We start from the raw sequence: 376497 nt of genomic DNA, 5'->3' as shown, positions 1-376497 counted from the left end.
GCGGATAGATGCCTTTGCTCCTACCGGCCTTCGAGGCCTGACTGTAATCGGCATACCGCGAGCTCAACCAATGTTGGCCAGAAGCCGAAGACGGCTTCCTCGAATAGGCCTGATACATAGATGCAAGCCGGGCAGCAGTGTTTGAAAGTGGGTTGACTGAGGAGGCGAGTCCATACATAGGAGCAGGGTTTACCCGCGATGGGTTCACTGCGGTATGCCTGATGCCCGGCGGTGCCGCCTTCGCGAGCAAGCTCAGCTCCTACATGAGTCAGCGCCGGCTGCTGGCAGCCTTACCCTCAGCAACCTTCAGTACTTCATATCCCTCCTGCATCAACACACTGGCTGCACGCATCAGATGGGCGACATCGGACTCGTCCACGTTCTGCATGGAAAGGCAATCCAGCGTATCGATCAGCCCTTTGGCCGCACGCAGGCGTTCGCTCGCGCAGGCGTGCAAGTCCGCAATCGAGGCATCAGGATTGATAAACAAGACAGGGTTTTCGGTAGCGGTGAGGCTGAGTGGAATATGAGGCATAGCAAAACTCCTGGAGAACGAAGATAGCTACCCCGTCTGCGACCAAGCAGAATTGGAGGCAACTGTACGCAGGTTGGTCGACCGGTCTCCAGAGGCCCGGCACACCCGAAGGTGTCCCGCGCACAGCTGCCACGAACCGAATTGAAGACGCGATAAAACGCCGTCAATACGGATGCTTCTGCTGACGCAATGGAGGAACAGGCGACCAAGCCCGACCGCTGATTTGGCAACGGCGGGCGAATCATAGACGTGAGCCGCGGGGCAGGCAATCACCAACCTGTGAACAAGGTTGTAAAAGTCGGCTTTATCGGTCTGTTCGACACCGTCGCCTCGGTCGGTGGCCTGGCCAATTTCGGTTATGTCCGCAGTCCCAGCGCACCTGGGGTCAAACTGCACCTGCCGGCCAGCCTGTTCCCGAATGTGGTGCACCTGGTCGCCGGTGAAGAGATACGCGCGAACTTCGCGCTGAATCGAACCGGTCCCGATCATCCGGAAATCTTCTTGCCTGGTGTGCATTCGAATGTGGGCGGTGGCTACCGCCCGATCACGCAAGAGCAAGTGTTGATTTCCCCGATGCTGACACTGACGGTGCCTCATGACACACCTTTAGAAATCACCTCCATTTACAAATATACCCGTGAGGCCTATGAGCACTATCTCGCCATGGGTTGGCCTGCCGAGATGCTTGAAATCGTCGCGCCCACACCGAAGCTGTTACCGCTTGAACCGCGAGACCGAATGGGCATTCGTGAAAAACAGCTCTTTGTCGGGCTTGAACTCAAGCGTCAGGTGCGTGGTGAATTGTCACGGGTCTATTTGCGGGTGATGCATGCATTGGCGAAGCAGAAAGGCGTGCCTTTCAAGGAAATATCCGAAGACCCGAATCTCAGCATTCCCGAAGAGCTTAAACCTTTATGTGATCGCTTCGTTCAAGGCGACTTCCGCATGACGGCGCAGGAAAAGCGCTTGCTCAAACTGTGCTATATCCACACCTCTGCGCACTGGAATCCACCCACAGGCTTACAAGGAAAAGATCCCCACACGGGGCGGCTGCTGTATGTCAATGCCCCGGTGCGTGAAGGCGTGCGGGTACTTCATCCTCATGTGCCTGAGCGAGGGCGTGGATGATGCGAGCTTTATTCATACTCCTGATTCTGCCGTTGATTTCCGCTTGCAGCCTGAGGGATCCGTTGTCGGGCAGCCAGGACCCTCACTCGCCATGGTGGAACCTGGGCTTTACAGCGCCGTATTACATGTTGGCACAGGTAGAACACAGCGGAGTCATTGATACCTCAAACGTGTTGTTCCATCTTCCGGGAGGTCGCTTGGCTGGCGAGGAGCCTGAATGGAACGGCGTGTCGGCGAAGGAGTGGGCAGGGCGAGGAGGCATCGGTTACTCGGTAACTGGGGCAGTACTTCCTCGACGAATCTATGTCCGGTGGCAGTCTATTGCCGAGCCGCAAACTAATGAGGTCTGGAGTGATAAGTCATGGATTCAGGCAAGACCCAATGCTGGTAGGAGTCCGCCCCGCCTCTTTGAGGCTGCGCTGTCGCGCAGAGAACATGCCGATAAATCGGCAAAAAATTTATCTTTAAAAATCAATGAGATAAATTTTGTTCTATGAGAGCAAGGCTTGCCCGCGATGCAGCCACCGCGGTTCAGCAGATTCACATCGGGGTAATTTCGAAGTAGCAATTGATGGTCTGGCTGCGGGCCTCCCAGACATAACGGATGTGCTTGCCCTGCACCGGGATCGAGACGGCAGGGGGCCGGAACGCCGCAATGCATTCGTGGCCCTGGGCGCGCACGCTGTTGTAGAGAAGGCCCCAGGACTGGTCGCTGCGCAGGGATTTGGCGAACGCCTGGGCCGGGCCGTAACAGGCCGGGTCCGGGGCATGCAGGTGGGCGAAACCACTGCGGATATCGTGCATCGGCTTGACCACCTTGTTGACGTAGGTGCGCAGGGTCAGTTCGACATCCGGCTCCTGGGTCGCCATCAAGAATCGCGCCTGATGGAAGCTGGTTTCGGCAATCGCGGCTTCCTGGCTACTGGCGGCGTAATAGATGCCATAGGTGCCATCGGTGAACCGGCTGGCCTTGCCGATATGTGTGAAGGCGGCCATGACCGGCGTCGATCCCGGGCCTGACACCCGATCTTCGACGGCGACCCGGCTGAGCACACCGGCCTGTTCGGCCAGTCGATCGTTGGTCAGCGATTCCAGGGCGTAAGCCATGGCCAGCTCAGCAGGGTCGAGCAAGTCTTCGAACAGGGTAATCGGCGGAAACGAGCTACTGATCATCCGGTACGCGCTGTTCCATGCGGGCGTTTCCAGTCGTAGCTCCATCAACCGCGCACCCCGTCCAGGTAACGGCGCACATCGGCGATATCCACCACTCTGCCAGCGAGCATGTAGTCGAGCGCTGAGCGGCCATTGAAGGGCGGGGCGCTGTTGGGACTGTTGACCCAGCCATAGGCCCGTTCGCGATGGTTGCTGAAAATGATGCTCAACGCCTTGTGGATGCCCATCAGGTAAGAAATCCGTTCCAGCGTGTCATGGGGCAGCCGGACGTTGGGCAGCCGTTTGTATTTGTAGAAAGTGGTCGCGCTGATAGACCCCAGCAATAGCCGTTGCTGATCCACCGAGCAGCCCCAGTGTTCCATCAGGCCGAAGAAAAACTTCAGTGCCACCCGGCCGGCTTCGGGGGTGTCGATGTCTTGGGTAGTGCCTGGCGCCTTGCTGGTTGCGACCATGAAGTGGGCTCCTGCGGAGTGAGCGATGGGTTTAGTCTACTCCGCATGTGTAGTAAATCAATAATTCTGTTCGCAAGTGTAATCCTTTGCAGGAGCGGCGTTCCCGTCAGCATTCGATTGTTACCCACCCACGCTTCACGTAAAATCCGCCCATTGACCCCGTACTGCATACCTAATAATGACTCCCTCACTGCACGTACCACCCAGGCCCATCGGCCATGGGGGGATGACGGCTGTGCGAGAGTTTTGTGCCTGGAGCGTTGCTTGCCTTTATGAATACACCCACGGATGACCGGCCCGGCAGCTGGCTGAGCGTGATCGCTCTGGCCTTGGCCGCCTTTATTTTCAATACGACGGAGTTCGTGCCGGTCGGATTGTTGACCGATATCGGCAACAGTTTCGACATGCATTCGGCGCAGGTCGGCCTGATGCTGACCATCTATGCCTGGGTCGTGTCGTTGACGTCCTTGCCAATGATGCTGATGACCCGCAATTTCGAGCGACGCAAGCTGCTGATCTTTGTCTTTGCGCTGTTTATTGGCAGCCACCTGCTCTCGGGCATCGCCAGCAGTTTCGGTATGTTGATAGTCAGCCGGATCGGCATTGCCCTGGCCCACGCGGTGTTCTGGTCGATCACGGCATCGCTGGCGGTGCGTGTGGCGCCAGCGGGTCAACAGGCCAAGGCGCTGGGGTTGCTGGCAACCGGTACCACCCTGGCGATGGTGCTGGGCATTCCGATTGGACGTGTGGTGGGGGAGGCTCTGGGGTGGCGCACCACGTTTCTGGTCATCGCCGGCCTTGCCTTTGCGACCTTGCTGGTGCTGATCAAGGTGCTGCCATTGCTGCCAAGCCAGAACTCAGGCTCGTTGCGCAGCCTGCCGATTCTGCTCAAGCGCCCGGCGTTGGTGTCGGTGTATGTATTGATCGTGGTCGGCATTACCGCGCAGTTTACGGCCTACAGCTACATCGAGCCTTTCACCCAGACTGTCGCGGCCATGAGCGGCGACATGACCACCGCGCTGCTGCTGGTGTTCGGCGGTGCCGGGATCTTCGGTTCGATCCTGTTCAGCCGCTACAGCGAGCGCTTCGCGCACGGGTTCGTGATTGCGGCGATCAGCGCCCTGGGGCTGTGCCTGGCGCTATTGCTGCCGCTGTCGTTCAACCCGATCTACCTGTGCGCGCTCAGCGTGTTGTGGGGCATCTCGATCATGAGCTTCGGCCTGGCCCTGCAATCGAAGGTGCTGAAGCTGGCTTCGGACGCCACCGACGTGGCGATGGCGCTGTTCTCCGGGCTCTATAACCTCGGGATCGGTGCCGGTGCCTTGCTCGGCAGCGTGGTCAGCCTGCATGTCGGGCTGCCTTACATCGGCGTGGTGGGGGCGTCGCTGGCCGCGGCGGGTGTGTTGCTCTGCTGCCTGACCACGTTCCGCTTCGCCACCACGCCCGGCGTGGCGACAAGCAAGGACGCCTAACGGCGCAAGGGGATCAGGGTGCAGCGTTCATCACCGTGAGTGACCGCTGCACCCAGGCTGGCGAGGCGAGCACCCAACTCGCTGTCGGCCAGCTGGAAGTGCCACTCTTGTTCTCCCGGCGCTGTGTGCGCCTCCAGGCAGGCTTGGGTGAACGCCGCCATGTCTGGCAGGTAAGCCGCAAAACCATCGCCCTTCAAAGCCGTGACCCTGAACCCCAGTCGCGCGCAAATCGCTGCCTTGGCGGCGATATCGTCCCGGTCAGCCTGGCGGGACTGCTCGATCAGCCCGGCCAGTTCCTTGTCCGCCACCTGACCGCCCACGATCAGCGCCGGGCCCTGCTGCCAGGACTCGCTGGGGCAGTCCTTGAGCTCGGTGCGCAAGGGAATATGGGGATTGATTTCCATCGGATAGATGCGGCAGACCAGCGGGCGCCGCGTGTAGATGCGACAGCGGTTGTCGGCATCCAGATGGCGGCAGGGGCCGGCGTTGAACGCGGCAAAGGTAATCGCCACCCAGGCGTCGGCTTGCCCGCTGCGTACGCGAATCGAACGGCGGCGCGCGTGCTCCAGTTGAGAGGGGTCGACGCCCAGGCCGTTGCCCATGAATGCCTCGACCAGCACGATGATCGCACCGCCGTCGGCGGCCCATTGCCGGGACTCGCCCAAGGTCAGGGGGACGTGATGGTCATTGCAGCATTTGCCGCAGCCGACGCAGGTAAATCGGGTGCTGCCCAAGGTTGTTCCTCTTCAAGCGTTCTTGTAAGCGGTGTTGGCACCGCTAGTGGCCGGTCAACAGGTCGGTGACGGCTTGTAGAGGATTAAGTATCGCTTTTGTTACAGGGGATTGAAATCGAGTGGAGCAAACCCTCTGGTTGGGGGAGAGGCTCCCCATTGCGGATCAGGAAGCGTTATTGCGCCCACCCTGGTCGAGCAGAGCGCGTGCCTGTGGCGTGAGGCTGTAACGTTTGTCGGGGCTCATGTGGATAACCCCTTCACTGGTCAGGCGGCGGATGACCTCGCGCATGTTCAGGCACGAAAGTTCCGCACCGACATGGGCGTGAATATCGTTGACGTACAGACTGAGATTGCTTCTGTCAGCGAGCAGCAAGGCGTCGATCACCTTGAGGCGAAACAGCGTGGCCCGCAGGCCGTAGTGATGCAGTAACTTGCGGATCGCCTCGTTCTTGCCACGCTCGCCGTCGACAGTCTGTTCTACCGGTTCTGCGGCCCGGTGTGAAGCTGACACCTGCCGGGCCGATGCGGTCATTCGCGCGTTCAACACTCCAATACTCCTTTTCGGGGTTGTTCTGGACGGCGAAGCAGCCAGCTGTCCGCCTTGCCGTCGTTGCACTCTTACTATGCGACCTGAAATGTCGAAAATTTGTCGTGGGCTTAGCCTTTGCTCATGCCAGGCGCGCCAGCATGTCCTTGAGGATTCCAAATCGAATCAGTCGCAGCTGGCGTGCTTCGCCGGCGGTGAGCTCGTTTATGGACGAGGAGTACATTTGTTCTCCTGCGGCTTCAACCCTTTTCATCAGCTGATTCAACAGCACTGTGCCCAGTTTTCGCGGGACCTGAATGTGCTCGCCCATCATCAGCACAACCTCTCGGGTGATGTCGCCGTGAGTGCGCGCCACGCCCTCCAGCGGCCAGGCGAGATCCATCGACAACCAGTCATTGTTGGGGGCATAAACGACGGTGCTCAGCAGATCATAATGCGGCGTCAGTTCGATGCCGTTTGGCCGCACATGGAAGGACAGGTTTTTCAAGTGCGCATCGTTGTTGCCTACCAGGATATTGAACACCAGCCAGCGAAACAGTGCCTGGCGAGTCTGTGCTTTCAACCGGCACAGCTCGATGATCTTGCGAAGATTGGCGAAGGTGGCCTGTTGGTATTTGAAGGTTCGGTCCAGCCCCAGCAATTGGCAGCCGTCGAGCACATGCAGTCGTTGCAGTTCTCCATCGCGCCACTGACGGTCAAAACGTTTGACCAGGTAGATGGGTTCCGGGATGTGGCGAATTTCAACCTCAGCGACGGGAAGCCCAAGTGCTGCGGCGAGCCTCATCACAAACCATTCATTGGCGACACTGTGCGGGTAGGCGTCGACATTGGGGTGGTCCGGTTTGAGGATGTGGCTCGAGGCACGACTGCCTTCAGGTTCGAACAGCTCCCTGTCTTGTACCAGGACGGCCAGCTTGTGCTGAGCACCTGCCAAAGACATGCGCTTGGGAGCTTCTGCCGAGAGTGATACCCGGGGCAAGTTGCGGATTCTGGCGCTGAGTCTGTCGTCGGGAAGCGGCAAGGCGCCGCCTTCAGGGTTTTCTACCCCTTCGGGCAGTAGCGTCAGGGCGCCGGCCGATTCGGCGCCAAACCAGGTGAGCAACCCAAACGCGTCGGCGACCTCGACCTTGGCGTCCTGTGCCAACAGTGCGCGGGCGTCTTCCTCAGGGAGCAAGTTGTCGAAAAACCACTGCACAGGGCGTGTTGACGAGCCATCGGCGATGACCCCCGTCGCGCACGGTAGCGACGGCGAAAGGTCAAATGCATCGGGGTTTTCCAGCCATTGCGGGGCGTAGCGGAACTGCCAGGCATTGGATTCTTCCGAGAGCGTGCCAACCCACAGGCGGTTGATCGTGACGTGCAGGCTTCTCATGATGCGGGTGTATCCAGAAACACCCGAATACCCAATTCATCCAGTAATTGAAGGACGCTGCCCAGGTTGACCGTTGGCTTCCCCTTTTCGATATTGCGCAAAAGGACATGGCTGCTACCAATCATCATGGCCATGTCTTCCTGGCGAATGCCCTGGCTCTTGCGCGCCTTGACGACAATGTCGCCCAACTGTTCCGCGGTCCGTATCTGCACGAGTGACATGGCTGCCTCTAAATCGAAACTATAGCTTCGATTATAGGGGTGTTTTTCAATCTATCAATGAAAACGAAATTATAGTTTCGAATTTGTCTGAATTTGAACGCCTGGCGCTAAAATCGAAACTTCAGTTTATATTTTCGCGATTCCTTCTGTAGACAGCGCGCCAACAGCTCCCAGTGCATGAAAGCAATCGGCGGGTGTGTGAGTGTTTGAACCGTACTTGGAGAGAAGTACTTTCAACGTTCCACCAACACTTGGATAAGGAAGTCACACATGAATGATGATCATCAGCCATCGCCCTCGCCAGCACCCGTCGTGCAGAGGGAAACCAGGGCAATAAAACCGTTGGATGGATTTCTTCATACCCATCCCAATGTTCAGGGGACACGGGTGATTTTTCGAGTAGGCAATATTCATTACTACCCGCAATACCGTGTCAGGATCAACGGTGTGGAGTACTCGGGTATCAATGTCGCCCCTCACGAAACCTCGGTCACGATCACGGCGCAGCGACTTGGCGACGATGCCAATGTGCTGTTGATTGGCGTGTTGAGCTCCGGCGTAAGTGAGCCTGTGTTCAGCCAGGGTGAAATTCGAATCAAACCCGCCAACACCAGGCTCCATGTCGTTCAGAATGTGTCGGGGTCCCGGATCACGTTCAACCCAGGCTCGGCGCGCTTCTACAAAGGGTACAGGGCGGTCATCAATGGCAACGCTCAACCCGATATATCAGGCTTTGAAGGCGCTAATTTCATTACCCTGACCAACGACCGATTAACAGACCAGGACCGCATCGACGTGTTCGCAGAGCGTTGGTCGGGTGGCGAAGAACGGGTGTTCCCGGTACCGGACACTCCCATCACCAGGCCGAGCGGTGGCTTGCTTCATTGTCAGCAAACGGCGGCTGGGGCACATTCGAAAGTGACTTTTATCGAAGGCGATACGCGATTCTTCCAGAGATACCGGGCTCTCATTAACGGTACCTGGCACGACAACCGAATCGCTGCCATGAACACTGTGGATATCGTGTATGGAGCTCTTGCCAGCGGCGATGTCATCAAGCTCTACGGGATCGATGCGAACGAACGGCTTGAACTGATCTTTGTGCAAGAGCAGGTAGATACGTCATTCGCCGCGGCGATTCCGACACTGCGCAGTTCGTCTACGTTGAATAGCTTCAGAATCAGCTTTCCGAGTGCCCACCGCACTGACCTGAAGGCTTACCGTGTCACTGTGTATCCGACCTATATTTCCAGCAGCGACGCAATTGTCCCTGGACCCAGTTTGCCGTCAGTGTTCATTCCACCGGGAACAGGGACGACGGGGGCGATAACCTATCAAGCCGTCCTTCCACCGTTGGCAGGGCATCGCCCCTACAGGTCTATCTTGAGGGTCGTGGGTGTGAGTTTCAGTGAAGTGGAGAGTCGGCCGGCGAGTGAGACGTGGGCCGGGCCCGCGATGTGACGCATAAACGCAGTCTTCGCCACACACTTTTATCGTTGTGCGCATAGTGCTGGACGCTGCTCCTCTCCTGCATCCCGCCCCTCAAAATGATTGGCCGGTCAGCATGAGGAGCAGCCTTGACCGCTGGTCCGCCTCAGGACCACACAAATGGATTTTCCATTCCCTCCCCAAGCGCTTACGGCCAGCCAAACCAACAATTGAACAGCGGGTGCTCCGTTATCGCTCTCCTATAAGCGTTGGTTGTAGTTATTCATCACCGCGGCTGTTTGCTCCAAAACCCCGCTGGGCCTACGTTAGCGCCTAGCCAAGCTTCGCACTTGGCATAAAAGAATTACAAAAAAGAGAGGCGAAATATGCCTGTTACAACCATCGGCATGGTGGGAATCGGTCAACTTGGCCTTCCCATCGCAACCAGCCTGCTAGCCGCCGGGTTTCGAGTGGTTGGTTACCGACGTCGAGACCGTGAAGCCTTCGTAGAACAGGGCGGCATCGCGCTTGAAAGCCCGGCCGCCGTGGCGGCCGAATCGGACTTCATCCTCACCTGCCTGCCCAGTGAGGTGGCTCACATGGACATCATGGAGGGAGCCGAGGGCCTTCTTCAGTCCATAGGGCCACAGCACACGCTGATTGAAATCGGCACGTACCGCAAAGACTTCAAGCAAAGCATGGCTCGGCGGATCGAGGCTCGCAGCGCCCGGGTGCTGGAGGCTGAAGTCAGCGGTACACCGTCCATGGTGCTGCAACGCAAGGCCTCTCTGTTCCTGGGGGGCGACGCCGACCTGGTGGAGCACTGCAAGCCCGTACTCGATGCGATTGCCGATATCCAATTCCACATCGGTGAATTTGGCAGCGCCGTGGCCATGAAGTTGATCGCCAACTACCTATTGACCATCCACACGCTGGCGGCCGCCGAGGCCTTGAATCTGGGCGTTAACGCCGGCTTCAGCGCACAGCACGTGGTGGAGGTGATCCGCCAAAGCGCGGGCGGCTCGGCCATGTTCAGCGCACGCGCACCACTGATGGCAAGCCGCCGTTTCCAGCCGGCGCCAGGCCCCTTCGCCACGCTCGACAAATACCTCGATATGGCCGGTGAACTCTCGCAAGAACTGGGATGTGCGGCGCCTTTATTCAACGCAGCAAAACCGTATTTCCTCAGGGCCATTGCCGAAGGTATCGGTGAAGAAGACATCTCGGCCGTGATCAAACTCATTGAAGCCGACTCCCTGGCACATAATAAAGAGACAACCCCATGCTGATTGAACAACGCATTTATCAAATCAAACCCGGAACCTTGCATGAGTTCATTCGTGTGTATGAGGAGGAGGGCCTGCCCATTCAGGGAGAAGCACTGGGCAACCTGATCGGCTATTTCAAACCTGAAACGGGCGACATCAACCGGGTTATCCAGTTGTGGGGATACACCAGTTATGAGGACCGCACCCATCGTCGCGCCGCCCTGTCGAGCGATCCAAGATGGCGCGCGTTCCTTGGCAAAGCCGGCCATTTGGTAGTAGCCCAGCAGGTCGAGCTGCTGAGCGCCGCACCCTTTTCCCCTATCCGTTAAAAGGAGCGTCCACGATGATTCGTTCACTTCAACACGTAGGCATGACGGTGCCAGACCTGGAAGTCGGTCGTGCCTTTTACGAAGCGGTCGGGCTCCAAGCCCGCATGGCCGGTGAGCATCTGGTCATGCGCTGCAAGGGGCGCGCCCAGGATCAGGTGCGACTGATACCAGGCGCAGAAAAACAACTCAGCTATGTCGCCTTTGGCACCGATGCTCAGGGGATGCATGCCATTCGCGAAAGCCTGAGCTATCACGGTGTGGTCTTGCATCCGGCACCTTTTGAGATTGGCAGCGAAGGGCTGTGGTTTCGCGACCCTTCTGGCGATTGGGTACACGTCAGTGAGAGCGAGTCCATGCCAGCCGGACACCTGCCCACCCCGGAGCTGAATACGCCGGGTCGGTATCGCCGAATCGGAGAACGTGGCTGCACGCCGACTTCTAGATTGCGTCGGGTCACACCGCTGCGCCTGGGTCATTTGATCAAGTTCACTTCAGACATCAATCGCTCCATCGCTTTCTACACCCAGGTGCTGGGGATGAAAGTGTCCGACCGCGCGGGTGATGCCGTGGCTTTCCTGCGCTGTGGCTGCGGCGGCGACCACCATGTACTGGGTCTGGCAAAGAGCACTCACAGTGGCCTGCATCATCTGAGCTTCGAGGTCATGGACATCGATGAGATCCAGTTGGGCGCTCAGCACCTGATGAGCCTGGGTTACGAAAGCGCGTTTGGCTTGGGGCGGCATGTCGCCGGGTCCAACTATTTCCACTACATCCGTGATCCGTGGAACAGCTTGATTGAGTATTTCTGGGATATCGACGTGATCCCTGAGGATTGCGAGTGGGAGGCCATCGACGGCACTCCCCAGGATGTGACGGCCGTCTGGGCCGCGAGCCCACCGCCTGAGACCTTTATCAAGAACTTTGAGGTCGCGCGTGATGACTGACAGCACGGCGACCAAGGCACTGCTGGCCGGCATGCTGAACAAGCCGTTGTTCGTGGTTATGCGTACGCCGCGGGATCTTTCCCGAGTTCCAGAGCTGCTGGACGCCCACTTGCAGTGGGCGATTCTGGCCGAACGGCGCGGTGAGCTGTTCGCCTCCGGGCCGTTTGTCTCGGAGCAGAGTTTCCCGGGCGAGCTGGGCGGCATGAGCATTCTGCGTGCTGCGGACGAGGCTCAAGCGCAGCGCATTGTTCAGTCAGACCCTTTTATCGCCCACGGGGTTTATGACGTGGATGTACGCAAGTGGCTGCTGATGGAAGGTGGCCTGACGGTACATGTCAGTTTTTCCAACCAACGCTTTTCGCTCCTGTGAGGGTGGTTTCATGAAGTATCAGCTTTTCACTTATCGGACGGATTCCCGTCCAAGCGTTACTGGCCTGTTGGTGGGTGAATATGCCTATGACCTTGATCAACTCGCGGCTGATGCAGGGCTTGGTCTGCCAGCGACGTCTATCGATGCCTTGCTCGAAGACTGGGAAACGACCCATGCCAGGCTTCATGACCTTGCGGTGTCAGTCTTTAAAGCACCGCCGCAGAATGAGTCGGCCAGGCTTGATCTAGAGTCTTTGCAGTTCGCGCCGTTCCTGCAACGCCCCGGCACCATCTATGCCGCCGGAGCAAACTACCGTGATCATGTTGAAGCCATGGCCCGTGCGTTCAACATGAAACTGTCGCTGGACCCGCGCAGCGAGGGCATTGCGCCCTGGCATTTCATCAAGCCCGGCCGCGGCAGCCTGGTGGCACACAAGCAAGCGGTAGACATTCCCGAAGGTGTCCGCATGCTCGATTGGGAGGCGGAACTTGCGGTGGTGATCGGCAAGCGAGCCTCACGGGTTTCCATTGAAGATGCACTCAACTACGTGGCGGGTTATACCTGCGCCAACGATCTGTCCGCGCGTGATCGGCTGCGCCGTGAACAGGTCGACCCCAGCTCGCCCTTTCGCTTCGACTGGATCGGACACAAATGCTTCACGGGTTCTTGCCCACTGGGCCCTTACCTGACGCCGGCGCAATTTGTCGAAGACCCCGAGAATCTGAATATCAAGCTGTCGAGAAATGGTGAGTGGGTACAGGACTCCAATACCCGCAACCATATGTACGGCGTCGCAGAGCAGATTGCCTATCTGAGTCAGACCATCGACCTGTTTCCCGGTGATGTTCTGCTGACGGGAACCCCGGCGGGCGTGGGCATGGAAAGCCACACATTCCTGGACCGCGGTGATGTTCTGAAAGTCTGGATCGACGGACTTGGCGAACTGGAAACCACCATCCGCTAATACCGTTCGAGGCCGGGCAATCAGTGCTCGGCCCTTGAATCATTCAACGGTTTGCAACGTGCTGATAAACGGCGGTGCATCGCTGTGCCTGAAACAGGCCCGCCGCCTGATAACGCCAGGTTTCAAATAAAACTCTACTCCGTAATACAACAATAAAAATGGGACTTGAGATGAGCACTCTAAAATTGCACGCCCCGTGCGCGTCATATACCCGGATCAGTGCTCTGTGCATTGGCCTTCTTAGCGCTCCGCTTGCGCAGGCAACCGAGGGCGGCGGCAGTTCATACCCACTGGGTGTGAATACCGTCGGCGCGGGAAAGATGCCACCGCCCGGCTTTACCGAGTTCTTCTACTTGTCTGACTACAGTGCGAACAAAACCCTGGACGGCGAGGGCGATAAAAAACAAGGTGTTCACAACTTTGACCTTAATGTCCAGGCACTGTCGGTGCGAGTGGATTATGTCTATCAGGACTTCTCGATACTGGGTGCCAAGCTGGCCAGTCGCCTTGCCTTGCCCTTGATCAAGGGTGACATCAGTTTTGATGTCGATACGCCGGCGGGTCGCGTTCATCGCAGCGACCATCAAGAAGGCGTCGGCGATCTCACGGTGGTTCCATTTGTCTTGGGGTGGAGTTCTCCAAGGTACCACCAGTTACTCGGTCTGGATGTGTTCGTACCCGTCGGCTCCTATGACAAGGACCGTCTTTTCAATCCGGGTCGAAACACCTGGGCGTATGGGCCCTGGTATTCATTTACCGCCTATCCGCTGGAGAATCTGGAAGTCAGCGCCAAGCTTATCTACATGGTCAATGGCGAGAATTCCGATACTCACTATCGCTCCGGCCGGGAGTTCAACGCCGATTACAACATCGGCTACAACATTACGCGCGAATGGCAAGTGGGCGTGAACGGCTACTTGTACAAGCAGCTCAGTGATGATGAGAAGAATAGCCAGACCTACCTGGAGGGTAACCGTGGTCAGGTCGCCGCTATCGGCCCCGCGATTAAATACCAGACCCCTGCAATTGGCTTTGTCATGAAATGGCAGCACGAGACGCTGGTCGAGAACCGTGCCGAAGGTGATCGCATCTGGCTGCAGGCGGTTTACCGATTCTGAAGATCGCTTCCTGAATGAACATCACTGTCCAATAATCAAAATCAGGTGAAACCATGACCGGAATATCCAAGTGGCACGTACTGATGGGTGGCTTTATCGCCTACCTGTTCGACGCAATGGAAATCATCCTGTTGACGCTTGCGCTACCCGTAATCCGCCAGGATCTGGGGTTAAGTCTCAATGAGGCCGGCGCACTCGCCAGTGCGACCTTGCTGGGCATCGGCGTCAGTGGCGTCACCACAGGTTGGTACTGCGACAACTTCGGCCGACGCAATGCCTTGATTGCCTCCCTGGCGATCTTCGGAGCACTGACGTGCGTTTTTGCATTCGTGCATGATCTCTACCTCCTGATCATATTGAGATTCTTGTCGGGTCTTGGGCTGGGGGGTGTATGGACCATCCTCGCGGCTTACATCAGCGAAACCTGGCCACCCCAGCAGCGCGCAAGGGCCATTTCGTTTGTGATCAGTGCCTTTCCCATGGGTGCAATCGCGGCGGCGCTGACCGCCAAGTTCATGCTGCCGGAATGGCGTGTGCTGTTTTTTGTGTCAGGCGCCAGCGTGATCCTGCCGATTGCCTATGTGTACTTTCTGATTCCCGAGTCCCCCGCCTGGAAGGCGCAGCGCGCGGCGCCGGAAAATGCGGCAAAGCGGATATCCGTCAGCGAAATATTCTCCCCGGAGTTGATTCGGTACACGATGCTGGGGTCACTTGCAGCCAGCTTCGCCTTGCTGGGTTCCTGGGGCGTCAGTACCTGGTTGCCGACCTACCTGGTACAGGATCGCGGGTTGAATCTGGCTTCAATGACCACCTTCATGGCCATCCTCCATCTCGGGAATTTTGTCGGCCTTAACTTCTTCGGCTTTATCGCCGACCGCATTGGCAAGCGACTGACGATCGTCTTGTCGCTGTTGCTGACCTCAATGATGGCACTGGTCTATGTCTACACCCCCCAGACCGAATCGCTGTTCTGGGTCGGTGCGGGTTACGCCTTTTTCATGGTATTCGCCGGTTTGTTTGGCTCTTACTTCAGCGAGATGTATCCCATCCGCGTGCGAACGCTCGGGGCGGGCTTCTGCTTCAATATGGGGCGAGGGCTGGCGGCGTTCGCGCCCGTGCTGCTCAGTGGCATTGCCAGTTTTTATAGTCTGGCGGCAGGGCTATTGGTCTGTGCCGGCTTCTACGTCATATCTGCCTTGTTCGTGGTCGCCATGCCAAGGAATAAAACAACGGGTGAACTGAGTGCGATGGCCGGCACTTCTACGCTGGCGAAGGATGCAATCGGTTGACTGACTGATTGGTAACAAGGCCCCGTATCGACTGATGCGGGGTTTTTTTTGGCCCTTGAAAAATGGCTGTCCATGACCAAGTCCGTATAAGGATTTCAGATAGTGTGAATAACCAATATTTGCTTCTTTTATTTATTGAGCAACGGGAAGATGAAGCCCAGACAACAATAAATAAGGGGGCATGCCTCATGATCAACCTGCATGACATTCGATATATACGGCTGGGTACCGCAAATCTTGATGAAGCGCGTCGCTATGCCACTCAGGTCCTCGGGCTGCAAGTCGCCCGGGAAGCCAACGGTGCGGTGTACTTCCGATCGGATGATCGCGATCACACCCTCTGCTATTACGAGGGCGATCCACACGAAAGCACGACAGCGTTCGAAGTCAGGACCGCGCAGGATCTGGAAGACGCGGCGGTGTTATTGGAGCGTAACGGGTTCAAGGTTCAGCACGGCTCGCGTGCTGATGCTGAAGTGCGTTATGTCGACGACTTCATTCGCTTCAAGGACCCCAGTGGCAACACCATCGAACTGGTCTTGCGCCCTCATGCCAGCGGGCGCCGCTATTTCCCCAGTCGCGACGCCGGCATCACCGGTTTCAGTCACATTGGCCTGCGCACCCTGAATGCCCGGCGCGACGAGCTGTTCTGGACACAGCTTGCAAACGCCAGGGTCAGTGACCGAATTGGCGAAGCACCGCTCCTGCGTATCGACGAGGTCCACCACAAGATTGCGCTGTTTCCTTCGACTCACGCCGGTGTGCAGCACATCAACCATCAAGTGGAATCGGTTGATGACTTGATGCGGGCTTACTACTTCCTGGTGGAGCGGGGTATTCGCATCCTCTTCGGTCCCGGTCGCCACCCCACCTCCGGCGCGATGTTCCTGTATTTCGAGGGGCCTGATGGCATGACCTACGAATACTCGACCGGGGTCAGCCTGATCGCTCCCGAGCATGATGCCAGCCACCAACCCCGCCAGTTTCCAGCGAAATTCGAGTCCTTCTGCGCCTGGGGCTCGAAGCCTGACATTCCGGAGTTCAAGTCGTGAGCCGCGTGCCAATGCCCACCCGCGAGGAGCACGTGCAAGTGCGCATGGCTGCCCGGGCCCTGGCTCGCGCAGGTCTGGTGCATGCCTACGGGCACTGCAGCCTGCGTCTGGATGAGGAGCATTTTCTGGTCTGCGCGGCGCAACCGATGGGTTTGATCCAGCCCGGTGAGCCAGGAATCGTGGTGCCGATCAACGGTGAGTTGCCTGAGGGTGTGCTGGGTGAAGTCCGCATCCATCAGCAAATTTACCGCCGCCGTGCCGATGTGCGCGCAGTGATCCGAAGCATGCCTGCCCAGGTCATGACCCTGTCGTGCGCCAGGCTTGCACCCAGTCCTCGGCATGGAATGGGCAGCTATTTCCAGACGCCCATCCCGCTGTGGGACGACCCGCAGTTGCTTCGCAGTGACGGGCAGGCCAGCGCCTTGGCCGAGCAATTAGGGCAGGGCAATGCGCTGATCATGCGTGGCAACGGCGCCATTGTGGTCGGTGCTTCGCTGATCGAGGCGCTGACGCTGACCTGGTACCTGGAAGACGCCGCGCGCATCGAATTGCAATTGCACAGCGCCGGGTTGGCCAACGATGGACCGGTTCTTGACGCGCAGGCCTGTGCGCGACGCGCAGTCACCACCGGCCGCATTTACGAACGCATGTGGGAATACCTGACAGCAGGTGACCCCGAAGCAAGCGCTCCAACACTCTAAAAAAAGAAGGAACACCGTATGCCTGCGAAAGAGTTCCGCCATTTCATCAATGGCGAATGGGTGAGTAGCGCCCGTACCTTCGAGAACCGCAACCCGGCCGACAACCGTGTGATTGGCCTGGTCCATGAAGCCAGCAAAGACGACGTCGACGCCGCCGTGCAAGCAGCCTGCAAGGCATTGAAAGGCCCCTGGGGCAGCATGACTGTCGCCCAGCGCACCGCCCTGTTGCACAAGGTGGCGGACGGTATCGAACGTCGCCATGACGAGTTCGTGGCCGCCGAAGTCGCCGACACCGGCAAGCCCCGTGCGCTCGCCGGGCACCTGGACATTCCCCGTGGTGCGGCCAACTTCAAGGTGTTTGCCGACCTGTTCAAGAATGTGCCAACCGAAAGTTTCGTGATGGATACGCCTGACGGCGGCAAGGCCGTGAACTACAGCGTACGTGCGCCGCGCGGGGTGATCGCCGTTGTTTGCCCCTGGAACTTGCCGCTGCTGTTGATGACCTGGAAAGTGGGGCCGGCACTGGCCTGTGGCAACACGGTGGTGGTCAAGCCTTCCGAAGAAACGCCGGCTACTGCCACGCTGCTCGCCGAAGTGATGAAAGAAGCCGGTGTACCTGCTGGCGTCTACAACGTCGTGCACGGTTTCGGCGGCGATTCGGCGGGCGCCTTTCTCACGGCCCACCCAGACGTTGATGGCGTGACCTTCACCGGTGAAACCGGCACCGGCGAGATCATCATGAAGGCAGCAGCCAAAGGAATACGCCCGGTGTCGCTGGAACTCGGCGGCAAGAACGCCGGCATCGTCTTTGCCGATGCGGACCTGGAAAAGGCCGTCAAAGGATTGGGGCGCGCAGTGTTCGAGAACAGCGGCCAGGTCTGCCTGGGGACCGAGCGCATCTATGTTCAGCGTCCGCTGTTCGAGCGTTTTGTCGCAGCCTTCAAAGCCTACGCCGAAGGCATCAAGGTGGGTGATCCGAACCAGCACGACAGCACCATGGGGCCGGTTATCTCGCTGGGCCACCGCGAGAAAATTCTTTCCTACTGCCGTCAGGCCGTCGCCGATGGCGCCACCGTGGTTCACGGCGGTGGCATTCCACAGGTGCCGGAACACTTGGCCGAAGGGGCCTGGTTCGAGCCGACCATCTGGACCGGCCTTGCGGAAAACTCGGCCGTGGTGCGCGAGGAAATCTTCGGCCCCGTTTGCCACATCGCACCCTTCGACACCGAAGAGGAGGTCGTGCGCCTGGCCAACGACACACCCTATGGCCTGGCCGCCAGTGTGTGGACCCGTGACCTGCAGGTCGCCCATCGCCTGGGCAGTGCGCTGGATGTCGGCATCTGCTGGATCAACTCGTGGTTCCTGCGTGACCTGCGCACGGCCTTCGGCGGTGCCAAGCAGTCGGGTATCGGCCGTGAGGGGGGCGTGCATTCGCTCGAGTTCTACACCGAACTGCGCAATGTCTGCGTGCGGCTGTAAGGAGCCTTTCATGAATCAACACGATATCCAGATCATCGGCCAGCAACTGCACAAGGCTCTCTGCGCACGTGAGGCGCTGGCGCCGCTGACCGACACTCATCCCGACATGACCCTGGAGCAGGCGTATCAGATCCAACTGGCAATGATCCAGCAGCGTCTGGACAACGGCGAAAGCGTCATTGGCAAAAAGATCGGCGTCACCAGCAAAGTGGTGATGGACATGCTTGGCGTCGACCAACCGGACTTCGGCCATCTGCTGTCGGACATGCTGTATGCCGACGGTGCAGCCATCGCCATCGACGGGCTGATTGCACCCAAGGCCGAGGGCGAGATTGCCTTTGTGCTCAAGGATGATCTGCGCGGCCCGGGCGTGACCGTGGCCGACGTGTTGCGGGCCACCGACTACGTGATGCCGTGTTTCGAGATCGTCGATTCGCGTATCCGTGACTGGAAGATCCGCATCCAGGACACGGTGGCTGACAACGCCTCGGCCGGGGCGTTCGTCCTCGGGGGGCAGGGGGTTGCGCCGCGTGACGTGGACCTGGCGTGCGTCGGCATGACCCTGGAAAAGAATGGCGAAGTGGTCGCCACCGGTGCCGGTGCCGCAGCACTTGGCCATCCGGCCAATGCGGTGGCATGGCTGGCCAACAAACTCGGCGAGCTCGGCATCGGCCTGAACAAGGGCGAAGTCATCCTCTCCGGTTCACTGGCGGCCATGGTACCGGTCAAGCCCGGCGACCAATTGCGCATCAGCCTCGGCGGCATCGGCTCGGCCGCCGTCCGTTTCGTTTGAAGGAAAATCCCATGAATCTTTCTGCAGCAACCATCGCCCAACTGGCAGAACACCTGGAAAACGCTGAGCTGAACCGCGAGGCGGTGACCAAGATCACCGACACCCATCCGGACATGGACTGGGAAGACGCCTATGCCATTCAGGACGCCATCCGTCAGCGCAAGGAATCCCGTGGCGTACGAATTACGGGCTTGAAGATGGGCCTGACTTCTTTCGCCAAGATGAAGCAGATGGGCGTCACTGATCCGATCCACGGCTTTATCACTGACTACGGTTCATGCCTGGACGGCGCGGCAATCGACGTCGACCGTTTGATCCATCCAAAGGTCGAGGCCGAGATTGCCTTCGTCCTCAAGCATCCACTCAAGGGACCGGGCGTCCACATCGGTGACGTTCTGGCGGCGACTGACTTCATCCTGCCAGCCGTTGAAGTGATCGACTCTCGCTATGAGAACTTTCGCTTCGACCTCAAGAGCGTCATCGCCGACAACACCTCTTCGGCTCGCTTTGTCACCGGCGGACAGATGTGCGGCGTGCAGGGTATCGATCTCAAATGCCTGGGCGTGGTGCTGGAGAAAAATGGCGAAGTGGTCGCCACCGGTGCCGGCGCCGCGGTACTCGGTCACCCGGCCCAGAGCGTAGCGATGCTCGCCAATATGCTGGGCGCCAAAGGCCGTGAGCTGCCGGCCGGCTGCTTCATTATGACCGGCGGTATCACCGAGGCCATTGCCGTCGCCGCGGGCGACAACATCACCGTGCGCTACCAGCATCTGGGCAGCGTATCCATGCGCTTTACCTCGTCCAGCCAGCGTTGATCAGGAGATTGCCAGCATGCCCATCGCCATGATCCACATCGCCGAAGGCCGCAGCGAAGAGAAGAAACACGCGCTACTGGTCAATGTCACCCGGGCTATCGCTGAAAGCCTCGACGCGCCGCTCGAAAGCGTCCGTGTGCTGATCCAGGAGATCCCCGAACGCCAGTGGGCCGCGGGCGGCAAGACCCTTGCCGAGCGCCGGCACAGCAACGCCTGACCCAGGCTGCGTACAACGACAGGACAATAACAATGAGTAACCGAATCAGCGTCGCCATTATCGGCTCGGGCAACATCGGCACCGACCTGATGATCAAGATTCTGCGCAATGGCAAACACCTGAAAATGGGCGCCATGGTCGGTATCGACCCCGCGTCCGACGGCCTGGCTCGTGCCGAGCGCATGGGCGTCGCGACCACCGCGGGTGGCATCGAAGGGCTGATGGCACTGCCGAATTTCAAGGACATCCGTATCGTCTTCGATGCCACCAGTGCTGGCGCCCATGAACGTCACAACGCACTGCTGCAGGCGCATGGCATCAAGGTGATCGACCTGACGCCGGCGGCCATCGGCCCTTACACGATTCCAGCCATCAACCTCGACGCCGAACTGGATGCGCCGAATATCAATATGGTCACCTGCGGGGGCCAGGCCACCATCCCGATCGTCGCCGCCGTGTCGCGCGTGGCCAAGGTGCACTACGGCGAGATCATTGCCTCGATCAGCAGCAAATCGGCGGGCCCGGGAACTCGCGCCAACATCGACGAGTTCACCGAAACCACCTCCAGGGCGATCGAGAAACTCGGCGGCGCCACCCGGGGCAAGGCGATCATTGTGCTCAACCCCGCCGAGCCACCCCTGATCATGCGCGACACCGTGTTTGTGCTGTCCGAGTCTGCCAGCCAGGACGAGATCGAGCGTTCCATCGAGGATATGGTGGCCAGTGTGCAGAGCTATACACCGGGGTATCGACTGAAGCAGAAGGTTCAGTTCGAAGAGATTCCCGCGGATGCACCGGTCAACGTGCCTGGCCTGGGCAAGCTCAGCGGGCTTAAAACTTCGGTATTCCTCGAAGTCGAAGGGGCTGCCCACTACCTGCCTGCCTACGCCGGAAATCTCGACATCATGACCTCGGCGGCCATGGCCTGCGCCGAGCGTATTGCAAGCACACGCCTGGGCTGCGAGGGATAAGTTCATGACACCGAAAAAGATCTACATCTCTGATGTGACCCTGCGTGACGGCAGCCATGCGGTGCGCCACCAGTACAGCCTCGAGAACGCCAGGCAGATTGCCAAGGCCCTGGATGACGCCAAGGTCGATTCCATCGAGGTCGCTCATGGCGACGGTTTGCAAGGTTCCAGTTTCAACTACGGCTTCGGCGCCCATAGCGACCTGGAGTGGATCGAGGCTGTGGCGAGCGTCACCCGGCACGCCATGATCACCACGCTGCTGTTGCCCGGTATCGGCACTATCCACGACCTCAAGGATGCGCATTCGGCCGGCGCCCGCGGTGCTCGAATCGCGACGCACTGCACCGAGGCGGACGTGTCGCGCCAGCACATTGAATCCGCGCGCAAGCTGGACATGGACGTGGTGGGCTTTTTGATGATGAGCCATATGCAGACCCCGCAGGGCCTGGCCCAGCAGGGCAAGCTGATGGAAAGCTACGGCGCCAACTGTATTTACGTGGTCGATTCTGGCGGTGCTCTGAACATGAGCGACGTACGCGATCGATTCCGCGCCTTGAAAGACGTGCTCGATCCACAGACGCAAACCGGCATTCATGCCCACCACAACCTGAGCCTGGGCGTTGCCAACTCCATCGTCGCGGTGCAAGAGGGCTGCGATCGCGTTGATGCCAGCCTTGCGGGCATGGGTGCCGGTGCCGGCAACGCGCCACTGGAAGTCTTCATTGCTGCTGCCCAGCGGCTGGGCTGGAACCACGGCACCGATCTTTACACGCTGATGGATGCCGCCGATGACATCGTTCGTCCGCTTCAGGATCGCCCTGTGCGCGTGGACCGGGAGACCCTGGCGTTGGGTTATGCAGGTGTCTATTCCAGCTTCCTGCGTCATGCCGAGGCCGCTGCGAAGCGCTACGGCCTGAGCACCGTGGACATTCTGGTGGAGTTGGGGCGACGCAAGATGGTCGGCGGCCAGGAGGACATGATTGTCGATGTGGCGCTGGACCTGACACGCCGCTGAGATTGGTGCAGTGGCGCAACAGGCTTTGGTGTTTTTGCTGTATTGCCCTCTAGAGGGTCTGTCAATAAAGTCAGACTCGAAAAACAACAACAAGAATCAAAGGTGCTCCATGAACCCTGAATTGAAAGGTATGTTCGAAAGCGTCGATAACAAGTCCGTCGAGGGCTTTCTGAGCTATCTGGCGGACGACGTCGTGTTTCGGTTTGGCAACGCGCCTGAAATAGCGGGCAAGGAGGATGTGCGGGCCGGGATCGAACGCTTCTTCTCCCAGATCGTCTCCCTCGAACACGTTCTCAAAGGGGTGTGGAATGAGGGTGAAACGACCATATTGCAGTTTGATACGTACTACACCAAACAGGATGGCGTCATCGTCGGTGTACCGTGCTGTGTGGTGGTGCGATTCAATGCCGAGCGGTTGATCAATGATTATCGTATCCATATTGATCTCTCTCCTCTGTACACCAGTACGCCCGACCGTTATCTGATCCGGGCTTCTGCACCGTCGTCCATGCACCTGTAACAGTGGTTCCGCGCTTGCTGGCCGTCGCCTCTGGATACGGCTGGCAGGTGTTTCGTTTTTTCCGTGAATCGTGGTCAACGCTGTGATGAAGGATTTGAATCTGCTTTACACCTTTGAAGCGCTTTGGCGAGATCATTCGGCTTCGATTGCCGCGCAGAACCTGGGCGTGACCCAGGCAGCCGTCAGTGGGGCGCTCAAGCGTCTGCGACAGAACTATGGCGACCGGCTGTTCACACTGGTCGGCAGACGGATGGAGCCTACCCCGTTCTGTATCCATATCGCGCCGCAACTGTTGGAGTCGCTTAGCCTGGTCAGGGCAGCGGGAAGCCTGATGGTCAGGTTTGATCCAAAGCTGTGTCAAAAGTCCTTCACCCTCAGAATGCGCGACGTAGGCGAGGTCGTATGCCTGCCCCCGATCATTCAGGAACTGGCCAGTCTCGCACCGCAGGCGCGCATGCACACCGTCGGCGGCGGGATGGATGAAACCCTCAATGGTCTGGCAACCGGCAGAATAGACCTGGCGCTTGGCTTTATGCCGACACTTCAGACCGACATTCATCGCGTAGCGGTTTTTTCCCAACACTACGTCTGCGCGATGCGCCGCAATCACCCCTTGGCCGACCGCGGGTTGAGCCTGGAAGCCTTTAGCGCATGTGAGCATTTGATCGTGGAGGCGGGCGGTAGCGGCCATCTGGCCCTTGAGCGAGCGCTGATCGATGCGGGTGGCAGAGATTGCATCAAGATGCGCGTGCCCCAGTATTTGTCCGGCCCGCATCTGCTGCTCGAAACCGACATGGTGTGGACGTTACCCTGTGCGCTGGGGAAGATCCTGGCACGCTACTACCCCCTTGTCATTCAACCGCTGCCGCTGCAGGTTCCCTCCTTCGAGATCGATTTGTATTGGCACGATCGATTTCACCGCGACCCGCAAAACAAATGGCTCAGAGAGATGGTGAGTCGGGTGCTGCGCAGTCAGCAATCGGCATGGCAGTAGTTCAAACCGACGTGTCGATGGTGATGCTTCGTTCCTGAATGCTTTGGGGCAAATGCTCGCTCAGGTAATCGATCAGGCTGCGAACTGACGGCAACATGCCTTTGGGCTTTGGATAGAGCAGATGAATAAGGTGAGTGGGACCTGCCCAGGAGGGCATGACGATCTCGAGAACCTTGGCGCGAACCGAAGCCGCCGCTATCGGTTCTGGCAGCAGGGCGACGCCCAGGCCATTGACGGCTGCCTCCAACTGCATTCGCAGATCGTCCGAGATCAAGCAGGGCTTATGGTTGAGCAGGATGTCCTCATCGGTTGAGCCATGCAGGAGCCAGCGGCCGATACCATCGTGTAGATCACCCGGCCGGCAGAGTGTCTGCAGTTCTGATAACGCCTTGAGCGTGGCCGGTCGACCCACGCGATCAAGGAACCTGGGGCTTGCCACAAGGATTCGCTTGGCGCTGCCCAGGCGCTTTGCAACCAGCCCCGCCGTTTCTTCAATCTGGGGGCGAGCGCGCAAGGCAACGTCGAACCGCTCTTCAAACAGGTCAACTTGCCGGTCTACCGCATTGAGTTCCAGGCGTACCTTCGGATACTTTTCCATGTACGCGGGCAGCAGCGGAGACAAGTAGCTCTGCGCCATGACCTGCGGGCAACTCAAGCGCACGATGCCAACGGGTTCGCGTCGAAGATGTTCGACACTTTCATAGGCCGCCTCAGCGCCATCGACGACGGCCAGACTCTGGGTATAAAAGTGCTGACCGGCTTCCGTCAGCGAAACCTGGCGCGTAGTGCGGTGTAACAAGCGGGCGCCCACTCGCTTTTCCAGAAAGGCAATATGCCGGCTGAGCAGGGTTTTTTCGATGCCTGTGGCTCTTGCTGCCGCGGAAAAGCCTCCATGCTTGACCACAAGAACGAAGTAATAGAGGTCATTCAGGTCTTTCATGCAGCGTGTGCTCTCTTGCAATTAGGGTGGGCGTTCAATCGGGGTTGACTGGCCGGGCCTGTGACAGCTTGCGGCCAGTCATGCCCTGGACTGTTCAGCCTTGCAGCGCCTTCATCAGCACTTGTACCAGCTGACCGCCCTCGGGTGTGGCCCAGCTTCCCGCCAGCTCCGCGATGACCTGGTTGGTCGTGGTCAGCGTGACGCCGCCTTTTTCCATTCGGCGCAAGGCGATGTCATCGGCCATGGCGGTGGGCGAGCCGCCACCATCGGCGACGACCTGAACTTCATAACCGTCGCGGACCAGACTCAGAGCCGGGTACACCGTGCACACATCGTTGGTGACCCCGGCGATGATCAGTTTTTTACGACCGGTCGCCTTGACGGCTGCCGCGAAGTTTTCGTCGTCCATGGCATTGACGATGCCCAGTCGTTTGATGCGCGAAGCAAACTCGGCCGGCAGAATCTGCTCCAGCTCCTTGAGCAGCGGGCCTTGCGCATGTTCCTCCATGCTCGAGGTGAGGACCACGGGGAGTTTCAAGATGCTGCCGGCCTCGGCAAGCATCAGCGCGTTGCGTTTAAGCTCCTCGAAAGGAATGGATTTCACCCAGCCCATGGTGCCGACCTGATGGTCGATCAGCAGCAGGGCAGCGTTGTCAGCACTGAATTTTTCGTAAGACATGATGCTTTCTCCTGGCAGGTAGGGTGGGGCGCTCAGGCCCCGGTTCAACGGCTGTGAAAGTCCATCAGCGCGGTTGCAGCGTTCCGAATTCGCCATGGCGATAGGCGTCGACCGCCTTCGACAGAGCGGTTGAAGAAGCAAGAGCCAACGGCCCTTGCCAGTGGACTGGTTGACCGAGCGGCAAGCCGTGAAACAACACGGCTTTCAGGTTGCCGTCTCTGGCGGACAAAGTGACGATGCGATCCTCGGTGTGAGGCAGATTCACGGGGACCTTGGGTTCGTCCATGTTGTAAGGGAGATCGTCGACCCAGACCTCGCCACTAATTGGCAGGACAAAGGCCGTTTGCCCTTCGGGGATCGGAACCTTGACCGACGTCCCGGCCTGCAGCGAGATATCCAGCATAGTCACCTCAGTGGGCAGCTCCAGTGGCGAGCTGAGCGAGGCGTAGCTGCCCAGCGGGACTCTCACCTTGACGCCCGGGGTGCGAATGACAGGAACATCCTGAGGCGCGATGCTCAAGACAAACGGCGGTTCATCCTGGCGCTGAACGGGGAGGTTGATGAATATCTGCAGCATATGCACCGTTTTGCCGGGCTCTGCAGGCACTTCCTCATGCACCACTCCACGGCCAGAAGCGGTCCAGTGCAAGCCACCTGGCTGAATCAGGTTGCGGTTATCCAGCGAGTCACGGTTGTCGATGCCTGTCTCTGAGTCGAGGAACAAATACGACACCGCCGAGAAGCCCGCATGCGGGTGCGGTGGAAAGGTTGGCCCGCTCATCCAGGCATGGTCGACCGCCAGAAAGGGGTCGAGGGTCCCGGCCGAATGTTCGCCACGAAGGGAGAACGCGCGAAATTGGCCGCCGTGATTCATGCGTTGCATACGTGCAGTCGTCATCATGGCTGCGGTACTCCTCGGTGAGTTGATGGGAGTATCTTTCATCAATCCGCAGACGAGATAAACTGGCTAAAATTGAATTGACTGATCCACTGATGGAGCAATCGACGTGGAGCTTTTGAATGACATGGCCCTGTTCGTAGAAGTCGTCAAAGCACGCAGCTTCCGCGGGGCGGCTGAGGCGATGGGGATGCCCAACTCGACCGTGTCACGGCGGATCAGCGGCCTGGAAAAGGCTATCGGCCTGAGGCTGTTACATCGTACTACCCGCAAGATCGAACTGACCGAGGCCGGGCAGCTGTATTTCGACCGCTGCAAGCGCATCGTCGACGAAGCCAGGCTTGCCCATGAACAGTTGGGCGAGATGCTCGCGCACCCCAGCGGGCTGTTGCGAGCGTCGCTGCCCGTGGACTTTGCCACCGTCTATCTGGCTCCCCACATCGCCGAGTTTGCCCGGCGCTACCCCGGGATCAGCTTTGAGTTTGACCTGACACCGCGCCAGGTCGACCTGGTGAGTGAGCCGGTCGATGTGGTGATCCGCATGGGCGAACCTGCCGATTCACATCTGATCGCACGCAAGCTGGCGAGCCTTCCTCGTCGCTTATATGCCTCGCCGGGTTACCTGCAGCGATACGGCGAACCGGAACATCCTGCTGATCTGGTGCATCACGAATGCCTGCGTCTACGCACGCTCAAGACCGGCAGTTGGCAGTTATCCAACCACGGTAAAACGATCGAGGTTGAGGTCGGCGGGCGCTTTCAGCTCAACAGCGTGGGGATGATTCGCCGCCTGGCGACCCTCGATCTGGGGATCGCGATTTTGCCTGAAGCCATTGCCGCAGATGACCTGCAAAGTGGCGCGCTGCGCAGCATCCTTGGGCAATGGCAGCCTAATCCCATTGCGGTCTACGCCCTGACGGAAACACGTTTACTGCCAGCCAAGACTCAGCGCTTCATTGAGTTTCTGCGCGAGCAACTGGATCGCGCCTAGCGTGGGAATTCTGTGTATTCAAACTATTTGGTCTTGTTATAAAAATGCGTACTGACCTGAATCTACTTCGTGTTTTATTGGCCGTTTATGAAACCGGTAATGTCACCGCCGCCGCAAAGCGGCTGGGCATGAGCCAACCCGCGGCGAGTGCCGCGTTGGCTCGGTTGCGCCATTCACTGGGCGATCCTTTGTTCATTCGCTCGGGCAACTTGATGGAAGCCACGCCGCGGGCCCAGGGCATTATCGAACGCACCCGGGAAGTGATCGAGATCATCGACAGGGATATTCTCAGCGGCCCCTCGTTCGACCCCACCACCAGCGAGCATGAGTTCGTCTTTTGCCTGAGCGAAGTCGGCGAGGTGGTTTTTCTGCCTGCGCTGTTCGAACGCTTGCGCCATGTTGCACCGAAAGCTCGGGTGCGTACCGTCAGCCTGGCACCCGAGGCATTGGTGGAGAGTCTGCATGAAGGCCGGGTGGATGCGGTGCTCGGCTATTTTCCCGACCTGACAACGCCCAACATCTACCAACAGCGACTGTTCTCGCACGACCTGACCTGCCTGATCCGACTCGATCATCCCTTGGCCGGCGAGCGCCTGTCGCTGGAAGATTTCAGCAGGCTGGAGCATCTTCAGGTGCGCGATGGCAGCCGCCGCCAGGAAATGTTCGAAGCGCACCTGAGCAAAGCCGGCATTCGCCGCAACATTGTGCTGCAGACGTCTCACTACATGAGTGTGCCTTCCATCATTGAGCGCTCCGATCTGATTGTGGTGTTACCCCGCACAGTCGCCAACCTGTACACCCACCACCTGAACGTCAGGATGATTGAACCGCCGATGGAAATCCCCCGTTACGACCTCAAGCAATACTGGCATGCCCGCTTTCATGAGGCACCCAGGGGCGTCTGGTTGCGGCGTTTGATCATGGAATTGTTCAACAGTTGAAGCGATTCGAATATTCATTGGTGCGTGCGAGCAACAGTCTTTAGCGATTTCGTTGTCTAGTCAGTCGGTGTCGGGCTACCTAAAGTTCAGCGACCGCTCGGGTAGGGCCTGAGTGGCACGTGATAACAACAACGTAGCCGATGGAAGCCCCGCTATGACTGATTTGCTGGAACGAAACATTATGGTCACCGGCGCATCCGGTGGTATCGGAAAAGCCGCCGTGATCGCATTTGCACAAGCCGGTGCCAGGGTCATCATGCTGGACCGTGATGTTGCCGGTTTGCAGGATGTCGCTGAAACCGTAAAGGCCAGCGGCGGCAACACCCATGCCATCGAATGCGATGTCACCGATGAAGCGGGCATCGAAGCCGCGATTGCCGAAGTGGTGGATCGATTCGGCGCGCTGCATGGCGCGTTCAATAATGCGGGAATTGAACAGAGCAATTTGCCCCTGCATGAAATTTCTGCGCAGGCCTGGGCGCGCATTATCGATATTGACCTGACCGGTGTCTTCTACTGCATGAAGCACCAGGTGCGGGCCATGCTCATGTCTGGCGGCGGGTCGATTGTCAACACCGCTTCTGCATTGGGGGCTGTGGCGATCAGTTCAGCCTCCGATTATATCGCCGCAAAACATGGTGTCGTTGGCCTCACCAAAGCCGCCGCCGTGGATTACGGCCCCCGCAATATCCGCGTCAATGCCATTCTGCCGGGCATTATCGAGACGCCGTTGATTCTGCGTGCCAGCCAGGAACCGAACTTTGCCAAGCAGTTCCAGGCGCTGCGTGATCGGCATCCGATCGGTCGCTTCGGGCAGCCTGAAGAGATCGCCGCCGCCGCGCTGTGGCTATTGTCGGATGCCGCCAGTTTTGTCACGGGAACGTCAATGTCCGTGGACGGCGGTTACCTGGCCATCTGATGCGGCCGTTGTTTTATGTCTGCAGTCATCCTCTCGTCAGTGATTGTCTGTGCGGTTCAATTAATTAAAAGGTGTCACCATGATTACTGTAAGCCGTCGTCTTGAAGTCAACCCCGCCACTGAAGCAACGCACTTGAACAAAGACCAGGTCTGGCAGGGCTTGGTAAACAAAGCGCGAAATGCCGTGCCCTATGTGAGTGCGATCTCACGCTGTGATGTGATTGAAGAGCAGGGCGACCGTTTGATCCGCGAAGTGGAATTGCACGGTGAGACGCTGCGGGAATTGATCACGTTCATTCCTCAAGAGCGTGTCGAGTTTGTCAGGATTTCCGGCAATGCTCGCGGCATCATTAAAAATATCATTGAAGAAGAGGGCGGAAACTTGTATTTGCGCTTCACCTTCGACTTCACGCTGGTCGGCGTCGAAGCCAACAGCCCACAAGAAGCCGAGTTTGCCAAAGGCATGGAAGCGGCCTATCTGGCTGCGGTGAACTCAACACTTAAACAGATGCGTGAAAGTTCGTCGAAAGCCGCTTGAATAGTTAACGTTTAAAAATCATTTCCTCGTTGCGCCTGATGAACTGCTTCCCCTGCCGATGATGTGCCTGCGCTCTCGATCGGCGGGAAGCGCTCGTTTGAATACCCCTAATAATTATCCAATGCAGGAAAAAGTCATGAGTGATCGTTTGAAAGACAAGGTGTGCATTGTGACCGGCACCGGTGGCTCCATGGGGCGGGCAGCGGCTTTGATGTTCGCCCGGCAAGGCGCGAAAGTGGTCGGCTGTGATATCAACCGCGAAGCGGCTGAACAGACACTGGACCAGGTCACGTCGATGGGCGGGGAGATGGTCTCTCTGAGCAACTGCGATCTAACGGATATGGCTCACTGCAAGCAGCTGGTAGAACTGGCCGTGTCGAGCTACGGTCGAGTCGACGTCTTGTTCAATAATGCGGCGATGGCTTATTTCGGTTGGGTTGACCAGATTTCGGATGACGACTGGCATCGGACCATCGATCAAGAGTTGAACCTGGTGTTCAATCTTGTGCGAGCCGCCTGGCCAGAACTGATCAAATCGCCGGGCGCGTCCATTATCAATACCGCCTCCGTCTCGGCATGGTCGACCTATCGCTTATTGCCCGGTATCGCGCACTCCGCTGCGAAAGGAGCCGTGCTTTCGATGACTCGACAGCTGGCGATGGAAGGGCGTGTCCATGGCTTGCGCGCGAACAGCATCTCTCCCGGCCTGATCGAAACCAAGCAAACCCTTCCGTTGCTGGAGGACCCCGAGTGGGCTGAAGCAATGGTGGGCAAGGTGATGCTGGGGCGCATGGGCAAACCTGAAGAGGTGGCGGCCACCGCCTTGTTCCTGGCGTCGGACGAAAGCTCATTCATCACCGGTGCCGATATAAGAGTGGACGGCGGAACAACGGCGTGGTGACAGGTAATTAAAATAGCCTCCGGCAACCGCTGACCCTTTGCTGGAGGCAGGCACTGGACATTTCAGACGGAAAATAGAACACCGTTAATTGTTTTGCACGCTGATAAATCGCACAAATCTCTGTAATCCAAAAATAATAATTTATATGAGATCCTCTCTTATGCTGCGCGTAAGTGCTGTGCCCCTTCGAACAAAATTCCTTTCATCCTGTACGGCCTGCTTATTGCTGACCGGAACTCAAGCATTTGCCACGGAATATAATGGAACGGCTTATCCGCTCGGTCTTGATACCGCATTGGCCGGTCGAATGCCACCGCCAGGGCTTACGACGTTTTTGTACGCGTCCGCCTATGAATCGAATGAGCTGAAGGATACAAACGGCCACAGCAAGGCGGGCATAGAAGATTTTATGCTCCGCTATCAGGCACTGGCGGTCTGTCTTGACTATGTATATTCAGACTACTCCTTGTTGGGCGGGACATTGGCGAGTCGTGCGGCGCTGCCCTTTATCAAGGGTGAGGTGAGCTTCTATGCAAATACGCCCCAAGGGCGTGTCCGCTACCGTGGCAAGAGTGAGGGCTTTGCCAATGTGGCGGTGACGCCATTGTTTCTGGGGTGGGGGTCTTCGCGTTATCACCAAATGGTGGGGGTGGATTTTTATCTGCCCACAGGCTCCTATGACAAAGACCGGCTCTTCAACGCAGGCACCAATGTACTGTCGTATTCCCCTTGGTTTTCGCTGACCGCTCACCCCATAGAGAACTGGGAGATGAGTGCGAAAATTCTGTACATGGTAAACGGCAAAAACGACGCGACGAATTACACGTCAGGCGATGAGGTGATCGCTGACTATCACTTGGGCTATAGCGTCAGCAGCAATTGGCAAATCGGGATGAGCGGGTACCTGTATAAACAAGTGTCGGACGACGAAAGCCACGGTCTATCCGTGGGCGATGATGGCAATCGCGGACGAGTGCTTGCTTATGGCCCTTCACTGAAATACCAGACGCCGGCGTTTGGTGTTCTTGTGAAGTGGCAACACGAGACCCAGGTAGAAAATCGAGCCAAGGGCGAACGCATTTGGCTCCAGGCGGTTTTGCGGTTTTAGGTGAAGTGACTGAAACATCCAGTCCTGACGCGGCGGCAACACCTTTGCGCATGCCAGGCCGCTGCTTACCTGCAGCGGCTTTCAGTCAGCCCTGAACCAGTGAAGGTCAAGCCACGATCCGCACGGATTTTTTATGGGTAAACGCCAGGAAGCTGTAGTGGCCGTGGTACTCGCCCATGCCTGAAGCCCCTACGCCGCCGAATGGCAGGTACGGTGAGAAGGCATGGAGCATGACACCGTTCACCTGGGCATCACCGGACTGGATGTGGTTGATGATGGGTTTGGCCTGTTCCGCGTCGCCGGTGAACACATAAACGGCCAGCGGCTTGGGGTGATGGCGGTTAATCAATTCGACCGCCGACTCGATCGACTCGAAACTCAGGACCGGAAGGATCGGACCGAACAACTCTTCGGCCATCAGTGCATCACCCCATTGCACTTGGTCGACCACCGTGGCGCTGAAGATGCGCTTGTCTGCATCGGCCTGGCCGCCTACCCGCACGTTGCCGCGGCTCTGGCCGAGGATGGCCTGGAGCCGAGCGACTTGATGGCTGGTGACGAGCTTGCCGGTGGAGGCCATATCCGGCAATTCATGCTTGACCCGCTCGACCAGTTTAGCCAGCAGCGCTTGCTCGATGCTGCTGTGAACATACAGATAGTCTGGCGCGATGCAGGTCTGGCCACTGTTGATGAATTTGCCAAACATCACTTCGGATACCACCTGATCCAGATCAGCATCCGGCAGCACGATCAGTGGGCACTTGCCGCCCAGTTCCAATACCACCGGGGTGAGGTTCGCGGCAGCGGCGTGCATCACCACCTTGCCGACGCTGGGGCTGCCGGTGAAGAAGATGAAGTCGAACGGCAAGCTCAATAGATGGGTGTTTTCCTCGCGCCCGCCCTGGACGACGGCGATGTAATCACGGGAGAACGCTTCAGTCATGATCTTTTCGATGATGGCCGATGTTTGCGGTGTGGTTTCCGAAGGTTTCAGGATGCAGGTATTGCCACCGATGATGGCGCCGATCAGCGGCGTGAGCGTGAGGTTCACCGGGTAATTGAATGGGCCGATGATGTAGGTCACGCCAAACGGCTCCTGAGTGATATAGCACTGCGAGGGGGCGATGATGTCGGCTGTCGGTACTGCCTGGGGGGCAGTCCATTGATCGAGGTGCGCCAGGGCGAAGTCGATTTCATGGACGACCGCGCCGATCTCCGCCAGGTCAACGTGCTCGCGCGGTTTGCCCAGGTCGGCGTCGAGCGCTGCATACAGCAGCTCCCGGTTGTTGAGCAGCGCCAGTTTCAGGCGCTCCAGGCTGTGTTTACGGAAGGCAATGTCGTAGGTCTGGCGTGAGGCAAAGAACGCCTGTTGCTGGGCGAAAAGTGCGTCGATGGCGACGGGGGCAAGGTAGTTCATGCGGGCTTTCCTGATCTGAAAGAGTGGCGTGGCTGTGCGGCTCGAGTACGGTGCTCAAATGCTGTACTTGGTGATCTGTTCTTCTCGCCAGATGATCCCGGCGCCAGGCAGGTCTGGAATCACGGCATGGCCGTTCTCGAATACCAGCGTGGGTTCGGTCACCGCACCGGCGATGTCCAGGCGCTCCAGCCAGTCGGCTGTAGGGGTGACCGCCAGCAGGTGAGCGCTGAACTCCTGGAACAGGTGGCTGGACACCGGTAAGCCGAATTGCTGAGCCAATGCGCTGGCGCGCTGCCAGCCGGTCACGCCGCCAATCTTCATGAGGTCGGGCATCGCCAGGTCACTGGCCTGTGCCGACAGGGCCTTGAACATCTCCTCTGGCCCGAACCAGTTTTCACCGAGCTGGATCGGCACGCGTAACGCCTTGCGGATCTGGGCGTGCCCGGCATAGTCGTATTGCACGGTCGGTTCCTCGATCCAGGTAACCCCTTCATCCTGCAGGGCCTGGCCACGGCGGATGGCCTCGGCTACCCCAAGGCTCTGGTTATAGTCGACCATGATGTCGAAGTCCTGGCCGACCTCGGCGCGCATGCTGCGCACCACTCGCACATCTTCGGCCAGCGTGCTGTAGCCGATCTTGGTCTTGACCGCCTTGAACCCGGCCTCGGCGGCCAGGCTTGCGCGTTCAGTGGCCAGCCGCTCACCGTCCAGGCTGTGGCTGTCGTAACTTTTGATCGGGCGCAGGCTGCCGCCCAGGCACTTGGCCAGAGGCAATTTCTGTACCTTGGCCAGTGCGTCCCAGGCGGCCATGTCGATGCCCGCGGCCGCCATGCGGACCAGGCCGGTAAAACCCAACAGGCAAAAGCGCTTGCTCAAGGCGTGTTCGATGTCGTGGGGGGCCAGCGGCTCGCCCTCGATCAGCCGCGCTACTTCATCAATCATCTGCTTGAGAGGCTTCAGGGCAGAAGGGGTGTAGGCGAACACATAGGCATGCCCGGTCACACCGGCATCTGTGATCAGGTCAAGCAATACCAGGGGGGCCGTCGCGACGGTGCCAACCGCGGTGTGGATGGGGTAGGCGAGGGGAACGTTGACGGCGCGGGATTTGACGCCGGTGATGGATGCAGCAGTCATGGATTATCTTCTCGCAAGTTCACGTGGAGGAAGGGAGGCGACCGCCGACCGGTCAGGCGCGCTCGGCATCTGCAAGTCCAGGTAGGCGGGCGACAGCTGCTGCACCGAGGGGCAGCCGATGTGGGCGAGGGTGCGGTCGATGTCGTCTTTAAGCAGGCGCAACACCTCGTCGACACCGGCCTCGCCACGGGCGGCCAGGCCATATAACGTGGCACGGCCCAGCAACACGGCATCGGCGCCCAGGCACAACGCCTTGACCACATCGGCGCCACGGCGAAAGCCGCTGTCGACCAAAACGGGGGCGTCGATGCTTGCGGCCGTCTGCGCCAGCACTTCGATCGGTGAGATGGCGCCGTCCAACTGCCGGCCACCGTGGTTGGACAGGATGACGCCATCGACGCCTTCAGCGATGCAACGAGCGGCATCATCTTCGTCCAGCACACCTTTGACCAACAGCCGGTGAGGCCACTTGTCGCGCAGCCAGCGCAGGGCTTGCCAGTCGAAACTGGCGTCCATCTGCCGACTCATCAGCGCGGCCTGCACCTCGATGCTGGTCGCTTGGCTGCTGACAAAGTTGGCAAGCTGGGGCATGCCATGACGCACCAGGTCCAGCGACCAGCGCGGATGGAGGAAGCCATCGAGCAGGACGTTGGGGGTGAAACTCATGGGCATCTTGAATGCATTGCGCAGATCGCGCTCACGGTAGCCATTGACCCCGACGTCGGTGGTCAAGACCAGCGTCCGATAACCGGCCGCTAGCGCACGATCAACCATTTGCCCGGCCAGGCTGCGATGGACCACATACAGCTGAAACCACAGTTCACCCTCACAGCGGCGCGCTACGTCCTCGATCGACAGGTTCGAGGCCGTGGATAGCACGAAGGGAATGCCGGCGCGAGCGGCCGCGCGGGCCAGGGCAAGATCGCCCTCAGGCCACAGTGCTCCGTTCAGACCTGTCGGCCCAATCAGCAGGGGCATCGCCTGTGGTTTTCCGAACAGCGGCGTAGCCAGTTCGCGCTGGCTGACATCGATCAGTCGCTTGGGTTTGAAGCGCAAGCTGTCGAAGACGCTGCGGTTATGCGCCAGCCCTTTTTCATCTTCTGCGCCGCCGTCCAGGTAATCGAAGACCATCTTCGGCAGACGCCGGCGTGCCAGTTCGCGGTAGTCGGCAACATTAAGTGGGGTGCGATTCGACATGCACGAAACTCCTCAGCCCAGCGGCCCCAATGTGCTCACTTCGATAAGAACCGGGGCGTTCAAGGCAAGAGCCTGGTGCAGCGCATCCTCGAGTTGGCCGCGGTCGTTGGCCTTCAGCGCCCGCATACCATAGCCCTGGGCCACTTTGCAGAAGTCGATACCTGGCACGTCCAGGCCTGGAACGTTTTCGACTTCCAGCACCCCTGCAAACCAGCGCAGCGCGCCATAGGTGCCATTGTTCATGATGATGAAAATAGTGGGAATGTTGTATTGGACCGCGGTCCAGAGCGTGGTGATGCTGTAATTAGCCGAACCGTCGCCGATCACCGCGATCACGCGACGCTCGGGCTGGGCCAATTGCACACCCACGGCCGCTGGCATGGCGAAGCCAAGGCCTCCGGCTGCCGCGAAGTAGTAACTGCCCTGTTGTTGCATGCCAAGCCGCTGCCACATCAGCGCCGTGGTGGAGGTCGATTCGTTGAGGTAAATGGCGTCCTTGGGAGCGATCTCGTCGAGGGTGTCGAACACCACTTCCGGGCGCAGTGGCCCGTCCGATTGTTCCACTGGTTCAGGGGCGGGCAGTGCCTTGAGCTCAGGTCGATCGGCCAGCGGAACGTGCGCGGCCAGGGTCGCGGCAATCAATCCCACATCGCCGACAATGGCGTCGCCCATGGGCGCGCGTGCGGCTTCCAGGGGGTCGCAGGTCACGGCGATCAGCCGCGTGCCAGCAGCCAGGTACTGGCCCGGGTCATATTGGTGATAGCGGAACACCGGCGCGCCGAGCACCAGCACCAGGTCGTGACCTTCCAGTAGCTTGCCAATGGTGGCAATACCGGCCGGCAACAGGCCGCGGAAGTTGGGGTGGCGGGTCGGGAATGGGCACCGTGGTGCCGAAGGTGCCACCCAGACGGGGGCCTTCAGGCGCTCTGCCAAGGTCACGCAATGTTCGTTTGCCTGGGCAGCATCAACGTCGGGCCCCAGCACGAGCACGGGGTTGCGGGCACTGGCCAGCTGCTCCAGCAGATCGGCCAGCAAGTCGTCACTCAGGCCACCCGCATTCACCACCTGACGCTTGAGAAGGTGCGTGCTTTGCGGGTCTGCCTCCTTTGCCCAGTCGTCATAGGGCACCGACAGATACACCGGACCGCGCGGTGCCATCGATGCCATGTGAATGGCGCGACTCATGGCATGCGGCACCTCTTGCGCGCTCGCAGGTTCATAGCTCCATTTCACCAGCGGGCGGGGCAGGTTGGTGGCCTCGACGTTGGTCAGTAATGCTTCGATGCCCACCATCGCGCGGGTTTGCTGACCTGCTGTGATGATCAGGGGAGAGTGGGAGTTCCAGGCGTTGCTCAGTGCCCCCATGGCATTGCCGGTGCCGGCGGCGGAATGCAGATTGACGAATGCGGGCGCTCCGGTTGCCTGGGCGTAGCCGTCTGCGATTCCCACCACCACACCTTCATGCAAGCCCAGGATGTAGCGGAAATCGGCTGGGAAATCCTTGAGAAAAGGCAATTCGTTGGAACCCGGGTTGCCAAATACGGTAGTGATTCCTTGCTGTCGAAGCAGTTCGTAGGTTGTGGCGTGAACAGTGGTCATCGCATTGATCTCATTCTGGACTTCAGGCTTTACGGTAAAAGCCCGATCTGAATAGATCAAATAGATGATATTTCTATTAAGTATAATCAGTGTCTATATTGGTTGAGGGCGTCCATTACAAATCCATCAAGGTGTCCTTGAGCAGCCGGCAAAACCAACGCTGGGCCAGGATGTCGCTGTCGTGGTCGTTCCATTGCAGGCTGATCTCGATGTGCGGGACGGCAAAGGGCAACTCCACCACTCGAGTGGCACTGCGCGAAGCAAACATGCGCGCGACCCGGGCAGGCAGCGTGACCAACAAGTCGCTGCTGGATACGACTTCAGGCAAGACACTGAAATGGGGTACACGCAAGCGTACCTTGCGCTCGAGCCCCGCTTCTCGCAGGCGGTCTTCCACCACATGGTGTCCGGTAACGGCTGACACCACGACGTGATGCTCCTCCAGATACTGGGCCATCGTCATGGTTTCGCCGATGCGCGGGTGCTCGGCGCTCACCAGGCAGACATAGCGCTCATCGAAGATCAGGTCGCAATTGGCATCCAGGGGCAATTCGCTACGGTTGCAGATGGCAGCGTCGATTTTCCCGGTTTTCAACCATTCGCCCAGTTTGTCGATGTCGATCTGGATAACTTCCAGCTCGGCCTGTGGGGCCTGCTGCTGCAGGGCTTGGAGGATATAGGGCAGGAAGAACACTTCGCCAAGGTCCGACAGTGCCAGGCGGAACCCACGGGTCGATACGCGTGGGTCGAAATGGCTGGTCTGGGCGATGGCGCGTTCGATCTCGGAGAGCGAATAGCGGAACTTTGCATAAAGCTGCGTGGCCAGGAACGTGGGCTGCATTCCATCACGGCTGCGTTTGAACAGCGGGTCATTGAGCAGGGTCCGCAGGCGTGAGAGCGCATAACTGACCGATGGCTGAGTGACGTGCAGTCGTTCTGCCGCACCGCTGACGCTACCGGTTTCAAAAATGGTGACGAATACCCGTACGAGATTGAGGTCGATCATGGCTGTGAATATAGCCTCTGTTTATAGTTAATTCATAAATCTATCTATTTGATCTATTCGCAGTGTATCCATATCGTTTTGCCAAGGGAACCTGGTGAATTCACTCACAGGCTCCCATGGGCGGCGGTAACCGTACTGCCACCCCGGGTTCAACGATAATAAGAGCAACCACCTATGCCCTCGATCAATGCCTCCGAAGTTGTGAATAGCGCCCGCCTCAATCGGTTTCACTATCTGCTGGTTTTCTGGTGTTCCTTCATCATGTTGTTCGATGGCTATGACTTGGTTATCTACGGGTCCGTCCTGCCTCATGTCATGAGTCAATGGTCACTCTCCCCAGGGGAGGCGGGCGCATTGGGTGCCAGTTCAATGGTCGGCATGATGTTTGGTGCAGTGACCTTGGGTACTCAGGCCGATCGTTTCGGCCGACGTCGCGTCATTCTGTTTTGTGTGGCGCTGTTCAGCGTGGCGGCATTGGCCAACGCCTTCGCCACCGGGCCCACCAGTTTTTCCATATGCCGGTTCCTGACCGGGGCCGGCCTGGGAGGGGTGGTGCCCAATCTGGTGACGATACTCAAGGAGATGTCACCGGGCAGCTGCCGCAACCGGTTGATCAACCTGATGCTGAGTTTTTTTGCCGTGGGTGGGTTGTTGTCTGGCGTGGCCGGCGTCTACTTGATTCCGGTCTTTGGCTGGCATTCTCCGTTCTATATCGCCGGGTTGTCATTGCTTGCCTTGCCGCTGCTGTACAAAACCTTGCCCGAGTCAGTCGCCTACCTGCTGCACCGCAACCGCCAGGCGGAAGTCGCTGCGATCCTGCATCGGGTCAACCCGGAGCACAGGTTGGCTGGCGACGTGACTTACGTCCTGGCGCGCAGCGAATTGAGCGACGCGGGCCAAACCTCCATTTCCGCACTGTTTGGCAATGGCCGCACCTTGAGCACCCTGATGCTGTGGCTCGGTTTCGGCATGTGCATGCTGATGGTGTACGGGCTCAACACGTGGCTGCCCAAGCTGATGAGCAATGGTGGCTATCCATTGGGCTCCAGTATTGTGTTTCTGGTGGTGATGAACGTTGGCTCGCTCATTGGCACGCTGATCAGCGGTGTCATGGCTGACCGATGGGGGTGCAAGAAAACGCTGGTACTGTTCTTCGCCTTGGCCGCAGCCTCCATTTCGCTGCTGGGGATCAGGCCCGACACCACCACGCTCTATGCCTTGCTGCTGGTTGCGGGCGGCTCGACCGTTGGCTGCCTGTCGGTGGTGCACACTCTGGCTGCTGACTTGTACCCGACCCAGGTACGCTCGACCGGCGTCAGCATGGCGGCGGCGGTGGGTCGCTGCGGGGCGGTGGCAGGGCCGCTGCTGGGCGGCTTCCTGCTTAGCCTGAGTCTGCCCTTCGAGCACAATTTCGTGATCTTCGCAGTGCCTGGGGTCATCGCTGTATTTGCGGTGTTGCTAGTGGCCCATCAGCGCTCGGAACAGCGTGTCGGTCACCCGAAACCTCAGCAGAGCCTGTAACAGCCTCTCGAAACCCTTTGCCCCTTCATTTTCCTCTTCGTTTCAAACCGGATGGCCCCGCCGTGGCGCGGGGTGGCCGGGGTGTTCGTGCGACTTGAAAAACAACAATAAGATGAACCATTGGAGTGACGCATGATTGCATCCGTACGCATTGGTGCCTTGGGCGCACTGATAACCCTCTCTCTGAGCCCCGGCGTACGCGCTGACTTCGTGGAGGGCAGTCAACTGACCTTGGGCTTGCGCAATTTCTATGTCGATCGAGACTTCAAACAAAAGGACGCGCCCAAATCCAGGGTCGGCAGCTGGAGTCAGGGTTTCGATCTGATCTACCGGTCGGGCTACACCGATGGCCCGGTCCAGTTTGGCCTGGACACCTTCAGCCAGTTCGCCTATCGCCTCGATGGCGGCGGCGGCCGAAGTCCTGACAGCGTGTTGCCTTACGACCGAAGCAAAGGCGAGCCGGTGCGCGACTATGGCCGCTCGGGAGTGACCGGCAAAGTCAGGGTTTCCAGGACCGAACTGCGGGTCGGAGAACAACGGCCGACATTGCCGGTGGCCTACATCGATGACTCCAGGCAGTTGATGACCACCTATGAGGGCGCCACGGTCGAGTCCAGGGAATGGGACAAACTGACCCTCAACGCCGGCAGATTCTGGAAGATTGCCACTCGGGAATCCTCCAACAAGGAAGATATTTTCCTGTTTGGCGATAGCCCGTCGCAACACAGTGACGGGCTCAACTTTGCGGGTGTGCGGTACGAGTTCACGCCGACCTTGAATGGCACCTGGTATTTCGGCCAGTTGGAGGATATCTACCGACAACATTACGTTGCACTGGCGCAGACGCTGGACCTGGGCAATGGCTTTAGCCTCAAGAACGATGTTCGCTACTTCCACAACAGTGAAGATGGAAGCGAGCTGTCCGGCCGTCTGGACAACCGTTCCCTGGGCCTGATGAGCGCGCTGCGCAAAGGCGCGAGCACGTACACCCTGGGCTACCAGCGTATGTATGGCGATGACGCGTACCCGCTCCTCAACGGTTATGTCCCGCAGCCCTACCTGGTCAACTGGTCGACGCTGGGCTTCTACAAGGCCGAGGAGCGCTCCTGGCAAGCCCGCTACGATTACGACTTCGCCGCCATGGGAATGCCTGGCCTGAAGATGATGGTGCGCTACCTGCGCGGCACTGACATCGATCGCGGCGCCAACCTGCAAGACAACGTAGAAAGCGAGCGCAATTTCAACATCAGCTACGTGGTACAGCACGGCCCGTTAAAAGGGGTGGCGCTGGAGATGCGGCACATCGAAACACAGGCACGCTACGGCGCCGAGTTTGATGAAAACCGTTTGATCGCCACTTACACCTGGAAGCTTTTCTGAGGTGAAAAAGGTGGATAGCGGTGGTGGCAGAGAAGAGGCCGGTAATGGTGAGGGCGGGCAGTGCAAGTCGATTGCTATCGTCTAGGTTTAAATCATGTCGTCGTTGCTTGACGGCGGTTCCCCACAGGCATGGTGTACAGCTGTGGCGCGACGATCTTGCCGGTCTGGCCGACCTGCATGTCGTTCGGTACGAAACCTGCGTCGACTGCCGCGCGGGAAGCGCCAACAGCAGCGCCGAGCTTGTCGGCCGTTCAAGGTGTGTTTGACAGGCGAAGACACAGTTTCTGAGGGGGAGGGCGATGAATTGCGGAGGAGGGGATTTAGCGATTCAAAATATATGCCGGCAACCGGCTTGTGGGGAACAGCGAGGCATCTATATGACTCGCTTGTGTTGCGTAGGCGACTTTCCATGTCGCCCCGGGAGATCTGACGATAGATCCATCCTGATCTGGCTATGTTCTTATTGCATCCTCGCGTTCCAGCGTAACGTATTCAGGCTTTGCGGCTTTCAACGAAAGATTGGTCGCTTCCATTTCGGCCTCTGCTTCTTTCGATGACTGCAGGGCACCTTCCCACTTCGCTATGACCGCACATGCGATGGAGTTGCCAACCGAGTTCGTTGCTGACCGGCCCATGTCCAGGAAGGTGTCGATCGCCATCACTAAAAGAATGCCTTCCTCAGGCAATCCAAAGTGAGTCAATGTTGCCGCAATCACAATGAGCGATGCCCTTGGTACACCGGCAATGCCCTTCGACGTCACCATCAACATCAACAGCATGCCCAGCTGCGTGGTCAGTGGCATATCGATGCCATAGGCTTGAGCAATGAACAAGACGGTGAAGGTGCAATAGACCATCGTGCCATCAAGGTTGAACGAGTAGCCCAGGGGCAAGACGAACCCGGAGATCTTGCGTTTGACGCCAAATTTATCCAGACACACCAGCAGTTGAGGAAAAGATGCCTCGGAGCTCGCGGTGAAGAAAGACAGCAGAAATGGCCCTTTTACCGTGCGGATGAGCTCAAAGACCCGACGACCAAGTACTAGATATCCCGCGAAAATCAGCAAGATCCAAAGGGTGATGATTCCCAAGTAGAAGCAGCCGATGAATTTTGCAAAGGTGACAACAATCCCCAATCCCTTAAGCGCAATGATGTTGGCAACGGCTGTAAATACTGCCAGCGGTGCAAGCCACATTACGAACTCGGTGATCTTCAGCATCATGTGGGAGATGGATTCGATTAGCACAACAACCGGCTCACCTTTCGAACCGATGACAGCTAAGGCAGTCCCGCAGAAGATCGAGAACACCACGATTTGCAGGATCTCGTTTTGCGCCATCGCTTCGGCGATCGATCGTGGTACCAGATGGGTGATGAAGTCCTTCAACGAGAAGGCAGCAGTGTTTAGGCCGCTTTGAGCGTCGGGTGCTGGTAACGACAAATTCATACCGACGCCTGGCTGCATTAGGTTGGCCAGCAGCATCCCAAGTAACAGCGAGATGAAGGACGCGCTGATGAACCAGGCCATGGCCTTGGCTCCCACCCTGCCAATGTCACTTGAGTCGCCAATACGTGACAGTCCAGGGACTAATGTGGCGAAGACAAGAGGGCCGATGATCATCTTGATCAGACGCATAAACACATCAGTCCCAATAGACAGGTATCCTGATATGTCAGCCAGAACTTTTGCGTCAGTCACGGTGTGGTGCACGCCAGCGCCCAGTACAATACCGAGTACCATGGCTATTAATATAAAGCGGACAATGAGCTTATTCATAATTTGCCTATAAGTGTCGGTGGCGTTTATCGCCATCTATTTTTGGATGCCTGTTTTGTTTTTTAGCGAAGTTATTCTCGCAACGCTGTTTGAAAGTGTCTTATTTGGCATCCTTGGCCTGTCTCAATGAGTAGGGACATCGGATCTCTTTAAGTGATTTCTCTGATTGGATGTAGAGGAGGTTGTCTTCCCCATTGCGCGAGTAATATCCAATCATTGTTACCGCCTGTCTGATTGTTGATTTATTCCGATGGCAGGACTTTGAAGTAGGGTTTGCGCTCGTTGTTATTGTTTGCCGCGAGCCGCAGGCTCGTAGTTAATTTGTCTGTGGTACGACAATAGCTGTTGGCAAATAGCTTGTTCGGCTCAGCATCCATCATCGGATGCTGCGAAGTACAATCGCTAATCTCTATGCCGCTATCCATACGATCAATAACGCGTTGCCGAACGCAGCGCCAAGGCCCTAACGGTTGACCGAGTAGCGACGACTGGTCAGCCTGGTGAAGGTGAGGGTATGGCGGAGGCACCGATCATTTACCCTCTTGGGCCAGAGAGTAGATCGATCGGTCTGCACGCCATACCCCTCACTCCAACTGTGTGGCGGTACTGACGTCAGGTCAGAGGGCCAAGCCCAGCTTGGCGAGGGACTCTCGTTGGCTGTGCTCGTACAGTTGGAATTTGTCTAGTACGGAAGAGCCAAGAGCACGCTCGAAATTGTCTTTAGCCGCGTTCGAGGCGAACTCTTTTTGTTCTGTTCCACCAAGGTTGGACTGGAAGATTCCGGCGGCACTGACAGGAAGAAAATCTTCGTAAATGATCGGATCGGCAAGTACCAACCCTTTGCTGATTAGATCTTCCAGTGGCAGCAGCTTGGCGTGCTCCGGTTGGTATCCCGGGCCAGCGGAATATTTAAAATACGCCAGTTCCTGGATCCGCATGTCTTCAAGGCTATCGGGGAATTTTTTAAAAACTGCCTTTAGATTGTTTTCATAAGAGACAGCTTCTGCACCGATCGCACGGCGAGCTTCGCTGAGCAGTTCGTCATAGAGCGCCATGCCCTTGGGCGTTAGGGCAGAACCTCGCTGTTCAATCTCACCAAAGCGGGCAGTGTGCGCACCGTCGCAGTCTGCTACGAAGCGAATACGTTCTTCAAGCGCCTTGAAGCTCGTCTGGCGGAGAAGGATGGGGACGTTGCGCCGGGGTGGCCCTTCAATTAGTTGCTTCGCTTGTACGCCACGCTTAGGCATCTCCGCCTGGGCTTGGTCGATGTCCAGCGTTCTAGGTGTGAGATGGTTGATATGCGGGCCACGGAAACACACCACGTCAGCCACCAGGCGATGAGCATCCTGTAGACGGTCAAAGGTCTGCGCATCTACGGTGGCTTCGCTGTGCCACCTGAACGTTTCGATCAGCTCGGAAACGAACTCAGCTCCTTCTACGGACGATAGGCCACCTTGTTGCTCAGCCAGTTCAAGCAACTCAATTGCGTTACCTGTGAAAATATTCCTGCCGGATAAAATCCGTTCAGCTGTGGCACGTAGTTCCAGATTGTCGATCAGTTCTAGGCGCAGAAGAGAAGTAAAAACTCGGAAAGGGTTCTTTGCCAGCGATTCGTTCGAGACGGGGCGGAATGCAGTCGCATGTACTGGCACGCCAGCGACGCTTAGATCGTAGTAGTCGACCGGCAACATACCCAATACGTGGAACATCCGTCGCAGGGTAGCGAGTTCCTGGGCGGTGCCGAGCCTGATTGCGCCGTGATATTCCTGGGTTAGCCGATTGAGATCATTTGTTCGGCTCAATGCGGCGCGCAGTTCATCGTGTTGATTAAGCGTGTTCTCGTTGACGTCAGCGACAATGCTCAGGAGGGTTGAGTATTGCAACACCTCGGCCTTGTACATATCAGACATCTTTTGGGAAAAAATTGCGCGTAGGTCATCTGGTGAGATGAAATCAGACTGAGTATTTGTTTGCACGGGTTTCACCGGGTTGCCTTTGGCTCAATGAGACTGGGCTGGGAGGGCGGGTACTGTGGCGCAGCAAAGGCAACTACTAGAGAGTATCCTTACCGTTTCACGCAACCGCCGCCCCTGTGTTTTGTTATTGGGAGTCAGCTACCGCTTTCTGACAGCAATCATGTCCAGTTCTACTGCAGCATTTCTTGGGAGCCCTGCGACGCCGACGGAGGTACGTGCGTGACCTGCAGCCTCACCAAACAGGTTACGCAGTAGCTCCGACGCACCATCCGCTACTTGGGTTTGTTGTGAAAAGCCGTCGGCACCTTGAACGAACACGTTGATCCGTAGGATCTTTTCTACTGCCGCAAGCGAGCCAAGCGAATGCTTGAGTACGATCGCCGCGCGCAGCGCGCAAAGGGCGGCGGCGGTCTTCGCATCGCCCAGGGATAAGTCCTGACCAACCTTGCCGGGGTGAGTCACCGCGTCGCCAATTTTTGGTATCTGGCCACTGAGATACAGTGAATTTCCGTCGATGGTCACCGGCTCATACAGGCCGCCAGAAACTGGATTTTCTTGGACGTCCAAGCCAAAAGTCGACGCCAGCTCTGCTAGCTTGATATCGCGTTCATTCGATTGCATGGGTAACCTTCAATCTGCTGCTCAATAGTAACGTCGCTTGCGTAAACTCATCGCCTCACAGCGCGGACTGCTTCTGGCGTTCAAACACTTCCGTGGCGGAAACGCCTACCAGTTTCTGGTAGATTTCCGGATCGGTCGCGCCTTCACAGCCAAAAAGCAAGATCTGGCTGTTCTCGTCCAGACCGAGTTTCGCTTTCAGCTCCATGTCTGCAGCTGCCTTGAGCACGGTTGCGTAACCACCAGCGGCCGACTCACCGCAAACAATTGGGGTGTCGTTGTTGCCGTCGGCGAGCGCCTTCATGGCATCAACTGCCCAGGCATCAGGAATGGCTACGTAGTCAGTGCAGAGCCACTCCAGCAACTTCCATGCAGCCGGCGAGACCTCGCGACAGGCCAAGCCCGCCATAGTCGTATGCAAGGTGCCGGAGGAGGGAGTTGGTACACCGATCGAAGCGCTTTGATAAAGGCAATCGGCTTCGCTTGGCTCAACCATGACAAACCGAGGCAGGTTCTGTTCACCCAAGCGCAGCGCGATACCCAGGAAAACTGCGGCAGCAATACTTCCCACGCCACCTTGCATGAATACGTGCGTGATCTTTGAAAGGTCAGGCACAGCGGCCATGGCTTCTTCAACCATCACCATATAGGCGTTCATGACATGGCGTGGAAGCGGTTCTTCAAAGTCCGCCCATGAAGTGCTGCTTACAAAATGCCAGCCGTTCATACGCCCATCTTCTTTCGCGCGTTTGACGGAGGCTTCGTACTCACCGTCAATGCGGATGACAATGGCGCCGTAGGCTTCCATTGCTTCCTTGCGGCCAGGACTGACATGTCCATGAATGTAAACCACGCAGCGGCAGTGGAACGTGGCGGCGGCGTGAGCCAACCCGCGACCTTGGTTACCGTCCGTTGCGACGCAGACGGTGACGCGTTCGGTGATTTTCTTGAACTCACCAGTGCGCAACTGGGCCGCACTCGGTCGGGCGCCGGTGGCCTTTTCAACGGCATCTGCCAGCAACATGAAGACAGTGTAAGGCGCCCCCAGCGCTTTAAAGCTGCCCAGCTTGCGCCCAAAGCGTTGGCTTTCGTCTTTATAGAAGATTTTGCCGAAGCCTAATTTCTTCGCTTGGTTGTCCAGTGACCACAAGGGCAGAACTTCATAGCCGGGCCATTGTGTAACTTCCTGAACAGCTGACTGCCAGTTCTTTAAGTTATCGACTGCGGTTTGCGCGTTCTGACGTTTTTCGGGAAGAGTGTTTACTGTGGAGCGATAATGCAGATATTCAGATTGCATTCAGATGATCCTCTGTACTTTGATCTTGTTTGGGTGGGGCTAGCTTTATAGGTGCGTTTGCATCGGTATGTACCGCGTGCTCGCCACCTGCCAAATGCGAATCGTGCAATATTGGCTTTGCCTTCTGGTGGAACTAGATCGAGCACATCACAGTTCATTGGGACGAGTCAGTCGGCCCGTTTCTCGACTTTCACAGACGAGGAATTATCATTCAAATCGTTTTTAGATATGGTGCAATCCATTTGGTAAATGATGGAGGCGATGCAGCATGGAAAGAGTGTGAAAATATACGAATATGGGATTAAAGTTGGTTAATTCCTTAGGGTCTGTTCATTTATCGGCATTCAGCGGTGTTGACTTTGATTGGCATAGGTGGGGCTTGCGAGCACTGGGAGCATTCAGTAAGACTATTTGTTTCATCAATAGCGATATACAAAATATCCATTGGATGGATTTTCGTCAGTCAGGGATATTGATCGCAATTAAGAAACTATGCTCACGCCATGACCTAACAAGACGACGCGCGAACTTTTATGCGCCTGGCCTTCTGGCAGCAACCAGCACACTCAAGCGTGCCTGCGTCGGGCTTGCCACCAGTGGGTGGCGCGTCGAAAAATCCTGTATCCCTGGTTGGCAATACACCTTGCTGCGATGGCGTGCCCTTTCTTTCAAATGAGCTGCTCTTGCCAAAGGTAGCCGCAGCAGGCGTCTGTCTAATTGCTTGGCTTGTATTTTTGAAGATTCATGATGAACGTGGTGGATTCTGCTTTGAAAATTGCTCGTGACGATCTAAACCGCCTGAAGTCTGGTGCTGATGTGGAGTATTTGCGGTACTCCAAGATGGGTCTGAAGATCGACATGACACGAGGCATTCCGTCACCTCAACAGATTGGCCTTTCGACGGCGCTTTTGGATGTATCGCTTGCAAGCGACTATCTGAGCGAGGACGGTACCGACAGCCGGAATTACGGCGGTCAACAGGGGCTTCTGGAGGCGCGGCGCTTGTTCTCACCGATAGTGGGTGTGCCAGAAGAGCAGATCGTTGTGGGGGGGAATTCCAGCCTAGCGCTCATGTATGAATGTCTAGCCCAAGCATGGCGCCACGGGACACCAGACAGTGAATGTGCATGGTCACAAGAGCCAGGTGGTATCTCGTTTATCTGCGTGACCCCAGGCTACGACAGGCATTTTGCGATGTGCGAGGACTTTGGCGTCCGGATGATCTCGGTGCCAATGCTCGACGACGGGCCTGACATGGGACTGGTTAAGCGCCTGGTGGCTAACGACAGCAGCATCAAAGGCATCTGGTGCGTGCCGAAATATAGTAATCCGACCGGCACCACTTACTCGAAAGAAGTCGTCGAGGCGCTGGCAGCCATGCCGACGGCAGCTAAAGACTTTCGCATTTTCTGGGATAACGCCTACGTTGTTCACCCCTTGGCGGAGGTGGACGACTCGCTCGAAAATATCTACATGCAGGCAGCTCGGCACGGTCACTCCAATCGTCCGCTGATCTTCGCCTCAACTTCGAAGATGACATTGCCCGGAGGTGGCATAGCGCTGCTTGCCAGCTCAAAGGACAACACCGCCTGGTGGCTGAAAGCTGCAGCACTACGAAGCGTTGGCCCGGACAAGGTGAACCAACTCAGACAGGTTCGTTTCTTGCGGTCGCCGGAAAAGATCAAGGAACTCATGGAGCAGCATCGGCAGATGCTGCAGCCGAAGTTCGAGCGAGTTCATGAGGTGTTCAGTCGGATGCTCGGCGACTACGGCGTAGCGCAATGGAGTCGTCCTCGTGGCGGTTACTTCGTAAGCCTTGAGGTGCTTCCAGGAACGGCCAAGCGCGTCGTTGATCTTGCCGCTCAGGCGGGCGTTAAATTTGCGACTCCTGGATCTTGCTTCCCGTATGGAGTTGACGAGCGCGATTCTCAGCTTCGTATTGCTCCCTCATACCCAGAGATGGCCGAGCTAACGACTGCGCTGGACGTCATCTCAATCTGTGTCGCCAAGGCGGCATTTGATCGCTTGAGTGCCATTGCGGCTGCATCTGGATTTATTGAGTGAGCGTACTTCCGTAGGTAGCCCGCCATGGGCTGCGGCGGGAACAACATTTGTCACGGCCCGTATCACGTCGCGATACGCATGTGCGATCGCGAAACTATTCTGTCCTGTTTAGGCACCACCTAGTGCTTTTTTAGGTTGGCTTTTTCTCCTAAGTGAATGGCTGGAGCGGACATGAACCTGCGAGCAGTAGATCTTAATCTTCTGGTTATCTTCGATACCTTGATGAAGGAGCGACACGTCACGCGTGCTGCTCTCAAAGTGCCTATGAGCCAGCCAGCCATGAGTAGCGCGTTGTCTCGCCTACGGCTTTTGTTCAAGGATGACCTGTTCATACGTGTTGGCGGCAGCATGGAGCCAACCGCACGGGCCATCGAGCTAAGCGTCGGTGTCACCAGGATCCTGCGTGAAGCCGAAAGACTGATGACGTCTGAAGTGTTGTTCGAGCCGGCCTTAAGCGCAGATCATTTCACCGGGCGCATGTCGGATCTGATCACCTACTTGGTATTGCCTAAGCTTTTTAGGCACCTTTCTGAGCAGGCGCCCGGTATGCGCATGGACATCACGCACATCCCCATTGACCTTACCCTTGCTCGGTTGGAAAGTGATCAATTGGACTTCGCAATCAGTACCCAGCTTAAGCATTCCTCTAACATCGTGAGCGAGCCATTGTTTATGGATAGGCTGGTCTGTGTCATGCGGAGTAGGCATCCCCTATCAGATGCTGAATTGACCATGGAGAGTTTTCTCAATGCTAACCATCTACATGTGGCAGTCAGTCAGCATGATGTCCGGTTTGTGGACAATGTACTCGCAGAGCAGCAGCTTTCTAGACGAATTACGCTGACGATCCCTCATTGGCTTGCTTTGCCTGCGATCTTGTGTGAGACAGATATGATCTCTGTCATTTCGGAAAAGCTTGCAAATACCTTCGTTGATAAGACGCTTGTTATCAAGGAACTTCCGCTGAGCATGCCTTCCTTTAGTTGGGATCTGTACTGGCATAAGCGCAACAAAAATACTGCCGCGCATGCCTGGTTGAGGGAGCTGATCAAACAGTGTTGACGTGCGTAGCTGACCGGTTAGCCAAGTTCAGATAGTTGCTTGATCAATCAGTTCGTTGCACCAGTCGGTTATGTTTTTTGCAAGGATGATTGGTTGTTCGAGTGGGATCATGTGTCCGCTATCGGAAATGCATACAAATTTGGCATCCGGTAGTTGCGCCACAAGTTCTCTGGACTCCTCGATGGGTCGCAATTCATCAAGTTCGGCTGCAATTACAAGGGTTGGAGTTTTATCGATTCTTAGGAGGTGGGATTCATCATGCCGTATAGCTTGAGATTGTGCGATGAAGGCTGCCTTGCCAAGCGTCCTGCTCATTGTTTGGACACGCTCGATGAGCTGCTGGTTTTTGCGATTGTCCGGACTAAACCCCTTGGCAATGACCGAACGGCTCAGGCCAACAAACTCGCGGTTAAGAATCTGCGCTACGCTTGCCTTTTTTTGGGCAATTTGTTCTGAGCTTTCCGCACGGCTTGAGCTGGCAATAATGATTAGCCCTATAACGCGTTCCGGTGCTAGACGGACAATTTCTCTTGCAACGTAACCACCCATCGAAAAACCACACAACACGAAATGTTCTGGAGCTCTTTTCAGGGTTTCAAGCGCCATTTCGGAAATTGAGTTACCTATCAAAGGAGCGTGATGGATGATTAACTGATTGGGTAGCAGAGGAATAATGTCAGTCCAGAGGTCTTCGCTAAGCATGAAACCTGGAATGAGAACGATATTGGCCTGCTTCATGTTACCCCTTTGATTATCTATTTATCCAGTGAATGGCGATATACAAAAATAGAGTTGCGACGCCAAGTAGAGGTTTTTAATACTACACAAAATAACAATATATGGTCGAGCTGTATTAATGGCAAATTATTTACCTGAAGGTTAACGGATGTCTAATAGCAAAATGGGCTCTGGCTCGATTCAATCAGAGCCAAAGAAAGAGCGCAGCAGCACCCTTGCTATGTTGGCTCTATGCATGGCGGCAACGATGGTCACGCTTGATCTATCCCTGATCAACACGGCGTTGCCTACTATTTCGGAAGCATTGGGTGTAACGGCGAGCACAGCTATTTGGCTAGTGACCGCGTATCAAATTTCGGTCATCGGGCTGCTGCTTCCCTTCGCCTCGCTGGGTGAAATCGTCGGCCATAAGCGCATGTTTTTCTACGGTCTGGTCTTGTTTACGGTGTCTTCGCTTGTCGCCGGCGTTTTCACCAGTCTCCCTTGGTTGATCGTAGCCAGGTGCCTGCAAGGCATCGGCGGCGCAGCCGTTGGTAGCGTGGTGACTGCGTTGATCAAGCGATGCTGTCCAGCCAATCAGCTTGGTCGCGGTATGGGGATCTATGCATTGGTCGTCGGTCTTTCTTTCACCGCCGGCCCGACTGTAGCGGCGGGCATCCTTGCGGTGAGCAATTGGCACTGTCTGTTCCTGGTGAACGTCCCGGTTGGGATCTACTGCCTTTATCTTTCGCGTCGCTACATCCCGGCCACTTCGGGCTCGAAAGGCCGATTCGACTTGATTGGCGCAGTATTGTGCTGCGCCATGTTTATCATGCTGATTCTCAGCCTGGTTGCATTTGCCCGGGGCGGTCTTCCGGCCTTGGCTTTCTTGAAGCTGTTAGGCGCGATCGTTTGCTTTGTTGCCCTGTCGTACCATCAGCGCAAACATGCCGCCCCTATGCTGGCGATTGATCTGTTCAAGCAGCGCAACTTCGCTTTCTCCTCGCTGACGTCGATCTGTGCGTTCGTTACGCAAGGCGTAGCATTCATTGCGTTGCCATTCTTGTTCCATACATTCTTGTCCGCCACTCCTTTCATGACAGGAATGCTTATCACACCTTGGCCAGCGGTCGTGGCGTGCATGGCGATCATAAGTGGCATGCTTGCCGATCGATTCAATCCCGGCACACTCTGCACTGCAGGATTGCTGATTCTCGCGACGGGGATGTTCACCCTGTGCTTGCTGCCCGAGAAAGCAGTGTTCTTCGACATCGCTTGGCGAATGATGATTTGTGGTGTCGGCTTCGGTTTGTACCAGGCACCGAACCTGAAGATGATGATCTCCAGCGCACCGTTGGAGCGCAGCGGTAGTGCTAGTGCAATCGTTGCATTATCAAGATTGCTCGGCCAATCCTTCGGCGCGGTGCTGGTATCGTTTGCGTACAGCGTTTCGCCTGATCGCGGGCCATACATTGCACTGGGGGCAGGTGTCGCGTTTGCACTTTTGGGAGGGCTGTTTTCTGCTATCAGGACAACCAACAGCGGTGAGACCAAGTCTTTTGAGGCTTCTCAACCAGCGGAGAGTACGTAACTGCCGCGTTGTGCGGCTATTTGGGCTGGCTAGACCGCCGTTTGGCTGCGCAGAATAAGAACAGAAAGGAACAATCATTGAAGATTGAAGAGCGTATCAAAAGCGAAATCCTCGGAGGTGGCAAAGACGCGGTTCCGTTTTTTTGCTAGTGCTCATTCACGTGCAAAGTGGATCTTTGAGTGATCGAACAACCTGTTCATACATCGCATCCACAGCACGGGATCCCTTCGAATCCTTGCTGCGCATCAGCACGACTTCCACCACTGGTAGTTCTGGTAGCCCTTGCCGCGCGTCCAGCACTTTCAGACTGGGTGGCAGACTGCATCTAGTAAGTACCGCTACTGCCATGCCGCTCTCTGCCACCGCCAGTTGACCCACCACGTTGGGGCTGTTGTAGACCACTCGGTATTCACGTTGCTGGGTTGAAAGCGCCGCGAGTATTTCAGTGCGCAGGCGTTCGCCGAGTTCGTGCACAGCAATGGGTAGAGGGTTGCGTTTCCAGACCTGATGCTGCTCAGCACCACCCCACACCAAGGCTTCTTTAAACAGTAATTCGCCTCGTGACGGCGCATCACGCGTGACGAGTGCCAGATCGATTTCACCTCGGTCAACTTTTGTCCATAGCGCGGTAGACTCCTCGCATACCAGGGTTACCTCGACTTCACTGAAGCGCGTGGCAAAGCTACGCAACACGGGAGCGAGATAAGTAATCGCATAATCGTCGGGTACACCGAAGGTTACGCGCCCAGAAACAGATCCCCCATGCATGGCAACCAAGAGGGTGGAGTGGCACTCCAATACCTTGCGTGCGTAACCGAGAAGATCATACCCAGCAGGGGTCAATGAGAGTTGCTTTGGCTCACGGATCAGTAATGGTCGTCCAATGCTTTCCTCCAGCTTTTTCAGTTGCATGCTCACGGCTGACTGGGAGCGCGAAATCTGTCTCGCTGCTGCGGTCATGGAGCCCGTATCCACCACCGCTAGGAATGTTCTAAGCCAATCGATCTGAAGGTCTTTAGAGTGCATCGTCGCTTCTCGCCATTCGAGTTTCGAATGGTCGGTATAACATATATTCGCTTTTACGCAAGCAGCCCTCCACCGCAAAATAGTGGGCCGGCAACCGCCGCATCGTCACACGCTTCGACAAGCTCGCGAAAAGTTTTGCGGCGATGGTCTCGCTGGCTTGTGCCATGCGGTGTTTACGACATTACTTTTCATACAGAGCCTAGAAGCAGGATGCGCGCTCGCTGGGCAAGGCGCTGTTCCAGCGTACTCATACTTGCAGGGTGATGAGATCAGAAGGCGTTGGAGCGAAGGGGGAAGTCGGTCGGGCCATGCGCATAACCAATCCATGGCATTGGACGCACAGTCTATCGTTACCGGTAGATAAATGAATTAACTGCTCAGGCTACTAGCGGCACGACAAAATTTAACTAACAACCCATCTCGTTGAAATATATAATTTAACAGAGTGGCCGCGGTGGCTTGTCAGGATTAATGATAGTGAATAATTATAAGAGCTCCTGTGGTAAGTCGTAATTTTGCTATTAATTAGCGACAGGCGGTGAGCAGTTTTTTTGATAAAATGAGATTCCAATCTATCCTCAATAAGCCTCCACCCTGGAGTGGAATTCGGATAAGTCACCACACCATAAATTAGATGCGTTGGACTTGGGTTTTAAATCCGAATTTAGTTTCGAAGCTTTCTCGTGGTCGCGTTGCGCTTTAATGGTGTCGAATTTTTCACCGTCGTGGTGGGGTGGGCGGTAGGTTTTCTGATTTTGGGGTTGTAAGGAGTATACGATGGCGCAACTAAGTTGGTCATTTACTCTGAACATCATCGGAAATTCGGCAATGTCTATGTCGGCTTCGCGAGCGTCGATTGAAGTGGAGGCTGTCGACCGTATCGAGGTGGCTATTGCAAAAAGTTAGATGGAAAAGGTTGTGGAAATTCAACCAACGGGTAACAGCAAAGCGATTCACTTGTTGGTGAACAACTCGTCGGAATAAATGGGGACAGACCACAATTAGCAGATCGTACCCATAGCCAACTACAAAGGAGCAATTACCAATGCTTCTCCTCAAGAAAATTCCCAAGGTGATGAAGTCGTCACCCTGCAGCGCCTCCTTACCCAACGTGGCTACCCAGTTGCCGGCAGTGGCTTCTTCGACATGGCAACCGATCGCGCCGTACGTGCTTTCCAATCTCAGAATCTGGATCAGCACGGCCAGCCGTTGGTGGTGGATGGCAAAGTCGGCGATCTGACGTGGTGGAGACTCAATCATCCTAAGCCGCTGATATTGGCGCCGAGCGCGGTCGATTACACGAAGTTGCCCTCCCAGGCGAACGCGAACAACGGGTATCACATTAGAGGAGCAAGGCCATGACTTACACCTATCGCGGTGGCAAGAAGCTGGAGCTGGAAAAACGCCCTGACCAGTTCGTTGCTCGGACATTGCCGGGCAGGCTGCGGGTCGCCGGCATCGCCGAGGCGGGCGAGACAGTATCACCGGGTTCGACTCGGGTAACGGTGCTGGCACATGAGTTGGAGGCATCGATGGCGCGGTCGCGAGAAATCGCTCCCACCCATCACGCCTACAAGGCGGCCGACACCGGCCAGGACTTCCTGATCACCGACCGGGTATTTGTCACCTTCAAGGACTGCCTGACACCCGAGCAGATAGCCGAGTTCGCCGGGCGCTACGGGCTGCTGCAGCGTGAGCGCTATTCGGAGCGCGATTTCCTGTTCGAGTTGACTAACCACACCGGAATCAATCCGGTGAAGCTGGTGGTCCAACTCTCGGAGGAAGAACCGCTGGTGGAGTTGGCCGAGAATGACCTCAACTATGTTGTCGCGAAGCAGGCGATTGTGCCGCCCACTGATCCGCAGTACGCGCGCCAATGGCATCTCCATGGCCATTTCGCAGATCCAGAGTTGGACCCCAGGGCGAATGCGCGTTGCGAACCGGCGTGGTTGCTGCTTGATAACTTCGGCAGTGCCGAAGTGGTAGTGGGCGTCTCCGACGACGGCTGCAAACTCGACCACCCCGATTTCGACTCGCCCGGCAAGTTCGCTGCCTGGGGGTATTTCAACGGCTCGCGCCTTTTCACCAACCTGGACGTCGGTGCCCAGCCCGCTAGAATGTACCAGCACGGCGCCGACCATGGCACCTCGTGTGCCGGGGTGATCGCCGGTGAAGCCGATGCGCTGCTGACAGTAGGGGCGGCGCCGGGTTGTCGGCTGTTGCCAATCAAGTGGGAATCCCAGGGGCCGTCGCTGCTGATCAACGATTCGAAGATGCTTACCGCACTGGCCTTCATCGCTGACAAAGTGGACGTACTGTCGAACTCCTGGGGTTCAGTGCCGACGTCTCTCTACGCCTCCCCAGTCATCAGCCGCATCAGGCAGCTCGCGACCACTGGCGGGCGGCGAGGGCGGGGCATCCTGTTCTTGTGGGCGGCGGGCAACGAGAACTGCCCGATCCTGCACGAGGCGAACCAGGACGTGCCCCATACACATGGCTGGGTGAAGGTGGCGGGTGCGTGGCAATGGGAAGGTGTGGAGACGGCGCGGCGCTTCGTCAACAACCTGGTGGAGATTCCAGGCGTGATGCACGTGGCCGCACTCGCCAGTACTGCACGCCGTAGCCATTACTCCAATTACGGCACGGGTATCGAGATATGCGCTCCGTCGAGCAACAGTCATACCTTCTATCGCATGGAGGTGTCAGGGCTGGGCATCACCACCACTAGCGGGGAATCCGGCGACTTCACCGCCGAGTTCGGTGGTACTTCCAGTGCGACACCGCTGGCGGCCGGCATTGCAGCGCTGGTGATTTCGGCGAACCCAGGGCTTGGCGCGCTAGAGGTGGCGTCGGTGCTGCGTCGCACTGCGGCCAAGGATCTGGATATGACGCCCTATCCACGCACCCCACCGGCGAACTATGACCCGAATACGTCCTGGGATGTCTCGCCGATTGCACCCTTCGACAGTGGTAACTTTCAGAATATCGGCCACACCGACGGTACCTGGAGCCCGTGGTTCGGGCACGGGCGAGTGGATGCCGAACGTGCAGTGGCCCTGGCGTTGGAGCTTCGTCGCGGCCCCGAGCCGCAACCGCAACCCGGAGGGCGTCATATCTCGCGGCCTGACACGGCAATTCCTGACAACCAGGTTGAGGGTATCCGCGACACCCTGGTCGTTGAGCAGAGGGGGACGGTGAACTTCCTGCGGGTGGCAGTGGATATGCGGCATACGTACATCGGCGACCTGGTGATCACGCTGATCGCACCGTCTGGCCGCCAGGTGGTACTGCATGACCGCGCTGGAGGCCGTGGCAACAACCTCTCCCGCACCTGGGACACATCCACGCTGCCGGCCCTGCGCGGTTTCGACGGTGAGGAAGGACACGGCAACTGGACGCTGTCGGTACGCGATGTGGCGCCGGTGGACACTGGGCGGTTGGAGGAGTGGTCGCTGGAAATCGGCCTGAGTGCACCAGCGCTGATGATCACCGCACAGGAGGCGCCCGGCGCAACGATTCCGGACAACCGGGCCGCAGGCATCGAGCGCCTGCTGGATGTAGCTGAGACTGGGCGCATCGGGGACCTCGAGGTAGCTGTCGACATCACCCACACCTACGTCGGTGACTTGCGTGTGGTGCTGCGTTCGCCAGCGGGTACGGATGTCGTGCTGCATCACCGTGCGGGTGGCGACACCGATAATCTGCGGGCAACCTACGCCTCCAAAACAGCAGCGGCATTGCAAGTGCTGCGGGGCGAAGCCTGCGACGGCAAGTGGACCCTGAAGGTGCAGGACCTGGCCTCTCGCGATTTGGGCAAGCTGAACCGCTGGAGTCTACGCATCCAGTTGCAGGGATAGAACCCGGTATCCGTCGTACGCGAGACGACCGGAAAGAGGCTCGCTACAATTGCAGGCTGCCGGCAGCGGGGCGCAGCCTGCATTCAGCCCTGCCGATCTTGAAAGCCGCGAATCAATCATCGTCGCGGGTTTCCAGCCAGTCCACCACAGTGCTCCGCGTCTTATTTTTGATTCGCACTGAAATACTGACGGAAAAACTCTACGGCTACGCGGATTTTCGCCGAAGTGGCCAACGGTGCCGCATAGACAGCCCAGATATTGGCCTGCTGGCGATAGTCGCGAAGAATATGCACCAGCTTGCCGCGTTCAAGGCTGTCGCGCACATCCCAATGCGACCGAAGCAGAATCCCGCGACCATCGATGCCCCATTGATGGACCACCTCGCCATGGTTCGCCGAAAGCGCGCCGGTTACCTTGACGCTTTCTTCGCCGTCGGGGCCTTGCAGGCGCCAGAGACCGAAGGGGTGGTCGCGCTCCTTGATCACCAGGCACTCATGCCCGGCAAGGTCTGCCAGGCTACGCGGTTCGCCGTGGCGCGCGAGATACTCGGGGGCCGCGCAGAGAATCCGAGCGTTCTGGGCCAGCAACTTGGCGATCAGGTTTGGCGCGATGTTATCGCCGATGCGGATATCGAGATCGAAGCCTTCGTCGATCAGATCGACCAGTCGATCGAACACGTCGAAGCGAATATCCAGGGCCGGATAACGCACCGAAAGCGCCGAAAGGGCAGGCGCCACATGCCGGCGCCCGAGACCAAAACTGCTGACAATGTGCAACTGGCCGCGCGGCTCCTGGTGCAACGACGAGATCTCGTCGCCCATCTGATCCACTGCATCGAAGATGTGCAGGGCCCAACGGTAGACTCGCTCGCCGTCTTCGGTCGCCGCCACTCGTCGGGTAGTGCGGTGCAATAAACGTACACCCAGGCTCTGCTCGAGCAACGCAATGCGCTTGCTGACGAAGGCAGGGGAGGCGCCCAGTTCGGTGGCCGCCGCCGCAAAACTGGAGCGGCGGGCAACCAGGACGAAGACGCGAAGGTCTTCTAGATTCGGTAGATTATTCACGCTTCGTGTCTTTTCTATCAATAGTTCGTGCAATTGTGTTTGCTCGGCCTCCTTATACCATGGCGGGCACACCCTCACTATTCCTTCAAGAGTTAGCCACCATGAGCAAACCATTCAAAATCGCCGCAATCGCTGGTGACGGCATTGGTAACGAAGTTTTGCCCGAAGGTCTGCGCGTCGTTGAAGCAGCTGCGAAAAAATGGAACCTGGACCTGGTCATTGAAACCGTCGAATGGGCCAGCTGTGACTACTACGCCCAACACGGGCAAATGATGCCGGATGATTGGTTCGAGCAATTGAAGGGCTTCGATGCCATCTACTTCGGTGCCGTCGGTTGGCCGGACAAGGTGCCTGATCATATTTCCCTGTGGGGTTCGCTGCTCAAGTTCCGCCGGGATTTCGACCAGTACGTGAACATCCGCCCGGTACGGCTGTTCCCCGGTGTCCCTTGCCCACTGGCCGGCCGTGAGCCCGGTGACATCGACTTCGTCGTGATCCGTGAGAACACCGAAGGCGAATACTCTTCGGTCGGCGGGCGGATGTTCGAAGGCACCGAGAACGAGTTCGTGCTACAGGAGTCGGTGTTCACCCGTCGTGGCGTTGACCGGATTCTCAAGTATGCCTTCGAAGTCGCGCAAAACCGCCCACGCAAACATGTCACCTCGGCAACCAAATCCAACGGTATCTCCATCAGCATGCCGTACTGGGACGAGCGCACGGCGGCGATGGCCGAGCATTACCCTGAAGTCAGCTGGGACAAGCAGCATATCGACATACTCTGTGCCCGCTTTGTTCTGCAACCGGATCGGTTTGACGTGGTGGTGGCCTCCAACTTGTTCGGCGACATCCTCTCCGACCTGGGCCCGGCCTGTGCCGGCACCATCGGTATCGCGCCTTCGGCGAACCTCAACCCGGAACGCAATTTCCCCTCCCTGTTCGAGCCGGTGCACGGTTCGGCGCCAGACATCTATGGGAAGAACATCGCCAACCCGATCGCCATGATCTGGTCGGGCGCCTTGATGTTGGAGTTCCTCGGCAAAGGCGACGAGCGCTATGCCGCTGCTCACGACGGAATTCTGCGCGCCATCGAGTCAGTCATTGCAACGGGGCCGAAAACACCGGATCTGGGCGGAAAATCCTCGACCCAGGACGTCGGCAAGGCTATCGCTGCCGCACTTTGAATCAAGGCCACAGCCGCCCTTTGCTCAGAGGGCGGCGAATGTGCAGGTAACCGGATTGAAAACAACGCCGTAGCAAGGCCCGATTGTCGGACAAGCGCTTGCCACAAGGTATTTCCCCCGTGTATTGTTAACCACAAGATTGATGTTAACCATAAGTTAACCATGGAGTTTCAAGGCATCTGCAAGGAACAGTGCTCCGCCTAGGCTCGGCCTGAAGAGCTGACAGCTGGAGAAAAATCCACCCGTCCCAGGACATGAGAATGCCCCACAACAATAAAAAAGATGTGTTTTTGATAACGATGAGCCTGATTGCCGTGCTGGCGACCGTTATCGGCCTTGCAGTCTTCCCTCAGCAGGCGGAAACCCTGGCCAATCAGATGTTCGAAATGGCCACCCGCACCTTCGGCACCGCGGTCCAGTTATTTGTCTTTTGCTGTGCGTTGATCGTGCTCTACATCGCCTTCAGCAAGTACGGCAACATTCGCCTGGGCAATGGCAAGGCAGAATACTCGACCGTAACTTGGGTATTCATGTTCATTTGTGCCGGCATGGGCTCATCGACCCTCTACTGGGGCGTGATGGAGTGGGCTTACTACTACCAGACTCCTGGCCTCAACATCGCCGCCGGTTCTCGTGAAGCGCTGGATTACAGCGTCAGCTATTCATTCTTCCACTGGGGCATCAGTGCCTGGTCGCTGTACGCCCTGGCGTCGCTGGCGATGGCCTATCACTTCCATGTGCGCAAGAAGAGCGGCTTGAGCCTGGCCTCGATCATCGAAGCCGTCACGGGTTTCAAGGCCAATGGCCCGATCGGCCGTACTGTCGACCTGATCTTCCTGCTGACCATGTTCGGCGCGCTGACCGTATCGCTGGTACTGACTGCATCGACCTTGACCCGCGGCCTGGCTGGCCTGACCGGCATGCCTGACAATTTCACAACCCAGTTGATCGTGATCGGCGTGGTGGCTGTGGTTTTCTCGCTCAGCTCCTACATCGGCATCTCCAGCGGCATGCAGCGCCTGAGCAAAATGGTCTGCATCGGTGCACTGGCCTTCGCGGGCGTGGTGTTCCTGGTTGGCCCTACCCAGTTCATCCTCAACAACACCGCCAACTCCATCGGCCTGATGATTCAGAACTATGTTCACATGAGCCTGTTCACCGATCCGCAGGGCAATGGCGAGTTCACTCGCAACTGGACGGTGTTCTACTGGCTCTGGTGGGTGTCCTATGCACCGGGTGTAGCAATGTTCGTTACCCGGGTCTCCAAGGGCCGCAAGATGAAAGAAGTGATCGCCGCTCTGCTGCTCGGCGGCAGCTTCGGTTGCTGGTTCTTCTTCGGCACGCTGGAAAGTTACAGCATGCACCAGTTCCTCACCGGCGCTATCGATGTACCGCGGATCCTCTCCGAACAGGGCGGTGAAACAGCGGTAGAGATGGTGTTGAGCGGGCTGCCCTTCGGCAAGGTCTTCCTGGGTGTGTACTTGTTCATCATGGCAGTGTTCTGCGCCTCGCACATGGACGCTGCGGCTTATGCAGTAGCAGCAACCAGTACGCGCAACCTGCAGGAAGGCCAGGATCCGACACCGACCCACCGCCTGTTCTGGTGCATCGCGTTGACTTTGGTGCCATTGGCCATGCTGTTTGCCAAGGCATCGTTGTCGACCATGAAGACCGCAGTGGTGCTCACGGCGATTCCATTCCTGCTGATCCTGATAACCAAGATCTACGGGTTCCTCAAGTGGATGTTCCAGGACTACGGCAACATGCCGGCGTACCTGATCGAGGAAGAGGCGGTCAAGCGGTCGTTGGATGTCGACTTCCAAGGGCAGCAAGAACGCCCTGAAGCACTCGCCGCAACGACACTTGAGCCCAAGCACGTTACAACGGCGCACAGCTAAGCCCGCAGGGTTCCAGGCCGCAAGGCTTGGAACCCCACCAGCAAGTAATTTTTTTTGACTGCATTGTTAACCACAGGTTTCAAGTAAACCTCTAGTGATTAAAAACAACCGGAAGACAGCGTTTACCCACGCATGGACCTCCAAATTGCCTGAAGAGAAACAAGATGAACGACTTTCCAAAGCTGCCCGCCGACTTCTGCGCCAACGCTGATGAGGCCTATACCATTCCGGCTTCCTACTACACCAGCAAGAACGTCTTCGAGTTCGAGCAGGAAAAGATCTTCGCCAACAGCTGGATCTGCGTCGGTCACCGTAGTGAAGTCGCCAACAACAATGACTACATCACCCGTGAAGTGATCGGCGAGAGCATCATTGTTGTCCGTGGCCGCGACAGCGTGCTGCGCGCCTTCTACAACGTCTGCCCGCACCGTGGCCATCAACTGCTGAGCGGCGACGGCAAGGCCAAGAACGTGATCACCTGCCCGTATCACGCCTGGACCTTCAAACTCGACGGTGAGCTGGCCCACGCTCGCAACTGCGACAACGTGATGAACTTCGACAAGGAAAACTCCAGCCTGGTGTCCTTGCGGGTCGAGGAGTATGCCGGCTTCGTCTTCATCAACATGAATGCCGATGCCGAGCCGGTCGAAACACAACTGCCGGGCTTCGAGGCGCGCCTGCGCGAAGCCTGCCCGGTTGTCGATGACCTGCACCTGGCTGCGCGTTTCGTCACTGACACCCCGGCCAACTGGAAATCGATCGTCGACAACTACCTGGAGTGCTACCACTGCGCGCCAGCCCATCCAGGCTTCGCCGATTCGGTCAGCGTCGACGAATACTGGCACACCCTGCATGGCAACTGGTCGCTTCAGTTCGGCCACGCCAAGCCTTCGGAGAAGTCCTTCAAGTTCGACGAGTCGGTGAAAAACCCGAGCTTCAGCGGCTTCTGGGCGTGGCCGTGCACCATGTTCAATGCGCCACCCGGTGGCAACTTCATGACTGTGATCTATGAGTTCCCGGTCAGTGCCGAGGTCACGCTGCAGCACTACGACATTTACTTCCTCAACAAGGAAATCACTCCGGAACAACAGTCGCTGATCGAGTGGTACCGCGACGTGTTCCGTCCAGAAGACCTGCGTCTGGTGGAAAGTGTGCAGCGCGGCTTGAAGTCCCGTGGCTACCGTGGCCAGGGCCGGATCATGGCCGACAAGCAACGCAGCGGCATGAGCGAGCACGGCATCGCCAACTTCCACAACCTGATCGCTGTGGCACACCTGGATAACTGAGAAAGACAGCCGCCGGTGCGACAAGCCCCGGCGGCTTGCAAACAGAACAAGAGGAGTTTCCTGCGTGCAACTGAAAGATCCCCAACTGTTTCGCCAGCAGGCATTCATTGCTGGTGCCTGGCATGATGCCGACAGCCTCGCGACGGTCGAGGTGACTGACCCGGCCCAGGGCCAGTTCATCGGCAGCGTACCGCTGATGGGCGCCACCGAGGCGGCCCGCGCCATCGAAGCCGCCGATGCAGCGCTACCGGCCTGGCGTGCGCGTACTGCAAAAGAGCGTGCGCACATCCTGCGTCGCTGGTTCGAATTGATCCTTGAGCATGAAGACGACCTGGCGCGTTTGATGACCCTGGAGCAGGGCAAGCCCCTGCACGAGGCTGTGGGTGAAATCCGTTATGCCGCGTCCTTCATCGAATGGTTTGCAGAGGAAGGCAAGCGCGTTTACGGCGACGTGATTCCATCACCTTCGGCAGACAAGCGCCTGCTGGTCATCAAGCAGGGCATTGGTGTCTGTGCCGCTATTACGCCGTGGAATTTCCCGGCAGCAATGATTACGCGCAAGGTTGCCCCAGCCTTGGCGGCAGGCTGCACCATTGTGGTCAAGCCTGCCAACGAAACGCCGTTCTCGGCGTTGGCGCTGGCTGAACTGGCGCAACGCGCCGGCGTTCCGGCCGGGGTGCTGAGCATCGTCACCGGCGACGCCAAGGCCATTGGTGCGCAGCTGACCGGTCACCCGCTGGTGCGCAAGCTCAGCTTCACCGGTTCCACTCCGGTCGGGCGGCTATTGATGAGCCAATGCGCCGAGACCATAAAGAAGGTCTCCCTCGAGCTGGGGGGTAATGCGCCTTTCATCGTCTTTGCCGATGCCGATGTGGACGCTGCCGTTGACGGTGCGATAGCCGCCAAGTATCGCAATGCCGGGCAAACCTGCGTGTGCGTGAACCGTTTCTACGTGCACGACGCGGTGTACACCGAGTTCGCGAGCAAGTTCGCCGCCAAAGTGGCCGAGCTGAAGGTCGGGTACGGCAACGAAAGCGGTACCCAGGTCGGCCCTCTGATCACTGCCAAGGCGGTGGAAAAAGTTCGTGCGCTGATCGACGACGCCGTCGCAAGAGGCGCTAGTGTGCTGGTCGGTGGCCAGGTACATGCACTGGGCGAAAACTTCTTCGAGCCTACCGTGTTGAGTGACATCAAACCGGGGACTTTGCTGCTCGAAGAGGAGATTTTCGGGCCAATCGCTCCCTTGGTGCGTTTCTCCACCGATGCCGAAGTTCTGCGTCTTGCCAATGACACCCTCTATGGCTTGGCTGCCTACTTCTACAGCCGCGATATTGCCCACGTGTGGAACATTGCCGAGCATCTGGAATACGGCATGGTCGGCATCAATACCGGGCTGATTTCCAACGAGGTTGCGCCGTTCGGTGGGGTCAAGCAGTCCGGGCTCGGCCGTGAAGGGTCGAAGTACGGTATCGAAGATTACCTGCAACTGAAATACCTGTGCCTGGCGGTCTGAAAGAATCCCACACAGCGTTCCAACTCAAGCGGCACCCAGTGCCGCTCATTGCCGCAGCAGAGGTTAGCGATGGCCAACAAATACGAAATGATTGCCGCCCGTGTGACCGGGGTCGAACAGGTAACGCCCCTGATCAAGCGTTTTACACTGGTGCGCCAGGACGGCGAGTTGCTGCCAGGCTTTACCGGCGGCAGCCACATTATCGTGCAGATGAAAAACGCCGACGGACGTCAGCACAGCAATGCCTATTCGTTGATGAGCGACCCACAGGCCACTGCCAGCTACCAGATCGGCGTGCGCCTGGAAGAACAGTCCAAAGGTGGCTCGGCATTCATGCACGAGCAGGTAGAGGTCGGCACCGAGCTGATGATCTCCACCCCGAACAATCTGTTCGCCATCGACCAGAGTGCTCGCAAGCACGTACTGATCGCTGGCGGTATCGGCATTACCCCTTTCCTTGCGCAGCTCTATGAACTGCATCAGGACGGCGCCGACTACGAGCTGCACTACGCCTTCCGTAGCCCGGAGCATGGCGCCTTCCAGGAGGAGATCAGCACTGGCGTCCATGGCGCTCATTCGCGGTTCTATATCGATAGCCTGGGCCAATCCCTGAATCTGGCAGCGCTGCTTGCCGACCTGCAAAGCGATGCGCATGTCTATGTGTGTGGGCCGAAACCGTTGATCGACGCAGTCATCTCCACAGCCAAACAGCTGGGTGTGGCCGACCAACGCGTACATTGGGAGCAGTTCGCTGCCGCGCCCGCCACAGGCGGCGCCTTTACTGTAGTGCTGGCCAAATCGGGCACAGAGTTGAAGGTAGAGGAGGGCATGAGCATCCTCCAGGCGATCGAAAAGGCCAATGCCGCTCAAATTGAATGCCTGTGCCGTGAAGGCGTCTGTGGCACCTGCGAGACGCGCATCCTGGAAGGCGAAGCCGAACACTTCGACCAGTACCTGAGCGATGAGGAAAAAGTGGCCCAGCAGACCATGATGCTCTGCGTCTCGCGCGCCAGGTCCGATCGCTTGGTGCTCGACCTCTGAGTTCGCTGCAGGTCCATTCACCGTGAATGGGGATCGATAGAGACGTCTGTGTATACTGTGCTCGCCACACGCGTCTCTAGCGATCACGGGAATGCCATGACTGAAAACAGCTTCGCCTTTCGACTGAAGGAACTACTCGAACACCACAAGCTGACATTGCAAGCGGTGGGCACAGCCCTTGGCATCTCCCGCACAGCGGTGCACAAGTGGACCCGTGGAGGCGAGATCGACTACGACAATCTGCGCAAGCTCGCCGACTTTCTCAAGGTCAACTGGATCTGGCTGCGCTATGGCGAACAGGCCCAGGCTGATCTGCAAGGCTCCACCGTGGCTGAGCTGCCAATGACCGACGTGCGGCGAAAATACACCGCCGAGATAATGGAAAGCGAAGCGCGCATGAAGCTGGCGCAGGAAAGCGCCGGCATCGTTACGTGGCAGTGGAATCTGATCACCGATGAGGTCATCTACTCGGAGAACGTCGAGGCCGTCTACGGCTGGCAGGTTCGTAGCAACGACGACTTCTGGCCGCACTTGCCTGCCGAGGATGCAGCGGCCATGAAAGCGATGTATCGCGACTGCATTGCCAATTGCAAATCCTATGAATTCGATTTTCGGATCTTCCGTCCTGATGGCGAAATGCGCTGGATTTCCTCGCGCGCATCGCCCTTGCCCGACAGCGCTGGCCGTTCGGTGAAGATGGTCGGCATCAGCATGGACACCACCGCACGCAAAATCGCTGAAGAAGCTTTGCGAAAAAGCGAGGAACGCTTTCGGGCGATTTTCGATCTGGCCTGTGGCGCCATGGCCTACATCGGCCTGGACGGTCGCTGGCTACGGGTCAACAACAGGCTCTGCGAATTGCTCGGTTACAGCGAACAAGAGCTGAGTGAACTGACCTTTCAGGATCTCACGCACCCCGACGACCTGGACGACAACCTGAAGCAACTGCACCAGTTGCTGGCAGGCGAGATCAGCATGTATGCGCTGGAAAAACGCTTGCGCTGCAAGGATGGCCATATCATCTGGGCCAACGTGAAAACCTCCCTGCAGCGTAACTCGCAGGATGGCACGCCGGAGTATCTGATCAGCGTGATCGACGATGTGACGACTAGCCGCACCAGTCGCCTGGCACTGGAGTCACGCGTGCACGAACTCGAGCGCCTACTTAAGGCATCTGCCCAGCACAGCTAAGACTGCAGCCGCCGTGAGATTGGGCTGCTCAGTGGTTTATGGGTAACGTCGGCTGCGCGGTGATGCGTCGGCTGCAGGAAGCCGAGCAAGGCTTGTTGAGTGTCGTGCCAGGCCGCCTGGTGCTCCATATCGAGGAAGTGCCCGGCCCTCTTGACGGTGTGGAACTCAGACTGGCGGGCATGCTCGGCAAAAAGCCGGGCGTCTTGCGCCGAGGTATATTCATCCCATTCGCCATTGACGAACAACAGCGGTACCTCGATGGCGTTGGCGCAGGCGAGATAGCACTCGGCGTCCCGGGCCAGCACCTCATTAACGTGGAAATGCATCTGCCTGTATTCGTGCTCGGCCAGGCTGCTGACATGGCGGTGGTTAAACCGCTTGAACAGCGATGGAAGGTGCTTGCCAATGGTGGTATTGATCCAACAACCGACATTGTTACGGTCGCAGGCCTGAAGGAGGGCCAGGCCGCTCTCCAGGTAATCGCGCATAGGCGTATTGATCCGCGCCGAGAATGAAGAGATCACGGCCTTCTCGATTCTTTGCGGCCGCTGGGCCAATGCCAGCAACGTTGCTGCGCCGCCCCAGGAAAAAGACAGCACATGGTCGACAGAGAAGTGTTCGATCAACTCCAGCAGTATCTCAGCCTCATCCTCCTTGCGGATTGGCTGGCCGTGGCGATTGTGCCGTTTTGATTGGCCGGCGTAGGGTTGGTCGTAGAGAACCACATTGAAGCATGGCCGCAAATAACGCACCGTCTGGGCGAAGGATGCGGTGGTTGCCAGCGAGCCGTTGACCAGAATGATGGTCTTGTCCGCGCTGGCATTGCGATAGTGTTCGGTATAGACCTTGTACTGGCGGTCAATCTCGACGATGGCGATTTTTGGTTCCATATCATTATCTTCTTTGAATATATTCAGATGTGGGGGGCAGCTGGAGTGCCTGTCCGCAGGGTTATATCGCGGAAAGCAGAACACCTGGACCTGACAGCTGAGTACCAAGAAATGGATAACGTGTTGTTTTCAATAAGTTACAAGCAGAGATCAGATGTTTTTCGTCTGCCAAAACCTGGAATTCCCTCGGTTAACCCAGCAACAGCAGCGCAAGGGCCGCCTGGATGGTTGCCATGACCAATTGGTCACTGATTGACCCGAGGTTCAGAGTTAAGCAGGGATTCTCCCGATTGCAAGAATGCAGTTTTTGTAATCAGCGTGATTACGCGCCGGTGAGTGGCGGGATTGCGCTATAGGGTCTACTGCTTGCCGATCGGTGCTGCGCATAATGAGTGGGCACGGGGACAAAGGTTACGACTCTGAAGCCTTCGTCGGTGCAATCCAGAGCATGGGGGCTCTGGCAGTGATCCCTCTGCCCGGCACTCTCTCAACCCAGCAATTGCGAACTTTTGATCAATAACTGAGCCGTCATAACGCAGCACTTTTCCGCTTTTTTGGCGCTGAAGGCTTTGTGATCGAGCGCCCACTCCAACCAGAAGCCGTCGATGAGGGCAGTAATGGTCAACGCCCCGGCCTTTGCATCGATCTCGATCCCCTGCTCGGCGGCGATCTCGCGGAATACTGACTCCAGCTCCTTGCGATAATCGCTGTAGAGCTTTTTGTTCAGCGCGCGCAGCTGTTCGGACGAAACCGCGGCGCCCCAGAAGCCCAGCCAGGTAGTCAAGATGAATTCGTTGAAGATCTTGCCCCTGAACGAGGAGCGAATAATTGCCAGTAGGCGATCCTCAGCTGAACCGCCTCGAACCCCCATGTACTTGCGGGTTTCTTCACGCAGTTGATTGGTCAACTCCTGATAGGTGGACAGCATCAACTCTTCCTTGCCGGAAAAGTGATGACCGATCAACCCAATCGAAATGCCAGCCTCGGCACAGATGCGTTCAATGGTGCTTCCGGAATGACCGAACCGGGTGATGCAGCGCATTGTGGCTTCGACAATAGCCTTGCGGCGCGTCTCGGGGTCTATTCGCGTTCGGCGTTTCTTTACTTCAGACACACTGGTTTCGCTACTCATCGAGCTGCCCTAAATCAAATCCTTGTCCGCCGTCAGGCCTGAAAGACAGGCTGGCACAGTGAACGACGCGCCAATTTAGCAACTTTTCGAGGCGTCAGGCGCAGGAAATACTTCGGCGGCCGAATCGGGCAGCCAGCAAGGGCAAATGAGCGCGAACCAGGGGGGGCGAATCCGTGAAGGAACTCACCGCCCGTTGCAGGCGGTGAGTGCTGCTTAAATACCGCTTTCCAGACCTTTGTCCAGGCCGTCGATCCGCGACAACTCTTCATGGATATTCTGCGAGCGGCACAGCCACCAGTAGACCACCGCCGACACTGCCAGACCGACCAGCATGCTGACATCCGCACCGTCGAGCTTCGCTGTGATGTAGCCGGTGTAAATCCCGGTGTTGGAGAACGGCAGCATCGCCACGAAACCCGCCACGTAGGCGCCAATGCCTCGCCAGTTCCATTTCCCGTAGATGCCGTTGGGCTTGAAGATCTCTGTGATGGAAAATTTGCCGTGACGAACTTTATAGAAGTCGACCAGATTGATCGCCGTCCACGGGGTGAACAGGTAAAGCAGGATCGCCAGGAAGTCGCCAAAATCCTTGACGAAGTTGTCCGAGGCCGTCATGGCGATGAGGATGGCCGTACCGCCGACAACACCCATCGAAATGATGCGCTTGAGCAAGGTCGACTTCTGCGTTTTCACCGTATCGGCGATGCTCAACAGCGTGATGGAGGCACCATAGAAATTCTGCGCGGCACTGGTCACCAGGCTGAGTACAGCGAGGATCAACAGTAACTCACCGAACCCGCTGAAGAGCATGTTGCCAAGCATCACCAAGCCTTTGGCGAGGTTCTGCCCCGGGCTCAACGCAGCCGCCAGCGCACCGATCAGCATCATCCATACGCCGCCGATCATGGCGCCCATGTAGGTCCACCAGAACGAAGAGCGCACGCTGACATTGGCGGGCAAGTACCGCGAGTAGTCGGACACATAAATTGCCCAGCTCAACTGATAAGCCGCCGCAACGAAGAACTGCGCAAGGAACGGCGTTGCCTTGAAACCGGAAACGCTCAATTGATCCGCAGGGAGCTTCACGAAGAAGAACAGCCCTACGGTGAACACCAGCATCACGGCTATCAATATGAACGCCAACGCCCGTTGAACCTTGTGGAAGGTGTTGTAACCGGCAATCGCCATGATGATCGCCAGCAATGAGAAGGCAATGGCCGAACCTTCTTCGGGGGCATTGAACAACTCATGCAGGGTCTGCCCGACCAGCAATTGGTTGAATGCGTTGTAGCCGACGTAAGTGGCGATCGCCACCACGTACACCAGCAACGCGCCCAGGTAACCAAACTGCGGTCGGGACTGGATAAGCTGAGGCAGCCCCATTTGCGGGCCCTGCGTCGAGTGGCCGGCCATGAACAGGGTACCGAATGCGCACCCCAGGAAGATCGCAATGGCCGACCAGAACAGGTTGGCCCCCATGCCGACGCCGATGATCCCGACCGCCAGCGTCGTCAGGTGTGCTTCGCCGCAGAACCAGATCGGCCATAAGTGCCAGGCTTTGCCATGCCGCTCGGCGAGCGGCACATAATCAATGGAGCGTGTTTCGAGATTCAGACGTCCTTTGGACGCAGTTTCGCTGGAAGATGACATAGACATTTGCACCTTTTTTATTGGTTTTGGCAGCACGGCACGGTGTTCAATAGCGGCAGGCGGGATTAATGCCGGGCCTGATCGATGGCTTGTTTGAGCAACGTCTGGAGTTGCTCGAGCGAGCTGTCCCTGGGGTTGGTCAAACGGGCGGGATCACCCAATGACTTCCTTGCCACCTCGGTAACGTCTGCATGTTTGACGCCCAGAATGGACAAGGACTTGGGGATATTCAGGCTGTCGAGTTTCGCGCACACGGCGTTGTAGAACGTCTCGAAACTCGCATCCGGCAAGTCGAGCGCCTGAGCCACAGGTTTGAGGCGAGGGCTGATGTCCTGCTCGTTGAAGCGCAGTACCACTGGCAGAATGACCGCGTTGGTCAGCCCGTGGTGGGTATTGTAGGTCGCACCGACCATGTGACTCAGCGCATGCACAAGCCCCAGACCCTTGAGAAAGGCGACACCGGCCAGGCATGAGCCGATCAGCATCTTGCCCCGTGCTTCCAGATCCTGGCCGTTGTTGACGGCGGTATCGATGGAGCTCCAGAGCAGGCTCAGCGCCTGCAACGCCGCACCATCGCTGAGCGGGTTGAAGCTGGGTACGAAGTAAGCTTCCAGCGCATGAATGATGGCATCGCAACCGGTCCATGCCGTCAGGTTGGCCGGCAGGCTCTGCGTCAGTTCAGGATCGAGGATGACCGCTGCAGGCCGTGCCTTTGGGTGCCAGACACAGCCCTTGATGCCCCGCTTCGAATCCGTGAGCATGGCGGTGCTTTCGGTTTCGGCACCGGTGCCGGCGGTGGTTGGAATGGTGATCACCGGCGGGAAGTCCGCCGCGCTGAAACCAGCAGGTACAGGGCGGTCGAAATCGAACTCCCACAGCCCGCAACGTTGCTGTCGAGCAATCAACGCAACCGCCTTGCCCCCGTCCAGACCGCTGCCGCCACCCAGTGCGATAATGCCATCGGCATCCCACGCTTGATAAGCCGATGCACCGGCCAGGACCGACGCATCGGTGGGGTTGGGTTCAATGCCACCAAACAGGCCGCATTCAAGGCCGGCTGCGGTCAACGCCTGTTGCATCTGGCCCACGAACGGCAGGTTGAGCGAACCTTGGTCGGTGATGATCATCGGCCGGGAGATGTTCAACGCCTGGCACAGTTCGACCAGTTTGTTGCGTACGCCAGGCCCATATTCCATCGGCACGGGCACGGTCCATTTTTGATAGTTCAAGGCTGACAGATTGTTTTCCACGAAGCTCACCTTAACTGCAACGAATGATGGTTGATTTCAACTCGGTGTATTTGCTCAGGGCATGAGCAGAATTGTCCCGACCATTTCCCGATTCCTTGAAGCCGCCAAACGGGAAATTCATATCCACCAGTTCGTCGTAGCAATTGACCCATACCGTCCCGGCCTTGAGTTTGCGCGTGGCGGTACGAATGGTGTTGATGTCGGACGACCAGACCGCAGCCGCCAGGCCATATTCCGTCTGATTGGCGATGGCGATCGCCTCATCCAGCGTGTCAAACAGGATGACCACCAGCACAGGGCCGAAAATCTCTTCGTTAGCGATGGGCACCGAAGCATCCTCGGCGAGAAAAATCGTCGGCTCCAGGTAAGCGCCTGCGTCGACCAGCGACAACCGATTGCCACCGCTCAAGAGTTGCGCTTGCTGCTTGCCGATCTCGATGTAGCTGCAAACCCGGTCCAACTGGGCGTTGTCGATGATTGCGCCGGTGACGGTTTGTGGGTCCAGTGGGTGGCCCGGTCGATAGCCTTTGCTGGCTTCCAGCAACTCGCCGAGCAGTGCCGTGGCAATCGAACGTTGCACCAGCAGTCGCGAACCGGCACTACAGACCTGGCCCATGTTGGAAAAAATCGCCGCCGCCGCTGAACGTGCTGCCTGAGCGATGTCCGCGCAGTCGGCCATGACGATGTTGGCCGACTTGCCGCCCAGCTCCAGCCAGACGCGCTTGAGGTTCGAGGCAGCGGCATTTTTCGCAATCTCGCGGCCGACCTTGCCGGAGCCTGTGAAGGCGATGCAGTCGACGTCCGGATGCAAGCTCAATGCCCGGCCCGCGACACCGTCGCCGGCAACGACGTTGAACACGCCCGCTGGAATCCCGGCTTGCAGTGCCAGCCCGGCAATGCGCAACGCACTGAGAGGGGACTTTTCGGAAGGCTTGAGTACGACACTGTTGCCAGCGGCCAATGCCGGAGCGAACTTCCACGCGGCCATCAACAGCGGGTAATTCCAGGGCACCACCGCTGCAACGACGCCCAAGGCCTGATGGGTGACAGTGCCGAAGAATTGCGGATCGGTTGCCGGGACTTCGCCGTGAACCTTGTCCACCAGCTCGGCAAACCATTGCAGGCAATAAATCGTGCCAGGAAGATCACCGCCGGTGGTGTCGCCTATCGGCTTGCCGCTGTCGAGACTTTCGAGCAACGCCAGTTCCTCTGCGTGTGCCTGAAGCAATGCAGCCCACCTCAACAATACCGCCTTACGATCCCTGGCGGATTTTTCCGCCCAGACGCCAGCATCGAAACTGCGCCGGGCAGCGGCTACGGCGAGGTCGACATCGGCCTCGGTACACAAGGCGACGGCAGCCAATGGCTTGCCATCGATCGGGCTTTGCGACCAGAACGTCGCCCCGTTGCAGGCATCGACGTAGGCACCGTCTATAAACGCCCGGCCCTCGATCTGCAATTTTTCACTTCTCTCAAGCCAGTAGGCATGGTCTTTGATCTGCGGCACGCAACACCTCATCTTGTTCTTTTCAGGCTGCGGCGATGCTAGATCATACTAAAAATTCATTCAATAGCTGATGATCACTTTATTGAAAATATGTTCAATAAAAATGCCCGCGAATGCGGGTATTGTCGACTGTCAAAAAACATCTTTAAGCTACAAATTGTGCAGGGCAGAGTCGCAAGCGAACGCCGGAATCTCTCAGTTCTAGCCCCAATGGCGCACGTCATCGGCAATGACTCCGTGCTTGGCAACCAGCTTGGGCAGTTCGTCCTTGAGGATATCCACCCAGAAAAATGATGTTGAAATACAATGTTATGATATAGCATATCTTTTGTTTCAACCTGAAACCGTCGACGAATGCACTGACTTTGCCCGATGTCACTGCCCACGCCGCAGAGGTTAGGGCGTTGGACTGGGTCAGTACGTCCGTCGTCTTTGCCAAGTTAGATGAGGTACAGCGTGATGTTGGCCCCTAGGTTTAATTCTTTTCCCCGCCAAGTAATGGGAGCGAACCCGATTACTTTGACTGAGGTACTACTCGATGAGGTGAATCTAGCCGTCTGGCAGAGAGCGCTGTCTCATCCGATCGAATGCTTTGCTGAGACTCTTCTGAATATCCGAGAGCCACTATCGGAAAGCTTCATGCTTGAGCTGAACGATGAGATCGAGCCGGACCTGAGTCAGCTTGCGCGCGCCTACAGCAGCCTGGACGGTTATCAGCAGTTCCTTGCGGACGTTTCCGGGCTGGTCGGTGCCTATGGCTGCCTGCTGGGTGTGCGGCGCGTTGGTGTTCGGCTGCGAGCACTGGATCGAAGCATGTGCCCACGTTTTCATGTTGACCATGTTCCAGTCCGATTGATCACGACATATGCCGGCCTGGCAAGCGAGTGGCTGAGCGAGGGGGGTATGTCCCGATCGAGGTTGGGTGACCCCACCGCCGAACCCCACGACCCTGCATTGATTCACCCGTTGCGACCTGGTGATGTAGCCCTGCTGAAGGGTGAGAAATGGCTGGGTAACGAAGGCGCTGGAATCATCCACCGCTCGCCACAACCACCAGAGGGCATGCGCCGCTTGATCTTGACCCTGGACTGGTTGAGCTGAGACGGATTTCAACAACATTTCCTCGGCACCTCAACTACGACTTCCTTCACGGCCACCCATAGTCAGGTCGTGCCGTGCTGTGAGTGCCGACAATAAAACTTGAACAGACAGAAGAATGAAATCGACTACTCTCGCCTCTATTGGCGCTCTGACATTTGGCCTGGTTAGCGAAATCGCATGTGCCATGGAAAAACAGAGCACCGCGTTTACCCTGGAACCCATTGAAGTTTCGACCAACCAGATTCATGAAGTTGCCGACAGCCGAGTATCTGGCTATCGGGCGACCCGTTCGGCGACAGCTACCAAGACCGATACCGACATCCGCGATACACCGCAAAGCATCAGCGTTGTGCCTGCTCAGGTGTTAGAAGACCTGAACGCTACCCGTATTGATCGAGCATTGGATTTCGCTGGCGGGGTAGCCAGGCAGAACAACTTTGGTGGCCTGACCTTTCTCAACTACAGCGTGCGTGGCTTCACTACCGGCGAACTCTATAAAAACGGGTTCGCAGTAAACCGCGGCAGCTACAGCGCACCGGATGCATCGGGAATAGAACGCATCGAAGTGCTCAAAGGTCCGGCTGCCAGTCTGTACGGCCGTGGTGACCCGGGTGGGATGATCAACATTGTCAGCAAACGGCCGCAGCCGGTATCTTTCAGCGAATTCAAGGCCAGCGCCGGAAGTTGGGACCGCTACCGCAGCAGCGTTGACGTCAACACACCACTCACCGAGGACGGCAGTCTGCTGTCCAGGGTCAACCTGGCAGTAGAGGACAACAATAGCTTTCGTGACTATGTCGGCAACCAGCGGAAGATCGTCAGCCCGTCGTTGAGCTGGCAGCTCGCCCCCGATACACGCTTGCTCCTTGACAGCGAGTTTTCGCGCACTGAATCGGTATTTGATCGCGGTATACCGGCCGTCAATGGCGAGCTTGGATCGGTGAAGCGCTCCACGTTCCTTGGCGAACCCAACGACGGCGAAATCAGGAATGACAACCAGACCCTGGACCTTGCGCTTGAGCACTACTTGAACGATGCCTGGAAGGTGCGTCTGGCGAACCATTACACCCAAGGCACGCTGAAAGGCGAGAGTTCTGAAACCCAGCGCCTGATGGGTAACAGGGTGACGCGTTTCTATCGAGATCGCAGTTTCGAGTGGAATGACAACATCACCCAGGCCGAATTGCACGGCACCTTCGAGACAGGAAGTTGGCAACACCAAACGTTGTTCGGGCTGGAATACGAGAACTACCGTAACAGCCAGAAATACCCGCAGAGCGCGACCTCTCTTGGGTATGGTCTGGACATCTACAATCCGGTGTATGGGCAGCCCAAGCCAGCCATCGTCAACCCCAATGACTTTCATGAGCACACTGAAAGTCATGCCCTTAATCTGCAAGATCAGATTGTTTTTACCGAGCGCCTGCGCGGCCTGGTGGGTGTGCGCTTCGAGCATTTCGAACAAACGTCGCTCAATCGCACCACCCGGGTCAGTAACAAACAGGAGAAGGACGTTGCCAACCCGCGTTTCGGTCTGCTCTATCAGCTAACACCGCAGGTGGGTGTATTCGCTAACGCGTCCACTTCATTCCGCCCCAACAGCATCGGTAACCAAGGCCAAGTGTTCAAGCCGGAGAAGGGTATTGGCTACGAAACGGGCCTAAAACTCGATCTGCTCGACCGTCGTGTCGGCGGCACAATCGCTTTGTTCCATATCGACAAAGAGAACGTGCTGACCACCGATGCCAACGGCAATAGCATCGCTGCCGGCAAGGCTCGGAGTCAGGGCCTGGATATGCAATTGAGTGGACAATTGACCGATGCCGTACGCATCATCGGTGCCTATGCCTATATCGATGCGCAAGTCACCAAGGGCGACAAATCTATACCTGAGGGCAGCGACCTGCTTGGCATCGCCCGCCATAGCGGCAGCCTGATGGCGGTGTACGAATTTCAGAACGGCCCCCTGCGCGGTTCGGATTTCGGAGCGGCGGCCAACTATGTTGGCGACCGCTCCGGTCAGACAGGTAGCGACTTTGAAGTGCCTGCCTACAACACGGTCGATCTGCTCGCTCATTACAAGGCCAGCGACGCTATAACGGTCGGTTTGAACCTGAACAACCTCTTTGACCGCAAGTATTACGAGCGCGCCTACAACAGCACCTGGGTCATACCCGGCGATCCGCGCAACGTCAGCCTGAGCCTTACTCTCAACCTCTAATAATAAGGATGTATCCCATGAAATTTCACAAACCTTTCCTCCTGGCAAGCGTGTGTGCTGTCCTGTTAGTTGGGCAGGCTCATGCGCACGGCCTATGGACTGAGCAGCGCCGAGGCAACATAGAAGTTATCTACGGTCATGGGGCGGAGGACAATCCGTTCAAAGCGGAAAAAATCAGCGGTGCCTGGGCTTATGACGCAGCCGGCAAGCAGATTCCGGTAACGGTACAGCGCCTTGACGATCGGCTTACCTTCTCGTAAGTCATTTATCCTGATTGACTCGCCGAGCGAACAGCGCCGGCGCGCGCCTCCCGGGCGGTGAAGCCGAAGTGCTGTCGGAAGCTTCGGGCAAACTGTGTCTGATCGCTGAATCCCCAGCGCATGGCCAATTCCCCAATCGACAGGTGGCAGTTGGGTTCGTGCAGGACTCGGTTGACGGCCTCAAGGCGCCTTAGGCGAATCCACTCGCCGAGGCTGTAGGGTGTGGTGGCGAAGAGTTTGTGCAAGTAACGCACTGAAAGGCCGCAGGCGTCAGCAATCAATTGCGGGGCGAGGTCGGGATTGCCCAGCTGTTGCTCGACATAGTGCTCTATGCGCTGCAGATGCAAGGCGGCCAGGTTCGAACTTTCGCTGTTGAGCACCCGTTCATCATTGCGCAGGGCCATCAATAAGGTCGAGAGGGCCTGCTCCAGCAGCATATGGCGGGCGGTATTGTCGCATTCGTCGAAGCGTGCGGCACACATCGCCAACTGGTCGACGAATATCCGGCCGACGCCTCGCTTGGCATCGAAACAGAAGCGTGTATAGCGTTCGGCTCCGCGAAGTTCTCCATGCAGCGCGCGCTCGGGCAGCTTGAACACCCAGAGGTCGTTGTCGCAGGCATAGTGAAAGCGGTAGGGCGCATCGCCACGCTCGAAGATGAACCCGCCGGGCCGGCAATGCAGTTCTCGGCCGTCCTGCTCGAAATGGACTTCGCTACGACGCGGTACGGTGACCAGGTAGCAGGCTTCGCGGTCTTCGCTGACCTGGGCTTTGCTGCGCGAATAGCCGAGCTGGCTCGAGCGCAGGCGTGACAAGGTCAGGGACGTGCTGTTGGTTTCCCAGATCTGCAGGCTGCCACTGAAACGGGTGCTTGGCGCAAACTCCAGGGACAGAGGGAAATAGGCACTGCCGATCGCTTCGGCCCAGCGTGGCTGGCATTCACTGTCGGACCAATAACGGGTGGAGAGTTTGTTTGCCATGGCCACGCCTCATGCTTTTTTATTGTGAGCTTTTTTATATTGAGGACGGCGCCGGCGGATAAACCGGCGGCGCCGCTTTTTGCATCATTTGCCAATGCTTACCAGGGGTCAATCATTGGGCGTCAGGCGGTAGGTGGCCGACGGCGCCAGGGTGGCTTGCCAGCCAGGTGGGACGACGATGTTGGTGGTCGCTTCCTCGATCACACAAGGGCCTTGAACGGTTTGCCCGGCCTGCAGCCGATCACCGTTGTAGACCGGGGTGTCTTGCCAGTTGTCCTGGGTGTTGAACAGCATTGGCCGGCGACCGACCGGTCTGGCCGGGGTGCCTTCGGATGGGAGCGACAGTTCCGGCATCGGCGGACGTTGCAGGCGTGCGATCACCGAGCATTCGAGGTTGACCAGTTCCGCCGGGCTTTCAGGTTCGCTGTAGGAAAACAGCGCCTTGTGCCGTTGATGGAACGCCTCGCGCAGGGCTACCAGGCCCTTTTGATCCAGTTGATCGCAGGCCAGCTCGACGCTGCATTCGTGAACCTGGCCGAGGTAGCGGATTTCCAGGTTATACAGGCACTCAACGTTGTTGCCGGCACTGAAACCATCGTCGCGCAGGTTGTTCATGCCGCGCTCACGCAGCTCGCGCAAGGTCTGGTTGAGCAACGGCAGGTTGACCTGTTCGTCGTCCAGGCGCATGGGCAGCGTGGTCAACTGATCGTAGCGGATGTCCGAGAGAATCTGGCCAAAGGCGCACAGCCCGGAAGCCACTTTAGGGATCAGCACCACCTTGCTGCCGATCTCTTCGGCCAGGCGCATGACGTGCATGCCGGCTGCACCACCGGCGCCGATCAGGGCGAAGTCGCGGGGGTCATAACCGCGCTCGACCGACACCCGACGGATACCGCTGACCATGTTCAGGTTGACCAGGGTGATGATGCCGATGGCCGCACGTTCGACGCTGATCCCCAAGGGCTCAGCAATTGTGCTGCGAATGGCTTCAATGGCCCCCTGGCGATTGAGACGAATACTGCCGCCCAGCAGTGCGCCGTCAGCCAGGTAGCCGAGGGCCAGGTTAGCGTCGGTGACGGTTGGCTCGACGCCGCCCTTGCCATAGCACACCGGCCCCGGGTTGGCGCCGGCACTGCGCGGGCCGACTTGCAGCATGCCAAAGTCGTCCAGATAGGCAATCGAGCCACCACCGGCACCGAGGGTTTCCACCTGAATCATCGGCACGCCGATGCGATAGCGCAAAAAGTCCGTGTCCTTGCTGAAGTTGGTGCGCCCGGACTTGCTCAACGTGATGTCGAACGAGGTGCCGCCCATGTCCACGGTGATCACGTTGTCGATACCAAACGGCTGGGCGACGCACAATCCGGCTTGCGGTGCGGAAGCCGGGCCCGAGTTGATCGCATTGACCGCGCGTTCGCGCATCACCGCGCCCGGCGCCAGGCCGCCATTGGACTGGAAGTAGCGAGTGGGCTGCTGCGCGCCGAGTTCCTCGAACAGCGCATCGATACGTTCGATGTAGCGGCCCATCACCGGGCTCAGGTACGCGTTGACCACGGTGGTCGAGGTACGGGTGTATTCGCGGATTTGCGGGAACACTTCATTGCCGGTACAGACGAACACCCCGGGCAATGCTGCGCGCACCATCTCGGCGGCGCGTTGTTCGTGGCTCGGGTTACGCACTGACCAGACGAAAGAAATCGCCACCGCTTTGACATCCTGCTCGCGGAAGTACTCGATCGCCTGGGCAATCGCGTCTTCATCAAGCGGGCTATGTACGCTGCCATCACTGATGATCCGGCCGCCGATCGGGCGACGCAGATGGCGCGGTACCAGCATGTAGGCCGGTGGGTAGCTGGCATCGTAGCGATGCCCGTCTTCCTTGTGACCCAGGCGGATTTCCAGGCTGTCTTCATGGCCGTCGGTGCACAACAGGCCGACTTTGACGCCGGTTTTTTCGATCAATGCGTTGAGGGCCACGGTGGTGCCGTTGATGCACAGGTCGCAGTCGGCAATGATCTGCGCTGGGGTGCGGCCGATGGCATCGGCAATCTGCGCCAGCCCGTTACGGATGGCGATGGTGCCGTCGTGGGGCGTCGACGGTGCCTTGAACAACTGCACGTTGCCGTTGCGATCAGCGAGGATGAAATCGGTGAAGGTGCCGCCGGCGTCGATGCCCAGACGATATTGCTGCTTGATCATGGTGTGAGTCTCTGGTTGCTCTGAGGGGCTGGGCTTGATTAATGCATGACGCGGTGAGCGTGGGTCTCTGCTTCGTCGAGCAGGCCGTTGCTGTCGATCACCACGCCGTACTCAAGGCGTGCGCCTTCTGGCGAAACCAGGCCGTTGAGGACGTCGTTCAACACGCTGGCGACGGGGCGTCGAAACGGGTGGCCATAGCCGCCGCCACCCGGGTTGACGTTGATCACGCGTTCACCCGGTTGAGCGGTCAGCAGCGCGTTGTAAGTAAAGTGGTCTTCTTCGCCGTTCACCTTGCGGTGGATCAACCGGCCAAGCTTGGGTTCGAGCAAGACGTTGGTCGCGCCAGCCGCGCCGGCGGTGGGCAGTTGTCGACCTTCACCGAAGCCGACCACGGTCATGGCATGGTTCAGTGGCTCGATTTCAATGCGGGTGCCCGAGCCACCGCGGAACTCCCCGGCGCCACCGCTATCGGTCATCAGGCTGTAGCGGTGGATGAGTACCGGGTAGGAGTATTCCAGCAACTCGATATCGCCGGACATCAGCGCACCGAAGCAACACAGCGGGCCGCAGGCCGGCCAGCCGTCCATTGCCTTGTTCGCACCGGCACCGGAGATGATCGAAGCCAGGACCATGGTCACGTATTCGTCGTTGCCGTTGCGTGGGTCGTGGCCGGCAATGTTGATCCCGCTGGCGTGGCCCCAGGAGGCGGTGACGCGATCCGGTGCCGCCTGTTCCAGGGCCTGGCGCACGGCATCGGCGAGGGTTTCCATCGGCGTCGTGGTGCTGTTGACATGCGGTGCCGGTTCTTGCGCGTTGCACAAGGTGCCCGGTGGGCCGAGGTCGACAGTCACGCAGCGATACAGCCCTTCGTTGTACGGCGGCGGCACCTGGGCAAACATCATCAGCCCCAGGTACACCCCGGACACCGAGTTGCCGGCGTAGGAGTTGATGAAGTAGGGCACTTGCGGCGGACTTTCGATCAGTACGTGGGCTTCATCGCCGCGAATTTCCACACGCGCTGTGATCGACAGTTCGCCCAGGCCATGACCCGAGTCCTCGAGAACGGCGGTGCCGGTGTAAAAGCCGTCGGGTACATCTCGCAGCAATGCGCGCATGTGGCGGTCAGCCATGTCTTTCAACTCGGCGATGCACGCCCGAACCTGCTCCACGCCGTAGCGGTCAAGCAACTCGAGCAAGTGCCTTTCACCGACGGTGCACGCGCCATACTGAGCGTTCAGGTCGCCCTCCTGGTAAGCGCGGGCACGCATGTTGGTCAGCAGCAGGTTGATCACGTCTTCACGACGCTGGCCTTGTGACCAGAGTTTCACCGGAGGGATACGCAAGCCTTCGGCGTAGATTTCCCTGGCGTCCGGGTTGTAGCCGGCGGGTACGGGACCGCCGATGTCGGTCAGGTGGCCTTTGCAGACCGTCCAGAACACCAGTTCGCCTTTGTAGAAGACCGGTTTGTACATGCAGCAGTCGAGAATATGGCTGCCCTTGTAGGCCGGATCGTTGTGATAGATCACGTCGCCTTCATTGATGTCATCACCGAAGAAGCCGGCGACGCATTTCATTGCAGGAATCAGCGATCCCAGGTGGATTGGAATGTCCTGTCCTTGCAGGATCATCTCCGGAAGGTGGTCGAAGAGGGCGTTGGAATAGTCGTGAGCCAGGTTGAAAACGCTCGAACGGCCAGTCTTTTCCAGGGTCAGGGTCATTTCGCGCTGCGCGGTTTCAAGTGCGCCTCGCACGACTGCCAGGGTGATCGGATCTACTGTACTCATGGGTCACCAGAAATCTTGTTGTTATCCAGGTGGGGGGCAGGACGGATGCCTGACCCACGACACAAAGCTACGCGCACCTACCTGTGGATGGCTTGGCGCAAAGTGCACCGTTTTTTGACTCACAGAGCACTGTCGGGGGGCTTAGAAGTAGTAGCCGATGTTGGCGTACAACTGGTTTTCCCATTGGTCGCTGCCACCGGCGCCAAGGCTCTGGGTGAAGCTGCTGCCACCGATATAGGGGTCGTTCTTGCCGTGCAGCCATTCAACGGCGATCCACAGATCCAGAAGTGAGAACGAGGTGCCGACGATGAAGCGTTCGGAGTCGTCGAAGCCTTGCTCGCTTTTGTCAAAAGCGCTGTAGTTGCCGTACAGCTTGATGCCGGAGAACCAGCCGTACTTGCCGGCGATGTCGTAGCTCAGGTCGGCCACATACAGATTGCCCTTGGCCGCGACGTTGAAGGTTGCGTCGTAGCTGCCGAAGGTGACGAGCTGGTCGCTGCCCGGGTTCCTGGGCTGCATGTCCTGGCGTGCGGCTTGCAGCTGTACGCCCCAGGGGCCGTTCTTGCCCAGGTAGTGCACGGCCTGCGCATTGCGTCGACCGCTGTCATGGGTGTCGCGGTTTTCCAGGGTCGAGGTCAGCGCTGATACACCGATTTCCGACTGCCAATCGCCCAGTTTGAAGTTGCGTGCCAAGCGTGCGACGACAATGTCGCGCTCCTGGTTATTGCTGCCGTTTTCCACGTAACTGTCGGCTTTGGCGACGCTGGTCGAGTAGGTGCGGCCACCACGGCTGGTGCCCTGGCCCTGATCGATGGGGCGCAGGTAATAACCTGCCTGCAGGTTCCAGTCGCCACTGTGCTGAATGTACTTGATACCCAGGTCCTGAATGTCTTCCAGGCCGATGACGTTGCCCAGCGTCTCGAAAAAGGTGCTGCCGAAGTAGGGCTGCAAGCCAAAGGGTATTTTGTTCAGGCCGGCCTGCACCTGCTGCGACTCATTGAACCTGTAGCCCACCCAGGCATATTCGGGAAAAGAGATGGCACCGATTTTGTTGGTGTGCTTGAACGGATAGGCATCCCCGTAGAAGCGGTATTTGGTGGCGCCGATCCAGCTGCTGGAGGTGTAGGTGGCGGTCAGGAAAAACGTGTCGAAACTGATTTTTTCCAGGTCCTGATCCGGGTCATAGTCAACCCGCGCCCGGATCGCCCCGCCAATGTCCAGGTTCTCGTTGATCGGCACCGCAAAGGCGGGGGTGCCGAGCGTTGCCAGTACTGGCAACAGGAGTGCGGCGGTAAAGGTACGGCGGTCGAGCAAGCGCATGTTTCGCTCCTTGGGAGTCATTGTTGTTTTACAGGCAGCAAAAAGCCGAGCCGCAGAAAGTCTGTGGCTCAGGCGAGGTGTAGGCGGGAGGCGAGTCGCGTCCTGGCTGACGCGAGTCAGATCAATCGATAGGTCGTTTCAGGTGCAGCTGGCGCGCACGAACCAGCTGCGCTTGGCACTGTTGAGCAGTAGCCAGTAGGCGCCGAACGCACTGACGAATGTCACCGGGGCCGACCATGTGGCCAGCGTTGGGCTGTTGGCATTGAGCAAGAGGATGCCGAGCCCGGCTGCGAAGAACCACGCGCCCAGGCCACAGGGGTTGAAGGCGCTGACACGTTCCAGTTCGTATTCGATTCTGCCCTGGAACAGCTGGGTGTATCTGGGCGAAAAAATGTGCGCCAGGGCAATCGCGACCCAGGCCACCACGAAGATGCTCTGGTATGCCAGTGCCTGCAGGATGTACTCGAACACGTTCAGGCGCATCAGCGTGTAGACCAGTACGCCAACGGCAATTGCCCAAACGATGTAAGGCACCTGGGTCAGCCCCAGGCGACCGAAGAACGCCTGCATGTTGGTGGCCGCCAGGAAGAAGTTTGCGGAGTTGATACGCGTCTGGCTGATCCACACGAAAATCAGCCCCCAGATGCCCATCAGCTCGATGATCGCCATGACCACCGAAACCTCGGTCAGGCCACCCGGTGTCGGAATAGTCCCGGCCAGAAAGATCCCCACCAGGCCATTGATCAAAAAGGTGAAGGTGTAGAAGGGCAGCCCGAAGTTGATGCGGCCGTGGTACTGCGCATCTTCCTTGCGCCCGAAGCGTGCGTAGTCCCAGGTGTACATCATCAGGATCCACACCCCCATGAAGGCGCTGAAACAGTTCCACCAGCCGTTCTCCACCGGGCCGCTCGCCGGACCCATTTGCAGCCACGCAGCGCTGTAACCGTATTCGCCGATCGTCATCACCACCAGCGCCACCAGTCCGATCAGGTAGAAGGGCAGCAGCACGCCGTTGAGCTTGTCCATCCAGTTCTGCACGCTGCCGAAGATCAATGGCACGCTGTACAGCACAACCAGCAGGTACGCCTGATTCAGCGATAGCACAGACCAGTACTGATGAATCGCGATGGCAATGACCGAGCCTTCGAAAACGCTGTAGTACGTGGCGGTGACGAAGAAGATCAAGGTCGCCAGAGTCGCGCCCGTGCGCCCGAACAGCACCCGTGAAAACAGCGCGACCGAAAGGCCGGTCTTGATGGCGTAGCGGGAAATGATGCCGTTGATGATGGCGTAAGTGACCACCGACAGCAGCAGGCCGATCATTGCGTTTTGGGTCCCGAAGGTCATCGCCAGCGTGGCGGAGACGACCAGCCAAAACATTGCGCTGCAGATGCCCCACCAGGCCATTGTCAGCGACAATCTACTCATGCGATGGGTATCAGGAACGGCGACGACCGAGTAGTCGGTACTGTCGCCCTGTTTTTTGAGGGTTGCGGCCATGGCTCTTCTCTTTGTTTTTGTATGAAGAGTCATGATGGTAAGAGACGCGGGGCGGCCAATAATTGCTTTTGGCGGCCCTATCTTTTGTCGTTGAGTGAATTGGGGAGATGGATAGCCCCAAAGCAGGCATGCTGGTTCAGCGCTTGCTGGCCTGCGTACCGAGCAAAATTCGCTTCGCCTCGGTGAGGCCGATGTAGCGCGTCAGAAAGCTCATGAACGGTTCTGAAAAGATTCCAGTGTGGCCATCGATGATCTGCTCGTTGACCGAGACAACCATGAAAGGCTGATGAGCTGTTACAGGCTTGGCCGGTAATAGCCTCAAGTCAGAATATTTAGCGTCTTGGGAGAAGTCGAACGAAGCCAGCTCCCGAACGTCGGCAGCCTTCACGTTTATCGTGTCATTCGGGAAAGGAGTATCGGGGCTCACCGGCTTATCGACCCAGCGCCACCACTCAAATGTGTCTGGTCGCTTGTCTGTACATTGCGAATCAGGAGCTTCGTCCTGCTGGCTCGAAACCAAGTGTTGAGTCTCAATCGGAGTAAGCGAGTGAGTTATCCCGCTGCCACCGTGGTTGTATACACCTAGAGCTTCGCGGAGGCTGGCTCGCTCCCGGTCGTCGTGGACGGGAGCAGCATTTGTGAAGAATTCCCCGGCGATTCGACCGGCCTTGAACCAGCTATTGCGGGCACCATCGTTTTGCGCCGAAAACGTGACGAGTAAAGGCGTCTGGTCGGAGCCGTAAGTGATACCGCGTGAAAGAATGTTGATGCGCTCGTAGGCCGCCGATTCGACGGCAGGATTGACGAGGACGACCATGTCACCAAAGCCGCGCAATGGAGGGTTTATGGCTGCAGGTTTAGCACTCTGCGATGTGGTGGGGGCAGTGGAGCCAGTCGGGATCACAGGTGCTGTTCGCAAGAATCCGCTGGCCGGGTTGGCCAACTGCATTTGGCTCTCAAAGTAGCGGGAGGTAGCCGCGAGCAATACGGCCCCGCCGAAGCTGTGGCCAATCGAGACCAGTCCAAAAAAAGGTTTCTGCTTGCCGTCGGTCACTCGCCCGTCGGAATGATCGTTGTATATTCGCTGTAACCTGGCCATGAATTCCTGGAGGTCGCCTTCACCAACACGTCTTGCGGCCGACTTGCGTCCCCAAAATGTCGTGTAGTCGATCAGTCCCGGCAGTGAGCGTCCACGCCAGCCAACATAGAGGCCAATGACGCGCACTGTCGGCATTGCCTCACGGTACATTTTTTGATCCAGCTCAACGTGCAAACGCTGCAGTACGCGTTTGAATGCCTCGACGTTGTCATCGTAGCAAGCCGCGGAGTGATGCCAGCCATGGATGAAAAGCACTACCAGCGTATTACCTTCAGCTGTCGCGGTTTTTACGGTCGACAGAGCGGAAACGGCCTGCTCCGGATTCCAGAACCAGCCTTGATCGTCCGATTCGATAAACTGCAAATCGAATCCCGCACCAGGTGCATGCGCAGTACTGGCGGAGACTCGCTCTGGCTGAACTGGCCGGTGCGGGACGTTATAGAGGCCGCAAGACGCAGACAGCCCAAGCAGAGTCAGCAGGAACGCACATCGCATCAGTGCTCGGGGAATGGGCATGGCTGCCATGATCTACCTCCTGCAATCATCAGGCTCAGCGAAAAGTTTCTGACCTGCTGTTTCTCCAAGCATGCGGTAAGCCTCCCACTGGTTGTCGTCGAAGAACTGGTCCAGCGTGGTTTCGTTGGGAAAGCGCTCGTGCATGGACGCGTAGGTACGCAGATCCGTGGGCAGGTCGGCAAACAGGCAGGGCTTGACCAGTAGTAGCCAGCTCGGAGGATGTTCGTCTGAATAGGTTATTTGTGCCAACGCGGCACCGAAGGGACCTGTGCGCTTGATCTCCTCGATCGCACCGACGGCTTTTTGCTGGACATGGGTTGCGATCCACAGTGGCACGCTGACTTCTCCCGTTGAGTCGCAGGAAGCTTTCCAACCTGGCATATCAGGGGGCGGGTTGACTTCGGTGGTTCTGACCGGCTTGAGCCATTTTATTTCCGCACAAAAGTCGAGACGCACTTGCCGCGTAAGCAGCGCGAGATCATCGAACACATAATTCGGGTCACTGGTCGCATCGACCGCAATCATGATGGGCAGGCGACGGCGAATCAGCTCGTAGAGCCCGGTGTTGTCAAAATGTCCACCATCGCTCAAGTACCAAAGCCGCTCGGCAGGACCGGCAAAATAGCCTCGCCACTCGTTCAGCAAGCTCGCCTGTAAGGCAAAGACAGTCGACGGCAGGGACTTGAAGGCGCGCCAAAGACTTGGCGGGTAACGCCCCGGTCGCCGGCCGGCGGGGATACCGCTGTTCCACCAATAGCCAATGCGAAGATTGACCAGACCCAGAATCAACGATCGCCACAGTTTCGTATTGCGACCCGAGCCAGTAGTGTAGGCCGCCCCGGAGATCGCCATCCACTGGCCGAGGCGCAAGCGTTCCACCGTGACCGGCTTGTCATCGGAGCGTGACAGGACATGAAACTGATTGGGGTCGGGCGCCACATTGATGGCTGCCACAGGAACCTGGCGCGCCGGGGTGTCGGTGTCGCGCGGCTCCCATAGCGCATGAAAGCGCCGTCCGACGGTAATGCCTGCTGGCCCCAGACACATCGGCATGCCGTTGTCGTCACGCAGGAGGTTGCCGGACAAAGGGTCGACGGAGTTGTTCAAGCAGGTACCGACCAGATGCAATGGGCCTCCCGTGCGTTCGGGATGATAGGTATCAAAATCGATGTCATCTCCCAGGTCGCTGACGTTGACCGGTACGGGTGTATTGGTACCGGTGGGATGGACTCGCGCATCGTTCGAAGCGCCAAGGAAGGTCCGCACCAGTTTCTGCGAATACGCTTGCTGCAAAGAAGACAGATTGAGCAGGGAAAGCGTCTGCCCCAGTACGGCGGAAACGAGCAGGGCCGTCATCACGCACCAGGTGCCGACCTGAAGGTCCCGAAGGAACACCAGGTGCGCGAGCATATTGAGGTACATCAGCAGCAGGAACACGAGCAGGAATGTTACCGTGCCCATCAGGATCGGTAATCCAAGGCCCTTTGCGAAAGACGAAACGGCCCCCGACGGTGGGCCTTTGAGCAGCCCGGTCGCGACACCCCGCAACAACGGGAGCAACGGTGCCAGTCCAACAATCGACCATCCGATCATGGGCATGTCGCTGGCAGCGAACTGCGCGCCTGTATCCAGAACCACCCACAGGATGCTGACGGCGAAACCGAACAGTCCCACGCCGAAAAGCCGCGTCAGCCGATTGCGCACGATGGCGCTCTTGTCCGCCGGATTGCCTTCATCCGGATCGTCGGGTAGCGCCCATTTCATGGAGGCTGTTTTGCTGGGGATGTTCCATCTCGCGCCTTCCTGCAACAGCAAAGCCAGTAGCAGTACGACGATGGCCACGCCACACCAGGCTGTGATTGCAGGCAATGCAAGGCCGTAGATTGCGCACCCAAGAAAAGTCAGCCAGACGAGCAATGGCAGCAACGCGCGCCAGTTACGGGTTGGGTCCTGCATCACCAACCAGTAGCCGATGGCGGGGGGAAGCACACCCAACACCAACAGTCCACCAGGCAGCCACCACCAGGCCGAGAGGGTTATTTCAAACAGGGTCACTGGTATCACATCGCCAAGGAAGGTGATGGCCAGCCAGCGAATCAACCCGAACACGCCGAACAACAGGGTGCCCAGCCAAAGATGTACGGTTGCCAGGTTGCGCAGCACGATGGCCGCATCGAACAGGGCGTCACCACGCCCGCCCCCGTCAATGTACTGGGAATTGCGCCGCAGCCAGTCGATTTCGGGAGAGCCCTTGAGTATCGACTCCACCCGCGCGGCCTTGTTGGGCAGATCCGGGCGCATCCGAGTGAAGAGACGCCCCAGAAACGCGGCAATATAGCCACCGCCAGAGGCTGACGACACGATGTCGATATCACGCAGTCGATGACACTTCGCCAGAGCCTGGAGCAGGCCAAGGCAGAAGGTCGCACTGCGGATACCGCCGCCCGAAAACGCGAGCCCGATCGTGTCCTTGGGCAACCTCGCGGTATCCGTTTGGGGATCCTGGTATTCGGGATCAACGGCCGTGCGGCGCTCCCGAATCGCAGCCGCTTCCACCGCTTCAAGCTTTTGCGGATAGTCGTCGGAATCAGCCAGCAGCACATCGGCGGCTTTCTCGCCAATCATGAAGGTTGGCGTGGCGATGAAATAGCCCGGAATGTAGGGGAAGACAGAGGTGTCGACCACGCGCAGGTTTTTCACACCATGTACGCAGAAACGGCTATCCAGGACTGCGCCAGAGTCTTCAAGCAGAAGCGTGTCGTTGCGATGGGGCTCGCTGCCCATCCGGCACGTGCCGCAGGCATGGTGTCCCCAGGCTTCGTCCTTTATCCATTGTTTCAGCTGAGGTGAGCCATCCGCTCGCGTCGACCCTGGCTGCACTTCATTGTCAAAGACAGTGACATCCCCATTGATCTTGCGCACGACTTCAATCGCTTCGCACAAGGCCTCGACATCTTTCATGGCGCCGTGGCCTTCTGGGGAACTGTCTTCGAATGAATTGAAGTTGATCTTCGGGGTATCCAGCGGGTTGTTGCTGTGCAGGCGAACGACGCCTTGATCGTTGTTGGTATAGGCCTTGAGGATGACCCAGCTCCACAGATTGCGCGACTCGGTCGTCGCGCCCATCGTCTTGTGCAGTAGCTCCCTTGACCACCCCCAATGGTAGCCGCGGAATGCTGCAGGTACGCCAAAGATGAAGAGGTCGGGGTCGACGCGAGGCTCGGCGTTGTGCTTGGACGACAACATAAAGGCGATAGCGCCTCCGTTAGTTGAATAGAGCCCCGTTCCGTCGCGCAGCCACTGCTCACGGGCAGGGTCGCCATGTTTATCCGGCTCAAAGGAAACCCCGTCCAGCGTGGAAAACGCTGACTTCGCTTCGCTGATAACGCTGACTTCATAACGGTCCTGCAGATTCTTGCCGACCCCCGACAAATTTACGATTTCCGTTAGCTGCGCACCGTTTTTATCACGCGGGCCTTCAATGCCCAGTTCCTCAAGGTGCTGCCGATCACCGATGCCGCTGAGCATCAGTAGCTGCGGTGTATTGAAAGCACCGCCGCTAACAATTACCTCCAGACGTGCGAAGTATTGCGTTGGACTCGAATCCTCCACGATGGATTTACTCTTCGGGCTAGCACGGTAAAGGTGTGCGCCAAGCTGGACCTCTACGCCAACAGCCCTGGGCGCGGGATCATTCTCATCTTTTTCAAACAACACACGTCTTGCGTGGGCCGGATTCAAAATAACCAGTCGGTCCGGGAATCGCTTAGCGACATCCAGCAAGTGTTCCCGCAAGCCGTGGCGACGTTTGCCGTCAGTGCCGATCGAAATCAGCGACAGATGATCGCGGGTCGGTATCTCTGGCGAACGAACATTAGGGTCCAAAAACTGAAGGAGCTGCAGCCTGGCGATGGCGCGACCGAGCATCGAGCGATCACGCTGCTTGCCGAGAAAAGAAAACAAAACATCCTTGAGTACGCGCAGGAAAGTCCGATCGCCTCGTACTATCCCGGCGATTACCAGCGGATCAATGAAACTGGTCTTCTGCCAGCCTTTGAATCCATGACCACCAGGATCAAGCTGTCGACGTGGGTTGAGCCGGGTAGCGATAATCTGGACGACTCTAAGTAGCCCGCCCAACAACTTGCCGACAAAACCCCTATAGACCGTGTAATACAGGCAGTTCTCAATTTTCGCGAAGTACCCTTGCATGTTTTCGGAGCGCCAGGACGGATCGCCGGTGAATTCGGCTATCCGGTCCCAGTCCGCGTCGTTTGGCCGGATGATGATTTGTGCGTAGTGCGCAGTGCAGCCACCGATGGCTGCTGCGCGGGGATACTGAATGCCTCCCGAATCCCCAACGCCGTTTATGGGAAAGTCCTTATGTTCGTTGTACTTTGAGTCCTGGCGTTGCTGTGTATTGTCGGCATAGTGACGGACCGAGAAATCCCAGGTGATTTCCGGATCTTCCGTCGCCGCAGCGTGGAAGGCGGGCACGTTATAAACCTCGCGATCCTCCGCCGCGGGATCAACGCCCGCTTCAATAAGCAGGACCCGTCGCCCGTTGATGGCCAGCCGGGCTGCGAGCGGACCGCCACCGGCTCCCGACCCCACAATCACGTAATCGAAGGGTGTTTTTTGCGGGTTTTCGGCACGTTCCAGCAGTTGCTCCCGGTTGGGCTTCAATGCATCGTGATCCATGGCGGCTCCGATTAACGAACGCAACACATCAGAATGTTTCGAGGAAAGCCTTCAGTTGCTTCTTCTCGACGTCCGAGAGGTATTCACCGAACCAGTGGCCACGGTCGGCTACGAAGTCCGGGCACTTGCTGACCTTCAGCAACGCCGGACCGGCTTCTTCCTGGAACGCTGCAAGTGCCTGGAAGTGGCCTGCGGGCCGTTGGTCAGTGGTCGGTTCATCATCGAGCAAGTCGTCCTTGCGCACGCGCAGTATTGCGCGGGTAAGCGCTGAGGTCGCCCTGACCAGATCCAGCACCGGCGCCTGCGGGTTCATGTTCATGATCAGGTTCACCGGCGTTCCCTTAGGGATGGGGCGAATTTCGATGGGACTGATATGGCCGTCGACGTAAGCATTGGCAAACAGGCCGACCGCCAGGAACACAACAGTGCTGGCACCGAAAAACAGTCGTGGGGCCAGAATCGAGCGTGGACGCAACAAGAACCCAAAGGCGGCCAACAAAGCCACTGCCGGAATCGCCCACAGCCATGGGTAGATGCTGTCTACGCCGGTGATACGCAGCAGCACCGCTGTCACAGCCATCAGCAAGAGGAGGGCGCTGGCTGCCAGGCGTGCCCGGCCGATGAACACCAGAACCAGAGAGATCGCAGCCAGGGCCAGCCAAAGGTACAAGGCGATGATCGAGGTGGCAGTATCACCCAGCACGCCGTTTAACAGCGGACGGATAAAGGGTCCACGAAAATCGATCTCGGACCGCGCAGTGGTCCGGTAGATCAGGCCCGAATCGCTGAAACCGGGTGTGCCAGCGACAACGGTATCTCCCGCGAACCGCTGGCGGAAATCCATAGCCGTGCGCAAATCCTTTGGATTAGTGTATTCAGCTACGCGTTTGTTCTTGTTCAGTAGTCTGTCGATTGCATCATCGAAGGCGTCGAGGCGGCCCTTGACCGAGGGGTCATTGTTGAAGATTCCCAAGGCGTTGTTGTGAAGAAACGGAGCGGTGGCCCACAGACCCACCAGCGAAGCCGGCCGGTAATAACCCGGGCCGCCGGGCGGGGGAACATAGCTGTCATTGTTGCCCCATTCATCTACGCCACCCGCTGACTTGAATGGATTGAAGAAGCGGATTCTACCCACGGCAGGTAGCGACTTGTAGGTTTCCGAGGAGAAGTTGTCCCAGACCTGGCCACGCATGGCATTGGTCGCGACTGCACGTTGGGAGTTGGTCCCAACCAGCGTGATCGGCACCCGGATGTCGGTGGACAGATAGTTGTCCTTGAACAAGTCACGCTCCAGGGCCGACTCTTGTATCTCGTAGGCGAAAAGGCTCTTGAGGTAATCGAGGTATTTGTCGCTGAGCTTGAAGGCTTCCCAGTCGGTGAAGTCCATTGGCATTGTCAGCGTGGATAGGTTTCCGGTCTTGGCGAGGCGCCATTCACGCGAAAATGCAAACTGCTGGTCGGGCGGCTGCTTACTGGAGTGGCAGACAGCGCAGTTTTTGAGGAACACAGTGCGGCCATCTAATGCATCTGCGCGTTTGCTGTCGATGCGAGCCCGTCCCTCTGGGATCGACTCCAGTTTCATCGGCTGCGTCACGCTGGCACCGGTTTTTGATACGTAGGTAAAAAAACTCTCGAGCTGAGGGATGCGGTATTCCTCGGTGGCTTGCCAGTAGACCGATTTGTTCTTGATCGTCGCCAATTCGAAGGGGCGCTGTGGTTTGAACCCGATGACAGGATTGTGCAGGCGATTCCACTGTTCGGAGTAAGCACCAATATTCAGATAGACACGCGAGAGTGCACCTTCGACGCCGATGCTATCCGAACCATCAAGTAGTACACGCGGCGTGTGGCGTGGATTCGACTTGAAATCCGGGTCGTCCTCGATGCCACGTTGTTCAAGATTGGCCGGGCTCTGTTGCTCGGGTGGGTTTAACCCGGCGCGGGCCAATCGCGGGTTGACCTCGAAGATCGCATTAATTGTATTAGGGTTATTGATGTGGTCCGTGCTGATGAGCGAGGTATCGATCGTGCCCGGCTGCTGGCTCGCGACAAACTGCCAGAGAAAACTTGTTTCGTGCCTGAGATTGGAGAAGGCCTTTTCCGGCCTCCAGTACTGATTACCGATGGTGCTCGACATGTTGCCCCAGGCCGGATTTTCGAGATTCCCCGGAGGCGATAGCGGATGCGGCCCGACATGACAGAATGAGCACGCCATGGCGACCCGGAATGGACGTACGAGCTTTGGATCGGCGCTCACCCTGTTTCCTTCCGAAGAGTAGTACGCCTCGCTGCCGCCGTTTTTATTGTCGACGACCTGCTGCTGCCAATACCTGCGCGCTTCAATGGCGGTATCCGATCTGCCGAAGAAGTCCGGATTGGGCATAAGCCGTAATCCGACTACGCCGGAAGGGTAGCCGTATACAAGTGGATCGACACCGTCATTGGCGAGCTGGTCGATGATCTTTTTATAGGAGTCTTTGTCGCCGACTTCGAAAAACTCTCGAAAGCTTTCCCCTTTGTGCGTGGTCGGCGGCTTTTGAGGTTCGACAGGCGTTTGGGTTTCAGCGTCGATATCGTCCTTAGGGGCGATCATCTTGACGTTATCGCCGTCAGCCTGATCGAGGTAAAGGCCCAACCCATCAATGGGTGTTTCACGTTTGATCATACCGGGCTGATTCATCAGGCCGGCATCTTCAAACCGGGTGTCACGCTTTCTCGAATCCAGAAGAATCAGGAAGTCGGCGATACCGTATCCATTTTGTTGCAACCAACCCCAGAAGGCTTCGTTTCCCTCGCCCCAGAGCATCCAGGTGTTCTGACCCTTGATGGCCTGGCGTGCATGCTCCGGGACGCCTTTGCCTTCGTTATAGTCGATGGGGCGGGGAGACAAGTCGCTCCCGACGATGACTTTGTCTACTTCGCTGAAAAGGTTTCGCGGTTCGGTGGGGAAGCAGTCTTTGTTGCGCCCATACAGCTTGACTCCGTTCGCGCTGAGCCCTCCCGTGCCTTCATCCCCCGGCGCATTCTCTTCAACCACATTCGATAGCTTTTCCCAGCCTGACATTGATTCTGGAACAAGAGCAGCAGCCGGGTATGCCTTGCGAGCGGCATCAAGCGATTGTTGACCTACTTCGAATCGGGCGGGTTCGGTGCTACAAGTGTGTCCTTTAGCGTCTGGAGTGGTTAATTGCGACTGAGCGGAGGAGGTGAAGGCAATGGTCAGAAGACTGCCTGTAACAAGTAGATTGCGACCGGCCCAAAGGCAAAGTTCAATTCTGTTACTTGCTGAGGCCAATCGCATGAGCATAGCTGCATCCCCTGAAGCGGTGGATGTCCGCTGAGCTACTTCTCGACAGCGCGTCCTTTGGACACTCCAGACGCAGAAACTCGAATTGAATATAGACAAGTCAGTGGACTATGCCAGCCCGGTCGCGAGCGTCAACACTGCGCAGCGAGTTGGGTCCGAAAGACGTTCATTAGTGACCTGCTGACCGAGATCAGCCAGGAAGCCGAAATGCGCAACTGCTTTATCAAGGCGCATGCCTGAGAAGAAGACACTGAGCGCAGAGGGTAGTAAGTGCGGGTTAACGCGGGTTTGGGTACAGCGCAAGGCGATTTTGTCAGGCAGCCGTGATCTCTTGTGGGGACAATGTGTCAGCTAGCGCTGGTGGGTCCGTGTTCGGCCAGGGTCAACCCGGCCAGGTAACCGAACGTCATGCCGGGACCCAGCGTGATGCCGCCGCTGGGGTAGTGGCCGTCCATGATGCTGGCCATGTCGTTGCCAACGGCGAACAGGCCGGCAATGGGCTGTTGCGAAGCGTCCAATACACGGGCGCGTTCGTCACTGCGCAGGCCGGCAAAGGTACCGAGGCTGCCAGGCAGTAATTTCACCGCATAAAACGGCCCTTGATCGAGCGGTCGCAGTGAACTGTTAGGGCCATGTAAAACCTCGCCCTGGGCGCGGTTATAGCTCGACTCGCCACGGCCGAAGTCCGGGTCGGTGCCCTTGGCGGCAAACTGGTTGAAACGCCCTAATGTGGCTTGCAGTTGCTCGGCGTCAATCCCGCAGCGGGCTGCAAGTTCCTTGACGGTGCGGCCCTTGAACAGGTAACCGCGACGCTCGTACCAGCGAGTTGGAAAAGGGAACGGCTTGGCCCAGCCAATACCGTAGCGACGTTGTGCCTTGTGGTCACAGATCAGCCAGGCTTCGTGGGGCTCTCCCGGCGCGGTGCTGCGAAACAGGTCGTTCATGAAATCGTGGTAGCAATCCGCTTCGTTAGTGAAGCGCCGGCCGTCACGGCGGACCGCGATAAAGCCGGGTTTGGCGCGGTCGAGCAGGTGCGGGAAATGCCCGAAGCTGCCGTCCTGGCGCGGTACCAACGACACTGGCGCCCAGGCCCCGGCATTCACCAGATCGTCACTGACCTGTGCACCAGCCGCTTCGCCCAGGCGCAGGCCGTCGCCGCTGTTCTCCAAAGGTGCCGCGCAGCGGTGTTCCTCACCGCTGGGTGCATGGTCAATCAACTGGGCGATGCGTCCAGGGTCATGGGGAAATCCACCGCAAGCCAGTACGACACCGCGTCTGGCACGCACCTCAATAGAGCCTTCCGGGCTCTGCAGGCGCGCACCGCAGACTCGCCCTTGTTCTTGCAACAGGCTCTGGGCACTGCTGCTGGTGAAAAACTGAACCTGGCGGTCCAGGGCGCTACGCAGCAGCCGTGCCACCAACGCATTACCATTGACCAGCTGCATGCCACGGCGATACAGCAGCAGATCACGGGCGTGGCGAAGCAGCCGGCGAACAACATGGAGTGCGGCCTTGGGCGAGCTGCTGGCATTGAAAAAATGGGCCATGTCGGCGCCGCCGGCAATTCCCATGCCCGCCAGGCTGACGATATCCAGCGGCGCTCGCATGCGTTGAATCCAGGGGCCGAGCTCACGGCCATCGAAGGGCTGTGCGCAGAGTGAACGCCCGCCGTTGCGGGAGCCGAGGCCGGCATGCATATCCGGCATCCTGGTACCGGAAAAAAACTGTACAGCGGTGTTGTTCTGGAAGAACTCGACCATCTGCGGGCCCGCCTGTAGGTAAGCCTGCTGACGGCGGTCCAGCGTTTGGCGATGCAGCTGTTGTTCGAGGTACAGCTCAGGTGCGCCGGGTTCTTCAATATTGCCCTCGGCGATCGCCAGAGGATTGCGTGGTATCCACATCCAGCCGCCGGACCAGGCGCTGGTGCCGCCCAATTGGGTGTGTTTTTCTGCCACCACCACCCGCAATCCCTGGTGCGCGGCGGTAACCGCTGCGGCCAGGCCAGAAGCACCGGAACCAATGACCAGAACGTCGCAATCCAGCGGAGGGCGGGCAAGCATGGGGGACTCCTTTTTTCTTCATTGGTCAGGGGGCGCCGGCCTTGCGGGACGGCGCAGATTTTCCCACTATTTCAGCGGGGAAAAGCCGGTAGGGCGCATCAGGCGCGATTCCAGATTGACGACAGCGTCCAGTTCCTTGTTCTTGCGGCTGAACTCGGCCCAGCGTGGGTCTGCGGCCATCTTGGTGCGGCGGGCAATGCGATCATCCAGGCTGTCATAGGCCCAGATGTGCACAACTTGGTTGCCAGCGCCGAATTCGGTGGTGAAAAAACCGACCAGATTGCCCAGGTGCTCGGTCTGCACTTCCAGGGCATCGCTCTGATACAGGGCGAGCCAGTCGGCCAGGCGAGTCGGCTTGATGGTGTAGGTACGCAGTTCGTAGTACATGTTTTGTTCTCCTAGTGAATGACTGGGGTCGGCGTGCCGAGGCACTCTGCAACATGGGTGGCGGCCAGATAGCCGAACACAAGGCCGGGGCCGAGGGTGATGCCGGGGCCCGGATAGGTGCCGCGCATTAACGAGTTCATGTCATTGCCCGCCGCGTACAGGCCGGGAATCGGCGCGCCGCTGCGATCCAGCACATTGGCATTGCCGTTGGTGACCAGTCCCCTGGCCGATCCGAGATCGCCGGTATGGATCTCGATGCCGTACCAGGGCGCCTTGAGCAGGGGCGCGTTGCACGGGTCAGGGCGGTGTTCCGGATCGCCCATATAGCGGTTGTAGGCATTGCTGCCCTTGCCGAAGGCGCTGTCCAGGCCTTGGCGGGCGTCGGCGTTGTAGTGCTGCAGCGTGAGGCTCAGGCCCTGGGCATCCACGCCAATGGCGTGGGCCAGTTGCTCGGCGCTGTCGGCCTTGTACAAATAGCCGCGGCGGACCAGTTCGGTGTTGTCCACTGGACGTGGGCGCGCCAGGCCCATGCCATAGTTGTTCATCGCCGTGGCGTCGCAAATCAGCCAGCAGCGGGTGTTACCGGTGTTGAACATGGTTTGCACGAAGTGGTGGTATGAGTTGGATTCATTGACAAAGCGCTCGCCGGCCTTGTTCACGGCGATGACGCCGGGCTTGGCGCGGTCGGTGACCAGGTGGGGGAAACGTTCGCGGCCGCCGTCGGCATGCTGCAATTCGGAAACCGGTGCCCAGAAGAAATTGGCGGCCAGATCCTCGCCGCTGGCGGCATTGACCACCTCACTCAAGCGCAGGCTGTCGCCAACGTTGGTGTCCGGGGACATGCTCAAGTGTTCGCTGTCGCCCTGGGGGCGATAACTGGCGGCGATACTCCCGGCAGCGAAGCCGCCGGTGGCCATGACCACACCGCCGCGAGCGTGCACGCGCCGTAGCTGGCCATTGTGCTTGACCACCACGCCGCGCACGCAGCCGTCTTCGATGATGAGCGATTCGCTGGTGCAATCGAGCCATAGCTCGCAACCCCGTTCGAAGGCAGTGGTTGCCAGGCGCGCGATCAACGCGTTGCCGGTAGTCAGCCGGGTGCCGCGGTGATGGCCAAGGCGATCCAGGCCATACCTGGTCATCAGCTTGATGCAGTGCCAGAGCGATTTGGCAGAGCGCTTGAAGCTGAGAAAGTGCTGAATGTCGACGCGATTGACCATCATTGCGCCGAACAGCAGCATGCCCGGTGGCGGCATCTTCAAGTCCTTGAAGCGCTGGCCCAGACGCCGGCCATCATACTCGGCGATCTCCAGCGCTCGGCCTGTCTCGGTACCGCCTTGCTCATCGGGGTAATAGTCCGGTGAGATCGGACGTAGGTTGTAGGTCAGTTCGCTGTGTTTTTCCAACCAACGCAGGGCCTCATGGCCGTGCTCGATGTAAGCATTAATTAACTCGGCGTCGGAGCCTGGGCCGATGGTCCGGCGCAGGTAGGTGCGCATGGCCTCGGCCGAGTCCTGGACGCCTGCCGCCTTGGCCTGGTTGGTGCCATAAATCCACACGGCGCCGCCGGAAATAGCCGAAGTGCCGCCGAATTGCCGCGCTTTTTCAATCAGCAGGACTTTAAGACCACGGCCGGTGGCTGTGGTGGCTGCGGCGAAACCGGCAGCGCCGCTGCCCAGCACAATGAGGTCGTATTGCGCATCGCCTTGAGCGTCGAGGGAGGATGGATGCATGGCGTTCATGGTGGCCCCCGTTCTGGACTTAGATATTCAGCGCCGTGACGCCCATGAAGGCGCCCAGGTTTGCGAGTTGCGCACGGGCCATTTCCGGGCCGGTCTGGATCCGGCAGCCACGGCTGCGAGCCAGTTCCAGAAATGGCGTGAGCACGGGGTTGGTCACCACATCGGTGACGAGCGCCTCGGCACTCAGGCTTTGCAGCAGGTTGGCAGGCAGTGGTGTCTCACCGGTGCCGCCCATGCCCACAGGGGTTGCGTTCGCCACCAGGTCGAACTCGGAAAGGGTGCTGTACTGAGTGTGAATTTCAATATCAGGGAACGCGTTTTGCAGAATTGCCTTCAGCGCGCGAATGCGCGTTTCGCTCAAATCAGCGATGCCCAGGCAACGGACACCGCCCTGACACAGGGCCCAGGCGATGGCCGCACCGACGCCACCCGAACCGATCACCAACGCGCTCTTGCCAACCGGATCGAAGCCGTGCGCCTTGGCGGCATTAAGGAATCCGTCGCCGTCGACATTATCGCCTACCAGGCGCCCATCACTTTCGCGGCGCAGCACGTTGACTGAGCGCAAGGCCGCGGCGCGCGGGCTCAGCTCGTCCACCAGTTCAGCCATGGTCAGTTTGTAGGGGACCGTCACCACGCAGCCGCGCAGATTATTCCAGCCGCGCATGGCAGACACGAAACCTGCAAGTTGCGCTTCGCGCATGTCGATGGGAAGCATGGCCACATCCACAGCATTTTCATTGAACCAGGCGTTGAAGTTTTCCGGGGATTTCACCTGGGCTATGGGTGAACCAATAATGCCTACCAGCTGTGTTGTACCGTGAATCATGTCCAGCTCCAGTTATTCGACTTGTGCGCCCTATTCTTAGGGTCGCCTCTGGAGTGAGCAATGCTGATAACCCGCAAATATTCCGCTTATCGCACCAACGATGCGATAATCGCATTTTTCACCGAAATGAGTCATGACGATGGCTGAAGCTGAAATTCACCCTCGCGACCTGATTGCGGGATTACAGAAGGGGCTGGCACTCATCCAGCTTTTCAACGGCGAAACCCCGCGGTTGAGCGTGCCGCAGGCCGCCCGTCGAGCGCAGATGAGCACCAGCGCGGTACGTCGCTTCTTTCTCACCCTGGTCCACGATGGCTATATGGCTACTGACGGTCGCCACTATTGGCTGATGCCCAAGGTGTTGCGCCTGGGGCAGGCTTACGCCGACTCGGCGCAGTTGCCGCGGATGTTGCGGCCAGTGGTGGAGCAGGTGGCCCGGACGACCCAGGAGCACGTATCAGTGGGAACCCGTGACGGCGATGAGATCATTTATCTGGTACGCAGCCGCTACAGCAGTGTCACTTCGCTTTCCATTCGTCCAGGTTCCCGGGCACCCATGCATTGCACCGCCACCGGCCGAATCTGGCTGGCGGTACTGGACGATGCAGAGCTGGACGCCTACCTGCTGCGTAACCCTCCCCAGGCGCTGACACCCTACACACAGACTGATCCGATACTGCTACGCGAGGAAATCCGCAAAGCCGGGCGTCAGGGTTTTTGCGCGGTCGATCAGGAATACGAGGTCAGCATGCGCGTGCTCGCCGTGCCACTGTACGGGCGCAGTGGCAACCTGGTAGCGACCCTGGCAGTCACCACACACGTGTCGCGGGCAAGCATGCTGGAAATGCAGGCCCAGTATCTGGGTGCGTTGTATGAAGCGCAGATGCTGCTCAAGCCGGTGCTGGATTAAGCAGCCATGGCGGCGTTCAAAGAAATTCCTTTCGGATGTCGATACTCGACCGCTCGCCAATATTCCGGTAGTTCTCCGTGAGCCACGCCTCGGCCTCGCGTCGTCCGTTGTCGCGCAGTCCGCAAAGGAAGTCCCAGTCCGCGTTGTACTTGCTGGACACGCTGAGCGCGCACATCGCCTCGTCAGACTTAATGGAGTGGATCAGCATCTCCTTCATCCCGTCGCGATCGAGCTTGCCTTGCTGGATGAGGTCGGTGACAAAGGCGATGGTGCGCATCTCACGCATCAGCGACGAGTTGAAGCTGATTTCACTAATGCGATTGAGGATATCGGCAGCTGTAATGGGCACGCCCGGGCGGACGAGCGGGTTGATGTGGACGATCACCACATCGCGGGTATTGCAGTGGTAGATCAACGGGAAAATGGCCGGGTTTCCCATATAGCCGCCATCCCAGTAGTTCTGCCCGTCGATCGTGATCGCCTGGAACAGTGTCGGCACACAGGCCGAAGCAAGCACCGCTTCGGCGCAGACGTCCTCGCCCGAGAAGATGCGTATCTTCCCCGTCTCGACATTGGTCGCACACAGATAGAGGTGGAACGGGCATTGCTTTCGCAAGGCGGCGAAATCGACCTGACTCTCCAGCACCTCCCGCAGCGGACTCAAGTTGTGGCGATTGAACTGGTAAGGCGAGAAGATACGAAGCGCCATGTCCGCGAACGTATACATGGGCGAATAGTCCAGCCCGAAGCTGTGCGTCCCTTTCAGCCATGGCATCCAGCGCAACGGGTTATAACGCTCGGCGGATTGAGCCACGGCGTACCAGAAATCGTGCAGCGCCTGGCGCGCGCCGGCGTCGCCACCTTGTAGCATACCGGAGGCCAACACGGTGGCATTCATCGCGCCGGCACTGGTTGCGCTCACCCCTTCAATGGCAAGCCTGCCGTCCTCGAGCAACCGATCGAGCACGCCCCAGGTGAACGCACCGTGCATCCCGCCGCCCTGCAAAGCCAGGGCGACCGGCTTACGCTCATCACTGCCTCGGGGCTGTCCGTTGTTCGTGGTCATTCTGGGTCTCCTCGTCGGTGCTGAGCCGAATCGGAACTTGTTGCGGCGCTTCGCCCCGTCACGCGCTCGCCGACGACACGCCGATGCTCCATTGAGCACAATGCGTCATCGATCGTTCACCCCCCGCTTGGTGCCCATGCATCGAGCAGCGCCTTGGCGTGTAGTAAATCAACGCTGTCTAAGCCTTCGGTGAAGAAGCTATAGATGTCGGCCAGCATTTGCCTGGCGGCCTCTTGGTCTCGTGTTTCCCATAGCTGAGCAAGGCTCAATGTGGCGCGTAGCTCGAGTGACTTTGCCCCTTGTTGTCGAGCGATCGAGATCGCTTTTTGAAAGCATGCTTGCGCTTCCTGCTGCACGAAAGAATCCAGTCTGGCCTCGCCCGGACATTGAAGGGTAAGAGCTCCCTTGAGCCGGTACAGTTCTGCTTCGTAAAAGTGCTCGCCAGTTCTGTTCACCATAGCCAGAGCATCGGCCACGGTATCCAATCCTGCCTGCGGTTGCCCGACGCGCCCGTGAGCTGCGGCCAGCAGGGCCAGAAAATAAGAACATCCAAGCTCTGCTCCGGCTGCCTGGTAAGTGGCGATACCTTTGGTTATCTGAGCGATTCCCTCCTCAATGTTTCCCTGCTCGGTGCGAGTCCAACCCTGAAGAATATTCCCCCATGCCAAATAAAACGGAAACCCTCGTTCGAGTGAAAGCTCGATGGCGGCATCTGCACACTCATCGGCGAGTTGTACGTCGTGCCGAAACTGTCCCAGTATCGATGTAGCGGACAGGGTGAAGGCTAAGGTAAAGGGATGGGAAATCTTCTTGTCTAGAGCAAGGGTATCCCGGCAGCGCGTGTTTGCCTGATCGGGGAAACCCAAGAACCAAAGACTCCAGGCCGAAAATATCAAAGCGTAGCCCGGATCCATGCCGTACATATCGGCATGTGTGCGATGACGGTCTGGGTTGTAGAGGACACGCGCCCGCTCCTGATGTTCATAGGCATTGCGCAGATCACCCTGGAAAAACAATGTCGCCCCGAGTGCAGCATGGGCATCCACGAGCAAGTCCGGATCCTGCGCAGTTTGCGCAACATTGAGCAATCGCTCACCCAGCTCAAATGCCGTTGCGTAATCAGCACGCAATGAGTAGTAAGTCCGCAGCCCCAGCAGAGCAGGGAAAAGCACGCTGTCGTCGCCTATTTGCGTGCACAAAGCCAGTGCGCGGGTGTAAGTGACCGCTACCTCCGGCGCACTATAGCCTCGCATGGCCATCAAGGCCGGCCCCAGGGAGAGTAGCAACGTCAGTTCCTGATGAGCACGCGCGGGCGTGTCGGGCAAATGCTTGAGCAATTCCAGTGCCACCTCGAGATGACGCATCGCATCGAGTTGGGCTGAATGCTGGAGGGCCTGTTGCCCGGTACGTAGCAGGTATTCCACAGCCTTCGGGACATTGCCGCTCAGCCTGTAGTGATGCGCCAGTTCGCTGCAGTAATCCGCAATGCGAGTGGGAAACAGCGCCTCGATGGCCTGGGCTGTGCGTTCGTGCAGTGCGCTACGCCGCTCCGTGAGTAGCGAGTGGCCCGCAACCTCCTGGGTCAGCGCATGCTTGAACGAATACTCCACCTCCGGAAATGCGGGCCGCTGGTAAATGAAGTCCGCGGCCTCCAGTCGGGCGAGCAGATCGCACAAATCGTCGTCCATCCGAGCGTCCTGCCCATCACAGATGCACTGGATCAGACTGAACGGAAACTCTTTGCCGATAACGGCGAGGGTCTGCAGCAATTCCTTCTCTGCAACGGGGAGGCGGTCGATACGGGCGGCGAGTACACCTTGCACGGTGGTGGGAATATGCAGTGCAGCCGGAGTTTGCTCGATCCGATATTGACCGGGTTCACCCAGCAGCAATTTTTCCTCGACCAGCGTTTGCACCACTTCCTCCATGAAGAAAGGGTTGCCCTCCGTCTTATCCAGGATGAGCTGTTTGAGGGGGGCGAGGGTGGGATCATCCCCAAGCAGGGTCGCCAGCAGTGCCTGTGCTTCGGCCGGGCCCAGCGGGTCGAGCCGCAGTTGGCTGCAATGACCCGCGCGCGTCCAGACAGGCTGATACTCGGGCCGGTAGTTCACGAGCAGCAGGATCGGGGTGCTCGCCAAGTGGTCGACTAAGTACGCGAGGAATGCTTCGGTCTCGCAGTCCAGCCATTGCAAATCCTCAAACAGCAGCTCGATCGGTTGATTGCGGCTCTCGCGCGCCAGAAGTTGAGTGATCGCGTCGAAGGTGCGATCGCGCCGGATCTGAGGATCCATTTCCGCGAGCACTGAACTGCGTTCGCCGACACCCAGCAGATAGAGCAGGTAGGGCACGAGATCCTCGAAGCTTCGCTCGAGCGTCAGGGTCTTGCCCATGACCTTTTCCCGGCACCGGCGCTCGTCGTCCTGGGCGGTGATCTGAAAATAGTTGTTTAGAAGCTCGATGAGCGGGAAATAGGCAAAGGCCTTGCCGTGCGACACCGAGAACGTCTCCAGCACCAAACAGCCGCGCCGTGAGCGCTCCTTGAACTCAAGAAACAGCCGTGACTTCCCGACTCCGGCCTCGCCTACCACCGCGACGACCTTACTGTGGCCCGCTTTGGACTGCTCGAGCGCCTGATGCAGGTGGTCAAGCTCGACCTGGCGGCCGACGAACCTGGCTAGCCCGCGGTGTGCCGACAGTTGCAGGCGCGTGCGCAGCGCGCCGAGACCCTGCACCTCGTACACAACGAGGGGCTCAGGAATGCCTTTGACCTGGGCGGCCCCCAGAGCCTTGAATTCGAAATAACCCTCCGCCAGCTTGTAGGTGGGCTCGCTCACCAGGATCGACGAGGGTGCGGCGATTCCCTCCATCCGGGATGCAATGTGGATCGTGTGCCCGACCGGATCGTAATCGGTGTGCAAATCATCCGTGCGGATCGAACGCACGACGACCTCTCCGGTATGGATGCCGACGCGGATTTGCAGCGCAATGCCTTTCTCCAGGCGAATGCGGTCACCATGTCGGCGTATCGCCTGCTGCATGCGCAGTGCCGCATACAGCGCCCGCTGAGGATGATCCTCATGTGCGATGGGGGCTCCGAACAGCGCGAGTATGCCATCGCCCAGCGTCTTGGCCACGTAGCCTTCGTAGTGGTGGACGGCTTCCATCATCAGCGCGACGACGGGCTCGATCAGGCGGTGGGCCTCTTCCGGATCGAGGTCATGGATCAACGCCATGGAGCCGGCCATGTCGGCAAACAGTGCCGTGACGGTCTTGCGCTCACCGGCGGTCTCGCCCCGGGCTTCCATGGCCGCCTGTTCGGCGCGGATGCGCTCGGCAAGGTGGTGGGGCGTGTAATGAATGGGCGCTGGAGAGGGCCCAGGAACAGGCCAGGGGCGAGGTAATGGAGCAGCAGGCGCACCGGTCAGCGGCGCGCCGCATTCACTGCAGAATTTGGCGTCAAGGCCCGCCTCGTGGCCACAGCGTGGACAGCTGCGAGACAATCCGACGCCGCACGCTTCACAGAAGCTGGCCCCGGAGGGATTCTCGAATCCGCAGTTTGCGCAGCGCATACGATCTCCTCCCATTTGCACGCGTTCAAGAAGACCACTCAAAAGACGGAAAAGCGTGACATCGATCTGGAGAAAGACAGACTGAAGTCATTGGGCCAGCAGGTTCAAACAGCCTTGTAGCCCTCCGTTTCAAAGATACGTTTGTATCGGTGTATCGAGAAGTAAAATTCGCTGACTGAGGAAGACTTGTGATGTCCTGCTCCGAGCAGCAGCGAGATGGGGGGGCGTGGAACTCGGCCCTTCGTTGATCGGTGCCTGGCTTTCAGGGTGATCTTCCTTGATGGGGCGTTGAGAAATGAAACGTGAGAAACCACAGAACCAGGGCAGTAGCGCTGATCAAGGCGCCCAGCAGACTTACTGCCATCCAGCCCCAGAGCGCATAAATCTGGGGCGCGGCGGCGGCTCCCTGCGCGCTACCTATGCGACTTTGAGCGTCGGGTCGTGCAGCGAAAATGATGCTCTGGTTGGTGACGTGTACGGCCTGCACCGCGAAGTCGAGCAGGACCACGCCGCAGACCAGCGCGATCAGGGACGTCTCGGCAGCAGTGATGGGCAGCCAGGAAAGCGTCAGGAGCCCCAGCGAAATGCCGGTAACTCGTTGCCCCAGACCTTGATCGGCCCAGCGACCGGCTCTTCTGGCAGCAAGGGCACCGGCGACGCCGGCCAAGCCAAACAGGCCGATTGCAGTGTGTGAAAGCGACAGCACCATGCAGTTATTGGTCGGGAGGCTTCTATGGAAGCGGCTCACAATCAAAACAACTTGTTACTCACCTTTCAACTGCGCCTTCCAGGTTGTCGGCGCACCCAGTTCAGAATCGACTAACTGATTATCGAAAAGGCTGCGTTCACGCACGGCACTGGCGGAGCGATCGGTAATGGAGAACCAAAAGATACCGATAAATGCGACGACCATAGAGAACAGGGCTGGATATTCGTACGGAAACCAGGCTTGTTGATGATGAAGTATCTTGACCCATACCGTTGGACTGAGTACGCATAGGGTGATTGCAGATACAAGGCCCAGCGATCCCCCAATCACGGCACCGCGCGTCGTCAAACCTTTCCAGTAAATAGACAACAACAGTACTGGAAAATTGGAACTTGCCGCGATGGAAAAGGTGAGACTTACGATAAATGCGATATTTTGCTTCTCAAATGCAATCGCTAAAAGAATCGACAGCACCCCCATAACAATGGTTGTAACACGCGATACGCGCATTTCATTACGATCGCTGGCCGTGCCGCGGCATAACGCATGAGCATAGAGGTCATGAGAAACCGCAGAAGAACCTGCAAGGGTTAGCCCTGCCACTACCGCCAATATCGTCGAGAACGATACCGCACACATAAACCCAAGGAAGACGTTACCGCCAACGTTCTGCGCAAGGTGAATCGCAACCATGTTAACGCCACCCAAGATTCCACCTGATGCATCGTGATAGGCAGGGTTGCTGGCAACCAGGGCAATGGTACCGAAGCCGATGATAACGATCAGCGCATAGCCTATGCCGACAAGACCAGTGGCATACAGAATACTTTGGCGCGCCGCCTTAACGTTACCGACGGTGAAGAACCGCATGAGGATATGTGGGAGACCTGCCGTGCCGAAGACCAGCGCCAATCCTAGCGAAATGGCAGACACCGGATCCGTAATCAAGCCTCCTGGGCTCATGATTGCCATATGGGATGGATGCACTTCGGTAGCTTGAGTGAACAGTTGATTCAAGCTGTATCCGAACTGGGACAACACCATGAAGGCCATGAAGAGGCAGCCGGTCAGCAGTAACACCGCCTTGATAATCTGAATCCAGGTGGTTGCCAACATCCCACCAAAGAAAACATAGATAACCATTAACGTGCCCACGAGAAGCACCGCTGCGGTGTAATCGAAGCCGAACAGCAACTCCACCAATTTCCCAGCGCCTACCAGCTGAGAAACCAGGTAAAGCAGAACAATCACGATAGAACTGGACGCCGAAAAAGCTCGTATTGGTCTTTGCTTCAGCCTATAGGACAGTACGTCCGCCAAAGTATAGCGCCCAAGATTGCGCAATGGTTCCGCAATGAGGAACAGGATAATCGGCCAGCTCGCAAGGAAGCCGATTGAGTAGATAAGCCCATCGAAACCACTGGTAAAAACCAATGCGGAGATGCCCAGCAAAGACGCTGCGGACATATAATCTCCTGCGATAGCCCAGCCATTTTGAAAGCCGGTAATCTTCCCGCCCGCTGCGTAGTGATCGGCAACGCTATTATTTTTACGTGCCGCCCACCGCGTGACGAACAGAGTGAAAATAACGAAAGCTAAAAACATGCCAATGGCAATGGGATTATGCTCGTGCACTGCGACAGGGACGTCGGCCGCGTACACTGCAACTGACGCAAGGATGGCTGAGAGTGCGAGAAGTAGACGCTTCATTTGTCGAAGCTCCTGATGATTGTTTTTATTTTTGGGTCGTAGCAGGTGTTCGTGCGCCATACATAGACAGCCACGATAAGAATCGTAAAGGCGAGCATTCCGAAGCCAATAGGCACACCCCAAGTCATAGGCTGGCCTACGGTGATCGGTGTGCCTAAGTGGGCAGGTATAAAGGCTAGAGAAAGAATAAAACCGAAATACACCGCCAGCATAAGAGCAGTCATGCACCACGAAAATATTCGTCGCTGTTTGACCAAAGCACGAAACTGTGGGTTTTCGAGAATCGGATTGCGAGTCGTGCCATCAACCGGTTCAGCGGACATGGCCGGGCCACGATCTTGCGGATATGCATGTTCCATGATTATCTCCTGCGAAGGGCGTTTCTGGCTGGATTTAGAACTTCACTGGCACAGCTGTCTCACGTCACGTTTATATCTCCTGCACCACCGGCATCCCTCCCTCAAGCGAGGTCACCAGTGGGGCGGTGACAAATGCGGTACGCCCTTTGTTGACCATATCCTCGTAAATGCGGGTCACTTCTGAGCTCTCGAGTACAGCTTTGCATGCATGTTCTTCTCCTAGATGAGTGCTTCTTCCACAAGCTCGACCCAGTGCCGAACGGGTGTACGCCCGGCACCGTCTAGATGGGTCTGGCAGCCGATGTTGGCAGTAACGATTACTTCAGGATTTCCGCTCTCCAATGCATTGAGTTTGTTGTCGCGCAATTGGCGGGATAGCTCGGGTTGGGTAATTGAGTAAGTTCCCGCCGAACCACAACACAGGTGACTGTCTGGGACGGTGGTGAGACTGAAGCCGAGTCGGCTGAGTACACCCTCAACCGCTCCACCGAGTTTTTGGGCGTGCTGTAGTGTGCAAGGGCAATGGAATGCCAGGCGCCGTTCAGCCTGGATACCGAGGTTTTCTAGCGGTTCAGCCCGAATAACTTCTGCTAGATCTTTCGCCAATGCGCTGACACGCTCGGCCTTCTCTGAATAGGACGGATCGTTTTTGAGCAGGTGACCATAATCACGTACGAAGGCTCCGCATCCGCTGGCTGTCTGAACGATGGCCTCCACACCTTCCTCAATGGCCGGCCACCACGCATCGATATTGCGCTTCGCTCGCTCAAGTCCTTTTTCCTGGGCGTTGAGGTGGTAGTCGACGGCGCCACAGCAGCCGGCCTCCCTTGCAGGTACCACAGAGATAGCCAATCGATCCAGCACACGTGCGGCTGCTGCATTGGTATTAGGTGAAAGGGTTGGTTGCACACAACCTTCTAGCATCAGCACCCTACGTGAGTGGCGTACCTCCGGGCGTGGCTTGGCTGGATGAGGGTGACCTGGCAGTTTGGCCTTCAGCATTGCTGGCAGCAGCGGACGAAACGCATTTCCGGCCTTGGTAAGAGCCTTGAACACTGCAGGTCGCGGGATGACCGCTCGAAGACCTTCGCGCAGCATACGCTCACCGAAAGAGCGTGGTACCTGCTCCTCGACGACTGCGCGACCAATATCAAGCAAGTTGTGATACTGCACACCGGAGGGGCAAGTGGTTTCGCAGTTACGGCAGGTAAGGCAGCGGTCGAGGTGCTGCTGGGTTTTGGCAGTAACCTCCTGACCTTCGAGTACTTGTTTGATCAGGTAAATTCGCCCACGAGGCCCATCCAACTCATCGCCCAGTAACTGATAGGTAGGACAAGTCGCAGTGCAGAATCCGCAATGTACGCATGAGCGCAGAATACGCTCAGCCTCTTCGGCGCGCGGAAGACGTTTTGCTTGTTCGCTCAGGTTGGTTTGCATAGCTCGCTCTCAGACTTCCGCGTACATACGGCCAGGGTTGAAGATGCTCAGGGGATCAAGCTGCTTCTTGAGGTTTTGGTGGTAACGCAGGAGCGGCGCTGTCAATGGCGCAAAAGAAGACTCGTCCACTGCAAGGAGGGTTGCGTGGCCGCCAACACTGGCGGCAGCGTCACGAATCACCTCGGACGGTGCATCGGACTTCAGCCAACGTTGAGCGCCGCCCCAGTCCACCAACTGCTTACCTGGCAGATCGACTGGTGCTGCATTGATCGGAAGTGACAGTCGCCAAAGTGGCTCTGGAGTCGTGAAGAAGGCGAGCCGTTGCTCGCGCAGTTCTTTCCAGTAGCGACTGTCCAATGCTTCTCCACCGAGGCGTTGGCAGGCGGATTGAACCGATCCTTCACCACCTTCCAGACGCAGGTGAAGAAGGTTGCCGTCATGGCAGGCCGCGCTTATCGGGATGGGTTGTTGGCCCCATTGCGCGAGCTTACCAAGGGCTTGGTGAGTATCCATCTCCAGATACAAGCTGACGCACTGACGAGGCTTTGGCAGAACTTTGAGAGATACCTCCGTAAGCAGTCCCAAACATCCGAAGCTTCCCGCCATCAAGCGTGACAAATCGTAGCCGGCGACGTTTTTCATCACCTCACCACCAAAGCGAAGTAGCTTGCCGTGTCCCGTAATCACACGGGTACCTAATACGTAATCACGAACGGAGCCTGCCCACGGGCGCCTTGGCCCGGACAAACCGCTGGCAACCATACCTCCCAGGGTTGCGTCCGCGCCTAAATGTGGCGGTTCGAAGGGGAGCATTTGCCCAGAAACGTCGAGCGCTGCTTCGATTTCTGCCAGCGGTGTTCCTGCACGTGCAGTTATCACCAGTTCAGTCGGATCGTAACTGACGATTCCGCGATGGCTACGGGTGTCCAGCACCTCTCCTGATACGCGACGGCCCAACATGGCCTTGCTGTTACCACCCTGGATACGCAATGGGATACGTTCGTTTAGAGCGTAATTAACCTGTTCCAGCAATGCGGCGCTGTTGTCATGGTCGTATCGCATTAGAAGCGCTCCAGTTCAGGAAAAGGCAGCTTGCCGTGATGTATGTGCATGGATCCGAACTCAGCGCAGCGGTGCAGCGTCGGTATGTTCTTGCCTGGGTTCAGCAGACCGTTCGGATCAAAGGCTCTTTTCACCGCATGGAAAAGCGTCAACTCGTCGCTGCTGAACTGAGCACACATCTGGTTGATCTTTTCGCGCCCTACGCCGTGCTCGCCGGTGATACTTCCGCCGACTGCCACGCACAGCTCAAGGATCTTGCCGCCCAATGCTTCAGCACGCTCCAGTTCGCCAGGTTGGTTGGCATCGAAGAGGATCAGTGGGTGCATGTTGCCGTCTCCTGCGTGGAAGACATTTGCCACGCGCAGACCGTATTCGTCAGAAAGCTTTTCTATCCCAGTGAGCACCCCGGGCAGCTCTCGGCGTGGGATTGTGCCGTCCATGCAGTAGTAGTCTGGAGAGATTCGGCCTACCGCCGGGAAAGCGTTCTTGCGTCCGGCCCAGAACCGCACGCGCTCGGCTTCGTCGCGAGCCAAACGCACCTCAGTTGCACCGGCAAGCTTGAGCACTTCCTCCACTCGGTCACAGTCGTCCTGGACGTCAGCTTCTACCCCGTCAAGTTCACATAGGAGAATGGCGGCAGCATCTACCGGGTAACCAGCATGGATGAAGTCTTCGGTCGCGCGTATTGAGAGGTTGTCCATCATCTCCAGGCCACCTGGGATGATGCCGGCCGCGATGATGTCTCCGACTGCTTGGCCTGCCTTCAACACCGAATCGAAGCTGGCCAATAACACGCGTGCAACTTGCGGCTTGGGAAGAAGCTTGACTGTTACCTCGGTGACGATGCCAAGCATGCCTTCGGAGCCTGTGAAAAGTGCCAGTAAGTCGAAACCGGGAGAGTCCAGGGCATCGCTACCCAAGGTCATATGCTCACCCTCAGCTGTAAGGATCTCGACTTTCAGTAGGTTGTGCACGGTCAGTCCGTATTTCAAGCAGTGCACCCCTCCAGCATTTTCCGCAACATTGCCGCCGATAGAGCAAGCGATTTGAGAGGAAGGATCGGGTGCGTAATACATGCCATAGGGAGCTGCCGCCTGGGAGATCGCCAGATTGCGAACACCCGGCTGAACCTTCGCAAATCGTCCATCGGGATTCACTTCAATGATTCTGTTGAAGCGAGCCATTACCAGAAGGATCCCTTGTTCAAGAGGTAAAGCACCGCCTGATAAGCCCGTACCAGCGCCGCGAGCTACCACTGGGACTTTTAGGCTATGGCTAAGCTTGAGCACTGTCTGAACTTGCTCAATGCGCGTAGGCAGAACCACTAGCAATGGCACTACGCGATAGGCAGAGAGGCCGTCGCATTCGTAAGGCCTTAGATCTTCCTGCGTATGCAAGATCTCTAGGTCTGGCAGTGCCGCGTGCAACTGTGAAAGCAAAAGTGCCTTGTCGACTCTGGGCAATTCACCATCGACGCGCTCGTCGTAGAGAATGTTCATATGGCTCACATTTCAGTTTTTGTTGTTAGAACCGGCCGTGATGCGTGGAGTGATTCAGCGAATCGGGTTGATTCGCGAGGCCGGAGACAACGCTAAACTGCTCGTTCGGTCGGATCGAGTCGACAGCCAAGAAAGCTGGTATGACCACTTTTTTTTTAAAGGCGGGTACAGGGACGTCAAGGAGCCGGGGTTTCCGGTTATGCGTCGAGAGAAATTGTTTGTGCAGGTAGGAACTGGTAGTACCAGTTTTCGGAGTGCCTTTAAGGTCGTAAGCGCTAGACCGTCACTCAGTTAAACAATCATTTTTTGATTGGTAAGCGCGGGACACGCGCTGCCCTCCGTTTACCTGAGCGGATGCGCGTAGCCCCTCGACGTTTTAGCTCCAACCTTCGAGTCGGATAGTGGCGCGAACGAGGCGTGATTCCTCTTGCTCGATCTCTTGGAGATTGTCACGAACACCGTAAATGTGCTCGCGAGCAGCGCGCTGAGCTTGCTCCGGCATCTGTTCCATGACGGCGTGGTAGAGGCGAGTGTGCTGACGGTCGATTTGTCGCTTCTGAGCTGGGCGGCAGTAGAGATTGTTGACCGAGGTGAAGACAGTGCTCAACGTCAAGTCACTCAGCAGCGCAAGCGTGTGCACCAACACCGGATTGTGGGATGCCTCGCTGATTGCCCGGTGAAAGGTGTGGTCGAGCCGGGCATGCTCACGAGGATCATGTACTTGTGAGTCTTCATGCGCTGCAACCATTTCCTCGAATCGTCGCTTGATGAGCAAACGATCGACATCTGTCGCGCGCAGAGCGGCCAAGCGGGCAGATTCACCCTCTAACAATGCTCTTACCTCTAGAAGGTCGAACAAGGTGCGCGGTTGGGAATTAAAGAGGTGCATCAATGGGGTGGCATTATCTGCTCTGCTTATGTCCGCTACATACGAACCGCGTCCATGTTCAGTGTCAACGATGCCACGTCCACGGAGAACCCTCAGCCCCTCACGAAGCGCGGAGCGTGAACAGCCAAGCTTTTCAACGAGTCGTCGCTCTGAAGGAAGTGCCTGACCTACCTTCAACACACCATCGACTATCAATTTTTCAATGCGCTCAGCGACCTGGTCAGCGACCTGGATTTTGCCATGCTTGTTCGAGACGGAACCTGACATGTATCACCCCGCAGAGAGCAAATGGAATCGGGTTATGTTTAAAGCAGCAGCCCGATAACTCGGCAGCATAAAAAACGCCCCTTCGCCTGCCTCCGTGCAGGCTGGCCAAGAGGCGGTGTTGCCACGCGCTATCGTCGTGTCATACGTAAACGTGGACGATCAGCACCGAGTATCACTTTTCGTCGCGGATCGCGAAGTTTGACATGTGCTCCAGGCCTTTAATCAGCGCGGAGTGATCCCAGTTGCCGCCGCCCAGGGAGACGCAGGTGCTGAACACTTGCTGGGTGTTAGCAGTGTTGGGGAGGTTGATGCCCAGCTCCTTGGCACCTTGTAAGGCCAGATTCAGATCCTTCTGGTGCAGGTTGATGCGGAAGCCAGGATCGAAGGTTCCCTTGATCATTCGCTCGCCGTGCACTTCCAGGATCTTCGAAGAGGCGAAGCCGCCCATAAGCGCCTCACGCACCTTGGCCGGATCAGCGCCGTTTTTAGCGGCGAAAAGCAGCGCTTCGCCAACTGCCTGAATGTTCAGAGCAACGATGATCTGGTTGGCCACTTTGGCGGTTTGGCCGTCGCCGTTGTCACCGACGTGCGTGATGTTCTTGCCCATAGCCTGGAACAGCGGCAGGGTGCGCTCGAAAGCTTGCGCAGCCCCACCCACCATGATACTCAAGGTCGCGGCTTTGGCGCCGACTTCGCCACCAGACACTGGGGCGTCCAGGTAGGCGGCCCCGGTTGCCTTGATTTTTTCGGCGAAGGTTTTAGTGGCGGTTGGAGAGATCGAACTCATGTCGATTACAACCTTGTTCGGGCCAACGCCATGGGCCACGCCGTTGTCACCAAACAGGACACTGTCTACCTGGGGGGTGTCCGGTACCATGACGATGATGAATTCGGCTTCCTGGGCTACTTCCTTCGGAGTGGCCAAGGCTACTGCGCCGGCTTCGATCAGGTCAGCAGGCGCAGGGTCGAAGTGGGTGGACAGGAACAGACTGTGTCCTGCTTTCTGCAGGTTGTGGGCCATTGGGCGGCCCATGATGCCAGTGCCGATGAAACCGATTTTAGCCATGAGAGTATGCCTCTTTCCAATGTTCAACTTCGGCGCCACGGTCTTGGTGACTTGGCGCCGGCTAATTAAAGTGCGTTGTGGCTCTTGAGCCAGCCGAGGCCTGCCTCAGTAGTAGTCAGTGGCTTGTACTCGCAGCCGATCCAGCCTTGATAACCAATGCGATCCAGATGCGCGAGAAGAAAGCGGTAATTGATCTCACCCGTACCTGGTTCATTCCGGCCGGGGTTATCAGCCAGTTGAATGTGGTTGATCCTGGACAGGTTGCCTTCCATGGTGCGAGCCAGGTCGCCCTCCATGATTTGCATGTGGTAGATGTCGTACTGCAGGAACAGGTTGTCGCTACCGACCTCAGCTTGGATCACCAAGGCTTGCTTGGTGGTATTGAGGTAGAAACCTGGAATGTCGCGGGTGTTGATCATTTCCATAATCAAACGAATCCCGGCTGCCTGCAGTTTCTCGGCGGCATACTTGAGGTTGTCGACGAAGGTCTTGCGCACGATCGCGCAATCTTGGCCCTGTTGGCGAATGCCGGCCAGGCAGTTGACCTGGGTATTGCCCAGCACCTTGGCATACTCGATGGCTTTATCGACGCCCGAACGAAACTCTTCGACACGGTCAGGATGGCAGGCAATTCCGCGTTCGCCTTTAGCCCAATCACCGGCGGGCAGGTTGAAGAGCACCTGTGTCAGGCCGTTGTTGTCCAGCTGCTGCTTGATTGCAGACGCGCTGTAGTCGTACGGGAACAGATACTCGACCCCGCTGAAGCCAGCGTCGGCTGCAGCCTTGAAACGAGCGAGAAAGTCCTGTTCGGTAAACAGCATGGACAGGTTGGCTGCTAGGCGTGGCATAGACATCTCCTTTAAGTCTGTAACAGCTTCAGTTCAGCGGAAGAATTGAGGTAGGGGCGTCGCCGGCAACACGTGCCAACTCCTCAAACTCATTCACAGCGTTAATTTCGGTGCCCATCGATATATTGGTAACGCGCTCAAGAATCACCTCGACGACAACTGGCACTCTCAATTCAGCCGCCATTTTCTGAGCTTCGCGCAAGGCGGGGGCAATTTCGAAAGGCTCAAAGACGCGGATAGCTTTGCAGCCAAGGCCTTCAACCACCGCAACATGATCTACGCCATAGCCGTTGATCTCCGGCGCGTTCATGTTTTCGAAGGCGAGCTGCACGCAGTAGTCCATCTCGAAACCGCGCTGTGACTGGCGGATCAGGCCCAGATATGAGTTGTTCACCAACACGTGGACGTACGGCAGGTTGAACTGCGCGCCCACGGCCAGTTCCTCGATCATGAACTGGAAGTCATAGTCGCCCGACAGCGCCACGACTTTGCGCGACGGGTCGGCCTTGACCACGCCCAATGCAGCCGGGATTGTCCAGCCAAGCGGGCCGGCCTGGCCGCAGTTGATCCAGTGGCGTGGCTTGTAGACGTGCAGGAACTGAGCGCCGGCGATCTGCGAGAGACCAATGGTGCTGACGTAGCAGGTGTCTTTGTCGAACACCCGGTTCATTTCCTCATACACGCGCTGAGGTTTGACCGGTACGTTGTCAAAATGAGTCTTGCGTTGCAGGTTGGCCTTACGCTCTTGGCAATCCTTCAGCCAGGCAGCGCGGCATTTCAGCTTGCCAGCGGATTTCCATTCACGAGCCACTTCCAGAAACACGTCCAGGGCGGAACCGGCGTCGGAGACGATGCCAAGGTCTGGCGTGAACACGCGGCCGATCTGAGTGCCTTCGATATCAACGTGAATGAAGCGGCGGCCTTCGGTATAGACGTCGACGGAGCCGGTGTGGCGGTTGGCCCAGCGGTTACCGATGCCCAGTACCACGTCGGACTTGAGCATCGTCGCGTTGCCGTAGCGGTGCGAGGTTTGCAGGCCCACCATGCCGACCATTTGTGGGTGATCGTCCGGGATGATGCCCCAGCCCATCAGGGTGGGGATTACCGGAATGCCGGTCAGTTCGGCGAACTCGACCAGTTTTTCGCAGGCATCAGCGTTAATAATGCCGCCACCGGCCACCAGCAGTGGTCGCTCGGCAGTATCGAGCATGGCCAGAGCCTTCTCAACCTGGATGCGGTTGGCTGCCGGCTTGTGTACCGGCAGCGGCTGATAGGCCTCGATGTCGAATTCGATTTCAGCCATCTGCACATCGAACGGCAGGTCGATCAGCACCGGGCCAGGACGGCCAGAACGCATTTCATAAAACGCTTTCTGGAAGGCGTAAGGCACCTGGCCAGGCTCCAGCACGGTGGTCGCCCACTTGGTCACCGGCTTGACGATGCTGGTGATGTCGACAGCCTGAAAGTCTTCCTTGTGCATACGGGCGCGTGGCGCTTGGCCGGTGATGCACAGAATTGGGATGGAGTCGGCCGAGGCACTGTAGAGACCGGTAACCATGTCGGTGCCGGCAGGGCCGGAGGTGCCGATGCACACGCCGATGTTGCCGGCCTTGGTGCGGGTGTAACCCTCGGCCATGTGCGAGGCGCCTTCAACGTGGCGAGCGAGGACATGGTCGATACCGCCGAATTTCTTCAGAGCCGAGTACAGGGGGTTGATGGCAGCCCCTGGGATGCCAAATGCGGTATCTACACCTTCACGGCGCATTACCAGAACGGCTGCGTCAATTGCTCTCATCTTGGCCATACGAACTCCTTCGAGCTGATCGATAGTTTTTGTCGTTGAGCCAAGTCTCTTACAGTGAGAGTTAGGATAGAATGCCTCGAAAATAGTTTCTGTCGATATAAAGGGTATCGAATGGGCAGATATACGGAGTTACACAGTTTCGTCTTGGTCGCCCAGAAAGGAAGCTTCGCTGCGGCGGCCATGAGTGAGGGTGTGACCCCAGCCATGCTGGGAAGACGGCTGGATTCGCTGGAAAAGCGCCTGGGGGTCAAGCTGATGCATCGCTCCACCAGGGGGTTGCATCTAACTGAACTCGGAGAGCAGTTACTGGAGCGGGCCCGTGGATTACTGAGGGACTTCGATGAGATCGAGGCCGACATCAGTGCCAGTGGGGCCATGGTGAAAGGAAACCTGCAGGTCTCCGCTCCGGCTTCCTTCGGCAGGCTACATGTCGCGCCGCATGCACTCGATTTTCACCGCAAGTTTCCCCACCTGAAGCTGGCCTTCAACCTCACCGACAGCGTGATTGACCTGGTCAGTGAAGGGTACGACATGAGTATCCGCATCGGAGGTGTCACCGATCCCAACTATGTTGCGGTCAAGCTGTTCTCTAACCACCGAGTCGTCTGCGGAACCCCTGAATACTTCGCGAAGTTCGGAACGCCCAGAACCCTTGAGGAGCTGGCGAATCACAACTGCCTGGCCTTCACCCTGCAGGGTGGCCAGCAAAGGGGCTGGACGTTCCAGCGTGATGGCAAGCCGGTCGCTTTGAAGGTGAGCGGGAACATGGCATGCAACGACGGAGAGCTGCTGTTCTCGTGGATGCGCCAGGGCCTCGGACTTGGGTGGCGATCGACGTGGGAGATTCGCAAGGAACTGGCAAGTGGTGAGCTGGTGACGGTGCTGGATGACTATGCCTTGCCGGACTACGACATCATGGCGGTCTACCCACAGCAGCGCTTCCTGCCGGCCAAAGTCCGGTACTTCATTGACTACCTCAGGTCGATCTATCAATCAGCTGGTTATTGGGGTAGGTGAGTTTAGTCAATCGGGTGGACATAACGCCGGATGGCAAGCGTGTGCTTGTCGTCAGTGTAGATACGGGCGAGAGGGTGGGTGTTGGATCGGCAGAGCCGCCAGGAGGCAAAGCGCGTGAAGGTAGGACGAGGCGTGTCACTATATGAAATGGGAACAACACAAGGCGAGATCCAATATCTCGCCCTGTGTTAAATGCTGATTGAAGCAGCAGATTTTACGCGTTACTTAGCTGGCCTCCATCTGCACATTGGAAAGCGGTTCGCTGTAGGACTCCTCTTCCGGATCCACGTGACGTGCTGCGAAAATCAGCAAACCAGAAATGAAGCAGGGCAGGGCGCCAAACATGAGGGCAGCATGCTGCCAGTTGCCCCCGTCGCTCAGCACTGCGGTCAGTCCCAAGCCTGCGATGATTGCGCCGATCGGCCCCATTGCGTGGACAATTGCGCTACCAGTTCCGCGGATAGCGGTAGGATAGCTTTCGCCGATGAAGAACAGGGCTGCTGCATAGGGGCCATTGAGGAAGAAAAGCCCCAGGCTATACAGGCCGACAACCACATAGAGGTCGTGCGGGCCATACAGCATGGCAGTAAAGGCTACACCGCCAAGCATCCAACCCAGTGCCAACGTATTGCGTCGACCAAGCTTGTCCCCGAGGTAACCGTGGGTCAGGTAGCCGATGTAACCAACCACGTTGGAGAGCACCAGGATGATCAGCGAGTTCTGGAACGAGACATTGTGAACCTCGGTGAGAACAGTGGTGCCAAGAACTCCGAAGACTTGGATGGCTGCCCAGTTCAGCAAGAAGCCGCCACCTAATACCAAGGTTGGCCTCAGCGAAGCGCCGCGGAATGCTTCACGAACACCCGCCCGAGCATGCTGTTCGTAATCGATTCCATGCTGCTTGGCAACCTTGCGAGCTTCATTTTCCTGGCCAGCCTCACGGAGATTCTTGACGTGTTTGTGCAGCAGGAACTGAGGGCTTTCCTTGAGTCTGCGAGTCATGAAATAAATCAGAATCGCAGGAAACGCAGCGAAGATGAAGCAGCCTTGCCAGCCGATCAAAGGCAGCAGCACGGCAGTCAGACCTGCAGCCAGCAATGCACCGATAGGCCACCCGCCTTGTACGAGGCTATAAATGAAACCCTTGCGCTTGTTCAGGCGCGGGTCATTTGCTGCGGAGTAGAGTTCGTTCAGGTAGGTGGCGTTGACGGTCTCTTCAGCGTAGCCCAGGCCCGAAAGCGAGCGAATAATTACCAGAGGCCATTTACCCAACGACCCGCCAACAGCGGTGAGTGCCGAGCAGATCGCAGCGCCGGCAACGGTGAACAGCAAACCGCTTTTCCTGCCACCGCGGTCGAGGATTGGGCCAATTGCGAAGGCAATGATCGCCGTGCCCGCTGCGGTTAGCGTTGCAATTTCTGCCTGCTCAGTTAAGTCCCAGTCGTAATGAACCGCAATTTCAGGCATCAAAGTGCCAAAGAGAATGAAGTCATAGACCGCGAATACCCACGCGAAAAATGCAACCGTGGTAGCACGCTTGACGTCACTTGGAAGTATTGGTTCAAGCTTGAAATCGCTTGATCCCAGCGGTTTTTCTCGGTTAGCCATTTTATTGAACCTCTGCACTGATTGTTTTTATGGCAGAAATAAATAGCCGCTAAAGCCAAGCTTACCCAGTAAGGCTGTGCTCTAACGACTAGCATTTTATTGTTTAGGCTTATTGCTGGTGGCGCTTATAATTCAACGTGATCGTTAAATCATGTAATCACCGCCATTCGGATTTATCGTGGCGCCCAGGAAGTACGAGCCTTCATCGGAGGCCAGCAACACCGCGCACGGGGCAATTTCAGATACCTCGGCCACACGGCCAATCGGCAGTTCGGCAATCTTGGCCTCTCTGAAAGTGGCTGGCAGGCTACGGAACAGTTCGGTATTGGTTGGGCCCGGGCAGATCGCGTTGACCGTGATGCCTTTGTCACCGACCTCGTAGGCCAGAGAGCGAGTGAAACCGATCACACCCGCTTTGGCAGCGGCATAGTGAGCGAGCTCCTTTGCACCCTTGTGCGCAAGTTGCGAGGCCACGTTGATGATGCGGCCGTTCTGGCGTTCGAGCATCGCAGGCAGCACCGCACGCGAGCACAGGAACACGCTTCGAAGGTTGATCAACATCATTTTGTCCCACATGGCGGTGGGCATGTCGACGACGAAGGAGGCGGACTCAATTCCGGCATTATTAACGAGGATGTCAATCTGGCCGAATTCAACGATGACTTTCTCGATGGCCTCTTGAACCTGCTGTTCTTCGCCGACGTCAGCTGCAACGGCGAAGCCTTTTACGCCAAGAGCGGAGATTTGCTCCGCAGTGGCTTCGGCGTCGGCGGCCCGTAGATCCAGGATAGCGACGTCAGCGCCTGCTTTGGCGAACTCAAGCGCGATGGCTTGGCCGATGCCGCGCGCACCACCTGTAACCAAGGCTTTCTTACCGGTCAATTTGCTCATGATAGGTACTCCATCAACCTGCATTCAGTGAAGTCAGTGGCTTTGAATGACCAGCCCGCCGTCGACGGTGATCGTTTGGCCAGTGAGGTACCGAGCGCTGTCCGAGGCCAAGAACGTGATCACATCAGCCATGTCCTCCGGCTCACCTACGCGGCCCAGCGGGATGGAACTTGCGACCTTGTCCAGGCCGGCAGCGCCGAGCGAATGCACTTCGGAAAGGGCTTGAGCGGTGCGGATGAAGCCCGGGGCGATACCGTTGACTCGAATCTGATGCCGCCCCAGCTCGACGGCGAGGCCGCGCACAAGGCCGACGACGCCGGATTTCGCCGCGGAGTAATGCGCATGCTCATCCCAGCCATAGGCGACGCCCATGATCGAGGAAACCGCGATGATATTGCCGCCGCCATTGCTCTTCATGCCTGGTACGGCGGAGCGGATGATGCGGAATACGCCCTTGAGATCGATGTCGAAAGTCAGATCCCACTTTTCGTCCGTGAGGTCTTTGAGCGGGACTTTGTGAGCGATACCCGCGTTGGCGACGATGGTGTCGATGGCGCCGTACTTCTTCTCGATGTCCGAAACCAGCTGGTCGCACGCGGCGGTATCGCGCACGTTCAGTGGGTGGTATTCGGCAACCCCGCCATTCTCGCGAATGTGCGAAACCACCTCGCAACCTTCTGCCTCAAGAATGTCAGTGACGATTACCCGGTAACCTTTTGCACCGAAAGCGACAGCAGTGGCGCGACCGATACCAATCCCTGCTCCGGTAATGAGTACAACCTTGGCGCTGTTCGAATGGTTATTCATTATTGGCTTCCATCAATGTGGTTTCTATAAAGCTCGCTCTAAACTTACCCGCCATGACCAGAGTTAAGTTGCACTCCCTGGTGGCTGGAGTTTCTGGAGCTGACTCAAGCTTTATCGAAGGCGCCTACCATTGCAATACTGTGAAAAACAAAGAGTTCCACATGATGGACGCGTCACTTTTCGGTCAGTGGCATCGATTGGATAGGTGATAAGAAGGCGCTTTTTCAGGCGATTTGGTCTGAAGCGAGATAGACAAAAACGCTCTGGGGCGCACTGTTTGGCGTCGTCGGGCGGGAAGATATATGGACGACTAAGGTGCCAGGAGAAAACGTTCCACTATGTGGACTTTTTTGTAACGGCCGATGGTTGTAGGGCGAGGGTGAGAGCGTTAAGGTTTTCCCACTGGAAAAGCCCCCGCCCATTGAGTTCAATATGGCCGATATTAGCGGTCATCTGGAAGACTTGGGTCAGAAAGGTTTTTAGGAAAACGGGTGGCTTTGTACAGGAAGCGGGAAATTGTAAAACTGCCGAATCTATCAACTCAAATAAAAAGTAGGCTTTATGACTCAGCGTATTGTCGACCTCACCCTGACGCTCTCTGACAACATGCCCGCGCACAAGCTGTTTCAGCGGCCCATCGTTGCGCCTCATCTTACTCACGAAAAGTCTCTCGAGCTTGGACTCGGCGTGCCCGGCGACCCGATGACTTTCGCAACAACTTTCATCAGCACCCTCGATCACATTGCGACCCACGTCGACGCGTTCTATCACACCAGCCCGAAGGGGGCTCCGGTTGATGAAATGCCACTGTCCATGTTCATGGGCAAGGCCGTCTGCTTCGACATGACCCACATCCCTGACCTGGGCGACATCGATGTCGCCGATCTGGAGGCTGCCGAGGACGCTGCCGGTGTAAAGGTCGATGGCCACATCGTGCTGCTGAACACCGGTCTGCACAAGCGCCATTATCCGGACATCAAGGTGGTCTGGTCTAACCCTGGCCTGACCGCCGAGGCTACCCACTGGTTGGCCGACCGCGGTTCGAAGCTTCACGGCGTGGAGGGCCCCTCCACCGACAAGCCGTCTCACAACCTCTTCCCCAACCACCGCGTTTGCCGCGATCGGGGCATCACGCACTACGAGTGGCTGGTGAACCTCGAAGAACTGGTTGGCAAAGGGGAGTTCATGTTCTACGGCCCACCTCTGAAGATTCAGAACGGCAGTGGCTCGCCGGTACGCGCTTGGGCTGTCCTCGACGAATAACTGAATGTTCCCGCACCAGGGCGATGAGTTTCATCGCTCTACATCAAGTTAGGTGATGATATGAATGATTCGATTGATCAGGATCAGCGAATCCCGATAACCCTTCTCACTGGGTTTCTGGGCGCTGGTAAAACGACGTTGGTTAACCGAATCCTGTCTAATCCCAATAAAGAGAGGGTGGCAGTCATCGTCAACGAGTTCGGCGAAATTGGAATCGATGGCGATCTGATCAGCCGCGCTTCGGACGACATGCTCGAACTTAGCAATGGATGCATCTGCTGTTCCAGCAAGGACGACCTGATCGAGTCGCTGTACAAGTTGTACATGCGCAAGTCGGGTTTGGTCGAGCCGAAGATCGATTTCGACCGGATCGTGATTGAAACAACCGGCCTTGCGAATCCCGCTCCCTTGGCGCAGGCATTCTATACCGATATGTCCCTGAGCCTTACTTATCGACTGGATGCCATCGTTACGCTGGTAGACGCCAAGCACATTGGCCTGCAGTTGAGGGACTGTCCTGAGGCTGAGCGCCAGATCGCTCTCGCTGACAAGGTGGTTTTGAACAAGCGTGATCTGGCGAGCGATGACGAATTCGACCGGGCCCTCGCTGCAGTTTCGAAGCTGAACCCCTTCGCGCCGAAGGAGTTCACCTCCTTCAGTGAAATCGATGTCGACGAATTGCTGCGTGGATCGTTCTTTGACCCTGCGACCAAGGATGCCGACCTCAATGGCTGGCTTGGAAGCGTAGAGCCGCAGGCGTGCGAGCAGCACGGCGCTGGCTGCCATTCCTGCCATCCGCACAAGGCCCATCATCACACTGACGTGTCTGCCATCAGCCTACGCGACTCGCGCGAGGTCGATTATCAAGAATTGATGAGCTGCCTCCTTCACCTGACGGAGGAGTATGGGCCGAACCTCTACCGCATCAAGGGCTTGATCAGCTTCAGCGGAGTGGGGCGGCCGGTGGTGCTCCAAGGTGTCCAGAACGTGTTCAGTCCTCTGAGCTATGCCGATGCCTGGCCTGGAGGTATCGCTGAAACTCGCCTGGTGATCATTGGCAAGCAGCTCGACCACAAGAAAATCAAGGATCGGTTTGAGGCGTGCATCGCGAGAGCGCAACCGGTGCTCGATCGAGCTCTGGGAATGATTTGAATCTGAAAAAGGCGCATTAAGTATGTCTTACCCATATCGATCGGCGCTCGACTTGCGTGACATGATCGTGACCAAAGAGATCTCGCCCGTCGAAGTTGTGACGGCTGCGATCGACAGGATGCAGTCGCTGGAGCCACAGCTGAACGCATTCGTGACCCAAACCCCCGAGCTTGCCCTGAGTGCCGCACGTGCTGCCGAGAAAGCCGTCATGGCAGGAGAAAAGCTCGGCCCGCTGCATGGCCTCCCCATTTCGGTGAAGGATCTCATCTCAGTTGGCGGTGTGCGGCAAACCTTTGGGTCTCGCGTCATGGCTGACAATATTGCTGCCGCGGATGCCCCCTCCGTTGAGCGGATCAAGGCCGCCGGTGCTTGCATCATAGGAACGACCACCACCAGTGAGTTCGGCTGCAAGGCGGTCGGCGATTCACCCATGACGGGAGTCACCCGCAACCCCTGGAGCCTGGACAAGACCCCTGGAGGCTCCAGTTGCGGGGCTGCTGCCAGTGTTGCGGCCGGTGTGACACCCTTCGCCCTGGGCACCGATGGCGGTGGCTCGATTCGCACTCCTGCGTCGTTCACAGGGTTGGTCGGGATCAAGGCTCAGTTTGCCCGGGTTCCGGTCTATCCAACGTCTGCGACGCCGACCTTGGCCCATGTGGGCCCCCTGGCCAGGACGGTGCGCGATAGCGCATTGCTGCTGGGGGTGCTCTCCGGTTTTGATCGGCGCGATCCGTTCTCGGTGAGCAGCGATGTCCCGGACTACCTGGCGGCTTGCGAGCTTCCGGTCAAAGGGATGCGTGTAGCCTGGAGTCCGACATTGGGCTTTGCGAAGCCCGACCCTGAGATCGTCCGGATCACCGAAAACGCTGTGAAGATCCTGGAGCGTTTGGGTTGTGAAGTCATCCAGTTGGAGGAGGGGATTGGAACCGACCCCGCCGATATCTGGTTGTCGGAGTTCTATGCCGGTATCAGCACTCGACTGGCCGGAGCCATGCGTGATTCGCAAGAGCTGTTGGATCCTGCTCTTTCAGCCGTGCTTGAGACGGCCATGGGACAATCCTTCACCTCCTACTACGAGAAGGTCTTCGCACGCTACGCGTTCAGGGAGAAGGTAAGCGCTCTGTTCGAGTCCTTCGATTTGCTGCTGTCACCGACCGTTCCGATTGCGGCCTGCGATGTCGGAGTGGACGTCCCCGCCCAGTTTGGTGGCCGAGGCCTTTGCACCTGGCAGTATTACACCTATCCGTTCAACGTGACTGGACAGCCCGCGGCGTCGGTTCCGGTAGGCTTTACTGCTGCAGGCTTGCCCGTCGGCTTGCAGATGGTCGCGAAGGTGAACAAGGAGGCGGACATCTTCCGTGCAGCCTCTGCATTGGAAGGTGAGCAGTCGCTCTGGGATGCCGTCCCTCCCCAGTTCGCCCGGTAGCACTGGAAGGTCGTACGAAAAAGGCCAGCCCACGGAAGCTGGCCTTTTTTGTCGGCCGGGAAATACCTAATGCGCCAAACCACCTGATTGGTAGATCAGGTTCTGGATCGTCCGAGACTCTTGGCGGAGCAGTGAGATGATCTCTTGGTGTTTCTCTGTCGAGATCGATTCGCTGACCAAGGTGACACTCAGAGCGCAGAGTGGGGCGCCTTTATGGTCGTTGATCACCATCCCCACACCGCAGAATCCAGGGATCAGGCTGCTGTCATGCACCGCGTAGCCGATGTCCTGAGATTGGCGAATGATTTTCAGCAGTTTCGGCGTGGAGAGTCCGCCGTATCTGATGAGACGCTTTGCATTCAAATCGCAGAGCCGGGTAATGTCATCGTCCGGCAAAAGCATCATGAGGGCCAGGCTTCCCGCGCCGACGCCCAGTGGTCGGTGAACGCCAATTTCTATAAACGGTGCATCGACCGGTCGCGCGCCTTCGATGCGTTCAATGGAGATGGCATCGCGTCCACTCCTGATAGTGACGAAAGCCATCTCACCGGTGGCCTCTGCCAGGCGGGTCATAGAAGGGCGGCACAGGGTCTGAAGCTTGAACTGGGTTGCTGCAGTCAAGCCTAGCTCGAAAAGTCCATGACCTAACAAATAATGCCGGGTCACCGGATCCTGCATGACCAAGCCTTCGCGCACCAGGCAGGATAGTATCCGGTGGATGGTCGGGCGTTCGAGTTTCAGGAGCAAGGATAGATCAGAGAGGCGCAGTCCCTGGTCGTTATACGACGCAATTTCCCGCAGGATGCTGGCTGCCCGCTCAATGCTCTGAGTTCCGGAAGGTTTGCCACAAACGGAGTCGACTGCAATGGAAGAATTATTGGCGGTTGCGATCATGGAAAGTTTACCCATACGGTAGAGGATAGTCTGAAAGCCCAAACCAGCGTCTACCTTCCTGGTACTAAGCATCGGCTTTCAACTGCACGAATTAGCCTGGCTAATACGTGGAACATCCAATAAGCAGTAAAACGCAATTATCATTGCTTCGGGCACGAGCTACAGGTTCTCTGTATTAGCTCTGTATGGTTTTTGTTCAATGCATTCAAGCTGCCGCCGAGATCGTCGGCGTCGCTCAAAGGCAGTGGTCATTAGACCATCATCGCCCCCGCTTCGCTAGTTGGATAGAAAATTGAGCCCAAAAACACGTCGCCCATAGGCATGCGCCGTCGCAAGTAGATAGAAACGCTATGACGATGGGGGAAGCGACGAATATAGGTAGAATTTTTTGCTACCCATTAGCGAATTGCAGTCGGTTTATCACGCCACTTGAATATCCTAGGATACTGCGATGTCGCCGTTTGAACATCTGGAGGTAATGGCCATTTAATGTTTCTGAAACTGCATTCCTGACTTTTCCATGATGGCTGCTCGCACTTCGAAACTGTAGCAGGTGAATCTATCGCCGCAAGGGCGATATGTGTTTTGCGTGACGAAATTGTGTTGCTTGAATATAACTAAAATACAAGCTGGAGTAATTGATCTTGAAGTTGTTCATTAAGCCATTGATTGTGGGTGTTGCCATTGCTGTCTCCAGCCACTCGGTATTTGCTTCCCTTTTAGACGCCGGGGCCGTCGCTGCGCCCGACGAATACGGTGCAAAGGTGGCCGCTCAGGTGCTCAAGGAAGGCGGCAACGCAGTCGACGCAGCGGTTGCGACGGCCTTCACACTAGCGGTGACTTACCCAGAAGCAGGAAACATCGGTGGCGGTGGTTTCATGACGTTGTACGTCAAAGGGAAGCCTTACTTCCTGGACTACCGCGAGGTTGCGCCCAAGGCGGCCACGAAAGACATGTACCTTAACGAGAAGGGTGAGGTGACCGAGAACCTCAGCGTGATTGGTGCAAAGGCTTCCGGCGTGCCGGGCACGGTCATGGGCCTATGGGAGGCACACAAGCGATTCGGCAAGCTACCTTGGCGTGATCTGGTGACCCCGGCTATTGGGTACGCCAGGAACGGCTTCACCGTGGCGGAAAAGCAATATCAGTACCGTAGCAACGTGAATGAGCTGTTCAAGGGCAAGACCAACTTCGGCGAGTATTTCGGCGCCATGAAGGCTGGTACCAATTTCAAGCAGCCTGAGCTGGCCAAGACGTTGGAGCGTATCGCCGAAAACGGGCCCGACGACTTCTACAAAGGTTTCACCGCCAAGCTTCTGGTTGCCCAGATGAAGAAGGACGATGGCCTGATAACTGCGGCTGACCTTGAAAGCTACCAGGCGAAATGGCGTGAGCCTATGCGCGTCGATTGGCAGGGTAAAACCCTTTACACCGCACCGCTACCGAGCTCGGGCGGCATCTCGTTGGCGCAGCTCATCGGCATCAAGGAGCAGCGCGCAGCTGACTTCAAAGGCGTCGAACTGAACTCTGCCAAGTACATCCATCTCTTGGCCGAAATCGAGAAGCGGGTGTTTGCTGACCGGGCGAACTATATGGGTGACCCTGATTTCGCGAAGGTGCCCGTGGACAAGCTGATTGACCCAGCCTACATCAAGCAGCGCGCCTCGGAGGTCAACCCTGATGCGATCTCTGCGACAGAAAGCGTCCGCCCGGGCCTGGAGTCGCACCAGACGACTCACTTCTCGATCGTCGATGCTGACGGCAACGCAGTCAGCAACACCTACACGTTGAACTTCGACTACGGCAACGGCGTGGTGGTCGCGGGCGCTGGCTTCCTCCTGAACGATGAAATGGACGACTTCAGCGCCAAGCCAGGCGCCGCGAATGGCTTCGGGGTCTTGGGTACTGATGCCAATGCCATCGAACCCGGCAAGCGCATGCTGTCTTCGATGAGTCCCACCATTGTGACTCGCGATGGTCAGGTCGATCTGGTCGTAGGTACACCGGGTGGTTCGCGGATTTTCACCTCGATTTTCCAAGTGCTCAACGACGTCTACGACTTCAACATGCCGATTGCCAAAGCGGTTGCCGCGCAGCGCGTTCATCACCAGCTGCTCCCCAAAGATACGATCTACTTCGACTCCTATGCGCCTCTGACTGGCAAGGTCGCCGATGAGCTCAAAACCATGGGTTACACCATCGAAGACCAAGGCTGGTTGCTCGGCGATATCCAGGCAATCAAGGTCAACGGCAAGTCTGTCGAAACCGCCTCTGATCCGCGTGGCCGCGGTACGGGCATCGTAGTCAAGTAAGCCTGCTGACGACCTGCTCCGCTGCTTCGGCGGGGCAGGTTTGGCTTCAATCAATCTCCCACAGCCGTTGTTTGTCTGGAGTGGTCATGCCTTTACCGGGAGGACGAAGCTATGTTTTTTGGGTTGAGTAGAGTGATCAATCGCCTTCTCGCAGATCAAGCGATGGAGGAATTGAATGCTATAAATCTGGCGTTGACCCGTCGCCTTGCCGAGTGTGAGCTTGAACTGGATCGTATCAGCGGTCTCATGGCCATTGAGGTTTCCCTGTGCGAAAGGGCTGAGTCAGATCTGCAGCAGGTGCATCAGTTGCCGCGCTTCGGCATTGAGCCTGACTACATAAATGCCCTCGGCACTTAGGCCCGGGTATTAAATAGATCAATGAGTGCGTCGATAAAGTGCCGGATCTTGGGGCGCAGGTGGTTCGTCTTCGACCATAAAGCGTGCACCTCAATTGGGGACGGTTCCAGGTCCTGGAGAACAGGGACTATCTCCCCTTGGTCGATAGCGTCCTGAAAGAGGCACATCGGCATCTGGCACAGACCGAGCCCATGCTTGGTCGCCAGGATCATGGCATCGGCGTCGTCGAACTGATAGGTCGGTGGCGGTGCGTACTTCACCGTGCTGCCATCGACAGTGAACTTCCAGGCCAAGGTGCTCCCGCCCCTATAGCCAACGATCGAGCGGTGGTCTTTCAATTCGTCCAGCGTCGTTGGAGTTCCATAGCGGTCGAGATAGCCAGGCGTCGCACAGATGACCCACCGCTGTGCCGTCAGTGCTCTTGCCACCAGGCCTGGGACGTCGTCGACGCCGCCGAGCCGAATGGCTACGTCGATGCCCCCGTCCGTGATGTCGTTGATTCGATCTGAGAAGGAAAGGGTGAGGTGCAACCGGGGAAATTGACTCGCCATGTCCAAGAGCACTGGCAAGATCATCTGTTTTCCAAACGCGACCGGCATGTCTACACGCAAGCGACCGGCGGGTTCGCCGAATCGACTGCCGAAATTCGTTTCTGCCGCCTTGATCTCGTCTAGTGCGGATGACCACACAGCCAAGTAAGCCTCCCCGTCGGGGGAGAGGGAAAGTTTCCTGGTCGACCTGTAAAAGAGGCTGGTGCCCAGCCGACCTTCAAGCCTGGCAATCGCCTTACCCACGGCGGATTTGGTTATCCCCAACCGTTCCGCGGCTTCAGTGAAGGTGGCCGAACGTGCGGTGACGAGAAAAATGTTGATCCCGCTAAACGAATCTTCGGATGTCATAGTCTCAACCGGGTGGAAATAAATGCTACCTATCTGCGAATTGTAGGCGGTTTATCGATCTTGAACGCTACCTTAGCATAGAGGTCGATTGGAGGACGGTGCAAGAGGTGGTGGGTTGTCACGAAGTGGCTCTGCCGCCGACCGTCCATAGGGAGAAACAACCTGGTGAGGCTTTATGAACTTGAAAAAACAACTGCACCTGGCAGCCTTCATGCGCCCAGTCGCTATTCACACGGGATCGTGGCGCTACCCGGATGCGGCCGCTGATGCGAACTTTAATTTCCCGCTTCTGCGCTCCCTGGCGCAGACTTTGGAGGCGGCCTGCTTTGATGCATTCTTCATGGCCGATCATCTGGGTGTGCTGAACATGCCGATGGAAGCGTTGCGTCGTAGTCACACCGTGACTTCATTTGAGCCCTTCACCCTGCTTTCGGCGCTCGCCGCTTCCACTCAGCATATCGGTCTGGTCGCAACTGCATCGACGACCTACGACGAGCCCTATCACGTTGCCCGCCGATTCGCGTCGCTTGACCACATCAGTGGCGGACGAGCGGGGTGGAATATCGTCACCACCTCGAACCCCGAATCTGCCCTCAATTTTGGCCTCAGCGAGCAGCCTGAGCATGGCTCGCGCTATGCCCGAGCACGGGAGTTTTACGACGTCGTGACCGGGCTGTGGGACAGTTTCGAGGACGATGCCTTTGTCAGGAACAAGGAAAGCGGCGTTTACTTCGACCCGACTCGAATGCATGTGCTCAATCACAAGGGGCCGAACTTTAGTGTGAGAGGCCCGCTGAATATCGCCCGACCACCCCAGGGACGACCTGTCATTGTGCAGGCGGGGGGATCGGATGCCGGACGCCAGCTCGCCGCCGAGACCGCTGAATGGGTGTTCGCCGCGGTACCGAACCTTGATGCCGGCAAAGCCTTTTATGAAGACGTCAAAGGACGCGCCGTCGCAGCCGGCCGATCCCGCGACGATATCAAGATCACCCCGGCAGCTTTTGTCGTGGTCGGCGATACGCTGCAGGAAGCAGTGGCACGACGTGTCAAGCTCGATAGCCTGGTTCACTACGAAAGCGGCATTCGCTCGCTCTGTCAGATGCTTGATTACGACGTTTCCAAATACGATCCGGATGGGCCGCTGCCTCCGATCCCGCAAACCAATGCAAACAAGACCCAACGCAGCCAGATCATGGAGTTGGCCGCAGAACCTGGCATCACGATTCGCGACCTTGCCGCAAAGGCGGGCAGTCACACGGGCCTGAGCTTCGTGGGCACCCCAGCCATGATTGCTGACGACATGCAGCGATGGCTCGTCGAGGGAGGCTCCGACGGCTTCATCATCATGTTCTCGGACGTTCCTCACGGGGTGACGGACTTCGCCGAGAAGGTGGTTCCTGAGCTGCAGCGCCGGGGCATCTTCCGTACGGAATACGAAGGCTTGACGCTCCGCGAACACCTGGGGTTTGAGCGGCCAGTAAATCAGTTCTTGCTATAGGGCCGTTAGCTCGTACACGCATTGTGATCGGGAGAGTGTTTTTGCCGACCGCCAAAAATTCCCGCTGCCGTTCGGGCGGTTGGCGTCGGCGCAGCGCGCCATGTTTACTGAAGAAATCAGCCGACCGGCTCGGCCGTACAACTCATTTCCCCTGAGCCTGGCTTCTGGAAAAGGACCACGTTGCCGTTTTGCCAGAAGCTGTAGTTCCCCAAGTAATCCTTGCCAATGTATTGGGTTCCCGAATCACTCTGCACCTGGCTCAGAGTGACCGAGGTGTTTGCCCATTTCAGGTACACGACACCAGGTTGCGTGCTAAAGAAGGTGGCGGCAATCAGCGTGTTAAACCCTGCACAACGAAAAGCCAGGGGGCCTTCGGTGAGTCTGTCTGGATCCTTGGTTCTCACAATTGCCGAGCCTTGGCGTAGCAGGTGCGCGCGCTCGGCATAACTTCGGATCGTGCACGCCTTGGGCGCAGGCGCGGAGGCACACTGATTGCGGCCCTCGATCCAGAACTGCTGGTCGATCATGACTTTGTCTGGACGCGGTACTGAATGTTCATCCGTGAGCGCCAGGCGAGAAAGTTAGTTGGTGACCAGCAGTTCCGGGCCGAGGTAGTTGTTGATCTGGTCGATATCGTCGTCGCCCAGACTGCCCACCGAAGAGGCCAGGCGCAGGCGCGACATCAAATAGCGCAACTTGGCCTCGAACAGATCGTGGCGCGCAACGAAGAGCAGCTCTTCGGCATTGAGGACTTCCGAGTTGGTGCTGGTGCCTCCCTCTTTGAAGCCCTTGCGTGTCGAAGTCAGTGAGCGTTCGCTGGACTCTACTGCCTTCTCCAGCGCGTTAATACGTTTGGCGCCGCTCTGTACGCCGCGATACTCACGGGTGGTTCCGGAGATGACTTCCTGTCGCGTGGCGTCGAGCTCGTCCAGGGCCTTTTCTCTATTGGCACTGGCCTGGCGTGCCAGCGCGCTGACGCCGCCACCGTTGAACAGCGGGAAATTTACTTCCAGCCCGATTGAGCCGTAGCGGTTGCGTTGATTCAACTCGGAGATTGATTGGCTCTCGCCCGCGGTGTAGCCGGCAATGAAATCCAGTGTTGGCCAGTGGCCGGCCTTGGCGCGCTTCACTTCTTCTTCGGCGAGGTCGCTGCTATAACGGCGCGCATGGATCAGCGGGCTATCGGCCTGGGCTTTGACCAGCCAGTCCTGCAGGTTGCTCGGTAGCAGCGGTGGTGTATCGAAGCTCGGACGTAAGGTGGTCAGCGATTCGGGGGTTTCACCGATATATTCCTCAAGCTTGCGGCGCGCGTTGACCAAGTTGTCCTGCGCTTCGATCAGCTCGGCCTCGGCGAGGTCGCGGCGAGCGACCGACTCGTCGATGTCGGTGACGGTGCCGGCCCCCAGCTCCATGCGCCGTTTCGCCGAGGCGAGTTGCTCATCGAAGGCTCTCAGCTTGGACTTGGCCAGGACGATGGTTTCGCTGGCCAGGAGCACGTCGAAATAGCTTTCGGCCAGGCGCACCGCGGCGTCCTGAGTCTTGGCATCGAACACCGCGACGCTGTAGTCGGCACGCTGCTTACCTTGGCGGTACTCGGCCATCTTCTGTTTGTTGAACAGCGGCTGGCGCAGGCGCACGTTAGCGCCCTTGGAGTTGTAGTCCAGATCGTTGTCGATGTCGTTCTGGCGTTGGGAGCCATTGACCTTGTTTCCGTAGGCCGAGGCATTGATCTGCGGTAGCAGGCCGGCCTTGCCGATGGCGCGGTTTTCCCCGCCGGCCTCTTTTTCATGCACTGCGGCGCGGTAGATAGGGCCTTGGTACTGCAACAGATCCCAAGCTTGTTTGAGGTCCATGGCGCTGGCCGGCAGGGACAGCCCCAGCAGGCAGAAGAACAGGCAATGACGGTCCATTTCATTGTTCCTTGAAGGAGCTGTCCACACGGTCGAGCATCGGTTTGAGTAGATAGCTCAACAGGTTACGCTCGCCAGTCTTGATGGTGACGCTGGCGGGCATGCCGGGGCGAATGTGATTGCTGCCAAGCAGACTCATGCCATCGGGCGTGACTTCCACCTGAGCCAGATAGAACGGTTGCTTGCTTTCCTCGTCGAGCAGGCGGTCGGCAGAGATGGTTTTCACGCGGCCGGGGATGTTTGGCGTCTGGGCATGGTTGAAGGCCGGGAAGGCAATGTCCACGGCAAGGCCGGGGACCATCTTGTCGATGGCCTGTACGGGAATCATCGCGTCGACCTGCAGCGGTTCGTTGACCGGAACGATTTCCATGATCTTGAAGCCGGGCTGAATTATCCCGCCGACGGTGGCAATGCTCAGGGACTGGACCATGCCATCGATGGGCGATCGAATCACCGTGTGGGTCACTTCATAGTCCAGAGCGCGCAAGCGGTCGGCCAGGGTGGTGTTTTCCTTGGCGGTGTCGGTCAGCTGCGATTCGACTTCCTTCAGGTAATCGTGCTGGCGCTGCAGGATGCGCAGCTTGATTTCGGTGGTCTGACTACGCACGCGAGCGATGTTGTTGAGGTTCTCGGCCTGGCCGGCGGAGAGGTCGGCATTGCTGCGTTCCAGCTCCAGCAGGCGGTTGCGCGGCACATAGCCTTCGGCCGTCAGCACGCGGGTACCTTGTAGTTCCTGGTTGAGGAAGTTGATCTGCGAGGCGCGGGCGCCATACACCTGCTGCAGGCCCTTGAGCTGCACCGCCGACGCCGTCAGGTTTTCCTGGAGGATGCTGATTTCGCCAGCGAGACCGGCGCGCCGGGTGTCCAGCAGGCGCTGTTGCAAGTCCATGGCGGCCACCAGGCGCTGGTCATCCTTGAAGCGCTTGAGCAATTCGGGATCGTAGGTCACCACATCGCGGCCGTCGCGTTCCGCTTCCAGGCGGTTTTCCACGGTCTTGCTGACGATGTACTGCGCGCTGACCGCACCCTGTTCGGCAATGGCACGCAACGCGTCGAGGCGAACCACCTCCTGGCCTTTTGTCACGACATCGCCTTCGCGGACGAGAATGGCTTCCACTGTGCCGCCGCTCAGATGCTGCACGGCCTTGCGATTGCTGGTGACTTTGACCGTGCCTGTCGCTACCACGCCGGCATCCAGCGGCGCCAGCCAGGACCACAGGAGAAAGCCGCCGAAGCCGGCGATGACCAGCCAAATGCCCAACCGCGCGGGTTTACGGACATCCCGATCGATCAGGCTCTTGGGATCGGAGGGAATCATTTCGGTGTGTTGGCTCATTTGCATGATCGGTCACTCCCGTGCTTTGACGGAGGCCAGCGGAGTCGATGCGCCTGCAGGCATCACACTGGCCTTGCGCAGCGCTGTGAATACTTCATCACGTGTGCCGAGCATCTGCACGCCGCCGTCGCGCAGCATCAGCACCTTATCGACGGCGCAGAGCACGTTGGGACGGTGGGAAATCAGAATGACGGTGGCGCCGCGGCCCTTGAGTTCGGCCAGCGCATCCACCAGGGCCTTTTCGCCGACGTCGTCCAGGTTGGCGTTCGGCTCATCCAGCACGATCAGATTGGGTTCGCCATACAGCGCGCGGGCCAAGGCGATGCGTTGCTTCTGGCCACCGGAAAGCGGGCTGCCATCGGTGCCCAGGCGGGTGTCATAACCCTGGGGAAAACGCAGGATCATCTCGTGCACTCCAGCGCTCTTGGCGGCGCGGATGACCGCGTCACTGTCGACTTCGCCAAAGCGCGCAATGTTGTCGGCGATGGTGCCCTCGAACAGCTCCACGTCCTGTGGCAGGTAGCCGAGCCAGGGGCCAAGTTCGCCCTTGTTCCAGGTGAACATGTCCGCCCCGTCCAGGCGCACCTTGCCGGCCTGCGCCGGCCAGACGCCAACCAGCAGGCGGGCGAGGGTGGATTTGCCCGAGGCGGACGGGCCGATAATGCCAAGGCTTTCGCCGGGGACAAGGCTGAAGCTCACCCCGCGCAGAATCGTGTTGTTGGTACCGGGGGCACCGGCATACACATTCTCCACCGCCACCATGCCCAGCGGCCGCTGCAGCGACATGCTCGGTGGCCGGCGCGGATAGTCGTGCAGCATCTCGTTGAGCCGGCCCCAGGCCGAACGGCAGCCGAGCAGTTGCTTCCATGACGCGATGACCTGTTCCACCGGGCCCAGCGCGCGGCCGGTGAGGATCGAGCAGGCAATCATCATCCCCGGGGTGATCTTGCCTTCGATCGCCAGCAGTGCGCCGGCGCCGAGGATCAGCGACTGCAAGGTGATCCGCACGAAGCGCCCGGTGCTGCTGATCATGGCGGCGCGGTCGGAGGCCAGGGTCTGCATTTCCAGAATGCGCAAATGGCTTTGGTACCAGCGCTTGCTGATCGACGGCAGCATGCCCATGGCCTCGATGACCTCGGCATTGCGCAGGTTGTTGTTGGCGTATTGGGCGGAGGAGAGGGCGGCCTGATTGGCTTCGGCCAGCGGCTTTTGCGTCGCCTTCTCGGTGAGATAAGCCAGGCCCACCAGAATCAGCGAGCCGATCAGGGTGAGCAGTCCGAGCAGCGGGTGGATCAGATAGGTGACCAGCAGGTAGATCGGCGTCCACGGCGCATCGAAGAAAGCGAACAGGGCATTGCCGGTGATGAACTGGCGAACCTGCGAGAGATCTTGCAGGGCCTGGGCCGGATTGCCTCCGGCGCGGCTCAGGTTGCGCTCGAAGGCAGCGGTGAAGATACGTCGGTTGAGGTCCATGTCGAGGCAGTTGCCGACCCGGATCAGCACGCGGGTGCGGACCATTTCCAGCGCGGCCATCAGCAAGAACAGGCCCATCACCAGAAAGGTCAACATCATCAGCGTCGTGACGTTGCTACTGACCAGGGCCCGATCATAGACCTGCAGCATGTACACGGCGGGAGTCAACATCAAGACGTTGATGACGCCGCTGAACCCTGCCAGCGAGTAAAAACTGCGGCGCAGGCGAAAGAGCGCGTCGGCCAGTTCGGAGCGGGTGCTCGACTGTTTGTGCATTTTGGTCATCCCTCTCCGAAAAGCCGGTTGCCCTTGCGGCGCAACAGCTAACAGTAGATGCAGTTGGCTAGCAGTAGATGTAGTTCCGTAGGCAGCTCGTCGACACGCAGGCTGGGTCGCTTTATTGGCGACTTTTGCGAAATCTCTGCGTTGCTCCCGCATGCAGCAGCGTAGATTGCGTTTGTTTCCTTGACGATACAGTCTGAAATAACATTTTGTTCTATAGCGGCGCTGTGTGAATCATTAATCATGCAGTGATAGCAATTTGCCTTCTTTGTGCGCGCGCCCTACAGCATAGCCGATACCCCGCACATACCCATCCGTCCCCAAAAGTCCCCAAAAGCCCCCCCGAAAGCCCCCACAACTGGGTGACCGCAACGCCTGTCGCCTGTTCGGAAATCCCCCTGCAAGCCTTGCTGCACGGGCCTTTCAGTTACATGCGCATGAAATTTGCGTAAGCCACCTCACCATTCCATTCCACGGGCCTGATTCATTCCGCGAACTCCAAGCGCGCAAGCCAGCACCTGACTGGGCGTGGGAGGGTTTTTTCGTCCCGTGCCTTTCCCCAGATAGATCGAGGACAATCAACGAAATGGCCAATTTCAACAAGTCGGACCTGCAATTCATCCTCAAGCAAATCTTCATCGCAGAAGCGCATGCCGACGGCGCCAATCTCAGTGATTTGCTACCCAACAGTCAGGTGCCATTCGGCCTGCGTACCGTCGATGGCAGTTTCAACAACCTGGTCGCCGGGCAAAGCGAGTTTGGCGCCGCGGACAATTCCTTCCTGCGCCTACTTGATCCCTCGTATCGAGCGGGATACGCCGGGACAGGGTCGGTGATCGACCCGCAGCCACGGATTATCAGTAACCTGATCGCCGACCAGACTGCCAACAACCCGGCCGCGGTTGCGGCGAACGGCGGTGCCGCCCCGGTGATCAGCCCCGGTCTGGATGGCGTGTTCGGCACGGACGATGACAAGCAAGTGTTCTTCATCCCCAACGAGTCGCCGGACGCCGGTCTGACCGCCGGCTTCAACTCGTGGTTGACCTTCTTCGGCCAGTTCTTCGACCACGGTCTCGACCTGGTTACCAAGAGCAGTACCGACTTCGTGTTTATTCCGCTGCAGGCGGACGACCCGTTGTTCGTACCGGGCAGCCCGACCAACTTCATGGTGTTGTCACGTGCAGTGCGTACCGCCGGCGCGGACGGAGTACTTGGCACTATCGATGATGGCCAGCCCAACACCACCTCGCCGTTCATAGACCAGAGCCAAACCTACAGCTCGCACCCGTCGCATCAGGTGTTCCTGCGCGAGTACGCCCTCAACGCGGCCGGTGACCCTATTGCAACGGGGCGCTTGATTACCAACCGCGATCTCGGCGCCGATGGCAAGTTCGGCACTGCCGATGATGGCGCCGGTGGAAATGGCGGCATGGCGACCTGGGCAGTGGTCAAGGCCCAGGCCCGTGACATTCTCGGCATCAACCTGACCGACGCCGATGTGCACAACGTGCCGCTGCTGGCAACCGATGCGTATGGCAACTTCATCCGGGGGCCGAGCGGCATGCCGCAGGTGGTGATGCGCGTCAGTAGCGGTGCTGACGGTATCGCCGGGACGGCGGATGACATCACTCAACTGGTCGAAGGCAACCGGGATGCTCCGATCAGCCTGGCCAGCGCCGTGAGCACCGGGCATGGCTTCCTCGACGACATCGCCCACAATGCCGAGCCGGTAGTCGTCGGCGGGGTTCTGCAGGCGGATGCTGACACCGATGTCGGCAATGCGCAGCCAGTCGGCGCGCGCGGCAATAACCTGACCTATGACAACGAACTGCTCGACGCTCACTACATTGCCGGCGACGGCCGGGCGAACGAGAACATCGGCCTGACCGCCGTGCACCATGTGTTCCATTCCGAGCACAACCGCCTGGTCCAGCAATCCAAGGACACCATCCTGGCCTCCGGCGATCTGGCCTTCCTCAATGAATGGCTGGTGGACGACGTGGCCGCGGTACCGACTGCACCCGCCGATATCGCGGCGTTGGTGTGGGACGGCGAACGCCTGTTCCAGGCCGCCAAGTTCGGCACCGAGATGCAGTACCAGCACCTGGTGTTCGAGGAGTTCGCGCGGACCATTCAGCCGCAGATCGACGCATTCCTTGCACCCAACGGGTATGACGCCTCGATCAACCCGGCAATCCTCGCTGAGTTCGCCCACGTGGTGTACCGCTTCGGTCACTCGATGTTGACCGAGACCGTCGATCGCTTCGACCCCGAGTTCAATCCGCTGCTCACTGATCCGAACAACCCGGACTCGCAACTCGGTCTGATCGCGGCCTTCCTCAACCCGCTGGCGTTCGCCGGCAGCGGGGCTACCGCGGACGAAGCGGCAGGGGCGATCATTCGCGGTGTGACCCGCCAGCTCGGCAACGAGATCGACGAGTTCATCACCGAAGCGTTGCGCAACAACCTGCTCGGTCTGCCGCTCGATTTGCCGAGCCTGAACCTGGCGCGTGGTCGTGACACTGGCATCCCCACGTTGAATGAGGCGCGCCGTGAGTTCTACGCATCAACCGGCGACAGCCAACTCAAGCCGTACATCAGTTGGGCTGACTTGGCGGACAACCTCAAGCACCCCGCGTCGTTGGTCAACTTCATCGCTGCCTATGGCACGCATGACACGATTACGGCGGCGACCACGCTGGCAGACAAACGCGCTGCAGCCCTGGCGCTGGTATTCGGTGGTGCTGGTGCGCCGGCTGACCGCCTGGACTTCCTCAACGGCAGCGGTACCTGGGCCAACGTAACGCAGGCCGGCAAGGATGGGCTACTGGGTACTGCAGACGACCTGACGGGTGTGACGATCACGGGCGTCGACGACATCGAATTCTGGGTCGGTGGCCTCGCCGAGAAGAAGATGCCGTTCGGCGGGATGCTCGGCTCGACGTTCAACTTCGTGTTTGAAACCCAGATGGAGGCGTTGCAGGACGGCGACCGCTTCTACTATCTGTCACGTACCGCGGGCCTGAACTTCGGCACCGAGTTGGAAAACAACTCCTTCGCCCAGCTGATCATGCTCAATACCGACGTCACCCACCTGTCGAACACGGTGTTCCTGACGCCGACTTTCACTCTCGAAGTGAATAAGCCCCATCAGTTCACTGGCCTTGGCGCGGACGGCAGCGCCGATCCGACTGGCGGCATCATGATCAACGGCGTGGAGATCGTGCCGTTGGTGATCCGCGACAACCCCAACACCTCGGGTGCCGACAGTAATTATCTGCAGTACACCGGTGAAGACCATGTCGTCCTGGGTGGCACTGCCGGCAATGACATCATCATCTCCAGTGAAGGCGATGACACCGTTTACGGCGACGGCGGCAACGACCGCCTGGAAGGCGGCGCCGGGAACGATGCGGTACTGGGCGGCGCGGGCGATGACATCATCTCCGACTCGTTCGGCGACAACCGTCTGGAAGGTAATGCCGGTAACGATGTGATTGTCGCCGGTAGCATGCTGGCTGGAGGCAACCTGATCCTGGGGGGCGATGGCCAGGACTTCATCGTCACCACCGAAGACATCTCCCTTACCTTCGGCGGTCAGGGTGACGATTTCATCCTCGGTGCCAAGACCAACCTGCCAGCTACCGGCAACGAAGGTGATGACTGGATCGAGAAGGGCACCCAGGACGGTGCGCCTGGCGACAACTTCTCGCCGCTGTTCAATGACGATGTGATCGGCAACGACATCTTTGTCGGTGGTGCTGGCTTCGACGAAATGATCGGCGAGGGTGGCGATGACATCTTTGTCGGCAGCGATGCCCAGGACGATATGGACGGTATGTCCGGTTTCGACTGGGTGACCTACAAAAATGACAAGGCCGGCGTGACCGTTGACCTGACCATGGCCACGCTGGCGCAGCCACACGGCAACGCGCCAAACCAGAATAACGGGGTGTTCAATCCGGTCGGCGCCTCGCCGGCCTCGATTCTCGACCGTTTTGCCGAGGTCGAAGGCTTGTCCGGTTCGCAATTCGGCGATGTGCTCAAAGGCGATGATGTTAATGCGGTCACTATCATCGACCACGGTGGCACCACGGGCAGTGCGCTGACCAATGTGGCGTTGATCCGCGGACTGGAGCAGCTTCTGGCCGATGCCGGTTTGCCGACCACCGGCTTTGCCACTGGCAACATCATCCTCGGTGGCAATGGCAGTGACCTGATCGAGGGCCGCGGTGGCGACGATCTGATCGATGGCGACAAATGGATCAACGTCAGAATCGCGGTGTATGGCGCCGACGACGTCAACCATACCGGCCCCGAGATCGCAAGCTTCGACAGCATGACCGATATGATTCCGTTCATGCTGGGCGGCACCTATAACCCGGGTCAGCTCAAGGCCGTGCGAGAAGTCATGCCTGGCACCTCGACTGGCGGGGCGGCCTTCGACACCGCCATTTTCTCCGGGCTTCGGTCCGAGTATGTGGTGACTCGTGACACCCGCGGCACGGCCAATGTGGCGGACGATGTCTGGACGGTGACAGATACCGAAGCGGGTCGCGACGGCACCGATACCCTGCTGCATATCGAACGCCTGCAGTTCGCCGATATCCAGCAAGTGCTGGTGCCGGGGCTGAATGCACAACCGGTTGGCACGCCGACCGTCACGGATGGAAACGGCGGCGCGATAACGGTGGGCGACATACTGACCGTGAGCGTGGCCGGGGTGCGCGATGGCAATAACGTCGGGGTGGGTAATCCGCAAGGTTTTATCACCAACGCCTCGGTGTCCTACTATTGGCAGTTCGAAGCCACGCCTGGCAGCGGCGTGTTCGAAGACATCATCCGGCTACCTGCGGGTGACATGGCGTTCCAAAGTGCCGACGGCACCAGGTTCAAGGTCTCCCCGGATCTTGCCGGGCTGACACTGCGAGTCAAGGCGATCTACCAGGATGGTCATGGCACGACTGAAGTGGTGTTCTCGCAGCCGACTGCCGTGGTGGTTCCCGGCGCGCCGGTTGTGCCGACGGCGCCGACACCCGTCGTCAATGCTACCGAGGGAGGCGAGGGCCTTCACATGGTCCGCTCCGACCTCAATTTCATCCTTGATCAGATCAAGATTGCCGAGGCTGACGCGGCCGGTCAGGACATTCTCTCGCTGATCCCGAATATCCGTGCGCCGTTGGGCCTGCGTGCGGTCGATGGGTCGAACAACAACCTGATGAACCTCAACGGCATCAACAACACCGAGTTTGGTGCCGCCGATAACGTCTTCCCGCGCGTGACCGATCCGGTCTTCAATCCGGCGCAAGGCGCTCCTGCCGGCTTCTTCGGCCCCGGTTCGCCGGCCATCCCCGGATCGTCGTATCAGCAGACCAGTGGCTTTGTGTTTGACTCGCAGCCGCGCACCATCAGTAATCTGATCGTCGACCAGACGTCGAACAACCCGGCCGCCTATGCCACGGCTTACGACCCGGGTGCGGACGGTGTGCTCAATTTCGGCACGGCGGGTAACGACGACGTGCTCAAGGATGGCACACGGATAGTCGCCAGCCCCGGCATGGATGGTCGGTTCGGTACTGCCGACGACCACGATGTGTACCTGTTCGAGAACACCACGGCGGATGCGGGGTTGTCCGCGCCGTTCAATGCCTGGATGACCTTCTTCGGGCAGTTCTTCGATCATGGTCTGGACCTGCTCACCAAAGGCGGCTCGGGCACTATCTTCATCCCGCTGCAACCGGATGATCCGCTGTATGTGCCAGGCGGTCATACTAACTTCATGGTGCTGACCCGCGCGACCAACCAGCCAGGGGCCGATGGTATTCTCGGCACGGCCGACGACATCCATGAGCACACCAACACCACCTCGCCATTCGTGGACCAAAACCAGACCTACAGCTCGCACCCATCGCACCAGGTGTTCCTGCGCGGTTATGAGCTTACCGACAACGGCCCCATAGCGACCGGCAGGCTGATCACTAACCGTGACCTGGGGGCGGACGGCAAGTTTGGGACCGCAGACGACACCGAGATCGGTGGCATGGCGACCTGGAAGGTGGTCAAGGCGCAGGCCAAAGACATCCTCGGTATCCGCCTTACCGATGCCGACGTCGATAGTTCCCCGCTGTTGGCGACCGATGCCTATGGCAATTTCATCAAGGGGCCGAACGGCTTCCCTATGGTCGTGATGAAGGGTGCTGACGGTCTGGGCGGCACGGCTGATGACGTTCTTGTCGAAGGCAATCCACTTGCCCCCGTCGACCTGACCAATGCGGTGCGCACCGGTCACCAGTTCCTCGCCGACATTGCCCACAACGCAGTGCCGGTGTTTAGCGGTGGCGTGCTCGTTCGTGACACCGATAGCGATATTGGCAACGCAGTGCCGGTCAATCCGCAGACCGGGGCCAACCTGGCCTACGACAACGAGTTGTTGGATGCGCACTACATCGCTGGCGACGGCCGGGTCAACGAGAACATCGGCCTGACCGCGGTGCATGCGATCTTCCACGCCGAGCACAATCGGCTGGTAGCGCAGACCAAGGACACCGTGCTCGATTCGGGTGACCTGGCCTTCCTCAACGAGTGGCTGCTCACTCCGGTGAGCGGGTTGCCAGCCAACCAGGCTCAGATCGATGCGCTGGTGTGGAATGGCGAGCGCTTGTTCCAGGCTGCCAAGTTCGGCACCGAGATGCAGTATCAGCACCTGGTGTTCGAGGAGTTTGCCCGGACCATCCAGCCCAACGTCGACCTGTTCTTCGCACCGACCCAGGTCTATGACGTCGACCTCGATGCCTCGATCGTCGCCGAGTTCGCTCACACCGTGTACCGGTTTGGCCACTCGATGCTGACCGAGACCGTCGATCGCTTCGACGTCAATTTCAACGTGGTTGGCGATCCGAACAGCGCTAATCCCGATCAACAACTTGGCTTGATCGCGGCGTTCCTCAACCCGTTGGCGTACGTCGCCAGTGGCGTGACGCCAGAGGATGCGACCAGTGCGATCGTGCGTGGGGTGACTCGGCAAGCCGGTAACGAAATCGACGAGTTTGTCACCGAGGCGCTGCGCAATAACCTGCTCGGCCTGCCGCTTGACCTGCCAGCGATCAACATCGCCCGTGGCCGCGACGTGGGGATTCCCTCACTCAATGCTGTGCGCCGCGACATCTACAGCCAAACCGGTGATACCCAACTCAAGCCGTACACCAGCTGGGTCGACCTGGTGCAGCACCTCAAGCATCCGGAGTCGTTGATCAACTTCATCGCTGCCTATGGCACGCATGACACGATCACGGCGGCGACCACGCTGGAAGGCAAACGCGCCGCAGCCATGGCACTGGTATTCGGTGGTACGGGTGCGCCGGCTGACCGCCTGGACTTCCTCAACGGCACCGGTACCTGGGCCAACGTAACGCGGGCCGGCAAGGATGGGGTGTTGGGTACTGCCGACGATCTGAAAGGTGTGACGGTCACGGGCGTCGATGCCATCGATCTCTGGATCGGCGGCCTGGCCGAGAAGAAGACTCCGTTCGGCGGCATGCTCGGCTCGACCTTCAACTTCGTGTTCGAGAACCAGCTGGAAAAACTGCAGGACGGTGACCGCTTCTACTACCTGGAGCGTACCGCTGGCCTGTCGATGAATGCCGAACTTGAAAGCAACTCGTTCGCCAAGCTGATCATGGCCAACACCTCGGCCACTCACTTGCCGGGTCTGGTGTTCTCGGACCCGGCGTTCTATCTGGAAAGGGACCAGAGCAAGCAGTACAACGATGGCCTGGGCAACGCCGATCCGCTTGGCGAGAACGGCAAGCAGGTGGTGTTCCGCGACAACCCGCTGACCGCGGGGCCAGACACCAACTACATCAAGTACACGGGTGAAGAGCACATCGTGCTCGGCGGCACCAACAATGCTGACATCCTCGTCTCGGGTGGCGGCGATGACACGGTCTGGGGTGACGGCGGCAACGATCGCATCGAAGGCGGTGACGGCAACGACCAACTGCGCGGTGGCGCCGGTGACGACATCATCACCGACCGCGGCGGCGACGATAACCTCCAGGGTGGCGACGGCAATGACGTGCTGCACGGCGGCAACGGCGTCAACCTGATCATTGGCGGGTTCGGCAATGACTTCATCGTTACCGGCGAGGACGCCTCCGAGGCCATGGGTGGCCACGGCAACGACTTCATCCTGGGCAGCAAAGCCAACGAACAGGACATGGGTAACGAAGGCGACGACTGGATCGAGAAGGGCACTTCGGACGGTGCACCTGGCGACAACTTCGACCCGCTCGGCAACGACCCTGTAATCGGCCACGATGTGTACATCGGCGGTAACGAGAACGACAAGTTCAACGGCGAAGGCGGCGACGACATCATGGTCGGCAGTCTCGGCTACGGTGACCGCTATATCGGCGGTTCCGGCTATGACTGGGCAACCTTCAAGGGGCTTGCCCAGGGCGTGACCATCGATTACAGCGACCGCTTTTTCGATGTTCCACCGCTGCCAGGTTCGGGTGCCTCGACGCTGGTGAGTTTCAACATCATGGAAGGTCTGTCGGGTTCCTCGCACGGTGACTTCCTGCGCGGTGATAACCAAGATGCAACATCGCTACCCACCGCGGGTGCTACCGGCAGTGTGCTGACCAACATCAGCCTGATCAACGGCCTGGCTGATCTGCTGCCAGCCGGAGCGACGTTCTTCGACGGCGGCAACATCATCCTCGGTGGTAGCGGCAGCGACCTCATCGAAGGTCGCGGTGGTGATGACATCATCGATGGTGACAAGTGGCTGAACGTACGCATCAGCGTACGGGCGAACGCTGATGGCACTGGCGCGCAAATCGCCACGTTCGACAGCATGGAGCCATTGGTGCCGCTGATGCTGAACGGTACTTACAACCCGGGCCAGTTGGTCATCGTGCGGGAGATTCTTACCGGCAATGACAGCTTCGACACTGCGGTGTACTCCGGTAATGCGGCGCAGTACAGCGTCGTGATCGATGGCGACACCGTCGTTGTGACCGACTCGGTGGCGGGGCGTGATGGCGTCGATCGCCTGACTGGCATCGAGCGTTTGCAGTTCGCTGACGTTGCGCAGTCGTCCGGAGTGGGCACCGCCCAAAACAACGGCCCAGCGGGTCACCTGGCGATCCTCGATGATGCCACCGGTGTGCGTGACGATACGCCTGTCGCCGGCCAGCTACTGCGTGTCAGCGATCGGGCGGTACACGACGTGGACAACCAGAGTGTGGCCAATCCGACCGGCGCGGTGACCGGTGCGGTGGCTTACTACTGGCAGGTCGAAAACATTGCCGGTTCGGGCGTCTACGAAGACATCACCTTTGTCGCCGCCGGCGAGGCATCGCGGGCAATTGGCAACACCTACCGGGTGACGGACGATGTGGCGGGTCTGAACATCCGCGTCCGGGCGGTGTATCAGGATGCCAAGGGCACGCTGGAGATCGTCGACTCGACGCCGAACAGCCTGCCGACCCTAGTACCGACCGTAACGGGACTTGCGGTGCAGAACCAGGTGTTGACTGCTAACCCGGCGAGCATCATTGACGTTGATGGCCTCAGCAATCCGCAGTTCACCTTCCAGTGGCAGGTAAACAGCGCGGCTGGCTTCGTCAACATCGGCGGAGCGACCAACAGCACGCTCGCGCTTGGCCAGGCTCAGGTTGGCCAGACGGTGCGCGTGGTGGTCAATTACGTGGATGACTTCGGTGTGGCCGAAAGCGTTGCGTCCGACGTCCTGGGGCCGGTGGCCAACGTCAACGATGCACCGACAGGCGCGTTGCTGATCAGCGATATGACACCGGACCAAGGGCAGGTGCTGACCGCGCTCACTGGCGGGATTGCCGATCTGGATGGGCTGGGCACATTCAGCTTCCAATGGCAGCAAGGTGTCGGCACTTCCTTCACCAACATCAACGGCGCGACCGCTGCGACCTTCACGCCTGGTGTGGCGCAGGCCAATCAGCAACTGCGGGTGATCGTGCGCTACACCGATGGCTTCGGCACGCTGGAGTCGGTGACCTCTGCTGCGACGGCGGTGATTGGCGTGGTGCTGCAGGGCAATGCTTTTGCGAACACCCTCACTGGCACCGCGGGTAACGATGTGTTGTTTGGCCTTGGCGGGAACGATACGCTCAATGGCCTGGCCGGTAGTGACCAGTTGTTTGGCGGCACCGGCAGCGACATTCTCAATGGCGGAGACGGCAACGACGTCCTTAATGGCGAGGACAGCAACGACACCCTCAACGGTGGGCTCGGCGCGGATACCATGAACGGCGGTGCCGGCAGCGACACCTTTGTGGTCGACAACGTCGGCGATTCCGTTACCGAGGCGCTGAATGGTGGTATCGATCTGGTGCAAACCAGTCTGGCGAGCTACCTGCTCGGTACCAACCTCGAGAACCTGACCTATATCGGCGCCGGTAACTTCACCGGCACCGGTAATGCGCAGGCCAATACCATCACCGGCGGGGTCGGTAACGACTTCCTCAATGGTGGTGCAGGTGTTGACCGGATGGTGGGGGGGGCCGGCAACGATACCTACGTCGTCGATTCAGTCGGGGACGCGGTGGTCGAGGTGGCGGGTGGCGGTACGGATACCGTGCAGACGTCGCTCGCCAGCTACATGCTGGCCGGTAATGTCGAGAATCTGACCTACACTGGAGTCGGCAACTTCTCCGGCAACGGCAACGCGTCGAACAACGTCATCACCGCTGGGGTGGGTGATGACACCCTCAATGGTGGCGACGGCAACGACATCCTCACCGGCAACGGCGGTAACGACACGCTGCTCGGTGGTGCCGCTGACGACACATTGTTGGGTGGCATCGGCAATGACTTCATCGATGGCGGTATTGGCAACGATACGGTCACAGGCGGTGCCGGCAACGACACGATGGTTGCCAGCAGTGGCAACGATATCTTCCTGTTCGCAGCGGGCTTCGGGGCCGATCAGATCAACAGCTTCGATGCCAACGCGGAGGGAGGCCAGGATCGGCTCGATATTTCCGCGTTCAACATCACTGCTGCGACCTTTGCCGGCAGAGTCACCATCGCCGATGTCGGTGCGGATACCTTGCTCAGCTTCGCAGGAGCTGACTCCATCCGCCTGGTAGGTGTGGCCGACGCAACAACCATCACTGCCACAGACTTCATTCTGGCCACTTGAGGTCCTGATTAGTACTGTCGCAGGGGGCGTGGACAGCGGAGGGGAGGGCAATGGATGCCCTCCATTTTTTTAAAAAAGCCTGGCCGTTCGTTCGGGTGAAAATGCGTGAACCACCATCGCAGATCTGAATGTCGGACAGTAAGGAGCGCTCGATCAACTTTTGAATCGGGAGGCCGCAGCGTCGATGGTTCGCAGCACAAGTTTTTGCCCCGTTCCCTCGGGAGAGAAGCCGAGCTCTATTCGCCGGGGGCCTTCAACACACCGCTCGACTGGATTCAGCCAAGAGGTAGATGTCGGCGTGAAGTGGATGCTGTAACGCGGGTCCAGTGCAGCGAACAGTGAGGTTGTCCCATGCCGTTTGTAATCATACGTGCGAGTCGCAGGATTGCCCGGTGCCCCCATCTGCGCATGCCAGTATGATTTCGGCACGAAGGGAAGCATCCTGTGCGCCCTTGCGCTGGTTAACCCGGCGTAGAAGCTCTGCTTTGTCGGCCTCGGAAAGGGCAATGGCGGTCGCTGGTCGGCTCATGTAGATACACAGCTCTTGATGAGTTGGTTTCTACAGAGCCTAGTGTCATGAGCGGTTAGTTCGATTATGACACTAGCGCCAGATAAACAAAGGGGGAGCATGCTCCCCCCAGCCTGTCAGTGCGATGCGCGCATCACGTTTTTTTTGTATTCCGCGGCCAGCAACTCGACCCATGGATTCTTTTCATAAATCACGTCATCAATGCGGCTGACCTCGGTGATTTCCATGGCGGTGCCGCATAGAAAGGCGCCGTCAAAGTGGCCCAGTTCCGAGCTTGAAATATCGCGCTGCACAATCTGCAAATCCAGTGTGTGAGACAGTTCGTCAATGATGACGCGACGGGTGATGCCTGCCAGGGCCATTTCGGTGGTCGGTGTAATGAGTTGGTTTCCTTTCACAAAAAAGACGTTGGATCCACTCGACTCGCAAACGGTGTCAGTCGTCGAAAGGAACAGCACATCGTCGAATGCGTCACCTTTGTCACGAAAGCTCAAGAAACTGAGCGCATATGTGGACGAGTTTTTTGCCTGATAGGGGTGACAGTGAGCCGGTGCTCGGCGCCAATTGGCCATGGTCAGACGGTAAGGCGTGGTGGCGGACTTGGGGGCGAATGGCAGGACAAATATCGCCACTTTGCTGCGACAGCCGCGCCCCATGAAACTGACGTCGGCGTCGTCATAGAACACGACGATTTTAATGTACGCGTCTACAAGTCCGTTTCGCGCCAGCAGTTCATTGCAAGCGTCGGTCAGCGTGGCGTTGCTGTAGTGCAATTCGTGTTTGAACACCTGCGCCGACCGTTGCAGACGTTGCAGGTGTTCCTCGCATTTGAAAATCCTTGCGCCGTAACTGCGCATTCCCTCGTAGACCGACGAGGCATAAGAAAGCGAGTGAGTGACGGGTGAAAAAGTTATCTGATCCGTTTGGAGGTATTGGCCGTCCAGCCACGCGATTGCCGTAGTCATGATCCATTCCCTGGTTGATGATTGAAGTAGTTTTTATGGCGACGCGGGGGATTCAGTGATTGACGACTTCACGTGCGGTCAGTGCGTTGTAGAACTCGCCCTTGATCAAGCCTTCGCCTTCGTAGCTGTTCGGACGTCCACCTTGAAGCTCGAGTTCCTTGATGATGGATTCGTAGTCGTCCACGGGGACAATCCTGAAGTCCATGCTCACGCGCGTCATGTTCTCAGTGTTCTCTGCGGTCCCGTGTAACACCCGTGGATCGAACATCAGACACTGGCCATAACGAAGGTTGGTCGGCATGGCATCCGTCCGAAGGTCCGCCATCAATTGTGGGCGTTGCTTTGCATAATCGAAAAAAGCGACCCGGCTGTCCTTGTATTCGTCGTAGCTGTAATCCTGCTCTTGGGCGAACGCTTTCAGGGTGCAGATGCTGGTGTGCTTCGAGCAAACGCTGAGTGCTGCTGTATTCTTCACGTCGCAGAATGGCAACCACATGTTGATTTGCTGGAAGTAATCGCCCAGCAGGGTGTCCGAATGGTGAGTGAATAATTCACCGTCCGGCAGCCTGTAACGATCATCCAGTTTTGCGGGGATGTGGTAGCGCACCAACGGGTTATGTTCGAACACGAAATCGAAACCCAGGTGTTGGCTGAGCCAATTAACAAATTTGTAGTACTCCTCGATCATTGGCGCCCCCAGTGTTTGTAGCGGGTCATGCCAATGACCGGAGTCCTCCAGGTGCTGACTGATTTCTTCCCGACTAAGGCATTCATGAATCTTGTTCAGCGGAAAATCATTTCTGAGGTTGTAGAGACCGACCAGCGTCTGCTGAAGTGTACCGGCCAGGTCAAAGGTCGACGTCGGGTAATCCATAATCGAGATGCCATTCTCTATTATGTGCTTGCTATTGAGTTGCCGATTTATATCAAAAAAAGACATGAAAAGATTCCTTGCTAGCTGTCTCTCTTGGTTGAAAATTCATGCATTTGTTTTTGCTGGCCAGTTCTGATGGGGATTAGCCAGTTTTCCAGGTCGACCACCAGGTTGGAACCCATGCGTTTTTTTATATCGATGGCGCCGCGACCCAGACAACTCATCTTGAATCCCAATTCGTCAGCCACTCGATACAGCTGGTAGTAATCGCTGACGTATAAGTTAAGTCCCGGTGGCACCTGACTGCGATCTTGACCTTGTACCAATTGGGAGAAAACGCCGTGTTGCTCATCCGCGTAACTCAGGGAGCCATAGACAGGCACATTGTTCGATTTTTCGTAGTTAATTTTTATGTAGTACTTTGAACCTTCCGTTGAGCGTGCCAGCGCCTGCATCGCCTCAAGGGAATAGAGGTTCCTTACGTGCTGATATTTGTCCACGTTGAACGACTGCAGCGTTGAAAAGGCTTTCAGCACTTCACTGTCTTCAGGCAATTCGCTGAGGCGATACACCTGTGTATGGCAAAGGTCCTCGGCCCTTCGGGTCAGGCGTATCATTTCTTTGTACGGCTTTCTGCCCATAATCGTGAGCAGGCAATCGTCCAGGTTTCCCTCAACGCGCAGATACGCGACTTGCATGAAGGGCACCGGGATAATGTCTGTTTCGTATTGCTGGCGCAGCGAGCTGCTGGTCTTTTCCAAGGACGGTACCAGTAGCCAGTCGGCGGTATGTGCCTCTTGTATCAATTGGTTCAGGAACTGCGGCTCCGGCTGCGCGCTGACCGGCAGGTAAAAGAAACCGGGCGCCACATAGGCCTGTTCCTCATGCAGGGCGCTGTGCTGATCCACCGTCCCTTTAAGCGTTGCTTCCCAGTGGGCAATCCCGCTCAAGGGCAGTTGTGGGTTAGAGACGCCATAACTGATACAAAATGCATCCCGCTGCGTGTGCAACTCCATGTTGACGATCCTTGTATAACGGCTTGTGAGGATGTGTTTATGCTGTTTTTTCAACCAGGCGCTTTTCATGGTTGAAGTTGAAGTTCCTGTTTCCAAGCGTGGAAAGTTCAGGGTTGTGCGTGATGATGAAAAACAAGGTTTGCGGCAGCGCAGTAATCACTTTCTTGATGAGTTGCAGTTCTTCGGCACTGCTTAGCTCCGAGGTGGCCTCGTCGAGAATGGCAATGGCCGGCGTATTGACAGTCAGGTCAAGCAACGCGAGTCGTTGAAGTTCTGACTTGCTCAGGTTTATTTCACCACTCCAGGGAACCTGTTGATTAAAACCACCCGGCAAGCGCTCGACAATGTCCGAAAGTCCAAGATAAGCCGCTCGCTGATAGAGCTCTTCCCGTGACGGACTATTGAAATGTTCGACCAGCAAACCTGGTTTGAATATCGGACTGGAGGTCAGTAACTGCACGTCTTCGGCATGTTGTCGTGCCAGATACCCATCAGTGCCACCCAGTGTAGATATCTGCCCCAGACTTGGCAGCAAGCTGCCCACCACCAGATTGGCAAAGGTTGATTTGCCAACGCCGCTGGCTCCCATGATCACCACCACATCATTCTCGTGAAACGCCTGGTCGAATTGTTCGAGCACCGTTGTTCCGCTGCGCGGGTTAACAAACGTGACGTTTGAAAACGACACCAGTGGCGCATTGTCACGAGCCTGTTGGCGTCTTGGCGCTGTCGCCGGGAAGGTGCCAGCCACCACCAGGCGATCGGCGCTGTCGAGGACTTGTCGCAGTTCCACCGCGCATCTGCCCAAGCGGGCAAAAATCGCAATCAGGCTGTAGGAGAGACTCACCGCCAGCACGTTAGCCATGGTGGCTGTGCCGGTGGCGTGAAAGTAAATTGTTGAGGCCACGATACCGAACAGGAAGAAAACGCCCATCAAGTCCAGTTTGTAGCTGTACCAGCGACGCGTCGCGGCGTTATCCAGAGAAGCGAAGGCCCGCGTGGCCAGGCTGGCGCTCAACCAGTCCAGGATGCTTGAGTTGTTCGCGGTGCTGTCAAATCGGCCGCCATCCCAATTCAGCGCTTGAACGCGTGAAAACAACACGGAGGTCGCGTCGATTTCCCGGGTATTGGACCTCTGCAACAACTCGCCGGAGCGTCTTGCCCCCCGCCAGTAACACAGGCCGATGAGAATGAACGGAAACAGTACGTAGATGTTGTTCAGGACGACGTAGCCCGTGGTGACGGACAGCAAGGTTGCCGCGCTGACGGTTTCCAGCAGCAGGACGGGCAATACTTCATCGACGCGCCGCTGGTCCCATGTCAGCTTGTTTTGGCTGTCGCGATTGATTTCCTGGGTCAGGCGCTCATCCAGGCCAGGGTTCATCAAATGGGAGAAGTAGCGGATGCATTGTGCCGACGCCGCCTCAATGCTTTTCCTGACCGTCATCAACGCCCCGGAAATCGACAGTAACGCACTCACCAGTAAAACGCTGGCCAGTCCGATCAAGGATGCGTGCAGGTGAGTACTCAGATAACCGCTGGCGATCAGGTAGTCGCCGGCAATGGTGAACACTTCTTTGAGCGCCAGCAGGGTGAAGGCAATCAGCGTAATGGTCCCCATGCCAAAACCCATCAGGCTGCTGGTCATTGAGCTGGAACTGACGTGAGGCTGCTCTGCCGGGTCGTTTGCCGTCGAGCGATTTGCCTCTGGCGCCGACCGGACAGAAACAGGACGTACAACCGGTGCGGCGGCAAGTCGAGAGCGGGCGGCAACGTGATGGATTTGCACGCCAGTGACCATGCCGTCAGAGACAGTCCAGACTTCCTCGGCGGCGTCTTTTTCTTCCGGTTTGTCCGTGACGAACATCACCCTGGTGTCGCGCCACGGGCCTTGCAGCAGTGACGTCAACAATCCCGCGGCTAGCGTTTCGTCCAGCCCCGAGGTGGGTTGATCAATGTAGATCCACTCTGGCTGCGCCACCAAAGCGCGGACCAGTTCGACGCGTTTTCCCTGGCCCCTGGAAACGTCCCAGTGAGTATTGGTGCCATGGTTCCGCTCGTTGATGTAATCGAGGTAAAACTGCTCGGGCAAGCGTGCGAGGGCGACGGCATTTCGCACCTCTTCGTCTGAAAAGTCCCGGCGATAGAGACTCAGGTTTTCGCCAAGACCGCCGGCAAATATCCACGGCTCGTCCGGAATGAAAATCGCCTGGCCGGCAGCCTCAGGAAAACGTTGCGCACAGTTTTTCAGCACGGACGTCTTGCCACTGCCTGCGGCACCGACGATAGCGATATGTTTCGCCGTCGTGGAAGGCATTGTTGGCATTTCGGGAGGGGGTGTACTGGGCTCACGGCCATCAAGGTATTGCTCTATATGCTGGTGACCGATAAACCCTTGAGAGATGCTTTGCACAATGTCCGGAACATTATTGGCGACCGATCTCAGTCCACCGATCAATGCGATGGCGGCAAGCACCCCGGGCGCATCGACGTGGCCCAGGTAGACCAGTTGCAACAGGGCTGAGCTCAACAGCGCGGCGATGGGCGTCATGGTCGAGATCAGGCTGATGGCCGCTACCAGACGGGCAGCTTTTTTCAGGGAGGCTTCTTCAAGGTTTCGTTTGGTGGCATATTCGCGAATCAATTCGGCATTCCAGTTTTTCAGCCAGGCCTGGCGCCGATTTTTTGTCGCGAATGCCCCTATTTCTATGCGCTGAGTGGAGTTCAACGACAGCTGTTCATAGGTCATGCTCAGTCGTTGGGCAATCCAGAACACGGTCAGTGAACTGCCGGCAATGACGGCCAAGGCGGCCACTGCACTGACACCCAGGGCAAAAAAGAAAAACGTGGACGTGAATATGACCGTTGCGAGCGCCAGGGTGATCGTGACCAACCCTGACCATGACGATTCGACACGTGCCGCTTCGCGGTCAAACAACGTGGTCAGGCTGAGCGGGAAAGCGCCGCTCTGTGCAGCAGTCCTTTTGAGTAAAACCCGTTGTTCCACATAAGAACGACTGCCGACACCGACCAGCTCAGCCAGAAAGAACGTGTGGTTGAGTGCCAGCCAGGCGCAGTAAGTCAGCGCCAGGCAGGTGGCGCCCTGCGTGATGTTCGAGAGGACTGGCGAGTCACCCTGCATGAGTTGCGCCAGCAGTGATTTGAGGGTGATTGCGGCGCCAAAAGCCGCCGCGGTATGCACCCCGATCGCCACCAGCGCCAACATGACATCCCGTTTGAGGGCTGCAAAAATTCTGATATGAAGCCGTCTTTTCCCGGTTCCCCGCGCATCATGGATGACTGCCTTGCACCAGCGTTGCCAGCGGGAAGCGTGGACCGCATGTGCACCTCGATTTCGTTCAGGCTCAGGCGTCCGAAACCACAGGATCGTCTTCAGGATTTCTGCAATCTTCATGAGGGTCAGCTATATACCGGCACAGGTTGAGGAACGGTGGGTGTTGCGCGCACTGGGTGATCCGAACAGGCGATATCGGAAAATCGATCGCACAGCAGGGTGATCATGTTCCAGCCTTCGCTCAGGGTTTCACGCAGCTCTTCGATTTCCTTTGGCGACGCCTGGTTCAGCAGTTCTATGCCCATGCTGACGTGGCTGCCATCGTCTTCACCATGTTCCTGGAAGTGCGGCATGCTGGCGAATACCCGAGCGGCCTCGCTATGAAAAATCTCACCGCTGCCTTCCAGTACGACGTGCATCAACAGCGTCTTGACCATGTCGCTCTTGTAGAGCATCTGATGCCTGAACCATTCCATGGTGGAATGAAAGGCGGCATCCGAGACGGGCGAATGGTGAGCATCGCGCTGATTGCGCAGGTTGTTGTTATGCCCCAGTTCTTCCACCAGGTGCTCAAGGGCAATTTTCTTGTGCGCAGGGTCACGCGTCATCGCCACGCGGATATGCAGCAGGTCCTGAAACATGTCTGACCAAGTCTGTAGGCAGTCGAGGAGTTTTTCGCGCACTTCGGGCTGATCGATTGACGGCGAATTGACCAGCGACAACAGTCGGCTGTTCTTGAAGCTATCCAGATATGCCTCGTTATCGCGCAACAGCACATCGGCGGGCTTCGCAGTGTCTGTTTCCTGAGGTTTGAAGACGACGTTCGGTCGCGTGGTATCTTCGTACAGGGCCTTGCCGTTGAACTGGATGGACAGCGCCCAGAAACCCTGGTGGGTGCCTTTGAAACCATGCAAGGAGTGGGGCGGCACCAACACCATATCACCAGCTTCTATATTGCGTTCGGTCGCCCCCAGGGTTTTCCCCGAGCCGTCACAAATCAGGATCAGGCTCGCTTCGGGATGTTGGTGAACTGACAGTTCCTGATCCTTTTCGAGCCGAACCCAACTGATGACCAGCTCACTTTGGGACGGAATGAACTCAGCCAACGCAGGATGCTGGGAGAATATTTTTACAACGCCCAAATCGTGCAAGTCGCCATTCACCACAACGCTGTTGAGGGTTTCGATATCGTTCCGGGAGATGACTTCCATATCTGCTGTTCCTTTTGTTAATAAATTAGTGTGCGGAACTTAGCCTGTTCAGATGATCAATGGCGGTGTAGAACCTTTTGCGATCATGGCTGGCGATAACCACCAGGCCGACTTTGTCATCATTGGTGTGTGGCCTGCCCAACGGTGGATTGGCCTCGCCCATGACCAGCCTGATAATATCCACTTCCTGTAAGTAATCCTTGAGAAGCTCCGTATCCAGCGGTTCATAAAAAAGATGAGAGCCGGCGAATTCGTAACGTACCGGTTGTTCGGAAGTAGTTGTTTCGACTGCACAGCTGTGGAATTGCAATGTTTCCCTGAACAGATTAACGCCTGTTGTCAGCTCAACCAGCAGACCGATGTAATCGCCACCGACCCGGTTGTTGATCTCTATCAGATGAAACTGTCCATCCGCGATGGTCACCTCAATATGGCAGGGGCCGTGTTTATGGTTGATAGCAATTAATAATCGCTCGCAATAACGACTCAGTTGCTTGAGCGTGTCGCTGTCGAGATTGTCCGGCGAGATGATGTGCTGCTCTTCTGCAAGGGATGTTTGGTACAGCTGTTTGTTGGTAACGGCGAGGACACGGTGTTGCGAATCGATGGTCAGTGTTTCGACGCTGACTTCCCGACCGTTCAGGAACTCTTCCGCCAGCATGACGAAATTTTCCTGAGGCAGTCCTTCCAGCGTACTGTGCAGGGACGTAGCGTCTTTAATGATGAAGACGTTTTCGCTCCCGGAGCCCTTCGGGTCTTTCAGGACGATTGCGCCTGTACGGCGGCTGAAAAAACGTTCGACGTCGGCGCGTGTTCTGCAGGTTTCACTATTGACGGCGAATTCGGTGTTTTCAAGCTTGGTGCGCATCAAGGACTTGTCGATGCACATTTCGCAGGTGTCGAAGTCCATGCCGGCAATCGCATAACGTTGGCTGGCGCGTGCCGCTGGCAGCAACCCGTCTTCGGTGAATGAAAAAATTAATTCAACTTGTTGGGTTATTAGGATCTCATCCATTTTGTCGAGAACGGTGGCTTCGGAGAAATCACTGACAAGGTGAATCTTGTCGGTCAGTGCTGTGAGGTTGGGGCCAACCGAGTCAGGAAGTTGCAATACGGTGAAATCAAAACCCAAGCCACCATAGTGCATGAAAGTTTCATCATGTCCGCCGATCATCACGATATTTTTCATAATATGCCTTCAATAGACCACTCGATCAATAAGGGTCGAGCGTGCAGGAAATGGTGGTTAATACCTGTTAATGGCGGTGCGTGAGTTGCTCGATGTGTCGATGTTTATTCACTTTGGTAAATAAAGTTCTTCGCGCGTTTCGGAGGTGGAAACGAACGGCGTATAGGTAAGCGCATAACTAAAAGTTATGCCGTAGATTTTTCGTTATATCGAGCGATCGTCAGCCAGCGAGGGACTGGCTCGTGCCGAGGACGTAATGATATCTATCGCTGTAACGGTGTTGAGCGGAAGCTGATAATGCGCGGAGTGCTTTAGAGGAAAAGGTAAGCGGAAGAGTAGACGTATTTATAGCTGCGGTATGAAACATGCTAATCCCTTGAGCGTTTATAATGTTATTGATTGAAATGAGTACGATCCTTACTCGCGACTGATACTTTCATTGTTGTTTCTGGATGTCAATGCCGGAAACAAATTGACAGGATTGTTACTAGGCTATGTACGAAAAGTGCTGTCGCAAACACCGCATGGCACAAGCCAGTGAGACCATCGCCGCAAAACTTTTCGCGAGCTTGTCGAAGCGTGTGACGATGCGGCGGTTCTCCTTCAGCCAGCCGAACATGCGCTCAATGATGTTGCGCTGCCGGTACTTGGGTCGATCAAACAGTCTGGGCAAGCCGGGCTTTGGCTTTCGTTTCATGGTGCGCAACGGGATCACAGGCTGTATTCGGTAGTGGTCGCAATAGCGACGCAGAGCTTCGGCGGCATAGACCTTGTCGGCGAGTAGCCAACGGCAGCGCTTGCGGGGACGCCCGCGCAGACTGGGGATGCAAACTTCATCGAGTAGTGGCTGGGCGTAGGCAATGTCACTTGCCTGTCCGCCAGGAAGCAGGAAGCGCAACGGCACGCCATTGGCATCGCACAGCATGTGAATTTTAGTCGTCAGGCCTCCACGACTGCGGCCTAGCGCATGGTCACTAGGTTCATCAGGCCCCTTTTTTTCCAGCACCTGATGAGGCTCGGGTTGCGCGTACTGCGGTCGAATCGATCATCCACGTTTGCAGATCGATCAGGCCTTGCTCGTTGAGTTTGACGTGCAACCGCTTGAGCATTTGGTCGAACGTTCCTCGGTTGCGCCAATCGCGAAACCGCTGATAAACCGTTGACCAAGGGCCGAAATGCTCAGGCATATCCCGCCAGGCTGCTCCGGAGCGGAGCACCCAGAGCACGCCGTTGAGCATCAGGCGATCATCACCCCTGGGCCGGCCAGTCCGACGGGTTTCCATAAAAAGGTCGGCGACCAAATCCCAGGCCGCATCCGAAAGTTCATACCTGATTGCCATCAGCGGGTTCCTTTCCTTCGATGGCTGCGAACATTACAGAATTTCAGCGTCCGAGAGGTCGCTGTGAGTTTTCGAGGGATTTCGTACAGAACCTAATGACCACGGTGATGTTTTCGGGCTACGCGATAGGTGGAATTATTGCGGCCGTTATCGGTAAACAGTTCATCGTGGAGTTTGGTTGGAAAATCGTGTTCTTCGCAGCGGGTGTGCCGGTCATTCTGATCCCATTCATCCTGAAGTTCATGCCGGAATCGCTGACGGTGCTGGTGCGACGTCAGGACACGCAGGCACTGCGCACAATCATCGCGCAAATTGACACCCGGGTTGTCTGAGCCCTGATCAATCTTTCAGCTTGCCGGTCATGAAGCCTGATGCCGGTGCGCCAATCACTCAGTTGTTCAAAGAGGGGCGGGGTATCAGCACGCTGATGTTCTGGATCGCGTTCTTCACCGGTTTGTTCATGATCTACTCCCTGAGCACATGGCTGACGAAGCTAATGGCGATGTCTGGCTACAGTATTGGCTCTGCCCTGAGTTTCGTGGTCGCTTTGAACGTTGGAGCGGTGGCAGGATGTGTGGTCGGCGGCTGGCTGGCTGACCGGTTTCATATCAAATGGGTGCTGGTCGCCATGTACTCGATCGGTTCTGTGTTTCTCATACCTTATGACCTTCAAGGTATCCACCGATTGTCTGTACTTCATTGTTGGGGTGGTTGGCGCGTGCACGACGGGGGCTCAGATTGTTGCCTACGCTTATTGCGGTCAGTTCTACCCGGCAGGAATTCGTTCCACGGGGGTTGGCGTCGCTTCAGGCGTCGGCCGGCTGGGGGGCATTCTGGCACCGGTTCTGATCGGGTTTATCGTTACCCTTAACCACCCTCTGGAACAGAACTTCATGCTCATTGCCGCCGCCGGTGTGGTTGGTGCCATCGCTCTAGGAGCCTGTCGGACTTGCCCACGGCAAGAGGGAGACTGTAGATCCGGAGCAAGGCGTTTTCTGACGAGGCGCCGCTCCTTTCCCCACGAGTTGATGGGCGCGGTACTGGAGCGGCGTGTTTGCGCGCCTGAGCCTCTGGGGGGCTGCCGTCAGGGCGCACTTTTCTACCGGTTATACCGTGCGCAGCACATGCAAGCGTTTGATGTTCCAGGCCATGGTCACCAAACTCCATTCGCATTGGGCTTTGACCAGTCCGCGCATGCTCATCTGCCGCCAACCCATTACCCGCTTGATGATGCCAAACACTGGCTCGACCGTTTGCTTGCGCAGCTTGTACAGCGCTCGGCCATCTTGCGTGCTCAGGCGATGGGCCATTTGTTCGACCGGGTCACTCGTCTGCGGTGGCGGCAAGTCGGCTGCGAAACGTTCAGCACGGGTGTGTGATGCGACTCGCGCTTGAGCGCCAGCAGCGATTACCAGAACCTGAACGTGTAAGCGACGATCAGGCGATTTTCATCGACATCCGTCGTTTCGCTGCCGCGATAAGTGACGTTGCGCCAGCGCAGGCTCAGGTTTCGTAAAGGCCCGCTCTGGATCACGTAGGCAATGTCGGTATTGCGTTCCCACTCTTTGGCGGCAACGCCTCGAATATCGAAATCATCGCCTCGCATGTAGCGCGTCATCAGTGTCAGTCCGGGCATGCCCATGGGGGCAAAGTCATAGTCGTAGCGCAATTGCCAGGAGTCTTCCCTGGCCCGGACGAAGGGTTGGTAGGTGCCATTGTTCAAGGCCCAGGGGTCGGCGACCAACAGATAGGGAAGTCCGGTGTCGCCACTTTGGTTTTGATAACCAAGGCCTAGTGAATGACCGCGGCTGCTCAAAGTAAACATGCCGCCCAGATAGCGGTTGTCGACGTTGGTCTGGCCCTCGTCATCGCTGTCGAAGTAGCGGACGTCAGTCTTCAAGTTGATGCTTTCGGTCAGGGTCGATTTGTACAGAAGGCTGGCGGCATTCTGGCTGTAGTTATCCTTCAGTTCAGCGCGGTAAAACGTGGCACTGAGATTGGGCTGGAAAGCGTAGGTCGCGCCGGCATAGTTGAAACGGTCGGTGGGCACGCCGCCGGTGGAGCCGTCGGCCGCCATGCGCATGTCTTCGTAGTCGGACGAGTCGCGCTGATGGGCCTGGCGAAACTGTCCGGCAGTGAGGCTCAGGTTCTGGATGTCGGTGGAGACGACCTGACCACCCTGATAGGTTTGTGGCAGCAGGCGCGTGTCATTGCGAAACAGCACCGGCATCACCGGTTCGTGGTTACCGAGGGTGACCAGCGTCTTGGCGACTTTGAGCTTGGCGGTCGGTGCCAGGAAGTTGTACTCATCGACGGGCTCGCCGGTCCGCTGATTGCGCTGCAAGACGCCGGTGCCGCTGCTGCCTCCACCCGAGTCGAGCTTGACGCCGACCAACCCCAGCACATCCAGGCCAACGCCTATCGTACCCTCGGTAAATCCCAAGTTACCGCGCAAAATGAAGCCTTGTGCCCAGTCTTCTGCCTTGCTCTGGGGTTTGCCATCATGGCGCGGGCCGTCAAACAAGCCAGCGTCCCGGTAGTCACGATTCATGTAGAAATTTCGCGTTTCCAGGCTCAAGTGACTATCGGCGACCAGGTCTGCGTGGGCCTGTGTCGTGAGCAATAATGCAGAGATACATGGGACTTTCAGGGAATACCGGGCACGAGTCGGCCCGGCCATATGCCCGGTGACGGGATTGGCTGTACGCATGATGAGATGTTCCTGCCTGCTGTGAGTTGTTTTTGTTGTTCAGCCAGCCCCGGGAAGGGGCTGTTTTAGGGTTTTATGAACAATGACTCTTCGGCGAGGGCAGGAAGGTTGGGATCAGCCTATTGCGCCTCGTCGTCTTGTTGCTCGTCGCCGAGCGATATAGCTGCCATGTCGCCTTGTAGCTTGTTGAGGTAATGCAGCAGGCTGACGCTGTCGTCGAAACTGAAGCCTTTCAACGCCTGCTGGTAAAACGTCTGGATCCGCTCCTGCAGAGAGTCCCAGAATGTCCGGCCGGTATCGGTCAATTGCACCAGGCGCGCACGTCCGTCATCCGGGTGCGGTACGCGTAGCACATGGTTGTCGCGTTCCATGCGCTTGAGCACGCCGTCCAGGCTCTGGCGACTAACGAACAGGTACTCGGTCAGTTCAAAGAACGAGATACCGCCTTCATAACGTTTACGTGACAGTGCGCCGAGCACGGCCCATTGCACCGTGCTGATGCCCATCTCTTTCTGGACTTGCCTTTGCAGCACGTTGCCGGTCTGGAACAACCGGAAAAACAGCGTATTGGGTACGGATCGGGTATCGCTATTGTTCATTAATGTTCCTTGTCGGCTCCGTCAGGGCAAGCGCGATTGAATGAGAGCCCGGCCTGGCGGAGCAGACAGGGCATCAGTTAGGGACAAACTCGCGCGCGATGATATTTTTCATGATCTGCGCGGTGCCGTCACCGATTTGCAGGCCAAGTACATCGCGCAAGCGCTGGGCGAACGGCAGGTCCTCGCCGTAACCGGTGTGCCCATGGGCCAGCAAACACTGCTTGACCACATCGAACGCCAGTTTCGGGCCCCACCACTTGTTCATGGCCGCCTCGGCATTGTGTGGCAGCTTATTATCCTTGAGCCACAAGGCGTAATAGCACTGCAGGCGGGCAGCATGCACGTAGGTCTGCAATTCTGCCAGTGGGTGGGTCAAACCCTGGAAGGATGACAAGGCCTGACCGAAGGCTTTGCGCTCGGTCAACCACTGCCAGGTTTCATCCAGCGATTGCTGGGCCAGGGCCAGGCACTGCAGACCGATCAGGGCGCGGCTGTAGTCGAAGCCTTGCATAACCTGTTTGAATCCCTTGTTCTCATCACCGAGGCGATGGTTGACCGGCACCTCGACGTTGTCGAAGAAGATCGAGCCGCGGCCAATGGCACGCTCGCCGGCGTCGTCGAAGCGGGTGGTGCTGATGCCCGGCAGGTTCATGGGGACCAGGAACGCACTGATACCACTGGCGCGTTGCTCCACGGTTCCGGTGCGGGCGAAGACAACGGCGACGTCGGCCTGGTCGGCCATGGAGATGGAAGTTTTCTCGCCGTTGAGCACATAAACGTCGCCCTTGAGTTCGGCCTTCAGGCGCAGGCTGGCGGCATCCGATCCGCCGCTGGGTTCGGTCAGGGCGATGCAGGCGACCTTGCGCCCGGCGGTCATTTCGCTCAGCCATTCCCGGGCCAGCGAGGATTCGGCGTATTGGGCGATGATCTGGCCGTTTAGCGAAGTCAGCAGCGGGATGTAAGCCACATTGAAGTCGCCACGGGCCAGTTCTTCGATGATCAGGCCGGCGGTGACACAGTCCAGCCCGCTGCCGCCGAATTCTTCCGGCAGCTCCCCGCCGAGCAGGCCCATTTCGCCCATTTGGGCAATGACTTCGCGCTCGATGCGGCCATCGCGATCCCGTTGGCGGTAACCGGGGGCGAGGACGTCAGCGCTGAATCGTGCAACGCTTTCGCGGATGGCATTTTGTTGTTCTGTGAATGCGAAATTCATGATGCTCTCCAGGCCATTGGGGTGCTGTGCCGGCAGCAGGATGGCTGCCGGCGCAGGGCTCATTTGTAGAATTTACGGAACTCGGGCTTGCGCTTTTCCTTGAACGCGGCGACGCCTTCCTTTGACTCCTCGGTGTCGTAGTACAGGCTCAGGGCCTGCATGCCGAGGCCGCCGATACCTCCGATATTGGCGCTGTCGGCATTGAACGAGCGCTTGGCGATGGAGAGCGCGGTCGGGCTCTTCTCGAGAATTTCCTCGCACCACTTCTGTACTTCTTCATCAAGCTGCTCGTGGGGTACCACGGCGTTGACCAGCCCCCAGTCCAGCGCCTGCTGGGCGCTGTACTTGCGGCACAGGTACCAGATCTCGCGGGCACGTTTTTCGCCAATCAGGCGCGACAGGTAGGCGGTGCCGTAGCCCGGGTCGACCGAGCCGACCTTGGGGCCGACCTGGCCGAACACCGCTTTGTCGGAGGCGATGCTCAGGTCGCAGACCACGTGCAGTACGTGCCCGCCGCCGATGGCAAAGCCGTTGACCCGGGCAATCACTGGCTTGGGCACTTCGCGGATCAGGTTTTGCAATTCTTCAACCGGCAGACCGATCAGGCCGCGACCGTCGTACTGGCCTTCATGGGCGCCTTGGTCGCCACCGGTGCAGAACGCCTTGTCGCCAGCACCGGTGAAGACGATGACGCCGATTTCCTTGTTCCAGCCAGCACGGTTGAAAGCGTCAAGCAGCTCCATGCAGGTCTGGCCGCGGAATGCGTTGTAGCGCTCGGGACGGTTGATGGTAATGGTCGCGACGCCGTTGAGTTCTTGGTACAGGATGTCTTCGTAGTTCATTGCATGCTCTCCCATTTGATAATCGCCTGGCTTAGCCAGCCATCGTCAGGCCGCCGGACACGCTGATCACTTGACCGGTGATGAAGTTGGCATCGTCGCTGGCGAGCAGGGCGATGATTCCCGGATAGTCTTCCGGCTGGCCGAGGCGACGCATCGGCACGGCATTCTTGAAAGCTTCGAGGAGCTTTTCCGGGTTGCTGGAGGTTTCAGCCACGCTTTTGAGTAGCGCAGTGTCGGTAGGGCCGGGGCAGACCACGTTCACATTGATGTTCTTGGTCGCCAGCTCCCGTGCCAGGGTTTTGCTCAAGCCCACCAGGCCTGCCTTGCAAGCTGCGTAGACCGCCTCGCCGGAAGAACCGACGCGGGCGGCATCGGAGGCAACGTTGATGACTTTGCCACCACCGGCCTCGAGCATTTTCGGTAGCACCACGTGGTGCATGTTCAGGGCACCGGTCAGGTTGATCGAAATCAGCTGTTCCCACAGCTTTGGCTCGGTCTTGAGGAACGGCATGAAACGGTCGAAGCCGGCGTTGTTGACCAAGACTGTCGGCACCCCCAAGTCTTTTTCGATGACGGCCACGGTTTTGGTGATGGCGGCGTAGTCGGCGATGTCGGCGGCGTAAGCGACTGCTTTGCCACCGGCTTCGCGGATCAGGTCGACGGTGGTTTGCGCAGCGGCGCTGTCGCGATCAAGCACGGCAACCAGGCTACCCTCGGCAGCGAAGCGCTGGCAGACGGCGCGACCGATGCCGCCGCCACCGCCGGTGATGATCACGGTTTTTCCACTAAGGCCTTTCATAGGGGCATTCTCCAAGTCAGTTGAGTTGCGTGTTTCGAGTGTGTGGATCAGCGACGCTTGGCCGGGTCGATGCGAATGCTCGCGGCCCGCTCATGCAGCTTGAATTTCTGAATCTTTCCGGAGGGCGTGCGGGGCAGGGCAGGCAGCACTTCCAGGTACTCGGGCAAGTAGTTGCGCGACAGGTTGTGTTCGAGCAGGAAGGTCACCGCGTCATCGAGGCTCAGGTTCGTATAACCGTCATGCAAGGTGACGTAGGCGCAGACACGTTCACCGAGACGCTCGTCGGGGCAACCGACAAGTGCCACCGCCGAAATGGCCGGGTGCTTGTAGAGCAGGTTCTCGACTTCTACTACCGGGATGTTTTCGCCACCGCGGATGACCACATCCTTGGTTCGCCCGGTGATGCGGATATAGCCCTGGGCATCCATGCGGGCCAGATCGCCGGTGGCGAACCAGCCCTGGGCGTCGACGCTGTATAGATCGGGGCGTTTGAGGTAACCCACGAACAGGCTCGCGCCGCAGACCTGAAGATGGCCTTCGCTGCCGGCTGGAACTTCATGCCCGGCATCGTCGACCACCCGCACCTCCACAAGGGGCAGGGCCACGCCGTCGGTGTAAATGGCCCGCTCGGGATCGTCCTGCGGACGCGTCATGGTGCAAGCGCCGGTTTCGGTCATGCCCCAGGCCGAGATGATTTTCGCGTTGATGCTGTTGCCAGCCTTTTCCACCAGGCTTTCCGGAATGGGCGCGCCGGCCGAAACAAAAATACGCAGGCTCGACAGTGCGTCACCATTGTCCGGCGCGAGCTCGATCAAATCGGCGAGAAACGGCGTCGAGGCCATCGTAAAGGTTGGGCGCTCGGCGGCAGCGATCCTGATTGCCGTGCGCGCATCCCAGACGTCCTGCAGCACCGCCGCCGCGCCGAGGTAGATGGGCATCAACATTCCGTAGAGAAAACCGGTCTGGTGAGCCATGGGCGAGGCCATGAAGATAATGTCTTCGTGGCCAAGCCCCAGGCGCTCGGCATAAGGAATGATGTTGCTCAACAGGGTCTTGGAGGTGTGCAGCACCCCTTTGGGTTCACCAGTGGTGCCGGAAGTAAACAGCAACTGAATGATGTCATCGGCATGCGGACGACGTTGGGCGAACAGAGCCGTGACATCGCAGTTCTTTTCCCATTCCCGGTGGAGCAGTTGCTGTTCAAAGCTGTTGTCGCCGTCCCCGCCAATCACCAGCACATGGCGCAGTTCCGGCAGGTCGGTGCGCAAGCCTTCGGCCATGCTGGCGTAATCGAAACCGCGGAAGTGCTGCGGCACGACCAGCAGATGACTGCAGGCATGACCGAGCATGAAGCGCAGCTCGCGCTCCCGAAAAATCGGCATCAACGGGTTGAACACGGCACCGATGCGGGCACAGGCCAGGAACAAGGCCGTCATCTGCCACCCGTTCGGCAATTGGCAGGACACCACGCTGCCTTTTTCCACGCCCAGGCCGGCCAGACCGGCAGCCATGCGGGTCACCACGGCATCCAATTCACCGTAGGTAAACGAGACGGGGGTGTTCTCGCCAGCCTGGTAGCTCGACAGGGCGCGGCAATCTGCGCCTCGAACAAGCTGCGCGCCCCAGAAGTCTGTAATGATACTGTCATTCTGTGCGCTGTTGATGGGCGTTTGCCGATGACGATCTGCTGATGTGCCTGTCCAGGTGTTCATTTGTGTGTGTCGACTCTTAAGGGTTGTAGTTGTTGTTCTCTAACAGTCTGGTATTGCCCTTTTGATGAGATGAAGATAAGGCTTTCAAAATTAATATGTCAACATGTTGTCTTTATATTTTTCTGTGGATATATTCGAAGCCATTCCCGGATAACAAGAGGTAGGTGACATGGCTTTCCTGAATATCCTTGTCGAGCAGCGTGCGGCCGTCGGCCTGATCCGTCTGAATCGCCCGGCTGTCTATAACGCCCTCAATGACGCCTTGATGACCGAGCTGGGCCAGGCGCTGCTGGCCTTTGAGGCTGATGACCAGACTCGGGCCATCGTCATTACCGGTAACGACAAAGCCTTCGCGGCCGGTGCCGACCTCAGCGAATTGCAGTTCAAGGGCTTTGCCGATGTGTACCTGGAGGATTTCGTCACGGCCAACTGGGAAACCGTCACCCGCTGTCGCAAACCGGTGATCGCCGCGGTTGCCGGCCTGGCGCTGGGTGGTGGCTGCGAGCTGGCGATGATGTGCGACATGGTCATCGCTGCCGACAACGCCCGTTTCGGCCAGCCCGAAGTCAAGGTCGGCACGTTGCCCGGCGCCGGCGGTACCCAGCGCTTGACCCGCGCCATCGGCAAGGCCAAGGCCATGGACCTGTGCCTGACCGGACGCTTCATGGAGGTTGATGAAGCCGAGCGACTCGGGTTGATCAGCCGTGTGGTGCCCCTGGCCGATCTTCTTGATGAAGCCTTGGCCGTGGCCGCGCAAATCGCCGGTCACCCGGCCCTCGCGGTGAAACTCAATAAAGAAGCGGTCAACCGTGCCTTCGAAACCACCCTGGCCGAGGGCGTGCAGTTCGAGCGGCGCTTGATGCACGCCAGTTTTGCCAGTCAGGACCAGAAGGAAGGCATGCAGGCATTCGCCCAGAAGCGCAAGCCGGTGTGGACCCATCGCTGATAAGCGCGATTGATTGGCAAGCCGCATAAAAACAAGAAGAGGAACTGTCCGATGACTTCAGCCGTGCAAATGACCCGCGAGGCAGGCGTGGCCTTGATCCGGGTCGACAACCCACCGGTCAACGCCCTTGGACACGCCGTGCGCGCCGGGTTGCTGGAAGCCTTTTTAGAGGCCGAGCAGGACGAGCAAGTCGAATTGATCATGCTCTATTGCGAGGGCAAGACCTTTATCGCCGGCGCCGATATTCGCGAGTTCGGCCAGCCTGCCCAGGCGCCGATCCTGCAAGAACTGACCTTGGCTATCGAAAACTGCAGCAAGCCTTCGCTGGCGGTGATGCACGGTTCAGTGCTGGGCGGTGGGCTGGAAATTGCCCTGGCCTGTCACTACCGCATTGCCCACGGTGCCACCCGGCTCGGCTTGCCGGAAACCCGTCTGGGTTTGCTGCCCGGTGGCGGCGGCACCCAGCGCCTGCCGCGTCTGGTGGGTGTGGAAAACGCGCTGGACATGATCATCACGGGTGAGCCGATCGAGGCGGTCCAAGCGTTGGGGCTCGGTCTTGTAGACGCACTGTTCGACGATGAACCACTGGTCGCAGGCCTCCAGCATGCACGGCAACTGTTGGCCGAGCGGGCCTCAGTGCGGCGCGTCGGCCAGATGAAGATGCCAACGGCGCCTGCCGAGGCCAGCGCATTGATTGAGGCCCGGCGCAGCGTAATCTCCCGAACCGAACCTGATTCGTTCTCGGCGCCGCGCTGCCTTGCTGCAGTCGAAGCGGCGACCCGGGTGCCATTGATCGAAGGCCTGCAGCGCGAGCGCGCACTGTTTCTCGAATGCATGGCATCGCCCCAGCGCGCGGCGCTGATCGAAGACTTCTTTGCCCGGCGCCAGGCGGCCAAGAACCGCTAAAGCTGATTCCACAGCCAGCCTGGTGTTGGCCTGACCATCGATCGAGGACTTTGCATGGACATCCACTACACACCTGCCGAGCTTGAGTTCCGCACCGAGGTGCGTGCCTTTCTTCGTGACGCGCTGCCGGCAGACATCGCCACCAAAGTTCGCCTGGGCAAGCGTCTGAGCAAGGACGACCACCAACGCTGGCAGCGCATCCTCGCCCGCCGCGGCTGGTACGCGGCCAATTGGCCGGTGACCTTTGGTGGCACCGGTTGGGGCGTGGTGCAAAAACATATTTTCGAGGAGGAGTGCGCCGCCTTCGGTGCGCCGCGCCTGATTTCCTTCGGCGTCAATATGGTTGCGCCGGTGATCATGAAATTCGGCAGCCCGGCGCAGCAGGCGTATTACCTTCCACGCATCCTTTGCGGCGAACACTGGTGGTGCCAGGGCTATTCCGAACCAGGCGCAGGTTCGGACCTGGCCAGCCTCAAGACTCGCGCGGTGCGCGAGGGCGACCACTATGTGGTCAACGGTCAGAAGACCTGGACCACCCTCGGCCAGCACGCCAACATGATTTTCTGCCTGGTGCGTACTGACAGCGAAGCTCAGCAGCAGCGGGGTATTTCCTTCCTGCTGATCGACATGACCACGCCCGGCATCAGCGTTCGCCCGATCATCACGCTCGAAGGCGAGCATGAGGTCAACGAAGTGTTCTTCGACAACGTCCGCGTGCCGGTGGAAAACCTGGTAGGTGAAGAGAACCAGGGCTGGACCTGCGCCAAATACCTGCTGACCCACGAGCGCACCGGGCAGGCTGGCATCGGCCAATCCAAGGCCGCACTGGCGCACCTCAAGCAGGTCGCCCTGCAGGAACTGCGCAACGGTCGGCCATTGCTGGAGGACCCACAGTTTCGCTTGCAGGTTGCCGAGGTGGAGATTCAGCTGCTGGCCATCGAGATGAGCACCCTGCGCATCCTCGCGGCAGCCCAGGCCGGAGGCGTGCCCGGCGCCGAAAGTTCGATCCTGAAAATCAAAGGCTCGGAAATCCGCCAGGCCATCAGCCACTTGCTGCGTAAAGCGCTGGGCGCCAAGGCGTTGCCTTTCGTCGAAGCGCAACTGCACGACGACTTCACAGGCGCCCCGCTGCACACCGACTACAGCGCCGCCCCCGCCAGCCAGTATTTCAACCTGCGCAAGCTGTCTATCTACGGCGGCTCCAATGAAATTCAGAAGAACATTATCGCCAAGATGATTCTTGAGCTTTAAGGAGGTACGCAATGGACTTCACACTCAGCTCCGAGCAGCAGATGCTGCAAGACACCGTGACCCGACTGGCCCGCGATCACTACAGCTTCGAAGCCCGCGAAAGCTACTACCACAGCGAAGCCGGCATGAGTCCGGCGTTCTGGAACCAGATGGCCGAACTGGGCCTGTGTTCGGTGCCGATTGCCCAGGAACATGGCGGCTTTGGCGGTACTGGCGTGGACAATATGCTGATCATGACCGAGCTCGGTCGCAACCTGTGCCTGGAGCCGTTCTTGCCGTCGCAGATTCACGCAGCCGGTCTGCTGCAGCAACTGGGCGATGCCAGCCAGCAGGCAGACCTGTTGCCGCAAGTGGCTGAAGGCTCGCTGCAAATGGCGGTGGCTTTGGAAGAACTGCAAAGCCACTACCAGTTGCACGATGTGCAGACCCAAGCGCGCCCGGTCGAGGGTGGTTGGTGTCTGTCCGGACGCAAGATTGCAGTGGTTGGCGCTGCCAGTGCAGGGTTGATCCTGGTTTCGGCGCGCACCGGCGGTGATGCGCGTTGCGACCAAGGCATCAGCTTGTTCCTGGTCGAGGCGCAAGCCCACGGGTTGCAGCGTCGCGATTACCCCTGCATCGATGGCCCGCGTGCCAGCGACCTGATCCTCGACGATGTCTTTGTGGCCCGGGGGGCTTTGCTCGGCAACGTCGGCGAGGCCTTGCCGGCCTTGCGTTATCAGCAGGGTCGCGCCATTGCCGGGCAGTGCGCCGAAGCCATTGGCGGCATGCAGGAAGCCTTTCGCCTGACCCTCGACTACCTCAAAACGCGCAAGCAGTTCGGCGCGCCAATCGGCAAGTTCCAGGTGTTGCAGCACCGCATGGCCGACATGCGCGGCGAGCTGGAAATGGCCACCTCCATGGCAATCCTTGCCGCCTGCGTGGCCGATCAGGCCGATAGCGACGAACGCAGCCGGCAACTGGCCGCCGCCAAATTTGTGGTGGTCCGCGCGGCGAGGCTGATCGCCGAGCAAGCGATCCAATTGCACGGCGGTATCGGCATGACCTGGGAATACAACCTGGCCCATCACGCCAAAAGGTTGGTGATGCTGGGTCACCAGTTGGGTGATGACGATCACCATTTGCAGGCCTACGCCGAGCTGCTGCACAGCGCTTGATCAATCACTGCACGAACACGGGAACACACTATGAAAGTACTGGTTGCGGTAAAGCGTGTGGTTGATTTCAACGTCAAGGTACGCGTCAAGGCGGACAACTCTGGCGTTGACCTGGCCAACGTGAAAATGGCGATGAACCCCTTCTGCGAAATCGCCGTGGAAGAAGCGGTGCGCCTGAAAGAACAAGGTATTGCCACTGAAGTGGTGGTCGTCAGCATCGGCAGCAACGCGGCACAGGAGCAACTGCGCACGGCCCTGGCACTGGGTGCCGACCGTGCCGTACTGGTCGAGGCCGGTGAAGACCTGGGCTCGCTGGCTGTGGCCAGGCTGTTGAAAGCGGTTGTCGACAAGGAACAGCCTCAACTGGTGATCCTCGGCAAGCAGTCCATCGACAGCGATAACAACCAGACCGGCCAGATGCTCGCTGCATTGAGTGGCTACGGCCAGGGCACCTTCGCTTCGAATGTCGCCATCAGCGGCGACAGCGTTGCGGTGATTCGCGAAATCGACGGCGGCGCACAGACGGTTGCCCTGAAACTGCCGGCCATCGTCACCACCGACCTGCGTTTGAACGAACCGCGCTACGCGTCGCTACCCAACATCATGAAGGCCAAGAAGAAGCCGCTGGAGGTGCTCACTCCGAGCGCTCTGGGCGTCAGCTGCGCTTGCACCGTGCACACCTTGAAAGTCGAAGCGCCGGCCGCTCGTAGCGCCGGGGTCAAGGTCAAGTCGGTGGCCGAACTGGTCGAGAAACTGAAGAACGAGGCGAAGGTAATCTAATGGCTATCCTGGTTATCGCTGAACACACCAACGCAGCACTGGCGGCTGCCACCCTCAATACCGTGACCGCTGCGCAGCAGATCGGTGGCGACATTCATGTGCTGGTCGCAGGTCAGGGCGCTGGCGCCGTGGCTGAAGCGGCGGCGAAGGTGGCTGGCGTGACGAAAGTGCTGCTGGCCGACAACGCCGCCTACGCTCACCAGCTGCCGGAAAACGTCGCTCCTTTGGTAGTCGCTCTTGTTCAAGAAGCAGGGGCTGACAGCTACAGCCACATCCTGGCTGCCGCCACCAGTAACGGTAAAAACATTTTGCCGCGAGTTGCCGCGCAACTGGATGTGGACCAGATCTCGGAGATCATCGCGGTCGAAAGCGCCGATACCTTCAAGCGCCCGATCTATGCGGGTAACGCCATCGCGACGGTGCAGTCGTCTGCCGCCGTAAAGGTGATCACCGTGCGGGGTACCGGGTTCGACGCCGCTGCCGCCGAAGGTGGCAAAGCCGTCATCGAAGCCCTCGCCATGGTCATCGACAGCGGTCAGTCGGCTTTCGTCAGTGAAGAGCTGGCCAAGTCCGATCGCCCGGAGCTGACCGCCGCGAAGATCGTCGTGTCTGGTGGCCGTGGCATGCAGAACGGCGACAACTTCAAACACCTCTATGCGCTGGCCGACAAGCTCGGCGCGGGCGTGGGTGCGTCGCGCGCCGCCGTCGATGCCGGTTTTGTGCCGAACGACATGCAGGTCGGCCAGACCGGCAAGATCGTGGCGCCGCAGTTGTACATCGCCGTGGGCATCTCCGGCGCGATCCAGCATCTGGCCGGCATGAAGGACTCCAAGGTCATCGTGGCGATCAACAAGGACGAAGAGGCGCCGATCTTCCAGGTGGCCGACTACGGTCTGGTGGCGGATTTGTTCGACGCCGTGCCGGAACTGGAACGGGCGATCTGAGGAGGTGCTTGTGAATAGTTTCAAACAAATCGGTGTGATCGGAAGCGGTGCCATGGGCCGGGGGATCGCTCAGTTGTTCGCCACCGCAGGCGTTCCGGTGTTGCTGTACGACAGCCGTAGCGAAGCGACGGAGGAGGCGCTGCAAGCCAATCGGGCCTTGCTTGAGCGCTCGGCAGCCAAGGGCAAGTTGAGCAGTGAAGCTTTGGCGACCGTACTGGCTTGCATGCAACCGGCCGTAAGCCTTGAGGCCCTGGCCGATTGTGATTTGTTGATCGAGGCGATCGTTGAAAACCTCGACGCCAAGCAGGGGCTGTTCCGCGCGCTGGAGCAAGTGGTCAGGGCTGATGCAGTGCTGGCGACCAACACCTCATCCTTGTCGGTGAGCCTGATTGCCAGTGCCTGTCGACATCCCGAGCGGGTGGCTGGGTTTCACTTTTTCAACCCGGTGCCACTGATGAAGATCGTCGAAGTGGTACGCGGTGAGCTGACCGATCCGCAGGTGATCGAACGCCTGGCGACGCTGGCCGGGCACGCTGGACATTTTGCCGCGACGACGCCTGACTCTCCGGGTTTCCTGGTCAATCATGCCGGGCGGGCCTTCGGTCCGGAGGCATTGCGTATCCTGGGCGAGGGGATTGCCACCCCGGCGCAAATCGATCGCATCCTCAAGGACAGCCTTGGCTTTCGCATGGGGCCGTTCGAGCTGTTCGACCTGGTCGGCCTCGACATCTCCCATGCGGTGATGGAGTCGATTCACACCCAGTTTTACCAGGATCCGCGCTACACCCCATCGGCGCTGGTGCCACCCCGTCTGGCCAGTGGCTTGTTGGGGCGCAAAACAGGGCGGGGCTTCTATCGCTATCAGGACGGTAGCGTGGTCGAGGAAGCGCAGCAGGCGCCGCCGCAGGTGGCCATCACCCAGCCGTTCTGGCTGGACTGCGGCGACTCGGCAATGCGCGAGCGGATAGCGGCGGTGCTGTCTGTCGCCGGCGCCGTCCTGGAGCAGGGCGATCAGCCCAGTGCGAACGCCATCTGCCTGGTGACACCGCTGGGCGAGGATGCCAGCAGTGTCATCGCCCGCAAGCGACTGCCACCGCGACGCAGCCTGGCGCTGGAAACCTTCGTTGGCTTCGACACGCGCCGGGTCCTGATGCGTCAGCCGGCGCTCGACGCGCAGGTACTGGCACAGGCATGCCAGGCCTTGGGCGCCGATGGCGTGCCGGTGGAAGTCATCAATGACTCGCCGGGCTTCATTGCCCAGCGCGTGCTCGCCGGGATCGTCAACCTGGGTTGCGAGATTGCCCAGCGCCGTATCGCCGAGCCGGCCACCCTGGACCGTGCGGTGCAGTTAGCCCTCGGTTACCCCCATGGTCCGCTGGGTTTTGGTGACCATTACGGTGCGTTGCAGATCCAGCAGATCCTGCACCGACTGCATGAGTTGTATCAGGAGCCGCGCTATCGGGTCAGCCCCTGGCTGCGGCGCCGGGTCCAGCTCGGCCTGCCACTGACCACTGCCGAGGATTGAGCATGACAGCCTATATCTACGATGGTCTGCGTTCGCCATTCGGTCGCCATGCCGGCGCTCTGGCCGGTGTGCGCCCCGATGACCTGTTGGCCAGTGTGGTGCGTGCCCTGGTCGCGCGTAACCCGTTCGCCACGCGGGACTATGAAGACCTGATCGCCGGCTGCAGCAGCCAGGCGGGTGAGGACGGGCGCAATCTGGCGCGTCATGTTGCGCTGCTGTCCGGCCTGCCGACGGCCGTTGGCGGTTTGACCGTCAATCGTCTCTGTGGCTCCGGGCTGGCTGCCGTGCTGGATGCTGCGCGCGCCGTGCGCGCCGGCGAAGGCGAGCTGTTTATTGCCGGCGGCGTCGAGAGCATGAGTCGTGCGCCGTTCGTGGTGGCCAAGGCGCAAAGCGCCTGGTCCCGCGACTTTCAGGTGTACGACAGCACCCTCGGCGCACGCTTTCCCAACCCGAAGGTAGAGTCCGGGTTCGGTGCCGATTCGATGCCGCAGACAGCGGACAACGTCGCTCATGAACTGGGCATCACTCGCGAAGAAGCCGACATCTATGCCGCTCGCAGTCAGGCGCTGTTCGACGCGGCGGTGCGGGACGGTTTCCAGGCCGGTGAAATCCTGCCGATCGAGGTACCGCAAGGGCGCAAGCAGCCACCGAAGATCGTCGACCGTGACGAGCATCCGCGTCCGCAAAGTAACTTCGAAGCGCTGTCAGGCCTACAGCCACTGTTTGAAGGCGGCGCTGTCACTGCGGGTAATGCCTCGGGCATCAACGATGGCGCGGCTGCGCTGCTGATTGGCTCGCAGGCCATTGGTGAGAAGGCAGGCCTCAGGCCTCGGGCGCGTATCCTGGCCGGTGCCGTGGCCGGGGTCGAACCGCGATTGATGGGCCTTGGCCCGGTGCCTGCCTGCACCAAGGCCTTGCAGCGCGCAGGCCTGAGCCTGGCCGACATGGACCTGATCGAAATCAACGAAGCGTTTGCCGCGCAAGTGCTCGGCTGCGCCAGACAACTCGGCGTGGCCTTCGATGATCCGCGCCTGAACCCCAACGGTGGTGCCATTGCCATCGGTCACCCGCTCGGTGCTTCCGGCGCCCGTCTGGCCTACAGCGCGGTGCGACATCTGGAACGCAGCAACGGGCGCTACGCCCTGGTCAGTCTGTGCATTGGCCTGGGCCAGGGCATTGCCTGCGTGATCGAACGCCTCGACTGACAAAACATCACAAGAATGAACCCGGAGAAACACCCATGGCCAACAAGGCAAGCTTCAACTGGATCGACCCGCTGCTGCTGGATCAACAACTCACCGAAGAAGAACGCATGGTTCGCGACAGTGCCCAACAGTTCGCCGCCGACAAGCTCGCGCCCCGGGTGCTGGAGGCTTTTCGTCATGAACAGACCGACCCGGCAATCTTTCGCGAGATGGGCGAGACCGGCCTGCTCGGCGCCACCATTCCCGAAGCCTACGGCGGTAGCGGTCTGAACTATGTGTGCTATGGCCTGATCGCCCGGGAGATCGAGCGCGTGGACTCTGGCTATCGTTCGATGATGAGCGTCCAGTCCTCGCTGGTGATGGTACCGATCAATGAATTCGGCAGCGAAGCCACCAAGCAGAAGTACCTGCCGAAGCTGGCCAGCGGTCATTACATCGGCTGCTTCGGTCTGACCGAACCGAACCATGGCTCCGATCCGGGCTCGATGATTACCCGGGCAAGAAAAGTCGACGGCGGCTACCGTCTGACCGGCAGCAAGATGTGGATCACCAACAGCCCGATCGCCGATGTTTTCGTGGTTTGGGCCAAGGACGATGAAGGGCAGATTCGCGGCTTTGTCCTGGAGAAGGGCTGGCAGGGCCTGAGCGCTCCGGTTATCCATGGCAAGGTCGGGCTGCGTGCGTCGATTACCGGTGAAATCGTCATGGATAACGTGTTCTGCCCCGAAGAGAATGCCTTCCCTGAAGTGCGTGGCCTGCGCGGCCCGTTCACCTGCCTGAACTCGGCACGCTACGGCATCGCCTGGGGCGCGCTGGGTGCGGCCGAAGACTGCTGGCACACCGCGCGCCAGTACGTGCTGGATCGCAACCAGTTTGGTCGCCCTCTGGCTGCCAGCCAATTGATCCAGAAGAAACTGGCAGACATGCAGACCGAGATCACCCTGGCCCTGCAGGGTTGCCTGCGCCTGGGGCGGATGAAGGACGAAGGCACTGCCGCGGTCGAAATCACCTCGATCATGAAGCGCAACAGCTGCGGCAAGTCGCTGGACATCGCGCGCCTGGCGCGGGACATGTTGGGCGGTAACGGCATCAGTGATGAATTTGGCGTGGCCCGTCATCTGGTCAATCTGGAAGTGGTCAACACCTACGAAGGCACCCACGACGTGCATGCGCTGATCCTCGGCCGTGCGCAGACCGGTATCCAGGCGTTTTTCTGATGATTGCCTGATAAGAATCTCTTCGGTCTTTTTGCCGGACGTTCGCCCGGTCAGACTGAATAGACGACAAGCCAAAAAGAAGGCGATGGTCATAGCACCATCGCCTTTGTTCATTGCGTCTATCTAACTACCCTTGCACGCACTCTTTGAAACCATGAAAGGAAGTGAAAGCGGCTACCGGTTCGCGCTGTGTCTGCAGGCTGTTTTCCGGTGCGTTGCGGTCCTCATGCCCTAGTGCGATGCCGCAGACCAGGATGTCCTCATCCGCCATGGGCACATGACGGCGGACGATCTGGTGATACCAGGCGAATGCTGCCTGGGGACAGGTGTGCAGGCCCTGACCGCGAGCGGCGAGCATGATGTTCTGAATGAACATGCCCAGGTCGATGTAGCTGCCGGTATTGAGGCGGCGATCGAGGCTGATCAACAGGCCGACCGGCGCGTCGAAGAAGTGAAAGTTGCGCAGGTTCTGGCGCTCGCGTGCCTGCAGGTCGTTGCGGTCGATGCCGAGCGCTTCATAGAGGCCAAAGCCGGAGGCGCGACGGCGGCTCTGATAGGGTTCGAACCAGTTGTCCGGGTAATACCGATATTCGGCATCATGTTGACCGGCTTGAGAAGTCGTGGATTCGAGAATATCGGTACACAGCGCCTGCTTGGCATCGCCGGCCAGCACATGGACATGCCACGGTTGCAGGTTGTTGCCGCTGGGCGCCCGCGAGGCCACCTTGAGAATATGTTCAACCACTGGCTTTGAAATGCCCATAGGCAAGAAGCGGCGGACCGATTTGCGTGAGCTTATGGCGTTATCTACATGCATGGATCGTCTCCGGATTTAAAGTGAATAGCCCCGTTGAGCGAGCGTTCGGTTTCGATGTTCTGTGATCGGCCGAGGGCGCCGGCCAATCAGTCGAGTTCGGCATAGCCTCTGATTCGAATACGATTGTTCTCGTTGGCCAGTATCAGGTTTCGGCTGGTGCTGCCTGTCTGGTACAGCCTTGGGAGATCACCCAGCGCCATGGGCGACAGGAATCGCACGCCAAATCGACGCAGGCGCGAACCGGGCAGCAGGCTGCCGAGCAACCCCATTCCGAGCATTCCCTGGGCAAATACATCCGGGTGCCCGGCCTTATGTGCAATGCCCGGTTCCAGGTGTACGCGGTTGTCATCCCCCGACGCGCTGGCAAATGCCCGGATCTGCTCTCGGCTGATCTCGGGCGCGGTTTGTGCCGGTAGCGAGTCTTGTGTCTCGAGCGCCGGTCCGACGCTGGGCACGCCCGGTTCCGGGAGGGCAACGTAGATACTGAGCATCTCGCACGCCAGGGAACCGTCCGCGGCGAACAACCGGGTTTGCTTGTGCAGCAGGCTGAAACGCGGTTTATTGATGACCTCGCTCAGGTGCGCGCTGCTTCGGTAGATGCGGCTTGGCTGCAATGGCTGGTGGTAGTGAAAGTGTTGTTCGCCATGCAACAGTTGATGCGCCCCAAGCCCTGTCACAGTGAACAACTGGTTGACCACGCCCTGGTCCATGTCGGCACTGTAAGCCAGGGTCGGTGGCGGCTGATTGCAGCTGCGGGGCATGCCGATGGCCTGATTGAGGGCCAGAGCGCGTTCGGCTTCGAAGGACCATTGGTATTCAGCAAACCGGTAGCCGGCAAGCGCGGTGAGACACATACCGGTCACCAGCCGCCGGACACGCTGAGCGAGTCGCCGGTAATGGCGCGCGCAGCATGGGAGGCGAGGTAAACAGCACTGTCGCCGATTTCGCTTGGCTCCAGCAGGCGCTTGAGGGGTTGGCGCGCAAGGATGTGTCGTTGCAGGGCTTGTGCTTCGCTGATGTGGTCCTGGGCCGCCAGTTGCGGCAGCTGCTTTTCCACCAGCGAGGTGCGCACCGCGCCGGGCAAAATGGCGTTGGCGGTGATCCCTTGGTTGGCGGTTTCAAGTGCCAGGGTTCGGGTCAGGCCGATCAGGCCGTGTTTGGCGGCAACGTAGGCGCTCTTGTAGGGCGAAGCGAGTTTGCCGTGCACCGAGGCGATATTGATGATGCGTCCGTTCTGCTGTTTGAGCATGCTTGGCAGGGCGTGTTTGCTCATCAGGAAAGGCCCCGTCAGCATTACTGCCAGCAGGGTGTTCCATTGGGACAGTGGGAAGTCCTGCACGGGCGCGATGTGCTGCAGCCCGGCGTTGTTCACCAGTACGTCCACTGTGGGGCGTTCGGCCAGCAGATGCTCGTAGAAGGCGACGATCTGCGCCTCGCTGGTGACGTCCACGGCATAAGCACGGGCATTGGGCAACTGGCTGGCGGCCTGTTCGGCGGCGGCCAGATTGATGTCGCACAAGGCCACGAAATCACCCTGGGTGGCGAAAGCCTGGGCAATCGCCAGGCCGATGCCTTGGGCGGCGCCGGTGATCACGACGGTACGTTGTGTCTGACTCATTTTCAGGCTCCTGTTCACGCCGGTTGCAGGTGGCAGCGACTGATGGCGGTAAGGGCTGTGGGGTTTTCCATAGACGTCAGGTCGCCGGCGTCCTGCCCCAGGTAAGCGGCACGAATCACCCGGCGCATGACCTTGCCGTTGCGGGTCTTGGGCAGCTCGCTGACGTAGTGCAAGTACTTGGGACGCATCGCCTTGCCCAGCCGGGTGTCGATCATGCCAAGCAGTTCCGTCTCCAGCGCAGGCGTCGGTTCGGTGCCTGGGTGGAGCACCACGAAACACACCGGGGTTTCGCCCTTGATGTCGTCGGGAACGCCGATGGCCCCGGCTTCCAGCACCTGGGCATGGCTGACCAGAATCGACTCCATTTCGGCAGGACCAATACGTTTGCCGGCCACATTCAGGGTGTCGTCGGAGCGACCGGTGATGGTCCAGAAGCCTTCGCCATCGATGATCGCCCAGTCACCGTGCACCCAAGTGTGCGGGAAGCGGTTGAAGTACGAGTCTTCATAGCGTTGCGGTTCCTGCCAGAAGCTTTGGGTCATGCCAATCCACGGCTGACGCAGTACCAGCTCGCCCAGTGCCTGGCGCATCGGTTGGCCCCGGGTATCGCAGACGTCAGCCGCCATGCCCGGCATGCGACTGTTGAATGTCACCGGGGATATCGGCTTGACCAGTACGTTGGTCAGGATGCCGCCGCCGATCTCGGTGCCGCCGGCATAGTTGATGATTGGATAACGACCTTGGCCAACCGTATTGAACAACCACAGCCAGGGTTCCGGATTCCATGGCTCGCCGGTCGAGGTAAAGGTGCGCAAGGCGCTCAGGTCATGACCTTGGGCAATGGCATCACCATGCTGCATCAGCGAGCGTACCAGTGTGGGTGATACGCCGATGTGCGTGGCGACGTGGCGTGCACCCAGCTGCCATACCCGATCCGCCTGCGGGTAGTCCGGCGAACCTTCATAGATGACGGCGCATGCACCATTGATCAGGCTGCCGAAGACCACCACCGGGCCGGTCAGCCAGCCCATGTCAGTGATCCAGAACAGGCGGTCGTTCTGCCCGACATCCATGCACAAACCCACATCCAGCGCCGCCTTGAGCGGGAATCCGCTATGGGTGTGCACCGCGCCCTTGGGCTTGCCGGTGGTGCCGGAGGTGTAAATGATCATCATCGGTGCCTGGCTGTCCATGACCGCTGTCGGGCACTGGCTACCATCGCAGGCTTGCAGCGTGGCAAAGTCGAGATCGCGGGTCGGGTGCCAGGGGATTTCCCGTCCCAGGCGCCGCACCACAACCACCTTTTCCAGCGACGGGCTCAGCGCGGCGGCCTTGTCGGCTTCTTCCTTCATGGCGATCACTCTGCCGCGCCGCATGAAGCCGTCAGCGGTGATCAGCAGCTTGGCCCCGCAGGCTTCAATGCGCGTGGCCAGTGCTTCGGCGCCATAGCCGGAGAAGGCGGGCGTGAAGATGGCGCCGAGCTTGACCACCGCCAACAGCGCGACCACTGTTTCGATCAGCATCGGCATGTAGATGGCGACGCGGTCACCGCTGACCAGGCCCAGTTCGCTCAGGCCCTGGGCGACATTGTTGACCCGGCGCGCCAGCTCGCCGTAGCTCACCTCAAGGCATTGGCCGTCTTCGCTTTCCCAGATCAGAGCGGCTTTCTGCGCTTGCACCGGGTCGACAGCCCAGCGCTCCAGTGCCGTGCGCAGGATGTTGAGTTGGCCGCCCTCGTACCAGCGTGGATGCTTGATGCCGCCAGCAGCATTGAGCGGCGTTTGATAGGGCTGGTCCCAGATAATTCCGAGGGCCTTTTCCAGGGCGCTGGCGAACCATTGCGGATCGTTGGTGGAGCGCTCGATGAAGGCGTCATAGTCGGGCTCGCCCACTATCTGCATCCACTGATGCACGCGCGTGCGACGAATGAAGTCGGCGGACGGCGTCCAGACGGCGGAGTTGTTCATGGTCATGTCCTTATCGCTGATCAATATGAGTTACTTGAAATTTTTCTTCACAAGCAGCTTGATCGATCCGACTACGCCGCAGCGGAAGCAGAGAACGCAGAGCACGAAAATGCAGCCGAGTATCGGAGTACCCCAGGTGCCCAGCGGCGATTGCGCCAGCAGGTGTTGCAGCGAGACCACGATGCCTGCACCGACGAAAGGGCCGAGCAGAGGGCCGACACCACCGAGCAAGGTCATCAGTACCACCTCGCCGGACATGTGCCAGTGTGCGTCCGACAGTGTCGCCAGCTGGAACACCACCGCTTTGGTAGAGCCGGCCAGGCCGGCGATCCCGGATGAAATGACAAAGGCCAGCCACTTATACCGCGTGACGTTGTAGCCCAGCGAAGTGGCGCGGTCTTCGTTCTCGCGGATGGCCTGGAGAATCTGGCCGAAGGGCGAGTACACCACGCGCTTGACCAGAGCGAAGCCAAGCACGGTGATGGCCAGCACGAAGTAGTACATGGCGTGGTTGTCCGCCAGGTCGATGAATCCCAGCAGCTTGCCGCGGCTGATACCGTGCAAACCGTCTTCGCCGCCGGTGAAAGACGCCTTGAGGAATATGAAGTACAGCAGCTGCGCGAGGGCCAGGGTGATCATGGCGAAATAGATGCCCTGTCGACGAATGGCCAGGGCGCCGAACAGCGCACCGACCATCGCGGCGGCAGCGGTGCCGCCGATGATTGCCAATTCCGGGCCGATGCCTGGGTGTTGGCTCAACAGATAGCCGGTGGTGTAGCCGCCCGCGGCGAGAAATGCGGCATGCCCGAAAGACAGCAGGCCGGTATAACCCAGCAGCAGGTTGAACGAGCAGGCAAACAGGCCGAAGCACAACAGCTTCATCAGGAACACGGGGTAGGCGACCCAGGGTGCGATCAAACCGATCGCGATCAGGGCGATGTACAGGGTGTTGAGCTGGCGTTGTTCAAGGATCCCGCGCTGTTGCGCGAAGGTCAGCAGAGATTGGGTATTCATGGGCTTACGCCTCCTTTCCGAACAGACCGTTGGGGCGTACCAGAAGCACCAGGATCATCACGAGGAAGATCACGGTGCCGGATGATTCGGGCCAGAAAACCTTGGTCAAACCTTCGATCAGGCCCATGGCGACCCCGGTGAGGATCGCGCCCATGATCGAGCCCATCCCGCCGATGACCACCACCGCGAACACCACGATCAACAGGTTGGAACCCATGGTCGGTGAAACCGAGTAGATCGGCGCCGCCAACACGCCGGCGAAGGCCGCCAGGGCCACACTGAAGCCGTAGGTGAGGGTGGTCAGCAGCGGCACATTGACACCGAAAGCCTGCATCAGCGCGGGTTTTTCGGTACCGGCGCGAAGGTAAGCGCCCAGGCGTGTCTTCTCGATCACATACCAGGTGAACAGGCACATCCCCAATCCGGCAACCAACACCCAGCCCCGGTAGGTCGGCAGGAACATGAAGTCCAGTTTGAAGCCGCCTTGCAGTGCCGGCGGAATCGGATAGTTGCTGCCGGACACACCGAACAGATTGATGAAGCTGCCCTCAATGACCATGGCCAGGCCGAACGTGAGCAACAAGCCGTAGAGATGATCCAGATGCGCGATGCGGCGTAGCAGCAGGCGTTCGATCAATATCCCCAGGGCGCCGATCAGCAGCGGGACCAGAAACAGCGCAGCCCAATAGTTCACGTTCAGATACTTCAGCAACAGCAGTGCGGCGAAGGCGCCCAGCATGTATTGAGCGCCGTGTGCGAAGTTGATAATCCGCAGCAGGCCAAAGATCACAGCCAGGCCCAGGCTCAAGAGCGCATAGAAAGCACCGTTGATCAGGCCCAGCAATAATTGGCCGAACAGGGCTGCCAGAGGTATCCCGAATAGCATGGTCATGTCAGTCGTCCTCGGGCTTTGTCACGGGCGCAACGCGCTGGCGACTTTCTGTTCGGCCTTGACGAGCTTGCACTTGCTCTGAGAAAGCGGAAGAAACGCTTCGTCCGCCGGAATCGTGCTGAGGATCTTGAACAGATCCCACTCACCCCTGGATTCCTCGGGTGTCTTCACCTGGGCCAGATACATGTCATGCACCATGCGGCCATCGACCCGAACCCGACCGTTCTTGGTGAACATGTCATTGATCGGCGTCTTCATCATGTACTCGCGCACTGTCTGCGGATCGTCGGAGCCGGTAGCTTCGACAGCTTTGAGGTACTGATAAGTGCTGGAGTACATGCCCGCCTGAACCATGGTGGGCATGCGCTTGGTCCGCTCGAAGTAGCGGTTGGCCCAGGCGCGGGATTCATCGTTCATGTCCCAGTACCAGCCGGAAACGAACTTTGTGCCTTGGGCAGTTGGCAGGCCGATGGCTTTGATGTCGGTGATGAAGACCATGAGGCTGGCCAGGGTCTGGCCGGACTCCATCAGGCCGAATTGCTTGGCGGTGGAGATGGCATTGACCAGGTCGGAGCCGGCGCTGGCAAGACCGATGATCTTGGCACCGGAGGCCTGGGCTTGCAGGATATACGACGAAAAATCGCTGGTCTGGAATGGGTGGTTGGCCTTGCCGATTATTTTGCCGCCGTTTTCGACAACGGCCTTCGAGACCTGCGCTTCCATGGCGTGGCCGAAGGCGTAGTCGGCGCTGAGCAGGTACCAGGTGTCACCGCCGCTGGCGACGATGGCCTTGGCCGCACCGTTGGATACCGAGTAGGTGTCGTACACGTAATGCAGGTGGTTGGGCGTGCAGTATTCATTGGTCAGGCTGGCAGCAGCGGCAGTGGAAACGATGGCAAAACGGTGTTTTTCCTCCACCAGTCGGGTGACCGCGATGGCCACCGGTGAAGAATTGAGCCCGGCGATCAGGTCGACATTACGCTGGTCGATCCACTCGCGGCTGATGTTGGCGCCCAAGTCGGCGTTGTTCTTGTGGTCGGCGAAAAACAGCTCGATTTTCTGCTGGCCGATATTGCCACCGACGTCCTCGATCGCCATGCGTATGGCTTCCAGTCCGCCCGGGCCGGCGAGATCGCTGTAGGGGCCGCTCAGGTCATCGAGGTAACCGATGCGAATTTCATCGTCGCTGATACTGGCCTGGGCAGTGCCTGCGAGCAAGCCGGCGAACAGGCTGGTGATGATCGTCCTGGTCATAGGGGCGGTACTGAAGTTGAATGCTGCTGACATGCGAATCTCCACGGCTTGAGAGCGCGCTAATTGTTGTTATAGGTCGGTTACAGCAGGGTCAAACGCCAAGCATGGCGTTGAGTTGATCTCGTTTGCCGTCCAGTTCCCTGGCGGTGAAATGTTCGACGACCTGACCGTGCTCGATCAGGTAATGACGATCGGCCAAGGGCGCGGCGAAGCGGAAGTTCTGCTCCACCAGGACGATGGTGATGCCCCGGCGCTTGAGCTCGACCAGAACTTCGCCCAGGCGCTCGACGATCACGGGGGCCAGGCCTTCAGTGATCTCGTCGAGCAGCAACAGGTTCGCGCCGGTGCGCAGGATTCGGGCCATGGCCAGCATCTGTTGTTCGCCGCCGGACAGGCGAGTGCCCTGGCTTTTACGGCGCTCGTAGAGGTTGGGGAACATGCTGAAGATCTCCTCCAGCGACATGCCGTCACTGGCCACGGTCGGTGGCAGCATGAGGTTTTCTTCAACGTTCAGGCTGGCGAAGATGCCGCGCTCTTCCGGGCAGAACCCTACGCCCAGGCGGGCAATCTGGTGCGCGGCGATCTTCACGGTCTCCTCGCCTTTGATGCAGATCGAGCCGGTACGTCGACCGACCATGCCCATGATCGATTTCAAAATGGTGCTGCGACCGGCGCCGTTGCGTCCGAGCAGAGTGACCAGTTCACCGCGATTGACGGTCATGTCGACGCCGTGAAGGATGTGTGATTCCCCGTAGAAGGCATGCACGTTGGCCAGGCGCAGTTGTTCCCGTTCTGGATTGTGTAATTCAGACATGCTCAGCCTCCTTGCCCATGTAGGCTTCACGTACCAGCGGGTTGGCCGATACGGTGGCGTAGTCGCCTTCGGCCAGCACACTGCCGCGTGCCAGTACGGTGATGCGATTGCACAGGCTGCTGACGACGCGCAGGTTGTGTTCGACCATCAGCACAGTGCGGCCCACTGCGACCTTGCGGATCAGTTCAACCACCCGCTCGACGTCCTCATGACCCATGCCCTGGGTCGGTTCGTCGAGCAACATCACCTTGGGCTCCAGGGCCAGGGTCGTGGCCAGCTCCAATGCGCGCTTGCGTCCATAGGGCAGTTCGGCGGTCTTGTGCAGGGCGAAGTCCTGCAGGTCGACTTGTTCGAGAAGATGCATGGCGTGCTGGTTGAGGTGGTCGAGCGAGTTGGCGGCTTTCCAGAAATGGAAGGAAGTGCCGAGTTCGCGTTGCAGGGCTACGCGGACGTTCTCCAGCACGCTCATCTGGCCAAACACTGCCGATATCTGGAAGGAGCGCACCAGCCCCAAGCGGGCGATCTTGTTGGGGGCCAGCTTGCCGATGACTTGTCCTTGATACAGCACCGCGCCCCGGGTGGCTGGCAGGAAGTGGGTCAGCAGGTTGAATACCGTGGATTTGCCGGCTCCGTTGGGACCGATCAGGGCATGGATATGCCCCTCCTGCACTTGAAGATCGACCGAGTCCACGGCGGTGAAGCCATTGAACTCCTTGGTCAGCCCCCGGGTTTCGAGAATGACATTGCTCATCGCTATTCTTCCTGCCTGGTGATGGTTTTGCTCGGCTTAACAGTCCCCATGCCACATGTGCCCGGGTCAACCTTGACCGCTGGGCGTGCATGCAAGGGTGGAGCAATCCAGCACTGCGGACAGAAATAAAGGAAAATTATAAGTAATCATATTGTCATTAATACCTATGGTTCGATCCTTGGTAGAACTGACGACGGACATAATTTTTGTGCTTTGTTTCATCTTAAGCACCTAATTCACAGGGTTTGATTGTTTTTATGGTGATGTGAATGCTTTCTTGATGGGCTCGACGATACGCTTTGACATTTATTAATGTCAACATGTTGTCTTGATCTTGGTGTGTGCAGTCAGCAAATATTTCCGTCACTCGACTGCGAGGGGGCCGTTTTGGACGGTTCCTGCATTCAAGCATTCGAAAAGGGGGCGATGCGAAGGGGCGTTTCGGCTAGCCTGAACTCAGGCACGCCAACCACTGGAGAATCTACTCACCACATTGAGTGGTGCGTTTCGCAGTGACGATTTGCGTCGACTGCGGGTTGAAACCAACCAATTGGTGTCGGGCGAGGGTTTGAGTTTTTTCCTGTCCAGCAGCAAATCCGACCGCGATCATCAGGGACGCGCTGGCCGATTACCTGGTGGGCTGGGGTTCCAGCGCAGTACCCAGGCATTGGAGAAACTCTAGCGCCGGGCAATCAGGTGATCGATCGAAAGCACTCCAGGCCCACGGGCCATCAGATAGAGCAGCACCGCCGCCCAGGTACCGTGGGTAGGGTAGGCGTCGGGGTAGACGAATGTCTGAATGACCAGGGTTATCCCGAGCAACGCCAAGGCAGAGAAACGGGTGGCGAAGCCGACCAGAATCAGGAGCGGAAAAAAGTGTTCGGCAAAGGCTGCCATGGGCGCCGCCACTTCAGGTGCAAGCAACGGCACCGGGTATTCGCTTCGAAACAAGGGAATGGTCGAGTCGGCCAGGTGCGGCATGCCCAGCTCGAAGTTGCCGGAGATCAGATCGACTGCGAAGCCCGGCGTGGAAGGCGCGTATGCGCAGCCGCTCCAGGCGCGTGACGTCGGCGAGGTAGGGCAGGCTGGCAGCCGGTTCAAAGCTTTCGATAAAGGCGGCGAAGTCCTCGCCATATTCCACCAGCAGGCGCGAGCGAGGTGGATGGGACTGCACGTAGGTCAGGCCCATGGCGTTGAAGAAGGCTTCGCCCACCAGTTGCAGCACCACCGGGTAGCTGTCGGCCAGCGCGCCCAGCAATGAGCTGATGACGTTGTTGCGGTAGACCGCAAATCGACTGTCAGGCGCCGGGCTGCTGAACAGATCGGTCGGGGCGGTGCGCCCAAGGTCGAACAGAGCCGCGGCGAAATCGGCTTGCGTGCTCATGGCTGAACCTCGCAGGCCATGATCAACTCTTCAGCCATTCGGGCTTCGGCCAACAACTGCGGCAAGGGTGGCAGGTCGTTGTCGCGCTCGATCAGCGTCGGGATCGGCCCGATGCGCTGGAGCAATTGGCGGTAGAGCGCCCACACCGCGTCATCGATGGGGGCCGAGTGGCTGTCGGTGGATGCCTTTCGAACAGAGTTTTCAGGCGCTGCAGATGGTCGCCGTCCAGCGGAGTTTCAGCGCCGATGGACAAGCCGACCCCGTGGATCGAAAGCGGATACTTTTCGTGAAGCAAACCGAGGTAGTGGTGAAAAGGCCCACCCTCGACCATGTAGTTCTCGGCATGGATTTCAAGAAAACCAATGTCCGGATGGTTTTCGAGCAGACCGCGAAAGTACTCGGGTTTCAGCCCCAGCCCGGCTCGGGCTGGTAGCTGACAGGCGGCCTGAGCGGCTCGATGCACGGTGGTGTCGGCTGGAGTGGTCATGATCAAGGCTCAGGCTGGTCGATAGGTTGGGAGTCAGGACTTTGCCTTGAAGGCCTGGAGTTGACCGAAGCCGGTAGGCGAAGTGGAGCTGACGGTTTTTTCGCAGGTGCCTTTAGGGACCTTCTTCCAGGAGTTGGCTTGATGGTCCATTTTCGAAGTGCCGGCACAGGTGGTGCCTGCGCCCGCTGCGCAGTCGTTCTTACCCTTCATGGCGACGCCGTAGCATTTTTCCATGTCGTCGGCGGCATGGGCGGCGGGGATCATGCTCAGGCTGAGGGCCGAGCCCAGAGCCAGTGCCAGAGCGGCGGCGGAGAGGGACAGGCCCAGGGTGCTTTGGTTGTTCATGGTGATGCTCCGGTGGTTGAGTTTGGGATTGGCGCTACACAGGGGGAATGTGTCGTGTGAAAACTATTTGAGCACCAGACTATGATCAATATTCACGACATACTCATAATGGTTTTCCACCAGTTCGATGGTCCCGTCCTGAGCCGGCCGGCACTCGGCCATGAAACCTTCCGCGCAGCGGATCCTGACCAGGGCGGCCACCCGCTGGTCGAGCGGCAGGTCCTGGCGGGGCATCTGCGCGCGATAGGCGCCACTTGCTTGCGTGTCCAGCCGTCGGTCAGGCGCTCCAGGCCTTCTTCACCGAAGGTGCTCTGCACCACCTGCAGCATCTCGACCGCCAGCCCCGCGTGGTGATCAGGGAAACGCGCATTGGCCTTCGGCGTCAGCCGCCAGATGCGCGCGGGCCGGCCAATCTTGCGCTGCTCATCGCTGAACTCGACCAAACCCTCGCCGTAGAGGACGGAAAGGTGCTGGCGCACGGCCATGGCCGTCACGCCTAGTTGCTGCGCGACCTGCGCCGTGGCCTGGGGGCCGTCCCGCTTGAGCAGTAAAAGGACCCGATCCCGACCGGAGCCGGGCGCCTCGGCATTCTTGCTGGCCACACGCATCGGTGCTTCCATTTCCATACTTAGTAAAGTTCATTGTTGACATTCGAGGGGCGACGGTCTAGCAGTGAAGTTTGGCGGCTCGGCAGCCCTGCCGGGGGCCTCGGTCGCAGCCTGGAGTGGCGCCATGAGTGAATTCGTCAGGGTCGCCCGCGTGGGCGACATCAAGCCGGGTAGCGGCAAGACCGTGTACCTGGGGGCTACGCCCGTCGCGCTGTTCAACGTCGCCGGCCAGTACTTCGCCATTCACAATAGCTGCCCGCACGAAGACGGCCCGCTGGGCGAAGGCACGCTCTGCGGCTGCGTGGTGACCTGCCCCGTGCACGCCTACGAGTTCGACGTGACCAACGGCGAATGCCTGACGGAATCGGCCTATCGGGTCGAGCAGTTCGAGGTGCGGGTGGAAGGCGACGACATCTTGCTGCGGCCCTCGGCGGAGGCCTGACGCGCTGCTGGTCTCGCTGCCCGGCGCCGCGCTCCGCGACCCGCAACTCCCCCGCGAGCCGTCACCGGCAAGTGCGCGACCGCCCCGAGTCAGTGAATTTTCCGAGTATCTCTACTTTAAAAAGAATATAGTTGCTGAATATGGAGCTGCGCTTCACGGATGAGCGATCGAATCCTCCGTCGTGGGGACGAGGAGGGCAGTGATGAGCACTGATAATGCGAAGATCCGCGAACTCAGCAGTCGGGCGTACAAGTACGGCTTCGTCTCCGACCTGGAGAGCGACGCCGCCCCGCGCGGGCTCAACGAGGACATCATCCGCCTGATCTCGGCCAAGAAAAACGAGCCGCAGTGGCTGCTCGACTGGCGCCTGAAGGCCTACCGTCACTGGCTGACCATGCGCGAGCCGAGCTGGCAGAACGTCCACTACGCCCCCATCGACTACCAGGACATCATCTATTACTCGGCGCCCAAGCCAAAAACCCCGGGGCCCAAGAGCCTCGACGAGGTCGACCCCGAACTGCGCACGATGTTCGACAAGCTCGGCATCTCGCTCGCCGAGCAGGAGCGCCTGACCGGCGTGGCGGTGGACGCCGTGGTCGACTCGGTCTCGGTGGCGACGACCTTCAAGCAAAAGCTGGCCGAGGTCGGCGTGATCTTCTGCTCCTTCTCCGATGCCGTGCAGAATCACCCGGATCTGGTGCGTAAATACCTGGGTTCGGTCGTCCCCTATAGCGACAACTTCTTCGCCACGCTGAACTCGGCGGTGTTTTCCGACGGCTCCTTCTGCTACGTTCCCAAGGGGGTGCGCTGCCCGATGGAGCTGTCGACCTACTTCCGCATCAACGCCGCGGACACCGGCCAGTTCGAGCGTACCCTGATAGTCGCCGAGGACGACGCCTACGTGAGCTACCTCGAGGGCTGCACCGCGCCGATGCGCGACAAGAATCAGCTGCACGCGGCGGTGGTCGAACTGATCGCGCTGGATGATGCGCAGATCAAGTACGCCACGGTGCAGAACTGGTACCCGGGCGACGCCGAAGGGCGCGGCGGCATATACAACTTCGTCACCAAGCGCGGCAAGTGCGCCGGCAGAAACTCGAAGATCTCCTGGACCCAGGTCGAGACCGGCTCGGCCATCACCTGGAAGTATCCGGGCGTCATCCTCCAGGGCGACGACTCGGTCGGCGAGTTTTACTCGGTCGCCCTGACCACCAACCACCAGCAGGCGGACACCGGCACCAAGATGATTCACATCGGGCGCAACACGCGCAGCACCATCCTCTCCAAGGGGATCTCCGCCGGCCATGGGCAGAACACTTACCGCGGCCTGGTGAAGATCCAGAAGGGGGCGGCCGGCGCCCGCAACCATACCCAGTGCGACTCCCTGCTGCTGAGCAGCCAGTGTGGCGCGCACACCTTCCCCTATCTCGAGGTGAAGAACCCCAGCGCTCGGGTCGAGCACGAGGCCTCCACCTCGAAGATCAGCGAGGAACAGCTGTTCTACTGCCGGCAGCGTGGCATCCGCGAGGAAGATGCGGTGCCGATGATCGTCAATGGCTTCTGCCGCGAGGTGTTCAAGGAACTGCCGATGGAGTTCGCGGTAGAAGCCCAGAAACTGCTGGGCGTGAGCCTGGAGGGTTGCGTCGGCTGAGGGCCGAGGTTTGAAGGCTGAGGTGGAGCATGCTCGAGATCAAGAATCTGCACGCCAATGTCGAGGGCCGCGAGATCCTTCGGGGCATCACGTTGCGGATTGGCGCCGGCGAGGTGCACGCGATCATGGGGCCGAACGGCTCGGGCAAGAGCACCCTGGCCCAGGTGCTGGCGGGCCATGAGGCCTACGAGGTCAGCGGCGAGGTGCTTTATGAGGGCCGGGATCTGCTCGCCATGGCGGCGGAAGAGCGCGCGGTCGCCGGCATCTTCCTGGCGTTCCAGTACCCGGTGGAGATTCCTGGCGTCGGCAACCTCTACTTCCTGCGCACGGCCCTCAACGCGGTGCGCAGGCAGCGCGGGCTCGAGGAGCTCGACGCGCTGGACTTCCTCACGCTGGCCAAGGAGCGCATGGCGCTGGTCGAGATGGACCAGAGCTTCATGAGCCGCGCGGTCAACGAAGGCTTCTCCGGTGGCGAGAAGAAGCGCAACGAGATCTTCCAGATGATGATTCTGGAACCCAAGCTGGCCATCCTCGATGAAACCGACTCGGGCCTGGACATAGATGCGCTGCGCACCGTCGCCGCTGGCGTCAACGCACTGCGGCGTGAAGACCGCGCGCTGCTGGTGATCACCCACTACCAGCGCCTGCTCGACTACATAGTGCCGGACCATGTGCATGTCATGGCCAACGGCCAGATCGTGCAGTCCGGCGACAAGACGCTGGCCGTCGAGCTCGAGAAGCACGGCTATGCCGCCTTCGAGCAGGGGCCGACAACCGGAGCCAGGCCATGAACGGCGAAGCGAGCACGGCGTTCCTCGCCCGCCTCGAACCCAGGGTCGACGGTCGCCAGCCGGCCTGGTTGGGGGATCTGCGTCGCGCGGCGTTCCACTGGGTGGCCGAACAGGGCTTTCCGACGGCCAAGGATGAGGCCTGGAAGTACACGCGAGTCGCGCCCATCCTGGCCATCCCGTTCCAGCCGGCCGGGCCCGACCCGAGCCGGCAGCTGTCCGCCGCGAACGTCGAGCAGCTCTGCGGCGACCTCGGCGGCCCGCGGATGGTCTTCGTCAACGGCTATTTCGCCGCTGAACTCTCTGCGTTGAAGGACCTGCCCCCAGGCGTCCAGCTCGGCAGCCTGGCCGCACTGCTCCCGGCCGACAGCGGGGCGCTCGAGGACTTGTTCGCCCGTGCGTTCCGCGCGCAACCGCAGGCCTTCACCGCGCTCAATGCGGCCCTCGCCGAGGACGGGGCCCTGGTGCGGATCTCCGCCGGCACCCGGGTCGAGGCGCCGATCCACCTGGTGTTTCTTTCGGCCCCCGGCACTACGCCGCTGGCGGCGCATCCGCGCGCCCTGGTGCAGGTGGGTGCCGGGAGCCGCGCGACCGTGGTGGAAAGCCACCTGGGTAGCGGGGCAGCGGTCTACCTCAGCAATGCCGTCACCGAACTGGTGCTCGAGGCTGGCGCGACGCTCGAGCATTACAAGCTGCAGGACGAGAGCACCTCGGCGTTCCATGTTGCGTTCCTTGGCGTGCGCCAGGCCGAAGACAGCCGCTTCGTCGCGCACTCCTCGGTACTCGGTGCGGCTCTGGCGCGGCAGGAGGTGCGGGTGCTGCTCGAAGGCCCCGGCGCCCAGGTCGTTCTTGATGGTCTTTACCTGCCCCGCGGCGAGCAGCACCTGGACAACCAGACGTGCATCGAGCACCTGGCACCGCGCTGCACCAGCCGCGAACTCTATAAGGGCGTGATCGACGGGCGTGGCCACGGGGTCTTCGACGGGCGGATCATAGTGCGCCCGGGCGCGCTGAAGACGGATGCCAGCCAGACCATCAAGACGCTGCTGTTGTCGGCGTCGGCCCAGGCCAACACCCAGCCGCGGCTGGAGATCTTCGCCGATGAAGTCAAGTGCGCCCACGGCGCCGCCGTCGGCCAGCTGGATGAACAGGCCGTTTTCTATCTGCGTTCGCGCGGGATATCCGAGGCGGCGGCGCGGTCCCTGCTGACCTATGCGTTCGCCAGCGAGATGCTCGAACTGATTCGCCTGGAGCCGCTGCGGGCCCGGGTGGAGCGCTTGGTGGCCGCGCAGCTGCGGGGCCTGGAGGTGGCGGCATGAGCAACCTGGAAACCAGCCTGCAGACACCGCCGAAACGGCTCGACCTCACGGCCAGCTACGACGTCGAGCGGGTGCGCCAGGCCTTCCCGATTCTCGCGGAGACGGTCTACGGAAAACCCCTGATCTACCTCGACAGCGCTGCGACCAGCCAGAAGCCACAGGCAGTCATAGACGCGATGTCGCGCTTCTTTCTGAAGGAGAACGCCAACGTGCACCGTGGCGTGCACTATCTCTCGGTGCGTGCCACCGAGGAGTATGAGAAAGCGCGGGCGAAGGTCCAGCGGTTTCTCAATGCCGAGCACGTCGAGGAAATCGTCTTCGTCCGCGGCACCACCGAGGCGGTCAATCTGGTCGCGCAAACCCTTGGCAAGACCCAGGTCCATGCCGGCGACGAGGTGCTCATCAGCGCCATGGAGCACCACTCGAACATAGTTCCCTGGCAGATGCTCTGCGAGCAGACCGGCGCCCATCTGCGGGTGGCACCCATCGACGATGCCGGCGAACTCCTGCTGGATGAGCTGGAACGGCTGATCGGGCCCAGGACCAGGCTGGTGGCGGTCGCCCATGTCTCGAACGTGCTGGGGACCATCAACCCGATCCAGCGCATCGTCGAGCTCGCCCATGCCCGGGGGGCGCGCGTGCTGGTCGATGGCGCCCAGGCGGCCCCGCACCTGAGGCTCGACGTGCGCGCCCTGGGCTGCGACTTCTATGCCCTGTCGGGGCACAAGATGTACGGCCCGACTGGCGTAGGCGTGCTTTATGGCCGCCGCGAACTGCTTGAGGCGATGCCGCCCTACCAGGGCGGCGGCGACATGATCCTTTCGGTCAGCTTCGAAAAGACCCTCTACAACAAGCCGCCCTACCGCTTCGAGGCGGGCACGCCGAACATGGCCGGCGCGATCGGGCTCGGCGCGGCGATCGACTTCCTCGGCGAGCTGGGGGCGGAGGCCATCGCTGCCCACGAGCAGGCTGTGCTGTCCTACGCGCAGCAGGCGCTTGCGGCGGTGCCCGGCCTCCGGCTGATCGGCACCGCGCCGGAAAAGGTCGGCGTACTGTCTTTCGTCCTCGACGGCATCCATCCGCACGATATCGGTACCGTCCTCGACCGCGAGGGTATCGCGATCCGCACCGGGCACCACTGCGCCCAGCCGCTGATGCAGCGATTCGGCCTGGCCGCCACGGCCCGCGCCTCGCTCGGCTGCTACAGCACGGAGCAGGACATCGATGCGCTGGTGGCTGGCCTGGCCAAGGTCCGGGAGCTGTTCCAATGAACGGCGAGCTGCGCGATCTCTACCAGGACGTGATCATCGACCACGGCAAGCGGCCGCGTAATTTCCGCCCGCTGGAGGGCGCTACCCATACGGCGGAGGGCTTCAATCCGCTGTGCGGCGATCAGCTCAGGGTTTATATCCAGCTCGCGGACGGGGTGATCGAGGACATTGCCTTCCAGGGGGCCGGCTGTGCCATTTCCCAGGCCTCGGCGTCCTTGATGACCATGGCGGTCAAGGGAAAACGGCAGGAGGAGGCGCTGGCGCTGTTCGACCGGGTGCATGCGTTGCTCATCGAGGGTCCGGATGCCCAGGCGGCACCTGCGGAGCTCGGCAAGCTGGCGGTGCTCGCCGGGGTCTGGGCATTTCCGGTGCGGGTCAAGTGCGCGACGCTGGCCTGGCACACGCTGCGCAGCGCCCTCGAAGGGGGCAGCGCGCCGGTCACTACGGAGTAAGCCATGGCAGCCGAGCGGCATATTCCCGGCATCCGCTTCAGCGACGCGGCGCGGCAGGTCCTGCGCGACGCCCTGGCGGACGGCCGCAGCGGCTTGCGGCGGCTGAGGATCGACGAGCGCTTCGAGCATGAGCTGCTCTTCGGGTCCGGCACGGAGAGGGATATCGCCGTCGAAACGGACGGCATCAGCCTGTGGCTCGACCCCGCGAGCGCGCACCGGGCCGATGGGCTGGCCATCGACTACGTGCAGGAACTGCGCGGCGCCGGTTTCACCTTCGACAACCCCAACCAGCCGGGCCACGCCCAGCGGATAGCGCTCAAGCGAGATTGCACGGCCACGCTGATTCCGCGCGGGGAGCCGCTACGGCTGGCACGGGGCGAGTGGGTCGTCGTGACCCAGTCGCTCGGCGGCAGCTTCACGATCAGGACCGCCAGCGGCCAGCTCGCGCGGATCGCAGCCGGCGAGGCCGACGCCCTGGGGCTGAGCATGCCCCAGGCGAGCGCCCAGCCGGCGTCCGGTACATTGAACGTCCAGCAGGTCCTCGACGTGCTGCGTACCGTCTACGATCCGGAGATCCCGGTCAACGTGGTCGATCTCGGGCTGATCTACCAATGCCAGCTCCAGCCGCTGGAAGGCGGCGGCCAGCGAGTAGCGATCAGGATGTCGATGACCGCGCCCGGCTGTGGCATGGGCGAGGTGCTGAAGGAGGAGGCGCGGGCCAAGGTCCAGGTGCTCCCCGGCGTCAGCCAGGTCGACATCGAACTGGTCTGGGAGCCGCCCTGGGACCAGAGCCGCATGTCCGAGGCGGCCCGCCTGCAGCTTGGTCTGTTGTGAGGGGCCCGAAGGAAGCAGTTCCAGAGAACCCATTGTGAGGAGCCAGTCATGAGCAACCGACTCGCCAATGAAACCTCGCCCTATCTGCGGCAACACGCAGAGAACCCCGTGGACTGGCATCCCTGGGGTGACGAAGCGTTCCGTCGCGCCCGCGACGAGGACAGGCCGATCCACCTGTCGGTGGGCTATGCCGCCTGCCACTGGTGTCATGTGATGGCCCACGAGTCGTTCGAGGACCCGGACCTCGCGCGCCTGCTGAACGAGCGCTTCATCAACATCAAGGTCGACCGCCAGGAGCGGCCCGACCTCGACGACATCTACCAGAAAGTCGTGCAGATGCTGGGGCAGGGCGGTGGCTGGCCGCTGACGGTGTTCCTCACCCCGCAGCGCGAGCCGTTCTTCGGCGGCACCTACTTCCCGCCGCAGCCGAGCCACGGCCGGCCCGGCTTCGCCCAGGTTCTGCTCGGGCTGAGCGAGGCCTGGCGGAACAACCGCACGGCGCTGCGGCAAAACGTTGAACAGATCCACCAGGGCTACCGCCTCATGGCAGACCTCCAGTTGCAGGGTGATACGCCGCCGGAGCAAGACCAGCCGGCCGCGGCGGCCCGGTTGATTGCCAAGAGCACCGACCGCATCCACGGTGGCCTGGGGCAGGCGCCGAAGTTCCCCAATCCCTCCTGCCATGACCTGGTCCTGCGGCTCCATCAGCGCCTGGGCGAGCCAGACCTGCTGAGCTCCCTCGAGCTGACCCTTGAGCGCATGGCGGCCGGTGGCCTCTACGACCACCTCGGCGGCGGCTTCGCCCGCTATTGCGTGGACGAGCGCTGGGCCGTGCCGCACTTCGAGAAGATGCTCTATGACAACGGCCAGTTGGTGAAGCTCTATGCCGACGCCTATCGTGCGACCGGCAATCCCTCCTGGCGGCGCGTGTTCGAGGAGACGATCGACTACATCCGGCGCGACATGACCCATCCCGAGGGCGGCTTCTACGCCAGCGAGGACGCCGACAGCGAGGGTAAGGAAGGCAAGTTCTACGTGTGGACTCCGGCGCAGGTGCAGGCCGTCCTCGGCGCTGCGGACGCTGCCTTGGCCTGCCGGGCCTACGGCGTGAGCGCGGCGGGCAACTTCGAGCGTGGCAGCACGGTGCTGCACCGCGCCACCGCGCTGGACGCGGGCGAGGAGGCGCAACTGGCGGGCCTGCGCGAGAAGCTGTTGGCTGCGCGGGCCCAGCGCATTCGTCCAGGGCGCGACGAAAACATCCTCACCAGTTGGAACGCGCTGATGATCCAGGGACTCTGCGCCGCCTACCAGGCCACGGGAAGCGCGGGCCACCTGGACACCGCGCGGCGCGCCGCCGAATTCCTCCAGGACCACCTTTCGACCCCCGAGGGTGGCCTGTACCGGGCCTGGCACGAGGGCACGGCCAAGGTCCCGGGCTTCCTCGAGGACTACGCCTTCCTCGCCAACGCGCTGCTCGACCTCTACGAGTGCGACTTCGACCCGCACCATCTCGCCCGGGCCACGCGGCTGGTCGAACTGATCCTCGAGAAGTTCTGGGATGATGGCCTCTACTTCACCCCCAGCGATGGTGAGCAGTTGGTGCACCGGCCGCGCGCGCCGCACGACAATGCCTGGCCTTCGGGTACCTCGACCAGCGTGTTTGCCTTCCTGCGGCTCTTCGAGCTGACCGGCCGCGAGCTCTACCGCGAGCATGCCGAGCAGGTATTCGCCATGTACCGCGCCGCGGCCGCGCAGAACCCCTTCGGCTTCGCCCATCTCCTGGCCGCGCAGGACTTCGCCCAATGCGGCCCGCTGAGCGTCGTCATTGCAGGCGGGCGCGAGGCCGCCAGCGCCTTGCTGGCGAGCCTGCATCGGCGCTACCTGCCGGCACGGGTGCTGGCCTTTGCCGAGGACGTTCCCCTGGGTGCGGGACGCCCGCCACTCGCCGGACAAGCCACCGCCTATGTGTGCCGCAACCGCACCTGCGCTGCCCCCGTGACCAGCGCTGCGGCGCTGGTCAAGCGTTGCCTGGGTGAAAGCGCGTAGCCGATGGAAAGCGCCCAGGATGTCGAGCGCCTGGTACACCGCCGAGAAGCGGCTGATCGCGTCGATCACATAAGTGCTGACGGAGATTGCGGTCAGTTCGCCCAGTAGCAAGGTGACCGAAAGGCCAGCCGTGGCCAGGGTGACATTACAGCCCCACATCCTCGTCGGTGTGAGCCTGGAGAGGATCTCCGGCGACACCACGATCTTTGATTTGAACTTGGGAAACCACGTCCTTAGGGCGTGGTTTTGAGTAACCGGCTCTGCCTGTTACGACTGTGGTAGTCAAGGTTGTGCGACGACGCTGCGCGCGAGGGCAAGCCAGGAGTTGCACGGAGCGTCCAGGAGCCCTGTGCCGGTGTTTTGCACAGCGGTTGCAGGATTCGCCCCCTTCCAGGGGGCAAAGGGCAAGTCCACGTTCTACGAACGTGGATTTTTATTTTTCAGGAACTCGTATGCCAACGCTGCAATGGGGAGGAAAGGACAAGATCAGGTATCACCACAGGGACGAATAGCCTCTTAACCAGCACCTCCAGCTCAACCATGAGGTTGGCCAGTTCGGCATGGCCATAAGCACCTGGAGCCATGTCGCCCCAGGCGCCACGGTCGCCAGGCATACCGTTGTTGGTGCGTCCGTGGGGTATGCGGCGCTCGATTTCGCTGCGCAGAGCCGCCAGATTGTCCGGCAGATCGGATGCTGTAAGGGGGGTGAGCTGGGCGGCCATACCGCAGCCGATGTCGACGCCGACTGCAGCAGGAATGATGGCGCCCTTCGTGGCAATCACGCTGCCGTAGCGTCTCACGGACCGGGTAATCTGCAACCCTACACCCGTGCACCACCCGGCAGTCAGCGCCCATATCCTCCACGTGCAGACCCACAAAGGCAGGGCCTAGGCAAACTTGGCGGTCATCTCGTTGATTACGATGTGGACGATGGTGCGTATAGCCTTCATCCTGCGAATGTGGCCGTAAGCTCCGGCCGATCCAGGGCGATCAGCTCGTTCTGTTGCTGAACTTCATCCATCAGCTTGTGGGCTTCCTGCCTCACGTCGAGTGCGAACTGCCTCATCAATTTCAGCGCCGTCGTGGGTTTGATCCCAAGCGTCTCGCCGGCGGCGAGGAGAATGTCGCTGTTCAGATGTGCCAAGCGGTCTTCGGTTCCGATCGGCCAAGCACCTTATATGGATAAGAGGACGGTGCCGCGCAGGATAAGACGAATCCATGGCGCTTTCGTGACAGTGCAGGGTCTTATTGCCGCCGAGAAACCGATAGGGAGCAAGGCAAACAGCGAAAATCAGGCGCATAGTTGGACACTGAGGAGCCGAAGACATGAAGTGGGATATTCCGTTTCGTGACCGGGTGGAGGCGGGCCAGACCCTGGCCGCGGCGTTGGCGGCGTGGCGCGAGCAAGCCGATGTGCTCGTGCTGGCCTTGCCACGGGGCGGCGTGCCGGTCGCCTATGAAATTGCCAGCGCACTGGCCCTGCGGCTGGATTTGATGCTGGTGCGCAAACTAGGCACGCCCGGTCATAAGGAGCTGGCGATGGGCGCCATTGCCAGCGGCGGCGTGCAGGTGTTGAACGATGATGTCATCCGTCACCTGCACATACCCCCAGCGGCCATCGACGCGGCCGTGCAAGAGGAAGTTCTGGAGCTGCAGCGCCGTGACCTGGCCTATCGGGGCGAACGTCCCGCGCCAGCCGTGGCCGGGCAACGGGTGATACTGGTCGATGACGGACTGGCGACCGGTGCCACCATGCGTGCGGCGATTGCGGCGGTACGCCAGCAGGCGCCGGCGCGCATCGTAGTCGCCGTACCGGTCGCGCCCGTGGAGACGCTGGCGATGCTGCGCCCTCTGGTCGATCAACTGATCTGTCCGCTCGCCCCAGAGCCCTTCTTTTCCATTGGCCAGTGGTACCTCGATTTCGGCCAGACCACGGATGAGGAGGTGAAGACCTTGCTGAGCCAGGCTTGGCGGAGGGAACTGCGTGACGCTGCGCAATAGCCCTGCGCGCAGTCGCTGGAATGCCGGGTGACAGGCCGTAGTGCGTGATCGTGGAGGGCTGTTCTGTCTGCAAAGCAAAGACCTGAGTCTTGGCTAGTCGTGAGCCGAGTCAGGGTCTGTAGTGGACTCGCTGCGTTCCGAACAAGTCAGGATGACTTGCGAGGAGCCCGCTTAATTGGAGCCTATCGACATGAACCAAGAACAGTGGCTGCAACACCGGAGTCTGAGCTTGCCCCTGGCGGATGCCGAGTTGGACGCCGATCTGACTCTGCCTGCCGACGCCAGCGCAATCGTGCTATTCGCCCATGGCAGCGGGAGCAGCAGGTTCAGCCCGCGCAATCGAATGGTGGCAGATTACCTCAATCACCTTGGGCTTGCCACGCTGCTCCTCGATTTGTTGACCGAGGACGAGCATCGCATCGATATGCTCAGCCGTGAGTTTCGGTTCGATATCGCGCTGTTGACGCGGCGGCTGCTAGCCGTGATCGACCACCTGCGCCACGACGAGGAGTTACGCCAGCTGCCAATCGGACTGTTCGGCGCCAGTACCGGCGCCGCCGCGGCCCTGAAGGCGGCTGCGGAGCGGCCGAGCGCTGTCGCGGCGGTGGTTTCACGCGGTGGCCGCACCGATCTGGCCGGGCCGGCACTGCAACAGGTCAAGGCACCGACCCTGCTGATCGTTGGCGAGTGGGATGACACCGTGCTCGCGCTGAACCGCGAGTCCGCCCGGCAACTGCAAGGCCCGCAGCGCTTGGAGGTAGTGCCGGGCGCTAGCCATCTGTTCGAAGAACCGGGCAAGCTCGAGGTGGTGGCCGAACTGGCCGGCAGTTGGTTGCTGAACCACCTGCAACCTCAGCCCGAATGAGGGGCGAGCCGCAGCACATCGATACGAAACTCCGTCTCGTAGGGGGGCACGTTGCATTCGATGATATCGCTAGGTGCCACCTGCAGGCGCAGCCCGGTGATGTCGGCCTGTATCGGCTGTTTGCACACGCAACGATCGACTAAGACCGCAGTGCGGATCTCGTTGGCGCCCAGTTGCGCCAAGTAGCTGCTCGCGCGCAACAGAGAATGGCCCTCATACAGGACGTCGTCGACCAGCAGCAGGCGGGTTCGGGGCAGATCCAGTGTCGCCAATACCGGGTTTTCGGTCAGCGCGGTTTGGGCATACAACAGCGTCAGATCATCGGCGTAGCGCTTCAATTTGAGCGGGTAGAGCGGCAACTCGGGCAACCCGAACTGTTGCACCAGGCGCTGCTGCAGCATGCGCGCCAGTGGCTCGCCGCGCCTTAGGATGCCGATCAGTACCGTTTGCCGCTGAGGGGAGAGTAGGGCGACTGTCTGCCTGGCCATCGCCTCCATGATGTTGTCGAGCTGCTCTGGCGTATAGAGACAGAAACGCTGCCCGCCGGGTTTCGGATCCATAGTGGCCCCCCTGGGGGATAGTCTGGTCTGTATAACGTTAGCTCAGCTCGGCGGGCTGCAGGTGACGTGCGGGAAGACAACCCTGTGCTGGTCGAATTTTCGGCAACCGATGCCGGTCTATGTCGATGATATGCAGTGGCCGTACAGAGGCATGAAGATGTGCCACATGATCGCAACAACGGATGGCGAACTGCACGAGATGGCCGCCAGGCTCGGTATGCGGCGCAGTTGGCACCGATTCCCTGCGTCTGGGTCGGGTATCTCGCGGCGTATTGCCGGTGCAGACCTGGATCAGCGCGATCAGGTGCGGCGGCATGCCACCCAGCCATTTGATGATGAGCGCCGCCACTGCATAGAGCAGCGCCGCGCCCAGGGCCAGGGCAATGCCCGCCAGGTAGTCGCCGCCGCTCTCGCCCTGCCCGCCGTGGCGATCCACCGCCAACTGACGGCGATGGGCTTCGCCGTACAGTCCGAGCAGATCTTCGCCGCGCCCCAGGCCGTGCTCCGCCATGTTCGGGCCGAGGGTCTGCGGCCGTACTGCCTGATCCATCCGGGGCTGGAGGAGGAGTGACCGGCAAGACCGCCCCTTGCTCGGCAGCGATTCGGCTCCAGACTCGCCCGCCACGCTGAATAGGCTCCTAGCGATGCCGCTGATAGCGGCCTATCAGCTCCGTCTGGGCCAGGATGTGCCCCGACATCGTCTGCTCCAGCATCTTCTTGGTCGGGTGTCGCAGGTCGGCAAGCACCGTATCCAGGGCATAGAGTTTGTGGAAATAACGGTGATTGCCAATCGGCGGACAGGGCCCGCCGTAACCGGTTCGTTGCCAGTCATTGAGTCCCTGCAGGGTACCCGGCGGCAGGTTCTTGTCCGTCACCCCCTCGGGCAGGATGCCGGCAGTGGGTGGCAGGTTGTACAGCAGCCAATTGACCCAGGTCATCTTCGGCGCGGCGGGGTCGGGTGCGTCCGGGTCGTCGACAATCAGGGCCAGGCTCCTGGTGTCGGCCGGCGGCTCCGTCCAGCTCAGGGGGGGAGAAAGATCCCGACCATCGCAACTGTGTATCGCGGGGATCGATTCGTTGGGCGCGAATGCCGCAGAGCTTAGTCTGAAGGTCATGGCCGTATCTCCTCGGTTGCCAGGTGGATTCAGCAGAAGACCGCAACAGCGACGGCCGGCATTGCAGGCTGGCCGTAATCGGGGACTCCCTGAAAAGCATAGTGGTTCGACCCCGAAGCCTCAGGAAAACCGCCGCGTGGTCCGTGGCCGATAGGCCGGCCGGTTGGGAATCCGGCGGGTCGCTGGCTGTAGTTTGGGCCGCTGCCTAGACCGGCCAGCGCCGATGCCGACGCCGAACTGGCCGCCATCGAAGCCGGCGGCGACTTCTTTGGGTTTGGCTTTCCACTGGGCGCCCATGGCGGCTCTCTCGCTGTTTGCGGATGGGGAATGGGTGCACGGGCCCATTGACGCTGCGCGTGACCTTGGTCTGCTTCTTCTTCGCCTCGCGGTACTGCTCGCTGCGAGTCAGGTAGCGAAGGACGGGTACGACGGTCTTGCTGACCTCGAGCATTTCATCGGGCGTCAGGGTCGTCCGGCCTGCGTACTTGGCAGTCAGCGCTTTGCGATTTGCTGCGGGTCGCTGAGGAAAGGCTGTCAATATACGCGCAGAAATGGACGTAGCTCTCTACGGCCTTCACGGCATCAGGAAATGTGGCTAGAAAGCTCCATATCAGGGCGGTTTGGGCCTGAGGACATGCGACGCTAGGAGTGCGGGACGCGACTTCACCATCCTCAGTCAGTAGTGATCGGGGCTCCAGCCCAGCTTTTTTCATAGAGCTGCTCGTTACTCAACAAGACGTCTCAATTTACCTAAATGGAGGCTCGAAGCAACCGTGGGAGTGAAGCAAGGGCGCCAATCAGCGGTGGTTCGGCGGAACCTGCAAACACAATTTAACTAATGGGCCATGTCAGATGTTCACAGTGATGGCAAATAATTGATAAATCAAATATTTCCCCTCTTTGCGGATGCTCTAAGTTCGCCAAAAACAGTTCATAAACAAAGCCTCCAATATCTTCTGAGCTATCTCCAATTTGAGTTAGGGACAGCTCCCTTCTCCCTGCTCGTCGCCCATGGACTGCATTACTAACGCTAACTTGCGGACAGCCACGTCCCGAATCGTTGGATCGCCAAATCCGCTCAAAGGTACCGGCGCTTTCGTGTTCCTGGCCAGTTGCAGGTATGAGAATGATTTCTGCCATACCTGAAAATCTCCATGACGCCTGTTCAGACGTCCCGTGCGGGATAATGCTGAAGTCGGCTTGGCTTTTTTTTCTGTACAGTCTTCTCTGCCTTCTCCGTCCAACCCTTATTATTTGAGCTCCGCTCAATGATGGCCACGACGGCGCGGTGATGATGGACGCCATGTGGCTCACAAGCGACAGGTTGGCCGCCTTTCATGGGCCATTCGATCCCATCGGTAACCCTGGCGGTGATTAACCAGTAATGGCCGGTGCAATACAGTCCACCTTTCTCAAAATGAATGCCGATGCCTCGCTCAAGTTCAATCCGCTCGCCTTCAATGACGGGGATTGCACCGTCGGACAATGGATTGTCCGGATGTTCGCAGTGGTCCCAGCGGCGAAGAATGGGTTGGCGCTCCAGGTTAATCTCTGGAGAACCCTTAAGGTATTCAAGCGTCACCAGGCGACGCTGGCGGTCGATTTTTTTGATTTGCTGGAGCGGCCACGCCCATTGCTGAAGCTCGGCATCGGTATCGCTCAACTCGACCCAATCACCCTCGCATAGCCCGGTACGTCGATCATGGCCAAGGCTTTCCAGGTGAACACACACACTTTTGTTTTTCAGATCGAAAGTGACATCCAGCACCTTGAACGCCACCGACCCGGATTCGCGGGACCACTTGAAGGTGGCCCCTTCGTCCTGTGGCAATCCTGGACGGTGGATTTCAACGCGGTAGAGCTGATTTTCACGACCACGGTAGCGAGCGTCCGGCGCAATGGCGCAAGGGTCGGGTTGATCGGCGCCCCGCCTGGTTTCGGCACTCAGGCGAGGAGGGGCCATCGCGAACAGTTCTAAAAGAAGATTGACCTGATCGAAGTCCAGGTTCTTAGAGTGCGCGGCGTCGAGGATTGTTTTGCTATCGGCGATTTTCGTGGCGACGAGTTGATCGCCGCTTTCTCCAGTGCGGTTGTTCAATGCCTTCAATACATTCTCAAGCTGTTCGACGATGAGGCCTACAGTGAGCGGCCGCACCTGCCAGGCGATTTGCAGGCGTGTGGCGGTATCCGGACCGCCTAGCGCGGTGTCGCGCAAGCGCGGGTAGTTCAGCCAGGTAACATGGCGTTCCCAGCAATCGAGATAGAAGAAGATCTGCGTGTTGTTCGACGCTTCCTTGAATGTTTCCAGCATGGCCGGGGTTTCGGGCGTCGGTGCGAAAGGTTGATGGCCAAAGGTGCAGTCATCCGGGTTCTCACACTGGATTCCATCAACGTAATAACGCCCCTGTGTGATGTTCACCGTGCCATTTGTCAAATTCAGCACAAAGCCGCCGTGTGGACGCCAACGACTGCCGTAGATGTCTACGATCAAGGTGCGCAGAAAATGCTGGTAAATGGCACTCTGCTCATTGAAGTCAGCTGCAAGCAAGAGACGTCCTTGCTGTAACAACACGTTCGCGAAGCAGTCTGTCGGATCGAATGTCACACGATCGTAATCTCCACGCATGGCTGTCTCCTTTATGAAGCAAAAATAACCGCTGCATCGCAGCTTGCCGGCACGAACTCCGCCAGCCGATCACTAAGCATTGCCAGCCGCTGCGGTTCGAACAGGTCGTGGTACACGCCCATCTCGGATTCGTCGTGAGCACCACACCTGATCAGCGGTGACGTGCACTCGGTCAGACGCAGGTAGGTCGGCGTGCCAAAGCGCTGGCTTTCGAAGTGAGGGATGACCCGTTGCCTGCCATCGGATGCCTGCAAAGTGTCGTCCGGTTGGCAGGCAACGCGTCGAGGTGTGCGCGATTGGGGTGGTACGTAGCAAAAACGCAGGCAGCCCGTTTGACGGCGCACAACGGTCACGCGTGAACTGAAAATGCTGTCCTGAGCGTACTGCAGGGCATGCACGCAAACAGTGCCGACCAAGGTACAACGCAACACCTTCAACTGTGCATAGCCGATCTCACCGGCTGCGCCCCCGATTGCCACGCGCTGATTGCCGGTGGCATCGACGATGCTGTCGCAGAGGTTAATGGGGGTTGGTTCACGCAAGTCTGTGTCATTGAGAATCTGAATCGCACCGACGATGCTCGATTCAATTCGCACACAGGCACGGGTGTTATCCACGACAATGCTGGGCCGCGAAGGTGCACAGGGTTCGCAGTTGGGGTGGAGCGAGCCGCCTGGCACCAATGTGCTGTGGCGTATCCACAGTTCACACAGCTCGCCTGGCGCCTGGGCCTGATGCTCTGCCGGGTCGATATTGCTGACTTCCAAGGCGCGGCCGGCAATCAGCAGCCCGTCAAGGATGATGCGGCTGCCGTGACCGCCGCGCAGGGAGATGACATCGGCGGCGTCGGTGGTTTCATCAGGCAGCCAGATCACTGGGCGTACGCCAGGGCCTGCCACGATGGCAACCGTCTCCCCGGGCCAAAGTTCTAGCGTGAAACGACCGTGGTACACGGCATTTTCCATCAGTTCGATGACCAGTGAAGGCGGTGTCGTGGGGGGCTTTGCCGCTGCGGCCTGGTTTTGCTCGCGTTGTTCCCGCCACTGTTTGAAGGCTTGTGCAATGCTGGTCATGCGCACGTGGGTGGGGTCGGTGGATTTGCTTGCCCAGACCTGCAAGCGTTCAACCGTTGGCGGCAGCGGCAAAGGCTTGCGTGCATAGCGACCACCGCCGATATCCATCGCGAACCCGTAGCGATACCACACCTTGACCAACTGACTGGGTGCTTGCGACTTGGCGAAGGCGATGCGGCCAAGGACCGGGTCTACGGCGACATGGTCCTTGGGCACCTTGTACTTCCAGTCAGTAAGGTCGGCGGGTATGACCCGCTCCGGGGTGATCTGCAGGGTATTGGCGGGACTGGGCCAGTCCATGGTTTCGATATACAGCGAAGCGTCTTTGCCGTAGAGCGCCGGGTCGGCCTGTGCTCGCCCTGCGTCACCGGGAGCGCCGGCCTCCAGCGTCCAACGGTAAAGGGGTACTGGCAGATTTTCCGCACCGGCAATACCGCTGCGTTCCAGTTCGGGGACGGGATGTTGGAACAACGGTGCGTCGTTACCCAGCGCGGAGAACGTAAAGCAATGTTTGCCGACTTCTTCGTGTCGGTAAGCCGCGGTCGCGACGACTTCATAAGGCCTTGTGCGCCACACAAGCAGGCCGACGTTCGCAATGCCAGACACACCGCGTGACTCGGCGTTGCTGATGCGTCGTACATCGCCCGTATGACAACAGTCGTCGAAGGCTCCGTCGAGTTCCGCCAGAAGGCGTGCCGAATGCAGGTCGGCCGTGGCCTGGCGGTTGAGGTTCAGGTGGTCCAGATGCGCAGTGGTCACCAGTCGCCGCTGGTACTCCACCGCGCGCGCTGGCCAGTGCGCCACATCACGGGCGATTTCCTCAAGTATCCAGAGTGTCCCCTTGCGTCGGTGCTGGGCGATGGCGTTGGCCGTTGCCGCGCGGGCCGAGAGGACGCGACGCAGACGCAGTGAGCGCTCTGCGCCTGATGTGCCCAGGGAAAGGTTGGACGGCGCCAGGCCCAGCAAATCGCCGATGTAAGGGATCAGCCATTCGTCGCAGGTCTCGATGAACCAGCCGTCATACATGCGCTCGAGGTCTTTTTCCAGTGCCGCGGCTTGCTCGCCAACGATGCCAAGCAGTTGCTGCAATGCCTTGCCGGACTTCTGATCCTGCAGGCGGATGTACGCAGGGAGAAGGCAGTAAAGTGCATCGGGTTCGGTAAACATAAGTTCTCGACCTCAGCCTGGGTTCAGTACAAGTAGGTCACGCACTTGAGGGATGAGATAGGCCAGTTGGGCCGGCAGAAATCGCGGTTGTACCAGCGCTGCATCTTGACTTGAGTGGTTCGACGCCCAGTCCGGGTTGGCCCGGCCGCGCAGTGCAGCGACCCGTACCTTTTCACGAGGTCGATTCAACGCCTGCCTGAGCGTTTCAGTGCCGCGTACCTCGACCTCGGTCACGCCAGCAAATGCATCGACATCGACCCAGGCAACGCCGAGCGTGCCTTGCATCACGGCAATGACCTCCGACAAATACGCAGGCTGGCCCAAATGCCGCCGCTCGAAACTGAAGTGATCAAGAACGCGCAGGCGCAGTACAGGCTCAACCAGGCTCCAGTCCGCGTCGGGATCGATGCCGACCTTTGCCTGAATCAGCAGGGCCTTCAACTCCCGCACCGCGATCTCCACGGGATAGGCGGGATCGCCATAGCGTGTGTAGGCCGCACTCAGATTGGCAAGCAGTTCGCCGTCCGGATCCAGTGCAATGTCATCAACGCCGGCTACCGTCACATGCACCACTTGCTGCGCGCCATCGCTCAGGCGAATGGCATCTGCGTGGCCGATCCCGGCAAACAGGCGGGCAAAGTCCGCATAGTCCTGGACCGACACCAGGCGCGACATTGGCGGCAGCGCGCGCACGGCAAGCGGTACGTTGCGGCGGATACGCTCTGGGCTGTCGCGGTCGGCGCCCCCGCTCGCACGCAGGGGATTGATGACGCCATTGACCCCCAGTGGGCGAGTACCGAGCAGGCTGATTTGCTCGGCGTGAGCGTTACCAGGCGCGCCGATCCCCACGCGATAGCTGACCTGCACATTTTGCGGGCCACTAGGTAACCGCACGCCGTGCACGCCGTCTCCAAACGTCAGGGTAGCGGCCCCTGACTCATTGGTGTCCAGCTGATAGCCGCGCGTCCCCGCGTCAGCGTCAAGCAGTGAAGACAGGTTGTGGTAACGCATGCCATTGACCCGCACAACTTCCGAGCCCTCGGCGCCAGCGGGAGTAATCGCGGTGGTAAAGGTGAGGGGCGAGCGGCTGAACATGAACCGCTGCCCCGCGCGGCGGGCATCGCCGGAACCCAGAACTTCTGTCACGGTTTCACCGTGTGAAGCCTTGACCACATTCCCATAAAGGATCGCCGACGAGCGCTTGTAGGAGTAGGCCAGCGGGTTCACCAGCGTGAGCAATGTGTGCAGGGTATCGCCAGGCGCCTTTTTATGTGCCTTGTGCTCAACCGAGCCAATCATCGCCAGTTCACCGCCGTGTACGCCGGGTACCGGCCTGCCTTCGGCGTCCCGTATGTCGGTTCTTTCGCCGGTGACGATCAGCCATTGACCTGATTGCAGTCCCTCGATGCGGGTCTGCAGTTCGATCTGATCGCCGTGTTTGCCGTCAGGTATGTCGTCGTCAATAGGGGAATCGGCAAGGTGCACCTCTTCGCTTTGTACGTAGTAGAGGGTGTTGCGCAGGATACGCAGATAAATCTCGTTTTTTGGTAACTGTTCAATCTCACCTTCATTCAGGATCGACACCGGTTTGCTTTTAAGATCGCAGAGTTCGAGGCGGGTCGATTTTGCGCAAACACCATAGTCCTCCCGTTCGATGGCCAGGGCAGAGCCCACTCGGGCCAACCGTAGCATGTGAAAGTACTTTTCTTTCCGATCTTCCTTTTCGAGAACCACAGAACAGAGACGCTGGTACGCCACAAACGAGTCTGGCTGCACGGCGTCGTACACGGCATCGAGAAACGAAAATTGCGCATCAATTTGTTTGAGCGGCCAATCTGTCGAATAGTCGATTTTGCCATCGCTGTTGATAAAAGGCGGCGCCAGCGCACCGAACGCGCCGGCAGTGGCGCGAAGCAGGTGCACCGTGGGCGAGGACTCTCGTAATACCGGCGTCACGGGCAGGCTGTCCAGGACGGCAGGCAGGGTAGAAGCCAATCCGGGCGTTAACGCGGTGAGCAGACTCAGGCGATCCCCGCCGTCGTCGGCCAGTCCGCTTCCCGCGTTGCGTGGTAGTTGCAGGCGTGACGTGAGTTGCCTTGAAGGCTGCTGGCTGCTTGCGTTGAGCACGCTATCGAGGGTTGAAGGCTTCGCCTGGTTCAACGTCAGGTCTGATACGGGCGAGAACTTCGCGAAAATCTCGACCATCCTGCCTGCCCGTTTCTTGACCTCTATTCCCTCATTGACCTGCTCAATCTTTTGGGCCGCCACTTTCCCGTCGCAGGCGCTACAGCCGAGAAAGTACGACGAGACTATTTCGAGTAAATCGACATGTCCGTTTTTGTCCTCAGCGGGCATTGCCTTGAGAATCTCGTCTCGAAGAGCCAGCAATTCATCAACTCGCTCACTGTCCAGACCGGTACGCGCCTTGAGTTTGAGTTCCACATACCCGGCCTGAAGATCCGTTCTGCACGCCGCCACCTCCCGCATGACCTGAAATCCGGGCTGACAGTCAAACACATACAGAACCCGCTCACCCGGGCGAACGGTGAGAGCGGTATCGGCCAGGCGCAGAGTCGGGTTGAGCAACGCGTCTTTCAGCGTAATAGCGGCGGGGCAGGTAAGCCGGGGTGACATTTGACTCCAGTCGGCATGCGCGGCGAACGCTTCACTGGTCTCGAACGTCTGCATCTGCTCCCCTGGGGCGGGCACGGTCTGCGATTTGGCGCCGATGGGAATTTCGACGGGGGCCGCCGTTTTGTCGAGCAGATAGGCCAGGTAAGCCGTCGCCGCCACACCGGGCCGCGGCTTGTATCCCACCAGGGCGGCCAATTCACGCAACGTGCGCTCATCGGATGTCGTGCGCAGGTAACTCTCATTGGTCAGGCGTTCGCGATAGAAGGTCAGTACATCGGCCTGCATCGCCCATGCATCCAGTAAAGCGATGGTCGGATCACTGGCCTCTCGGGTCCCGAGGTTGCGCAATGCCTCGCGGCGCGCCAGTCGATGAAGCGCATTCGCTTGGAAAGTACCGTAGTCGCCGATGCGAACGCTCAGAGCGTTCAAGCCCGAGCGATTATCCGGCGCCGTCAGCTCGTCATTCGGGCATGCACAGCTGCAGTCGTCGCAACCACAATTACCGCAACCGCATTCCCCGCAGCAGGTGCTGCCGGGTTGATTGCTATGGATTCCGTTTGTGCTCATCGCGCCCCCTTCAACAACCTCAAGCGGCCACGCTCGGGTAGGTTTGGATCGTTATCCAACTGGGCGACCTCGTCGGGTGCGATGGCGATGAGGTTGTCTTCAAGCGAACGCAAGGCATCCGCCTGACTGGCGTACAGGCGCGCGAATGTCACCAGTTCTACATGCGCCACGCCTTCGAGCGCTTGCACCGCCGCAATGATGCGCGACGCAGACACATCCACGCCGAGCCCCAGTTCGTCCGGGTGAAACATGCCACGCGAGCCGTCGACTCGCGTACGGTTGGATAGCACCGTAAGTACTGAATGTTCCACTTCGCTGCGCAAGTAATGCGGTTCAACGCAAATCGACAAGGCGATATCCAGCGGGACCTGGCGGGTCGACACCAGGCGCAGGTCGTGACCAATACGACGTACCCGCTGCAGGCGTGCGAAAACGGCAGGGGTAAGGTCTTCGGACGCATACCGTGCAAGCGTATCGAGTGACACACAGGCCTCGTACCAACTGCCCGTCCATGAAAGTTGCGCAAAGGCGCCCTGGACACGTGCATCGTCCTGAGCGATACGAGCATAGTCCTCGGCGGCCACCGCACGTTCCAGAATACGGCCATAGGCATTTGGCGCATGGAGCTTTACCTGCTCGACCGTTTCGGGTGCAGTGCCTCCGGTTGCCGGTAACGGATTGCGGGGCATGAACCGGACACCCGATAACAGGCCATTTTTGCTTGCGATGCGCACGATAGCGTCATGCCCAACGTTACCGGACGGCCCGTTGCCAGCACGGCTGCGAACCCGAAAACGCCAGCCTGGCGCAGGCGCTTGACCATTGAGACCGTCACCAAAACGAAGGTGCGCCAAGCCTTCGTCGTCAAACTCCACAGCGAAATCCCGATCTTCAGGGCCGCTTGCCAGCAGATCACGTACCGGATGCCAGGCTGGGTCGTTGGTCCATTGAGGGTCTACTGCGGGTTCACCCTCCCTGGGTGTTGGCTCGGCCAGCAAACACACCGCGGGAACGGCATCGCGTGCATTGCGCTGATTCACTGCACTGGCGCAGGTAATGACTTCGCGAAGCGGTTCGGCGTGGGTGAGGGGCGTGTGATCCAGGGTGATTTCAAGGCGTTTTGGCTGCCGGTGCAGCTCGATGTTGGCGCCGTCACACAGGCAGCAGAGGTCCTCATCTTCAACGCCAACCTCCCAGACTTTCTCCTCGTGCTTATCAAGTGTTTGACCATGATCAACCAGCAGCACATTGCCACGAGCCACAGCCGCCGGAACGTCCTCGCACCACTGCCGCGCAACGGGGTTGTCGGCAAGGCCAGCATCGACCTGGCCACCGTTATCCGGCGTCGTGCGCACCGTCAATCGCAAGTCAAAGGGCAGGGCGTCCCCCGGATGCCATTCAATTTCCCAGATACGGACATGGGTCAACGGATCAACCGTGGGCAGTGCGCTGGTCAGACACACCACATGCCGTCGGTTCGGATCGGCGTCGGCAGTGGCGGCCGTGGCGCAGCCGCGAGTTTCTTCGAAGATCAGCACATCCCCTGGCTTGAGGCGCAGATGGTAGGGAGGACCTTCGTCATCGCCCTCGAAGAACGGTAGATAACCATCGCCGATGTCGTCGTTCGACTCGACATTGCGCCCTATTGACGGTGGCTCATCGCACAACGTTGCCCGTGTACTGCCCGCCGGCAGGCAGCACGCACTGCGCTGCCAGGTGTAGAAATGCATTTCACTGTGCGCCGCGATGACCTCGAAGGTATCGCTGGCGCCTATTTGAATCGGCTCGAAGATGACGGCTTGAGGATGTTTCTTGAGCGCCTGCCAGTCCATTGGCCCGCTGCCTGGCTGTGTCCAATCGCCCTCGAAGGCCGCGAACGCCAGGTCCGAAAGCTTCAAGCTCTGATCGGTGTCTGTGCCGATCGTTAGCCAAGCGCGGGCGTTGCAGCCTTCGTGCATCCAGTAGTCCACCAGCCGGGCGTGGCGTCGCACCGAAATCCTGCGCCTGGCAGTCTGCAGGAATGCTTCGGTCGCCACGGCGTCGAGCTGGTAGCTCAATTGGTCTGCCACATACGCGAGCAATTCGACCAGCGTCAGCCCAAGGTCCGGCGCATGTCGCTCCGCCCACTGCGGTAAGGTCTGCGCCAGCCTGTCGAGTAACAGCCGGCGAAAACTCTCGAAGTCTCGTGCCAGGTAATCAATCGTTGGCGGCGGTAGCCTGCTGGTTGCCGGGCAGGGCAGCGGCTTGCAGTCCGAGGTATCCGGGCAATCGATGTGAAACAGGAACGAGGCGCAGGCATAGCGCGGGTCGATACCTTGGGGCACAGCCCGGCGAATGGGGGGTTGCTCGTTGTAGGAGCATTGCACCACGCTGGCGGAAGGTCGGATCAGGCAAACGCAGTAATGTGAGAAGTCACCGGTTTTGTCGACAGCGATCAACAGGCAGGGATCGCCATCGTCATGTTCGTGGAACCTGACGCTGACGACTGCCACATCACGGACCCGCACGCCACCCTCGATCACCACGTTGGCGGCGCTCAGTTGCCTGGGCATGGCCCCGAAAAAATGCACGCACAGGGTCACCCCGTCGGGATAGACCTCGACGTAATCGATGCCGGCGAGGGTATCGCTTGCGCGCACCTGCAGGCGTCGCGTATCGGTGCCACAGATTTGCTGCGTGTCGGATGAGCAGATCGGGGGCGTCATGATGGGCTCCTGGGGAACGACTGGGCGTGTTCCGTACCCGTGGACAGCAGGGTGTAGACGAGCGACACCCGCAGCTGTGCATCCAACGACTCGATGCGCAATTCTCGTACATCAATGACATCACCCAGGTACTGCGAAATCGCCGCCTGCACGGTCAACTGCAATGCCGCTGCCAGTTCCGGGCTGTTAGGGCAGTGGACGAAATGCAGCAGCCCCGTTCCAAAGTCAGGGCGCATGACACGTTCGCCGGGGTGGGTGAACAGCAGCAGTTCGATCATGTCCCGTACATGGTCGCAATCGTCCGTGGTGGCGGTCCGGCCGTTGGTGGCGATGCGGTAGGGGAATTCAATGTTCATGGTGGCCTCAAGTCACGAAGACGCGTGTCTGGCCGGGCAAGATCACCAGCGGATTGCCGGATGGCAGACAGGGGGTCAGCGGCAGTGGCATCAGCACGGCCAATGGATTGCCCATCGACTGGACACGGGTCGACGCCGTGACCGGAAGGGCCGTTGCGCAGGCTACCGGGCTGATACAGCCAGCAATGACATAGTGGTGAACGTTGAGCAGCACCGCGCCAGCGCCGTTGATCAACACTTTGCCAACCGGAGGGATGGGCGCTGCCGGCGCCAGGTGCGAACATCGGGTCGTGTTCGCGAAGGTAATCACAAAGCCTGGCATGTTCGCGCCCTCACTGGGTGACAAGAAGCGCCGCGGCGGCAACGACCATGCCGTCGGGCGTACCGTTGACCTGTACGGTGGGGCCGAAGATACGAACCCCGGTGTTGTCGATCGCGATCCCCGCCGTAAGGCTGCCAATGAGAATCCCCCCGGTTGGCAGGTAGGGCGGCATTGGCGTATCAGTCATGGTGAAGCCGTGTTTGAGCAGCGTTTGAAACGCGAGGATCGGCATCAGTGGCTGGCTTGTCTTGGCAACCATCGGGGTTTCGATGGGCGTTTCCCACCAGAACCCGCACCAAATGGGAAAATCGGGGTGCCCCTGTTCGAACTCGATCCATACATTGGTGCCCGGCGGTGGCACGACAAACGCCCCCATGCCCAGCCCGCCCCAAGGCAGGCATGGCAACGCCCAACCTGAAAAATTGGGACCATGTACATCGATCACCTGCACCATCAGGCAGCCGCGTTTATCAATGTCGGGCATGGGCAGCACCTTGCCACGGTATTTGCCCCAGAACCGCTTGATCCCGGCCACGGCGTCGGGCGGCTCTGGCGGGTCGTCCTGATCATCCCGGCGGCTGAATTCTTCCGTGTAATGCAGGCTGTCCATGGTTGGTCGCGTACTCATCATTGCCTCCGCTTCAGTTGAAGGGACCGACGCCGGGGACCCGTTGGGCAACGCCGACGGCAGGAACGGCCAAACCCAGTGCGGCATTGGCGATGCCGCCTTCCAGCGACAGGGGGTCGAACGCATTGCGCGCCAGGGTGAAGCTTTGTTTGTATTCGCCCGGCTTGATGCTGTGCGTCACGCTGCGCACGAAATGCAGTCCATCGTGGGGGTAGCCCGCGCCGCGCACTTCCACCAGGCGCCGTGCCTTGAGCAGTTGGCCGTAGCGCATCACGTTCAACGAGCCGGAGCCGCTGATCACCTCGGCCGCGCGCGCGGCCTTCGCCAGGCCTACCATCACGGCCTGGGCCGGGTTGTATTTGGCCACGCCATGCAAGGGTTCGGCGCGCAAGGGAATGGGCTGGCGGCTGCCCAGCGGTGGAGATAGCGGATTGACGTCGGGGATGGGAATAGGGATCGGTAGCGGCAGCCCCTTGCCGCTGATCAGCATCAAATACACCGTCTTGGAAAAACCGTCGAAGCTGAAGCTCAACGAATCGACGTTGCTGCCCGCATCCGAATTGACGATCAGCGCCTGCTGCGGCTTGCTCAGCCTCAGTTCCGGCCCCCAATAGGCGATCGAGCGGCCCGGCACCAGGGGAACGCCCAGGGCGCGCGCCGCGCCAACCGCCGGCAACATGCTCGGCAACATCGGAAAGTCCCGTGGGATTGGCACGCTGGGCAAAGGATCCGGGTCGATAAAGAACACGTAACCCACGCTGTTCGCCAGATAAGTGAGGTACTGCAGGTCGGTGCCCATGTGACTGGGGATACGCTCCTTGGGCAGGGGGATGTCGATGTTCACGCTGGGGATGATCACTGGCAGGATGCCCAGCGGCACGTATTTGGCGAGGATCAGCGCGACCCTGGCTTCGGCGGGCATGGCGGGGTATTTCCAGACCCAACTGAAATCCACCAGATCCAGCAGGCGCGTGATGTCCTCGCCAATGACATTCAACCGCGACTGGCCCGGGTCGTTGCTCGAACTCACCTCATGGCGGGTAATCACGCCATCCATCAGCGTGTTTGGCTGTCCATTGACAGTCGCCACCAGCACCAGGCGCCGAGGCGGATCGAAGAAGCTCTGATCGAAGCGCCGCCGTGTGCCCGAACCCTTGCCGAAGGCAAAGCTCAGTGAAAATCCGCTTTTGCCGTCACTGGCCTGGGTCACCTGCGCGGAAAGAAAGGCATCCATGACGTCGGCGGGCACAGGCTCGGGGAGTACCGTTCCGATCATCAATGTCAACTGGATGCCCTTGAGCATGACGTTCTCCTTAATTGCCGCGCGGCCCTGGAAAGCCCGCGGGCAGCGTCAGCCGCAGCCAGCGGCCGATTCGTTCGGTCAACTCGCTCGGCGCCAGTGCACGGTTTGCGTCGGCGATACGCCAAAACAGCTCAGGGTCACCCAGGTGATCGGCCGCGATATTGTCGAGGCGGTCGCAATCTCGCACCTGATAGCGGGCCACGTCTGCGAACAGTTCGGCCGGTGGCACCCAGCGCCGGGCCACGTAAACGACCTCCCGCCCTACAGCATCGCGGTAAACCAGCAGTGGCAGCCCACTGTAGCGGCTGTTCTGCGCAAACGGCGCAAGGGGCGTGTCCGGGGAGGAGGGGACCATCGAGGTGGGATTGATCATGGCGGGGCCTGCAAGCCAAGTTGACCGAGGGAACCTGAAACCGAACGCAGGGCCAGCGCTTCCTTGTTCTTCAGATACGCCATGAAGAGCTTGCCGCCGCGATGGTCGAAGCCCAGGTCATTCACCGACAGCACGCGCATGCCCAGGCTGACCTTGGCGCGTATCGGGTTGAGGGAGACATCGAATGCTTCCTCGGTGATGGAAAACTCGGAGATCCGCACCGGTACCACCCGCTGCACACTCCAGACAAACAGAGCCAACGGCGCCTCCATCGGCGCAATCTCCACAGTGCCGGCACGAAGCAGGGCGTCGCTGTCGTACAACTGCGCGCTCGTGGGGGTGATCAAGGATTCCAGCGCAGCGAGTTGCGGGAAGATGCCGACGTCGATGACGGTGTCGGTAGACGCAGCGGTTTCGAGTTGGTCGATCGCATCGATCTCGGCTTCGAGCTTGAAGGTCTCCACCGGCGGGCCCTTGAGGCGCAAGGCTTCGGAACGGTCGCCGGATTCGCCACTGGAAGCCTGGACCTGAAGCGTGCGGGTGAGTTGGTCGGGGTTGTATTGCAGGACGACGATGCGGGCGACAAGGGTCGTTACCGGGTTCAGGAGGATGATGCCGGCTTTGAGGGTTTGGGGGGAGCGGGGGGAGGTGGTCATTGCCGATACCCACGCGGAATATCGAGAAGGTGAGAGGGATCGAGTCCGTATTCGACGAACATCTCGTCGGACAGGCGCGCGATCAGCGATAGTCGTTCTCCTTCAGGAATTTCTTCAGTGCGCGCAATTGCGCGCGCAACTATGTCGTATATCTCCTGTGCTGTAGCCTGTTTATCGGGGCGCGCAGCACGAAGCGCGTCGAAGTCGTTCTTCCAAAAATGGTCGAAACCTGTTTTACCGCGATGCTGGGTCCGCGTGAGTAAACGGGTCAGCGCTTGCTCTGGCTTGTAGCCCTGCACCTGCTTCATCACCGATTGCGGCGCCACGTGCGCCGACTCTTTGTTGACACCTTTATCTCCGATCGCGGCCCGATTGCGGCTCGCCGCGCCGTGCGGGCCTAGTTGCACCAGATCGCCGGCGTATTGGAAGGGTTGTGGTTCCTGCAACTTCTTGAGTGCCTCATCCGCCCAGCCCTCGGGCATGGGCGATCCTAAGACTGCGCCGGACGGAGGTGTCTGCGCGAGAGTTCGGCCGGTCCGCGCGTCCTCGAGTTTTTTCTGCAATTCTGCAGCCCGTCGCGCGACCCGTTGTGCTAGCGCTTTGTCCGGCTTACCGGCCTCTTCCAGCTTGGCGGCAATACGACGCATCGCGTCGATCGCATTCAGATCGCGCTGAAGTGCCACATTGTTGTTTAGCTCCTCCCCATAGATGACGCGGAAATTCGGGCAAGGAGGGCCGCTACACAACTCGATCCCTTCACGGGTGATCTGTGTGTAATGGCCGCCACTGACAGGCTCGGGCTCGGCAATCGGTGTGTGGTCGCCGGCACTCGGGCTTTGAGCTAGGGGTTCCGGTGTGGGCTCGCTTCGGGCCTTGGTGTGCTGCGACTCCAGGTCGTGGAGCGCCGTTTCGGCCTCAGCCGCAACGCTGTCGAGGGCGGCGCTTTCGCCTTCGTTCAAATTCTTAAACTCTGCGCGGCGTGCCTTCCATTTGCCGAATGTTGAGCGAAAGTCGTTGATGACATGTCCGAGCGCCACTGCCCCACGAGCTATCCCATAGATCGCAACAACAGTCTCGATTTTCTGCCATGTACGCAGGAACGCTTCGCCGTCGGACCCGAAGTGTTTGAGAATTAGTCCGCGGTGGTCGTTAATTAGCACGCTTAGGGCACCGATCGCGGTTGCGCCCCGGTCCGCCCATTTAATCGCCGCAACGCCGCGCGCGGCCCAGACGCCGCGCGCCGCCTTGGTTCCAGCGACAACCTCGCCACCGACTCCCATTGTTAGTCCGGTGAAGACGGCCTCGCCTACCATCGTCAATGCTTTGGTGTCCTCTTGATTTCCCAGCTGGAGAAGATGCAGTGCCGGCACGTACACGACCTTCCCGCCTTCGTCATAGAGGTACAGTCCGACGATATCATCCGGATCGAACTCGGCACCCTCGACACCCAACGCGAACATATTGCTTGGGAGCCGCCTCGCCTCCTTCCAGTGCTCTGTCTTCATGTGACTCTTGACCCAGATCTTGCCGTTTTTAAGCCGGCGGGCGGTCAGACTGGCCGAGCTAAACTTGGTGAAGCCGATGCTCGAGAACGGGATAACTGGGGCTCTCTGGTCGGCCGAAAGAACGTTTTCGGGATTGATACGTTGGGCTCTAGCCTTCATCAATCGCTCGGCCTGAGCCTTTTCATCGTCGCCAAGATGACCGGATGTCAACTCGTCGTAGAGTCGTAATAGCATCTTTCGCCCAGTCTCCGATTCTGCGAGACGCTCAAGATCTGCTTGGCTCGCGCGCCTGCAGAAGGCGAGCGCGACATCATCGCGATTGGTCAAGCCGATGCTGTCCAATCCCTGAACGACTGCCTGCAGATTGTCATGACGGACTTGGTCCAGAAGAGATTGGGCGAGCCGCTCTTCGTCAAGGAAACCAAGTGTGGAGCTCTCCTTGGCGAGCTTGTCGCCGGCCTTTGCCTCGAACACGGCTTCTTTCGGCTTTACGCGGGGCGCGGAGGCACGAGCCGCAGCGGGCAGTGGTGCCTTGCGCTCGGCCCTGGTCACAGGCACCGAATACAGGACTAAGCGGAATGTGTGGCCCACCTGTTCCATTGCCACATCACCACCGGCAATACCGTCGACGTGCTCCCACGCTACGTCCGCCGGTACGTCCTCGAACACGAGTTCACCCGCCTGGTACCGGCCGGCATAGCTTGCAGATAAGCTGTATACAGCATTCGAATTTGCCGGCGTCACAACGGTAACGCCCTCCCTTCCACCGCCGCGCCAAGTTTCCACATCGGCTTGGCCCGCCTGCGCCGAGTAGCTGATAGTCGCAATGACTTCCCCCCCAACGCGCAGTGTTATGTTTCCAAGTGGTGCCTCGACATCGACGTTTTTTGGCGCAGTATCCGATCGTTGGCCCTTAGGTTTCATTGCTAGATGCGGTGAAGTCGCCGAGATGGCACCCGCATCCAAACTATTCGTTACCTGATACGCTGCGTGGTCGGCCTCGCGCTCAAGCGTAGTGTCGTTGATGACTCCTGGTGGCATTCCTCCTTTTGATTGCTGCACCACGTGCGCAAGTTCATGTGCGAGCAAATGCAATCCCGCCGATGTCGATCGCGGTGGAGTGTCAGTGCCCAGAACCACGTCTCGACCGACGGTGTAGGCCCAAGCGTGCATCGATTCAGCTGACTCGCTCGCCTCACGATCCGTATGCAGCCGCACGGTTGAGAAATCATGGCGGAATCTCGACTCCATGATGCTGCGCGTGGTCTCGTCCAACGCGTGGCCCGGTGACGACAGCACGCGATCGACGATAGGGGGGATCACCTCTGCGGTTTTTGTGTCGGCCGCCTTACATTGCACGGCGCGTTGAGAATCTTTGCATCGAGCACAGCTCTCTCCACTTGTCTCACATGCGCACTTGCGTTGCAGAGCCGGTCGATACATCCCCGACGCGGTTAAAGCAGGGGAAACAGTAGCGGGTTGTCGGACGGACCTGCTCATTTTGAATCCTGAGGGGCGCCGCCCCAAACATGTCCGACCAGGGCTGATCCGAGGGCCTTGGCAAGATGCCCGCTGGCAAACTGTCCGTGGGCCCCGAGTTCCAAACGCTCGCGCCTAGTGTTGCGCACGAACGGTAAGGAGCCTGGCTGCTGTTGCGCTGTAGCGATTCGCGCCCGCAACGACTCCCGCAGTTCCTCCTCCAACCGTCCACGCTCGGCAGGCGACAGCTCCAACCCCTCAATAACCAACCGTTCAATACTGAAGTGAACTCTCATACCCGTCCCCCCGCAGTCACCTGCCTGGGTTCAACGCCAGAGACGGACACCTCGCGAAACTCCGCCTCCGCCACCGGCCGTCCCAACTTGCGTAGTTCCCAGCGAACAGCATCCAGCACGTGGGACATGTTGACCCGTCCGCCATCGGCGGCCGCACTGTGCGCTGCCGCCAGCGCCGCGTTGAAGATGCTGCCTCCGGTGAGCTGAAACCGTGCCAGCCGCTCATGGTCCAGTTCGCCCACCGGTGTCTGTGCGGGGAATACCGAGGCCCAGATCGCCTTGCGTTCGGCGACGCCGGGGAAGGGTAGGCCGACCGTGAAACGCAGCCGGCGCATGAACGCTTGATCAAGGGCGTGTTTCTGGTTGGTGGCGAGGATGGCGACACCGTTGAAGCTTTCCATCCGCATCAGCAGGTAGTTGATCTCGATGTTGGCGTAGCGGTCGTGGCTGTCTTTCACTTCACTTCGCTTGCCAAACAGTGCATCGGCTTCGTCGAAGAACAGTACCGCGCCGCCCGCTTCGGCAGCATCGAAGGTGCGGCGCAGGTTTTTTTCGGTTTCACCGATGTACTTGCTTTTCTGGGTCGCCAGGTCGATCACCGCCAGCCCAAGGCCCAGGGCATGGGCGACCGCTTCGGCGGCAAAGGTCTTGCCAGTGCCGCTTTCGCCATGGAACAAGGCCGTCAGGCCCAGACCGCGTTCGCTGCGTTCGGCGAAGCCGAAATCGGCGGCCACGACCGAGCGATGTCGGGCATGGGTAATCAGCCGTTGGATTTGCTCGCGTTCGGCGGCCGGCAGTTTCACTTCGTCGAATGTTGCGCGTGGTTCGATCCAGCGGGTGATGCCGGCCAGCGCGGCGCCGGCATGCTGCACGCATTCACGCCAGGCGTGCACGACGACGGCATCGACAGGGTTGGGCTCGTCATCGCCCAAGCCTTTGACCGAGGCGCAGGCCTGCTGGGCGATGGTGTGGACCAGTGAAGCGCTGATCTTGAATTCGCCGGCGAGTCGGGCAACGCTGGATTCATCGGTCGTTACCTCGTCGATCATCAGCGCATTGCGCCATAGGGCGCGGCGCTCGATGTCGGTAGGCGCAGCGATGGCCTGCACGGCGGCCGAGTCCAGCTCAGGTAGCCGCTGCCAGACATCCAGCAGGCAGGGTACGCCGATATGGGCCAGCACCCGTGGCCAGCTTTGTTGGGCATAGGACTTATTGTCTTCACCGGCCAGCGGTTGGACGCCGTCCACCCCCTGGATAAACAGCACCAGAGGCAATAGCCGCGCTTCCCGCGTCCAGAGCCGTTCGAAGGCGTCCAGCTCATCGGCGTTGGCGGGCAATGACTCGGCGTGCAGCACGACGGCTGTTTTGCCGGCCAATGCTGCGGCGCGCGCGACGACGTCTGCTTTCGAATCGCCATGACCACCGGTCAGTTGCACCAGGCCTTGGCTGTCTTCACGCCGCAGCCAGTGGCTGAGGTTCATTGCCAGCGCTTCCTGGGACGGCGGTAGGCAGTCAATTTCAGGAAGCGGGCGAACCAGCGCCGCGAGGCGTTCATCCAGGTAGTTGAGCCCCTTGATGTAGGCGGCGATGCGCTCGTCGATGCGCAACGGGGCACTCAGCAACGAAACTACGCCGCTCTGGTGCACTTCAAGCAGCCGTTGGGCGCGCAAGGGCCGCTGGGGTGACAACGCGTCCCAGGCCGGTTCGGCAAACAGTGACATGCCGAGCGCGAAGGTCGGATAGCGCTTGGCCGGATCGCCCTGCGCCTGTGCCATCAGCGATGGCATGCCCGTGTCGATTTCCACCGACGTGGCCAACAACAGCATCTCCTGTTCAAAGGAAGAGAGGCCTAACTGCCTGGCGAGCCTGTTGAACGCAATCTCCGGGCTTGCCGCAGCAACCTTTTCCATTTCCATGTGTGCCTGTTGCTGCCGGGCGGCGTCATACGACGCGTCCAGTGCACAACTTGCCACGTGCGCCTCAAGCGCCGTGCGAATCCAATGCATGGCTGCTTGCACAAACGCCTGGTTCGCCAGTGCGAGTTCGACACAGGTCATAGCGGCCACCGCACGCATTGTTGGGGATCGAATTGAGGAGGATCGGCGCTGCGGTCACGAATCAACTGGGAATCGACGCCGTCCACGCGCACGACCACAGGAATCGCTTCTTCAATCGGTACGACATCTTTGAGCGGCAACACCATCAATGCAGTCTTGCCGTCAATGGTCTCGAGCTTCAACGGGGCACCACCGAGGAAGACATCGATGCGTTGGCCAGGCCAGATTTTCGGTGAGACCTCGACCGTCAACTGTGCATTGTCCAGCGGTCCTGCAATGTGCGGCGTGGGCAACAGACGTGGGGCCAGGCTGAAGGGCCATTCATTGGTCTGGCGTGTCAGTTTGCCGGCGCGCTCTATGCGTAGTGACACGGTATAGGGCCCTGCTGGCCAGGAATCCTCATCGTCGGGGGAGATGGGCAGGGTGATATGTACTGTGTCGACTGTGGCGTCGGGATTGATGGGGAGGTGGTTGGGCGTTTTGAGCAGGGGGTTACGAAACTCGGCGGTTATGGCGTCACCCTCGAACAGAGCACCTTTTAGTACAAGCGTGTCACCCAGTTCTGCTGCCAGTCGAATCGCGGGTTTTTCAGGTTCGAAGGGTTCTATGCCAAACAGTGAAATTGTCGGGCTCAAGGGAGAGGGCGCCTTGAGTTTCGGCTGGGCGTCCACGCCATGGTCGTTTTTCCCACGGTGTATCACCGGAAGCGCGGATCGGGTCGAGCGTTTGCCCTGGATCAGTACCGTCGAGACCTGATAGGCCATGGTTGGCCGGTAACGCGCCTGCATGGCGGTCCACATGCGCGACAGCTCATCCGCGGACAGGTAGTGCGGGATGATTTTGATTTGCTCGATCTGCTCGGCCAGGTCGATGGCTAGGCGGCCTTGTGCGTCGGCCGGTATCAGCTTGACATTAATCGGGTTGTCCGGGCTCAGGGCGTCACGAATGTTCTGGCGGGTGAGCACCCGTGCGTCGTGCAACAGTTCCATGGCGTATCCGAGCAGGATCTCCGCCGTCCAGTCCGCGGCACCGTAAGCGGTCAGTAAGTAATGAAGATCGAGGGCGAGGGGAGGATTGCTCAGGCGGGCTCTCGGGTCGAGAGCTGAGTGGGACGGCAGGCCTTCGTTGCGCCATCCAGGGTTGGGCGTGACCTGGTACAGGAAAAGATTGAGCCGGTTGACCTCGGTGTTGCCGGTTTCGATTCGGTCGGGAGGCAGTGCCGTTACGGAAAACGAACCGACGTGGGAGAGATCGTTGTTGATCAACCCGTTGTTGAGCAGATCGCACAGCGTGGCGGTGACGGCTGCCAGGGCGAGGGGGCTGCTCATGAGCGCGCTCCATTACCACGGTGGCGCAGGTACGTGGCGAGGCGTTGGTCCTGAGGTGCCGGGCGTTGCACAGGGGCAGGGGGCGTGGGAGCCACCTGAGCGCGCACTTCGACGCGGCCGATGTGGATTTCGATAGTCGGTTCAGGCGCTTGCCGTGGTTGCATGGGCGGCAAGACGGGGGCCGGATGGGGTAAGCGGGGCAGCAATCCCGATGGCTTGTAAACCGGTGGCGTGAGGCTGTTGGGTGTATCGGCCGATTGAGGTTCGCTGGCAGGGCGTGCAACGGCTGTTTCGACCTGGATGATGCGTTCGTGCATGCGTGGTTGGTCGGTGAAGGATTCGCTGCGCTCAACGACGGATGAGGCCAACGGCTGAGGCAGGTCTGGCTCGTACCGGTGTTTGGGCAAAGGGGTGACGGGTCGGATCGGGGCGATCGTGACGCTGCTCATGCCTGGCAAGGGTGGAGATGCATCGATTTCACCCGCCCGATTGGGTGCTGCCGGTGAGGCGGACACAAGAGACGATTGCGCGTCGATGGTACGGATGGCGTCTTGCGCAACGGGGCGCGCCGGGTCTTGCGCGGCACGAGCGGTGACGTGATGAGCAGTGGGTGCATCCAGATCCATTTCTCCACCTGCGCGGAAGGGCAAGTCTTCAAACGGATACGGAAGCTGCGGCCTGAGCCCTTGTGGCAGAGGCGTCGAAGCAAGCTGTTGCGCGGCCAACTGCTCGAACAAGCCACCAATGGGCCGTGCCATTGAGTTCGCGTTCATGATGGCAGTAACTCAAGATAGCGACGCCGGCGCGTGTCGGACATCGCCAGAATATCGGCCTCACGCCAGCCAAAGGCGTAGGCCAACCGGGCAACCTCACCCAGCAGGCGCTGGGCAAGCGCACTGATTTCCGTCCAGACAAAATCAATGACCTGCAGCGTTTCAAGCCAATGCAATTCGCAGTTCGGGCAGGTCAGACTCAGTTCGATGTGGGCCAGCGGATCATGCTCCAGCACGGCGTGCTGCAACGCCTCGCGGACATCAGCAGGGAGGTGGGAGGGCTCCAACACCTTTCCTTTATGAAGCGCCCGTTGGATCTGGCTCAATTCCAGCGCCTGTGCAGCAGACTGCAGGTTGCCGTGCAGTGCGATCAGATCGGCGCAAGTGGGTAGCTTGAACTCAATGCAATAGTCGCCTTGCTGCAGCGGGAACAGTTTTGGCCCGGCTTTCTCCAGTTCGGCGTTGCCTGCCAATGCCGTCAGTTGCTCTACAAGCACGCTGCTTTCGACAAGAGTGCCGCATTGCTGGCAGTTGGCGAGGCAAACTATTTCCGGACCGAGAAGCATCGCTCGCAGTTTCAGCAATTGCGCAGCAATCCACCCCAGTGGCATTTGGGCAAGCAACTCGACAGGCTCCGGACACACCATTTGCAGAAGCAACAATGCCCGCTGGGCTCCGCTTGCCTGGCTTGCGGAGTCCCAGGTGCCCAACAGTTCGGCTGCACTCGGAATGCGCATACGCTTCTCCCATCAGAGCGGTGGTTCCTCGTACGATTCCTCTGTCGGTTCGGGTAACTCGTAGTCGAGTTCCCAGCCTTCATTTTCGAGTTTCAGGTGCTCGATCAGCACGGCATTACCATTGGCGTCCAGATCGGACATGGCCTGGAACTCCGATACCCAGCAGCGATAGACGTGATAACGCAGTGCAAGCTGGCCGGCTTCGTTCAACACTTCGATGGTCACATTCTTGCGAAAGTCCTTCAGAGACACTTCTTTGCCGAGCCCAGCACCAAAGTTCCAGACCTTGTTGGCCCACTGCACGAAATCCTTGCTGTGGGTGACTCCACGTTCCAGAGTGATGGCTTCAAATTCCGTGCGCCCCGGCGACTTGCGACTGGAACTGGGGTCGCCGCCCTCACGGTGTTTGACCACTTCGGTTGTGCGCTTGAGGGCACTGACCTTGCTGACGCCTGCAATGGCCTGGGTACTCGTGCCGAACTTGACGAGAAATTTGAAGTTCTTGTAAGGGTCGAACCGCTGTGAATTGACGACGAACTGAGCCATGGCGTGTTTCCCTCAAGTCTCGATCTGACCGATCATCTGTTGCAGCTTGATCACCACGAACTCGGCAGGCTTCAGCGGAGCGAAGCCGACATGGATGTTCACTGTTCCGAGGTTGATGTCGTTCTGGGTCGTCGTTTCCGCATCGCACTTGACGAAGTACGCCTCACGCTTGGAAGCGCCTTGGAAAGCACCTTGTCGAAAAAGGTTGTGCATGAACGCACCGACGTTGAGGCGAATCTGCGCCCACAGCGGCTCGTCGTTGGGCTCGAAGACAACCCATTTCAGGCCGCGGTACAGGCTTTCTTCGATGAACAGGGCAGTGCGCCGGACGGGGATGTACTTGTATTCGTCGGCATAATCGTCGGCGCCGCGTAGGGTGCGGGCGCCCCAAACGACCTTGCCAAATACGGGAAAGTTGCGCAGGCAGTTGATACCGAGCGGGTTCAGCAGGCCGTTATCCTCATCGGTCATCGCCACATGCAGCTTGCTCACTCCGACTAGGGAAGCATCCAATCCAGCGGGCGCCTTCCAGACCCCGCGCTGGGTATCGGTGCGGGCGAAAATGCCGGCAATTACTCCACACGGCGCAAACGATTCGAGACGGTTATCACTCAACGGGTTAGGTTGCTTGATGCGTGGGAAGAACACGGCGGCGTTCTTGCTACGAGGAAGGTTGTCGCTGTCTTCGCCGAATTTTTTCCGCGCGTCCTCGACTTCCTCCCAGGTGGCCGGAGGGTCAACGATCACCATGGCACGACGAAATTCTGCGTAACTTACGGCTGCAGCCAGGACGCCGGCATTAATGCTTTGGTCTGCGCTATTGGGCGGAATGCACAACAGATTAAAGATGCCTCCGCGGGTGAAAAGCTGCTCGAGTGCATAGAGCCCCTTTTTGTTTGCTTGCGCCTGTTCGGGCAAAAAGCTGATGGTGTCAAGATCTACGCCGTCATTGACGGAACTGCGTGCGTCATCCAAAGCGTCCTGCAGTGTTTCAAGCTCATTTTTCCATGTTTTGGGGTCAGGGCTTTCAGCTTTTTTCCTGGATAATTCAAGCGTTGCGTTCGTAACGCTGTCACCATTACGCGGCGGGGCGCCCTGTTCGAGCTTAACGATGTGGTCGAGCTGCGTGGTGATGGAAACAGGTTCTGGGTCTGGCCACTTGATGAGTCTGGATTGCTCCTTCAATACGTGGTCAACACGCCGAGGGCTGTCCACAAACGTCACATTGGTGAATGTTTCAGTGCTGCCACCGGGGCCGGTGTCGGTCACGGTGAGTGTAAAAAGCGTGTCCACCTCAACGTTAAGCTTTTTGGCAGCCTCTCGCGCAGATACTGTTGCCACTGCAACTTTTGGGGTCGTGTCATAGGGGCGCTCAATTTCGACTCTCAAGTCGGCAGCCCATTTGCCAGGGGACTTCGCCTCGAGACGCAATGCACCAATTTCTATTGTGCGTACAGTGGAGGATCTTACCTTTTTGATTATCGCCTCTATGTCCTCTTTCTTGGCATCATTGGTAAGCGAGTTTTTAATCGTGTCCAAGGCTGCATCGGCTGCTTGTTTTTCTTCTGGTTTCGCGTCGTCATCGTTTTGCAGCAATTTATTTTCGGCGTCAGCTGCTGCAATTGCCTCCTTGCCGTTCTCTTTTGCCGCAGCAGCATCTGCTATTTTTTTGGCTGCAGCTTCCGCGTTCCTGCGCGCTTGAGCATTTGGGTAACAAGGGCTTGTGAGCCGGACAATCACTGCCCGCGATCCACCATTCAAATAGAAATCGCGCACAGCAAAGCACATCGTGCTGCCAACCCAAAGCCCACCAAACGTGCGCTCGAAGTCACCGTAGCTGTTGATCTCAATAGCCTCATTGATTGGGCCCTTGCGCGCTCGGCCAATAAATGCGGTCACTGATGTGGGGACGGCGGTGATCGTCCGTACCCCACTCGGAATTTCTTCGACATACACACCTGGATAGGTCAATGCGGATGGCATGGAACACTCCTTACGTTTGTAGTCAGGACTTCACTGATCGGCAACAATACAAAACACTGCCGCCAGCCATTTCCCTGCGGCTCAGTACGCCTTGCTGAACCAGAGACTCGGCAGCGGCCTCGATTTCAGCACGGGTGTCCTGAAAGCGCTGTTGAACCAACCACCAAGTGATTCCATCCAAGGTGTCACCCGCATCGGCGTGTGATGAGCAATAGCGCTTAATTTCGGCAGCAATGTTCTCGGGGGACGACATCACGATGGAACTCCCGGCGATCCAGTGGCTGTGCAAGGTCGAGCAACCGACATGCCAACAATGGTTTGCCGCGCGATCGCATGAAAATCAAAGCGTTAAGGATCCAGGGGAGGGCGGGTATGGCAGGGGAGACAGCAGCTCGTGTGCCCACTGGGTTAGTTCTGACGCAGTCAGCAGGCGTGATGTTTTTCGATTGGCAACGGAAACTATCGATCTCGAAACCGCGAGCAATCGATTTGGTGTTTCCTTAGAAGTTTGCCCAAAGAGCTTCTTTCCTTGCCCGCGAGGCGAGCCGCCTGACTGACGTTGCCTCGGGTATGTCGCAGGAGATCTTCCAGGTATCGTTTGTCGAATGCATCGAGCACTTTTGTACGGGCGACCGTGTAGCTTTGTGGAGGAATGCCAGCAGAGGCCTGGATCAATCCGTGATCCGGGCAAGTGTTCATGGTTACGTTGGGCGCAGGAATGATGAAGGCTCGTCCATCGGACAGCAGGAATTCGCGGTGGACCAGGTTTTCCAGTTCGCGGACATTCCCGGGCCACGAGTACGAATCGAACCAGGCATGTGTGTGGGAATCCAGTGCACTCGTTTTTAGTCTGTGCTCGCCATAACGCGATGCAAATTCGCGCAGAAAATGATTGGCAAGCAACAAGGAGTCACCCAGGCGCTCACGCAGCGGTGGCATTTCAATCGACAAAACACGCAGGCGAAATAGAAGGTCCGCCCGAAAACCGTCCGCTTCAACCAGTGTTTCAAGCTTACGGTTGGACGCGACGATCATCCGCACGTCTGCTGTCTCTTCATGCACAGCGCCGAGTGGTCGATACCGGCCATCCTGCAGAAAGCGCAAGAGCGCCACCTGGCCGCGCACCGGCAACGAATCTATTTCGTCGAGAAACAAAGTACCTTGGTCCGCCAGCCGCAGCAGGCCATGTTCTTTCGCCCCGGCGTCCGTGAACGCACCACGGCAATGACCGAACAGTTCGTTCTCGATAAGGCTCTCGGGTATTGCCCCGCAGTTCACCGGAACGAATGGCTTGGACCTTCGACGACTGCCGTAATGGATTGCACGGGCCGCAAGTTCCTTGCCTGTACCTGTTTCTCCTTCAATCAGTACGGGTGCATCCCAGGCGGCAAGTTTCGGGATGAGTCTCATCACGGCAAGGAACGGGGGGGCTTGTCCAATCAAACCCAGCCTCCAATCCTTCGTGGCTGAGTTCATATCAAACGAGTCTGTCATGATGATTACTTTATGAAACAACTGACGATGCAGTGAAGCGGGGCGGGGCTGCACTTCTCCCTGCCTTCAGTCCAATTGATTTTCGCCATACAGCCTCCCAAATTCTCTGAGTCTGACTCGCCGAGAACCCGTGAACCGCTACCTTGGTCATTACAACCGGGCTCAGTTGCATCACTAGCTTAAGTTACGCCTGTCAGCATAGCAGCGTGTAATGAACCCGTTATCTCTGTCAAAAGCACTGAGAATCATCAAGCGTCTCATCAATGTTGACTGCTTTGATGTCGGCGCGTGAGCGCTCGTTCTTTGGTGGGAGACATCGTGCCAACTACATACGTACGACGAACAGATCGGAGACCACCTGAAACCAGTTATACGAAACGGAGGAAGGTGCTCGGACTCGCATGATTACACCTAGAAAATCGAATCGTTACGACCGGGTACTTCATCATGAACATTACTAACATGGCACATGCTTGACGAGTTTAGGCTTTTCATCTCGACGATTGCACTAATCGATTCAAGCGGATAGCGACCCGAGGAGGTTCAAATCGACAGCAGCACTCGGGAAGTTCCGTCCTGACACATAATTTAACATAATATACATTATGCGTAATTGTATCTGTGTGTGTCAGGGTCGCTGCAGACCAGATTTCAATGCTGCTCCGTGACTTTCAGTCTCACTCACGCAAACCCGCCGAGACCTCAATCATGTGTGTCCTGCGATCATAATCGGCTGGGCGCTGACTGCGCGCTCTTGCTCTGACAATCTACTTTCTCGAGTTCAGCTCATGCCCCGTGCTCATTTGTCGCGCAACCAGCAATGACGCTGCTGCATTACCTGCCATCGAACGTTCAGCGGCGTTGATGACGATCATCGGACAGGCATGCTCGATGGATCTAAAGCGCGTGACGTTGGCGACGTTCAAGGATGTACCCTGAAACGCATCGTTTTATAACTGTCTGGGGAACAGTTGAATGAACGCTTATATAAAGCATTGCAGAAGGAAGTCGCAGCGGGATTACCTGGATATCGACGTTGTGCAATGGCACGGACACTGTAAAATCCCAAGCCTGACAGCCCTTTCGCTTGTTTGCCGAGTGCTTTTTAATAACTCAACTAAATGTCTATTTAGTTGAGTTATTACTTGCTGTATTGTGTTTTCCCGAATTGAACATGCCCGGAAAGTTCAAAACCCTGACTGTCATCTTCCCTCTCCTTACAGAGCGTTCATACGCCATCAAAGAACCATTCAGCTACTGCGCTGGCGCCCTACCCGTGCACCTCGCGCAGGTCAACCTTGAAAGCTTCAAGGGGGATTGAGGCGCGTATCCAGGGCAAAATGCTCCTGGCTGATCACCTCAAACAGGCCTTCAGCCAGATCCGGATTCATCAGCACATTCCAGCTGTGCCGGGAGACGGCTGAAGGGATAAGGACAAACGGGTGTGCGGCCAGCAATTGATTGCCGAATTGCTGCTGGCCAATGCCCGGCGTGCCCGGCACCAGCCAGTTGGGATTGGGGACTGCGTCGGGGTACAGCGTGTAAACCTGGGAACGGTTGATCACTCGTGCCCCGGTCAGCACATGAGCGATCGTGTCGAGTGCCCTGAAGCCTTTGTGAACCGCCACTTCGAGAATGGCGGTGGACGGATCGGCTGACGCGTACACCGCCTTGACCCCCTTGGAGTTCCAGCGCCCCCCGCCCAACTCGGCGCCTATCCCGCTGAACCACGTCGACGCATGCTCCTTGCGGTCCAGACGCCAAAGGTAAATCTCTCCATTCCCTGGAATCACTGCCATCAGCTGTAGACCCCGTAATCCATGCGTGTCAGCAGGTCATCAACCAGTTCGAAGCCTACTTCAGTGGTCAGCAGATCCAACGGCACGCGCCCTTCCAGGCCCAGGGCCGGGGTGATCATCCATTTCACTGCCTCCTGGCGTTCACCCAGCACGTCTTCGGCCTTGCTCAACACCTTGGCCAGGCGCCAGGCGCTGCTGCTCTGCTCGGCCGTCAAGGGCTCCGGGTGTTTGATGCGACGATGCAGGGTGCGCTCGGACAAGCCGATGATCTTGACGAACACCTGTTTGTCCTTGAACTGATTGACCGATTGCACGAAGGCAATCACCGCTTCAGACGGAAAGCCGCGCTCGATCAGTTCGTGGATATCAAATGCACTGGGCGCTTGCGGCCTGCTGCTTCCGAACAGCAGTTGCAGCGGTTTATTCGGGTCTTGCAGGTACGTTTGCCGGGTTTCGGCGACGCCAATGGTCATGGGCAACCTCCCCTTTGTTTGCCATATGGCGAGAGTTTAGCGCCATATGGCAAAGAATGCGAACAGTCGCTTCAATGGCTCAGAATGGCACCGTCACCTTCATCCAGTACGCCTCCCCCTCTGCACGGTTGCGCACGCCGGTCTCCTTCTCCCATTTCGCGGTCACGAACCAGCCGTTTTTGTTGCTGTACTTGATCGACGGCCCCACAGCCAAGACACGGCCCTTGTTATCTTCAATGCGCTCGCCATTCTGGCGATCATCCGTCAGCTGATGGTTGGCATAACCACCAATGCCGACCACCCAGCCATTGCCCAGGCCCCAGCCGACGGCGTAGTCCATGTGCAGCTCCTGGCCGGACAGGTAGTCGGTGTCGGGGTTTTTGCGGTTGAAGTCGTACATGATCTTGGCGTCGATGTTCAGCCCGTTCGGGTCGACATAGGACAGCGCATACACCGGCTCAAACACCCAATAGTTGCGACCGATATTGGCCAGGTCATCACGGTCGTACCGGCCACTGGGGGCAATCATGTCAAGCGCCAGGATACTGTGCAGTTTCTCGCTGTGGTGAAAGCCCAGCGCCGGGCCGAAGATGATATCGCCCATGCCCTGTTTGGACTGGGACTGGCCGTTGACCGTGACTTTCAGATCCACCAGCGGGACGATGGCGTGGAAGGCAAGGCTGGCGCCGAACAGGGTCTGGTCGGTGACCCAGATCAGCCTCGGCGTCAGCGCATCGGCCCGCACGCTGAAGTCGACCGGCAGCTTGCGCCCGTCATTGCCGCGCAGGCTGTCGGCTTCATAGTGATTGACGAACAGCTGGCCATACACGCCCGGCGGCGGCATCGCCCCGGACATGTAGTTTTCAGCGCCCATCGGGTACGACGAGCCGCCCCCTTCAGTCGCAACGGCGGTGCGCACGGTCATTTGCAAAGCAGCGAGCGCGCAGCAACGCGCCAGCGTCGAGATACGTGGCATGGCATTTACCTTTTTATTGTTCTATGGCTCTTACGAATCTCAGTGGAGATCAATGTGGGAGCGGATTTATCCGCGAATCCAGGCACCCCGGTGTGTCAGGTGGACCGAGTTGCCGGTATTCGCGGATAAATCCGCTCCCACACACTTGCTTTTTTCAGTGGCAGACAAAGGATCAGATGCGCTTGAACAACGCCGAGCGCGGCGCATCCTCGGCGCCATCGGCGGCGCTGTAGAAGCGCTCCATAAAAATGTCGCGCTCGAACAGGCGGCCCTGCATCAGGCAGGTGATCGCCGAGTCGATCATCGGTGGCGGGCCACACAGGTAGGCCTTGTGCCCGGCAAAGCGGCCGTCGAAATGGTGCCTGGCGGCATCGTGGACATACCCCCGATAGCCGTTCCAGCTTTCATCTTGCGCAGCCTGGCTGAGCGCCGGCACATAAGTGAAGTTGCTGTATTGCCGGGCGAGGTCTTCAAAAAGATCGCGGTTATATAATTCGGCCTGATTGCGAGCTCCCTGGAACAACGTGATCTGGCGTCCATCGCCCTGGGCCAGCAGATCGAGAATCATCGCCTGCGGGCTGGACAGCCCCGAGCCGCCGGCGATGAAAATCAGATCGCCCGCCTGAGAACCACGGACAAAAAACTGCCCATACGGCCCGGACAGCTGAACCGCGTCGCCCGCTTGCAGACGCCCATGAATATGGCCGGTGGCCGCTCCGCCTTCGACCAGGCGCACATGCAATTCCACCTCATCCGCGCGCGCCGGCGGGTTGGCCAGCGAAAACGCGCGTGTGCCCTCAATGCCCGGCAGTTGCAGGTTGATGTACTGCCCGGCCTGAAACGCCATGGGCCGATCCAGTTTCAGGTGCACGCCCTTGATGGTCGGCGACAGATCAACCACGCGGGTGACCACCGCATTGAAGTCTTCGACCGGGTGACCGAGAAAATCCGGATCGACGTCGATTTCGGCCTCGATCACCATATCGCTTTGCGGCATCGCACAGCAGGCCAGGACCTTGCCTTCATCGCGTTCGATGTCCATCAGCGCAAACGAGGACGCCGCGCCAATGTCCACCTCGCCTTCGAGTACCTGAATCTTGCAGGTGGCACAAGTGCCATGGCCGCAGGCGAACGGCAGCCATACTCCTTGGCGCAAGGCAGCCTGGAGGATGGTCTGCCCCTCCTCTACTTCGATCAGTTCGCCGGTCGGTTCGAGGGTGACTTGATAGCTCATGGCAGGTTCCTCAATTGCAAGTGCCGGCCAGGCCGTTCAGGCCCGGGGTGTCCAGGTGCAGCAGGCTTTTATGGCCGATGCCGTTGGCTTCAAGGCTGGCAGCGAAGTCCGGCACGAACGGCTGGCCGTCCAGGCGCCAGCGGCTGTTGCCGAAATCGATCTGCGCTGCCTCCGGGTGCTGGGACACCGCCGGCTTGAGCACCTGTTCGATAAAGTCGGCGAAGCCCAGGCTCGGTGGTAATGGAAAGGTAAACGGCGCGCAGAACAACAGGTGCCGCTCCCAGCACAGGTACACAAGCTGTGCGCCATGGAAGTTCTGCTGAAGGTCCAGCGCAGTGGCCGGGTACGGATGCAAGGCAGTCACGGACATGATGGTTTTCCTTATTGTTGTGTTCAGCTGGCCTTGGGGTGCCATTGCTGCCAGCGCTGGTGCTCGGGCGAGCCTTCGTACTCGAAGTTGTCCTGGCCCGGGGCGATGTTGTAGTAGTCGCGCACCACGCTCTCGACGTCTGCGCCGCCGCAGTTGCCCTGCAGGATCTGGTGCACCGGTAGCCAGGCCTGGATGTACTTGTCGGGCTCGAAACTGAAAATGTCGCAACAGCCGTCCGAGCAGAAGTGGTAGCGCTCGCCCTCATGAGTGCTGCTGCGGTGACTCAGGGTGGTGGCATCGTCGGGCTCGGTGAACGACAGCGGGATCTGGCACACCTGGCAGAGCATCGGCAGGGTCGGGTTGTAGAAGCGCTCGCCCTTCTCCTGCAGCGCGCGCCAGTGTTCGAAGCGCGGGCGATAGTGCTTGTCGAAGGTGTCCGGGTACTTGGACGACAGCCAGTCCAGCTCCTCGTCAGTCGGAATCCAGGTGTGGAAGTTGGTAGCCTGGCTGTACTGGTAGAAAATCGACCAGGCCTGGTGGCTGATGTGGTCTTTGCCGACGGTGGTCTGTTCGACGTACTTGGGCGGGCGAATGCCATAGCGCTCCAGGTCCTTGAACAGCGCGCCACCGGCCTGTTCGAAATACACCTCCCAGGCTTCGGCCCAGGACATGACCTTGTTCGGCAGCATGTAGTCCATCATCATCCCGACCAGCGTCAGCAGCCGGTAGCCGCGCCAGAACCATTTATCGATCCAGCGCTGGATGATCGGCACGTTGTCTTCGTGCTGCTCGAGCAGAAACTTGATCACCTCAAGGCCCAGGGTCATGTGTCGGGCTTCGTCGGACTGGGCCGAAAAACCGAAGGTGACGGTGGCCATGTCACCATTGAACGCGGCGCCGGACATGAAGGGCACAAACAGCAGGTTGGTCAGCACATACTCGAAGGAAAACGAAATCGCCGTCAGGAATTCGAACGGGCCAGCGGTGCGGGCATCCTCGAAGAACGACTTGGGCACCGACAGGAACCACACCCGGTCGTGCATGTGGGCAAAGTCATGCAGGCCGTTGAAGTGCTTGTTGTAGTGGCTCATGGCGTGGATCTGGGTCTGCACATGACGCAGCTCGTCAATCGCTTGCATCTGGCACGCCACCCGCGCACCGGCACCGCCAAACTGCCGACCAACCCGGGCAAAGCCCTGATAGGCCTGATACTCCAGCGGCGTGACGCCGCTCAGGAACAGTTTCAGCGCGTTCACATAACGGGCATCGGAAATATGGGTGTGACCGTTGTTCTGCGCAAAGGCATCGAAAATCGCGTAGAGCTTTTTCTCTTTCTCGGCCTGGTATTTCCAGTAGGCGTCCATGGTCAGGCGGAACGGGTCTTCCCACTTGTCCCAGTCGGTGATCTTGATGCCTTCGAAGCGCTCGTGAGGGAAGATCGCTTCCTTGGTCTGGTAGCTGAATTCCCAACCCAGGTCGCGGGTCAGGCAGCGGTATTTTTCTTTCTGGTTCAGGCGCTTGGCAGCCATGGTGGTGCTCTCCAATTCTTGTTGTTATAGGGGGCGGTCAGTTCCAGTGGAGGATGAAGCTGTCCTCTTCTTCCTCGACGTTGCCGCCCAGGGTGATCACGTCGATCAGCATTTCCTGGATGTCCCATTCGCGGCCCAGCTTGTCTTCGACGGTCTGGCGATGGATCTCCAGGCGCTGGCTGGCCTGGACCCGAATCATTGCCGGCTGGTGCTGGACCTCGGCATGCGGGTTGTCGGCAACGATGGCCTCGACGATGTAGCGGGCGTTGTCGTTGTCCTGGAAGGCGATGTACACGAGTGAGTTCATGGGCGTGCTCCTGGCAGGCCGAGCTTGCCCAGGCGCTGGCCGAAGGCGCGGTCGATGTCTTCCAGAGCCGGTTGGCCCGGGCCGATTTCCGCCAGCGGCGCCAGCGCTTCCAGCGCGCGCGCACGCCAGTGATCCACCCAGACACCGACCTGTTCGCGATTGGCGTCGCTCTCGTTGATCACGGTCTTGACCATGGCATCGACCCAGCGCTGGCTCTCGCTGAACCACAGGCGCATGAACTCGGTGAGCATGCCGAACTGGCCGGCGCCCTGGGCGCACAGCTGTTCGTCGAAGCGTTGGAACAGCAGCGGGTAGAGCAAACCATCACTGACCAGGTTTTGCGCCAGCGTCAACTCAAACCAGTCGCTGACCACCAGGCTGTCTTCGACATAGCGGCGCAGGCCCTGCCAGGATGGCTCCTGCTGCCACAGCGCGCGGGCTCGGTCCAGTGCCGCCAGGCCGCCGTCATCCAGCATCAGGCCGATACGCGACAGGTACTGGGCGATGCCGAGACGGTCCATGGCCTGGAACATGTGCATCTGGGTGACGCTGGTACCGTAGCCGTCGGCGGCGATGCCGCTGTTGTTCATGTTGGCGCCGAATTCGGCGTGGCGCAGCGGCAACAGCAGCTGGATGATCTGCTCGCGCAGGGCCGGGCTCAGGTGGGCCAGCAGCTCGCGTTTTTCGCAGAAGGCGTAATCGTGCTCGGCGTTTTCCTGCATCTTGGCGCGGGTTTGCACGTAGGCGCCGTAGTAGAACTGGCGCGGGTCGGACACGCTGTACCAGTCGGCCATGACGATGGCCGTGCGGGTCGGGTCGTTGAGCAGCTTGTCCGGTTGCCATAGCGGGCGGTAATGGAAGTTGGTCGCCGCTTCCAGATCGAAACTGGCTTCCTGATAGCGGCTGGCAGGCTTGTCGCCGAAACGCCGACGGGTGTGGCTGAAAGTCTGGCGGATCGGCTCGGCGGTGGCCGTCTTGATCTCGATGGACATGAAGAGCTCCTGTGATTGTTCTTATTGGATGCGGTGTCGGGTGCTGTCCGGTTCAGTCGTCCGCGCCCTCCCCGTACCGCCACTTGCGCATGTCGGCGTCAATGGCCTCGGCCATGGCGCTGTCCATGTGCTGCACGCGGTTGACCCGGCAAAAGATCCGGAAGGCATCGGGCGGCATGACCAGTTCGACGAACAGGTCGGGGTAGCCGATGGCAAAATCGAATTCGATAAAGGGATTGTCAGCGCCACTGCGCACTCGCACGTAACGTGGCATCTGGTTGAAGGTGGGGGCTGGGTGGTTCATGACCGCTACTCGCCGTGCTGGAGGTAATAACCCTTGAGCAACGGCTGTGCCAGATCATGAAACAATCATTTATCTCATTGTTTTAAATAGGTTTATTGCTTGGCGTCGAAGTTTTTCGGAGCGTTCGAATCACGGGTGGGTTTAACCATTTGATCAAACCGTCGCGAACGGTGTGAGCAAATGACCAATCGTCCGGCGATTGACTTTTGCCCGGCATTGCCCCGCTTAATAAAAAAAGAACCCGTGCCCCACACCATAATTACAACAGGGATCACCCCCACCATGATTACCCACTACACGGCCGCTGAACCGGCGCCGGGCCTGAAGGACCTCACTGACCGCGTGCGTTTTCTCGGGACCGAGGGCAAGGTCTGGCTCGACGAGCAACGCATGCTGCTGATTCAGGTGTCGATGATGGGCGCCTGCCGGCGTGAATTGATCGAGATGCTCGGCGAAGAGCGCGCCAAGGGCTTTTTCCTGCGCCTGGGCTATCAGTCCGGGCTCAAGGACGCCGAGCTTGCCCGCAAGCTGCGACCACAGGGCTCGGACGTCGAGATGTTCTTCATCGGCCCGCAACTGCATTCGCTCAAGGGCATGGTCAACGTCAAGCCGCTGCAGATCGATATCGACCTGGAAAACGGCCAGTTCTACGCCGATATCGAGTGGCAGGATTCTTTCGAAGTCGATAACTGCCAGGCCGAAGGGCTGTATTCCAGCCAGCCGGTGTGCTGGATGTTGCTGGGCTACGCAATCAGCTACAGCTCGTTCTTCCTGGGCCGTCAGATCATCTATCAGGAAGTGACCTGCCGCGGCTGCGGGGACGAGCGCTGCCGGATCATCGGCAAGCCGGCCGAGCAATGGGACGATGCCGAAGCCTTCATGCGCTACTTCCAGAGCGACCCCATCATCGATGAGTTGCAAACCTTGCAAGTGCAAGTGGCGAACCTGCGCCAGCGCCTGCAACTGGAAGCCGGGCGCTTCTACGGCATCGGCCAGGCCCCGAACTACCGCAAGACCGTTGCCCTGATCGACAAGGCCGCGCCCGGCAAGGCCTCGGTGTTGCTGCTGGGTGAAACCGGAGTGGGCAAGGAAGTGATCGCCCGCAGTTTGCACCTTCGCAGCGAGCGCGCCGGTGGCCCGTTTGTGGCGCTTAATTGCGCGGCAATTCCGCCCGACCTGATCGAGGCCGAACTGTTCGGGGTGGAAAAAGGCGCCTACACCGGGGCCCAGCAATCGCGCATGGGCCGCTTCGAACGGGCCAACGGCGGCACGTTGTTTCTCGATGAAATCGTCGAGCTGACCCCCAGGGCCCAGGCCAGCCTGTTGCGCGTTTTGCAGGAGTCGGAACTGGAACGGGTTGGCGATACCCAGACCCGCAAGGTCAATGTGCGAGTGGTCGCCGCTACCCACGAAGACCTCGCCCAGGCGGTCGCCCAAGGGCGCTTCAGGGCGGACCTGTATTACCGGCTGAATGTCTTTCCGGTCAATATTCCAGCGCTGCGCGAGCGCAAGGAAGACATCCCGTTACTGGCCGAGCACTTTCTTGCCAAGCACCATGAGAGCTATGGCAAGAAGACCCTGGGCCTGTCCGACCGCGCGCTTGAGGCCTGCCTGCGGCATGACTGGCCGGGCAATATCCGCGAGCTGGAAAACCTGATCGAGCGCGGCGTGATCATCACCGATGAGAACGAAAGCATTGGTGTCGAGGCGTTGTTTCCGCACTTGCCGGTGTCGGCGGACAGCATTGGCCTGGCCAGCGATGGCAGCCTGGTCCCGCAAACGCCGGCCAGCGACAGCGGCTGGCTGCAGCAGGTCATGAGCAGCGGGCTGAGCCTTGAGGCGGTGGAGGACGCCGTGTTGCAGGCGGCGATGGAGCGCGCGCAAGGCAACGTCTCCGAAGCCGCCCGCCTGCTTGGCATGACCCGCCCGGCGCTGGCCTATCGATTGAAGAATCGTTCACGGGGCGATGGGCAAGCGCATCCGTAATTCATGGCCGGATCGACCTCGATAGCCATGGCCGCAGGCCTCCCAGCCCTGCCTGCGGTACAGCGCCAATGCCTGGAGGTTGTCGAGATCCACCGAAAGCATCAATTGCGCAAGCTCGGGCCATGCCTGCTTCGCGGCGGCGGGCAGCGCTTGCAGGCAAGCCTTGCCATAGCCTTTGCCCTGCTGGCGTTGATCGACCATGAAAGCGTGCAAGGTGGCCGAATTCTCATCGGCCCAGGGCGGAAGATAGGGAGGGCGCTTGAGGAGCAGGAAGGCGACAGGGCGTTGATCGACCAGCAAGACAAAACCCCGGATAGCGAAGTTCTGGCCGTTGTTCAGGAGATACAGCGCTGAGTGAACGTCCCCGGCAAAGGCCTGTTGTTCGGGGGACAGTTCAAGACCCTGCAGTTGGCTTTGCTGAGCACGGGTCAGTGTTGAATGGCAAACAAGCTGCAGGCTCATGATTCTTCTATCCAATGGTGACGACGCGAACCGCGTGTAGGAGCCAGGCTTGCCGGGACGCCGGACCGCTGCGATGGGCTGCGCCGCAGTGCCCCCATCGCAGGCGAGCCTGGCTCCTACAGGGGGTTGTGTTCAGGCTGTGAGTTCATCAATCAACATCGCCATCGGCGCCGTCAACTCTACATCCACCCTCGTGACAATCTCATAAGGCTCGCTCACTGAGTGGATCGTCAAGTCGAGTTTCACCAACAGGCCGTGATCCAGCGCCATCCGGGCGACATCGGCAGGCATTACCGCCACGAGCGACGGGTCCTGCAATAACAGCGACAAGGTGGTAAAGGTCGACGAGGTCACCATTGGATACAACGGAAAACTCAAGCCGGCCTGGCGAAATTCGCGTTCCAGGGTCAAACGCATCGGCATGTTGACCGGGAACACCACCCAGCGGCTGTCCATCAAGTCCGCCAGTTGCAGCTTCACCCGCCCGGCCAGCGCATGCGCCGGGTTGGCCACCAGCACCAACGGCTCCTGGGCGCGGGAACGGGTCTGGTAGGCGGTGGGTCGCTGGCTGACGCTGGTGCGGCAAATGGCAACGTCCAGCCGGCCCTGGTCCAGCAGGCTCAGCAAGCGCGCGCTGGTGTCCTCGACGATCGTCACCGACAGCTCGGGCTGTTTGTCCCGCAACCGCGCCAGGCTGTCCACCAGCGCCGGCACCGCGCCCATGATCGTCCCCACGCTCAAGCGCCCGCCGTGCCCCTGCAGAATGCCGACCATTTCTTCACGCAAATGCTCAAGGTCGGTATGGATCAGCCGCGCATAGCGAATCACGCAGCGTCCCAGGTCGTTGGCTTCCAGGCCCTTGCTGGTGCGTTCGAACAGTCTGGAGCCAAAAATCGTTTCGATCTCATGCAGCGCCTTGGTCGCGCCCGGTTGCGACAAGGCCATGGCATCGGAGGCCTTGCGCACCGAGCCGTGTTCATCCAGGGCGATCAACAGGCGCAGTTGCTTGAGGCGCAAGCGCGAAACGATGGTGGTAAAGGGTGGCAGCATAGGTATACCTGAAAGTTATCGCTCGGGTCCTAACTCTCATTAGGCAGCATTTGCTGTGGAAATTAAAGTGACGCATCGATAACAACAAGCCGAGGCCAGCCTCCATGCGTTTGATCCAGTTCGAAGATTTCCAAGGCCAGCGCTGCGTCGGCGTGATTGAAGGCGACAAGTTGCTGATCGTCAACCAGGCCGGCAGCACCCGCACCCTGGCGCTCGCCGCCATCGGTAATGGCCGCAACCTGATTGAAGAAGTCCAGGCGCGTGGCTGCACGCCCGCTACTGAAAGTTATACCCAGCTGCTGGACGCCGCGCGCGTTCTGCCACCGCTGGACCACGAAGACCCGGCCCACTGCCTGATCAGCGGCACCGGCCTGACTCACCTGGGCAGCGCCTCGACCCGCGACAAGATGCACCAGCAAAAAATCGATGACCAGACCGCCCTCACCGACACCGCGCGCATGTTCCAGTGGGGCATCGAGGGGGGGCGCCCCGGGCCCGGCTCGGTCGGCGCCCAGCCGGAATGGTTCTACAAGGGCGACGGCTCGATCGTGGTTCGCCCCAACCAGCCGTTCCAGTCGCCGCAATTTGCCGAAGACGCCGGTGAAGAGCCGGAGCTGACCGGCCTCTATGTGATCGGTGAAGACGGCACGCCTTACCGCCTCGGCTTCGCCTTGGGCAACGAGTTCTCCGATCATGTGATGGAGCGCCGCAGTTATCTGTACCTGGCGCACTCCAAATTGCGCAACTGCTCTTACGGGCCGGAACTGCGGGTGGGCGAACTGCCCCGCCACCTGGCCGGCACCAGCCGGATCTGGCGCGATGGGCAAGTGCTCTGGGAAAAAGAGTTCCTCAGTGGCGAAGACAACATGTGCCACAGCCTCGACAACCTGGAGTACCACCACTTCAAGTACCGTCAGTTCCTGCGTGCCGGTGACGTGCACGTGCACTTCTTCGGCACCGCGACGTTGTCAGTGGCCGACAACGTGAAGACCCAGCCAGGCGACCGTTTCGAAATCAGCATGGCTGAGTTTGGCGCCCCGCTGTGCAATGCCATCGACGTCGCCGACGCGGCGTTCTCCATCGGCGAGGTCAAGGCACTCTGACCCATCCGGGCGCTGTGCAACGAATGTGTGCCGTGGCAGATCGGGGCTATTTACCTGACGCCAGCCCCCCACTTTTCATTAAAGGAGCCGCAAATGACGGACATTCTTGGTCAGCACTTTATTGCCGGTGGCCGCAGCGCCGCAGGTGACGTTACCTTGCAGAGCCTGGACGCTCACACAGGCGAAGCCTTGCCTTATCGCTTCTTCCAGGCCACCGATGCCGAAGCCGACGCTGCCGCCCAGGCAGCGGCGGATGCCTACCCGGTCTTTCGCAACCTTTCGCCACTGCGTCGGGCTGAGTTTCTGGAGGCCATCGCCGACCAGATCGACGCCCTGGGCGATGACTTTATTGCCATCGTTTGCCGGGAAACGGCATTGCCAGCGGCCCGCATCCAGGGCGAGCGTGGTCGTACCAGTGGCCAGATGCGCCTGTTTGCCAAGGTGCTGCGCCGGGGTGACTTCCATGGCGCGCGCATCGACCTGGCGTTGCCCGATCGCCAGCCACTGCCCCGCCCTGACCTGCGGCAAACGCGCATTGGTGTCGGCCCGGTGGCGGTCTTCGGTGCCAGCAACTTTCCGCTGGCGTTCTCCACTGCCGGTGGTGATACCGCAGCGGCACTCGCAGCAGGCTGCCCGGTCGTGTTCAAGGCCCACAGCGGCCATATGGCCACGGCAGATGGGGTTGCCCGGGCCATCATCCGTGCCGCCGAAGCCACCGGCATGCCGGCGGGTGTGTTCAACATGATCTATGGCGGCGGCGTGGGTGCGCGGCTGGTCAAACATCCGGCCATTTGTGCCGTGGGTTTTACCGGTTCACTGGCCGGTGGCCGTGCACTGTGCGACATGGCCGCCGCTCGGCCCCGGCCGATTCCGGTGTTTGCCGAGATGTCGAGTATCAACCCGATGATTGTGCTACCTCAGGCGCTGACCGAACGTGGCGAAAAGATTGCGGTTGAGTTGGGCGCATCGGTGGTGTTGGGCGCCGGCCAGTTCTGCACCAACCCCGGGATGGTGCTGGGGATCGCCTCGCCCGAATTTTCGGCGTTTCTGGACAAGCTGGGGCAGTTTATCGACGCCCAGCCGGCCCAGACACTGCTCAATGCCGGCGGCTTGCACAGCTATTGCCGTGGCCTGACAGCACTGGGCAGTGCCGAGGGCATCACCCACCTGGCCGGGCGTGAGCAAACCGGCAACCAGGCGCACCCTCAGTTGTTCCAGGCCGATGTGTCATTGCTGCGCAAGGGTAATGAATTGCTTCAGGAAGAAGTGTTCGGCCCGACCACGGTGGTGGTCCAGGTGCGTGACAAGGCGGAGCTGGAACAGGTCCTGGCCAGCCTTGATGGTCAACTGACCGCGACCCTGATTGCCGAGCCCGCGGACCTCGAACAGTTTGCCTCGCTGGTGCCACTGCTTGAGCAAAAGGCCGGGCGCCTGCTGCTCAATGGCTACCCGACCGGTGTGGAAGTCTGTGATGCCATGGTTCATGGCGGGCCCTACCCTGCCACTTCCGATGCGCGCGGCACCTCGGTGGGGACGCTGGCGATCGACCGCTTCCTGCGACCGGTGTGCTACCAGAACTACCCGGATGCGTTGTTGCCGGATGCGCTGAAGAATGCGAATCCGTTGGGTATTTCGCGGTTGGTGAATGGGGTAGCCAGCACCGAAGCTCTGTAAATTCCGGGGCCGTTGCTGCGAATGACTCGTGGGAGCGGATTTATCCGCGAATATAGGCGCTGCGGTTTATCAGGTAGACCGTGTTGCCTTTATTCGCGGATAAATCCGCTCCCACAGTTCTATGCCTTAACTGACTGGCAGTAGCGCCAAGGTCATTTACTCCGCCTCAGGCGCTTCAGGTACCCGCCGCTTGTGCACCCGCCGCAACGCCACCTTGGCCAGCTGCGCCATCTCTTTCTTCAATTCCTCGATCTGGCCTGACAGTGCCTGGCGCCCGCCTTCGGCCTGGGCCACCAGGGTTTTCAGGCCGTCCACCTCGGCGCTGCTTTGCTCGGTTGCGCGACGCTGGTGGTCATGTTCCTGACGCGCTTGCCGCGCTTCCACCAACAGCCGTTCGTTGTCGCGGTTCAGGCGGGTCAATTCGTCCTGCTTGACGATCAGCGTCTGTTGCAACTGCCGCACTTCCATCTGCAACTGCTGCAACTGCCCTTCGTGGCGGCGCTGTTCCTGTTCGCGCTGCTCTTTGATCGCGTTGCGGTAATGCTCCAGCGCATCGCGGGCATGCTGGTGTTTGTCCTCCAGCGAGCGGATATGCTCGGCTTTTTCTTCCAGCCGCAATTGCTGGTCGTCGCAGGTCTGGCTCAGGCGGGCATTGCGGGCTTCTTCGGCGTGCAGGTTGCCTTGGCTGGTCGACAGCGCGGCGCTGGTCTGTTCCAGAGCCTGACGCTGGCTGGCGTGCTGCTGTTGCAACTGCGCCAGCGCTTCACGACTGGCCGAGAGCTCTGCCTGCCAGGTGGCTTGTTTTTCTGCAAATTCATCATGGGCTTGCTCCAGCGGGGCAATCGCTTCCTCCTTCAAGCGCTGGGCAAGTCCGGCCACCAGCTGCGCCAGCTCGTCGCCGAGGTCCGGGGCCTGCAGATCACGCGGCTGAGCGCCATCCTCGAGTTCCTTGAGGTAGCGGTGAATGGTGGTTTTCGAGCCGGTATTGCCCATCTCGATACGTACCGCATCGATGCTCGGATGCTCGCCCCGCGCCAGCAAGGCTTGCCGCGCCTTCTGCACCACGGCTTTGTTGATGCCACCTCGGGCCATGCTCACTCCTGTTATTTCGTACTGTTGTACATACCGATGCGCGCAGACTAATGGGTCGGCGTTCTGAATGCTATGGTCGATTCACAGTCTGGTGAGTAATAGCACCCGAAGGAGTGTCGTTGATGCTGGTCGTCGAGCAGTTGTGCAAGTCGTTCACCACCGCCCAAGGTACGCTGGCGGTGTTGCAGGGCGTCGACCTGCGCCTGGCGCACGGCAGCAGTCTGGCGCTGATGGGAGAGTCGGGCAGCGGTAAAAGCACGCTGCTGCACTTGATCGCCGGCCTCGATCGGGCTGACAGCGGGCGCATCCTGATCGACGATGAGCCGCTGGACGGTCGCTCGGAAACAGCGCTGGCACGCTGGCGGCGTCAAGGTATCGGGTTGGTGTTCCAGCAGTACAACCTTATCAGCAGCCTGACGGTGGCGGCCAACCTGGCGTTCCAGGCGCGGCTGGCGCAGCGCCATGATCGCGCCTGGGTCGACTACCTGGCTGAACGCCTCGGCCTGTCGACGTTGTTGCAACGCTATCCGGAACAATTGTCCGGCGGTCAACAGCAACGGCTGGCCATCGGCCGTGCGCTGGCAGCCAGGCCGGCGCTGTTGCTGGCCGACGAGCCCACCGGCAGCCTCGATGAAGCGAGCAGCGATGAGGTACTGGCCTTGCTGTTGCAGTTGGTCGCCGAGGCTGGCAGCAGCGTGTTGATGGTGACCCACAGCCGGCGCCTGGCCGCACAGCTGGCCCAGCGCTGCCTGTTGCACAACGGCCGCGTGCAGAGTGAGGCGCGGTGATGAGCCCGATGCTGATCGCCGTGCAGGCGCTGCTGAGCCATTGGCGGCGCCATCCGTTGCAGTTTTTCAGCATTCTCACCGGGCTGTGGCTGGCCACGGCGCTGTGGACCGGCGTTCAGGCTCTCAATAGCCAGGCGCGCAATGACTATGCCCGTGCCAGTGCGGTACTGGCGGGGCCGGCACAGGCGCAGATACTGCCGCGTACCGGTGAGCGTTTCGATCAGGCATTGTATGTGCAGCTGCGCGCAGAAGGCTGGCCGGTGACGCCGGTGCTTGAAGGCCGCGTACGGTTTGGCGGCGAGCGGCCGCTGAGTATTCGGCTGATCGGCATTGAGCCGTTGAGCCTGCCCGCGGGCAGCACCATCGCCGGGCAACCGGGGCAGGCCTTCGACCTGGAAGCCTTTATCGGTACGCCGGGCCAGGCCTGGGTTGGCCCCGATACGCTGCAGCAACTGGGCCTGAAAGCCGGCGAGCAAGCCCGCAGCAGCGATGGCCGCACCTTGCCGCCCTTTGTCCTCAAGGAAGCGCTGGCGCCTGGCGTGGTGGTGCTGGATATCGGCCATGCGCAACAGCTGCTGCAGGCTTCAGGACAGCTTTCGCGACTGTTGCTGCCCGCGGCCTTTGCGCGCGAACGCCCGGTGCTACCGGCCGGTCTTGCAGCGCACCTGCAACTGCAACCCTCAAGCGAAGACGGCGACTTGCAGCGCCTGACCGACAGCTTCCACCTCAACCTCACGGCGCTGGGCTTGCTGGCCTTTATCGTCGGTCTGTTTATTGTCCATGCCGCCATCGGCCTTGCCCTGGAACAACGGCGCGGCCTGATCCGCACCTTGCGCGCCTGTGGCATCAGCCTGCGCAGCCTGTTGGCCGCTCTGTCGATAGAGCTTGGCACCTTTGCCGTGCTCGGTGGCCTGGCCGGGGTTGCCAGCGGTTATGGGCTGGCGAGCCTGTTATTGCCCGACGTCGCTGCCAGCTTGCGAGGCCTGTATGGCGCCCAGGTCGCCGGGCATCTTGATCTGCCGGCGCAGTGGTGGCTGGCAGGCGTTGCCGTCAGTTTACTCGGGGCATTGCTGGCAGGGTGCAGCAGCTTGCTGCGCGCCGCCCGCTTGCCGTTGTTGGCCTTGGCACAGCCTCAGGCCTGGCGGATGGCGCAAGGGCCATGGTTGAAGCGCCAGGCGATGCTGGCAGCACTGTTGCTGCTGGTGGCATTGGCCTGCTGGCGATTCGGCAATAGCCTGCCCAGCGCATTTATCCTGCTCGCCGCGCTGCTGCTGGCTTGCGCGCTGATCCTGCCCGCCTTGCTCGACGCTGCACTGGCGTTGCTGGCGCGGGGTTGTCGCGGGCCGCTGTCTGAATGGTTTATCGCTGACAGTCGCCAGCAACTGCCAGCTTTGAGTCTGGCCTTGATGGCGCTGTTACTGGCTCTGGCCGCCAGTGTGGGCGTTGGCAGCATGACCGAAGGCTTTCGCAAGACCTTCATCGGCTGGCTCGACCAGCGCCTGTCGGCCGATTTGTACCTGTCGCCCCGTGATACCGGGCAAGCGTTACAGATCAGCGACTGGCTCGGCAGCCAGCCGGGGGTCACCGCCCTCCTGCCCAGCTGGCGCCTGGAAGTACGACTCGAAGGCTGGCCCGTGCAGGTGCAAGGCATCGCCGACCACCCAAACTATCGCGCGCATTGGCCGTTGCTGGATCAGGCGCCGCAGGCCTGGCAGCAATTGGCGAGCGGCAGCGGCATTATGCTCAGCGAGCAATTGGCACGCCGGCTGGAGGTCGAACTAGGCGACAGCGTGCAGTTACCCGCCCAAGTGCGGCAATCCATGATCGTGGTGGGCCTGTACGCCGACTACGGCAACCCCAAGGGTCATGTGCTGGTGAATGCTGACTGGTTGCGCAGGCACAGGCCCGATGCAACCTTGACTGCGATAGGCTTGAAACTGGAACCTGAAGCCATTCCGATACTAAGGGCCGAGCTACAAAAGCGCTTTGCACTGGACGACAGTCGGGTGGTCGATCAATCGACCTTGAAGCGTTGGTCGACCGAAGTGTTCACCCGCACCTTTGCCGCCACGGCAGCGCTCAACAGCCTGACCCTCGGGGTGGCCGGCGTGGCGCTGTTTATCAGTTTGCTGACCTTGAGCCAGAGCCGCCTGGGCCAGTTGGCGCCGCTCTGGGCCCTGGGGGTACAGCGCTCGCGGCTGGCGTGGTTGTCACTCGGGCAAACACTGATGCTCAGCAGCCTGACGGTGCTACTGGCGATACCCCTGGGTTTGTTGTTGGCGTGGTGCCTGGTGGCGGTGGTCAATGTGCAAGCCTTCGGTTGGCGCTTGCCGCTGTATGTGTTCGCCGGGCAACTGCTGCAACTGGCCCTGCTCGGGCTGCTCACCAGCCTGCTGGCCGCCGCCTGGCCGCTCTGGCAATTGGCACGGCGACAGCCCGCCGACCTCTTGAGGCAATTTGCCGATGAAGCGTAAACCGTGTGTGTTGATGGTCGCGGCGTTAGCGCTGGGGGGATGTGATCAACCGGCCCCCTCGCCCAAGAGCTTTGCCGGCCTCGGTCAGGACGCGTCCGCCTTCAAGCAGGTCGAGCGCAATCATCCGCTGGTGTTTCCTGCCGACCATGGTGCTCACCATGGCTTTCGGATCGAATGGTGGTACGTCACCGCCAACCTGACCGACGCCCAAGGCCGCGACTGGGGCGTGCAATGGACGTTGTTCCGTTCAGCGCTGCGACCGGGCGCCGAGACTGCAGGCTGGGGCAGCCCGAACCTGTGGATGGGCCACGCGGCGCTGACTGGCCCCCTGGGGCATCAATCCGGTGAAACCCTCGCCCGCGGCGGTATCGGCCAGGCTGGCGTCTCATCTGAACCGTTTCGAGCGTGGATCAATGATTGGTCACTAGAGAGCACGGCTGCTGACGGGATCGCGCACCTGAAGATGCACGCCACAGGCAAGGGCTTCAGCTATCGCCTGCAGCTGGACAGCGACGGCCCGCTGGTACTTCACGGCGCACAGGGGTACAGCGAAAAATCCGGCCAGGGGCAGGCTTCCTACTACTACAGTCAGCCGTTTTACCGGGTCAGCGGTGAAATCGTGCGCGAAGGTCAGCGCGTGCAGGTTACCGGCCTTGCCTGGCTGGACCGGGAATGGAGCAGCCAGCCGCTGGCGGCGGGGCAATCGGGGTGGGACTGGTTTTCATTGCACCTGGACTCCGGGGCGAAGCTGATGCTGTTTCGGGTGCGTGAAACCAGCGGCAAACCTTACCGCGCCGGTACCTGGATCAGTGCTCAGGGCGAAACCCGGGCCTTGTTGGGTGAGCAGATTCAGCTCAAGGAGTTGGACTGGACGACTCAGGCCAACGGCCGCAAAGTGCCGACCCGCTGGCGGGTGCAGGTGCCCGAGCATGGGGTGGATGTGCAGGTTGAAGCGTTGGAACCGCGGGCGTGGATGGATACGACGTATCCGTATTGGGAGGGGCCGGTGCGGTTGACAGGTAGCCTGGGTGGCCGTGGCTACCTGGAAATGACGGGCTACTGATTTCCGGCAATCTGCTGTAGGAGCCGAGCTCGCTCGCGATGAGGCCAACTCGATCGACAGCCATGCCCTGAGCCATTGTGTCGCCTTGATGGGCCTCATCGCGAGCAAGCTCGGCTCCTACACACACACAACCCTACAGCAGGCGGAATTGGGGCTGATGGTTACAAGATAAACCTCGTCTGCGCATCCACGTACCGCAGCGCAGAGCTGGCATCCTTCCACCCCACATAGCTCATCAACGTCTTCTGATCCCAGCCACTGCGATTGGCCCAGTTGGCAAAACCGCGTCGCAGCGAGTGGCTGCTGTAGTGCTCGCTGTCGACCCCGGCGCCCGCCAGCGCGTCGCGCAATATCGGCGCAACACTGTAGGGATGCAGCGCTGTCTCGCCCATCCGACCCCAGCGATCGATACCGCGAAACACTGGCCCCGTGGCCAGCCCCGCCACCGTGATCCAGTCCAGATACGCCTCCACCGGGCACAGCCGCTCAAGCGCCGGTGCCTTGTAGGTCGTGCCGGTGTTTTCGCGGTCGCCCTTGCTCCACGGCAGGAACAATTGCATGCCCTCCCCGCGCCGGGCCTGGATGTGGTCGATGCTCAGGCGGCACAGCTCATCGCTGCGAAACGCGCGCCAGAACCCGATCAACACCAGCGCACGGTCACGCAGGCACTTGAGCATGCGGCCGGTCTGGCCGTGCTCCCGCGCTTGCGCCGCTTGCTGTTCAAGCCAACCCACGCATTTGGCCAGACTCACCAGTTGTAGCGGTTCGGCCTGGCGCGCCTGTTGTGGGTGCAGCGTGCGGATGCCCTTCATGACCTGCTTGACCATCGGCGCCTTGGTCGGGTCGGGAAAACCCTGGCTGACATGCCACTGGGCCAGCGCGGCCAGGCGCAGGCGCAAGGTGTTCTGCGACAGCGTGTCGGCGTACGCCACCAGGTAGCGCACGACGCTCTCGCTGGTGGCCGGCAGGAAACCGCCCCACTGCGCCTCGAAGTGCTCTATCGCGGACTTGTAGCTGCGACGGGTGTTTTCCCGCGTACCGGCCTGAATATACCGCTCGATTTCAGCGCTCACTGCCCTGCCCCTGCTTTCGTACTGTTGGGCGGCATTCTAGCGCTGAAAAAGCGGCTGGTCTTTGATAATTCAGTATTATCGGATGTTATTTATTCATATTTTTTTGCTTATTTTTTGATCTTAAATGCTACGTATCAATGTGGTACGTAGCACAGTACGAAATCGATATTCGCGACCTACTCAACGAGCCGGTTCCGCCACCGAAATCGCTGCTCTGCCCCGCTTGAAGGTCAGTACACCATGGGCGACCAAACCGAAAATCAACCCCCAGAAAGCCGCCGACAAGCCCAGGAATGACATGCCCGAAGCGGTCACCAGGAAGGTGATCAGCGCCGATTCCCGGTCGTCCGGCACCGCCATGGAGCCTGCCAGGGCACCGGCAATGGCTGTGAACAGCGCCAAGCCTGCCAACGCGGCGATCAATTGATGGGGAAATGCAGTGAACAGCGAAACCAGCGTCGCGCCGAAAATTCCCAGCAACACATAGAAACCCCCTCCCACCACGCCCGCCACATAGCGCTTGCGGCTGTCTTCATGGGATTCGCGGCCGGTACAGATCGCCGCCGTGATCGCTGCCAGGTTCAAACCATGGCAACCAAACGGCGCGAGCAATAGGCTGCCCAGCGCACTGCTGCTGATAATCGGGCTGGCCGGCGTGCTGTACCCGGCGTTGCGCAGCACAGCAATACCGGGCACAAACTGGCCGGTGAGCGCGACCATCACCAGCGGCAAGGCGATGTTCAGGGCCGCATGCCAACTGAACTCCGGGGTGATCCACACCGGCGTGGCCAGGCCGATGACCAGCGCTGCGCTGTTCATCTCGCCGGTAGCCAGCGCAATCAGGCTGCCGACGATCAGCACCGCCATTACCGCGTAACGCGGCACCAGACGCTTGCACAACAGGTAAGTGGCAAACATCGCCAGGACCATGAACGGCTTATCGTTCACTGAGACAAACAATTGGGTGCCGAAACTGAACAGGATCCCGGCCAGCATGGCCGCCGAGATCGCCGCCGGCAGTTTGCCGACAATCCGGTCGAAGATGCCGCACAGCCCCACCAGCAAGATGATCAGGTTGGCCAGCAGAAAAGCGCCGACGGCTTCGTTCAGGCTGATGCCCGGCAGCAAGGCCACCAGCAGCGCCGAACCGGGTGCGGACCAGGCAATGATCACCGGGACTTTGTAACGCAGGCTCAGGAGGATGCCGAGTACACCGCTGCCGATGGAGATCGCCCAGATCCATGAGGACAGCACCTCGTCGGGCATGTGCGCAGCCTTGGCGGCCTGGAAGATGATGACCAGAGGGCCGGCGTAGGAGATGAGTGTGGCGATGAAGCCGGCGACGACGGCCGACAGGGAGATGTCGTTCAGGAAGTTTTTCATGAGCTTTCCAGAAAATGAGCAATGACGCGCCCTCTGCTGAAGGCACGCCATCGCATTCACACGAACCCGCGTCAGGGCGCGGGGCTGGCCTCAGCCGAGAGCGCAGGCACCTTGGCCCGGCGCTGATACACCAGACACATGGCCAGGGCAGCAACGACGCCAGGCACGGCGAACACCATGAAATTCAGGTGCAGTGGCAGTTGAATGCCCACCAGTGCGCCGCCCAGAATCGGCCCGACGATCGCGCCGCTGCGGCCCACACCAGAGGCCCAGCCAAGCCCGGTGGAGCGAATCGACATGGGGTAGAACTGCGCCACGCAGGCGTAGGCCAGGATTTGCGTGCCGATGGTGGTGGCGCCGGCAACGGCGATCAGCCCGTACAACACGGACGTCGGGCTCTTGAAGCCCAGCAGGCTGATGGAAATCGCCGCGATCACAAAGAAGGCCACCAGCACTTTTTGCAACTTGAAGCGATCACCGATCCAGCCGCCACCGACCGCCCCAAAAATCGCGCCGAAGTTCAGCACCAGCAAAAAGCTCAGGCTTGAGCCCAGGCCATAGCCGGCGCTGGCCATCAGCTTGGGCAGCCAGGAGTTGAGCGCGTAGACCATCAACAGGCAGCAGAAAAACGCCACCCAAAGCATCACTGTGCTGATCGCCCGGCCTTCGCGAAACAGTTGCACCAGCGGCGCGCCGGCAGGCTTGAGGGAGGCCATGGTCAACTGGTCGCTGGCCTGTGGCACATAGGTCGGCTCGATTCGCTGCAGCACTTCACGCGCCTCTTCGTTGCGCCCCTGGCGCAGCATGAAGCCGACCGACTCGGGCAACCAGCGCAGAATCAGTGGCAACAGCAGCAGCGGCACTGCCGCGACATAGAACACCGACTGCCAGCCAAAGCTGGGCAGCAGCACGATGCCCAGCCCGGCCGAGAGCATGCCGCCCACCGAATAGCCGCTGAACATGATCGCCACCAGCGTGCTGCGGATTTTTTTCGGGGCATATTCGCTCATCAAGGCAACGACGTTGGGCATCACCCCGCCGATTCCCAGGCCCGCGATAAAGCGGCAGATCCCAAACTCGGTCGGATTGCGGGCAAAGCCGTTCAGCACCGTAAAGCCGCTGAACAGAATCACGCAGATGGCGATCACCTTCTTGCGACCGATTCGGTCCGACAACGAGCCCAATATCAAGGCACCGAACATCATGCCAAACAGCGCATAACTGCCCAAGGCCCCGGCCTGCAACGGTGTCAGCCCCCATTCCTGCATCAATACGGGCAGCACCACGCCGTAAATCACCAGGTCGTAACCGTCGAAGATAATAATCAGCGCGCACCAGAACAGCACCCGCCAGTGGAAAGGATTGAAGCGCGCCTGATCGATCAGGGCATTGATATCGATTTTTCGCATGGCATCGACTCTTGTTGTTGTAGTAATCGCACACAGCAAAAAGGCCTGAACAATTCAGGCCTTCTGATTTAACCCAGGTCACCCCCACCGATCGGCAAGGTGACGCCAGTGATATAGGTCGCCTCATCCGAGGCCAGAAACAGGATCGCGCCGACCTGTTCCTCGATGGTGCCGTAGCGCTTCATCAGGCTGCTGTCGAGGGTCTGGTCGACGATCTGCTGATACCAGACCTGCTCCTGGGCGCTCTGCTGGGCGTTGTTGCGCGGGATCCGCCGAGGGGGCGCTTCGGTGCCACCAGGGGCGGTGGCGTTGACCCGCACGCCACGGCCGGCGGTTTCAAACGCCAGACATGCGGTCAGTGCATTGACCCCTCCCTTGGCCGCGCCGTACGGCACGCGGTTCAGGCTACGGGTCGCGATCGACGAAACGTTGACGATGGCGCCGCTGCCCTGCTCAAGCATGTACGGCAGCGCGGCATGGCAGCACCACAAGGTCGGGAACAACGAGCGACGCACTTCGGCTTCGATCTGATCGGGCTGGTAGTGTTCGAACGGCTTGGCCCAGATGGTCCCGCCAACGTTATTGACCAGAATATCCAGGCGCCCGAAGCGCTCGACGGCGGCGGCCATGATGCGATCGCAATCGGGGTATTGCTCAAGGTCCGCGGTCAGGCACAGCACGTTGCTGCCTTCCAGTTCGAACACCAATTCCGAGCGGTCAACGGCCACGACCCTGGCGCCCTCTTCGAGCAAACGCTCGGCGACGCGGCGGCCGATGCCCTGGGCCGCGCCGGTAACCAGCGCGACCTTGTCTGTAAATCGGTTCATGAGGTTCTCCGATCAGTGTCAGGCCGCGCTGGCGGCGAATTTCTCGTAGTAGAAATTGGCCGGCGTAATGCCTTTGTCGCGAATGTACTGGCTGACCGCTTCAACCATTGGCGGCGGGCCGCACAGGTAGACGTCGACATCACCTTCGTTCAGGTGCGCAGGCTCGATATGCTGGGTCACGTAGCCCTTGAGCGGGTGCTGGCTGTCCGGGTTGGCGACGCAGGCGCTGAACGTGAAGTTGGGAATGGACGCTGCCAGTGCTTGCAGACGGTCCATTTCGACCAGGTCCAGGTCATTGGTCACGCCGTAGATCAGGTGCAGCGGATGGGCACTGCCGTGTTCGGCGATTTTTTCCAGCATGGCGGTGAACGGCGCCAGGCCCGTACCACCGGCCAGCAGCAACAGCGGGCGGCGAATCTCGCGCAGGTAGAAGCTGCCCAGAGGCCCGGCCAGGTTCATGCTGTCGCCGGCTTTCGCAAGGCCCGTCAGGAAGCTGCTCATCAAGCCGCCCGGCACATTACGAATCAGGAAGCTGACCTCGCCATCACGCTGCAGGGAGCTGAAGGAATAGGCGCGGGTCTGGTCGCTGCCCGGCACTTGCAGGTTCACATATTGCCCCGGCAGGAACGCCAGTTTGCTCAGCGCTTCGCCCTTGATCTTCAGGGCGATGGTGCTGTCGGACAGCTGCTCGACGGCCGTGATCGCGCCGCTGTAGCTGGCCTGCTGGGTGCGGCAGACGTCCGAGGAGGCCGGCACGCGGACCACGCAGTCGCTCTCGGCGCGCATCTGGCAGGTCAGCACGTAGCCCTGGGCGGCTTCATCTTCAGTCAGGGCGTCTTCGATGTATTCCTGGCCCATGTCGTACTGGCCGGCTTCAGCGAAGCACTTGCAGGTGCCGCAGGCGCCGTCGCGGCAGTCCAGCGGGATGTTGATGCCCTGGCGATAGGCCGCGTCGGCCACGGTTTCGCTGGGGTTGCTGTCGATAAAACGGGTGACGCCGTCTTCGAAGTTGAGTGCGATCTTGTAAGTCATGGCAGCCACCTCAGATCTGGTAGATGTCGATCACCTGGCGAACGTAGTCGTTCTTCAGGATCACTTTCTTGGCCTTGATCAGCGGCTGCTCGCCACGCACATCAAGGGTGTAAAAACTGGTGCCGAAGTAGCTGTCCACGGTTTTGTAGCGAAAGCTCAGGGTGTGCCAGTTGAAACGCACCTGGCACACGCCCTCGCTCTGCTCGATGATCTCGATGTTGCTCAGGTTGTGCGACGTGCGAGTGTCCGGGATGCTGGCACTGGAGCGCTCGGTCTTGATCCGGAAGATGCGGTCTTCCAGGCCTTCGCGGCGGCCGTACCAGATCAGCGAGATTTCCCGCTGCGGGTCGGTGGTCAGCTCGTCGTCATCGTCCCAGGACGGCATCCAGAAGGTGGCGTCGACGGCGTACAGTTCCAGCCATTCGTCCCACTGCTTGTCGTCCAGCAGGCGCGCTTCGCGGTAGAGGAAGTCACGCACGGTTTCATAGGAAGCGCTCATAGCCCGCCCTCCTTCGCGATCAGATTCGACTGCTCGGCAGCCAGGGCCTTGAGCATGGTTTCCTGCCAAAACTTGTGTTGCAGCACGAACAGGCCTTCGTCTTCGGTGCGTACACCGCTGAGCAGTGGCTTGAGTTCGATCTGTTGAGCCGCTTCATCGGCCCCTTCGATCCAGTGCTCGGCGCCGCGGGACATGTCGTTCCACATCGTGGTGCTGCCCTGGTAACCCATCTGGCAGGAACGGAATTCTTCCAGATCGTCCGGGGTGGCCATGCCGCTGACGTTGAAGAAGTCTTCGTACTGGCGAATACGCCGGGCACGGGCTTCATCGCTCTCGCCCTTGGGCGCGATGCAGTAGATGGTGATTTCGGTGCGGTCCACCGAGATCGGCCGGGCGACGCGGATCTGCGAGCTGAACTGGTCCATCAGGTAGACGTTGGGGTACAGGCACAGGTTGCGCGAATTGCCGATCATCCAGTCGGCGCGGGCCTGGCCGAAGTCGCGGGCCAGCTCGTCGCGGCGTTCGTACAGCGGGCGGTCCTCGGGGTTGGCCCAGCGGGTCCAGAGCAGCATGTGGCCCTTGTCGAACGAATAGAAACCACCGCCGGTCTTGCCCCAGCTACCGGCGCTCATGGTCGGGTTGCTGTCACCGGCTTCACGCTGCTTGCGCTGGTTCTGGGTGGCGGCGTAGTTCCAGTGCACGGAGCTGACGTGGTAACCGTCGGCGCCGTTTTCGGCGGTCAGTTTCCAGTTGCCTTCGTAGACATACGAGGAGGAGCCGCGCAGCACTTCCAGGCCATCGGGTGACTGATCGACGATCATGTCGATGATCTTCGCCGACTCGCCCAGGTGTTCCACCAGTGGTGGCACATCGGCGTTCAGGCTGCCGAACAGAAAACCGCGATAAGATTCGAAGCGCGCGACCTTGGTCAGGTCGTGCGAGCCTTCACAGTTGAAGCTCGACGGGTAACCGGCTTCGGCCGGATCCTTGACCTTGAGCAGCTTGCCGGAGTTGTTGAAGGTCCAGCCGTGGAATGGGCACGTGTAGGAAGAGCGGTTGCCGCGCTTGTGTCGGCAAAGCATCGCGCCACGATGGCTGCAGGCATTGAGGAAGGCATTGAGCACACCGTCCTTGTTGCGGGCAATGAAAATCGGCTGGCGACCCATCTGCAGGGTGATGTAGTCGTTCTTCTCGGGGATCTGGCTTTCGTGAGCGAGGTACAGCCAGTTGCCTTCGAAGATGTGCTTCATTTCGAGGTCGAACAATCGAGGATCGGTGAACATCTCCCGCTTGCAGCGGTAGACGCCTTTTTCACGATCTTCTTCCAGCAGGGCATTAAGGTAATCGACTCCGAGGGTCATGGCCGGGGCCTCCGTTTGTTTTTATCAGGCAAGGCTCATGCTAGGCCGACGGGCAGGCAGCCAATATCCGCTGGATGCAGAGTGCTATCCGAATTGTGCAAAGGAGGAATCGATGAGGTTGGGTACTAATGATGTAGGAGCCGAGCTCGCTCGCGATGGCGTCACCGCGGTCTACCAGACCCACCGCGGTGACGCCATCGCGAGCAAGCTCGGCTCCTACAGGGGATGGCCGATGCGCCGATGTATCAGTGGCGGCGCTTGAGGGTGTCGGACGGCAATTCGCCGAACTGGTTGCGGTAGTTTTCGGAGAAGCGGCCCAGGTGCAAAAAGCCATAGTCCATGGCCAGTTCCGTGACGTTGCGTACGGTGCAGCTGGGGTCGCTCAGGCAGGCGTAGACCCGCTCGAGTTTCTTCTGGCGAATGTAGTGTTTGGGCGTGGTACCGGCGTTGCGTTCAAACAGGCCATAGAGTGAACGCAAACTCATTTGCGCCTGGCGCGCCAGCTCTTCGCTGCAGATGTCCAGCTTGAGGTTGCGCTCGATGTAGTCGGCGATCCGCTCGAAGGTCGCCGCCTGGGAACCCAGGCCTTCGCGGCAGATGTTGGTTTTCATCAGGCTGAGCATCTTGCTGGCGACAATCTGGGCGTAGTGTTCCTGAATCCTGGGCAGGCTGTCGCTGGCCTCGGCTTCCTGGCAGACCATGTCCAGCAGATTGACGAAGCCTTCCAGCGAACCGAGCTGATAGCGGTTTTCCAGAAAGCGCACGCCTTGGCCCGGGTGCAGCCAGCGCTGCTCCTGGCACACCGATTCGATCACGCTGGTGGGCAGCTTGATGATGAATTTTTCGCAATCGTCGGAATAGGTCAGGTCAACCGGGTCGTCCGGGTTGATCAACAGCAGCTCACCGGGTGTGAAGTAATGCTCTTGCTGGCCATGTCCGCGCCACAGGCAGTGGCCACGCAGCAAAACCTGCAAGTGATAAATGGTTTCCAGCGCTGGCGACGTCACCCGTACGCTGCCGCCATAGCTGATCCGGCACAGATCCAGGCTGGCAAACTTGCGGTGGTTGAGGTGCGCCTGCGGGCTGCCGGACTTGGGCAGGCGAATGCAATGGTTGCCCACGTGCTCATTCACATAGCCGGACACCGCATAGGGATCGGCCTGGGCAAACACCAGACTGCGCTCACTCAGTAGTCGCGCTTCCATATACGAACACTCTCATTGTTGTTATAGGGCTTCATCACATGCACCCATTATGTGCGGCCTGACACAAACACGGAAGGCCGCAAGACAAATGGCATTGTCTTGCGGCCCGGGCCGTGACGCGCTGAATCAGTCCTCGAGCGCGCGGACCCGCTCGCGGCGCTGTTGCTCGCTTGGCTCAGGCGAAGCTTGCAGGGTGAAATCGAAGTCGATTTCGGCAAAGCGCCCCTCTACGCCGTACGCCTTGGCCTTGTCTTGATCTTCGCTGAAGCTGATATGGGCAATCAGCTCGTCGCGGGTGGCGTAGGCGAAGTCGTCGTGCAGGTACTTGTCACCGTCCAGGTTGATCTGGGTAGTCAGGTGGCGATGGTCCGGCGCGGAGATAAAGAAGTGGATATGCGCGGGGCGCTGACCGTGACGACCCAGCTCATCGAGCAGCTGCTGGGTCGGACCGTCCGGTGGGCAGCCGTAGCCCGACGGCACGATGCTACGGAAGCGATAATTGCCTTCAGCATCGGTAACGATTCGGCGGCGCAGGTTGAACTCGGACTGCGACGGGTCGAAGTACGAATAAGTGCCGGCGGTGTTGGCCTGCCAGACATCGACAATGGCGCCGGCCAGCGGCTCGCCGTCAACGTTGGTGACGCGGCCTTTCATAAACAGCGGGACGGCCGGGTCAGTGCCGTCATCCAGGCGCGCTTCGAAGTTCGACAGCGGCGCGCCGGCCACGTACAGCGGGCCTTCGATGGTGCGCGGGGTGCCGCCGGTCTTGCCGGCTTCTTCGTCGGCGGCGTCCAGCAACAGGTCCAGGTAATGCTCAAGGCCCAGCCCGGCAGCCAGTAGCCCGGCTTCCTGACGAGCACCCAGCACGTTCAGGTAGTTGACGGCTTTCCAGAACTCTTCAGGCGTGACTTGCAGGTCTTCGATGATGTTCACGGTGTCGCGCAGGATGCGGTAGATCAGCGCCTTGGCACGCGGATTGCCGGCATCGTTCTTCAGGCCGCTGGCTTCTTCGAGAAAGTCTTGCGCTTGGGCGGTGTGGGAAATTTTCACGTTCATGATTACATCCTCATCTTGTATTTATTAGCTGTGCACACAAGGCATCAAGGGCAGATCAGCGGTCATCCTCATGGATCGAAGACGGGTGCCGGCAGAGGGCATTCACTTCGATCGCCATATACGGATACAGCGGCAACTGCATCAGCAGGTCATGCAGTTCCTGCACGCTGTCCACATCGAACACGCTGTAGTTGGCGTAGAGCCCGGCGATGCGCCACAGGTGACGCCATTTGCCCGATCGCTGCAGCGACTGGGCCAGTTCCTTTTCATCGGCCTTGAGCTTTGCGGCGCGCGAAGGCTCCATGTCGACGGGCAGGTTTACAGTCATTTTGACGTGGAACAGCATGACGCGCTCCTTAAGCGTGTGAGACGGATACAGTGGATTTGTCGCGACGGAAGTACGCCAGGCGTTCTTCGTCCAGGTTCAGGCCCAGGCCCGGGGCCTTGGGCACATGCAATTCAAAGTCGCTGTAGTGAGGCGGCTCTTGCAGGATGTCTTCGGTGAGCAGCAGCGGGCCGAACAGTTCGGTGTCCCACATCAGCTTGTTGAGGGTGACAAAGGCATGGGCCGAAGCCAGGGTGCCGATTCCGCCTTCCAGCATGGTGCCACCGTACAAGCCGATGCCGGCCGCCTCAGCGATGGCCGCGGTGCGCAGTACGGCACGCGGGCCGCCATTCTTGGCGATTTTCAGGGCGAAGATCGAGGCGGCACCCACACGGGCCAGGTTGAAGGCGTCTTCAACGCACTCAATGGACTCGTCGGCCATGATCGGCGCCGGGCTGCTGGCGTTCAAACGGACCATGCCCGAGACGTTGTTGCGCGAGATCGGCTGCTCGATCAGGTCGATGCCGTTTTCGCCCAGAATCCGGCAGGCGCGCAGGGCCACGGCTTCGTCCCAGGCCTGGTTGACGTCAACCCGCACACTGGCGCGCTCGCCCATGGCTTTTTTGATTGCAATCACGTGGGCCAGGTCGCGGTTCACTTCACCGGCACCGATCTTCAGCTTGAAGATCCGGTGGCGACGCAGGTCGAGCATCTGTTCGGCTTCGGCGATGTCCTTGGCGGTGTCGCCGCTGGCCAGGGTCCAGGCCACTGGCAGGCTGTCCCGCACGCGGCCACCGAGCAATTCGCTGACCGGCAGGCCAAGGCGTTTGCCCTGGGCATCGAGCAAGGCGGTTTCAATGCCGGACTTGGCAAAGGTATTGCCCTTGATGACTTTGTCCAGGCGCTGCATGGCGGCATTGATATTGGCGCCATCCTGGCCAATCAACAGCGGCGCGAAGTGGCGATCGATGTTGGTCTTGATGCTGTCCGGGCTCTCGTTGCCATAGCTCAGGCCACCGATGGTGGTTGATTCGCCGACCCCCTCGATGCCATCGGCGCAACGCACGCGAATAATGACCAGGGTCTGGTTCTGCATGGTGTGCATCGCCAGCTTGTGCGGGCGAATGGTCGGCAGATCGACGATGATCGTCTCGATGGATTGAATGGCGCTAGCAAGCATGGCGATACCCGTGAGGTTCTTGAGTTCTGGGGTCGATTCTGAAACGGGATGTTTTCGGGTGCCAATATTGATTTGGTCTGGCACGATACCTGTAGAGTATCGACTTAGCCTTGGAGGTCATCATGGAGCTGCGCCACCTGCGGTATTTTCAGGTTCTGGCTCAAACCCTCAACTTCACCCGCGCCGCCGAGCGGCTGCACATCGCCCAGCCGCCGTTGAGCCGACAGATTCAGCAGTTGGAAGAGGAACTGGGGGTCAACCTGCTGGAACGCTCGCGACCCTTGCGCCTGACCGAGGCCGGGCGGTTTTTTCATGAGCACTCCAGTGCCCTGCTCGAACAGCTCAACAAGGTGTGCGACAACACCCGGCGCATTGGCCTGGGTGAAAAAACCTGGCTGGGCATCGGCTTTGCCCCCTCGACCTTATATGGAGTATTGCCGGACCTGATTCGTCACCTGCGTCACGACGACACCCTGGAGCTGGAACTGGGCTTGTCGGAAATGACCACCTTGCAGCAGGTCCAGGCGCTGAAGGCCGGTCGTATCGACATTGGTTTCGGGCGAATTCGCATCGACGATGCGGCGATTGAACAGCAAGTGCTGACCGAAGACCGACTGGTCGCCGCCCTGCCCGCCGGCCACCCACTGCTCAAGGGCCCGGTGACCCTCGCGGACCTCGCTGGCGAGCCGTTTGTGCTCTATCCGGGCAACCCGAGGCCGAGCTATGCCGACCATGTGATCGCCCTGTTCGATGCCCACGGCCTGGGCATCAAGGTGGCGCAGTGGACCAACGAACTGCAAACCGCCATCGGGCTGGTGGCGGCAGGCATCGGCATCACGCTGGTGCCGGCGTCGGTGCAGGTGCTGCACCGGGCGGATATCGGTTACACGCCGTTGCTCGATGCCAATGCCACCTCGCCGATCATCATCAGCCGGAGGGTGGGGGATGTGTCGCCGGGGTTGCGGCATTGTTTGGATGTCGTAGACGAGTTGCTGGAGGAGTCCGGGCATTCCGCCAACACACTCCGTAAGTAATTCGGGAAGTTCGGATTAGTCGCGAATCCGGCGGTTACTCTCATAGGGCCGCACGCGATGGCGTCCAAGGGTTGTACGCGCCGGCCCCTGTGGAGCCGTAATGGTCGTTAAGGGCCCCGTCCGCGGAGTGTTCTCAACCGCCGTTCCCGCATTAGCGCCTGTATTCAAACGTGGTCCACTCAACAACAGGTCCAACAGGGAAGGTCCCGGCGCGACTTGATGCTGTACGTTGGCAGGGCGTCCGTCACCCGCTGCGGGAATCCCCGCGAACAAGTCTGTAGCCTGGCGAGGCTGTGGTTGAAGCAGCGCTCGTTGGGCTTCTCTTTGAGCTCGGGGTATTGTCACCAGTCCAGGCTCTTCGCCTGCTCGGGGAGTCAGCCTCGTTGGCTGAGGTGTTGTAATGGGTTCGAGGTGGTCGAGGCCGCTAAGCGGTCGCAGATTGCGTGGGAGCGGTAGCGCTCTCCGATGCCCCGTAGGATCAACGTGGTTAACCGGATCCCCGGAGCAGTACGCATATGAATTGAATCCCCCAGAACCAAAAGGGCTCCAGCCGTCAGGACTGTGAAAGCGCATCAGCACCGGGTTGAATACTCGGTAGCCATTACCCAACAGATAGTACCCCGTTGCAGACTCTACCGGCTCACCGTTGAATCCCAACGAAGCACTCTCTCCCTTCAGCGCTGTTCGATGCCCAAAGGGTGTATACACCGATGCCGAACGTTGAATCTGGCTCAGGCCGAGCATGACTGAGCCTTGTAGATTTGTCCCGATCAACTGACCACGCGTATTTCTCATGTCTGCGATTCCCTGAAATATCCGTCGTCGGCACAAACTTATCGCTCATCCTCAGGCCCGTCTACTGACAGAACAGCTAGGTACACACACTAAACATTTTGCGCAAACCGGATAACACTCTGCAAAAATCGGATATCAGCCCGCCTTTCCCGCCCCCTAACCTGCCCTCGCGACGTCCAGTCCCTCGACTGCTTTATATAAAAACAAGAGCAAAGCAATGAAATCGACTCCCTATGCAACCGTGCTGGTTCCCGCGGCGCTGTGTCTTGGCGCATCCCCTTGCCTGCTGGCCGAAGAAGGTGGCTTCTTCAAGGACGCCAGCGCCACCCTGCAAGCTCGCAACTATTACTTCAGCCGTGACTTCTCCGATATCCGTGGCAGCGAACAGTCCAGGGCCGAGGAATGGGCTCAGGGTTTTATCCTCAATTTCAAGTCCGGCTACACACCCGGCGTCGTGGGCTTTGGCCTGGATGCTATCGGTACGCTAGGGATCAAGCTCGACAGCGGCAAGGGCCGGGTCAACACCGGGCTGTTGCCCGTGCAGGAAGACGGTGAGGCCGCCGACAATTACAGTCGCCTGGGTCTGGCGGCGAAGATGCGGGTGTCGAAAACCGAACTGCGTGTCGGTGAGCTGCAGCCCAACTTGCCGGTGCTGGTCTTCAGCGATATACGCCTGTTGCCGCCCTCGTATCAGGGCGCGAGCGTCACCTCCAGCGAGGTCGACGGCCTGACCGTTCAAGGCGGTCGACTGCGCTCCACCAGCCTTCGTAACGAATCCGGCGACGACAAGCTGCAAGCCATGCTTGGCCATGTGCCCAAGCGTCAGGTCAGCAGCGATGCCTTCAACTATGTCGGCGCCGACTATCAGTTCAACGACAAACGCACCACCGCCAGCGCCTGGTACGCGCAACTGGAAGATATCTATGACCAGCGTTTCTTTGGCCTCAAGCACAGTGAGCCGGTCGGCGACTGGGTGCTGGGCGCGAACCTGGGCTATTTCGACTCCAGCGAAGAGGGCAAGCAAATGCTGGGCAGAATCGACAACCAGGCCTTCTTCTCGCTGCTCTCGGCCAAGCGTGGCGGCCACACCTTCTACGTCGGCTACCAGGCCATGTATGGCGACAGCGCGTTCCCGCGGGTGTTTGCCAATATCTCGCCGCTGGGCAACGAAGTGCCCACCTACGAGTTCGCCTCCGCTGATGAACGCTCATGGCAAGCTCGCTATGACTACGACTTCGCCGCCATGGGCATCCCCGGCTTGACCACCACCGTGCGCTACATCACAGGTGACAACGTCGATACCGGCAAAGGCTATGAAGGCAAGGATCGCGAGCGTGACCTGGATATAGCCTACGTGATGCAGTCCGGCGTCTTGGAGGGCCTGGGAATTCGAGTGCGAAACGTCGCGGCACGCTCGAATTACCGCACCGATATCGACGAAAACCGCTTGATTCTCAGTTATACCTGGAAGCTGCTTTAACGGGACTGGAGGCGGCTGATCAGCATGACTGGCGCTATTGCGGTCCCGTTAACTTGCGTACCAACTGCCGCTTTTTCAGCGAAGTTACCGTTCGTCAGCCGCTTGCAGGATTATTAAACTTTGTTGCAAAACACCTTTCACATCCAAGGTGAGGCGGGAGTTCTCGTCCATACAAATAACAGAGGTAAAGAATCATGGCTAACACTGGCAAGTCGAACCCCGAAAAAGCCTCGAGCGCCGGCAAAAAAGGAGGCCAGGCTTCGTCTGGCGGCGCCTCGGGTGGCAACATGCCACAAGATCGGGCGAAAAAAATGCCTGCTGACGAGAAAAAAGGCGGAAAAACCGGCGGTGGTAGCCACAAGGCCTAGCTGATCGGTTGACCGGGGGCCGGACGCGAGCCAAGCTTGCGTTTCGGCCCTTTTTATTTGCACAAGGATCTGCACGGTGACCCAGCATATCGTCCATTTCCATTGCCACATCGACCAGGGCACCCACGAACGCTTTCGTGACCGCTGCCTGGAAGCCCTCGACAAGGGCGCCACGTCCCTCTGGCTGAACCTCTCCACCTCCGGTGGCAGCACCAGCTTCGGCTTTACGCTTTACACCTTTATCAAATCCCTGCCGATACCGGTGCGCACGATCAACGCGGGCAATATCGAATCCATGGGGATTGTCGTGTACCTCGCCGGCAGCGAACGGATCGCAACGCCCCATTCGCGCTTTCTGATTCATCCGATGAACTGGTACTTCAGCCAGACCTCGGTTGAACACTCCCGGCTCAGGGAGTACTTCTTCAGTTTGAACAATGACTTGCAGCGTTATGCTGATATTTACCAGGAAGTGACCGAAAACGCGGCGGAGCCGCTGGATATCTTCAAATGCCTCTCGGCGGAAGAGCGCGTGATCGCAGCGCGGGACTCGCTGGTGTGCGGGATTGCGCAGAAGGTCGAGCAGGTGGTGTTTCCGGCGGATGCGGTGCATTGGAAGGTGAGCGCTGACTGAAAGACTGGGGCTGCTTTGCAGCCCATCGCGGGCGGGCAAGCCTTGCTCCCCCACATTCACCACTCCAGAATTTGAACCTGTGCAGTCATCGGCATGAATACAGATCGAGGTAGGAGCCGGGCTTGCCCGCGATGCAGGCGACGCGGTCTGTCTGGTAAATTGCGGTGATGCCATCGCAGGCAAGCCTTGCTCCTACGGTCCCCACTCCAGCATTGTGATACTGCGGGGGGTCATCCAAGGCGATGGCCGAACGGCTGCGAATTTCGCCCGATACGATCAAGGTTCATCGTCGGCATCTTTATGCCAAGCTGGATATCTCGTCGCAGCCGGAATTGTTTTCGTTGTTTATCCAGTCGTTGGGGCATGACCTGGAAAACCCCTGATCAATAATCATACCGATCCACCGCCCGCCGCCGCTCGTTGTCATCACGCACATCGTAGTTGGCGGTGGTCTGGATATTGGTGTGGTGGGCGAGCTTCTGCGCAATCGACAGGTCATGCTCTTCGATCACCCGGGTAATGAACGAGCGGCGGAAATCGTGGGGCATGATTTTCACGCCGACCTGAGCACCGCGCTGGCGGGCGATGTAGTAGATCGCGTGCTTGGTGATGCGCTCGCGGGTGATGTGGCTGCCGCGGCGGATGCGGTTGAACAGAAATTCATCGTCGCCCTGCCCTTCAGGCAACTGCGAACGGCGAAATTCCAGCCAGGTGTTGAGCTTGTCAAAGGCCCAGGTCGGCGCGTACTTGATCAGTTGTTTGTTGCCCTTGCCCAGCACTTGCAGGCTGCGCTCGGCAAAGTCGATCTGGCCCAGGTCCAGGTTGACCGATTCAGACTTGCGCATCCCTGAGCCGTACAGCAGGGCAATCACCGCGGCGTCGCGCAGTCCCTGTGGTCGCGGGTCGGCGGCACAAACTTCCATCAGTTCGCGAATCAGGCTGCGTTTGAGGTTGCGGCCGTTGCTCAGGCGCGTTCCCTGTGCGGGCTTGACCGAGCGGATGCGCTGCAGGTGGTCCTGATCAATCAGCTTCAGGCGCCAGGCTTCATTCATCACCCCGCGCACGGCATTGACGTACAGCGAGGAAGTGTTGGGGGCGTAACCGTCTTCTCGCAGGGCCGCCACCAGCGCCGTGATATGCCCCGGCTGCAGCAGGTGCCAGGGCACGTCGCGGATATCGGCGTCTTCAAACCCGAGCCGATCCGCCGCGTCCTGCAACACATACTTCATGGTCAACTGGCTGGAAGGCACCAGACGATTGAGGTATTGCATCAAGGGGTTCTGTAAAGCGGTGAGGGGTTCGGTGATTGCGGGTAACTCAGGCACGCCAGGATCCTGTTTGAACAGAGCGAGGGCATGTCGGTGTCAACCAACATACCCTCTTGAAAAATAAGACAATAAAGCTTGGCACAAATCGACCTCGACAGACAAACACCCTACGTCGGACTCAGCGGCCCTTGAGCATCATGTAGGACCTGTGAAGGTCTGATGCCCAGCCGTCGAGCACTGCCTTGACGTCGTCCGGCACCACAACCTGGCTGTTGTTCTCGAGGGTTTTGCCGGAACCCTTGCGCACCACCTGGGCAACCACCTTGTTGCTGCCGCCGTCGAGAAACGCCGCTTCCGTCGCGATTTCGGTTTCCTGGTCACGAATGCCCGACGCCGTGCTGACCGCCGCTGCCACCAGCGCCACCGGGATCACTTCGTAGGGTTTGAGACCTTCGGTCTTGCTGCTCACCGCCGTGATCGCCGGGCGTACAACGATCGTGCCCGGCCCGGGAGCGGTCGCCACCTGCATGGACTTGCCCAGTTCACGCTGGAGGGCCTGGTCGTAGTAGCGGGTAATGCCCGTCAACGTGGTTTGCGGAATGCGCACGGTCGGCTCGGGCTTAGGGTAGAACTGGCTCGGCTCGATATACACACTCTTGTAATCGGCCAGCTTCAGGTTCGGATCGACCCAACGCATCACGTCGGCACCCGAAGGAGACCTGGCCTCCTTGAGCTGGCTGTAATCCTTCAAAAAGCCGGAATATTGATCGGGTTTGACCACACTGCTCGAACATCCTGTGAGGCTCAAACCGGTCAGACAGAACGCGCCCATCATCATTGCCAGTTTCATCAATTGGCTCCATAGGGGGGATGAAAGCATTTGTAGGTATAGCAGCTGATTGCCATGAATCAGCTCATGCCTTTGCGATTTCAATCACGCTCATCGCAAAAACCCATTGAATCCACGCACACCCGTGAAGTAAGCTCGGCGCACTTACTGGAGAACAGCATGTCCCCTACCACTCGCACCCCCGCTCAAACTGCCGCCAGCCCCCGTGGCCTGACCGTAGCGGCTGCCTGTGTGACAGCGGCTCCGGTCAACACTTATTTTGGGTATTGGTTTAGCCAACGGCGCGCCTGATACCCATCACGGCGCCCGCAACTCAGGGGTCGCCAGGCAGAGAAATCTAACCCCCGGTCGGCTCCCCGACCGGGGGTTTTGTTTTTCAGGCCCCCAAACGCATCGACATTGAGGACTACGACATGAACTACGCCACCTATTACCGTTACGACAGCTTCAGCGCATGGCGATTTAGCCAGCTCCGTTCGGGACAGCCTGCCGCCTCCGATCGGTCACGCATGGGTGGCAAGCACACACACGACGCCGTCACGGCCAATTGTCGAACACCTCGATAGGGTTGAGCGCGCGGGACAGACCCGCCGCCAACCCAGGGAATCCTGAACATGAATTCGTCCAACTCTGCCCTGTCCCTGTCTTCGCTGAACGCCCAACAGCTGCCGCTTGCCGCCAACTCTGCCAGCCAGCGCCTGCCCAGCACCCATGCGCTCAAACAGCAACTACCACTTTCCACCCGCCTGCACACCCAAGTCAGCGCCCACCGCCAAGCTGTGCGCGCCATCCTCGACGGCAGCGACCCACGCCTGCTGGTCGTGGTCGGCCCCTGCTCCCTGCATGACCCCCAATCAGCCCTGGAATACGCCGAACGCCTGGCCGCCTTGAGCCGGGACGTCGATGGGCAGTTGCTGCTGGTCATGCGCGCCTACGTCGAAAAGCCCCGCACCACCGTGGGCTGGAAAGGCCTGGCCTACGATCCGCGTCTGGATGGCAGTGACGATATGGTCGCAGGCCTCACCCTGTCTCGCGAGCTGATGCGGGAAATGATCAAGCTCGGTCTGCCGATTGCCACCGAACTGTTGCAGCCCATGGCGGCCGGCTACTTCGATGACCTGCTGAGCTGGGCGGCCATCGGTGCGCGCACCACCGAATCGCAGATTCACCGCGAAATGGCCAGCGGTCTGCCACTGCCAGTCGGCTTCAAGAACGGCACCGACGGCGGCATCGGCATCGCGTGTGACGCCATGCGTAGCGCGGCACACCCTCACCGCCATTTCGGTGTCGATGCCCAGGGCCATCCGGCAATCATTGAAACCCAAGGCAACCCGGACACTCACCTGGTGCTGCGCGGCGGCCATGGTGGCCCCAACTTCGAGCGCCAGAGCATTGCCGATGTCCATCAGCAACTGGCCAGGATCAAGGTGCCGGCACGGATCATGGTCGATTGCAGCCATGCCAACAGCGGCAAGGACCCCAACCGTCAGCCTCAGGTGTTCGAGGACGTTCTTGAGCAGCGCCTTGAAGGCGACCGTTCATTGGTGGGAGTCATGCTGGAAAGTCATCTGTTCGAAGGCTGCCAGGCGCTTGGGGAGAACCTGCGCTACGGTGTGTCGATCACCGATGGCTGCCTGGGCTGGGATGCCACCGAACAGCTGTTGCGCGACGCTGCACAACAATTGCAGCGCCAGAACGCCAGCGTTGCTGCCTCGGCATGAGACAGCGCCTACCGATTGCGGTAGGCTTTCTACCTTTCTGAAAAAGGAGTTGTTCCCATGGCCAAAGCCACTGCCCGTCACATCCTGGTTTCCACTGAAGCCAAGTGCAATGAACTGAAAGCTCAAATCGAAGCCGGCGCAGATTTCGCCGAAGTCGCAAAAGCCAACTCCACCTGCCCGTCCAGCCGTCAGGGCGGCGACCTGGGCTCGTTCGGCCCAGGCCAGATGGTCAAGGAATTCGACACCGTCGTGTTCAGCGCCCCGATCAACGTGGTGCAAGGTCCGGTGAAAACCCAGTTCGGTTATCACCTGCTGGAAGTCACCAGCCGTCAGGACTGATACCCGACAACCACTGTGCCGCCGTCTTCGCGGACGCCGGCACAGCGGATACGGCACCGCTAACGCGTTTGTTTCCAGCTGTGCTCACTGCCAATCCTGTAGGCATGCATCAACGGCAAGCGCTGGGTCAATTGGCTGGTCCACTCATCAAGGTCTTCGAGCGGCACGATGATGCGTCGCGACATCAGCTTGAACAACATCCGAATCTGCTGCAGATCCGGCAACCGTTCGTCGATCACGTGGTTGAACACACCGGGGCCGGTGGTCTGCGAAATACTGCTCATGTAGCCCTGGAACACGTCATTGTCATCTTGCCCAAGATACGGCCGCTGGCGCGTATACAACCCCGGGTCTTGCTGATACCTGCGATAGCTTTCCTCGGAAATCGCCTCCAGTGTCGGGTTGTTTTTCTGCGTGCCGAAAAAGCTGGTATTGAACTCGGCATCCATTCCCAATATCTGTTGCCCGACCGGAGCTGGCAGGGCCAGGCCCGAGGGCGAAGTCTTGATGATTAATGCACCGGGCGCTACTTGCAGGGTGTCGTCCAGATCCAGGTACAACCCGCCTTCATAGGCCATCAAACGGTAACGCAGGACATCCGCCGCCGAAGAGAAGTTAGTCGCGATCCCGCCGTTGCCTTCAAGCGCAGCGCGATACTGTTGGAAATACTGACTGGCACTGAACGCCTGATAGAACGCACTCTCTTCCAGCACCTCAATCTGCACCGCCGGTGCATGGCGTTGAAGCAAGCGCCTGTTTTCGGCAAACACGCTCGCATGCTCATTGGACAAGTGCAGTTCAAGTGCATAAGGCCTGGCGCCTTCTGACGCCAATTGGGCGTTTTTCTGCAGAGTAGCCAGTAACTTGGCATTGATGAGCTTGTCGCCTACCCAAACGCTGTGAATGACCGGAGGGATATCGGCCAGGGTGTCGGTGTCCACGGGTGAAAAGTCCACCGGCAGCTGCAAATCGATATCCAGCGCCCTGAGTGTGGCCATTCGCTCACTGTCGAGCACTTCCCCTAGTGGCTCCACATCAACCATCTGCCCCTGCTGGGGACGGTACAGCCTGCCCCCGTCAAGGTTCTCCCAGCGCCCCGTGGTACTGTTGCGCGACACCTTCTGGAATGCGTTTTCCAGCAAGTCATAGGAAACGGCCTTTATATAGCCGCCGAACCTGGCGCGTAAATTGACCTCACCGGTTTTCCAGTTGGTGTCACGCCAGATGAGCTGACGCACCATGGCGTTTTCTGCGATCGGTGCCCCCCCGCTCAACCCTAGCCTCGCCCATTGATCGGTAGTGCCTACACGACGCAAGAAAAACAGCGCCCCGGCGTCTTCGCCCGTTGGATTGATGACCTTGACCTGGTCCCGCACAGGGGCCACCGAAATGCGGTACACCTGATCAAAGCTGCGCACAAACCATTGGTTCCCGAGGCGGTAAATGCCGTCGGCATCGGCGGTTTGGCCTTGTAGTATCCCCGCGGGCACCGCCGCGTGCTCAATGATTTCCGTTGGCTCGGTCAGCTCTAAACCGTCCTCTATTACCCGTTCGGGAGCAGCGCCGGCGGAAAACAGGATATCCAGCGTGGCGAAAAAAGCTGTCCAGGCCCCCTGTTGACGGTCGGGCAAGGAGTCTGCTGCGACGGTCTGGTCAAGTCCCAGTCCCAGCAGGGCGACACCGCCGGCGGCCGCCACCACTGCGATAGGCGCCCCCAGCGGTGCAATGGGCAGCACCACCTTTTCGAACGCGCTCAGGTCGGTGATCCAGAGTTCCTTGTTCAATTCGCCGTTGGATTTGATCAGGGTGTCGGCATCCAGGTTGTAGCGATCGCGCAGCTGCTGGGTCGTACTGCTGAACACGTCCCCGGCGATCACCCGGTCTTTGAGGTCAATGGTGTCGACCGCCCAACTCCCCGCGGCCAGCCCTTTGAGCGCGCTGTCGACCCCCGAGTACGTTTTGCCGTCCTGGCGGTCATACAAGGAAAAGTGTGCGGCGAGCGCCGAGCGCTTCTCCGGGTTCCGGGCCTGTTCGATAACCCAGGCCTGCAACGCGGGCGTGGATTCGAAGACGACCAGTATGGGTGCGGGGACCGGTATGAACACGGCATGCCGGCCACCGGCGAGAGCGAAATGCAGGATATCGCTCGATGCATAACCGTAAAGGTCGAAGCGGCGCACTACGCCAGCATTATTGAGGTGTTCGGCCTGCAGCTGTTCAAGCGTCACGCTGGCAGTCAAATCCAGGCCAGGAACCGCGTGCAGCATCAAGGCGTTGTAGTCTGCTTCCGTGAGACGTCTTGCCTGACGACCGGCCCGGCAGGCTGCAATAAACTGGCCTTTGAGCAGCAGCCGGAAATCCGCGCTGTGGGCCTGCCAGAACCCGTCAAGGATGGCTTTGTAGCCGGTATAAAAATCGTGGGTCCAATTGAGCGCCATCAATCGGGAGGGCAAGAGTTTGAACTCATTGCCGACGCCATATCCGCTGAGACTTCCCGGCCCTTGGGTATAGAACCCGGCCGTCAGGTCCAGGTCTCCCGGCCCGCTCAACTCGTCTTCGAGTGTAAAATTCGCGAATGCCAGTGTGCTCAATGTCAACGAGCGGACCGGCTGCTGCGGATGGACCCAACCGGTGAACGCCGTGTCACTGCTCACCGCCCCGCGGAAATAGTGCAGGTAGATCTGCTCCGGGTCGACATCCACCCCTGTCAGTTGCCTGACTTGCGAACGCATGTATTGGTTGGCGTAACTGCGCAGGCTCGGTATGGCCTGGGCAAGACGCCTGGCAATATCACTGTAGGCACTGGCCGCTGCATTTTGGTGTTGCCCCAGCAGCGCGGCAAAACTGAAATGCGCTTCCAGGTTGTATTCGACGGTATCGCCTGAAAGCCCCGGATTTACTGGGCCTCGGCGTTTTTGTAAATTTCTGTTACCACGATGGAGTTATCACGATGGGAGGTAGGCTGCTTTGGGTGGTGATCTACACTGAAGGTCGCGCCGATTTCACTTCCTTGCAGGGCGCAGTGTGAAACCGCCGTGCATTCATTGACTGATAGAAAGGAGTTGTCACATGTCGACTTCTACTCAAGCTGTACTTGAGCACCACCTTCACGCTTTCTATGAAGGGATCGATCCCCTCATGGATGACTTCACAGACGATTCAGTGGTCATTACGCATGACGCTACATACCGAGGGCTTGCCGAGATTCGCGCATTTTTCACCGCCTTGATCGACGGGCTTCCTGCGGGCTTCGATGAGGCCGCCAAAATTAACCGCCAAGAGATTGTGGATGAGGTCGCCTTTCTCCTTTGGGAAGCAAAACCCTGGTTCCCCTTCTGTACCGATACGTTCGTGGTCCGGAACGGAAAGATCATGTATCAGACATTTGCTGCCTACACAGCCTTGTCTGCGAGCAGCGCGTAAATAGGCTGTAAGCCCCGTAAACACTGGGCTCAAGCAGGATGCCGCTTTGCGGTTACCACAATGCTTACCATTGGTCGTTTCAGGTCGGGGTGACTCGCGGTGACGCTGGTCGGAATGACCGATGGTGACACTATGCGGCTAACCGCGATTGACTATCCTGATATCCCAATAGCTGGCCAGTTGCCTTTACACAGGGAAGAGTCATGCCATATACGATCAGCTACAACTATCAAGGCAAACAGGTAGTTATGCAGTGCTCCGAAAACAAGCTCTGCGGACACGATGCGGTGTATTACGCGCTGCTCCATTCAGGTATCGCTTTTCGCGAAGGGGTGTCGAATTGGGTGGGTAGTTACGCTTCTATTTGCCAATCAGCTGAACAATTCGGCGTCACTGATGTGAGATGGTGTCAGGCTACCACAGCCTCGGAACGAGACGTTTGTGGAGGCACCTGCGGCTGGTGATGGTTGGCACCTTGGCCGCAGGTAGAAGGTCATCTGCTACTGGTGCACAGGCTTACGAGCTACTGCGCGGTGCGGCTCCAAGCAATGCTCAACATTCAGGATTGAGCAAACGGCGTCTGCTTCGGTTCTAACCGTGAAGACTCCATTCTTGCTGGCTGAACCTCCCTCCACCAAGTCAACCACCCTGTATCGCTTACTGCCATCGACATGTGTGGTGGTCTCAATAACCTTGAATCTTGACTGCATGGTGGGCTCCCTGCTTGAAATTGTGCATTACAAATACCGGCAACACTCAGCGATATCAATACCAGCGCGGGGTCGAGCTGAGACAATTTATGACAGCGGATGCGTAGCGTAGTAATGAGGCTTGATCTATGCCTAGATTCAGGATGTCTTGGGGTTTACAGTGGGTGTCGCTCGAAGGACCGCTCTAGCAGTGCATCAGCAGAGGAAGACGACCATGAAAGAGAGAGCCACGATCATTTGCAGGCGCGACAGGAGAATTCTGTTCGTTCGAAAACCCAAGGCCAAATGGACATTGCCGGGCGGTAAGGTCGAGGCAGGCGAGACTCCTTTAGAGGCTGCGGTCCGTGAGTTGTATGAGGAAACGGGGCTGGCGATCCAAGGTCTCTCTTACGTTGCTCAGTTTGAGGCAAGCAAAGTACTGCACCATGTGTTCGAGGCCCTGTTGGCTCAGTCCGAAGAACCCTCCCCGCAGAATGAGATATCAAGTTGTAAATGGCTTTCAAGGGAGGATGTGGCTAGCAGTGGCGTCAGGAATTCGACGAAATCCATTGTGAAAACGCTTGATCGCCAAGCAAGCTGAAGCTGTTCAGGGGGGCGGGAGTCATCGCAATGATCGTCATCCTTATCCCTGAAGAAAACCCTCCTGGCATTCTCCCATCCGGGCCTTGACCTCCAGACCGGTCAACTCATCGAACTGCGACTGGATCTGTTCGCAGAGCCAGCGTCTACGCGAAATCTACAGCAGCATAGCCCTGCGACTCGCCTGGATTTCACGGAACGACGCCCCCGCGCTTACCTACACACCGGTGAGCCGGTCTACAGCAGCTCCCGCTTACGCGTCAGTGCCTGCTCGGCTGCCGAACCGGCATAGGTCTCAAGGCTGCCACCATGCGTCGCGCGCACCACGGCGTTGTCGCGCCTTTCTTCAGGGGTCAACTTCAACTCTTGCGCCCAGCGGTCGCGGTCAGCGTCTTCGACGACTTCAGGCTGGACCAGTGGCACGGTGTCGGGGCGTGGAACCTGACAGCTTTCTTGAAGCGTCGGGTGCTTGATGGCAGGTTCAAACTCACGTTGTGCGTGGAGGCCCAAGTTCAGAGCAAAAGCAATCCGCCGCGCAGCCTCGAAATGATCGAGGTTTGTGAAATTGACCTGCTGGTTGAACTGCACAGTATCAGCATCTTCCCTGATAGGCGGTGGCAGTAATCTCGACAAACACTGATTAAGGAAAAGGTCTGGCCGTTCCTTGGCGACGTTGAACAGCCAATCCGGGCCGAGACGCTTGTACACCTTGAGAATGTCAGCAGCCATTATTTCAGTTACTAACAGGCGCTCGGCTTTATCGAGCGTACCGCGCTTGCGGCCGCCGGTTTTGACGCATCCGGCTTTACGTCCTGGTGCGTTCATTATTCTGCAACCTCTTCTTCGTATTCCTCAACAGCCACAATTCGAATCTGCCCACCTACCATATCGGTTGTGACGTTTACACAATTATGCGGCGGCACTTCGCACAAAGCCATCACGACTTTAGGCACTTCGGCCATGACCCGCGCAAAAGCGCAGCCCCCGCTGACATCGATTCATCAAATCTAGGCGATACCGGCGTTTTCACACAGCCTGGGTCGATAGCGGACGTTCAGCAAGCAAGCAGCTAGACTGATTTCACTGCCACGAGGTGACAACAATGAAACGGACGCTACAGGGAATGATCGACGCAGGTGAGCCGTTGATGCAGCAGGCTATCGATGCCATGCGCAGCTATCACGAGGCGGAGGCTGCGGGCTATCCTACCGATGAAGTGGAGCGACTCCGAGTGCTGGCAGAGTCGCTATTTCAGGCAGTGTCGGAATATCAGTTGCGGGAACTTGGCGGCTTCACAAACACTCTTCATTGAGACACAGCTTGCGTAGTCATCGCCGAGGTCGGCTTTCGGCCCAGGCTGTGTGACAACCACAGCGTCCGAGTAACCGGTTAAAAAAATGACCTGAAAATCTCGTCGCTACGTAAATTTCAGGCCTGTACACCAGCCGATCTTTTTTTAGAATTTAAGTAGAAACGCGTAGTTCGATTTTTTTACGAGAGTTTTACACAGCCTGGACCCAAACCGGTCTGTCGCCATAGGCAGAAATCGGCCAAAAGCCGCCAAAGCTTGGACTCCTCAATGCGCTACAAGCTCAAGCGCTGCAATAATCCACGATGTTTTCAACAGTACACCGCTCGGTAAAGCCTTAGGGAGGCGCTGATTAATTCAGTTTTTCGCGCTCGAAGCGCCCTGCAGGCCTTGGTTTATCAGGGGGCTCAACTGGACTTCTGAATAAATCAGCGTCTCCTTTGAACGATTGCTATTTTGCAATATCTGACCCCGATTCCCTGACAGGCCAAGTTGAAAGCTAGCCACCAGAAACCCAGATGAATCGGAGGCGGCGACCACCGAAGACTTGCCAGATCGACTGGTCGATCGCTTCGGCGTAGTCCCAGTTGCGGAAAGTTCCCTGCTTGCGCAGCCATAGCTCGCTTGTCGTAGCCTGATTAATCAGCATTGGAGGCGTGGGCGTAGTGCATCCCGATCGGAAGTTGTTCGCCGGTGTCAGTGGGCTACAGACTACGCCTACGCCAACGCCGCCCGCCATGCCCGCGGTGACGGCATTAACCATGGAACCGGTCTGGCAAAACCCCCATGCTTCAATCATCTTGCTCTTTGTCACCCCGTTGAAAGGATCAAGGTCAACCTCCACCAGCATTTGGGTTCGTAACAGGCCGGGCGCGTCGTCGACAATAATGAGCAATATATTGCCGTTCTTCAGCTCATAACCAAACATTTTTCGGCCTGGCTGCTGGCCGACTGTGGCCCAATTGGGGTCGATAGTAATAACAGGAACGCCGCCGCTGCGGGCGCATACTCGAGTGTTGCCGGAAACGACGACAAAGGACGTCGTATTACTCGACTGTGTGCTGCCCCCAGGGCAATACCAGCAGGATACCCTGGCACTGGCAGTGATCGTGTGCAGGCCGAGGGGAAGACTAAGATCGCCCTGAGCACGTCTTGACCCCGACGCAACCATCTGGCTGCTGAAGTCGGTACCGTTAACCGTCACCCGAAGACCCGTGAAGGAAGCATTACCAGTAACCACAGCCCTCGCCGGTGACGTAGCCGTCGCATTGTTGGCTGGCCGTTCAATCGTAATCGCACAACCGCCCAAAACCATAGCGAGCACGACGAACAGGAATGCCTGGAGTGCTTGCAGCGCAAATTTGCTTGTTAAGGGCATGGCTTTCTCCTTCGTGCGTAAGACCAAAGCTGTTTCAACGTATTAACGAAGGCTGGTGATATGGGGACAGGCCTAACTATGAATAGACACCAAATGGTGCATAACACCCCGGGCGGGCTTGGTGTATAACATCCCGCAGTGGTCGCGCTCAGTCGCTCTAGGACGCGGCATACGCAGGAGGTTGGGGGATAAGGATTTTATGCACCACGCTCGCAACTCCCTTTTCACGCGCTGATCAAAATTACCCAGAGCGTAGATTGCCATCCCTAAAAAGGAAAACTCGACGCTACCATTACCAAGATTTTTTCCGACTAATAATTGTTCTGAAAATGGCCATGGGCCGCGGTGAGACTTCTGTGCATCCATGGTGCCTGATTGCGATGATGTTGCGCTGGATCGTTGTTGTTGTTGTTGTTGCAAGGGACGTACGAGCGTTTTTCGGGACACGCAGCGCGCAGCGACGCGACCAGGATTCCCGCCTCTGGACGGAGCACGTCCCCAGACAACTACTCGCTGCTTCGGCTGCTCAAACCGCTTCTACCAAATGCAAATGCCCGGCTGGTGCATCGACACCAGCCGGGCAAGATAGGGCGCCATTGGAGTTCGGCCCGCAACTGCTCCAGTTCAGCGCGCTGGCGTTCCAGTTCGCCCAGGTCTGGTGCCAGGGCCTGATATGCCTGCAACTCGGTAAGATCGCTGCGCAGTCGAGGCTGCCAATGACTGGGCACTGTGCGGTTGAGTGCGGATTGGTAGGGTGAGGATGATAGTGCGGTTGTAGCGTTCACAGTCGTATACCTCCAGCATTGTGTTGCCGGGTGCCGTTGAAGACTCGCGCACCGGGTGGATGGTAGGGCTGGTCGCGGTATGGCTCGAACCACAGGTCGATCAGCGTCAGCAGTCGCGGTTTGGGTTGCTCAGTCAGTTTCATCCTCGTGTACCTCTAAAAACATGCCCGCGCGTGGGGACGTTTCAGCACCGTACCCTATGGGCTGGGCTCCAGTGACGTTTCACCGTGGCGATGCTCAGTCCCGAACTCGCAACCACTTCCCGCTGCGACTTACCTTCAGCCTTCAGCTTCTGCACCTGCGCAGTCGTGCCAGTGGCTACGGGTCTGCCCAGCTTCTTACCTTCAGCTTTGGCGCGGGCCAGTCCGGCCTGAGTCCGCTCTACGATCAGATCACGTTCGAACTCTGCGACAGCGGTGAGGACACCCATGGTCATCTTGCCTGCCGAACTGGTGAGATCGGCACCGCCCAATGCCAGACAGTAAACCCGGACCCCGCGATCAGCCAATGTCTTCACCGTGCTCTGGACGTCGATGGCGCTTCTGCCCAAACGGTCGAGCTTGGTGACGATAAGCACGTCTGAAGCCTCCAGGCGCTCTACCAGCTTCTGGAAGCCGGGGCGCTCCATAGCCATCGTGCTACCTGAGATCGTTTCTGCAATCACCCGCTGAGGCTCCACAGCGAAGCCTGCGGCCTGTACCTCCTGCACCTGGTTGTCAGTGGTCTGGTCTTCGCTCGAAACACGGGCATAAACGAATACACGGCTCATGATGCTCACCCCTCTGCGACTGGTATCAACAATCGTTAGTATCAGTCTAACCGGTATCACCAAAGCCGCAAGCCGTTTTGTTGATACCTGATAACGGCCTGTCAGGCCGGTATCATTTAACGACCGTTTGTTGGGCTATAGATGCGCCTGCAAAAACCGCTCGCTTTTGAGGATCCGCCAATTGGCGGTTTCTCTTACCCCAACTAGGCCGACCCAATGGGTCTACCCGGCGCACCATAGAGCCGTTCGGGCCGTCTGATCGGTAATCTGTAGATTTTCTATTTGTATGTTTGCTATATGGGTTTTCATCACAACAAAGAGTTTTTCCTGACCAATCGGACAACTAATTCAGCGTAGGTTTCACCGGGTAGCAGTGCGGCCTTGATAGCTGCCAGTTGCTCGGGACTGAACCACAGGGTTCTGGTGGTCCAGCCTTCGGCACGACGCCTGCTGTTGAGTTCACGCATTCGTCGAGCGTCCTTGGTCCGAGGCTTGGGCGCGGCCAACAACCAGCCCGCCAGCAACAGCCTTTCGACCTCTTCAGGCGAACTGATCGTCCGGGCGTAGCTGCCGTGGACCAGCAATTTCGGTTTCATCTTCGTTACCTCCTACGGGTGGCCAGAGATCGCCATGGTGCAGTGATATCAATTGGCCTTCTCCGACACTCCGACACTACTCCGACAGCAATCCGACAGTAATCCGTCGGAGTGGGTGGGTGGGCGTCGGGTTACTACCCCGACACCCTCCCTCCTATAGTGTGTCGGAGTAGTAGAGGCGCCCGATTTGGCCCTTTTTTTACCCCCGGCCCGCCTTTACTCCGACACTACTCCGACAGATTGGCAGGACCGAAAACCTCTCACTGATCCCCACTGGTTTTTTGCGGCGCTGGCGCCAGATATTGCTGGAAACTGCCCCTTTTCAACTCAGTGGGTAGATCAAGCAAAATCAGCTCTCCGTGTTGCAAGCCTTCGTTTACCAGTTGCCGCAGGCGCCGGATCGTCAGGTCGAGGCTCTCCTTGGCTTCCTCCAGCGAAGAGGACGAGTAATGAATACCTTCCCGAAGCTTGCCTGCGAGGTATCCGCACAGGCGGGCCATATCCCTTTGCTGGGTCAGGCACTCATCCGACTTGGTGCCATTGAACTCTTTAAAGCCCCAGCCAGAGCGCAGCAACCAGACGGGGACTTTAGGTTTTTCCGCATAGCTGACCTTGTGAAAGTGTATGCGCAGCGCCTCATAGCCCTGCACGACAAGGGGGTCAGCCGCCGCTGGCACCAACCATTCCTTATTGGGGCCTACGGCAATCTGCATGAACTGCCTTGAGCCGTCCGCGAGGGAACTGCCACCACGTCCCGCGTATTGATCGGTAATCGCTTCCCGCGCCACGATCTTGCCGGTGTGGTGGATCAGTCGAACGTGGGCGCCCAGTTCACGGGATAAGCGCTTGGCCACTTGGCACATGGCCGCTTCGGCATCGTTGACCAGTCGTTCGCCGGGGCTGAAATACACCAGCGGGTCGATGTTGACCATGGCCAGTCCTTCCCCCGCGTACAGCCTGCACAGTTCGTCCACATGCGAAGTCATGACGATGTTGCCACTGGCATCGAGTTCGGCCAGCCGGACAATCCGATCCGATACATCCTCGAAGAAAATCGAAGCGGTGACGATCTTGCGCTGGGTGGGGGTCAGATTCATGGCCTTCATCAACCAGTACAGCCGGTATTCATAATCCTTGCGTTCGTCCTCACCGGTAACGAACAGCGTCGCGCCCGGACGCAGTACCTTGCGCTTGTACACATCGCGCCCGAGGGCGAGGCAGATCGCCTCATAGATGGTTAGCGTGGTCTTGCCCACCCCACCCGGCGCCACCATCACGCCGTTGCATACCGGAAGCACGCCTTCGACGATGAATTCATGTTCCTCGGGCATGCTCAGCAGCGCAGAGCAGCGCCCCCGCTCGGGTCCGAGAAACACACTGGGCCGGGGATCGCCCGGAACATCCGCCGGGTGATATTGGGTGATGGACCGGGCGATGGTGGTGACGTCCCTTTCGGGTAAAGGCGGCAGGCAGCGGCTGGCGTTCTCGATCAACAGGGCTGCCACTATGCTCTCCTGACCCATACCCCGGCGCCGCATGGTCCCGGCAAGGCTGGTCAGGCTGGCATTGCGGGCACCCTCGGGGATAGTCCCGCCGAAGGTAGCACTCGGGGCCGCTTTTGCAGGGCCATGCAGGATATAGGCGGCGTCCAAGGCCAAGCCCGCGATCAACTCGCTCAGGCTGTAGCTGGTGTCGGGCTGGAACACTTCGAGCCGACAGCTGTACGGTGGGTCGTGTTTGCTATTCACCCCCACCGGCAGTCGGACGTAGCGCACGGGATTGTTGCCGTTGCGATCCAAGGGGATATGCCCAGCCTGCGCCAGCCGCTCATGCAGCCGCTTGGCAATTCCAAGATCACCCACTGGCTCGCTCAGGCGATAGCCGACCTGTACCTTTCCAGGTGAAGTGCGCAACCGCCAAGTGGGGTCAAGCGGGCAGTCCTGTACATCGTCGAGTACCAGCACGGAGAGGTGGGCGAAGTTGGCGTAAGCCCGCTTGCTTGAACCGGCCTTGAAGCTTGCCACGCTGAAATAGGCGTTCATCTCGGGGGCATCCACGGCCTGTTCCGGCTGACAGGATTGCCCACCCCAACACGCCCCCGAAGCATCGCCGGGATTCTCCCGAAAGCGGGTGGTCCAGCAAGTGTCGCCGGGATGGAAGAGGGCAGCGAGAAACAGCGCATTGTTGATTGCTTGCCCGCTATCGAGTTCAGGACTAGGATCAGAGGTGCATCGTGTTGCTCCCTCTGCCCCTTGCGTCGTGACAGCGACCGGGGGCTTTTCTTTTGCAGTCATGACTGCGCCCCCTCACCGATCAGTTCGGCTTTTGCGGCTGCGCACTTAGTCAGCTTTTCGATTTCGGCAGCTTGCTCTGCAAGTTTACGGTTAAGCTCATCGATCAGTTGATGATCTATCTTCACCTCAAGTCGTCTTCTAAGCTGCTCGATCATTAGAGTAGAGGCTTTAACCTTTTCTTTAAGCTGCATGTTTTCAGCTACCACTTCACGCAGCGCATCCTTATGCTTGGCCTTCTCGGCCAACAAACTATCGCGTTCCATCTGCAAAGCGGTAAAGTCCTTAAGCATGGTATCGTAGGTACGCTTCAAGGCTTTATATACATCCGTACGCATATCCTTTTTTGCCCGCCTTGCAATTACATCAGCCAGAACATCTTTCCTCGTATCAGGCTTCAGGGTATTCACCGCTGCACGTAGCGACATGGTGCCTGCTTCCACTGACTTATTGACTTCTGGTGAAGCTTCCGCTTTCTGTTTAGCTCTCTCCCTCTCTACGGAACGCTGGCTTACATGCATCTTGGTTGCGGCTGCCTTCGCGGATACAGGCGCGACTTCTTCCGAGGAACCGCCAACTGGCGGTTCCACTTTGGCCTTGTGCTGGTTGGACCCGTGGCCGAGGTTGGTCATCGCCGCCGCAATCTTCTTCCGCTCGTCATACGTCAGGTCGCGCTGTTGCAGATTGAGGTCCGCTACGTAGGTCAGCGGATCATCACCCTCGTAGACCTGAGTCGGGCATTCCACGCCAAGCTCTTTCGTGGCGAGATACCGATTGACACCATCGAGAATCTTGCCTTGATAGATAACGATTGGAATGCGCACACCGTTCGCTTTTATACTGGCTACAAGACTCTCGAACCGCTCACCTACGATCTTTGGAAAAAGCATGGCAAGGGTGTGAAACTCATATTCAACACTCATACACCACCCCCGTTTTTTTGCTTGTACACATATTCGAGTGCTTCTTCCTGAGTGCCGTGGAAATACTCGTAATGGCAAGGCACATCCAGTTCGGTGGCGGCTTTAGACCGAGCGCGGCCTTCGAGAATTCCACCTTTATCTCCATTTCCATACAGAAGGACTGGTTCGCGTACACCATTAGCTGCGATATCAGCTTTAAGCGCTTCGTACTGTTCACCCTCCATCATCGGAAATAGATTGGCAAAGGGATGGTACTGAAGTTCGTTGTCTTTATCTTTGCCGGCCTTCGGATGCTCGGGTGCAGAGTAATACTTCGAAAATTTCCCTGCCTGCTTCAGCGTCATTTCACCATGCACTACTTTCTTATAGGCTTCCGGGTGTTCACACATGAGTTCCCTGATCAACCTAGATTGAAGGTACTTACCAGTTTCGGACATAGCCATGGTCACACCCCCTCACTCAGCAGGGCGCGCTTGGCAGCAATGGCCTTGGCGACGTTGGCGTCGATGTTGTCGGGGGATACTTGCCGGAAGCTGGACAGCCACAGGCGTACATCTTCCACGCGCCAAGCGACACATCGAGCGGTAAGTTTATATGGGCGAGGAATTACACCGGCTGCCACCAGTGCTAAAAAGCTGGAGCGGCCAATAGGGACGTGACGAAGGATTTGCTCTAGACGAAGGTAGCCGGTGACAGGCAGACCATCAGTGACGGGAATAGCAGACATGGCGATAGCTCTCCGAAAGGGAGCTATGCCGTTTTTTGCGCACGGTTAGCCCCCAAAAACATGGGAAACTAACCGCCTCGAATTACACGGTTTCTGATCCGCATCCATGGACGAACAAAGCTAACTTCATTGGTCGCTGCCTGCCTGACCTGATTAGCTTTGCTCTCGATATCAAATCCTTGAACTACACCTCCTTGGGAAGTGCAGACCGTTCCTTGATACTCCAAAACAGTATGGCGATCAATGCAGGCCAACGGCCATATCCATAAAACAGTGATTCCCGCTAAAGAATCACTGTTTCTTGATAGCCGCATCCAGATAGTCCGCCCACCAAACCATTATTCTCCTGCGCATGGGTAGATATTCCGCTTCGTTGTAAACATTCCTTACGGTTTCCGGAACGTGCGCTAATTGTCTTTCGACGCTATCACCAGAAAATAATGGGCGACCTTCTTCGTCAGCTGCATTATTTATGGCTGTAGAAGCGAGCCTTCTTACTCCATGACTGGTTTGAGTGCCGTGATAACCCAGTGTCTTGAGAGCGGAAAGCAGGGTGCCTGAATGCAGCGGTTTCTCGTAACTGCGACCGGGAAAAACGTATTCGCTGCCGCAGGATATTTCCTTTAGCTCCCTCAGTATTTCGATGGTTTGTGGTGCGAGCGGCACCAGCAATGCCAGGCGCTTTTTCATCCGTTCTTCAGGAATGCGCCATAGGCAATCGTCAAGATCGATCTCGGTCCACGTCGCACCCAGCATTTCGTTGGCGCGAACGAAGGTTAAAAAGATCATTTTCAATGCAAGTCGGGTTTGCCGACTTTCGTAAGCATCGATCTTGCGCAGCAGTTGCGGTAGCTCTTTATCAGTGACGGCTGGATGCTTTTTCGTGACCGCCTTTTGCAGTGAATCGCGCCCGCTTATGTCGGATGAGACGACGTGTTGACACAGGCCTTTGGCTTTTCCATATCTGAAGATCCGTCCGAAAATCGCCAACATCCGGTGCGCCGTTGCCACGGCCCCGGCGTCCTCGATTTTCTCCAGCACATCGAGTACATCCGCTGATCCGAGTTCGTTGATAGGGCGTTTGCCGATAAGTGGGAAGACGTAGCGATCCAGCTGCGACAGCAGGTCATGTGCGTGCTTGGCAACCCAATGCGCCTTGTGCTTGGTGTGCCACTGACGTGCCACAGACTCAAAGGTGTTGGCTCTGGTAGCGCTGTCGGCCTGCTTCTCGGCCTTGCGCAGCTTGGCAGGGTCATCCTGCTTGCGCAGCTCAGCGGCCTTGTCCCGAGCCTCAGCCAGCGATACCTCGGGATAGGTGCCGACACTCAATGCCTGCTCTCTTCCATCGATGAGATAACGGTAACGCCAGTACCTGCGCCCATCAGCATAGATCCACAGGTAGAGGCCACCGCCGTCGCTCATCTTCCTCACCGTCTTGGTGGTGCAGACCGCATTCCTGATCTGGGAGTCCTGTAGTTTGTGAATGGCCATGATTGGTAACTCCTGCGCTTACCTTGGTAGGTAAATTCAGTTCTACCACTATTTTCTGCTGGTTACCAGTTGCTCTGAGTAAGTCTGACCCGTACCACAAAACAGCCTAGAAGCCGCTTAATATAAGGGTTGTAGGGTTTTTACCAGACTTGGTTGGATATAGGATTAGCCGTTATGGCTACAGCGTGCATGGCGGCTTCACCCGAGGAACGGTCTGGGCGGTTTACCTGCAACGCGCCAGCGTCTTCTCCAGCAGTTTCTTCCTGGTCGGGCTGTTGACCGGCGGGGTCTTTTACTGGGCCGCAAGGCGCTCACGGACTCCGGACTGCCAAACCTGCCTGGGCTGAATGCAAAACGGGCCATCCGACAGGTAGCGGATGGCCCGTTTTTTTTCAACGCCGGTGTTTAGTCTGCGTTCAAGACACCACGACGCACCTGGTCGCGCTCGATCGACTCGAACAGCGCCTTGAAGTTACCTTCGCCGAAGCCGTCATCGCCCTTGCGCTGAATGAACTCGAAGAACACCGGGCCCATCAGGGTTTCAGAGAAGATCTGCAGCAACAGGCGCTTGTCACCTTCCTCGGAAGAACCATCAAGCAAAATGCCACGCGATTGCAGTTGCTCAACCGATTCGCCATGCCCCGGAAGGCGCCCTTCGAGCATTTCGTAGTAGGTTTCTGGCGGCGCGGTCATGAAACGCATGCCCAGCGCCTTGAGTTGGTCCCAGGTCTTGATCAGATCATCGGTGAGGAAGGCCACATGCTGGATGCCCTCACCATTGAACTGCATCAGGAACTCTTCGATCTGGCCCGCGCCCTTGGACGATTCTTCGTTCAACGGAATACGGATCATGCCATCGGGCGCGGTCATCGCCTTGGAGGTCAGGCCGGTGTACTCGCCCTTGATGTCGAAGTAACGAATTTCACGGAAGTTGAACAGCTTCTCGTAGAAGTTCGCCCAATACGCCATGCGCCCGCGGTAAACGTTGTGGGTCAGGTGATCGATGATCTTCAGGCCCGCGCCGAGCGGATGGCGGTCCACGCCTTCAATGAAGTTGAAGTCGATGTCATAGATCGAGTTGCCCTCGCCGAAACGGTCGATCAGGTACAGCGGCGCACCGCCGATCCCCTTGATGGCCGGCAAGCGCAGCTCCATGGGCCCGGTCGGGATTTCAACCGGCTGGGCGCCGAGGTCCAGCGCCTGGTGATAGGCCTGCTGGGCATTCTTGACCCGGAACGCCATGCCACACACCGACGGGCCGTGTTCGGCGGCGAAATACGAGGCCAGGCTGTGCGGCTCATTGTTCAGGATCAGGTTGATGCCGCCCTGACGGTACAGGTGTACATCCTTGGAACGGTGGGTTGCCACCTTGGTGAAGCCCATGATCTGGAAGATCGGCTCCAGCGTGCCCGGGGTTGGCGAGGCGAACTCGATGAATTCAAAGCCCATCAGGCCCATCGGGTTTTCGAAGATATCAGCCATGGTTGGTTCCTCATCACGGTATAGGGTTTTAACAGGTGTCAGTGGCTATAGGTGTTGAGGATGGCGGGTGGCGCGCAGGAGATTCCCCTCACGCTGCGAGAGAGGAAGTCACCATAGATGAGTTTGAACCCGTACTGCTTCATATGGACCCATCTCTTGGGTGTGGTCTGCCGAGGCGGCGGACTTTATTATTGTATGCGTAAGCCGATTCTACACAGCGTAACGCATTACGCAAACGCTTTATCAAGGCAGCGGCTATCATGAGTCAGCAGTCGACGCTGTTCGCATGCCAGGGAAAGGGCCCGCATTGCCTGGTTCGACTTCATCGCTCACTTCAGGCGAACACCGAGCCATGCCGTTATCCGTCAAACACTCAAGACGAACCCCTGTGCGCCTGGCGTTGCCATGGCTGATGGGAACCGTGCCCCTGTTATTGGGATTGTTCATCCTGCACTGGCAGGCTGAGCGAGAACTTCACGCCCGCGCCTGGCAAACCGCCGAACAGGCACTTGCCCAATTCAACCTGATGCTGGACAACGTCGCCGCCTCCACTGAATTGCTGTTACCGCTCGCCGGGCAACCCTGCGACGGCGTGAAGCTTGCGCTGCGTGAACAAGTGACACGCCGACCTTTCGTGCGTTCGACCAACGTGGCGTACAAGCACCATCTTTATTGTAATTCGCTTTTTGGCGACTACAGCGAAACCATCAACCCCGCCGACTATGTCGACGGCAAACTGAGGCTGATGCACGGCAATCCGATCACCCCTGACCAGGCATTGCTGGTCTATCGCCAGAGCATGGGTGAGCAAACCGCCATGGCCAGCCTGGATGGTTTCCACTTGGCCAATGCCTTGCGCATGATCGGTCAGGGTGAAGATCTGGTGTTACAAGTCGGGCCCGTATGGCTGAGCGCCGACGGCGCCGTGCATGACACCCCCGTACCGGCTTATGCGGTGGCGGCCACATCTCGGGTGTCTGGGCGCTACCCTTTCAGCGTGCATACCGGCTTTGCCGAAGGCGAGCCGTGGCGGCTCATGATGGCTCACTACCCTGCCCTGTTCGGCCTGCTGCTGTTTTTCGGCATCCTGACGGGCGGCGTCTGCCACTGGATACTGATGCGCCCGCGCTCCCCGCACCAGGAACTGCAGCGTGCCCTGGAAGCCAACGAGTTCATCCCCTTCTTCCAACCGGTGGTGCGGGGCGAACAGAGTCACTGGGCCGGCGCCGAAGTGCTGATGCGCTGGCAGCACCCGCGTGAAGGGCTGGTACGGCCGGACCTGTTCATACCGCTGGCCGAAGACAGCGGCCTGATCGTGCCAATGACCCGCGCCCTGATGCAGCAAACGGCGGCCCAACTGGCCCCGCATGCCGACGCCTTCGAGGATGGCTTTCGCATCGGCATCAATATTTGCGCCAGCCACTGCCAGGATCTGAACCTCTACGACGACTGCCGAGCATTTCTCGCCGCCTTCGCGCCAGGCCGCGTCACCCTGATGCTGGAGTTGACCGAGCGCGAGCTGATCCTGCCCACTGACACCACCTTGCTACTGTTCGAGAAATTGCACGAATTGGGTGTCCTGATCGCCATTGATGACTTCGGCACCGGCCACTCGAGCCTGGCGTACTTGCGCCAGTTCAACGTTGATTACTTGAAAATCGACCAGAGTTTTGTCGCCACCATCGGTGTGGATACTTTGTCCGGTCATCTACTGGATACCATCATCGAGCTCTCGGCGAAGCTGGATCTGGGCATCGTCGCCGAAGGCGTGGAGACCACGGAGCAGAAGGACTATCTGCTGCAACGCGGGGTCGACTTCCTGCAGGGCTACCTGTTCGGCAAACCCCTGCCTTTGAACGAATTCATCGCCCTGCTGGCCAATCAACCCGATAAAACGACGAATACCCTGCATCCCGTGGCCAACTGAGCGATTCAGCCAGTTGTATTGCAGGGGGCACAATTGAGAACATAGCGGGCTGCGTCACCTGTCAAAAATCCGCTTCGCGAGGCACTCCTTGTCCAAAGGCATCATTTCGTCCGTCACGGCATCCGCCCTGTTTGCCGTGATGTATTTCTATACCTCTCTTTTGACCCCGCTCAGCGGTGAGGAGGTCTTCGGTTGGCGCATGCTGCTGACCTTGCCGTGCGTGACCTTGTTCATGTTGGTCAGCCGTGATTTTTCCCTGGCGATCGGGCTGCTGCGACGGATTCGAGAGAAACCGCTGCTGCTGCTGGGGGCTATCGGCACCTCGAGCCTGATGGGGGTGCAACTCTGGCTGTTTCTCTGGGCTCCGCTGCATGGACGCAGCCTGGAAGTCTCGCTGGGCTATTTCCTGTTGCCCTTGACCATGGTCCTGACCGGGCGCCTGGTCTATGGCGAACGCCTGTCGTACTTGCAAACGGTGGCGGTCTGCTGCGCGATGGTGGGTGTGGGGCATGAACTGTATCAACACGGCAGCTTTGCCTGGGAGACCCTGCTGGTGGCTTCAGGTTATCCGCTGTACTTCGTGCTGCGGCGCAAATGCCGAACCGATCACCTCGGCGGCTTGTGGGTGGACATGTGCCTGATGATGCCGGTGGCCCTGGCGTTCGTATTGGCCGGACCGGCGTCAGGCAGCGATTTGCAGGAACATCCGGCGCTGTACTGGCTGATTCCGGGCCTGGGCATGATCAGCGCCCTGGCGCTGATCAGTTACGTGCTCGCCAGCCGCTTGCTGGCGTTCAGCCTGTTCGGCTTGCTCAGCTATGTCGAGCCGGTCCTGCTGGTTGGCGTGGCCCTGCTGCTGGGTGAGAGCATCGGGCCAGACCAGTGGTTCACCTACCTGCCGATCTGGCTGGCGGTGGTGGTGCTGATCCTTGAAGGCTTCAAGCACCTGCTGCGTCAGCGTCGGCGTTCGGTCTGAGCAGCACCTGCCGGACCCGACGCTCCTCCACCGACATCACGGTCAACTGCCAGGCCTGCCAGCGCAGGGTGTCGCCGACCATTGGCAAGCGATCCAGCAAACTCATCACCAGACCCGCAAGGGTCTGGTAATCCTCGGTCGCCCTGGCGCCAAAACCGGTGCGGGCCTGAATCAGGCTGAGGTTCAGCGCACCGTTGACGATAAAGCCGTCCTCCTCTTCGACGATGTCCGGGCCAACCACTTCGCTGGCATCCGGCAGTGCACCGGCAATCGACTCGAGGATATCGGTCATGGTCAGCAGGCCGGTGAAGTCACCGAATTCGTTAACCACAAAGGCGATATGGGTCGACTGCGCACGCATCTGCTCCAGCGCGTTCAAGATGCTGAAGCTCTCCAGCAGATGCAGCGGCTTGCGGGCCAGGCATTCCAGGTCCGGCTCGTTGCCGGCCAACAGCGTCTTGAGCAACTCCTTCTTGTGCAGGTAGCCCAGCGGCTCTTCAATGCGTCCCTGACGGATCAGCGGCAGGCGCGAATAAGAGGAATGCATCAAGGCCATGCGCACCTGCTCGGGCGGTTGCTCAAGGTCGATGGCGTCGACTTCGGCGCGCACCGTCATCACGGTGCGGATTGGCCGCTCGGCCAGGTTCAGCACGCCGCTGATCATGACCCGTTCGCGGCGGTCAAACAGCGCGTTGTCGTCACCGTCTTCGAGCATGTCGGCGATTTCCTCACCCACTTCCTCGGCATCTGGCCGGCGACCGCCCAGCAGGCGCAAGACCGCGTGGGCCGTCCGTTCACGCAGCGGCCGGTGCTGCTGCAGGCTGCGCTTGCGCCGCGCACGAGCCAGTTGGTTAAACACCTCGATCAGAATCGAGAAGCCAATGGCGGCGTACAGGTAGCCTTTGGGAATGTGAAAACCCAGACCTTCAGCGGTGAGGCTGAAGCCGATCATCATCAAGAAGCCCAGGCACAGCATGATCACGGTCGGGTGAGCGTTGACCAAACGGGTCAGCGGCTTGCTCGCGACAATCATCAGGCCGATGGAAATCACCACGGCGATCATCATGACCGACAGCTGTTCAACCATGCCCACGGCGGTAATGACCGCATCGAGCGAGAACACCGCGTCGAGCACCACGATCTGCGCCACGATCGGCCAGAACGCGGAGTAACGCAGCGTGCCGCTGCTTTGGGTGACATGCCCTTCCAGCCGCTCGTGCAGTTCCATGGTGGCCTTGAACAGCAGAAATACACCGCCGAACAGCATGATCAGGTCGCGCCCGGAGAAACCCTTGTCAAACACCTCGAACAGCGGTGCGGTCAGGGTGACCATCCAGGAAATACTGGCCAACAGGCCCAGACGCATGATCAGGGCCAGTAACAGGCCAATGAGCCGTGCACGGTCGCGCTGATGAGGCGGCAGTTTGTCGGCAAGGATGGCGATAAACACCAGGTTGTCGATGCCCAGGACCAGTTCCAGGACAATAAGCGTCGCCAGGCCTAGCCAGGGGTGGGGTCGGCTAGCCATTCCATGGACGAGTACTCGAGCAAGGGCGATCAGAAGGGGGGATTACAGCAGGCCAGAATGGCCCTGGACTGGGAGGCTCCGAGAAGGAAGTCATAGGTACCTAAAATCATAACGGGGGGAGATCCTACAATTGCAGCACCGATTTCCGACACCGCAAAAATGTTTCAAGTCGCGTCAGGATGTTGGTTTCTGTCGCTTTGCTGGCCTCATCGCGACGGTTCGGCGCCCCGACAAGCTCGGCTCTCATAGAACAAAAATTATCTCATTGATTTTTAAAGATAGATTTTTGGTTCATCGCGCAATTGCGGGATAGTCACACCGAAACCACACAGATCTAAAGCCGAACAAACAAGGCTGACAACTCCAAATTCACAGGCCATGGCACGTTGCAACAAATGTGGGAGCGGATTTACCGGAGCGCCGGACCGCCGCGATGCGCCGCGCGGGCGGCGCGCGGTCTCAAGAACAATGGAAAAACCAAGGCAGGCACCTCCCACGGCTCATGCGATCTGCTGGCAGGCCCCCTCGCCTCCCCCATCAGAATGAAGAGGGTTGCCTAAGGACCGTATCAAGGCTTCCAAGTGCTTGCCTTGGGTTTTCCGGCGCTGCCGAAATCGAGCGCCGCCCGCGCGGCGCATCGCGGCGGTCCGGCGCTCCGGTAAATCCGCTCCCACATTTGTTGCAACGTGCCATGGCCTGTGAGATTGGGGTTGTCAGCCTTGTTTGTAGGGCGGAAGATCGCGGCGGCGCAGGGGCAAAAAAATTTTTACCGATTTGTCCGCATGTTCTCTACGCGACAGCGCAGCCTCAAAGAGGCGGGGCGGACTCCTACAGCCTCTCTCAGCATCAACCCCGATGTTGAGCGAGGAATGTGTGGCAAAGCTTGCTAGCGATGAGGCCAGCGCAGGCAATAGAGCTCTAGCCGAGCACCCAATCAGCCACCACCCGCGCCGCCTCAGCAATGATGTCATTGCGCGGCTTGGCGTCTTTCTCGGGCTGGGTCGTGTAAATCGCTACAACGATCGGCGCCCGCTGGGGTGGCCAGACCACGCCGATGTCGCTCGCCGAGGCGTAATCGCCGGTCCCGGTCTTGTCCCCCACCTGCCAACCACTCGGTACGCCAGCACGAATGCGCTCATCGCCGGTGGTATTGCCGCGCAGCCAGGCTTGTAACTGCGCAGCCTGTGCCGGCTCCAGGGCATTGCCCAGCACCAGGCGCTGCAAGCTGCGCCCCATCGCCGCCGGTGTCGAGGTGTCACGCGGGTCACCGGGAATCGCGGTATTGAGTTCGGTTTCCCAGCGGTCCAACCGAAACGCCTGATCGCCGATCGACCGCGCAAATTCAGTGACTGCCGACGGTCCTCCCAGCAGCTTTATCAACAGATTGGCCGCCGTGTTGTCGCTGTACTGCACCGCCGCTGCGCACAGCTCAGCCACCGTCATGCCTTCGTCAATGTACCTCTCAGTCACGGGGGAATAGCTGACCAGCTCGCTTTTCGAGTACCTGAGCCGCTGCTGCAGGACGCCGGGCTTGCGCTCGCTGAACTTCAGGACGGCGGCTGCCAGCATCATCTTGAACGTGCTGCAGACAGCAAAGCGCTCGGTGGCGCGATAGCCCAGTTGGGTGTCGTTTCCGGTGTCGAGGGCAAAGACGCCGAGGCGTCCGTTCAATTGTTTTTCCAGGGCTGCACATCGACTGATAAATACCCGGTCAATTATCGATTCTGTGGCCCAGGAGCCAATACTTAATGGCAGCGAAGCGGCGACTAACAAAAACCGTCGGCGGTTGATTGAATACAGGGCGTCCATCAGCGATCCTCGCGTGTATGCCACAAGCGCAAGAGGAAGATGGTTGAGCCCAATACCTCGTAACGCAACTCGTAGTGGCCTATCAACATTCGCCGTACATCTCGAGGCTCAAACTCTTCGAGACGCTCGCCGATGCGTGGGTTGGTGAGCACGGTGGTGGGCGCAGCGACTAGCTGTTGAACAGTCCGGGCAGCGGCCGGCTGGTTGACGAGAGAGAGAAATTCGTAAAGCCGAGAAACATCAGACAGTGCCTTGCTTGTCCACTTCAACTCCATCAGCGAGGAACCTGAAGCGGCTTATCAGTGCTGAGGCTTTCAGCCCAAGCCTGGACAGCCTGATGGTCGATAACCCGTCCCGCATCCACATCTGCCAGTGCTTCGCGGGTCAGACGGCTGCGTTCTTCTTCTAGATCGATCCAGTCTGCCAGTGCCTGTTTCACGATCCAACCTTTGGAACGCTCCAGCCGCTCGGCCATTTGGTCGATTTTTTCAGCCAGCTTCAGCGGCACATGGGCGGTGACCACCCGGGTTTCTGAGGTGCGGGACATAATCAAGACTCTCACAGGGGCGCCAAATTCGGCATGTCGATTAACAATCAATCATAGTGATTAATTGTTAATCGTCAACTGCGCTACTGCCTGCGGTTAATCACGCAGTTACCATTGTCGCTTATCCGGCCGCGTCAACCCCAGCTTCTCGATCCTGTACCTGAGCATGTCCCGGCTCAAGCCCAGCAGTCGTGCCGACTTGGTGACGTTCCAGTCGGTGCGGTCGAGCATTTTGCGCACCATGTCGCGCTCCACTTCCGGCAGGTTCATATTTTCCACCGGCTCGCTCATCATGCGCGGCTCGTACATCGGTGGCGCAGTTTCGGCCATGGGTTCGTCGGTCAGGCTCATGCACACGTTCAATTGCGCCGGGGCGATGATGTCGTGTTGGGTCAACAACACGGTTTGCTCGAGCATGTTACGCAGTTCGCGCACGTTGCCCGGCCAGCTGTAGCCCAGCAGCAGTTGTTGCGCTTCGGGGCTGAAGCTCAATCTCGACTTGCCGTAGCGGCGGCCGTGGTGAGTGAGGAAGTGTTTGGCCAGCAGCAGGACGTCGTCGCCACGGGCATACAGGCGTGGGACCTTGATCGAAATGATCCGTAGACGGAAGAACAGGTCACGACGGAATTTGCCCTGCTGGACCATCTGTTCCAGGTTGCAGTTGGTCGCACTGATGATGCGGATATCGACCTTGCGTTCTTTCACTGAGCCGATCCGGCGGATGGTACGGTCTTCCAGCAACTTGAGCAGCTTGGACTGCAGCAGCAGGTCCATCTCCCCGATTTCGTCGAGGAACAGGGTGCCGCCATCCGCCGCTTCGACCAGGCCCACCCGGCGCTCCTTGGCGTCGGTGAACGCACCTTTTTCATGGCCGAAGAGTTCGGCTTCCAGCAGGTTGGCAGGGATCGAAGCGCAGTTGAATTCCACAAAGGGGGCCTTGCAGCGCGGCCCGTCAAAATGCAGGGCACGGGCCACCAGTTCCTTGCCGGTGCCGGTCTCGCCCTCGACCAACACCGGCGGCAGGTCGCCGCCGGTCATACGCTGCTCGGCTTCGAGCAGGTGGCGCAAGGTGGCTTTCATCGCCAGCATTGCCGGCGACTCGCCGATCAGCGCCTGCAGCCCCGATTTCTGTGCCTCCCGTTCCTGGTAGAACGACAGTTTGCGCTCCAGCCGTTCGGTGGCCAGCGCCTTGTCCAGCAGCACCTTGAGTTCACTCAGGGCGACGGGTTTGGTCAGGTAATGAAAGGCGCCCTCCTTCATCGCCGTGACCGCGTCTTCGACATTGCCGTAGCCGGTCATCATGATGACTTTCAGCTCTGGCACCCTCTCCATCAGTTGCTTGATCAGCTCATGGCCGCTCATGCCTGGCAGGGAGTTATCGGTCACTACGGCATCGGGGTTGCACTGCTGCAATTGTTCCAGCGCTTCTTCGGCGCTGTGACAGACCGTGACCTCGAAGCCTTTGCGTTCGAGAAAGGTCTGGATGTTTGCTGCGAGGAGTTCGTCATCCTCGACTACCAGAATGCTGTGTTCCATGTTCTTCTCCCAGCGCAACCTTGAAGATGAGGCAGACTCGGGTTCCTTCCTGCTCGCGACTGGTCAGGCTGACCGAGCCGCCAAACCGCTCCATGATCTTCTTGACCAACACCAGCCCCACCCCCAGCCCGCCCTGCTTGGTGGTGAAGAAAGGCTTGAAGACCATGCGCTCCTGTTGCGCAGTCATTCCCTTGCCCGTGTCATCGAGCAGCAATTGCACACGCTGCCCGCTTTGCTCTTGAACCTTGATACCCAGTACGCCGCCAGTGGGCATTGCCTCCAGCGCATTGGCCAACAGACTATTGAGAATTTGCGTCAGCATCACCTGTTGGCTGACCACTGGCGCGGCGGCCGGCACGTTCAGCTGCACCTGGATTCCGGTGCGGGCGATCTGCGTCTTGAAGCCGGCCAGGGCATCGTCAATGACCACGACCAGGTCCACGGTTTCGGCGTCATCGTTCATCGGCCGCAGCGACACAAGCAATTCGCGGACCCAGCGCGACATGCGGTCGACCTGGCTGATGATGTCGGTGATGTTTCTCTGCGCCGGTACGTCGGCGATTTCATGCGCAAGTTCGGCGCTGGAACGGATGGTCGCCAGCGGGTTGCGCAGGCTGTGCGCCACCGCCGAGGACATCTCGCCCAGGGCCACGAAGGTTTCGCTGGCGATCAACTGGCGCTGCTGGGATTGCAGCATCAGGCTGGCGCGCCGGATAATCCAATACAGCCCCAGGTAGATCAGCGCGCCACCCAGGACAGTCGTCACCCAGATAATCACGTAGCCGCGCTGGATCCGGCGCACCAGGTCCTGCGGCTCCTTGTAGACCTCGACCATGGCGGTGACCTTGTCACCCTGGGTGTTGAACATCGGGATGTAGTTTTCGATAAACAGGTACTTGGGCTCGGTCAGAAACTTTTGCTCATCGCGCTCTTCAGCCACCTCGTGGTAGCTGGCCGAGACCGGCCGGCGAGATTCAAAGGCTTCGTCCAGATCGTCGTCATCCAGAATCTGCTGGCCCACAAGCTCCGGGTTGGAGGACCAGACGATGGTGCGATCCAGTGCATAAACGATCGCCAGCAGCGAATCCGGCAGGTGCTCGATATGGTCGAGAAACTCAACCCGCGCCGCCGCTACCGCCGCCGCCGACAAGCCCGGGTGGTTGGCATCCTGACGCGGATCGAGCAATTCGGCCATGCTGATTTGCGGGCTCAAGCCGGCATGCCTCACTTCCGCGAGGCCGATCGACTGGACGAACTGTGCCGTGAGCAACGCATCGCGTTCCACGCTTTCGGTGACCACAAACCGGGTCGAAACATAGCCCAGGCCTGCCGCCACCGAGGCAATGATGAACAGGCTCACCAACGAAAACCAACGCAGCAGGTTGAACTGCCCCGGCGTGCTACTGGTTCCCCATGTGGCCGCTTGTGCAACCCTGAGCATCTTCATCGGACTGATTCCTTGATGCTTTTCGTTAAACCTTATAGCCCAAGCGATGCATCGGTATTCACATCAATACTAATGACAGCGCAGGCGATGATAGTAATTTGCCGCTATTGGATCTGCGGATGTATTACCAGGCTTTGGGAAAAAAAGTCGGCTGGGGAATAGGCCCCGCTAGCGGGGAAATTCCCCCCCACTGAGCGGGGCCATCTGGAACACCAGGTGCACCTTGGTGCCCTGATTCTGTTTGCTGTCCAGGCGAACGCTGCCGCCAAAACGCTCCATGATGCGCTTGACCAGCATCAGGCCGACCCCCAGCCCGCCCTGCTTGGTGGTAAAGAATGGCCGGAACGCCAGCTTCTGTTGCTGCGACGACATGCCTCGGCCGGTGTCACTCACCACCATCGCCAGGGTCTGGCCTTGCGCGGGCCCGAGGGTGATGCTCAGCGTCCCGCCATTGCTCATCGCCTCCAGCGCATTGGACAGCAAGCTGTTGAACATCTGACTCAACAGCACCTGCTGGCTGACCACCCGCGGCGAGTGCTGCGGGGTGAACAGCACGTGGACCTGGGCGCGCTGGATCTGCTGCTCGAAAGCACGCAAGGCCTCGTGCACGGTGTCGACCAGGTCGACCTGCTCGGTTTCATCGCTCAAGGGACGCAACGATTGCAGCAGCTCACGGACCCAGGCCGACATGCGATCGACCTGGAGGATGATGTCGCCGATGTTCTTCTTCGCCGGCCCTTCTTCGAACTCCAGGGCGAGCTCGGCGCTTGAGCGAATGCTCGCCAGCGGATTACGCAAACTGTGGGCCACCGCCGAGGACATCTCCCCCAGCGCCACAAAGGTTTCGTTGGCCACCAACTGCTTTTGCTGATTGGCCAGCAGGCCCGCGGCGCGGCGCACGATCCAGTACAGGCCGAAGAACATCAACCCCGCGCCGACGGCCGTCACCAGCCAGATGGTCGCCACGCCCCGGATCATCCGGTTGATCAGGTCCTTGGGTTCCTTGTAGATCTCGACCATGGCCGTGACATTTTCATCATTGGCGTCGAATAAAGGGATGTAGTTCTCGATAAACAGAAAATCCGGTGCGGTAACGAATTTCTGTTCGGCGCGCGCGTCGTTGACGTTGTGGTAACTGGCCGAGACCCGGATCTTTTCTTCGAAGGCCCGCTCCAGGTCGTCGTCGGTGTCAATGTGCTTGCCCACCAGCGCCGAATTGGTCGACCAGATCACCGTGCGATCGGGCGCATAGATATTGGCCAGGAGCACATCGGGCAGATGCTCGATATGGTCGAGAAACTGCCAGCGCGCGGCCTGCAACTGCTGGGGGGTGATATCAGGAAAATCATCGTCAGAGCGCGGGTCGAGCAATTCGCCCATGGTCCGGACATTGGGGACGGTCACATGGCGCACTTCGGCCGAGGCAACGGCCTGGATGAACTGCGCAGTCAGCAGTGCGTCACGTTCAATGCTCTCATTGATGATGAAGCGCGACGAGATGGTCCCAAGGCCCACCGCCACTGCGCCAATGATGGCCATGCTGATAAAGGAGAACCAGCGCAGCAGATTGAAGCGGTACCCGATGCCTTCGGAACGGCTCTTCGCAACCGCCTGTGGCAGCGGCTCTGTGCACTCGGGTGTATTCATCGCGGACCGTCCTTTGCTGTGCTCATAAGGTTATAGCCCACTCCTGCCTGTGATTCCCCCGAAGCCTTCCCCAACTTGCCCCAACCCTGGGGGTTGCGCCCCTATCAGGCTGCCGGAGGCCTCTGGATGCAGCCCCACGCAACCGCTCTAGCACAAGGCCTGCAGAGGCACTTACACCGCATTGGTACGGAATTTGCCGATTCCTCCCTGACTGATCCAACGCCCTCGGGCCCGGCTCACCTCAGAGGAACTGACTCATGCGCCGTCTCATCTCCACCAGCGCGACCCTGGTCGTGCTCGTCTCGCTTACCGATGGATCCGCACAGGCGGCACTGTACGACGTCGACCCTGGCCCCTACAACAACACCACTGGTGGCTTTGCCAGCTGGTATCAGGACAGCCATGGACGTGTACTTGACCTGTGCCTTTCGAAAAACCTGAGCACCAGGGTAGCCAGCACCCCCGGGGCCCCGGCGTACATGTGTAACCTGTTGCCCACCCCAGGTGTCTTCGACGATACCCAGCCCGTGGTCTTCCCCACCAACTTTCCCGACGAAGCGTTCTGGTTCATCGCCAACGCCGAGATCACCGACGCCGCGACCGGTATCAACCTCGGTTACGTCACGGCCGTGGAAGCGGCGTTCGGCGCCGAGGAGCCCAAAGAGGGCGATCAAGTGAGCTTCGGCCGCGTTCGCATTCGGGTGGACGTCCCCACTGCCGGCACCTACGTGGTCACTCACCCTTACGGCGTCGATGTATTCACGGTAGATGCCGCTGGGCGTCGTGCAATCAACATGACCCGCGACATCGGTATTGGCATACCGAAAACCTACACCGGCGCCCTCAAGAGTGACATCGGCCCGTTCTTGCGCAGCGTTAACGGCCCGTACACCTCGATAAACCCGGATACGGGTCAGGCGGAGAGATTCATCGGTGACCCGAACCTCAGCGAAGCTGTCACCGGCAGCCCGTTCAACACCAACTTCGTGCGGGTCGAAGGCCCTAACGGGATCGACGTGCGCACCGAGCTGTTCGCCATCGCCGGCAAGCTTTCGCAAACGGCGCGGCCAACACCGGTGATCACCCAGCGCAGCACGTATTCACGCAAGACCGAAGCCAGTGTGCTCAAGGCCCAGCAAGACGTGTTCGTGCTGGCGCCACCGATTCCGGCCACGGTCACCTTGAGCAGCCGCAACCCGGCCCTGCCGTTCAGCGAAGCCAACAGCACCGGTGCCTGGTACGTGCAGGCGCCCGATAACCCGACGCTGCCGAGCACCTTGCAAGTGACGGTCGACAACCGCGTGGCCATCCCCACCAGCACCCCAACCACCCTGCCGATGCCGTTGACCGACCTGGTCACCATCACCCGCGCCGAGTACCGCCTGGGCGCAGGCCAGCTGAGCCTGACCGCCAGCACCAGCGACGAAACCACCCCACCGGTGCTGACCGCAGCCACCGGCAATGGCGCCAACATCGGCGCCCTGGGCGGCGCAGGCGCGGTGAAAACGCTCACAACCGGGATCACCCCGATTCCGCCGGCCAAGGTCACGGTGACTTCCTCCAATGGCGGGAGTGACACCGAAGAAGTGGTGATCTTGCCATGAACATCCTCACGCCAAGATTCGTAGCAGGAGGCAACATGAACACCTGGCCCCGCATGGCGCACTGCGCCCTTTGGTTGTCCGTTTCGCTGGCCGGTAGCGCTCATGCAGCGCTCAAGGCCGTCGACCCCGGCCCGTACACCTTCGCCACCGGCGGATTCCCGATGTGGTACCAGGACAACAACAACCTGTCCATGGAGCTGTGCCAGTCGCGCGCTGTCAGCTCGCGGGTCGCGGCCAGCGTGCCGCCCGCCTATATGTGCACCCTGTTGCCGGACCCCGGCGTCTACGATGATGCCCTGCCGATGGTGTTCCCGGATAACTGGCCGGGCGAGACTTTCTGGTACCTGGCCGAAACCACGATTCCGGACGTCGGCGGGTACGGAGTGGACGCCTATGTCGCGGCTATGGAAGCGGCGTTTGGCTCCGAAGTACCCATGGAAGGTGACCAGGTGAGCTTCGCCCGTATTCGCCTGCGTGTGAACGTACCGGTCGCCGGCACCTATGTCATCACCCACCCCTATGGCGTCGAGACGGTCAACGTCACCGCGCCAGGCCGCCGCGCCATCAACATCACCCGTGACATCGGCATCGGCACACCGGGCGATTTCAGCGGCGCCGTGGCCGGCGAGCTCGGGCCGTTTCTGCGCAGCGTCAATGGCCCGTACACCGAGATCAACCCGGACACCGGTGTGACTGAAACCTTTATCGGCGACCCTAACCTGACCGAACAGGTCACCGGCAGCCCCAGAAACACCAACTTCTTGCGCATCGTCGGCCCGGCCGGCACCATCCAGACCAACCTGTTCACCGTCTCCGGCAAGGTGCTTGATCCACGTGCCCAGACCCAGGTCGAGTTGCAGCGCGCCACCTATCGCCGCACTTCCACCGGTACCCGTGTGGAAGTGTTCGCCAAGGCCGCCGCTGGTACCAGCCTGTGCATGCGCGACACCCTGGCGCTGGTACCCGGCACGCCACCCTCGCCATGCCAGACCAGCTTGCTGACCGATAACAACGGATTGTACTTCGGCCATCGGCTGACCACCGGCGCTCCACCTTCTGTGTTGGTGATCACGGCCAGCAACCCGGGTGGCACGACCCAGCCAACGGCCGTGTCGCGCAAGCCGGTTGACGTGGTGAAAGTCGAAACTGCGCAGTACGAATGGACCAACAAGCGCCTGACCATCCAGGCCCGTTCCAGTGATGAGGTGCAAGTGCCTGACCTGATCGCCCAGGGCTACGGGCGGATGTCGAAATCCGGCACCTTGCAAACCCTGACGGTCAATGACCTGACTCAACCGCCGGCCAGTGTCACGATCAAATCCGCCGCAGGCGGTGCCGACACCGAGTTCGTCAAAGTTGTCGGTACCGCGCCTGCCCAGGCCGAGAACCAGCCACCGGTCGCGCGGCCCGACTCGGCCAGCACCAGCTTCGGGGTGCCGATCACCCTGAGCGTGTTGACCAACGACAGCGATCCGGACGGCAACACGCCGCTCACCATCACCGGCCTGGTCCCGCCGGCAACCGGCCAGGGTACGGTGACCCTCAACGGCACCACCTCGCTGGTGTACACCCCGCCGGCCGTGGTCAATGCGCCGATGGTGGCGACCTTCAGCTACCGCGCCCAGGACGCCAAGGGATTGGCATCGACCCCGGCAACCGTGACCGTCAACGTCGCGCCTAACCGGCCGCCAACCGTTGTCAACGACACCGGCGCGACCCTCGGCGTACCGCTGGTGATCAACGTGCTGGCCAACGACAGCGACCCCGAAGGCAATGTTCCGCTCACCGTCGCCAGCGTCGGTCAGCCTGCACTGGGACGCGGCACCGTCAGCACCAACGGCACCTCCGTCACTTATACGCCACCGGCTACCGTGACGGCCGCCTTTTCCACGACCTTCACCTACATCGCCCGGGACGCCTTAGGCGCCATGTCGACGCCGGCCACGGTCACGCTGCAAGTGTCGCCACGGCCGGCGGCGCAGGAGACTTTCACGGTCACCACGTCTCTGGTCCAGGCACGGTCCAACAACCGCTTCTACTGGGACTTCGCCGGTACTTCGTCAGTGATAACGGGTAACGCCGTCACCATCCAGGTAACCACCCCGAACGGGCTGGTCACTTTGGGCACTACGACGGTCCCTGCCAACGGTCGCTGGCGGTTGACGTTGATTAACAGCATCGTGCCGACTGCCACTCCGAGCGCCACCATCCGCACTTCGCACGGCACTGTCCGTACCGTCCAGGTCAACTCGCTGTGAAGCCCACCCGGCCTGCCCTCGCGGCAGGCCGGGTTTACCCCAGGGAAGAGGATTCGATCATGTCCAAACCTGCCATTGCCCTGTTCTGCCTGGCGCTGTTCAGTGGCGCGCTGTTGGCCGACGACCTGATGGACAACGCCGACATTGCCGGCGGCAGCGACCTCGGTGACCCACCCACGCTGTTCAATATGCCGGCCCCGCTCGGCCAGCAGGCCTTGATTGACCAGAACGGCAGTGGCAACCACGCCACCGTCAACCAGAGCGGCCAGTCGCTGTTGGGCAATATCGTGCAGTCGGGCAGCAACCAGGAGGCGTTCATTCTGCAACAAGGGGCGGACCTGATGGCCACCATCGCCCAGCAGGGCTATGGCAACCAGGCCTCGATCATCCAGAACGGCAGCGGCAATCGCGCCCAAATCGCCCAGAACGGTAACCAGAACACCGCCAGCATCGAACAGACCGGCTCTGGCCTGCAAAGCAGCGTGACCCAGACCGGCAACGGTCAGAGCGTGCAAATTCACCAGTACCGCTAAAGCAAGGCACTACATTGGAGGTAATACCATGTTCAAGCTCAGCCCTTTGACCGCCGCCGTACTGGTGGTTCTCAGCGCCAACGCCCTGGCTGACGACAGCCTGTCCCAACAGCAGCAGTCGGGTACCGCCAACATCGCCATGGTGCAACAAAGCGCCTCGGCGGATGGCGTGATCACGCAAGACCAACTGGGTGAAGGCAACGATGCCATGGCCGTCCAGGACGGCTCCAATGGCTTGATCGAGCAGACCCACACCGGAGACTACAACGCTGGCTACGCCGAGCAGTTGAATGAAACCAACAGCTACATCCAGCAACTACAGACCGATGCCATGAACACCGCGCATGCCAGCCAGTATGACGGTGACGGCAACCTGAGCTACCAGACCCAAATAGGTATCGGGAACTTCTCGTTCATCAACCAGGGCGCCCAGACCGGCAGCCTGGGGATCACCTTGCAATACGGTGATGGCAACAATGCCAATATCGAGCAATTCGAAGGCGGCCAAACCAACAACGCCTATATTCTGCAAGGCGGCAACAACAACTTCGCGGCCGCCGAGCAGGTATTCCACCAGAATGGTCAGATCAACATCTACCAGAACGGTGACGACAACTACGCCTACGGTGACCAGCGCAACAGCGACGGTGGCACGCTGCGCATCGATCAAACCGGTATCGGCAACGCCACCGAAGTCTGGCAAGACTCCCAGGGCGGCAACGGCGGCGTGGCTACAATCAACCAGGAGGGCATGACCAACGAAACCGTGGTGGACCAGAGTTTCGGTGTCGACAACCTGGCGACCATCCTTCAACAGGGCAACCTGAACGCCATCTATGCCGACCAGTACGAGTCGACCGAGTCGTTCACCAACCTGTTCCAGTACGGTAACAACAACCTTGCCTACACCTACCAGAGCGGCGACGCCCACACCTTGGAAGCCAATCAGGTGGGCGATGACAACAAGATCCACGCCAGCGACTGGAAAGGCCCGCACGGCGGCCAGTTCGGCAGCAGCCAGACCGCTTATCTGAACCAGAACGGTTCCGGCAACACCGTCAACATCACCCAGGACGGCCTCAGCCAACTGACCACCCTGAATCAGCACGGCGACCGCAACGAGGCAACCATCAACCAGGCCGAGACCTACAACGAGCTGTATTTCGAACAGAACGGCAGCGACAACATCCTGGTCGCCGACCAGCGCGGCAGCAACAACTACGCCGCGGGTCTGAGCGACGGCTATGGCAACGCCACCCACCTGGATCAGTCCGGCACCGGCAACCAGAGCCTGACCTGGCAGGAGGGCACTGGCAACACGGCCAACGTCACGCAAACCGATGGATACAACGGGATCAACGTGGCTTACGTGAACCAGGGAGGGATCGGCAACATGGCAACGGTCAATCAGAGCGGCTCGAACATGAGCGCGACCATTCAACAATACGGCTCGACCAACCAGGCGACTGTGATGCAACAATAAGCGACAGGCTTCCCCCTTGGCGCAGGCACTGAGAGGTGGCTGCGCTTTTTTAATGCTGTAGGAGCCGGGCTCGCCCGCGATGAACGATGACGCGCAATTTCCGTAAAACCGCGGCGTCCTTATCGCGGGCGAGCCCGGCTCCTACCGGTTCAGCGCCCGCCGCCCAGGTCAATGAAGGTCCCGGTGGCATACGAGGCCTTGTCCGACAACAACCAGATAATCGCCTCCGCCACTTCCTCGGCCTGCCCGCCACGCCCCATGGGGATCGCCGATTCCAGCTTGCTGACCCGCGCAGGGTCGCCGCTCAGGGCGTGGAAGTCGGTGAAGATATACCCGGGCCGCACGCCATTGACCCGAATGCCCTCGCCCGCCACTTCCTTGGCCAGTCCAATCGTGAAGGTGTCCAACGCACCCTTGGACGCCGCGTAGTCGACATATTCGGTCGGTGCCCCCAAGCGAGCGGCCACCGACGAGACGTTGACGATGCCACCGCCCTGCCCCCCATGGCGTGGCGACATGCGCAGCAGTGCATGCTTGGCGCAGAGGATCGGGCCGACAACGTTGGTTTTCATCATCTTCAACAGCCGGAACTCTGACATTTCCTCGACCGGGGAAGTCTGCCCGATCGTGCCCGCGTTGTTGACCAGCGCTGTCAATCGGCCCAGCTCTGCATCGACCCGCTTGAACAAGCGCACCACTTCATCCTCGATGCTCATGTCGGCGCGCACGGTAATGGCTTCGACGCCCAGTTCGCGGACCTGTTCCAGCACCCGCCCAGCCGCCTGCGCGTCTGACTGATAGTTGATACAGACCCGGTATCCCTCGCGGGCAGCCAACAACGCCGTAGCCGCGCCAATGCCACGGCTGGCGCCGGTGATAACGATGACTTTGTCCATGAAACCGCTGCCCCCTCTGTGGATGATTCGCCAAGGCTAACGCAGGTCGGGGGGAAACCGGAAGGTCAGCACGTTACTGGCTAGCCCGACCTGACAGAGTTGTAATCCGCCAAACCGTGCAACCGCGCTAGAATCAGTCATCGCCCCACGTCTGACGAGAATCCCATGCTGAAAAAATCCTTGCTGCAACGTGCCGCACTGCTCGCTCTGCTCAGCTCCAGCGCCCTGGCCCATGCCGCCGAGGCTTTGTCCATCGACGTTTACCGCGACCCCAACTGCGGTTGCTGCAAAGAATGGATCAAACACATGAGCGAAAACGGCTTCACCGTCCATGACCATGTCGAGCCAAACATGAGCGCAGTCAAGGAGCGCCTGGGTGTCGCCCCACGATTGGCGTCCTGCCACACCGGCGTGATCAACGGCAAGTTCGTCGAAGGCCATGTCCCGGCCGAGCAAGTCAAGACGCTGCTCGGCCGCAGCGATCTGCGCGGCCTGGCTGTTCCGGGCATGCCCATGGGCTCGCCGGGCATGGAAATGGGCGACCACAAAGAAAAGTACGAGGTCATCGGCCTGACCCAGGCCGGCAAGGATGAAGTCGTCGCCCAGTACCCAGGCCACTAAGCCCCGATGCTGAGCGACTGGGCGCTGTTCTTCAGCGCCTTCGGTGCCGCCACCCTGTTGCCCCTGCAATCGGAGGCTCTGCTGGTCGGCTTGCTGCTGCGCCAGCCAGACGCATTGGCCAGCCTGTTATTGATCGCAACGCTGGGTAATGTGCTCGGCTCGGTGGTCAACTGGTGGCTGGGCCGGGCCATCGAACATTTTCGCGGGCGCCGCTGGTTTCCCTTCAGCCCACAGCAACTGGAACGCGCCCAGCAGCGCTACCAACGCTATGGACAGTGGTCGTTGCTGTTGAGTTGGCTACCGATAGTCGGCGACCCGCTGACGCTGATCGCCGGGATCATGCGCGAACCGTTCTGGCGCTTCGTTGTGCTGGTCACGATCGCCAAGGGCGGCCGTTATCTGGTGCTGGCGATGATCACCCTCGGTTGGGCGCAGGCCTGAGCAGCACGCAACGCTAGAACGGCGTCCAGATCTGCTCTTCGGTCCACCCAAGTTCGGCGAAGTCCTGCGCCCGCAGTTCGGCTTCGCCCTCGCAGAAAAACTCGTCCAGTTGCGGCGGCCGAACTTCGGTTTCCGCCAGCATCGCATGGACCTGGCCACGGTGATGGATCTGGTGTTCAAACAGGTGTGAGAGCAGGCGCAGGCGTTGATCGCGCTGCACCCGGTCCGGGCGCGGGATGGTCACGTAGCGATTTAACTCGTGGTCACGCAGCTGGCTGCAGTAAGCAATCAGCCGGTGGTCGGCCTGGGCCTGTTCGCGCTGCAGTTGCTCACACAATTCGAAGGGTTCCTCGGGCTCGAAAAAACGCTCGGCATCCGGGTCGGGCACATCGCCGCGCTGCTCGCGCTCCAGCGCGTTCAGGTAAAACCAGTCCACCGTGAGGATATGGTTGAGGGTGGCCTTGATCGACGGAAAGAGACTGCGGCGCGGCTCGACAAAGTCGTCCTGGCTCAGCTCCAGGCAGGCCTTGTACAAGCGATGATTGGACCAGCCGTTGTTATAGGCCTGGGTCAGCAGATGGTGCGAAAGTCGATTGTCCATGCCGGGGCCCTCAACAGAATCGTTGCAGTTGCATCTCCCGTAACCGACTCAGCGTACGCCGGAAAGGGAACGCCAGATACCCTTGAGTGTAGAGCGCTTCCAGCGCAACCTCGGCCTCAATGTACAGCGGCACCTTGCGGTCATAGCATTCATCCACCAAGGCGATAAAGCGGCGCACGCCGTTATCGTTGACAGACAGCGCCGGCAGCTCGCGGTCGCCGGCCACCACGCGTTCGGCCCCGTCTTCCGTGCCGCGGGCAATTTTGGCCACGCGCTGGCAGGCGCCCAGCACCGACACGTCACTCAATAAAATCGCCTTGAAGCGATCACACAGGGCCATGAACTCCATGGCCGCCAAGGGCTGCTCGCACAGTTCGTCATAGCGGCACCACAGCACCCGCTCACTCATGCGCACCACATTGATGCGCCTTGATCCGACGAGCAGCGATTCGCCCTGCGTCGGTGCATCGCCGTTCAAGCGCTCGAACAGCTGGGCAAATTCGCTCGGCTGATCCGCCGCCCGAACCCAGTAGCGCTGCACCGCAACCCCTGCGTGCAGGCGATGATCCTGGGTACCATCGACCGCCACCACCTGCATGTGCCGCTCGATGGCAGCAATGGCCGGCACGAAGCGCTCGCGGTTGAATCCATCGCTGTAAAGGGCCTGCGGCGGTTGATTAGAGGTGGCGACGATCACCACACCGGCGTCGAACAAGGCTTCGAACAAACGCCCCAAAATGATCGCATCGCCAATGTCGCTGACGAAAAATTCGTCAAAACAGAGCACCCGTATTTCGTCGCTCAACGCCCGCGCCAGGGCCTGGAGAGGCTGGCGGGTGCCGGTCAGTTGAAAAAGGCGCTGGTGCACCCAGCCCATGAAGTGATGAAAGTGCTGGCGCCGCGCCGGGACCTGCAGGCATTGGTAAAAGCGGTCCATCAGCCAGGTTTTGCCACGCCCCACCGGCCCCCACAGGTACACGCCCCGTGCCTGTCGCGGTCGCTCACCGTGCAGGGTTTCGAAACAGGCCTGCAGAGCCACCACGCCTGCGCGCTGCGAGGCATCCAGGGCAAAACCCTGACGGGCGATGGCGTCTTCGTAGGCGGCCAAAGGCGAGGTCTGAATAAAAGCGGTCATTGAGCGTCCTGTAGCGATGACTTGAAAACATCCGATCGGCGATATCGTTAGCTGGCTTGGTAATTGCTAAGTGCCAGTATCCTTTGAAGTTATCGTTAAGGAAGGCCCATGTCCCTGCGCAGCGATTCGATGCCGCTTTCTTGCACCGAGAAAAGCTGGCTCCCCTGGTTTGGCAAAAGCGGCAAATTGGCCATGAGGTGGGCATGCCGACTCAACGCGCAAGCTTACCCGATCATCGAGGACACCTTCGAGGCGATCGCCCAGACGCGGGTCAAATTGCTCCACAACTGGGCGCGCGAGCAGTGGCAGTACCTGGGCGACCTGGCAGCCCTGCTGGCAGCGGAGTTCGAGCATATCGACGCTGAACTGCTGCGCGAAAAACTGGGCCAGGCCACGGATGTGTCCGAGCTGTTTGTCACCGATACACAGGGCCAGGTGCTGGCATCGAGCTGGGCCGACAGCACCGCTGCACGCAAGGTGGCGGCACGGCCACTGGCCGAAGGCCTGAAGGCAGCATTTCTGCACGGCCCTTATATCGACCCGCTGACACTGAAAATCGGCCCTTCCAGCTCGCGCTTTCATGACGAAGTGACGCTGATGTTCTATCAACCGCTCAAGCGCGCTGGAAAAGTACTCGGCTGCCTGTGCGCACGTGTGCCCAACGATGTGCTCGGTGACCTGATCCAGCGTGAGGCCGGGCACATCTACCCCGATTCTGGCGACAACTACCTGTTTATGGTCAGCGCCCGCTTCGACACCGCCGTGCAGCCCGGTACCGCCCTGTCGCGCTCGCGCTTTGAAGACAACACCTTCAGCCTGGGCGAGAACCTCAAGAGCGGTGTGAACACCGATTGGGGCACGGTCCGGATCCAGCGTCATACTGAGCTTGAGCTGCGCTTTATCGACCCGGCCACCGGCGAGCTTCACCCCGGCGTCAGGGAAACCATCCGCAACGGCTCCAACCTGTTCGTCACCTACCCCGGTTACTCGGACTACCGGCATATTCCGGTGGTCGGCAAGGGCGTGACCTTTCAGTTGCCCGGCTCTGCTGACCGCTGGGGAATGATGTGCGAGGCCGATCTTGAAGAAGTGTACCGCCGCCGTTCATTGAGCTACGGCATGATGAAGCCGTACCTGGCGACCATGACCGGGTTGCTGGCCATCAACGCCTCGTTGCGTCATTTTGCTGATTTGCAGCCCTGGCTGGTCGACAGCATCGAAGTCGCCAGCATGCTGCTGGCCGCCCTGCTGTTCCGCAACCTGGGCCCACGGCGCCTGGCCCATCGCCTGAACGCGATGACCGGGGTGGTGCGCACCATTGCCGAAGGTGAAGGCAACCTGCGCCAGCGTTTGGACAGCAGCACCCTGGCCAAGGACGAAACCGGCGACATGGCGCGCTGGATCAACAGCTTTATCGATAATCTGGACGCTGTGGTCGGCCAGGTGATCCACGCCTCCCACCACGTCGGCCAGACCAACGAAAGCATGCTCGGTCGCAGCCAGGCGGCGACCCATACCAGCGCCCAGGTCGCCGATGCCATTCACCGGATGATGATCATTGTCGAAGGTCAACTGGGCGAGATCCAGCAGGCGTCGTTGACCGCTGAACAGATGAAAAAGGCCATGGACGAAGTGGTACTGCGGGCTCGCGAACAGTTCGAAGCGGTGCAGGCCGGCACCGAATCGATCCGCAACGTGGTCGCCCGCTCGGCCGCCAGCGTGCAGCAACTGGACAAGCGCATGAGCGAAATTGGCACCTTTACCGGCCTGATCACCGACATCACCAACCAGACCAACCTGCTGGCCCTGAACGCCGCCATCGAAGCGGCGCGGGCCGGCGAACATGGCCGCGGCTTTGCCGTGGTCGCCGACGAGGTCCGCACCCTGGCCACGCGCACGGCCAAGGCCGCCGAGCATATACGGGAGAGGGTCGAAGGCCTGCAGAACGAGACACGTCAGGCGGTGGCCTTTATGGAAAGCGGCGTGGAAAACGTCGACAACAGTCTGCTGCTGGCGCAGAACGCCTCCACCGACAACCTGCAATTGCACCGGGCGGTGGAGGATCTGTTCGGGATTATCCAGCAGCTCAACGAAAAGAGCCTGGATTGCGGGCAGACCATCAAGCAGGTCGACCAGTCCTGTGGCGACATGCGTCAGACCGTGGTCGTGCTGCAAAGCAGCGCCGAGCGGGTGCGGGTCAACGCCAACAAATTGCAGAAGCTGGTCGGGCAGTTCGAGGTCAGCGCCAGCCAGGTCGCCTGAAGGTTTGGCTTTGCTCCACCTGACGTGTGCGGGGCGCTTTTGATCTTGATGTGGGGGCGCGCTTGCTCGCGATGCAGGCACTGCGGTGTATCTGTGGGACCGCGGTGATGCCATCGCGGCGGTTCGGCGCTCCGACAAGCCTTGCTCCCACAAGATCAAAAGCACTCCGCGCTGGAGCGACAGGAATGGAGATCGGTGTGGGAGATTCTATGGTTGACTGCAACTTTTTTTGATGTAGGAGCCGAGCTTGTCGGGGCGCCGAACCGTCGCGATGCAGGCGCCACGGTATTTCTGGCATACCGGAGTGATGCCATCGCGGGCAAGCCCCAATGCCGGTCAGTTAAGGCGAGATCCATGTAGGAGCGGACCTGGCCGCGATGGGCTGCGAAGCGGCCCCGGCGATTCTGAAACCGCCCGCACTCCCAGGGCTTGTCGTATATATCACCGGCCTCGGGGGCTGCTGCGCAGCCCATCGCGGCCAGGTCCGCTCCTACAAGGGTTGCGTCGTTCAGTTACTTAACTGACGGGCATTGGGGCAAGCCCGGCTCCTACATCTAGATCAAAAGCACCGCGCGCAATTTCGGGCAGGAATGGCGGCGTGGGAGCAAGGCTTGCCCGCGATGGCTTGAACACGGTGCGCCAGATACACCTCAGTGCCTGTTTCGCGACGGTTCGGCGCCCCGACAAGCTCGGCTCCTACAGTCCCACCTTGAGCAGCGCTCCATCCTCTGAATCCGTCAACAGATACAAGAACCCATCCGGTCCTTGCCGCACATCCCTGATCCGCGCCGTCAATTCGCCCAGCAGCCGCTCTTCATGCACAACCTTTTCGCCATCCAGTTGCAGGCGAATCAGTTCCTGCGCGCCCAGCGCACCGATGAACAGGCTGTGCTGCCAGGCCTTGAAGCGGTCGGCATCGTAGAAGGCCAAGCCACTGATGGCCGGGGATTTTTCCCAGACGTGGTGGGGGTCGACGCCGCCTTGCAGGGTTTTGCCCTTGGCTTCGGGGATCGGCAACAGCGAATAGTTGATGCCATGAGTCGCCAGGGGCCAGCCGTAGTTCTTGCCAGGCTCGATGATGTTCACCTCATCGCCACCGCGCGGGCCGTGTTCGTCGGTCCAGAGTTGGCCGGTCCAGGGGTTGAGGGCGGCGCCCTGCTGGTTGCGGTGGCCGTAGGACCAGATTTCCGGGCGTACGCCGGCCTGGCCGACGAAGGGATTGTCGTCCGGCACTTTGCCATCGGGGAAGATTCGCACCACCTTGCCCTGTAGTTTGTCCAGATCCTGGGAGGTGATGCGTTCGTCGTTTTCGCCCAGGGCGATAAACAGGTAGCCGTTACGGTCGAACACCAGTCGCGAACCAAAGTGGTTGCCGCTGGAAAGCTTCGGTTCCTGGCGGAAGATAACGGTGAAGTCGTCCAGGTGGGTACGGTCCGCAGACAGTCGCCCGCGCCCGACGGCGGTGCCAGCCTTGTTGCCGTTGCCGCCACCTTCGGCATACGACAGATACACCATCCGGTCCTTTTTGAACTCGGGCGACAACACCACATCGAGCAAGCCGCCCTGCCCGTTCGCCCAGACTTCGGGCACCCCGCCTATCGGTGCGCCGACCTTGCCTTCGGCGCTGACGATGCGCAGGTTGCCCGGCCGCTCGGTCACCAGAATGCCTTGGGCATCCGGTAAAAACGCCAGCGCCCACGGGTGCTTGAGGCCTTCGGCAAGGGTGCTGACTTGCACCTTGCCCAGCTCGCTGGGGTAGGACTGCTGGGGCGCGGCGCTGGCCAGCAGCGGTATCAGGGCAACGGCACAGGCTGCCGACAGGGAGAGCGGTTTAATCATCGAGACGTCCTTCCATGTGCATTCAGGCGATCACGGGCGATCGCTTGTACGGGGTGGCGATTGCGGTGTCAGGCGTGGGGGCTGTTGTTCACGACGCAGGTTGTCGCCATTGCCGATGCCGCGGTTTTCCAGGTTTGGCGTGCGCTGGATCGGCTGGGTCGAAGGGCTGCGCACCGGCGGCGTGGCGCGCACGCTGCCCTGGCGGCTGTTGGGGTTGGCCCGCTGGATCGGGCCTGGCCGCTGATAATCCATGGCGATGATCAAATCTTTTGCGGGCGGGCTGGCGGCCTGGGCCGGGCTGCCGATCAGCAACCCGAGCACCAGCGCCATCAGGCCTTTCACAGCTGTGTTCATGACAATCACCTCGTGCGCTATTGCGCGTGCTTAGGCGTTCAATAGCCTAAGTCGCTCCCGGTTCGCGGTAAAAGCCGAGAATCGCCCAGAGATGATTCATCATGTTTCAAGGGCGAGGCTTACAGCTTATGCCTCGCGGCGTACAAGCACAGCATTTCCATTGCCAGGGTCGCCGCTGCCAGCGACGTAATGTCGGCATGATCATAGGCCGGGGCGACTTCGACCACATCCATGCCCACCAGGTTGATCCCCCGCAGCCCGCCGAGGATCTCCAGCGCCTGCACGGTGCTCAACCCGCCGCAGACCGGCGTGCCGGTACCGGGCGCGTAGGCCGGGTCCAGGCAGTCGATATCAAAGGTCAGGTAAACCGGGTGGTCGCCAACCCGCTGGCGAATCGCCTCGACGATGGCTGCGCAGCCCTGGCGGTGCACTTGGCGAGCATCCAATACCTGAAAACCTGCCGTGTCGTCATTGGTGGTACGCAGGCCGATCTGCACGGACCTGGCCGGATCCACCAGCCCTTCGCGGGCGGCGTGCCAGAACATGGTGCCATGGTCGATGCGCTGGCCCTCCTCGTCGGGCCAGGTATCGCTATGGGCATCGAAATGGATCAACGCCAGCGGCCCGTGATGGCGAGCATGGGCCTTGAGCAACGGGTAGCTGATGAAGTGGTCGCCGCCCAGGGTCAGCATCGCGCAACCGGCACTGAGGATCTGCTCGGCATGGGCTTCGATGGCCGCGGGCACCGATTGCGGGGTGCCGTAGTCGAAGGCGCAGTCACCGTAGTCGATGACCGCCAGGTGGTCGAAGGGGTCGAACTCCCACGGCCAGTGCCGTGCCCAGGCCGACTGCACCGATGCATTGCGGACCCCGCGCGGGCCAAAGCGGGCGCCGGGGCGGTTGCTGGTGGCGGTGTCGAACGGCACGCCGCTGACGGCGACGTCGACGCCGCGCAAATCCCGGCTGTAGCGCCGGCGGGAGAAGCTGGTGATACCGGCAAAGGTGCTTTCGGCGAAGGTGCCGTACAGGCTGTCGCGGGTCAGGGCCTGATCGTTCAAAGGGGCATGATCCATGGTCGGATGCTCTTATTGGCGGCTACGGAAAGTGGTCCATACACGGGTGCGCTGGCGCAGGTCGCGCAAGTCCATGCTGCGATCGGCGTAGAGGCGGCTGCGCACCTCGCTGCTGGGGTAGATGTCCGGGTCATTGCGCACCGCTTCATCGACCAGCGGCGTGGCCGCCTGGTTGGCGTTGGCAAAGAACAGGGTGTTGGTCAGCGCCGCCACCGAGTCCGGGCGCAGCATGAACTCGATAAAGGCCCGGGCCGCCTCCGGGTGCGGGGCGTCCTTGGGAATGGCCAGGTTGTCCTGCCAGATCAGCGTGCCTTCACGGGGAATGCGGTAGGCCACTTCAAACGGCTTGCCAGCCTTGCGGGCCTGATCGGCGGCCATGCTCGCGTCGCCGTTATACGTCAGGGCCAGGCACACGCTGCCGTTGGCCAGGTCGTTGATCTGGCGGCCGTTGGCAACGTAGTTGATCGACGGCTGCAACCGGGAAAGCAGCGTTTGCGCAGCCGCCAGGTCATCCTTGTGGCGGCTGTAAGGGTCTTTGCCCAGGTAATGCAGGGCCAGGCCGATGACTTCCTGCGGCGAATCCGGCAGCGCGATGCCGCAATCCTTCAACTTGCTGGCGTATTCGGGCTTGAACAGCAGGTCGAGGCTGTCGAGCGGCGCCTCCGGCAGACGCTTGCGCACCGCTTCCAGGTTGATGCCCAGGCCCAGCGTGCCCCAAGTGTACGGCACCGCATAGTGATTGCCCGGGTCCACCGCGGCCAGCTTGGCCAACATATCCGGGTCGAGGTTGGCATAGCCTTTGAGGCTTTGCCGATCGATGCGCTGCAAGCCGCCGGCGGTCATGGCCCGGGCCAACACGCTGGACGACGGCACCACCACGTCATAGCCGCTGCCACCGGTGAGCAGCTTGGTTTCCAATACCTCGGGGGTGTCGAAGGTGTCGTAGCGCACCTTGTAGCCGGTTTCCTGCTCGAAACGCGCCAATGTCTCTGGCGCGACGTAATCGGCCCAGCTGTACAGATTGACCACCTTGTCTTCGGCGTGCGCCACCGGCAAGGCCAGAACCAGGGAAAACAACCACAGGGATGAACGCATGACGAGCACCTCGAAACGGAAGTGCCAGCATCATGCTCGCTGGTTTACATTAGAAAAATACGAAGCTAATTATTCTGACATGCGCCCGGAGCAATGTTTGATGCTTGGACAACTGCACGACCTCGACCTGCAACTGCTGCGCCTGTTTGTTCAGGTGGTTGAAGCCGGCGGGTTCAGCGCCGCTCAAGGAGCACTGGGCCTGAGCCAGCCGAGTATCAGCCAGCAGATGGCCAAGCTTGAGACGCGCCTGGGTTATCGCCTGTGCAGCCGCGGCAAGGCCGGCTTTCGGCTGACCGCCAAGGGCGACGCGCTGCTCACGGCCACCCACGAACTGTTCGCCAACATCGAAGCCTTCCGTCATCAGGCCAATGGTGTGGCCGGGCGCTTGCTGGGCGAGGTTCGCATCGGCATTTCCGAAGCCCAGGACCTGAACGTGACCCTGCGCCTGGCCAATGCCATCGAGCGTTTTCGCCAGCGCGATGAGTCGGTGCAGCTGGAATTGGTGAGCGCCATGCCGGCGGAGATGGAGCGCTTGCTGCTGCAGCAGCGCCTGGATTTGGCCATCGGCTATTTTTCCGGTAGCCAGAGTGCCTTTGATTACCAGTTGTTGTTCTGCGAGACCCAGCAGCTGTACTGCGCCAAGGGCCATCCGCTGTTCACGCGAACCGATGTCAGCGTTGAAGCGCTACAGCAGGTTGACCGGGTCGAGCACCCCTACCGTTTCCTCAAAAGCCGCGAGCCGTTCCATGGCGGCCAATGCTCAGCGCGCTCCGAGCAGGTTGAAGGTGCGCTGGCGTTTATTCTCTCGGGCCGACATATCGGCTACCTGCCCTGCCACTTCGCCGCGCCCTGGGTAGAGCGCGGCCTGCTGCGGGCGCTGGATGAACTGGCGCTCGGTTTCGAAGCGCCCTTTCACCTGGCCAGCCACCGTGCGCAGCCACCCAGCGAAGCCCAGCAGGCAATGACCCAGGACCTGGTTAGCGCGTTTGCCGAACCGCCTCAATAGGCCATCGACCAGCTCAGGGTGTAAGTGCGGCCACGGCCCTGGTAATCGTAGAGGTAGGCACATTCAATGCCTATTCAGCGTCCTCAGGCCTCCTGCAGCACCCGCGGACGCTGGCTGCGTTGCTCGTCCCGCGTTGCCACGGCTGGCTGCAAGGCGAAGTCGAAGGTCATTTCAGCGAAGCGCCCTGCGACTGCGCGCGCACTTGCCGCCGCGCTGTCATCGATAAAGCGCACCTCTCCGACCAGGCCGTCGCGGGTGGCGTAGGCGAAGTCGTCCCACAGGTACTTGTCGCCCGACAGGTTGATTTGCGTGGTCAGATGCCGATGGCCGGGCGCCGAGATAAAGAAATGGATATGGGCCGGACGCTGGCCATGACGGCCGAGCTCATCCAGGCACTCCTGGGTCGGGCCCAGCGGATTGCAGCCATAACCGGACGGCACGATGCTGCGGGCCTTGTAGCGACCCTCGGCGTCGGTGACGATGCGGCGGCGCAGGTTGTACTCCGACTGGCTCTGGTCGAACCAGGAATAGTTGCCCTGCGTGTTGGCCTGCCAGAGGTCGACGACGGCACCGGCCAGTGGCTGACCGTCGGTGTCGCGCACTACACCTTCGAGAAACATCACCGTGGCGACGCCGTCTTCACTCCCGTCGTCCATACGCGTGTACCCTTCATGCAGCGGCGCGCCGGCCACGTACAGCGGACCTTCGATGGTGCGCGGGGTGCCGCCGAGCAGGCCGGCCTGGGCATCCCTGGCGTCCTGCAACAGGTCGAGAAAATGCTCGATGCCAAGGCCCGCCACCAGCAGCCCGGCTTCGTTACGAGCGCCGAGGCGATTGAAGTAATCGACCAGGGTCCAGAACTCGTCGTCACTGACGTCCATGTCTTCGATGACCTTGGCGACTTCATTGATCACCCGGAACATCAATTGCTTCAGGCGCGGGCTACCCTGGTCATTGCCAAAGCCGCTGACCTCTTTGAAGAACGCTTGAAGCTCGGCAGTTTGGGAAATTTTCACGGTCATGGGCATACACTCGAATTATTGATTTTGGATGACAGTCTAAAAATCCGTTCAACGGGCAGATAGCCGATTAATGCAAAGGGTTATCCGCTTATTGCAGACTCGGGAAGTCGCCTGCAGATGCTATCCCATCGGAGCCCCGAATGATCCACCGCCTACGCTCTGCCCTGTTGCCCACCTTCGCGGTTGCCTTGCTGCTGAGCCTGGGCGCCTGCTCGCTGCTCCCCCAGCGCGACCCGATCAGCATCACCGTGGTCGGCATCCAGCCGTTGCCCAGCCAGGAACTGGAAATGCGCATGGCGGTCAAGCTGCGGTTGCTCAACCCGAACGACACCGCAATCCACTACAACGGCGTCTACCTGGACCTTGTCGTCAATGGTCAACCGCTGGCCTCGGGCGTCAGCGACCAGCGCGGCATTGTCGAGCGCTTCAGCGAAGAGGTGGTAGTGGTGCCGGTGAGCATTTCGGCGTTTTCGGTGTTGCGTCAGGCCGTGGGGTTCAGCCGCACGCAAAGCCTGGATGGGTTGCCGTATGTGGTACGCGGCAAGCTGGCGGGCGGGTTGTTTGGCACGGTGCGGTTCCGTGATTCGGGGACGTTGAGGTTGCCGGCGGGGATGAAGTAGTCAGCCGCCTTAAAAGCTTCGCGGGCAAGCCTTGCTCCCACACCGATCTACATAATTGCCGAAACTGCGGTGCTTTTGATTTTGTGGGAGCAAGGCTTGCCCGCGAAGGCTTTTCAGGCCTGAGCAGCTTTGTCCTGCTCAGCCTCAAGCCCATCGAGCAAGGCATCCACCAGCGCCTTGGCCATTTCGGCCGAATGCACCGCAGACCACAGCATCCCCCGGCCAGCTTCGCCGGTATGGGGCACGGCCTCCTGGGCGGTGGCGAGTACGCATTTGAGGTACAGCGAGGCATGCACCAGCGCATCTTCCGCGGGTATGCCGGCGACCACGGCGAATAGCGGCCCGTGTGGGGCATCGCAGCTGCCGAAGGGGGTGAAGTGGGTTTTGATGGAGTCGAGGGGTGGGTCGGGAACAATCTTCTTCATGCGACTTTTTTCTCCTGAGGTCGCACCCGTTCGCTTCCACGCAATCGGGTGGCAACTGTACGCGGGGTGGAAGACCGGGGAAAAAGCAGTCGAAAAACCCGGCAGGACACAATGGCCCTCCCACGCACAGCCGCCATAAAACATTGCGAGCTGGCGCCATTCGACTCTTGAACCCCGGGCTTCCACACCCGATCGCTGAACATTCAGCGACCGGGAAAGACTAGGGATCGAGCTTCGCAGGGACAAGTTCATGGCAGGCGACAGGTTTCGTAGGATATTTCTTGTGCCCCGCGACCCGGTAGAGAACTCCAGAAGAACCCAGAAAGAATTCAGAGATATTCACGTAGGAACATTCGCTCGACCTGAGGCTCACCGATTCAACAACATCAATGCGACCGCGCGATCACCAGATTATCCATGTCAAACACCCCTCCGCCCGCCTCGACGGCAAGCTTGTGATAAATCCCCATTGGCACACCCTCGACCTCTGCGCTCACCTGCGGATCCTCCCCGATAGCCTGCAGGAGTGCCCGCTTGAATGCTGCAAAATGCTTGAACACCCTGCCACGCATCAGGTCGGCAATCGACGCTGGAATCGGTGCTCCACCGCCAAAATCAAGCAACGGCCTCTGCAAGTGTTCACCCTGCCCGCTCGCCACACCCGGGTAATCAAGGCAAGGCTTGAACATCACGTACAAGGGAGGCAGGCGAGAGGCCGCAGGGAAGACGATGATGTAATCGTCGATCAGCAGATCCGTTGCTGGGTCTAAAGCTTCGAACAGCGGCTGGCGAGGAGCGGACATGATGCCGGGGTACTGGGTCGCGGAAGGTGCAGCCGGCACAACGTCGACCGAGTCAGGCAGAGTCCAGTTCAAAGTGATCGGGCCTGCGCCTGGGGTGGTGAAACTGTAAAGCTGGCGCTTGCTGTCGAAGCTCGCCGACCTGACCCTTATCCGTCGCGGCATTGCAGGCCCGTCCGCGGACACGACAAAGACGCGCTGAAACGTCCTTCCGTCCTGTATAACCGGCCCGCTACCCAGTCGTAATGCGAGCTGGAGGTCGCTTTCTTGCCTGGCCAGTTCCTGCCAGTTTGCTTCAGGCAGTGGGCCGAGCGCGGTGAGTGGCAGGCTTAGCGCGAAGCGCTCATCATGACCCAGGCGCGTGGAAAATCGCAGTATGTCGGCAGACAACCCGACGCTGGACTGCCCGTTTTCCGTCAAGCGATTGATATAGGCAACCGCGGATAACAGCGACTGCTGCAACGGTATCAGCAACTCGGTAAACGCATTCATCGCACCCAGCGCCGGGGTCAGTATTCGAGGCCCCTGGCTTGCGGACTTCGCTGCTATGGATAAGTGGCTCGGAGAATTCCACGGTTGCTGCCCACTGGCAGCCTGCAAGCGAATGCGGCGCTCATCGAACAGCTCAAGCAATGCCTCCCCCCTTGTTTTGAGCTGCACGTGATAGGCCTCGACAGCCGGCCAAGAGGCAGCATGTTGCTCCGCTATTTGAGTGATGAACTGCAGCGCGGACTGTAACTCTTCAAGTGTCTTGCCTCTGGATTGGAACCTGAAGGCACTTTCGGCAGAGCCTTGCGCAAACTCCACTCTCATGCGGATGCCGCGAATATTCCAGACAGCCTTGCGCGCTGAGGAGCCCAGAAGCTCCAGCGTCGCTCGGTCCGCCTCCAATTGATTCATGCGCTGCGTTGGCGTCTGTTCAGGTTGTGGAGCGGCAAGCGAGCGCTCGATGTCGCGGATGGCATTGTCCCATTGGCTCAACGCCTGCTCCGCGGTTTGCTCAGCTTGATCCAGTTGATTGGCCAGCGCCAGCAGGTCCGGGAAGCGCGTCGAGCGGCTGGCAGCATTGGCGATACGTATCGCCTGGCGTTCGGCAGCCGCTTGAGTGGCCGCGTCGAAAGCGGGGTCCAACGGTCCGCTGGCTTGAGCCGGCTTTGCAGGCGCCGAAGGATCATCAGCAAAGCCTGGTCTCGTCCTGTAGGCCAGAGATGCCTTGATTGTGGCAACGATACCCTCGGGGTTTGCCCAATGGCCGTAATCGGCCGAATAAAACAGCAAATCGGCACCGAGTGGGTGCTCGCATATCTCATCGAAGTGCTGGACAAGACGATTGTGTTCAGCCTCCGACATATCCGCTTCCCAAAGCGTGTTGAGCAAGGTCAGGAATTGGGTCTCGGTGTAGGCTTGCAAGTTGGGTTTGAGTTCCATGATTCGATTCCATTCGATGGAGAACAGGTGAACTGCAAGCCGGTTGGCGAATCCATCGCCAACCGGCTGCTGTCAGGTGTCAGTCTTATACGGGTTTGAAGCCTGGTTTACCGTTCGCGGCTCGCCAGGTTTTGATGGTGTTGATGACACCTTTTGGGGAATCTTCAGCATCGGGTTCCGGGTAACAAATAATTCCATACTTGCGTGGATGCTCCGTCAGACGATCAATTTCATCGATAAGGTCGCTCAACTCTTCGTCAGAATCCAACCTGTCGTAAAACACAATGCTCACCAATTCTTCAAACTCAGCTTCTGTATATTCTTCAAGTGTGCTTCTTAGCTTCATGATTTCTCTCCAGATTTGGCCGAATGCAATTCAATATGTTTCACAGGCGTTAACACCCGCAGATTATCGACGTCATAGACCGCTCCTCCATTACTGATCGGCAGTACATGATGAATTTCAAACACCTTCCTTTTTCCTGAATGATCTCCGGGCAGCACATAGGGAGCTTTCCCCCTGAGAACCCGCTCCAAATTGTTCCGACTAAATTGAGCTGACAACTCCGGGTTGGCGCCCACTGCTTGCCAAAATGCCGATCTGAACGAATCAAAATCCCTGAACTCCCGCCCACGCAACGCATCCGCCACCTGCACTGGAATCGGTGCCCCCGGCCCCGCACCGCCGCGCCCAGCCAAAGTCCCTCTACCGCCTGCCCCAAGCCAGTCACCACACCCGGCTCATACCTGGGCCCCTCCCGGTTCTTGAACACAACGTAGAGCGGTGCAAGCCCGGACTCTTTCGGAAACCAGTAAATGTAATCGTCGATGTCGCCTTCGGCAGCCGGGTAGGTCTCAACCTCCGGTGCGATCGGTCCGGCAGTGCTGCCGGTGTAAGCCACTATCAACGACGGCGCAGCGGGCAGATGGGTCGATCCGATCAATTCGGCACCCGGTGCCCGAAACGGCGTGGTGGTCAGCGTTCTGGTTGGCAGGCCGTCGGTCTGCCCGCTGTAACTGTTGCTGGCGACATCGAATTGAAGAGGCTTGACCCGCACGCCTGCGCCCAGTTCAAGGCTCTGAGTGCTGACAGCGAACACGGCCACCTCGGCGCCTTCGCTCAGCACACCGATGCGGTAGGGAAGATCGAACGTCGAAGGCGGCACGGCCGTCAGGTCGATATGAGGCGCAAGTACTGGCAAGGCGACCGCAAAGGCGAACTCGGCGTCTGCTGGCGAAGGGAACGTCAGGCTGGCAAACACCTCACCGGTGTTGGCAGTGGCCTCTGTAGCAAGGTCGCTAATGGCCAGGCCAAGTGCGCTTTGGAGGGTATTCCCGTAGTCCTGGATGACGCCGGACGGGCTGGTAAAAAACGTTGCTGACTCGGCGAACCGGGGCGGCAAATAGTAGGTGTTCGCCGCACGCTGGGCTTCTCGGCGGCGCGCCTCTTGGGCTTCTCGCTCTAGCTGGTCTTGACGACGCTGTTGTTCAAGGACTCTTTGTTGCTCAAGCGCTGCTGTGAGCGCTTGCGATGCCGCACTGCTGGCTTCGGACCAAGGCAGAGCCGGACGTGTCACCAGCGGCCTGCCGTCGCTGACCTGTGGTCCGGTGATCCGCATATGGTCGAGGTTGTAGTCTGCCCCGGCAGGCATTCCGGTCTGCGTGTAAGTCAGCTCAAACGTCTGCTGGCCAGCCTGCCACTGCACGCGCGGAGCGTATGGTGCGAAGCCTTGCTGCATGCGCCGGATATTCAATGTCTCGAAGGGCCCCAGCAGCGCGGGCTCTCTGGCCAGCTGTTGCCACACCGTCGACCTGAGGGCTTCAACGGAGTCGAAGCTGCGCCAGCGCAGCTGATCAGCCATCGGTGACGCGATGGCCGCACTGCCGTGCGCGGTCAGCTGGCGCTGAAGCGTGGTGTCCAGCGATTGCCCCAGGCCGCTGACCACGCCGGGGCCGGCTTCGTTGCTCTTGAAACCGATGTAGAGCGGCTCAAGGCCAGCGCTCGGTGGAAAAACCACGATGCAGTCGCTGCATTGGGTGTCGGCACCTGTTGGAATTGCCTCTACCAGGGTGCCCGTGGACGTGCTCGCCAGGCCGGAGGTTACGCCAGGCTCGAGGGGTGAAACCGAAGCGGGACCAAACTCAAGAGTGGTCGGCGGCATGCCACTGCCTTGAACCACATAGACATCGCGCAACGGGTCATGCACAGCGGCGTTGACCGGTACGTCCGAAGGCACTGCAAGCCCATCGGTCTTGACCAGATGGACCTTGGTCGCATCGTTGGCCGTCTCGGTCTTGATACGGTAAGGCAGCTCAACCGTGGTGCCCCCTTCGGCCGCCTTTCTCAGCTCGCTTGATGAGATCGGTGCAAGCACATCCAGTGGGGTGACCAATGCCTGAAACCGTCCCCCGCTCAGCTCGGCGGATAACTCACCGTCAGCCAGCGGCGGGGAATACAGCATCAAGGTGACAAACGATCCGACTGACTGCCCGACGGGTATCGCCGCCACCCTGGCAAGCTCCGCAACCGCCTGGCGCAGCGTTGCCTCCAGCGCTCGCACGCCAGCCTCTATGCCCAAGGCAGAAGCTCCGGCCAACAACACTGGCCTTGCAGCGGCAACGGCGATCGGAACGCTGGCCGTATGAGCCGTCATTACCTGACGCTGGTGACGGGCCTCCTCACTTGAGTGCAGCCGCTTGATATCCGCTTGCCGTAGCGTTTCGGCTTCAGCGAACGCCCTTCCGCGCTCGGCCATGCGCTGCCAATCTGCTTGCTTGTGCGCCTGTCTGGCCGCCAGTGCATCGGAGCGAGCAATCAGCGACTGCAACGCCTCATTGAGCTGCTGCGCCGCCTGACTCGCGACATAGGCGTCATGCCAACGTTGAAAGGCGTCGACCCCGGCAGCGGACAACGCGTTGTAGGCTGCCAGGTATTGCTCGGTGGACTTGCCCTGCGGATCGCCTGGGTAAAAGGAATGGGCTGTGGGGAGGACCGCTTGCAGTGCTTGTTGCTTCTGCGCGATCAGTTGGTCGACAACATTCTTTTCCCGAAGGATCGAATAGACGCCGGGCACATCGCTGAGTACATGCTCCGGAGGACGCAGAGCATCCAGTTCTGCCTGCAATCGATTCGCGCTGTCGGCAAGATCGGCGGCGTGACGTTGATCCAACCGTTGCCGAGCTGCCTCGAACGATTGAATTCGCGCCCTGATGATCTGCTGTTGCGCCGCAATGGCCTGTTGCTGACGTGCCTGTTCGCGAGCACGCAGTCGCCTCATCCGGCGCTTGCGGCTTGAGCGCCCGGGGCGGGTGAACGCATTTCCAAAAAAGCCGCCGCTGCCCGAGCTTGAGCTGCTTCCATGCACAATGTTTACGTATCCTTCGCTCATACAGTTCTCCTTGACTGAATGAGCGAGGGTGCAGCGGCCGCGGTTGCTACACGCGGTAGTTATTACTGGCCTGGCCAACTGCGCAGCATGTATTGAGCCACCCAGAGACATCGCTGCAGCGCATCAATCTATGTGCTGTTCGCTGGCGATGGCATTCGCACGCCCGACCTGACAGCCCGCGCGCCGAAACGCGGGATCTACAGGTATACTGCCGCGCCTCAGGGCACCCAATCGCGTGTGCCCAGGCCTATACCTTGCCCTCTTCGGAGCTTTTCCATGTCTGTCGTTCCCCCACTGTCTGTCGAGCCGACGCCTGTAGATACCCGCGTCAACGACCAGGACAGCAAACCGGCCATTCCCGCGTTCAGCTTCCCGTTCAAGCCAGCCGCCTTTGCCGCTGCCAAAAAGCAGGATCAGGCGCGCTACCCGGGTGCTGGCAAATCCAACCACGACAAGACCCCAGGCCGCGCGCCGAACGGTACCCGTCGTTCGATGGGCAAACGCTGAACCGGTTTTTTGCGGGCTACACTTAAAGGCCTGACCCAACGGGACCACCCCTCCCGTTCGAGCCCTGCTCGATGTGTGTGACATCGACGCCTCCTCCCCTGCTGTTCTATGCCGAGCGGGCGCCCAAACCCTGGCCGACCACCGCCACCTTCGCGGGGGTCTTCTTGCGGGAGGAACGACAATGGACGAGGCCAAACTCAACGACTTCATGGGCAAGCTGGTCAGCGACATGGGCGCCGCGGCGATGCTTGCCAACATCATTGTTGGCGAAGAACTGGGTCTGTACCGGGCCATGGCCGACAGCCAGCCGGTCAGTCCCGAAGCGCTCGCAGGCAAAACCGGCTGCAACGCCCGGCTGCTCCGGGAATGGCTCAGTGCCCATGCGGCGTCAGGCTACATGGAACACCAAGATGGCCAATTTCGCTTGCCGGAAGAACAGGCCCTGGCGCTGGCTATCGAGGATTCGCCGGTGTACGTGGCCGGTGGCGCGGTGGTGGTGGCGTCGCTGTTCCATGATAAAGACAAGCTGGTCGCCGCCATGCGTGGCAATGGCGCACTGGCCTGGGGCGATCATCATCCGTGCATGTTCAGTGGCACCGAGCGGTTTTTCAGGCCTGGTTACCGCGCTCATCTGGTCGCCGAATGGTTGCCGGCCCTGGAGGGCGTGGTGCCCAAGCTCACGGCCGGCGCCAAGGTGGCGGACGTCGGCTGCGGGCATGGCGCTTCGACGGTGATCATGGCGCAGGCCTTTCCCGACTCGCGCTTCGAGGGCTTTGACTGCCACGCCCCCTCCATCGACACTGCCACCCAGCGGGCGCAGGAGGCGGGGGTGGACGAGCGTGCTCACTTCGCTCAGTTCACGGCCAAGGACTACCCGGGCCGGGATTACGATCTGATCTGCTATTTCGACTGCCTGCACGATATGGGCGACCCGGTGGGCGCCGCCCGGCATGCGCTGCAGGCGCTCAAGCCAGACGGTAGTGTGCTGCTGGTAGAGCCGTTCGCCAACGACACGCTGGATCAGAACATGACGCCCGTTGGGCGCTTGTTCTATGCCGCTTCAACCTTTATCTGCACCCCCAATTCGCTGTCGCAGGAAGTGGGGTTGGGCCTGGGCGCCCAGGCCGGTGAAGGGCGTTTGCGTGAAGTCTTCAAGCAGGCCGGGTTCAGCCGGTTCCGTCGGGCGACTGAAACGCCGTTCAACCTGATTCTGGAAGCGCGGCCCTGACGTCAGTCTTCCAGCGGTTTAGGCGGGGGCAGCGGTTTGGCCGGCTTGGCGGGTTTGCCCGGCTTTTCGGCCGCTGCTGCCTCGGGTTCCGCCGGGGCCGCAGCCGTGGCTTCCTTCTCGGTCATGGGCATCGCATCGATGGTGGTGAAGATTTTCTTGATGTCGGCGCTGCCGATCTCTTCCAGTTTTTTCTCGCCGTCCTTGCCGACCAGAATGACCTTGGTGCCGGTGCTGGCACCCAGCTTGAGCTCTCGAATCAACGCCATGGTGGTTTGCGGGTCAAGGTGCTTGCCGTCGCGCTGGCCGATCATGTTCACCACGGTAAACAGCACCATCTTGCGCTCGTTGAAACCCTTGCGATTCTCAGGCTCCTCCAGGGACTTTTTCAGCTGGACCAGCGTAGGGTCGACGGAACTGGGCGCGATCACGATCAAAGGTCGGGTCCTGCCGCGCTCCTGAGCCAGGGGGGAGTCACTGTCGGCGGCCAGCACGGGGCTTGCGATCGCCAAGAGCGTGAAGAAGGTCAGGGACCGGCTGAACATGCGCACCTCCTTTTCATTTCCGATTCAACAATGATTGCGCATCGTGGGAAAAGGTCCAGGCCAGAGCGGGTGAAATTATGACATTTGATTAAACCACCGAGTGATCGAGGGTCCCTTCAGCTGTACTGCACCCCCGCCCGCTTGAGCAGCTGTTTGCAACGCTCGGACAAATGCACCACGCGCAGGTGCTTGCCGGCATTGTCATAACGCTCGCGCAAGGTTTTCAAAGCGACAATCGCCGAGTAATCGACGAAGCTCAGATGCCGGCAATCGAGCGTCACCTGCGCCGGGTCGTTGGCGGGGTCGAACTGGTCCAGAAAGGGCGTGGTCGAGGCGAAGAACAGCGTGCCATGCGGCAGGTACAGCTTGCTGCCATCCGCTTCAAGGTGGCTGTCGGCATACAGCTCGCGAGCTTGTTGCCAGGCGAAGTTGATGGCCGCAATCAGAATGCCGAACAGCACGGCGGTGGCCAGGTCCGTCAGCACGGTCACTAGGGTCACGGCGATGATTGCCAGTACATCGCTCAACGGCACTTTGTGCAGCACTCGCAGCGAGGCCCAGGCGAAGGTTTGCTGGGCCACCACAAACATCACGCCCACCAGCGCGGCCAGCGGAATACGCTCGATCAGCGGCGACAGGAAGAGCACGAACATCAGGATCATGACACCTGCGACGACGCCGGACAAACGCCCGCGCCCCCCGGAGCTCAAGTTGATCGCGGTCTGCCCGATCATGGCGCAGCCGCCCATGCCGCCGCACAGACCGGACGCCAGGTTAGCCACGCCCAGTGCCACGCATTCACGGTCCGGGTAACCACGACTTTCGGTGATTTCGTCGGTCAGGTTCAGCGTCAGCAGGGTTTCCAGCAAACCTACCAGCGCCATCAACAGCGCATACGGCGCAATGATGCGCAGGGTTTCCAGGCTCCAGGGCACGCCGGGCAGCGTCAGGCCCGGAAGCCCACCGGCGATATGCGCCATATCACCCAACGTGCGCGTCGGCAGGTCGAGCAGGTAGACCATCAGGCCCACACCCAGAATCGCCACCAACGCCGGCGGAACGGCGCGAGTCAGGCGCGGCAACCCATAGACAATCGCCATGGTCAGCGCGACCAGCCCCAACATCAGGTACAGCGGCGTGCCACTGAGCCACGCCGCCCCCACCTTGAAATGCTCCAGTTGCGCCAGCGCAATGACAATCGCCAGCCCGTTGACGAAGCCGAGCATTACCGAATACGGCACCATTCGCACCAGCTTGCCCAGGCGCAGCAGGCCGAACAGCACCATGATCAACCCGCCCAGCAACACGGTCGCGAGCAGGTATTGCACGCCGTGCTGCACCACCAGCGCCACGATCACCACGGCCATCGACCCTGCCGCACCGGAAATCATCCCCGGGCGACCGCCGAACAACGCAGTCAGGGTGCAAATGATAAAGGCTCCATAGAGGCCCATCAGTGGGTTGAGGTGGGCAACGAGGGCGAAGGCAATGCATTCGGGAACCAAAGCAAAAGAGGTCGTCAGTCCTGCCAGGACGTCGGCACGTATACGGGTGGATTTCATGGAGTACCTGAAAAGCGCAGCGGGGGGTGTTTCGCAGATAGCGGAATAAGCGCGGAATGTTACAACACATCAGGCTGAAGGGCTTAACGCACCCACAGTCGCCGCTCTGGGCTTTCAATAAAGCGGCATATGCCCGATACTACTCGGCAAATGCCGCGTCAGGAGCGCCAGCGATGTTTGCCGAAATCATGCGAGAACCTGCCTACGGCGCCTACCGGGCTCGCCTGGAGTCGCTGTTACAGATTCCGGCTAACGCCACCGAACTTGAGATCCACGAAATGATTCAGTCGGGCTTCGCCGCCGCACGACTGATGCAGCTCTGCGACCAGGGCGATGTCACGCCGCTGGAGCGCGATCAGATCATTCCACTCAAGACCCTGAAAACCCGTATTGCCAAAGACCAGCGACTGACGGTGGATGAAAGTGACCGGTTGTTCCGCGCCGCTCATATCACGGCGATGGCCGATGTGCTGTTCGGCAACGATGAAAAGGCCAAGCGTTGGCTGTCCAAGCCCAAGGACCGGTTCTCGGGCAGAAGCCCCATGGCCATGCTGTCGACTATTCAAGGCACCCGTCAGGTCGAGGAAATGTTGATTCAACTGGCAGAAGGATTTGCCTTTTGATTTTTTGGAGAATAAGCGCATTTACCGATTTGACCGGCCGAGGTGGTTTTCTGGCCGGTGGCCGTTGGCACACAGCCGGTCGGCCGGCGGTCTATCTGGCCGGTACACCCGCCGGGGCGATGCTGGAAATACTCGTTCACCTGGAGGTGGATCAGGAAGACTTTCCCGAAACACTGCAACTGCTAAGGGTTGAAGTCCCCGACGAGGTCAGTATTGCCCCTGCTCCCTCCCTCGGAACAGGTTGGCAATCCGACACTCGCTACACCAAGGATGTGGGCGATAGTTTTCTCAAGGCAGGCACAGCCCTGCTACTTCCGATTCCCAGCGCAATCATGCCGCACAGCCAAAACTACCTGTTCAACCCGATGCACATGGAATCGGTCAAAGCCGTGCTCAGCGCCGAGACGTTCACGCTGGATCGACGCCTGCGCAACCACCGATCCTGAATGCCTACAAAGCAATACCCAGCGCCGTGCGCAGCTGAGCCGCACGACGGTCCGACACGTCGCTGACCAGTGCGTAATTGTAGGCACCCTGGGACCAGTAACGTGCCTGCAACTGGCCATCGACCCGTTCACCACTGGGCATGCGCGCATAGCGCTCACCGGGTGAGCGTAGAAACAGACTGATGCGCTCGCCCTTGGCATCCTCAAACAGCAGCAGCGCCGCAGGGCCTTGTTCGTTGCTGAGCAAGCGCGCGCCCACCGGGGTGAAGCCGTACGCCGACAGGTCGGGGAGTTGGCCGGCATGGCGGAAATGTTTACCGAGCCAGGCCTGCAACTGCGCCGGTTGCTCTACCGAAAGGTCCAGGCTGGAGGCATGAGCGAACAACCGATGGGCTTGCACGGCATCGGCCATCGGCGGGTTGCTGGCCCTCAGGATGGACTCGCGGGCCTGCCAGCCGCCCAGCCCGCCGATACCCAAGGCCACCAGCAGCATCGCGGCGCTGGCCCAGCGCCGTTGCCGACGCTGACGCAGCTCGCGGCGCACCACACGCGGGTCGAGTCGTGGATTGAGCGGCTGTTCGGCAAGGCCCGCCAGGGCGGTACGCAGTCGCCTGGCATCGGCCCGCCAGCCTTCGATCCGCGCGGCTTGCGCGGGATTGGCCGCCAGGTAAAGCTCGACCTCGCGACGGCGCTCGGGGTCGAGGAGCTCATCGACATAGGCATGCAATTCATCTTCAGACGGGATCAACCGACTCATTTCAACCTCCTCAATGCCGCAGGCGCTGCGCTGCCCTCGGCCAGTTCACGCAGTGCTGCACGCGCTCGCGACAAGCGCGACATCACCGTACCCATCGGCACATCCAGGGCCAGGGCGGCGTCCTTATAGCTCAGGCCCTCGACACTGACCAACAGCAGTAACGCCCGTTGCTCGGCGGACAGCCGGGCGAACGCCGCCAGACCCGACTCGGCCAGCACGATATCTTCGGTATTGCTGCCCAGCGGCTCATCGTGCCTGAACCAGGACAACCAGCGGGCATGCCGACGCTCCCGACGTTTACCGTCGAGGAACAGTCGGTAGAGGATCGAAAACAACCAGGCGCGCAGGCTGTCGTCGCTTTGCTGCTGGGCGCGGCGGCTCAGGGCGCGCTCCACGGTGGCCTGGACCAGGTCGTCGGCGCTGCTGGCCTCGCGGGTCAGCCACAAGGCAAAGCGGCGCAGGCGCTGGAGCATGTCGCGCAATTGGTCGTCGTTCAGGTCATTCATCGTTGGGGTCGGGGCCTGCAGGCGGTCAGTGTACGAGGCAGACGCTCAAGGCCGAAGTTTATTCCACAGCCTTGGAATAAAGTCTGCCGCCGAGCGTCGTACCGGCTCATTCACTGATCGGATCGCCGTCCATGAGTATTCCGTTACAAGGTCGCGCCCGCACCCTGCGCCTGGCCGCCATCGGCCTCGGCGTCGCCTCGCTGGGCGCAGGTTTCGCCTACGTCGCCGGCTGGATTGGCCCAGAGCGCCTGACGCCCCAGCGCATCATCGACACCTTCGAAGACCAGGCCGGGCACTACCCCGGCTATCGAAAGAACCACGCCAAGGGCCTGTGTGTCAGCGGCTATTTTCGGAGCAGCGGCCTGGCCGAGCCGCTGTCCAGCGCCCGGGTGTTCAGCCAGCCCAAGGTGCCGGTGATCGGCCGCTTCGCCATCGGCGGCGCCAATCCTTTCAGTGCCGACGCCAGCGTCGCCACCCGCAGCCTGGCCGTGCAGTTCAGCACCGACGACGGCCAGCGCTGGCGCAGCGGCATGAACACCCCGCCGGTGCTGGCCGTCAGCACAGTCGAGGGCTTCTACCAGCAAATGCTGGCCATGACCCCGGACCCTGCCACTGGCAAACCCGACCCGGCAAAAATGCAGGCCTTTTTTGCCCAGCACCCGGAAAGCGCAGCTTTTCGTCAATGGGCCAAGGACTATAAGCCGTCTGATAGTTTTGCCAGTTCCAGCTACCACGGCATCAACGCCTTTCGCCTGATGGATGCCGCTGGCACGGCCCATTACGTACGCTGGCAGATGGTGCCGCAAACGCCGTTCGCCGCGCTGCCGGCACAGGTCGACGACAAGGAATTTCTCCAGCACGACCTGCAACAGCGACTCTCTCAAGGCCCGCTGCACTGGAAGCTGATGCTGACCCTGGCCGAGCCCGGTGATCCGCTGGACGACCCTTCCCATTTGTGGCCAGCCGGGCGTCGCAAGGTGGACGCTGGCACGCTGGTGATCGAGCAGGTCGAGGCGCCTGAACAAGGTGTCTGCCGCGACCTGAACTTCGACCCGCTGATCCTGCCCCGTGGCATTGAACCGTCCAACGACCCGATTCTTGCCGCCCGCTCTGCCGCCTACGCCGAATCCTTCAACCGTCGCAGCCGCGAGGCGGCACACCTGGGAGCCAAGCCATGAACCAGCAGCCGTCCACCCGTTTCCACCCCTTGGCCCGCCTGCTGCATTGGCTGATGGCGGTATTGATCATGGCGATGTTGTTTGTCGGCGTGAGCATGGTTGCCGACCTGTCACCGCGCCGCACCTTGTTGATTGACCTGCACAAGGCCATTGGTCTGGCCCTGCTGGTCCTGGTGCTGGTGCGTGTGGCCACGCGGCTGGCTCTCGGCAGCCCGGCCTTGCCGGACGACATGCCCACCGCCCAGCGCTGGGCAGCCAAGGGATCGCACTGGATGCTGTACGGGTTGATGCTCGCCATGCCGCTGATAGGTTGGGGCATGCTCTCGGCAGGCGGCTACCCGATCCCGTTGCAACTGCCGGCGCTGCTGCCCCACGACCTGCGCCTGTACGCCGTATTGCGCATGTTGCATGGCGTGCTGGCCTACCTGTTGTTTGCCACCGTGCTGCTGCATGTGGCGGCTGCGCTATTTCATGGGCTGGTGCGCAGGGATGGGGTGTTGCGCAGCATGTGGCCGGGGCGCTGACCGGCCTGTGCTGATCTTTTTCCGGGAGCGACCCTGGCGCCGCTCCCACAGCACCACTCAGGCTGGCGCCGAGGTGCGGATCAGGTGGTCAAATGCCGCCAGCGACGCCTTGGCGCCCTCGCCCACCGCAATCACGATCTGCTTGTACGGCACGGTGGTCACGTCGCCCGCTGCGAAAATCCCCGGCACGTTGGTTTCACCACGGGAATCCACCACGATCTCACCGCGTGGCGACAGCTCGACAGTGCCTTTGAGCCAATCAGTGTTGGGCAACAGACCGATCTGGACAAAGATGCCTTCGAGTGCGATATCGCGCAGTTCATCGCTGTTGCGATCCTTGTAGCGCAAGCCATTGACCTTCTGGCCGTCGCCAAGCACTTCGGTGGTCAAGGCGCTGGTGATCACGGTGACATTCGGCAGGCTGTGCAGCTTGCGCTGCAATACGGCGTCGGCACGCAGCTGGCCGTCGAACTCCAGCAAGGTGACATGGGCGACGATACCCGCCAGGTCAATGGCCGCTTCGACACCGGAGTTGCCGCCACCAATCACCGCCACACGCTTGCCCTTGAACAGCGGACCATCACAGTGCGGGCAGTACGCAACACCACGATTGCGGTAGTCCTTCTCACCTGGCACGTTCATTTCGCGCCAGCGGGCACCGGTAGCGAGGATCACCGTCCTGGCCTTGAGCGATGCACCGCTGGCAAAGCGCACTTCGTGCAGGGCACCGTGGGTACCGGGGATCAGCGCCTGGGCGCGTTGCAGGTTCATGATATCGACGTCGTATTGCTTGACGTGTTCTTCCAGCGCCACGGCCAGTTTCGGCCCTTCGGTTTCCTGCACGGAGATGAAGTTTTCAATGGCCATGGTGTCCAGCACCTGGCCGCCGAACCGCTCAGCGGCAACACCGGTACGGATGCCTTTACGCGCCGCATAAATGGCCGCCGCAGAACCGGCTGGCCCACCACCGACCACCAGCACATCGAAGGCATCCTTGGCGTTGAGTTTCTCGGCCTGACGCTCGCCAGTGCTGGTGTCGATCTTCGCCAGAATCTCTTCAAGGCCCATGCGGCCCTGGCCGAAGTTTTCACCATTGAGGTAGACGCTCGGCACCGCCATGACCTGGCGGGCATCCACTTCGGCCTGGAACAATGCGCCGTCGATCGCCACATGGCGCACGTTCGGGTTAAGCACCGCCATCAGGTTCAGCGCCTGCACCACGTCCGGGCAGTTCTGGCACGAGAGCGAGAAGTAGGTTTCAAAATTGAATTCGCCTTTGAGCGAGGCGATTTGCTCCAGGGTCTCGACGCTGGCCTTGGACGGGTGACCGCCCACTTGCAGCAGTGCCAACACCAGGGAGGTAAATTCGTGGCCCATGGGGATACCGGCAAAACGCAGGCTGATATCCGCGCCGGGGCGATTGAGGGAGAACGACGGCTTGCGGGCATCGCTGCCGGTATCGCTCAGGCTGATCAGAGGTGTGAGGCTGGCGATTTCACGCAGCAGGCCCAGCAACTCGCGGGATTTCGCGCCGTCGTCAAGGGAGGCGACGATCTCGATCGGTTGCGTGACCCGTTCCAGGTACGTTTTCAACTGGGCTTTAAGATTGGCGTCCAACATACGGGCGATTTCCTTTATTCGGTGAACAAAAAACGCCCGAGCGATGGCTCGCCCGGGCGTTTTGGAGGGCGGTGATGCGAGTCAGGTGCGGATAACCGCCCAGGGCTGGGTCAAGGCCTTAGATCTTGCCGACCAGGTCCAGCGACGGCGCCAGAGTGGCTTCGCCTTCTTTCCACTTGGCTGGGCAGACTTCGCCCGGGTGAGCGGCAACGTACTGGGCCGCCTTGATTTTGCGCAGCAGCTCGGATGCATCGCGGCCAACACCGCCGTCGTTCAGCTCGACGATCTTGATCTGGCCTTCAGGGTTGATCACGAAGGTGCCACGGTCAGCGATACCGGCTTCTTCGATCAGCACGTCGAAGTTGCGCGACAGCACGTGGGTCGGATCGCCAATCAGCGGGTACTGGATCTTGCCGATGGTGTCCGAGGTGTCGTGCCAGGCTTTGTGGGTGAAGTGGGTGTCGGTCGACACACCGTAGATTTCCACGCCCAGTTTCTGGAATTCGGCGTAGTTGTCAGCCAGGTCGCCCAGCTCGGTTGGGCAAACGAAGGTGAAGTCGGCCGGGTAGAAGAATACGACCGACCATTTGCCCTTCAGGTCAGCATCAGAAACGGGAACGAACTGACCGTTGTGGTAAGCAGTAGCGTTGAACGGTTTGACTTGGCTGTTGATGATAGGCATCGGGTGACTCTCCTTCAGGGGTTGAAAAGTTGATGGGGAGAATCCTAACCATTGATCCGGGGCAACGCTCATTGGCAAAGCTGATGCCGATGATTGGTTTTGGCTATAACCAACCCCCTGTTAATAGAAGAAACCTGACTGAAAACATTTTGCTGTATGGATATACAGATAAAGCTTGCCTGTGATCTCTATTCTGCGCATTCTATGCAGCTCACCCCCGATTGAACGATGGAACCATGCGGCTGTTTCTTTGCGAAAAACCTTCCCAGGCCAAAGACATTGCCAAGGTGCTCGGCGCCCATCGGCGGGGTGAGGGTTGCTGGGTCGGCGCCAGCGTCACGGTCACCTGGTGCATCGGCCACTTGCTGGAAACTGCCCCGCCGGATGCCTATGACGCGCGCTACAAGCGCTGGGTGCTCGAAGACCTGCCCATCGTCCCGGAAAAATGGAAGATGCAGGTCAAGCCCAAAACCGCCAGCCAGTTCAAGGCCGTCAAGCGCCTGCTGGGTGAAGCCAGCGAACTGGTCATCGCCACCGACGCCGACCGCGAAGGCGAGATGATCGCTCGTGAGCTGCTCGACCATTGCCGCTATCGCGGGCCGATCCAGCGGCTCTGGCTGTCGGCACTGGACGACGCCTCGATCCGCAAGGCACTGGCCGCCCTCAAGCCTGGCGCCGACACCTTCAGCCTCTACCATTCGGCGTTGGGACGATCGCGCGCCGATTGGTTGATCGGTATGAACATGAGCCGGCTATTCACTTTGCTGGGGCGTAAATCGGGCTATCAGGGCGTGCTTCCGGTCGGCCGTGTGCAAACGCCCACCTTGCGCCTGGTCGTGGATCGCGACCGCAGCATCGCCCACTTCGTGCCGGTCCCGTACTGGGCCATCGATGTGGTGCTGCACAGCGCAGGTGCTGCCTTCAGCGCCCAGTGGCGCGCGGCTACCGATGTCTGCGACGAGCAAGGCCGCTGCCTCAATCAAGCCCTGGCCCAGCAGGCCGCCGAGGCGATGCGCGCTGCCAGCCATGCGCGTCTGGTAAAACTTCGCACCGAGCGCATCCGCGAGGCCGCCCCCCTGCCCTTCGACCTCGGCACCTTGCAGGAAGTCTGCTCGAAAAAGCTCGGGCTCGGCGCCCAGGAAACACTGGATATCGCTCAGGCGCTGTACGAAACCCACAAGGTCATCACCTACCCGCGCAGCGACTGCGGCTATCTACCGATCAGCCAGCACAGCGAGGCGCCAGCCATCCTGGCGGCACTGGGGCGCGCCGACCCAAGCCTTGCCGAACTGACCAGGCACCTCGACCCACAGCGGCGCTCGCGGGCCTGGAACGACGCCAAGGTCAGTGCCCACCACGGCATCATCCCCACCGCCGCGGCCCAGGCGCTGGACCGCTTGACCGGCAAACACCGCGCGGTCTACACCCTGATCCGCGCGCGCTACCTGGCGCAGTTTCTGCCCAACCACGAATACGACCGAACCCAGGCCGACTTCGAGTGTGCAGGTCAGGCCCTGCGTGCGGTGGGCAAGCAGATCGTCGAGCCCGGTTGGCGGCGCGCGCTACCCGAGGCCCTGACCCCGGCCAAGAGCCGCGAGGCCCCTGCGCCACAACCTCTGCCAACCCTTCGCGAAGGCCAGGACTGCGCGGTGCTCGAAGTCAATCTCAAGGACCTCTGGACACAACCGCCCAAGCCCTACACTGAAGGCGACCTGATCAAGGCGATGAAAAACGTCGCCAAACTGGTGGATGACCCGCTGCTCAAGCAAAAGCTCAAGGACACCACCGGCATTGGCACCGAGGCGACGCGGGCTGGCATCATCCAGGGCCTGCTCGACCGCGGCTATCTGATCAAACAAGGCAAGGCACTGTGCGCAACGCCGGCGGCCTTCAGCCTGATCGACGCGGTACCGCGCGCCATTGCCGACCCTGGCACCACCGCCATCTGGGAGCAGGCGCTGGACATGGTGCAGAGCGGAGAAATGAGCCTTGAGGAATTTGTCGCCAAGCAGTCTGCCTGGATGAGCAAACAGGTCGCTCGCTGCACCGGCCTGAGCATGACCATCAGCGGCCCGGCCAGCCCGGCCGGGAAAGGCGCTGCGCCGTGGAAGAAAAAGCGCAAAAGCAGCGCAACCGGCGGCAAGCGAGTGGTCAAACCGCGCAGCAAGGCCTGACCGGCTTTGGTGCTTTGCGCGATCAAAAGCACTGAAAGAGGTCTCAGATGTAGGAGCGGACCCGGCCGCGATGGGCTGCGAAGCAGACCCCGGCGATTCCGAAACTGACCGCAGACGCACCCTGCGCCGCAGATATCACTGACTTTTGGGGCCGCTGCGCGGCCCATCGCGGCCGGGTCCGCTCCTACAGACGGACCGCGGCAGCCGGGATGGCCTGGTTATTGCTTTGAGTACAACTGGTCATACCGGTAAGGTCATTTGGATAAATTCGCTTGTTTTCTCCCGCTCGGAAGACCTAGAATCGGCCAGCACTGGACATACCGGTAAGACCACAATAATTAAGTCCTCGCCATTGGCCACGCGCCAGGCAGACACCGACTGGAGATCCTCCCATGCTCAAATGGTGCTCACGCTCGATTTTCCTCCAGGTTGTACTCGGATTGATGCTTGGCATCATTTGCGGGCTCAGCTTCCCAGAGTTTTCCTCCCAACTGAAACCCCTTGGCGATGGCTTTATCAAACTGATCAAGATGCTGATCGGGCTGATCGTGTTCTGCGTGGTGGTGAGCGGTATCTCCGGCGCCGGCGACTTGAAGAAAGTCGGCCGCATCGGCCTTAAATCGGTGCTCTATTTCGAAGTCCTGACCACCATCGCCCTGGTGATCGGCCTGATCTGCGCCTATGCCACCGGCATCGGTAGCGGCGCCAACATCCATCTTGAGCAACTCAACCCTGCGGACATGGGCGACCTCGCCGAACGGACCAAACAGATCCACGGCGCCTCGACCTTTATCATGGACCTGATCCCGACCTCGGTGATCGGTGCCTTTGCCGACAACAACATTCTGCAGGTGCTGCTGTTTGCGGTGCTGTTCGGCAGTGCCTTGAACCTGGTCGGTGAAAGCGCCTCTGGCATTTCCCGGCTGATCAACGAACTGAGCCATGTGATCTTCCGCATCATGGGCATGATCGTGCGTCTGGCGCCCATCGGCGTGTTCGGCGCCATTGCCTTTACCACCAGCAAGTACGGCGTCCAGTCGCTGCAGCACCTGGGCAGTCTGGTAGGGCTGTTCTATATCACCTGCATAGCGTTCGTCGCGCTCATTCTGGGTAGCGTGATGCGCTTGTCCGGTTTGCGTCTGCTGCCGTTTTTGAAGTACCTGCGCGAAGAGTTGACCATCGTCATGGGCACCGCGTCCTCCGACGCTGTGCTGCCGCAAGTGATGCGCAAGCTTGAACATCTGGGGATTGGCAGCTCCACCGTTGGCCTGGTGATCCCGACCGGTTACTCGTTCAACCTCGATGGCTTCTCGATCTACCTGACCCTGGCCATCGTGTTCATCGCCAACGCCACCGGCACGCCACTGGCCATGACCGACCTGTTGACCATCCTGCTGGTGTCGCTGATTACCTCCAAAGGTGCCCACGGCATTCCCGGCTCGGCGCTGGTGATCCTCGCCGCTACCCTCACGGCGGTGCCGGCGATCCCGGTGGTCGGCCTGGTGCTGGTGCTGGCGGTGGACTGGTTCATGGGCATCGGCCGCGCACTGACCAACCTGATCGGCAACTGCGTCGCCACCGTGGCCATCGCCCGATGGGAAAAAGACATTGATGTGCAGCGCGCCAACAACGTGCTGGGGGGCAAGGACGGCTTCAGCTTCCAGCCTCGCAAGGGATCGGCCCAGCCACATCAACAACAATTCTGATTCCCGACTGCGGAGGGACGAACCCTCCCTGTGTCGGCCTAACACAGGAAGATCAAGGTGATTACCTCCTCGACCGTCGTCGATTCAGTCGTCGCAAAACTCCGGCAGGCCCTCGCCCAGGGCCAATGGCGCTCGGGCGACATGCTGCCCGGCCAGCGCGAACTGGCCGAGCAACTGGGCATCAGCCGGCCCAGCCTGCGCGAAGCGGTGACCGTGCTGGAAACCCAGGGGCTGGTGCGCAGCATGCCGGGCAAAGGCGTGATGGTGCTGAACGAGCCAGCTGTGGTCGCCCCACCGGCTGCGAGCGCGGTGGCCGACGCGACCCTGGCCGACGTCCTGCAACTGCGCTACACCCTGGAGCCCTTTATTGTCGGGCTGGTTGCCCAGTCGATCAGCCAGCGTGAGGTCGGTCAGCTGCGGTTGATGCTGATGGACATGCGCGAAGCACTGGAAGCTGAAGACAACCAAGCCGGTATGCAAGCGTATATCGACTTCCACGAGCAGCTGTTTGCCCTCACCTCCAACCCGATTTTCCACAGCATGGTGCAGCAAACCCGGGTGGCGTTGCAGCAGTGCACCGCCAACCTGCGTAACTCCCCGGAGCACCTGGCGGCACGCCTGGACGAAACCGAAGCGCTGGTCCGCGCCATTCGCAACAAGGACAGCGCCCAGGCCAGCGAATGCATGCGCCAGCACATCGTCCAGGAAGGTCTGCGGCTGGACGTGCAATTGACTATCCCGGACAGCGAATGAACCGATTCACACCACAGGAGCATGCCTGAATGATGGGTAGCACCGCTTCGATTTCGTCCAACGTTTTATCCTTCTCGCAGGCCCAGCGCCTGCGCGCCGCCAGCCGGCGAATGAGCGCCGACGAGGTCCATGCCGATATTCTTGAGGCCATTTTCGACCAGCGCCTGATCCCCGGCCAAGTCTTGACCGCGGTTTGGATCGGCCGGGCCTACCGGGTGAGCCGCGGCACGGTGGCCCATGTGATGGAGCGCTTGAGCCTCGCAGGCCTGATCGAAAAGCGTTCCGGCCGGGTTGCCAGATTGATCACGCTCGACGCCGCCGCGCTGGCCCAGACAGTACAGGCCCGCCGCCATGCCGAGCGCTGCATTGCTGTCGCCCTGGCCGGCAACCTTGGCAATGCGCAGATCAGCGCATTGCGCGCATTGGCACTGCGCGAGCGTCAGTATGCCGAACGGCAAGAGGTCGCGATTGCGATACGGTTGGCGAACGAGTTTCACGCCAAGCTGGCCGAGCTGACCGGCAACAAGCCGTTGATTCGTTTTTACACCCCTCTCGTCGCGCTCAATTCCCTGGCGATGGCTCATCAACCGGACAGCACCCTGGCGATGAAGATGTGGCAGACACGCCTGGCGCTGACCGAAGCGCTCGTACAGGGTGCCGCGGAAAAGGCCGAACGGTGGGTAGAGCACTTGATGCAGCAGGTGTCGACCCAGCTCAGCCAACGGAACTGACAAACCCGGCGCTGTAGGAGCAAGGCTCGCCTGCGATGGGCTGCGAAGCAGACCCTGGGGCCGCTGCGCGCCCCATCGCAGGCAAGCCTTGCTCCTACGCCCTACGCCGCCAACCGGTCCGCCACCGCCACAGAGGCGGCGAGCATCGCCCGCAACAAGACCGCACACCCTGCCGCCAGGTCCTCGGGGTCGGCGTTTTCGATTTCGTTGTGGCTGATCCCGCCTTCGCAAGGCACGAAGATCATCCCCGCTGGCCCCAACTCGGCGAGGAAGATCGCGTCATGCCCCGCCCCACTGACGATGTCCATGTGCGACAGACCCAGCCCGTGGGCGGCGCTGCGCACAGCCTCGACGCAGCCGTGCTCGAAATACAGCGGCGGGAAGTCGGCAGTCGGGACCAGGTCATAGCTCAGGCCATGTTGCTTGCAGGTGCTTTCGATCACGCCGCGCACCTGGGCGATCATCGAATCCAGGCGGGCCGGTTCCAGGTGACGGAAATCCAATGTCATGCGCACTTCACCGGGGATGACGTTACGCGAACCCGGATAGGCTTGCAGGCAACCCACGGTGCCGCAGGCGTGGGGTTGGTGTGCCAGCGCGACGCGGTTGACGGCGCCGACCACCACGCTGGCACCCACCAGGGCATCCTTGCGCAGGTGCATCGGCGTGGGGCCGGCGTGAGCTTCGACGCCGCGCAAGGTCAGGTCGAACCATTTCTGCCCCAGCGCCCCCAGCACTACGCCAATGGTCTTGTGCTGGTCTTCCAGAATCGGCCCTTGTTCGATATGCGCTTCGAAATACGCCCCTACCGCATGACCGGTCGGTGTGCGAGAGCCGGCATAACCAATGGCGTTGAGCGCATCGCCCATGGTGATCCCCTGGGCATCGACCTTGGCCAGCGTCTCTTCCAGCGTGAACTTCTGCGCAAAGACCCCCGAGCCCATCATGCACGGCGCAAAGCGCGAGCCTTCTTCGTTGGTCCAGACCACCACCTCCAGCGGCGCCTCGGTTTCCACACCCAGGTCGTTCAAGGTGCGGATCACTTCAAGCCCGGCCAGCACACCGAAGCAGCCGTCAAATTTGCCACCGGTGGGCTGGGTGTCGATATGGCTCCCCGTCATCACCGGCGGCAGCTCCGGGTTGCGCCCGGGCCTGCGGGCAAAGATATTGCCGACGGCATCAATACTGACGGTGCAACCCGCTTCCTCGCACCACTGCACGAACAGGTCGCGAGCCTGGCGATCGAGGTCGGTCAGCGCCAGACGACAGACCCCGCCCTTGACCGTGGCGCCGAGCCTGGCCAGCGCCATCAGCGAGCCCCAGAGGCGCTCGCCGTTGATGTGGCGCTGGCTGGATTGCAGAACCTGGGTGACTGATTCCATGGACATCTCCTCGGGCAAATTTCAGGGTCTTGAGCCCTTTGGGTGTATTCAAACGAAAGGCTTGACCTGACCGCTCGCGCGCGCACCACGCAGGCTGCACACGCCGAAATACAGCAGCCCGCCCAGGGCGGAACCGGTGAACCAGCCAAAGTCGTAGAACCAGCTGAATACCGGGCTGCCCAGCGACAGCAGCGTCAGCACCACCGGCACGCCGAAGGCGATAAAGCCGGCCATATTCCAGGCGGGGTATATGTCATCGCGGTACAGCCCGGCCAGGTCAAGGCGCTGTTTCTTGATCAGGAAGTAGTCCACCACCATGATCCCGGCGATCGGTCCCAGCAGGCTCGAATAGCCCAGCAGCCAGTTCGAGTAGAGGGTTTCAAGGCTGACATCGGAAACCAGCCAGCCGAGCTTTTTGAGCAGTTCATGGGCCATCAGCGCCAACCCCACCACGCCGGTCAGCAGCACCGCCTTGGTCCGGCCGATCCGCTTGGGGGCGATGTTCTGGAAGTCGTTGGTGGGCGAGACAATATTGGCGGCGGTGTTGGTGGACAGCGTGGCGATAATGATCAGCGCCATGGCCAGGGCGACCCAGACCGGGCTCTGGATATGCCCGATCAGGGTGACCGGGTCAGAGACGGTTTCGCCTACCAGCGACGCCGAGGCCGCGGTCATGATCACGCCCAGGGCGGCGAACAGAAACATGGTCAGCGGCAGGCCAATGATCTGGCCCAGAATCTGGTCTTTCTGGCTTTTGGCGTAGCGGCTGAAGTCCGGGATGTTCAGCGACAGGGTCGCCCAGAAGCCGACCATGGCGGTCAGGCCGGCAAAAAAGTAGCCGGTGACACTGGCGCCCTCGGGCCGTTTGGGCGGCTGTGCCATCAGTTCGCTGATCGAAACGTTCGGCAGTGCCCACACCAGCAGCCCGGCGCCGACCAGCACCAACAGCGGCGCCGAGAGGGTTTCCAGCCATTTGATCGACTCGGCGCCGCGCAGCACGATCCACAGGTTCAGTGCCCAGAACATCATGAAGCCAATCACCTCGCCGGTGCCGCCCAGGCTTTTCCAGTCCGCCGACAGCGAGCCCAGGAACAGGTGAATCGCTAACCCACCAAACATCGTCTGGATGCCGAACCAGCCGCAGGCCACCAGCGCCCGGATCAAACAGGGCACGTTGGAGCCAATGATGCCGAACGAGGAGCGCAGCAGTACCGGAAAGGGAATCCCGTACTTGGTGCCGGGGAAGGCATTCAAGGTGAGCGGCACTAACACCACGATATTGGCCAGCAGAATGGCCACCAACGCCTCGCCGACGCTCAGCCCGAAATAAGCGGTCAACACACCGCCCAACGTGTAGGTGGGCACGCAGATCGACATGCCGACCCACAGCGCGGTGATATGCCACTTGTTCCAGGTCCGCTCGCGAACTTTGGTGGGCGCGATGTCGTGGTTGTAGCGCGGGCTGTCGAGCACGTCGCTCCCCGTCTCCAACTCCATCAGGCCGTGTTGCTCGATAACGCGCGAATGAGTCGTTTGCATGTGGCCGCTCCAGGAGTGGTACGCAGGAATACCCATGAAGAAATCTTGACTATTTCTGCAACCTGTCAAGGCAGTCAGCCTGCCTTTGGTCACTTCCTGCGCCTGCCAAATGCCTCCAGGCCCTTGTAAACCGGGGTTTTCAAAAGGTTATAAGTTTATTCCGGACGGCCTTGCCGATTCCCCAACGGGCAACTAGATTCCAATCTTGACAGCCAAGACGGGAACCACGTCCGCTGTACGACACCAAGAGCCGGCATCAGTCGGCCCAGCCTGCGAGGAACTCGGTATGACGCTGTTGATCCGGGGGGCCACCGTGGTCACCCACGAAGAAGCTTATCGTGCGGATGTGCTGTGTGTCGGCGGCCTGATCCAGGCCATTGGCGAGCACCTGGACACCCCTTCGGGCTGCGACGTGCTCGACGGCAGCGGCCAGTACCTGATGCCCGGTGGCATCGACCCGCATACCCATATGCAACTGCCCTTCATGGGCACGGTCGCCAGTGAGGACTTCTACAGCGGTACGGCGGCAGGCCTTGCCGGTGGCACCACCTCCATCATCGATTTCGTGATTCCCAATCCGCAGCAGTCGCTGCTCGAAGCCTTTCATCAATGGCGCGGCTGGGCGGAAAAGTCCGCGTCCGACTACGGTTTTCATGTCGCCATTACCTGGTGGAGCGAACAGGTCCGCGAGGAAATGGCTGAGCTGGTTGCCCGGCATGGGGTCAACAGCTTCAAGCATTTCATGGCCTACAAGAACGCGATCATGGCCGCCGACGACACCCTGGTCGCCAGTTTCGAGCGGTGCCTGGAGCTGGGCGCGGTGCCTACTGTGCATGCGGAAAACGGCGAGCTGGTCTATCACCTGCAGCGCAAGCTGATGGCCCAGGGCATGACCGGGCCGGAAGCCCATCCGTTGTCGCGCCCCTCGCAGGTTGAAGGTGAAGCGGCCAGCCGGGCCATTCGCATTGCCGAAACCCTGGGCACGCCGCTGTACCTGGTGCACGTCTCGACCCGCGAGGCGCTGGATGAAATCCGCTACGCCCGCGCCAAGGGCCAGCCGGTCTACGGCGAAGTACTGGCCGGGCACCTGTTGCTCGATGACAGTGTGTACCGCCACCCGGATTGGCAAACCGCCGCCGGCTACGTGATGAGCCCACCCTTCCGCCCCCGTGGTCACCAGGAAGCCCTGTGGCAAGGCCTGCAATCGGGCAACCTGCACACCACCGCCACCGACCATTGCTGCTTCTGCGCCGAACAGAAAGCTGTCGGCCGCGACGACTTCAGCAAGATCCCCAACGGCACCGCCGGCATCGAGGACCGCATGGCCGTGCTCTGGGACGAAGGCGTCAACAGCGGCAAGCTGTCGATGCACGACTTCGTCGCCCTGACCTCTACCAATACGGCGAAGATTTTCAACCTGTTCCCGCGCAAAGGCGCGATTCGCGTCGGTGCCGACGCCGACCTGGTGCTCTGGGACCCGCACGGCACTCGCACCATCTCGGCCGCCACGCACCACCAGCAAGTGGACTTCAACATCTTCGAAGGCAAGACCGTGCGCGGCGTGCCCAGCTACACCATCAGCCAGGGCCGGCTGGTCTGGGCCAACGGCGACCTGCGCGCCGAGCGCGGTGCCGGGCGCTATATCGAGCGCCCCGCCTATCCGGCGGTATTCGACCTGCTGAACAAACGCGCCGAACACAACAAACCAAGCGCCGTAGAGCGTAACGACTGAAATGAGGTCATCACCGTGATCGATTCTCTGAACCATTTGCCCAGGCCCGGTGCCGAGGCAGCGACGCTGGCCGATCGCTTCGGCGATCTGGCCCCTCCCCTCAACCACCGCCAGGCCGCCCTGGAAAGCGCGCGCTGTTTGTACTGTTATGACGCGCCCTGCGTGAATGCGTGCCCGAGTGAAATCGATATCCCGTCCTTTATTCACAATATCCAGCAGGAGAACGTTCAGGGCGCTGCACAGAAGATTCTTTCGGCCAATATCCTTGGCGGCAGTTGCGCGCGGGTGTGCCCGACCGAAGTGTTGTGTCAGCAAGCCTGTGTGCGCAACAGCCATCAGGAATGCGCACCGGTGTTGATCGGCCAACTGCAGCGCTATGCATTGGACAATGCTCATTTCAGCGAGCACCCGTTCCAGCGTGCGGCGGCCACCGGCAAGCGCATTGCCGTGGTCGGCGCGGGGCCGGCGGGGTTGTCCTGCGCGCACCGGTTGGCGCTGCATGGCCATGACGTAGTGATCTTTGAGGCGCGGAAAAAGGCCGGCGGGCTGAACGAGTACGGCATTGCCAAATACAAATTGGTCGATGATTTCGCCCAGCGAGAAGTGGACTTTTTACTCGAGGTCGGCGGCATCGAAATTCGCCATGGCCAACGCCTGGGAACGGACTTGAGCCTGAGCGAGCTGCATCAGCAGTTCGACGCAGTGTTCCTGGCCATCGGCCTGGCTGCCAGCCGCGCGCTGGGCATGGCCGATGAAGACGCCCCCGGCGTGCTGGCGGCCACCACCTATATTCGCGAACTGCGCCAGAGCGACGACCTCAGCCAGTTGCCGCTGGCCGACCGCTGCATCGTGATCGGCGCCGGCAACACCGCCATCGATATGGCCGTGCAAATGGCCCGCCTCGGCGCCCGCGATGTGAACCTGGTGTACCGCCGTGGCCATGCCGACATGGGCGCCACCGAGCATGAACAGGCGATTGCCCGGGACAACCAGGTGCGCCTGTTGACCTGGGCCCGGCCCGAGCAGGTGCTGCTCAACGACGCGGGCCAAGTGCGCGGGATGCGGTTTGCCCGTACCCGGCTGGTCGATGGCCGCTTGCAAGACACCGGTGAAACCTTCGAACTGGCGGCCGACGCCATCTTCAAGGCCATCGGCCAGACCTTCGACGACGGCGCCCTGATCGACTCGCTGGCCCGCTCACTGGCCCGCGACGGCGACAGGTTGCAGGTCGATGAACAGCTGCGCACCAGCGTCCCCGGCATTTATGCCGGTGGCGATTGCACCGCGCTCGGCCAGGACCTCACGGTGCAGGCCGTGCAGCACGGCAAGCTGGCCGCCGAAGCCATCCATGCCCAATTGATGCTCAATGTGGAGGCTGCATAAATGGCCGATCTGTCGATTGAATTCGCCGGCATCAAAGCCCCCAACCCGTTCTGGCTGGCCTCCGCGCCGCCGACCGACAAGGCTTACAACGTGATCCGCGCCTTTGAAGCGGGCTGGGGTGGCGTGGTCTGGAAAACCCTGGGCGAGGACCCGGCGGCCGTGAACGTGTCGTCACGCTATTCGGCGCACTACGGGCCTAACCGCGAAGTGTTGGGGATGAACAACATCGAGTTGATCACCGACCGCTCGCTGGAGATCAACCTGCGCGAGATCACCCAGGTCAAGAAAGACTGGCCGGACCGGGCGCTGGTGGTGTCACTGATGGTGCCCTGTGAGGAAGCGTCCTGGAAAGCCATTCTGCCGCTGGTGGAAGCCACCGGCGCGGACGGCATCGAGCTGAACTTCGGCTGCCCCCACGGCATGCCGGAACGCGGCATGGGCGCGGCGGTCGGGCAAGTGCCGGAGTATGTCGAGCAGGTGACGCGCTGGTGCAAGCAACATTGTTCGCTACCGGTGATCGTCAAGCTTACGCCGAACATCACCGACATCCGCCATTCGGCGCGGGCGGCGTTTCGCGGCGGGGCCGATGCGGTGTCGCTGATCAACACCATCAATTCGATCACCAGCGTGGACCTTGAGCGCATGGTCGCTTTGCCCATCGTTGGCGATCAGAGCACCCATGGTGGCTACTGCGGTTCAGCGGTCAAGCCGATCGCGTTGAACATGGTCGCCGAAATCGCCCGCGATCCACAGACCCGTGGCCTGCCGATTTGCGGGATCGGCGGAATTGGCAGCTGGCGCGATGCAGCCGAGTTCATCGCCCTGGGCAGCGGCGCGGTGCAGGTGTGCACGGCGGCGATGCTGCATGGCTTTCGCATCGTCGAAGACATGAAGGATGGCTTGTCGCGCTGGATGGACAGCCAGGGTTACGCACGCATCAGCGACTTCTCCGGGCTTGCGGTGAGCCATACCACCGACTGGAAGAACCTGGACATCAACTACCAGGTCATTGCCCATATCGACGAGCAGGCGTGCATTGGTTGCGGGCGTTGCCATATTGCCTGTGAAGACACCTCGCACCAGGCCATCGCCAGTATCGCCGAACCTGATGGCACGCACCGCTATGAAGTGATCGAGGAGGAATGCGTGGGTTGTAATCTGTGCCAGATCACCTGCCCGGTCGAGGACTGCATCGAGATGCAAGTGCAGGACACCGGCAAGCCGTTTCTGGATTGGACGCATGATCCGCGTAATCCCTATCGCGAGAGTTTGTAGGAGCCAGGCTTGCCTGCGAAAGGGCTCACCCCGATCTGTCAGATTCACCGCGGCGTCTGCTTCGCGGGCAAGCCCTGCTCCTACCCGGCAGGGTTCAGCGCATGCGCTGGCCGCCGCCCGGGCCGCCATGGCTGCCACCCAATGCCATCAGTAACGGTGCTGGTACCCGCCTGGTAAATCAATCCAGATCATCCTCCCAGACATCGTCCGCACCGTTTTCATCGTCATACAGCGGCTGCACTTCCTCTTCAACCGCGTGCTCGTTTTCGTAGAACTCATGATCAAGCAAGTGATCATGCTCGGGTTCGTGAATATCAATCTCATCGCTCATTGAAACTCCTGAATTTAATATAAAACCTGGTTTATATTCTAAAAAAAACTAAGAAGGCCATTAAAGAGCCATCACCTCGACAGGATTTAAATATTTACCGACCACCATTCAAATGAATTGATAAGACCCATCCAGACGCTCTATCTCGCGCTTTTCACTTGCGTTCACTTAGAACCTTCGTGTAGTTTTTATTCCAAAATCGATACCAACACATCCTTGCTTGTCTTATCCGCCGCATGATTAATTAGTGCCACTGATTTTCTAACATCCCATCAAAGCGACAACTTTGAGGTATCAACGATGGCCCCGACAATTTCGCGCTCATCCAACAGTTGGCAATGGGCTTATCGCAAGCTACGCGATCTGCACTGCTCACGCTGGACTTCATTCTATCGTGCAACACGCGTGGCCCTGCAAGGCGACTCCGGGTCATTCATCAATGACCTCACCCAGCAAAAAATACGTCTTCGCCGCTAATACCCTGCTGCGGGTGAGTGGCTGAGGCTAACGCGGGTGATTTCCCGACAGTTGACTACCTGCGGGTGTAATTGTTGGTGTGGGAGCTCATAAAATTACCGCAGTCAGCGACTACGGTAGCGGGACCTTCCGCTTGCACAGCAGTAGCCCCGGTGCTGCAACATAGTGCTCATCAGCTCTATCCTTCTAACAAAAACGCCGGTCACGCCTGCTTTTCGTTAAGCGGTTCCAGAGAGGAGTGACTCGTAAGGAATTCGCAGCCCGTCGTGTAGACGCTTGATCATGGCCAAACTCAAGCGCCGCTTGCCATTCAGAACCTCCGATACGCGACCGCTCGGCCCGATGTACTGCTCTAGGTCGCGCGGGGTCAGCCCCTGCTGATCCATGCGAAATTTAATCGCCTCGATCGGGTCAGCGGCCTGGATCGGATAGTGCTTGTTCTCATACACCTCGACCAGGGTCACAAGCACTTCCATCTCGTCGGCTTCCGGTGTTCCGGCTTCGGCCTGATAGATAGCCTCAAGCCGTCGGAAGGCGGCATGAAGGTCTTCATCATTGCGGATAGGCTTAATATTCATTGATCGTCTCCACGTTTATCTCGTCGTAGCGCTGGTGCGTGCCGATGAACTTCACCCAGGCGATACCGGCTCGATACTGCATCTCGACAACCAGCCGGTACTTGTTACCGCCGATGTTGAACACCACGCGGTTGTTGCGGCAGATGCTGGCATTACCAATCTGGTCTTTCACCTCTTGAGGTGTCTTCCAGGCGGCCTTCAGCACGGTGTCATGCCAGCTTTCCAGAGGGGCTTTAGCCTCTTCATGCCCAGGCGCCTCCCAGAACTTCACCAGCGTGCTTTTGGCGATGACCCGCATTCGCAATGCTCTCCCGTTTTGGGAGATTCTATGCCTCGGATTTGATCAACGCAAGCGGACCCTGGAATCCTGATGCATCGGGATGGCCACCGCGAGCAGACAGCCATGCTGTTGCCGGTAGATATCGGCAAGGGTCGTAACGCCGTGCAGGCTGTGGGCTCGTCCACTACATACGGCAAGCGCTATGTCATGTGCGCCCTGCTGAACATCTGGAAGATCACTGACGGCGAAAGCACCATCGATGTGATGGAGCTGCGCAGGATTGATGTTGGAGAGGAGCAGTTGTAGTTGCACCATCGACGACTGCGCCGAACTCCAAGGCGGGCATTCGCAGATACGATCACGACCCTACGTGCGAAAGCGCTTCGTCAATGATTCGCTCTGCATTCTTCGCAGCGGTTGTCGCAAACTCGTAACAGATCCAGTAGTCCTGTTCTGTTACGGATGCAGATCCCTGCAAGTTCTCCAGGCAGCGCGTTAATGCATGCTTTATCAAGCCATCATGTAGAACATTGCGGGCTGCCTCGTCACCTTCAACCGCTCGAATGGCAGCTTCAATTTCTTCGATCTGCTCGATCTTTGCCGCCAGCGCGACCTTGGCAAACTCATCTCGCTCGATGATTTTGGTCCAAGAGTGATCAACTATCAGCGTTTTCATTCGTAGCCCCCCTGTCTTCCGGCCCCATGCCGGGTCTTAACCAATAGTCCACTTCAACGAATCACGCCACCTGCCCAGGCGCACCAGCAAGGATGTTGACCCGTTCGAGCAGACCGACGCGGATCAAATAATTGCCAAGTTGTACGAATCTTCGGCACGTTCACCCGCATTTATGCCGCTTATTTCGAATTTGCGTTCTTCACCGGGATGCGTCCGTCCGAAATTATGGCGTTGCGATGGACTGAAGTAGATGAGGACAAGCGCACGGCCAGGGTGTGTCGGATCGTCGCGGATCGACAAATACAGGAACGGGTCAAGAACAAGAAAAACCGCGTCGTGCTACTGGATGACCGGGCTTTAGGGGCTTTGAAGGGGGCCAAGGAGAACGCCATGCGCCAAGCCGCAAGGAAAATGCAGCATGCGCAATCCCCTTATGTGTTCCCACCCAGCAAGGGTGCCGAGTTCATTCAGGAGACCAGCGTACTGGACAAGCACTTCAAGCAGGCGCTCGCTGCCCTATCCCTGCGCGAACGTCCCCAGTACAATTGCCGCCACACTTACGCCACCCTATGCCTGATGGCCGGGATGAACACTGCGTTCATCGCCAGCCAGCTCGGGCATAGCGTCCAAATGCTGCTATCGACCTATGCCCGCTGGATCAGCTCCGCTTCGGATTGGAATGAAATGTCCAAGCTCGGAATGTCAGAAATGGGTACTAAATAGGTACTGCCGCAACCATAGCTACTCTGAAAGCCCCGCAGGATAAGACTTTGATCTCTACCGCTAACATCACCATGCAATTCGGCGCCAAGCCGCTGTTCGAGAACGTCTCGGTCAAATTCAACAACGGCAACCGCTACGGCCTGATCGGCGCCAACGGTTGCGGCAAGTCGACCTTCATGAAAATCCTCGGCGGTGACCTGGAGCCGTCCGCTGGGCAGGTGATGCTCGAGCCGAACGTGCGCCTGGGCAAGCTGCGCCAGGATCAGTTCGCCTACGAAGAATTCAGCGTGATCGACACCGTGATCATGGGTCACGAAGAGCTGTGGCGGGTCAAGGCCGAGCGCGATCGCATCTATTCGCTGCCGGAAATGACTGAAGACGACGGCATGGCCGTGGCCGAGCTGGAAACCGAGTTTGCCGAAATGGACGGCTATACCGCCGAATCCCGTGCCGGTGAGCTGCTGTTGGGCCTGGGTATTCCATTGGCCCAGCACTTTGGCCCGATGAGTGAAGTCGCACCCGGCTGGAAGCTGCGGGTATTGCTGGCACAGGCGCTGTTCTCGGACCCGGAAGTGCTGCTGCTCGACGAACCGACCAACCACCTGGACATCAACACCATTCGCTGGCTCGAAACGATTCTGACGGCGCGTAACAGCACCATGATCATCATTTCCCACGACCGGCACTTCCTTAATAGCGTCTGCACCCACATGGCCGACCTGGACTACGGCGAGCTGCGCCTGTTCCCGGGCAACTATGACGAGTACATGACCGCGGCGACCCAGTCCCGCGAGCAATTGCTGTCGGACAACGCCAAGAAGAAAGCCCAGATCGCCGAGCTGCAGACGTTCGTCAGCCGCTTCTCGGCCAACGCCTCGAAAGCCAAGCAGGCCACTTCGCGCGCCAAGCAGATCGACAAGATCCAGCTGGCCGAGGTCAAGCCATCGAGCCGGGTCAGCCCGTTCATCCGTTTCGAACAGACCAAGAAACTGCACCGCCAGGCCGTGACCATCGAGAAGATGTCCAAGGGCTTCGATGGCAAGACTCTGTTCGAAAACTTCAGCTTCACCGTCGAAGCCGGCGAGCGCGTGGCGATCATCGGCCCCAACGGTATCGGCAAGACCACCCTGCTGCGCACCCTGGTCGGTGAATTGACCCCAGACGCCGGTTCCGTGAAATGGACCGAAAGCGCGGAGCTGGGCTACTACGCCCAGGACCATGCCCACGACTTCGAAGACGATGTCAGCCTGTTCGACTGGATGGGCCAGTGGACACAGGGCGAACAGGTCATCCGTGGCACCCTGGGCCGGATGCTGTTCTCCAACGACGAAATCCTCAAGTCGGTGAAGGTGATCTCCGGGGGTGAGCAAGGCCGCATGCTGTTCGGCAAGCTGATCCTGCAAAAGCCTAACGTACTGGTGATGGACGAACCGACCAACCACCTGGACATGGAATCGATCGAAGCGCTCAACCTGGCGCTGGAAAACTACCCGGGCACGCTGGTTTTCGTCAGCCACGACCGTGAGTTCGTATCTTCGCTGGCTACTCGCATCATCGAGCTGAGCGCCGATGGCGTGGTCGACTTCAGTGGCACTTATGACGACTACCTGCGCAGCCAGGGTGTAGTGGTCTGATCTACCTCTGACCGGCTTTAAATAGCGCAACATTCATCGCGGGCAAGCCCTGCTCCTACCCCCCCCGGTAGGAGCAGGGCTTGCCCGCGATGCTTTTGAGCCCCGCAAAAACCCCTGCCCCCCCTCCCCGCCCCCCCGAACGACCTTCCGTCGCCTGCCCCCCACACGAATTTGCACAAGGGACTTGCATACACAATATTATGGTATACCATCAGACACACAAAGCTAATCACCCTGATGTGGAGCAGTCCCATGAGTTTCGAAATTCGCAAAATCGTCAGCTACGTCGAAGAAACCTTTATCGAAGGCGGCAAGGCGACCGACAAACCAGTAACCATGGTCGGCCTGGCCGTTGTGATCAAGAACCCATGGCTGGGTCGTGGTTTCGTCGAAGACCTGAAGCCTGAAATCAGGGCCAACTGCTCTGACCTGGGTGCACTGATGGTCGAGCGCCTGGTGAACATCATCGGCGGCGCTGAAAAAATCGAAGCCTATGGCAAAGCCGCTGTGGTCGGTGCCGATGGCGAAATCGAACACGCCTCGGCCGTGATCCACACCCTGCGTTTCGGCAACCACTACCGTGAAGCGGTCAAGGCCAAGAGCTACCTGAGCTTCACCAACAAGCGCGGCGGCCCGGGCACGTCCATCCAGATCCCGATGATGCACAAGGATGACGAAGGCCTGCGCTCGCACTACATCACCCTGGAAATGCAGATCGAAGACGCCCCGCGTGCCGACGAGATCGTTGTGGTGCTCGGTTGTGCCGACGGCGGCCGCCTGCACCCGCGCATCGGCAACCGCTACATCGATCTGGAAGAACTGGCCGCAGAAAAAGCCCAATAAAAACCCATAACGACAACCGGGCGTGTCAACAAGGAGCGACCCATGATTCGGCTCACCGCTGAACGCACCCCGGCCGGCACCAGTTATCTGGCGACTGGCCAAGGCCAACCTGTGGTCCTGATCCACGGCGTAGGCTTGAACAAAGAAATGTGGGGCGGCCAGATCGTCGGCCTTTGCGGGCAATATCGCGTCATTGCCTATGACATGCTCGGGCATGGCGACAGTCCTCGGCCGGCCCAGGGCACTGACCTGCTGGGCTACGCCGCGCAACTGGCCGAATTGCTCGACCATTTGCAAATCACCCAGGCTGCCGTCATCGGCTTTTCCATGGGCGGGCTGGTAGCACGTGCCTTTGCCCTGCAGTACCCGCAGCGCCTGTCGGGGCTGGTGGTACTTAACAGCGTATTCAACCGCAGCCTGGAACAGCGTGCCGGCGTGATTGCCCGCACCGCCCAGGCCGCCGAACACGGCCCTGATGCCAACGCTGAAGCGGCGCTGTCGCGCTGGTTCAGCCGCGAGTACCAGGCAGCCAACCCGGCGCAGATCGAAGCCATTCGCCAGACCCTGGCGAGCAACGATCCGCAGGGTTACCTGACCACCTATGAGCTGTTTGCCACCCAGGACATGTACCGCGCCGAAGACCTCGGCCAGATCCAGGTGCCGACACTGATCGCCACCGGCGAGCTGGACCCTGGCTCGACGCCGGAAATGGCCCGGCAACTGGCCGCGCGGATTCCCGGCGCTCAGGTTGCCGTGCTCGATGAGCAGCGGCATATGATGCCGGTCGAGTCGCCACGACTGGTCAACCAGATGCTGCTGGACTTCCTCGCCAAGGCGCCAAGCCTCTCCGATTCTGCCAAGGGGATAGTTGCATGACACTCCAACGCTTTCAGATGTGCATCGATGGCCAATGGCTCGATGCCCTGTCCGGCAAAACCTTCGAAAGCCTGAACCCGGCCACCGCCAGTGCCTGGGCTGAACTGCCCGACGCCGACGAGGCGGATGTGGAGCGCGCCGTACAGGCCGCGCAAAAGGCTTTCGATAACCCGGCCTGGCGCGGCCTCACCGCCAGCGCTCGGGGCAAGTTGCTGCGCCGTCTGGGCGATCTGATCGCCGAAAACAAGGAAAGTCTGGCTCAGCTGGAAAGCCGCGATAACGGTAAGCTGATTCGCGAAACCCGTGGCCAGGTCAGCTACTTGCCCGAGTTCTTCCACTACACCGCAGGCCTGGCCGACAAGCTCGAAGGCGGTACCCTGCCGCTGGACAAGCCCGACCTGTTTGCCTACACCGTGCACGAGCCGATCGGCGTGGTGGCCGGGATCATTCCCTGGAACAGCCCGCTGTACCTGACCGCGATCAAGCTGGCCCCGGCCCTGGCCGCGGGCAACACCATCGTGCTCAAACCGTCCGAGCACGCCTCGGCGACCATTCTGGAGCTGGCTCGCCTGGCACTGGAAGCCGGCTTTCCAGCCGGTGTCGTCAACGTAGTGACCGGCTATGGCCCAACCACCGGCGCGGCGCTGACCCGTCACCCGCTGGTGCGCAAGATCGCCTTCACCGGCGGCGCCGCCACCGCGCGTCACGTGGTGCGCAGCAGTGCTGAAAACTTTGCCAAGTTGTCGCTGGAACTGGGCGGCAAGTCGCCGAATATCATTTTTGCCGACGCCGATCTGGACAGCGCCATCAACGGCGCGATCGCCGGCATCTACGCCGCCTCCGGGCAGAGCTGCGTGTCGGGCTCGCGGCTGTTGGTGCAAGATGAAATCTACGACGAATTCGTCTCCCGGCTGGTCGAGCGCGCCAAGCGCATTCGCATTGGCAACCCGCAGGATGAAACCAGCGAGATGGGCCCCATGGCCACCGCACAGCAGCTGGCTGTGGTCGAAGGCCTGGTCGCCGATGCCCTGGCAGAGGGCGCGCGCCTGCGCCTGGGTGGCAAGCGCGCCGAAGTCGCCGGTGACGGCTGGTTCTATGAACCGACCCTGTTCGAGTGCGACAGCAACTCGATGAAGATCATGCAGGAAGAAGTCTTCGGCCCGGTCGCCTCGGTGATCCGGTTCAAGGACGAAGCCCAAGCACTGGCCATTGCCAACGACTCCCAGTTCGGCCTCGCCGCCGGCATCTGGACGCGCGACCTGGGCCGTGCCCATCGCCTGGCCCGTGACGTGCGCTCGGGAATCATCTGGGTCAACACCTACCGAGCAGTCTCGGCGATGGCCCCGATCGGCGGTTTCAAGAACAGCGGCTACGGTCGCGAGAGCGGCATCGATTCGGTGCTGGCCTATACCGAACTGAAAACGGTGTGGATCAACCTCTCGCAGTCGCCGATGCCCGACCCTTTCGTGATGCGTTGAAGGTGGCCTGAAATGATCGAACCCGGAATCTACAAAGAAGTGATGGGCTCCTTCCCATCCGGCGTCACGGTGGTCACCACCCTCGACGCCGAGGGCAGCATTGTCGGCATCACCGCCAGCGCGTTCAGCGCGCTGTCGATCGACCCGGCGCTGGTGCTGTTCTGCCCCAATTACGCCTCGGACACGTACCCGATCCTGCGCGACAGCAAACAGTTCGCCATTCACCTGCTGGCCGCTGATCAGGCGGCCGAAGCCTACGCGTTTGCCGGCAAGGGCAAGGACAAGGCCGCCGGCATCGAGTGGCACCTGAGCGAGCGCGGCAACCCGCTGCTGGCCAAGGCCACGGCGATCATCGAATGCGAACTGTGGCGCGAATACGACGGAGGCGACCACGCCATCATCGTTGGCGCGGTCAAGAACCTGATCCTGCCCCAGGAGCCGGTGACGCCGATGATCTACCACAAAGGCAAGCTGGGCGCCCTGCCTCCCTTCGCCTGATTGCTTTCTTCGGGGGCCGCGTAGTCCCACCCTCGGGTGCGGCCCTTTTTTATTCTCGATCCCGGGAGCCGGCATGACCCCCAACGCCTTGCAATTGTTCCGCCAACAGGCCTACCTGAACGGCCAATGGTGCGATGCGCCCGATGGCGCGACGCAGGACATTTTCAACCCGGCAACGGGTGAAGTGATCGGCCAGGTCCCCAACCTCGGCGCCGCCGAGGCGCGCGAAGTGATCGCCGCCGCCAACGCCGCGTGGCCGGCCTGGCGGTCGCGCACGGCCAAGGAGCGGAGCACTATTCTCAAGCGCTGGCACGCGCTGATGCTTGAAAATGCTGACGCACTGGCTGAAATCCTGACCCTGGAACAAGGCAAGCCGCTGGCTGAAGCCCGTGGTGAAATCCTCTATGCCGCCAGCTTTATCGAGTGGTTCGCCGAGGAAGCCAAACGCATCTATGGCGATACGATCCCCAGTCACAAGGGTGACGCACGAATCGTCGTCAGCAAGGAGCCGATCGGCGTCGTGGCGGCGATCACCCCGTGGAACTTTCCGGCGGCGATGATCACCCGCAAGGCAGGCCCGGCGCTGGCCGCGGGTTGCCCGTGCATCGTCAAGCCCGCGCCGGAAACCCCATTTTCGGCGCTGGCCATGGCCGCACTGGCCGAGCAGGCCGGGATTCCCGCTGGCATTTTCAACGTCATCACCGGCGATGCGGTCGCTATCGGTGGCGAGCTGACCGCCAGCCCCGACGTGCGCAAGCTGTCGTTCACCGGCTCCACCGGCATCGGCAAATTGCTGATGGCGCAATGCGCGCCGACGCTGAAAAAGGTCTCGCTGGAATTGGGCGGCAATGCGCCGTTTATCGTGTTCGACGATGCCGACCTTGAACGTGCGGTTGAAGGCGCATTGATCGCCAAGTACCGCAATGCCGGGCAAACCTGCGTGTGCGTTAACCGTTTCCTGGTACAGGACGGCATCCACGACGCCTTTGTCGCCCGGCTCGCCGAGCGGGTCAGCGCCTTCAAGGTCGGCGATGGCTTCGAGGCCGACGTTACCCAGGGCCCGTTGATCAACGAGCGCGCGGTAGCCAAGGTGGAAGAACATGTTCAGGACGCACTGGGCAAAGGCGCACAACTGCATTGCGGCGGTGAACGCCATGCGCTGGGCCACGGGTTCTTCCATCCCACGGTCATCAGCGGCGTGACGACGCAGATGAAAGTTGCCCGCGACGAAACCTTCGGCCCACTGGCCGCGGTGTTCCGTTTCAGCAGCGAAGCCCAGGCCGTCAGCATGGCCAATGACACCGAATTCGGCCTTGCCGCCTATTGCTACACCCGCGACCTGGGCCGCGCCTGGCGCATGAGTGAAGCGCTGGAGTACGGCATGGTCGGGATCAACGAAGGCTTGATCTCCACCGAAGTGGCGCCCTTTGGCGGCGTAAAAGCCTCGGGCCTGGGCCGCGAAGGCTCCAAGTACGGCATCGAAGATTATCTGGAAATCAAATACACCCTCATGGGTGGTTTGTAAGCTTAAGGAGACAGACAATGAGCAACGAGAAATACGAAAAAGGTCTGGCGATCCGCACTCAGGTGTTGGGCGAGGCCTATGTGAACAAGTCGATTGAAAACGCCGACGACTTCAACCGCCCACTGCAGGAAATGGTCACCGAGTACTGCTGGGGCCACGTCTGGGGTCGCGACGGTTTGTCGCTCAAAGAACGCAGCATGATAAACTTGGCCATGATTTCGGCCCTGAACCGGCCTCATGAACTCAAATTGCATATTCGCGGCGCCTTGCGTAACGGCTTGAGTCGTGAACAAATACGCGAAATTCTGCTTCAGGTCGGTATTTATTGCGGCGTCCCCGCTGCCGTAGACAGCTTCAGGCTGGCCAAAGAGGCCTTCGCCGAAGCCGACGCTGAGGCAGCCAGTTAACGACTGGCTGTTCGACACCCCCGCACGGAGCACTCGGGATCGAGACGACTCCGCTGCGGCCCACTGGACAGCCATTACAGAGCAGCCCCATGAAACGCCAGCCACTCGACGACAGCTTCAAGGTCAACCGCAACCCTGTCACCCTGCGCGAAATCGTGCTGGACAAACTACGCACTGCGATCATGAACTTCCACCTGCTGCCGGGCGACCGCCTGGTCGAGCGCGACCTCTGCGATCGCCTCGGGGTCAGTCGCACGTCGGTGCGCGAAGCGCTGCGTCACCTGGAGTCCGAAGGCCTGGTGGAGTTTGCCGACGCCAAAGGCCCGCGCGTGGCCATCATCACGCTGGAAGATGCCCGCGATATCTACGAGCTGCGTTGTGTGCTGGAGGGCCTGATCGTTCAGCTGTTCACCCTCAATGCCAAGGCCAAGGACATCCGCGCGCTGGAACGTGCCCTGGAAGAAAACCGCGAGGCGCTCGAAGGCGGTGAGCTGCAACAGGTGCTCGAATCGGTGCAGGGTTTCTACGATGTGCTGCTCGAAGGCTCCGGCAACCACATTGCCGCCACCCAGCTGCGTCAACTGCAAGCACGCATCAGCTACCTGCGGGCCACCTCGGTGTCCCAGGAAAACCGCCGCGGTGCCAGTAACCAGGAAATGGAGCGCATGGTCGAGGCCATCAAGAGCGGCGACCCGCTGGCCGCGCACCAGGCCTCGGTTGACCACGTACGCTCGGCGGCCAAGGTGGCCCTTGAGTACCTGCGCCAGAAACAGAACGAGACGGGCAAGCTGCGCGACATGGCCACGCCCATCGCCATCAAAGAACCCAGAATAGGTCGCTGACCATGCCTACCCCGCGCTTTTGCCCGCAATGCGGTACCGCCGATCTCAGGTTGCAACAACCGCCTGGCGACACCCACGAGCGGCTGATGTGCGGGGGCTGCGGCTACATCCATTACGTCAATCCGAAGATCATCGCCGGTTGCATCATCGAGCGCGACGGCGAGTACCTGCTGTGCCAGCGCGCGATTGCGCCAAGGCCTGGCACCTGGACCTTGCCAGCGGGGTTCATGGAAAGCGGTGAGACCACCGAACAGGCGGCGCTGCGTGAAGTCTGGGAAGAAACCGGCGTACGCGCCGAGATCGTCTCGCCTTACTCGATTTTCAGCGTGCCGAAGATCAGTGAGGTGTACATCGTGTTTCGCGCCATCGCCACCGAGATCACCGGCGAGTACGGGCCAGAGACCATGGATTGCCGCTTCTTCGCGCCCCAGGACATCCCTTGGGACAGCATCTACTACCCTGCCATCCGCCAGATCCTGGAGCGCTATATCGAAGAGCGTACTGCCGGGGTGTATGGGATTTACATGGGCAACGATGATAGCGGCAAGGTGCATTTCATTCGTTGATGCAGGCGATTTGAAGGCTCCAGCGACTTTTCTTTCTCTAGCCGGTACGATTGGTCAACTCCCGACCAAAGGTACTGCCTGCATGTTTATCGGCGTCCTGCTTATCCTGACCTGGCTGGTGCTGCTGTTGCGCTACCCGTCAAAGGCATTGCCCGTGTCCATGGCGGCTTTGTTCGGGTTGGGCCTGGTGGCGTTGTGGGTGGTCTGGCTCGAAACTCGCGAAGCCCGCCAACTGGCACGCCTGGACCTGCGCCTGATTTATGCGCCCACCAGCGATTACCCACAACGCTGCCCCGCCGACCGGCCGCTGATGGTGCAGCTGAAAAACAACAACGACGTGCCGCTGGTAGAACTGCGCTGGCGCGTCGCCGCGTATGCGCCCGGCGATACCGTCAACCTCGTTGAAAACCTTTACTCGGCCCCGCGCTACCGTGGTCCCGGCGAATTGCAGGCCGGCGCCCAGTGGGAAGATTGCCTGCCCGTGCCGCCGCTGCGCCCCGGCTACCGCCCGCAATCCCTGGAATTCCGCCCGGAACGCCTGCAAGGCAGCTTCTCCGGTTGATTACCCTCCTCTTTTTATAGTGCACAAGGACCGCGCCATGCCCGTTGCCCTGATCACCGGTTGTTCCAGCGGCATTGGCCGCGCCCTCGCCGAAGCCTTCAAGGGCGCGGGGTATGAGGTTTGGGCCACAGCGCGAAAGCCCGAGGATGTCGAGCACCTGCAGGCCTCGGGTTTCGTCGCCCGCCAACTGGACGTCAACGACAGCGATGCCCTGGAACACCTGGCCGAGGCCCTGAACCAACACAGTGGCGGCCTGGACCTGCTGATCAACAACGCCGGTTACGGTGCCATGGGGCCGCTGCTCGACGGCGGTGTAGAGGCCATGCGCCGACAGTTCGAGACTAATGTGTTTGCCGTGGTCGGGGTCACCCGGGCGTTGTTTCCGGTGTTGCGCCGCAGCCGTGGGCTGGTGGTGAATGTGGGCAGTGTCTCGGGCGTGCTGGTGACGCCGTTTGCCGGGGCCTATTGCGCGTCGAAGGCGGCGGTACACGCCTTGAGCGATACCTTGCGGCTTGAATTGGCGCCCTTTGGCGTGCGGGTGATGGAGGTCCAGCCGGGGGCGATCGCTTCAAGTTTTGCCAGCAACGCCGGGCGCGAGGCTGAACAGCTGATTGGCCAGCAGTCAGCATGGTGGCCGCTGCGCGAGAGTATCCGTGCGCGGGCCCGGGCTTCGCAGGATCACCCAACGCCGGCGGCGGACTTTGCCCAGGCGTTGCTCAAGGCCGTGAGCGCGCCCAAGCCTGCGAGGCTGGTGCGCATTGGCAATGGCAGCCGGGCGTTGCCGTTGATGGCGCAGGTATTGCCCAAATCGGTGTTGGACTGGGTGCTCAAGCGACGGTTCGGGTTGATGGGCCAACTCTAGATTGGGTTGATTTGTTGGAGCGGACCTGGCCGCGATGGGCTGCGAAGCGGCCCCAGCGATTCTGAAACCTACCGCAGCCACAAACTGTGCCGCAGATGTCACTGGCCTCTGGGGCCGCTGCGCGCCCCATCGCGGCCAGGTCCGCTCCTACGCCCCCCCACAATCCGCGTTGCTTTCGGCGCTTCTAAAATTTCTACCCTAATCCGCTTCGTGACCCGCCAGTCGAAGAGTTTGCTATTAACCTCCACATCGTCTCACTTCTCTCCTACACTCAGCCGTTGCCCGGTCTACCATTCGGACAATCCGACAGAAAGTAGTCGAAACTTCCGAATGACCAGTAGGTCAGGGATTAGGAAGGCCATCGCGAAGGGACACCCCCAGGCGCGGTCGACCCACCCCCACCGTCAAGCCCGTCAGCCCGTTTGGCTGCAGAGGACAGCGCTTGTACGTATGGCACGCGGGGTGCATGGATAACAACATCAGGTGCTTTGTCTTTCGTATTAAATGCACGGGGAGATAATAATGATCAGTGCCGCTGTCGAAACTCATGGAGAGCGTTTAAACCAGCAAGTCACCGAGTCGGCGCTGCCAGACGTCACCAAGGCCGGCAGGGGGACTCCGCCAGAGTCCCACGCTAACCCCAAGCGCAAGAAAGTTCTTTTTGTCACATCCGAAATTTCTGATCTGGTCAAGACCGGCGGTCTAGGCGATGTCTCTGCCGCATTGCCCCGGGCCATGCACCCTCTGCATGACGTGCGCGTACTCATCCCCGGCTACCCGCAAGTCATGAATAGCGACAACCCGATCCATATCGTTGGCGAGCTTGGCGGTCATGCGGCACTCCCGGCATGCAAGATCGGCCGCATGGATCTCAAGGACGGTCTGGTCATCTACGTCTTGATCTGCCCCGAACTGTTTCAGCGCGAAGGCACCCCTTATGGCGCCAATAATGGGCGCGATTGGCCCGACAACCACATCCGCTTCGCCCGCCTGGGCCTGGCCGCAGCCGACATCGCCGCCGGTGAAGGCATGGTCCACTGGAAGCCTGACCTGGTGCATGCCCACGACTGGCCAGCCGGCCTGGCCCCGGCCTATATGCACTGGCGCGGCCTGAAAACCCCGACGTTGTTCACTGTCCACAACCTGGCGTACCAAGGCGTGGTCAGCCGCGCCTGCTGCCCGGAATTGGCGATCCCCCCGCACGCGCTGCAGCAGGAAGGCATGGAGTTCTACGGCAAACTGTCATTCCTCAAGGCCGGCATGGCCTACTCCAGCCACATCACCACGGTCAGCGCCACCTACGCCAAGGAAATCACCACCGCCGAATTCGGCTGCGGCCTGCAAGGGTTCCTCAGCAGCAAGGCACAACAGGGTCTGCTCAGCGGCATCCCCAACGGCATCGACGAAAGTTGGGACTCGGCCACCGACCCGCACCTGATCTGCCCCTTCAGCCTCAATGACTGGGACGGCAAAGCGGTCAATGCCAGCCATGTGCGCCAGCTGTTCAAACTGCAGCCCTCGACCGGGCCGCTGTTCGCCGTGGTCTCGCGCCTGGTCTATCAAAAAGGCCTGGACCTGACCCAGGGCGTGGCCGAGTTCATCGTCGCCAACGGCGGCCAGATCGCTATCATCGGCCGTGGCGAGCCCGAGGAAGAACAGGCCATGCGCGAGCTGGCACTGCGCTTCCCCGGCCAGATCGGCGTGCGCATCGGCTTCAATGAAACCGATGCCCGGCGCATATTCGCCGGCAGCGATTTTTTGCTGATGCCGTCGCGCTACGAGCCCTGCGGCCTGAGCCAGATGTACGCCCAGCGCTTTGGCTCGCTGCCGGTGGCACGCAATACCGGCGGGCTGGCCGACACCATCGAAGACGGGGTCACGGGCTTTCTGTTCAATGAATCGACCGTGGCAAGCTACGAGCAGGCACTGAGCCGGGCCTTTTATGTCTACAGTAAACCAAACCTGCTCAACGCCATGCGCTGCCTGTCGATGACCCAGCCGTTCAACTGGTGCCAGGCGGTCGAACCCTATGCCCGTCTGTACGAGGAGTTGGTGGAGCGCGCAACCGCAACCACGTATTGAAGAGGCTGGACTGGATGCCCTTAAGGTCAACGGAGAAATGGCCCCACGGGGCCATCATGCTGGATCAGGACCACACCCGGTTCGCCCTTTGGGCGCCGGATGCGCTCCAGGTCAGCGTGGAGCTGGGTGATGACCACTCAATCCCGATGCTGCCTCAGGCCGACGGCTGGTTTGTGATCCAGACCCGCTGCCCGGCCGGTACACGTTATCGCTATTGCATCGATGGCCGCTTGCAGGTCCCCGATCCGGCCTCCCGCGCCCAGGACGGTGACGTGCACGATCCGAGCATCGTGGTTGACCCCAACGCCTACCTTTGGCAACACACTGGCTGGCAGGGCCGCCCCTGGCACGAGGCGATCCTCTACGAAGTGCATGTGGGCCTGCTCGGCGGCTTTGTCGGCGTCGAGCAGCATCTGCCGCGGCTCGCCGAGCTGGGCGTGACGGCCATCGAACTGATGCCGCTGGCGGAATTCCCCGGTGACCGTAACTGGGGCTACGACGGCGTGCTGCCCTTTGCCCCGGAAGCCTCCTACGGCACACCCGAACAACTCAAGCACCTGATCGACTACGCCCACAGCCTCGGCCTGGCCGTGGTGCTGGACGTGGTCTACAACCACTTTGGCCCGGACGGCAATTACCTGGGCGAGTACGCCAAGCGTTTTTTCCGAGACGACCGGCATACCCCCTGGGGCGCGGCAATCGACTTTCCACGCCGTGAGGTGCGCGAGTTCTTTATCGACAGCGCGCTGATGTGGCTGTTTGAATACTGCTTCGACGGTCTGCGCCTGGATGCCGTGCACGCCATCGAAGACTCGAGCTTCTTGATCGAACTGGCCCAACGCGTGCGCCACCTGACGCCAGCGGGCCGCGAGATCTGGCTGACGGTAGAGAACGAGCACAACGAAGCGCACCTGATGCAGCGCGGTTTCGATGCGCAATGGAATGATGACGGCCACAACGCTTTGCATGTACTGCTGACCGGCGAGCGGGAAGCCTACTACGCCGACTTTGCCGAACAACCGACCCATAAACTGGCGCACTGCCTGAACGAAGGCTTTGTCTACCAGGGCGAACTCAATCGCCACGGCAAACCGCGTGGCGAGCCCAGCGGCGATTTGCCGCCCAGCGCTTTCGTGCTGTTTTTGCAGAACCACGACCAGGTCGGCAACCGCGCCCTGGGCGAGCGCCTGGCCCACCTGTGCCCGCCCGACGCCTTGCGCGCCGCCACTACCCTGCTGTTGCTCAGCCCCATGATCCCGTTGCTGTTCATGGGTGACGAATACGCAGCCGAGCAACCGTTCCTGTATTTCACCAGCCACCATGGCGAGCTGGCAGAGTTGGTGCGCGAAGGCCGGCGCAACGAATTTTCCCATTTCCAGGCATTTGCCAACGCCGAACGACGGACGCGAATTCCCGACCCCAACGCCGAGTCGACTTTCAACGACTCGCGACCGTTGCCGGACAGCGCGCCCGCGCAGCTGTCCCAGCCCTGGCCGGCGTTCTATCAAAAGCTGTTGCGCCTGCGTCAGCGTGAGTTGTTCCCGCGCCTGCGGGGTGCCGTGGCCCTCGACGCGCGGGTCCATGGCGATGGCGCCTTGACCGCACGCTGGCGGCTGGGCGATGGCAGTTGCTTGCGCATCGACCTGAACTTGAGCGAAGAGCGCATCTCGCTGGAACTACCCGCCGCTGGCGAGCATCTGTTGATCAGCTCCCCCGAGCCTTTTGACCCTGACCACCTTGCGCCCTTCACCGCTTTGGTCAGCCTGACCTTACCCGATCACAAGGACCTGCCCCATGAGTGATGAGCGCCTGGAATACCTGGCCCGCCATGCCGGCCTGTCAGTGGACTGGATTGACGCCAATGGCCAGCCGCAACGCGTTCGCCCGCAGGTGCTGCGCCAGGTGCTGGCTGGCCTTGGGCACCCGGCCGACAGCCTGGACGAGATCGAAAAAAGCCTGCGCAGCCTCGAAGAAGTGGGCAAATCCGTCAGCCTGCCACCGCTGTTGACCGTCGACCTTGGCCGGCAACTGAAGCTGGGGCGCTGGTTTGCTGCCCACAGCCATTGCCAGGTGCTGCTCGAAGACGGCAGCCAGCACGAGACGCAACTCGACGAGCACGCGGCGCTCAGCCACGCCATACCCATCGGCTATCACCAGATCACCATCGAGAGGCAAGCCTTCACCGTCGCGGTCGCGCCCGCCCGTTGCTACAGCATGGCCGATGCGCTGGACAGCGAGGCACCCCGGGCCTGGGGTTTGAGCGCGCAGCTGTATAGCCTGCGGCGTGAAGGCGATGGCGGATTCGGCGACACCCAGGCCCTGGAACTGCTGGCCCGCAGCGCCGCCGAACGCGGTGTCGATGCGCTGGCGATCAGCCCGATGCACGCGATGTTCAGCAGCGATGCCCATCGCTACAGCCCGTATTCCCCGTCCAGCCGCTTGTTCTTCAACAGCCTTTACGCCGCACCTGGCGAGATTCTCGGTGAGCGCGCGGTGCGCCTGGCCATCGAACAGGCCGGGCTCGACGCCGAATTGCAGCGCCTGGAGCAGTTGCCGCTGATCGACTGGCCGGCCGCGACCACCGCCAAACAAACCCTGCTGCGCCAACTGTTCAATGACTTCAATCGCGGCGACAACCCATTGACCAGCGATTTCGACAGCTTCCGCCAGGCCGGTGGCGAAGCGCTGGAAAACCACTGCCGCTTCGAGGCCCTGCAAGCCGAATGCGCGGCCAAGGGCAGCGCTCAGGACTGGCGCCAATGGCACAGCGACTGGCACGACCCACGCAGCGAGGCCATCGCCGAATTTTCCCGCACCCATGCTGACGAGGTGCGCTACTACGCTTTTTGCCAATGGCTGGTCGCCCGCAGCCTTGAGCGGGCCCAGCAAGCCGCGCGCGCCGGGGGCATGCGCATCGGCCTGATCGCCGACTTGGCCGTGGGTGCCGACGGTGCCGGCAGCCAGGCCTGGAGCCGCCAGGACGAGCTGCTGTCGGAGCTGACCGTGGGTGCGCCGCCGGACATTCTCAACCGCGCCGGGCAAAGCTGGGGCATTTCCGCGTTTGCCCCTGAAGGCCTGCAACGCCACGGTTACCGCGCCTTTATCGAAATGCTGCGGGCCAACTTCGCCCACGCCGGCGGCTTGCGCATTGACCATGTGATGGGCTTGCAGCGGCTGTGGGTGATCCCGCGCGGCAACTCGCCGCGCGACGGCGCCTACCTCAATTACCCGCTCGACGACCTGCTGCGCCTGCTGGCGCTGGAGTCGGTGCGCCATCAAGCCATCGTCCTGGGCGAAGACCTCGGCACGGTGCCCGACGGCCTGCGGGAAAAACTCGCGGCGCGAGCGATTCTCGGTATTCGGGTGCTGCTGTTCGAGCAGTACCACACCGGCTATTTCAAGCCGATCCTGCAATGGCCGGACAACGCCCTGGCCACCAGCACCACCCACGATTTGTCGACGCTCAACGGCTGGTGGCGCTCGCGGGACATTGACTGGTACCGCGACCTGAAGCTGATCGATGCCCCCGGCGAGCAGCACTGGCGCGAGACCCGCCAACACGAGCGCCAGGGCCTGCGCAATGTGCTGGCCCAGGACAGCCATAACTTCAAGGACAACGCCGAGGAAACCGATCAGGTCATCGACGCCAGCATTCGGTTTCTCGGCCACACCCGGGCGCCACTGGTGCTGATCCCGCTGGAAGACTTGCTCGGCATCGAGGAGCAACCGAACCTGCCGGGCACCACCGCAGGCCACCCCAACTGGTGCCGGCGCTTCGCCTTGCCCAGCGTTGATCTGCTCGACGATGAAGACGCTGCCCGACGCCTGGAGTTGTTGGCCCAGGCCCGCGATCAAGCCGGCGAGCGTGACCGATGAAGCCCTTGAACGCGACCGTACGCCTGCAATTTCACAAGGGCTTCACCCTCGACGACGCCCTGCCGCTGGTACCCTACTTCGCCCGGCTGGGCATCACCCATGTGTATGCCTCGCCGCTGCTCAAGGCCCGCCCGGGCTCCATGCACGGCTATGACGTCGTCGACCCGACCGTGATCAACCCGGAACTGGGCGGTGAAGCGGCGCTGGAGCGGCTGGTCGCGGGCTTGCGTCAGCATGGCATGGGCCTGCTGCTGGACGTCGTCTCCAACCACATGGCCGTGGGCGGCGCGGATAACCGCTGGTGGCTGGACTTGCTGGAGTGGGGGCGCGGCAGCCCTTTTGCCGAGTTTTACGACATTCAATGGCACTCCCCCGACCCGCTGCTGGAGGGGCAATTGCTGCTGCCGTTCCTGGCCCGCGACTACGGCGCAGTGCTGCAGGCCGGTGACATGGCGCTGCGTTTTGATGCCAGCCGTGGTGCCTTTTACGTCGGGCATTACGCACACCGCTTTCCGATCAGCCCGCCGGATTACGGGCGCATTCTCGGCGCCTGCGACCACCCCGGACTCAAGGCGCTGGGCGAACGATTCAGCGCCTTGCAGGACAAGCGCCAGGCTTACAGTCGCGCCCAGGCACTGCGTAAAGAGCTGGCCCGCCTGGCCACTCAAGCCCCTGTGGCCGTGGCGCTGGAAACGCTGCTGGAGCACTTTGATTCGCGCGCCGAAGAGGGCTTTGTGCGTTTGCACCAGCTGCTGGAAAAACAGCACTACCGACTCGCCAGTTGGCGTACCGCCGCCGACGACATCAACTGGCGGCGCTTTTTCGACATCAATGAATTGGGCGGTCTGCGGGTCGAACGCCCTACCGTCTTCGAAGCCATCCACGGCAAAATCTTCGAGCTGATTGGCCGCGGCCTGATCGATGGCCTGCGCATCGACCATATCGATGGCCTCGCCGACCCGCGCGGCTACTGCCGCAAGCTGCGGCGGCGGGTCAACGCCCTGCTGGGCGAACGGCCGCTGGTAGCGGCCATCGAGCACTTCCCGATTTATGTGGAGAAGATTCTGGGCAGCGGTGAACAGCTGCACCGGGACTGGCAGGTGGATGGCACCACCGGCTATGAATTCATGAACCAGGTGTCGCTGCTGCAACACGACCCAACCGGCGAAGCCGTGCTGCGCGAAAGCTGGAGCGACCTGAGCGGACGCCCGGCCGACTTCAACGAAGAAGTGCGCCAGGCCCGACAGTGGGTATTGAATGGCACCCTGGCCGGCGACTTCGAGTCAGTCGCCCAGGCCTTGCTCAACGTCGCCCGCGGCGACCTGATGAGTCGTGACCTGACCCTGGGCGCGATTCGCCGGGCCTTGCAGGCGCTGGTGGTGCACTACCCGGTCTACCGCACTTACCTCAATGCCTGTGGCCGCCAGATCGAAGACGAAGGTTTTTTCCAGCAGGCCGTCGAGGGTGCCCGCGCCAGCCTGAGCGAAGCGGACTGGCCGGTGCTCGACTCCCTGCAGCACTGGTTGGGTGGCGAAGGCTGGCGCCGACAGCCGCCGGGGCGTGCTCGCAAGGTGCTGCGCAATGCCTGCGTTCGCTTCCAGCAGCTAACCTCACCGACGGCCGCCAAAGCCGTGGAAGACACCGCCTTCTACCGCTCGGCAGTCTTGCTGTCGCGCAACGACGTGGGCTTCGATGCCGAGCACTTCAGCGCGCCCGCCGAGGCCTTCCATACCGCCTGCGAACAGCGCCTTGAAGCCTTCCCGGACAACTTGTTGACCACCGCCACCCACGACCACAAGCGCGGTGAAGACACCCGCGCCCGCTTGGCGGTGCTGAGCGAGCGCAGCGACTGGTTCAGTGCCCGCCTTGAGCATTGGATGGAACTGGCCGCGCCGCTGCGTGACAGCCCCCACAACGAGACCGCGCCCTCGCCCGGCGATGAAATCATGCTCTACCAGACCCTGCTCGGCAGCTGGCCGCTGGGCCTGGACAGCCATGACCAGGCGGGCTGCGAAACCTACGCCGGGCGCCTGCGGCAATGGCAACAGAAAGCCCTGCGCGAGGCCAAGCTGCAGAGCAGCTGGAGTGCCCCCAACGACGACTACGAAAGCGCCTGCGCGCAGTTTCTCGACAGCCTTTTGCTGGAGGCTCCGGCCCAGCAACTGCGTGGCTCGATTGCCGAGGCCGCCCACGCCATCGCCTGTACCGGCGCCCTCAACAGCCTGGCACAATGCTTGCTGCGCATGACTGCCCCGGGCGTGCCGGATCTGTATCAGGGTTGCGAGTTCTGGGACTTCAGCCTGGTCGACCCGGACAACCGCCAACCGGTGGATTTCGCCGCTCGCCGGCAGGCCCTGGATGATGCCAGGCACCCCGCGCAACTGTTGGAAAGCTGGCGCGATGGCCACCTCAAGCAAGCCTTGATCGCCCGCACGCTGGCGCTGCGCAGCCAGTACCCGGAGCTGTTCGCGCGCGGCAGTTACCAGCCGCTTGAAGTGAGCGGCAAACAGGCCGGTCACGTGCTGGCGTTCCTGCGGGAAAACGATGACCAGAAAGCGATTGTCATCGTCCCCCGGCTCGCCAGCCGCCTGCTGGGCAACACGCCAATTCCGCTGATCCCGCCACAGAGCTGGGACGACACCACACTGATTCTGCCATTCACCGCGTCATCGTTTCGATGGAAGGGACTTTTTGCCGAGGCTGTAGTCACACCAGATAGAGCGTTGCGACTAAGCACTGCGCTGAACGAGTTCCCCGTCAATCTGTTCATAACACACTGAACTGTAGTCAGGAGCGTAGAAATGAGTGCCGACGAAAAACGTATCCGTGAGTTTGCCTATCAGATCTGGGAGTCTGAAGGTAAGCCTGAGGGCCAGGAAGAGCGTCATTGGGAGATGGGCCGCAAACTGGCCCAGGCTGAAGCCCTGGCGCCCAAGGCCAACCCTCGCAAGAGCGTCGCTGGCAAGGATGGCGCTGCGAGCGACACCCGCGCCAAGCCCGCGGCAAAGCCGGCTGCCAAGGCGGCCGCCAAACCGGCTGCCAGCAAGGCCAGGGCCGCCAAGCCCGCAAGCACGGCCAGCGCCGCTTCGGCCAAGCCTGGCGCAGCGAAAAAGCCACGCGCCAGCCAGCAGCCACCGACCAGCTGATCCCGTCGCAACGCGTCTGTAGCGGGATGGTCATGGTCCCCGTTCCAGCCCTCGTGTCTTTCAGCCTTGCTCGATAGCACGAGGGATTAGACTTCTACTGCCTGAACGCTGGCCCCGGCGCCGCCGTACGCACCTGACCGCAGAGTAAGGATTGCAGCATGAGCCCTCGCAAACAGACGCCCGAACCCAACCATGAACCCTCCCGGATTCGCGAAGGCCTGCCCTTTCCGCTGGGGGCCACCTGGGATGGCCTGGGGGTGAACTTTGCGCTGTTTTCGGCCAATGCCACCAAGGTCGAACTGTGCCTGTTCAACTCGACAGGCGAGGTAGAACTGGAGCGTATCGAGCTGCCCGAGTACACCGATGAGATCTACCACGGCTACCTGCCGGATGCGCACCCGGGGCTGGTCTATGGCTACCGGGTGCATGGCCCGTACGATCCGGAAAACGGCCACCGCTTCAACCCCAACAAACTGCTGATCGACCCCTACGCCAAGCAGCTGGTCGGTGAGCTGCGCTGGTCCGAATCCCTGTTCGGTTACACCATCGGCCACCCCGACGCGGACCTCAGCTTCGACGAACGCGACAGCGCGCCATTCGTGCCCAAAAGCAAGGTGGTGGACCCGGCCTTCACCTGGGGCCGCGACCACCGCGTCAACATCCCGTGGGACCGCACCATCCTTTACGAGGCCCACGTGCGCGGGATCAGCATGGTGCACCCCTCGGTGCCGGACAAAGTCCGCGGCACCTTTGCCGGGCTGATGGTCGAGGACCTGGTCGATCATATCCGCAAGCTGGGGGTCACCTCGGTCGAGCTGCTGCCCATTCACGCCTTCGTCAACGACCAGCATCTGCTGCAAAAGGGCCTGAACAACTATTGGGGCTACAACAGCATCGCCTTCTTCGCCCCGCACCCGCGCTACCTGGCCCATGGCAAGATCGCCGAGTTCAAGGAGATGGTCGCGCACCTGCACGACGCCGGCCTGGAAGTGATCCTCGACGTGGTCTACAACCACACCGCCGAGGGCAACGAGCAAGGCCCGACCCTGTCCATGCGCGGCATCGACAACAGCTCCTACTACCGGCTGATGCCGGACAACAAGCGCTTCTACATCAACGATTCCGGCACCGGCAATACCCTGGACCTGAGCCACCCCTGCGTGCTGCAGATGGTCACCGATTCGCTGCGCTACTGGGCCACTGAAATGCATGTTGATGGCTTTCGCTTCGACCTGGCCACCATCCTGGGGCGCTACCACGAAGGCTTTGACGAGCGTCACAGCTTCCTCGTCGCCTGCCGCCAGGACCCGGTACTGCGCCAGGTCAAGCTGATCGCCGAACCCTGGGACTGCGGCCCCGGCGGCTACCAGGTGGGCGGTTTTGCGCCCGGTTGGATGGAGTGGAACGACCGCTTTCGCGACACTGTGCGCGCCTTCTGGAAAGGCGATGACGGCCAGCTGGCGGACTTCGCCGGGCGCATGACCGCGTCCGCCGAGCTGTTCAACCAGCGCGGCCGGCGGCCGTTTGCCTCGGTCAACTTTGTCACGGCCCACGACGGTTTCACCCTGCGCGACCTGGTCTCATACAACGAAAAGCACAACGAGGAAAACGACGAGAACAACCAAGACGGCACCAACCACAACGTGTCGTGGAACTGTGGCGTCGAAGGTCCCACCGACGACCCCGAAATCAGCGCCCTGCGCACGCGCCAGATGCGCAATTTCTTTGCGACCCTGCTGTTGGCCCAGGGCACGCCGATGATCGTCGCCGGCGATGAGTTCAGCCGCACCCAATATGGCAACAACAACGCCTACTGCCAGGACAGCGAAATCGGCTGGGTCAACTGGGACCTGGACGACGAAGGCAAAAGCCTGCTCAAGTTCGTAAAGCGCCTGATCAAGCTGCGCATGAACTACCCGGTGCTGCGCCGTGGGCGTTTTCTGGTCGGGACCTACAACGAGGACATTGGCGTCAAGGATGTGACCTGGCTCGCGCCGGACGCCACCGAGATGACCGTCGAGCAATGGCACGACGCCCATGGCCGCTGTCTGGGCATGCTGCTGGACGGCCGCGCCCAAGTATCCGGCATCCGCAAGCCCGGCTCCGACGCCACCTTGCTGCTGATCGTCAACGCCCACCACGACGTGGTGAACTTCGAACTGCCGCAGGTGCCGGAAGGCGAATACTGGAACTGCCTGATCGACACCAACCGCCCGCAACTGCGCGGTCAGGAATTGTGGGATTTCGGTAGCGTCTTCGAAGTGACGGGGCGTTCGATGCTGATGTTTGAATTGCAGCTTGAAGAAGAGTCCTGAGTCTGCTTCGGAGGCCGCTGCGCGCCCCATCGCAGGCAAGCCTTGCTCCTACAGCCCATCCAGGTCGCGGAACCAGCGGGGGGCTGTAGGAGCAGAGCTTGCTCGCGAAGAGGCCAGCACAGACGATGGACATCCCCCCACAGGTTGTTGAAACCCCCGGGCAAACGCTACATTTGCGCCATTGTCCACCAGGTGCAACGCCGTGACCCCGAGCGAAGTCCACAGCCTGCAACAGCAAGTGCAAAGGATGTCACCTTATCTCAGCACGTTCCCTTGAATGGCTGAAAGCTGAAGTGGTGGCGACATGCTTCTTGCATGGTTACTGACCATGGTAAAACCTTCGTGCTTGAGCTTGGCCATCAGGATTGGCCAATGCGGCAGCCGTTCGGCCTTGCCGACCTTTTGCAGGTGATTGTGCTCGAACCGATAGAGGTCAACGTCACCGAAGGCGAACTGCAGCTCCAGGTCAAGGCGTTGGGCAATGGGAAGGATGGACGGAGTGATGTTGTCCAGCAACACGGGCTCTGCCGCGGTATCCGACCAGTAGCCGAGCACCATGTGCGCCTGCTTTGCCGAAGTTTGTGTGGTGTAAACGAGACGCAGACTCTGCTCGGAAACGCCGAGCAGTCGCAGGGTGAAGTACTTGGCGAGGGCGAAATCCTCGCAGTCGCCAGCGCCCTGCTCGAGGGTTTCCAACGGCGAGGCCCAGTAGTCGACTTGCCCCCACACGTCGGAATCTTCGCCATATTGGATATGGCGATTGAAAAACGCATTCACCAACTGCAGCTTTTCAGCGTCGCTCAATGTGGTCGAATCAGCGATCAGGGCATGCCAGTCCTGAAGCCGGTGGCTAGCTTGCTCGTTTCGTTGCGCGCTCGGTGTGGCCGCCGTGGCTTTGGCGGTGCCCATGATCAGGCCACTGCTCAACAGCAGACCGACCAGCATTTTCCGCCGGCGTTCCACCAAAATCAACACGAGGAAGTACAGTCCTATCAAGTAACTCTCCAAGGCACCATGGCATGTGACAAAAGATTATTGCTGAGAGAACTCAACAGGCATTTGCACCATAAGGCCTTGGCCGGCCAACAGGCAAGGTACGTCCGTCGGCTAACAGGAAGACTGGGCAGGTCAGCTGTAACAAAGCGCCTTCCCATCCATCGAATGACGGGGCCAGCAAGAATGGAGGATTGCACCATGAAATCGATACTGTACGTCACTGCACTGGCGGCACTCTTGATGGGGCCGGGCATGGCACTGGGCGAAAACGGCAGCGACCGTCTGATAGATTTTCGTCTGCAACAACAGGGATTGATCAGCAATAGTCCCAGCCAGGACACCAGTGATCCTTATGTTCAAATGATCAAGACACAACCCACGGCTTCCGGGGTTGAGCTCGATCAGCAGGACCAACAGTTCCAAACGTCGGAACCCAAATTCGAGTCGCCCATCCTGAGGGACAGAATGCTCTATCGCAGTGCCCATTGAGGACATGTACGTGCATCATGAATCAAGGCGGAGATGCCAGCCAAGCCGGTATCCCCCTCTCCGGCACACGGATGTGCCAAATGAACACCCACCTCACGCCCTCGTTACAGCGCAACCTATCGATTGAGCTGGTTGAGTTTCTTCAGAATGGCCTGGCTGTCTACAGCTTCATCCTTGAAGGGTATGGTCTGCAGCATTCGGGAGGTCAGCTCGAGTTGCTTGATGTACAGCTCGCAGCGTGAGCACCTGCGCAGGTGCATGAGCACCGCACAGCGGGTACGAAAATTCAGGTGCCCCTCGATAAACTCGGAGCCCAATTCCGAGACTTCGTGGCAGGTCAGCATGTTCCTTCCTCCTGAAAGTGATTGAGCATCGCTTGCATGCGCTGACGCCCCCGGTGCAACAGCACGCGGATATTGCCTTCGGCCAAACCCAGGGCTTGAGCGATTTCGTCATACTCCAGCCCCCCCAATTCACGCATCAGTACCACACTTTGTTGATCGCCAGGCAACATGCGCAAATGCTTGCGGATGCACGCGTGCAACTCGGCTTCGATCAACAGCTCCTCAGGGCTTTCGTAGTGCCATTGACTGGGCGGGGTTTTCCAGGCGCCCTTCTCGTTGAAGTGCTGGCTGATAGGCGAACTGGCGTCGATGCCCCAGCCATCCAGAGGAACTTCGCGCCCGCACTTGCGCCTCATGGCATGGGCCTCGTTGATGGCAATTCGGGCCAACCAGGTTCGCAGCTTGGCACGCCCCTCGAACTTTTTTATGCCGACAAAGGCCCTCAGCCACGTTTCCTGCGCAACATCATGAGCCGATTCCGGTCCGACCAAGGGTGTGGCCATGGCGACCAGGAAAGCATGATGAAGCTTGATCACCGTCTCAAGGGCATTGCTGTCGCCTTCACGCAGCCGTTTGATCAGCTCCTGCTCATCGTCCATGAGCTTGTCCTCAGATGGACTGAAGATGCCAATAGTAAGGCAGCCTCAGTGCAGTTTTACTTTGAGGTATGAATCGGGTGATTGTTACAGCACAGTTGTCACGCCTCGCGTCAGGCAGCCTGTCGATTAGACAGGCGGTATTTCGCCATTAGAGAATAGCTTCGCTGCGAGCTCGCTCCTGAAAGGGACGATCGGCGGCGTCTGCTGGAGAGTCAGCACGGAAAATTCGTTTCGGCGCTGGATGTAGCCTCCGCTTCGCTCCGTTGCAACGCAGCATGGCCGACGCGCGGCAGATCGTGAGCAGGCTCTCAGGCCGCCCGGCGTTTGCGCCGCGACACCCATGCCAGCGCCGCCAGCACCACGATGACCCCAAGCGCCAGACCGAGGCGGGCCAGCAGGACCAGGTCCACCGAGGCCGCGACCTTGCCCGCGCGCAGATCCTTCACCTGGGCCACGCTGACCTCGGCCGCGGGGTTGCCGTAGCTCTGGGTCAGGTAGTTGCCCAGGGTGGCGATCTGCTGGTCGGACAGCTCGTGGGCGAAGCCTGGCATGGGGATCTCCTCGCCTTCACCCACCCGGTGGATGCCTTCGAGTATCACCATGACCAGGTTGTTGGTCTGGGTGCGGCCAGTGGCCGTGTTCTGGAACAGTGCCGGCAACCGGGCATCGAACGGACTCCCCTGGCCGTGAGCCTGGTGGCAGGCCGCGCAGTAGGCATCGAACAGCTGCGGCCCACTCAGCTCGTCAGGGTTCTGCGGCCAGGCGACGCCGCGGATGCTGTCCAGTTGGTCGCCGGCCTCGCCCCAGGCCTGCACGGGCTTGGCCACCCCCTGCCCGGCCACCGCCGGCACCGTCTTCAGGTATACCGCGATGGCCTGCAGGTCAGCGTCACTCAGATACTGGAGGCTGTGGTCGATCGCCTCGGCCATGGGGCCAGAGGCCTGGCCCTTGGCGATGTTGCCGCGCTTGAGGTACTGCACGAGCTCCTCGCCGCTCCAGCCACCGATGCCGCTATAGCTGTCCGCGGTGATGTTGGGCGCATGCCAGACGCCGACCTCGCCGCCGGCCAGATCGCGCGCGGCGTCTTCGGCCATCAGCAGGTTGCGCGGCGTATGGCAGGTGCTGCAGTGGGTCAGGCCCTGCACCAGGTAGGCTCCGCGGTTCCACGCCTCGCTCTGCGCCGGATCGGGCTGGTAGACCCGGTCGTCGAGGAACAGCACGTTCCACAGCGCCATGGAGACGCGGACGTTGAACGGAAACGGCAGCGCCGTCTCCGGCGGCTGGCTGTCGACCGGCTTCACCCCGTGCATGAAGTAGGCATACAGCGCCGCGATGTCCGCATCCGTGACCTTGGCGTAAGAGGTATAGGGCATGGCCGGGTAAAGGCGCTGGCCGTCGGCGCGCACGCCCTGGCGCACCGCCGCGGAGAACTGTTCGAGGCTGTAGTTGCCGATGCCAGCGGTCTTCGACGGGCTGATGTTGGTCGCCACTATGTCGCCGATCGGGGTCGGCAGCTTGAGACCGCCGGCGAAGGTCTCGCCGCCGACGAGCGAGTGGCAGGCCACGCAGTCGCCGGCCCGGGCCAGGTACTCGCCGCGCTGGATCAGTTCGCTGTCCGCCGGGCTGGCGGCCTGGGCGCCGCAACCGATGGCGGCCGTCAGGCTGGCGATCAGGTGTATCGTCAATTTCATGGCTTACTCCTTACTCGCTCAGGCGTTCGACGCGGCGTCGTTCGAGGAACGCACGCTCGAGCGATCGGGCAGGATGTGCTCGACGGTACGCAACGCCACGGCGACCGCGGCCAGGGTCGAGTTGCAGGTGCCCGCCGTGGGCAGCACTCCAGTGCCGACCATGAACAGGTTGTCATGGTCGTGGGCCTGCCCGTACTGGTCGCAGACCGAGGTTTTGGGGTCGCTGCCCATGCTCAGGGTGCCGCAGATGTGCTGGTTGTTGGCGAAGTGCTCGTCGTCGGTCAGGCGGATGTTGGTCGCGCCCATCAGCTCGGCGATGCGGGCGAAGTCGGCCTTGGCTGCCTGGGCGCCGGCGCGGGTGTAGGCATCGATGGCGTAGTGCGCCTGCGGCTTGGAAATGCCCATGGCATCCTTCTGATCGCTCAGGGTGATGCGGTTTTCCGGATTGGGCAGCACTTCCAGCACCGTCTTGACGTTCATCTCGCGGGCGGCGCTGTGGCGCAGGCGCTTCTCGAACTCCTCGCCATAGACGCCTTCCTGCAGCAGACGCCGGGTGGTGCCGTCCACCCGCGAGATGTTGGTGAAGTCCAGCCGATACGGCGAACGCTGGGCGCGAAACGGACCGTCGCGCAGGGTGTTGATCGAACTCGGGCTCTGCGGCCCGCGACCCAGCCAGACATCCTCATCCACGTCGAAGGTCATTGAGGTGCTGGGATGATCCATCAGATTGCGGCCGACCATGCCCGAGCTGTTAGCCAGGCCGTTGGGGTGCTTGTCGCTGGTCGACAGCAGCAGCAACTTCGGACTTTCGATGCCGTTGGCGGCGACGATGAAGGTCTTGCCGGTGACCCGATAGGACTTCTTGTCCGGATCGTAGTAGTGGGCCGCGACTACGCGGTCCTGGTCGTCGTGCTCGAGGCGGTAGACCACGGCGTTGGCGATCAGCTTGACCCCCGCGGCTTCGGCGGCGTCGACGGCCAGCCCGCCGTGGTACTGGGCGTCTACCGGGCAGATCGGCTGGCAGTTGTTGCTGCCGCAGCAGGCCGGGCGGCCATCGAAGGTGCGGCTGTTGCGCGCCGCGGTATTGCCGACCACCGAATAGACCCCCGCCAGGCGCTCGCGCAGGCGCCGCATGGCGTAGGGTTCGGCCACCGGCTCCAGCGGGAACGGCTTGCTGCGCGGCGACTCCGGGTGCTCGGCGGCAGAACCGGCAACGCCCATGATCTCTTCCGCCTCCTGATAGAAGGGCTCGAGCTCGTCGTAGTCGAACGGCCAGTCGACGCCGACGCCGTACAGGCTGTGGATGCGCATGTCGTTGGGCACGTAGCGCCAGGCGTGAGCCGCCCAGTGCCAGCTCGTACCGCCGACCATGCGGATGTATTCGGCGGCATACGGATAGGGACCGGCCTGCACCAGGTAGCCGTTGTCCTCCGGCTGGTACACCGGATGCGGTGCCCAGGGAAAGAATGGATAAGACGACATCCAGTCGCTGCGCCGCGGCGAGTTGCGGAAGTTGGCCAGGATCTGGGCGCGGGACACCCGGGGGCCGGCCTCCAGCATCAGCACGGAAGCGCCGCGCTGGGCCAGTTTGCGGGCGGTCAGGGCACCACAGATCCCCGAGCCGATGACGACGACATCAGCAGACGACAGTTCGGTCACTTGGCTCTTCCTCAGGCAGGTTTGTTGGCCCAGCTGCCGTAGGCGCCGTAGCAATAGCTAGGCGGCTGCAGCACATCGCTGACGAATACCGCGTTCAGGGCGTTCTCGTAGGCCAGCGCGCGCGCCTGCGCCTTGTCACCGACGACGCCGAGAAACCAGGCGCTGGCGATCTTGCGGGGGACCGGCGCCAGCTGCGGATAATCACTATCGAGCAGCGGCTGCAGCTGCAGCGGGGCGATTTGCCGCTGGTTGATCAGCAGCAGCACGTCCTTCACCGCTTGGGGAAAGGCCGGGTCCGCCTTGCCAAGTGCGTCGTAGTAGCGCGCCGCCAGTTCGCTGTCGAGGGATTGGCGACCGGCAATCAGCGCGGAAAGCGCCACGAAGGCGCCACGCTCGGCATCGGGCGCCGCCTGGGCCACCGCCCAGGGAATCAGGGATGCGGTATAGGCGCTCAGCAGGCCTAGCAGCAAGCCGCGCCGCGCGGGGTCGACGGCTGGGGCGCAGTCTTGTGCAGGCTCATCGGAAACGGCTCGTTTCATGGGTGATCCCCAGTAAGCTCAAAGACTTGGCTCAAGATCCAGGCTGAGCGGCGCGATCCATTGATGCAGCTCGCAATACGCACCTTGACTCAAGGATAGCCACGCTCACGCAACCCGTGACTATTTCTGGGGCGGGGTACCCTCTGACCTCAGCCCGCCCGCCACTGCAGCGCGAAGGCCACGCCGACCACCCAGGCGATGCCACTGGCCAGGTAGACGACTGCGCTGGGCGCAAGCAGCCACGCTCCCGCGCGGGAACCTCCCCCGCAAACCGCAAAGCCGGAGTCTCGCTCCCGCCCCTGTCGCGCTGACTGGCGAGAAATCTGGGCTAGTCTGATTGGGGCCGTCGCCGACGAACGCCCCCGGGGGGGTCGCGCATCGGCAAGGCGATAAGTCAAGCGTTGCCTGGCAATTGTTTTGGAGAATCAGACCGATGCGCCTCCCAACGAAGGTGTCGCCCTGGCACCCCTGGACTCCTGCCGCCCTGATCCTGGCGAGCATTGCGGGCCTGCCCCTTTGCGCCAGCGCCGACTTTGTCGAGGACGCCAAGGTCGGTCTCACCCTGCGCAATTACTACTTCAATCGTAATTACGTGGACGATCAGGGCCCGCTCATCGATGGTCGGCGGCAAGGCTATGCGCGGCACTGGAGCCAGAACCTGATCCTCGACGCCCGCTCCGGCTATACCGAAGGCGCCCTTGGCTTCGGGGTCGATGCACTGGGGTTGTTGTCCCTCAAGCTCGATGGCGACAAGTGGTCGCGCAATACCCAGATGACCCCGATTCACGACGACGGCTACCCGCCGGACGACTGGGGACGCTTGGGCCTGGCGGGGAAAATGCGTCTTGCCGAAACCGAAGTGAAAGTGGGCGAGTGGGCCACCGTATTGCCCGTGCTGCGCTCGGACGATGGTCGCTCGCTGCCGCAGACCTTCCAGGGCGGCCTGCTCACCTCAAGGGATATCGAGAGCGCCACCCTCTACGTCGGCCAGTTACGCCAGAACAGTCCCCGCGAGGACGGCAGTCTGGAGGACTTTCGCTTCCTCGGCGCGGGCGCCTCCGACCGATTCAACGTCGCGGGAGCCGAATACAGCTTCAACGAGCGCCAGACTATGCTCGGTGCCTGGTTCGCCGAACTGGAAGACATCTACGACCAGCGCTACTACCAGTTGGTGCACAGCCAACCCGTCGGCGACTGGGTGCTGGGCGCCAACGTCGGCTACTTCAACGGCAGCGACAACGGCAAAAAGCTCGACGGCGAGCTGAGCAACGAAACCTACACCGGCATGTTCTCGGCCAGGCATGGCAACAACACCCTCTACCTGGGGCTGATGAAGGTCCGCGGCAACAGCAAGTGGATGCGCGTCAATGGTGCCAGCGGCGCCACCGTGGCCAACGATGGCTATAGTTTCACTGCCGACGCGATCGGCGAGCGCTCCTGGCAGTTGCGCCACGACTACGACATGGCCGGCCTGGGAATCCCCGGCCTGACCGTCATGAACCGCTATATCCGTGGCTGGGACATCGACGTGTCGCCGAGCGACAGCAACGGCGAGGAATGGATACGCGAATCGGAGCTGGCCTATACGATACAAAGCGGCAGCCTGAAAGACCTGACCCTGAAATGGCGTAGCACTACGGTCCGCCGCGACTTCGATGGTGGCCAGGACTTTGGCGATGATCGCCTAATCATCATCTACCCCTGGTCGATTCTCTGAGAGCCTGTTCAAAGGCTCGCTGGAATACCTGGGGTCTGTTGCCGTTTCAGGCTAAGCAATGATCTATAAGAGAAAACTCATATCGTTGAAGCTCTCACCCAACACCGATACGAGGTTGCAATGCCGGCATCCGCCACTGCTCCCAGCCCTCTGTTACTGCAACGGCGAAAACGCAGCCGGCAAGCACACCGTACTGAACATCTCGCGCAACTGCGGCCCGGAGTTTTCCGGCGGCCAGACCCCGTCTTTCACTGCCCGGGTGCGCACATCCAACCGCTGTTCAAGGCTCGCATACGGCCAGATATGCAGGTAGCGTGGCGTGCGCCCGTCGGTGGCGTAGAACGCGGCAAACACCTGCGAATAGCCCGCTGCCGTGCGCGGCCCCACCGCCTTCTCCCAACCCTCCAGTGTCGGCGCCAGCCCTGATGGGATCAGGTTGTATTCGCGCAGTTCATAGAACGGCCCATGGGCGCCCGGCTGCAGTGGTTCCAGGAACGGGAACAGGGTGTAGTTGGCGACGTTCATGTCGAGCAGGTACTGCTCGATGCCGAAGGCATCCTTGGCCAACAGGTAGCGGTCACGCTCGGTCAGGCGGGCCTGTTCGTCGGCAAAGCCGCGCAGGACGGCAATCTGGTTCAAGGCACCGATTTCAGAGGCCCAGCAGCCGATCAGGGTGCCACCCACTTGCGGGCCGAAAAGGCTCGCTTCCAGCTGTTGCAGGGCTTGGGCCTGGGTCCGCACGCGCAGGGTGAAGGTCAACAGTTCGTACAGCTTCATAGGGGGGTGTCCGGGCGATTATTCAGGGCGGTTGGGAACCGGCAACTCGGCGCTGCTGTTCCAGCGGCTGACCGGGCGGCTGAAGAGGTTTTCGGTCTGGAAATGCGCCATGCGCCAGTGCCCGGCTTCTTGCCGGAACGTTACGGTGAGCCGCGCGCTGTTGAGGTGCGAGGCGCCGCTGGCAAAGGTCGAGGTTTGCAGCATGACCCAGCTGGCGCTGGCCTGGTCGCCTTGCACCTGGATCAGCTCGCAGGTCAGGAAGTGGACGTTGAGGGCAAAGTGCGCGGGCTCGACCATGTAGGTGGCGAACATCGCCTTGATCGCCTCGCGACCACGGTAGCCGCCGAAGGCGTCCCGGTATTTGGCGCCCTTGCCTTCCCAGACGGCATCTTCAGTGAACAGGCCAGCCAGTTCATCCAGCGGCGAGTCAACGCCCAGGTCATCGCACAAAACCATGTAGCGGTTCATGCAGGCGCGGATGGCGATCTCGCTTTCCAGTAAGGCCAGGCGTTGTTCCAGGGCGTGCAGTCGGTCGGTCATTGGGCTCTCCAGAAAAAAGGCGGCTGTCAGGGCCGCCTGATGGCTGGATTTAAAATGGTAATTTTTACGTGAAATGTCAATTAATTTATCCGGTAAATCCCGACACCGTCCAGAGCATGCTAGAGTGCAACGCACATGAAGCCGCCCACGGCACAACGGCCGCACCGCTCCCGGGCACAACCTCAAGAATTCAACGCATGCCTACCCCGAAAAAGCGCCAGCACCGCTACAACCCCACCAGCGAGCACTTCAAGAAAGAGGACTACCCTTTTTACTGGCTCGCACGCCTGAATGGCCGCTACACCATGGCCATGGAAAAGGCCCTGAAAAAGATCGACATGGACATCCCGCGCTACCGCATCCTGTTCATCCTGCTGGATAACGGCGAGTCGAGCATTTCAGAGATCTCCACCCACGCCATCGCCAAGCTGTCGACCATCACCAAGATCGTCTACCGCATGAAGGCAGATGACTTGGTCGACACCCGCGCCAGCGAAATCGACGGCCGTGTGACCCAGGTATCGCTGACCGAACCTGGGCGCAGGATGATCGAGAAGGTCCAGGCAGCCACCAGCGGGATCATTCGGGAAAGCTTCAACGGGCTGACGGATGCGCAGCTGAGCAAGCTCAACAGCACGCTGGAGAGGATCTTCAATAATTTGCCTGAAGATTGACCTGCATCGATACAGGTCTGCGTGGGGGCGCGGGAGCGAATCTTTGGGAACGGACCTGGCTTTGGGGGCCGCTACGCGCCCCATCGCGGCCAGGTCCGCTCCTACAGGCCAGGCAAGCCAACAGACTCAGATCGATCAACCGCGGTGGCGTGAGCGGAAGTAGTTGATCAGGCCCTGGGTCGACGCATCGTCAGCCTCTTGCGACGCATCCCCGGTCAGGCACTGGTACACACCCTTGCCCAACTCCTTGCCCAGCTCGACACCCCACTGGTCAAAGGCGTTGATACCCCAGATGACGCTCTGCACGAACACCTTGTGCTCATACATCGCCACCAGCGCGCCCAGGCGACGCGGGCTGATGCGTTCGGCCACCAGGGTGTTGCTCGGGCGGTTGCCCGGGATCACCTTGTGCGGCGCCAGCTTCTGGATCGCTTCTTCATTCATGCCTTTCTCGCGCAGTTCGGCTT

312 protein-coding genes and 18 pseudogenes are annotated in these 376497 nt (G+C 59.7%); 137 read left to right on the top strand and 193 right to left on the bottom strand.

All coding sequences use genetic code 11. The features are described from left to right. Positions 1 to 268 precede the first annotated feature (268 nt). Complete coding sequence (locus tag GUY40_RS01635; RefSeq protein ID WP_166567178.1) at positions 269 to 535, bottom strand: hypothetical protein; 267 nt, start codon at positions 533 to 535, stop codon at positions 269 to 271. 279 nt (positions 536 to 814) lie between these two features. Here GUY40_RS01635 and GUY40_RS01630 point away from each other — a divergent pair, with 279 nt between their 5' ends. Together GUY40_RS01630 and GUY40_RS01625 are read left to right on the top strand one after the other, a co-directional pair. Next, the gene (locus GUY40_RS01630) at positions 815 to 1663 is read left to right on the top strand and encodes a phospholipase effector Tle1 domain-containing protein (RefSeq protein ID WP_166567177.1); all 849 of its coding nucleotides are present in this window, start codon (positions 815 to 817) and stop codon (positions 1661 to 1663) included. Continuing rightward, positions 1660 to 2160, top strand: coding sequence for a DUF2931 family protein (locus GUY40_RS01625; protein ID WP_166567176.1), 501 nt, complete (start codon positions 1660 to 1662; stop codon positions 2158 to 2160). The genes GUY40_RS01630 and GUY40_RS01625 overlap by 4 nt, the downstream gene beginning before the upstream one ends. Before the next feature lie 43 nt (positions 2161 to 2203). Here the strand turns inward: GUY40_RS01625 and GUY40_RS01620 are convergent, their stop codons facing one another. Both GUY40_RS01620 and GUY40_RS01615 read right to left on the bottom strand, forming a co-directional pair. Beyond that, positions 2204 to 2881, bottom strand: coding sequence for an RES family NAD+ phosphorylase (locus GUY40_RS01620; protein WP_166567175.1), 678 nt, complete (start codon positions 2879 to 2881; stop codon positions 2204 to 2206). After that, positions 2881 to 3288 (bottom strand): MbcA/ParS/Xre antitoxin family protein, encoded by a 408-nt coding sequence (locus GUY40_RS01615; protein WP_166567174.1) that lies wholly within the window; start codon positions 3286 to 3288, stop codon positions 2881 to 2883. The genes GUY40_RS01620 and GUY40_RS01615 overlap by 1 nt, the downstream gene beginning before the upstream one ends. Before the next feature lie 272 nt (positions 3289 to 3560). On the opposite strand from GUY40_RS01615, the gene GUY40_RS01610 reads away from it, so the two are divergent. Next, positions 3561 to 4760, top strand: a complete 1200-nt coding sequence (locus GUY40_RS01610) for a sugar transporter (RefSeq protein ID WP_166567173.1) — start codon at positions 3561 to 3563, stop codon at positions 4758 to 4760. On the opposite strand, the gene GUY40_RS01605 is transcribed toward GUY40_RS01610, so the two are convergent. The 4 genes from GUY40_RS01605 to GUY40_RS01590 form a co-directional block, all read right to left on the bottom strand. Next, positions 4757 to 5494 (bottom strand): YkgJ family cysteine cluster protein, encoded by a 738-nt coding sequence (locus GUY40_RS01605; protein WP_166567172.1) that lies wholly within the window; start codon positions 5492 to 5494, stop codon positions 4757 to 4759. The genes GUY40_RS01610 and GUY40_RS01605 overlap by 4 nt on opposite strands. Positions 5495 to 5657: 163 nt before the next feature. Then, a complete protein-coding gene (locus GUY40_RS01600) occupies positions 5658 to 6041 on the bottom strand; it encodes a fe2+ zn2+ uptake regulation protein (RefSeq protein ID WP_371924682.1) in 384 nt (127 codons plus the stop codon). A 121-nt stretch (positions 6042 to 6162) separates the two neighbouring features. Further along, the gene (locus GUY40_RS01595) at positions 6163 to 7413 is read right to left on the bottom strand and encodes a HipA domain-containing protein (protein ID WP_166567171.1); all 1251 of its coding nucleotides are present in this window, start codon (positions 7411 to 7413) and stop codon (positions 6163 to 6165) included. Further along, complete coding sequence (locus tag GUY40_RS01590; RefSeq protein WP_166567170.1) at positions 7410 to 7634, bottom strand: helix-turn-helix domain-containing protein; 225 nt, start codon at positions 7632 to 7634, stop codon at positions 7410 to 7412. Before GUY40_RS01590 ends, GUY40_RS01595 begins: the two co-directional genes overlap by 4 nt. A gap of 270 nt (positions 7635 to 7904) precedes the next feature. Between GUY40_RS01590 and GUY40_RS01585 the strand changes: the two genes are divergently transcribed. From GUY40_RS01585 to GUY40_RS01500, 18 genes are all read left to right on the top strand, one after another. Further along, positions 7905 to 9095 carry a hypothetical protein gene (locus tag GUY40_RS01585; protein WP_166567169.1) on the top strand — a complete coding sequence of 397 codons (1191 nt, stop codon included), beginning with the start codon at positions 7905 to 7907 and terminating at the stop codon, positions 9093 to 9095. A 353-nt stretch (positions 9096 to 9448) separates the two neighbouring features. After that, the gene (locus GUY40_RS01580) at positions 9449 to 10351 is read left to right on the top strand and encodes an NAD(P)-dependent oxidoreductase (RefSeq protein ID WP_166567168.1); all 903 of its coding nucleotides are present in this window, start codon (positions 9449 to 9451) and stop codon (positions 10349 to 10351) included. Next, positions 10345 to 10659: an NIPSNAP family protein gene (locus GUY40_RS01575; protein WP_166567167.1), complete on the top strand. Its 315-nt coding sequence runs from the start codon at positions 10345 to 10347 to the stop codon at positions 10657 to 10659. Before GUY40_RS01580 ends, GUY40_RS01575 begins: the two co-directional genes overlap by 7 nt. A gap of 14 nt (positions 10660 to 10673) precedes the next feature. Further along, positions 10674 to 11603: a VOC family protein gene (locus tag GUY40_RS01570; RefSeq protein WP_166567166.1), complete on the top strand. Its 930-nt coding sequence runs from the start codon at positions 10674 to 10676 to the stop codon at positions 11601 to 11603. Then, positions 11596 to 11973 (top strand): YciI family protein, encoded by a 378-nt coding sequence (locus tag GUY40_RS01565; protein ID WP_166567165.1) that lies wholly within the window; start codon positions 11596 to 11598, stop codon positions 11971 to 11973. Before GUY40_RS01570 ends, GUY40_RS01565 begins: the two co-directional genes overlap by 8 nt. A gap of 10 nt (positions 11974 to 11983) precedes the next feature. After that, a complete protein-coding gene (locus GUY40_RS01560) occupies positions 11984 to 12937 on the top strand; it encodes a fumarylacetoacetate hydrolase family protein (protein ID WP_166567164.1) in 954 nt (317 codons plus the stop codon). A gap of 170 nt (positions 12938 to 13107) precedes the next feature. Beyond that, positions 13108 to 14055 (top strand): transporter, encoded by a 948-nt coding sequence (locus GUY40_RS01555; RefSeq protein ID WP_166567163.1) that lies wholly within the window; start codon positions 13108 to 13110, stop codon positions 14053 to 14055. Between the two features lie 53 nt (positions 14056 to 14108). After that, positions 14109 to 15344 carry an MFS transporter gene (locus GUY40_RS01550; protein WP_166567162.1) on the top strand — a complete coding sequence of 412 codons (1236 nt, stop codon included), beginning with the start codon at positions 14109 to 14111 and terminating at the stop codon, positions 15342 to 15344. A 188-nt stretch (positions 15345 to 15532) separates the two neighbouring features. Then, positions 15533 to 16396 carry a VOC family protein gene (locus GUY40_RS01545; protein WP_166567161.1) on the top strand — a complete coding sequence of 288 codons (864 nt, stop codon included), beginning with the start codon at positions 15533 to 15535 and terminating at the stop codon, positions 16394 to 16396. After that, a complete protein-coding gene (locus GUY40_RS01540) occupies positions 16393 to 17097 on the top strand; it encodes a class II aldolase/adducin family protein (protein WP_371924680.1) in 705 nt (234 codons plus the stop codon). The genes GUY40_RS01545 and GUY40_RS01540 overlap by 4 nt, the downstream gene beginning before the upstream one ends. An 18-nt stretch (positions 17098 to 17115) precedes the next feature. After that, positions 17116 to 18576, top strand: a complete 1461-nt coding sequence (locus GUY40_RS01535; protein ID WP_166567160.1) for a 2-hydroxymuconic semialdehyde dehydrogenase — start codon at positions 17116 to 17118, stop codon at positions 18574 to 18576. 10 nt (positions 18577 to 18586) lie between these two features. Then, entirely contained in the window at positions 18587 to 19369 is a 783-nt protein-coding gene (gene dmpE, locus GUY40_RS01530; protein WP_166567159.1) for a 2-oxopent-4-enoate hydratase, read from the top strand. An 11-nt stretch (positions 19370 to 19380) separates the two neighbouring features. After that, positions 19381 to 20184 carry a 2-oxo-3-hexenedioate decarboxylase gene (gene dmpH / locus GUY40_RS01525; protein ID WP_166567158.1) on the top strand — a complete coding sequence of 268 codons (804 nt, stop codon included), beginning with the start codon at positions 19381 to 19383 and terminating at the stop codon, positions 20182 to 20184. Positions 20185 to 20200: 16 nt separating this feature from the next. Next, positions 20201 to 20401, top strand: coding sequence for a 2-hydroxymuconate tautomerase family protein (locus tag GUY40_RS01520; protein ID WP_166567157.1), 201 nt, complete (start codon positions 20201 to 20203; stop codon positions 20399 to 20401). Between the two features lie 32 nt (positions 20402 to 20433). Next, entirely contained in the window at positions 20434 to 21372 is a 939-nt protein-coding gene (locus GUY40_RS01515) for an acetaldehyde dehydrogenase (acetylating) (RefSeq protein WP_166567156.1), read from the top strand. 4 nt (positions 21373 to 21376) lie between these two features. Continuing rightward, positions 21377 to 22387 carry a 4-hydroxy-2-oxovalerate aldolase gene (gene dmpG, locus GUY40_RS01510; protein ID WP_166567155.1) on the top strand — a complete coding sequence of 337 codons (1011 nt, stop codon included), beginning with the start codon at positions 21377 to 21379 and terminating at the stop codon, positions 22385 to 22387. Between the two features lie 109 nt (positions 22388 to 22496). Continuing rightward, the gene (locus GUY40_RS01505; protein ID WP_166567154.1) at positions 22497 to 22907 is read left to right on the top strand and encodes a nuclear transport factor 2 family protein; all 411 of its coding nucleotides are present in this window, start codon (positions 22497 to 22499) and stop codon (positions 22905 to 22907) included. 85 nt (positions 22908 to 22992) lie between these two features. Then, positions 22993 to 23901 carry a LysR family transcriptional regulator gene (locus GUY40_RS01500; protein WP_166567153.1) on the top strand — a complete coding sequence of 303 codons (909 nt, stop codon included), beginning with the start codon at positions 22993 to 22995 and terminating at the stop codon, positions 23899 to 23901. Between the two features lies 1 nt (position 23902). On the opposite strand, the gene GUY40_RS01495 is transcribed toward GUY40_RS01500, so the two are convergent. The 3 genes from GUY40_RS01495 to GUY40_RS01485 all read right to left on the bottom strand — a co-directional run bounded on the left by GUY40_RS01495 (position 23903) and on the right by GUY40_RS01485 (position 26421). After that, positions 23903 to 24841, bottom strand: coding sequence for a LysR substrate-binding domain-containing protein (locus GUY40_RS01495; protein WP_166567152.1), 939 nt, complete (start codon positions 24839 to 24841; stop codon positions 23903 to 23905). A gap of 94 nt (positions 24842 to 24935) precedes the next feature. Beyond that, positions 24936 to 25520, bottom strand: coding sequence for an isochorismatase family protein (locus GUY40_RS01490; RefSeq protein ID WP_166567151.1), 585 nt, complete (start codon positions 25518 to 25520; stop codon positions 24936 to 24938). Positions 25521 to 25584: 64 nt separating this feature from the next. Further along, on the bottom strand, positions 25585 to 26421 hold the full coding sequence (locus GUY40_RS01485; protein ID WP_166567150.1) for a pirin family protein: 837 nt from the start codon (positions 26419 to 26421) through the stop codon (positions 25585 to 25587). A 106-nt stretch (positions 26422 to 26527) separates the two neighbouring features. Here GUY40_RS01485 and GUY40_RS01480 point away from each other — a divergent pair, with 106 nt between their 5' ends. The 6 genes from GUY40_RS01480 (at position 26528) to GUY40_RS01455 (ending at position 31816) form a co-directional block, all read left to right on the top strand. Beyond that, positions 26528 to 27409, top strand: a complete 882-nt coding sequence (locus tag GUY40_RS01480; RefSeq protein ID WP_166567149.1) for a LysR family transcriptional regulator — start codon at positions 26528 to 26530, stop codon at positions 27407 to 27409. A gap of 44 nt (positions 27410 to 27453) precedes the next feature. Continuing rightward, a complete protein-coding gene (locus tag GUY40_RS01475) occupies positions 27454 to 28350 on the top strand; it encodes a LysR family transcriptional regulator (RefSeq protein ID WP_166567148.1) in 897 nt (298 codons plus the stop codon). Between the two features lie 154 nt (positions 28351 to 28504). Then, positions 28505 to 29269 (top strand): SDR family NAD(P)-dependent oxidoreductase, encoded by a 765-nt coding sequence (locus GUY40_RS01470; protein WP_166567147.1) that lies wholly within the window; start codon positions 28505 to 28507, stop codon positions 29267 to 29269. 79 nt (positions 29270 to 29348) lie between these two features. Continuing rightward, entirely contained in the window at positions 29349 to 29807 is a 459-nt protein-coding gene (locus GUY40_RS01465; protein WP_166567146.1) for an SRPBCC family protein, read from the top strand. Between the two features lie 136 nt (positions 29808 to 29943). Next, positions 29944 to 30708: an SDR family NAD(P)-dependent oxidoreductase gene (locus tag GUY40_RS01460; protein WP_166567192.1), complete on the top strand. Its 765-nt coding sequence runs from the start codon at positions 29944 to 29946 to the stop codon at positions 30706 to 30708. A 160-nt stretch (positions 30709 to 30868) separates the two neighbouring features. Further along, entirely contained in the window at positions 30869 to 31816 is a 948-nt protein-coding gene (locus GUY40_RS01455) for a transporter (protein ID WP_166567145.1), read from the top strand. Between the two features lie 106 nt (positions 31817 to 31922). Here GUY40_RS01455 and mdlD read toward each other — a convergent pair whose 3' ends face one another. The 5 genes from mdlD to GUY40_RS01430 all read right to left on the bottom strand — a co-directional run bounded on the left by mdlD (position 31923) and on the right by GUY40_RS01430 (position 38169). Next, a complete protein-coding gene (gene mdlD, locus GUY40_RS01450; RefSeq protein WP_166567144.1) occupies positions 31923 to 33233 on the bottom strand; it encodes an NAD(P)-dependent benzaldehyde dehydrogenase MdlD in 1311 nt (436 codons plus the stop codon). Positions 33234 to 33287: 54 nt separating this feature from the next. After that, positions 33288 to 34367, bottom strand: coding sequence for an enolase C-terminal domain-like protein (locus GUY40_RS01445; RefSeq protein WP_166567143.1), 1080 nt, complete (start codon positions 34365 to 34367; stop codon positions 33288 to 33290). A 3-nt stretch (positions 34368 to 34370) separates the two neighbouring features. After that, positions 34371 to 35564: an alpha-hydroxy-acid oxidizing protein gene (locus tag GUY40_RS01440; RefSeq protein WP_166567142.1), complete on the bottom strand. Its 1194-nt coding sequence runs from the start codon at positions 35562 to 35564 to the stop codon at positions 34371 to 34373. Positions 35565 to 35576: 12 nt separating this feature from the next. After that, entirely contained in the window at positions 35577 to 37163 is a 1587-nt protein-coding gene (gene mdlC, locus GUY40_RS01435; protein WP_178117621.1) for a benzoylformate decarboxylase, read from the bottom strand. A 115-nt stretch (positions 37164 to 37278) separates the two neighbouring features. Continuing rightward, positions 37279 to 38169, bottom strand: coding sequence for a LysR family transcriptional regulator (locus GUY40_RS01430; RefSeq protein ID WP_166567141.1), 891 nt, complete (start codon positions 38167 to 38169; stop codon positions 37279 to 37281). 174 nt (positions 38170 to 38343) lie between these two features. Here GUY40_RS01430 and GUY40_RS01425 point away from each other — a divergent pair, with 174 nt between their 5' ends. Beyond that, on the top strand, positions 38344 to 39690 hold the full coding sequence (locus GUY40_RS01425) for an aromatic acid/H+ symport family MFS transporter (RefSeq protein ID WP_166567140.1): 1347 nt from the start codon (positions 38344 to 38346) through the stop codon (positions 39688 to 39690). Between the two features lie 132 nt (positions 39691 to 39822). Next, entirely contained in the window at positions 39823 to 41070 is a 1248-nt protein-coding gene (locus tag GUY40_RS01420; RefSeq protein WP_166567139.1) for an OprD family porin, read from the top strand. Between the two features lie 134 nt (positions 41071 to 41204). Here GUY40_RS01420 and GUY40_RS01415 read toward each other — a convergent pair. From GUY40_RS01415 to GUY40_RS01395, 5 genes and pseudogenes are all read right to left on the bottom strand, one after another. Then, a pseudogene (locus GUY40_RS01415) lies at positions 41205 to 41318 on the bottom strand (FAD-binding protein); the annotation flags it as partial. 204 nt (positions 41319 to 41522) lie between these two features. Next, positions 41523 to 42848 carry a dicarboxylate/amino acid:cation symporter gene (locus tag GUY40_RS01410; protein ID WP_166567138.1) on the bottom strand — a complete coding sequence of 442 codons (1326 nt, stop codon included), beginning with the start codon at positions 42846 to 42848 and terminating at the stop codon, positions 41523 to 41525. Between the two features lie 617 nt (positions 42849 to 43465). Further along, entirely contained in the window at positions 43466 to 44758 is a 1293-nt protein-coding gene (locus tag GUY40_RS01405; protein WP_178117631.1) for a VOC family protein, read from the bottom strand. A gap of 204 nt (positions 44759 to 44962) precedes the next feature. Continuing rightward, complete coding sequence (locus GUY40_RS01400) at positions 44963 to 45445, bottom strand: RidA family protein (RefSeq protein ID WP_166567136.1); 483 nt, start codon at positions 45443 to 45445, stop codon at positions 44963 to 44965. A 55-nt stretch (positions 45446 to 45500) separates the two neighbouring features. After that, positions 45501 to 46739 carry a diaminopropionate ammonia-lyase gene (locus GUY40_RS01395; protein ID WP_166567135.1) on the bottom strand — a complete coding sequence of 413 codons (1239 nt, stop codon included), beginning with the start codon at positions 46737 to 46739 and terminating at the stop codon, positions 45501 to 45503. A 744-nt stretch (positions 46740 to 47483) separates the two neighbouring features. Here GUY40_RS01395 and GUY40_RS01390 point away from each other — a divergent pair. Then, positions 47484 to 48803 (top strand): aminotransferase class I/II-fold pyridoxal phosphate-dependent enzyme, encoded by a 1320-nt coding sequence (locus tag GUY40_RS01390; RefSeq protein ID WP_256675616.1) that lies wholly within the window; start codon positions 47484 to 47486, stop codon positions 48801 to 48803. A gap of 171 nt (positions 48804 to 48974) precedes the next feature. Then, the gene (locus GUY40_RS01385) at positions 48975 to 49865 is read left to right on the top strand and encodes a LysR family transcriptional regulator (protein ID WP_166567134.1); all 891 of its coding nucleotides are present in this window, start codon (positions 48975 to 48977) and stop codon (positions 49863 to 49865) included. A gap of 27 nt (positions 49866 to 49892) precedes the next feature. On the opposite strand, the gene GUY40_RS01380 is transcribed toward GUY40_RS01385, so the two are convergent. Next, a complete protein-coding gene (locus tag GUY40_RS01380) occupies positions 49893 to 50603 on the bottom strand; it encodes an alpha/beta fold hydrolase (protein WP_166567133.1) in 711 nt (236 codons plus the stop codon). Between the two features lie 148 nt (positions 50604 to 50751). On the opposite strand from GUY40_RS01380, the gene GUY40_RS01375 reads away from it, so the two are divergent. Next, on the top strand, positions 50752 to 52173 hold the full coding sequence (locus tag GUY40_RS01375) for an MFS transporter (RefSeq protein ID WP_166567132.1): 1422 nt from the start codon (positions 50752 to 50754) through the stop codon (positions 52171 to 52173). Positions 52174 to 52329: 156 nt separating this feature from the next. Here GUY40_RS01375 and GUY40_RS01370 read toward each other — a convergent pair whose 3' ends face one another. Beyond that, complete coding sequence (locus tag GUY40_RS01370) at positions 52330 to 53199, bottom strand: LysR family transcriptional regulator (RefSeq protein ID WP_166567131.1); 870 nt, start codon at positions 53197 to 53199, stop codon at positions 52330 to 52332. A 92-nt stretch (positions 53200 to 53291) separates the two neighbouring features. Here GUY40_RS01370 and GUY40_RS01365 point away from each other — a divergent pair. The 3 genes and pseudogenes from GUY40_RS01365 to GUY40_RS01355 all read left to right on the top strand — a co-directional run. After that, positions 53292 to 53402: pseudogene (locus GUY40_RS01365) on the top strand (IS5/IS1182 family transposase); the annotation flags it as partial. 805 nt (positions 53403 to 54207) lie between these two features. Next, on the top strand, positions 54208 to 54561 hold the full coding sequence (locus tag GUY40_RS28655) for a peptidoglycan-binding protein (RefSeq protein WP_371924685.1): 354 nt from the start codon (positions 54208 to 54210) through the stop codon (positions 54559 to 54561). Further along, positions 54558 to 57056 (top strand): proprotein convertase P-domain-containing protein, encoded by a 2499-nt coding sequence (locus GUY40_RS01355; RefSeq protein WP_166567130.1) that lies wholly within the window; start codon positions 54558 to 54560, stop codon positions 57054 to 57056. The genes GUY40_RS28655 and GUY40_RS01355 overlap by 4 nt, the downstream gene beginning before the upstream one ends. A gap of 161 nt (positions 57057 to 57217) precedes the next feature. On the opposite strand, the gene GUY40_RS01350 is transcribed toward GUY40_RS01355, so the two are convergent. Next, entirely contained in the window at positions 57218 to 58120 is a 903-nt protein-coding gene (locus tag GUY40_RS01350; protein WP_166567129.1) for a LysR substrate-binding domain-containing protein, read from the bottom strand. 101 nt (positions 58121 to 58221) lie between these two features. On the opposite strand from GUY40_RS01350, the gene GUY40_RS01345 reads away from it, so the two are divergent. The 6 genes from GUY40_RS01345 (at position 58222) to GUY40_RS01320 (ending at position 66230) form a co-directional block, all read left to right on the top strand. Further along, positions 58222 to 59301 (top strand): tartrate dehydrogenase, encoded by a 1080-nt coding sequence (locus GUY40_RS01345; RefSeq protein WP_166567128.1) that lies wholly within the window; start codon positions 58222 to 58224, stop codon positions 59299 to 59301. 260 nt (positions 59302 to 59561) lie between these two features. Further along, a complete protein-coding gene (locus GUY40_RS01340; protein ID WP_166567127.1) occupies positions 59562 to 61199 on the top strand; it encodes a BCCT family transporter in 1638 nt (545 codons plus the stop codon). A 164-nt stretch (positions 61200 to 61363) separates the two neighbouring features. Further along, complete coding sequence (locus tag GUY40_RS01335) at positions 61364 to 62485, top strand: aromatic ring-hydroxylating dioxygenase subunit alpha (RefSeq protein WP_166567126.1); 1122 nt, start codon at positions 61364 to 61366, stop codon at positions 62483 to 62485. 64 nt (positions 62486 to 62549) lie between these two features. Beyond that, entirely contained in the window at positions 62550 to 63998 is a 1449-nt protein-coding gene (locus tag GUY40_RS01330; protein WP_166567125.1) for an NAD-dependent succinate-semialdehyde dehydrogenase, read from the top strand. A gap of 69 nt (positions 63999 to 64067) precedes the next feature. After that, positions 64068 to 65039: a PDR/VanB family oxidoreductase gene (locus tag GUY40_RS01325; RefSeq protein WP_166567124.1), complete on the top strand. Its 972-nt coding sequence runs from the start codon at positions 64068 to 64070 to the stop codon at positions 65037 to 65039. Between the two features lie 96 nt (positions 65040 to 65135). Beyond that, the gene (locus tag GUY40_RS01320; RefSeq protein WP_166567123.1) at positions 65136 to 66230 is read left to right on the top strand and encodes a PAS domain S-box protein; all 1095 of its coding nucleotides are present in this window, start codon (positions 65136 to 65138) and stop codon (positions 66228 to 66230) included. On the opposite strand, the gene GUY40_RS01315 is transcribed toward GUY40_RS01320, so the two are convergent. From GUY40_RS01315 to GUY40_RS01295, 5 genes are all read right to left on the bottom strand, one after another. After that, entirely contained in the window at positions 66227 to 67120 is an 894-nt protein-coding gene (locus GUY40_RS01315) for an alpha/beta fold hydrolase (RefSeq protein ID WP_166567122.1), read from the bottom strand. The genes GUY40_RS01320 and GUY40_RS01315 overlap by 4 nt on opposite strands. Before the next feature lie 487 nt (positions 67121 to 67607). Further along, entirely contained in the window at positions 67608 to 68252 is a 645-nt protein-coding gene (gene betI, locus GUY40_RS01310) for a transcriptional regulator BetI (RefSeq protein ID WP_166567121.1), read from the bottom strand. A 213-nt stretch (positions 68253 to 68465) separates the two neighbouring features. Next, the gene (locus tag GUY40_RS01305) at positions 68466 to 69902 is read right to left on the bottom strand and encodes a cytosine permease (protein WP_166567120.1); all 1437 of its coding nucleotides are present in this window, start codon (positions 69900 to 69902) and stop codon (positions 68466 to 68468) included. Between the two features lie 65 nt (positions 69903 to 69967). Then, positions 69968 to 71152, bottom strand: a complete 1185-nt coding sequence (locus tag GUY40_RS01300) for an iron-containing alcohol dehydrogenase (RefSeq protein ID WP_166567119.1) — start codon at positions 71150 to 71152, stop codon at positions 69968 to 69970. A gap of 10 nt (positions 71153 to 71162) precedes the next feature. Next, positions 71163 to 72671 (bottom strand): aldehyde dehydrogenase family protein, encoded by a 1509-nt coding sequence (locus tag GUY40_RS01295; protein WP_166567118.1) that lies wholly within the window; start codon positions 72669 to 72671, stop codon positions 71163 to 71165. A 447-nt stretch (positions 72672 to 73118) separates the two neighbouring features. Here GUY40_RS01295 and GUY40_RS01290 point away from each other — a divergent pair, with 447 nt between their 5' ends. From GUY40_RS01290 to GUY40_RS01280, 3 genes and pseudogenes are all read left to right on the top strand, one after another. Next, the gene (locus GUY40_RS01290) at positions 73119 to 73760 is read left to right on the top strand and encodes a DUF1826 domain-containing protein (protein WP_166567188.1); all 642 of its coding nucleotides are present in this window, start codon (positions 73119 to 73121) and stop codon (positions 73758 to 73760) included. Positions 73761 to 73875: 115 nt separating this feature from the next. Beyond that, a complete protein-coding gene (locus GUY40_RS01285) occupies positions 73876 to 75981 on the top strand; it encodes a TonB-dependent siderophore receptor (protein WP_178117619.1) in 2106 nt (701 codons plus the stop codon). Between the two features lie 17 nt (positions 75982 to 75998). Next, positions 75999 to 76223 (top strand): annotated as a pseudogene (locus GUY40_RS01280) (DUF4198 domain-containing protein); the annotation flags it as partial. Between the two features lie 23 nt (positions 76224 to 76246). Here GUY40_RS01280 and GUY40_RS01275 read toward each other — a convergent pair. From GUY40_RS01275 to GUY40_RS01240, 8 genes are all read right to left on the bottom strand, one after another. Next, complete coding sequence (locus GUY40_RS01275; protein ID WP_166567116.1) at positions 76247 to 77221, bottom strand: helix-turn-helix domain-containing protein; 975 nt, start codon at positions 77219 to 77221, stop codon at positions 76247 to 76249. A 108-nt stretch (positions 77222 to 77329) separates the two neighbouring features. Beyond that, positions 77330 to 79417 (bottom strand): hydantoinase/oxoprolinase family protein, encoded by a 2088-nt coding sequence (locus GUY40_RS01270; RefSeq protein WP_166567187.1) that lies wholly within the window; start codon positions 79415 to 79417, stop codon positions 77330 to 77332. A 41-nt stretch (positions 79418 to 79458) separates the two neighbouring features. Then, positions 79459 to 81204: a hydantoinase B/oxoprolinase family protein gene (locus GUY40_RS01265; RefSeq protein WP_166567115.1), complete on the bottom strand. Its 1746-nt coding sequence runs from the start codon at positions 81202 to 81204 to the stop codon at positions 79459 to 79461. Positions 81205 to 81345: 141 nt separating this feature from the next. Further along, positions 81346 to 82524 carry a hypothetical protein gene (locus GUY40_RS01260; protein WP_166567114.1) on the bottom strand — a complete coding sequence of 393 codons (1179 nt, stop codon included), beginning with the start codon at positions 82522 to 82524 and terminating at the stop codon, positions 81346 to 81348. Between the two features lie 138 nt (positions 82525 to 82662). Beyond that, positions 82663 to 84024: a cytosine permease gene (locus GUY40_RS01255; RefSeq protein WP_166567113.1), complete on the bottom strand. Its 1362-nt coding sequence runs from the start codon at positions 84022 to 84024 to the stop codon at positions 82663 to 82665. Between the two features lie 136 nt (positions 84025 to 84160). Continuing rightward, a complete protein-coding gene (locus GUY40_RS01250) occupies positions 84161 to 85648 on the bottom strand; it encodes a hypothetical protein (protein WP_166567112.1) in 1488 nt (495 codons plus the stop codon). A gap of 3 nt (positions 85649 to 85651) precedes the next feature. Beyond that, positions 85652 to 90340: a GMC oxidoreductase gene (locus GUY40_RS01245; RefSeq protein WP_166567111.1), complete on the bottom strand. Its 4689-nt coding sequence runs from the start codon at positions 90338 to 90340 to the stop codon at positions 85652 to 85654. A gap of 28 nt (positions 90341 to 90368) precedes the next feature. Continuing rightward, entirely contained in the window at positions 90369 to 93647 is a 3279-nt protein-coding gene (locus tag GUY40_RS01240) for a hypothetical protein (protein ID WP_166567110.1), read from the bottom strand. A gap of 168 nt (positions 93648 to 93815) precedes the next feature. Between GUY40_RS01240 and GUY40_RS28650 the strand changes: the two are divergent. Beyond that, positions 93816 to 93887: pseudogene (locus tag GUY40_RS28650) on the top strand (transposase); the annotation flags it as partial. A 107-nt stretch (positions 93888 to 93994) separates the two neighbouring features. Here the strand turns inward: GUY40_RS28650 and GUY40_RS01235 are convergent. The 4 genes from GUY40_RS01235 to GUY40_RS01220 all read right to left on the bottom strand — a co-directional run bounded on the left by GUY40_RS01235 (position 93995) and on the right by GUY40_RS01220 (position 98665). Continuing rightward, entirely contained in the window at positions 93995 to 95707 is a 1713-nt protein-coding gene (locus GUY40_RS01235) for an FAD-dependent oxidoreductase (RefSeq protein ID WP_166567109.1), read from the bottom strand. A gap of 66 nt (positions 95708 to 95773) precedes the next feature. Next, positions 95774 to 96094 carry an NIPSNAP family protein gene (locus tag GUY40_RS01230; protein WP_166567108.1) on the bottom strand — a complete coding sequence of 107 codons (321 nt, stop codon included), beginning with the start codon at positions 96092 to 96094 and terminating at the stop codon, positions 95774 to 95776. An 11-nt stretch (positions 96095 to 96105) separates the two neighbouring features. Next, entirely contained in the window at positions 96106 to 97827 is a 1722-nt protein-coding gene (locus GUY40_RS01225; protein WP_166567186.1) for an FAD-dependent oxidoreductase, read from the bottom strand. A gap of 28 nt (positions 97828 to 97855) precedes the next feature. Continuing rightward, entirely contained in the window at positions 97856 to 98665 is an 810-nt protein-coding gene (locus GUY40_RS01220) for a shikimate dehydrogenase (protein ID WP_166567107.1), read from the bottom strand. 139 nt (positions 98666 to 98804) lie between these two features. On the opposite strand from GUY40_RS01220, the gene GUY40_RS01215 reads away from it, so the two are divergent. Then, positions 98805 to 99575 (top strand): IclR family transcriptional regulator C-terminal domain-containing protein, encoded by a 771-nt coding sequence (locus GUY40_RS01215; RefSeq protein WP_166567106.1) that lies wholly within the window; start codon positions 98805 to 98807, stop codon positions 99573 to 99575. A 16-nt stretch (positions 99576 to 99591) separates the two neighbouring features. Here GUY40_RS01215 and GUY40_RS01210 read toward each other — a convergent pair whose 3' ends face one another. The 12 genes and pseudogenes from GUY40_RS01210 to gcl all read right to left on the bottom strand — a co-directional run bounded on the left by GUY40_RS01210 (position 99592) and on the right by gcl (position 115860). Next, positions 99592 to 100641 (bottom strand): patatin-like phospholipase family protein, encoded by a 1050-nt coding sequence (locus GUY40_RS01210; RefSeq protein WP_166567105.1) that lies wholly within the window; start codon positions 100639 to 100641, stop codon positions 99592 to 99594. Between the two features lie 116 nt (positions 100642 to 100757). Further along, positions 100758 to 104210 carry an adenylate/guanylate cyclase domain-containing protein gene (locus tag GUY40_RS01205; RefSeq protein ID WP_166567104.1) on the bottom strand — a complete coding sequence of 1151 codons (3453 nt, stop codon included), beginning with the start codon at positions 104208 to 104210 and terminating at the stop codon, positions 100758 to 100760. A gap of 262 nt (positions 104211 to 104472) precedes the next feature. Beyond that, positions 104473 to 104913: pseudogene (locus GUY40_RS28115) on the bottom strand (MFS transporter); the annotation flags it as partial. A gap of 60 nt (positions 104914 to 104973) precedes the next feature. Then, positions 104974 to 106629 (bottom strand): cation acetate symporter, encoded by a 1656-nt coding sequence (locus GUY40_RS01195; protein ID WP_166567102.1) that lies wholly within the window; start codon positions 106627 to 106629, stop codon positions 104974 to 104976. Further along, on the bottom strand, positions 106626 to 106988 hold the full coding sequence (locus GUY40_RS01190; RefSeq protein WP_166567101.1) for a DUF485 domain-containing protein: 363 nt from the start codon (positions 106986 to 106988) through the stop codon (positions 106626 to 106628). Before GUY40_RS01190 ends, GUY40_RS01195 begins: the two co-directional genes overlap by 4 nt. Positions 106989 to 107207: 219 nt before the next feature. Next, the gene (gene glcF / locus GUY40_RS01185; protein ID WP_166567100.1) at positions 107208 to 108425 is read right to left on the bottom strand and encodes a glycolate oxidase subunit GlcF; all 1218 of its coding nucleotides are present in this window, start codon (positions 108423 to 108425) and stop codon (positions 107208 to 107210) included. A gap of 9 nt (positions 108426 to 108434) precedes the next feature. Further along, the gene (gene glcE / locus GUY40_RS01180; RefSeq protein WP_166567099.1) at positions 108435 to 109487 is read right to left on the bottom strand and encodes a glycolate oxidase subunit GlcE; all 1053 of its coding nucleotides are present in this window, start codon (positions 109485 to 109487) and stop codon (positions 108435 to 108437) included. Further along, entirely contained in the window at positions 109487 to 110986 is a 1500-nt protein-coding gene (gene glcD, locus GUY40_RS01175) for a glycolate oxidase subunit GlcD (RefSeq protein ID WP_166567098.1), read from the bottom strand. The genes glcE and glcD overlap by 1 nt, the downstream gene beginning before the upstream one ends. A 376-nt stretch (positions 110987 to 111362) precedes the next feature. After that, entirely contained in the window at positions 111363 to 112142 is a 780-nt protein-coding gene (glcC, locus tag GUY40_RS01170; RefSeq protein WP_166567097.1) for a transcriptional regulator GlcC, read from the bottom strand. Positions 112143 to 112314: 172 nt separating this feature from the next. Continuing rightward, entirely contained in the window at positions 112315 to 113208 is an 894-nt protein-coding gene (locus tag GUY40_RS01165; protein ID WP_166567096.1) for a 2-hydroxy-3-oxopropionate reductase, read from the bottom strand. Between the two features lie 65 nt (positions 113209 to 113273). Continuing rightward, positions 113274 to 114056 (bottom strand): hydroxypyruvate isomerase, encoded by a 783-nt coding sequence (gene hyi, locus GUY40_RS01160; RefSeq protein WP_166567095.1) that lies wholly within the window; start codon positions 114054 to 114056, stop codon positions 113274 to 113276. Positions 114057 to 114084: 28 nt separating this feature from the next. After that, entirely contained in the window at positions 114085 to 115860 is a 1776-nt protein-coding gene (gcl, locus tag GUY40_RS01155; protein ID WP_166567094.1) for a glyoxylate carboligase, read from the bottom strand. A 111-nt stretch (positions 115861 to 115971) separates the two neighbouring features. Here gcl and GUY40_RS01150 point away from each other — a divergent pair, with 111 nt between their 5' ends. Further along, the gene (locus GUY40_RS01150) at positions 115972 to 116877 is read left to right on the top strand and encodes a LysR family transcriptional regulator (protein ID WP_166567093.1); all 906 of its coding nucleotides are present in this window, start codon (positions 115972 to 115974) and stop codon (positions 116875 to 116877) included. Between the two features lie 225 nt (positions 116878 to 117102). Here the strand turns inward: GUY40_RS01150 and GUY40_RS01145 are convergent, their stop codons facing one another. From GUY40_RS01145 to GUY40_RS01135, 3 genes are all read right to left on the bottom strand, one after another. Continuing rightward, on the bottom strand, positions 117103 to 118485 hold the full coding sequence (locus GUY40_RS01145) for an MFS transporter (RefSeq protein WP_166567092.1): 1383 nt from the start codon (positions 118483 to 118485) through the stop codon (positions 117103 to 117105). Between the two features lie 144 nt (positions 118486 to 118629). Then, the gene (locus GUY40_RS01140) at positions 118630 to 119376 is read right to left on the bottom strand and encodes an SDR family NAD(P)-dependent oxidoreductase (RefSeq protein WP_166567091.1); all 747 of its coding nucleotides are present in this window, start codon (positions 119374 to 119376) and stop codon (positions 118630 to 118632) included. A gap of 33 nt (positions 119377 to 119409) precedes the next feature. Next, complete coding sequence (locus GUY40_RS01135; RefSeq protein ID WP_166567090.1) at positions 119410 to 120183, bottom strand: SDR family NAD(P)-dependent oxidoreductase; 774 nt, start codon at positions 120181 to 120183, stop codon at positions 119410 to 119412. A 561-nt stretch (positions 120184 to 120744) separates the two neighbouring features. Here GUY40_RS01135 and GUY40_RS01130 point away from each other — a divergent pair. Genes GUY40_RS01130 through GUY40_RS01120 form a run of 3 tightly spaced genes read left to right on the top strand, consistent with a single transcriptional unit; the run spans position 120745 to position 124024 of the window. After that, a complete protein-coding gene (locus tag GUY40_RS01130) occupies positions 120745 to 121446 on the top strand; it encodes a cyclase family protein (RefSeq protein WP_166567089.1) in 702 nt (233 codons plus the stop codon). A 60-nt stretch (positions 121447 to 121506) separates the two neighbouring features. Continuing rightward, positions 121507 to 122598 (top strand): GTP-binding protein, encoded by a 1092-nt coding sequence (locus GUY40_RS01125; protein WP_166567088.1) that lies wholly within the window; start codon positions 121507 to 121509, stop codon positions 122596 to 122598. A 22-nt stretch (positions 122599 to 122620) separates the two neighbouring features. Further along, the gene (locus tag GUY40_RS01120; protein ID WP_166567087.1) at positions 122621 to 124024 is read left to right on the top strand and encodes an amidase; all 1404 of its coding nucleotides are present in this window, start codon (positions 122621 to 122623) and stop codon (positions 124022 to 124024) included. Between the two features lie 66 nt (positions 124025 to 124090). Here the strand turns inward: GUY40_RS01120 and GUY40_RS01115 are convergent, their stop codons facing one another. Further along, positions 124091 to 124960, bottom strand: a complete 870-nt coding sequence (locus GUY40_RS01115) for an IclR family transcriptional regulator (protein ID WP_166567086.1) — start codon at positions 124958 to 124960, stop codon at positions 124091 to 124093. A 602-nt stretch (positions 124961 to 125562) separates the two neighbouring features. On the opposite strand from GUY40_RS01115, the gene ggt reads away from it, so the two are divergent. Further along, complete coding sequence (gene ggt, locus GUY40_RS01110; protein WP_166567085.1) at positions 125563 to 127230, top strand: gamma-glutamyltransferase; 1668 nt, start codon at positions 125563 to 125565, stop codon at positions 127228 to 127230. Between the two features lie 111 nt (positions 127231 to 127341). Further along, positions 127342 to 127587 (top strand): hypothetical protein, encoded by a 246-nt coding sequence (locus tag GUY40_RS01105; RefSeq protein ID WP_166567084.1) that lies wholly within the window; start codon positions 127342 to 127344, stop codon positions 127585 to 127587. Here the strand turns inward: GUY40_RS01105 and GUY40_RS01100 are convergent. Next, positions 127584 to 128486: a LysR family transcriptional regulator gene (locus GUY40_RS01100; RefSeq protein WP_166567083.1), complete on the bottom strand. Its 903-nt coding sequence runs from the start codon at positions 128484 to 128486 to the stop codon at positions 127584 to 127586. The two genes, GUY40_RS01105 and GUY40_RS01100, sit on opposite strands and share 4 nt — an antisense overlap. A 175-nt stretch (positions 128487 to 128661) precedes the next feature. Here GUY40_RS01100 and GUY40_RS01095 point away from each other — a divergent pair, with 175 nt between their 5' ends. Further along, positions 128662 to 129987 carry an LLM class flavin-dependent oxidoreductase gene (locus tag GUY40_RS01095; RefSeq protein WP_166567082.1) on the top strand — a complete coding sequence of 442 codons (1326 nt, stop codon included), beginning with the start codon at positions 128662 to 128664 and terminating at the stop codon, positions 129985 to 129987. Positions 129988 to 130103: 116 nt separating this feature from the next. Here the strand turns inward: GUY40_RS01095 and GUY40_RS01090 are convergent. From GUY40_RS01090 to GUY40_RS01075, 4 genes and pseudogenes are all read right to left on the bottom strand, one after another. Beyond that, positions 130104 to 130568: pseudogene (locus GUY40_RS01090) on the bottom strand (MliC family protein); the annotation flags it as partial. Then, positions 130569 to 131897, bottom strand: coding sequence for a TolC family outer membrane protein (locus GUY40_RS01085; RefSeq protein WP_166567081.1), 1329 nt, complete (start codon positions 131895 to 131897; stop codon positions 130569 to 130571). A gap of 1 nt (position 131898) precedes the next feature. Continuing rightward, the gene (locus GUY40_RS01080) at positions 131899 to 133239 is read right to left on the bottom strand and encodes an HlyD family type I secretion periplasmic adaptor subunit (protein WP_166567080.1); all 1341 of its coding nucleotides are present in this window, start codon (positions 133237 to 133239) and stop codon (positions 131899 to 131901) included. Between the two features lie 6 nt (positions 133240 to 133245). Further along, positions 133246 to 134982: a type I secretion system permease/ATPase gene (locus GUY40_RS01075; RefSeq protein ID WP_166567079.1), complete on the bottom strand. Its 1737-nt coding sequence runs from the start codon at positions 134980 to 134982 to the stop codon at positions 133246 to 133248. 592 nt (positions 134983 to 135574) lie between these two features. Here GUY40_RS01075 and GUY40_RS01070 point away from each other — a divergent pair. Beyond that, positions 135575 to 146173, top strand: coding sequence for a peroxidase family protein (locus GUY40_RS01070; protein WP_166567078.1), 10599 nt, complete (start codon positions 135575 to 135577; stop codon positions 146171 to 146173). A 645-nt stretch (positions 146174 to 146818) separates the two neighbouring features. On the opposite strand, the gene GUY40_RS01065 is transcribed toward GUY40_RS01070, so the two are convergent. From GUY40_RS01065 to GUY40_RS01035, 7 genes are all read right to left on the bottom strand, one after another. Then, positions 146819 to 147667, bottom strand: coding sequence for an aminotransferase class IV (locus tag GUY40_RS01065; RefSeq protein ID WP_166567077.1), 849 nt, complete (start codon positions 147665 to 147667; stop codon positions 146819 to 146821). A 52-nt stretch (positions 147668 to 147719) separates the two neighbouring features. Then, on the bottom strand, positions 147720 to 148607 hold the full coding sequence (locus GUY40_RS01060) for a mitomycin antibiotic biosynthesis protein (protein WP_166567076.1): 888 nt from the start codon (positions 148605 to 148607) through the stop codon (positions 147720 to 147722). 14 nt (positions 148608 to 148621) lie between these two features. Continuing rightward, the gene (locus GUY40_RS01055; RefSeq protein WP_256675614.1) at positions 148622 to 149626 is read right to left on the bottom strand and encodes a hypothetical protein; all 1005 of its coding nucleotides are present in this window, start codon (positions 149624 to 149626) and stop codon (positions 148622 to 148624) included. Continuing rightward, a complete protein-coding gene (locus tag GUY40_RS01050) occupies positions 149595 to 152972 on the bottom strand; it encodes an ATP-binding cassette domain-containing protein (protein WP_166567075.1) in 3378 nt (1125 codons plus the stop codon). Before GUY40_RS01050 ends, GUY40_RS01055 begins: the two co-directional genes overlap by 32 nt. A 5-nt stretch (positions 152973 to 152977) precedes the next feature. Further along, positions 152978 to 154063 carry an AraC family ligand binding domain-containing protein gene (locus GUY40_RS01045; RefSeq protein WP_166567074.1) on the bottom strand — a complete coding sequence of 362 codons (1086 nt, stop codon included), beginning with the start codon at positions 154061 to 154063 and terminating at the stop codon, positions 152978 to 152980. Between the two features lie 25 nt (positions 154064 to 154088). After that, a complete protein-coding gene (locus GUY40_RS01040) occupies positions 154089 to 155252 on the bottom strand; it encodes an acetyl-CoA carboxylase biotin carboxylase subunit family protein (protein ID WP_166567073.1) in 1164 nt (387 codons plus the stop codon). A gap of 487 nt (positions 155253 to 155739) precedes the next feature. Then, positions 155740 to 156592, bottom strand: a protein-coding gene (locus tag GUY40_RS01035) for an IS5 family transposase (RefSeq protein ID WP_166567072.1) whose coding sequence is annotated in 2 segments (ribosomal slippage) — positions 155740 to 156237 and positions 156239 to 156592 — 852 coding nt in all. Because the reading frame shifts where the segments join, the coding sequence is not laid out codon by codon here. 95 nt (positions 156593 to 156687) lie between these two features. Between GUY40_RS01035 and GUY40_RS01030 the strand changes: the two genes are divergently transcribed. Beyond that, the gene (locus GUY40_RS01030) at positions 156688 to 156924 is read left to right on the top strand and encodes an MFS transporter (protein WP_166567071.1); all 237 of its coding nucleotides are present in this window, start codon (positions 156688 to 156690) and stop codon (positions 156922 to 156924) included. 774 nt (positions 156925 to 157698) lie between these two features. Here the strand turns inward: GUY40_RS01030 and GUY40_RS01025 are convergent. The 7 genes and pseudogenes from GUY40_RS01025 to GUY40_RS00995 form a co-directional block, all read right to left on the bottom strand. Then, a pseudogene (locus tag GUY40_RS01025) lies at positions 157699 to 157997 on the bottom strand (transposase); the annotation flags it as partial. 3 nt (positions 157998 to 158000) lie between these two features. Continuing rightward, entirely contained in the window at positions 158001 to 159302 is a 1302-nt protein-coding gene (locus GUY40_RS01020) for an OprD family porin (protein WP_166567070.1), read from the bottom strand. A 119-nt stretch (positions 159303 to 159421) separates the two neighbouring features. Then, a complete protein-coding gene (locus GUY40_RS01015) occupies positions 159422 to 159901 on the bottom strand; it encodes a MarR family winged helix-turn-helix transcriptional regulator (RefSeq protein ID WP_166567069.1) in 480 nt (159 codons plus the stop codon). A gap of 73 nt (positions 159902 to 159974) precedes the next feature. Beyond that, positions 159975 to 161114, bottom strand: a complete 1140-nt coding sequence (aliB, locus tag GUY40_RS01010; protein WP_166567068.1) for a cyclohexanecarboxyl-CoA dehydrogenase — start codon at positions 161112 to 161114, stop codon at positions 159975 to 159977. A gap of 59 nt (positions 161115 to 161173) precedes the next feature. Further along, positions 161174 to 161956, bottom strand: a complete 783-nt coding sequence (locus GUY40_RS01005) for an enoyl-CoA hydratase-related protein (protein WP_019689441.1) — start codon at positions 161954 to 161956, stop codon at positions 161174 to 161176. A gap of 31 nt (positions 161957 to 161987) precedes the next feature. Continuing rightward, complete coding sequence (locus GUY40_RS01000; protein ID WP_166567067.1) at positions 161988 to 162755, bottom strand: SDR family NAD(P)-dependent oxidoreductase; 768 nt, start codon at positions 162753 to 162755, stop codon at positions 161988 to 161990. A 47-nt stretch (positions 162756 to 162802) separates the two neighbouring features. Further along, positions 162803 to 164467, bottom strand: coding sequence for an AMP-binding protein (locus GUY40_RS00995; RefSeq protein ID WP_166567066.1), 1665 nt, complete (start codon positions 164465 to 164467; stop codon positions 162803 to 162805). A 169-nt stretch (positions 164468 to 164636) separates the two neighbouring features. Between GUY40_RS00995 and GUY40_RS00990 the strand changes: the two genes are divergently transcribed. The 9 genes from GUY40_RS00990 to GUY40_RS00950 are packed head-to-tail and all read left to right on the top strand — an operon-like array spanning position 164637 to position 174395. Beyond that, the gene (locus GUY40_RS00990; protein WP_166567065.1) at positions 164637 to 165413 is read left to right on the top strand and encodes an enoyl-CoA hydratase; all 777 of its coding nucleotides are present in this window, start codon (positions 164637 to 164639) and stop codon (positions 165411 to 165413) included. 51 nt (positions 165414 to 165464) lie between these two features. Further along, the gene (locus GUY40_RS00985; RefSeq protein ID WP_166567064.1) at positions 165465 to 166319 is read left to right on the top strand and encodes an enoyl-CoA hydratase/isomerase family protein; all 855 of its coding nucleotides are present in this window, start codon (positions 165465 to 165467) and stop codon (positions 166317 to 166319) included. 54 nt (positions 166320 to 166373) lie between these two features. After that, positions 166374 to 167570 (top strand): acyl-CoA dehydrogenase family protein, encoded by a 1197-nt coding sequence (locus GUY40_RS00980; RefSeq protein WP_166567063.1) that lies wholly within the window; start codon positions 166374 to 166376, stop codon positions 167568 to 167570. 11 nt (positions 167571 to 167581) lie between these two features. Continuing rightward, the gene (locus tag GUY40_RS00975; RefSeq protein WP_166567062.1) at positions 167582 to 168724 is read left to right on the top strand and encodes an acyl-CoA dehydrogenase family protein; all 1143 of its coding nucleotides are present in this window, start codon (positions 167582 to 167584) and stop codon (positions 168722 to 168724) included. A 30-nt stretch (positions 168725 to 168754) separates the two neighbouring features. Next, positions 168755 to 169504: an electron transfer flavoprotein subunit beta/FixA family protein gene (locus tag GUY40_RS00970; protein ID WP_166567061.1), complete on the top strand. Its 750-nt coding sequence runs from the start codon at positions 168755 to 168757 to the stop codon at positions 169502 to 169504. Next, entirely contained in the window at positions 169504 to 170448 is a 945-nt protein-coding gene (locus GUY40_RS00965; protein ID WP_166567060.1) for an electron transfer flavoprotein subunit alpha/FixB family protein, read from the top strand. Before GUY40_RS00970 ends, GUY40_RS00965 begins: the two co-directional genes overlap by 1 nt. Positions 170449 to 170458: 10 nt before the next feature. Further along, positions 170459 to 171973 carry a 3-hydroxyacyl-CoA dehydrogenase gene (locus GUY40_RS00960; RefSeq protein ID WP_166567059.1) on the top strand — a complete coding sequence of 505 codons (1515 nt, stop codon included), beginning with the start codon at positions 170459 to 170461 and terminating at the stop codon, positions 171971 to 171973. Between the two features lie 2 nt (positions 171974 to 171975). After that, entirely contained in the window at positions 171976 to 173178 is a 1203-nt protein-coding gene (locus GUY40_RS00955; RefSeq protein WP_166567058.1) for a 3-oxoadipyl-CoA thiolase, read from the top strand. A 35-nt stretch (positions 173179 to 173213) separates the two neighbouring features. Beyond that, a complete protein-coding gene (locus GUY40_RS00950) occupies positions 173214 to 174395 on the top strand; it encodes an acyl-CoA dehydrogenase (protein WP_166567057.1) in 1182 nt (393 codons plus the stop codon). A 127-nt stretch (positions 174396 to 174522) separates the two neighbouring features. On the opposite strand, the gene GUY40_RS00945 is transcribed toward GUY40_RS00950, so the two are convergent. The 14 genes and pseudogenes from GUY40_RS00945 to GUY40_RS00880 all read right to left on the bottom strand — a co-directional run bounded on the left by GUY40_RS00945 (position 174523) and on the right by GUY40_RS00880 (position 186364). Next, positions 174523 to 175212, bottom strand: a complete 690-nt coding sequence (locus GUY40_RS00945; protein WP_166567056.1) for a nitroreductase — start codon at positions 175210 to 175212, stop codon at positions 174523 to 174525. A gap of 86 nt (positions 175213 to 175298) precedes the next feature. Beyond that, on the bottom strand, positions 175299 to 176066 hold the full coding sequence (locus tag GUY40_RS00940; protein WP_166567055.1) for a MaoC family dehydratase N-terminal domain-containing protein: 768 nt from the start codon (positions 176064 to 176066) through the stop codon (positions 175299 to 175301). Positions 176067 to 176071: 5 nt separating this feature from the next. Continuing rightward, positions 176072 to 176830 (bottom strand): 3-hydroxybutyrate dehydrogenase, encoded by a 759-nt coding sequence (locus GUY40_RS00935; RefSeq protein WP_166567054.1) that lies wholly within the window; start codon positions 176828 to 176830, stop codon positions 176072 to 176074. A gap of 14 nt (positions 176831 to 176844) precedes the next feature. After that, positions 176845 to 178797, bottom strand: a complete 1953-nt coding sequence (locus tag GUY40_RS00930; RefSeq protein WP_166567053.1) for an AMP-binding protein — start codon at positions 178795 to 178797, stop codon at positions 176845 to 176847. 30 nt (positions 178798 to 178827) lie between these two features. Then, the gene (locus GUY40_RS00925; RefSeq protein ID WP_166567052.1) at positions 178828 to 179811 is read right to left on the bottom strand and encodes a branched-chain amino acid ABC transporter permease; all 984 of its coding nucleotides are present in this window, start codon (positions 179809 to 179811) and stop codon (positions 178828 to 178830) included. Between the two features lie 4 nt (positions 179812 to 179815). Next, on the bottom strand, positions 179816 to 180703 hold the full coding sequence (locus GUY40_RS00920) for a branched-chain amino acid ABC transporter permease (RefSeq protein ID WP_166567051.1): 888 nt from the start codon (positions 180701 to 180703) through the stop codon (positions 179816 to 179818). A 21-nt stretch (positions 180704 to 180724) separates the two neighbouring features. After that, positions 180725 to 181990, bottom strand: coding sequence for an ABC transporter substrate-binding protein (locus GUY40_RS00915; RefSeq protein ID WP_166567050.1), 1266 nt, complete (start codon positions 181988 to 181990; stop codon positions 180725 to 180727). Positions 181991 to 182048: 58 nt separating this feature from the next. Further along, a complete protein-coding gene (locus tag GUY40_RS00910) occupies positions 182049 to 182771 on the bottom strand; it encodes an ABC transporter ATP-binding protein (protein WP_166567049.1) in 723 nt (240 codons plus the stop codon). Further along, on the bottom strand, positions 182764 to 183522 hold the full coding sequence (locus tag GUY40_RS00905; protein ID WP_166567048.1) for an ABC transporter ATP-binding protein: 759 nt from the start codon (positions 183520 to 183522) through the stop codon (positions 182764 to 182766). The genes GUY40_RS00910 and GUY40_RS00905 overlap by 8 nt, the downstream gene beginning before the upstream one ends. 678 nt (positions 183523 to 184200) lie before the next feature. After that, positions 184201 to 184545 (bottom strand): annotated as a pseudogene (locus GUY40_RS00900) (DoxX family protein); the annotation flags it as partial. A gap of 1 nt (position 184546) precedes the next feature. Then, positions 184547 to 184906 (bottom strand): annotated as a pseudogene (locus GUY40_RS00895) (putative DNA-binding domain-containing protein); the annotation flags it as partial. After that, a pseudogene (locus GUY40_RS00890) lies at positions 184903 to 185393 on the bottom strand (DUF692 family multinuclear iron-containing protein). The pseudogenes GUY40_RS00890 and GUY40_RS00895, both read right to left, overlap by 4 nt. Positions 185394 to 185426: 33 nt before the next feature. Continuing rightward, positions 185427 to 185738 (bottom strand): DUF2282 domain-containing protein, encoded by a 312-nt coding sequence (locus GUY40_RS00885; protein ID WP_166567046.1) that lies wholly within the window; start codon positions 185736 to 185738, stop codon positions 185427 to 185429. 92 nt (positions 185739 to 185830) lie between these two features. Next, positions 185831 to 186364 (bottom strand): metalloregulator ArsR/SmtB family transcription factor, encoded by a 534-nt coding sequence (locus GUY40_RS00880; RefSeq protein ID WP_166567045.1) that lies wholly within the window; start codon positions 186362 to 186364, stop codon positions 185831 to 185833. A gap of 46 nt (positions 186365 to 186410) precedes the next feature. Between GUY40_RS00880 and GUY40_RS00875 the strand changes: the two genes are divergently transcribed. The 8 genes from GUY40_RS00875 (at position 186411) to GUY40_RS00840 (ending at position 195149) form a co-directional block, all read left to right on the top strand. Then, on the top strand, positions 186411 to 186788 hold the full coding sequence (locus GUY40_RS00875; protein WP_178117617.1) for a non-heme iron oxygenase ferredoxin subunit: 378 nt from the start codon (positions 186411 to 186413) through the stop codon (positions 186786 to 186788). 202 nt (positions 186789 to 186990) lie between these two features. Continuing rightward, positions 186991 to 188439, top strand: a complete 1449-nt coding sequence (sufB, locus tag GUY40_RS00870) for a Fe-S cluster assembly protein SufB (protein WP_166567044.1) — start codon at positions 186991 to 186993, stop codon at positions 188437 to 188439. Between the two features lie 29 nt (positions 188440 to 188468). After that, positions 188469 to 189230, top strand: a complete 762-nt coding sequence (gene sufC, locus GUY40_RS00865) for a Fe-S cluster assembly ATPase SufC (RefSeq protein ID WP_166567043.1) — start codon at positions 188469 to 188471, stop codon at positions 189228 to 189230. Then, positions 189227 to 190546, top strand: a complete 1320-nt coding sequence (sufD, locus tag GUY40_RS00860) for a Fe-S cluster assembly protein SufD (protein WP_166567042.1) — start codon at positions 189227 to 189229, stop codon at positions 190544 to 190546. Before sufC ends, sufD begins: the two co-directional genes overlap by 4 nt. Further along, positions 190543 to 191817, top strand: coding sequence for a cysteine desulfurase (locus GUY40_RS00855; protein WP_166567041.1), 1275 nt, complete (start codon positions 190543 to 190545; stop codon positions 191815 to 191817). Before sufD ends, GUY40_RS00855 begins: the two co-directional genes overlap by 4 nt. Then, positions 191814 to 192269 carry a Fe-S cluster assembly sulfur transfer protein SufU gene (gene sufU / locus GUY40_RS00850; RefSeq protein ID WP_166567040.1) on the top strand — a complete coding sequence of 152 codons (456 nt, stop codon included), beginning with the start codon at positions 191814 to 191816 and terminating at the stop codon, positions 192267 to 192269. The genes GUY40_RS00855 and sufU overlap by 4 nt, the downstream gene beginning before the upstream one ends. A gap of 3 nt (positions 192270 to 192272) precedes the next feature. After that, the gene (gene sufT / locus GUY40_RS00845) at positions 192273 to 193103 is read left to right on the top strand and encodes a putative Fe-S cluster assembly protein SufT (RefSeq protein ID WP_166567039.1); all 831 of its coding nucleotides are present in this window, start codon (positions 192273 to 192275) and stop codon (positions 193101 to 193103) included. Between the two features lie 48 nt (positions 193104 to 193151). Further along, on the top strand, positions 193152 to 195149 hold the full coding sequence (locus GUY40_RS00840) for a thioredoxin domain-containing protein (RefSeq protein ID WP_166567038.1): 1998 nt from the start codon (positions 193152 to 193154) through the stop codon (positions 195147 to 195149). Here GUY40_RS00840 and GUY40_RS28110 read toward each other — a convergent pair. The 3 genes and pseudogenes from GUY40_RS28110 to GUY40_RS00830 all read right to left on the bottom strand — a co-directional run. Next, positions 195150 to 195302, bottom strand: a pseudogene (locus tag GUY40_RS28110) (HupE/UreJ family protein); the annotation flags it as partial. It lies immediately after the preceding gene. 428 nt (positions 195303 to 195730) lie between these two features. Then, positions 195731 to 195937, bottom strand: a pseudogene (locus tag GUY40_RS28105) (RtcB family protein); the annotation flags it as partial. Between the two features lie 158 nt (positions 195938 to 196095). Beyond that, positions 196096 to 196293, bottom strand: a complete 198-nt coding sequence (locus tag GUY40_RS00830) for a hypothetical protein (RefSeq protein WP_166567037.1) — start codon at positions 196291 to 196293, stop codon at positions 196096 to 196098. Positions 196294 to 196475: 182 nt separating this feature from the next. Between GUY40_RS00830 and GUY40_RS00825 the strand changes: the two genes are divergently transcribed. Further along, positions 196476 to 197150, top strand: a complete 675-nt coding sequence (locus GUY40_RS00825; protein ID WP_166567036.1) for a phosphoribosyltransferase — start codon at positions 196476 to 196478, stop codon at positions 197148 to 197150. 190 nt (positions 197151 to 197340) lie between these two features. After that, a complete protein-coding gene (locus GUY40_RS00820; RefSeq protein ID WP_166567035.1) occupies positions 197341 to 198015 on the top strand; it encodes a dienelactone hydrolase family protein in 675 nt (224 codons plus the stop codon). Here the strand turns inward: GUY40_RS00820 and GUY40_RS00815 are convergent. Then, positions 198003 to 198575: a phosphoribosyltransferase gene (locus GUY40_RS00815; protein WP_166567034.1), complete on the bottom strand. Its 573-nt coding sequence runs from the start codon at positions 198573 to 198575 to the stop codon at positions 198003 to 198005. The two genes, GUY40_RS00820 and GUY40_RS00815, sit on opposite strands and share 13 nt — an antisense overlap. A 109-nt stretch (positions 198576 to 198684) precedes the next feature. On the opposite strand from GUY40_RS00815, the pseudogene GUY40_RS28645 reads away from it, so the two are divergent. Next, positions 198685 to 198753: pseudogene (locus GUY40_RS28645) on the top strand (DUF4031 domain-containing protein); the annotation flags it as partial. 96 nt (positions 198754 to 198849) lie between these two features. On the opposite strand, the pseudogene GUY40_RS00805 reads toward GUY40_RS28645, so the two are convergent. From GUY40_RS00805 to GUY40_RS00660, 30 genes and pseudogenes are all read right to left on the bottom strand, one after another. Continuing rightward, positions 198850 to 199011: pseudogene (locus GUY40_RS00805) on the bottom strand (EamA family transporter); the annotation flags it as partial. Positions 199012 to 199213: 202 nt separating this feature from the next. Then, positions 199214 to 199690, bottom strand: coding sequence for a YbhB/YbcL family Raf kinase inhibitor-like protein (locus GUY40_RS00800; protein WP_166567033.1), 477 nt, complete (start codon positions 199688 to 199690; stop codon positions 199214 to 199216). Between the two features lie 1165 nt (positions 199691 to 200855). Beyond that, the gene (locus tag GUY40_RS00795; RefSeq protein ID WP_166567032.1) at positions 200856 to 202316 is read right to left on the bottom strand and encodes a DUF6519 domain-containing protein; all 1461 of its coding nucleotides are present in this window, start codon (positions 202314 to 202316) and stop codon (positions 200856 to 200858) included. A gap of 11 nt (positions 202317 to 202327) precedes the next feature. After that, positions 202328 to 204556, bottom strand: a complete 2229-nt coding sequence (locus tag GUY40_RS00790; RefSeq protein WP_166567031.1) for a hypothetical protein — start codon at positions 204554 to 204556, stop codon at positions 202328 to 202330. A 12-nt stretch (positions 204557 to 204568) separates the two neighbouring features. After that, positions 204569 to 207619 (bottom strand): putative baseplate assembly protein, encoded by a 3051-nt coding sequence (locus GUY40_RS00785; RefSeq protein ID WP_166567030.1) that lies wholly within the window; start codon positions 207617 to 207619, stop codon positions 204569 to 204571. Between the two features lie 134 nt (positions 207620 to 207753). Further along, the gene (locus tag GUY40_RS00780; RefSeq protein ID WP_166567029.1) at positions 207754 to 210462 is read right to left on the bottom strand and encodes a putative baseplate assembly protein; all 2709 of its coding nucleotides are present in this window, start codon (positions 210460 to 210462) and stop codon (positions 207754 to 207756) included. After that, entirely contained in the window at positions 210459 to 210818 is a 360-nt protein-coding gene (locus GUY40_RS00775) for a GPW/gp25 family protein (RefSeq protein ID WP_166567028.1), read from the bottom strand. The genes GUY40_RS00780 and GUY40_RS00775 overlap by 4 nt, the downstream gene beginning before the upstream one ends. 7 nt (positions 210819 to 210825) lie before the next feature. After that, entirely contained in the window at positions 210826 to 211140 is a 315-nt protein-coding gene (locus GUY40_RS00770; RefSeq protein WP_166567027.1) for a hypothetical protein, read from the bottom strand. A 10-nt stretch (positions 211141 to 211150) separates the two neighbouring features. Continuing rightward, a complete protein-coding gene (locus GUY40_RS00765; RefSeq protein WP_166567026.1) occupies positions 211151 to 211750 on the bottom strand; it encodes a phage baseplate assembly protein V in 600 nt (199 codons plus the stop codon). 31 nt (positions 211751 to 211781) lie between these two features. Continuing rightward, entirely contained in the window at positions 211782 to 213071 is a 1290-nt protein-coding gene (locus GUY40_RS00760) for a hypothetical protein (protein WP_218585426.1), read from the bottom strand. A 10-nt stretch (positions 213072 to 213081) separates the two neighbouring features. Next, on the bottom strand, positions 213082 to 213444 hold the full coding sequence (locus GUY40_RS00755; RefSeq protein WP_166567025.1) for a LysM domain-containing protein: 363 nt from the start codon (positions 213442 to 213444) through the stop codon (positions 213082 to 213084). Beyond that, positions 213441 to 214100 (bottom strand): hypothetical protein, encoded by a 660-nt coding sequence (locus GUY40_RS00750; protein ID WP_166567024.1) that lies wholly within the window; start codon positions 214098 to 214100, stop codon positions 213441 to 213443. The genes GUY40_RS00755 and GUY40_RS00750 overlap by 4 nt, the downstream gene beginning before the upstream one ends. Beyond that, the gene (locus GUY40_RS00745) at positions 214097 to 216964 is read right to left on the bottom strand and encodes a DUF4157 domain-containing protein (protein WP_218585425.1); all 2868 of its coding nucleotides are present in this window, start codon (positions 216962 to 216964) and stop codon (positions 214097 to 214099) included. The genes GUY40_RS00750 and GUY40_RS00745 overlap by 4 nt, the downstream gene beginning before the upstream one ends. Positions 216965 to 217376: 412 nt before the next feature. Continuing rightward, the gene (locus GUY40_RS00740) at positions 217377 to 219437 is read right to left on the bottom strand and encodes an ATP-binding protein (protein ID WP_166567022.1); all 2061 of its coding nucleotides are present in this window, start codon (positions 219435 to 219437) and stop codon (positions 217377 to 217379) included. Beyond that, positions 219434 to 220765 (bottom strand): DUF4255 domain-containing protein, encoded by a 1332-nt coding sequence (locus tag GUY40_RS00735; protein ID WP_166567021.1) that lies wholly within the window; start codon positions 220763 to 220765, stop codon positions 219434 to 219436. The genes GUY40_RS00740 and GUY40_RS00735 overlap by 4 nt, the downstream gene beginning before the upstream one ends. Continuing rightward, entirely contained in the window at positions 220762 to 221538 is a 777-nt protein-coding gene (locus tag GUY40_RS00730; protein ID WP_166567020.1) for a hypothetical protein, read from the bottom strand. The genes GUY40_RS00735 and GUY40_RS00730 overlap by 4 nt, the downstream gene beginning before the upstream one ends. Beyond that, positions 221535 to 222248 (bottom strand): hypothetical protein, encoded by a 714-nt coding sequence (locus tag GUY40_RS00725; protein WP_166567019.1) that lies wholly within the window; start codon positions 222246 to 222248, stop codon positions 221535 to 221537. Before GUY40_RS00725 ends, GUY40_RS00730 begins: the two co-directional genes overlap by 4 nt. A 39-nt stretch (positions 222249 to 222287) precedes the next feature. Then, positions 222288 to 222821, bottom strand: a complete 534-nt coding sequence (locus GUY40_RS00720; protein WP_110750084.1) for a phage tail protein — start codon at positions 222819 to 222821, stop codon at positions 222288 to 222290. A gap of 12 nt (positions 222822 to 222833) precedes the next feature. Then, on the bottom strand, positions 222834 to 224804 hold the full coding sequence (locus GUY40_RS00715; protein ID WP_166567018.1) for a phage tail sheath C-terminal domain-containing protein: 1971 nt from the start codon (positions 224802 to 224804) through the stop codon (positions 222834 to 222836). Positions 224805 to 224826: 22 nt separating this feature from the next. Next, complete coding sequence (locus GUY40_RS00710) at positions 224827 to 225060, bottom strand: hypothetical protein (protein ID WP_166567017.1); 234 nt, start codon at positions 225058 to 225060, stop codon at positions 224827 to 224829. Between the two features lie 203 nt (positions 225061 to 225263). Next, entirely contained in the window at positions 225264 to 226298 is a 1035-nt protein-coding gene (locus tag GUY40_RS00705; RefSeq protein WP_218585424.1) for a sigma 54-interacting transcriptional regulator, read from the bottom strand. A gap of 1307 nt (positions 226299 to 227605) precedes the next feature. Further along, on the bottom strand, positions 227606 to 228097 hold the full coding sequence (locus tag GUY40_RS00700) for an RES family NAD+ phosphorylase (protein ID WP_166567016.1): 492 nt from the start codon (positions 228095 to 228097) through the stop codon (positions 227606 to 227608). Then, positions 228097 to 228570: an antitoxin Xre/MbcA/ParS toxin-binding domain-containing protein gene (locus tag GUY40_RS00695; RefSeq protein ID WP_166567015.1), complete on the bottom strand. Its 474-nt coding sequence runs from the start codon at positions 228568 to 228570 to the stop codon at positions 228097 to 228099. Before GUY40_RS00695 ends, GUY40_RS00700 begins: the two co-directional genes overlap by 1 nt. Before the next feature lie 79 nt (positions 228571 to 228649). Beyond that, positions 228650 to 229495: a transporter gene (locus GUY40_RS00690; protein ID WP_166567182.1), complete on the bottom strand. Its 846-nt coding sequence runs from the start codon at positions 229493 to 229495 to the stop codon at positions 228650 to 228652. Positions 229496 to 229718: 223 nt separating this feature from the next. Beyond that, positions 229719 to 230780, bottom strand: a complete 1062-nt coding sequence (locus tag GUY40_RS00685) for an NADH:ubiquinone reductase (Na(+)-transporting) subunit F (protein ID WP_166567014.1) — start codon at positions 230778 to 230780, stop codon at positions 229719 to 229721. 10 nt (positions 230781 to 230790) lie between these two features. Beyond that, positions 230791 to 231150, bottom strand: a complete 360-nt coding sequence (locus GUY40_RS00680) for a phenol hydroxylase subunit P4 (RefSeq protein ID WP_166567013.1) — start codon at positions 231148 to 231150, stop codon at positions 230791 to 230793. Positions 231151 to 231173: 23 nt separating this feature from the next. Then, the gene (locus GUY40_RS00675) at positions 231174 to 232679 is read right to left on the bottom strand and encodes an aromatic/alkene/methane monooxygenase hydroxylase/oxygenase subunit alpha (RefSeq protein WP_166567012.1); all 1506 of its coding nucleotides are present in this window, start codon (positions 232677 to 232679) and stop codon (positions 231174 to 231176) included. Positions 232680 to 232716: 37 nt separating this feature from the next. After that, a complete protein-coding gene (locus GUY40_RS00670; RefSeq protein ID WP_166567011.1) occupies positions 232717 to 232986 on the bottom strand; it encodes an MmoB/DmpM family protein in 270 nt (89 codons plus the stop codon). Continuing rightward, positions 232983 to 233978 carry an aromatic/alkene monooxygenase hydroxylase subunit beta gene (locus GUY40_RS00665; protein ID WP_166567010.1) on the bottom strand — a complete coding sequence of 332 codons (996 nt, stop codon included), beginning with the start codon at positions 233976 to 233978 and terminating at the stop codon, positions 232983 to 232985. Before GUY40_RS00665 ends, GUY40_RS00670 begins: the two co-directional genes overlap by 4 nt. A 52-nt stretch (positions 233979 to 234030) precedes the next feature. Then, positions 234031 to 234282 (bottom strand): phenol hydroxylase subunit, encoded by a 252-nt coding sequence (locus tag GUY40_RS00660; protein WP_166567009.1) that lies wholly within the window; start codon positions 234280 to 234282, stop codon positions 234031 to 234033. A gap of 282 nt (positions 234283 to 234564) precedes the next feature. On the opposite strand from GUY40_RS00660, the gene GUY40_RS00655 reads away from it, so the two are divergent. Continuing rightward, on the top strand, positions 234565 to 236268 hold the full coding sequence (locus GUY40_RS00655) for a sigma-54-dependent Fis family transcriptional regulator (RefSeq protein WP_166567008.1): 1704 nt from the start codon (positions 234565 to 234567) through the stop codon (positions 236266 to 236268). On the opposite strand, the gene GUY40_RS00650 is transcribed toward GUY40_RS00655, so the two are convergent. Together GUY40_RS00650 and GUY40_RS00645 are read right to left on the bottom strand one after the other, a co-directional pair. Then, positions 236239 to 236730 (bottom strand): N-acetyltransferase, encoded by a 492-nt coding sequence (locus GUY40_RS00650; protein ID WP_166567007.1) that lies wholly within the window; start codon positions 236728 to 236730, stop codon positions 236239 to 236241. The genes GUY40_RS00655 and GUY40_RS00650 overlap by 30 nt on opposite strands. Before the next feature lie 132 nt (positions 236731 to 236862). Next, on the bottom strand, positions 236863 to 237780 hold the full coding sequence (locus tag GUY40_RS00645) for a LysR family transcriptional regulator (RefSeq protein WP_166567006.1): 918 nt from the start codon (positions 237778 to 237780) through the stop codon (positions 236863 to 236865). Between the two features lie 104 nt (positions 237781 to 237884). Between GUY40_RS00645 and araD1 the strand changes: the two genes are divergently transcribed. Together araD1 and GUY40_RS00635 are read left to right on the top strand one after the other, a co-directional pair. Beyond that, positions 237885 to 238883: an AraD1 family protein gene (gene araD1, locus GUY40_RS00640; RefSeq protein ID WP_166567005.1), complete on the top strand. Its 999-nt coding sequence runs from the start codon at positions 237885 to 237887 to the stop codon at positions 238881 to 238883. 93 nt (positions 238884 to 238976) lie between these two features. Beyond that, a complete protein-coding gene (locus tag GUY40_RS00635; protein ID WP_166567004.1) occupies positions 238977 to 240557 on the top strand; it encodes an aldehyde dehydrogenase (NADP(+)) in 1581 nt (526 codons plus the stop codon). Between the two features lie 156 nt (positions 240558 to 240713). On the opposite strand, the gene GUY40_RS00630 is transcribed toward GUY40_RS00635, so the two are convergent. Further along, on the bottom strand, positions 240714 to 241649 hold the full coding sequence (locus GUY40_RS00630) for a DNA-binding protein (RefSeq protein WP_166567003.1): 936 nt from the start codon (positions 241647 to 241649) through the stop codon (positions 240714 to 240716). A gap of 122 nt (positions 241650 to 241771) precedes the next feature. Between GUY40_RS00630 and GUY40_RS00625 the strand changes: the two genes are divergently transcribed. Genes GUY40_RS00625 through GUY40_RS00615 form a run of 3 tightly spaced genes read left to right on the top strand, consistent with a single transcriptional unit; the run spans position 241772 to position 245974 of the window. Beyond that, a complete protein-coding gene (locus tag GUY40_RS00625) occupies positions 241772 to 242437 on the top strand; it encodes an ABC transporter ATP-binding protein (protein ID WP_166567002.1) in 666 nt (221 codons plus the stop codon). Continuing rightward, positions 242437 to 244911: an FtsX-like permease family protein gene (locus GUY40_RS00620; RefSeq protein WP_166567001.1), complete on the top strand. Its 2475-nt coding sequence runs from the start codon at positions 242437 to 242439 to the stop codon at positions 244909 to 244911. Before GUY40_RS00625 ends, GUY40_RS00620 begins: the two co-directional genes overlap by 1 nt. Further along, entirely contained in the window at positions 244901 to 245974 is a 1074-nt protein-coding gene (locus GUY40_RS00615; RefSeq protein ID WP_166567000.1) for a lipocalin-like domain-containing protein, read from the top strand. The genes GUY40_RS00620 and GUY40_RS00615 overlap by 11 nt, the downstream gene beginning before the upstream one ends. Positions 245975 to 246135: 161 nt before the next feature. Here the strand turns inward: GUY40_RS00615 and GUY40_RS28640 are convergent, their stop codons facing one another. The 11 genes from GUY40_RS28640 to GUY40_RS00560 all read right to left on the bottom strand — a co-directional run bounded on the left by GUY40_RS28640 (position 246136) and on the right by GUY40_RS00560 (position 257324). Next, on the bottom strand, positions 246136 to 247047 hold the full coding sequence (locus GUY40_RS28640) for a site-specific integrase (protein WP_166566999.1): 912 nt from the start codon (positions 247045 to 247047) through the stop codon (positions 246136 to 246138). A gap of 180 nt (positions 247048 to 247227) precedes the next feature. Further along, a complete protein-coding gene (locus GUY40_RS00605; RefSeq protein ID WP_166566998.1) occupies positions 247228 to 248430 on the bottom strand; it encodes a benzoate/H(+) symporter BenE family transporter in 1203 nt (400 codons plus the stop codon). Positions 248431 to 248501: 71 nt separating this feature from the next. Then, positions 248502 to 249839: an aromatic acid/H+ symport family MFS transporter gene (locus tag GUY40_RS00600; RefSeq protein WP_166566997.1), complete on the bottom strand. Its 1338-nt coding sequence runs from the start codon at positions 249837 to 249839 to the stop codon at positions 248502 to 248504. A gap of 68 nt (positions 249840 to 249907) precedes the next feature. Next, positions 249908 to 250666 (bottom strand): 1,6-dihydroxycyclohexa-2,4-diene-1-carboxylate dehydrogenase, encoded by a 759-nt coding sequence (locus GUY40_RS00595; RefSeq protein ID WP_166566996.1) that lies wholly within the window; start codon positions 250664 to 250666, stop codon positions 249908 to 249910. An 18-nt stretch (positions 250667 to 250684) separates the two neighbouring features. Further along, positions 250685 to 251698, bottom strand: a complete 1014-nt coding sequence (gene benC / locus GUY40_RS00590) for a benzoate 1,2-dioxygenase electron transfer component BenC (protein ID WP_166566995.1) — start codon at positions 251696 to 251698, stop codon at positions 250685 to 250687. 10 nt (positions 251699 to 251708) lie between these two features. Further along, entirely contained in the window at positions 251709 to 252197 is a 489-nt protein-coding gene (benB, locus tag GUY40_RS00585; RefSeq protein WP_166566994.1) for a benzoate 1,2-dioxygenase small subunit, read from the bottom strand. Next, positions 252194 to 253558, bottom strand: a complete 1365-nt coding sequence (gene benA / locus GUY40_RS00580; protein WP_166566993.1) for a benzoate 1,2-dioxygenase large subunit — start codon at positions 253556 to 253558, stop codon at positions 252194 to 252196. The genes benB and benA overlap by 4 nt, the downstream gene beginning before the upstream one ends. A 245-nt stretch (positions 253559 to 253803) precedes the next feature. Beyond that, complete coding sequence (locus GUY40_RS00575) at positions 253804 to 254763, bottom strand: AraC family transcriptional regulator (RefSeq protein WP_166566992.1); 960 nt, start codon at positions 254761 to 254763, stop codon at positions 253804 to 253806. Positions 254764 to 254889: 126 nt separating this feature from the next. Then, the gene (gene catA, locus GUY40_RS00570) at positions 254890 to 255819 is read right to left on the bottom strand and encodes a catechol 1,2-dioxygenase (RefSeq protein WP_166566991.1); all 930 of its coding nucleotides are present in this window, start codon (positions 255817 to 255819) and stop codon (positions 254890 to 254892) included. Between the two features lie 55 nt (positions 255820 to 255874). Further along, positions 255875 to 256165 (bottom strand): muconolactone Delta-isomerase, encoded by a 291-nt coding sequence (gene catC, locus GUY40_RS00565; protein ID WP_166566990.1) that lies wholly within the window; start codon positions 256163 to 256165, stop codon positions 255875 to 255877. A gap of 10 nt (positions 256166 to 256175) precedes the next feature. Next, positions 256176 to 257324 carry a muconate cycloisomerase family protein gene (locus tag GUY40_RS00560; RefSeq protein WP_166566989.1) on the bottom strand — a complete coding sequence of 383 codons (1149 nt, stop codon included), beginning with the start codon at positions 257322 to 257324 and terminating at the stop codon, positions 256176 to 256178. 122 nt (positions 257325 to 257446) lie between these two features. Between GUY40_RS00560 and GUY40_RS00555 the strand changes: the two genes are divergently transcribed. Beyond that, the gene (locus GUY40_RS00555; RefSeq protein ID WP_166566988.1) at positions 257447 to 258358 is read left to right on the top strand and encodes a LysR family transcriptional regulator; all 912 of its coding nucleotides are present in this window, start codon (positions 257447 to 257449) and stop codon (positions 258356 to 258358) included. A gap of 15 nt (positions 258359 to 258373) precedes the next feature. Here the strand turns inward: GUY40_RS00555 and GUY40_RS28635 are convergent, their stop codons facing one another. Beyond that, positions 258374 to 259102, bottom strand: a complete 729-nt coding sequence (locus tag GUY40_RS28635; protein ID WP_371924684.1) for an RHS repeat-associated core domain-containing protein — start codon at positions 259100 to 259102, stop codon at positions 258374 to 258376. A gap of 268 nt (positions 259103 to 259370) precedes the next feature. Between GUY40_RS28635 and GUY40_RS00545 the strand changes: the two genes are divergently transcribed. From GUY40_RS00545 to GUY40_RS00530, 4 genes and pseudogenes are all read left to right on the top strand, one after another. Further along, the gene (locus GUY40_RS00545; protein WP_166566986.1) at positions 259371 to 260633 is read left to right on the top strand and encodes an OprD family porin; all 1263 of its coding nucleotides are present in this window, start codon (positions 259371 to 259373) and stop codon (positions 260631 to 260633) included. A gap of 194 nt (positions 260634 to 260827) precedes the next feature. Beyond that, positions 260828 to 261001, top strand: a complete 174-nt coding sequence (locus GUY40_RS00540; RefSeq protein ID WP_166566985.1) for a KGG domain-containing protein — start codon at positions 260828 to 260830, stop codon at positions 260999 to 261001. A gap of 76 nt (positions 261002 to 261077) precedes the next feature. After that, the gene (locus GUY40_RS00535; protein ID WP_166566984.1) at positions 261078 to 261635 is read left to right on the top strand and encodes an ATP-dependent Clp protease proteolytic subunit; all 558 of its coding nucleotides are present in this window, start codon (positions 261078 to 261080) and stop codon (positions 261633 to 261635) included. Positions 261636 to 261859: 224 nt separating this feature from the next. Continuing rightward, positions 261860 to 262018: pseudogene (locus tag GUY40_RS00530) on the top strand (LuxR C-terminal-related transcriptional regulator); the annotation flags it as partial. On the opposite strand, the gene xerC reads toward GUY40_RS00530, so the two are convergent. Next, positions 262019 to 262906 carry a tyrosine recombinase XerC gene (gene xerC / locus GUY40_RS00525; protein WP_166567181.1) on the bottom strand — a complete coding sequence of 296 codons (888 nt, stop codon included), beginning with the start codon at positions 262904 to 262906 and terminating at the stop codon, positions 262019 to 262021. It abuts the pseudogene before it with no gap. Between the two features lie 175 nt (positions 262907 to 263081). Further along, complete coding sequence (locus GUY40_RS00520; RefSeq protein ID WP_166566983.1) at positions 263082 to 263753, bottom strand: DUF3313 domain-containing protein; 672 nt, start codon at positions 263751 to 263753, stop codon at positions 263082 to 263084. 614 nt (positions 263754 to 264367) lie between these two features. On the opposite strand from GUY40_RS00520, the gene GUY40_RS00515 reads away from it, so the two are divergent. Beyond that, positions 264368 to 265474 carry a 3-deoxy-7-phosphoheptulonate synthase gene (locus GUY40_RS00515; RefSeq protein WP_166566982.1) on the top strand — a complete coding sequence of 369 codons (1107 nt, stop codon included), beginning with the start codon at positions 264368 to 264370 and terminating at the stop codon, positions 265472 to 265474. 57 nt (positions 265475 to 265531) lie between these two features. Further along, positions 265532 to 265813, top strand: a complete 282-nt coding sequence (locus tag GUY40_RS00510; protein ID WP_166566981.1) for a peptidylprolyl isomerase — start codon at positions 265532 to 265534, stop codon at positions 265811 to 265813. 59 nt (positions 265814 to 265872) lie between these two features. On the opposite strand, the gene GUY40_RS00505 is transcribed toward GUY40_RS00510, so the two are convergent. Next, entirely contained in the window at positions 265873 to 268578 is a 2706-nt protein-coding gene (locus GUY40_RS00505) for a dermonecrotic toxin domain-containing protein (RefSeq protein ID WP_371924683.1), read from the bottom strand. A gap of 304 nt (positions 268579 to 268882) precedes the next feature. Between GUY40_RS00505 and GUY40_RS00500 the strand changes: the two genes are divergently transcribed. Beyond that, complete coding sequence (locus GUY40_RS00500) at positions 268883 to 269236, top strand: nuclear transport factor 2 family protein (protein ID WP_166566979.1); 354 nt, start codon at positions 268883 to 268885, stop codon at positions 269234 to 269236. Between the two features lie 924 nt (positions 269237 to 270160). After that, a complete protein-coding gene (locus GUY40_RS00495) occupies positions 270161 to 270526 on the top strand; it encodes an NUDIX hydrolase (RefSeq protein WP_166566978.1) in 366 nt (121 codons plus the stop codon). A 236-nt stretch (positions 270527 to 270762) separates the two neighbouring features. Here the strand turns inward: GUY40_RS00495 and GUY40_RS00490 are convergent, their stop codons facing one another. Beyond that, positions 270763 to 271350: a hypothetical protein gene (locus tag GUY40_RS00490; RefSeq protein WP_166566977.1), complete on the bottom strand. Its 588-nt coding sequence runs from the start codon at positions 271348 to 271350 to the stop codon at positions 270763 to 270765. Between the two features lie 277 nt (positions 271351 to 271627). Between GUY40_RS00490 and GUY40_RS00485 the strand changes: the two genes are divergently transcribed. Next, positions 271628 to 271837, top strand: a complete 210-nt coding sequence (locus GUY40_RS00485; protein WP_166566976.1) for a hypothetical protein — start codon at positions 271628 to 271630, stop codon at positions 271835 to 271837. A gap of 496 nt (positions 271838 to 272333) precedes the next feature. On the opposite strand, the gene GUY40_RS00480 is transcribed toward GUY40_RS00485, so the two are convergent. The 10 genes from GUY40_RS00480 to hppD form a co-directional block, all read right to left on the bottom strand. Next, positions 272334 to 273212, bottom strand: coding sequence for a hypothetical protein (locus GUY40_RS00480; protein WP_166566975.1), 879 nt, complete (start codon positions 273210 to 273212; stop codon positions 272334 to 272336). 781 nt (positions 273213 to 273993) lie between these two features. Then, complete coding sequence (locus tag GUY40_RS00475; RefSeq protein ID WP_166566974.1) at positions 273994 to 274140, bottom strand: hypothetical protein; 147 nt, start codon at positions 274138 to 274140, stop codon at positions 273994 to 273996. A gap of 41 nt (positions 274141 to 274181) precedes the next feature. Further along, on the bottom strand, positions 274182 to 274766 hold the full coding sequence (locus GUY40_RS00470; protein WP_166566973.1) for a recombinase family protein: 585 nt from the start codon (positions 274764 to 274766) through the stop codon (positions 274182 to 274184). Between the two features lie 308 nt (positions 274767 to 275074). Beyond that, on the bottom strand, positions 275075 to 275362 hold the full coding sequence (locus tag GUY40_RS00465; protein WP_166566972.1) for a hypothetical protein: 288 nt from the start codon (positions 275360 to 275362) through the stop codon (positions 275075 to 275077). A gap of 260 nt (positions 275363 to 275622) precedes the next feature. Beyond that, positions 275623 to 277656, bottom strand: a complete 2034-nt coding sequence (locus GUY40_RS00460; RefSeq protein ID WP_166566971.1) for an AAA family ATPase — start codon at positions 277654 to 277656, stop codon at positions 275623 to 275625. Then, on the bottom strand, positions 277653 to 278576 hold the full coding sequence (locus GUY40_RS00455) for a ParB N-terminal domain-containing protein (RefSeq protein WP_166566970.1): 924 nt from the start codon (positions 278574 to 278576) through the stop codon (positions 277653 to 277655). The genes GUY40_RS00460 and GUY40_RS00455 overlap by 4 nt, the downstream gene beginning before the upstream one ends. After that, positions 278573 to 279019, bottom strand: a complete 447-nt coding sequence (locus GUY40_RS00450) for a hypothetical protein (protein ID WP_166566969.1) — start codon at positions 279017 to 279019, stop codon at positions 278573 to 278575. The genes GUY40_RS00455 and GUY40_RS00450 overlap by 4 nt, the downstream gene beginning before the upstream one ends. A gap of 2 nt (positions 279020 to 279021) precedes the next feature. Then, a complete protein-coding gene (locus tag GUY40_RS00445) occupies positions 279022 to 279303 on the bottom strand; it encodes an AlpA family transcriptional regulator (protein ID WP_166566968.1) in 282 nt (93 codons plus the stop codon). Positions 279304 to 279594: 291 nt separating this feature from the next. After that, positions 279595 to 280794, bottom strand: a complete 1200-nt coding sequence (locus GUY40_RS00440; protein ID WP_166566967.1) for an integrase arm-type DNA-binding domain-containing protein — start codon at positions 280792 to 280794, stop codon at positions 279595 to 279597. 405 nt (positions 280795 to 281199) lie between these two features. Further along, positions 281200 to 282276 (bottom strand): 4-hydroxyphenylpyruvate dioxygenase, encoded by a 1077-nt coding sequence (gene hppD, locus GUY40_RS00435; protein ID WP_166566966.1) that lies wholly within the window; start codon positions 282274 to 282276, stop codon positions 281200 to 281202. Between the two features lie 352 nt (positions 282277 to 282628). Between hppD and GUY40_RS00430 the strand changes: the two genes are divergently transcribed. Together GUY40_RS00430 and rarD are read left to right on the top strand one after the other, a co-directional pair. Continuing rightward, a complete protein-coding gene (locus GUY40_RS00430) occupies positions 282629 to 284203 on the top strand; it encodes an EAL domain-containing protein (protein ID WP_166566965.1) in 1575 nt (524 codons plus the stop codon). An 88-nt stretch (positions 284204 to 284291) separates the two neighbouring features. Then, positions 284292 to 285179 carry an EamA family transporter RarD gene (gene rarD / locus GUY40_RS00425; protein WP_166566964.1) on the top strand — a complete coding sequence of 296 codons (888 nt, stop codon included), beginning with the start codon at positions 284292 to 284294 and terminating at the stop codon, positions 285177 to 285179. Here the strand turns inward: rarD and GUY40_RS00420 are convergent. The 7 genes and pseudogenes from GUY40_RS00420 to GUY40_RS00390 form a co-directional block, all read right to left on the bottom strand. Next, positions 285142 to 286712 (bottom strand): annotated as a pseudogene (locus GUY40_RS00420) (transporter associated domain-containing protein). The gene rarD and the pseudogene GUY40_RS00420 sit on opposite strands and share 38 nt — an antisense overlap. 913 nt (positions 286713 to 287625) lie before the next feature. After that, positions 287626 to 288516, bottom strand: a complete 891-nt coding sequence (gene bla, locus GUY40_RS00415) for a class A beta-lactamase (protein ID WP_166566963.1) — start codon at positions 288514 to 288516, stop codon at positions 287626 to 287628. Continuing rightward, positions 288516 to 288791: a type II toxin-antitoxin system RelE/ParE family toxin gene (locus GUY40_RS00410; RefSeq protein ID WP_166566962.1), complete on the bottom strand. Its 276-nt coding sequence runs from the start codon at positions 288789 to 288791 to the stop codon at positions 288516 to 288518. Before GUY40_RS00410 ends, bla begins: the two co-directional genes overlap by 1 nt. Beyond that, positions 288791 to 289063 (bottom strand): CopG family ribbon-helix-helix protein, encoded by a 273-nt coding sequence (locus GUY40_RS00405; RefSeq protein ID WP_166567180.1) that lies wholly within the window; start codon positions 289061 to 289063, stop codon positions 288791 to 288793. The genes GUY40_RS00410 and GUY40_RS00405 overlap by 1 nt, the downstream gene beginning before the upstream one ends. Positions 289064 to 289171: 108 nt before the next feature. Then, on the bottom strand, positions 289172 to 290599 hold the full coding sequence (locus GUY40_RS00400; RefSeq protein WP_166566961.1) for a sigma-54 dependent transcriptional regulator: 1428 nt from the start codon (positions 290597 to 290599) through the stop codon (positions 289172 to 289174). Further along, on the bottom strand, positions 290568 to 292046 hold the full coding sequence (locus GUY40_RS00395; protein WP_166566960.1) for an ATP-binding protein: 1479 nt from the start codon (positions 292044 to 292046) through the stop codon (positions 290568 to 290570). The genes GUY40_RS00400 and GUY40_RS00395 overlap by 32 nt, the downstream gene beginning before the upstream one ends. A gap of 168 nt (positions 292047 to 292214) precedes the next feature. Then, the gene (locus GUY40_RS00390) at positions 292215 to 293693 is read right to left on the bottom strand and encodes a HAMP domain-containing sensor histidine kinase (protein ID WP_166566959.1); all 1479 of its coding nucleotides are present in this window, start codon (positions 293691 to 293693) and stop codon (positions 292215 to 292217) included. A gap of 257 nt (positions 293694 to 293950) precedes the next feature. Here GUY40_RS00390 and GUY40_RS00385 point away from each other — a divergent pair, with 257 nt between their 5' ends. From GUY40_RS00385 to GUY40_RS00370, 4 genes are read left to right on the top strand one after another with little or no spacing between them, the layout of a single operon-like run. Further along, positions 293951 to 295297, top strand: a complete 1347-nt coding sequence (locus GUY40_RS00385) for a hypothetical protein (RefSeq protein WP_166566958.1) — start codon at positions 293951 to 293953, stop codon at positions 295295 to 295297. A gap of 35 nt (positions 295298 to 295332) precedes the next feature. Beyond that, positions 295333 to 297555: an Ig-like domain-containing protein gene (locus GUY40_RS00380; protein ID WP_166566957.1), complete on the top strand. Its 2223-nt coding sequence runs from the start codon at positions 295333 to 295335 to the stop codon at positions 297553 to 297555. Between the two features lie 59 nt (positions 297556 to 297614). Then, positions 297615 to 298088, top strand: coding sequence for a curlin (locus GUY40_RS00375; RefSeq protein WP_166566956.1), 474 nt, complete (start codon positions 297615 to 297617; stop codon positions 298086 to 298088). Positions 298089 to 298116: 28 nt separating this feature from the next. Then, on the top strand, positions 298117 to 299571 hold the full coding sequence (locus tag GUY40_RS00370) for a curlin (protein ID WP_166566955.1): 1455 nt from the start codon (positions 298117 to 298119) through the stop codon (positions 299569 to 299571). Positions 299572 to 299720: 149 nt separating this feature from the next. On the opposite strand, the gene GUY40_RS00365 is transcribed toward GUY40_RS00370, so the two are convergent. Continuing rightward, the gene (locus tag GUY40_RS00365; RefSeq protein ID WP_166566954.1) at positions 299721 to 300467 is read right to left on the bottom strand and encodes an SDR family oxidoreductase; all 747 of its coding nucleotides are present in this window, start codon (positions 300465 to 300467) and stop codon (positions 299721 to 299723) included. Positions 300468 to 300632: 165 nt separating this feature from the next. Between GUY40_RS00365 and GUY40_RS00360 the strand changes: the two genes are divergently transcribed. Beyond that, positions 300633 to 301088: a DUF411 domain-containing protein gene (locus GUY40_RS00360; RefSeq protein WP_166566953.1), complete on the top strand. Its 456-nt coding sequence runs from the start codon at positions 300633 to 300635 to the stop codon at positions 301086 to 301088. Positions 301089 to 301094: 6 nt separating this feature from the next. Continuing rightward, complete coding sequence (locus GUY40_RS00355) at positions 301095 to 301529, top strand: YqaA family protein (RefSeq protein ID WP_166566952.1); 435 nt, start codon at positions 301095 to 301097, stop codon at positions 301527 to 301529. A gap of 13 nt (positions 301530 to 301542) precedes the next feature. Here GUY40_RS00355 and GUY40_RS00350 read toward each other — a convergent pair whose 3' ends face one another. Both GUY40_RS00350 and zapE read right to left on the bottom strand, forming a co-directional pair. Beyond that, complete coding sequence (locus tag GUY40_RS00350; RefSeq protein WP_166566951.1) at positions 301543 to 302130, bottom strand: DinB family protein; 588 nt, start codon at positions 302128 to 302130, stop codon at positions 301543 to 301545. Positions 302131 to 302140: 10 nt separating this feature from the next. Next, positions 302141 to 303265: a cell division protein ZapE gene (gene zapE / locus GUY40_RS00345; protein WP_166566950.1), complete on the bottom strand. Its 1125-nt coding sequence runs from the start codon at positions 303263 to 303265 to the stop codon at positions 302141 to 302143. 108 nt (positions 303266 to 303373) lie between these two features. Between zapE and GUY40_RS00340 the strand changes: the two genes are divergently transcribed. Further along, entirely contained in the window at positions 303374 to 305527 is a 2154-nt protein-coding gene (locus GUY40_RS00340; protein WP_166566949.1) for a methyl-accepting chemotaxis protein, read from the top strand. A gap of 696 nt (positions 305528 to 306223) precedes the next feature. On the opposite strand, the gene GUY40_RS00335 is transcribed toward GUY40_RS00340, so the two are convergent. The 4 genes from GUY40_RS00335 to GUY40_RS00320 form a co-directional block, all read right to left on the bottom strand. Further along, positions 306224 to 307366 carry a PQQ-dependent sugar dehydrogenase gene (locus GUY40_RS00335; RefSeq protein ID WP_166566948.1) on the bottom strand — a complete coding sequence of 381 codons (1143 nt, stop codon included), beginning with the start codon at positions 307364 to 307366 and terminating at the stop codon, positions 306224 to 306226. Between the two features lie 30 nt (positions 307367 to 307396). Next, on the bottom strand, positions 307397 to 307720 hold the full coding sequence (locus GUY40_RS00330) for a hypothetical protein (protein ID WP_166566947.1): 324 nt from the start codon (positions 307718 to 307720) through the stop codon (positions 307397 to 307399). Positions 307721 to 307839: 119 nt separating this feature from the next. Further along, complete coding sequence (gene speB / locus GUY40_RS00325) at positions 307840 to 308793, bottom strand: agmatinase (RefSeq protein WP_166566946.1); 954 nt, start codon at positions 308791 to 308793, stop codon at positions 307840 to 307842. Positions 308794 to 308805: 12 nt separating this feature from the next. Next, entirely contained in the window at positions 308806 to 309888 is a 1083-nt protein-coding gene (locus tag GUY40_RS00320; protein ID WP_166566945.1) for a polyamine ABC transporter substrate-binding protein, read from the bottom strand. 100 nt (positions 309889 to 309988) lie between these two features. Between GUY40_RS00320 and GUY40_RS00315 the strand changes: the two genes are divergently transcribed. Further along, on the top strand, positions 309989 to 310894 hold the full coding sequence (locus tag GUY40_RS00315) for a LysR family transcriptional regulator (protein ID WP_166566944.1): 906 nt from the start codon (positions 309989 to 309991) through the stop codon (positions 310892 to 310894). 83 nt (positions 310895 to 310977) lie between these two features. Here the strand turns inward: GUY40_RS00315 and catA (GUY40_RS00310) are convergent, their stop codons facing one another. Then, positions 310978 to 311916, bottom strand: a complete 939-nt coding sequence (catA, locus tag GUY40_RS00310; protein WP_166566943.1) for a catechol 1,2-dioxygenase — start codon at positions 311914 to 311916, stop codon at positions 310978 to 310980. A gap of 140 nt (positions 311917 to 312056) precedes the next feature. On the opposite strand from catA (GUY40_RS00310), the gene GUY40_RS00305 reads away from it, so the two are divergent. Beyond that, positions 312057 to 312536, top strand: coding sequence for an LEA type 2 family protein (locus tag GUY40_RS00305; RefSeq protein ID WP_166566942.1), 480 nt, complete (start codon positions 312057 to 312059; stop codon positions 312534 to 312536). 113 nt (positions 312537 to 312649) lie between these two features. Here the strand turns inward: GUY40_RS00305 and GUY40_RS00300 are convergent, their stop codons facing one another. From GUY40_RS00300 to GUY40_RS28625, 5 genes and pseudogenes are all read right to left on the bottom strand, one after another. Beyond that, positions 312650 to 312961 (bottom strand): DUF6124 family protein, encoded by a 312-nt coding sequence (locus GUY40_RS00300; protein ID WP_166566941.1) that lies wholly within the window; start codon positions 312959 to 312961, stop codon positions 312650 to 312652. 386 nt (positions 312962 to 313347) lie between these two features. Next, positions 313348 to 315189: an S-type pyocin domain-containing protein gene (locus GUY40_RS00295; protein WP_166566940.1), complete on the bottom strand. Its 1842-nt coding sequence runs from the start codon at positions 315187 to 315189 to the stop codon at positions 313348 to 313350. A gap of 85 nt (positions 315190 to 315274) precedes the next feature. Beyond that, positions 315275 to 315535 (bottom strand): bacteriocin immunity protein, encoded by a 261-nt coding sequence (locus tag GUY40_RS00290; protein WP_166566939.1) that lies wholly within the window; start codon positions 315533 to 315535, stop codon positions 315275 to 315277. Further along, on the bottom strand, positions 315532 to 315840 hold the full coding sequence (locus GUY40_RS28630; protein ID WP_371924669.1) for a hypothetical protein: 309 nt from the start codon (positions 315838 to 315840) through the stop codon (positions 315532 to 315534). The genes GUY40_RS00290 and GUY40_RS28630 overlap by 4 nt, the downstream gene beginning before the upstream one ends. Positions 315841 to 315971: 131 nt before the next feature. Continuing rightward, positions 315972 to 317651: pseudogene (locus GUY40_RS28625) on the bottom strand (S-type pyocin domain-containing protein); the annotation flags it as partial. 1203 nt (positions 317652 to 318854) lie between these two features. Here GUY40_RS28625 and GUY40_RS00280 point away from each other — a divergent pair. Continuing rightward, the gene (locus GUY40_RS00280; RefSeq protein WP_256675613.1) at positions 318855 to 319085 is read left to right on the top strand and encodes a hypothetical protein; all 231 of its coding nucleotides are present in this window, start codon (positions 318855 to 318857) and stop codon (positions 319083 to 319085) included. A 181-nt stretch (positions 319086 to 319266) separates the two neighbouring features. Further along, positions 319267 to 320313, top strand: coding sequence for a class I SAM-dependent methyltransferase (locus GUY40_RS00275; RefSeq protein ID WP_166566937.1), 1047 nt, complete (start codon positions 319267 to 319269; stop codon positions 320311 to 320313). A 2-nt stretch (positions 320314 to 320315) separates the two neighbouring features. On the opposite strand, the gene GUY40_RS00270 is transcribed toward GUY40_RS00275, so the two are convergent. Beyond that, complete coding sequence (locus GUY40_RS00270) at positions 320316 to 320855, bottom strand: DUF4174 domain-containing protein (RefSeq protein WP_166566936.1); 540 nt, start codon at positions 320853 to 320855, stop codon at positions 320316 to 320318. Positions 320856 to 320971: 116 nt separating this feature from the next. Then, positions 320972 to 322417 (bottom strand): SulP family inorganic anion transporter, encoded by a 1446-nt coding sequence (locus GUY40_RS00265; RefSeq protein ID WP_166566935.1) that lies wholly within the window; start codon positions 322415 to 322417, stop codon positions 320972 to 320974. A 173-nt stretch (positions 322418 to 322590) separates the two neighbouring features. On the opposite strand from GUY40_RS00265, the gene GUY40_RS00260 reads away from it, so the two are divergent. Next, a complete protein-coding gene (locus tag GUY40_RS00260; RefSeq protein WP_166566934.1) occupies positions 322591 to 323040 on the top strand; it encodes an antitoxin Xre/MbcA/ParS toxin-binding domain-containing protein in 450 nt (149 codons plus the stop codon). After that, positions 323037 to 323486, top strand: a complete 450-nt coding sequence (locus GUY40_RS00255) for an RES family NAD+ phosphorylase (RefSeq protein ID WP_166566933.1) — start codon at positions 323037 to 323039, stop codon at positions 323484 to 323486. The genes GUY40_RS00260 and GUY40_RS00255 overlap by 4 nt, the downstream gene beginning before the upstream one ends. A gap of 4 nt (positions 323487 to 323490) precedes the next feature. On the opposite strand, the gene GUY40_RS00250 is transcribed toward GUY40_RS00255, so the two are convergent. Continuing rightward, positions 323491 to 324243, bottom strand: coding sequence for an anti-sigma factor (locus GUY40_RS00250; RefSeq protein WP_166566932.1), 753 nt, complete (start codon positions 324241 to 324243; stop codon positions 323491 to 323493). Next, positions 324240 to 324749, bottom strand: a complete 510-nt coding sequence (locus GUY40_RS00245) for a sigma-70 family RNA polymerase sigma factor (RefSeq protein WP_166566931.1) — start codon at positions 324747 to 324749, stop codon at positions 324240 to 324242. Before GUY40_RS00245 ends, GUY40_RS00250 begins: the two co-directional genes overlap by 4 nt. A 131-nt stretch (positions 324750 to 324880) precedes the next feature. On the opposite strand from GUY40_RS00245, the gene GUY40_RS00240 reads away from it, so the two are divergent. Then, complete coding sequence (locus GUY40_RS00240) at positions 324881 to 325927, top strand: catalase family peroxidase (protein ID WP_166566930.1); 1047 nt, start codon at positions 324881 to 324883, stop codon at positions 325925 to 325927. Beyond that, positions 325924 to 326451 (top strand): cytochrome b, encoded by a 528-nt coding sequence (locus tag GUY40_RS00235; RefSeq protein WP_166566929.1) that lies wholly within the window; start codon positions 325924 to 325926, stop codon positions 326449 to 326451. Before GUY40_RS00240 ends, GUY40_RS00235 begins: the two co-directional genes overlap by 4 nt. A 57-nt stretch (positions 326452 to 326508) precedes the next feature. On the opposite strand, the gene ahpF is transcribed toward GUY40_RS00235, so the two are convergent. Together ahpF and ahpC are read right to left on the bottom strand one after the other, a co-directional pair. Then, positions 326509 to 328071, bottom strand: coding sequence for an alkyl hydroperoxide reductase subunit F (gene ahpF, locus GUY40_RS00230; protein WP_166566928.1), 1563 nt, complete (start codon positions 328069 to 328071; stop codon positions 326509 to 326511). A 118-nt stretch (positions 328072 to 328189) separates the two neighbouring features. Beyond that, complete coding sequence (gene ahpC / locus GUY40_RS00225; RefSeq protein WP_166566927.1) at positions 328190 to 328753, bottom strand: alkyl hydroperoxide reductase subunit C; 564 nt, start codon at positions 328751 to 328753, stop codon at positions 328190 to 328192. A gap of 236 nt (positions 328754 to 328989) precedes the next feature. Here ahpC and GUY40_RS00220 point away from each other — a divergent pair, with 236 nt between their 5' ends. From GUY40_RS00220 to GUY40_RS00205, 4 genes are all read left to right on the top strand, one after another. Next, positions 328990 to 330927, top strand: coding sequence for a DNA topoisomerase III (locus tag GUY40_RS00220; RefSeq protein ID WP_166566926.1), 1938 nt, complete (start codon positions 328990 to 328992; stop codon positions 330925 to 330927). 392 nt (positions 330928 to 331319) lie between these two features. Next, the gene (locus tag GUY40_RS00215) at positions 331320 to 332633 is read left to right on the top strand and encodes a C4-dicarboxylate transporter DctA (RefSeq protein WP_166566925.1); all 1314 of its coding nucleotides are present in this window, start codon (positions 331320 to 331322) and stop codon (positions 332631 to 332633) included. Positions 332634 to 332690: 57 nt separating this feature from the next. After that, a complete protein-coding gene (locus GUY40_RS00210) occupies positions 332691 to 333386 on the top strand; it encodes a FadR/GntR family transcriptional regulator (RefSeq protein WP_166566924.1) in 696 nt (231 codons plus the stop codon). Positions 333387 to 333415: 29 nt separating this feature from the next. Further along, positions 333416 to 334117 carry a GntR family transcriptional regulator gene (locus GUY40_RS00205; RefSeq protein WP_166566923.1) on the top strand — a complete coding sequence of 234 codons (702 nt, stop codon included), beginning with the start codon at positions 333416 to 333418 and terminating at the stop codon, positions 334115 to 334117. Positions 334118 to 334218: 101 nt separating this feature from the next. Here the strand turns inward: GUY40_RS00205 and GUY40_RS00200 are convergent, their stop codons facing one another. Both GUY40_RS00200 and GUY40_RS00195 read right to left on the bottom strand, forming a co-directional pair. Further along, complete coding sequence (locus GUY40_RS00200) at positions 334219 to 335499, bottom strand: Zn-dependent hydrolase (RefSeq protein ID WP_166566922.1); 1281 nt, start codon at positions 335497 to 335499, stop codon at positions 334219 to 334221. A gap of 48 nt (positions 335500 to 335547) precedes the next feature. Then, entirely contained in the window at positions 335548 to 337038 is a 1491-nt protein-coding gene (locus tag GUY40_RS00195; RefSeq protein WP_166566921.1) for an NCS1 family nucleobase:cation symporter-1, read from the bottom strand. A gap of 286 nt (positions 337039 to 337324) precedes the next feature. Between GUY40_RS00195 and hydA the strand changes: the two genes are divergently transcribed. From hydA to preA, 3 genes are read left to right on the top strand one after another with little or no spacing between them, the layout of a single operon-like run. Further along, a complete protein-coding gene (hydA, locus tag GUY40_RS00190; RefSeq protein ID WP_166566920.1) occupies positions 337325 to 338770 on the top strand; it encodes a dihydropyrimidinase in 1446 nt (481 codons plus the stop codon). Positions 338771 to 338785: 15 nt separating this feature from the next. Next, positions 338786 to 340153 carry an NAD(P)-dependent oxidoreductase gene (locus tag GUY40_RS00185; protein WP_166566919.1) on the top strand — a complete coding sequence of 456 codons (1368 nt, stop codon included), beginning with the start codon at positions 338786 to 338788 and terminating at the stop codon, positions 340151 to 340153. Beyond that, on the top strand, positions 340154 to 341428 hold the full coding sequence (gene preA, locus GUY40_RS00180; protein ID WP_166566918.1) for an NAD-dependent dihydropyrimidine dehydrogenase subunit PreA: 1275 nt from the start codon (positions 340154 to 340156) through the stop codon (positions 341426 to 341428). Between the two features lie 178 nt (positions 341429 to 341606). On the opposite strand, the gene GUY40_RS00175 is transcribed toward preA, so the two are convergent. From GUY40_RS00175 to GUY40_RS00165, 3 genes are all read right to left on the bottom strand, one after another. Beyond that, complete coding sequence (locus tag GUY40_RS00175; protein WP_166566917.1) at positions 341607 to 341759, bottom strand: hypothetical protein; 153 nt, start codon at positions 341757 to 341759, stop codon at positions 341607 to 341609. A 695-nt stretch (positions 341760 to 342454) separates the two neighbouring features. Further along, positions 342455 to 342814, bottom strand: coding sequence for a type II toxin-antitoxin system HigA family antitoxin (locus tag GUY40_RS00170; RefSeq protein WP_166566916.1), 360 nt, complete (start codon positions 342812 to 342814; stop codon positions 342455 to 342457). Beyond that, complete coding sequence (locus tag GUY40_RS00165; RefSeq protein WP_166566915.1) at positions 342804 to 343112, bottom strand: type II toxin-antitoxin system HigB family toxin; 309 nt, start codon at positions 343110 to 343112, stop codon at positions 342804 to 342806. The genes GUY40_RS00170 and GUY40_RS00165 overlap by 11 nt, the downstream gene beginning before the upstream one ends. Before the next feature lie 72 nt (positions 343113 to 343184). On the opposite strand from GUY40_RS00165, the gene GUY40_RS28620 reads away from it, so the two are divergent. Then, entirely contained in the window at positions 343185 to 343400 is a 216-nt protein-coding gene (locus GUY40_RS28620; protein ID WP_371924668.1) for an ERF family protein, read from the top strand. Positions 343401 to 343452: 52 nt separating this feature from the next. Here GUY40_RS28620 and GUY40_RS00155 read toward each other — a convergent pair whose 3' ends face one another. Then, positions 343453 to 343770 (bottom strand): hypothetical protein, encoded by a 318-nt coding sequence (locus GUY40_RS00155; RefSeq protein WP_166566914.1) that lies wholly within the window; start codon positions 343768 to 343770, stop codon positions 343453 to 343455. A gap of 207 nt (positions 343771 to 343977) precedes the next feature. Between GUY40_RS00155 and GUY40_RS00150 the strand changes: the two genes are divergently transcribed. From GUY40_RS00150 to glgX, 18 genes are all read left to right on the top strand, one after another. Next, positions 343978 to 344493 carry a tyrosine-type recombinase/integrase gene (locus GUY40_RS00150; RefSeq protein ID WP_371924667.1) on the top strand — a complete coding sequence of 172 codons (516 nt, stop codon included), beginning with the start codon at positions 343978 to 343980 and terminating at the stop codon, positions 344491 to 344493. Positions 344494 to 344540: 47 nt separating this feature from the next. Then, positions 344541 to 346127 carry an ABC-F family ATPase gene (locus GUY40_RS00145; RefSeq protein ID WP_166566913.1) on the top strand — a complete coding sequence of 529 codons (1587 nt, stop codon included), beginning with the start codon at positions 344541 to 344543 and terminating at the stop codon, positions 346125 to 346127. Between the two features lie 252 nt (positions 346128 to 346379). After that, positions 346380 to 346970: an amino acid synthesis family protein gene (locus GUY40_RS00140; RefSeq protein ID WP_166566912.1), complete on the top strand. Its 591-nt coding sequence runs from the start codon at positions 346380 to 346382 to the stop codon at positions 346968 to 346970. Between the two features lie 42 nt (positions 346971 to 347012). Beyond that, positions 347013 to 347846, top strand: a complete 834-nt coding sequence (locus GUY40_RS00135; protein ID WP_166566911.1) for an alpha/beta fold hydrolase — start codon at positions 347013 to 347015, stop codon at positions 347844 to 347846. Next, positions 347843 to 349324, top strand: a complete 1482-nt coding sequence (locus tag GUY40_RS00130) for an aldehyde dehydrogenase (protein WP_166566910.1) — start codon at positions 347843 to 347845, stop codon at positions 349322 to 349324. The genes GUY40_RS00135 and GUY40_RS00130 overlap by 4 nt, the downstream gene beginning before the upstream one ends. 12 nt (positions 349325 to 349336) lie before the next feature. Beyond that, positions 349337 to 349822, top strand: coding sequence for a flavin reductase family protein (locus GUY40_RS00125; protein ID WP_166566909.1), 486 nt, complete (start codon positions 349337 to 349339; stop codon positions 349820 to 349822). 73 nt (positions 349823 to 349895) lie between these two features. Continuing rightward, the gene (locus GUY40_RS00120) at positions 349896 to 351347 is read left to right on the top strand and encodes an NAD-dependent succinate-semialdehyde dehydrogenase (protein WP_166566908.1); all 1452 of its coding nucleotides are present in this window, start codon (positions 349896 to 349898) and stop codon (positions 351345 to 351347) included. A 17-nt stretch (positions 351348 to 351364) separates the two neighbouring features. Beyond that, complete coding sequence (locus tag GUY40_RS00115) at positions 351365 to 351754, top strand: carboxymuconolactone decarboxylase family protein (protein ID WP_166566907.1); 390 nt, start codon at positions 351365 to 351367, stop codon at positions 351752 to 351754. Positions 351755 to 351843: 89 nt separating this feature from the next. Then, positions 351844 to 352596: a GntR family transcriptional regulator gene (locus GUY40_RS00110; RefSeq protein WP_166566906.1), complete on the top strand. Its 753-nt coding sequence runs from the start codon at positions 351844 to 351846 to the stop codon at positions 352594 to 352596. Between the two features lie 2 nt (positions 352597 to 352598). After that, a complete protein-coding gene (locus GUY40_RS00105) occupies positions 352599 to 353162 on the top strand; it encodes an NUDIX hydrolase (RefSeq protein ID WP_166566905.1) in 564 nt (187 codons plus the stop codon). A gap of 82 nt (positions 353163 to 353244) precedes the next feature. Next, positions 353245 to 353724 (top strand): multidrug transporter, encoded by a 480-nt coding sequence (locus GUY40_RS00100; protein ID WP_166566904.1) that lies wholly within the window; start codon positions 353245 to 353247, stop codon positions 353722 to 353724. 37 nt (positions 353725 to 353761) lie between these two features. After that, positions 353762 to 354586, top strand: coding sequence for an SDR family oxidoreductase (locus tag GUY40_RS00095; RefSeq protein WP_166566903.1), 825 nt, complete (start codon positions 353762 to 353764; stop codon positions 354584 to 354586). A gap of 522 nt (positions 354587 to 355108) precedes the next feature. Beyond that, complete coding sequence (gene glgA, locus GUY40_RS00090) at positions 355109 to 356668, top strand: glycogen synthase GlgA (RefSeq protein WP_166566902.1); 1560 nt, start codon at positions 355109 to 355111, stop codon at positions 356666 to 356668. A gap of 14 nt (positions 356669 to 356682) precedes the next feature. Next, a complete protein-coding gene (treZ, locus tag GUY40_RS00085; protein ID WP_166566901.1) occupies positions 356683 to 358470 on the top strand; it encodes a malto-oligosyltrehalose trehalohydrolase in 1788 nt (595 codons plus the stop codon). Then, positions 358463 to 360544 carry a 4-alpha-glucanotransferase gene (gene malQ, locus GUY40_RS00080; RefSeq protein ID WP_166566900.1) on the top strand — a complete coding sequence of 694 codons (2082 nt, stop codon included), beginning with the start codon at positions 358463 to 358465 and terminating at the stop codon, positions 360542 to 360544. The genes treZ and malQ overlap by 8 nt, the downstream gene beginning before the upstream one ends. After that, positions 360541 to 363324, top strand: a complete 2784-nt coding sequence (locus GUY40_RS00075; RefSeq protein WP_166566899.1) for a malto-oligosyltrehalose synthase — start codon at positions 360541 to 360543, stop codon at positions 363322 to 363324. Before malQ ends, GUY40_RS00075 begins: the two co-directional genes overlap by 4 nt. Positions 363325 to 363345: 21 nt before the next feature. Next, the gene (locus GUY40_RS00070; RefSeq protein WP_166566898.1) at positions 363346 to 363690 is read left to right on the top strand and encodes a DUF2934 domain-containing protein; all 345 of its coding nucleotides are present in this window, start codon (positions 363346 to 363348) and stop codon (positions 363688 to 363690) included. Positions 363691 to 363848: 158 nt separating this feature from the next. Beyond that, a complete protein-coding gene (glgX, locus tag GUY40_RS00065; protein ID WP_166566897.1) occupies positions 363849 to 366005 on the top strand; it encodes a glycogen debranching protein GlgX in 2157 nt (718 codons plus the stop codon). 255 nt (positions 366006 to 366260) lie between these two features. Here glgX and GUY40_RS00060 read toward each other — a convergent pair whose 3' ends face one another. Continuing rightward, positions 366261 to 367001: a transglutaminase-like cysteine peptidase gene (locus GUY40_RS00060; RefSeq protein ID WP_218585423.1), complete on the bottom strand. Its 741-nt coding sequence runs from the start codon at positions 366999 to 367001 to the stop codon at positions 366261 to 366263. A 198-nt stretch (positions 367002 to 367199) separates the two neighbouring features. Between GUY40_RS00060 and GUY40_RS00055 the strand changes: the two genes are divergently transcribed. After that, entirely contained in the window at positions 367200 to 367490 is a 291-nt protein-coding gene (locus GUY40_RS00055; protein WP_166566895.1) for a hypothetical protein, read from the top strand. Positions 367491 to 367606: 116 nt separating this feature from the next. On the opposite strand, the gene GUY40_RS00050 is transcribed toward GUY40_RS00055, so the two are convergent. The 5 genes from GUY40_RS00050 to GUY40_RS00030 all read right to left on the bottom strand — a co-directional run bounded on the left by GUY40_RS00050 (position 367607) and on the right by GUY40_RS00030 (position 372322). Beyond that, positions 367607 to 367834, bottom strand: a complete 228-nt coding sequence (locus GUY40_RS00050; RefSeq protein ID WP_166566894.1) for a zf-HC2 domain-containing protein — start codon at positions 367832 to 367834, stop codon at positions 367607 to 367609. Continuing rightward, positions 367828 to 368433 carry an RNA polymerase sigma factor gene (locus GUY40_RS00045; RefSeq protein WP_166566893.1) on the bottom strand — a complete coding sequence of 202 codons (606 nt, stop codon included), beginning with the start codon at positions 368431 to 368433 and terminating at the stop codon, positions 367828 to 367830. The genes GUY40_RS00050 and GUY40_RS00045 overlap by 7 nt, the downstream gene beginning before the upstream one ends. 308 nt (positions 368434 to 368741) lie before the next feature. Continuing rightward, positions 368742 to 370124, bottom strand: a complete 1383-nt coding sequence (locus GUY40_RS00040; RefSeq protein ID WP_166566892.1) for a cytochrome c — start codon at positions 370122 to 370124, stop codon at positions 368742 to 368744. Positions 370125 to 370142: 18 nt separating this feature from the next. Beyond that, positions 370143 to 371783: a GMC family oxidoreductase gene (locus tag GUY40_RS00035; protein WP_166566891.1), complete on the bottom strand. Its 1641-nt coding sequence runs from the start codon at positions 371781 to 371783 to the stop codon at positions 370143 to 370145. Between the two features lie 11 nt (positions 371784 to 371794). Further along, a complete protein-coding gene (locus GUY40_RS00030; RefSeq protein WP_166566890.1) occupies positions 371795 to 372322 on the bottom strand; it encodes a sugar dehydrogenase complex small subunit in 528 nt (175 codons plus the stop codon). A gap of 433 nt (positions 372323 to 372755) precedes the next feature. Here GUY40_RS00030 and GUY40_RS00025 point away from each other — a divergent pair, with 433 nt between their 5' ends. Continuing rightward, positions 372756 to 374039 carry an OprD family porin gene (locus GUY40_RS00025; protein ID WP_166566889.1) on the top strand — a complete coding sequence of 428 codons (1284 nt, stop codon included), beginning with the start codon at positions 372756 to 372758 and terminating at the stop codon, positions 374037 to 374039. Positions 374040 to 374192: 153 nt separating this feature from the next. Here the strand turns inward: GUY40_RS00025 and GUY40_RS00020 are convergent, their stop codons facing one another. Both GUY40_RS00020 and GUY40_RS00015 read right to left on the bottom strand, forming a co-directional pair. Further along, the gene (locus GUY40_RS00020) at positions 374193 to 374816 is read right to left on the bottom strand and encodes an NIPSNAP family protein (protein WP_166566888.1); all 624 of its coding nucleotides are present in this window, start codon (positions 374814 to 374816) and stop codon (positions 374193 to 374195) included. A gap of 18 nt (positions 374817 to 374834) precedes the next feature. Then, positions 374835 to 375356: a nuclear transport factor 2 family protein gene (locus GUY40_RS00015; protein ID WP_166566887.1), complete on the bottom strand. Its 522-nt coding sequence runs from the start codon at positions 375354 to 375356 to the stop codon at positions 374835 to 374837. 197 nt (positions 375357 to 375553) lie between these two features. Here GUY40_RS00015 and GUY40_RS00010 point away from each other — a divergent pair, with 197 nt between their 5' ends. Continuing rightward, positions 375554 to 376030 (top strand): MarR family winged helix-turn-helix transcriptional regulator, encoded by a 477-nt coding sequence (locus GUY40_RS00010; RefSeq protein WP_166566886.1) that lies wholly within the window; start codon positions 375554 to 375556, stop codon positions 376028 to 376030. Positions 376031 to 376165: 135 nt separating this feature from the next. Here the strand turns inward: GUY40_RS00010 and GUY40_RS00005 are convergent. Beyond that, positions 376166 to 376497 (bottom strand): annotated as a pseudogene (locus tag GUY40_RS00005) (glucose-6-phosphate isomerase); the annotation flags it as partial.

Origin of the sequence: Pseudomonas sp. R5(2019), assembly GCF_009905435.1 — a bacterium.
In the GTDB taxonomy this organism is placed as follows: Bacteria; Pseudomonadota; Gammaproteobacteria; order Pseudomonadales; family Pseudomonadaceae; genus Aquipseudomonas.
The sequence above is the reverse complement of the archived record's forward strand: the minus strand, read 5'-3'. Positions and strand labels throughout refer to the sequence as shown.

Excerpts from the sequence above, each read along its gene's own strand:
- GUY40_RS01635 (WP_166567178.1), bottom strand. The coding sequence starts at position 535 with ATGCCTCATATTCCACTCAGCCTCACCGCTACCGAAAACCCTGTCTTG.
- GUY40_RS01625 (WP_166567176.1), top strand. The coding sequence starts at position 1,660 with ATGATGCGAGCTTTATTCATACTCCTGATTCTGCCGTTGATTTCCGCT.
- GUY40_RS01620 (WP_166567175.1), bottom strand. The coding sequence starts at position 2,881 with ATGGAGCTACGACTGGAAACGCCCGCATGGAACAGCGCGTACCGGATG.
- GUY40_RS01615 (WP_166567174.1), bottom strand. The coding sequence starts at position 3,288 with ATGGTCGCAACCAGCAAGGCGCCAGGCACTACCCAAGACATCGACACC.
- GUY40_RS01610 (WP_166567173.1), top strand. The coding sequence starts at position 3,561 with ATGAATACACCCACGGATGACCGGCCCGGCAGCTGGCTGAGCGTGATC.
- GUY40_RS01595 (WP_166567171.1), bottom strand. The coding sequence starts at position 7,413 with ATGAGAAGCCTGCACGTCACGATCAACCGCCTGTGGGTTGGCACGCTC.
- GUY40_RS01590 (WP_166567170.1), bottom strand. The coding sequence starts at position 7,634 with ATGTCACTCGTGCAGATACGGACCGCGGAACAGTTGGGCGACATTGTC.
- GUY40_RS01585 (WP_166567169.1), top strand. The coding sequence starts at position 7,905 with ATGAATGATGATCATCAGCCATCGCCCTCGCCAGCACCCGTCGTGCAG.
- GUY40_RS01580 (WP_166567168.1), top strand. The coding sequence starts at position 9,449 with ATGCCTGTTACAACCATCGGCATGGTGGGAATCGGTCAACTTGGCCTT.
- GUY40_RS01575 (WP_166567167.1), top strand. The coding sequence starts at position 10,345 with ATGCTGATTGAACAACGCATTTATCAAATCAAACCCGGAACCTTGCAT.
- GUY40_RS01570 (WP_166567166.1), top strand. The coding sequence starts at position 10,674 with ATGATTCGTTCACTTCAACACGTAGGCATGACGGTGCCAGACCTGGAA.
- GUY40_RS01565 (WP_166567165.1), top strand. The coding sequence starts at position 11,596 with ATGACTGACAGCACGGCGACCAAGGCACTGCTGGCCGGCATGCTGAAC.
- GUY40_RS01560 (WP_166567164.1), top strand. The coding sequence starts at position 11,984 with ATGAAGTATCAGCTTTTCACTTATCGGACGGATTCCCGTCCAAGCGTT.
- GUY40_RS01555 (WP_166567163.1), top strand. The coding sequence starts at position 13,108 with ATGAGCACTCTAAAATTGCACGCCCCGTGCGCGTCATATACCCGGATC.
- GUY40_RS01550 (WP_166567162.1), top strand. The coding sequence starts at position 14,109 with ATGACCGGAATATCCAAGTGGCACGTACTGATGGGTGGCTTTATCGCC.
- GUY40_RS01545 (WP_166567161.1), top strand. The coding sequence starts at position 15,533 with ATGATCAACCTGCATGACATTCGATATATACGGCTGGGTACCGCAAAT.
- GUY40_RS01535 (WP_166567160.1), top strand. The coding sequence starts at position 17,116 with ATGCCTGCGAAAGAGTTCCGCCATTTCATCAATGGCGAATGGGTGAGT.
- dmpE (WP_166567159.1), top strand. The coding sequence starts at position 18,587 with ATGAATCAACACGATATCCAGATCATCGGCCAGCAACTGCACAAGGCT.
- dmpH (WP_166567158.1), top strand. The coding sequence starts at position 19,381 with ATGAATCTTTCTGCAGCAACCATCGCCCAACTGGCAGAACACCTGGAA.
- GUY40_RS01520 (WP_166567157.1), top strand. The coding sequence starts at position 20,201 with ATGCCCATCGCCATGATCCACATCGCCGAAGGCCGCAGCGAAGAGAAG.
- GUY40_RS01515 (WP_166567156.1), top strand. The coding sequence starts at position 20,434 with ATGAGTAACCGAATCAGCGTCGCCATTATCGGCTCGGGCAACATCGGC.
- dmpG (WP_166567155.1), top strand. The coding sequence starts at position 21,377 with ATGACACCGAAAAAGATCTACATCTCTGATGTGACCCTGCGTGACGGC.
- GUY40_RS01505 (WP_166567154.1), top strand. The coding sequence starts at position 22,497 with ATGAACCCTGAATTGAAAGGTATGTTCGAAAGCGTCGATAACAAGTCC.
- GUY40_RS01500 (WP_166567153.1), top strand. The coding sequence starts at position 22,993 with ATGAAGGATTTGAATCTGCTTTACACCTTTGAAGCGCTTTGGCGAGAT.
- GUY40_RS01495 (WP_166567152.1), bottom strand. The coding sequence starts at position 24,841 with ATGAAAGACCTGAATGACCTCTATTACTTCGTTCTTGTGGTCAAGCAT.
- GUY40_RS01490 (WP_166567151.1), bottom strand. The coding sequence starts at position 25,520 with ATGTCTTACGAAAAATTCAGTGCTGACAACGCTGCCCTGCTGCTGATC.
- GUY40_RS01485 (WP_166567150.1), bottom strand. The coding sequence starts at position 26,421 with ATGATGACGACTGCACGTATGCAACGCATGAATCACGGCGGCCAATTT.
- GUY40_RS01475 (WP_166567148.1), top strand. The coding sequence starts at position 27,454 with ATGCGTACTGACCTGAATCTACTTCGTGTTTTATTGGCCGTTTATGAA.
- GUY40_RS01470 (WP_166567147.1), top strand. The coding sequence starts at position 28,505 with ATGACTGATTTGCTGGAACGAAACATTATGGTCACCGGCGCATCCGGT.
- GUY40_RS01465 (WP_166567146.1), top strand. The coding sequence starts at position 29,349 with ATGATTACTGTAAGCCGTCGTCTTGAAGTCAACCCCGCCACTGAAGCA.
- GUY40_RS01460 (WP_166567192.1), top strand. The coding sequence starts at position 29,944 with ATGAGTGATCGTTTGAAAGACAAGGTGTGCATTGTGACCGGCACCGGT.
- GUY40_RS01455 (WP_166567145.1), top strand. The coding sequence starts at position 30,869 with ATGCTGCGCGTAAGTGCTGTGCCCCTTCGAACAAAATTCCTTTCATCC.
- mdlD (WP_166567144.1), bottom strand. The coding sequence starts at position 33,233 with ATGAACTACCTTGCCCCCGTCGCCATCGACGCACTTTTCGCCCAGCAA.
- GUY40_RS01445 (WP_166567143.1), bottom strand. The coding sequence starts at position 34,367 with ATGACTGCTGCATCCATCACCGGCGTCAAATCCCGCGCCGTCAACGTT.
- GUY40_RS01440 (WP_166567142.1), bottom strand. The coding sequence starts at position 35,564 with ATGTCGAATCGCACCCCACTTAATGTTGCCGACTACCGCGAACTGGCA.
- mdlC (WP_178117621.1), bottom strand. The coding sequence starts at position 37,163 with ATGACCACTGTTCACGCCACAACCTACGAACTGCTTCGACAGCAAGGA.
- GUY40_RS01430 (WP_166567141.1), bottom strand. The coding sequence starts at position 38,169 with ATGATCGACCTCAATCTCGTACGGGTATTCGTCACCATTTTTGAAACC.
- GUY40_RS01425 (WP_166567140.1), top strand. The coding sequence starts at position 38,344 with ATGCCCTCGATCAATGCCTCCGAAGTTGTGAATAGCGCCCGCCTCAAT.
- GUY40_RS01420 (WP_166567139.1), top strand. The coding sequence starts at position 39,823 with ATGATTGCATCCGTACGCATTGGTGCCTTGGGCGCACTGATAACCCTC.
- GUY40_RS01410 (WP_166567138.1), bottom strand. The coding sequence starts at position 42,848 with ATGAATAAGCTCATTGTCCGCTTTATATTAATAGCCATGGTACTCGGT.
- GUY40_RS01405 (WP_178117631.1), bottom strand. The coding sequence starts at position 44,758 with ATGTCTGATATGTACAAGGCCGAGGTGTTGCAATACTCAACCCTCCTG.
- GUY40_RS01400 (WP_166567136.1), bottom strand. The coding sequence starts at position 45,445 with ATGCAATCGAATGAACGCGATATCAAGCTAGCAGAGCTGGCGTCGACT.
- GUY40_RS01395 (WP_166567135.1), bottom strand. The coding sequence starts at position 46,739 with ATGCAATCTGAATATCTGCATTATCGCTCCACAGTAAACACTCTTCCC.
- GUY40_RS01390 (WP_256675616.1), top strand. The coding sequence starts at position 47,484 with ATGATGAACGTGGTGGATTCTGCTTTGAAAATTGCTCGTGACGATCTA.
- GUY40_RS01385 (WP_166567134.1), top strand. The coding sequence starts at position 48,975 with ATGAACCTGCGAGCAGTAGATCTTAATCTTCTGGTTATCTTCGATACC.
- GUY40_RS01380 (WP_166567133.1), bottom strand. The coding sequence starts at position 50,603 with ATGAAGCAGGCCAATATCGTTCTCATTCCAGGTTTCATGCTTAGCGAA.
- GUY40_RS01375 (WP_166567132.1), top strand. The coding sequence starts at position 50,752 with ATGTCTAATAGCAAAATGGGCTCTGGCTCGATTCAATCAGAGCCAAAG.
- GUY40_RS01370 (WP_166567131.1), bottom strand. The coding sequence starts at position 53,199 with ATGCACTCTAAAGACCTTCAGATCGATTGGCTTAGAACATTCCTAGCG.
- GUY40_RS01355 (WP_166567130.1), top strand. The coding sequence starts at position 54,558 with ATGACTTACACCTATCGCGGTGGCAAGAAGCTGGAGCTGGAAAAACGC.
- GUY40_RS01345 (WP_166567128.1), top strand. The coding sequence starts at position 58,222 with ATGAGCAAACCATTCAAAATCGCCGCAATCGCTGGTGACGGCATTGGT.
- GUY40_RS01340 (WP_166567127.1), top strand. The coding sequence starts at position 59,562 with ATGCCCCACAACAATAAAAAAGATGTGTTTTTGATAACGATGAGCCTG.
- GUY40_RS01335 (WP_166567126.1), top strand. The coding sequence starts at position 61,364 with ATGAACGACTTTCCAAAGCTGCCCGCCGACTTCTGCGCCAACGCTGAT.
- GUY40_RS01325 (WP_166567124.1), top strand. The coding sequence starts at position 64,068 with ATGGCCAACAAATACGAAATGATTGCCGCCCGTGTGACCGGGGTCGAA.
- GUY40_RS01320 (WP_166567123.1), top strand. The coding sequence starts at position 65,136 with ATGACTGAAAACAGCTTCGCCTTTCGACTGAAGGAACTACTCGAACAC.
- GUY40_RS01315 (WP_166567122.1), bottom strand. The coding sequence starts at position 67,120 with ATGGAACCAAAAATCGCCATCGTCGAGATTGACCGCCAGTACAAGGTC.
- betI (WP_166567121.1), bottom strand. The coding sequence starts at position 68,252 with ATGAGTAGCGAAACCAGTGTGTCTGAAGTAAAGAAACGCCGAACGCGA.
- GUY40_RS01305 (WP_166567120.1), bottom strand. The coding sequence starts at position 69,902 with ATGTCATCTTCCAGCGAAACTGCGTCCAAAGGACGTCTGAATCTCGAA.
- GUY40_RS01295 (WP_166567118.1), bottom strand. The coding sequence starts at position 72,671 with ATGAGGTGTTGCGTGCCGCAGATCAAAGACCATGCCTACTGGCTTGAG.
- GUY40_RS01290 (WP_166567188.1), top strand. The coding sequence starts at position 73,119 with ATGTTGGCCCCTAGGTTTAATTCTTTTCCCCGCCAAGTAATGGGAGCG.
- GUY40_RS01285 (WP_178117619.1), top strand. The coding sequence starts at position 73,876 with ATGAAATCGACTACTCTCGCCTCTATTGGCGCTCTGACATTTGGCCTG.
- GUY40_RS01275 (WP_166567116.1), bottom strand. The coding sequence starts at position 77,221 with ATGGCAAACAAACTCTCCACCCGTTATTGGTCCGACAGTGAATGCCAG.
- GUY40_RS01265 (WP_166567115.1), bottom strand. The coding sequence starts at position 81,204 with ATGAGTACAGTAGATCCGATCACCCTGGCAGTCGTGCGAGGCGCACTT.
- GUY40_RS01260 (WP_166567114.1), bottom strand. The coding sequence starts at position 82,524 with ATGCGCTTGCTCGACCGCCGTACCTTTACCGCCGCACTCCTGTTGCCA.
- GUY40_RS01255 (WP_166567113.1), bottom strand. The coding sequence starts at position 84,024 with ATGGCCGCAACCCTCAAAAAACAGGGCGACAGTACCGACTACTCGGTC.
- GUY40_RS01250 (WP_166567112.1), bottom strand. The coding sequence starts at position 85,648 with ATGGCAGCCATGCCCATTCCCCGAGCACTGATGCGATGTGCGTTCCTG.
- GUY40_RS01245 (WP_166567111.1), bottom strand. The coding sequence starts at position 90,340 with ATGGATCACGATGCATTGAAGCCCAACCGGGAGCAACTGCTGGAACGT.
- GUY40_RS01240 (WP_166567110.1), bottom strand. The coding sequence starts at position 93,647 with ATGCTCATGCGATTGGCCTCAGCAAGTAACAGAATTGAACTTTGCCTT.
- GUY40_RS01235 (WP_166567109.1), bottom strand. The coding sequence starts at position 95,707 with ATGCTTGCCCGCCCTCCGCTGGATTGCGACGTTCTGGTCATTGGTTCC.
- GUY40_RS01230 (WP_166567108.1), bottom strand. The coding sequence starts at position 96,094 with ATGTACTACGAACTGCGTACCTACACCATCAAGCCGACTCGCCTGGCC.
- GUY40_RS01225 (WP_166567186.1), bottom strand. The coding sequence starts at position 97,827 with ATGCATCCATCCTCCCTCGACGCTCAAGGCGATGCGCAATACGACCTC.
- GUY40_RS01220 (WP_166567107.1), bottom strand. The coding sequence starts at position 98,665 with ATGATTCACGGTACAACACAGCTGGTAGGCATTATTGGTTCACCCATA.
- GUY40_RS01215 (WP_166567106.1), top strand. The coding sequence starts at position 98,805 with ATGGCTGAAGCTGAAATTCACCCTCGCGACCTGATTGCGGGATTACAG.
- GUY40_RS01210 (WP_166567105.1), bottom strand. The coding sequence starts at position 100,641 with ATGACCACGAACAACGGACAGCCCCGAGGCAGTGATGAGCGTAAGCCG.
- GUY40_RS01205 (WP_166567104.1), bottom strand. The coding sequence starts at position 104,210 with ATGCGCTGCGCAAACTGCGGATTCGAGAATCCCTCCGGGGCCAGCTTC.
- GUY40_RS01195 (WP_166567102.1), bottom strand. The coding sequence starts at position 106,629 with ATGAAGCGTCTACTTCTCGCACTCTCAGCCATCCTTGCGTCAGTTGCA.
- GUY40_RS01190 (WP_166567101.1), bottom strand. The coding sequence starts at position 106,988 with ATGGAACATGCATATCCGCAAGATCGTGGCCCGGCCATGTCCGCTGAA.
- glcF (WP_166567100.1), bottom strand. The coding sequence starts at position 108,425 with ATGCAAACCAACCTGAGCGAACAAGCAAAACGTCTTCCGCGCGCCGAA.
- glcE (WP_166567099.1), bottom strand. The coding sequence starts at position 109,487 with ATGCGATACGACCATGACAACAGCGCCGCATTGCTGGAACAGGTTAAT.
- glcD (WP_166567098.1), bottom strand. The coding sequence starts at position 110,986 with ATGAACATTCTCTACGACGAGCGCGTCGATGGTGAATTGCCCAGAGTC.
- glcC (WP_166567097.1), bottom strand. The coding sequence starts at position 112,142 with ATGTCAGGTTCCGTCTCGAACAAGCATGGCAAAATCCAGGTCGCTGAC.
- GUY40_RS01165 (WP_166567096.1), bottom strand. The coding sequence starts at position 113,208 with ATGGCTAAAATCGGTTTCATCGGCACTGGCATCATGGGCCGCCCAATG.
- hyi (WP_166567095.1), bottom strand. The coding sequence starts at position 114,056 with ATGCCACGCCTAGCAGCCAACCTGTCCATGCTGTTTACCGAACAGGAC.
- gcl (WP_166567094.1), bottom strand. The coding sequence starts at position 115,860 with ATGGCCAAGATGAGAGCAATTGACGCAGCCGTTCTGGTAATGCGCCGT.
- GUY40_RS01150 (WP_166567093.1), top strand. The coding sequence starts at position 115,972 with ATGGGCAGATATACGGAGTTACACAGTTTCGTCTTGGTCGCCCAGAAA.
- GUY40_RS01145 (WP_166567092.1), bottom strand. The coding sequence starts at position 118,485 with ATGGCTAACCGAGAAAAACCGCTGGGATCAAGCGATTTCAAGCTTGAA.
- GUY40_RS01140 (WP_166567091.1), bottom strand. The coding sequence starts at position 119,376 with ATGAGCAAATTGACCGGTAAGAAAGCCTTGGTTACAGGTGGTGCGCGC.
- GUY40_RS01135 (WP_166567090.1), bottom strand. The coding sequence starts at position 120,183 with ATGAATAACCATTCGAACAGCGCCAAGGTTGTACTCATTACCGGAGCA.
- GUY40_RS01130 (WP_166567089.1), top strand. The coding sequence starts at position 120,745 with ATGACTCAGCGTATTGTCGACCTCACCCTGACGCTCTCTGACAACATG.
- GUY40_RS01125 (WP_166567088.1), top strand. The coding sequence starts at position 121,507 with ATGAATGATTCGATTGATCAGGATCAGCGAATCCCGATAACCCTTCTC.
- GUY40_RS01120 (WP_166567087.1), top strand. The coding sequence starts at position 122,621 with ATGTCTTACCCATATCGATCGGCGCTCGACTTGCGTGACATGATCGTG.
- GUY40_RS01105 (WP_166567084.1), top strand. The coding sequence starts at position 127,342 with ATGTTTTTTGGGTTGAGTAGAGTGATCAATCGCCTTCTCGCAGATCAA.
- GUY40_RS01100 (WP_166567083.1), bottom strand. The coding sequence starts at position 128,486 with ATGACATCCGAAGATTCGTTTAGCGGGATCAACATTTTTCTCGTCACC.
- GUY40_RS01095 (WP_166567082.1), top strand. The coding sequence starts at position 128,662 with ATGAACTTGAAAAAACAACTGCACCTGGCAGCCTTCATGCGCCCAGTC.
- GUY40_RS01085 (WP_166567081.1), bottom strand. The coding sequence starts at position 131,897 with ATGGACCGTCATTGCCTGTTCTTCTGCCTGCTGGGGCTGTCCCTGCCG.
- GUY40_RS01080 (WP_166567080.1), bottom strand. The coding sequence starts at position 133,239 with ATGCAAATGAGCCAACACACCGAAATGATTCCCTCCGATCCCAAGAGC.
- GUY40_RS01075 (WP_166567079.1), bottom strand. The coding sequence starts at position 134,982 with ATGCACAAACAGTCGAGCACCCGCTCCGAACTGGCCGACGCGCTCTTT.
- GUY40_RS01070 (WP_166567078.1), top strand. The coding sequence starts at position 135,575 with ATGGCCAATTTCAACAAGTCGGACCTGCAATTCATCCTCAAGCAAATC.
- GUY40_RS01065 (WP_166567077.1), bottom strand. The coding sequence starts at position 147,667 with ATGACTACGGCAATCGCGTGGCTGGACGGCCAATACCTCCAAACGGAT.
- GUY40_RS01060 (WP_166567076.1), bottom strand. The coding sequence starts at position 148,607 with ATGTCTTTTTTTGATATAAATCGGCAACTCAATAGCAAGCACATAATA.
- GUY40_RS01055 (WP_256675614.1), bottom strand. The coding sequence starts at position 149,626 with ATGAAAAGCGCCTGGTTGAAAAAACAGCATAAACACATCCTCACAAGC.
- GUY40_RS01050 (WP_166567075.1), bottom strand. The coding sequence starts at position 152,972 with ATGAAGATTGCAGAAATCCTGAAGACGATCCTGTGGTTTCGGACGCCT.
- GUY40_RS01045 (WP_166567074.1), bottom strand. The coding sequence starts at position 154,063 with ATGGAAGTCATCTCCCGGAACGATATCGAAACCCTCAACAGCGTTGTG.
- GUY40_RS01040 (WP_166567073.1), bottom strand. The coding sequence starts at position 155,252 with ATGAAAAATATCGTGATGATCGGCGGACATGATGAAACTTTCATGCAC.
- GUY40_RS01030 (WP_166567071.1), top strand. The coding sequence starts at position 156,688 with ATGACCACGGTGATGTTTTCGGGCTACGCGATAGGTGGAATTATTGCG.
- GUY40_RS01020 (WP_166567070.1), bottom strand. The coding sequence starts at position 159,302 with ATGCGTACAGCCAATCCCGTCACCGGGCATATGGCCGGGCCGACTCGT.
- GUY40_RS01015 (WP_166567069.1), bottom strand. The coding sequence starts at position 159,901 with ATGAACAATAGCGATACCCGATCCGTACCCAATACGCTGTTTTTCCGG.
- aliB (WP_166567068.1), bottom strand. The coding sequence starts at position 161,114 with ATGAATTTCGCATTCACAGAACAACAAAATGCCATCCGCGAAAGCGTT.
- GUY40_RS01005 (WP_019689441.1), bottom strand. The coding sequence starts at position 161,956 with ATGAACTACGAAGACATCCTGTACCAAGAACTCAACGGCGTCGCGACC.
- GUY40_RS01000 (WP_166567067.1), bottom strand. The coding sequence starts at position 162,755 with ATGAAAGGCCTTAGTGGAAAAACCGTGATCATCACCGGCGGTGGCGGC.
- GUY40_RS00995 (WP_166567066.1), bottom strand. The coding sequence starts at position 164,467 with ATGAACACCTGGACAGGCACATCAGCAGATCGTCATCGGCAAACGCCC.
- GUY40_RS00990 (WP_166567065.1), top strand. The coding sequence starts at position 164,637 with ATGGCTTTCCTGAATATCCTTGTCGAGCAGCGTGCGGCCGTCGGCCTG.
- GUY40_RS00985 (WP_166567064.1), top strand. The coding sequence starts at position 165,465 with ATGACTTCAGCCGTGCAAATGACCCGCGAGGCAGGCGTGGCCTTGATC.
- GUY40_RS00980 (WP_166567063.1), top strand. The coding sequence starts at position 166,374 with ATGGACATCCACTACACACCTGCCGAGCTTGAGTTCCGCACCGAGGTG.
- GUY40_RS00975 (WP_166567062.1), top strand. The coding sequence starts at position 167,582 with ATGGACTTCACACTCAGCTCCGAGCAGCAGATGCTGCAAGACACCGTG.
- GUY40_RS00970 (WP_166567061.1), top strand. The coding sequence starts at position 168,755 with ATGAAAGTACTGGTTGCGGTAAAGCGTGTGGTTGATTTCAACGTCAAG.
- GUY40_RS00965 (WP_166567060.1), top strand. The coding sequence starts at position 169,504 with ATGGCTATCCTGGTTATCGCTGAACACACCAACGCAGCACTGGCGGCT.
- GUY40_RS00955 (WP_166567058.1), top strand. The coding sequence starts at position 171,976 with ATGACAGCCTATATCTACGATGGTCTGCGTTCGCCATTCGGTCGCCAT.
- GUY40_RS00950 (WP_166567057.1), top strand. The coding sequence starts at position 173,214 with ATGGCCAACAAGGCAAGCTTCAACTGGATCGACCCGCTGCTGCTGGAT.
- GUY40_RS00945 (WP_166567056.1), bottom strand. The coding sequence starts at position 175,212 with ATGCATGTAGATAACGCCATAAGCTCACGCAAATCGGTCCGCCGCTTC.
- GUY40_RS00940 (WP_166567055.1), bottom strand. The coding sequence starts at position 176,066 with ATGTGTCTCACCGCGCTTGCCGGCTACCGGTTTGCTGAATACCAATGG.
- GUY40_RS00935 (WP_166567054.1), bottom strand. The coding sequence starts at position 176,830 with ATGAGTCAGACACAACGTACCGTCGTGATCACCGGCGCCGCCCAAGGC.
- GUY40_RS00930 (WP_166567053.1), bottom strand. The coding sequence starts at position 178,797 with ATGAACAACTCCGCCGTCTGGACGCCGTCCGCCGACTTCATTCGTCGC.
- GUY40_RS00925 (WP_166567052.1), bottom strand. The coding sequence starts at position 179,811 with ATGAATACCCAATCTCTGCTGACCTTCGCGCAACAGCGCGGGATCCTT.
- GUY40_RS00920 (WP_166567051.1), bottom strand. The coding sequence starts at position 180,703 with ATGACCATGCTATTCGGGATACCTCTGGCAGCCCTGTTCGGCCAATTA.
- GUY40_RS00915 (WP_166567050.1), bottom strand. The coding sequence starts at position 181,990 with ATGTCAGCAGCATTCAACTTCAGTACCGCCCCTATGACCAGGACGATC.
- GUY40_RS00910 (WP_166567049.1), bottom strand. The coding sequence starts at position 182,771 with ATGTCTGAATTACACAATCCAGAACGGGAACAACTGCGCCTGGCCAAC.
- GUY40_RS00905 (WP_166567048.1), bottom strand. The coding sequence starts at position 183,522 with ATGAGCAATGTCATTCTCGAAACCCGGGGGCTGACCAAGGAGTTCAAT.
- GUY40_RS00885 (WP_166567046.1), bottom strand. The coding sequence starts at position 185,738 with ATGAACAACCAAAGCACCCTGGGCCTGTCCCTCTCCGCCGCCGCTCTG.
- GUY40_RS00880 (WP_166567045.1), bottom strand. The coding sequence starts at position 186,364 with ATGGAAATGGAAGCACCGATGCGTGTGGCCAGCAAGAATGCCGAGGCG.
- sufB (WP_166567044.1), top strand. The coding sequence starts at position 186,991 with ATGAGCACTGATAATGCGAAGATCCGCGAACTCAGCAGTCGGGCGTAC.
- sufC (WP_166567043.1), top strand. The coding sequence starts at position 188,469 with ATGCTCGAGATCAAGAATCTGCACGCCAATGTCGAGGGCCGCGAGATC.
- sufD (WP_166567042.1), top strand. The coding sequence starts at position 189,227 with ATGAACGGCGAAGCGAGCACGGCGTTCCTCGCCCGCCTCGAACCCAGG.
- GUY40_RS00855 (WP_166567041.1), top strand. The coding sequence starts at position 190,543 with ATGAGCAACCTGGAAACCAGCCTGCAGACACCGCCGAAACGGCTCGAC.
- sufU (WP_166567040.1), top strand. The coding sequence starts at position 191,814 with ATGAACGGCGAGCTGCGCGATCTCTACCAGGACGTGATCATCGACCAC.
- sufT (WP_166567039.1), top strand. The coding sequence starts at position 192,273 with ATGGCAGCCGAGCGGCATATTCCCGGCATCCGCTTCAGCGACGCGGCG.
- GUY40_RS00840 (WP_166567038.1), top strand. The coding sequence starts at position 193,152 with ATGAGCAACCGACTCGCCAATGAAACCTCGCCCTATCTGCGGCAACAC.
- GUY40_RS00825 (WP_166567036.1), top strand. The coding sequence starts at position 196,476 with ATGAAGTGGGATATTCCGTTTCGTGACCGGGTGGAGGCGGGCCAGACC.
- GUY40_RS00820 (WP_166567035.1), top strand. The coding sequence starts at position 197,341 with ATGAACCAAGAACAGTGGCTGCAACACCGGAGTCTGAGCTTGCCCCTG.
- GUY40_RS00815 (WP_166567034.1), bottom strand. The coding sequence starts at position 198,575 with ATGGATCCGAAACCCGGCGGGCAGCGTTTCTGTCTCTATACGCCAGAG.
- GUY40_RS00800 (WP_166567033.1), bottom strand. The coding sequence starts at position 199,690 with ATGACCTTCAGACTAAGCTCTGCGGCATTCGCGCCCAACGAATCGATC.
- GUY40_RS00795 (WP_166567032.1), bottom strand. The coding sequence starts at position 202,316 with ATGCGTGGAGATTACGATCGTGTGACATTCGATCCGACAGACTGCTTC.
- GUY40_RS00790 (WP_166567031.1), bottom strand. The coding sequence starts at position 204,556 with ATGTTTACCGAACCCGATGCACTTTACTGCCTTCTCCCTGCGTACATC.
- GUY40_RS00780 (WP_166567029.1), bottom strand. The coding sequence starts at position 210,462 with ATGACGCCCCCGATCTGCTCATCCGACACGCAGCAAATCTGTGGCACC.
- GUY40_RS00775 (WP_166567028.1), bottom strand. The coding sequence starts at position 210,818 with ATGAACATTGAATTCCCCTACCGCATCGCCACCAACGGCCGGACCGCC.
- GUY40_RS00770 (WP_166567027.1), bottom strand. The coding sequence starts at position 211,140 with ATGCCAGGCTTTGTGATTACCTTCGCGAACACGACCCGATGTTCGCAC.
- GUY40_RS00765 (WP_166567026.1), bottom strand. The coding sequence starts at position 211,750 with ATGGACAGCCTGCATTACACGGAAGAATTCAGCCGCCGGGATGATCAG.
- GUY40_RS00760 (WP_218585426.1), bottom strand. The coding sequence starts at position 213,071 with ATGCTCAAGGGCATCCAGTTGACATTGATGATCGGAACGGTACTCCCC.
- GUY40_RS00755 (WP_166567025.1), bottom strand. The coding sequence starts at position 213,444 with ATGATCAATCCCACCTCGATGGTCCCCTCCTCCCCGGACACGCCCCTT.
- GUY40_RS00750 (WP_166567024.1), bottom strand. The coding sequence starts at position 214,100 with ATGACCACCTCCCCCCGCTCCCCCCAAACCCTCAAAGCCGGCATCATC.
- GUY40_RS00740 (WP_166567022.1), bottom strand. The coding sequence starts at position 219,437 with ATGACCTGTGTCGAACTCGCACTGGCGAACCAGGCGTTTGTGCAAGCA.
- GUY40_RS00735 (WP_166567021.1), bottom strand. The coding sequence starts at position 220,765 with ATGAGCAGCCCCCTCGCCCTGGCAGCCGTCACCGCCACGCTGTGCGAT.
- GUY40_RS00730 (WP_166567020.1), bottom strand. The coding sequence starts at position 221,538 with ATGAACGCGAACTCAATGGCACGGCCCATTGGTGGCTTGTTCGAGCAG.
- GUY40_RS00720 (WP_110750084.1), bottom strand. The coding sequence starts at position 222,821 with ATGGCTCAGTTCGTCGTCAATTCACAGCGGTTCGACCCTTACAAGAAC.
- GUY40_RS00715 (WP_166567018.1), bottom strand. The coding sequence starts at position 224,804 with ATGCCATCCGCATTGACCTATCCAGGTGTGTATGTCGAAGAAATTCCG.
- GUY40_RS00705 (WP_218585424.1), bottom strand. The coding sequence starts at position 226,298 with ATGACAGACTCGTTTGATATGAACTCAGCCACGAAGGATTGGAGGCTG.
- GUY40_RS00700 (WP_166567016.1), bottom strand. The coding sequence starts at position 228,097 with ATGGCAGTGATTCCAGGGAATGGAGAGATTTACCTTTGGCGTCTGGAC.
- GUY40_RS00695 (WP_166567015.1), bottom strand. The coding sequence starts at position 228,570 with ATGACCATTGGCGTCGCCGAAACCCGGCAAACGTACCTGCAAGACCCG.
- GUY40_RS00690 (WP_166567182.1), bottom strand. The coding sequence starts at position 229,495 with ATGACCGTGCGCACCGCCGTTGCGACTGAAGGGGGCGGCTCGTCGTAC.
- GUY40_RS00685 (WP_166567014.1), bottom strand. The coding sequence starts at position 230,780 with ATGAGCTATCAAGTCACCCTCGAACCGACCGGCGAACTGATCGAAGTA.
- GUY40_RS00680 (WP_166567013.1), bottom strand. The coding sequence starts at position 231,150 with ATGTCCGTGACTGCCTTGCATCCGTACCCGGCCACTGCGCTGGACCTT.
- GUY40_RS00675 (WP_166567012.1), bottom strand. The coding sequence starts at position 232,679 with ATGGCTGCCAAGCGCCTGAACCAGAAAGAAAAATACCGCTGCCTGACC.
- GUY40_RS00670 (WP_166567011.1), bottom strand. The coding sequence starts at position 232,986 with ATGAACTCACTCGTGTACATCGCCTTCCAGGACAACGACAACGCCCGC.
- GUY40_RS00665 (WP_166567010.1), bottom strand. The coding sequence starts at position 233,978 with ATGTCCATCGAGATCAAGACGGCCACCGCCGAGCCGATCCGCCAGACT.
- GUY40_RS00660 (WP_166567009.1), bottom strand. The coding sequence starts at position 234,282 with ATGAACCACCCAGCCCCCACCTTCAACCAGATGCCACGTTACGTGCGA.
- GUY40_RS00655 (WP_166567008.1), top strand. The coding sequence starts at position 234,565 with ATGATTACCCACTACACGGCCGCTGAACCGGCGCCGGGCCTGAAGGAC.
- GUY40_RS00650 (WP_166567007.1), bottom strand. The coding sequence starts at position 236,730 with ATGAGCCTGCAGCTTGTTTGCCATTCAACACTGACCCGTGCTCAGCAA.
- GUY40_RS00645 (WP_166567006.1), bottom strand. The coding sequence starts at position 237,780 with ATGCTGCCACCCTTTACCACCATCGTTTCGCGCTTGCGCCTCAAGCAA.
- araD1 (WP_166567005.1), top strand. The coding sequence starts at position 237,885 with ATGCGTTTGATCCAGTTCGAAGATTTCCAAGGCCAGCGCTGCGTCGGC.
- GUY40_RS00635 (WP_166567004.1), top strand. The coding sequence starts at position 238,977 with ATGACGGACATTCTTGGTCAGCACTTTATTGCCGGTGGCCGCAGCGCC.
- GUY40_RS00630 (WP_166567003.1), bottom strand. The coding sequence starts at position 241,649 with ATGGCCCGAGGTGGCATCAACAAAGCCGTGGTGCAGAAGGCGCGGCAA.
- GUY40_RS00625 (WP_166567002.1), top strand. The coding sequence starts at position 241,772 with ATGCTGGTCGTCGAGCAGTTGTGCAAGTCGTTCACCACCGCCCAAGGT.
- GUY40_RS00620 (WP_166567001.1), top strand. The coding sequence starts at position 242,437 with ATGAGCCCGATGCTGATCGCCGTGCAGGCGCTGCTGAGCCATTGGCGG.
- GUY40_RS00615 (WP_166567000.1), top strand. The coding sequence starts at position 244,901 with ATGAAGCGTAAACCGTGTGTGTTGATGGTCGCGGCGTTAGCGCTGGGG.
- GUY40_RS00605 (WP_166566998.1), bottom strand. The coding sequence starts at position 248,430 with ATGAAAAACTTCCTGAACGACATCTCCCTGTCGGCCGTCGTCGCCGGC.
- GUY40_RS00600 (WP_166566997.1), bottom strand. The coding sequence starts at position 249,839 with ATGCGAAAAATCGATATCAATGCCCTGATCGATCAGGCGCGCTTCAAT.
- GUY40_RS00595 (WP_166566996.1), bottom strand. The coding sequence starts at position 250,666 with ATGAACCGATTTACAGACAAGGTCGCGCTGGTTACCGGCGCGGCCCAG.
- benC (WP_166566995.1), bottom strand. The coding sequence starts at position 251,698 with ATGACTTACAAGATCGCACTCAACTTCGAAGACGGCGTCACCCGTTTT.
- benB (WP_166566994.1), bottom strand. The coding sequence starts at position 252,197 with ATGAGCGCTTCCTATGAAACCGTGCGTGACTTCCTCTACCGCGAAGCG.
- benA (WP_166566993.1), bottom strand. The coding sequence starts at position 253,558 with ATGACCCTCGGAGTCGATTACCTTAATGCCCTGCTGGAAGAAGATCGT.
- GUY40_RS00575 (WP_166566992.1), bottom strand. The coding sequence starts at position 254,763 with ATGGAAGCGCGACTACTGAGTGAGCGCAGTCTGGTGTTTGCCCAGGCC.
- catA (WP_166566991.1), bottom strand. The coding sequence starts at position 255,819 with ATGAACGTGAAAATTTCCCACACCGCCCAAGCGCAAGACTTTCTCGAA.
- catC (WP_166566990.1), bottom strand. The coding sequence starts at position 256,165 with ATGCTGTTCCACGTCAAAATGACTGTAAACCTGCCCGTCGACATGGAG.
- GUY40_RS00560 (WP_166566989.1), bottom strand. The coding sequence starts at position 257,324 with ATGCTTGCTAGCGCCATTCAATCCATCGAGACGATCATCGTCGATCTG.
- GUY40_RS00555 (WP_166566988.1), top strand. The coding sequence starts at position 257,447 with ATGGAGCTGCGCCACCTGCGGTATTTTCAGGTTCTGGCTCAAACCCTC.
- GUY40_RS28635 (WP_371924684.1), bottom strand. The coding sequence starts at position 259,102 with ATGCTCGGCCTGAGCCAGATTCAACGTTCGGCATCGGTGTATACACCC.
- GUY40_RS00545 (WP_166566986.1), top strand. The coding sequence starts at position 259,371 with ATGAAATCGACTCCCTATGCAACCGTGCTGGTTCCCGCGGCGCTGTGT.
- GUY40_RS00540 (WP_166566985.1), top strand. The coding sequence starts at position 260,828 with ATGGCTAACACTGGCAAGTCGAACCCCGAAAAAGCCTCGAGCGCCGGC.
- xerC (WP_166567181.1), bottom strand. The coding sequence starts at position 262,906 with ATGCAATACCTCAATCGTCTGGTGCCTTCCAGCCAGTTGACCATGAAG.
- GUY40_RS00520 (WP_166566983.1), bottom strand. The coding sequence starts at position 263,753 with ATGAAACTGGCAATGATGATGGGCGCGTTCTGTCTGACCGGTTTGAGC.
- GUY40_RS00515 (WP_166566982.1), top strand. The coding sequence starts at position 264,368 with ATGAATTCGTCCAACTCTGCCCTGTCCCTGTCTTCGCTGAACGCCCAA.
- GUY40_RS00510 (WP_166566981.1), top strand. The coding sequence starts at position 265,532 with ATGGCCAAAGCCACTGCCCGTCACATCCTGGTTTCCACTGAAGCCAAG.
- GUY40_RS00500 (WP_166566979.1), top strand. The coding sequence starts at position 268,883 with ATGTCGACTTCTACTCAAGCTGTACTTGAGCACCACCTTCACGCTTTC.
- GUY40_RS00495 (WP_166566978.1), top strand. The coding sequence starts at position 270,161 with ATGAAAGAGAGAGCCACGATCATTTGCAGGCGCGACAGGAGAATTCTG.
- GUY40_RS00490 (WP_166566977.1), bottom strand. The coding sequence starts at position 271,350 with ATGAACGCACCAGGACGTAAAGCCGGATGCGTCAAAACCGGCGGCCGC.
- GUY40_RS00485 (WP_166566976.1), top strand. The coding sequence starts at position 271,628 with ATGAAACGGACGCTACAGGGAATGATCGACGCAGGTGAGCCGTTGATG.
- GUY40_RS00480 (WP_166566975.1), bottom strand. The coding sequence starts at position 273,212 with ATGCCCTTAACAAGCAAATTTGCGCTGCAAGCACTCCAGGCATTCCTG.
- GUY40_RS00475 (WP_166566974.1), bottom strand. The coding sequence starts at position 274,140 with ATGAAACTGACTGAGCAACCCAAACCGCGACTGCTGACGCTGATCGAC.
- GUY40_RS00470 (WP_166566973.1), bottom strand. The coding sequence starts at position 274,766 with ATGAGCCGTGTATTCGTTTATGCCCGTGTTTCGAGCGAAGACCAGACC.
- GUY40_RS00465 (WP_166566972.1), bottom strand. The coding sequence starts at position 275,362 with ATGAAACCGAAATTGCTGGTCCACGGCAGCTACGCCCGGACGATCAGT.
- GUY40_RS00460 (WP_166566971.1), bottom strand. The coding sequence starts at position 277,656 with ATGACTGCAAAAGAAAAGCCCCCGGTCGCTGTCACGACGCAAGGGGCA.
- GUY40_RS00455 (WP_166566970.1), bottom strand. The coding sequence starts at position 278,576 with ATGAGTGTTGAATATGAGTTTCACACCCTTGCCATGCTTTTTCCAAAG.
- GUY40_RS00450 (WP_166566969.1), bottom strand. The coding sequence starts at position 279,019 with ATGGCTATGTCCGAAACTGGTAAGTACCTTCAATCTAGGTTGATCAGG.
- GUY40_RS00445 (WP_166566968.1), bottom strand. The coding sequence starts at position 279,303 with ATGTCTGCTATTCCCGTCACTGATGGTCTGCCTGTCACCGGCTACCTT.
- GUY40_RS00440 (WP_166566967.1), bottom strand. The coding sequence starts at position 280,794 with ATGGCCATTCACAAACTACAGGACTCCCAGATCAGGAATGCGGTCTGC.
- hppD (WP_166566966.1), bottom strand. The coding sequence starts at position 282,276 with ATGGCTGATATCTTCGAAAACCCGATGGGCCTGATGGGCTTTGAATTC.
- GUY40_RS00430 (WP_166566965.1), top strand. The coding sequence starts at position 282,629 with ATGCCGTTATCCGTCAAACACTCAAGACGAACCCCTGTGCGCCTGGCG.
- bla (WP_166566963.1), bottom strand. The coding sequence starts at position 288,516 with ATGGACGCCCTGTATTCAATCAACCGCCGACGGTTTTTGTTAGTCGCC.
- GUY40_RS00410 (WP_166566962.1), bottom strand. The coding sequence starts at position 288,791 with ATGGAGTTGAAGTGGACAAGCAAGGCACTGTCTGATGTTTCTCGGCTT.
- GUY40_RS00405 (WP_166567180.1), bottom strand. The coding sequence starts at position 289,063 with ATGTCCCGCACCTCAGAAACCCGGGTGGTCACCGCCCATGTGCCGCTG.
- GUY40_RS00400 (WP_166566961.1), bottom strand. The coding sequence starts at position 290,599 with ATGGAACACAGCATTCTGGTAGTCGAGGATGACGAACTCCTCGCAGCA.
- GUY40_RS00395 (WP_166566960.1), bottom strand. The coding sequence starts at position 292,046 with ATGAAGATGCTCAGGGTTGCACAAGCGGCCACATGGGGAACCAGTAGC.
- GUY40_RS00390 (WP_166566959.1), bottom strand. The coding sequence starts at position 293,693 with ATGAATACACCCGAGTGCACAGAGCCGCTGCCACAGGCGGTTGCGAAG.
- GUY40_RS00385 (WP_166566958.1), top strand. The coding sequence starts at position 293,951 with ATGCGCCGTCTCATCTCCACCAGCGCGACCCTGGTCGTGCTCGTCTCG.
- GUY40_RS00380 (WP_166566957.1), top strand. The coding sequence starts at position 295,333 with ATGAACACCTGGCCCCGCATGGCGCACTGCGCCCTTTGGTTGTCCGTT.
- GUY40_RS00375 (WP_166566956.1), top strand. The coding sequence starts at position 297,615 with ATGTCCAAACCTGCCATTGCCCTGTTCTGCCTGGCGCTGTTCAGTGGC.
- GUY40_RS00370 (WP_166566955.1), top strand. The coding sequence starts at position 298,117 with ATGTTCAAGCTCAGCCCTTTGACCGCCGCCGTACTGGTGGTTCTCAGC.
- GUY40_RS00365 (WP_166566954.1), bottom strand. The coding sequence starts at position 300,467 with ATGGACAAAGTCATCGTTATCACCGGCGCCAGCCGTGGCATTGGCGCG.
- GUY40_RS00360 (WP_166566953.1), top strand. The coding sequence starts at position 300,633 with ATGCTGAAAAAATCCTTGCTGCAACGTGCCGCACTGCTCGCTCTGCTC.
- GUY40_RS00355 (WP_166566952.1), top strand. The coding sequence starts at position 301,095 with ATGCTGAGCGACTGGGCGCTGTTCTTCAGCGCCTTCGGTGCCGCCACC.
- GUY40_RS00350 (WP_166566951.1), bottom strand. The coding sequence starts at position 302,130 with ATGGACAATCGACTTTCGCACCATCTGCTGACCCAGGCCTATAACAAC.
- zapE (WP_166566950.1), bottom strand. The coding sequence starts at position 303,265 with ATGACCGCTTTTATTCAGACCTCGCCTTTGGCCGCCTACGAAGACGCC.
- GUY40_RS00340 (WP_166566949.1), top strand. The coding sequence starts at position 303,374 with ATGTCCCTGCGCAGCGATTCGATGCCGCTTTCTTGCACCGAGAAAAGC.
- GUY40_RS00335 (WP_166566948.1), bottom strand. The coding sequence starts at position 307,366 with ATGATTAAACCGCTCTCCCTGTCGGCAGCCTGTGCCGTTGCCCTGATA.
- GUY40_RS00330 (WP_166566947.1), bottom strand. The coding sequence starts at position 307,720 with ATGAACACAGCTGTGAAAGGCCTGATGGCGCTGGTGCTCGGGTTGCTG.
- speB (WP_166566946.1), bottom strand. The coding sequence starts at position 308,793 with ATGGATCATGCCCCTTTGAACGATCAGGCCCTGACCCGCGACAGCCTG.
- GUY40_RS00320 (WP_166566945.1), bottom strand. The coding sequence starts at position 309,888 with ATGCGTTCATCCCTGTGGTTGTTTTCCCTGGTTCTGGCCTTGCCGGTG.
- GUY40_RS00315 (WP_166566944.1), top strand. The coding sequence starts at position 309,989 with ATGCTTGGACAACTGCACGACCTCGACCTGCAACTGCTGCGCCTGTTT.
- catA (WP_166566943.1), bottom strand. The coding sequence starts at position 311,916 with ATGACCGTGAAAATTTCCCAAACTGCCGAGCTTCAAGCGTTCTTCAAA.
- GUY40_RS00305 (WP_166566942.1), top strand. The coding sequence starts at position 312,057 with ATGATCCACCGCCTACGCTCTGCCCTGTTGCCCACCTTCGCGGTTGCC.
- GUY40_RS00300 (WP_166566941.1), bottom strand. The coding sequence starts at position 312,961 with ATGAAGAAGATTGTTCCCGACCCACCCCTCGACTCCATCAAAACCCAC.
- GUY40_RS00295 (WP_166566940.1), bottom strand. The coding sequence starts at position 315,189 with ATGGAACTCAAACCCAACTTGCAAGCCTACACCGAGACCCAATTCCTG.
- GUY40_RS00290 (WP_166566939.1), bottom strand. The coding sequence starts at position 315,535 with ATGAAGCTAAGAAGCACACTTGAAGAATATACAGAAGCTGAGTTTGAA.
- GUY40_RS00280 (WP_256675613.1), top strand. The coding sequence starts at position 318,855 with ATGTCTGTCGTTCCCCCACTGTCTGTCGAGCCGACGCCTGTAGATACC.
- GUY40_RS00275 (WP_166566937.1), top strand. The coding sequence starts at position 319,267 with ATGGACGAGGCCAAACTCAACGACTTCATGGGCAAGCTGGTCAGCGAC.
- GUY40_RS00270 (WP_166566936.1), bottom strand. The coding sequence starts at position 320,855 with ATGTTCAGCCGGTCCCTGACCTTCTTCACGCTCTTGGCGATCGCAAGC.
- GUY40_RS00265 (WP_166566935.1), bottom strand. The coding sequence starts at position 322,417 with ATGAAATCCACCCGTATACGTGCCGACGTCCTGGCAGGACTGACGACC.
- GUY40_RS00260 (WP_166566934.1), top strand. The coding sequence starts at position 322,591 with ATGTTTGCCGAAATCATGCGAGAACCTGCCTACGGCGCCTACCGGGCT.
- GUY40_RS00250 (WP_166566932.1), bottom strand. The coding sequence starts at position 324,243 with ATGAGTCGGTTGATCCCGTCTGAAGATGAATTGCATGCCTATGTCGAT.
- GUY40_RS00245 (WP_166566931.1), bottom strand. The coding sequence starts at position 324,749 with ATGAATGACCTGAACGACGACCAATTGCGCGACATGCTCCAGCGCCTG.
- GUY40_RS00240 (WP_166566930.1), top strand. The coding sequence starts at position 324,881 with ATGAGTATTCCGTTACAAGGTCGCGCCCGCACCCTGCGCCTGGCCGCC.
- GUY40_RS00235 (WP_166566929.1), top strand. The coding sequence starts at position 325,924 with ATGAACCAGCAGCCGTCCACCCGTTTCCACCCCTTGGCCCGCCTGCTG.
- ahpF (WP_166566928.1), bottom strand. The coding sequence starts at position 328,071 with ATGTTGGACGCCAATCTTAAAGCCCAGTTGAAAACGTACCTGGAACGG.
- ahpC (WP_166566927.1), bottom strand. The coding sequence starts at position 328,753 with ATGCCTATCATCAACAGCCAAGTCAAACCGTTCAACGCTACTGCTTAC.
- GUY40_RS00220 (WP_166566926.1), top strand. The coding sequence starts at position 328,990 with ATGCGGCTGTTTCTTTGCGAAAAACCTTCCCAGGCCAAAGACATTGCC.
- GUY40_RS00215 (WP_166566925.1), top strand. The coding sequence starts at position 331,320 with ATGCTCAAATGGTGCTCACGCTCGATTTTCCTCCAGGTTGTACTCGGA.
- GUY40_RS00205 (WP_166566923.1), top strand. The coding sequence starts at position 333,416 with ATGATGGGTAGCACCGCTTCGATTTCGTCCAACGTTTTATCCTTCTCG.
- GUY40_RS00200 (WP_166566922.1), bottom strand. The coding sequence starts at position 335,499 with ATGGAATCAGTCACCCAGGTTCTGCAATCCAGCCAGCGCCACATCAAC.
- GUY40_RS00195 (WP_166566921.1), bottom strand. The coding sequence starts at position 337,038 with ATGCAAACGACTCATTCGCGCGTTATCGAGCAACACGGCCTGATGGAG.
- hydA (WP_166566920.1), top strand. The coding sequence starts at position 337,325 with ATGACGCTGTTGATCCGGGGGGCCACCGTGGTCACCCACGAAGAAGCT.
- preA (WP_166566918.1), top strand. The coding sequence starts at position 340,154 with ATGGCCGATCTGTCGATTGAATTCGCCGGCATCAAAGCCCCCAACCCG.
- GUY40_RS00175 (WP_166566917.1), bottom strand. The coding sequence starts at position 341,759 with ATGAGCGATGAGATTGATATTCACGAACCCGAGCATGATCACTTGCTT.
- GUY40_RS00170 (WP_166566916.1), bottom strand. The coding sequence starts at position 342,814 with ATGAATATTAAGCCTATCCGCAATGATGAAGACCTTCATGCCGCCTTC.
- GUY40_RS00165 (WP_166566915.1), bottom strand. The coding sequence starts at position 343,112 with ATGCGGGTCATCGCCAAAAGCACGCTGGTGAAGTTCTGGGAGGCGCCT.
- GUY40_RS28620 (WP_371924668.1), top strand. The coding sequence starts at position 343,185 with ATGCATCGGGATGGCCACCGCGAGCAGACAGCCATGCTGTTGCCGGTA.
- GUY40_RS00155 (WP_166566914.1), bottom strand. The coding sequence starts at position 343,770 with ATGAAAACGCTGATAGTTGATCACTCTTGGACCAAAATCATCGAGCGA.
- GUY40_RS00150 (WP_371924667.1), top strand. The coding sequence starts at position 343,978 with ATGCGTCCGTCCGAAATTATGGCGTTGCGATGGACTGAAGTAGATGAG.
- GUY40_RS00140 (WP_166566912.1), top strand. The coding sequence starts at position 346,380 with ATGAGTTTCGAAATTCGCAAAATCGTCAGCTACGTCGAAGAAACCTTT.
- GUY40_RS00135 (WP_166566911.1), top strand. The coding sequence starts at position 347,013 with ATGATTCGGCTCACCGCTGAACGCACCCCGGCCGGCACCAGTTATCTG.
- GUY40_RS00130 (WP_166566910.1), top strand. The coding sequence starts at position 347,843 with ATGACACTCCAACGCTTTCAGATGTGCATCGATGGCCAATGGCTCGAT.
- GUY40_RS00125 (WP_166566909.1), top strand. The coding sequence starts at position 349,337 with ATGATCGAACCCGGAATCTACAAAGAAGTGATGGGCTCCTTCCCATCC.
- GUY40_RS00120 (WP_166566908.1), top strand. The coding sequence starts at position 349,896 with ATGACCCCCAACGCCTTGCAATTGTTCCGCCAACAGGCCTACCTGAAC.
- GUY40_RS00115 (WP_166566907.1), top strand. The coding sequence starts at position 351,365 with ATGAGCAACGAGAAATACGAAAAAGGTCTGGCGATCCGCACTCAGGTG.
- GUY40_RS00110 (WP_166566906.1), top strand. The coding sequence starts at position 351,844 with ATGAAACGCCAGCCACTCGACGACAGCTTCAAGGTCAACCGCAACCCT.
- GUY40_RS00105 (WP_166566905.1), top strand. The coding sequence starts at position 352,599 with ATGCCTACCCCGCGCTTTTGCCCGCAATGCGGTACCGCCGATCTCAGG.
- GUY40_RS00100 (WP_166566904.1), top strand. The coding sequence starts at position 353,245 with ATGTTTATCGGCGTCCTGCTTATCCTGACCTGGCTGGTGCTGCTGTTG.
- GUY40_RS00095 (WP_166566903.1), top strand. The coding sequence starts at position 353,762 with ATGCCCGTTGCCCTGATCACCGGTTGTTCCAGCGGCATTGGCCGCGCC.
- glgA (WP_166566902.1), top strand. The coding sequence starts at position 355,109 with ATGATCAGTGCCGCTGTCGAAACTCATGGAGAGCGTTTAAACCAGCAA.
- treZ (WP_166566901.1), top strand. The coding sequence starts at position 356,683 with ATGCCCTTAAGGTCAACGGAGAAATGGCCCCACGGGGCCATCATGCTG.
- malQ (WP_166566900.1), top strand. The coding sequence starts at position 358,463 with ATGAGTGATGAGCGCCTGGAATACCTGGCCCGCCATGCCGGCCTGTCA.
- GUY40_RS00075 (WP_166566899.1), top strand. The coding sequence starts at position 360,541 with ATGAAGCCCTTGAACGCGACCGTACGCCTGCAATTTCACAAGGGCTTC.
- GUY40_RS00070 (WP_166566898.1), top strand. The coding sequence starts at position 363,346 with ATGAGTGCCGACGAAAAACGTATCCGTGAGTTTGCCTATCAGATCTGG.
- glgX (WP_166566897.1), top strand. The coding sequence starts at position 363,849 with ATGAGCCCTCGCAAACAGACGCCCGAACCCAACCATGAACCCTCCCGG.
- GUY40_RS00055 (WP_166566895.1), top strand. The coding sequence starts at position 367,200 with ATGAAATCGATACTGTACGTCACTGCACTGGCGGCACTCTTGATGGGG.
- GUY40_RS00050 (WP_166566894.1), bottom strand. The coding sequence starts at position 367,834 with ATGCTGACCTGCCACGAAGTCTCGGAATTGGGCTCCGAGTTTATCGAG.
- GUY40_RS00045 (WP_166566893.1), bottom strand. The coding sequence starts at position 368,433 with ATGGACGATGAGCAGGAGCTGATCAAACGGCTGCGTGAAGGCGACAGC.
- GUY40_RS00040 (WP_166566892.1), bottom strand. The coding sequence starts at position 370,124 with ATGAAATTGACGATACACCTGATCGCCAGCCTGACGGCCGCCATCGGT.
- GUY40_RS00030 (WP_166566890.1), bottom strand. The coding sequence starts at position 372,322 with ATGAAACGAGCCGTTTCCGATGAGCCTGCACAAGACTGCGCCCCAGCC.
- GUY40_RS00025 (WP_166566889.1), top strand. The coding sequence starts at position 372,756 with ATGCGCCTCCCAACGAAGGTGTCGCCCTGGCACCCCTGGACTCCTGCC.
- GUY40_RS00020 (WP_166566888.1), bottom strand. The coding sequence starts at position 374,816 with ATGAAGCTGTACGAACTGTTGACCTTCACCCTGCGCGTGCGGACCCAG.
- GUY40_RS00015 (WP_166566887.1), bottom strand. The coding sequence starts at position 375,356 with ATGACCGACCGACTGCACGCCCTGGAACAACGCCTGGCCTTACTGGAA.
- GUY40_RS00010 (WP_166566886.1), top strand. The coding sequence starts at position 375,554 with ATGCCTACCCCGAAAAAGCGCCAGCACCGCTACAACCCCACCAGCGAG.